Here is a 461,373-nt window from a genome sequence, read left to right as displayed (position 1 = left end):
GCTGCCCGTCGGCGGAGTCGAGCGCGTAGCCGACGACGAGAAGGAGCGCGACGCCCGCCGCCATCGCCGGGGAGGGTGGCGCGAGGGCGATGAGCGCCACCCCCGTGAAGGTGAACGCCGCGCTCACCGCCGTCACCTGGTTGGGGCTGAGCCCGGCCTGGTGGGCGAGTGCGGCGAGGAGGCGGCCCGCCGGACGGTTGACGAACCGCGAGTAGAGCGGCGCTCCCTTGGCGGACTTCTGCGCGCTGCGCAGGGCGCGGACCGACTCGGTGAACGACGACGCTGTGGCCTCGACCATGAGGGCTTCCTGTCTGCGCTGGGCCCGGGCTCGTCACACTAGGTACGGCGGATACGGATCCCCGCCCGAACCTGCGGACCGTGCGGACGTCTTGCGGGTTCGGTGCGGACCCGCGGCGACCCGGTCGTTCCCCCGCGCGCCCAGGGGCGGCGCCAGTACGCTGTGCCGATGGCCGACGACGTCCGCGGCGAGGGCTCCTCCACGGTCCTCGGGCGCGAGCCGGAGCTGTCCCGGATCCGGGAGATGGTGGGGCGCCTGGCCCGCGGCCGGGGCGGCGTCGTGCTCCTCACCGGCCCGCCGGGCGTCGGTCTCACCACCCTCCTCACCGAGACGCTGGTCCGCGTCGGCGAGGCCGTCGAGGACGTCCGTTCCGTCCACGTCCCGAGCGGGCTGCTCGAGGGGGAGGCCGCCGCCGCCGTCGCTGCCTCCGTCGTCGCCGGGGAGGCCTTCCGGGACCTCGGTGACGTCGTCGTGGAGGCCCTGGGGGAGCTCGACGGCGCCGTCTCCCCGGACGACCCGCGTCTCGTCCAGGTGGCCGTGACGGCGCTGCGGAGGCTGAGCAGCAGTCGCCCGCTGCTCGTCACCGTCGACAACCTGCCGGTGGCCGACGAGGCGGTCTTCCCGGCCCTCGCCTCGCTCGCCGCCGGCCTCGCGGGAGCGCCGGTGCTCGTCGTCCTCACCAGCCACGACCTGCCCCGCAGCTCCTTCGAGGACTCCCCGGTCGGGCCGCTGTGGGTGCGCCGGGTGGCGCCGCTCGGCGCGGCGGACGCTGTCGCGCTCGTGCGCCAGACCGTGGGCCGGCGCGTCCCCCACCCCGTGGCCGCGACGATCGCGCGGCGCTGCGGCGGCAACCCGGGCGACGTCGTCTCCGTGTGCGCCGCGCTCGAGCCGGACCAGCTCTCCGCCCTCGAGCCGCTGCCGGACGTCCTGCCCGGCACCGCCACCACCGCCGCCACCTACCGGCGGTGGTGGGACGGGCTGGGGGAGCAGGAGCGGCTGCTCGTGCTCGGGGCGGCGGCTGCGGTCCGGCCGGAGCGCGCGACCCTCGAGGAGTGCTCCGGGGCCGTGCTCACCGACGTGCTCGGGCCGGGTGGCGAGCCCGTCCTGGACGAGGAGCGCGGGCTCGTGCGGTCCGCCGACGCACGCCTGCTCTCGGCGGTGCGCGCCCTCACGCCGGCGCGCGAGCTGCGCGCTGCCCTCGGCTCCCTCGCCTCCTGCTACCCCGAGGCCTCCCTCGACCGGTCGTGGCTCGCCCTGCGCGCCGGGGAGGCGGTGACCCCGGCCGTCCTCGACACGCTCGTGCGCGGCGCACGCGAGTACCTCGACAGCGGCCGCACCGAGGTGGTCGAGATGCTCGTCGGCGACGCCGTCCACCACCCCGGGCCGCCGGTACCTCCGCTGGAGCTCCTCGTGCTCGGCGGCGTCGCGGCCGTGTACTGCGGCCACCCCGCCCGGGCGGTGACGCTCCTGACCACCGCCCTGGCGGAGGCGCCAGACGGCCTGGGACGCCTCTTCCCCCTCCTCCTCGTCGCGACGACCTACCGGGAGAACGGGCTTCCCCACCGGCTGGTCGCCTCCTGCCTGCGCCGGCTGGACCGGCCCGAGGAGGCAGCCGCCGTCGCGGCGCTCGCCGCGCGGCTGTGCGTGGAGTACGGCCAGCGTGAGGAGGCGCGCCGCTATCTCGCCGAGGCCGAGCGTCTGCTCCCCGACGACGGCGGGGAGCCGGACCCCGACCTCGCGCTCGCCAGGGCGATGGTCGACCGGTCGGCGCCCCGCTCCGCCGACCCGCTCGGCGCGCTCGGGGCGACCCGCCCCGGGGCCGACCTCGCGGGCTGGCTGGGCGAGGTGCAGGAGGTCGAGCAGCTCGTCGTCACCGGGCGGTGGGCCGAGGCCCGCGGCGCCGTCGCCGACCTGCTCGCGCGGGTCCGGCGGTTCCCGGCACCGCTGGTGCGGGCACAGCTCGCGCTCGCCGCACTCGGGCTCCACCTGGCCATGGGCGAGTACCGGCGCGCCGAGGAGATCGCCGCCGGCGCGGTCGAGGACCTCCTGCCGCTGCACGTGCCACGGGGCGGCTCCGGGCTCGCGCTGCTCGCCCAGGTCGCGCTGCTGCGCGGGCGTGCCGGCGAGGCCGAGGACTGGCTGGCCGACCTCGTCGAGCTCACGCAGGTGCGCGGGGCCGGCCCGGCCGTGACGGCCGCGCTCCACGAGGCGCTCGGGCTGCGAGCCCTGCTCGAGGACGACGTCGACACCGCCGCCGAGCACTACCGCCGCGCGCTGCGCGAGGGACCCGTCCAGTCCGCCACCGTGCTCGACGCCGTGCGGCTGCGGTGGCGCACGGGAGCCGGCGAGGAGGAGGCGGAGGCCCTCCTCGAGGCGCGCGGTGCGGACGGCGACCCGGCACTGCGTGCGGCGCTCACGCTGCTGCGCGTCCCGGCGGGGGAGGTGCTCCGCGCGCTCACCTCCCTCACCGACACCGCTGCCGGCCGGCCGGCCCACGAGGCCCAGCTCCTCGAGCTCGCGGCGGACCTCGTCCAGGACAGGACCGTCCGTCTCGAGCTCCTGCGGCGGTCGCGCGACCTGTACGCGCGGGCGGGGGCGGTCGCCCGGGCCACCGCCGTCGACCGGGAGGCCGAGCGCGTCGAGCGGACCGCGGCGCCCGCCGACCTCGGCCGCCTGACCCAGGACGAGCGCACGATCGCCCGGCTGGTCCACGGAGGGGCGACGAACAAGGAGGTCGCGGCCGCGCTCTACGTCTCGGTGCGGACGGTGGAGCTGCGGCTCACGAGCATCTACCGCAAGCTCGGTATCGGCACGCGCCGCGAGCTGCGCGGGCTCCCCGGTCTCGCCGCGCCGGACGCCCCGGCCGCTAGGGGGCCGACGGCAGCGCGCTGGTGAGGAACGCCCGCAGCATCGTCGAGGACGTCGAGGGGGTGTAGGGCAGGTAGACGACCCGCGCGCCCACCTGCCTCAGCTCGGACTCCAGCCGGTCGCCCTTGGCGGTGCCCAGCCAGTCGGTGCCCTTGAAGAGCACGTCGAAGGGGTGCGCGTGCCACGCGACCCTCTTGTCGGCCGCCACGTCGGGCACCACGGCGTCGACGAAACGCAGGCTGGAGAGGATCTCCATCCGCTCCGCGTGCGGCACGACGGGCGGACGCCCCTTCATCGCGGTGAGGGCCTCGTCGGTCGCGACCCCCACGACGAGGTGCCCGCACCGCGCCCTCGCGGCGCGCAGGATGTTGAGGTGCCCGATGTGGAACATGTCGAAACCACCCGGCACGTACCCCACCGCGTTGAGCTGAGGATCGTCCACGTCCGTGCTCCCGACCGTCGAGGGTGACTTCGGCCCATCCTCGCCGTGGTCGGGGCGTCCTCGGGGGCCCGGTGGGGAGCCTTGCGGGCGCTTGGCGGGATATGCGGGGCGCCCCCGCGCCCGGCCGCCTCCATACTCGGTGCTACCGGGCGACCTGAACGAGAGCGGGAGCATCGTGGATCCGGACACCTCGACGTCGCAGGGCCGCCGCCTCCTCCCGCTCCTGCTCGCCGTGGCCGTTCTCGCCGTCCTCGTCTGGGCGCTGGTCGCGGGCGGGCCGGGTGGGCCGCAGGAGCCGTCGGCGGCGACGACGTCGGCCGGTCCGGCGGACGCGGCGGCGCCTCGGGGTACGACGGCCACGCCGGGCCCCGCGGACCCGACGGCGGCCCCGGAACCCGGCGCACCCCCCAGCCCCGGTGAGGGCCGGACGGTGCCCGTCGAGACCGTCCCCGTCCTGCCCGCCGTCGGGCTGGACGCCACCGGTGACTTCGGTACCGGTCTCACCGTGCGGCTCACCGCGATCGAGGCGGTGGACGGCGTCGCCCGCGCCCCCGGCGAGGTGGCCGGCCCGGCGCTCGCCGTCACCCTTCGCGCGGCCAACGACTCCACCGGCACGATCCCCCTCGACGACGTCGTCGTCCTCCTCTCCTACGGTCAGGACCGCACCCCCGCCACGGACCTCGGGCAGGGCAGCACCCCGCTGAGCGGCAGCCTGAGTGCCGGCGCCTCCGCCACCGGCACCTACGTGTTCGCCGTCCCCGAGGACGTGCGCGACGACCTCCGGGTCGAGATCGCCGCGGACGCGGCACCCACGGTGGCCTTCGCGGGCTCCCTCGACTGACCTCCACCCCGCACGGGCCCGGTACGCGGGCGACGTGCCCCTTCGCACAGATGGGACCCTCCGTCGTGAACCCCTCCCTCCCTCCCTCGCACGCCTGGCTGCGCCGGTGCCTGTCCCTCCTCCTCACGCTCGCCCTGGTCGGCCTCGCCCCGGCGGCCTGGGCCGACAGCAGGCCCGCCGACCCGGCCGACCCCGCCACGCCCGTGACCGTCACCGCCGACGCGCTGCCCACGCCCCAGATCAACGGGGTCGTGTGGGCGATGGCGATGGCCGGCACCACCGTCTACGTCGGCGGGAGCTTCTCCGCCGCGCGTCCCGCGGGCTCACCGGCCGGCCAGAACACCGTCCCGCGCGCGAACATCATGGCCTTCGACGTCATCACGGGGCAGATGACCTCCTTCGCCCCGACCCTCAACCAGCAGGTCCGTACGCTCGCGGTGTCTCCCGACGGCCGACGCCTGTACGTCGGCGGGGAGTTCACCACCGTCAACGGCCAGGCCCGTCAGCGCATCGCCGCCTTCGACACCGCCACGGGGGCGCTCGTCCCCGGCTTCGCGCCGCCCGTGAACTACCACGTGCGCGCGATCGTCGCGACGAACACCACGGTCTACGCCGGCGGCAACTTCACCGCGGTGGGCAGCGCCGCGCGCGGCCGCCTCGCGGCGTTCCGGGCCTCCGACGGTGCGCTGCTCGACTGGGCGCCGCAGGCCACCGGCGGCACGGTCGACGCGATGACCATCGACCCCGCCGGCGCCAGGGTCGCCGTCGGCGGCGGGTTCACCGCGCTCAACGGCTCGAACAACCCGGGCTACGGCCTCGGGATGCTCGACACCGTCACCGGCGCGTCACTCCCGTTCGCCGCCAACAGCCTGGTGCGCAACGGCACGAGCGACGGCGCGATCGACACCCTCGCCACCGACGGCACGACGATCTACGGCGGCGGCTGGACCTTCGGCAAGGAGGGCGGCACGTGGGAGGGCCTCTTCGCGGCGAGCTGGGACGGCGGTGCGGTGCGCTGGCTCAACGACTGCCACGGGGACACCTACGGCGTCTACCCGGTCGGCGACGTCGTCTACGCCGCCAGCCACACCCACTACTGCGAGAACATCGGCGGCATGCGGCAGGGGCCCGGCGGCGTCGGCGACTACCCCTACCACCGGGCCGTGGCCTTCGGGAAGGAGCCGACCGGCACCGCGTCGTGGGAGCCGGACCAGCGCCGCTACTACAGCTTCGAGGGCCAGCCGACCTCCACCCAGCTCGGCTGGTTCCCCGAGCTCAACACCGGCAGCTACACCGGGCAGTACCAAGGTCCGTGGAGCGTCGTCGGCAACGGTGACTACGTCGTCATGGGCGGGGAGTTCACCCGGGTCAACGGGACCAGCCAGCAGGGGCTCACCAGGTTCACCACCGCGGACAAGGCGCCCAACGCCGTCGGGCCCAGCCTCTTCAACGCGACCTACCCGCTCAACGTCTCCTCCACGGAGGCCGGGCAGGTGCGGGTCAACTGGCGCACGAACCAGGACCTGGACAACGAGAACCTCACCTACCGGGTCTACCGCGACACCCAGAACGGCGCCGGACTCGTCCACACCCGCACGGTGACCTCGCGCTACTGGAACCCGTTCACCATGGGGTTCACCGACACCGGGGTGGCCCCCGGGTCCTCCCACCGCTACCGGGTCGCCGTCACCGACCCCTTCGGCAACATCGCCAACTCGCCGTGGACGACCGTCGCCGTCGCCGCGAGCGGGGCGGACAGCGCCTACGTCGAGGCGGTCTACGCCGACGAGCCGACGAGCTACTGGCGCCTGGGTGAGGCGTCCGGCCCGGCACTCGCCGACACCGTCGGCCTCCACCCGCTCACGGCGGCGGCCGGGCTGAGCCCCACCACCGGCGCGATCGCCGGGGACGGCAACGGGGCGATGCGGTTCACCGGCACGAACACCGGGTGGGCGGCGACGACGGCACAGGGCAACCCGCCGGACGTCTTCACCGTCGAGACCTGGTTCCGCACGACGTCCAGCGCAGGCGGGCGGCTCGTGGGGTGGAGCAACCGCGCGACGCAGGGCAGCTCGAGCAAGCACGACCGGCAGCTGTACATGGACGGCTCCGGCCGCATCCACTTCGGGGTCAAGCCGGCGGCGAGCAGGCTCGTCGTCTCCAGCGCCGCCGGCTACAACGACGGCGCCTGGCACCACGCCGTCGCCACCCTCTCCGAGGACGGCATGGCGCTCTACCTCGACGGCGCCGCGGTCGGCGGGCGTGCCGACGTCACGGTCGGGGAGCACCTCGCCCTGGGCTACTGGCGCATCGGTGGTGACACCGTCAATGGGTGGCCCTCGGCGCCGTCGAGCGGCTACTTCGCCGGCGACCTCGACGAGGTGGCGATCTACAAGACCGCGCTCTCGGCGCGGGACGTCGCCGAGCACCACGCGGCGGGCACCGCGACCGAGGCGCCCAACCTCGCCCCCGTCGCCGCGTTCACGTCGAGCACCGACGGTCTCGCGCTGGGGGTCGACGGGCGTGGGTCGAGCGACGAGGACGGTGAGGTGGTGTCCCACGAGTGGACCTTCGGTGACGGCGCGAGCGCGTCGGGCGCCGAGACGTCCCACACGTACGCGCAGGCCGGGACCTACGACGTCACGCTCACGGTGAGGGACGACGACGGCGCCACGACCAGCCTCACCCGGCAGGTCACCGTCGCGCCCGTGCCCAACGCGGCCCCGCTGGCCGCGTTCACGTCGAGCACCGACGGTCTCGCGCTGGGGGTCGACGGGCGTGGGTCGAGCGACGAGGACGGTGAGGTGGTCTCCCACGAGTGGACCTTCGGTGACGGCGCGAGCGCGTCGGGCGCCGAGACGTCCCACACGTACGCGCAGGCCGGGACCTACGACGTCACGCTCACGGTGAGGGACGACGACGGCGCCACGACCAGCCTCACCCGGCAGGTCACCGTGAGCGCAGTGCCCGCGCCCCTCGCGCTGGACGTCTTCGGGCGCACGGTGAGCAACGGCTGGGGCAGCGCCGACGCCGGCGGGCCGTGGACGGCGGTGGGGACGGCCTCCAACTTCTCCGTCGCCGGCGGCGCCGGGCGGATCGCGCTGCGCACCCCGGGTGCCGGCCCCGGGATGCGCCTGGCGGGGATCTCCTCGACCGATGTGGAGGTGCGGGTCCGTGCCGGTGCCGACAAGCCGGCCACCGGCGGGGGCACCTACCTCACCGTGACCCCGCGCTACCTGCCCGACGGCAACCGCTACTTCGTCGACACGCGGGTGCTGGCGACGGGCCAGGTCGTCCTCACGGCCGGCCGGCGGGTGAGCGACGTCGAGACGGCGCTGCAGTCCCGCACGGTGAGCGGCCTCACCGCGGTCCCGGGCCAGCCGCTGGAGGTGCGGGCCCAGGCGGTGGGCACCGCGCCGACCACCCTGCGGGCCAAGGTGTGGGCCGCGGGCACCGCCGAGCCGGGGGCGTGGACGGTCGCGGTCACCGACACCACGGCCGCGCTCCAGGCACCGGGCGGGATCGCCCTGCGCGGCTACCTGTCGACCTCGGCGACGAACGCCCCGGTGACGGTGTCCTTCGACGACCTGTGGGTCGGTGCCCCTCAGTGAACGCGCACGCGCCCGCCCGGGGAGCTCCGGGCGGGCGCGTGGGTCGTCAGGTCAGAGGAGCGAGACGGCCTGGCGGGCGATCTCCTGCTCCTCCTTGGTGGGCACGACGAGCACGGTGACGCGGGAGGAGTCGGTCGAGATGACGCGCGGCTCCTTGATGCGCCCGGCGTTGCGCTCGGCGTCGAGCTCGATGCCGAGGAACTCCAGGCCCCGCATCGACTCGGCGCGCACGATGTCGTCGTTCTCGCCGATGCCGGCGGTGAAGGTCACGACGTCGAGGCCGCCGAGGACCGCGGCGTAGGCACCCACGTACTTGCGCAGCCGGTGGGAGTAGACGTCGAGGGCGAGCCGGGCGGCCGGGTCACCGGCGGCGACGAGCTCGTGGAGCTCGCGCATGTCGTTCTGCCCGGCGAGCCCCTTGACGCCGGAGCGGCGGTTGAACAGGTCGTCGATCTCGTCGATGGTGAAGCCGCCGTTGCGGGCGAGGTGGAAGATCACCGCCGGGTCGATGTCGCCGGTGCGGGTGCCCATGACCAGACCCTCGAGCGGCGTCATGCCCATCGAGGTGTCCAGCGCCCGGCCACCGGAGACGGCCGAGGCCGAGGCCCCGTTCCCGAGGTGGAGGACCACCTGGCGCAGCTCCTCCAGCGGGCGGCCGACGATCGTCGCGGCGGTGCGCGAGACGTACTGGTGGGACGTGCCGTGGGCGCCGTAGCGACGCACCCGGTACTTCTCGGCGACCTCCCGGTCCAGCGCGTAGGTCGCCGCGGCCTCGGGCAGGTCGGAGAAGAACGCGGTGTCGAAGACGGCGACGTGCGGGACGTCGGGCAGCAGCTCGCGCGCCACCTCGATGCCGCGCAGGTTCGCCCGGTTGTGGAGCGGGGCGAGCGGGATGAGCTCCTCGATGTCCGCGAGCACGTTCTCGTCGACCAGCGCCGGGCCGGAGTACCGGGACCCGCCCTGGACGACCCGGTGGCCCACGGCGACGATCCCGGCGTCGGCGAGACCCGGGCCGACCTCGGTGAAGAGGTCGAGCACCCGGCGCAGGCCCACGCCGTGGTCCGCGAACGGCTCGGAGAGCGTCGTGTCGACACCCTCGAAGGTGTGGCGCAGCCGGCCCGTGTGCTCCCCGATGCGCTCGACGAGACCGGAGGCGACGACGATGCCCTGCTCCGGCTCGATCAGCTGGTACTTGATCGAGGACGACCCCGAGTTGATGACTAGGACGGTGCTGCTCACTGCTGCTCCTCGTTGGCCTGCGCCTGGATGGCGGTGATGGCGACGGTGTTGACGATGTCCTGGACCAGGGCGCCGCGCGAGAGGTCGTTGACCGGCTTGTTCAGCCCCTGGAGGACCGGCCCGATCGCCACGGCACCGGCCGAGCGCTGGACCGCCTTGTAGGTGTTGTTCCCGGTGTTGAGGTCCGGGAAGATGAAGACGGTCGCCTTGCCCGCGACCTGCGACCCCGGCAGCTTGGTCTGGGCCACCGACGCGTCGACGGCGGCGTCGTACTGGATCGGCCCCTCGACGGACAGGTCGGGCCGGCGCTCGCGGACGATCTCCGTCGCCGCACGCACCTTGTCGACGTCCGCGCCGCTGCCGGAGGTACCGGTGGAGTAGGACAGCATGGCGATGCGCGGCTCGATGCCGAACTGGGCCGACGTCTCGGCCGAGGAGATCGCGATGTCGGCGAGCTGCTCGGCGTTCGGGTCGGGGTTGACGGCGCAGTCGCCGTAGACGAGCACGCGGTCGGCCAGCGCCATGAGGAACACCGAGGACACGATCGAGGTGCCCGGGCGGGTCTTGATGATCTCGAAGGACGGCTTGATCGTGTGCGCCGTCGTGTGGAGCGCGCCGGAGACCATGCCGTCCGCGCGTCCGGTGTGGACCATCATCGTGCCGAAGTAGGACACGCTCGGCATGATCTCCAGCGCCCGCTCGAGCGTCATGCCGCGGTGGGCGCGCAGCCGGGTGTACTCCTCGGCGAACGGCTGGAGCAGGTCGCTCGTGCGCGGGTCGACGACCGTCGCGGCGTCGATGTCCAGGCCGAGGTCGCTGGCCCGGTCACGCACGGCGCTCTCGACGCCGAGCAGCGTGAGCTCGGCGACCCCGCGGGAGAGCAGGGTGCTCGCCGCGCGCAGGATCCGGTCGTCGTTGCCCTCGGGCAGGACGATGTGCTTGCGGGCGGCGCGCGCCCGGTCGAGCAGCCGCGCCTCGAACATGAGCGGGGTGACGACGTCGCTGCGCGGGACGTCGAGGATCTTGACGACGTCCTCGACGTCGACGCTGCGCTCGAAGGCACCGAGGGCGAGGTCGCGCTTGCGCTGGCTGCCGCGGGAGATGACGCCGCGGGTGGTCGAGGCGATCCGCGCGGACTCGTAGGTGTTGTGCTGCGTCGTGATGATCGGCAGCGACCGGCCCAGGCCCTCGACGAGCGTGCGGACCGCGCCGTTCGGCTCGAAGCCGCCGTTGAGCACGATGCCCGCGAGGGAGGGGAAGTTCTGCGAGGAGTGCGCGGCGGCGAGTGCGATGAGGACCTCGGAGCGGTCGCCCGCCGCGATCGCGACCTGGCCCTCTGTGAGCCGCTCGAGGATGTGCTCGACGTTCATGCCGCACACGAGGATCGACTCGGCCTCGCGGGCGAGCAGCGCGTCGTCGCCCGCGATGACGGTGCCCTCGAGCGCGGTGACGAGGTCGGAGATCGTGGGGGCCGCGAGGACGGGGATCTCCGGGAAGACCCAGACCGGCACGTCCGGGCGCGCGACGGCCGCGCGCACCTCCTCCAGCCGGTCCGGCTCGCAGCGGTTGATGGCGACGGCGGCGACCGTCGCGTGGTCCGAGCGCAGCTCGCTCGTCGCGATGTCGACGACCTGCGCGATCTCCTCGGTCGAGCGGTCCATCGCCCGCACGGCGAGGAGGACGGGCGCGCCGAGGTTGGCTGCCACCCGGCCGTTGAACGCGAGCTCCGCGGGGCCCGCGACGTCGGTGTAGTCCGACCCGACGATGACGACGACGTCGCTGCGCTCCTCCACGGCGTGGAAGCGCTGGACGATCCGGCTCATCGCGGCCTTCTCGTCCGCGTGGACCTCGTCGTAGGTGACCCCGACCGCGTCCTCGTAGGAGAGGTCGACGCCGTCGTGGGAGAGCAGGAGCTCCAGGACGTTGTCCCGCTCGTCGCCGGCCGGGACGACCGGCCGGAAGATCCCCACGCGCTCCACCCGCCGGACGAACAGGTCGACGAGGCCGAGCGCGATCGTCGACTTCCCGGTCTGCCCCTCGGGCGAGGCGATGTAGATGCTACGGGCCACGGCGTCTCCTCTTTCTCTCCGGCGGCGGGCGCCCACGGTCAGGGGTCAGTCTCCCCTGGCCGTGGGTCCGGTGCCTGGGACCTTCCCCCGGTTCGCCCTGTGTGTCCGGACACGTCCGGTCACTCGTTGTCCCCTCCCGTGTCGTGCTGCGGGCCGGCGTCCTGCGTCCCCGTCTCCCCGGCATCGGACCACTGCCACGCGGCGACCTCGGGCATGTCGATGCCGTGCAGGCGGGTGTAGCGGCGGGCGGCCAGCCGTGCGTCGGCCATCCGCTGGCGCAGTCCCGCGTGGCGCGCCCCGAGCCCGGGCACCTGGTCGATGACGTCGATGACGAGGTGGTAGCGGTCGAGGTCGTTGAGCATGACCATGTCGAACGGCGTCGTCGTCGTGCCCTCCTCCTTGTACCCCCGCACGTGGATGTTGGAGTGGTTGGTGCGCCGGTAGGTGAGCCGGTGGATGAGCCACGGGTAGCCGTGGTAGGCGAAGACGACCGGGCGGTCGCGGGTGAAGAGCGTGTCGAAGGCGCGGTCGCTGAGGCCGTGCGGGTGCTCCTGCTCGTCCTGCAGCCGCATGAGGTCCACGACGTTGACCACCCGCACCCTGAGCTCGGGCAGGTGCTCGCGGAGCAGGCTCGCCGCGGCGAGCACCTCGAGGGTGGGCACGTCACCTGCGCAGGCGAGGACGACGTCGGGCTCGGTGCCCTCCTCCTCGCTGCCCGCCCACTCCCAGATGCCCAGGCCGCGCTGGCAGTGGTCCTGCGCCTGCTCCATCGTGAGGAAGTCCGGCCCGGGCTGCTTGCCGGCGACGACGACGTTGACGTACTGGCGGGTGCGCATGACGTGGTCGTAGGTGGCGAGCAGCGTGTTGGTGTCCGGCGGCAGGTAGACGCGCACGACGTCGGCGCCCTTGTTGACGACGTGGTCGATGAAGCCCGGGTCCTGGTGGGAGAAGCCGTTGTGGTCCTGTCGCCACACGTGCGAGCTCAGCAGGTAGTTCAGCGAGGCGATCGGCCGGCGCCAGCTGAGCTCGTCGGTGACCTTGAGCCACTTGAGGTGCTGGTTGACCATCGAGTCGACGATGTGGATGAACGCCTCGTAGGAGGTGAACAGGCCGTGGCGGCCGGTGAGCAGGTAGCCCTCGAGCCAGCCCTGGCACTGGTGCTCCGACAGCGTCTCCATGACGCGCCCGACGCGGGCGAGGTGGTCGTCGCGGTCGGTCGCGATGATCTCGGCGTTCCACTGCTTGGCGGTGACCTCGTAGACCGCCTGGAGCCGGTTGGAGGCCACCTCGTCCGGCCCGAAGAGCCGGAAGTTGTCGGGGTTGCGGCGGATGACCTCGGTGAGCCACTCGCCGAGCACGCGGGTGGACTCGCTGACGACGCCGCCGGGCACCGGCACGTCGACGGCGAAGTCCGTGACGTCGGGCAGGCGCAGGTCGCGCAGGAGGATGCCGCCGTTGGTGCTCGGGTTGTCGCTCATCCGCAGGTGGCCCACCGGGGCGAGCGCGGCGACCTCCCCGACGAGCCGGCCGTCGGCGTCGAAGAGCTCCTCGGGCCGGTAGCTGCGCATCCAGTCCTCGAGGGTGCGCAGGTGCTCGGGGGTGTCGCGGGCGCTGGCGAGGGGCACCTGGTGGGCGCGCCACGAGCCCTCGACCTGGTGGCCGTCGATGACCTTAGGGCACGTCCAGCCCTTCGGCGTGCGCATGGCGATCATCGGCCAGCTGGGCCGCTCGAGCTCCTCCGGGTCGGTCTGCGCGGCGCGCTGCTTGATGTCGGCGATCTCGTCGAGGACCTCGTCGAGCAGCGCGGCGAACCGGGCGTGGATCGAGACCGGCTCCTCGTCGTCGAAGCCGGCGGTGAAGACGTAGGGGTGGTGGCCGTAGCCGCGCATGAGGTCGGTGAGCTCGTCGTCGCCGATGCGGGCGAGGACCGTCGGGTTGGCGATCTTGAACCCGTTGAGGTGCAGGACGGGAAGGACGACGCCGTCGGTGCGCGGGTTGACGAACTTGTTGGAGTGCCAGCTCGCGGCGAGCGGACCGGTCTCCGCCTCGCCGTCGCCCACGACGGCGAGGACGAGCAGGTCGGGGTTGTCGAGCACGGCGCCGTAGGCGTGGGAGAGGGCGTAGCCGAGCTCGCCGCCCTCGTGGATCGACCCCGGCGTCTCGGGTGCGACGTGCGAGGGGATGCCGCCGGGGAAGGAGAACTGGCGGAAGAGCCGGCGCATGCCCTCGACGTCCTGGGTGACGTCGGAGTACACCTCGGAGTACGTGCCTTCGAGGTAGGTGTTCGCCACGAGTCCCGGGCCGCCGTGGCCCGGTCCGGCGATGTAGAGCATCGGCTGCTCGCGGTCCTGGATGGCCCGGTTGGCGTGGGCGTAGAGGAAGTTCAGCCCCGGCGTCGTGCCCCAGTGGCCGAGCAGTCGAGGCTTCACGTGGTCGGTGTGCAGCGGTTCGCGCAGCAGCGGGTTGTCCAGCAGGTAGATCTGCCCGACGGACAGGTAGTTGGCGGCGCGCCACCACGCGTCGATGCGGTCGATGGTCGCCTCGTCTGGACCCTGCCGGCTGCGCCGGCGCCACACCGCGGGGACGTCGAGAGTGGTCATGGCTTGCTCCCTGTGTCGGTCGTCACACCCAGCCTCGCTGCTCCCCGGCCCTGCAGCCACCGGAGAGCGCGCCGAACTACCCTGGAGCCGTGTCCACCTCCACGCGGCGTCCCGGGTCGCGCGACTGGCTGCGGGCGGCGACCAGCCGCCGGATGCTCGTCCTGCTGCTCGTCGTGGCCGTCGTCGCCGGCGTGTGCACGCAGCTGGGGTTCTGGCAGCTCGAGCGGGCAGGGATCCGGGGGGAGCGCACGCTGGAGGCCACCCGCGAGGAGCTGCTCGCCGCGCCCGCCGTGCCGCTGGAGGACGTGCTCGCGCCGCAGACCGCCTTCACCGCTGGGCACTTCGGCCGTCGGGTGTCCCTCGAGGGACGGTTCGACGCCGCCCAGCAGGTTCTCGTGCCGGGCCGGGAGGTCGAGGGGGAGGAGGCGACGCTCGTCGTCACCGCGTTCCACGTCGAGGGTGGCCCGCACGACGGTGCGATCATGCCGGTGCTCCGCGGCTGGTTCCCCGGGGCCGTGACCGAGCTGCTCGAGGCGGGCGGGGGAGTGCGGGTCACCGCGCCACCGCCGCCGGCCGGCCGGATCGAGGTCGTCGGGATGCTCAGCGACTCCGAGGCCGCCGGGCAGGCCGGCCTGCCCGAGGGCTTCGCCGGCGGGATCAGCGCCGGTGAGCTCGCCCAGGAGTGGGGCACGCCGATGTACAGCGCCTACCTCGTGCTCGAGGAGCCTGCGCAGCAGGGCCTGTCCCCGGCGCCGTCGCCGGTGGAGGGGCTCGACGCCGACCCCAACCTCCAGAGCCTCGCCTACGCCGTCGAGTGGTGGGCCTTCGCCCTGTTCGCCGTCGTCTTCTGGCTCAAGGTGCTGCGCGACGACGTCCGCGAGCGCCGGCTCGTCGAGGCCGTCCGGGTCGCCGCTCCGCCGCCCGAGCCGCCCGCGAACTGACCGCGCCGCCGCGGGGCGCGGGGTGCGCGCTGGCGCGCGAGGGCACGGCCGGGCGTGCGGAATCTGCCACCAAGTGCCGCGTCGGGACCGTTCTGCCCGGTTCGGCGCGGCGTGTCGCGGGCGTGTCGCCGACGTGGTGGCAGAAAAACGGGCGGGGCGCCCCGGCAGCGGCACCCGTCAGGCGCCCGGTGCCCGCGCCGAGCGGGCGGCGGGGGAGTGCCCGCCGCCCCCGTCACTCCTGCTGCCAGGACTCCCAGAGGGCCGCGTACTCGCCGCCGGCGGCGACGAGGGCCTCGTGCGGGCCGATCTCGGCGATGCGGCCGTCCTCCATGACCGCGACGCGGTCGGCGTCGTGCGCCGTGTGGAGGCGGTGGGCGATCGCCACCACGGTCCGGCCGGTGAGCAGCGCCGACAGGGAGCGCTCGAGGTGGCGCGCCGCGCGGGGGTCGAGCAGCGACGTCGCCTCGTCGAGGACGAGGGTGTGCGGGTCGAGCAGGACGAGCCGGGCGAGGGCGAGCTGCTGGGCCTGGGCCGGGGTGAGCGTGAGCCCGCCCGAGCCCACCTCGGTGTGCAGGCCCTGCGGCAGCGCGGCCACCCACTCGGCGGCGTCCACCGCGGCGAGCGCGCGGACGAGGTCGGCCTCCGCCGCGTCGTGGCGGGCCAGTCGCAGGTTGTCCGCGACGGTCCCGACGAAGACGTGGTGCTCCTGGGTGACGAGTGCGACGTGACGGCGCAGCTCGTCCTCGGGCAGGTCGACGAGCGGGACGCCCCCGACGGTCACCCGGCCCCCGGTGGGCGGGTGGATGCCGGCGAGCATCCGCCCGAAGGTCGACTTGCCCGCGCCCGAGGGGCCGACGATGGCGAGCCGCTCCCCGGGGGCGAGCGTGAGGTCGATGCCGTGGAGCACGTCCTCGCCCTCGCGGTAGGCGTAACGCACCTCCTCGGCGCGGACGTCCTCGCTGGCGGGCCGGGCGGTGCCGGGCTCACGGTCGGGCGCGATGAGCTCGATGCCGACGATGCGGGCGAGGCTCGCGGTCGCGACCTGCACCTCGTCGACCCACATGAGCAGCTCGAACAGCGGCCCGCGGACCTGGATGACGTACAGCGCCACCGTGGTGACCGCGCCGATCGTCGTGAGACCGGCGCCGGTGAGGTACCCGCCCCACACGACGACGGCGGCGACCGGCAGCGAGAAGGAGAGCACGGTCCAGAAGAAGACCGACATCCGCAGCTTCAGGGTGACGGTCTCCCAGGTCCACGCCTCGGCGACGGCGGCGTCCGCCTGCTCGCGGCGGACCGCGCCCAGGGAGAGGGCGTCGACCGTGGCCGCGTGCTCCGCGGACTCGGTGAGCACGCCGTTGAGGTCGGCGTAGGCGGCGGCGTTCGCGCGGTAGGCCGGCGCCGAGCGCTTGAGGTAGCGGCGGGTGGCGAGGACGAGCACGGGCACGCCGACGAGCATCGCGAGCGCGACGAGCGGCGCGGCGAGGAGCGCGGCGCCGAAGGTGAGGAGGATCGTCGTCGACGTCACGAGGAGGCGGGGCACGCCGAAGCGCACCGCCCACTGGACGCGGTCGATGTCGTTGGTCGTGCGGCCGAGGAGGTCGCCGGTGCCGGCGCGCTCGACGGTCGACAGCGGCAGGTGCGTGACCCCGAGGAGGAAGCGCTCGCGCAGCCCGGCGAAGACCTCCTCGCCGAGCAGCATCGCGCTGCGCTGGGCGTACCGGGTGACGACCGACTGCACGAGGACCACCCCGACGAGCCACAGCGCGACGGTGTCGACGTACCGGCGCGTGGTGCCCTGGGCGACGGCGTCGACGAGCCCGCCGAGCATCCACGGCAGGGCGAGCGCGGCGACGGCGGCCAGCGCCTGGAGGAGGACGACGACGGCGAGCGGGCGCCGGTGGGTGCGCAGCAGGCGCCCGGCGAACGCGCGCACGCGCCGGTTGTCGGCGACGGGCAGCTGCATCAGACCACCTCCGAGGGGGCGAGGGAGCGGCCGACGACGTCGTGGTAGGCCTGTGCGTCAGGGTCGCCGGACGCGGCGCGGGCGAGCAGGTCGCGGTGCCGGCCGCGGGAGCGGACGACGCCGTCGTCGAGCAGGACGACCTCGTCGGCCTGCTCCAGGACGAGCGGGGAGGCGGTGAGGACGACGGTCGTGCGCCCGCGGCGGTAGGCCGCGGTCCGCTGGGCGATCCGCGCCTCGGTGTGGGCGTCGACGGCGCTGGTCGGCTCGACGAGGACGAGCACCTGTGCCTCGGTGAGCAGCGCGCGGGCGAGCGCGACGCGCTGCCGCTGGCCGCCGGACAGGGAGCGGCCCTTCTCGGTGATCGCGCCGTCCAGGCCCTCGGGGAGGGACTCGAGGACGTCGTGGGCGTCGGCCGCCTCGAGGGCGCGCAGGAGCGCCGCGTCCTCGATCCCGTCGGCGCGCGCGTCGAGCGCGCTGCGCAGCGTGCCGGTGAACAGCTGCGGCGCGGAGGAGGCGACGACGACGCGGCGGCGGACCTCGGCGAGCGGCAGGTCGCCCAGGGGTACGCCGTCGAGGAGGACCGAGCCGGCAGAGCGGTCGTCGAGGCGCCCGAGGCGCGCGGCGAGGGCCTCGCCCTCCCCGGGGCGGGTGGTGACGACGGCGGTGAGCCCGCCGGGCACCGGCTCCACGCCCGAGGTCTCGTCGACGAGCCGGCCCGGCGTCGTGGGCACGACCGGCACGGGCAGGGAGTCGGCGGCCTCGGACTCGGCGAGGCTGCCCGCCTCCGGCGTCACGGAGAGCACGCCGATGATCTTGCGGGCGGCGACGCGGGCGCGGGTGAAGAAGTTGAGGAACTGGGTGACCCAGCGCAGCGGCTCGGAGAGGAACGCGGTGAACCCGTAGAAGGTGACGAGCTGGCCGGGGGTGATGGTGCCCTCGATCGTCTGGCGCGCCCCGAGCCACACGACGCACGCGACGAACAGGCCGGGCAGGAGCACCTGGAGCGCCTCGAGCACCGAGGACAGGCCGGCGACCCGCACGCCGGCCGCGCGCACCCGCTGGGACTGGGCGCGGTACCGCTCGGCGAAGACCTCCTCGCCGCCGATCCCGCGCAGGATCCGCAGGCCGGAGACGGTGTCGGTGGCGAGCGTCGCGAGGCGCCCGGTGGCGTCGCGCTGCTCCTTCTGCCGCGCCTGGAGGGGGCGGATGAGGAAGGAGACGACGACGGTGACGAGCGGCAGCCCGAGCGCGACGACGATCCCGAGGCTCGGGGACTGCTGGAGCATGTAGAGGGTGACCGCGAGGTAGCCCGCGAGCCCGCCGACGAAGGCGGGCAGCATCTCCAGGACGTTGCCGACCTGGAAGGAGTCGTGGGCGACGGCGCTGACGACCTCGCCGGTGGGCAGCTCCTCACCGATCGCCGGGCCCGTGCGGCTCACGTGGTGGCCGACGAGGCGGGTGGTGGTGAAGGAGCCGTGCAGCCACCCGCCGACCTCGGCGGCGTGGCCCAGGCTCGTGGCGACGGCGCTGAACAGGCCGACGGCCACGAGGGCGAGGGCGAGCCACAGCAGCCGGGCGGACACGCCGTCCTCCAGGCCCGCGTCGAGCGCGAGGCCCAGGAGCAGCGGGACCGCCGCGCCGGCGAGCGAGACGGCAGAGGTGAGCAGGCAGGCGACGACGAGGGTGCGCCATGCGCCGCGGCCGGTCCACAGGAGGTACGCCGTCGGGGACCGGAGGGAGGGGTGGCCGGGGTGGCCGGTCGGGACGTCGAGCACGGCGTCGAGCCTACGTCGGCGCGCCGCGCGTCCTCAGCCTGTTTTCCGCCGTGCCCGGCGCTCCTGAGACACTGGGGCCGACCCGTAGAGGCGGGCAACGGAGGAGGAGAAGTGAGCGAGGAGTCCACGGAGACCGCGGCAGGACCGGGCACGGCGCTGCGCGCCGAGCGAGAGCGCAAGGCGAGAGGAGCCTGGCGGTTCTACCAGGTCATGGCATTCGTCACAGGTGTGATGCTCCTCCTGCTCGTCGTCGAGATGGTGCTCGTCTACCTCGTCCAGGTGGGGCCCGACGTCACGTCGTGGATCGCCTGGATCCCTTTCGCCCACGGCTGGATCTACGTCGTCTACCTCGTGAGCGTCTTCAACCTCTGGTCGACGATGCGCTGGGGCCTGGGCCGGATGGCCGCCCTCGTCGTCGCCGGCGTCGTCCCGGTGCTGTCCTTCGTCATGGAGCACCGCGCGGCGTCGTGGTTCGCGACGGACCTCCCGCGCGTCGTGTCGCGCCCCGCGTCTACGCTGGCCCGGTGAGCATGACCGACGCCCCCACCACAGCCGAGCGGGCCGCTACGCCCCGCCCCGTCCTCGTCGTCGACTTCGGCGCCCAGTACGCCCAGCTCATCGCCCGCCGGGTGCGGGAGGCCGGGGTGTACTCCGAGATCGTCCCCCACACCCTGCCGGTGGACCGCATCCTCGCCAAGGACCCCGCGGCGATCATCCTGTCCGGCGGCCCCGCCTCGGTGTACGCCGAGGACGCCCCCGGCGTGGACCCCGAGCTCTTCGCGGCCGGCGTGCCCGTCCTCGGCATCTGCTACGGCTTCCAGGCCATGGCTTCGGCGCTCGGTGGCAGCGTCGCGCGCACCGGTGACCGCGAGTACGGCGCGACCGTCGTCGAGCTGTGCGCCGCCGGCACCCTCCTCGAGGGCACGCCCGAGCACCAGCAGGTGTGGATGAGCCACGGGGACGCCGTCCAGCAGGCCCCCGAGGGCTTCTCCGTCCTCGCCACCTCCCCGGGCGCGCCGGTCGCGGCCTTCGAGGACCGCGAGCGGCGCCTCTTCGGGATGCAGTGGCACCCCGAGGTCCGCCACTCCGACTTCGGCCAGGCCGCGCTCGAGCGCTTCCTCTACGACGGCGCGGGTCTGCAGCCGACGTGGACCGCGGGCAACGTCATCGCCGAGCAGGTCGCCGCGATCCGCGCGCAGGTCGGCGACGCGCGCGTCATCTGCGGGCTGTCCGGCGGCGTCGACTCCTCGGTGGCCGCCGCCCTCGTCCAGAAGGCCGTGGGCGACCAGCTCACCTGCGTGTTCGTCGACCACGGGCTGCTGCGCGCCGGTGAGGCCGAGCAGGTCGAGCAGGACTTCGTCGCCGCGACCGGCGTCAACCTCAAGGTCGTCGACGCGAGCCGGCAGTTCCTCGACGCGCTCGCCGGGGTGACCGACCCCGAGACCAAGCGCAAGATCATCGGCCGCGAGTTCATCCGCACCTTCGAGGCGGCCGCCCGCGAGATCGTCGCGGAGGCCGGCCACGACGAGGAGGTCCGCTTCCTCGTCCAGGGCACCCTCTACCCCGACGTCGTGGAGTCCGGCGGCGGTGAGGGCGCGGCGAACATCAAGTCCCACCACAACGTCGGCGGGCTGCCCGAGGACCTGCAGTTCGAGCTCGTCGAGCCGCTGCGCACCCTGTTCAAGGACGAGGTCCGCGCCGTGGGCCTGGAGCTCGGGGTGCCCGAGGCCATCGTGTGGCGCCAGCCCTTCCCCGGCCCCGGCCTGGGCATCCGGATCGTCGGCGCGGTCGACGCCGAGCGGCTCGCCGTCCTGCGCGCCGCGGACGCCATCGCCCGCGCCGAGCTCACCGCGGCCGGCCTGGACCGGGACATCTGGCAGTGCCCCGTCGTCCTGCTCGCCGACGTCCGGTCGGTCGGGGTCCAGGGTGACGGCCGCACCTACGGCCACCCGATCGTGCTGCGGCCGGTGAGCTCGGAGGACGCGATGACGGCCGACTGGTCGCGCGTGCCCTACGAGGTCCTCGCCCGGATCTCCAGCCGGATCACCAACGAGGTGCCCGAGGTCAACCGCGTCGTGCTCGACGTCACGAGCAAGCCCCCGGGCACCATCGAGTGGGAATGAGGGTCCTCCACGTCTCGGACTGCTTCCCTCCCCGCACGGGAGGGATCGAGACGCAGGTGCACGACCTCGCCGTCCACCAGGCCGCGGCCGGGTTCGACGTCCACGTCGCGACGGCGACGGCGGGGGCCGACGGCGCCCGCCGCGCCACGCGGGTGCTGGGCTCCGGCGTGCGCGTGCACCGGATGGCCTCCGCGCTCACCCTCGGGGTGCCGGTCAACCCGCGCGGCACCTGGCTCCTGCGCGAGGCGGTGACCCGGTTGCGCCCCGACGTCGTCCACGTCCACGCCGGGGTCGTCTCCCCGTTCGCTCTCGACGGGGTCGTCGCTGCCCACCTCAAGGGCGTGCCGCTCGCCGTCACGTGGCACTGCATGCTCGACGGCTTCGTCACCGGCTTCCGCGGTCTGACGCGGCTCGCCCACCTGCCGGGTGAGGGGGCGGCCGTCTCCGCCGTCTCCCGGGTCGCGGGGGAGCGCGTGGCGCGCATGCTCAGGCGCGAGGACGTCCTCGTCGTGCCGAACGGCCTGGACGTCGAGGAGTGGCGACCGACGGGCGCCGGCCCGGCCGTGGAGCACGGCCCGCTGCGGCTCGTCGCCACCCAGCGCATGGCTCCCCGCAAGCGGGTGGCCCCGCTCGTCGAGATCGTCGCCGAGGCCCACCGGCGGCTGGGGCCGGGGCCCGGGGGCGCACCTCGCGTCCACCTCACCGTCATCGGCTCCGGGCCGGAGGAGACGCGCGTGCGCGCGCTCGTGCGCCACCACCGCCTGGAGGACGTCGTCTCGCTCCTCGGGGGCCTGCACCGCGACGAGCTCGCCGCGCGGTACGCCCAGGAGCACGTCTTCGTCGCCCCCGCCCAGCTCGAGGCCTTCGGCATCGCCGGGCTCGAGGCCCGCGCCGCCGGGCTGCCGGTGGTCGCCGGCCGGGGCACCGGGGTCAGCGAGTACATCACCGACGGCGTCGACGGGCTGCTCACCCCGGACCGCAGCGACGGCCTCGGTGACGCCGCCTCCGACGCCGCCCTCACCAACGCCGTCGTCCGGCTCGCCGAGGACCGCGACCTCCTCGGCCGCCTGCGCGCCCATGCCCGGACGGTGCCGCCCGCGGCCGACTGGCGCGACGTCCGCGCGGCCTGCGAGCGGCTCTACGAGCGAGCCGGCGCGGCTCTCTGACGCCCCGGCGGCGGCCCGCGCGCTCAACTCTCGCGCGCCCGCCGTCGCGTTTCCTGCCACCAAGTCGGCGACACGCGCGCGACACGCCGCACCGCATCGGGCATTCCGGGCACGCGGCAGGACGTGCTGGCAGGTCTCGCGCGGCACGGGTGCGCGGAGCATGCTCGAACGGTCAGCTCCGGCGACCGCCTGCGGGCGGGCCGCGGCGGCGGTCAGGCCCCTGACCTGGCAGTTCACGCCTTCCCGGGCCGGGTGAGGGGCGGCTGCGGCCCGCTGGGCGGGCGTGGGCAGCAGCTCGGCCGACCTGGCGGACGGGTGTCCCAGGTCACGTCGTCAGGTGCGGTAAAAAACGCCTGTACTGGGACCATTGGCCCTGAACCGGACAATCCGGAATGCCAGGATCGTCCTCAGGACCTCGAAAGCGAGGCCACAACCTCGGGGCCTCCGAGGCCACGATCGAAAGGGACCACCACCATGAGCACCACCCGCGGCACCGGAATCGCCCGCCTCGCCGGCATCATCGCCATCGTTGCCGGCATCATCTTCATCGTCGCCGGCGGCGTGACCTGGGGCATGGTGACCAGCCAGCTCAAGGCCGAGAACATCACCGTTCCCGACGACGCCGCGTTCCTCGCCGGCGCCGAGGTGCAGGGTCCGTTCTCCGCGTTCGCCCAGGCCGACATCATCAACACCCACGCGCTGGCCGGCACCGAGGGCCGCACCTACGCCGAGCTCGGCACCGCGATGCGTGAGTTCGAGCCCGGGAGCCCCGAGCACACCGAGCTCCAGGAGCAGCGCACCTCCGTGATGAACGCGTCCTTCCTCCGCGCCTCGCTGTTCACCTCGGTCGTCTCCTACGGCGTGGCCGCCCTGGTCATCGGCCTCGGCGCCCTGTTCGTCCTCCTGGGCCTGGGCATGAACCAGCTGGCCAAGGCCCCCGCCACCGCCGGCCCCGCCGCGGCCCCGGTCCGCGAGCCCGTCGCCTGACCTCCAGCACCACACAACGCCGAGAGCCGGCCCGTGCACAACGGGCCGGCTCTCGGCGTTCCTGCGTCCTCAGTCGCCGCGGGCGACCAACGCCTTGACGAGGAGGCCGACGCCCGCGAGGGCGAGCAGCCCGATGAGCGCGGCCTCGAGGTCGATCGTCAGCCCCGCCCCGACGGCGAGGACCCCGAGCCCGAGGAGGAGCAGGATGATCCCCCAGACGATGGTGCCGACACGCGGTCCGCGGCTCGTGCGGTGCGCGCTGGTGTGGTCGCTCATGACGTCTCCTCGATGTAGAGCTGGCCGAAGCTGACCTCGGCGTCGACGGTGATCCGCGGGCCGTCGCCCTCCCGGGCGAGGGTGGTCCTGATGCCGACGCCGTTGGTGAGCGAGTCGTCGGTGCGGGTGGAGCCCCACACGGGCAGGTTCGGGCCGGTCCACTCGTCGTCGAGCCGGCCGACGACCTCCCCGGCCCCGACGGCGGCCTCGACGGTGACGTCGGCGCCTTCCGGGACGATGAGGTGCAGGTTGCCGAAGGTGACGCTCGCGGGGACGGTGACGTCGGTGTCCGTGTCGAGCTCGGAGAGGTCGACGACGAGCTCACCGGCGACGAGCGAGAAGCCGCGCTCGGCGTCGGCCGCGGTGCGCGGGACCCACGTCGGGTCCCCGGCCCACGTCGTGGCGCTCGAGCCGATCCGGGCGAAGCCGGGCAGCGCGGCCGCGGCTGCGGCGGTCGGCACCATGACGAGGGCGATGAGGAGCGCGAGCACCCCGAGACCGCCCTGCGTGCGGCCGCGCAGGCCGCTCACGAGGACCCCGGCGCCGAGCACCGCGAGGACGGCGCCGCCGCCGACGAGCCACGGGTTCGCGTCGAGCACGCCCTGGTGGTTCGCCAGCGCCACACCGGCCGCGGTGAGGAACGCGAGGGCGAGCACGAGGCTCGTGGCCCGCGAGCCGGGCCCGGGCACCGGGACCGGCGGGGTACCTCCGGTGCCCCGGTCGGTTCCCGGGGGGACCGGCGGGGTGCCGGTGCCCCACCCGGGCAGCGGGTCGGAGGCGCCGCCGGTGCCCCAGGCGGCGCCGGGGGTGGTGCCGGGCAGGGGGTCGGAGGCGGCGCCGGTGCCCCACGAACTACCGGGCGCGGCGCCGGGTGCGGAGCCGGGCAGCGGGTCGGAGGTGCCGCCGAGTCCCCAGGCCTCGGCCCACGAGCTGCTGCTGTCGGAGGCCGAGGCGGCCGAGGGGGAGGCGGCCGAGTGGGACGGCGCCGCGGCGTCGGGCGCGGTCCCGTCCGCTGCGGTCCTGTCGACCGCGGGCAGCGTCGTGGTCGTGTCCCCGGGCGTGGTCGGGCCGGCGTCCTGCGCGGGGAGCGGGGCCGTGGCGGCGGCGGCGGCTTCGGCGCTCGCAGGCAGGGTGGCAGTGGTGGCCGGCAGGGGGGTCGTGACGTCGGCCGCCGGGGTGGCGTCCACGGGGCGCACGGTGGGGGCGTCGACGTCCTCGCGGACGTCGTAGGCCGGGTGCGGCGCGGCGGCGGCCCAAGGACCGGGCACGAGGTCGGTACCGGGCGTCGTCGCGTCCGGGGAGGCCGGGGAGGCCGGAGACGCAGGGGGCGGCGGGGGCGGGACCGGCCCGCCGGCGGGCGGCCCGCCCGACGGTGCCCGCGTGCCGCCCTCACGGCCCAGCAGCACCACGGCGACGACGACGCCGACGATGATCACCCACGGCACCGTCCACCACGCGCCGCTCCACCAGAACACCGGGCGGCTGAGGCCGACGATGACCGCGGCGGCCGCCCCGGCGAGGGCGATGTCGAAGTGGCCCCGCACCGCCTGCTCGAGGTGGATGCGGCCGTCGGAGGACTCGGGCAGCAGCGCCCAGGCCACGCCGTACAGGACGAGGCCGAGGCCGCCGAAGAGGCTGACGACGACGAAGAAGCCGCGCACGAGCAGCGGGTCGAGCCCGTAGCGGTGGCCGATGCCGGCGGCGACGCCGCCCACCCAGCGGTCCGGCGTGCGCCAGATGCCCAGGCGGCGCACGGAGTCGAAGAACCCGGCGGCGGGGGACGAGGGAGGGGGCGGGGTGTGCGGTGCACTCTGACCGTTCATGTGACCAGCAAACCGCCTCGGGCACCTGCGGCGGTATCGGGGAGGCCCCTGACCGTCCCCCGACCTCCGCCCCGGGAACCCCGGCTCGTCCCCGGACCGGGCCCGGGGCCTCCCCGGAGGCCCGCGGCACGTGTGACGATCTGGGGGTGACGATCTCCGCGCCCGAGCGGCTCCCGCTGCGCCGCCCCCTCGCCGGCCGCCAGGTCGCCGGGGTGGGCGCCGGCCTCGCCGCGCACCTCGGCCTCCCGGTGCAGCGGGTGCGCCTCGCGCTCGTGCTGTCCGCGCTCGCCTTCGGTGCCGGGCTCGTGCTCTACGGCTGGCTGTGGGTCCTCGTGCCGTCGGGCGACCCGGTCGACGCCGCCGCCGACGCCCGCCCCACCTCCGCCTCCCGGCTGGCCCCGCGGCTGCGGGCGGTCACCCGCTCGGTGTCGGCGAGTGACGTCGTGGCCGGGGTGCTGCTCCTGCTCGCCGCCCTCGCGCTCGTCCTGTGGCGCGCCGGGGTCACCCTGCCCAACGACTGGCTCGTCCCGCTCCTCGTCGTCGTCGGCGGCGCGGCGCTCGTGTGGACCCAGCTCGACTCCTCGCTGTCCGGCCAGGACGCCCCGCCCGTGCCCCGGTGGCACGCCCTCGCGCGGGTCGGCGGCGGGCTGCTGCTCGCCGTCGTCGGCATCGTCCTGCTCCTCGGGCGCGGGCTGGGCGCCGACGAGCTGCTCTCCGGGATCGTCGCGAGCACGGCGATCCTCGTCGGCGTCGCGGTCGTCCTCGCCCCGGTGTGGCTTCGCCTCGTGCGCGACCTCAGCGCCGAGCGCACCGCCCGCGCGCGGGAGTCCGAGCGCGCCGACATCGCCGCCCACCTCCACGACTCCGTGCTCCAGACGCTCTCCCTCATCCGCTCCCGCGCAGACGACCCGGACCAGGTCTCCCGCCTCGCCCGGGCCCAGGAGCGCGAGCTGCGCCACTGGCTCTACTCCGACCGGCCCGCGGCGGGCACGTCGGTGGCGGCCGCGCTGCGCGAGGTCGCGGCCGAGGTCGAGGACCAGCACGGGGTCGGCATCGACGTCGTCACCGCGGGCGACCGCCCGCCGCACGCGACGACCGCGGCGCTGCTCGCCGCCACCCGCGAGGCGCTGCGCAACGCCGTCGTCCACGGGGCGCCGCCGGTCTCGCTGTACGTCGAGGTGGGGGAGGATGTCACCGAGGTGTTCGTGCGCGACCGCGGCCCCGGCTTCGACGTCGCGACGATCCCGGCCGACCGGCACGGGGTGCGCGACTCGATCGTCGGGCGCCTCCAGCGCCACGGCGGGACCGCGCGGGTCCGTACCGGGCCGGGCAGCGGCCTCGAGGGCACCGAGGTGGTCCTGCGGATGCCGGAGCCGGAGACAGGGGAGCAGTGATGGACACGACGCCAGGCACCGAGCGGGCGCAGCTGAGGGTCGTCGTCGTCGACGACCACGCGCTCGTGCGCAGCGGGGTGCGCAGCGAGCTGGAGGCGAACGCCCCGGACCTGCTCGTCGTGGGCGAGGCGGCCGACGTCGAGTCGGCCGTCGCCGTCGTCCACGAGGCGCGGCCGGACGTCGTCCTGCTCGACGTCCACCTGCCCGGCGGCCGCGGCGGGGGCGGCATCGACGTCATCACCGGGTGCCGCGACGTGCCGGCCCGGTTCCTCGCGCTGTCCGTCTCCGACTCCAGCGAGGACGTCGTCGGGGTCATCCGGGCCGGCGCGCGCGGCTACGTCACCAAGGCGATCAGCCCCACCGAGCTCGCCGACGCCGTGCGCCGGGTCGCCGGCGGGGACGCCGTCTTCTCCCCGCGCCTCGCCGGGTTCGTCCTCGACGCGTTCGGCACCGCCGCCAAGGACGTCGCGACGACCGACGGCGAGCTCGACCGGCTGTCGGCCCGCGAGCAGGAGGTCATGCGGCTCATCGCCCGCGGCTACTCCTACAAGGAGGTGGCGAGCGAGCTGTTCATCTCGGTGAAGACGGTCGAGACCCACGTGTCCGCCGTGCTCCGCAAGCTCCAGCTCTCCTCGCGCCACGAGCTCACCCGGTGGGCGGCCGTGCGCCGCCTCATCTGATGAACCCGGACCCGGTGGGAAGGGCCACACCGCCCCGGAACCCGCGCCGTCACTGAGGTTTCGGCGTCCGGCCTCGCCTAGGGTGGCAGCATGACGTTCCTCTACTACTTCCTCCTGTTCCTCCACTTCGTGGGTTGGGCGGTCGTCCTCGGTGGCACCGTGACCAACCTGCGTACCCCCCGCCTGGCGCCGGGCGTCCTCCACGGCGCGATCACCGCGCTCGTCACCGGCGTCCTCATGGTCGGGGTCGCCGAGGCCGCCCTCGACGCGGACCTCAACCACATGAAGATCGGCGTCAAGCTCGTCGTCGCCGCGGTCATCGTCACGCTCACCGTCATCGCCTCCCGCCGCAAGGAGCCCAGCCGCGCGCTCCTCGGCGCGATCGCCGGGCTCACCACCCTCAACATCGCCCTCGCGGCACTGTGGCGCTGAGTCGCTGATGGGGGTCCTGGGTGAGGCGATCGTCCTCCTCGTCGTCCTCGTCGGGATCATCGGGGCAGTCGTCCAGGTGATTCCCGGCGGGGGCGTCCTCGTCGGCGTCGCCGTCGTCGTCTGGGCCGTCCTCACCGGCGGCCCGGTCGCCCTCACGGTCGGCGTCGTCGCCGGCCTCGCCGTCCTCGCCGCCGAGGTCGGCAAGTACCTCCTCGCCGGGCGCTACCTCGGGCAGGGCGGGGTGCCCGGCCGGACGCTCGTCGTCGGTGCGGCGCTCGGCGTCGTCGGCTTCTTCGTCGTCCCGGTCGTCGGGCTGCCGCTCGGCTTCCTCGCCGGCGTGTACGGCGCGGAGAGCGCCCGGCTGCGCGACCAGCGGGCCGCCCGCGCGTCCACCGGGCGGGCGATGCGCGCCGTCGGCGTGGCGATCCTCGTCGAGCTCGGCGGGGCCCTGGTCGCCACCGCCGCCCTCCTCGTCGGCATGTGGCAGACCTGACGCCTGTGGTGTCGGTGCCACCACCTACCCTGGAGGGGCCATGACCTCCCTCTTCGACAACCTGCCCGGTCTCCTCGGCGGGAACCTGCCGCCCCTGGCCGCCGCCGTCCCGCCCCGGGACGACGCCGGCGCCACCGACGCGCCCGCCGCCGCGCGCGCCACCGACCTCCTCGAGGGGCTCAACCCGCAGCAGCGCGCCGCCGTCCTCCACGAGGGAGGCCCGCTCCTCATCGTCGCGGGAGCCGGCTCGGGCAAGACCCGCGTCCTCACCCACCGCATCGCCCACCTGCTGGCCACCCGGCGGGCCCGGGCCGGTGAGGTCATCGCGATCACCTTCACCAACAAGGCCGCGGCGGAGATGCGCGAGCGCGTCGCCGACCTCGTCGGCCCCGTGGCGCGGCACATGTGGGTCTCCACCTTCCACTCCGCCTGCGTGCGGATCCTGCGCCGTGAGCACGCGACGCTCGGGCTGCGGTCGAACTTCTCCATCTACGATGCCGCGGACTCCCAGCGGCTCATGACGCTCGTCACCCGCCAGCTCGACCTCGACCCCAAGCGCTACCCGCCCAAGACCTTCTCCCGCAAGGTCTCCGACCTCAAGAACGAGCTCGTCGACCCGGACACCTTCGCCGCCGGCATCAGCGACGCCAACCCGTTCGACGCCGCTCTCGCGCAGGCCTACCGCGAGTACGACGCCCGGCTGCGCCAGGCGCACGCGCTCGACTTCGACGACCTCATCATGCAGACGGTCAACCTGCTCCAGGCCTTCCCGGCCGTCGCCGAGCACTACCGTCGCCGCTTCCGTCACGTCCTCGTCGACGAGTACCAGGACACCAACCACGCCCAGTACGTCCTCGTGCGCGAGCTCGCCGGGGTGTCCCAGGACTCCGCCGGTGAGGGCCTGCCGCCGGCCGAGCTCACCGTCGTCGGTGACGCCGACCAGTCGATCTACGCCTTCCGCGGCGCGACCATCCGCAACATCGTGGAGTTCGAGGCGGACTACCCGGACGCGACGACGATCCTCCTGGAGCAGAACTACCGCTCCACCCAGAACATCCTCAGCGCCGCGAACGCGGTGATCTCCCGCAACCCCAACCGGCGCGCGAAGAACCTGTGGACCGACAGCGGCGCCGGGCCGCAGGTGGTCGGGTACGTCGCGGACTCCGAGCACCAGGAGGCCCGGTTCATCGCCGAGGAGATCGACCGCCTCGGCGACTCCGAGGGCGTGCGCCCCGGCGACGTCGCCGTCTTCTACCGGACCAACGCCCAGTCCCGTGCGCTGGAGGAGGTGCTCGTCCGCAGCGGCATCCCCTACAAGGTCGTCGGCGGCACGCGCTTCTACGAGCGCAAGGAGATCAAGGACGCCCTCGCCTACCTCCGCGCCGTCGCCAACCCCGACGACGCCGTCAACCTGCGCCGCATCCTCAACGTGCCCAAGCGCGGGCTGGGGGAGCGGGCCGAGGCGATGCTCGCGGCGCACGCCGAGCGCGAGCGCATCTCCTTCGGGGCCGCGATCGAGCACGCCGCGGCGCCCGACGGCACCGCCCCCGAGGTCCTCGGGCTCGCCACCCGCGGGCGCACCCAGGTGCGGGCGTTCCACGAGCTCATGACCGGGCTGCGCGACATGCTCGCCGCGGGTGCCGGCCCCGCCGAGATCCTCGACGCCGCCCTCGACCGCTCCGGCTACCTCGCCGAGCTGCGGGCGAGCGAGGACCCGCAGGACGCCACCCGGGTGGAGAACCTCGCCGAGCTCCACGCCGTGGCCGCCGAGTTCGCCCAGAGCGACCCCGAGGGCGACCTCGGCGACTTCCTCGAGCGGGTCGCGCTCGTCGCCGACTCCGACCAGATCCCCGACGACGACGCCGCCGCCCAGGGCCAGGTCACCCTCATGACCGTCCACACCGCCAAGGGCCTGGAGTTCCCGGTCGTGTTCGTCACCGGCATGGAGGACGGCACCTTCCCCCACCAGCGGTCGCTCAGCGACGAGGAGGAGCTCGCCGAGGAGCGCCGCCTCGCCTACGTCGCCCTCACCCGGGCGCGCCGCCGGCTCTACCTCTCCCGCGCCGGGGTCCGCACGGCCTTCGGCATGCCGCAGCAGCTGCCGGCGAGCCGGTTCCTCGCCGACATCCCCGAGGAGCTGCTCGACTGGCGCCGCGCCGAGTCCTCCACCGAGTCCATCCGCGCCGGTGGCGGCGGGTGGGGCACCGGCGGCGGGGGCTGGGGCGGCAGCGGGTACGGCCGCAGCGGCCCGGTGCGCACCACCCGGCGCCGCGAGGAGCCGGCCACGCCGTCCTTCGACCCCGCACCTGCGCGCCCCGCGGGGGACATCCCCGGCTTCGACATCGGCGACAAGGTCACCCACGACTCCTACGGCCTGGGCACCGTCGTCGGCCTCGAGGGCTCCGGCTCCAGCGCCGTCGCCCAGGTGGACTTCGGCGGCGGGCAGGTCAAGCGCCTGCTCCTGCGCTACGCGCCGATCACCAAGCTCTAGCCCTGCGGCGTGCCGCGGCGCGGCTCCCACACCGCGCCGCCGGCCCGTCCTAGCCTGACTGCGACACGACTGTCGAGGAGGGCGGATGGCTCAGACCGCCGCGCCGGTACGTCCCGCGCGCCCGTCGGGTGGTGGCGCTCGCCCAGCCCCCGCGACTCCCGCCAGGGGCCACATCCAGGGCCTGGACGGGCTGCGGACGCTCGCCGTCGGTGCCGTGCTCGTCTACCACCTGCGCCCCACCTCACTGCCCGGTGGCTTCCTCGGTGTCGACGTCTTCTTCGTCATCTCCGGCTTCCTCATCACCACCCTGCTGCTGCGCGAGATCGGGGCCCGCGGGAAGGTGGACCTGCCGCAGTTCTGGCTGCGCCGCGCCCGCCGGCTGCTGCCCGCGCTCGTCACCGTCGTCCTCGTGAGCGTCACCCTCGCCGCCGTGGCGGGCGGGGACCTGCTCGTCGACGTCGGGCGCCAGGTGCTCGGGGCGCTCACCTTCTCGAGCAACTGGCTGGAGATCTCCGCCGACTCGAGCTACTTCGCCCAGACCTCACCCCAGCTCTTCCTCAACTTCTGGTCCCTCGCGGTGGAGGAGCAGTTCTACCTCCTGTGGCCGGTGCTGCTCGTCGTGCTCCTCGCGCTCACCCGCTCCGGCCGCGACCGGGTGAGGGTGGCGCTCGGCCTCGCCGCGGCCTCGGCGCTCCTCATGGCGGTCCTGTACACCCCCGGTGCCGACGCGACGCGGGTCTACTACGGGACCGACACCCACCTGTTCGGGCTCATGGTCGGCGCCGCGCTCGCCTTCGCCTGGGCCGACCCGGGCAGCCGGCTGCACTCCCCGCAGTGGCGCCGGTGGCGCCAGCCCGCGGCGCTCGCCGCCGGGACCGGGCTCGTGCTCCTCATGACCCTGCTCCAGGAGGACTCCGCACTCACCTTCCGGGGTGGCATCCTCATCGCCTCGGTCCTCACCGCGGTGCTCGTCGCCGCGCTCCTCGGCCCCGCCACCCTCTACCAGCGGCTGCTGCGCATGCCCCCGGTCGAGTGGGTCGGGCAGCGCTCCTACGGCATCTACCTGTGGCACTGGCCGGTCCTCCTCGTCCTCACCGAGCTGCTGCCGGCGACCACCTACGACTCCCCGCTGAGCTGGACCACGCGGGCGCTGGCGCTCGTCCTCACCCTCGTCCTCGCCGGCGCCTCCTACCGGTGGCTGGAGCAGCCGGTGCGCCGGCACGGGTTCACCGGCGTGTGGCGGCGGTGGCGCGCCGCGCTGCGGGGCGGGCGCCGCGCCGCCCAGGTCGTGGCGGGGGCGGTGGCGGTGCTCGTCGTCACCACGGCGGTGGCCGTGGCCACCGCCCCGACCACCTCCCTCACCCAGCAGCAGATCGAGGCGAACGAGCGGCTCGTCGCGGACTCCGCCGAGCAGGCACCGGGGCCGGAGCCGCTGCCCGCCGAGGCGGACTGGTCGGTGCCCGAGGGCCACGAGATCACCGGGTTCGGCGACTCGATCATGGTGACGAGCGCCCACGGCCTCACCTACCGGTGGCCCGACATCTCCCTGGACGCCGAGTCCAACCGCCAGTGGCCCGACGCGCTCACCGCCGTCGAGGCCGCGCTGGAGGCCGGGACCGTGCGCCGCGCCGTCGTCCTCGACTTCGGCACCAACGCGGGCGTGCGGGAGCCGGAGGTCGTGCGGGCCGTGCTCGACGCGCTCGGGCCGGAGCGGATGGTCGTCGTCGTCAACCTCTACGGCGGCTCGTACTGGGTGCCGGAGGCCAACGCGACCCTCGCCGAGATCGTCGCGGACTACCCCAACGCGATCGTCGCCGACTGGTACGCGGCGATCGACGCCGAGCCGGGCAAGCTCCAGTCCGACGGCATCCACCCCGACATCGAGGGCGGGCACCTGTACACCGACGTCGTCGCGGAGGCGTTCGTCGAGCTCTCCGAGCGGATCGGCGCCGAGCTCAGCGCGCCGCAGCGCTGAGGGCCGGGCGCCGGGCGCGGCGCCGGTACCACTGGGTGAGGACGGCGGCGGCGAGGAGGACCTCGGCGACGTCCCCGCCGTAGTACATGAGCTGGGCGGCCGCCTCGGCCACTTCGACGGGCTGGTGGGTGCCCGGCGGCAGCTCACCGGCCCGCGCGTAGAGGGTCTTGGCCAGGACGGCGTGGGCCGCGGCGGTGAGCAGGAGGACGACGAGTCGCACCGCCGTCCCGGGCCGGCGTGGGGCCGGGTCGGGCCCGGCCAGCGCCCAGGCCAGGAGCAGCCCGGAGGCGAGCAGGTGGACGTGGACCGCGGCGTGCACGAGCGGCTGGGTGAGGCTGAGGGCGTAGAGCGGGGTGAGGTAGATGGCGAGCAGCCCGCCCGTGACGAGCAGTCCGGCGCTCACCGGGTGGGACAGGACGTGGAGGACCGGGTGGCGCAGCACGGCGGTGACCCGGCGGGCGGCGGGCGCGGGCAGCGCGGTGAGCGCGAGCGTCACCGGCGCGGCGAGGACGAGGGCGAGCGGGGCGTACATGCCCAGGAGCAGGTGGACGACCATGTGGGCGCGCGGGTCGTGGTGCGCGGCCGCCATGAGCGGCGGCGCCAGCGCGAGGGCGATCAGCGCGCAGCCCGCGGCCCAGCTCGCCAGGCGCGCCACCGGCCAGGGCCGCCGTCGTCGTGCCCGGGACCACCCCGCGAGGTAGGCCGCGAGCAGGAGGGCCGCCGGCGCCAGCGCGAGGAGCCAGTCGGCGGGGCCGGCCTCGTGCGTCATGCCCGGGCCGGCAGCGGCCGGGGACGCCGGGCGAGCACGGCACCGGCGACGAGGAGGAGCACCGCCGCGGCGTTCCACGCGACGTCGTAGGGGAGGAGGTCGACGTCGTAGCGAACCTGGTGCAGGCCCAGCACCTTGTGGACGACGACCCCGTCGAACAGCTGGAAGGCGCCCGCGCCCAGGAGCGCCCCGGCCCAGCCGGCCCGCGCGTCGAGCGCCCCGCGCCGCCGCAGGTCGAGGAGGAGGAAGAACCCGGCGACCACCGCGAGGAGCTCCGCGGCGTGCAGGAGGCCGTCGGACAGCAGCCCGACCGTCGTCGTCGACCGGTCGTAGAAGTGGTGCCAGGCGAGGACCTGGTGGAAGACGACCTCGTCGACCGCGGCCATGACGCCCGCCCCGACGAGCGCCGCGGCGCCCAGGGACGCGCGCCGGCCGCGGGTCGGCTGCTCGGCCATCACCCCTCCTGCCCGTGGACTGCGGCCACCACCGTAGGGTGCGGGTAGCGCGCCCGCCACGTGACGGCCCCGGAGGATGACCCATGACCGAGCTCGGCGTCGTCGTCGGCGAGGACGGCCTGGCGCGGCCCGCGTGGGCGGCGACCGACCCGCTGCTGCGCGAGTACTACGACACCGAGTGGGGCATGCCGGTGCGCGACGAGCGCGGCCTGTTCGAGCGGCTGAGCCTCGAGGCGTTCCAGTCCGGGCTCTCCTGGGCGACGATCCTGCGCAAGCGCCCCGCGTTCCGCGCAGCGTTCGCCGGCTTCGACCCCGACGCCGTCGCCGCGTTCGACGAGCGCGACGTCGACCGTCTGCTCGCCGACCCCGGGATCGTGCGCAACCGGCGCAAGGTCGAGGCGACGATCGCCAACGCGAGGGCGACCGTCGCGCTGCGCGCCGACGGCGGCCTGCCCGCCCTCGTGTGGTCCTTCAAGCCCGCCGACACCCCGCGGCCGCGGACCTACGCGGAGGTCCCGACGACGTCGTCGGAGTCGGTCGCCCTCGCCCGCGAGCTGAAGTCCCGCGGGTTCCGGCACGTCGGCCCGACGACGATGTTCGCCCTCATGGAGGCGGTGGGCATCGTGGACACGCACCTGCTCGGCAGCCACCGGCGGGGCACCTCGGGGGTCTGGGCGGACTGAGCCCGGCCGGCGGGGGAGGATAGGGGCATGACCGAGCCGAGCACGTGGGTGCAGATCACCCAGTCCAACCCCGACCACTCCCGGTGGTACATCGAGCGCTTCCGCCAGATGGCGGCCGCCGGCGCCGACCTCGTGGGGGAGGCGCGCTTCGTCGACGCGATGGTGCCGCGCGGTGCGCGGGTGCTCGACGCCGGCTGCGGCCCCGGCCGGCACGGCGGCTACCTCGCCTCCCGCGGGCACACGGTCGTCGGCGTCGACGTCGACCCCGTGCTCATCGACGCGGCGCGCGAGGACCACCCCGACGCCACATGGGTCGTCGGGGACCTCGCCGAGCTCGACCTGCCCGCGCGCGGCATCGCCGACCCGTTCGACGCGATCCTGTGCGCCGGCAACGTCATGACCTTCCTCGCCGCGAGCACGCGCCGGGAGGTGCTGCGCCGCATGGCCCGCCACCTGCACCCCGAGGGGCGCGCGGCCATCGGCTTCGGCGCCGGGCGCGGCTACGACTTCGCGGAGTTCCTCGACGACGCCCGCGCCGGCGGCCTGGAGCCCGATCTGCTCCTGTCCACCTGGGACCTGCGCCCCTACACCGAGGACTCCGGCTTCCTCGTCGCCGTCCTGCGCCGCGCCTGACCTGCCGCGCAGCAGCCGCGGCGCTCCCGCACGCCCGCACTCCTTCACCTCCTCCACCGAAAGCAGCCTCGTGACCCCCACCCCCGTCCCCGTCGGCACCTCCGAGCTCACCGTCTTCCCGCTCGGCCTGGGCACCAACATCTTCAGCGACCCGAGCGACGTGGCCCCCTTCCACGCGGTCCTCGACGGCTTCGCCGAGCGCGGCGGCAACTTCGTCGACACCGCGGACATGTACTCCTACTGGGTGCCGGGCAACACCGGCGGGGAGTCCGAGGAGATCATCGGCCGCTGGATCGGCGACCGGCGCAACCGGGACGACGTCGTCGTCGCGACGAAGGTCGCCGGCAAGCCCGACCTGCTCGGCCTGTCCCCGGCGACGGTCCGGCGCGCGGCGGAGGACTCCCTGCGTCGCCTGCGCACCGACCACATCGACCTGTACTACGCGCACTACCAGGACGACGAGACGCCCGTCGTCGAGAGCGCCGCGGCCTTCGACCGGCTCGTCACCGAGGGCAAGGTCCGTGCGGTCGGGCTGTCCAACCTCGCGCCCGAGGTCATCGACGAGTGGTTCCGGGTGTGCGCGGAGAACGGCTTCGCCGCGCCCGTCGCGCTCCAGCCGCGCTACTCCCTCGTCTCCCGGGAGTACGAGGGCGGCCTCGCCGACGCCGCCCGCCGCCACGGCATGTCGGTCTTCCCCTACCAGGTGCTCGCCGGCGGCTTCCTCACGGGGAAGTACCGCACCGAGGCCGACACCGAGGGCCGTGCGCGGGCCGGTGCGGTCAGGCGCTACCTCAGCCCGCAGGGCCTGCGGGTGCTCGACGCGCTCGACGCCGTCGCCCGCGACCTCGGCACGAACCCCGCCTCCGTGGCGCTCGCCTGGGCGACGGCCGGCGGCAAGGTCACCGCCCCGCTCGCCGCCGCGACGACCCCCGCGCAGCTCGACCAGCTCTTCGCCGCCGTCTCCCTCGAGCTGCCCCCCGAGCACGTCGCCCGCCTCGACGACGTCTCCGCCACCTTCCGCTGACCCTCCCCTCTCCTCTCCTCTCTGGGACACCCCTCCGCGCCCCGCGACGCCCCCTGCGGCACACCCCGAGCACCGCAAAGGGGCGTCCCAGAGGTGAGTCGCTCGGCCGAAACACCCCGTGCTCCTCTGGGACACCCCTCAGCGCCCGGGGACGCCCCCTGCAGCACACCCCGCGCCCCGCAAAGGGGCGTCCCAGAGGTGAGGTGTGGCCGTGCACGATCCGGTTGTCGGCGGGAATCGGAGGCGGGCGGCGGGGCGCCGTTCGACGTGCGCCGGGGGTGGGGCATACGGGTACAGTGTCCGGAGATGTCTTGATGTCGAGGCATTCCGAGAACGGCGATGAGAGGACTCACCTGGTGGACCTTTTCGAGTACCAGGCGCGGGACGTGTTCGAGAAGCACGGGGTACCCGTCCTGGGCGGAATCGTGGCGACCACGCCGGCGGAGGCGCGTGCTGCGGCAGAGCGACTCGGCGGCGGGACCGTCGTCGTCAAGGCTCAGGTCAAGACGGGCGGCCGAGGCAAGGCGGGCGGCGTCAAGCTCGCCCACAGCCCGGAGGAGGCCGAGGCTCGCGCGGCCGAGATCCTCGGGATGGACATCAAGGGCCACACGGTCCACCGCGTGATGATCGCCGAGGGCGCGAAGATCGCCGAGGAGTACTACTTCTCGGTCCTCCTCGACCGCTCCGAGCGCCGCTACCTGGCCATGGCCAGCGTCGAGGGCGGCATGGAGATCGAGCAGCTCGCCGTCGAGCGCCCCGAGGCGCTGGCGCGCGTGGCCGTCGACCCGGTCACCGGCATCGACGAGGCCAAGGCCCAGGAGATCGTCCAGGCCGCCGGGTTCGCCGCCGACGTGGCCGACGAGGTCGCCGACGTCATCCGCAAGCTCTGGACCGTCTACGCGAGCGAGGACGCCACGCTCGTCGAGGTCAACCCGCTCGTGCGCACCGAGGACGGCGCGATCGTCGCGCTCGACGGCAAGGTGACGCTCGACGCGAACGCCGACTTCCGCCACCCGGACCACGCGGCGCTCGAGGACAAGGAGGCCGCGGACCCGCTCGAGGCGAAGGCCAAGGCGCTCGGCCTCAACTACGTCAAGCTCGACGGCGAGGTCGGCATCATCGGCAACGGCGCGGGCCTGGTCATGAGCACCCTCGACGTCGTCGCCTACGCGGGCGAGCAGCACGGTGTCGGCCCGGCGAACTTCCTCGACATCGGTGGCGGCGCGAACGCGGAGGTCATGGCCAACGGCCTGCACGTCATCCTCGGTGACGAGCAGGTCAAGAGCGTGTTCGTCAACGTGTTCGGCGGGATCACCGCGTGCGACGAGGTCGCGGACGGCATCGTCAAGGCGCTGGAGATCCTCGGGGACGAGGCGACCAAGCCGCTCGTCGTCCGCCTGGACGGCAACAACGTGGTCGAGGGTCGCCGCATCCTCGACGAGGCCAACCACCCGCTGGTCACCATGGTGGACACGATGGACGACGCCGCGGCCAAGGCCGCCGAGCTCGCGAAGTAAGGGACGGACCAGACCATGTCGATCTTCCTCGACGCGAACTCGCGCGTCATCGTCCAGGGCATGACCGGTGCCGAGGGCCAGAAGCACACCCGCCGCATGCTCGGCGCCGGCACCCAGATCGTCGGCGGGGTCAACCCCCGCAAGGCCGGCACGAGCGTCGACTTCGACGTCACCCCGATCGGCCCGGGCGCCGAGGAGCGCGCCGCCGGCACCGTGTCCGTGCCGGTCTTCGGCACCGTCTCCGAGGCGATGGAGGCCACCGGCGCGAACGTGTCGGTCGTCTTCGTGCCCCCGGCCCACACCAAGGGTGCGGTCGTCGAGGCCGTCGACGCCGGCATGCCGCTCGTCGTCATCATCACCGAGGGTGTCCCGGTGGCCGACACCGCCGAGTTCTTCACCTACGCCCAGGAGAAGGGCGTGCGGCTCATCGGCCCGAACTGCCCCGGCATCATCAGCCCCGGGAAGTCGAACGTCGGCATCACCCCGGCGGACATCACCGGCGCCGGCCGCATCGGCCTGGTGTCGAAGTCCGGCACGCTGACCTACCAGATGATGCACGAGCTGCGCGACATCGGCTTCACCACCGCCATCGGCATCGGCGGCGACCCGGTCATCGGCACGACGCACATCGACGCCCTCGCGGCGTTCGAGGCCGACCCGGAGACCGAGCTCATCGTCATGATCGGTGAGATCGGCGGCGACGCCGAGGAGCGGGCCGCGGCGTTCATCAAGGAGAACGTCACCAAGCCCGTCGTCGGCTACGTCGCCGGGTTCACCGCGCCCGAGGGTAAGACGATGGGCCACGCCGGCGCGATCGTCTCCGGCTCCTCGGGGACCGCCGAGGCGAAGAAGGTCGCGCTCGAGGCGGCCGGCGTCAAGGTCGGCAAGACGCCGAGCGAGACGGCGCGCCTGGCCCGGGAGCTCCTCCAGGGCTGACCCGCACCACGCGACGGAGGGCCCGTCGAGCCCATGGGGCTCGGCGGGCCGTCCTCGGTCTTCGACACATCGCGCGACACGCCGCCCGCCTCGCGCCGCGGCGGGGGACGGTCGCGGACCATGGGGCTGATGACGACGACGGTTCACCCGCAGGTGGTCGGCCCTGCCCAGCGTGCCCGCCGGCTCCCCGAGGCCTGGCTGCGTGCCTCCCTCGCCGGGATCGAGGCGGCGCTCATCAGCTGGCTGCTCGTCGTCGTCCCCACCGTCGCCGCCTACGTCGCCACCGCCGCCGCGCCGCTCCTCGGCGAGGCGAGCTGGGACGACGCCGCCGTCATCGGCACCGGCCTGTGGCTCCTCGGGCACGGGGCGTCCGTCGAGCTGGGCGACGTCGCGACCGTGTCGCTCACGCCGCTGGGCACCACCCTCGTCAGCGCCCTCCTCGTCTACGGGGGCGCCCGCCGCGCCCGGCTGCGCCGGCCCGCCACCGCCGCGTTCGCCCTCGCCGGGTACACGCTCACGGTGCTCGGCCTCTCCGCGCTCGTCACCGGGCCGGTCGGGCGGCCGGTGGTCGCGCTGTGCGCCCTGCTCGTCGCCGGGCTCGCGCTCGCCCTCGCGCTGCGCCGGGCACGCGCCCCGCGCCCCGCGTGGTGGCTGCGGCTGCTCGACGCCCTCCCCGACGCCGTCCGCGCCGGGGTGCGGGCCGGGTGGATGACCCTCGCGGTGCTCCTCGCGCTCGCCGTGCTGGCGCTCTCGATCGCCCTCGTCCAGGGCGTGGTCACGGTGCTCGAGCTGCACGAGGCGCTCGCGCCGGGACGGATGGGCACCGTGGTGCTCGTCCTCGGCCAGCTCGCCTTCCTCCCGACGATGGTCGTGTGGGCGCTCGCCTGGATCGCCGGCCCCGGCTTCGCCGTCGGGCAGGGCACGCTCTTCTCCCCGAGCGAGGTCATCACGGCCCCGCTGCCTGCCGTGCCCGCGCTCGGTGTGCTGCCCGACCCGGCCACCACCGGCCTGGGCTGGGTGGTGCTCCTGCCGGTGCTCGCGGGCGCCGGGGCGGGCTGGTGGCTGCACCGGCGCCGCTTCCAGGACTCCTGGTGGCAGGCGGCGCTCAGCGGCGTCGTCACCGCGGCCACGGTCGCCGTCGTCGGCGCCCTCCTCACGGTGGCGGCCGCGGGCGGGATCGGTCCCGGCCGGCTCGCGACCGTGGGCGCCTCCGCCCCGGCGGTCGCCGGCGCGCTCGCCTGGCAGGTGGCGGCCGGCGCCGTGGTCGTGCTCCTCGTCCTGCACCCGCAGGTGCATGCCGGCGTCGCCCGCGCCTACCGCCGCATCGTGCGCCGCACGGACGACGGCGGTGCGCGCACGAACGACGACGGCGGCGCAGGCACCTCGCCCACGCCGCCGCCGGAGTCCTAGGTCAGGCCGTCTGGCCCTCGTGCTCGCCCTCGCCGATCTCCTCGACGAGCTTGGCGCAGAACGCCGGCAGGTCGTCCGGGACGCGGCTGCTCACCAGCCCGGCGTCGACGACGACCTCCTCGTCCACCCAGGTCGCCCCGGCGTTGGTGAGGTCGGTGCGCAGGCTCGGGTAGGACGTGAGCGTGCGGCCCTGGAGGACGTCGGCGTCGGTGAGGATCCAGCCGCCGTGGCAGATGACGCCCACCGGCTTGTGCTGGGCGAAGATCTCGCGCACGAAGGCCACCGCAGGCTGGTCGGTGCGCAGCGTGTCGCCGTTGACGACGCCGCCGGGCAGGACGAGCGCGTGGTACTGGTCCGGCGTGGCCTCGGCGGTCGTGAGGTCGACCTTCTGCTGGTGGCCGTTCTTGCCGGTGATCGTGCCGGCCTCGGGGGCGATGAGCACCGCCTCGGCGCCCTGGGACCTCACGGCCTCCCAGGGCGTGGTGAGCTCGGAGTCCTCGAAGCCGTTCGTCGCGAGGAACGCGACCTTCTTGTTGGTCAGCTGGGCCATGGGTGTGCCTCCTGGTGTCGACGGGGGTTCGCCTCCACGCTATGAGCGATCGCCCCGACGCGCTTCCCGAGAGCTTCGCTCGCTCCCGCGGCGGACTACCGGCCGAAGTTGAGGAGGTAGGTCTGCGTGCGCTGCTCGAGCTCGGAGAAGCAGGTGTCCTGCGCCTGGTGGGTGAGGGCGCGGTCGAGGCACCCGTAGAACTCGGAGTACACCGGCCAGAGGACGGCCTGCACCGAGGTGAGGAGGACCAGGCCGGCGGCGAACACGGTCCCCACGACGACGAGCACCGTCATCGACGCCCCGAGCCGGGCGCCGCGCATCCGCACGAGCGCGAGGACGCCGAGGACGACGGCCACCAGGCCGAGCACCCCGGGCACGAGCGGCAGCGGCCACGGCACCCGGACGACGGAGAGCCACAGCGCGGCGAGCAGCACGAGGGCGAACCACATGACCGTCCGGCTCGCGGCGCGTGTGCGCTGCTCGGGCCGTGCGGTGTCGAGGTCCGGGGTGGGCATGGCCCCAGTCTCCCACCCGGTCGGACTACCCTCGGCACGTGCCCACTCGAGTCGTCGTCCTCATCTCCGGCGGAGGGTCGAACCTCGCGGCCCTCCTCGACGCCGCCCGCGACCCGGACTACGGCGTGGAGGTCGTCGCCGTCGGCGCGGACCGCCACTCGGCCGCCGGCCTCGCGCTCGCGCAGGAGGCCGGGATCCCGACGTTCGTCGAGCGGCTCTCCGACCACCCCGACCGCGAGTCGTGGGACCGGGCGCTGACCGCCGCGGTCGCGGCCGCCGAGCCGGACCTCGTCGTCTCGGCCGGCTTCCTCAAGCTGTGCGGGCCTCACTTCCTCGAGCGGTTCGGCGGGCGGTACGTCAACACGCACAACTCCCTGCTGCCGGCGTTCGCCGGGGTCAACGGCCCGCGTGACGCGCTGGAGTACGGCGTCAAGCTCGCCGGGGCCACCCTCTTCGTCGTCGACGAGGGCGTGGACACCGGCGCGATCATCGCCCAGGTGGCCGTCCCGGTCCACGACGACGACACGGTCGACACGCTCACCGAGCGGATCAAGGTCGCCGAGCGCGCCCAGCTCGTCGAGCAGGTCGGGCGCCTCGCGCGCCTGCCGTGGCGCGTCGAGGGACGCCGCGTCGTCGTCGGCTGAGCGGGCGCGCCGCCCGGGGGAGGGGCCGGGGTACACTCGCCGCGGCCGTGACTGGCGCAACCGAGGTGGAGCGACACCACCGGGGAGCGGCCGGAAGTCCCCTGCAAGGGCACCGCACGCCTGGGTGCCCGGGTCCGTACCGACGCACCCAGGAGTGACCCCGTGACCGACACGCTTCCCGTCCGCCGTGCCCTCGTCTCCGTCTACGACAAGACGGGCCTGGAGGACCTCGCCCGCGCCCTGCACGAGGCAGGGGTCGAGCTCGTCTCGACCGGGTCCACCGCCCGCACCATCGCCGCCGCCGGTGTCCCGGTGACGCCGGTCGAGGAGGTCACCGGCTTCCCCGAGTGCCTCGACGGCCGGGTGAAGACCCTCCACCCGCTGGTCCACGCCGGGATCCTCGCCGACCGCCGCAAGGAGTCCCACCGCGACCAGCTCGCCGACCTCGGCGTCGCGCCCTTCGACCTCGTCGTCGTCAACCTCTACCCCTTCGCCGACACCGTCGCCTCGGGCGCGGGGCCGGAGGAGTGCGTCGAGCAGATCGACATCGGCGGGCCGACCATGGTCCGCGCCGCGGCGAAGAACCACGCGAACGTCGCCGTCGTCGTCGACCCGGCCGCCTACCCCGAGGTGCTGGCGGCGCTCGCGGCGGGCGGCTTCACCCTCGCCGAGCGGCAGCGGCTCGCCGCCGCGGCGTTCCGGCACACCGCCGACTACGACGTCGCCGTCGCCTCCTGGCTCGGCAGCGTCGTCGCGCCCGACGACGACAGCGGCTTCCCGGCGTGGGTCGGGGCGACGTGGCAGCGCGCCGACGTCCTGCGCTACGGCGAGAACCCGCACCAGGGCGCGGCGCTCTACCGCTCCGGGGCGCCCGGGCTCGCGGGTGCGCAGCAGCTGCACGGCAAGGCGATGAGCTACAACAACTACGTCGACGCCGACGCCGCGTGGCGCGCCGCGCACGACCACGCCGACCCGGCCGTCGCGATCATCAAGCACGCCAACCCGTGCGGCATCGCCGCCGGCGCGACGATCGCCGCCGCGCACGCCGCCGCCCACGCCTGCGACCCGGTCTCCGCCTTCGGCGGGGTCATCGCCGCCAACCGGACGGTGACCGCGGAGGCGGCCGCGCAGATCGCGCAGGTCTTCACCGAGGTCGTCGTCGCGCCCGGCTTCGAGCCGCAGGCGCTGGAGATCCTCACCGCGAAGAAGAACATCCGGCTGCTCGTCGTCCCCGAGGCGGCGCGTCCGGAGGTCGAGCTGCGCCCGATCAGCGGCGGGCTGCTCGTCCAGACCGCCGACCGCGTCGACGCCCCCGGGGACGACCCCTCGGGCTGGACGCTCGTGGCCGGTGAGCCGGCCGACCCCGCGACCCTCGCCGACCTCGAGTTCGCGTGGCGCTCGGTGCGCGCCGTGCGCTCCAACGCCATCCTCCTCGCCGCCGGCCGCGCGAGCGTCGGGGTGGGGATGGGGCAGGTCAACCGGGTCGACTCGTGCCGCCTCGCCGTCTCCCGCGCGAACACGCTGGGCGAGGGCCAGGAGCGGGCGCGCGGCGCGGTCGCCGCGTCCGACGCGTTCTTCCCGTTCGCCGACGGGCTGCAGGTCCTGCTCGACGCCGGCGTGCGCGCCGTCGTCCAGCCAGGCGGGTCGGTGCGCGACGAGGAGGTCGTCGCCGCAGCGCAGGCCGCCGGCGTGACGATGTACCTCACCGGCACGCGCCACTTCGCCCACTGAGCGGGGCGTCCGGCTCCGCTCAGCGCAGGGCGCCGCGGAGCCGGACGTCGGGGTCGGTGGCCGCGGCGACGTCGAGCACCGGGTGCTCCGGCCCGGACAGCGCCTTGCGCAGCGGGCCGACGTCGCGCGGCCGGTCGACCGTGAACGCGGCGTGCAGCCGGGGCGCGCCGTCGGCGCCGGGCAGGACGTACAGCGCCGTCCACGGCCCGGCACCCGGCTCACCGCGCAGGACGACCTCCGCGCCCGGCGGGACGTGCCCGACGACGGTGAGCTCGTGGCCGAGCTGGGTGGAGAAGACGTAGGGGGCCGGGTCGGGCACCGGGTCGGGGCACTGGCCGAGGAGGTCGGCGACGAGCGCGGCCGGGTGGCTGAGCGCGCCGTCCCAGTGCGCGCCGGGCACGAGGCCGTCGCGCGGGGAGAGCCGGTCGGAGCAGTCGCCCACGGCCCGCACCGACGCCGGCCCGTCGACCACGCGGCCGGTGAGCCCCACCGGCACCGCGCCCCGCGCCGTCAGCGGCAGGGTCCCGGCGAGCCACGCGGTGTGCGGGCGCACCCCGACCGCCGCGACGACGACGTCGGCCTCCAGCCGCGTCCCGTCCGCGAGCTCGACGCCGTGGGCGTCGGCCGCGGTCACGGTGACGCCGCAGCGCAGCTCGATCCCGTGCTCGGCGTACCACGGCGCGAGCAGGCCCCCGACGTGCGGGCCGAGCACGCGGCCCAGCGGCGCAGGGCCGCCCTCGAGCACGGTGACGCGCACCCCGTGCCCGGCGGCCACCGTGGCCAGCTCCGCGCCGATCCACCCGGCGCCGACGACGACGAGGTGCGCGCCCGGGCGCAGGGAAGCGCGCAGCCGGGCGGCGTCGTCGAGGTCGTGGAGGGTGAGGACGCCGTGCCAGCCGGGCAGGACCACGGGCGCGGAGCCGGTGGCGAGGACGACCGCGTCGGTGGCCAGCTCACGCTCCCCGTCCCGGTCGACGAGGGTGAGGACGGCGCCGTCGTCGTCCGCCGCGAGGGCCAGTGCCCGGGTGCCGGTCAGGAGGACGTCGGCGAGCTCGGTGAGGTCGCCGTAGCCCTCGTCGGCGAGCCGGACGGGCTCGGGGCGGGAGAGCAGCTCCTTGCTCAGCGGGGGCCGGTCGTAGGGCTCGTGCTCCTCCGCGCCGACGACGGTGAGCTCACCGGTGAAGCCCTGCGCCCGCAGCTCTGCGGCGGTGCGCAGGCCTGCGAGGCCGGTGCCGAGGATCGTGACGAGCGAGGGCAGCGGGGTGGGGTGGGGGCGCACGGTCACACCGTAGCGGCGCCGGCGCACGGTAACCTCGCGGGCATGGACCAGACCCACCGCCGCGGCACCGCCGTGCTTTGGCTCGTCGTCGTGGGGGTCGCGACGTCCTCGCTGGCGGCGGTGCTGATCGACGTGCCGACCGCGACGCTCGTGCTCGCCGCGCTGTGCGCCGTCCTCGCCGTCGTCCGCTGGACAGCCCGTCGCCCGCCGGAGACCTTCCGGGCGCGCTCCACCCCCTTCGACGTCACCGTGCTCGTCGTCGCGGCGGTCGCGCTCGCCGTCCTCTCCCCGGCCGGCAACCTCGTCTGACCGGTCGCCGGTGCGCGGGCCCGGGGCCCCGGGGAGGATGAGCCCATGAACGACCTCGTCGTCGACATCGCCCTCGTCCTCCTGTTCATCCTCGTCGGTGGGGTCTTCGCCGCCTCCGAGATCGCCCTCGTCTCGCTGCGCGACAGCCAGGTGCGCGCCCTCGCCGAGAAGGGCGGGGCCGGCGCGCGGGTCGCCCGGCTCACGGGGAGCTCCAACCGCTTCCTGTCCTCGGTGCAGATCGGCGTCACGCTCGCCGGGTTCTTCTCCGCCTCGTTCGGCGCGGCGCAGATCGCCCCGCAGGTCTCCCCGGCGCTCGAGTCGCTGGGCATGTCCTCGGGCGCGGCGAGCACGGTGGCCTTCGTCGGGACGACGGTGGTCATCTCCTACCTCTCGCTCGTCTTCGGCGAGCTCGTGCCCAAGCGGCTGGCGATGCAGAGCGCCGAGCGCTTCTCCCTGGCGGTGGCCACCCCGCTGGACTGGATCGCGACGATCATGCGGCCGGTCATCTGGTTCCTCGGCGTCTCGACGGACCTCGTCATGCGGCTGCTCGGCCGCGACCCCACGGCCCAGCGCGAGGAGATCGGCCCCGAGGAGCTGCGCTCGATGGTCGCCGAGCACGAGGCGATCGGGGCGGTCGAGCGCGAGATGGTCGTCGACCTGCTCACCGTCGGCGACCGCGGCGTGGAGGAGATCATGACCCCGCGCACCGAGGTGTCCTTCCTCGACGCCGACCTGCCGGTCGACGAGGCGCAGGCGCGGGTGGCCACCCTCGAGCACTCCCGCTACCCGGTCCGCGGGCGCAACGACGACGACATCCTCGGCTTCGTCCACGTCCGCGACCTCATCAGCCCGCGCCCCGGCGTGCGCGTCATCGGGGACCTCGTGCGCCAGGTGCCGTTCTTCCCCACGGGCAAGCGGGTGCTCGCCGCGCTCACCGACATGCGCTCCCTCGGCGCGCACATCGCCGTCGTCGTCGACGAGTACGGGGGCACCGACGGCATCGTCACCCTGGAGGACGTCGTCGAGGAGTTCGTCGGGGAGATCCACGACGAGTACGACAGGCCCGAGCCGGGCGTCCAGGTCCACGGCGCCGTCGAGGACGTCGCCGGGCTCATGGGCCGCTCCGAGGTCGCCAAGGTGCTCGACCGTGAGCTGCCGGAGGGACCCTTCGACACCCTCGCCGGGTTCGTCGTCACGCGCCTGGGCCGGATGCCGGCGGTGGGGGACACGGTGACGTGGGACGGCCTCGTCCTCGAGGTGGCCGCGCTCGACGGCCGCCGGATCGACCGCATCGCCGTGCGCGAGGTCGACGAGGAGGTCCACGGCGTCGCGGGGGCCGACCCGGGCGTCGCCGGACCGCACCCCTGATCGTCCCCGTCTGTGACTGCCGATTTATCTCGATGTCGAGTAATCTGGCTGCGGTGCCGAGACCGCGGCGCCAATGACGGCGAGCACACCCCGCGCGGGTGGTCAGGAGATACCCACGAACATGGCGAAGATCAAGGTCGAGAACCCGGTCGTCGAGCTCGACGGCGACGAGATGACGCGGATCATCTGGCAGTTCATCAAGGACCGCCTCATCCACCCGTACCTCGACGTCGACCTCAAGTACTACGACCTGGGCATCCAGCACCGCGACGCCACCGACGACCAGGTGACCGTCGACGCCGCCCACGCGATCCAGAAGTACGGCGTGGGCGTCAAGTGCGCGACCATCACCCCCGACGAGGCGCGCGTCGAGGAGTTCGGCCTGAAGAACATGTGGCGCTCCCCGAACGGGACGATCCGCAACATCCTCGGCGGCGTCATCTTCCGTGAGCCGATCATCATCGACAACATCCCGCGCCTCGTGCCGACGTGGACCAAGCCGATCATCATCGGTCGTCACGCCCACGGCGACCAGTACAAGTCGCAGAACTTCAAGGTCCCCGGCCCGGGCACCGTGACGATCACCTACACCCCCGACGACGGCAGCCAGCCCCTCGAGCTCGAGGTCGCCAAGTTCGGCGAGGACGGCGGCGTCGCGATGGGGATGTACAACTACAACAAGTCGATCGCCGACTTCGCGCGCGCCTCCTTCTCCTACGGCCTGCAGCGCGGCTTCCCGGTCTACATGTCGACGAAGAACACGATCCTCAAGGCCTACGACGGCGCCTTCAAGGACATCTTCGCCGAGATCTTCGAGACGGAGTTCAAGGAGCAGTTCGACGCCGCGGGCCTCACCTACGAGCACCGCCTCATCGACGACATGGTCGCCGCGGCCATGAAGTGGGAGGGCGGCTACGTCTGGGCCTGCAAGAACTACGACGGCGACGTCCAGTCCGACACCGTCGCCCAGGGCTTCGGCTCCCTCGGCCTCATGACCTCCGTGCTCATGACGCCGGACGGCCGCACGGTCGAGGCCGAGGCCGCGCACGGCACCGTGACCCGCCACTACCGCCAGCACCAGGCCGGCAACCCGACCTCGACGAACCCGATCGCCTCGATCTTCGCGTGGACCCGTGGCCTGGCCCACCGCGGCAAGCTCGACAACACCCCCGAGGTCACCGCCTTCGCCCAGTCCCTCGAGGACGTCGTCATCAAGACCGTCGAGTCCGGGAAGATGACGAAGGACCTGGCCCTGCTCGTCGGCAAGGACCAGGAGTGGCAGACCACCGAGGGCTTCCTCGCCTCGATCGACGAGAACCTCGCCACCCGCCTCGGCTGACCCGCCGCTTCGAAGGAGAACGCGCATGACCACCCCCGTCAACGTCACCGTCACGGGTGCCGCCGGCCAGATCGGCTACGCCCTGCTCTTCCGCATCGCCTCCGGCCAGCTCCTCGGGCCCGACGTGCCCGTCCGGCTGCGCCTCCTGGAGATCCCGCAGGCGGTCAAGGCCGCCGAGGGCACCGCGATGGAGCTCGACGACTGCGCCTTCCCGCTGCTCGCCGGGATCGACATCCTCGACACCCCGCGGGCCGGGTTCGACGGTGCGAACATCGCGCTGCTGGTCGGCGCCCGCCCGCGCTCGGCCGGCATGGAGCGCGGTGACCTCCTCGAGGCCAACGGCGGGATCTTCGGCCCGCAGGGCAAGGCGATCAACGACCACGCGGCGTCCGACATCCGCGTGCTCGTCGTCGGCAACCCGGCCAACACCAACGCGCTCATCGCCCAGCAGCACGCGCCGGACGTCCCGGTCGACCGCTTCAACGCGATGACCCGCCTGGACCACAACCGGGCGCTCAGCCAGCTCGCGCAGAAGACCGGGACCCCGGTGAGCCAGATCGAGAACCTCACGATCTGGGGCAACCACTCGGCTACGCAGTACCCGGACGTCTTCCACGCCACCGTGGCCGGCCGTCCGGCGAGCGAGCTCGTCGACGAGGCCTGGCTGGCCGAGGACTTCATCCCGACCGTGGCCAAGCGCGGCGCCGCCATCATCGACGCTCGTGGGGCGTCCTCGGCGGCGTCCGCGGCCAACGCTGCCGTCGACCACGTCCGCGACTGGGTGGGCGGCACCGGCAGCTCGTGGACCTCGGCGGCCATCCCGTCCGACGGCTCCTACGGCGTGCCCGAGGGCCTCATCTCCTCCTTCCCCGTGCGCTCGGCGAACGGTGGGTGGGAGATCGTCCAGGGCCTGGAGGTCAACGACTTCTCCCGGGCGCGCATCGACGCGTCCGTGGAGGAGCTCGCCGGCGAGCGTGACGCCGTGCGGGAGCTCGGCCTCATCTGAGCCACCCCGGAGCCGGGCCGTCCGCGTCGCACAGCGCGTGGACGGCCCGGCTCCTCGCATCTGCCCGGATCCGGTGCCGGGGCGGGCGCGCCGGCGGTAGCCTCCTCCCGTCGGCCGCTGCGGGCCGGCCCACGAGCCGACAGGAGCACCGCCATGCCCGTCCACGGGACGTTGTTCACCGACTTCCGGGAGACGACCGCCCCGGACCCGTTCACCCTCCAGAACAAGAAGCTCCTCAAGGTGCAGATGGGCTTCGGGCCGGTGTGGGCCAAGACCGGCTCGATGGTCGCCTACCAGGGTGACGTGCGCTTCCAGAACAAGGGCTCCGGCGGCCTGGGCCGCATGGTGAAGTCGGCGGTGACCGGCGAGGGCGTGAGCATGATGGAGTGCACGGGGCAGGGGGAGCTCTTCCTCGCCGACGGCGCCGCCGACGTCCAGCTCCTCTACCTCGAGAACGACCAGCTCTCGGTCAACGGCGCCAGCATCCTCGCGTTCTCCTCCTCGATCGAGTGGGACATCCAGCGGATCCAGGCCCGCGGCGCCGCGATGACCGGAGGCCTGTACAACGTCTCGCTGCGCGGCACGGGCTACGTCGCCGTGACGACGCAGGGCGAGCCCGTGGCGCTCGACGTCGCGAGCGCCCCGACCTGCGCCGACGCCCAGGCGGTGGTGCTGTGGACCTCGGGCGTGCGGATGGACGTGCGGATCGACACCGGCGGCCTGAAGTCCCTCGTCCGGGGCGGGACGGGGGAGACCTTCCAGATGGCCTTCGGCGGTCAGGGCTACGTGCTCGTCCAGCCGAGCGAGACGGTGGTCACCGGCGGGCACCAGGAGAACCGGACGAAGAGCAGCGGCGGGGGCCTCACCAGCCTCTTCGGTGACTGACCCCCACTCCCACCACCGCCCACCCACTCCCGCGACAGCCGACTTCCGCGCGAGAGCCGACTTCCGCGCGAGAGCCGACTTCCGCGCGAGAGCCGACTTCCGCGCGAGAGCCGAGTTCCGCGCGAGAGCCGAGTTCCGCGCGAGAGCGGAGTTCCGCACGCCCGGCCGGGTGTTCCCGCGCGACCACCTGCCGTGAAATCTGCCGTAAGCGTTGCACAGTTGTTTCAGGCGCGGCTACGCTGCGGGCACCCCACTGCTGGAGACGAAGGAGTCCCATGTCCGCGAGATCCGCTGCCGTCGCCACACTCGCCACCGCGAGCTTGTTGGCCTCGGGGCTCGCCGCTCTCACCATCCCGGCCGCGGCCGAGGACGCCCTCGTCGTCATCGCCGGGGACCTGCAGTCGGAGCTCGGCTGCCCCGCCGACTGGGCTCCCGACTGTGCCGACACCGCCCTCGCGCCCACCGGCGAGGCCGGTCGCTACTCGGCGGACCTCACCGTCCCGGCCGGGAGCTGGGAGTACAAGGTCGCCGTCGGCGGCTCGTGGGACGAGGCGTACGGCGTCGACGGCGGGGAGACGAACTACGCCCTGCGTCTGGCCGGCGAGACGGACCTGCGCCTCACCTTCGACCACACCGAGGGTCTCCTCTCCCTCGAGGTCCTCGACCTGGACGAGGGCTACACCGAGGCCGACGCCGCCCTCGTCGCGGAGCCGGTGCGTCAGCCCGGCGCCGACGAGCAGTTCTACTTCGTCATGACCGACCGGTTCGCCGACGGCGACCCGGCCAACAACACCGGCGGCATCGCGGGCAGCCGGCTCGACCACGGCTTCGACCCCGCCGACAAGGGCTTCTACCACGGTGGTGACCTCGCCGGCCTCCACGAGAACCTCGACTACATCGAGGGCCTGGGGACGACGGCGATCTGGCTCACGCCGTCGTTCAAGAACAACCCGGTGCAGGGCGAGGATGCCGACGCCTCGGCCGGCTACCACGGCTACTGGATCACCGACTTCACCCAGATCGACCCGCACCTCGGCACGAACGCCGAGCTCGAGGCGCTCATCGCCGACGCGCACGCCCGCGGCATCAAGGTGTACTTCGACATCATCACCAACCACACCGCCGATGTCATCGACTACGCCGAGGGGCAGTACTCCTACGTCGACATGGCGACCTCCCCCTACCGGGACGCCGCCGGCGAGGCGTTCGACCCGGGCGACCACGCGGGGACCGGCACCTTCCCGGCGCTCGACGCCGCGACCTCCTTCCCCTACACCCCGGTGGTCGACCCGGCGCAGGCCGACGTCAAGGTCCCGGCGTGGCTCAACGACGTCACGCTCTACCACAACCGCGGTGACTCGACGTGGTCCGGGGAGTCGGTGACCTACGGCGACTTCGTCGGGCTCGACGACCTCATGACCGAGCACCCCACGGTCGTCGAGGGCTTCGTCGAGGTGTACCAGGACTGGGTCGACCTCGGCATCGACGGCTTCCGCATCGACACCGCCAAGCACGTGAACATCGAGTTCTGGGAGGAGTGGACCACCGAGGTCCTCGACTACGCCCGCGCCCAGGGCCGGGACGAGTTCTTCATGTTCGGCGAGGTCTACGACGCCGACGCACGCCTGCTCTCCCCGTACGTGCGCGACACCGACATGAACGGCGTGCTCGACTTCGCCTACCAGTCCGCCGCCGTCAACTACGCCAAGGGGCTCACCCCCGCCGGCCTGTCGAGCCTGTTCGCCGCCGACGCGTACTACACGACCCCGACGACGAGCGCCCACGACCTGCCGACCTTCCTCGGCAACCACGACATGGGCCGCGTCGGGTACTTCCTCCAGGGCTCCGGCGACGAGCTCGACCGCTCGCTGCTCGCCCACTCCCTCATGTACCTCACCCGCGGCCAGCCGGTCGTCTACTACGGCGACGAGCAGGGCTTCGTCGGCCAGGGCGGCGACAAGGACTCCCGCCAGTCGCTGTTCGCCAGCCAGGTACAGCAGTACCAGGACGAGCAGACGCTCCACGGCTACCAGATCGGGGCCGTGGACCGCTTCGCCACCGACGTCCCGCTCTACGCGCACATCTCCGACCTCGCCGAGCTGCGCTCGGCCACCCCGGCGCTCGCCACCGGCGCGCAGGTCGAGCTGCACGCGGCCGACGGCGTCTACGCCTTCGCCCGCGTGGACCGCACGGAGAAGGTCGAGCACGTCGTCGCCCTCAACAACCAGGCGACGGACGCGACCGTCACCTTCACCACCCTCACCCCGGGCGCCGGCTACACCTCGCTGTACGGCGGGCACGGCCCCGTGACGGCGGACGAGACCGGCGCCGTGACGCTCACCGTGCCCGCGCTCGACGCCGTCGTCCTCGTCGCCGACGCGACGGTCGGTGCACCCGCCGAGACCGGGACGATGACGCTCACGCCCGCCCAGGGCGGACGCCTCGACGGCGTCGCGCCGGTCACCGCGGACGTCGCCGACGACGTGTGGGCCGAGACCTCCTTCGCCTACCGGCTCGTCGGCGGCGAGGACTGGACGCCGCTCGGCACCGCCGAGGGCGACGCCCCGCGCGTCTTCCACGACGTCACGGACCTGCCGACCGGCACGCTCGTGGAGTACCGCGCGGTGTCGGTCGACGCCGCCGGCCACCGGGTCGCCGCCTCGACGGTCGGGTCCGTGGGCCAGGCCGTCGACGGCACGACAGGTCCCGAGGCGCCGCCCAGCGACCTCGTCACCGTCCCCGGCAGCCACAACGCCGCGATGGGGTGCCCGGGCGACTGGCAGCCCGACTGCGCCGCCGCCGCGCTCACGCTCGGTCCGGACGGCGTCTACACCGGCACCTTCGACGTCCCGGCCGGCAGCTACGAGTACAAGGTCGCCGTCGGCGGCTCGTGGGAGGTCAACTACGGCGTGGGCGGCGTGCCCGGGGGCGACAACGCCACCTACACCCACGCCGGCGGCCCGGTCACATTCGTCTACGACCCGGTGAGCCACTACTTCTCGAGCACCGCCGACGGGCCGATCATCACCCTGCCGGGCAGCTTCCAGAGCCAGGTCGGCTGCCCCGCCGACTGGCAGCCCGAGTGCCTCGCGACGTGGATGACCGACCCCGACGGCGACGGCACCTACGAGTGGTCGACCACCGACCTGGCCACCGGCAGCTACGAGGTCAAGGTCGCGCACGGGCGCACCTGGTCGGAGAACTACGGCGTGGGCGGCGTGCTCGACGGGGCGAACATCCCGTTCAGCGCCGCGGCCGGCAAGCTCGTCTCGTTCAGCTACGAGCTCGCGACGCACGTCCTCACCATCACCGTCGAGGACCCGCCGCTGGCCGGGACCGGCCAGCTCGCCGCCCACTGGCTCGACGAGACGACCATCGCCTGGCCCACCTCGCTGCTCCCGGCCGGGACAGACCCCGCCGAGCTCGAGTGGTCGCTCCACCACGCCGCCGCGGGCGGCCTGGAGGTCGTCGACGGCGCGGTCACCGGGGCCGACGGCTCCGCCCCGCTCACCCTCGTGGGGGAGGGTCTGCCCGACGCGCTGGCCGAGCGGTTCCCGCACCTCGCCGGGCACCTCGCCCTCCGGGTCGAAGGTCTCACCACCGAGCAGGTCGAGCAGGTCCTCACCGGCCAGGTGCAGGTCCTGCAGACCGACGGCGTCGTCACCAGCGCGTTCACCGGCGTCCAGGTCCCCGGCGTGCTCGACGACCTCTACGCCGACGCCGCCGCGGGCCGCACCCTCGGGGTGGACTGGTCCGACGACGGCGTTCCGACCCTCGCGCTGTGGGCGCCGACCGCCCAGGACGTCGAGCTCCAGCTGTGGACCGAGCCCGCGGGGACGTCCGCCGCCGCCGTCACCGGCGACCCCGAGGTCCTGCCGATGACCCGCGAGGACGACGGCACGTGGACCGTCACCGGCGAGCCCGGCTGGGAGGACGCCGCCTACCGTTTCGCCGTCACCGTCTACGCGCCCGCCGCCGGGGAGGTCGTGACCAACGAGGTCACCGACCCGTACGCCGTCGGGCTCACCGAGAACTCCACCCACTCGGTGCTCGTCGACCTCGACGACCCTCGCTGGGCGCCGGAGCTGTGGACCGACACCCCGCGGCCCGTCGTCGAGCGCCCGGTCGACCGGACGATCTACGAGCTCCACGTGCGGGACTTCTCGATCTCCGACGAGACCGTCCCGCAGGAGCTGCGCGGCACCTACCGCGCCTTCACCCAGCCCGAGACCGCGGGCATGCAGCACCTGCGGGCGCTGGCCGATGCGGGCATGAACACCGTCCACCTCCTGCCGACCTTCGACATCGCGACGATCGAGGAGGACCCGGCGGCGCGCACCGAGCCGGTCGTGCCCGACGCCGGGCCGGCCTCGCCGGACCAGCAGGCGGCCCTCTCCGCGGCGCGCGACCTCGACGGGTTCAACTGGGGCTACGACCCGTGGCACTTCTCCACCCCGGAGGGCTCCTACGCCACCGAGCGCGACGGCGGGAACCGCACCGCGGAGTTCCGCGCCATGGTGGGCGGCCTGCACGACGCCGGCCTCCAGGTCGTCGTCGACAAGGTCTACAACCACACGAACTCCTCCGGTCAGGACGAGCAGTCCGTCCTCGACCGAGTGGTACCCGGGTACTACCACCGGCTCAACGCCGTCGGGAACGTCGAGACCTCGACCTGCTGCCAGAACGTCGCCACCGAGCACGAGATGGCGGAGAAGCTCATGGTCGACTCCGTGCTCACCTGGGCACGGGACTACGGCGTCGACGGGTTCCGCTTCGACCTCATGGGCCACCACTCGCGCGACAACATGCTCGCCGTCCGCGACGCGCTCGACTCGCTGACCCTCGAGGACGACGGCGTGGACGGGGAGTCGATCTACGTCTACGGCGAGGGCTGGGACTTCGGTGAGGTCGCCGGGAACGCCCGCTTCGAGCAGGCCACCCAGGGCCAGCTCGGGGGCACCGGCATCGGGACGTTCTCCGACCGGCTGCGCGACGCCGTGCGCGGCGGCGGGCCCTTCGACGAGGACCAGCGCACCGTCCAGGGCTTCGGCTCCGGGTCCTTCACCGACCCCAACGCCGTCGCCGAGGGCACGCCGGAGGAGCAGGCCGCGCGTCTGGCCCACCAGACCGACCTCGTGCGGCTCGGGCTGGCCGGCAACCTCGCCGACTACTCCTTCCTCACCTCCGCCGGTGAGGAGCAGACCGGCGCCGAGCTCGACTACAACGGCCAGCCCGCGGGCTACGCCACGCAGCCGGACGAGGTCGTCACCTACGTCGACGCGCACGACAACGAGACGCTGTTCGACAACCTCGTGCTCAAGCTCCCGGTCGCCACGTCGATGGCGGACCGGGTGCGGATGAACACGCTGTCGCTCGCGACGACGGCGCTGTCCCAGACGCCGTCGTTCTGGCACGCAGGTACCGATCTGCTCCGGTCGAAGTCGCTGGACCGCAACAGCTACAACTCCGGGGACCACTTCAACCGGGTCGACTGGTCGATGCAGACGAACAACTTCGGCGTCGGCCTGCCGCCGGCGGACGACAACGGCGAGGCGTGGGACGTCATGGCGCCGCTGCTCGCGGACCCGGCGCTGCGCCCGGCACCGACGGACATCGAGCAGTCCGCGGCGATGACCCAGGACCTCCTCGAGCTGCGCTTCTCCACCGACCTGTTCCGCCTCGGCTCGGCCGAGCTCATCCACGAGAAGGTGACCTTCCCCGGGTCGGGCCCGGACGCGACGCCCGGACTGCTCGTCATGGCGGTCGACGACACGGCCGGCGCGCAGGACGTCGACCCGGCGCTCGACGCCGTCCTCACGGTCTTCAACGCCTCCCCGGAGCCCGTGACCGAGCAGGTCGACGGCTTCGCCGGGCGGGAGCTCGCGCTCTCGCCGGTGCAGGTCGAGGGCGCCGACGACGTCGTGCGCACGACGACGTGGGACGCCGCGAGCGGGACGGTGACCGTGCCGGCCCGGACCGTCGCCGTGCTCGTCGAGCCGCAGGAGCAGGTCGAGCCGACGCCCGGTGAGCCGGGTGACCCCGGTGACCCGACCGACCCGCCGGCGGACGGCGGTGACCCGACCGATGACCCGACCGGTGGTCCGGGCGACGGCGGTCCCGGCAGCGGCGGGCCCGACAGCGGGGCCGACGGGGCGGACCGTCCCGGTGCCGGGCAGGGGCCGGGGTCGCTGCCCCGGACCGGCGTGAGCGTCGCGGTCCCGGTCGCGGTCGCGATGCTCCTCCTGCTCGCCGGTGCGGTGCTCGTCACCCGCCGTCGCCTGCTCGGCTGACACTCACGCGAGGACGGTCCCGCCGCTCACCCGGCGGGGCCGTCCTCGCGGCGCGTCCGCGCCGGTGGACGGGTCGGACCGGGCGCCGCGGTTGGGCTAGCCTCGGGCGGGTGAACACCGACGGCGACCTCCACCTCGTCCTGTCCCTCTCGTGCCCCGACCGGCCCGGCATCGTCAGTGCCGTCGCCGGGCTCCTCGCCGAGCACGGCGGGAACATCACCGAGTCCCAGCAGTTCGGTGACCCGTCGACCGGGCTGTTCTTCATGCGCGTCCAGGTGCAGACCGCAGCGCCGCGCGACGCGCTCGAGCAGGCCCTCGGCGAGCTCGCCGCCCGCTTCGACATGGAGTGGAAGCTCGACGTCGTCGGTCGTCCCATGCGCACGCTCATCCTCGTGTCCAAGGCCGGGCACTGCCTGAGCGACCTCGCCTACCGCCAGCGGGGGGAGCGGCTGCCGATCGACGTCGTCGGCGTCGTGTCCAACCACACGGTGCTCGAGGACCTCGCGAGGTTCTACGGCTACCCCTTCCACCACGTCCCGGTGACCAGGGAGACCAAGGCGGCCGCCGAGGCGCGTCTGCTCGAGCTCGTCGAGCAGTACGACGTCGAGCTCGTCGTCCTCGCCCGCTACATGCAGGTGCTCTCCGACGACCTGTGCCGCCGCCTCGAGGGCCGGGTCATCAACATCCACCACTCCTTCCTGCCGAGCTTCAAGGGCGCACGTCCCTACGCCCAGGCGCACGACCGCGGCGTCAAGCTCATCGGCGCGACGGCTCACTACGTGACGGCGGACCTCGACGAGGGGCCGATCATCGAGCAGGACGTCGAGCGGGTGGACCACAGCGACGACGAGCAGGAGATGGTCGCCCTCGGTGAGGACGTCGAGCGCCGCGTGCTCGCGCGCGCCGTGCGCTGGCACGCCGAGCACCGCGTCCTGCGCGACGGCGGCCGCACCGTCGTCTTCCGCTGACGAGCCGCACTCCACCGCACCGCACCGCACCCACCCAGCGCCCCCGCACGCCCGCACCCCACCCCCCCTCGCCGAGAGCGGAGTTCCGCCCGAGAGCGGACTTTGTCGCGAGAGCGGAGTTCCGTGCGAGAGCGGAGTTCCGAGCATGGCTCGGCCGAGGTCGCACACAACCGTCGCCGGTCGTCCGAAACATCAGCGGGACGGTGATCGAGATGTGCGACTTCGGCATGCGCCGGACCGGATCCCGACCGCCGCGCACGGAAGTCGGCTCTCGCGCGGAAGTCGGCTCTCGTGCGGAAGTCGGCTGTCGTGCGGAAGTCGGCTGTCGTGCGGAAGTCGGCTGTCGCGGGGAAGTCGGCTGTCGCGGGGAAGTCGGCTCTCGTGCGGAAGTCGGCTGTCGCGGGGAAGTCGGCTGTCGCGGGGGACAGGACGGGGAAGACAGGGGCGAACCGCCGGTGGACGTGGGCGCGGGGGGAGGGGCGTGGATGACAGGATGGCCACATGGACGACGTTCGCATCGATGTGGTCGACGACGACGCCGCCGGTGAGCTGCTCACGGTGCGCCGTGCGGCCTTCGTCACCGAGGCCCAGCTCTACGGCGACCCCAACATCCCCGCCCTCACCCAGACGCTCCCGGAGCTGCGCGCCGACCTCGCGCGGGCCGACGTCGTCACCCTCGGGGCGTGGGCCGGCACCCGGCTCGTCGGCTCGATCCGCGTCGAGCTCGAGGACGAGCGCGCGAACCTCGGGCGTCTCGCCGTCGTCCCGGACCTGCAGGGGCAGGGGCTGGGTACCCAGCTCCTCATGGCGGTCCTGGAGTACCTGCCCGAGCAGACCAAGGAGGTCTGGGTCTTCACCGGCCAGGACTCCAAGCAGAACCTGTCGATGTACGCCAAGCACGGTTACGAGCACCAGTACGACCAGCACACCGGTGACCTCACCTACGCCTACCTGCGCCGGATCCTCGGCGAGGACGGTCCCGCGGACTGAGCCGTGCCCGTTCCCGGGCGGGTGACGCGATAGGGTTGGCCCTTGTCGCGACTGGCGCCACAGGTGGATCACCACCGGGGAGCGACGCACCACGCAGACCTCAGGTCGCCCGCCTGGGCCGAGGGTCACCGGCTAGGCGCGCTCCCGCGCGCACCCAGTGAAATTGCGGAGGAACGATGAGCCAGCCCACCGAGACGCGCCCGGTCGCCGACCAGGCCCTCGCCGAGCTCGACCCCGAGATCGCCGCCGTCCTCGACGGTGAGCTCACCCGCCAGCGCGAGACGCTGGAGATGATCGCGAGCGAGAACTTCGTGCCGCGCGCCGTGCTCCAGGCGCAGGGGTCCGTGCTGACGAACAAGTACGCCGAGGGGTACCCCGGCAAGCGGTACTACGGCGGCTGCGAGCAGGTCGACATCGCCGAGAACCTCGCGATCGAGCGCGCGAAGTCCCTCTTCGGGGCGGACTACGCCAACGTGCAGCCCCACTCGGGCGCCACCGCCAACGCCGCCGTCCTCCACGCGATCGCGCGCCCCGGGGACAAGGTGCTCGGCCTGTCGCTGCCCCACGGCGGCCACCTCACCCACGGCATGAAGATCAACTTCTCCGGCCGCCTGTACGACATCGCCGCCTACGGCGTCGACGAGCAGACCCACCGCATCGACATGGACCAGGTCCGCGAGCAGGCGCTCGCCGAGCGGCCCAAGGTCATCATCGCCGGATGGTCGGCCTACCCCCGCCACCTCGACTTCGCGGCCTTCCGCGCGATCGCCGACGAGGTCGGCGCCTACCTGTGGACCGACATGGCCCACTTCGCCGGGCTCGTCGCGGCGGGCCTGCACCCCAACCCGGTGCCGCACTCCGACGTCGTCTCCACGACCATCCACAAGACCCTCGGTGGCCCCCGCTCGGGCATGATCCTGTCCCGCGACGCCGAGGCGCTGGGCAAGAAGCTCGACTCAGCCGTCTTCCCGGGCCAGCAGGGCGGCCCGCTCATGCACGTCATCGCCGCCAAGGCCGTGGCGCTCAAGGTCGCCGCGGGCGAGGAGTTCGCCGACCGGCAGCGCCGCACCCTCGAGGGCGCGCAGATCATCGCCGAGCGGCTCCTGGAGCCCGCGGTCCGCGAGGCGGGCGTCTCCGTCCTCACCGGCGGCACGGACGTCCACCTCGTCCTCGTCGACCTGCGGAACTCGACGCTCGACGGACAGCAGGCCGAGGACCTCCTCCACTCCGCGGGCATCACCGTCAACCGCAACGCGGTGCCCTTCGACCCGCGCCCGCCGCGGGTGACCTCCGGCCTGCGGATCGGCACCCCGGCGCTCGCCACCCGTGGCTTCGGCGCGGCCGAGTTCACCGAGGTCGCCGACATCATCGCCACGACGCTCACCGACGGCACCGCGGCGGACCTCACGTCGCTGCGCACCCGCGTCAAGGCGCTGACCGACGCGTTCCCGCTGTACGAGGGCCTGCAGCAGTGACGGCCCGCGTCCTGGACGGCAAGGCCACCGCGGCGCAGATCAAGTCCGAGCTCACCACCCGCGTCGCCGCCCTGCGCGAGCGCGGGGTCGTGCCCGGGCTGGGCACCGTCCTCGTGGGCGACGACCCGGGCTCGCGCAGCTACGTCGCCGGCAAGCACCGGGACTGCGCCGAGGTCGGCATCGAGTCGATCCGCGTCGACCTGCCCGGCACCGCGACGCAGGAGGAGATCCTCGCCGCGGTCGACCGGCTCAACGCCGACCCGGCCTGCACCGGCTACATCGTCCAGCTCCCGCTGCCGGCGGGCGTGGACACCAACGCCGTCCTCGAGCGGATCGACCCGGACAAGGACGCCGACGGCCTGCACCCGACGAACCTCGGGCGCCTCGTGCTGCGCGTCAGGGAGCCGGTGACCAGCCCGCTGCCGTGCACCCCGCGCGGGGTCATCGAGCTGCTCGACCGGCACGGGGTGGACCTGCACGGCGCGAACGTCGTCGTCGTCGGGCGCGGGACGACGGTCGGGCGCAGCATCGGCCTGCTCCTCACCCGCAAGGACGTCGACGCGACCGTCACCCTCACCCACACGGGCACCCGCGACCTCGCGGGCCACGTGCGGGGGGCCGACGTCGTCGTCGCGGCGGCCGGGGTCCCGGGGATCATCACGCCCGACATGGTGCGCCCGGGCGCCGCGGTGCTCGACGTCGGCGTCAGCCGCGTCGTCGACCCGGAGACGGGCAAGGCCCGCCTGCGCGGGGACGTCGCCGACGGCGTCGCCGAGGTCGCGGGGTGGCTCTCGCCGAACCCGGGCGGGGTCGGGCCGATGACCCGCGCCATGCTGCTGGCCAACGTCGTGGACGCCGCCGAGCAGGCCTGAGCCAGTGGCGTCCGTGCGGGGGCGCCGCGTCGCCGGGACGGTCCTCGCGGTCCTCCTGCTCGCGGCGTGCCTGCGCGCGCCGGTGACCTCCGTCGGCCCGCTCCTCGAGCGGGTCGGGGAGGAGACCGGGCTCGGGGCGAGCGCTCTCGGGCTGCTCGGGGCGCTGCCGGTCATCGGGTTCGGCGTCGGCTCGGCGCTCGTCCACCGGCCGGCGCAGAGCTACGGGTTGGAACGGGTGCTCGCGCTCGCGCTCGTCGTCCTCGCCGGGGCCGTCGTGCTGCGCTCGCTGCCCCTCGCCGGGGCTCTGTGGGTGGGCACCGCGCTCATCGGCACCGCGGCCGCGGCGGGCAACGTGCTGGCCCCGGCGGTCATCAAGCGCGACCACCCCGGGGCGATCGTCCTCCTCACCGCCTGCTTCACCGCGGTCATGACGGTGACGGCGGCGACCGCCTCGGGGCTGGCAGTCCCCGTCTCCGACGCGTGGGGCGGCGGCTGGCGCCTGCCGCTCGGCGCGCTCGCCGCCCTCGTCGCGCCCGTCGCCCTGCTGTGGGTGGTGCGCGCGGCCCGCAGCCCGGCACCCCTGCCCGTCGGCGCGCCGCGCGACGGCGCACCCGTCCGGGCGGTGACGATGTGGCGCAGCCCGAGCGCCTGGGCGGTGAGCGCGTTCATGGGGCTGCAGTCCGCGGTGTTCTTCACCCTCGCCACCTGGCTGCCGACCGTCGAGGTCTCCCTCGGCCTGGACGCGCGGGCGGCCGGGTGGCACCTGTTCGTCCTCCAGCTCGTCGGGATGCTCGCCGGGCTCGTCCTCAGCACCCACATGCGCGGCCGCAGCGACCTGCGCGGCACGGGCGTGGTGATCAGCCTGTGCATCGTGGCCGCGATGGCCGGCCTCGCGCTGGCACCCGGGCTCGCGCTGGCGTGGGTGGCGCTCGCGGCCGTCGGCACGGGCAGCTCGCTGGTCCTCGCGCTCAGCCTCCTCGGGCTGCGGACCGCCCACGCCGGGCACACCGCCCAGCTCTCCTCGATGGCGCAGACGGTCGGGTACGCGATCGCCGCGTGCGGGCCGCTGCTCGCCGGCTGGGTGGGCGGCACGTTCTCCTGGGACCTCGTCCTTCTTCTCGTGGGGGCGCTGGGAGTGGCCCAGCTCGTCCTCGTCCTGCGGGCGGCCCGCCCCGGCCTCGTCATGGGTTGCTGAGGAGCCTCAGCCCTCCCTTCGCAGGGTTCCCGGGTAGGGCGGGCGTCAGTAGCGTTCGCGGAAAGGACGACCGGGAAGCCGTCCCGGGTCCGCGACCTTCACGGGGGATGACGATGTCCCACACGCCCAGACGACCCTGGCGGACCACCGCGGTGCTCCTGCCGGCCCTCGCCCTCGCGGTCGCCTCCGCGCCGGTGGCGCAGGCCGCGGTGGAGCCGCCCGACAAGCAGCCCACGGCGACCGGCTACGACGGCGCCGTCGCCTCGCTCGACCCCTACGCCTCGCAGGCCGGCCGGGAGATCCTGCGTCGCGGGGGAAACGCCGTCGACGCCGCGGTCGCGACGGCGGCGATGCTCGGCGTCACCCGGCCCTACGACGGGAGCATCGGCGGTGGCGGCTTCATGGTCCTCTACCAGGCCGACACGGGGGAGGTGCGGACGATCGACTCCCGCGAGGAGGCGTGGGCCGCGATGGAGCCCGACGTCTTCCTCGAGGACGGCGCGCCCATCCCGTTCGACGAGCGGCGCGTCTCCGGGCTCTCCCAGGGGGTGCCCGGCGTCGTGCGCGGCTGGGAGCACGCGCTGGCCGAGTACGGCACGCTGCCGCTGTCCGAGGTCCTCGCCGACGCCCAGGAGGTCGCCGAGCAAGGTTTCGTCGTCGACGCGGAGTACCAGGCCCGCACCGAGGAGAACCTCGAGATCTTCCGCGACTTCACGTCCTCGAGCGAGACGTTCCTCGTCGACGGCGAGGCGCCGCGCGCGGGCACGACCTTCGCCAACCCGCAGCTCGCCGAGACCTACCGGCTGCTCATGGAGGAGGGGCCGGACGCCTTCTACGAGGGGCCGCTCGCCGAGGCGATCGTCGCGACGAACACCGCCCCGCCCGTCGTCGACGGCGCCGAGCGCACGGTCCGGGAGGGCGCGATGACCCTCGCCGACCTCGCCGGGTACGAGGCCCTGGACCAGGACCCCACCCGGGTCGACTACCGCGGCTTCCAGGTGTTCGGCATGGGCCCGCCGTCCAGCGGCGGGACGACGGTCGGGGAGGCGCTCAACATCCTCGAGGGCTACGACCTCGCGGACATGGACCCCGACGAGGTGCTCCACCTCCTCGCGGAGTCCTCCGCGGTGTCCTTCGCCGACCGCAACGCCTACGTCGGGGACGAGGCGTTCCTCGACGTGCCCGTCACCGGCCTGCTCTCCCAGGGCTTCGCCGACGAGCGCCGCGAGCTCATCGGGCAGAGCGCGCTCGCCCGGCCGGTCGGCCCCGGCGACCCGTGGCCCTACGACGACGGCGAGGGTGCCGCGGCCGTGGAGTCCGCCACCGCCGAGGACACCGGCTCGACGACGCACCTCACGGTGGCCGACAGGTGGGGCAACGTCGTCAGCTACACGTTCACCATCGAGGCGATCGGTGGCTCGGGCATCGCGGTGCCCGGCTACGGCTTCCTCCTCAACAACGAGCTCACCGACTTCGAGCCGGACCCCGACCACCCGGCGAACGCCCCGGAGGGTGGCAAGCGCCCGCGCAGCAGCATGAGCCCGACGATCGTCCTGGACGCCGCCGGCGCACCGGTCGCAGCCTTCGGGTCGCCGGGCGGGGCGACGATCATCACGACCGTCCTCCAGGTGGCGGTCAACCACCTCGACCTCGGCATGTCCCTGCCCGAGGCCATCGCCGCGCCGCGGCTGTCCAGCCGCAACGGCCCGGGCTCGCAGGCCGAGCCGGGCATCCGCGACACGGCGCTCGGGGACGCGCTGCGCGCCCGCGGCCACCAGCTCGACGCCGTCGGCTACCTCGGCAACGTCACCGGCGTCGCCTTCCTGCCCGACGGGCGGGTGCAGGCGGCCGCCGAGCCGCTCCGGGCCCGGGGCGGCAGCGCGGTCGTCGTGCGCCCGGCCGGCCCGCCGCGGCCCGCCGAGCCGCCCTACGGGTTCTTCCTCACCAACACCTGGCGCGGCGGCCAGGCCGACGCCGCGTTCGTCTACGGCCGGTCCACCGACGAGGTGCTCATCGGTGACTGGGACGGGGACGGCGACGACACGATCGCCGTCCGGCGCGGCGCGACGTTCTTCATCAACGACGCGCTGCGCCCGGGCGCGGCCACCCGGGAGGTCGTCTACGGCCGCCCGGGGGACGAGGTGCTCGTGGGGGACTGGGACGGCAACGGGACCGACACCCTCGCGGTGCGCCGGGGCACGGCCGTCCACGTGCGCAACTCGCTCAGCGGTGGCCCGGCCGACGTCGTGCTCCACTACGGTCGCGCCGGCGACGAGGTGCTCGTCGGGGACTGGGAGGGCGACGGCCGCGACGGCGTCGCGGTCCGCCGCGGGGCGGAGGTCCACGTGCGGAGCTCGCTGACGTCCGGGCCCGCCGACGTCGTGCTCCGCTACGGCCGGCCGGGTGACGTCGTCCTCGTCGGGGACTGGGACGGCGACGGACGCGACACCCTGGCAGTGCGCCGGGGTGCCGCCTACCACCTGCGCGACACGCTCACCGGCGGGCCCGCGGAGCGGGTCGTCGCCTACGGCCGGGCGACCGACGAGGTCCTCGTCGGGGACTGGGACGGCGACGGCACCGACACCCTCGGGGTGCGCCGCACCCCGTGACCGGTGGCTCGCGCGGGGTGCTGCGGCGCCCCGCGCGAGCCCGCCGGACGGCGATTTCGGGAGAGCGCGCGGGCGAGGTGAGAATGGCGCCATGCTCACCGTCGCCACCGTCAACGTCAACGGGATCCGCGCCGCCTACCGCCGGGGGATGGGCGAGTGGCTCGCCCGCAGGGAGCCGGACGTGCTGCTCCTCCAGGAGGTCCGCGCGCCGGACGAGGTGCTCAACGAGCTGCTCGGCGAGGGCTGGCACGTGGCGCACCAGGCTTGCGACATCAAGGGTCGGGCGGGCGTCGCGATCGCCTCGCGGTTGCCGGTGAGTGCCGTGCGCGTCGGGCTGGGCGACGGCGAGCCGCCGGTCGACACCGGCCGCTGGGTGGAGATGGACGTCGAGGTGCCCGGCAGCGACCGGCCGCTCACCGTCGTCTCGGTCTACATCCACTCCGGCACGGCGAGCGACCCCGAGCGCATGGCGGCGAAGTACTCCCACCTCGACCGCGTGACCGCCCGGCTCGCCGAGCTCGCGGAGCAGGCGGCGGCGGGGGAGCGGGACGTCCTCGTCGGCGGGGACGTCAACATCGTCCACCGGCCGGTCGACATCAAGAACTGGAAGGGCAACCACAACCGGACCTCCGGCGTGCTCGACGAGGAGATCGCCTACCTCGACCGCTGGTTCGACGAGCTCGGGCTCGTCGACCTGGGCCGCCTGCTCGCCGGGGAGGGCCCCGGGCCCTACACCTGGTGGTCGTGGCGCGGGAAGGCGTTCGACAACGACGCCGGGTGGCGCATCGACTACCTCCTCGCCACCCCGCGCGTGGCCGAGCACGCCCACGAGGCCGCTGTGGACCGCGCCGAGACCTACGACCGGCGCTTCTCCGACCACGCGCCCGTCGTCGTCGACCTCGCACCCAGCCCGCGCCGCGGGCTCGCGCCGACGGCGGTCGGGGCGGAGCGGGCCTAGCGACGCGTCGCGCCCCGCCTGCCCCGCGACCGCGGGCGATCCGCGTGACCGCGGGCGCGATGCCACCCGCGCTCGGCGGTCTCACCCGCGCTCGTCGGGAGGCCCCGCGTGCGACCCGCGCTGTCAGCCGACTCGGGCGGCGGGGGCGCTCGCGGGGGCGAGGAGGAACGCCGGGGCGGCGAAGCCTGCGTCGCTGAAGGCCTGCTCCACCTCGGCGGCGACGCGTTCGGCGCTCCCGGCGGGGACGAGGGCGATCGCCGACCCGCCGAACCCGCCGCCGGTCATCCGGGCGCCGTGCGCGCCGGCGGCGGTGGCCGCCTCGACGGCGAGGTCGAGCTCCGGGCTGGAGACCTCGTAGTCCTCGCGCAGCGAGGCGTGCGAGGCCGCCATGAGCGCGCCGAGCGTCTCCGTGCGTCCGTCACCGGCGGTGAGCGCCTCGACGAACCGCTCGACCCGCTCGATCTCGGTGACGACGTGCCGCACCCGGCGGCGCACCACCGGGTCCTCCAGCCGGGCGAGCGAGCCGTCGAGGTCGGTCACCTCCCGCAGCGTCGTCACGGCGAGCTCGCGCGCCGCGCGCTCGCAGCTCTCCCGCCGGGCCGCGTACTGGCCGTCGACGAGGGCGTGGGGCGCCCGGGTGTCCATGACGAGGAGCTCGAGCCCGGCCGCGGCGAGGTCGAAGGGGACCTGGCGGGTCGCGCCGTCGCGGCAGTCCAGGAGGAGGGCGTGCCCGTCGCGCGCACGGAGGGAGGCGGACTGGTCCATGCCGCCGGTCGGGGCGCCGGCGACCTCGTTCTCGGCGCGGACGCACGCTGCGGCGAGCCGGGCGCGGCCGGCGTCGTCCGCCGCGAGGCCGAGCCCCCACAGGTCGTCGAGCGCGACCGCGACTGCGCACTCGAGCGCGGCGGAGGAGGACAGCCCGGCCCCGTAGGGCACGCAGCTGTCGACGGCGACGTCGAACCCGGTCGCCCTGCCCTCCGGGACGAGGCCCTCCGCCTCCAGCGCCCACGCGACGCCGACGACGTAGGCCGGCCAGCCGGTGACCTCACCGCGGCTCCCGGCCGGTCCCACGGCGTCGAGGTCGACCTCGCGAGTGCCCTCCTCCTGGCCGGAGACGAGGCGGACCGTGCGGTCGGAGCGGGGGCGCAGCGCGACGAAGGTGCGGTGGGGCAGGGCGAGGGGCAGGCACAGCCCGCCGTTGTAGTCGGTGTGCTCGCCGATGAGGTTGACCCGGCCCGGCGCGGCCGACACCTCGGCGTCCCCGGGGCCGAAGGAGCGGATGAGGAGGTCGCGCGTGCGGGCGGCGCCCTCGGCGTCGGACCACGCGGTCAGCAGGGCGCTCACCCGAGCACCTCGCGGTAGCGGTCGGCGATGCGCTCGGGGGTCGTGTCCGAGACCCACGCGCCCATGCCGGACTCCGAGCCGGCGAGGTACTTGAGCTTGCCGGGCGCGCGCAGGACGGAGAAGAGCTGGAGGTGCAGGCGCAGGTCCTCGCGCCCCTCCCGCACCGGCGCCTGGTGCCAGGCGGCGATGTAGGGCAGCGGCAGCGCCCGCTGCTCGCCGTCGGCCTCGGTCGTGACGAAGAACTGGTCCGCGGCGCGCAGGAGGCGCAGGTAGATGTCGGCGAGGTCCTCGCGCTCGGCGTCGGTGAGGGCGGGCAGGTCGGGGACGTCGCGGCGCGGGGCGAGGTGCACCTCGACGGGCCAGCGCGCCGCGGCGGGCACGTAGGCGACCCAGTGCTCGGACTCGGCGACGACCCGCCGCCCGGAGCGCAGCTCGGCCTCCAGGACGTCGCGCAGGAGGTTGCGCCCGGTGGCCTCCCGGTGCGCGCGCGCCTGGCGCAGCATGGTCGCGGTGCGTGGGGTGAGGTAGGGGTAGCCGTAGATCTGGCCGTGCGGGTGGTGGAGCGTCACCCCGATCTCCCGGCCGCGGTTCTCGAAGCAGAAGACCTGCTCGATGCCCGGGAGGGCGGAGAGCTCGGTCGTGCGGTCGGCCCACGCCTCGATGACGGTGCGCATCCGGCGGTGCCCGACGGTGGCGAGGGAGGCGTCGGGGTCGGGGGAGAAGCAGATGACCTCGCACCGGCCGGCGGCGGGACGCACCGGCCACAGCTCCTCGCCGTCGAGGTGGGTGAGGACGTCCTCCTCGCCCGGGACCTGGAGCAGGGAGGGGAAGCGGTTCTCGAAGACGACGACGTCGTAGTCGTCGGCCGGGATGTCGCCGTCGGTGTAGGCCGCCCCGGGACGCGCGGGGGCGAGCGGGTTCGCGTCGGCGGGCGGCAGGTGGGTGCGGTTCATCCGGTGGGTGGCCATCGGCACCCACTCCCCGGTGAGGACGTCGTAGCGCATGCGCGGGCCGGTGAACGGGTGGGGCTCACCGTCGGGGCCGGGGACGGGGTCGAAGCGGCCGGGCAGCGGGCGGGGGTCGTCCAGGCGCCGGGTGGCCCCGCCCGAGACGTACGGCTCGGAGTCGTCGAAGTAGAGGATCTCGCGGCCGTCGGCGAGGCGGCCGCGGGTCTTGCGCACCGTGTCACTCATGAGGGGCAACCTCCAGGGAGAAGTCGTGGGTGGCGGCCGCGGCGAGCGTCGCCTCGTCGGGCGGGCTGTCGGTGACGAGCGCGGCGAGGTCCTCCAGCGAGCAGAAGGAGCGCAGGCCGCGCACGCCCCACTTGCTGGAGTCGAGGACGGCGACGGCGCTGCGGCCGGTGGCGAGCAGCGCGGTGTTGGTCGCCGCCTCCTGGAGGTTCGGGGTCATGAGGCCGATCTCCGGGTCGAACCCGTGCGCGCCGAGGAACACCCAGTCCACCCGCACGCCGCGCAGGTAGTCGACGGTCGCCGGGCCGACGAGGGCGTCGGAGGGCGTGCGCTCGCCGCCGGTGAGGACGACCGTCGGGGCGGGCCGCCCGGCCTCGCGCGCCTGGAGCACGGCCTGGTGGAGGACGTCGGCGGCCGGCAGGGAGTTCGTGATGACGGTGAGCGTGGCGAGGTCGGGGTGGCGGGTGAGGGCCTGGGCGACTGCGAGCGTCGTCGTGCCGGCGGAGAGGGCGACGGCGTCACCGGCCGTGACACGGGCGGCGGCGGCCTGCCCGATCCGGGCCTTCTCCGCCTGGCGCTGACCGGCCTTGAGGGAGAAGGCCGGCTCCTGGGCGGAGCGGCTGGGGGCGACGGCACCGCCGTGCACGCGCGCCACGAGGCCGCGGCGCACGAGGCTGGTGATGTCGCGCCGGACGGTCATCTCCGAGACGCCGAGCTGCTCCACCATGTCGGCGACCCGCGCCCCGCCGTGGCGGCTGACCGCGGCGAGGATGTGCTCCTGGCGCTGCCGCGCGAGCAGCGGCTGGGACGAGGGCGTGCTCATGGTCGGCAGTCTGTCAGAAAAGAACCACAACCGAACAAGACCGACCAGCGGGGAGCCGCCCGACGGACGGCGGCACCGTTCCCCTGCCGCCCCGCCCCGGCGTCCATACGCTGCGGCCATGACCCCCGCGGAACCCAAGAGCCGGCTGGCCGTCCTCAACGACCGGATCCAGGCCCTCACGAGGTGGTGGAGCATGACCCGGCCGGGCCGGGCGCTGGCGCGCTACGGGCGGGCCGCCGGGGGCATGCTCGCCGGGGGGATCACCTACTCGGCGATCTTCTCCATCGCGGCGGCGCTCACGCTGGGCTACACCGCCTTCATGGCCGTGCTCGGCTCGGACACCGAGCTGCGCGACCGCGTGCTGGAGGCGGTGGACAGCGCGCTCCCGGGAGTCATCGACACCCCGACGAGCCGGGGGCTGCTCAACCCGGACGACCTCGTCCTGGACACCGGGCTCACGCCGACGAGCGTCGTCGCCACCGCGGTCCTGCTGTGGACCGCGATCTCGGTCATGGGGGCGCTCAAGCGCTCGATCCGCTCGATGTTCGGCATCGTCGTCCTCCAGGAGAACGCGTTCCTCACCCGCGTGCGCGACCTCCTTGGCTTCCTCACCCTCGCCGTCGCCGTCCTCCTCACCGCGGCGCTGACGATCGCCGCGGGCGCTGCCGGCCAGTGGGTGCTCGACCTCCTGGGGGTGAGCGGCACCGTGGCCCAGCTCGGACTGCGGGCGCTGGGACTGCTCGTCGCGCTCGCCGTCGACGCCGGGGTGTTCGTCCTGCTCTTCCGGGTGCTCGCCGGGGTCCGACCCCCGCGCCGCGACCTGCTTCTCGCCGCGCTCCTCGGCGCCGTGGCCTCCGGCGCCCTGCGCCTGTTCGGCACCTCGCTCGTCGGCAGCGCGGCGAGCAACCCGCTGCTCGCGACGGCCGCCGCGCTCGCCACGCTCCTGCTGTGGGTCAACCTGCTCTCGCGGGTCACCCTGCTCATCGCGGCCTGGACGGCCAACCCGCCGGCCCCGCCCGCGCCCGACCACCCCGACGTCACCCACTTCAGCGAGACGCCGAACTACGTCACGCTCTCCGCGCCGCACACCCTCACCTGGCGCTACGAGGCGATCACCGGGACGGTCGAGGCCGACGCCCCGACGCGCAGGGGCGCCACGGTGACCAACCTCGAGCACGCGGGTGACGAGGGCCGCCGGGTGCTCGCCGAGCTGCGCGCCGAGGAGGAGCGTCGCCGGCGCGCGGAGCACGCGGCGCGTGAGCGGCGCGAGGAGGACGCCGAGGAGGGCGGGCTCGTCGGCCGGGTGCGGCGGTGGCGCCGTCGCCGGGGCCGTGCGGGAGCCCGGCCGGTGGGGGCAGAGCACGAGGGCGCTACCCGCGACTCGCGCGGGTAGCGCCCTCGGTGGCCGGTCAGCCGCGCAGCGCGGTGCGCAGGTCGAAGTTGAGCTGGTTGATGGTGTCGAGCGGGATGCCCTTGGGGCACACCGCGGCGCACTCTCCGATGTTCGTGCAGCCGCCGAAGCCCTCGGCGTCCTGCTGGGCGACCATCGAGACGACCCGGCCCAGGCGCTCCGGCTGACCCTGGGGCAGCTTGCCGAGGTGGGTGACCTTGGCGGCGGTGAACAGCATCGACGAGCCGTTCGGGCAGGCCGCCACGCAGGCGCCGCAGGCGATGCACGCCGCGGCCTCGAAGGCGGCGTCGGCGTCGATCTTCGGGACCGGGGTGGCGTGCGCGTCCGGCGCCGCCCCCGTGTTCGCGGAGATGAACCCGCCGGCCTGGATGATCCGGTCGAAGGCCGAGCGGTCGACGACGAGGTCCTTGATGACCGGGAACGGGTCGGCGCGCCACGGCTCGACGGTGATCGTGTCGCCGTCCTTGAAGGAGCGCATGTGCAGCTGGCAGGTCGTCGTGACCTCCGGGCCGTGCGCGATGCCGTCGATCATGAGACCGCACATGCCGCAGATGCCCTCACGGCAGTCGTGGTCGAATGCCACCGGCTCCTCGCCGCGTGCGATGAGCTGCTCGTTGAGCACGTCGAGCATCTCGAGGAAGGACATGTCCTCGGAGATCCCGTCGAGCGGGTAGTCCACCAGGGTGCCGCGGACCTGCGCGTTGGGCTGGCGCCAGACCTTGAGGGTGATTCTCACTTGTAGCTCCGCTGCTTCATCTCGACGTACTCGTACACGAGGTCCTCCTTGTGGAGCACCGGCGCCTGGCCGTCACCGCCCCACTCCCAGGCCGCGACGTAGGCGAACTCGTCGTCGTGGCGCAGCGCCTCGCCGTCCTCGGTCTGGCTCTCGGCGCGGAAGTGCCCGCCGCAGGACTCGCGACGGTGCAGCGCGTCGATGCACATGAGCTCGCCGAGCTCGATGAAGTCGGCGACCCGGTGGGCCTTCTCCAGCGACTGGTTGAAGTCGTCGGCGGCGCCGAGCACGCGGACCTCGCGCCAGTACTGCTCGCGCAGGGCCCGGATCTTCTCGATGGCCGTCTGCAGGCCCTCGGCGGTGCGCTCCATCCCGCAGTACTCCCACATGATGTGGCCGAGCTCCTTGTGGAAGGAGTCGACCGAGCGGGTGCCGCCGGCGTTCATCAGCCGGTGGATGCGGTCCTCGACGGCGGCCCGGGCCTCCTGGACCGCCGGGTGGTCCTCGGCGACCTTGGGGAACGGGCCGTCGGCGAGGTAGTCGTTGATCGTGTTCGGCAGGACGAAGTAGCCGTCGGCCAGGCCCTGCATGAGCGCCGAGGCGCCCAGGCGGTTGGCGCCGTGGTCGGAGAAGTTCGCCTCACCGGTGACGAAGAGCCCGGGGATCGAGGACTGGAGGTCGTAGTCGACCCACAGGCCACCCATCGTGTAGTGGACGGCGGGGTAGATGCGCATCGGCACCTCGTAGGGGTTCTCCCCGGTGATGCGCTGGTACATGTCGAAGAGGTTGCCGTACTTGGCCTCGACGGCCTTGCGCCCCAGGCGCCCGATGGCCTCGGCGAAGTCGAGGTAGACGCCGCGCCGGACGCCGTCGACGGCCGGGCCGACGCCGCGACCCTCGTCGCACACGTTCTTCGCCTGGCGGGAGGCGATGTCGCGGGGGACGAGGTTGCCGAACGCCGGGTAGATCCGCTCGAGGTAGTAGTCGCGGTCCTGCTCGGGGATGTCGCGCGGGTCCTTGTCGCAGTCCTCGGCGCGCTTGGGCACCCAGATGCGCCCGTCGTTGCGCAGGGACTCGCTCATGAGCGTGAGCTTGGACTGGTAGTCCCCGGACACCGGGATGCACGTCGGGTGGATCTGGGTGTAGCAGGGGTTGCCGAACAGGGCGCCCTTGCGGTGCGCGCGCCAGATCGCAGTCGTGTTGGAGCCCATGGCGTTGGTCGAGAGGTAGAAGACGTTGCCGTACCCGCCGGTGGCGAGGACGACGACGTCGGCGAGGTGCGTCTCGATCTCACCGGTGACCATGTCGCGGACGATGATCCCGCGGGCCTTGCCGTCGACGACGACGAGCTCGAGCATCTCGTGGCGGGTGAACATCTCGACGGTGCCGGCGGCGACCTGGCGCTCGAGGGCCTGGTAGGCGCCGATGAGGAGCTGCTGGCCGGTCTGGCCGCGGGCGTAGAACGTGCGCGAGACCTGGACGCCGCCGAAGGAGCGGTTGTCGAGCAGGCCGCCGTACTCGCGGGCGAAGGGCACGCCCTGGGCGACGCACTGGTCGATGATGTTGGCGCTGACCTCGGCCAGGCGGTAGACGTTGGACTCCCGGGCGCGGAAGTCCCCGCCCTTGACGGTGTCGTAGAACAGCCGGAACACGGAGTCGTTGTCGTTGCGGTAGTTCTTCGCCGCGTTGATGCCGCCCTGCGCGGCGATCGAGTGCGCCCGGCGGGGGGAGTCCTGGTAGCAGAAGGACTTGACGTTGTAGCCGGCCTCGCCGAGCGTCGCGCCCGCCGAGGCGCCGGCCAGGCCGGTCCCGACGATGATGACGCTGATCTTGCGGCGGTTGGCCGGGTTGACGAGGCGGGCGCCGAACTGGCGCTCGCGCCAGCGTCGGTCGACGGGGACGGCCGGCGCCTTGGTGTCGGCGATCGGGGCGCCCTCGCGGTAGAGGCCGTCGATGAGCTGTTCGGTCATGGAAAGCACTACTCCGCAGGGTCTAGACGATGCCGAAGGCGATGGCGAGGGGCGGCAGGAGGAAGCCGACGACGATGACGAGCGAGACCGCGAGCGCGGTCGCCTTGAGCGCCGCCTGGCGGTTGCGGTTGGACCAGCCGAGGGTCTGCACCGCGCTCCACATGCCGTGGCGCAGGTGCATCCCGAGGGCGATCATCGCGACGACGTAGATCGCCACCAGCCACCAGACCTCGAACGCGGCGACGAACCGCTCGTACGGGCTGTCGTAGGACCCGCCGACCTCGATGGTGAGGGTCGTGAACTGGAGGATGTGGAAGACGAGGAAGAGGAGGATCGTCAGACCGCCCCACATCATCGTGCGGGACGAGAGGGTCGAGGCGACCGACTTCTTCACCGCGTACTTCTGCGTACGCGCGGCCCGCTTGCGGCGGGTGAGCTGCGCCGCCGCCCATACGTGCAGCACGAGGCTGACGATGAGGCCCACGCGCATGATCCAGAGGAAGCCCTCGTAGGGGAGCATCGGCTCGCCGAGCACGCGCAGGTGGTGCGCGTAGCCGTCGTAGGCCTCCTGCCCGGAGAGCGCCTTGAGGTTTCCGTACATGTGCGCCAGCACGAAGAGCAGGAAGAGCACCCCGGTGGCGGCCATGACGATCTTGAGAGCGACCGACGTCCGGCGGCCCTTGACCTGCCGCGCCGCAGTTTGAGTGGTGGACACATCAGCATGGTAGTCACAAGTCGGTAGTGGTCCGGACCAAGGGCCCAGACGGGCCGGTGAGTCTAGAACGGTGGTCCGGTGAGGGTCGCCACGGCCGACGTGGCAGAGTCCGGGCGACGCCAGGTGACCCGGCCGTTCTGGTCGCGGTGGTAGCGGTGGCCGCTCGGGGTGGTCCACTCGAAGGTTCCCTGGCCGGTGCGCCGGAGGCGGAACGAGCCGAGGGTCTTGAGGGTGTGGTCGGCGGGGCAGAGGGCGGCGAGGTTGAGCGCGCTCGTCGGTCCCTGCGGGTAGGGGACGACGTGGTCGAGGTCGCAGCCGGCGGCCGGGGTCGAGCAGCCCGGGACGACGCACGTGCGGTCCCGCGCCCGGACGAGCTCGGCGATCGCGGCCGGTGGCCGGTAGCGGGTGCGCCCGACGTCGAGGAGCCGGCCGCTGAGCGGGTCGGTGACGAGGCGCTGCCAGGTACCGCCGCTCAGGGCGAGGGCGCGGGCGACGTCCGGGGTGATCGGGCCGTACCCGTCCAGCTCGGCGACCTCGGCCGGGGTGGGGCCGTCGTCATCGGGGCTCGGCCCCGGGAGGCCGTGGGCGCCGGTGCTCGGGACGAACGACTCGGATCGGGTCGTGCGGGGCGGGTTGTGAGCGGTCCCTGGTGGCCCCGTGCGTTCGGTGCCGAGGTGGGCGGAGCTGTTCCCCGGTGGCTCGGTCAGCCCTTCGGCGAGGTGGTCCGGGCACTCGCCCGGGTTGGCGAGGCCGCCCTGCGCGGTGGTCGGCAGCACGAGGGCCGAGAGCGGGACGGTGACCCGGATCTGGGCACGCCGCCCGCCGATGGTGCCGACCGGCATGCGGAGCATCCGCAGGTAGTCGCTCACCGGTTGGAGGTCCTCGGCGCCGGTAGCGGCATGCGGGGTGCAGGGGACGCCGTCGTCTGCGACTCGCTCCTGTCCGGGCTTCTCGGGCAGACCGATGAACCCCTGGTCCAGCGCGGTGTGGCCGAGGAGGGCGAGCGCGTCGGCGCGGAGCTGGTCGATCGTGCGGGTGTCGCCGCCCGCCTTGGCGCCCCGGGCCGCCGCCTCCAGCGCGAGGTCGAGGCCGGCGGCGTCGGTGGCGGGCAGGACGGCGTAGAGCGCGGCCATGCCGTCGGGGAGCGGGCGCGGGTGGTCGACCCGGCGCGTCTCCCGGGCGGCCCGGTGACGCTGGGTGGCGCGGTGCGGGTCGACGGCGACGAGGGCCCGCTGCACGGCCCGGCTCAGCTGGTTCGCCGTCTGGTGGGGAGCGGCCGGCAGGACCTGGCGCTGGACCTCCCAGGCGACGTCCGCGGGCTGGTCGCCGAGCAGCCGGGCGAGGGTGTCGGCCTTGACGGGGTCGAGGTGACCGAGCCGCAGGGCGTCGGCGGTCTGGTCGAGGGTGTCGCGGAAGAGGGCGGCGTTGCCGACGATGCGGCGGGCGGTGCGGCGGGGGATCCCCAGACGCGGCGCGAGCTCGGCGGCGGCAGCGTCAGCGGCGAACCGACCGCCGGGGAGCGGGTGGTGGGGGTTGATCCCGGGGCGCCGGGTGAGGCGGCCGGTGAGCTCGGTGAGCCGGGCGTGGGCCCAGGAGGCGAGGCGGTGGTACCCGGCGATGACCTCGACGAGGTCGTAGAGGTCGAGCCCGCGCGGGTCGGTCGCCTCGAGGGCGCCGGCCAGCTGTGGACCGGGCGCGACCGTGGCGAGCAAGTCCGCGAGAGCGGCGGCGGACCCGGAGATCCCGTGCGGTCCGGCGGAAGGCGGGGCCTGCGTGAGTCGCACGGCACCGACGGAGTCGGCGTCTCCTGCGAAGGGGTCGGGCCCGAGCGGGTCAGGCGGCAGCGGCGCCAGCTCGGCCGGCCCGTCGTCGTCGACCAGCCAGGGAGGTGGCTCGGCGGGGTCGGCGGGGAGCAGCTCACCGACGGCGATCGGTGCCGGTGCACCCATCCTGCTCACCTCCCTCGGTTCGCCGCCGATCATCTGATCGACCTGACTTCACGCTATCGGCGACCACTGACATCGGGGCCGCAGGCCGTGGACACCGCCCGGGCGCTGCCGTGCGCTCGGCGGTTCCCACCGCGCGCCGCACCGCAGGAGACATGACCACCCGCCTCACCCGCATCACCGCCCTCACCATGGCCGCCGCCCTGCTCGTCACCGGCTAGCTGAACGCCTACGAGACGGGGCCGGCCCACAACTCCTCGCTCGCCCCCGGAGGCCGGCGCCCACACCCGCCGCGAGGTCGCACATTCCCGCAGCGGTCGCCGGAAACATCGGAGGACCTGGGATCGAGATGTGCGACCTCGGCGCGCGCGGGGGGCGGACGGGACGGGCGCCGCCTCCCACCCCCTGTCTAGGCTGCCCGCATGACGCCGAGCCAGATCCCCGGGTTCCACGCCGTCGTCCCGGCCGGAGGGGCCGGGACCCGGTTGTGGCCGCTGTCCCGCCGCGCCCACCCCAAGTTCCTCCTCGACCTCACCGGCAGCGGGCGCACCCTCCTCCAGGGGACGTGGGACCGCCTCGCGCCGCTCGCCGAGGGCGTCGTGGTCGTCACGGGCGAGGCCCACGCGGCGGAGGTGGGGACCCAGCTGCCCGCGCTGCCGCCCGCGAACCTCCTCACCGAGCCGTCGGGCCGCGACTCGATGGCCGCGATCGGGCTCGCCGCGGCCCTCCTGCGCGAACGCCACGGCGACGTCGTCCTCGGCTCGTTCGCCGCCGACCACGTCGTGCGCCGCCCCGACGCCTTCGCCGCCGCCGTGCGCGAGGCGGTCGCCGCGGCCCGCGCGGGCTACGTCGTCACCGTCGGCGTCGCCGCCGACCACCCCTCGACCGCGTTCGGCTACATCGAGGAGGGAGACCCGCTCGCCCTCGACGGCGCCCCCACGGCTCGGCACGTCGCCCGCTTCGTCGAGAAGCCCGACGCCGCGACGGCCGCCGAGTACCTCGCCACCGGTCGCTACCGGTGGAACGCCGGCATGTTCGTCGTGCGCGCCCAGGTGCTCCTCGACCACCTCGCCCGGCTCCAGCCGCCGCTGCACGACGGTCTCCTCGCCATCGCCCGCGCCTGGGACACCCCCGGGCGGCAGGAGGTGCTCGCCCGTGAGTGGCCGCGCCTCACCCGCATCGCCATCGACCACGCCGTCGCCGAGCCCGTCGCCGCCGACGGCGGGGTCGCCGTCGTGCCCGCCGACCTCGGCTGGGACGACGTCGGCGACTGGCGCTCCCTCGCCGGGCTGCTGCCCGCGGGGGAGGGGAGCGTGCGCACCCTCGGCGACGCCGGCCTCACCCTCGCCCTCGACAGCCCCGGCGCCCTCGTCGTGCCGGGCGACCGGCGCGTCGCCGTCCTCGGCCTCCCCGGCGCCGTCGTCGTCGACACGCCCGACGCCCTCCTCGTGACGACGGCGGACCACGCGCAGCGGGTCAAGGAGATCGTGGACCGGCTGCCCGAGGCGCTGCGCTGAGGAACCGCGCTAGGGTCGCGAGGGTGAACGACGTCCCTCCGGTCGACCGTCTCCTCCAGCTCGCCGACGAGCTCGACGACGAGCTCGTCGCCCTCCGCCGGCAGATCCACTCCAACCCCGAGCTCGGGTGGATGGAGCGCGAGACCACCGACCTGCTCGCCGACCGCCTCAGAGCCGCCGGGCTCTCCCCGCGCCGCCTCACGAGTACCGGGCTCGTGTGCGACATCGGACCCGACCCGCGGGCGCGGGGCCGACGGCGCATCGGCCTGCGCGGCGACATCGACGCCCTCCCGGTCACCGAGACCACCGGGCTGCCCTTCCGCTCGCGCAACAAGGGCCTGTCCCACGCCTGCGGCCACGACGTGCACGCCAGCGCCGTCCTCGGCGCGGGGCTCGTCCTCGCCCGGCTGGCCGAGGAGGACCTGCTGCCCGTCGGTGTCCGCCTCATCCTCCAGCCCGCCGAGGAGGTCCAGCCCAGCGGCGCCAAGTCGCTCCTCGACGCCGGGGTTCTCGACGGCGTCGAGCAGATGTACGCCGTGCACTGCGCGCCCAAGCTCGAGGTGGGCCGGATCGGCTCGCGCATCGGCCCGATCACCGCGGCGTCGGACAACGTGACGATCACCGTCCGCTCGAACGGCGGGCACACCTCCCGGCCGCACCTCACCGGCGACGTCGTCTACGCGCTCGGCCACATCATCACCCAGCTGCCCGCGGTCCTCGACCGCCGCCTCGACCCGCGCTCGGGCGCCAACCTCACGTGGGGCGCCGTCAACGCCGGGCGGGCACCCAACACCATCCCCGCGAGCGGGACGGTCACCGGGACGCTGCGCTCCCTGGACGTCGAGACGTGGGAGCGCGCCGGCGCGCTCGTCGACGACGTCGTCCACGAGCTGCTCGCGCCCTACGGCGTGGAGGTGGACCTCAAGCACATCCGCGGCATGCCCCCGGTCGTCAACGACGAGCAGTGCGTGCGCATGCTCGACGGAGCCGCCCGCGAGGTCGTCTCGAGCGAGGCGGTCGTCCTCACCGAGCAGTCCCTCGGCGGGGAGGACTTCGCCTGGTACCTGTCCCGGGTGCCCGGTGCCATGGTGCGCCTGGGCACGCGGACGCCGGGCGCCCCGGCGTACGACCTCCACCAGGGCGACCTCGTCGTCGACGAGCGCGCCATCGGGATCGGGATGCGCGTTCTCGCCCGAACGGCGCAGCTCGCAGGCTACGAACCGCGGGTCACCGCGCCGACGCGTGGGGGCCGTGTGCGCCCCGGTCGCGGGGGCGCTCCCGTGCGCGCCCGATAGCAACGTTTCTGTAACAGAACACCCCGTAGTCTCACCATGCGGCGGTTCTCACATTCCAGAGGCTTAAAGTCAGCAAGACACAGCCGATTGGTTCGGTGAACGCCCCCATCGTTCCGCCGGACCACCGGCCTAACCTCCAGGAGTAAGCGTGAAGAAGAGCATCTACGCGACGGCTCTGGCCGCCGTGGCGACGCTGACGCTCGCCGCATGTGGCGACGCGCCGGACGACACCACCGAGCCGGGCGGCGAAGAGACCACCGCCGCGGAGACCGAGACCGAGGTTGCCGGCGACGGCGCCAGCGACTTCCTTGCCTGCCTCATCTCCGACCAGGGCGGCTGGGACGACCAGTCGTTCAACCAGTCGGCCATGGAGGGCGCCGTGCGCGCCGAGGCCGAGCTCGGCATCCAGATGAACAACGCCGAGTCCCAGAGCGACGCCGACTTCGGCCCGAACGTCGACGCCATGGTGCAGCAGGGCTGCGACATCACCATCGGTGTCGGCTTCCTCCTCGAGGACCCGATCCAGGGCGCTGCCGAGGGCAACGCCGACCTCGCCTTCGGTCTCGTCGACGCGACCTTCTCCGAGGGTGACCCGCCCGCGCCGGTCGAGCTCGACAACGCCAAGCCGATCATCTTCAACACCGCCGAGGCGGCCTACCTCGGTGGCTACCTCGCCGCGGGCATGACCCAGACCGGCACCGTCGCCACCTTCGGTGGCCTGCCGATCCCGTCGGTGAGCATCTTCATGGACGGCTTCGTCGACGGCGTCGCGAAGTACAACGAGGACAACGGCACCGACGTCCAGGTCCTCGGCTGGGACAAGGAGGCGCAGGACGGCACGTTCTCCGGCGGCTTCGAGGACCAGGGCCAGGGCCAGGCGCTCACCGAGCAGTTCATCGCCCAGGGCGCGGACATCATCATGCCGGTCGCGGGCCCCGTGGGCCTCGGCGCGGCCGCTGCCGCCGAGAACGCCGGCAACGTGTGGATCGTCGGCGTGGACTCCGACTGGACCCAGTCGACCGACTACGGCGACATCACCCTCGCCTCGGTCGTCAAGGAGATCGGCGCGGGCGTCTTCGAGACCATCAAGGAGGCCTCGGAGGGCACCTTCTCCGGCACCCCCTACGTCGGTGACCTCGAGAACGGTGGCGTGAGCCTGGCCCTCGGCAGCGCCGAGGTGCCCCAGGAGCTCCAGGACCAGATCACCGCGATCCAGGAGCAGATCATCTCCGGCGAGATCACGGTCGAGACCGTCAACGCTCCCTGATCCTCATGTGACGTCGTGACGGCCCGGCCGCCATCCCATGGTGGCCGGGCCGTCATCAGTCCGGGCGCTGTCGCCCCCGTGCGTGCCGCGCCCACCTTCCTTCCCGGACCCCCGGTCCACCGCACGGCCGCCACCGCGGCCACCTACACCCTTGGAGCAGCCCAGTGAAGCTCGAGCTTCGCGGCATCACCAAGCGCTTCGGTCCGCTCGTCGCCAACGACTCCATCGACCTGGTCGTCGAGCCCGGCGAGATCCACGCCCTCCTCGGTGAGAACGGAGCCGGCAAGAGCACCCTGATGAACGTGCTCTACGGCCTCTACGAGCCCGACGAGGGGCAGATCCTCCTCGACGGCGAGCCCGTGACGTTCAACGGCCCCGGCGACGCCGTCGCCGCCGGCATCGGCATGGTGCACCAGCACTTCATGCTCGTCCCGGTCTTCACCGTCGCGGAGTCCGTCGCGCTCGGCTACGAGCCGGCCGGACCCCTCGGTGTCATCGACCGCCGCGCCGCCCGCAAGCGGGTCAAGGAGATCTCCGACCGCTTCGGCTTCAACCTCGACCCCGACGCCGTCATCGAGGACCTGCCCGTCGGCGCCCAGCAGCGCGTGGAGATCATCAAGGCGCTCTCCCGCGAGGCCAAGGTGCTCATCCTCGACGAGCCGACCGCCGTGCTCACCCCGCAGGAGACCGACGAGCTCATCGCGATCATGCGTCAGCTCAAGGCCGAGGGCACGTCCATCGTCTTCATCACGCACAAGCTGCGCGAGGTCCGCGCGATCGCGGACTCGATCACCGTCATCCGGCGCGGCAAGGTCGTCGGCGAGGCGAGCCCCACGTCCTCCGAGACCGAGCTCGCCTCCCTCATGGTGGGCCGCAGCGTGAGCATGGCCGTCGACAAGGCGCCCGCGGAGCCGGGCGAGGAGGAGCTCGTCATCTCCGACCTCACCGTGCTCGACGCCAAGGGCAGCGCGGCGGTCGACCGGGTCGACCTCACCGTGCGACGCGGCGAGATCGTCGTCATCGCCGGTGTCCAGGGCAACGGTCAGACCGAGCTCACCGAGACGATCCTCGGGCTCACCGACCCGCTGAGCGGCTCCATCCGCATCGCCGGCCGCGAGATGGTCGGCCAGCCGGTCAAGGAGCGCCTGCGCGCCGGGCTCGGCTTCGTCCCCGAGGACCGCTCGACGAGCGGTGTCATCTCGAGCTTCTCGGTCGCCGAGAACTTCGTCCTCGACCTGTACGACACGCGGCCCTTCGCCCGCTTCGGCACCGTGCTGCCGAGCGTCGTCGACGCGAACGCCCGCCGGCGCTCGCAGGAGTTCGACGTGCGTCTCACTGACGTGCAGGACCCGATCTCCACCCTGTCCGGAGGCAACCAGCAGAAGGTCGTCGTGGCCCGGGAGATGTCCCGCCCGCTGCGCGTCCTCGTCGCCTCCCAGCCGACGCGCGGCGTCGACGTCGGGTCGATCGAGTTCATCCACGAGCGGCTCGTCGTCGAGCGGGACAACGGCACCGCCGTCCTCCTCGTGTCGAGCGAGCTCGACGAGGTGATGGCCCTGGCCGACCGGATCGCGGTGATGTACCGCGGACGCGTCGTCGGCATCGTCCCGGGGGACACGGAGCGCGACGTCCTCGGCCTCATGATGGCCGGCGTCCCGCTCGAGGAGGCCCGCGCCCAGTCCGCGGAGCACCGCACGGCCCTGGCCGCCGCGGACGTCATGAGTGAGGAGAAGCTGTGAGCGAGGACCAGGTCCCCCGCCGCGAGGAGCACCCGGGCGACGTCGTCGCCCAGGCCGAGGAGTCCCCCTCGGCCCGTGAGCAGGCCGCCGGGCAGCGGCCCCCGAGCCGGAGCTCGCAGTTCGCCCGCGAGATCCTCTCCGGCAGCTGGCTCGTCACCGTCCTGGCGATCGTCATCGCCCTGGCGCTGAGCGCGATCCTCATCGCCGCCGCCGACACCCGGGTCCAGGAGGCCGCGAGCTACTTCTTCACCCGGCCCGGAGACCTCCTCTCGGCCGCGTGGGACGCCATCGCCTCCGCGTACAACGCCCTGTTCCGCGGCGCGATCTTCGACTACCGGGCGGAGACCTTCACCCGGGCGATCCGGCCGCTCACCGAGACCCTCGTGTTCTCCGTGCCGCTCGTGTTCACCGGTCTGGGCATCGCCGTCGCCTTCCGCGCCGGCATGTTCAACATCGGTGGCCAGGGCCAGATCATCCTCGGCGCCGTCGCCGGTGGCTGGGTCGGCTTCGCGCTCGACCTGCCGATCGTCCTGCACATCATCCTCGCGGTGATCGCCGCGATGCTCGGCGGCGCGATCTACGGCGGCATCGCCGGTGTCCTCAAGGCCCGGACCGGTGCCAACGAGGTGATCGTCACGATCATGCTCAACAACATCGCCGTGTACTTCATCGGCTGGCTGCTCACCCAGCCCGCCTTCCAGCAGGGCGGGTCCGCCCTGCCCCGCTCGCCCTACGTGCGCGACACCTCGCTCTACGGGCTCATCCTCGGCGAGGGCTTCCGCCTCCACTTCGGCTTCATCGTCATGATCGCGGTCACCGCGCTCGTGTGGTGGCTCGTGGAGCGCTCGACGTTCGGCTTCGAGCTGCGCGCCGTCGGCGCCAACATCGACGCCGCCCGCAACTCGGGCGTCTCGGTGAACAAGGTGATGATCCTCGCGATGCTCATCGCCGGCGCGCTCTCCGGCCTCGGTGGCTCGGCGCAGGTGCTCGGCACCGAGCAGCTCCTCACGTCGGGCGTCGCCGCGACCTACGGCTTCGACGCGATCACCGTCGCCCTGCTCGGCCGCTCCCGCCCGTGGGGCACCCTGGCGGCCGGCCTGCTCTTCGGCGCCCTCAAGGCCGGTGGGTTCCTCATGCAGTCGACCACCGACACCCCCATCGACATCATCCTCGTCGTGCAGTCGATCATCGTGCTCCTCATCGCTGCACCCCCACTCGTCCGCGCGATCTTCCGCCTGCCGGCTCCCGACCGGCCCCGGCGCAGGTCGGCGCTCGTCGCGAAGGAGGCTGCGGCATGAGCACCGCCACCATGCCCGCCGAGAAGACGCCCGTGATCGTCCCGCCCGTCAAGTGGCGCGCGCCCGGGATCATGATCGCCTTCACCCTCGTCTCCCTGTTCGGGTTCGTCCTGTTCACCGAGTCCGAGGAGACGACGACCTTCCGCACCGCCACCGGCGGGGAGGTCACCGAGCTGCCCAACACCATCGTCCCGACGGTGCCGGCGCTGTGGGTGCTCACCCTCGTCATGGCCGCGGTGGCCGCCTACGCCGCGTTCCGCGCCGTCCGGCGTGAGCCGGCCGGGTGGTGGCCGCCGTCGGTCTTCGGCGCGGCCTTCGTCCTCGCCTTCCTCACCTGGGCCGGGGCCGGCGGGACCATCCCGCTGACCTCCCTCCTCATCGGTGGGCTCGCCCTGTCGGTGCCGCTCGTCTTCGGCGCCCTCTCCGGCGTCATGTGCGAGCGCTCCGGCGTCGTCAACATCGCGATCGAGGGCCAGCTGCTCGCCGGTGCGTTCCTCTCCGCGATCGTCGCCTCGCTGGCCGGCAACCCGTACGTCGGCGTCATCGCCGCACCGATCGCCGGTGCGCTCGTCGGCGTCCTGCTCGTGTTCTTCAGCGTGAAGTACTGGGTCGACCAGATCATCGTCGGTGTCGTGCTCAACGTCCTCGTGCTCGGCCTGACGACGTTCTTCTTCTCCACCGTCCTCAGCGACAACCCGGACCTCAACCAGCGCTTCCGGCTGCCGACGCTCCCGGTGCCGATCCTCTCGGACATCCCGATCATCGGCCCGGTGCTCTTCAACCAGAACATCCTCGTGTACCTCATGTACGCGGCGATCATCGCGCTGCAGTTCTTCCTGTTCCGCAGCCGCTGGGGCCTGCGGGTGCGCGCCGTCGGCGAGCACCCCAAGGCCGCGGACACCGTCGGCATCAACGTCATCCGCACCCGGTGGGTCACCCCGATCCTCGGCAGCGCCCTCGCCGGCCTCGGCGGTGCGTTCTTCACCCTGGGCTCGGGCCTGGCGTTCGGCCGGGACATGTCCGCCGGCAACGGCTTCATCGCCCTCGCGGCGATGATCCTCGGCCGGTGGAACCCGATCGGGGCCGTCGCCGCAGCGCTCCTGTTCGGGCTGTCGCGTAACCTCGCCAACATGCTGAGCACGATGGGTGGCGCGGGCATCCCCGGGGAGTTCCTCCTCATGCTGCCCTACGTCATCACCATCTTCGCCGTCGCCGGCCTCGTCGGGCGGGTCCGCCCGCCGGCCGCGGAGAACAAGCCCTACATCAAGTAGCCGGTCGGCCCCGGCCCCCTCGGGGGCCGGGGCCACCGACGTCCTCCCGCCAGCGGCCCACCTCACGCCACGGCGGGAGGCCACCGACCAGGAGGAGAGCGACATGATCGACGACACGACGTGGGACCGGCTGCGCGAGCTCGCCCGGGGGATGCTGCCCCGCGCCTACGTCCCCTACTCCCGCTACCCGGTCGGTGCCGCCGCGCTCGTCGACGACGGCCGCACGGTCACCGGCTGCAACGTCGAGAACGCCTCCTACGGGCTGGCCCTGTGCGCCGAGTGCGGCCTCGTCTCCGAGCTGCACGCCACCGGCGGGGGCCGCCTCGTCGCCTTCACCTGCGTCGACGGCGACGGCACCGTGATCATCCCGTGCGGCCGCTGCCGCCAGCTGCTGTGGGAGCACGGTGGGCCCGAGCTGCTCGTCGACATGCCCTCCGGCATCCAGCCGATGACCGCGGTGCTCCCCGAGGCGTTCGGCCCCGGGCACCTGGCGGGCCGCTGACGTGGCGGGCCCTTCCTCCCAGCGCTCGGTCGTTCTCGCCCCTAGGGTTGGGTCATGACCGAAGCCTTCGACGTCGTCGACATCATCCGGACCAAGCGTGACGGCGGCACCCTCTCCGTCGCAGAGATCGACTGGGTGGTGGACGCCTACACCCGCGGCGTCGTCGCCGACGAGCAGATGTCCGCCCTCGCCATGGCGATCTTCCTGCGCGGGATGGACCGCGGGGAGATCGCCCGCTGGACCGCCGCGATGATCGCCTCTGGCGAGCGGATGGACTTCTCCGGCCTCAGCCGGCCCACCGCCGACAAGCACTCGACCGGGGGAGTGGGCGACAAGATCACCCTGCCCCTCGCCCCGCTCGTCGCCGTCTTCGACGTCGCCGTGCCCCAGCTGTCCGGGCGCGGTCTGGGCCACACCGGCGGCACCCTCGACAAGCTCGAGGCGATCCCCGGCTGGCGTGCGGACCTCGACAACGACGCCATCCTGCGCCAGCTCGAGGACATCGGCGCGGTCATCTGCGCCGCCGGCACCGGCCTGGCCCCGGCGGACAAGAAGCTCTACGCGCTGCGCGACACCACCGGCACCGTCGAGGCCATCCCGCTCATCGCCTCCTCGATCATGAGCAAGAAGATCGCCGAGGGCACCGGCTCGCTCGTCCTGGACGTCAAGGTCGGCTCGGGCGCGTTCATGAAGGACATCGACGCCGCCCGCGAGCTCGCCCGCACGATGGTCGCCCTCGGCACCGACGCGGGCGTGCGCACCACCGCCCTGCTCACCGACATGTCCACCCCGCTCGGCCTCACCGCCGGCAACGGCCTGGAGGTCCGCGAGTCGGTCGAGGTACTCGCCGGTGGCGGTCCCGCCGACGTCGTCGAGCTCACCGTGGCCCTCGCCCGGGAGATGCTCGACGCCGCCGGTCGCACCGACGCCGACCCGCGCGCCGCGCTCGCCGACGGCCGCGCGATGGACGTGTGGCGCCGGATGATCAGCGCCCAGGGCGGCGACCCGGACGCCCCGCTGCCCACCGCCAAGGAGACCGAGACGATCACGGCGCAGGAGGACGGCGTGCTCACGCGCCTGGACGCCTACGCCGTCGGCGTGTGCGCGTGGCGCCTGGGCGCCGGCCGCGCCCGCCAGGGCGACGCCGTCCAGGCCGCAGCGGGCGTCGAGCTGCACGCGAAGCCGGGCGACCGGGTGACCGCGGGCCAGCCCCTGCTCACCATGCACACCGACACCCCCGAGCGCTTCGACCGCGCCCGTCAGGCCCTGGAGGGCGGCATCGACATCGGTGCCTCCGACGAGGGCGTCCGGGCCGGTGAGGTCGTCCTCGAGAAGATCGCTGGCTGAGGTGGCCGAGTCCCACTGGCACCGCTGGCAGCTCACCGCGCCCCTCGCGGCGCTGAGCCGTCCGGTCCGGGCGGCTGCCGGACCTGCGGCGCCGGTCGTCCCGACGGGTCCGGCCGCCGCGGCGGGCGGGCACGTGCCGGTGGCCGGCACCGTGGGGCCGAGCGCCGCGAGCGGTGGGACCGAGAGTCCGGCCGGCACCTCGCGGCCGCGCGCCGCAGCCGCGGGGGGCCTGCCCGTCCTCCTCGGTGACGCGCGCGCCCGGCAGGTGGACGGGTCGACGTGCGGCTCGGCCGTGCTCGTCATGCTCGCCGCCACCGGCGACCCCGCCCTGGCCCGTTGGCTCGAGACCGGCCGGCTGCCGGCCGGTCCCCGCCCGCCCGAGGTCCCCGCGCAGGACGTCCGCGGCGGCGCGGGCGAACGGTTCGCGGCCGCGCAGCGTCAGGTCAAGGCGGCCACCGCACGCCGGGCGCTGGGCCCGCTGCCCTGGCCCGCCTCGCTCGGCACCCCGCCCTGGACGGCCGCCCGGGAGGCCCGCTTCCCCGGCGTGCGGTACCGCGTACGGCCCGTCAGCGACTCCTCCCCGGAGGCCGCGGACGTCCTCGGCCTCGTCGAGGCCGCCAACCGGCGGGGCATCCCGGTGCCCGTCTACGTCGGCGGCGACGTGCGCGGCGGGCTCTCCCACGCCGTCCCGCGCCACGTCGTCCTCGCCGTGCCCCCGCCGCCCGGGGCGGCCCTGCCCGGCACCCTGCAGGTCTACGAGCCCGCGGAGGGCTCGGTGCACACCGTGCCGGTGAGTGATCTCCTCGGCCGCACGGGCCCGCACCCCGCGCTCGGCGGGTGGACCCACGTCACCGCCGTGCTCCTTCCCGTCCCGGCCTGAGCCTCGCTGCGGGCGGCCGCGCGACGGGCCACACTGGACACCCGACAGCACCGACCGAGGAAGGGTGACGATGAGCATCTCCCCGAACACCGACGCCGACCTGCCCCAGGACCCCGAGGAGGCCGTCGCGGCTCTGGACCCCGCCACCGGCGAGGACTACGACCCGCCGGAGGTCGTCGACCCCGACCGGGAGGCGAGCGTCGCCGACCAGGTCGAGCAGGCCACCGAGGTCCCCGAGCCCGACGAGCCGGAGGATGACGGGGACGGCGTCTGACGGCCGATAGGCTCGGACCACCGACACCCCGCCCCCCAGGAGGAAGCCATGACCCCGCGCGCCGCCGTCGCCCAGCTGATCGACCACACCCTGCTCAAGCCCGAGGCGACCCACGACCAGGTGGCCGCGCTGGTCGCCGAGGCCAAGGAGCTCGGCGTCCTCGCCGTGTGCGTCTCGCCCTCGCACCTCCCGCTGGAGGACGCCGAGGGCGTCGTCGTCGCCACGGTGTGCGGCTTCCCCTCCGGCGCCCACCACAGCGAGGTCAAGGCTGCCGAGGCGGCCCGGTGCGTCGCCGACGGCGCCGCCGAGGTCGACATGGTCATCAACCTCGCCGCCGCCTACGAGGGCGACTGGGCGCGTGTCGAGGCCGACATCGCGGCCGTCCGCGCCGCCGCCCCGGCCCCGACCGTCCTCAAGGTCATCATCGAGTCCGCGGCCCTGGACGACGAGCAGATCGTCGCCGCCTGCCGCGCCGCCGAGGCCGCGGGGGCGGACTTCGTCAAGACCTCGACCGGCTTCCACCCCGCGGGCGGGGCGAGCGTCCACGCCGTGGAGCTCATGGCCCGTACCGTCGGTGGCCGGCTGGGCGTCAAGGCCTCCGGCGGCATCCGCGACGCGGCCGCCGCGCAGGCGATGATCGACGCCGGCGCCACCCGCCTGGGCCTGTCCGCCTCGGCCGCCGTGCTCGACGGCTTCCCCGAGGCCTGAGCCCTCAGTACGTAGAAGCGCCAGGACACGCAGCAGCGCCCGCCGGGTCCTCCCGGCGGGCGCTGCTCGCGTCCAGGGCCCGGTCGCGTGCGGGTCAGCCGCGCCGGACGGCGGTGAGCAGCCCGGTGCCCGTGGGCAGCAGGGCCGCGGTGAGCCGCTCGTCCCCGCGGACGGCCTTGCCCAGCTCGCGCATCGCCACGGTCGCCTCGTCGCGGCGCGCGGGGTCGGCGACCCTGTCGTGCCACAGCGTGTTCGTCACGGCGAGCACCCCGCCGACGCGGAGCATGCGCACCGCCTGCTGGACGTAGTCGGCGACGTCGGCCGGCTCGGCGTCGACGAGCACGAGGTCGTAGGCGCCGTCGGCCATCCGGGGCAGGACGTCCATCGCCCGGCCGGAGATGAGCCGGGTGCGCGCCGAGCGCACCCCGGCGGCGGTAAAGGCCTCGCGGGCCGCGCGCTGGTAGTCGGTGTCGACGTCGATGGTCGTGAGGACGCCGTCGGGCCGCATGCCGCCGAGCAGCCACAGGCCGCTCACGCCCGTGCCCGTGCCGATCTCGACGACGGCGCGCGCGCCGACGGCGGCGGCGAGCAGCCGCAGCGCCGCGCCCGTCCCCGGGCTGACGACGGGGGCGCCGAGCTCCTCGCCGCGGCGCCGGGCCGCGGCGGTGACGTCGTCCTCGGCGATGAACTCCTCGGTGTAGGCCCAGCTGAGGGCCTTCTCGGCAGCGATGGTGTGCCTCCAGGGGGTGGGCGACGGCGAGCGGGTGCCCCTGATCGTAGCGCCGCCGTGCCCGCTCCCAGGTGGTCCCCAGGTTCGCCTCGTATCCTGTCATCTACACCCGACGAGAGGCCGCCGCGATGACGACCGACGACGCCACCTGGACCACGCCGTCCTGGGAGGAGATCGTCAGGGACCACTCGGCCCGGGTCTACCGGCTGGCCTACCGGCTCACCGGCAACAAGGCCGACGCCGAGGACCTCACGCAGGAGACGTTCGTCCGGGTATTCCGCTCGCTGCACTCCTACCAGCCCGGGTCCTTCGAGGGCTGGCTGCACCGGATCACGACCAACCTCTTCCTCGACGGCGCCCGCAAGCGCTCGCGGGTGCGGGTCACCCAGCTCGGGGAGCAGGCGGAGGACCTGCCCGCCTCCCACGAGGAGCACGACCTGCACCGGCGCTTCGAGCACGGGCACGTGGACCCCGACGTCCAGGCCGCCCTCAGCGCGCTGCCCCCGAAGTACCGCGCGGCAGTCGTGCTGTGCGACGTCGAGGGGCTGTCCTACGAGGAGATCGCCGCGACGCTCGGGATCAAGATGGGCACCGTGCGCTCGCGGATCCACCGGGGGCGCGCCATGCTGCGCGACCAGCTCGCCCACCTGCGGCCCGGTGTCCGGGAGATGGCCGGATGAACCACCTGGGCAACCGCGTCGCCCCCCTCGTCGACGGCCAGCTCCCGGCGGCCGAGGCCGAGGCACTGCTCGGCCACGCCGCCGCCTGCCCGCGCTGCGCGTGGCTGCTCGCCGAGGAGCGGGCCTCGCGCGCCGTGCTCAGCGGCGCCCAGGACGTCGAGCCTGACCCGGGGCTCACCGAGCGGCTCCTCGCGCTGTCGCCCGGGCCGGCCGAGCAGCGCCGCGGGCGGCGCCGGGCCTTCCTCGTGGGCGCCGGCGTCGGGGCCGCGACCGGGGTGGCGGTCGTGGGGCTCGCCGTCGTCGGGGGTGTCGCGGAGACGCGCACCGACCCGAACGCGCTCGTCGCCGCGGTGAGCGGGGACGCGGGGGAGCGCCCCACGGAGCTGCCCGAGGGGCTGGGCACCGAGGAGGCGAGCGACGAGATCGTCGCGTGGCTCGCGGCCGAGGGGTGGAGCACGCCCGAGACGCTGCCGCACGGGATGCGCGTCGTCGACGTCGAGGTCTTCGACACCGAGCTGGGGGAGGTCCTCGAGCTCGAGCTCGCCGGGGCGATGGCGCACGTGCGTGTCCTGCAGCAGCGCGGCGTCCTCGCCCCCGACAGCGACACCACGGCGCTGCGGGCCGAGCTCGGCGGTGGCCACGAGGCCGTGCTCCTGCCGACCGGCGTCCACGACGTCGCCCTGCAGAGCGCCGACTGCGTCGTCGTCCTCCTCTCGGCGCCCGACGACGCAACCTTCAGCGACGCGATCCGCGGCGCCCTCCCGGCAGAGGGCTACGACACCTCGCTCGGCGCGCGGCTGGCCCGCGGCTGGGAGAGTGTGACGCGGTGGGTCGAGGGCTGACCGCCCGCGCAGCGTGAACAGGGAGGAGACTGTGCCCATGGACGAACGACCCGGCGAGCAGGAGCCCGGCTACCCGCCCGCGCCGGCGCCCCGCACCGAGCCCTACAGCGTGGACGACGAGCGTGAGCCCGTCGACGACGCCGCCCTCGAGGACGACGACCCCCAGGACGCCGCCCCCGAGGCCCCTGCCGGACCCGCCCTCGCCTCCCGCGACGACGCCGCCCCACGCCAGAGGCGACGTCTCGGGTGGCGCTCCCGCCGCGGCGCGCACCGGCCCGGCGCCACGCCGCCGCCGGCCGAGGGCTTCCCCTGGGCCGCGCCGGCCGACGCCGCGGCGCAGCAGCCCGCCGCAGGGGCGCAGGACCCGTGGCCGCCCGCCGGCGGGCAGCCGGCCGAGCACGGCTCGTGGGCACCGCGGCCCGAGGAGACGCCCGCACCGCAGCACCCGGCCGCCCCGTGGCCGGGGGACGCCCCCGGCGCCGAGCAGCAGGGGGCGCAGCAGCCCGCCTCCGAGCCGTGGCCGCGGACCGGCTCCGCCCTGCCCTGGTCCTCCCCGGCGGGCGGTGGCACGCCCGAGGAGGGTGCCCCCACCGACGCGACCACCGTCCACCCGACCACCGTCCACCCGACCGCCGACCACCCGACCCCCGCCCACCCGGCCGCAGCCGCGCCGGACGGCACGCAGCACGCCGCCCAGGCCGGACCGTGGCAGGCCTCCCAGCAGTGGCAGGCGCCCGGGCAGCCGTGGCACGGACCGGGGCAGTGGCCCGCCGGACCGGAGGGCGCCGGCCGGCGCCGTCGGCGCGGGACGGTGGGGACCGGCGTCGTCGTCCTCCTCGTCCTCGTCGCCCTGCTCGGCGGCGTCGTCCTCGGGGCCCTGGGCGCCCGGGCGCTGTGGCCCGCCCAGACCTCCGGCGCGCTGCCGCTGCCGAGCAGCCCGACGTCCACCGACCGCGCCCCGGAGTCGATCGCCGGGATCGCCGCGGCGGCGCTGGACAGCACCGTCTTCATCGAGGTCGTCAGCGGCACGAGCGCCTCCAGCGGCAGCGGCATGGTCCTGCGTGAGGACGGCTACCTCGTGACGAACAACCACGTCATCGCCGCGGCGGCCGACGGTGGCGGCCGGGTGGCGGTGACCTTCATCGACGGCACGCAGGAGCCGGCCGAGATCGTCGGCCGCACCGCCGACTACGACCTCGCCGTCCTCAAGGTCGACCTCGACGGCCTCACCCCGCTTCCCCTCGCCGACTCCGACTCCCTCGTCGTGGGGGACCCGGTCGTCGCCGTCGGCGCGCCGCTCGGCCTGGAGGGGACCGTGACGAGCGGGATCATCTCCGCGCTCAACCGGCCGGTGCAGGCCGGCGGCGACAGCGGCGGCACGTCGTTCATCAACGCGATCCAGACCGACGCCGCGATCAACCCCGGCAACTCCGGCGGGCCCCTCCTCAACACGGCGGGCGAGGTCATCGGCATCAACACGGCCATCGCCCAGGCGGGCGGCCGGCAGACCGGGAGCATCGGGCTCGGCTTCGCCATCCCGTCCAACCAGGTGCGCCGCACGGCCGAGCAGATCATCGAGACCGGCCGCGCCACCTACCCGGTCATCGGCGTCGCCCTCGACACCCGCTACACGGGCGAGGGCGTCCAGGTGCTCCAGGACGGCGCCGCCGACACCCCCGCGGTGACGCCCGGCGGTCCGGGCGACGAGGCCGGCATCGAGCCGGGCGACATCATCACCCACTTCGACGGCCAGCCCGTCACCACCCCCTCCGAGCTCATCGTCGCCGTGCGCTCGCGCGCGCCGGGCGACACGGTCGTGCTCACGGTGCGCACCGAGGACGGGCAGGAGCGCGAGGTCGAGGTCGTCCTCGACGAGGCCGACAGCGGCTGACGGCGAACTATCCTTGGGCCGTGCCGATCAACGGGTCCGAGCTCGCCGTCATCGCCCTGCTGGCGATCATCCTCGTCGGCCCCGAGCGCCTGCCCCAGTACGCGGAGCAGCTCGGCCGGCTGGTGCGCAACCTGCGCCAGCTCTCGGCGACGACGACGGAGCGGGTGCGTGCCGAGCTCGGCCCCGAGCTCGGCGACCTCGACCTGCGCTCCCTGGACCCGCGCCAGTACGACCCGCGCCGCATCGTGCGCGACGCGCTGCGAGAGGACGACGTGCGGCGCGCGACCGGCCGTGCACCGGCCGGCCGCGCGCCGTTCGACGACGAGGCGACCTGAGGGTCAGACCGGGCTGATGCCCAGCGAGCGGCCGGCCAGGCCGCGGGCGCGCCGGCTGAGCGTGCGGGCGATGCCGCGCAGCGCCTCGGCCGCGGGGGAGGTGTCGTCCAGGACGAACGGGCGGCCGGAGTCCCCGCCCTCGCGGAGCTTCATCTCCAGCGGGATCTGGCCGAGCACGGGCACCTCGTAGCCCAGGCCCGCGGTGAGGTTCTCGGCCACCTGGCGTCCGCCACCGGAGCCGAAGATCTCCATGCGGGTGCCGTCGGGCTGCTCGAGCCAGGACATGTTCTCGATGACGCCGACGACGTGCTGGTTGGTCTGCCCGGCGAGCGAGCCGGCCCGCTCGGCGACCTCGGCCGCCGCGCTCTGCGGGGTGGTGACGACGATGATCTCGGCGCCCGGCAGGAGCTGGCCGACCGAGATCGCGATGTCGCCGGTCCCGGGCGGCAGGTCGAGGAGGAGGACGTCGAGGTCGCCCCAGAAGACGTCGGCGAGGAACTGCTGCAGCGCGCGGTGGAGCATCGGGCCGCGCCAGACGATCGGGCGTCCGGGCGGGGCGAACATGCCGATGGAGATGACCTTCACGTCGCCGGCGACCGGCGGGAGGATCATGTCGTCGACCTTCGTCGGCGCGTGCTCCACACCGAGCATGCGGGGGATGGAGAAGCCGTAGATGTCGGCGTCCACGACGCCGACCTTGAGGCCGTCGGCGGCCATCGCCGCGGCGAGGTTGGCGGTCACCGAGGACTTGCCCACCCCGCCCTTGCCCGAGGTCACGGCGTAGACGCGGGTGAGGTTGCCCGGCTCGGAGAAGGGGATGGTCGGCTCGGCGACCCCGCCGCGCAGCTGGGAGCGCAGCTCCTTGCGCTGCTCCTCGCTCATGACACCCATGTCGACGCGGACGTCGCCGACGCCCTCGACGCGCTGGGCGGCGGCGGTGACCTCGTTGGTGATGGTCGTGCGCAGCGGGCAGCCCGCCGTCGTGAGGTCGATCCCGACGACGACGTCGCCGTCGTCGGCGACCTCGACGGAGCGGACCATCCCCAGCTCGGTGATGGGGCGGCGGATCTCGGGGTCGAGGACCTTGTCCAGCTCGCTACGGATCGCTTCGACGGTGGGGGCAGACATACCTCCCATGGTAGGTCGCCCCCGCATCGGGTCATACCGGGCCAAAGGTCCGGGTGGCTCGCGTCTCGCGCGTTTCCGGGAGGTGTCCGCCGTCCGCTACCTGGCGGGGTCGCGCTCCTCGTCCTGCTGGCGCAGCTCCTCGATGAGGTCACGCAGCTCCGAGCGCACGAAGTCGCGGGTGGCGACGTCGCCGAGGGCGAGGCGCAGCGAGGCCAGCTCCCGCGCGAGGTACTCGGTGTCCGCGAGGTTGCGCTCGGCGCGTCGGCGGTCCTGCTCGGCGGTCACCCGGTCCCGGTCGTCCTGCCGGTTCTGCGCCAGGAGGATGAGCGGCGCGGCGTAGGAGGCCTGGAGCGAGAGCATGAGCGTGAGCGCGGTGAAGCCCAGGGCCCCGGAGTCGAAGCGCAGGCTCTCCGGTCCCCACGTGTTCCACACCAGCCACACCGCGACGAAGACGGTGAGGTAGACGAGGAAGCGGGGGGTGCCGGTGAACCGGGCGATCCCCTCGGACACCGAGCCGACCATCTCGGAGTCGACCCGCGGGCGGCGCCAGCGGCGGCGGGGGTCGATCGGGGTGTCGAGCCGGTCAGCCATGGGCACTCCTCGTCATCGCGGTGTCGGTGTCCTCGGTGTCGGCGTCGCGCCAGTCCTCGGGCAGCAGGTGGTCCAGGACGTCGTCGACGCTCACCGCCCCGAGCAGGCGCCGCTCGTCGTCCACGACCGGCAGGGCGGTGAGGTTGTAGGTCGCGAGCAGCCGGGTGACCTTGCCGATCTCGTCGTGCGGGCCGAGGGACTCGATGTCGGCGTCGAGGATCGTCCCGAGCTGGACGGCGGGGGACTCGCGCAGCGCCTTCTGGATGTGGACGACGCCGACCAGCCGCCCGGTCGGGGTCTCCAGGGGCGGACGCACGACGAAGATCATCGTCGCCAGGGCGGGCGGGACGTCCACCCGGCGCGCGCTGGCGAGCGCGACCGCGACGGTCGACTCCGGCGGCAGGATGAGCGGCTCGGTGGTCATGAGACCGCCGGCGGTGCGCTCCTCGTAGCGCAGCAGGCGGCGCACGTCCTCGGCCTCCTCCGGCTCCATGAGGTCGAGCAGCGAGCGGGCGACGTCCGGCGGCAGCTCGTTGACGAGGTCGGCGGCGTCGTCGGGCTGCATGACGTCCAGGACGTCGGCGGCGCGGTGCGCGTCCATGCTCGAGACGATGGCGACCCGGTCGTCGTCGCTCAGCTCCTCCAGGACGTCGGCGAGGCGCTCGTCGGTGAGCTCGGCGGCGACCGCGAGCTGCCGGTCCACCGGCAGGTCGTGCATGACGTCGGCGACGTCGGCGGGCTTGAGGTCCTCGATGGTCGCGAGGAACGACGTCGCCGGCTGGGGCTCGCTGCCGCCCACGAGGTCGACGAGGTCGCCGACCTCGACGACCATCTGCTCCCCGCGCCGCCGGCGCAGGCCGCGCGTCTGCGTCGTGCGCGCGACGAAGAGCTGGGTGACGAGCCAGTCGCGGTTGCGCTGCTGCTCGATGGCGACGTCGGAGACGATGACGTCCCCGCTCCCGTCGGCGAGGGTGAGCCGCCGGTCGACGAGCTGGCCGAGGACGAGCGTCTCGCTCGCCCGCTGGGAGAAGCGGCGGATGTTGAGCAGCCCGGTGGTGATGACCGCCCCGCCGGAGATGCCCACGACCCGGGTGAGCGGCAGGAACACCCGCCGCTTGCCCGGCACCTCGACGACGAGCCCCACCGCGCGCGGCGGGTTCTTCGTCCGCAGGAGCACGACGACGTCGTGCACCTTGCCGACCGGGTCGCCGAGGGGGTCGAAGACGGGGGTCCCCGCCAGTCGGCCGACGAAGACGCGGCTGGGTGCCGACCTGCTCACTGGAGTACTCACGCGGCCAGCCTAGAAGCAACGACGAGGACGTGCTGCGGGGCCGACGCGCGGGGACGTGCGTAGCGACGGCGTCGCGGAGGAGAGACAATCGGGCCATGGCCTTCAGCAGCAGCAGGGGCGGGGTCCCGACGACCCCCACCCTGCCCACCGGTGTGCAGATCGCGTCATTCGACACCTACCTCGAGGCACAGCGTGCCGTCGACCTCCTGTCCGACAAGGAGTTCGAGGTCCAGCGCACGACGATCGTCGGAACCGACCTGCGCATGGTCGAGCGCATCACCGGTCGCCTGTCCTACCCGCGGGTCGCGCTCGCGGGCGCCATGTCCGGCGCGTGGTTCGGCCTGTTCGTCGGCCTGCTCTTCGGGCTGATGTCCGACGGGCCCATCCTCGTCATGCTCCTTCCGGCGCTCGTCATCGGTGCCGCCTTCGGGATGCTCTTCGGGCTCGTGTCCTACGCCTTCACCGGCGGCAAGCGGGACTTCACCTCCTCCAGCCAGGTCGTCGCCGGCAGGTACGCGCTGCTGTGCGAGCAGAGCCGGGTGGGGGAGGCGGTGCGCCTGCTCGGCGAGGCGGGGATCCGCACCCGGGTCGGTGGCCCCGGCCCGACCCAGCCCGTGAGTGGGCCCACCACGGCGCAGCCCGTCGGGGCGCCGCCGTGGAGCGAGCCCCAGCAGCCCCAGCAGGCAGGTCCGCCGCCGGCCGCGCCGCCCGGCGGTCCCGGCGCGGGGCAGCCGCCCGCCGGTGAGCAGCCCGCGGAGACGACCGTCCCCGCCGCCCCGACCTTCCGGCCGTGGGAGGACGAGCACGGCAACCCCCGGTACGGACGCCGGCTCCCGCAGCGACCGACGGACGGTGAGGAGAACCCTTCATGAGGGTTCCGCCTGTCCTCCTGTCGACGTCGTCGTGCTACCCGAGCAGCACCGAGGAGTCCTTCGCCGCGGCCGCCCGCATCGGCTACGACGGCCTCGAGGTCATGGTCTGGAAGTGGCCGGAGACCCGTGACGCCCAGGCGCTGCGCGCGCTGTCGGAGACCTACGGCCTGCCCGTCCTGGCGATCCACTCCCCGACGCTCCTGCTCACCCAGCGGGTGTGGGGCTCGGACGCGTGGGGCAAGATCGACCGCTCGGTGGCGCTCGCGGAGGGCGTCGGCGCGGAGGTCGTCGTCGTCCACCCGCCCTTCCGGTGGCAGCGCGAGTACGCGAGCGGCTTCGTCGAGGGGATCGCGCGACGCCAGGCCCGCACCGACGTGCGGATCGCGGTGGAGAACATGTTCCCGTGGAAGGCGCGCGCCAAGGACGACAGCCGGACCAAGGAGCGCCACGCCTACCTGCCGCACTGGAACCCGCTCGGGCTGGACTACGAGTACGTGACCCTCGACCTGTCGCACGCCGGCATCGCCGGGCAGGACTCCCTCGAGGTGGCGCACCAGCTCGGCCCGCGCCTCGGGCACATCCACCTCACCGACTCCACCGGGTCCAACCGCGACGAGCACCTCGCTCCCGGCCGGGGCTCCCAGCCGTGCCGAGAGCTGCTCGCCGAGCTGCCCGGCCTCGGTTTCACCGGCTCGATCGCCGTCGAGGTGACGACCCGCAAGATGGGTCCCGCGCAGCGGGAGGCGGCGCTCGTGGAGTCGCTCGCCTTCGCCCGGGAGAACCTCCCCAGCTTCGCCTGAGGGCTAGGTGTGCCGGCGGGGCGTGAGGCTCCCGAAGCGGACGGTGAGCAGGTAGAGCACCGCGCCGAGCAGGAGCATCCCGAGCCCGAGCAGCCACACCTGCAGCGACTGCTGGCTCAGCAGCACGCCGCACGTGACGAGCGCGAGCACCGGCAGCACCCGCGGGGTGCGGAAGTGGGCGTGCCCGACCCGGTCCTTGCGCAGCACGAGCACGGCGAGGTTCGTGCTGACGAAGACGACGAGCAGGAGCAGCACGACGGTCTCGGCGAGCATGCCGAGGTCCCCGACGAGGGTGAGGGCGGCGGCCACGGCCGTCGTCACGACGATCGCGAGCCACGGGGTGCGCCGCTGGGGGAGCACGGCGGTGAGCGCCGCGGGGAGCAGTCCCTCGTCGGCCATGCCGTAGGCGAGCCGGCTGGCCATGATCATCGTGAGGAGCGCGCCGTTGGCGACGGCGACGAGCGCGACGGCCGAGAACGCCCAGTCCGGCACCCCGACGCCGGTGGTGCGCACGACGTCGAGCAGAGGGCTCTCGGACCCGGCGAGGTCGCCCGTCGGCACGACGAGCGCCGAGCCGAGCCCGATGAGGGCGTAGACGACGCCGGCGACCCCGAGCGCGGCGAACAGCGCCCGCGGGTAGACCCGGCTGACGTCCTGGACCTCCTCGGCGACGTTCGCCGACACCTCGAAGCCGACGAAGGAGTAGAACGCGAGCAGCGCGCCGCCGAGGACCGCCGAGCCGGCGCCCGTCCCCGGAGGCAGGTCGGTGAGCCGCGACGCCTCGCCCGCACCCCCGGCCACGGCTATCCCGACGACGACGACGACGAGGACGAGGCCGGAGACCTCGATGATCGTCATCGCGACGTTCGAGCGGACCGACTCACGGATGCCCCGCGCGTTGAGCAGGGCGAGCAGGACGAGGAACACCGGGGCGGCGAGCGCGGCCGGGACGTCGAGGAAGACGCCGAGGTAGTCGCCGGTGAACGCGATGGCCAGGCCGGCGGCGCTGGTGACCCCGGCCGCGAGCATGGAGAAGCCGACGACGAAGGAGACGACCGGCCGCTTGAAGGCGCGCTGGGCGAAGACGGCCGCGCCCCCGGCCTTGGGGTACTTCGTCACGAGCTCGGCGTAGCTCGCGGCGGTGAGCAGCGCCATGACGAGCGCGAGCACGAGGGGCGCCCACATGAGCCCGCCGGAGCGCTGGGACAGCTCGCCGGTGAGCGCGTACACCCCCGCCCCCAGGACGTCGCCGAGGATGAAGAGGAACAGGAGCCAGGGGGTGATGCGACGCGCGAGGCGCGTGCTGTCCACGGAGTCGACGGCCATCGGCACAGGATCGGGGTGCCGGGCCGTGGCGGCAACCGGTGAGCCAGGTCACCACCTCCGGGTGCGGGCGCCCGGGCCCGGTGCCATGGTGGCGCCATGAGCGAGAACACGACGAACCCGTCCGAGAAGCCCTACGACCCGGCCGAGGACCCCGACGCCGACCCGAAGCAGCTCGAGCACGAGGAGCCCTTCGACCAGCCCTCCCAGGCGGAGGGCGAGGACACCCCCGAGGCCGGGAGCCCGCGCTGACGTGCGGGCGCTGACCTGGCAGGGGCGCGAGGACGTCCGCGTCGAGGACGTCGCCGACCCTCGGATCGAGAGGCCCACCGACGCCGTCATCCGCATCACCTCCTCCGCCATCTGCGGCTCCGACCTGCACCTGTACAGCGTGCTCGGTCCGTTCCTCACCCCCGGTGACGTCCTGGGGCACGAGCCCATGGGCGTCGTCGAGGAGGTCGGCTCCGAGGTGACGTCCCTGCGGCCCGGGGACCGCGTCGTCGTGCCGTTCGTCATCGCGTGCGGCCGGTGCTGGATGTGCAGCCGCGGGCTGCAGTCCCAGTGCGAGACCACGCAGGTGCACGAGCACGGCAAGGGCGCCTCGCTCTTCGGGTACACGATGCTCTACGGGCAGGTCCCGGGCGGGCAGGCGGAGTACCTGCGGGTGCCGTTCGCCGACGTCGGCCCCGTCGTCGTCCCCGACGACGGCGAGCCCGACGAGCGCTACCTCTACCTCTCCGACGTCGTCCCCACGGCGTGGCAGGGCGTGGAGTACGCCCAGGTGCCGCCGGGCGGGACGGTCGTCGTCCTCGGGCTCGGGCCGATCGGGCAGATGTGCGCCCGCATCGCCCTGCACCGCGGCGCCGGGCAGGTCATCGGCGTCGACCTCGTGCCCGAGCGGCTGGAGATGGCCCGCCGGCACGGCGTGCTCACCATCGACATGCGCGGGGTGGACGACGTCGCCGAGGCCGTCCGCGAGCTCACCTCGGGCCGCGGGGCCGACTCCGTCATCGACGCCGTCGGCATGGAGGCGCACGGCTCGCCCGTCGCCGCCGGCATCCAGGCCGGTGCCGGGCTGCTGCCCGACGCCCTCGCCCGCCCGCTGTTCACCAAGGCCGGCGTCGACCGGCTCGCCGCGCTCCACACCGCGATCGACGTCGTGCGCCGCGGCGGGACCATCTCGCTGTCCGGCGTCTACGGCGGCGCCCAGGACCCGATGCCGATGCTCGAGATGTTCGACAAGCAGGTGACGATGCGGATGGGTCAGGCGAACGTCCACCGCTGGATCGAGGACCTCCTGCCGCTCGTCAGCGACCCGGCCGACCCGCTCGGGGTGCTCGACCTGCGCACCCACCGGATCGCGCTCGAGGACGCCCCGCGCGGGTACGACATCTTCCAGCGCAAGGACGACGGGGCGATCAAGGTGGTCCTCGACCCCGCGATGGCCCCCTCCGGCGGGGACGAGGCGGCCCGGTGAGGGTCGCGGTCGTCGGCGCGAGCGGCAACGCGGGCACCGCCCTGCTCCACGCCCTGCGCGGCGAGCGGGGCATCGAGGTCGTCGGCATCTCCCGGCGGGCGCCGGACTCCACCGCCGAGCCGTACGACACGGTCGTGCGGTGGGAGCAGGTCGACATCGCCACCCCCGTCGCGCTCGCGGAGGGGGAGGACTTCGTCGTCGACCGGCTCGCCGAGGCGTTCGAGGGGGCCGACGCCGTCGTCCACCTCGCCTGGCTCATCCAGCCCAACCGGCAGCGCGAGGTCCTGCGGCGCGCCAACGTCGACGGCACCCGTCGCGTCGTCGAGGCGTGCCGCCGCGCCGGGGTGGGGCACCTCGTCGTCGCCTCCTCGGTGGGGGCCTACTCCCCGGTGACCGACGACGAGCCGCGCGAGGAGTCCTGGCCCACCCACGGCAGCGCACCGACCTCGCACTACGCGGTCGACAAGGCCGCCCAGGAGCGGGTGCTCGACGAGGCCGAGGAGGCCGGGCTGGCCGTGGCGCGGGTGCGCCCGGCGCTCATCTTCGACGCCGACGCCGGGGCGGAGATCCTCCGGCTGTTCGTCGGCGCGCTCGTGCCCCCCGGGATGCTGCGGCCCGGCGCCCTGCCGGCGCTGCCGCTGCCCGCGGGGCTGCGCCTCCAGGTGGTCCACGGCGACGACCTCGCCGACGTCTACCGCCGGATCCTGCTCCAGCGGGCGACCGGCGCGTTCAACGTCGCGACCGACCCGGTGCTGCGCGGCCAGGACCTCGCCGACGTCCTCGACCACGGCCGGGTGCTGCCCGTGCCGGTCTCGGTGCTGCGCCCGATGGTCTCCCTCGCGTGGCAGGCCCACGCCGTCGCCGCCGACCCCGGCTGGCTCGACATGGCCCTTCGCGTGCCGGTGATGGACGCCTCGCGCGCCCGGCGCGAGCTCGGCTGGGAGCCGCGGGTGGGGGCGCAGGACGCGCTGCGCGAGCTGCTCGTCGGCATGGCCGAGGGGCAGGGCACCGCGAGCCCCCCGCTGCGCCCGCGGGAGAGCTGGCCGCGCGACCAGCAGCCCCCGGGTGCCGTGCACCCCGACGGGCTGCTCGGGCGCGAGGACGACTCCCCGGCCCACCGTGTGCCGGCCCACCTGGAGCGCGACATCCTCGGGCTCTACCTGTCCGACCACCTCACCGGCGCGACCGCGGGCCTGGAGCGCGCCGAGCGGATGTCCGCCGCCTACGCCGACACCGATGTGGGGGAGGACCTCGAGCGGGTCGCGCTGGAGATCCGTGAGGAGCGCGAGCTGCTCAAGGACCTCATCGACTCCCTCGAGCTGCGCCGTCGGCCCTACCGTCAGGCGGCCGCGTGGCTCGCCGAGAAGGCCGGCCGGCTCAAGGTCAACGAGCGGCCCGAGGGCTCACCGCTGACGCCGCTGCTCGAGTCCGAGCTCATGCGCAGCGCCGTCATGGGCAAGCTCGGGCTGTGGCAGGTGCTCACCGAGCTGTCCGACGACCTCGGGCTGCCCGCGCCGCTGTTCGAGGCGCTCGCCCGGCAGGCGCGCGACCAGGCCGCCACCTACGAGCGGGTGCACCAGCACATCGTCGGGGAGGTCTTCCGCGACGGTCACGTCGACTGACCGACCGCGGCCGCCCACGGCGGGCGGCCGCCGGTCAGCCGCAGGTCAGCCGCGCAGGCTCGCCATCCACGCCTCGACGTCCTCCACGCGGCGCGGGAGCGCGGCGCTGAGGTTCTCCACGGTGCCGTCCGCGCGGACGAGGACGTCGTCCTCGATGCGCACGCCGATGCCGCGCAGCTCCTCGGGGACGGTGAGGTCGTCGGCCCGGAAGTACAGACCGGGCTCGATGGTGAAGACCATGCCCGGCTCGAGCTCGGCGTCGAGGTACATCTCCCGGCGCGCCTGGGCGCAGTCGTGGACGTCGATGCCCAGGTGGTGGCTCGTGCCGTGCACCATCCAGCGGCGGTGGAACTGGCCCTCCTCGGCGAGGGACTCCTCGGCCGTGCCGGGCAGCAGGCCCCACGACTCCAGCCGGGCGGCGAGCACCTCCATCGCGGCGGCGTGGACGTCACGGAAGCGTGCCCCGGGCTGCCCGGCCCGCGCGAACGCGGCGTCCGCGGCGTCGAGCACGGCCTCGTAGACCTTGCGCTGGGCGGCGGTGAACACGCCGTCGACCGGGATGGTGCGGGTGATGTCGGCCGTGTAGAGCGAGTCGACCTCGACGCCCGCGTCGATCAGGACGAGGTCCCCGGGGCGCACGGCGCCGTCGTTGCGGATCCAGTGCAGGGTGTTCGCGTGGTTGCCCGAGGCGGCGATCGTGTCGTAGCCGACGGCGTTGCCCTCCTCGCGGGCACGGGCGCCGAAGACGCCCTCGATGACGCGCTCGCCGCGCTCGTGCTCGACCGCCCGGGGCAGCGCGCGGACGATGTCGGCGAAGCCCTCGGCGGTCGCGGCGACGGCCTTGCGCATCTCGGCGACCTCGAAGTCGTCCTTGCGCAGCCGCAGCTCCGACAGCGCCTCGGCGAGCCGCGCGTCGGCGGCCTCGGTCTCCTCCTGCCCGCGGCGGGCGGACTCGACCTGCGCCTCGACGGCGGCGTCCACGCCGCGCACGACGCGCAGCTGGACCCCACCGGGGCCCGCGTCCTTGGCGAGCTCGTCGCCCAGGGAGTCGATGTGGGCGGTGCGCAGCCCGGTGAGCGCGGCGACCTCCTCCAGGCTCGGCCGCTGGCCCACCCACAGCTCCCCGTAGCGGGCGTCGGCGAAGAACTCCTCGGTGTCCTTGCCCGCGCGCGGGCGGAAGTAGAGCACCGCCTCGTGGGTGTCCTCGCCCTCGGCGACCGGGTGGAGGACGAGGACGGCGTCGGGCTCCTCGTCGGTGCCCAGGCCGGTGAGGTGGGCGAAGGCCGAGTTCGGCCGGAAGCGGTAGTCGGTGTCGTTGGACCGCGTGACGAGCGTCCCCGCCGGCAGGACGAGGCGCTCACCGGGGAACAGGGCGCCCAGGCGCTCGCGGCGGGCGGCCGCGAACGGGGCCGCCGGGCTCTGCTCGGGGAGGGTCGGCTCCTGCTCCTGCCAGCCGGAGGCGATGAACGCGCGGAAGGCGGGGGAGGAGGGTCGCTGGGAGCGGTTGGAGCCACGCTCGCTCAGCGGCTGGCTCTCCGTGCTGTCCGTGTCCGTCATGTGCCCATCGTCGCACGCACGGGGGGCGTGCGGCCTGGGGGGAAGGGCCTACCCTGGAACCCGTGCCAGTCCGTCCGTTCGTCGACCTCCACGCCCACTCGAGCGTGTCCGACGGCACCGAGCCGCCCGCCCAGGTGATGGCCGCGGCGCGCGCGGCCGGGCTCGACGTCGTCGCCCTCACCGACCACGACACGTGGGACGGCTGGGACGAGGCCGCCGCCGCCGTCGGGCGCACCGGCGTCGCCCTCGTGCGCGGCGCGGAGATCTCGACGTCCGCCGGCGGCACGAGCGTCCACCTCCTGTCCTACCTCCACGACCCGCAGGCGCGCGGCCTCGGTGCCGCGGTCGCCCGGGCCCGGGAGTCCCGGCTCGGCCGGGCGCGCCGGATGGTCGAGCGCATCGCGCAGGACTTCGACCTCACGTGGGAGGAGGTCGAGCGGCGGCTCGAGCCCGGGGGCACGGTGGGCCGCCCGCACATCGCCGACGCGCTCGTCGACCGCGGCTACGTCGCCGACCGCTCGACCGCCTTCACCGAGCTCCTCGACACCCGCGGGCCCTACTACGTGCCCTACGACGCCCCCGACGTCATCGAGGCGATCGAGCTCGTCCGCCGCGCGGGCGGTGTGCCGGTCATGGCCCACCCGCGCGCGGGCTCGCGCGGCCGGGTCGTCGAGGACGAGGTCATCGCGCAGATGGCCGAGGCAGGCCTGGCCGGCCTCGAGGTCGACCATCGCGACCACGACGAGGGTGCCAAGGCCCAGCTGCGGGGCCTGGCCGCAGAGCTCGACCTGTTCGTCACCGGGTCGAGCGACTACCACGGCGCGGGCAAGCCGAACCGGCTGGGGGAGCACCTCACCGACCCGGACGTGCTCGCGCAGATCGAGAGCGAGGGGTACCTGCCCGTGCTGCGTCCGTGAGCGACCTGCTCGACGTCCCGCTCCTGGCGACGACGTTCTTCACGCTCTTCGTCATCATGGACCCCCCGGGGACCGTGCCGATCTTCCTCGCGCTCACCTCGACGAGCACCGCGAAGGAGCGCAAGCGCGCGGCACGCCAGGCGACGCTCGTCGCGCTCGGCGTCATCACGGCCTTCACCGTGCTCGGGCCCTACATCCTCGGCTTCCTCGGCATCTCGGTGCCCGCCCTCCAGCTGTCCGGCGGACTGCTGCTCCTCCTCGTCGCGATGGAGCTGCTCACCGGCAAGGCGGAGGAGCCCCAGCCCGCCGGCGGAGGCAAGGTCAACATCGCGCTCGTCCCGCTCGGCACGCCGCTGCTCGCCGGGCCCGGTGCGATCGTCGCCGCCATGCTCGCCGTCCAGGACGCCGACGGCCCGCCCGGGTGGATCGCGATCGCGCTCGCCGTCCTCGCCGTGCACGTGTGCCTGTGGCTGGCGATGCGCTTCTCGATCTACATCCACCGCATCCTCGGCGACGGCGGAACGACGCTCGTCACCCGGATCGCCGGTCTGCTCCTCGCGGCCATCGCCACCCAGCTCATGGCCGACGCCGTCTTCGCCTTCATCGACGCCCACGCCTGAGCCCGCGTCCTGCCCGGCCGCGTCAGACCGGGCTCTGCGAGACCAGGACCCCGGTGAGGGACAGGACGAGGAGCAGGGCCGTCGCCTCGACGCCGACCGTGCGGCGCAGCAGCGAGCGTGAGCCGCCCGCGGCGACCAGGGGCACGAGCCGGAAGCGGTTCCACGCCGCGACCGCGAGGACGCACGCGACCGTCGCCACCTTGGCGAGCAGGACGAGGCCGTAGCCGGTGGTGCCCAGCGCGGCCGGCTCGGGGAGGATCACCCAGGCGAGCACCGTCCCCGAGGCGGCGAGGGTGAGCACCAGCCAGGCGGCGGCGTCGGAGAAGCGTGCGACGGTGCGCGCCGCCGCGGGGGTCTCGACGCCCGCCGCGCGCAGCGTGAGGAGGAGGCCGAGCAGGCCGCCGAACCACACGCTCCCCGCGAGGACGTGGAGGAGGTCGCTGCCCACGACGAGCCACCCGGGGCCGAAGGAGCGCGTGTGCCCGGTGAGCGGCAGGGAGACGAGCGCGAGCACCACGCCGAGGAGGGGCACGACCCGCCCGCGGCCCGCGAGGGCGAGCGCGAGTCCACCGGCCCCGAGCGCCGTCGCCGCGCCGGTGCGCGAGGTGAGCGAGTGCCACAGCAGCTCGGGGTCGACGAACCCGGAGGGCCCGGCGCCGACGAGGCGCGCACCGGCGCTGACGAAGACGAGGAACAGGCCCACCAGCCCGACCGCGGCGAGCTGGGCCGTGGGGCGCAGGAGGCGCACCGGGGCAGCGCGGTCGAGGACGAGGAGGCGGAAGAGCACGAGCCCGCTCGCGCCGAGGATCCCGACGTACAGCAGCACCTGGCCGGTCTGGTCGACCGCGCGCACGACGTCCCACCCGCTGCCGTGCACCACCGTCCCGCCCGCGGCGGGCAGCGCCGCGTGGGCGTGCGCCGGGGCCACGAGGACCGCCGCGCACGCGAGGAGCACGGCGTGGAGCAGGGCGTGCGCGAGGAGCGCGGCGCGGGTGAGGAGCACGGCGTGCGGCGCCGGCCGGCGACCTCGCCGCACCGCGCCGGCCCTCTCCCCGGTCACCCGCACGAGGGCAGGCTAACCTCCGGTCCGACCGGTGCGGGCGAGCGTCCACGGTTTCTGCCACCAAGTCCGCGACACGCGCGCGACAACCGGTGCCGGGCGCCCTGTCGGGGCTGCGTACCGAACTTCGTGGCAGGTTTCGGCCGGGGTCGAGGCAGGCGCCGAGGTCGGTGCCGGTGGTGGGACCGCGGAGCGCCCGGACCGAGGCGACGCTGCGCCGGGCCGCATCCGTTTCCTGCCACCAACTCCGCGACACGCGCGCGACATGCCGGCGCCGGGCGCCCTGTCGGGGCCCGGCACCGGTTGTCGTGGCAGGTTCCGCGCGGGTCGACCGCGCGGGGAGGGCTCAGCCCTCGCTGGTGTCGTTCGTCGTGCGGCGACGACGACGGCGGCGCGGCTTGCCCTGGGCCTCGCCCGCGGTCGCGGCCTCGCTGCGCGGGGCCTCGCTGCGGCGGGCCTCGCCACCGCGGGCCTCACCGTTGCGGGCCTCGCGGCCACGGCTCTCGTGGCCACGGGTCTCGCCGCCGTCGCGACGGCCGGAGCCCTCGCGCGCGCCGCCGCGGTTGCCGCGGCCGGCGGACTTGCCGGTCTCGCCCAGGTCCTCGAGGGTCTCTGCACCCAGGCCCGCCCGGGTCCGCGCGCTGCGGGGCAGGCGGCCGGTCACCCCGGCGGGGATGCCCAGGTCGGAGTACAGGTGCGAGGAGGTGTGGTAGGTCTCCGGCGGCTCCTCGAGCCCGAGCCCGAGGGTCCGGTTGATGAGCCCCCAGCGCGGCATGTCGTCCCAGTCGACGAACGTGATCGCGGTGCCCGACTGACCCGCGCGGCCGGTGCGGCCGATGCGGTGGAGGTAGGTCTTCTCGTCCTCGGGGCACTGGTAGTTGACGACGTGGGTGACGTCGTCGACGTCGATGCCGCGCGCGGCGACGTCGGTGGCGACGAGGACGTCGACCTTCCCGGCGCGGAAGGCGCGCAGCGCCTGCTCACGGGCGCCCTGCCCGAGGTCGCCGTGGATGGCGGCGGAGGCGAAGCCGCGCTCGGCGAGCTCGTCGGCGACCTTCGCGGCGGTGCGCTTGGTCCGGGTGAAGACGATCGTCAGCCCGCGGCCCTCGGCCTGGAGGATGCGCGAGAGCATCTCGACCTTGTTGAGCGCGTGCGCGCGGTAGACGACCTGTCGCGTCGACTTGACCGTCTGGCCGTCGTCGTTCGGGTCCTGCGCGCGGATGTGCGTCGGGCGGCTCATGTAGCGGCGCGCGAGGGCCACGACGGCGCCGGGCATCGTCGCCGAGAAGAGCATGGTGTGCCGGGTCGCGGGGGTGCCGGCGAGGAGGGTCTCGACGTCGGGCAGGAAGCCGAGGTCGAGCATCTCGTCGGCCTCGTCGAGGACGACGGTGCGCACGCGCGAGAGGTCGAGGATGCGCTGCTTGAGCAGGTCGATCATGCGGCCCGGGGTGCCGACGACGACCTCGGCGCCCCGCTGGAGCGCCTCGACCTGCGGCTCGTAGGCGCGCCCGCCGTAGACCTGGACGACACGGAGGGTGGGGCGGCGGCGCGAGGCGGCCGCGAGGTCACCGGCGACCTGGGAGGCGAGCTCACGGGTGGGGACGACGACGAGCGCCTGGGGCTTGCCCTTGTCGGGCAGCTCGTCCCAGCCGTCCTCGCCGGGGGCGACGGTGTTCTGCAGCGCCGGGATGCCGAAGCCGAGGGTCTTGCCGGTGCCGGTCTTCGCCTGGCCGATGATGTCGTGGCGGCCGAGCGCGACGGGCAGGGTGAGCGCCTGGATCGGGAAGGGGTGGATGATCCCGCCGTCGGCGAGGGAGTCGACGATCGCCTGGTCGACGCCGAAGTCGGCGAAGGTGAGCTCGGGGGCGAGCGCCTCGTTGGACTCGTCGGTGATGTCGGTGTCGATCGTGGCGATGCCGGCGTCGTCGAGCGCGGCGCTGTCGGCCGCGGTGGAGACGTCGATCCTGTCGTCGCCGGCAGAGGGCGTGATGACGCCCGAGGAGGTGTCGGTCAAGAGTCGTACCTATCCGGTTGTGGCGGGGCGGCGAAGGCGCCGTCGGCACCGCCTGGTCGTGGCAGCCGATCGTGGGCATTCGCGCCGCGCGTCGCGGCAGGGCTCTGATACGTGACGACCGGTCAACCGTATGAACCGTGCCAGTGTAGCGCCCGGGCCGCCACGAGGGCTGTGAGACGGGACTCCGAGATCAGGTGGTCTCGCGCAGGCGCAGCGTCCCGTCGAAGAGCTCGCGGGTCTCGGCAGCGGAGTGGGGTCGGTCGACAGGAGCAGCTCGACGGCGCGGCGGACCCCCTCGGCGGAGGGGAGACGGACGGTGGAGCCGAGGGTGGGTCTCGATGGGCAGGGCGTCGTCGCAGCCCACGCAGGACGTCGCCGGGCACCGTGACGCCGCGGACGGCGAGCCCGCGCCCCGTGCTCAGGCGCGGGCGAGCCGGTTGGGGACTAGCCCATCTCGGCGGCCACCTCGCGCACCCGGGCCACGGTCTCGGGCAGCAGCAGGTCGGTTGAACGCGCGGGAGACGGTCGAGGGGGAGACCCCGAGCGCCTCGGCGACCTCGACGATCGTCGGGCTAGCCACCGCCGTCCTCCTCGAGGAGGCGGCGCACCGCGTCGTGGAGGATCTCGGCGGCCCCGGGGAGGAACGGGCCGGGCATGCCGTAGTAGCGGTACGCGTCACGGACCTCGTAACCGCCGTGCGCGTACTCCTCGGTCACCGGGAGGTAGCCCGGGACGCCGTCCGCGTAGCCGAGGACGACGGTCGGCCGGCCCGGGCGCAGGGCAACGATGCGCTCGGCGGTGGCGAGGAAGGGTTCACCGGGCAGCCCGACGACGCGCAACGGTCCGGCGGCGAGGACGGTCACCCGCCCGGTCCACGTCGGGTGGCCGTCGGCGTCGACGGGCAGCACGACCTCGGCCGACCTGAGCGAGACGCGGTCGGCGGGCAGGGGGTGGGTGGCCGACGCCGTGACGGCCGTGGCGAGCACGGTGCCGATGCGCCAGGCCTCGGCGAAGGTCCGCCGTCCGTCCCCGGTGGGGGTGAAGGACGACTCCGCGGAGTGTCCGGTGTTGACGTCCCCGGCGGCGCCGGTCGCGAACACGCACACGCTGCCCGGTGTGGCCTGCTCGACGAGGTCGCGGAGGACGCCCGGGTAGTCGGCGCTCACGAGCGTGTTGGCGCCGTCGAGGACCACCGGGTGGCACGGGTAGGTCACGAGCGTGAGGACGACGTCCCCCGGCACGCCGCCCTCGCCGGCGGCGCGGGCGTGCAGCGTCTGCACCGCCGGGTCGATGACCCGGTCGGGATGGCGGCGGTTGCGCGCGACGTCGACCCCGGTGGCCTGCCCGTACTCCAGCGTCGCCGGGACCTGGGCGCGGCGGGCGCGGTCGACGGCGGTCACGGCGGCGGCGACGACACGGTCGTGGACCGCGGCGTCGTGCTCCCCGGCGCGCCCGAGCCCGACGCACGGCCCGGAGTGGGTGTGGGTCGCCGTGACGACGACGTCCTCCAGGCCGAGGGCGCGGACGTGCCGGCGGACCTGCGCGCAGGACTCCTCGTGGAGGGTGCACACGTCCGCCGTGACGAGCGCGACGTCGTCGAGGACGACGGCGCGCACGCTCAGCGGGTCGTGGACGCCGGTGCTCGGGCCCAGTCGTGCGGCGAACCCTGCCATCGGCGTGCCGGCCGGGACGTCGACGAGCTCGACCGCCGCCCCGGCGCGCACGGTGCCCGGCCCGGAGGTCATGGGACGGGGTTCCCGCCCTGGACGACGTCGAGGACCTCGCCGGCCCGGAAGAAGACCTCCTGGCTCGCGAGGTCGGAGTGCCCGCCCGGCCCGTAGACGTGGACGAGGCGGTCCGCGGCGACGGGCTCAGCCACGGGAGGTCTCCGCGTCCGGCGCGGCGGCCGCGTCGACGTAGAGGTCGACGTCGGGGTGGAGCTTGAGCGCGGTGCCGGGGACCTCGGGGGTGGGGTCCAGCCCGAGGGTCCGGGTCACGGCGGCCCGCTTCGCGCCGCCCGGGACGGAGCACACGACGTGCGCGCTGTGGAGCAGCCGGGGGATGGTCACGGTGACGGCGCGCTCGGGGACGTCCTCGACCGTGGGGAAGTGGCCCTCGTCGGCCTGCTGCCGGCGGGAGACGGCGTCGAGCTCGACCACCCGTGCGGCGCGGGGGTCGGAGAAGTCGGCCGGTGGGTCGTTGAACGCGAGGTGGGCGTTGACCCCGAGCCCGCAGAGGAGGACGTCGAACGGCTCCTCGCCCATCGTCCGGGCGTACCCCGCGGCGGCCTCGTCCGCGGCCTGGTCCACCGGGATGCGGTGGAAGGTGGTCGGGCCGGGGAGCAGGGAGAGGAAGTTCGCCTCGAGCCAGTTGCCGAACCCCTGGCGGGCGTCGAGCGGCAGACCGACGTAGTCGTCCATGTGGAAGAAGGTGACCGCGCCGAAGTCGAGGTCCTGTGCCGCGGCGAGCGTCCGCAGGGTGTGCGCCTGGCTCGGGGCGGCGGCCAGCATGACGCGCGCGCTGCCCCTGGCTGCGAGCGCCTCACGCAGCAGGAGGGCCGCCCGGGTCCCGGCGGCGCTGCCCATCTCCTCGGGTGTGCCGTGCACGTGGAGACGGATCGGGTGCAGAGTCATGACGCTCCTTGCGGTGTCGTGCGGTTGAGGAAGATCAGTGCCCGGATGACGTGGAACGGGTCCTTGACGGGCAGGGCGACGACGGCGTTGAGCGGTGCACCGGACCGCTCCCGGATCTGCAGCCACTCCCCGTTCACGGCGTCGGGGAAGGTCTCCATCGTGTAGTCCGCGACGCGTTCGGCCCAGGCCGCCATGTCGGTGTCCCCGGTGAGGGAGGCGAGGAGGGCGGTGGCGTAGAGCGCCTCGGCGTGGACCCACCACAGCTTGGTGTCCCACGTGCCGGTGACCAGTGCCTCGTAGGGCGTCGGCTCGGGGCCGAGCAGGTCGCCGCGGGGCGGGCCGCCGTCCCGGTCGGTGTAGCGCAGGACCCCGCCCTCCTCGGCGTCCCAGCCGATGGCCAGGGCGGTGCGCGCGAGGGCGAGGTACCGCGCCGTGTCCGGGACCAGCCCGGCCTGCTGCTCGGCGTGCACGAGCATCCACAGCGCCTCGAGGAGGTGGCCCGGCGTGCGGTGGCGCGCGAGCATCGCCTCGTCGAGCCCGGCGCGCTCCGGGCGGAACTCGAACCACGTCGCGCGGTCGAGGAACTCCTCGTGCAGGGACGCGAGGGCACGGTCCCGCACCGCGGTGACGCGCTCCCAGTCCGCTGGGGCGGCCGCCGCCCCGGCGTCGCGCGCCCGGAGCAGCTCCGCGGCCGTGTGGAGGAGGTTCATCGGCCCGGCGAGGTCGCGGAACCCCGGTGGCACCGGGTACGGCGCGGTGAGCGCCGTACGGTCGAGGATCGCGGTCTCGGCGGTCGTGAGGATGGTCGTCGCGAGCCGGACCCACTCCGGCGGGGCGGAGGGGTCCACCCGTGCCGCCGCGCCGAGCCCGAGCGCGGCGAACAGGTCGGCGAAGACGCTCGCGGCGACCTCACCGTCCGGTCCGGTCAGCCGGCGCCCGTGCCGGTCGGTCCGGAACGCCGTGCGTCCCTCACCGACCGGCACGTGTGCGGCGAGGAAGCGCGCTGTGCCCGTGGCCCGTGCGGCCCACGCCTCGGCGTCGACGTCGAGGCGTCCCGCGCGGGCCTCCTCGGCGAGCTCCGCGCACAGCCAGGCCCACCGTCCCTGCGACCACGTGTACTTCTCCTGCGAGAGCAGCACACCGTCGTTGTCGAAGCAGGTGAACACCCCGCCCACCTCGTCGTCGAGGGCACGGCCCTGCCACCACGGCAGGACGTCCTGCTCGAGGTGCCGGCGCCAGCTGACCGTCTCCATCAGGCGCGCTCCGCCGTCGCGCGGTCCTGGTCCTCGATGTCGCGGTCGAGGGAGTCGATGAGCGCGTCGCTCTCCGGGGTGTTCTCGGGCTTGAGGTAGCCGATGACGATGAAGAGGACGAGGGAGACGAGGACGGGGCCGGCGACCGTGAAGGCCTGGGCCTGGTCGCCGAGCGACTCGATCCAGCCGGGCCACACGTACTTGTTGAGCGCGAAGACGATGAGGCCGGCGGCCCAGGAGATGAGGGCGGCGGAGGGGCCGGACCTCCGGAACCAGGGCAGGAGCCCGAGGAGCATCGGGATCGCGATGGGCCCGACGAGCGCGCCGAACCACGTGATGAGCAGGCCGAGGACGCCGCCGAAGCTGTCGGAGGTGAGCGCGATGCCCATGGAGAGCGCGATGAAGAGGAAGGTCGTGAGGCGGGCGACCCACAGCTCACGGGCCTCGGGGAGGAAGCCCCTGCCCTTGCGGAAGGCGGGGATGATGTCGCGCACGACGACCGAGGAGATCGCGTTCGCGTCGGACGCCGTCATCGCCATCGTGTGGGCGAACATGCCGGCAAGGACGAGGCCGACGAGGCCGGCCGGCAGGAGCGACTGCGCCATGATCGCGTAGGACTCCTCCGGGTTCGCGAGGTTCGGGAAGAGGATCGGCGCTGCCCACATCGGCACGAAGAGGACGAGCGGCCACAGCAGGTACAGGCCGCCGGACAGGATCATCGAGCGGCGCGCCTCACGGCCGTTCGGCGTGGAGATCATCCGCATCGCAAGGTTCCAGGTGCCGCCGTTGTAGGAGAGCGTGGCGATGACGCAGTACGCGAGGAAGAACCACATCGTCAGCGTGCCGTTGAACGGCTCGGAGTGGCCCGCCGGGAGCTGGTCCCACATGGTCCAGAGGGTCGAGACGCCGTCGAGCTTGACGAGGACGATGACGAACATCACGATGGCCGCGACGAACTGGATGACGAACTGGCCGAAGTCGGTGAGGACGTCGGCCCAGATGCCGCCGATCGTCGAGTAGAACATCGTCACGCCGCCGACGAGGAGGACGCCCCAGGCCAGCGGGATGCCGGCGAAGACGTTGAGCAGGATCGCCGAGGCGGTCCACTTCGCGGCGACGTCGAAGACCTTGAGCAGCGCCCCGGACCACGCGAGCACCTGCTCGGTGGGGAGGTTGAACCGCGTCGTGAGGTACTCGAGGGGCGAGATGATCCCCAGCTGCTGGCGCAGGCGCGGCCAGCGCGGGGCGAAGAGCCAGGCGCCGACGGCGCAGGCGACGGTGATGCTCAGCGCCCACCACACGTACACGGCGAAGCCGGTCGTGTAGGCGAGGGCCGCGTACCCGACGAAGACCGCGGCCGAGTAGCCGGACATGTGGTGCGAGATGCCCGTCAGCCACCACGGGATCTTCCCGTCGGCGACGTAGAAGTCCTTCGCGTTGGAGATCCGGCGCCTCGACCACATGCCGATCCACACCATGACGAGGAAGTAGCCGCCGACGACGGCCCAGTCCAAACCACCCACGTTGTCTCCTCATTGATCCAAAGTGACTCGTCCGGAAGGGCGGCTGCCGGTCCGGTGCCGGAGACGATGGCATGCAAGCGCTTGCATGACAAGTGTCACTCGAGGGCTCGCCCGGTGGTCACCCGTGGGCCGGACGTACGCTGGACGTATGCCGAACACCCCGCCCTCACCGCCACTGGACGGCCGCGAGGGGCCGGCGTCCGTCCTCGCCCTCCTCGGTGCGGGTGACCTCGTGGCCTTCTCCTGGCTGTCCGCCGACGCCGACCTCGCGCCCGCGCTCGGGGCACGCGAGTCGCTCGCCCGGGCGGCGGCCGAGCGGATGGGTCACTACGACGTGGTCGCGGCCATGCTGGACGAGGCCGTCGGCACGCACGAGGGGGTGACGCCCTACCTCGGGTTCCTCGAGGAGGTCGGCGGGCGCATGGAGGCCATGAGCTGGGAGGAGCAGCTGCTGCGCACCGCCGTCATGGGCGGGATGGTGCACGACCTCGGCGATGTCCTCGCGCAGCTGCTTCCTGCCGAGCAGCGCGAGCGCGTGATGCAGGGGGCGAGCGCGCCGGACGACGTCGTCATCGACCTCATGGCCGGGCGCCTCTCGCAGGACGAGCCGCTGCGCGCGCGACTGTCCCTGTGGGGCCGCCGGGTGGCGGGGGAGGCGCTGGCCGTGCTGCCCGCGGTCGTCGCGCAGATCGCCGACGCCGCCGGGGACCGGCGCGAGGCCGTCACGGCGCTCCAGGCGCCGGCTGCCGCGACGATGTCGAGCAGGCACGCCCAGCGGATGGAGCGGCTCGGTCTGGCTGCCTGAGCGGGCAGCTTCAGACCCGTCACCGACCGGCTGGCCCGCCCCGAGGACAGGGCCGTCCGGCCGGCAGCCGCTGGGTCAGATCCCGAAGCCGACGCGGCGGGGGGTCTCCGAGCCGAGGCGCACGTAACCGAGGGCCCCGCCGGGCACGAGGAGCTGGACGCCGTGCTCGTCGGTGAGCTCGAGCGCGGTGCCCGCGTCGAGCGCCGACCGGACCGTCTCCCGCAGCTCGTCCGCTGACAGCGGCGACTCGATCGTGATCTCGCGGGGGATGTCGCGCACGCCGATGGTGATCTCCAAGGTGGCTCCTTGCTGAGGCGGCCGGGGCCGCGGGGACTGGCAGTCGTCCCATCGTAGGCGGGCAGGGCTCGCGGGGCGGGGTGGTGTTCGCCGCGGGCGTGACGGGATGTCGGTGGGTCGTGGTTCCATCGTGGGCGTGGCACACGTGAGGCTCGACGTCCCCGCGGCACCCGCCCCCGTGGGGCTGGACGCGGGGCAGCGGCGTGTCGTCGACCGGCCCGTGGGGCAGGGGCACCTCCTCGTCGTCGGGGCGCCGGGCAGCGGCAAGACGACGACGGCGGTGGAGACCTTCCTCGCCCGCGCCGCCGCCGGGGCACCGGTCGGCTCGCACCCGCTGAGCAGCCCGGCGCTGCTCCTCGCGCCGTCCCGGCGGGCGGCCGACCGCGTGCGCGACCTCGTCGGCTCGCGCCTCGTCGGCGCCGGGGGCAGCTCGCGAGGGCTCGTCCGCTCGGTCGCCTCCTTCGCCTACGCCGTCGTCCACGCCCGGGCCACGGCGCTGCGCCTGCCGCCGCCCACGCTCGTCACCGGCCCCCAGCAGGACGCGATCCTCGCCGAGCTGCTCGCCGGCCACGCCGAGGGCCTGGGACGCGACCCCGGCTGGCCCGCCGAGATCGGCGCCGAGGCGCGGGCCCAGACGGCGTTCCGCAACCAGCTGCGCGACCTGCTCACCCGCGCCGTCGAGCTCGGCCTCAGCCCGGAGGACCTCGCCGCCCTCGGCCGGCGCGCGGGCCGGCCCGAGTGGGAGTCCGCCGCCGTCGTCCTGGAGGAGTACGCCGACGTCACCGTGCTCGGGGAGAGCCCGGCCGACCGTGGCCCGCGCTACGACGTCGCCGCCGTCGTCGACGTCGCCACCCAGGCGCTGCGCGACTGGCGCACCGACCTGCCCGACCTCGCCCCGCCGCGGTGGGGCACCGTCGTCGTCGACGACTACCAGGACGCCACGCTCGCCACGGCACGCCTCCTCCACGCCCTCGCCGACGACGGCGCCGAGCTCGTCCTCCTCGGCGACCCGGACGCCGGGGTCCAGGGGTTCCGCGGCGGGACGCCCGCGCTCGTCGGACGTGCCGTCACCGGGGACGCGCTCGGTGGGTTCGGTGCCGACCGCGAGGTGCTCGGGACCGTCTGGCGCGGCACGCCCGAGCTGCGCGAGGTCGTCCGCCGAGTCACCGGGGAGGTGTCGGTGGTCGGGGGTGCCCGCCACCGCGCGGCCCCCCACGTCCACGAGCTCGACCCCGCTCGCGACGCCCCCGCGCACGGCGCCCCGCACGGCGTGGAGACCGCGGTGCTGCGCAGCGTGAGCCAGCAGGCGGCGCACATCGCCCGGCGGCTGCGCGAGGAGCACCTGCACCACGGCACGGCGTGGTCGCAGATGGTCGTCGTCGTGCGGTCCACCGGCCAGGTCGCCGGGCTGCGGCGCCAGCTGCGCGAGGCCGGCGTCCCGGTCGCCCAGGAGGGTGCGCGCCAGGCGCTGCGCGAGGAGCCCGCGGTCCGCCCGCTGCTCACGGCGCTGCGCGCGGTGAGCGGCGGGCTCGACGCGGAGGCCGCCGTCGCCCTCCTGTGCTCCCCGGTGGGCGGCATGGACTCGGTGTCCCTGCGCGGGCTGCGCCGGGTGCTGCGCACCGCTGCCGCCGCGGAGCTGCCCGAGGCCGCGGCCCCGGCGGCGGTCCGCGCGGCCACCGACGCGCTCCTGCTCGAGGTCCTCGCCGCTCCCGCCCGCGCCGAGCAGCTGCCCGGACCGCACCGGCGCGGCCCGCTGCGGGTCGCGCGGGCGCTCGCCGCCGGACGCGTGGCCGCCGAGCGTGGCGGCGGCGCCACCGAGGTGCTGTGGGCCGTGTGGGAGGCCACCGGCCTCGCCGACCCCTGGCGCCGCCGGGCGCTGGCCGGGGGAGTGTCCGGTGAGCGCGCCGACGCCGACCTCGACGCCCTCATGGCGCTCTTCCGCGCCGCCGAGCAGTTCGACGAGCGGCAGGCCGGGGCGGGTCCCGCCGGGTTCGTCGCCGAGGTCCTCGCCCAGGACATCGCCGCCGACACCCTCGCCGCCCAGGCCCAGCGCACCGAGACCGTCGCGATCCTCACGCCCGCCGGCACCGGCGGCGGGCAGTGGGAGGTCGTCGTCCTCGCCGGGCTCCAGGAGGACGTGTGGCCCGACCTGCGGCTGCGCGACACCCTCCTCGGTGCCGGCGAGCTCGCCGACATCGCCTCCGGCAGGCGCGAGCCGGGTGCCGTGGCCCCGCGCAGCCAGGCCCGGCGCGACGTGCTGGACGACGAGCTGCGCATGCTCGCCGTCGCCGTCTCGCGCTCCACCCGCCGCCTCGTCGCCACCGCCGTCCTCGACCTCGACGACCGCCCCTCCTCCTTCCTCGAGCTCCTCGGTGCGGACACCGAGGACGCCGCCCTCACCCGGGTCCCGCCCGCGCTCGACCTGCGCGGGCTCGTCGCCGAGCTGCGCGCCGCGCTCGACGAGGAGGTCGCCGCCGGAGACCTGCCCGGCAACCGGCCCCGGCTCGAGGCCGCGGCCGCGCTCCTGGCCCACCTCGCCGCCGAGGAGGTGCCGGGCGCCGACCCCGACGACTGGCACGGCCTGGCCGCCCCGAGCAGCACCGCCCCGCTCCACGCCGCGGACCAGCAGGTGCGCGTCTCGCCGTCGGCCGTCGAGACGGCCGACCGCTGCCCGCTGCGGTGGGCGCTGCAGGCCGCCGGGGGCCGGCGCGAGGACACCCTGGACCAGTCGCTCGGCAACCTCGTCCACGAGATCGCCGCCGAGCACCCGCACGGCACCCTCGAGGAGCTGCGCGAGGCCCTGGACTCCCGCTGGTCCTCCCTCGGGCTGGGCGAGGGCTGGGTCGGGCGGCGTTCGCGCGAGCAGGCCGACCGGATGGTCGAGCGGCTCGCCGCCTACGTCGCCGGGGTGCCGGGCGAGGTGGACGTCGAGCGGAAGTTCGAGGCGGACGTCGGGCGCGCCAGGCTCGTGGGGCGCATCGACCGCGTCGAGCGGCTCGGGCCGGACCCGGTCGCCGGAGCCGAGCGTGTGCGCGTCGTCGACCTCAAGACCTCGAAGAACCCGGTGAGCGAGGACGACGCCCGCACCAACGCCCAGCTCGCCACCTACCAGGTGGCGGTCGAGGCCGGGGGCCTCGAGCGGCCCGCCCTCCCGGACGGCGCGCGGCTCGTCTACCTCGGGGCCGGCAGCAGCGGGCCGACCACCCGGGCGCAGGTGCCGCCCGCCGAGGCGGAGGACCCGCGCTGGGCGCACGAGCTCGTCGCCCGGGTCGCCGACACGATGGCCGGGTCGTGCTTCGACGCCCGGCTCAACCCCGGCTGCGGGCACTGCCCCGTGCGGCGCAGCTGCCCGCTCCAGGACGAGGGACGGCAGGTGACCCAGTGACCGGCACGACCACCCCCCTGTGGCACAGCCCCGCGGACATCGCCCGCGCGCTGGGCCAGCACGTGCCCACCGAGGAGCAGCAGGCCGTCATCGAGGCGCCGCTCGCGCCCCAGCTCGTCGTCGCGGGGGCCGGGTCCGGCAAGACGGAGACGATGTCCGCGCGCGTCGTCTACCTCGTCGCCAACGGGCACGTGCGTGCCGACGAGGTCCTCGGGCTCACCTTCACCCGCAAGGCCGCCGCCGAGCTGTCCGACCGCGTCCGCCTGCGGCTGCGCCAGCTGCGCCGCGCCGGGCTGCTCGACACCGGGCCACGGATGGACGTCGACCGGCCCACGATCGCCACCTACAACTCCTTCGCCGCCGACATCGCCAAGGAGCACGCCCTGCGGGTCGGGGTGGACCCCGACGCGCGGCTCGTCACCGAGGCCGGCGCCTGGCAGCTGGCCGACGGCGTCGTCCAGGGCTGGCACGACGCCCTCGACGTCGACGCCTCACCCGGCTCGGTCACCGAGGCGGTCCTCGCGCTGTCCGGCGCGCTCGCCGAGCACCTCCTCACCACCGACGACGCCCGCGAGCAGCTCGAGGACCTCGCCGGCTCGCTCACCGAGGCCGCGCCCGCCGGGCGCACCGCCAAGCCCTACGCCGACACCCGCAAGGTGGTCACCTCGCTGCGTGAGCGGCTCGCCCTGCTCGACCTCGTCGACGCCTACGCCCGGGCCAAGCGCGAGCACGGCGTCATGGACTTCGCCGACCAGGTCGCCACGGCCGCCCGGATCGCCGAGACCGTCCCCGCCGTCGGGCAGGCGCTGCGCGAGCAGTACCCCCTCGTCCTGCTCGACGAGTACCAGGACACCTCGGTCGCCCAGCTGCGCCTCCTGTCGGCCGTCTTCGGCGGCGGGCACGCCGTCACCGCGGTGGGCGACCCGAACCAGGCGATCTACGGCTGGCGCGGCGCCGCGGCGGCCGCGCTCGCCGACTTCCCCGCCCAGTTCCCCAGCCTCGGGCGCGCCGGCCAGGACCACACGCCCACCCGCTACCTGCGCACCTCGTGGCGCAACGACGCCCGGATCCTCGCCGTCGCCAACCGCGTGTCCGGCCCGCTGCGCGTGCCCGACGACTCCGGCCCGGCGCCGGTCGAGGTGCCCGAGCTCGTCGCGCGGCCCGGTGCGGGGGAGGGGCAGGTGCTCGCCGCCTACGCGGAGTCGGTGGACGAGGAGGTGGCCGGCATCGCCGACTTCCTCGCCGAGCGCTGGTCCCCGGAGCAGACCGCCGCCGTCCTGTGCCGTACCCGCTCGCAGTTCACCCCCGTCGTCGAGGCGCTGCGGGCGCGCGGCGTCCCGGTCGAGGTGCTCGGGCTCGGCGGCCTCCTCGCCGCCCCCGAGATCGTCGACGTCCGGGCCGCGCTCGAGGCCGCGCACGACGCCTCGCGCGGCGACTCCGCGATGCGCCTGCTCACCGGCGCCGGCCTCGGCGCCGCGGACCTCCACGTCCTCGGTGCGTGGGCGCGCTCCCTGGCCGCCGCCGGCGGCGCGCAGGGCGAGGCGAGCATCCTCGAGGCGGTGGACGACCCGCCGCCCGCCGACTGGCGCTCCCCGACCGGGAGCGCGCTCACCGTGGACGGGCTGCGCCGCGTCCGCCGCGTCGGGGACCTCCTGCGCCAGGTCCGCTCGCTGAGCTACCTGTCGCTGCCCGAGGTCGTCGCCCACACGATCACCCTCATGGGCCTGGACATCGAGGTGGCCGCGCGCGCCGGGCGGGTCGCCGCCCACGCCCGCGCGAACCTCGACGCGTTCGTCGACGTCGCCGCCTCCTTCGCCGCCGACGCGGGCGGTGGCGGGCTGGGGGCGTTCCTCGGCTGGCTCGACGCGGCCGAGGAGCGCGAACGCGGGCTCGAGCCCGTCGACGCCGACCCGCAGCCCGGTGCGGTCCAGGTGCTCACGGTCCACGCGGCCAAGGGGCTGGAGTGGGACGTCGTCGCCGTCCCCGGGCTCGTGGAGTCCCAGTTCCCCAGCTACAACGGGCGGCCGCGCCCCGACGGCACGGTCTCCGCCTCCGGGTGGCTCACCGACCGGTGCGCGCTGCCCTACCCGCTGCGCGGGGACGCGGCGAGCCTGCCCGCCCTCGACGTCCCGCCCGCCCCGACCCACGCGGACGTGCGCGACGCGCTCACCCGGCTGCGCAGCGACGGCGGCCGTCACGCCGTCGCCGAGGAGCGGCGCCTCGCCTACGTCGCGGTCACCCGCGCCCGGCACACGCTCCTGCTCACCGGCTCGTGGTTCCGCACCGGCAAGTCCCCGCTGCCGCCCTCCCGCTTCCTCAGCGAGCCGCGCGACGCCGGGCTCGTGGAGGAGGCGCCCCTGGGGTGGGCCGCCGAGCCCGAGGCGGACGCCGTCAACCCCAGCCTCGAGCGCGTCGTCGCCGCCACCTGGCCGCTCGACCCCCTCGGGGAGCGGCGCGGGCGCCTGGAGGCTGCCGCCGTCGCCGTGCGCACCGCCACCGGTGTCCCCGAGCCCCGGGAGGGGGACGTCGCCCGCTGGGCGCGCGACGCGGAGCTGCTCCTGCGCGAGCGGGCGGAGTCGCGGGCCGCGAGCCTGGAGGTCTCGCTCGGCACGCACCTGTCCGCCTCCGCCGTCGTCGGCCTCGTCAACGACCCGCACGCCTTCGCCCTCGACCGGCGCAGGCCCATGCCGAGCGCGCCGAGCGAGCACGCGAGCGTCGGAACCCGCTTCCACGCCTGGGTGGAGGAGTTCTACGGGGCGCCCAGCCTGCTCGACGTCGACGGCGCCGAGGACCTCCTCGCCCCGGAGGAGCCCACCGGCACGGCGCCGGACCTCGCCGAGCTCCGCCGCACCTTCGCCGCCTCCGCGTGGGCTGCCCGGCTGCCGGTCGCCGTCGAGGTCGACCTCGAGACCGCCGTCGCCGGCACCGTCGTCCGCTGCCGCATCGACGCCGTCTTCGACGACGAGCACGGCCTGGACGTCGTCGACTGGAAGACCGGTGCGCCGCCGCGCGACGAGGAGACGCTCGCCGCCCGTGAGCTGCAGCTCGCGCTGTACCGTCTCGCGTGGGCGCGGCGCACCGGACGGCCGCTCGAGGAGGTCGGGGCCGCGTTCTACTACGTCGCCGCCGACCGCACCCTGCGGGCCGGCCGTCTCACCGAGGAGGAGATCGTCCGTCGCGTCGGCGCCGCGCTCGCCCGCCTGTGAGATGCCCGGGTGCGCGTGGGCGGCAGCTGACGCAGAGTGGGCCGATGGAACCGATCTACACCGCAGAGGCCCTGTCCACCGGCGCGGGACGCGACGGTCACGTGAGCTCGCCCGACGGCCGCGTCGACCTCGACATGGCCGTCCCCGTCGAGATGGGGGGCTCGGGCCAGGGCGCCAACCCCGAGCTCCTCTTCGCCGCGGGCTACGCCGCGTGCTTCCACTCCGCGCTCCAGGGAGCCGCCCGCCAGGCGGGCGTCGACGTCTCCGGCTCGACCGTCGGCGCGCGGGTCGACATCGGCAAGCGCGAGGACGGCGGCTTCGGCCTCGCCGTCACCCTCGAGGTGGTCCTGCCCGGCGTTCCGGAGGAGGAGGCCCGCCGGCTCGCCGACGCCGCCCACGCCGTGTGCCCCTACTCCGCCGCCACCCGCGGCAACATCGACGTCACCGTGACGGTCGCCGACGACTGAGTCGAGCATCACCACGGCAGGAGGCCGCCCGGCCCAGGGCAGCCGCCCCCGGTGGTGCACCATGAAGAGGTGACAAGCCTCGCCCCGCGTGGCCCCCGGCCCAGTGCGAAGTTCATCGTCCTCGTCGGCGTCATGGCCGCACTCCCGGCGGTCACGACCGACATGTACCTGCCGTCGCTGCCCGTCGTGGCGACCGAGCTGGACACGACCCCCGCCCTCGTCCAGGCGACGATCACCGGTGTCCTCATCGGCGGCGCGGTCGGCCAGCTCATCGTCGGACCGCTGTCCGACCGCTTCGGCAGACGACGTCCCGTCATGATCGGGGTGGCCCTCCACGTCGTCGCCTCGATCCTGTGCATCGTCGCCGCGGGCATCGTCCCGCTGCTCGTCCTGCGCGTCATCCAGGGGATCGGCAACGCCGCGGCCACGACGACGGCGATGGCCGTCATCCGCGACCGCTACAGCGGGGCGACCGCCTCGGCGATCCTCTCGCGCCTCATGCTCGTCATCGGCATCGCGCCGCTGCTCGCCCCCACCGCCGGCAGCCTCGTCGCGGACATCGCCGGCTGGCGCGCGATCTTCGGCGTGCTCGCCGCCCTCGGTGTGGCGCTCATGCTCTTCATGTGGCGCTTCCTGCCCGAGTCCCTGCCGCCCGAGCGGCGCCGCACCGAGGGCATCGGCGGCGCGCTGCGCAGCTACGGCGTGCTCCTGCGCGACCGCCAGTTCGTCGCCCTCGCGATCCTGCCCGGCCTCGGCCTCGGTGCCCTCATGAGCTACGTCGCCGGCTCGCCGTTCGTCTTCCAGGAGGAGTACGGCCTGGGGGAGACGCAGTTCGCGCTGCTCTTCGCCGTCAACGGCATCGGCCTCGTCCTCGGGTCGCAGGTCAACGCCGCGATCGTCCGCCGCTTCGAGCCGCTCCACATCATGCGCGTGGCGGTGCCGGTCGCGCTGGTCCTGGCAGTCGCCCTCTACGTCATCGCCGCGCGGGACGTGGGCGGCCTCGTCGGCATCGTCGTCCCGCTGTGGCTCCTGCTCGCCGTCAACTCCGTCGTCCCCCCGAACGCCAGCGCGCTCGCGCTCAGCCGGCACGGCGAGCGGGCCGGGGCGGCGGCCGCGCTCATCGGCGCCGCGCAGGCGGGGATCGCGGGCCTCGTCAGCCCGCTCGTCGGTGTCCTGGGCGAGGACGCGGTCGCCATGGCTACGGTGATCATCGGGGTCATGGTGCTGGCCGTCGTCGTGCTCGCGTTCGGGACCCCTGCCTACCGACGTCAGGAGCGACGGTGAACGAGGACCTTCCCCCCGAGCTGCGCGACGGTGGCGTGGGCCGCCGTCGCGTCCAGCCGCTGTGGTGGCGCGTGACGACGAGCGCCGTCGCCATCGTGCTCATCGGCCTGCTCGTCGTCGCCCACCTCATGTGACGTACGGCCACCTGCCGCCGCCCGCTGCGGTGAGCCGCCGCCCCGGCATCGCGTAACCTGGGTGATCGTGGCCATCGACTTCCCGCACGAGATCCAGCAGCTGCGTTCCACCTACCGCGCCATCAGCGCGGTGACGGACCCCGACGCGCTGCGGGCCCAGATCGCCGAGCTCTCCGAGAAGGCCTCCGCGCCGAACCTGTGGGACGACCCGGACAGTGCGCAGGAGGTCACCAGCCGACTGTCGCACGCCCAGTCCGAGCTCTCCCGCGTCGAGCGGATGGGCGAGCGCATCGACGACCTCGAGGCGCTCGTCGAGCTCGGGCAGGAGGAGGACGGGGCCGACGCCGACGCCTTCCTCGAGGACGCCCAGGCCGAGCTCGCGAGCGTGCGCAAGGACCTCGCCGACCTCGAGGTGCGCACGCTGCTCTCCGGTGAGTACGACCAGCGCGAGGCGGTCATGACGATCCGCGCCGGCGCCGGCGGCGTCGACGCCGCGGACTTCGCCGAGATGCTCATGCGCATGTACCTGCGCTGGGCCGAGCGGCACGGCTACCCGACCAAGGTGCTCGACACCTCCTACGCCGAGGAGGCGGGCCTCAAGAGCGTGACCCTCGAGGTCAAGGCCCCGTACGCCTTCGGCACCCTGTCCGTCGAGGCCGGCACGCACCGCCTCGTGCGCATCTCCCCGTTCGACAACCAGGGGCGGCGCCAGACCTCCTTCGCCGCCGTCGAGGTCATCCCGCTCATCGAGCAGACGGACCACGTCGAGATCCCCGAGTCGGAGATCAAGGTCGACGTCTTCCGCTCCTCCGGGCCCGGCGGGCAGAGCGTGAACACGACCGACTCCGCCGTGCGGATGACCCACATCCCCACCGGCATCGTCGTGTCGATGCAGAACGAGAAGTCCCAGATCCAGAACCGGGCCGCGGCGCTGCGCGTCCTGCAGTCCCGCCTCCTCCTCGTGCGCCAGCAGGAGGAGAACGCCGCGAAGAAGGCCCTCGCGGGCGACGTCAAGGCGAGCTGGGGCGACCAGATGCGCTCCTACGTCCTTCAGCCCTACCAGATGGTCAAGGACCTGCGCACCGAGCACGAGCAGGGCAACCCGCAGGCCGTGTTCGACGGCGAGATCGACGACTTCATCGAGGCCGGGATCCGCTGGCGCAAGCAGCAGGAGAACCGCGCCGACTGAGCGCCGCCCGGCGTCCTCGCCCGACATCTGCGCGGCCCGCGCGCGGCGTGTCGCCGCCGGGCTCGCGCGCGCCCGTGCCTACTCTCGAACAGGGCCAGAGCTGTACCTTCCCCACCTCCGAGACTGGCCGTAGAGCATGATTCGATTCGAGAACGTCTCCAAGGTCTACGCCAGAGGCGCACGGCCCGCCCTCGACCAGGTGACCCTGGAGATCGAGCGCGGCGAGTTCGTCTTCCTCGTCGGCCAGTCCGGTTCGGGGAAGTCCACCTTCCTGCGGCTCGTGCTGCGTGAGGAGCGGGCCACCTCCGGCCAGGTCTTCGCGCTCGGCCGCGACCTGTCCACCGTGTCCCGGTGGCGGGTGCCCCACCTGCGGCGGCAGATCGGGATGGTCTTCCAGGACTTCCGCCTGCTGCCGAACAAGACCGTGTTCGACAACGTCGCGATCGCCCTCCAGGTCATCGGCAAGCCGCGCCACCACGTCCTCACGACGGTCCCCGAGGTGCTGGAGACCGTCGGCCTCGAGGGCAAGGAGAAGCGCCTGCCCCACGAGCTGTCCGGCGGTGAGCAGCAGCGGGTCGCGATCGCGCGGGCCTTCGTCAACCGGCCCGCGATCCTCCTCGCGGACGAGCCGACGGGCAACCTCGACCCGACGACGTCGATCGGGATCATGCGGCTGCTCGACCGGATCAACCGGATCGGCACGACGGTGGTCATGGCCACCCACGACGACGAGATCGTCGACCAGATGCGCAAGCGCGTCATCGAGCTCGAGGACGGCCGCCCCGTGCGCGACCAGTCGCGCGGCGTCTACGGCGCGGCGAGGTAGGGGCCATGCGCGCACGTTTCGTCCTCAGCCAGCTGGCCTCCGGCCTGCGCCGCAACGTCTCGATGACGGTCTCCGTCATCCTCGTCACCTTCATCTCCCTCGTCTTCGTCGGCGCCGCCGCCCTGCTGCAGATGCAGATCGGCAACATGAAGGACGACTGGTACGACCGCGTCGAGGTCTCCGTCTTCATGTGCCCGCAGGACTCGGCGGTGCCCACGTGCGCGGCCGGCGAGGTCACCGACGAGCAGCTCGCCGACGTCGAGGAGCTCCTCGCGTCCGAGGCGCTCGCACCGTACGTCGACGAGGTCTTCTTCGAGACGAAGGAGGAGGCCTACGCGGCCTTCCAGGAGCAGATGCCGGACACGGTGTGGACCCAGTCCCTCACCCCGGACCAGATGCAGGTCTCCTTCCGGATCAAGCTCGTGGACCCCGAGCAGTACCAGGTCGTCGCCGACGAGCTCTCCGGCCGGCCGGGCGTCGAGGACGTCGTCGACCAGCGGGCGCTCCTCGAGCCGCTGTTCCTCATCCTCGACCGCGCGACCCTGCTCGCCGTCGCCCTCGGCGGCGTCATGATCCTCACCGCGGTCCTGCTCATCACGACGACGATCCGCCTGTCGGCGATGAGCCGGCGCCGCGAGACGTCGATCATGCGCCTCGTCGGCGCCTCGAACCTCTTCATCCAGCTGCCGTTCATGCTCGAGGGTGCGATCGCCGCGCTCGCCGGTGCCGCCCTCGCGGTCGGTGGCCTGTGGCTCGCCGCGCGCTACCTCGTCGAGGGGTGGCTCGCGACGGAGTTCCAGTGGGTGCAGTTCGTCGACACCGGCGACGTCCTGCTCATCGCGCCGCTGCTCGTCGTCGCCGCCATCCTGCTCGCCGGCATCAGCTCCCTGGTGTCCCTCTCCCGCTACACGAGGGTGTGAACGTGACGTCGTCCCCGCGCGGCCTGCGCCGCCTGTCCCGTCCGCTCCTCTCCGCCGTCGTGGCCCTCGGGCTCGTCGTCGGGGGCAGCGCCGCCGTCGCCGACTACGAGGACGACATCCGCGAGTACGACCGCCAGCTGCAGCAGCAGCGGGAGGAGCGCGAGCGCCTCGCCCAGCAGCGCGAGGAGCTGTCCTCGCGGCTCGAGGGCACGAACGAGGACCTCGCCGGCGCCTACCTCGCCCTCGAGGACGCCAACGCCCGCCTCCCGGTCGCCGAGGCGGCCCTCGCCCAGGCCGAGGAGGACCTCGCGGCCGCCGAGCGCGAGGAGCAGGCGGTCGCCGACCGGCTCACCGTCGCCGAGTCCGAGCTGTCCGGCCTGGGGGAGGAGCTGGCCCAGGGCGACGCCCAGATCGCCGCCACCCGCTCCTCGATCGGGGAGCTCGCGCGCAGCACCTACCGCGGCGGCGCCTCCCTCAACGGTCTCTCGGTGGTCCTCAACGCGCGGTCGAGCGAGGAGTTCATCCGGCAGACCGCGATCGTCGACACCGCGGTGCGCACCCAGACGAAGGTCATCACCGACCTCGAGACCATCACGGCCGTCAACCGCAACCGCGAGCTGCGCCAGCAGGCGGTGCGTGACCGCATCGACCAGCTCCACGTCCAGGCGCAGGAGGCCGTCGCTGCCGCCGACGAGGCGCGCGCCGCGGCCGACGAGCACCGTCGCGAGATCGTCCAGATCCAGCAGGAGCAGTCCGAGCTCGCCGAGCGGCTCGAGGGCCTGCGCGAGCAGCTCGCCGCCGACCTCGCCCAGAAGGAGGCCGACGACGACCGCCTCGCCGGCATCATCGCCGGCATCGAGGTGAACCGGGCGCAGTCCGTCGCCGAGCGCGAGCGTGAGGAGCGCGAGCGCCGGGAGCGTGAGGAGCAGGCCCGTCAGGAGGCCGCGGCCTCGGGCGGCGGCGGGTCCTCCTCCTCCGGCGGCGGAGGGTCGAGCGGCGGTGGCGGCGGAGGCGGTGGCTCGGCGAGCATCCTCCCACCCGTGCCCAACCCGCTGTACGTCACCTCGCCGTACGGCTACCGGATCCACCCGATCGCCGGCTACCGCTGGTGGCACGCCGGCGTCGACGTCCGCTCGGCCTGCGGCAACCCGCAGTACGCCGCGGCCAGCGGGACCGTCTCGGCGACGATCCCCGCACCGGGCAACGCCTCGCACGGCAACCAGGTCATCATCGACCACGGCCGGATCGGCGGGAACGGGTACGTCACCGTGACGAACCACCTCAGCCGCTTCAACGTCCGCCCCGGGCAGTGGGTCAACCAGGGCGACGTCATCGGCTACACCGGCCAGACCGGCAACGTCACCGGCTGCCACGTCCACTTCGAGGTGTGGAAGAACGGGGTCACCATCGACCCCATGGGCCTCGGCGGCTGGATCCGCAGCAACTGACCCGCTGCCCCACCCCGGCCCTCTCTCCCGCCCACATTTCCCGCCACCCTCTCCCGCCGAGCGCTGGATCGTGCACCGTGCACGATCCAGCGCTCGCCGCGTAAGGGGGGAGGGAGGCAGGTGCCGATGGCCCCGGCTCACCCCTCGCCGTCGAGCGCGGGATCCTGCACGGCCGCGTGCGTGCAGGATCCAGCTGTCGGCGCGTGAGGGGGTCAGGCGGGGGTGGGGACGCCGAGCCAGTCGTGCCAGCCGTTGTGCAGGACGAGCCAGGCGAGCAGGCCGTAGCCGGCCTGGCCGGGGTGGACGCCGTCACCGGCGGCGACGTCGGCGAGCCACTGGTCGTGCGTGCGCAGCGGCGCGAACGTCTCGACGTACCGCACCTGACGGCGGGTGGACACGTCGGCGAAGGCGTCGGACAGGGCCCCGAGCGCGTCGGCGTCGACGCCGGGCCGCGGCGGGGGACCGACGACGAACACCTCGACGCCGTGCGACCGTGCGCTGTCGAGGATGTTGGCGAGGTTGAGGCGGCTGCGCGCCAGGGAGAGCCCCGCGGTGAGGTCGGCCGAGCCGAGCGCGACGACGAGCCGGTTGTCACTGCCGGGTGCGAAGCGCCGGAAGCACTCGCTCTCCCAGCGGGCCGACAGCGCCGTCGACGTCTCGTCCGGGACGGCGAGCGAGGCGACGAACAGCGGGTCCTCGCTCTGCGTCCGGGCGACGACGCGCCCGACCCAGCCCAACCCCCGAGCATCGCCCATGCCGGCGGACAGCTCGTCCCCGACGACGCAGACCCGCACCCCGTGCTCGCTCACCGTGGCTCCCCTTCTGTTGTCTGTGCCGAACCTACAACGACGGCGGGCCGGTCCGAGGGACCGGCCCGCCGTCGCGTCGTGCCTCAGGCGAAGGCGCTCTCGAGGAGCGCCGCCAGCTGCTCCTTGTGGACGCGTCCCAGGCCGGTGGCGGGGGAGGCCGCCGCAGGGCGGGAGGCGACCCGCAGCTCGCGTCCGCCGAGCGTCTCGGCCGCCAGGTGGTCCGAGAGGAAGGTCCACGGCCCCTGGTTCTGCGGCTCGTCCTGCACCCAGACGAGGTCGGCGCCCGGGTAGCGGTCGAGCTCGGCGCGCACGGCCTCCTGGTCGAGCGGGTAGAGCTGCTCGAGCCGGATGATCGCCGTGGAGGTCGCGCCGGTCTTCTCCCGGTGCGCGGCGAGGTCGTAGTACACGCGGCCCGAGCACATGAGCACCCGGGTGACCTCGCCCTGGGCGCCCTGGTCTCCGATCACCGTCCGGAACGTCCCGCTGGTGAACTCCTCGAGCGGCGAGGCCGCGGCGCGCAGGCGCAGCAGCTGCTTCGGGGTGAACACGACCAGGGGCTTGCGCGGCCGGTCGTAGGCCTGCCGGCGCAGCATGTGGAAGTGGTTCGCGGGGGTGCTGGGCTGGGCGACGACGATGTTCTCCTCGGCGCACAGCTGGAGGAAGCGCTCGATGCGGGCCGAGGAGTGGTCCGGTCCCTGTCCCTCGAAGCCGTGGGGCAGGAGGAGGACGAGCGAGGACCGCTGGCCCCACTTCTGCTCGGCGGAGGAGATGAACTCGTCGATGACGGTCTGCGCGCCGTTGACGAAGTCGCCGAACTGGGCCTCCCACAGGACGAGGGCGTCGGGCCGCTCGACGGAGTAGCCGTACTCGAAGGCCATCGCGGCGTACTCCGACAGCGACGAGTCGTAGACCCAGAACTTCGCCTGGTCCGCCGTGAGGTACATGAGCGGGGTCCACTCCGCGCCCGTGCGCGAGTCGTGCATGACGGCGTGGCGCTGGACGAACGTGCCGCGGCGCGAGTCCTGCCCGGCCAGGCGCACCGGCGTGCCCTCCATGAGGAGGGAGCCGAAGGCGAGGATCTCCCCGAAGCCCCAGTCGATGTCGCCCTCCCGGCTCATCGCCTCGCGCTTCTCGAGCAGCTTGGCGAGCTTGGGGTGGACGGTGAAGCCCTCCGGCGGGCGCACGTGCGCCGCGCCGATGCGCTCGAGGACGGGGGCGGGCACGGCGGTCTGCCAGCCGACCATGGTCCCGGCGTCGACCTGCTGGGACTCCGGCAGCTCGAGCCCGGCGACCTGCTCGTCCTCGCGGACGGGCGGCCGCCAGCCGGACTGGCGGGTCTCGGTGAACGCCTTCTCCAGCTCGGCCTGGTAGTCGTGCATGGCCTGCTCGGCCTGCTCCGGGGTGATGTCGCCGCGACCGACGAGCGCCTCGGTGTAGAGCTTGCGGGTGGAGCGCTTGCCCTCGATGAGGGAGTACATGACCGGCTGGGTCATCGACGGGTCGTCGCCCTCGTTGTGCCCGCGCCGGCGGTAGCACACGAGGTCGATGATGACGTCCTTGTGGAACTCCTGCCGGTAGGCGTAGGCGAGCTCGGCGACCCGCGCCACGGCCTCGGGGTCGTCCCCGTTGACGTGGAAGATCGGGACCTGCAGGCCCTTGGCGACGTCGGTCGGGTAGTACGTGGAGCGCGAGCTCGCCGGCCCGGTCGTGAAGCCGATCTGGTTGTTCACCAGGATGTGCACGGTGCCGCCGGTGCGGTAGCCGCGCAGCTGGGAGAGCTGGAGCGTCTCGGTGACCACGCCCTGCCCGGCGAACGCGGCGTCGCCGTGGATGAGGATCGGCAGGACCGAGAAGCCCTGCGGGCCGAGGTCGATGCGGTCCTGCTTGGCGCGGGTGACGCCCTCGAGCACGCCGTCGACGGCCTCGAGGTGGGAGGGGTTGGCCGCGAGGTAGACGCGGGTCTGCTCCCCGCTCGGCGCGGTGAACTCACCGACGGTGCCGAGGTGGTACTTCACGTCGCCGGAGCCCTGGATCGAGCGCGGGTCCTGGTTGCCCTCGAACTCCGAGAAGATCTGGGCGTAGGACTTGCCGGCGATGTTCGCCAGCACGTTGAGCCGGCCGCGGTGGGCCATGCCGATGGTGACCTCGTCCAGCGCGTCGCGTGCCGCCCCCGTGAGGATGGTGTCGAGCATCGGGATGAGCGACTCACCGCCCTCGAGGCTGAAGCGCTTCTGCCCGACGTACTTCGTCTGGAGGAACGTCTCGAAGGCCTCGGCCTGGCCGAGCTTGTGCAGGATGTGGAGCTGCTTCTCGGGGCTGGGCTTCTGGTAGGGCGTCTCGAGCCGGGCCTGCATCCAGCGCCGCTCGACCGGGTCCTGCAGGTGCATGTACTCGATGCCGATGGTGCGGCAGTACGTGTCGCGCAGCGTCCCGAGGATGTCGCGCAGCGGCATGCGGCTGGTCCCGGCGAAGCCGCCGGTGGGGAAGGTGCGGTCCAGGTCCCACAACGACAGCCCGTGGTTCGTGATGTCGAGGTCGGGGTGGCGCCGCTGGCGGTAGGTCAGTGGGTCCGTGTCGGCCATGAGGTGGCCGCGAGACCGGTAGGAGTGGATGACCTCGGCGATCCGGGCCGGCTTGCCGAGCTCGGTCTCCGGGTCGACATGGACGTCGCGCTGCCAGCGGACGGGCTCGTAGGGCACCCGCAGCGAGGCGAAGACGCGGTCGTAGAAGCCGTCCTTGCCGAGCAGCTTCTCCTCCATCACCCGGAGGAACTCGCCCGACGCCGCGCCCTGGATGATGCGGTGGTCGTAGGTCGAGGTGAGGGTGAGGACCCGGGAGATGCCGGCGCGGGCGAGGGTCTCCTCGGAGGCACCCTGGTACTCCGCCGGGTAGTCGAGCGCGCCGACGCCGACGATCGTGCCCTGGCCGACCATGAGGCGCGGCATCGAGTGCACGGTGCCGATGGTGCCCGGGTTGGTGAGCGTGATCGTCGTCCCGGCGAAGTCCTCGACGGTGAGCTTGCCCCCGCGGGCCTTGCGCACGATGTCCTCGTAGGCGAGGCGGAACTGCGCGAAGTCCATCTCCTCGGCCGCCTTGATCGAGGGCACGAGGAGCTGGCGGGTGCCGTCCGGCTTGGGCAGGTCGATCGCCAGGCCGAAGTTCACGTGCGCCGGCTGGGTGATCGCCGGCTTGCCGTCGAGCTCGGTGTAGGCGGCGTTCATCTCCGGCAGCGCACCGAGCGCCTCGATGACGGCGTAGCCGATGAGGTGGGTGAAGGAGACCTTCCCACCGCGCCCGCGGGCGAGGTGGTTGTTGATGACGATGCGGTTGTCCGCGAGGAGCTTGGCGGGCACCGCGCGCACGCTCGTCGCGGTGGGCACCTCGAGGCTCGCGTCCATGTTCTTCACGACGCGCGCGGCCGGGCCACGCAGCTTGGTCGTGCCGTCCGGCGGCGCCTGGGCGGCCTGCCGGGAGGCCGGGGTGGAGGTGTACCCGGCGACGGCGGGCTGGGCGGCGGCCTCGGGGGCCGGCTCCTCGGCGACGGTCCGCGCGACCTGCTTGGCCTTGGGTGCGGGCGCCGGTGCGTTCCGCGTCGTGTCCGAGCCGGGCTGCACCGAGGGACGGGCCTCGGACACGTCGCTCGTCGAGCGGGCACCGGTGTCGGGGGTGGGGTCGGCGGGCGGCGCGTCGGCCCGCTCGGACGTGCCGGCGGAGGCGGGCTGGCCGGCGGCGGACGGCTGCTGCGCCGTCGCCGACGTGGCGGCGTTCGAGGGCGCCGCCTTCTCCGCGGCTCCGTTGCCGGGGCGGTAGTCCTTGAAGAAGTCCCACCACGCGGGGTCGACCAGCGCGGGGTCCTTCCTGTACTGCTCGAACAGCTCCTCGATGAGCCATTCGTTCGGGCCGAAGTCGGCGGCGACGGGGTCAGGGTGCTCCTGCGTGGACACTTCGGGGATCGCCCTCTTCCGAGACGTGTGGGGTGGAGGAGAAAGTGCTCTTCAAGCGTAGGTGATCGCCCCGTCGCGGGCGGAGTCGGGGGGCCGATTCGGCGTCGATCCGGCGCATGATCGACACTCCTGGGACCTCAGTCCCAACCGGCGGTCAAGGCTCTGTCAGGCGGGACCCTGTGAAGCCCCCGCGGAACGTGGTACACGCGGTCCCCGGGCGGGCAGCCGCATCCGGATCGTCGTCCCCTCCCCGGCGTGGGAGTCGACGACGTTGATGGTGCCGCCGTGGATGGCCACCGCCCAGCGGGAGATCGCCAGCCCGAGACCGGTGCCGCCCGTGCTCTCGCGCCCGGTCACCGACGGGCTGTTGCCGCGCTGGAAGCGCTCGAAGACGCGCTCGCGGTCGGTCACGGGGATGCCGGGCCCGGAGTCGACGACGTCGATGACGACGTCCCCGCGCAGCGTCGAGCCCGAGGCGCGCACCGAGACGAGCGTGCCGGGCGGGGTGTGCCGCACGGCGTTGTCGAGGAGGTTGGCCAGCACCTGGGAGATGCGGACCGGGTCGACCCGCAGCCGCAGCTCGGGCGGGTCGACGCGCACCTCCCACCGCACGTCGCGGCCGGCCACGCGGGCGGCCGCCGCGGCCTCGGCGACGGCGTCGTCGAGGAGTTCGCGGACCTTGACGTCCTCGAGCTCGAGCCCGACGACGCCCGCCTCCACCCGCGACATGTCGAGCAGGTAGCCCACGAGCCGGCCCAGGCGCTCGGTCTGGCGCAGCGCCCCCTCGAGCGCCTCCGGCGTCGCGGGGACGACGCCGTCGGCGAGGTTCTCCAGCTGCGCCTGGAGCGCCGCGACCGGCGTGCGCAGCTCGTGGGACACGTTCGCGACGATCTCGCGGTGGGCGACGTCGACGGAGGCGAGGTCGTCGGCCATCTGGTTGAACGCGCGGGCGAGGTCACCGACCTCGTCGTTGCTCGTCGCCGTGACGCGGCGGGAGTAGTCGCCGCGCGCCATCGCGCGGGCGGCGGCCGTCATCTCGCGCAGCGGGGAGGTCATGCCGTGGGCGAGGACCTGGGTGACGACGAGCGCGGAGACGATCGCCAGCGGGAAGGTGCGGGTGGGGCCGAGCTCGTAGCGCAGCCCGACCCACGTGATGAACGCCGCGGCGGTCACCGTGACGGCGACGAGGACGCCGAGCTTGGTCTTGAGCGAGCCGAAGCGGTCGAGCGGGCGGGTGAGGTGCAGGTTGCGGGCGTGACGGGCGGACCCGCCCGGCCCGCTCACCGTGCCTCCGCCTCCGCGGTCGGCTCGAGCGCGTAGCCCACGCCGTGCACGGTGCGCACGAGGTCGGCGCCGAGCTTGCGGCGCAGCGCCTTGACGTGGGAGTCGACCGTCCGGGTGCCGGAGGCGTCGGCCCAGTCCCACACCTCGGCGAGGAGCTTCTCCCGGGAGAACACGGTGCGCGGGCTGGAGGCGAGGCACACGAGGAGGTCGAACTCGGTGGGCGTGAGGTGGGCCTCGGTGCCGGCGCGCCGCACGCGCCGCTGCGCCCGGTCGATCTCGAGGTCGCCCAGGACGAGCGGGGGCTCGTCCACGGCCTCGACGGCGGTGCGGCGGGCGCGGTCCGCGCGGCGCAGCAGGGCCTTGAGCCGGGCGAGCAGCTCGCGCATGGAGAACGGCTTGGTCATGTAGTCGTCGGCGCCCACGCCCAGGCCCACGAGGATGTCGGTCTCGTCGTCGCGGGCGGTGAGCATGAGGACGGGGACCTCGCGCTCGGCCTGGATGCGCCGGCACACCTCGAGCCCGTCGATCCCCGGCAGCATGACGTCGAGGACGACGACGTCGGGCTGGAAGGTCCGGGCGGCGGCGACACCTCCCGGCCCGTCCCCGGCGATCTCCACGCTCCAGCCCTCCGCCGTGAGGCGGTGGGCGATCTGGGCGGCGATCTCCGGTTCGTCCTCGACGACGAGGACCCGGGTGACGTCCGCCGGACCTGTGGCTCCCATGAGTGCACTCTGGCACACTCGCGCCCGCGGGCACCCGCGCTGGGCGGGGGGTGCCGTTATCGTGAGGCCACTATGTCCGAGGGACAGACCATTCGACTCCAGCTCGTCGCGGGCAGCGCCGGGCCGCAGCCGGACACCGACGAACAGCAGGGCGAGGCCCCGCACGAGGATGCCGACGCCGAGGGCCGAAGTCCCGGCGGGCCGGGAGCACGCCCGTGCTGACCGAGTGGCTGCTCGTGCTGCTCGGCGTCGTCCTCACGGCGGGCACGGCCGTCTTCGTCGCCGCCGAGTTCTCCCTCGTGGCGATGGACCCGGGGACGGTTGACCGCCGCGTCGCCGCCGGTGACCGTCGCGCCGTCGGTGTCCAGCGCGCGCTGCAGCACCTGTCGACCGAGCTGTCCGGCGCCCAGGTCGGCATCACCCTCACCACCGTGCTCCTCGGGTACACGACGCAGTCGGCGCTCGCCGGCCTGCTCACCGGGCCGCTCGGCTCGGTGGGCCTGGCGACGGCTGCCGCCGGCGCGGCCGCGGTGGCGCTGTCCCTCGTCCTCGTCAACGGGTTCTCCATGGTGTTCGGCGAGCTCGTGCCCAAGAACCTCGCGCTCGCGGACCCGTTCGCCACGGCCGGCGTCGTCGCGCCCCTCCAGCGCGCCTTCACCCGACTGCTGCGCCCCGTCGTCGCGCTGCTCAACGGCAACGCCAACGCGATCCTGCGGCGCTTCGGGGTCGAGCCGGTGGAGGAGCTCGCCGGGGGCCGCTCGGCCACCGAGCTCGCCTCGCTCGTGCGCCGCTCGGCCGAGCAGGGCACCCTCGCCCTCGGGACGGCCGACCTCCTCACCCGGTCCATCGGCATCGGGGCGCTCACCGCCGTGGACGTCATGACCGACCGGGTGCGGATGTGCACCCTGCCCCGGACGGCGAGTGCGGCCGACGTCGTGGCCGCCGCCCGCACCACGGGCCACTCCCGCTTCCCCGTCGTCGGGGAGGACGACGACGATGTCGTCGGCCTGGTCAACCTGCGCCGCGCGATCGCCGTCCCGCACGAGCGGCGCGCGGAGGTGCCGGTGACGTCGGGGAGCCTCATGGAGCCCGCGCCCCGGGTCCCCGAGACGCTCGGCCTCGGCGCGCTGCTCGTCTCCCTGCGGGACGGCGGCATGCAGATGGCCGTCGTCGTCGACGAGTACGGGGGCACCTCCGGCATCGTCACCCTCGAGGACGCCGTGGAGGAGATCGTCGGGGAGGTGTCCGACGAGCACGACCGGCGCCGCGCGGGCGCCCACCGCACCTCCGACGGCAGCTGGATCGTGCCCGGCGTCCTGCGTCCGGACGAGCTCGCCCACACCGCCCACCTCGTCGTGCCCGACGACGGCCCCTACGAGACGCTCGGCGGTCTGGTGATGACCCGGCTCGGGCGCATCCCCGAGGTCGGGGACGAGGTCGTGCTGCCCGGCGTCGTCCTGCGCGTGGAGCAGATGGACGGACGCCGCATCGAGCGGCTGCGGGCCCGGGAGGTGGACGCGTGAGCTCGGCGACCGCGCTGCTCGTCGGCCTGCTCCTGCTCGCCGCCAACGCCTTCTTCGTCGGCGCCGAGTTCGCGGTCATGTCCGCGCGCCGCAGCCGTGTCGAGCCGCTGGCCGCCACGTCCCGGCGGGCCCGGACGACGCTCTGGGCGATGGAGCACGCGACGCTCATGATGGCGTGCGCGCAGCTCGGCATCACCGTCTGCTCGACCGGCATCGGCGCGGTCGCCGAGCCGGCGATCGCCCGCCTCGTCGAGGGACCGCTCGTCGGTCTCGGGCTGCCGGCGGCCTCCGCGCACGTCGTCGGCGTGGGCCTGGCGCTCGCCGTCGTCGTCTACCTCCACGTCGTCGTGGGGGAGATGGTGCCCAAGAACCTCGCGGTGACGAGCCCCGAGCGGGCGGCGCTGTGGTTCGCCCCGCCGCTCGTCCTCCTCGCCCGCGTGCTCTCCCCGCTCGTCCGCGCGCTCAACGGGTTCGCCAACCTCGTCGTGCGGGTGCTCGGGGTGGAGCCGCGCGACGAGGTCGTCTCGGCGTTCACCGCGGAGGAGGTCGCCGCGATCATCGAGCGCTCCCAGCGCGAGGGCGTCCTGGACGACGAGCTCGGGCTGCTGTCCGGGGCGCTGGAGTTCTCCGCCAAGGACGCGGCGGCCGTCATGGTGCCCGATGAGAGTCTCGTCACCCTGGACCCCCGCGCGACGCCCGCGGACCTCGAGTCGGTGGTCGCGCGGACGGGCTTCTCGCGCTTCGCGGTGCGCAACCCCGACGGCGGGCTGGACGGCTACCTCCACGTCAAGGACGTGCTCGAGGCCGACGGGCCGGCGCGGGAGCAGCCGATGCCGCGGTGGCGGCTGCGGGCGCTGCCGTCAGTCGCGCCAGGAGACGAGATCGAGGAGGTCCTGGCCGTCATGCAGCACACCGGGACGCACCTCGCGCGGGTGCTCGGCGAGGGCGGTGAGGTGCTCGGCGTCGTCTTCCTCGAGGACATCCTCGAGGAGCTCGTCGGCGAGGTCTCTGACTCGATGCAGCGGCACAGTGCACGCTCCTGAACCACGTCTGCACAGGGTCTGACGCGATCCTCGACGCCGCAGGTCGCTGTCGTTACTGTTTCGTAACACGCGCCGGTCCGCCGGACGTCACCCTCCGCATCCTGTGAAAGGTCCTCCATGCCCTTGCGCGCCGCGACGCCGCCCTCCACGGCACCGCTGACGCGACGGCAGATCCGCGAGGCCGAGCGCCGCGCCGAGCAGGCCTCGGTCCGGGAAGCCGCAGCTCGCCTCGCTGCCACCTTGTCGGGCACCCACCTCGCGACCGTGCCGCTGCCGGACGCCGGTGCCGAGACCGTCTCCCAGGAGACCGAGCCGGCCGCCGCGGCCGCCCACCGCAGCCGCGCCGAGCGCCGCACCGCCGAGCGCGCCGCCGCCCGCCGCCCGTCCCGCCTCCACGCCCCGCGCTGGATGCCCCGCGCCGCCGTCCTCGGTGCCCTCGGTGCCGCGACCATCGTCGCGCCGCTCGCCGGGTTCGTCGGGGTGGGCGAGGCGCCTGCGCAGGAGCAGCCCGTCGTCGCCACCGTGCCCTTCGGGCAGACCGTCCTCGACTCCATCGAGGCCGCCGCAGGCACCCACGACGAGAAGACCGCCGGGAGCGCCGCGGCACTCCTCGCCGACTCCAGCGCGACGGCCCGCGCGCTCGTCCAGAGCTCGCGCAGCGTCGAGCGCGACGCCCCGATGTGCGTCTCCGCCGCGGGCAGCGGCGCGAACGGCGCCGGCGCCGCCCTGGGCGGGGAGCGGGTCGTCATGCCGCTCGTCGCGGGCACGTACACGCAGAGCTCGCTGTACGGCAACCGGGTCCACCCGATCACCGGCGGCTGGTCCAAGCACGAGGGCCTCGACTTCGCGGCCCCGCTCGGGACCGACATCCACGCCGTCGCCGACGGCACCGTCGTCCACGCGGGCGAGGGCCTCGACGGCCGCTCGAGCATGCTCGTCATCATCGAGCACGAGGTCGGCGGCGAGCACTTCTACAGCTGGTACGTCCACATGTACCCGCAGGGCGTCTTCGTCGAGGCGGGCCAGCAGGTCCGCGCCGGCGAGGTCATCGGCGAGGTCGGGAACAACGGCAACTCCACCGGGCCGCACCTCCACCTCGAGATCCACCTCGACGAGAACGGCACGACGACCGACCCCGGTGCCTTCCTGGCCGACCGTGAGGCGGTCATGCTCTCGGCCGACTGCTGAGAGCGGATGGACCACTCCCTGTGACCTCCGTTACGCTGTGCCGATTGCCGGCCGGTGTGCGAGGAAGCCAGAGGGAGTGCGATGTCAGACGCTGCGACGGAGCCCACGGCTCTGCACGCCCCGTCCGTCGTCGTCCCCCCACGCTCCGCCGCCCTGCGGCGGGCGGGTGCGGTCGGCTGCGCGGCCCTGCTGCTCGGGGTGAGTGCGCTGGCCAGCGTCGGCACGGCCGTGCCCAACCCGGCCAAGCCGACCGCCGGCGGGTACGTCGAGGCCGCCCTCTCGCTCGAGGCTGACCTGTCGGCCGAGGAGCTCGACTTCGGTCTCGGTAGCGGCGTCGTCCTCGTCAACGACCCGGTCGCCACGGTGAAGACGCCCCCGGCCGACCTCCTCACCGGCACCCCGGTCTGCGCGAGCTACCCGGTGGCGCCGGGCAGCTTCCGTCTCACGTCGCCCTACGGGTTCCGGGTGCACCCGATCTTCGGGACCTACAGCATGCACATGGGCAACGACTACGCCGCCCCGCTCGGCACCCCGATCCATGCCGTCACCGACGGGACCGTCGTCTACACCGGCGCCGGGCGACTCGGCCGCTCGAGCGAGCTCGTCATCATCGAGCACGTCGTCGGGGGCACGACCTTCTACAGCTGGTACGTCCACATGTACCCCGAGGGCATCTTCGTCGAGGTGGGCCAGCAGGTCCGCGCGGGCGAGGTCATCGCCGAGGTGGGGAGCAACGGCAACTCCACCGGGCCGCACCTCCACTTCGAGATCCACACCACCGACGCCGGCCTCGGCCTGCAGAAGAACCCGGTCGGGCGCTCGACGACGTCGCTCCTCCTGCCCGCCCCGTCGCCCACCGACGACGAGACTCCGGCCGAGGAGCCCACCGACGACGAGACGCCGACCGAGGACCCCAGCGAGGAGCCCACGGACGGCGAGACGCCGACCGAGGACCCGAGCGAGGAGCCCACGGACGGCGAGACGCCCACCGAGGACCCGAGCGAGGAGCCCACGGACGGCGAGACGCCCACCGAGGAGCCCACCGACGGCGAGACGCCGACCGAGGAGCCCACCCCGGAGCCCACCGCGCCGGTCGAGAAGCCGAGCCCGACGCCCATGCCTGACCCGAGCCCCGCGCCCGCGCCGAGCGCCGAGCCCGGCCCCACGGACGAGCCCTCCGCCGAGCCGACCGACGAGGACGGTGAGGAGGACGGGGAGCGCACCCGCAACCCGTTCCCGGTGCGCGCCTACGGCACGACGGTCGACCCGGTCGCCTTCCTCGCCTCGCTCGGCCTCACCATGGTCACGCCCACGCAGTGCACGGTCCGCTGACCGGCGTGGTCGCTCCCTACCTGCGCTGGCCGGGCCCGCTCGCCCTCGCCCACCGTGGTGGCGGCGGCGAGGTGCCCGAGAACTCCCGCGCCGCCCTCGAGCACACCGTCGCGCTCGGGCTGCGCTACCTCGAGACGGACGTCCACCGGACGGCGGACGGCGTCGTCGTCCTCCTCCACGACCCCACCCTCGACCGCACGACCGACGGCCACGGCCACCTCTCGGACCTCACCTGGGAGCAGGCCGCCCGCCTGCGCGACAGGTCGGGGGAGCGGCTGGTCCGCCTGGACGAGGCCCTCGCCGACTACCCGACGCTGCGGCTGAACATCGACCTCAAGGAGGACGGCGTCGTCGGGCCCGCGCTGCGCGTCCTCGCGGACGCGGGCGCCGCGGACCGGGTCTGCCTCGCGTCGTTCTCCGACCGCCGGCTGCGCGTGGCCCGCCGCCTCACCGGGGGGCGGGTCGCGACCAGCCTCGGCCGCGTGGAGACCGCCCGCCTCGTCGCCGCCGCCACCCTCTCCGCGCCCGCCCTCGGCGTGCCGACCCCCGACGGTGTGCCGGCCTCGCGGGCCGTCGCCGTCCAGGTGCCGCCCAGCCACCGCGGCGTCCCGGTCGTCACGCCCGCGTTCGTGCACCGCGCCCACGGCCTGGGCCTGGCCGTCCACGTGTGGACGATCGACGACGCCCCGACGATGCACCGGCTGCTGGACCTCGGCGTCGACGGCATCGTCACCGACCGACCGACCGTCCTGCGCCAGGTCCTGCGTGACCGGGGCGAGTGGGTGGAACCGGCGCAGGCCTGAGGCAACCTTCCGGAAAAGTCCGGAAGGTCTTCACCCGTCCCGATCGCGTCCTGTGGTGCACAATCGGGCTATGACCGTCCACGAGACGCCGACGGACCCGCGCACCAGGCGCACCTTGGCGCTCCTGGAGCGCGCCATGGCCTCACTGCTCGAGACGCAGTCGATCAGCGCGATCAACGTCTCCGAGCTCTGTCGTGTGGCAGGCATCCACCGCACGACCTTCTACAAGCACTTCTCCTCGGTCGCCGACTTCGCGACCTACATGTTCGCCCGGCTGATCGACGACCTCGCCGAGGTGACCGAGTCGGACCTGCCGGCCGCGCTCGACGACGTCCCGGAGTACCACCGCCAGGTGCTCGTCCAGATGCTCGACCACGTCGCCGCCAGCCGCCCGGTCTACGGGCGGCTCTTCGCTGCCGACGGCGACCACCACTTCCAGCGGATCATCGCCGACGTCCTGGGGGACCGGGCCCGCGAGGCGCACCGCCAGATGGCCGAGCTCGGGTGGCGATCGCCCACGGACGAGGCGACGGCGGCCCTCATGGTCGGCGCCGCGTGCGCCGCGGCGCTCGGCGTGTGGGCCGTGCAGGTCGGCGGGGACTCCGCCGAACGGTCCCGCGAGATCATGGCCGCACTGCCGCCGTGGTGGCAGACGGCCTGAGGCCCGTCGGCCTGAGGCCCCATCGGCACGTCCCGAAGGACGGGAAGTGCCCCCGACTGGATTCGAACCAGCGACCTTCTGCTCCGGAGGCAGACGCTCTATCCACTGAGCTACAGGGGCTTGGTGACGCCCGGCGATGCTATCAGCCCCACGGCCCGATCCTCACATCCGCCCGACGTGGCCCACGCCACGTCCGGCGTCCGTGGAGCGACACCGCGCGAACCACGTCCTAGGGTGGACGCCGCACGAGCGGGCGCACTGTTGCCCGACACCGCGAAGGAGACGAGATGAGTCAGCAGCCGCCTGGGCCCTCCGGCGAGTCCGACGACGACCGGACGCCGCACGACGGGGAGCCGGACCACGGCGCTCCCGAGGAGCAGCCCACCGAGAGCCTCGACCGCTCGCCCTACGACGTCCCGGAGGGGGACACCCCGCCGCAGGAGGAGACCGCCGCCTACCCCGCCGCCTCCTACGGCCAGGCGCCCGACCCCACCAGCACCATCTACTCCGGGACCACCGACACCGAGCCCGAGCCCGAGCCGGGCGACGAGGACGGGGACGGGCGCCGTCGCTGGGTGCTGCCCGTCGTCATCGCCGCCATCGTGCTCCTCGTCGCCGGCGGGATCGCCGCGGCGCTCCTGCTCGGCGGGGACGACGACGAGCCCGCGCCCGCCGCGAGCACCACCGCGGCCGTCGCGGCGACGACCCCGGCGGGGGACGAGACGACCGCCCCCACCGAGGAGCCCACCGACGCGGCGACGACCCCCGCGCCCACCGAGGAGCCGACCGGGCCCGACGAGTCGCTCATCGAGGACCTCGACACGAGCGTGACGGTCGGCGACGTCACCTTCGAGCTCACCGGCGAGGGCTTCACCCCCGACGTCGGCATCCAGGGCGCCACCGAGGCCGTGCGCGGCGTCTACGCCGCGGGTGACGAGCGCATCGAGATGCTCGCGACGACGTGGCCCGACAACGCGGCCGCCGACGCCTTCGCGGCGCGGCTCGTCGAGGGCGTCGACGGTGAGCAGGTGGAGACCGGGAGCACCTACACCAACGACACGGGCACCTTCTGGGCGTTCGTCCTGTCCGACGGGCGCGGCCGCTACATCTGGACCACCGACCGCGGGCACGTCCTCGAGGTCACCGGCAGCCCGGAGTACGTCGGCGGGTTCTACTCCGCCTTCCCGCTCTGACCCCTCGCGACCCCCGGGCCGCCGCAGCGACCCCGCACCGCCCCGGCCACTGGCCGGGGCGGTGTGCTGTCGGCGACAGGACACGGCGCCGGGGAGGGCCCGGCCCACGGGTACGCTGGCCAGCGTGACTCCGACCGAACTCGCCGCGCTCATCCGCTCCTTCCTGCTCGACGCCGTCGCGGACGGCACCCTCGCCCTGTCCCCCGAGGACGTCGGTGAGGTCAAGGTCGAGCGGCCGCGCCAGCGCGAGCACGGCGACTGGGCCACGAACGTCGCGATGCAGCTGGCGAAGAAGGCCGGGACCAACCCGCGCGCGCTCGCCGAGCAGCTCGCCGCCCGCCTCGCCGGCTCGCCCGGCATCGCCGCGGCCGAGGTCGCCGGGCCCGGGTTCCTCAACATCCGCCTCGAGGCCGGCGCCGCGGGCGAGCTCGCCCGCAGCATCGTCGAGGCGGGGGAGTCCTACGGCCGCGGGGACGCCCTCGACGGGCACGTCGTCAACCTCGAGTTCGTCTCGGCCAACCCCACCGGCCCGCTCCACATCGGCCACACCCGCTGGGCGGCGCTCGGCGACTCCCTCGTCCGCCTGCTGCGCGCCGCCGGCGCCGAGGTCACGCCGGAGTACTACATCAACGACGCCGGCGCCCAGATGGACAAGTTCGGCGCCTCCGTCCTCGCCCGCGCCGCCGGCGAGGACGTCCCCGAGGGCGGCTACCCGGGGGAGTACGTCACCGCCCTCGCCCAGCGCGTCCTCGCCGAGCACCCCGACCTCCTCGAGCTCGCGCCCGAGGAGGCGCTGGCGACCGCCCGGGAGTCGGCCTACCAGCTCCAGCTCGCCGAGATCCAGCGCGTCCTGGCGGACTTCGAGGTCCACTTCGACGTCTACTTCTCCGAGCGCGAGCTCCACGCCAGCGGCGCCGTCGAGACCGCCGTCGCCCGCCTGCGCGAGCAGGGCCACGTCTACGACGCCGACGGTGCCGTGTGGCTGCGCACGACCGACTTCGGCGACGACAAGGACCGCGTCCTCATCCGCGCGGACGGCACCCCGACGTACTTCGCGGCCGACGCCGCCTACTACCTGTCGAAGAAGGACCGCGGCTTCCCGGAGAAGATCTACCTCCTCGGCGCCGACCACCACGGGTACGTCGGGCGCCTCAAGGCGATCGCCGCCTGCGCCGGCGACGACCCCGAGGTCAACATCGAGGTGCTCATCGGCCAGCTCGTGTCCGTCGCCGGGGCGCGGCTGAGCAAGCGCGCGGGCAACATCATCGAGCTCGCCGACCTCATCGAGTGGATCGGCAGCGACGCGGTGCGCTACACCCTGGCCCGCTTCCCCGCGGACTCCCCGCTCAGCCTCGACGGGGAGAAGCTGCGCGAGAAGAACATGGACAACCCGGTGTACTACGTCCAGTACGCCCACGCCCGCATCCGCAACGTCAGCCGCAACGCCGCCCAGCACGGCGTTCGCCGCGAGGACGCCTTCGACCCCACGCTCATCGGCTCCGAGGCCGACAGCGTGCTCCTGGGCCACCTCGCCGGCTTCCCCGAGGTCGTCGCGCGCGCCGCGCGGCTGCGTGAGCCGCACCGCGTCGCCCGCTACCTCGAGGACCTCGCCTCGGCCTACCACAAGTGGTACGACCAGAGCCGGGTGTCCCCGCGCGGGGAGGACCCGGTCGAGGACGTCCACCGCGCCCGGCTGTGGCTCAACGACGCCACCGGGCAGGTCATCGCCAACGGGCTGGCACTCCTCGGCGTCAGCGCCCCGGAGCGCATGTGACGGGGCCGACGGCGGCCCCCGAGCCCGCCGCCGGCGACCCCCGCACCCCGTGGTCGGGCACCGTGCGCCGCACCGCGGACGGCAGCCTCGAGGTCGGGGGCCTGGACGCCCGCGCGCTCGCCTCCGCCTACGGCACCCCGGTCTACGTCCTGGACGAGGCCGACGTGCGCGCCCGGGCCCGGGCCTTCGTCACCGCGTTCACCGGCGCGTTCGCCGACCTCGCGGGCGCCGACGTCTACTACGCGAGCAAGGCCCTCGCCTCGGTCGCGGTCGACCGCTGGGTCCACGAGGAGGGCATGAGCGTCGACGTGTCGACCGGCGGTGAGCTCGCCGTCGCGCTGCGCGCCGGCGTCCCCGGCGGCGCGATCGCCCTCCACGGGAACAACAAGTCCGACGGTGAGCTCGAGCGCGCGCTGCGCGCCGGGGTGGGGCGCATCGTCGTCGACTCCCTCGAGGAGGTCGACCGGCTCGCCGACCTCGCCGGCGAGCTCGGCATGGGCGCGCCCGTCATGGTCAGGGTGACGACCGGCGTCCACGCCGGCGGCCACGACTTCATCGCCACCGCACACGAGGACCAGAAGTTCGGGCTGTCCCTCGCCAGCGGGGCCGCCCGCCGGGCCGTGGACGCTGTCCTCGCCCGCCCCGAGCTCACCCTCCTCGGCCTGCACTCCCACATCGGGTCCCAGATCCTCGACCTGTCGGGCTTCGAGGTCGCGGCCGGGGCGCTGCTGCGGCTGCGCGCCGAGGTCGCCGGGGACAGCGGCACCCTCATGCCCGAGCTCGACCTCGGCGGCGGGTACGGCATCTCCTACACCGGCACCGACGCACCCCCGCCGCCCGAGCAGGTCGCGACCGCGCTCGCCGACGTCGTGCGCCGCGCGTGCGAGGAGCTCGGCACCCCGCCGCCGCGCGTCTCGGTCGAGCCGGGCCGCGCCGTCGTCGGCCCCGCCGGGCTCACGCTCTACCGGGTCGGCACCGTCAAGCCCGTCGTCCTCGACGACGGCGGGGAGCGTCGCTACGTCTCGGTCGACGGCGGCATGAGCGACAACATCCGCACCGCCCTCTACGACGCCGACTACACCGCCACCCTCGCCGGACGCCGCAGCGAGGCACCCGCCGTCGCCTCCCGGGTCGTGGGCAAGCACTGCGAGAGCGGCGACGTCGTCGTGCGCGACGTCCTGCTCCCGGGCGACGTCTCGCGCGGTGACCTGCTCGCGGTGCCCGCGACGGGCGCCTACGGTCGCTCGATGGCCTCCAACTACAACCTCGTCCCGCGGCCGGGGGTGCTCGCCGTGCGCGACGGGCAGGCGCGGTTCGTCGTCCGTCCCGAGACCGAGGACGACCTCCTCGCCCTCGACGTCGGGTGAGCCGGGGCCGATGAGCACGGCGCCGCAGGACGGCCCGCCCCCGGGCGGCGTCCTCGGCGCGTTCGGTGCCCCGGCCGGCCCCGTCCCGCTCAGCGGCGGGCAGCGCACGGTGTGGCGCGCCGGTGACGTCGTGCTCAAGCGGCTCGACGTCTCCCTCGAGGAGCTCGGCTGGCAGGAGGAGGTCCTCACCGCCGTCGACGGCGCCCCCGACGTCCGCGTCGCGCCGCCGGTGCGCTCGCGCGACGGCGAGCTCGTCGTCGCCGGGTGGACCGCGTGGCGGTTCGAGCCCGGCACCGCCCCGACGCCGGACGGTTACCCCGACGTCGTCGCCGCCGGCCGGGTGCTGCACCGCCACCTCGCCCACCTCCCGCGCCCGGCGCTGCTCGACCGCCGCGACCACCCGTGGGCGCGCGCCGACCGCATCGCGTGGGGCGAGGCCGCGGCGGGCGCAGTCGGCGACCTGCCGCACGTCGGCGCGCTGCTCGCCGCGCGCGACGCGGTCGACGCCGCCGCGCAGGTCGTCCACGGCGACCTCACCGACAACGTCCACCTCCACCCCGACCTGCCGCCGCTCGTCCTCGACCTCACCGGCTACTGGCGCCCGCCGGCGTACGCCTCGGCCGTCGTCGTCGCCGACGCGGTGGTCTTCCGCGGCGCTGACCTCGCGCTCGTCGACCGGGTGGGCGAGGAGGAGGGACCGCAGTTCCCCCAGCTCCTCCTGCGCGCGCTGCTCTTCCGCGCGCTCACCGACCAGCTGCTCGCGCCGGGCACCGAGTGGGCCCGCTGGTTCGGCCCGGCGGTGAGCCGGGTCCTCACGCTCACCTGAGACCGGCCGACGCCGAGGCGTGGACGACGCGCTTCGGGGGGTCCCACCGCCCGTATCCTGTCGGCGGCAACCTGACGTGAGGAGTGGTCGATGAGTGAGCGGGCGCTGCGTGTCGCCGTGCTCGGGTGCGGGACCGTGGGGACGGAGGTCGTGCGCCTCCTGCGCGAGCAGGCGACCGACCTCACCGCCCGCAGCGGTGCTCGCCTCGAGCTCGTGGGGATCGCGGTGCGGGACACCTCGGTGCCCCGCGACCCCGTCGTCGACCCCGCGCTCCTCACCACCGACGCCGCCGGTCTCGTGCGCCGGGCCGACCTCGTCGTCGAGCTCATGGGCGGCATCGAGCCGGCCCGCACGCTCGTGCTCGACGCCCTGGCCGCCGGGGCCAGCGTCGTCACCGCGAACAAGGCGCTGCTCGCCGCCCACGGCCCCGAGCTCTACGAGGCGGCCGAGGGCCGCGGCGTCGACCTCTACTTCGAGGCCGCCGTCGCCGGCGCCGTGCCGGTCGTGCGCGGCGTGCGCGAGTCCTTCGCCGGCGACCGCGTCAACCGGGTGCTCGGCGTCGTCAACGGCACGACCAACTACATCCTCGACGAGATGACCTCCCGCGGCGTCGGCTTCGACGAGGCGCTCGCCGACGCCCAGGCCCTGGGCTACGCCGAGGCCGACCCGACCGCCGACATCGACGGCCACGACGCCGCCGCGAAGATTGCGATCCTCGCCTCCCTCGCCTTCCACACCCGGGTGAGCATCGACGACGTCCCCGTCGAGGGCATCCGCCACGTCACCGCCGACGACGTCGAGGCCGCCAGGCGCGGGCACCACGTCATCAAGCTCCTCGCCGTCGCCGAGCGCCGCACGACGGCCGGCGGTGAGGGCATCGCCGTGCGCGTCCACCCGACGCTGCTGCCCACCGCCCACCCGCTCGCCGCGGTGCGCGGCGCGTACAACGCCGTCGTCCTGGACACCGAGGCCGCCGGGCGGCTCATGTTCTACGGGCAGGGCGCGGGTGGTGCGCCGACGGCGTCCGCCGTGCTCGGCGACGTCGTCGCCGCGGCCCGCAACCGCGTCTCCGGCGGGCGTGGGCCGGCCGAGTCGCGTTACGCCCAGCTCCCGCTGCTGGGCGGGGACCAGGTGACGACCCAGTTCCAGCTGCGCCTCGAGGTGGCCGACGTGCCCGGGGTGCTCGCGGCGATCGCGGGCACGTTCGGGGACCACGACGTGTCGATCCAGACCGTGACGCAGGAGCAGACCGGCGCCGCCGACGGCGCGGCGGTGCTCGTCGTCGTCACGCACCGGGCGAGCGAGGCCGCGCTCGCCGCCACCGCGGAGGCTGTCGCACGGATACCGTCGGTCAAGCGAGTGCTGGCCGTGACGAGGGTGGAGGAAGACTGATGGCGCACCTGTGGCGCGGCGTGATCACCGAGTACGCCGACCGGCTGCCGATCGAGGACGGGGACCCCGTCGTCACGCTGGGGGAGGGCGGCACCCCGCTCGTCGCCGCCCCCGTGCTCTCCGCGCGCGTGGGCGCCCGCGTCCACGTCAAGGTCGAGGGCGCCAACCCGACCGGCTCCTTCAAGGACCGCGGGATGACGATGGCGATGTCCAAGGTCGCCGCGACCGGCACCGAGATGGTCGTGTGCGCCTCCACCGGCAACACCTCCGCCTCCGCCGCCGCCTACGCGGTCCGCGCCGGGCGGCGCTGCGCCGTCGTCCTGCCCGCCGGGAAGATCGCCGCCGGCAAGCTCGCCCAGGCGATCGTCCACGGCGCCGAGCTCGTCGCCGTCGACGGCAACTTCGACGACTGCCTCACCGTCGTGCGCTCCCTCGCCGAGGACTACCCGGTGGCCCTGGTGAACTCGGTCAACCCGTTCCGCCTCCAGGGGCAGAAGACGGCGGCCTTCGAGGTCGTCGACGCCCTCGGCGACGCCCCGGACATCCACGTCCTGCCCGTCGGCAACGCCGGCAACATCTCCGCCTACTGGATGGGCTACCGCGAGTACGCGACCGACGCGCCGGGCCTGCCCGCGCGTGCCACCCGCACCCCGCGGATGTGGGGCGTGCAGGCCGAGGGCGCCGCGCCGTTCGTCAAGGGCGTGCCCGTCGAGAACCCCGAGACGATCGCCACCGCCATTCGCATCGGCAACCCCGCCTCGTGGGCGCTCGCCGAGGCCGCCCGCGACGAGTCCGGCGGCTGGATCGACGCCGTGAGCGACGCGCAGATCCTCGACGCCCAGGCGCTGCTCGCCCGCGAGGTCGGCGTGTTCGTCGAGCCCGCGTCCGCCGCGAGCGTCGCCGGCCTGCTCCAGGCCGCCGAGCGCGGCCTGGTCCCCGAGGGCGCGACGATCGTGTGCACGGTGACCGGCAACGGCCTCAAGGACACCGCCACAGCGCTCGGCTCCGCGGACGTCGACCCGGAGGTCGTCGCCCCGCGTCCGGAGGCGGCCGCCAGGGCCCTCGGGCTCGCCTGATGGCCCGGCTCGCCCACGACACCGCGCGGGTCCAGGTCCCGGCGACGAGCGCGAACCTCGGGCCGGGCTTCGACGCGCTCGGCCTCGCGCTCGACCTCGTCGACGACATCGAGGTGCGGGCCACCGCCGGCATCACCAACGTCACGGTGACCGGCAGCGGCGCGGGCTCGCTGCCCGAGGGGGAGAACCACCTCGTCGTGCGGGCGATCCGCGCCGCCCTCGACCATGTCGGGGCCCCGCAGGCCGGCCTCGAGCTGCGCTGCCACAACCGCATCCCGCACGGGCGCGGCCTGGGCTCCTCGGCCGCCGCCGTCGTCGGCGGGCTCATGGCGGCGCGCGGTCTCGTCGCCGAGCCGGAGGCGCTCGACGACGCGACCGTCCTCGCCCTCGCCACCGAGTTCGAGGGCCACCCGGACAACGCCGCCCCCGCGATCCTCGGCGGGGCCACCGTCGCGTGGAGCGGGCCGGACGGGCGTCCGGACGCCGCGCGCCTCACCGTCGGGGCGCACGTGCGCCCGACCGTGCTCGTCCCGCCCGGTGAGCTGCTCACCGGCACCGCGCGCTCCGTGCTGCCGCGCCAGGTGACGCACGAGGACGCCGCGTTCAACGCCGGCCGCTCCGCCCTGCTCGTCCTCGCCCTCGACCGGCGGCCCGACCTGCTCCTGCCCGCCACCGACGACCGGCTGCACCAGCGACAGCGCGCCGTCGTCATGGAGGAGTCGCTGGCGGTCATCGACACGCTGCGCGAGCTCGGGCTGCCCGCCGTCGTCTCCGGCGCCGGGCCGAGTGTCCTCGTCCTCACCCGCGTCGACGCCGCGCACCTCGCCGCGTTCACCCGGCACGGCTGGCAGGTGCACACCCCCGCCGTCAGCGACCACGGCGCCCGCCTCCTGCCCACCACCTGACCGGGCCGCTCCTCGCGCGAAGCTCGGCCGTCGCGCAAAACTCCGCTGTCGAGCGAAACTCCGCTGTCGAGCGAAACTCCGCTGTCGAGCGAAACTCGGCCGTCGCGCACAACTCGGCTGTCGAGCGAAACTCCGCTCTCGCGAGAGCGGAGTTCTGCGCGAGAGCGGGATTCTGCGCGAGAGCAGAGTTGTGCACGAGAGCGGGGTTCTGCGCGAGAGCGGGGTTCTGCGGGTTCCGGGTGCCCGGAAAAGGCCGGCTGTTACACTGGCCGGGCTCCGACCGTGACTGATCCCACCGCGGGTGTCCTCACCGAGTCGGCGTACCACCCCCCGATCCCAGACCGCGTGCTGCGGTCATGGTCGAGCGGACACATCCCGGCGGCATCGACGCCGGACTCACCAGGCCCCGATCGGGCCGATTTCCGAGGGAAGGAACCTCGTGACAGAACAGCTTGACGCCACCGCCGCCCCCAAGGCATCCGGTGGCTCGCTGAGCGCCATGCGCCTTGCCGAGCTCCAGTCGCTGGCCGCCGAGATGGGGCTCAAGGGCACCGCGCGCATGCGCAAGAGCGACCTCGTCACCGCGATCCGCGACGCGCGGAGCGGCGGTGCGTCGTCCACCACCTCCGGGCAGAACGGCGCCGGCGCCGCGAAGCCCGAGCCGGCGACCGACGCCCCCGAGCCCGCAGCAGACGCGGCCCCCGCCTCCGAGGCCCCCTCGCGCCGCGGCCGCTCCCGTCGGGCCGGCGCCGAGGCAGGTGCCCCTGCTCGTGCCGAGGAGCCCGCTCGCCGCGAGGAGCCCGCCCGCAGCGAGCAGCCCGCCCGCAGCGAGCAGCCTGCCCGCAGTGAGCAGCCCGCCCGTGGTGAGCGGCGGACCCGCGGCGAGCAGCCCGCCAACGGTGAGCAGCAGGCCCGCGCCGAGCGCCCCGCGCGCGGCGAGCGGCCGGCCGAGACCCCCGCCGACGAGGACCGCGCCGAGCGGACCCGCTCCGGTGAGCAGCTCACGCTGCCGGAGATCCCCGAGCGCGCGCCGCGCCGCGAGCGCCGGCCCGAGGCCGAGCGCCAGCAGCGCGAGCCGGTCGACCGTGAGCGCGCCGTCAAGGCGCTCGAGGCGATCGAGCTGCCCGCCCCGCGCGACGAGGCCGAGGAGCGGGGCGAGGCCCGCCGCCTCGACGGCGAGGCCGGCCGGAGCGGCCGGCGTCGCAACCGCGACCGCAACCGCAAGCGCCGCGGCACGGGCTCCGACCTCGCCGCGCTCGAGGAGCCGGAGGTGAGCGAGGACGACGTCCTGCTCCCCGTCGCCGGCATCCTCGACATCCTCGAGAGCTACGCGTTCGTCCGCACGAGCGGCTACCTGCCCGGGCCCAACGACGTCTACGTCTCGCTCAACCAGGTGAAGAAGTACGGCCTGCGCCGCGGCGACGCCGTCACCGGTGCCGTGCGCCAGCCGCAGGAGGGCGAGCAGCAGCGCCAGAAGTTCAACGCGCTCGTCCACCTCGACTCGGTGAACGGCGCCCCGGCGGACCGCATGCGCACCCGACCGGAGTTCGCCAAGCTCACCCCGCTCTACCCCGAGGAGCACCTGCGCCTGGAGACGGGTCCGCAGAAGCTCACCCAGCGGGTCATCGACCTCGTCGCCCCCATCGGCAAGGGCCAGCGCGGCCTCATCGTCGCCCCGCCCAAGGCGGGCAAGACGATCATCATGCAGCAGATGGCCAACGCGATCACGACCAACAACCCCGAGGTCCACCTCATGGTCGTGCTCGTGGACGAGCGGCCCGAAGAGGTCACCGACATGGAGCGGACGGTCAAGGGTGAGGTCATCGCCTCGACCTTCGACCGCCCCGCGTCCGACCACACGATCGTCGCCGAGCTCGCCATCGAGCGTGCCAAGCGGCTCGTCGAGCTGGGCCAGGACGTCGTCGTCCTCCTCGACTCCATCACCCGGCTCTCCCGCGCCTACAACCTCGCGGCGCCGGCGTCGGGCCGGATCCTGTCCGGCGGCGTCGACGCGTCCGCGCTCTACCCGCCGAAGCGGTTCTTCGGCGCGGCGCGGAACATCGAGAACGGCGGCTCGCTCACCATCGTCGCCTCGGCGCTGGTGGAGACCGGCTCGAAGATGGACGAGGTGATCTTCGAGGAGTTCAAGGGCACCGGGAACATGGAGCTGCGGCTCTCCCGCTCGCTCGCGGACCGGCGCATCTTCCCGGCCGTCGACGTCAACGCCTCCGGCACCCGCCGCGAGGAGCTGCTCATGTCGCCGGACGAGCTGAAGATCGTGTGGAAGCTGCGCCGGGTCATGGGGGGCCTGGACCAGCAGCAGGCGATCGAGCTGCTGCTCGGCAAGATGCGGGAGACGAGCTCGAACGCCGAGTTCCTCCTCACCGTGCAGAAGACCACCCCGGGTGTGAGCAACGACTGACCCCGGAACATTTTCCGACACCGCGGCGTTCTGGCACACTGGACCGTCGGCTTCCGGTTCACGGCGGGCGTTGCGCGCCGACCCGGGAGTGAAGCACACCAAGGAGACACACATGAAGCAGGGCATTCACCCCGAGTACGTCACCACCACGGTGACGTGCACCTGTGGGAACACCTTCGAGACCCGCTCCACCGCGACCGAGGGCAAGATCAACGCTGACGTCTGCAGCGCCTGCCACCCGTTCTACACGGGCAAGCAGAAGATCCTCGACACCGGTGGCCGCGTCGCGCGCTTCGAGCAGCGGTACGGCAAGCGGAAGTAGGACCTCGTCAGCGCCGGTGGGTCAGCCCACCGGCGCTGTCGTCTGCCCACCTGCAGGTCGGTGAGAAGGGAGCGCACGCGTGAGTCATGAGGACTTCTCGGCCGTCGAGCCGATGCTGGCCGAGCACGCGCAGATCGAGCGGGAGCTCGCCGACCCGGAGGTCCACGCGGACGCCGGGCGGGCCAAGCGGCTCGGTCGCCGGTACGCCGAGCTCACGCGCGTCGTCGCCGCCTACAAGGACTGGCGCCGCGCGGCCGACGACGCCGAGGCCGCCGCCGAGCTCGCGGAGATGGACGACGCCTTCGCCGCCGAGCTGCCGGCGCTGCGCGAGTCCGCCGACGCCGCCGCCGAGCACCTGCGCGGCGTCCTCGTCCCGCGCGACCCCGACGACGGGCGCGACGTCATCCTCGAGATCAAGGCGGGGGAGGGCGGGCAGGAGTCCGCGCTCTTCGCCGGCGACCTCCTGCGCATGTACCTGCGCTTCGCGGAGCGGCGCGGCTGGAGCACCCAGCTGCTCAGCGCGACCGAGTCCGACCTCGGCGGCTACAAGGACGTCGCGGTCGCCGTGAAGTCCCGCTCGCTGCAGGACCCGGCCGACGGCGTGTGGGCGAGCCTGAAGTACGAGGGCGGCGTCCACCGGGTGCAGCGCGTGCCCGTGACCGAGTCGCAGGGCCGCATCCACACCTCGGCGGCGGGCGTCCTCGTCCTGCCCGAGGTGGACGACCCGGGCGAGGTCGAGATCGACCAGAACGACCTGCGCATCGACGTCTACCGCTCGTCGGGACCCGGCGGGCAGAGCGTCAACACGACCGACTCCGCCGTGCGCATCACGCACCTGCCCACGGGCATCACCGTGTCGATGCAGAACGAGAAGTCCCAGCTGCAGAACCGCGAGGCGGCCCTGCGCGTCCTGCGGGCGCGGCTGCTCGCCGCCCGCCAGGAGGAGGCGCAGGCCGCGGCGTCGGCGACGCGCCGCTCCCAGGTGCGCACCGTCGACCGTTCCGAGCGGATCCGGACGTACAACTACCCGGAGAACCGGATCGCGGACCACCGCACCGGGTTCAAGGCCTACAACCTCGACCACGTGCTCGACGGCGACCTCGACGCCCTCATCGGCTCGGCCGTCGAGCTGGAGGCCGCCGAGCGCCTGGCCGCCGCCACCGACCCGAATGCCTGAGGGCCTCGGCTCCCGCGTCGAGCTCGCGCCCGTGGGGAACTCCGCTGTCGCGCGGAACTCGGCTGTCGCGCGGAACTCGGCTGTCGCGGGGAAGTCGGCTGTCGAGCGGAACTCGGCTGTCGCGGGGGAGTGGGGTGGCGCTCGGGAGTGGGGTGGCGCTCGGGTGTGGGGCGGGGGGCTGCTGTGGCGGTGAGCTGGCGCGAGGCGGTGCGCGGGGCGACCACCCTGCTCGCCGAGGCCGGCGTGCCCTCGCCCGACGTCGACGCCCGGCTGCTCGCCGAGCACGTGCTCGGCGGCCTGCTCGTCACGGCCGGTGCACCCTCGCGCGAGGAGCTCACCTCCTACGCGGGCCTCGTCGAGCGGCGCGCGCGGCGCGAGCCGCTTCAGCACCTCACCGGCGAGATGTTCTTCCGCCACCTGCGGCTCACCGCCGCGCCGGGCGCCTTCGTCGTGCGCCCGGAGACCGAGCTCGTCGCCGAGGAGGCGATCACCGCGGCCCGGCGCACGCCCTCCCCGCGCGTCGTCGACCTGTGCACCGGCTCGGGCGCCATCGCCCTCGCCGTCGCCACCGAGGTGCCGGGCTCACAGGTGTGGGGCGTGGAGCTGAGCGAGGCCGCCCTCGCCGTCGCCCGGCGCAACGCCGCCGACCTCGCCCCGCAGGTGACGCTCGTCGCCGGGGACGCCGCGACGGCGCTGCCCGAGCTCGACGGCACGGTCGACGTCGTCGTCTCCAACCCGCCGTACGTCCCCCCGGACGCGGTGCCCCGCGACCCCGAGGTGCGCGACCACGACCCCGACCTCGCGCTCTACGGCGGCGGGCCGGACGGGCTCGAGGTGCCCCGGGCCGTCCTGCGCTCGGCCGCGCGGTTGCTGCGACCCGGCGGCACCGTCGTCATGGAGCACGCCGAGGTCCAGGCCGCCGCCGCCCGTGCGGCCGCCGAGGCCACCGGCGCCTTCGTCGACGTCCGGACCCTGCGCGACCTCAGCGGACGCGACCGGATGGTCCTCGCGCGGCGCTCCGACGGCTGAGCGCCACCCCGGCCACCCAGCCCAGCCCCACGCCGAGGATGTCGGCGACCACGTCCCACGGGTCGCCCGACCGGTCGGCGAGGAACACGTGCTGCACCACCTCGCTGCCCACCGCGTGCGCCAGGGCGAGGGGCACCACCCAGCGGGCGGGGAGGGCGGACCACAGCGCGAGGGCGACGACGAGCGCGAACACCGCGACGTGGACCACCTTGTCTGCCCCGGGGACACCGACGGCCCCCGTGGCCGGCACCCGCGGCGCGTAGAGCACCGCGAGGTGGAGCAGGAGCGCGAGGACGAGGAGCAGGCGGCGGAGGTGGACGGGCATCACTGCAAGGATGTCACCCCCGCGGCGCCGCCCGTGGGAAGATCCTCCCCGTGAGCGTGTACGACTGCACCCAGGCCGAGACCCGCGACGAGGGTGTCGCCGCCGCGGCCACCGCCCTGTCCCGCGGGCGCCTCGTCGTCCTGCCGACCGACACCGTCTACGGCATCGGCGCCTCGGCCTTCGACCCCGACGCCGTCGCCGCCCTGCTCGCCGCCAAGGGCCGCGGCCGGCAGAGCCCGCCGCCGGTCCTCGTGCCGGCGCCGGCCACCGTCGCCGGCCTCGCCGTCGACGTCCCCGCCGCCGTCACCACGCTCGTCGAGACGTTCTGGCCCGGGCCGCTCACCATCATCTGCCGCGCCCAGCCCACCCTCGCGTGGGACCTCGGGGACACCGGCGGCACCGTCGCGCTGCGCATGCCCGACGACGAGGTCGCCCTCGCCCTCCTCACCCGCACCGGGCCGCTCGCGGTCTCCAGCGCCAACCGCCACGGGCGCCCCGCGGCGACGACCGTCCTCGAGGCGGCCACCGCCCTGGGCGACAGCGTCGACGTCTACCTCGACGGCGGACCCTCGCGCGGGGGAGTGGCCTCGACCATCGTCGACGCCACCGGCCCCACCCTGCGCATCGTGCGGGCCGGGGCGCTGGGCCTCGCCGAGCTCGCCGCCGTCGTCCCCGGCATCGTCGGGCCCGACGGCGAGGTGGGCGACGCCGGGACCCCGGACGCGAAGGACGGTGCTGCGAGTCCGTGAGGGTCTACCTGCTCGTCATGCTCGTCGCGGCGGTCGTGACGTTCCTCGCCACTCCCGTCGCGCTGCGACTGGCGAGGGCGACGAACGCGCTCACCCCCGTCCGGGCCCGTGACGTGCACACGACGCCGACCCCGCGCCTCGGCGGCCTGGCGATGCTCGCCGGCTTCGCCGTCGCGCTGCTCCTCGCCTCGCGCGTCCCCTTCCTCGAGGGGGTCTTCAGCACCGCCCAGCCCTGGGCGATCCTCGGGGGCGCGGCGCTCGTCAGCCTCCTCGGGGTCGCCGACGACATCTGGGACCTCGACTGGATGACCAAGCTCGCCGGCCAGGTGCTGGCGGCGGGACTCATCGCCTGGCAGGGCGTCCAGCTCATCACCTTCCCGGTCTTCGGCCTCACGATCGGGTCGGCCCGGCTCTCCCTCGTCGCGACCGTGCTCGTCGTCGTCGTCGCGATCAACGCGGTGAACTTCGTCGACGGTCTGGACGGGCTCGCCGCAGGGATGGTGGGCATCGGGGGCCTCGCCTTCTTCGGCTACACCTACCTGCTCACCCGCGAGGCGACCCCCGGGGACTACTCCAGCCTCGCCGCGGTGGTGATCGCCGCCGTCGTCGGCACGTGCATCGGCTTCCTGCCGCACAACTTCCACCCGTCGCGCATCTTCATGGGCGACTCCGGCTCGATGTTCCTCGGCCTCACCGTCGCCGCGGCCGCCATCACCGTCACCGGCCAGATCGACCCGGCGACGTTCTCCGCCGGTCAGGTGCTGCCCGCGTTCATCCCGATCATCCTGCCGGTCGCCGTCCTCCTCCTGCCGCTGCTCGACATGACCCTCGCCGTCGCCCGGCGGCTGCGGGCCGGCCAGTCGCCCTTCCAGGCCGACCGGATGCACCTGCACCACCGGCTGCTCGAGTGGGGACACAGCCACCGGCGCGCGGTCCTCGTCATGTACCTGTGGACGGCGGTCATCTCCTTCAGCGCCGCGGCGCTCGTCGTCTTCGACCGGCGCGTCGTCCTCGTCGTCAGCGCGGTGGCCGTCGTCGTCGCCCTCCTCGTCACCATCGGCAAGCTGCCCGGGCTGCGCCGCACACCTCCCTCCGAGAAGGAGTCCGTATGACCACCGCCCCCTCCCCCCTGCGCGCCATGTTCACCGTGGTGCTGCGCAGGATGGCCCTCCTCCTCGCGGTCCTCGCCGTCGGCGGCTGCCTCGTCGGCTACCTCGCGGCCGGGTCGCAGGGCCTGTGGGGCGGGGTGCTCGGCACCGGGCTGGCCGCGTTCTTCCTCCTCACGACCTCGGTCGTCATGCTCGCGACGGCGGACAAGCCGCTGCACGTCGCGAGCGCGGCGCTCGTCGGCAGCTGGCTGGCCAAGGTCGTCGTCGTCTTCGTCGTCCTCCTCATCGTGCGCGACCTCGACTTCTACGACCCGCTCGTGTTCTTCGTCACACTGGCCCTGGCGATCCTCGGCTCGCTGGCGATCGAGATGTCAGCGGCGCTGCAGTCGCGGGTGCCGCACGTGGACCCCGGTGCTCGCGCGGACAAGGACGTCCCGGGCGCCTGACCGGCGACTCCGTACTCCCGGCCGGCCCGGCGACGCCCTGCGCCTGCCGCGTCGTCACCCTCGCGCACCGCCGGGACGAAGGTCCGGGACGCCGCGGGCCGCGCCGTGGTTGGCGGAGCCCGCTGCGGGAGTGCGTTAGGCTGGGGCAAGTCCCGACATCGCGGTCCTTCACCGCAATCCCGACCAGCTCTGGGGGTTCGTCCTGTCTGCCGCTGCGCCCCTCCTCCCCTTGGCCGCAGGCATCATCACCGCCGCGGGCGATGGTGAGGGCTTCCACGCCCCGACGCTCCAGGGGGAGTTCTTCCCCGGTCCGATCCTCTTCGCGGGCACGCCGTTCGAGTTCAACCGGATCATGCTCGTGCGCGTCGTCGCCACGATCCTCATCGTCACGGTGTTCTGGCTCGCTGCCCGCCGCGCCCGGCTCGTCCCGGGCCGCTTCCAGGGCGCGATCGAGATGGCCCTCGACTTCGTCCGTGTGAACATCGCCGAGGAGGTCCTGGGCAAGGAGAGCGGACGGCGCGCCACCGCGCTGCTCACCGTGATCTTCTTCGGCGTCTTCGCCATGAACATCACCGGTGTCATCCCGCTCCTCAACATCGCGGGCTCCTCGGTCATCGGCGTGCCGCTCGTCTTCGCGGCCATCGCCTACGTCGGCTTCATCGTCGCGGGCGTGCGCTCCCAGGGCGCCGGGGGCTTCCTCAAGTCCTCGCTCTTCCCGCCCGGGGTGCCGAAGTTCCTCTACGTGATCCTCACGCCGATCGAGTTCCTCTCGACGTTCATCCTGCGGCCGATCACCCTGACGATCCGTCTCCTGGCCAACATGCTCGTGGGCCACCTGCTCCTCGTGCTGTGCTTCGGGGCGACCCACTACCTCTTCTTCGAGGCGGCCGGCACCTTCAAGGTGCTCGGCGGCGTCACGTTTGCAGCGGGCCTCGCGTTCACGATCTTCGAGATCTTCATCGCGGCCCTGCAGGCCTTCATCTTCACCCTCCTCACGGCGGTCTACATCCAGCTGTCCGAGGAAGCGCACTGACCTTGTCCCGGCTCGGTCACCTGACGGAGCCACCAGCCAGACGTGCCGGGCGCGGGCCCGGTACCCCCAATGGAAGGAACACCCTGTGGAACTGACCGGCGACATCGCCACCATCGGATACGGCCTTGCGACGATCGGCCCCGGTATCGGTCTGGGCCTGCTCGTCGCGAAGACCCAGGAGGCCACGGCTCGTCAGCCTGAGGTCGCCGGTCCGCTGCGCGTCAACATGTTCATCGGTGCGGCCCTCGTCGAGGCGCTCGGCCTGATCGGCTTCGCCGCGGGCTTCGTGTTCTGATGCTGCCCACGGCCCTGGTCCGGGCGGCGGGGGAGGGACAGAACCCGCTCCTGCCGGCGGACTACGACATCATCTGGTCGCTGGTCTGCACCGCGATCATCGCCTTCTTCTTCGTCAAGAAGATCCTTCCGGTCTTCACGCGCATCCTCGACGAGCGCACCGAGAAGATCGAGGGCGGCCTCAAGGCCGGCGAGAACGCCCGGGCCGAGGCCGAGGCGCTGCGTGCCGAGATCGAGCGCGAGCTCGTCGAGGCGCGTGTCGAGGCGGCTCGCGTTCGCGAGCAGGCCGCCGACGACGCCAAGGTCATCGCCGCGGACGTCAAGGCCAAGGCCCACACCGAGGCGGAGCGGATCCTCGACAGCGCCAAGCGCCAGATCGAGGCCGAGCGTCAGCAGGCCGCCACGACCCTGCGCACCGACATCGGTGTGCTGGCCACGACCCTCGCCGAGCGCATCGTCGGGGAGTCCCTCGCCGACGAGCAGCGTCGTCAGCGGGTCATCGACCGGTTCCTCGACGAGCTCGAGGCGCAGACCGACCAGGCTCCGCAGAAGGTCGGCGGAGCGACGGAGGCGTGATGCGAGCGAGCAGCCAGGCCGCGCTGTCCGCGGCGAGCGAGCGGTGGGAGGTCTCCCTGCGGGAGGCCGGGGAGCGCGGGCGTGAGCTCGGTTCCCAGCTCTACGAGGTGGCCGACGCCCTCGCGGGCTCCGGTTCCCTGCGCAGGGCGCTGACCGACCCCGGGCGCACCGGGGACGCCAAGGCGCGCCTCGTCGGCGCGCTCTTCGACGGCAAGGTCGCCCCCGAGGTCGTCGACCTGCTCGCCGGCATGGTCCGCTCCCGCTGGTCGCGGGAGGAGGACCTCGGCCTCGCGGTCGAGGAGCTCGCCGCAGCGTCGGTGCTCTCCGCCGCGCAGTCGCGCGACGCGCTGCTCGAGGTGGAGGAGGAGCTGTTCCACACCGAGCGGCTGCTCGCCTCCAGCCGTGAGCTGCGGGCCGCGCTCGCCGAGCGGGACGTCGACCCGCAGCGGCGTGCGGCACTGCTCGACTCCCTCATCGCCGCCGCGAGCCCGGAGACCCGGCTGCTGGTCCACCGGATGGTCACGACGCCGTGGGCGGGCTCGCTCATCAGCGCCCTGCGCCACGTCGGTGAGCTCGCCGCCGCCCGCCGTGACCGGTTGGTGGCAGGAGTGACCGCGGCCGCGCCGCTCACCCAGGAGCAGGAGGCCCGGCTGGGCCGCATCCTGGAGGGCGCGTACGGCCGTTCCGTCCAGATCAACGTCGGGGTGGACCCCGCGGTGATCGGCGGCATGCGGATCCAGGTCGGCGCCGAGGTCATCGACGGCACGACGCTCGCCCGCCTCCAGGACGCCCGACGCCGGTTCGCCGGCTGACCCCGACACCCGCACCACAGACGAGACGCGACCACCCGGTCGCCAAGGAGAAGGAACTTCAATGGCCGAGCTGACGATCAAGCCCGAGGAGATCAGGGCGGCGCTGGACAGCTTCGTCGACTCCTACCAGCCGACCGAGGCGGTGGGTGAGGAGGTCGGTCGCGTCACCGTCGCCGGTGACGGCATCGCGCGGGTCGAGGGACTGCCCGGGACGATGGCGAACGAGCTGCTGCGCTTCGAGGACGGCACCCTGGGCCTCGCGCTCAACCTCGACGTGCGCGACATCGGCGTCATCGTGCTCGGTGAGTTCACCGGCATCGAGGAGGGCCAGACGGTGCACCGCACCGGCGAGGTGCTCTCCACCCCCGTGGGCGAGGAGTTCCTCGGCCGCGTCGTCGACCCGACCGGCCGGCCGATCGACGGCCTGGGCCCGATCAACGCCGAGACCACCCGCGCCCTGGAGCTCCAGGCGCCCGGCGTCATGGCGCGAAAGAGCGTGCACGAGCCGCTCCAGACCGGCATCAAGGCCATCGACTCGATGATCCCGATCGGCCGTGGCCAGCGTCAGCTCATCATCGGCGACCGCGGCACCGGCAAGACGGCCATCGCCGTGGACACGATCCTCAACCAGAAGGCGAACTGGGACAGCGGCGACCCCGACAAGCAGGTCCGCTGCATCTACGTCGCCATCGGCCAGAAGGGCTCGACCATCGCGTCGGTCCGCGGACGCCTCGAGGCCGCCGGCGCGCTGGAGTACACGACGATCGTCGCGGCTCCCGCCTCCGACCCGGCCGGCTTCAAGTACATCGCCCCCTACACCGGCTCGGCCATCGGCCAGCACTGGATGTACCAGGGCAAGCACGTCCTCATCGTCTTCGACGACCTGTCCAAGCAGGCCGAGGCCTACCGCGCCGTGTCGCTCCTCCTGCGCCGCCCGCCGGGCCGTGAGGCCTACCCGGGTGACGTCTTCTACCTCCACTCCCGGCTGCTCGAGCGCTGTGCCAAGCTCTCCGACGCGCTGGGTGCGGGCTCGATGACCGGCCTGCCGATCATCGAGACCAAGGCGAACGACGTGTCGGCGTACATCCCGACGAACGTCATCTCGATCACCGACGGACAGATCTTCCTCCAGTCCGACCTGTTCAACGCCGACCAGCGCCCCGCCGTCGACGTCGGCATCTCGGTGTCCCGCGTCGGTGGTGACGCTCAGGTCAAGGCGATGAAGAAGGTCTCCGGCACGCTGAAGATCACCCTCGCGCAGTACCGCTCGATGGCGGCCTTCGCGATGTTCGCCTCGGACCTCGACCCGACGACGCGCCAGCAGCTCACCCGCGGCGAGAAGCTCATGGAGCTCCTCAAGCAGCCGCAGTACTCCCCGTACGCGGTGGAGGACCAGATCGCCTCGATCTGGGCGGGCACCAACGGCTACCTCGACGACGTCGAGACCAACGAGGTCCGCCGCTTCGAGAGCGAGATGCTCGACCACCTGCGCCGCACGACCGACGTCCTCCAGACGCTCGCGACGACGGGCAAGCTCGAGAAGGAGACCGAGGAGGCGCTGCGCGCCGGCGTCGAGGACTTCCGCAAGGGCTTCCTCGCCGGGGACGGGACGCTGTCCTCCGAGCCCGCCGCTCCCGAGGCCGACCCGCTGGTCGAGACCGAGCAGGAGCAGATCGTCGCCGAGAAGCGGGGCTGAGCCTTGGGTGCTCAGCAGCGCGTCTACAAGCAGCGGATCCGCTCGACGCAGACGCTCAAGAAGATGTTCCGCGCGATGGAGCTCATCGCCGCGTCGCGGATCGGGCGCGCCCGGGACCAGGCCACCAAGGCCAGCCCGTACGCCCTGGCCCTGACGCGGGCGACCTCCGCCGTCGCGGCGCACGCCCACACCGGGCACCCGCTGCTCCAGGAGCGCACGGACACCAACCGCGTGGCGGTGCTCGTCCTCACGGCGGACCGCGGCATGGCCGGCTCCTACACCGCCAGCGTGCTGCGGGCGGCGGACCAGCTCATCGACCGGCTCACCGAGCAGGGCAAGGAGATCGACCTCTACGTCGTCGGACGTCGCGGGATCGGCTTCTACTCCTTCCGCGGGCGCCGCGTCGTCGACAGCTGGGAGGGGCAGTCGGACAAGCCCGACGCCTCCCTGGCCAAGGAGATCGCCGACGTCGTGCTCAAGGCGTTCCTCGCCCCGGCCGACGAGGGCGGGGTGGGCGAGCTCCACATCGTCTTCACCAAGTTCGTCTCGATGGTCAGCCAGGAGCCGTTCGTGCGGCGCATGCTGCCGCTCGAGGTCGTCGACGGTGTCGCCGAGCCGGGCGCCAAGCCGCTGCCGCTGTACGAGTTCGAGCCCTCCGCCGAGGCCGTCCTCGACCAGCTGCTGCCGCTGTACGTGCGCAGCCGCATCTACAACGCGCTGCTGCAGGCCGCCGCCTCCGAGCTGGCCAGCCGGCAGCGCGCCATGCACACCGCCGTCGAGAACGCCGACGAGCTCATCGGGACCTACACCCGGTTGGCGAACACGGCACGACAGGCCGAGATCACCCAGGAGCTCACCGAGATCGTCTCGGGAGCCGACGCACTGGCGGCGAGCTGACGTGCGTCCTGACCCCAGTGCCGTCACAGCGAAGGAAGACTGACATGACTGCCACGACGACCGACCCCAGCACCGAGCACGCCGCGCCCGGCGTCGGGCGGATCGCCCGGGTGACCGGACCGACGATCGACGTCGAGTTCGCGCCCGACGAGATCCCCTCGATCTACAACGCGCTCGTCGCCTCGGTGGACAAGTCCACCATCGGCCAGGGCGAGGGCATCCTCGAGATGACCTTCGAGGTGAACCAGCACCTCGGTGACAACCTCGTGCGCGCCGTCGCGCTCAAGCCGACCGACGGCCTCGTCCGCGGCATGGAGGTGCGCGACACCGGCAGCCCGATCACCGTGCCGGTCGGTGACGTCACCAAGGGTCACGTCTTCTCCGTGACGGGTGAGCCGCTCAACCTCGCCGAGGGCGAGACCCTCGAGATCACCGAGCGGTGGCCCATCCACCGCAAGCCCCCGCGCTTCGACGAGCTCGAGGCCAAGACCCAGATGTTCGAGACGGGCATCAAGGTCATCGACCTCCTCACCCCGTACGTCCAGGGTGGGAAGATCGGCCTCTTCGGTGGTGCGGGCGTCGGCAAGACCGTCCTCATCCAGGAGATGATCCAGCGCGTGGCGCAGGACCACGGCGGTGTGTCGGTGTTCGCCGGTGTCGGTGAGCGCACCCGTGAGGGCAACGACCTCATCGTCGAGATGGAGGAGGCCGGCGTCTTCGACAAGACCGCGCTGGTCTTCGGCCAGATGGACGAGCCGCCGGGCACCCGCCTGCGCGTCGCACTGTCCGCGCTGACGATGGCCGAGTACTTCCGCGACGTGCAGAAGCAGGAGGTGCTGCTCTTCATCGACAACATCTTCCGCTTCACGCAGGCCGGTTCGGAGGTCTCCACGCTGCTGGGCCGCATGCCCTCCGCGGTGGGCTACCAGCCGAACCTCGCCGACGAGATGGGCATCCTCCAGGAGCGCATCACGTCCACTCGCGGTCACTCGATCACCTCGCTGCAGGCGATCTACGTCCCGGCCGACGACTACACCGACCCGGCGCCCGCGACGACGTTCGCGCACCTCGACGCCACGACCGAGCTCTCGCGTGACATCGCCTCGCGCGGTCTCTACCCGGCCGTGGACCCGCTGGCCTCGACCTCGCGCATCCTCGACCCGCAGTTCGTGGGCCAGGAGCACTACGAGGTCGCGACCCGCGTGAAGTCGATCCTGCAGAAGAACAAGGAGCTGCAGGACATCATCGCGATCCTCGGCGTCGACGAGCTGTCCGAGGAGGACAAGATCACCGTCGCCCGGGCCCGCCGCATCGAGCAGTTCCTCTCGCAGAACACCTACACCGCGGTGAAGTTCACCGGTGTCGAGGGCTCCACGGTGCCCGTCGCCGAGACGGTCGAGGCCTTCCGTCGCATCGCCGACGGCGAGTACGACCACATCCCGGAGCAGGCGTTCTTCAACATCGGTGGCATCGAGGACCTCGAGCGCACCTGGTCGAAGATGCAGAAGGAGTCCTGATCGCGGTGGCCCTGTCGGTGCAGATCGTGGGTCCGGACCGGACCCTGTGGAGCGGCGAGGCCAGCTCGGTGAGCGTGCCCGCCGCGGACGGCGAGCTCGGCATCCGGCCGGGCCGCCAGCCGGTCCTCGCCGTGCTCCGGCCCGGCAAGGTCCACCTCACGTCCACGGCGGGCGCCACGGAGTCGGTCGACATCCTCGGCGGGTTCGTGTCGGTCGACGACGACGACGTCATGATCGTCGTCGACGAGCACGACGAGCGGCGCGCGGACCACGCCGAAGCCGCCACCGAGCGCTGAGGTCTTGGGGCCGTGTCCTGGGCGTGGGTGCTGTGGGTGGCTCTCCTGCTCGCCGTGCTCGCCCTCGTCGCGGGCCTGGTCCTGCTCCTGCGGGTCCGCAGCCTGAGCAGGGTGGTCGGCTCCTTCGACTGTGCGTGGCGTGAGGCCGAGTCCCCGAGCTGGGTGAGCGGCGTGGCCGTCTACGGGGTCGACCGGATCGACTGGTATCGCATGGTGTCGCTGCGACCGGGCCCCCGGGCCCGGTGGCGGCGCAGCGAGCTCGTCATCGACCCGTCCCGGCGGGTGCTGCCGGGCAGCGCCTGGGGGGCGGTCGAGGTGCGCTGCCACGCCCGGGGCGGGGACTTCTTCCTCGCCCTGGAGCCGGCCGCCCTCGCCGGTCTGACGAGCTGGCTCGAGGCCAGCCCGCCGGTCGACCGCGGCGCCGCCTAGGCCCGCACCGCCGGCCGCCCACCCGCGCGGCCGGCGGACAGAAGTGTCATCGCCGCGGACAGCGGCATCCAGGGGAGGAACGCCCATGCGTACGGTCATCGCCCGGTGCTCGGTCGACTACACCGGGCGGCTGGACGCCCACCTCGCGCTGGCCACCCGGCTGCTCATGGTCAAGGCCGACGGCTCGGTGCTCGTCCACTCCGACGGCGGGTCCTACAAGCCGCTGAACTGGATGAGCCCGCCGTGCCGGCTCGAGGTCGCCCCGCCTGCGGAGGAGGACGCCGCCGCCGGCGTCACCGAGGTCTGGACGGTGCAGAACGCCAAGAGCGACGACCGGCTGGTCGTGCGGATCCACGAGGTCCTTCACGACGGGTCCTACGACCTCGGCGTGGACCCGGGCCTGGTCAAGGACGGCGTCGAGGCCCACCTCCAGGAGCTCCTCGCCCAGCAGATCGAGCTCCTCGGCCCGGGCCACCGGCTCGTGCGCCGGGAGTACCCGACGGCGATCGGTCCGGTCGACATCCTCGCCCGCGACCCGCTCGAGCGGGCTGTCGCCGTGGAGATCAAGCGGCGCGGGGAGATCGACGGCGTCGAGCAGCTCACCCGCTACCTCGAGCTGCTCAACCGCGACCCGCTGCTGTCGCCCGTCCAGGGCGTGTTCGCCGCGCAGGAGATCAAGCCGCAGGCCCGGGTGCTCGCCGAGGACCGCGGGATCCGCTGCGTCGTCCTGGACTACAACGCCATGCGCGGGCTCGACGACGTGGAGTCGCGGCTCTTCTGACGCCGCGCGGCGCCGCGCCGGCCGCGTTCGGGCGACGGACCGAGAGGCCAGCCGTCGGGCGGCGGCGGTGTGTTGGCACAATGGGGCCATGAGCGAAGCCCCCACCACACGCGTCCTGCGCGGTCGCGTCGTCACCCCCACCGCCGTCGTCGAGGACGGGGCCGTCGTCATCTCGGGCAGCGCGATCACGTGGGTCGGCGCCGCGGCCGACGCGCCGCCAGGGCTGCGTGAGGCCGTCGCCGCGGCCACGCCCGTCGAGGGCTACGTCCTGCCCGGTCTCGTCGACCTCCACTGCCACGGCGGTGGCGGGGCGAGCTTCCCCGACGCCGAGGACGCCGAGACCGCGCGCACCGCCGCCGCCGAGCACCTGCGCCACGGCACGACCTCGCTCGTCGCCTCGCTCGTCACCGCGCCGCCGGACGTCCTGCGCGCCCGGACCGACGTCCTCGTCGAGCTCGTCGAGGCCGGTGACCTCGCCGGCATCCACTACGAGGGCCCGTTCATCTCCGCCGACCGCTGCGGGGCGCAGAACCCCGCCGCGATCCAGGAGCCCGACGCCGACCTCACCCGCGAGCTCCTCGAGCGCGGCCGGGGGCACGTCGTGACGATGACCCTCGCCCCCGAGGCGCCCGGCGTCACCGGCCAGGGCGGGGTGAGCCAGGCGCTCATCGCCGGGGGAGCGCTGCCCTCCTTCGGCCACACCGTCGCCACCGCGGACCAGGCACGGGCGGCGGTCCGCGAGGCGGGGGACCTGCTCGCCGCGGAGGCAGGCGCGCGCTCGTCCCGCGCGACCGTCACCCACCTGTGCAACGGGATGAACCCCATGCACCACCGCGACCCCGGGCCCATCCCCGAGTTCCTCGCCGCCGCGCGCGAGGGTCGCCTCGTCCTCGAGCTCATCGGCGACGGCACCCACCTCGACCCCGCCCTCGTGCGTGCGTTCTTCGAGATCGCCGGCCGGGAGAACATCGTCCTCGTCACCGACGCGATGGCCGCGGCCGGCATGCCCGACGGTGACTACCAGCTCGGCTCCCTCGCCGTCACCGTCGCCGACGGCGTCGCCCGCCTCACCGGCGGCAGCGCCATCGCCGGCGGCACCGCGCACCTGCTCGACGTCGTGCGCACGACCGCGGCCGGCGGGGTCGACCTCGTCGACGCCGTCTACGCGGCGTCCACCGGACCCGCCGTCGTCCTGGGGGACCCGGCGGTCGGTGCGCTCGAGGCAGGACGGCGCGCCGACGTCCTGGTCACCGACACGGACCTGCGTCCGGTCGAGATCCTGAAGGACGGGGTGAGCATCTGATGTGGGAGGACTTCCGCTGGGGCGCGGCCACCGCTGCCTACCAGGTCGAGGGCGCCGCCGGGGAGGACGGGCGAGGCCCGTCGATCTGGGACACCTTCGCCCACACCCCCGGCAAGGTGCTGGGCGGGGACACCGGCGACGTCGCCGCCGACCACTACCACCGCTGGCAGGAGGACGTCGCGCTCATGGCGGCCCTCGGGCTGCAGAGCTACCGGCTGTCGGTCTCCTGGTCGCGGGTGCAGCCCGGCGGGCGTGGCCCGCTCAACCCGGCGGGCGTGGCGTTCTACCGCCGGCTCCTGGACGAGCTCGTCGCCCACGACATCGCACCGGTCGTCACGCTCTACCACTGGGACCTGCCGCAGGAGCTCGAGGACGCCGGCGGCTGGCCGAACCGGGAGACCGCGTACGCCTTCGCCGAGTACGCCCGGCTCATGGCCCGCGAGCTCGGTGACCGGGTGGCGCTGTGGACGACGCTCAACGAGCCGTGGTGCTCGGCCTTCCTCGGCTACGCCTCCGGTGTCCACGCGCCGGGGCGCACCGAGCCGGCCGCCGCGCTCGCTGCGGCCCACCACCTCAACCTCGCCCACGGTCTCGCCACCCAGGCGATCCGTGCCGAGCTCGGTGAGCACACGCCGGTGTCGGCCGCGCTCAACGTCCACGTCACCCACCCCGCCGACCCGGAGTCGGCCGCCGACCTCGAGGCCGTGGCCCAGATCAACGCCGTCGGCAACCACGTCTTCCTCGGGCCGATGCTCGACGGCAGCTACCCCACGCGGCTCCTGCGCGACACCGCCCACGTCACCGACTGGTCCTTCGTCGAGCCGGGGGACCTCACGACGGCCCGGCAGCGGATGGACGTGCTCGGCGTCAACTACTACTCGACCCAGCTCGTGCGCCGCTACGGCGGGGACGGGCCGGCCCCGCGGGCCGACGGGCACGGCGCCTCGTCGGCCTCCCCGTGGGTCGGGGCCGACAGCGTCGAGTTCCTCCCCGTCGCGCCGCCGCACACGGCGATGGGCTGGAACGTCGCGCCGGAGGCGCTCGAGGAGCTCCTCCTCGCGCTGGACAACGCCTACCCGGACCAGCCGCTGCTCGTCACGGAGAACGGCGCGGCCTACGAGGACGTCGTCGCCCCCGACGGGCGCATCCACGACCAGGCGCGGGTGGCATACTACCGCGACCACATCGCCGCCGTGCTCCGCGCCCGCGAGGCCGGAGTCGACGTCCGCGGCTACACGGCGTGGTCCCTCATGGACAACTTCGAGTGGGGCTACGGCTACTCCAAGCGGTTCGGCATCGTCCGGGTCGACTACGAGACGCTCGAGCGCACGCCCAAGGACTCCGCGCTCTGGTACCGCGAGGTCATCCGCACCGGGCGGCTGCCCGGCGTCGAGGAGGCGGCGGCGCTGCCCGTGCTCGGGGCCGGCGACGTACGCGCCGCGCAGTCCTCGGACCGCTGATGGCACGCGCCCGGCGCGGCCGCAAGCGCCCCTACGCCGACCCCTACGTGCCGCTGGACCCGGACCGGCTCGGGTCGGTCCCGCGGCACGAGACCGGGCCCGGCGGGGAGAGCTACACGGTGCGTCAGGTGCGCGGCGGGGAGAAGGCCTACCGGTGCCCCGGCTGCCACCAGCTCGTCCCGCCGCGCACCCCGCACGTCGTCGCGTGGCCGGACGAGCCGCTGCTCGGTGGGGGCCTGGAGGACCGACGCCACTGGCACACCGCCTGCTGGAGGCGCGCCTGACCCCCTCCTCCTCGCCGAGGGCTGGATCCTGCGGGTCTCCCGACCGGCTGCCGGGACGGGGGCGGCGTGCCATCCTCGGGGGCATGGACACCGGACCCCTCGCCATCCACCGCCACGGTCCCGAGACCGGCGTGCCGCTCGTGCTCCTCCACGGCTTCCCGCTCGACTCGCGGATGTGGGACGACGTCGTCGACCACCTGGGCGACCTGCCCGTGGTCCTCCTCGACGCACCCGGCTTCGGCGCCTCGCCGTCGCCCGCGGAGGTCGCTGCCGCGCTCGGGCGCGAGCCGGACCCGACGCTCGACACCGTGGCAGATGCCGTAGCCGAGACGCTGCGCTCGATGGAGGTCGAGCGCGCCGTCGTCGCCGGGCTGTCGATGGGCGGCTACATCCTCCTCGCGCTCGCCGAGCGGCACCGCGGGCTGCTCGCCGCCGTCGGGCTGCTCGACACGAAGGTCGACAGCGACCCCGACGAGGCGCACGCGAACCGGCTGAGGGTCGCCGAGGAGGCGGAGCGCACCGGGTCCGCCGCGGTCGCCGGGATGGTCGACACGGTCCTCGGGGAGACGACGCTCACCGAGCGGCCCGAGGTCGTGGCCCGCATGCGGGAGTGGCTGAGCGAGGCGCCGGGGGAGGGCATCGCCTGGGCGCAGCGGGCGATGGCGGCCCGCCCCACCCGGATCAGCGCGCTCGAGGACCTCGAGGTGCCGGCGCTCGTCCTGCGCGGCGCCGAGGACGGGATGAGCCCGCAGGCCGCGGCCGAGACGATGTCGCGCGCTCTCGGCGGGCCGGTGGAGCTCGTCGTCGTGCCCCGGGTGGGGCACATGAGCGCGGTCGAGGACCCCGAGGCCGTGGCCGAGGCCCTGCGCGCCCTGCACGCCGCCGGGCTGGCCGCCGAGCGGGTCTGAGGGCTCGCGCGGGTCGGAGGACGGCTTACCGGCTCAGGCGTCCGGCGCGGTGTCCTGCGCGTCGCGCCAGCCCGGCAGGAGGCGCTCGAGGGCGACGGGCAGGTCGAGCGACTCCCCGTCCTTGCCGCCGGCGCCGAGCACGAGCGGGGGCGGGGTGGGGCGCAGCGTGACGCCGGTGAGCCGGTCGCGCAGCCCGAGCGGCGCGGTGAGGACGTAGAACTCGCCGTCGGTGCTCATGCCCGCGGCGCGGTCGGCGCGCAGGTACCAGCCGGTGACGTCGCTGCGGGCGCTGCCCTTCCCGCCGTAGCCGCGGACCTGGAGCCGCTCGGGCGGGAGCCGGTCACGGGCGACGGCGGCGAACTCCCGCAGGAGGCGCGCGGCGTGGTCGTGCTCTGCCTGGCGGCGCCGCTCGAGCATGTCCGCGTGGGCCTCGGCCGCTTCCCGGCGCTGGCGCGCCCAGTCCTGCTCGCTCACCCGTCCAGCCTACGGCGCCCCGGTGCGTGCACGATCCAGCGCTCGCGGGGAAGCTACTCGGAGGAGCGGGCGGCGTCCTCGTCCTGGGTGCGGCCGTGGGACAGTCGCAGCGCCCGGCCGCGCTCGACGTCCTCCTGCTGCTGCTCGGCCTTCTTGTCCGACGCCTTGGTGTCCCGCGGCGGCAGCTGGATGTGCTCCTCGGCCGCGATCCCGCCCTGGAGCTGGCGGGCGCGCTCGAGCTCGGCGTCGAACTCCGCGCCGAAGAGCAGCGCGAGGTTCATGATCCACAGCCACAGGAGGAAGACGATGACGCCGGCGAGGGCGCCGTACGTCTCGTTGTAGCTGCCGAACTGCGAGACGTAGATGCCCAGCGCGAGGGTGGCGAGCGCGGCGACGACGATCGCGATGACCGCGCCGATGCTGATCCAGCGGAGCTTGGGCTGCTTGACGTTCGGGGTGGCGTAGTAGAGCAGCGCGATGACGACGACGACGATGACGAGGAGCACCGGCCACTTGGCGATGTTCCACACGGTCACCGCTGTGGAGCCCAGCCCCACGACGTCGCCGACCGCCTGCGCGACCGGCCCGGTGACGACGAGGATGACGACCGCGAGGGCGACGAGGAGCAGGAGGACGAGGGTGAGCAGGTAGGTCAACGGCCGCAGCTTCCAGATCGGGCGGCCCTCGGGCACCTCGTAGATCCGGTTCATCGCCTTGGCGAACGCGGTGACGTAGTTCGACGCCGTCCACAGCGCGACGAGCAGGCCGATGATCAGGCCGATGCCGGGCGCGCCGACGTTCGTGATGTTCTCGATGACCGGCTCGACCTGCTTGAACGTGTCCTCGGGCAGGGTGTCCTCGAGCAGGGTGGTGACCTGGCTCGTGCCCTGCGACCCCTGGCCGACGAGGGAGAGGATGGAGGCGAGCGCGATGAGCGCGGGGAAGATCGACAGGACGGCGTAGTACGTGAGTCCGGCGGCGAGCGTCGTGCAGTCGTCCTTGAGGAACTCGCGGACCGACTTGCGCAGCACGTAGGTCCAGGACGGCTTGCGGATGTCGGCGGGGGAGTCGGGCTTGCGCGGGTGGTCGGGCCGGGTGTGGTCGTCGCTCGTCATGGTCGCTCCTGCGGTGGCGGTGTTCCATTGCAGCGTGGGGGCAGCAGCCGGGCCGTGCAACCGGGGGAGTGTCCTACGGTGTGGGCATGGCAGGTCCTCTCCACGTCCGTCCCGCACGCCCCGACGACGCCGATGCGCTCGCCGACCTCGAGACCCGCGCGAGGCGCGAGGCGGAGGGCAGCGAGGAGGTCGGCGCCCCGCAGGACGCGGTGCAGCGGTGGCGCGACCGGCTCTCCGACCCGGGCGGGAGCATGACGTGGGTCGGGGTCGTGCGCGCGACGGGTGAGCCCGTCGGCATCGCGACCGCCGAGGCGACCGGACCGGGCGACCTGCGCCCGCTGCGGCTCCTGTCGCTCCACGTCGAGCCGCAGTGGCGGGGACAGGGCCTGGGCCAGGTCCTGCTCGACCACGCCGTCGGCGACGCCCCCTGCTACCTGTGGGTGGGGCAGGACGACGCCCGAGCCCAGCGCTTCTACGGGCGCAACGGCTTCGCGCCCGACGGCGCCCGGCGCGAGGAGCGCGCCGGGCCCGAGCTACGCCTGGTCCGCTGAGGCGAGGGCCGCTCAGCGGCGCTGCTTGGTGTTCTTCCCGGGCTGGTCGTCCCGCACGGCCGGGAGCACGGACGTGTCGCCGGACACCGCCTCCATGACCTCGGTGCGCGCACCCTCCGCCTCAGCGGCGGGCGGCTCCTCGCCGGGGGTGTCCGCTGCGGGCTCCTCGACGGGCGTCTCGGCGAGGACCTCGTCCTCGGCGACGACCTCGTCGATCTCGACGACGGTGCCGTCCTCGTCAACGACGACGGTCTCCTCCTCGACGACGACGTCATCCTCGACGAGGTTCTCCTCGAGGGCGGTGCCCTCGTCCTCGTCGGTGAGCACGTCCTCGACCGCGACCTCCGCCGCGGCGGCGAGGACGTCAGGGTCCGGTGCGCCCGGCTGCTCGTCGACGGCGGGCTCCGTGACAGCGGCCTGCTCCGTGACGGCGTCCTCCGCGGCCGCAGGCTGCTCCGCGGCACCGAACGCCGGGGCCGCGTGCGTCGTGAGCAGCCCGCGCAGCTCGGTGAGGTAGCGGGTGATGTCCTCGCGCTGACGGGCGAGGTCGGCGATCTCCGCCTGCAGGGTGTCGCGCTCGGCGCGGGCGGCGTCGGTCGTCTCGCGCAGGACGCGGTCCGCCTCGGCCTGGGCGTCGGCGACGAGCCGGTCGGCCTCGGCGCCCGCCTCGGCGAGCCGCTGGGCGGCCCCGGCGTCGGCGTCGGCCACGACGGTCCGCGTGCGCTCGAGGGACTCCGCCAGCCGGGCCTCGGCTGCCGCGGCGCGGCGCTCGGTCTCCTCGGCCAGCGCGGTCGTCGCCGCCCGTGCCTGCGCGTGGGCCTCGGCCGCGGCGCGCTCGGTCTCCTCGGTGAGGGTCGCGGCGTCGAGCTCGGCCCGGTGCCGCACGCGCTCGGCCTCGGCGCGGGCCTCCTCCAGGGCGGTCTGCGCCTCCTGGTGCAGGCGGGTGGCCTCCCCGCGCAGGCGGGTGGCCTCCTCCTCGGCCGCGGTACGCAGCTCGAGCACCTCGCGCTCGGCCGTGGCCCGGGTGAGCCCGAGCTCGCGGTCGAGGTCCGCGCGCCGGTGCTGCTCCTCGTCGCGGACGACCTCCCGGACGCGGGCGGCCTCACGCTCGGCGGACAGGACGATCTCCTCCGCGGTGCGCTGGGCCACCTCGATGGTCGACCCGGCCGACCGCTCCGCCTCGACGAGGGTGTCCTCAGCCTGGCGCCGGGCGGCTGCCACGCGGGAGGCGGCCTCGGCCTCGGCGTGCTCGGTGAGCTCGGCGGCACGCTGCTCGGCGTCGGCGAGGGCCTGGGCCGCCTGGGCGCGCGCCCGGTCGACGACCCCGGCCGACTGCTCCTCGGCGGAGCGGAGCAGCTGCTCGATCCGCGAGCCCAGCCCGGCGTAGGTCGGCTGCTCGCGCTCGCGCAGCTCGTGCTGCGCCTCGGAGAGCTCGCCCGACAGGCGCATGACCCGCTCGTCGAGCGCCGAGACCTGCTGGCGGGCGGTGTCGAGCGCGGCCTCGAGGGCGTGGACCCGCTGGTCCACCTGCGCACGGTCGTACCCCCGCATGACCACGGGGAAGGCGGGGTGGTCCTCGGTCATCTGTCCTCCTGCTCGCGCTGTCCTGCAGCGGCCAGCGTAACCGGCCCACCTGGGGGCCGCGCCCGGCGGTACAGGTCCCCTCCGCGATCGGCGCAGGTCGATCACAACTCGGTAACGCGCTGTCCACGGTGGCGTCGTATCCTGGGATGTCGCCATCCCCGCTCTGAGGACACCCCAACCCGTGACCCGTCGCAGACTGCCCCTGCTGCTCTCCGCCGCCGGCCTCGTCATCATCCTCGTGGCCGTCATCGCCGCGGTCGTGGTGCGTTCCACCGACACCGCGACCCTGTCGCTCGGCGAGCGCCCGGACGTCCCGGTGGTCATCACCGAGCCCGGCGTGCTCGACGCCGTCGACCCGGAGGTGACGATCCGTGCCACCGCGGGGGACGACGAGCAGGTCGTCCTCGCCATCGGCCGCACCTCAGAGGTCGAGGCCTGGCTCGGGGACGCCCCGCACGCCCGCATCACCGGTCTGTCCTCGTGGGAGGAGCTGACGGTCGAGGTCGTCCCCAGCAGCGAGCCCACCGACGCCGCCACGGGCGAGGCGACCGCAGAACCGACCGACGGCGCCACTGCCGAGGAGGGGGCGCAGGACGCCGGGGTGCCCGACCCCGCAGGCTCCGACCTCTGGCTCGCCGAGAGCGTGGGCACCGGCAGCGCCGAGCTCACCTGGACCGACAGCCCCGGCCGGTGGAGCCTCGTCGCGGCGACCGACGGCACCGGCCCCGCCCCCGAGATCGAGCTCGAGTGGGGCCGCCGGGTGAGCACCCCGTGGCTCGTCCCCGGCATCGTCCTCGGTGGCCTCGCGCTCGTCGCCGGCCTCGCCATGCTCGTCCTGGAGGTCCTCGCCAAGCGCGAGCAGCGCCGGCGGGAGGACGCCCGTGCACGCCAGGCCGCCGCCGGCGACGACGGCAGCTACCGGAGCATCAGCGACACCGACCCCGGCACCGGGGAGCGCCTCACCCGCCGCCAGATCCGCGAGCTCGAGCAGCGGATGGCCGAGGAGGAGCGTCTCCTGCGGACGGGCGAGCCGCCCGTCCCCCTCGCCCCCGGACACGACGCGGCCGAGCACCCGCAGGACGGCCCGGCCGACGAGCAGACGCCCACGGCCCAGGACACGGACGCCGGGGAGCCCACCGGCCCGGTGGACGAGCAGCCGGCGGACGAGGCCGACAACGCCGCCGCCGAGCCGGCCGCCGCCGAGCCGGCCGACGCCGAGCCGGCCGACGACGAGCCCGCCGAGGGAGAGCCCGATGCCGACGAGCCGGACGGTGACGAGCCCGACGACGAACCCCCCGCCACCCTGAGCTGGCGCTCGGTGTGGGGCTTCGGCAGCCAGGGCACCACCGCGCCGCCCGCCGACGACACCAGCGACCCCGAGGACCCCCACCCCGTCGACGACCAGGACTCCGACGGAGAGGAGAAGCGATGACCACCCACCACTCGCGACGCGTGCGACTGTCGGCCGGCCTGGCCGGCGTGGCACTCCTCCTCGCCGGCTGCGGCGGGGACGTCCCCCAGCCGCAGCCCGACCCCTCCTCGAGCACGCCGCTGCCGGTGCTGGACGAGGACCGGATCGAGCGGGTGCTCGACGAGGTCGAGGCGACGATCGAGGAGGGGGACGCCGCCCTCGACGCCGACATCCTCGCCGAGCGTCTCACCGGCCCGGCCCTGTCCATGCGCGAGGCCGAGTACCGCCTCGCCGAGGCGTCCGACGGGCAGCGCACCCCGACGCCGCTGACGACGAACAGCCAGGTCGAGGTCGTGGCGGCCACCGACGAGTGGCCCCGCTCGCTGTACGTCGTGTCCCACGTGCCAGACGACGCGAACCTCCCGCTGCTGCTCGTGCTCACCCAGGAGGACGCGCGCAGCCAGTACAAGCTGTGGTTCTGGACCTCGCTCCTGCCCGGCGCGCAGACCCCGAGCACCGCGCGCCCCGACGCCGGCAGCCCGCCGCTCGCGCCGGACGCCGGTGGCCTGCTCGCCAGCCCGGAGGAGACGGTCGAGCTCTACGCCGGACTCCTCGGGGACCCGGACGGCGAGGGCGCGGACCTCTTCGCCGAGGACCCCTTCCGCACGAGCTACGCCGACATGATCGAGGCGCTGCGCTCGACCGTCGAGGTGGCCGGTGAGGTCCGCGAGCGCTACGGCGTGCGGGAGAACACCGTGTCGGCGATCGAGACGGCGGACGGCGGCGCGCTCGTCGTCGGTGTCATCGACAGCCGGCTGTTCCTCGGCAAGACGGTCGAGGGGGCGACCCTCGAGGCCGGCGGGGACATCGGCCTCCTCATGGCGCAGGACCCCCGGATCGACGACGCCGCCGAGGCGCACTACCTCATCCCGGTCGCCTTCTCGGTGCCGCCGGAGGGCAGTGAGGAGCTCATCTCCGTGCTCGGGGCGGCGCAGATCCTCGCGAACGTCGCGGTGAGCGAGGGCTAGCACGGCGTCGGAGGGTAACGTCCTGTCCCAGGACCTCACCGCAACCGAAGGAACGTGATGAGCCAGCCCTCCCTCAACCTGCACGGCGCCGTCGACCTGTCCGCGCTCGCCCGTCCCGCCCAGCCGGCCGGGGCACCGGGCGGCGCGGCCGGTGAGGCCGCGGACGCGCCGCTCGTCTCCGACGTCACCGAGGCGACGTTCCAGCAGACGGTCGAGCTGTCGATGCGGGTGCCCGTCGTCGTGGAGGTCTTCGCCTCCTACGCGCAGGGCCCCTCGGCCACGCTCGCCGAGCTGGCCGCCGAGTACGGCGGGCGGTTCCACCTCGCCCGCGTCGACGTCGAGACCAGCCCGCAGATCGCCCAGGTCTTCCAGGTCCAGGCCGTCCCGACCGTCGTCGCCATCGTCCGCGGCCAGCCGATCCCGCTCTACCAGGGGGACCACCCCGTGGAGCAGGTCCGCCAGGTGATCGACGAGGTGCTGCGCGTCGCCGCCCAGGCCGGGGTCACCGGCACGGTGAGCGGGGCCGCCCCGGAGGAGGGCGAGGCCGAGCCGGCCGAGCCGCCGCTGCCGCCGCTGCACGCCGAGGCGCTCGAGGCCATCGAGCGCGAGGACTACACCGCCGCCGCGGACGCCTACCGGCGTGCGCTCAAGGAGAACCCGGGCGACCACGAGGCCAGCGCCGCGCTCGCCCAGGTCGAGCTCATCATGCGCACGTCGGCGGCCGGTGGCCTGGAGGCGGTCACCGCCGCCCAGGACGCGCCGCCCACCGACGTCGCCGCGCACCTGGCGGCCGCGGACGCCGAGATGGCCGCCGGGCAGTACCCGGCCGCCTTCGACCGGCTGCTCGCCGTCGTGCGCGCGACGGCGGGGGAGGACCGGGAGGCGGCCCGGGTGCGCCTCGTGGAGTACTTCGACATCCTCGGCTCCGACCCTGCCGTCACCGCCGCCCGCCGAGCCCTCGCCTCCGCCCTGTACTGACAGCCCGCCCCCCGCTCCCCGGCGGGGCACCCCACAACCGCCGAGAGCTGGATCGTGCACCGTGCACGATCCAGCTCTCGGCGGTCAGGGGCGGGGCGCCCGGGACTGCTCCGCGGGGTTACTCCGCCGGGGTGAGGAAGAGGGCGCCGAGCGGGGGCACGCGCAGGCGGGCCGAGGCCGGCCGGCCGTTCCACGGCAGCTCCTCGGCGTGGACGACGCCGAGGTTGCCCACGCCCGAGCCGCCGTACTCCTCGCCGTCGGTGTTGAGCAGCTCGACCCAGGCGCCTGCCTGCGGCAGGCCGACCCGGTAGCCCTCGTGCGGCACGCCGGCGAAGTTGATGACGCACGCGACGTCGCGGCCGCGCCCGGTCGGGTCGGTGCGCAGGTAGCTGATGACGTTGTGGTCGCCGTCGCCCGCCTCGATCCACTGGAACCCGGCGGGGGTGAAGTCGTCGGCGAACAGCGCGGGGTGCGCCTGGTAGACGTCGTTGAGCCGGCGGACGAGGTCCGCGATGCCCGCGTGCGCCGGGTTGTCGAGCAGGTACCAGTCCAGGCCGCGGGCCTCGGCCCACTCCTCCTCCTGGGCGAACTCCCCGCCCATGAAGAGCAGCTGCTTGCCCGGGTGGGACCACTGGTAGGCGAGCAGCGAGCGCACCCCGGCGAGCTGCTGCCAGCGGTCGCCGGGCATCTTGCGCAGGAGCGAGCCCTTGCCGTGGACGACCTCGTCGTGGCTCAGCGGCAGCACGAACTGCTCGGAGAACGCGTAGACGAGGGAGAAGGTGAGCTCCCCGTGGTGGTAGCGCCGGTTGATCGGCTCCTCTGCGAGGTACTGCAGGGTGTCGTTCATCCAGCCCATGTTCCACTTGAGCCCGAAGCCCAGGCCGCCGTGGCTCGTCGGCGCGCTCACGCCCGGCCACGCGGTGGACTCCTCGGCGATCATGACGATGCCGGGCACGCGCCGGTAGGCGGTCGCGTTGGTCTCCTGGAGGAAGCTGATCGCGTCGAGGTTCTCCCGCCCGCCGTGCTCGTTGGGCCGCCACTGGCCGGGCTCGCGCGAGTAGTCGAGGTAGAGCATCGAGGCGACGGCGTCGACCCGCAGGCCGTCGATGTGGAACTCCTCGAGCCAGTACAGGGCGTTGGCGACGAGGAAGTTGCGCACCTCGCGGCGCCCGTAGTTGAAGATCAGCGTGCCCCAGTCGGGGTGCTCGCCGCGCAGCGGGTCCGGGTCCTCGTACAGCGCGGTGCCGTCGAACCGGGCCAGCGCCCAGGAGTCCTTGGGGAAGTGGGCCGGGACCCAGTCCATGATGACGCCGATGCCGGCCTGGTGGAACGCGTCGACGAGGTAGCGGAAGTCGTCCGGGCCGCCGAGCCGCGAGGTCGGGGCGTAGTAGGAGGTCACCTGGTAGCCCCACGACCCGCCGAACGGGTGCTCGGCCACGGGCATGAACTCCACGTGGGTGAACCCGAGCCCGGCGACGTAGTCGACGAGGTCGACGGCGAGGTCGCGGTAGCTCAGGCCGGGACGCCAGGAGGCCAGGTGGACCTCGTAGACGCTCATCGGGCCCTGGTGCGGGTCGGTCGCGGCGCGCCGCTCCAGCCACTGCGCGTCGCCCCACTCGTACTGCGACTCGGTGACGACCGACGCCGTCGCCGGGGGGTGCTCGGTGGCGCGGGCCATCGGGTCGGCCTTCTCGTGCCACGACCCGTCGCGGTGCTGGATCTCGAACTTGTAGCGGGCGCCGGACGAGACGCCGGGAACGAAGATCTCCCACACACCCGAGGAGCCGAGCGAGCGCATCGCCGTCTGACGCCCGTCCCAGGAGTTGAAGTCGCCCTTGACCCGCACGGCCCGCGCGTTGGGGGCCCAGACGGCGAAGGACGTGCCGGTGACCTCGCCGAGCGGGGAGAGGTAGCGGCGCACGTGTGCGCCGAGCACGGTCCACAGCTCCTCGTGCCGGCCCTCGGCGATGAGGTGGAGGTCGAGGTCGCCCAGGGTGGGCAGGAACCGGTAGGGGTCGTCGGTGAGGTGGGTGTCGGGGCCGTAGCGGACCTCGACCCGGTAGTCGGGCACGTGGGAGCCGGGCAGGGTGGTCACCCAGATTCCCTCGTACTCGTGGTCGAAGGACTGGCGGCCCTCCGGGGTGACGAGGACGACGGCGTCGGCGAGCGGGCGCAGGACGCGGATCGTCACGCCGTCCTCGCCGACGTGGCCGCCGAGCACGTCGTGGGGCTGATGGTGCAGGCCGGTGCTCACCGCGCGGAGCACCCCGCTGTCGACCGGCAGGGGGGCCGGTCGCGGGGGCTGCGGCGTGGGCACGCCGGGGGCATGCACGGGTCGCTCGTCGTTCTTCGTCATGTTCTCCACTCTTCCATCAGGGCCCTGGTCCCGCCGCGTGAATCCTAGGTGGTGGCGCCGAGCAGCCGCCGGACCGCCGTGAGGGGGATCGGCAGCCAGTCGGGCCGGTTGCGCACCTCGTAGACCGCCTCGTACAGCGCCTTGTCCAGCTCGAGGGCAGCCAGCAGCTCGGCGTGCTCGCGCGGGTCGTGGCCGGTCTCACGGGCGTACCCGTCCAGGAAGTCCGCCCGGGCGGCGGACACCCACTCCTCGGCGACGTCGGCGCCGTGCTGGCGGCGCGCGGCACCGGCCGCGTAGTCGAGCGAGCGCAGCATGCCGGCGACGTCGCGCAGGGCGAGGTCCGGGGCGGTGCGCTCGGGCACCGGCCGCAGCGGCTCGCCCTCGAAGTCGAGCAGCAGCCAGCCGCGCCCGGGTGCCTCGATGACCTGGCCGAGGTGGAGGTCGCCGTGGATGCGCTGGAGGGCGGGCCACGGGGCCGCCTCGGCGCGGGCGTAGACGGCGCCGACAGCCTCGCGCAGCTCCTCGAGGTCGGGCACCGCGAGCAGCGCGGCGGTCGTCCGGTCGTCCCACGTCGAGCGCAGCCGGGTGCGTACCGGCGCGGTCGCCTCGTGGACGGGGAACGCGGCCGCGAGGTCGCGGTGGACGGAGGCGACGGCGGCACCGAGGTCGCCCGCGGCGAACCGCTGGCCGGCGACGGCGGCCCGGACGGCGACCCGCCAGGCGTCCTCGACGCCCGGGAGGAACTCCTGGGCGAAGGCGAGGTGACCCTGCTGCTCCTCCCCGGAGGGACCGGTCCACGTGCAGGAGAGATCACCGAGCGGGGCCGGCACCCGGGTGCTGCCGGCGTCGGCCAGCGCCTCCTGGACGACGACGTCGGGGTTGCGTCCCTGGCCGATGACGCGGAAGACCTTGCAGATGACCGGCGGGCCGTCCTCGCCCTCGAGGATGATCGAGGTGTTCGACTGCTCCCCGGTGAGCACGCGCACCTGCTCGCCGCGGGTGTGGGCGCCCATCGCGCCGGGACCCCCGGCGCGATGGCCGGTCGCGTGGCCGTGGGCGGCCCCGGCGTCGGAGTCCACCGCCCGCTCCTCGACGATGGTGTCGAGCAGGACGCGGGCACCGACCGGGTCGTGGCACGCGTCGTAGACCCACCGCCGGCCGAGCTCGGAGTGCTCCGCCTCGGCCACGAGCGCGTGCTCGAGCCCGGGCACCGGCGCGCCGCGGTAGGTGAGCGGCACCTGGTAGAGCACCGGCTCGGGCCCGGAGTCGTCGCGCAGCAGCCACGTGTCGATGCCGACCTCGCCGTCGGGGTCCTGGTAGCGCAGCCCTCCGACGCGCCGCAGCTGCGGTGCGTTCCCCTTGGCGGTGTACCAGCGCTGCCGGGCGACCCACTCGGGGAGGAACTGGTCGAAGGACGGCGTCATCGTCGCCATCAGGTCCCCCTGGGCGGGGCCGGCGGCAGCTGGGCGGCGACGGTGACCGGCTCGGGGGCCTCGGCCGGCTCGGCCGACGGCGCGGTGGCCGGGTCCACCGGCGCGGCGGGCAGCGCCGCCTGCTCCAGACGCAGCCAGAAGAAGTCGCGCGAGCCGAGGGTGATCGTCACCGAGCCGGAGGGGTCGACATCGGGGAAGACGGCGCCGCCGAAGATGTCGGTGAGTCGCCGCCCGCCGAACCCGGGGGCCTCGATGCGCGCGGCCCGCGGGGTGTTGGCGAGGTTCATGACGCACAGCAGCGCCTCGTCCTCGTTCTGCCGCAGGTAGGCGAGGACCGCGTCGTTGTCGGTGTCCAGGACGCGGAAGGACCCCGTGCCGAACACCGGGTGCTTGCGCCGCACCTCGAGGATGCCGCGGACCCAGTGGAGCAGGGAGGTCGGTGTCGCGTACTGCGCCTCGACGTTGACCGCCTGGTAGTGGTTGACGAGCGACTGGACGAGCGGCAGGTAGAGCTTGCCCGGGTCGGCGGTGGAGAACCCGGCGTTGCGGTCGGGGGACCACTGCATCGGCGTGCGGACCGCGTCGCGGTCGGGCAGCCAGATGTTGTCGCCCATCCCGATCTCGTCGCCGTAGTAGAGGTACGGGCTGCCGGGCAGGGACAGGAGCAGCGCGTGCGCGAGCTCGATCTCCTTGCGGGAGTTGCCCAGCAGCGGCGAGAGCCGGCGCCGGATGCCGACGTTGGCCCGCATCCGCGGGTCCTCGGCGTACCAGCCGTACATCGCCGCGCGCTCCTCGGTGGAGACCATCTCGAGGGTGAGCTCGTCGTGGTTGCGCAGGAACGTCGCCCACTGCGCGCCCTGCGGGATGTCGGGGGTGTCGGCGAGGATGTCGCGGATCGCGTGGGAGCGCTGCTCGCGAAGCGCGTAGAAGATACGCGGCATCACGGGGAAGTGGAAGCACATGTGGCACTCGGGGGACTCGTCGGTGCCGTAGTACTCCACGACGTCCTCGGGCCACTGGTTGGCCTCGGCGAGGATGACGGTGCCCGGGAACTCCCGGTCGACCATCGCCCGCACCTCACGGATGAACTCGTGGGTGCGGGGCAGGTTCTCGCAGTTCGTGCCCTCCTCCTCGAAGAGGTAGGGCACGGCGTCGAGCCGGAAGCCGTCCACGCCCAGCCGGCACCAGAACCGCACGACGTCGTGCATCGCCTCGACGACCTTGGGGTTCTCGAAGTTGAGGTCGGGCTGGTGGGAGAAGAACCGGTGCCAGTAGTACTGACGCCGCACCGGGTCGAAGGACCAGTTCGACGTCTCGGTGTCGACGAAGATGATCCGGGCGTCGGAGTACTTCGTGTTGTCGTCGCTCCACACGTAGAAGTCGCCGTAGGGCCCGTCGGGCATGGAGCGGGAGGCCTGGAACCACGGGTGCTGGTCGCTCGTGTGGTTCATGACGAGGTCGATGATGACCCGCAGGCCGCGGGCGTGGGCCTCGACGAGCAGCTCCTGGAAGTCCTCGATGCTCCCGTACTCGGAGGCCACGGCCGTGTAGTCCGAGACGTCGTACCCGCCGTCGCGCAGCGGCGAGGGGTAGAACGGCGGGATCCACAGGCAGTCGACGCCGAGCCACTGGAGGTAGTCGAGACGGTCGATGAGGCCGCGCAGGTCACCCGTGCCCGAGCCGTCGGAGTCGCCGAAGGCGCGCAGGAGCACCTCGTAGAACACCGCGGTGCGGTACCAGTCCGGGTCGGGCGTGAGTCCGGGGCGCTCGCCCTGTCCCAGGCGCGGGATCGGGTCGGTGCGGGCGGCCAGCGAGCGTGCGGGGTTCGTGGGGCTCACAGCGGCTTCACCGCCAGCACGTGCGCGCAGTTGTGGTTCGGGTCGAGTCGGACGTAGGGGGTGCGGCCCCAGAGGAAGGTCTGCCCGGAGAGCTCGTCGCGCGCCGTGAGGAGCGGGGTGCCGGGGTCGCTGCCCTGGGAGGGCTCGGGCAGGCCGAGCGCGGACAGGTCGAGCTCGATGGTGCCCTCCCGCGTGCTGAACGGGTCGAGGTTGAGGACGACGACGACCGTGTCGTCCTGGCCCGTGGGGGACAGGTGGGCGGGCAGGTGCCGCGAGAAGCAGATCGTCGCGTCGTCGGAGGTCGGGTGGACCGTGAGGCCGCGCAGCCGCTGGAGGGCCGGGTGGCCCCGGCGGATCCCGTTGAGGGCGGTGAGGAGCGCGGCGATGCCGGTCTCCTGCGCGCGGGCCCAGTCACGCGGCTTGAACTCGTACTTCTCGTTGTCGATCTGCTCCTCGGCGCCGGGGCGGGCCACGTTCTCGACGAGCTCGTAGCCGGAGTAGATCCCCCACGTCGGCGAGCCGGTGGCGGCGAGCACCGCGCGGATGGCGAAGGCGGCGGCCCCTCCGGTCTGCATGTAGGGCGTGAGGATGTCGTGCGTCGTCGGCCAGAAGCTCGGGCGCAGGACGTCGGAGGTCTCGTTCGACACCTCCAGGAGGTAGGACCCGACCTCCTTCTTCGTCGTGCGCCAGGTGAAGTACGTGTAGGACTGGTGGAAGCCGATCGCCGCGAGGGTGCGCATCATCGCCGGCCGGGTGAACGCCTCGGACAGGAAGACGACCTCGGGGTGGGAGGCGCGCACGTCGGTGAGGATGCGCTCCCAGAAGCTCAGCGGCTTGGTGTGCGGGTTGTCCACGCGGAAGGCGGTGACGCCGTGGTCGATCCACACCTGGAGCATGTCCCGCACGGCCTGGTAGATGCCCTCGGGGTCGTTGTCGAAGTTCAGCGGGTAGATGTCCTGGTACTTCTTCGGCGGGTTCTCCGCGTAGGCGATCGTCCCGTCGGCGCGCCGGGTGAACCACTCGGGGTGCTCGGTGACCCAGGGGTGGTCGGGGGAGGCCTGCAGCGCGATGTCGAGGGCCACCTCCATCCCGAGCGAGCGCGCGCGGGCGACGAACGCGTCGAAGTCGGCGAAGGTGCCGAGCTCGGGGTGGATGGCGTCGTGGCCGCCCTCGGGGGCGCCGATGCCGTAGGGCGAGCCCGGGTCCCCGGGCTCGGCGGTGAGGGTGTTGTTGCGGCCCTTGCGGTTCGTCGTGCCGATCGGGTGGACCGGGGTGAGGTAGACGACGTCGAAGCCCATCTCGGCGATCGCCGGCAGCCGCTCGGCGGCGGTGCGCAGCGTCCCGGAGACCCAGCTGCCGGACTCCTGGTCGAAGTACGCCCCCTCGGAGCGGGGGAAGAACTCGTACCAGGAGCCGGTGAGGGCGAGCGGGCGGTCGACGCGCAGCCGGTAGGTGGCGCTGGGCGTCACGTACTCGCGCACGGGGTGGGCGGCGAGCACCGCGCGCACCTCCGGGGAGGTGCCCGCCACCAGCCGTGCCGGGGCGGGGCGGCTCGCGTCGCGCAGGCCGGCGACGGCGTCGGTGAGGACGGCGACGTCCCCGGGGGGCAGGTCCGCCCGCGCGGCCGCCCGCTCGAGGAGCAGCGCGCCCTCGGTGAGCATGAGCTCGACGTCGACGCCGGCGTCGACCTTGAGCGGCGCGTCGTGCAGCCACGTGCCGTACGGGTCGGACCAGCCCTCGACGCGGAAGGACCAGTCGCCCTCGCTGTCGGGGACCAGCCAGGCCTCCATGTGGTCCAGGCCGGGGTCGACCGGGGTCATCGTCACGGCGGTGTGGTCCGTGCCGTCGGGGCGGACGAGCACGGCGGTGGCCGCGACGGCGTCGTGCCCCTCGCGGAAGACGGTCGCCCGGACGCGGACGGCCTCCCCGCTCACGGCCTTCGCGGGCCAGCGGCCCCCCTCGACGACGGGGGAGACCTCGATGACGGGGATGCGGCCGATGGGCGTCGGGGACGCCGGGCGGGGTGGCTCGCCGGAAGCCGCGAGCGGGCTCGGGGCCGGCGACGGACGGGAGGGTGTCGTGCGTGCTGGGCTCACGGCACGAACCTATCGACGCGACGGGCCGAGGTCGACCGCAGCACCGGCGAGCGGCCGCCGGCGGCCCGTTTGTCCCGGTTCGAGGCGTGCGGGCGACCCGTCCTGCAACGGAACCGTAAGCGCATGAAAATTTTCCGGCCGTTCGGTCTACACTCGCAAAGGTGAGAGCAATCCGCCGATTCACCGTCCGCACGGTCCTTCCCGAGCCCCTCGCTCCGCTGGACACCCTCGCCCAGAACCTGCGGTTCTCGTGGCACGAGCCCACCCGGGCGCTCTTCGAGTCGCTCGACCCAGAACGGTGGGCGGAGGTGCATGGTGACCCGATCAAGCTCCTCGGCGCGCTCGGCAAGACGCGCCTGGAGGAGCTCGCGCGGGACGAGGCGCTCGTCGCCCGGGTCCGGGAGCTCGACGCCGACCTGCGCGACTACCTCGAGCAGCCCCGCTGGTTCCAGCAGTACGACGCCCCCGACAAGCCCGACGCCATCGCCTACTTCTCCGCGGAGTTCGGCATCACCGCCGTCCTGCCGCAGTACTCCGGTGGCCTGGGCATCCTCGCCGGCGACCACCTGAAGTCCGCCTCCGACCTCGGGGTGCCGATCATCGGCGTCGGCCTGCTCTACGGCGCCGGGTACTTCAAGCAGTCCCTCACCCGCGAGGGCTGGCAGCACGAGACCTACCCGCTGCTCGACCCGGACAACCTCCCGCTCACGCTGCTGCGCGAGGCCGACGGCACCCCGGCCCGGGTGAGCCTGTCGCTGCCCGGCGGCCGGCAGCTGCACGCCCAGGTGTGGCGGGCCGACGTCGGCCGCGTGCCCCTCCTCCTCCTCGACTCCAACGTCACCGAGAACGACGACGTGACCCGCAAGGTCACCGACCGCCTCTACGGCGGCTCCGCGGAGCACCGGCTCAAGCAGGAGCTCCTCCTCGGCATGGGCGGTGTCAAGGCACTGCGCCTGCACGCCCGCCTCACCGGTGGCCCGACGCCGCAGGTCTACCACGCCAACGAGGGCCACGCCGGCTTCCTCGCCATCGAGCGCATCCGTGAGCTCGTCACCGCCGAGGGCCTGAGCTTCGAGGCGGCCCTCGAGGCCGTCCGCGCCGGCACCGTCTTCACCACCCACACCCCGGTCCCCGCCGGCATCGACCGCTTCTCCCGCGACCTCGTCCGCGAGTACTTCAGCGGCTCGGCCGAGCTGCCCGGCGTGCCGGTCGACAAGATCCTCGCCCTCGGCACCGAGGACTTCGAGGGCGGGGACCTGTCGGTCTACAACATGGCCGTCATGGGCCTGCGTACCGCACGCCTGGCCAACGGCGTGGCCAAGCTGCACGGCCAGGTCTCCCGCGGCATGTTCCACCAGCTGTGGCCCGGCTTCGACGTCAGCGAGGTGCCGATCACCTCGATCACCAACGGCGTGCACGGCCCGACGTGGACCGACCCGGCCTTCACAGCGATGGCCGAGTCCCACCTCACCCCCGAGCAGATCGCCGGCGGCGAGGGATGGCTGCTGCCGGCCGAGCAGGGCGGCGTCCCCGACGCCGAGCTGTGGGCCACGCGCCGCACGCTGCGCGCTGCGCTCGTGAGGTCCGCGCGCCGCCGCGTGCGCAAGTCGTGGCTCGACCGGGGCGCCTCGCCCGCCGAGCTCGGCTGGGTCGACGACGTCCTGGACCCCGACGTCCTCACCATCGGCTTCGCCCGCCGCGTGCCGACCTACAAGCGGCTCACGCTCATGCTCTCGGACCCCGAGCGCCTGCGGAAGCTGCTCACTGACCCCGAGCGGCCGATCCAGATCCTCGTCGCCGGCAAGTCCCACCCCGCCGACGAGCAGGGCATCGGGCTCATCCAGAAGCTCGTGAGCTTCGCCGACGAGGAGGGCGTGCGCGACCGGATCGTCTTCCTGCCGAACTACGACATCGAGATGGCCCAGACCCTCATGCCGGGCTGTGACGTGTGGCTGAACAACCCGCTGCGCCCGCTCGAGGCGTCCGGCACCTCCGGCATGAAGTGCGCGCTCAACGGCGCGCTCAACCTCTCGATCCTCGACGGCTGGTGGGACGAGTGGTTCGACGGCCGCAACGGCTGGGCGATCCCCACGGCCGACGGCGTGGAGGACCACCAGCGCCGCGACGCGCTCGAGGCCGCCGCGCTCTACGAGCTCCTCGAGGACACCGTCGTGCCGCGGTTCTACGACCGTGACGAGAACGGCATCCCGCAGCACTGGCTCGAGATGGTCCGCCACACCCTCGCCACGCTCGGCCCGAAGGTGCAGGCCACCCGCATGGTCCGCGAGTACGTCGAGCGGCTCTACACGCCGGTCGCCGGCTCCTACCGCACCCTCAACGGTGCCGGCTACGCGGGTGCGACCGCCCTGGCCGAGTGGAAGGCGCGGGTGCGCGAGGCGTGGCACGGCGTCCGCGTCGACCACGTCGAGTCCACGGGCGTGGCGGACGTCGTCAAGGTCGGTGACGTCGTCGGCGTCAGCGCCTACGTCACCCTCGGCGGCCTGCGCCCGCAGGACGTCGAGGTCCAGCTCGTCACCGGGCGGGTGGACGAGGACGACACGCTCGTCGACGTCGCCACCCGGCCGCTCCAGCTGGTCGAGACCTACGAGGGTGGCCGCTACGGCTACCACGGCGAGGTCGAGCTCGAGTTCTCCGGCTCGTTCGGATACTCGGTGCGCATCGTGCCGGTGCACGAGCTCATCGCCGGCACCGCCGAGCTCGCGCTGGTGAGCGCCGCCCAGGCCTAGGCCCGGCTCCCCGACGCCCCCGTCCGCCTCGTGCGGGCGGGGGCGTCGTGGCGTTCAGGGGCGTTCAGGGGGTGGCCGTGCGCAGCGCCCGGTCGGCGAGCGGCTCGTCGAGCACGACCGTGCGGCGGGTGAGGCGCGCGACGTCCTCGCACGCGCCGTCGGTGCCCGGCTCGTCCTGCACGACCCGCGCGATGAGCACGACGACGTCGGCGCCGGCCTCGACGTCCACGCCCTGCAGCCGCTCGCACCCGCCGACCTCGACGGCGACGGTGGCCGTGCGGCCGTCGGTGGACACGGCGAGGACCTCGCTCGGTGCGACGCCGACGGGCTGCCCGCCGGTGAACTCGGCGTAGATGCCGGCGGCGACGAGCACGAGGGTGAGCACGCCGACCAGCGTGAGGCTGCTCGCCCGCACGCGGTCGCGGGCCTCACCGCTGAGGTGCTCCATCGCGCCATTGTCCGCCGGGCAGGGCGGGGGCGCGCGGGGTCAGGGGAGCAGCCCGCGGGCGGTGGCCTCCCGGACGGCGCCGCGCCACCCCGGGACGGCGAGCTTGCGGTAGATGGCCCGCTGGTGGGTCTTGACGGTGTTGACCGACAGGACGAGGGAGTCGGCGATCTCCTGGCGCGACAGGCCGACCGCGAGGTACGCGAGGATCTCCTGCTCGCGCGGGGTGAGCGCCTCGGCGGGCTCCTGGCGCTCGTGCTCCCCGGCGTCCAGGACCCGGCGCACGGTCTCCCCGTGCGCCGTGCCCCACGCCAGGTGCTTCGTGAGGAGCCGGCGGCCCGCCTCCCCGGCAGGCAGCAACGGCAGCACGGCACCGTCCGCGGCGGCGTCGACGAGGGCCTCCTCGAGGGTGGCGTGGGCCAGCCCGGGATCACCACCCTGGTCGGCGAGCAGCGCCTCGGTGAGGGCGCGCCGGATGCGCACGACCACGCCCGCGGGCCGCGGGCCGAGCCGGTCGAGCGCCTCGCGGGCCGGCCCGCGGCTGCCGGCCTCGGCGAACGCCGTCGCCACCCAGGCGAGGGCGACGGGCCCGTCCGCCGGGGCCGGACGGGCGGCGCCCACCGACAGGGACTCACCGACGAGGTCGAGCACCGTGAGGAGCTCGTGCCACAGGCGCGGCAGCTCGCCGCCGCCGGAGCGCACGTCCTCGAGCCGTCGCGCCGCCCCGGGCACGCCGTCCACGAGGTCGGCGGTGGCCCGCAGGGCGTGGGCGAGGTGCCGGACCGGGGCGTAGCGGGCGTGCCGCGGGCCGGCCGGCAGCTCCTCGAGCAGGGCGGCGACGTCGCGGGTGCGCCCTTGCCACAGCGCGACGACCGCCCGGGCGAGGTGGGCCGGGGCGAGAGCCACGGTGTGCGCGGCCCCGGCAGCGGTCGCCGTCTCGAGCGCGGTGCTCGCCGTGCTGTCGGCAGCCCTCACGACGCCGAGGACGGCGAGCTGGAGGGAGCGGTGCGCGCGGCAGGCCGAGGCGAGCACCGGCAGGCCGGCGTCGGCGGCGAGGACGGACGCCTCGTGGAGGAGGTCCGCGGCCCGGTCCGGCTCGGTCTGGCGCTCGAGGGCGACGCACCCGAGGGTGAACAGGAGGAAGGCGCGCGTGGCCCCGGCCTCACCCACGGTCCCCACGTGCTCGCGCACGACGGGCTCGGCGCGCGCGAGCTCCGCGGCCTCGGTGGTGGTGAGGAGGACGGCCACCGCGGTCGCGACGCGCAGCGGCAGCGTCGACCCCGGGGCGAGGACAGGACCGCGGACGAGGGCGTCGACGACGTCGCGGGCGAAGGCGAGGTCGGGGGCCTCCTGGGCGGCGAGCCTCTCGGAGAGGCGAAGGAGGGCGTCGGCGTGCTCGGTGAGCAGGACGTCGGGCCAGCGGCGGGCGAGCACGGAGCCGGCGAGCCCGGGGTCGTGCCCCTGGAGCGCGTGCTCGGCGGCCGCGAGCGGGTCCGCCGGGGCCTGGCGCAGGGCCACGCGGCGGTGGAGCAGGGAGGACAGCGCGGGCTCACGCCGGGCGGCCACCGACCGGCAGTGGGCCGCGAAGAGCGGGTTCCAGCGGTAGCCCTCGCCGTCAGGGGTGAGCGGCAGGCCGTTCGCCGCGCACTGCTGCAGCATCGTCGCGCCGCCGGGGGCGAGGACGTCGGCGAGGGCGGGGGTGATGGCGTCGTCGGTCGTCGCGCGCAGGACGAAGGTGGCGAGCGAGGGCTCCAGCGGACGCAGGACCTCCTCGAGGAAGTAGTCCCCGATGTCGATGTCGGCGGCGCGCAGCGCGCGCAGCTGGGTGGAGACCTCCCGGGTGCGGTCGACCGCGAGGAGCCCCAGGCGCACGGCGACCGGCCAGCCGCCGGTGAGGGACACGAGCTGCTGGGCGGCAGCGCGGTCGACGCCGGCGATGCCCCACGCCGCGGTCAGCACCTGGACCTCCTCGGCGGTGTAGGCGAGGTCGGCGGCGCCGAGGACGGTGAGCTCGCCGGCCACGCGCAGCCGGTGGGCCGTGGCGGGAGGCGGACGGCGGGTGGCGAGCACGAGCCGCACCCCCTCGAGCGCGTGGGCGGCCCGCCGCACGGCCTCGGGCGCGTACTCGTCGGCGTCGTCGAGCACGACGACGCCGTTGCGCCGCGCCGCACGGACCGCGCCGCGCCACCGGGCCGACGGGCGCCCACCTGCGGCCTCCACGTCCGGCCCCGGCTCGTCGAGGAGCGCGGCCATGTGCTCCGGGCCGGCGACCACCGCTCCGGACACGCGGGTCCAGTGCTGCAGGAGGGTGGTCTTGCCGTAACCCGCCGGCGCGGAGATGACGGTGACGCGGTGGCGGGCGACGGAGTCCTGGAGCGCGGTCAGGCACCGCTGGCGGACGACGCCGTCGCGCGGCAGTCCGTCGCGTGCCCTCCTGTGCTCGACCTGCGCGACCATGGCAAACCCCGACCCCCGGCGCCCGAACGGGCGTATGGATCGGAGTCTAGGAGCCCGGGTGGGACCCGGCCACGGGAGGGGATCTCATCCCCGGCGGGTGATGCCCCGCCTCACCCCGCTCCGCAGACTCGGCCTCAGGTGCCGGAAGGGTGCCAGGACAGGAAGGAAGGGCAGCATGGCGACTCTGAGCGTGTGGAAGTTCGACACCCCGGACGGAGCGAGGGAGGCGGAGGAGCTCCTCCTCTCCCTCCAGAAGCAGGGCCTCGTCACGCTGGACGATGCGGCGGTCGTGTACTGGGAGCCCGGCAAGCGGGCACCCAAGACCCGGCAGATGCACAACCTGGCGGCGGTCGGTGCCCTGGGCGGGACCTTCTGGGGTGTGCTCTTCGGTCTGCTCTTCTTCGTGCCCATCCTCGGGGCCGCCGTCGGTGCCGCGGCGGGGGCGGTCGGTGGCGCGCTGACCGACGTCGGCATCGACGACGACTTCATCCGGTCCGTGCGGGACACCATCACCGAGGGCACCTCGGCGCTGTTCCTCCTCACCGAGTCCGTCGTCATCGACAAGACGAAGGAGGCGTTCGCGGAGAAGGGCCTGCGTCCGGAGCTCGTGCACACCAACCTCAGCGACGCGGAGGAGCGCCAGCTGCGGGAGATCTTCGCGGAGTGAGCTCCGCGGAGGGCTAACGGGGGGCGTGCGGGCCCGTCTCGGCGTCGGCTGAGGTGGGCCCGCACGGTCATGTCACGAGCGTCGGCCGAGGTAGGCGCGCATGGTCAGCGGCTCCATGGTCGTCACGGAGCCCGGGGCCAGGACCTGCGGCTCGCCGGCCGAGGGGCGCTCCCACGCCGAGTCCCACACGAGGGCGTAGTCCGTGCCGGCCCCCTGGGGCAGGGTGACGTCCTGGGCGGCGAGGGAGCCGTTGAGGACGAGGAGCAGGTCGCAGTCCCCGACGGCGTGCCCGGAGCGCAGCATCTGGAGCACCCGGGCCCGGGACTCGTGCCAGGCGGCGGAGTCCATCCGCTCGGCGTCGGCACGGAACCACGCGAGGTCGGCGATGAGGTCGCCCTCGGCGGTCCGGCCGGTCGCGAAGTGCGCCGGGCGTAGCACCGGGTGCTCACGGCGCAGGCGCAGGAGGTGGCGGGTGGTCGCGAGCAGGTCCTCCTGCCAGGGCTCCAGCTGCCAGTCCACCCAGGAGATCTCGTTGTCCTGGCAGTAGCCGTTGTTGTTGCCCAGCTGGCTGCGGCCGAGCTCGTCGCCCGCCGTGATCATCGGGGTGCCGGCGGACAGGAGCAGGGTGCCGAGGAGGTTGCGCACGCTGCGCCGCCGACGGAGGAGGATGTCCGGGCCGCGCTCGTGGACCGTGGGGGTGCGCCCCGCCCGCCGGGCCGCGTCCCCCGGGCCGCCACGCTCGTCGCCCGGGGCCACCGGTCCCTCGACGCCGTGGTTCCACGAGCGGTTGTCGTGGGTGCCGTCGCGGTTGTCCTCGCCGTTGGCCTCGTTGTGCTTGTGGTCGTAGGTGACGAGGTCGGCGGCGGTGAAGCCGTCGTGCGCCGTCACGTAGTTGATGCTCGCGAGCGGGCCGCGCCCGCCCGGCAGCGGGCCGTGGGCGAAGAGGTCCGCCGAGCCGGCGAGCCGGGTGGCGAGGTCGCGCAGGTCCCCACCGGTCCCGCCGGCCGCGCCGGTCGCGGGGTCGCTGAGCCAGAACGTGCGCACGGCGTCGCGGAAGCGGTCGTTCCAGTCCGCCATCGGGGCGGGGAACTGGCCGGTGCGCCACCCGCCCGGGCCGACGTCCCACGGCTCGGCGATGAGCTTGGTCCGCGAGAGCACCGGGTCGGTGGCGAGGGCGACGAGGAGCGGGTGCTCGGGGGTGAACTCCGTGCCGTGCCGCCCGAGCGTCGTCGCGAGGTCGAAGCGGAAGCCGTCGACGCCGATCCGCTCGGTCCAGTAGCGCAGGGAGTCCAGCGTCATCTGCATGACCCGCACGCGGCGGAAGTCCAGGGAGTTGCCGCAGCCGGTGACGTCGACGAGGCGGGCCGGCCGGCCGTCGTCGTGCAGGTAGTACTGGGTGTTGTCCAGGCCGCGCCACGACAGGGACGGCCCGCCGTCGCCGCCCTCGGCGGTGTGGTTGTAGACGACGTCGAGGATGACCTCGAGGCCCGCCTCGTGGAGCAGGTGCACCATGCCGCGGACCTCCTCGAGGACGGCGGCGGGCCCCTGCGCCTGGGCGGCGGCGGTGGCGTAGCGCGGCTCGGCGGCGAAGAAGCCGAGGGTGTTGTAGCCCCAGTAGTTGCTCAGCCCGCGCTCGAGGAGGAACGGCTCGTCGTTCGACGCGTGGATCGGCAGCAGCTCGACCGCCGTGACGCCCAGCTCGCGCAGGTGCGCGATGGTCGCCGGGTGGGCCAGGCCCGCGTACGTGCCACGCAGGTGCTCGGGCACGCCGGGCAGCCGCTCGGTGAGCCCGCGCACGTGCGCCTCGTAGACGACGGTGCGCTCCCACGGGGTGTGCGGCCGGGCATCGGCCGGGACGACCGGCGGCTCCGCCACGACGACCCCGTGACGCACGTGGCCGGCGGAGTCGAGCGTGCTCGGCTCGAGGCCGGGCAGGGGGGTGAGGTGCTCGTCGACGGCGTGGCCGTAGACCTCGGGCGCGAGCTCGAAGCCGCCCGTGACGGCGCGTGCGTACGGGTCCAGGAGCAGCTTGGCCGGGTTGTGCCGCAGGCCGGCTGCCGGGTCCCAGCGGCCGTGGACGCGGAAGCCGTACCGCTGCCCGGCGCCGACGCCGGGCACGTGGCCCTGCCACACGCCGTGCTCGGTGCGGTGCAGCGCGAGGCGGCGCTCGCTGAAGCCCGTGGGGGAGGAGCGGTCCTCCTCGAGCAGGCACAGGTCGACGGCGGTCGCGTGCGACGCGAACACCGCGACGTCCAGTCCGCCGCCGTACAGGTGCGCCCCGAGTGCGGGGGCACGACCGGCGACCCGCTCGGCGGCGATGGCAGCGGGGGTCGTGCAAACGGATGAAGCGGTCATGCTCATGGTGATCCATTCTCGCACCACGTGGAGGTCGGTAAGTCACGGCGCCGAGTGACAAGAGCCCCGCGCCGCACCGCTCAGGTCCTCGCGGCACCCGCCGATCGTCGGGTGGAAGGGCTGCGGGATCGGCGCCGGGCCCCCGGAGGTGGCAGGCTGGTCCCATGAGGATCGTCGTGTGCGTCAAGCATGTCCCCGATGTCCAGTCCGAGCGCGCGCTGGACGACGACGGCCGTACCGTGCGCGGCCTGGACGACGTCCTCAACGAGCTGGACGAGAACGCCGTCGAGGCCGCCGTCAGCCTCGTCGAGGCGCACGGCGGTGAGGTCGTCGCCCTCACCATGGGCCCCGACGACGCCGAGGACGCCGTCCGCCGCGCCCTGCAGATGGGCGCCGACCGTGGCGTCCACGTGAGCGACGACGCCCTCGCCGGCGCCGACGTCGTCACGACCGCCCGCGTCCTCGCCGCCGCCGTCCGGGCCGTGGGGCCCGTCGACCTCGTCGTCACCGGCATGGCCGCCCTCGACGGGCTCACCTCCATGCTGCCCACCGCGCTCGCCGCCGAGCTCGGCCTGCCCCAGCTCACGCTGGCCACCGAGCTGTCCGTCACCGGGGGAGGGGTGCGGGTGCGCCGCGACATCGGCGACGCCGTCGAGGTCCTCGAGTCCCCGCTCCCGGCTCTCGTGTCGGTCACCGACCAGGCCAACGAGCCGCGCTACCCGGCGTTCAAGGCCATCCGCGCCGCCCGCAAGAAGCCGGTGGACACGTGGTCGCTCGCCGACCTCGGGTTGGCCGACGCGACCCCGGCGACGACCGTCCTGTCCGCCGAGCCGCGCGCCGCCCGCGAGCAGGGCCGCATCGTCACCGACTCCGGCGACGGCGGCCGGCAGCTCGCCGAGTTCCTCATCGAGTCCCGGCTCGTCTGACGGCCGCCCACCCATGCTCCAGGAAGGCACCATGACCCAGGCACCCGTGCTCGTCGTCGTCGACCACCAGGACGGCATGCCCACGCCGCCGAGCGCCGAGGTGCTCACCGCGGCGCGCGGCATCGCCGACGGCGGGCCCGTCGCGGCCGTCTGGCTCGGCGCCGAGGCCCCCGGTGAGGCCGCGCTGCGCGAGCTCGGCCGCTTCGGCGTCGCGGCCGTCCACGTGCCCGACCTCGGCGGTCTCGCCCCCCAGCTCGCGCCCGTCGCGACCGAGGCCGTCGCCGCCGTCGTCGCCGCGACCGGGCCGCGCGCCGTCCTCCTCGTGTCGACCTACGCCGGCAAGGAGCTCGCCGCGGGACTCGCCGTGGCGCTCGGCTCCGGAGCGATCGTCGACGCCGACGGCGTCCAGGTGCGGCCCGACGGCACGCTCGCCGCCGCCAAGACCGCCTTCGCCTCCACGTGGGACACCGTCTGCGCCGTGACGCGCGGCGTGCCCGTCATCGCGCTGCGCCCGACGGCCGTCACCGCCGAGCCGGCGGCCCAGCCGCTCGAGCCGCAGGTCCTCCCGGTGCCGGTGACCTTCTCCGAGCGCGCCCGCGCGGTCACCGTCGTCGAGCGCACCGTCCACCCCCGGACCGGGGAGGTCCCGCTCACCGAGGCCCAGGCCGTCGTCGTCGGCGGCCGCGGGACCGACGGGGACTTCACCGCCGTCGAGGAGCTCGCCGCCCTGCTCGGCGGCGCGGTCGGCGCCACGCGCGACGTCACCGACGAGGGCTGGCGCGAGCACTCCGCGCAGGTCGGCCAGACCGGCGCCACCATCGCGCCGCGGCTCTACATCGGCGTCGGCGTCTCCGGCGCCGTGCACCACACCGTCGGGATGCGGGCCGCGCAGACGATCGTCGCCGTCAACACCGACCCCGAGGCCCCGATCTTCGAGCTCGCCGACTTCGGCGTCGTCGGCGACGCCGCCGAGGTGCTGCCGCAGGCGATCGAGGTGCTGCGCCGCCACCGCGAGGGCTGAGCCCGCTGCGAACGTGAGAAGGGCCCCGGACTCGCGTCCGGGGCCCTTCTCGTACGTCAGCCGGCTCGGTGTCGGCCGGCTCGGCGTCAGCCGGCGTAGAGGATGTCGACGACGAAGACGAGCGTCGAGCCGCCGGGGATGTTCTCACCGGCGCCCTCGTCGCCGTAGCCGAGCTCCGGCGGGATGACGAAGAGGACCTGGCTGCCCACGGTCTTGCCGATGATGCCCTGGTCCCAGCCCTGGATGAGCTGGCCGGCGCCCGCCTCGAACGGCAGCGGCTGGCCGCCCTCCCACGAGGAGTCGAACATGGTGCCGTCCCAGAGCCAGCCGGTGTACTGGGCGTAGACGTAGTCGCCCGCCTCGACGGCCTTGCCGTCGCCCTCGATGAGCGGGACGGCGACGAGCTCGGTGGGCGGGTCGCCTGCGACCGGCTCGATGCTCGGGGCGCCGTTCTCGGCGAGCGTGACGGTAGGCAGACCCTCGGGCGCGGGCACGGCGGTGCCCTGGGCGCGCGCGGGCAGCGCCTCGAGGACCTCGATCGCCATGAGCGCGGCGGCGCCCTGCGTCGGCGAGGCGAAGACGACCCGGGAGCCGACGTTCTGCTCGAGGAGCACGTCGACGAGTGCGGGGACGGTCGCGTCCTTGGTCACGACGAGCGGCTGGGGCTCGGCCTCGTACGTCGAGTCGAGCACCTCCCCGTTCTCGCCGTTGACCTGGGTGAAGTGGACGAGGAGGATCTGGCCCTCCTCGATCGGGGCGCCGTCACCGGGGCTGACGGCCGCGGCTGCGGTGCCGCTCACCGTGAGCGGCTGCTCGAAGGTCAGCGTCGCCTCCGAGCCGGGCTCGCCCTCGACGGTGATGGCCTCGAGCAGGGCGACGTCCTCCGGCGCGTTGCCGGCGTCCGGCTCGGCCGTCGCGTCCTCCGCCGGTGCGGTGGAGGCGGTCTCGGTGGCCGTGTCGGCCGGGTCGGCACTGTCGCCGGAGCAGCCGGCGAGAGCGAGGACGGCCGCCAGCGCAGCGGCCGTGACGGTTACGGATCGGCGCACAGATGTGCCTTTCGTGTCAGCGGGACGGTGCCGCTCCCCGGTGGCACCGCGCACAGCCTAAGTGCAGTTCCTGAAAGGCCCCTGTGTCCGTCCGTAGACTTGAGGGCATGCACTACCTCGACCACGCGGCCACGACCCCGGTCCGTCCGGAGGTCGTCGAGGTGTACGCCGAGGAGCTCGCCGGCGAGGGCAACCCCTCCTCCCTCCACGGCGCCGGCCGGTCGGCCCGTCGCCGGCTGGAGGAGGCGCGCGAGGAGATCGCCGCCGCGCTCGGCGCGGAGCCCGCCGAGGTGCTCTTCACCTCCGGGGGCACCGAGGCGGACAACCTCGCGGTCAAGGGCGCCGTCTACGCCCACCCCTCGCCGCGGCCCCGGCTGCTCGTCAGCGCCGTCGAGCACCACGCCGTGCTCGACGCCGCGGCCTGGCTGGGCGAGCAGGGACTGGCCGATGTCGCCTTCCTGCCGGTCACGGGTGAGGGCACGCTCGACCTCGACGCCGCCCGTGAGCTGCTCGCGCAGGGGGAGGCACCCGCGCTCGTGTCGGTCATGTGGGCGAACAACGAGACCGGCGTCGTCCAGCCGGTCGAGGACGTCGTCGCGCTCGCGGGCGGGGCGCCGGTGCACTCCGATGCGGTCCAGGCGGTGGCCCACCTCCCTGTCGACTTCGGGGCGAGCGGGCTGGCGGCGATGAGCCTCACCGGGCACAAGCTCGGCGGGCCGGTGGGCACGGGCGCGCTGCTCGCCCGGCGCGACCTCGCGCTCGCGCCGGTCCACCACGGCGGCGGCCAGGAGCGCGGCGTGCGGTCGGGGACGCTCGACGTCGCCGGGGCGCGGGCGCTGGCCCGGGCGGTGACGCTCGCCGTCGCCGACCGTGAGGCCGAGAACGCGCGGCTCGCCGCGCTGCGCGACCGGCTCGTGGCCGGGGCGCTCGCGGCCGTCGACGGGCTGCACCTCACCGGGGAGCACGCCCCGCGCCTGCCGCACGTCGCCCACTTCACCGTCGAGGGTGCCGACGCCGACTCCCTCCTCTTCGGGCTCGACACCGCCGGGATCGCGGCGTCCGCCGGCTCCGCGTGCCAGGCCGGGGTGCAGGAGCCCTCGTTCGTCCTCGTCGCCATGGGCTACCCGGCCGGCCTCGCGCGCTCCGCGCTGCGCTTCTCCCTCGGCCGGACGACGACCGAGGCCGACGTCGACGCGGCGCTCGCCGTCCTGCCCGACGTCGTCGCCCGCTCCCGCGCCGCCAACGCCACCCGGGCCCGCTGACCCCGGCCGCTGCCCACGCCGCCACCCCACCCCTCCCGCTCCCCCCTTCCCCGCGAGAGCGGACTTGTGCGCGACAGCGGAGTTGTGCGCGAGAGCCGAGTTGTGCCCGAGAGCCGAGCTGTGCGCGAGAGCGGAGTTGTGCGCGAGAGCCGAGTTCGTCGCGACAGCCGACTTCCGATCGAGAGCCGGCTCTCGTGTCAGAGCCGATTTCAGCGCGAAGCGGAGTCTGGTCATTGCCCTCGGGTCAACGCGAGGCGGCGAGTGTCCGACGACGGCGGCTGCCACAGGGATGTCGAGCGTCGTGACCGAGTCGGCCGGCGGAACTCCGCTGTCGCGAGCAACTCTGCTGTCGTGCGGAAGTCGGCTCTCGTGCGGAGCTCCGCTGTCGCGAGCAACTGCGCTGTCGTGCGGAAGTCGGCTCTCGTGCGGAAGTCGGCTGTCGTGCGGAAGTCGGCTGTCGCGGGGGCGGGGGGGGGAGGGGGCGGGGGAGATGGGAGGGGGGGCAGAGGGGGCGGGTCAGTGGGGGAGGCGGATGGTGGTGACGAGGTCGGTGATGCCGGGGTCGCGCGGCGCGGAGCCGAAGCCGAAGCGCACGGGCGGGTCGAGGGGGCGCAGCGGGCCGAGGTCGGTGCCCTCCCAGCGGGTCCCGGCCGCGACGAGCCGGTGGAGGTCGTGGGCGCCGTAGTGCTCGGTGCGCCCGCCCCCGGCCGAGCCGCGGGTCCGCACGCCCCGCAGCAGGGCCCGGGCCACCGGGTCGGTGACCCGGGTGAGGGCGGGCGCGGTGGCGAGGCGGCGCGGCACGAGGCGCAGCACCCGCCCGAGCGCCGGCCGCTCCCCGACGAGCAGGTGGGCGGTGAGCGGCCCGGCCCGCAGCTCCCAGACCTGCCCGGCGGACGTCGGTGTGGCGGCGAGCGGGCGTCCGTCGACCACCACCGACACCGGCGTGACCACCGTGGAGTCGAACGTGTAGGTCGCGGAGACGAACTCGGCCACCTCGGCCGACGGCGCGAGGAGCAGCCGCTCGCCGTCCGGGCGCTCGACCATGACGTCGGCGAACGTGCCGAGCGGGGAGTCGTGCCAGGCGCCGAGGACGAGCCGGGTCCCGCTCGCGGTGCCCCAGCCGGCGATCCGTCCGGTGAAGGTGGGCATGGCCCATCGTCCACCGGCCGGCGGCCCGGCGCAGACCGGCGGATGGAAGCGCGGCACATCGGCGACGTACCCTCGGGCGGGGGGCACGTCGCGGGCGTGCCCGCGCAGGAACAGAGCCGGAAGGGGAACAGGATGCGGGTGCTGGCAGCGCTCTCCGGCGGCGTCGACTCCGCCGTCGCAGCGGCGCGCGCCGTCGACGCCGGGCACGACGTCGTCGGCGTCCACATGGCACTGTCCCGCTCCCGGGCCCAGCACCGCACGGGCTCGCGCGGCTGCTGCTCGATCGAGGACGCGAGCGACGCCCGCCGCGCCGCCGACGTCCTCGGCATCCCGTACTACGTGTGGGACCTGTCGGAGGAGTTCGAGGAGACCGTCGTCGCCGACTTCCTCTCCGAGTACGCGGCCGGCCGCACCCCCAACCCGTGCGTCCGCTGCAACGAGCACATCAAGTTCTCCGCGCTCCTCGACCGCGGGCTCGCGCTCGGCTTCGACGCCGTCGCCACCGGCCACTACGCCCGCATCGTCGAGCGGCCGGACGGCGGTCGCGAGCTCCACCGCGCCGCGGACCTCGCCAAGGACCAGTCCTACGTGCTCGCCGTCATGGGCGCCGAGCGCCTCGCCCGCTCGCTGTTCCCGCTCGGGGACGCGCCGTCCAAGGAGGCCGTGCGCGCCGAGGCCGCCGCCCGCGGGCTGTCCGTCTCGGCCAAGCCGGACTCCTACGACATCTGCTTCGTCGCTGACGGCGACACCCAGGGCTTCCTGCGCGAGCGGCTCGGTGCCCAGCCCGGCCCCGTGCTCGACCCCGACGGCAACGAGGTGGGCACCCACGACGGCGCCTACGCCTTCACCGTCGGGCAGCGCAAGGGCCTGCGCCTGGGCCGGCCCGCCCCCGACGGGCGCCCGCGCTACGTGCTCGGGACCGACCCGCGGACGAACACCGTCGTCGTCGGCCCGAGCGAGCTGCTCTCGGTCACCGAGCTCGCCGCCGACCAGACCGTGTGGCTCGCCGACGACGTCCCGGCCGGCCGGTGGACGACGGCGCAGGTCCAGGTGCGCGCCCACGGCGAGCCGGCCGCGGCGCAGGTCCGGCACGAGGACGACGGCACGCTCGCCGTGCGGCTCCAGGCGCCGCTGCGCGGGCTCGCGCCCGGCCAGTCGGTCGTCGTCTACGCCGGCACACGGGTGCTCGGCCAGGCGACGCTCACCCGGGCCGGCCGCGGGGCGCTGCCCGTCGCCGCCGGCTGACCGGCGCCCGCGCGGGTGGTGCCCGGCGCCGGTAGCGTCCGGCCCATGAAGGTGCTGCTCGCAGGGGCGTCCGGTCCGATCGGCAAGGCCGTGCGCGACGCGCTGCGCGCCGACGGGCACCACACCCGCACGCTCGTGCGGCGCACCCCCACCGGCTCGGAGGAGTACGAGTGGCGCCCCGCGGAGGGGCAGGTGCCCGTGGAGGCGATCGAGTGGGCCGACGGCGTCGTCAGCCTCTCCGGCGCCCCGCTCGGGCGGCTGCCGTGGACCCGGGCCTACCGCCGGGAGATCTACCGCAGCCGGGTGAGCGCCACCCGCACGCTCGCCGCCGCAATCGCGGCCACGCCCCGGCGCCCCCGCGTGTGGGTGAGCGGCTCGGCCACCGGCTACTACGGGGACCGGCCCGGCGAGCTGCTCACCGAGGAGTCCGGGCCGGGGGAGGGGTTCCTCGCCGGCGTCGTCAGGCGCTGGGAGGCCGCGACCGGGCCCGCCGACGGCCTCACCCGGGTGGTCCACGCCCGCACCGGCGTCGTCATGACGCAGGGCGGGGCGCTCGGGCCGCTCGCCCTGGCCACCCGGCTGGGCGCGGGCGCCTCGATCGGCAGCGGCGGCCACCTGCTGCCGTGGATCTCCCTGGAGGACGAGGCGCGCGCCATCGTCCACCTGCTCGCCGACTCCTCCCTCGCCGGGCCGGTCAACCTCACCGGCCCCGAGCCCGCGACGTGGGACGACCTCACCCGCTCGCTCGCCCGGGAGCTGCGCCGCCCGCACCTGCTGCGGCTGCCGGCGCCGCTCCTGCGCCTCGTCATGGGCGAGGTCGCGGAGGAGATGCTGCTGCCCGACCAGCGGGTCGTCCCGGCGCGGCTCGAGGCCGACGGCTTCAGCTTCCGCCGCCGCACCGTCCAGGAGGCGGTGGCGGCGGCGTTCGGCTGAGCCTCAGCCGCGGCGCACGAGCGCGCGCAGCGTCACCGCGACGCCGAGGACGCACCACACGCCGAGGACGAGCAGGTCGCGCCCGCTCGCCTCGAACGTCTGGGAGGCGAGCCCGGCCCGCAGCAGGTCGGCGCCCGGCCGCGCGGGGAGCACGTCGTGCACCGACTGGAACCACGCGGGCAGCTGGGTCGCGGGGAAGGTGATGGGGGAGAACAGCAGCACGAAGAAGACGAGCACCTGGGTGAGGAGCTGGGCGAGCAGCGGCTGCAGGCTGACCGCGATCGCGTAGCCCACCGCCGTCGCCGTGAGGGTGACGAGCAGGGCGGCGGCGACGAGGACGGGCCAGTCGATGTCGAAGGTGAGGTCGTAGCGCAGCCGGGCCACGAGGACGCCGACGGCGACGCTCGGCAGCGCGATGAGCAGCCACACCGTCATCTCCGCGGCGAGCAGGAGCGGACGGGCGATCGGCAGCGAGCGCATGTAGTTGAACGTGCCGTCGGTACGCGAGCGGGAGACCCCCTGCGGGACGATGACGAGCCCGACGGTGAGGAGCAGGACGGTCGGCGCCCCGGTGGAGAGGAACAGTGCGGTGCCGGGGTCGATGTCGGGGATGAGGAAGCCGAAGCCGACGATGATCCCGGCCGCGAGCAGCGCCTGGATGACGACGACGAGCGGCAGCAGCGGGCCGATGGAGGCCACCTGCCAGCGCAGCAGGGTGCGGTAGGTGGCCCACGGGCTCACCTGGACGGGCGCGGGCCGCAGGGCGGTGGCGGTGTCAGACACGGGCGGGCTCCTGGTCGGTCGGGACGGACGGGGCGGCGTCGTCGGGGGAGGTGAGGGCGAGGTAGGCGTCCTCGAGGGTGGCCGGGGCGAGGGAGTAGCCCTCGACGGCGCCGGACTCCCGCAGGGTCGTCGCCCATGTGACGGCGGCGGCGGCCTGGGCGGCCGGGACGGTGAGCAGCGTGCGCCGTCCCGCGCGCACCGTGCGGTGCACGGTGACCGGCGGCTGGCCGAGGTCCGGGTCGGTGGCCTCCGGCGGGAGCTGGAGCTCCAGGCGCAGGTCGGTGTCCTGGGTGCCGCGCAGGGCGGCTGGGGACCCGGCCGCGGCGACCCGGCCACGGTCGAGGACGACGAGCTCGTCGACGATCCGCTCGGCCTCCGTGACGTTGTGGGTGACGAGCAGGACGCCGGCGCCCTCGTCGCCGCGGCGGCGCACGGCGTCCCAGAGGAGACGGCGGCGGGCGGCGTCGATGTCGTTGGTCGGCTCGTCGAGGACGAGCAGCGGGGTGGGGGCGGCGACGGTCATCGCGAACGCGGTGAGCCTGCGGACGCCGCCGGACAGGCCGCGCCCCTCGGGCAGGGCGCGCCGGTCGAGCCAGGGGCGGATGTCGAGCTCGTCGGCCAGCTCCTCGGCGACGGCGCGCGCCCGGCGCGGGGGCAGGCCGCGGACGCGGGCGGCGAGCTCGATGGCCGTGCGGGGCGTGAGGCCCTCGATGGGCGCCTGGGCCTGCGGCTGGAGCGCGACGTGCCGCCGGGCGGCGGCGGGGTGGGCGACGGCGTCGGTGCCGCCCACGGTGATGCTCCCGGCGTCGGGGCGCAGGAGCCCGACGACCTGGGAGACGAGCGTGGTCTTGCCCGCGCCGTTGTGGCCGAGCAGGCCGACGACCTCGCCGGGCCGCACGCGCAGCGAGATGTCGTCGTTGGCGACCACCGCGCCGAAACGACGGGTCAGTCCGGTGATGTGCAGGACGTCGTCCATGGGTGCTCCTCGGATACCAGCGGTATGCAGATACTCACGGTATCCGGATACTTTCGGTACGTCAACGGGTCGCGCAGCGCCTAGGATCGGGGTGATGACGGACCTGCCCGACCCGATCTCCCGCCGCGACCGCCAGCGCCAGACGCGCGAGGCGCTCGTCTTCGCCGCGCGCGAGGCGTTCGCCACCGACGGCTACCACGGCGCCAACCTCGAGAACATCGCCCGCCGCGCCGGGTTCTCCAAGGGCGCCGTCTACTCGAACTTCGACGGCAAGGCCGGCCTCTTCCTCGCCGTCATGGACGCGAACATGGACGTCGCCTTCTCCGACACGTGGAACCCGTTCGACCGGGTGGACGAGCAGCCGCCGCCCGAGATCGCCGGCGACCTCACCCACGAGGAGGTCACCGCGGCGATGGCGGGCTTCGCGCTCGCGACCCTCGAGTTCATCGCCGTCGCCGCCCGCGACGAGGCGCTCGCCGACCAGATGGCCCAGCGCATGCAGCGGCTCACCGAGGCGTACACCGCCGTCGCCCGCCAGTACCGGAGCGAGGGCGACCCGGTCTCCGTCGAGGAGCTCGGCGCGCTCGTCGCCGCGCTCGACCAGGGCTCGGGCATCCTCCTCCTCGGCGGCAGCGCGGCGATGGACCAGCGGCTGCTCCGCACGGGGGTGCGCCGGCTGCTCGACCCGGCCGGCGCGGCCGACGCGGTGGACGACGACGCGGGCGGCGCCCCCCTCCACGACCTCACCGTCCAGCGCCGCATCGCCGCGAGCCTCACCCAGCCGCAGCAGGGCTGACGCCGCGCGCGGGCCGGGCCGTGCCTGCGCCCGCCACGCGCGCCCGACCCGGGCCGCGCCGCGCCGAGGTCGCACATCTAGATCAGCGTCCCGCTGACATCTCGTGCGACCGCTGACGGCAAGGTGCGACCTCGGTGGGAGGGGGTGGCGTGCGCCGCGGCTGGCGGGGGCGGCGGCCCGCCGCCCGGCGCCGCCTCGCGTCAGGGGGTCGGGCTGGGCGTGAGGGGGGTGGCGTGGACGGGGCGGGGGTCGACGTCGGTGGGGCGGGGGATGGTCGTGCCCGGCAGGCCGGCGGCGGCGCTGCCGTAGGCGACCGCGAGGGCCAGCCGCTCTGCCGACGGGAGCCCGCGCTCGGTGGCGAGGAGGTAGCCGAAGAGGCTGGAGTCGCCGGCGCCGACCGTGCTGACGACGGCGGTCGGCGGGGCGGGCGCGTGCCAGGCGCCGTCGGCGGTGACGAGCACGCCGCCCGCGCCGCCGAGGGTGACGAGCACCGCGCCGACCCCGCGGTCGACGAGCGCCCGGGCGGCGGTCGCGGCGGCGGCCGGGTCGCTCTCCAGCGCCACCGGGTCACCCCCGGTGAGGGTGGCGAGCTCCTCGCCGTTCGGCTTCATGAGGTCGGGCGCCGCGGCGGGCAGGGCCGCGGCGAGCGCGGCGAGCGGGGCCTCGCTCGTGTCGACGGCGACGCGGGCGCGGGTGGTGCGCAGTCGCCCGACGAGCTCGGCGTACCAGCCGGCCGGTGCCCCGGGCGGCAACGACCCGGCGAGCACCACCCACGTCGCCTCCGCGGCGAGCGCGACGACGGCGTCGGCGAGGAGGTCGAGGTGGCGCCGCTCGACGACGGCGCCGGGGTCGTTGACCTTCGTCGTCGTGCCGTCCGGCTCGGAGATCGTGAGGTTGACGCGCACCGGCCCGGCCGGCTCGAGCGGACGGCAGTCGATGCCCGCCGCGCGCAGCTCGGCGACGAACGGGTCCTGCGGCGCGGCCGGCAGGACCGCGACGGTCGGCAGGCCGGCGGCCACCGCCGCGCGGGAGATGTTCACGCCCTTGCCCCCGGCCTGGGCGGTCGTCGAGGCGGCGCGCAGGACGGCGCCGCGCCTCAGCGGCCCGGCGAGCGTGACGGTGCGGTCGCTGCTCGGGTTGGCGGTGAGGGTGAGGATCATGCGAGGACGACCTCCACCGCGTGCGCCGTCAGCGCCCGCATCATCGCCCCGCTCGGCTCGGCGTCGGTGACGAGGACGTCGACGCCGGCGAGGTCGGCGAAGCTCACCGTCGTGTCCCGGCCGATCTTCGTCGCGTCCGCGAGGACGACGACGCGGCGCGCGGCCCCGACGAGCGCGCGCTTGACCGCCGCCTCCTCGGAGTCCGGGGTGGAGAAGCCGTGCTCCTCGGTGACGCCGTTCGTGCCGAGGAACGCGACGTCGACCCGCACCCGCTCGAGCACCTGCGTCGTGAGCGAGCCGACGGCGGCCTGGGTCGTGGCACGCACCCGGCCGGGCAGGAGGTGGAGGTCGATACCGGGCATCGGGGCGAGCCGGGCCGCGATCGGCACCCCGTGGGTGAACGCGGTGAGCCGCCGTCCGGGCGGGATGAGCCCGACGAGCCGCGCCGTCGTGCTGCCGGCGTCGACGGCGAGGGTGCCGCCGTCGTCGGGCAGGAAGCGGGCGGCCGCGGCGGCGATGCGGTCCTTCTCGCGCGCGCGGGTGACGTCACGCTCGTCGAGGTGGCTCTCCGTGGCGGTGAGGACGGCCGCCGGGACGGCGCCGCCGTGCACCCGGCGCAGCAGCCCGAGCCGCTCGAGGGCGCTGAGGTCGCGACGGACCGTCTCGGTCGTCACCGCGAACTCCTCGGCCAGGTCGGTGACCCCGACCCGGCCGCGGTCGACGACGAGCCGCGCGATCGACTGCTGGCGCTCCTCCGCGTACACGGTGCCTCCCCTCCGGTTCCGGCGTCCCGATGCTATGCGCTGGTCTCAGGGCTCGACGGTGACCTTGATCGCGGTGCCGCTGCGGACGAGCTCGAACGCGGACATGACGTCCTCGAGCGGGATGCGGTGGGTGATGAGGTCGGAGACCGGGACCTGGCCGGTGGAGATGTACTCCAGCGCGCGGCGGTTGTGCTCCGGGGCGGAGCCGTTGGCGCCGTGGATGTGGAGCTGGCGGTAGTGGACGACGTTGGAGTCCAGCTCGATGACCGGGTCGTTCTTCGGCAGCCCGCCGAAGAACGAGATGCGCCCGTTGCGCGCGGCCATCGCGACCGCCTGGGTCTGGGCGACCTTCGCGGCCGTCGCGGTGATGACGACGTCGGCGCCGCGCCCGCCGGTGAGCTCGCGGACCCGCTCGACGACGTCCACCTGGGAGGCGTCGATCGTCTCGTCGGGGTGGGCAGCGGCGGCGGACATGGCCAGGCGCTCGGCGTTGACGTCGACGAGGACGATCTTCCCCGCCTTGTGGACGCCGCGGGCGAGGCGGATGTGCATGCAGCCGATCGGGCCGGCGCCGAAGACGACGACGACGTCGCCCTCCTCGATGCCGAGGAGCTCCTGGGCGTTGATGGCGCAGGCGAGCGGCTCGGCGGCGGAGGCCTCGGCGAAGCCGACGTTCTCCGGGATGCGGTTGAGGCCGTCGACCTTGAGCACCTGGGCGGGGACGATCATGTACTCCGCGAAGCCGCCCTCGTACTGGTAGCCCATCGAGGTCTGGTTCTCGCACACGGCCATCCAGCCCTTGCGGCACTCGTGGCACTCCCCGCAGGGGACGGCGGCGATGACCTGGACGCGGTCGCCCACCTGCCAGTCGGTGCCGAAGCGGGCCGCGACGTCGGCGCCCACCTCGACGACCTCGCCGGCGATCTCGTGGCCGATGGTGCGCGGCGGGCTGAGGTTCTGGTGGCCGTTGTTGAAGATCTTGACGTCGGTGCCGCAGGTGGAGCAGCTGCGGACCCGGATCTTGACCTCGTCCGGGCCGGGCGTGGGCTCCGGCTGGTCCTCCAGACGGACATCCTCGGGTGCGTAGAAACGCAGAGCCTTCATCGGTCCTCCCAAGCGATCGGCCGGTGACCGCTCCGGCCACCGCGCCCCTCATGATAGCCACACAACCGGGTGTGGGATCAAGTGGGAATACTTGGCATTGAGTCCGGATGGGTGTTAACTGGCCCCGATGCGTGAGGTGCATCACCGGCTCGAGGAGGAGAGATGTCCGCACCCACAGATGTGCACCCGGCACGAGGTCGGGAACGAGGCGGCGTGAGAGTCGCCGTCCAGAAGCTCGGCACCGCCCTGTCCAACATGGTGCTGCCCAACATCGCGGCCTTCATCGCCTGGGGCCTCATCACCGCGCTGTTCATCGAGGTCGGCTGGATCGTCCTCATCGGCAAGGCCTTCGGGTACGAGGGCGGCTACGGGTTCGTCGAGCACCTCGGCGGCTGGGGCGCCGGCGCGGACGGGACCGGCATCGTCGGCCCGATGATCACCTACCTGCTGCCGATCCTCATCGGGTACACCGGCGGCCGGATGATGTACGACGACAACCTGCGCGGCGGCGTCGTCGGCGCGATCGCGACCATGGGCGCCATCACCGGCGCGGACGTGCCGATGTTCCTCGGCGCGATGGTCATGGGCCCGCTGGGCGGCTGGTCGATGAAGAAGCTCGACGCGCTGTGGGCCGACCGGATCCGGCCCGGCTTCGAGATGCTCGTCAACAACTTCTCCGCCGGCATCTGGGGCATGCTCCTCGCGATCCTCGGCTTCGTCGTCGCGGGCCCGTTCGTCGCGGCGTTCTCCCGGGTGGCGGGCGACGTCGTCGACTTCCTCGTCGAGAACAGCCTGCTCCCGCTCACCTCCATCTTCGTCGAGCCCGCGAAGGTGCTCTTCCTCAACAACGCGATCAACCACGGGATCTTCACCCCGCTGGGCACCGCGCAGGCCGACGCCACCGGCAAGTCGATCCTCTTCCTCATCGAGGCCAACCCCGGCCCCGGCCTGGGGCTGCTCCTCGCGTTCGCGGTCTTCGGCACCGGGGTTGCCAGGGCCTCGGCCCCCGGCGCCGCGCTCATCCAGTTCGTCGGCGGCATCCACGAGATCTACTTCCCCTACGTGCTCATGAAGCCGCGCCTCATCCTTGCGCTCATCGCCGGCGGCATGACGGGCGTGGCGACCAACCTCGTCTTCGACTCCGGGCTGCGCGCCCCGGCCGCGCCCGGCTCGATCATCGCGGTCATCATCCAGGCGCCGGTCTCCAGCCTGCTCGGGGTCATCCTGTCGGTGGTGCTCTCCGCACTCGTCACCTTCCTCGTCGCGGCGGCGCTGCTGCGCCTGGGCAAGGACGAGGACGGCGACCTCGCCGGCGCGACGGCGAGCATGGAGACGATGAAGGGCAAGCGGTCCAGCGTCGCGGGCACGCTCACCGGCGGCGGCGCGGCCACCGCGACGGCCACCCGTCCCATCCGCTCGATCGTCTTCGCCTGCGACGCCGGCATGGGCTCCTCGGCGATGGGCGCCTCCGTCCTGCGGCGCAGGATCAAGGCGGCCGGGCGCGAGGACGTCACGGTCGTCAACAAGGCGATCTCCAGCCTCACCGACGACGCCGACCTCGTCGTCACCCACCGTGACCTCGCCGAGCGGGCGCGCCAGCGCACCCCCTCCGCCGTCCACGTGTCGGTCGACGACTTCATGGCCAGCCCGCGCTACGACGAGATCGTCGACCTCGTGACGCAGGACGGCGCCGAGCCGGCGCCGAGCCCCACGGTGCCCGCCGACGCGCAGCCCGGGTCGCAGGACCGGCCCGCGCCGTCGGGGAACCTGCTCGCCAAGGAGGCGATCGTCCTGTCCGGCCGCGCCCGGACGCGTGAGGAGGCGATCACCGAGGCCGGTGAGCTGCTCGTGGCGAGCGGCGCGGTGCCGCCGGAGTACGTCGAGGCGATGCACGAGCGGGAGCGCTCGGTGTCCACCCACATGGGCAACCTGCTCGCCATCCCGCACGGCACCAACGAGGCCAAGGGTCTCATCACCCGCACCGCGATCTCGGTCGTGCGCTACCCGCAGCGGCTGGACTGGGGCGGGGGCAAGGAGACCGAGTTCGTCATCGGCATCGCCGGGGCGGGGGATGACCACCTCGAGGTGCTGCAGCGGGTCGCGGAGGTGTTCCTCGACGAGGAGCAGACCGCCCGCCTGCGCGCCGCGACCACCGCGGAGGAGGTCCAGGAGGTGCTCGGCGGGGTGAGCGTCTGACCCGACCGGTCACGAGCCCGCCCGCCCCGCCGACGACGGCGGGGCGGGCGGGCTCGTTCGTCCCGGCTGCGGCCGTCTCAGCTGCGGCGGCCGAGCCGCATGGCGTCCAGCACGAGGTCGTGGATGTCGGTGTTGTCCCGCACCCCGACCATGGCCGAGGCGCCCGGGCCCTCGGCGCTCGCCGGGGTGGCGCCCCCGGTGTGCCCGCCGGTGGTCCAGTCGACGTAGAACGTGAGGTCGGTGCCGGCGAGGGTGAAGGGCCCCTCCTCGGCCTGCTCGCCCTCACCCGACTCGTCGTTCTCGTCCGGGTTCTCGATGGCCAGGCCACCGGTCTCGTGGTCGCCGGCGACGACGATGAGCGTGTCGCGGTTGCGGCTCGCGAACTCGCGGGCCAGGGCGACCGTCTCGTCCAGCGCGCGGCCGGCCTCGACCATCTCCTGCCCGTGGCCGTGGTGGGCCATCTCGTCGATGCCCTCCTCCTCGATGACGAGGAAGAAGCCGTCCCGGTCGCGGGAGAGGACGTCCAGCGCCTTGGACGCCATGTCCGTCAGCGGCACCGACGGCTCGTAGAGCGGGGCGGCGGGGCCGACGTGCTCGAACATCTCCTCGTTGGCGAACAGGCCGAGCAGGCGGCCGCGGTTCGGTGCGGCGGCGAGCTCCTCGGCGGTGCTCACGTACCTGTAGCCCAGGCTCTGCGCCCGCTCGACGAGGTTGCCGACCGTGCCCTTGCTCTGCTCGCTCGGGTCGCTCGCCGGGTTGTCGGGCCACTGCCCCTCGGTGCCGGCGGGGTACCACCAGTCCTCACCGCCGCCGAGGATGACCTCGACCTCGCTCTCCTCGATGAACTGGCGGGCGATCTCGCTCTGGTTGCCGCGGTCCGCGACGTGGGAGCCGAACGCGGCCGGTGTCGCGTCGGTGACCTGCGACGTCGTCACCAGACCGGTGGACTTCCCGGCGCGCTCGGCGCGCTCCAGAAGCGTGCGTACCGGGTTGCCGTCGAGGTCGACGGCGATCGCGCCGTTGTAGGAGCGCACGCCCGTGGAGAACGCCGTCGCGCCGGCAGCCGAGTCGGTGACGACCTCCTCGGGGTCGGCCGGGTCGGTCTGCGCCCAGCCCTGGTAGCGCAGCTGGTTCATCACGAGCTCGCCCTCGCGCCCGACCGTCGTCAGCCGGATGAGCTCGCGGTGGGCCATGCCCATCCCGTCGCCGACGATGAAGATGACGTTCTTCGCCCTGCCCTCGTCGCGGCCGTGGCCGTGCCCCTGCCCGCGTTCGTGCGCGCCGCGCTCGCGGGCCACCTCGGCGCCGCTCCAGCCCTGCACCGCGGCACCCGTGCCGCCTGCGAGGACCACCGCCAGGGCCGCTCCCACGAGCCTGATCCGACCACCACTGGTCCTGGTCACTCTCATCACTCTCCTCCCCAGAGTCGCCCGTGCTCTCGGGCCCGTACCGTCAGTGGCCGGGTGGGCGCGGGCACGCGGCACGGTACGCCCGACCGCGCGGGGGCGATACCCGGGGGAGGAACGTCGTCACCTGTGAGGAGCGGGCGGGTGGGCGCCCGGCGTCGGACCGACCGCCTACCCTGGCGGGGTGGGTGAGACGTGGAGCGGGCCGGAGCCCGACTGGTACGAGCTGCCGCCGGACCCCGAGTGGGACTTCCCCGACTCCGAGACGGTCGCGGCCTTCGCGACCGACTCGGCCACGGCGGCACCGCTGACGGCGGCGCGGGCGGCCGCGGCGTCGTCGTCCTCCCCGCTCGAGGCGCTGACGAAGGTCTGGGGCTACGACGCGTTCCGCGGTGAGCAGGCCGAGATCATCGAGACGGTGACGCGCGGGGACGACGCGCTCGTCCTCATGCCGACCGGCGGCGGCAAGAGCCTGTGCTACCAGATCCCGGCGCTCGTGCGGGAGGGGACGGGCGTGGTCATCAGCCCGCTCATCGCGCTCATGCACGACCAGGTCGACGCGCTGGAGCAGCTGGGGGTGCGCGCGGCGTTCCTCAACTCGACGCAGACGGTGGAGGAGCGGCGCGAGGTCGAGCAGCGGCTGCTCGCGGGTGAGATCGACCTGCTCTACCTCGCGCCCGAGCGGCTGCCGGTGGCCACCGGCCTGCTCGACCGGGCGCGCATCGCGCTGTTCGCGATCGACGAGGCGCACTGCGTGTCGCAGTGGGGGCACGACTTCCGGCCCGACTACCTCGGCCTCACGCTCCTCCACGAGCGCTGGCCCGACGTGCCGCGCATCGCGCTCACCGCGACGGCGACGGCGCAGACGCGCGAGGAGATCGTGCGCAACCTGCGGCTCGAGGGCGCGCGCGTGTTCGTCTCGAGCTTCGACCGGCCGAACATCCAGTACCGGATCGCGCCCAAGCAGGAGGCCCGCAAGCAGCTGCTGCGGCTGATCAAGGACGAGCACGACGGCGAGGCGGGCATCGTCTACTGCCTGAGCCGCGCGTCGGTGGAGAAGACGGCGGAGTGGCTGGCCGCCCAGGGTGTGACGGCGCTGCCGTACCATGCGGGCCTGCCGGCGCAGGTGCGCTCGCGCAACCAGGCGCGGTTCCTGCGGGAGGACGGCGTCGTCATGGTGGCGACGATCGCGTTCGGGATGGGGATCGACAAGCCCGACGTGCGGTTCGTCGCGCACCTGGACCTGCCGAAGAGCATCGAGGGCTACTACCAGGAGACTGGTCGCGCGGGGCGCGACGGCCTGCCGTCGACGGCATGGCTCGCCTACGGGCTGCAGGACGTCGTCCAGCAGCGGCGGATGATCGAGGACGGCGAGGGCGACGCGACCCGCAAGCGCGCGCAGTCCCTCCACCTGGAGGCGATGCTCGCGCTGTGCGAGACGGTCCAGTGCCGCCGCCAGCAGCTGCTGCGGTACTTCGGGGAGGAGTCCGGGCCGTGCGGGAACTGCGACACGTGCCTCAACCCGCCGCAGTCCTACGACGGCACGGTGGCGGCGCAGAAGCTCATGTCGACGATCGTGCGGCTGGAGCGTGAGCGCGGGCAGCGCTACGGCGCCGGGCACCTGGTGGACATCCTGCTCGGCAAGGAGACCGAGCGGGTGGTGAAGCTCGGCCACACGTCGTTGTCGACGTTCGGGCTGGGCAGCGAGCTGGGGGAGGCGGAGTGGCGCGGGGTGGTGCGCCAGCTGCTGGCCCAGGGGCTGCTCGAGGTGCGCGGGGAGTACGGGGTGCTCGGCGTGACGCCCGCGGCGGCCGACGTGCTGCGCGGGGAGCGCCAGGTGCTGCTGCGGCGTGAGCCGGAGCGGGTGCGGTCCTCCCGCGGCCCCCGCGTCAAGGGCGCCGCGGCCGAGCTCGACGAGCCGCAGCAGGAGCTGTTCCAGCGGCTGCGCACCTGGCGGGCGGCGACGGCGAAGGAGCAGGGGGTGCCGGCGTACGTCGTCTTCCCCGACGCGACGCTCGCGGCGATCGCGCAGTCCCGACCGGTGAACCGCTCGGAGCTCAGCGGGATCTCCGGGGTGGGCGCGGCGAAGCTCGAGCGGTACGGGGAGGCGGTGCTCGAGGTGGTGGCGAACGCCTGACCCCTGCCCGGCCCGCCCGTTACGGTGGCGGGGTGCACCGCGACCCCGAGAGCCGCAGGAACCGCCGGATCGGACCGGGCGACGGGCACCCGCTCCCGCGCTACCGGTGGTGGCAGCCCTTCTCCCGCGCACTGCTGCACATCCCGCTGACCGAGGACGACGGCCGGTCCGCCACATGGTCGGTGGACGTGCGGCTCGGGGGCGACTCCGACGACGGCGAGGTCCGCGCGCGGCTCTACCGGGACGGTCTGCACGAGGCGGTGTCGCCGCTGCCGGCCGTGTTCCCGGTGCCGGGCGGCGTCATCCAGGTGGCGGCGAGCAGCTTCGGACTGCGGCGCGCGCACTTCGTCGGCTTCGACGGCGCCGAGCACCAGCTCGCGCCAGACCCGGGGTCGGCCGAGGGCCGGCGTGCGCGGCTCGACCGCACCCGGCCCGGGCTGAGCCGTCTCATCGGGGGCGTGTCCATGCTCGTGCTGCTCGTCGCGCTCGTCCTCGGGACGCCGCAGATCGCCCAGGAGATCACGCAGTTCCCGCCGGTGGCCGAGCGCTTCGGGTCCTTCGTCTCCCCGATCCACCTGCCCGCCGGGTGGAACATCGCGCTCTCGGTGGCGGCGGTGGTGGCGAGCACTGAGCGGGCACTGCGGCTGCGGTACCACTGGCTGCTCGACGGCGGGGTCCTCGACGGGGAGGAGTGATGCCGGGCGGTGGGCGTGCCGTGGAGGTGGGACCCGGTCAGGCCCAGATGGCCGCGTGGGGGCCGCCGTCGCCGTAGTCCTCGGGGACGGCGGGGTAGGAGACGGCGTCGCCGGTGAGGTAGCGGTGGGCGGTCCAGGAGGCGATGGCGGCGTCGAGCACGTCGTCGACCCCGGCGGCGCCCGCCGGTCCGAGGTCGGAGGGGACGACGATGCCGAGGGAGGCGAGGATCGCGCGGCGTTCCTCGATGCCGGCCCAGGTGGACTTCGGGTGGGTGAGCGGGGCGCCGGCGGCGGTGGCGAAGGAGACCTCGGGGTGGACCTCGAGGACGGGGATCGGGACCGTGCGTACCCACTGGTCGACGTCGAGGATCTTGCCGCTCAGGGCGTAGGCCTGCTGGGAGATGCCCTTGCCGGTGGCGGCGACGGCGATGGCGGTGGCCTCCGCATGGGTGGCGGCCTCGACCGCAGCGCGCACCGGGGTGGAGAAGACGGAGGAGGCGCGCCGACCCACGAGCCGGCGGGCGAGGCGGTCGGCCTCGCGCGGGCCGCCGGTCGGCAGGCCGATGGGGATGTCGATGGCGACGACGGCGACCGGTCCGTCGCGCTCGGCTGCCGCGACGACCTCGGCGATCGTGGCTGCGACGTAGCCGCGCAGGTCGGAGCTGAGCGCGACCCAGCCCTTCCGGTACGCGTCGACGCCGAGGACGCGGGCCGGCGTCAAGACAGCGGCATGGTCGGGGATGACCAGGTCGGGGCTGGCGAAGGCTCGGTCACCGGTGGCTCTGCCGCCCGCGCTCGCCGGTCGCGCCGAATCCCAGCGCGTGCTGCTATCGGTGTCACGCCGTTGCCGGTTTTAGGAAGAACAGAGGGCGACCCATGGCAGGTGGAACCTTTTGGCGAGGCTGGACAGGGACGCAGTGGAGGACGCTTTTCGCATCGGTTGTCTGCATTCTCACCCCGAACGGCTGGTGTGCCTAGGTATACCAGCCATGCTGGTTCTGGTTTCGCCCGGGATGGTCACGGGGCTGCGGTGGGTTGCTCCTCGCGCGACCTCACGGGGAAGACGCCTTCGCTCAATCGCTGCGCGCGAGCCGGGTCGTCCGGCACGTGTCCAAGATGGGCTAGCTTATCGATGACGCGACGATCCCCTACATGCGGTCGAGCAGTTCAGCCTTCTTGGTGTTGAACTCCTCGTCGGTAAGGATCCCGTCCTTGTGCAGGGCGGCCAGCTTCTTAAGTTGGTCAGCCGCATCGGGAGCGCCAGGTGCAGTATTGGCGGGGACGATGGAACCGCCACCCACCTGCTCAAGGATGACCTCACGCAGGTACGGCCCCGACGCGTGATCGGCCTTGAACTCGACAACGTTCCCAGAGGTATGGATCTCCAGGACGCTCCAAATGCCCTTATTGCGAGACTCGACCGACGAAATCCGCGAGGTCGGGATCGTCTCGGCCCCGGCGTTGGCCCTCAAGAGTGATCCGATCTTGCCTTGGTTGATCAGTTCGACTCGGTCGGCGAAAACCACTAGAAACTGGTCCGCCGAGTCGTCGAAAGTGTGTCCTACGGCCACCGCTCCGCTGACGTCGATCCCCTTCTTCTGGGCCTTCTTCCGTGCGCTCTCCTCGGACTTCAGCGCAGCCGCTCGAATCTTCGCGGCCTTGCTTGCCCGGCTCGCCTCTGCGGCTGCCTGGCGCTCTGCTTGCTTCTGCGGATCCTTGCGAAACACTCCCATGCCGCCAACGTTAGCTCGCACCACGCCGTGGTCAGCGTGAACCGCGCCGTGCCGAAGGATCACGCGGCGTGCTGGCGCATGGGGATCCCTGCGCGGAGCGCCGTCCAACCCCGGCTCGCAGCTAGAGACCTTCTCTTGCCGCTGGGCTGAAACACGGCTAGAAGACGCCTCCCCGCGTCGGTTGTCCACATCTTCACCCCCAACGGCTGACATGCGTGGGGGTTTGCCCCCTAGGTTGACCAGCATCTCCGGTCCGCCCACGGGGGGTGTGAAACGGCATGAACCATGCAACGACGGTGCTCGAGGACGAGGTCCGAGAGTTTGTCCGCCGACGCTGGCTCGATCCTGCCCGCGAGGTCGCGGGCATCCGCACGCTCGTCGCCGACTGCGAGCAGACGGCCAAGGACCTCCTCGACGCGATCGCTGGCCTCGGGCCGTTCCAGCATTTCCTCGACGACCCGACGATCGAGGAGGTGTGGATCAACGAGCCAGGGAAGGTCTTCATCGCGCGGGCCTGCAGGGCAGAGTTCGAGATCGCAAGTTCCCGTCACCTGCCGCCGAATATGGGAAACTTGGCGATATGACGCGGCATCGACTCCTAGGGGTACTCGGGGCGGTGGCGATCACTCTGACCGCTGGCTGCTCATCGCAGAGTGATGGGACGCCGGAGGAAGTACCGAGTACCGAACAGACAGCCACCGAGGAAGCGACCGACGACCACGAGGGACTGCTCGACTCCATGGCTGAGGAGCAGGCCAGCGCCCGGGCAGAATACGAGGCCCAGATAACGGTGATGGGAGCGCTGGTGCTCACGCCTGAGACCTCGCTGATCCTGGATGACGGCACCTGCTTGCCCCTCATCCCCCAGCAGAACCTGCACGACCGCATCTACCCGCTCACGGACGAGCCCCAAGTGCAGGTCCTAGATGCCTCAGGGGCCATCGTTGGCACCGCTCAGATCGAGCGCCGACTCAATAGCAACGAAGATGCGTGCATGTTCTACTTCGAGACCAGGGTTCCGCCCGGTGGCGGCTACTACACGGCAATCGTCGAATCGATTACCACCGACGCGGTAGCTGAGAGTGAAGCGGCGAACGGGCTGATCACCTTTAATCTCGCAGAAGGCATCTAGACCCGCATGGACAGGCGGGAGTGGTCATCGATGACGGTGTGCGGCGCTCTCGATCCTCACTGATCCGGCACGCTCCTCGCCGGCCGGCTGGGGCCACCGGCCGCACCCAGCACGGTGTTCGCAGCGGACACCACGATGGTCGTCAGTGCCCACTGGACGCGGTCGAGACTCCGAAGAGCCTCGACGTACGGCCTCACACCGTCGTCCGTTCCTCCTCTCCGAGGAGCACCGGGCACCGGGGCTCACCCGCGAGGTCCCCGGGCATGGTGCGCCATCCGCCGTCGCCAGGCTTCCTCTGTGCCGTCGAGGGCGTAGGTGAGCGGGAACGGCTTGAGCCCAGCCCTCTCGATCTCGACGTTGAGGCGTGCGGCGACCAGGGCGTCCTTGACCCGCTCGGTCACCACGACGAAGGCGGTCTCTGCCGGGTGGAAGACGTCGCTGCCGTCCCACCCGTCCGGCGCAGGGTCGAAGCAGGCGTGGTCGGGGGACCACGGACCGTTGTCGACGTACCTCTTCTCGCGGACGTGCTCGTCGCGGAAGCCCGACCACGAACGCGGAGACGAACCGGTGACGATCAGCCGGCCCCACCTCGGCAGCTCCTCGTCCCGGAGCGACAGCCGGACCGGCTCGACCGGTAGCCGGTCGCTCCCAGGTCTCTCATGACTTGGACGAACGCCGGCGAAACGAGGTTGTCCATGGCCGAGCTGACCATGAGGTCGGGCGGCGACCGACGTGCCCGGGGATTGGCCTAGGTGGAAGAGTCCCGGTGCCTCGCCGGGCGTGGTGTACTGCCCGGTGGGCGTCCTGGAGGAGAGGTAGTACAGCGGCTCGCGCACGGCTGCGGCACCTTCCATAAGGACGTGCAGCGAACATGGGGACGGGACATCTTGGCGTCGGTTGTCCACATCCTCACCCCTAACGGCTGACACGCGCGGTGGTTTGCCCCTAGGTTGACCACCATTCCGGTCCGCCCACGGGGGGGTGTGAAACGGCATGAACCACGCAACGACGCTGCTCGAGGACGAGGTCCGAGAGCTCGTCCGCCGACGCGGGCTCGACCCTGCCCGCGACGTCGCCGGCATCCGCACGCTCGTCGCCGACGCGATGGCCGACTACGACGACCGTTCGGTCGCCGGCCTCGTGCCGCCCGTCGCCGACCGCGAGCAGACGGCCAAGGACCTGATCGACGCGATCGCCGGGCTCGGGCCGCTCCAGCGTTTCCTCGACGACCCGACGATCGAGGAGGTATGGATCAACGAGCCGGGAAAGGTCTTCATCGCGCGCGCCGGCAGGGCTGAGCTGACGACGACGATCCTCACCGAGGCTCAGGTGCACGATCTCGTCGAGCGGATGCTGCGCATCTCCGGGCGGCGCCTCGACCTGTCCTCCCCGTTCGTCGACGCCTCGCTGGCCACGGGGGAGCGGGTGCACGTCGTCATCCCGGACATCACGCGCCGGTTCTGGGCGGTGAACATCCGCAAGTACATCGCCCGCGCCACCCGCGTGGGCGACCTCGTCGAGCTGGGGTCACTGACCACCCAGGCGGCTGCGTTCCTCGACGCCGCCGTCGTCTCCGGCCTGAACATCCTCGTCAGCGGGGCGACCCAGGCGGGCAAGACCACGATGGTCAACGCCCTCGCCGGTGCCATCCCGCCCCACGAGCGGATCATCACGTGCGAGGAGGTCTTCGAGCTGCGGCTGGCGAACCGCGACGTCGTCGCCATGCAGTGCCGTCAGCCGAACCTCGAGGGGCGGGGCGAGGTCGTGCTCCGCCGGCTCGTCAAGGAGGCGCTGCGGATGCGCCCCGACCGGATCATCATCGGCGAGGTCCGCGAGGCGGAGAGCTTCGACATGCTCATCGCCCTCAACGCCGGGATCCCCGGCATGTGCACCGTCCACGCGAACTCCGCGCGGGAGGCGGTCACCAAGATGTGCACGCTGCCCCTCCTCGCGGGGGAGAACGTCTCCAGCACGTTCGTCGTGCCGACGGTCGCCTCCGCCGTCGACCTCGTCGTCCACCTCGAGCTCGACCGGCACGGACGGCGGCGGGTGCGGGAGATCGTCGCCGTCACCGGCCGCTCGGAGGAGGGGATGGTCGAGACCGCAGAGATCTTCGTGCAGCGCGGGGAGACCCTCGTGAGGTCGGGTGGCTTCCCGCCCGACCCCGAGAGGTTCGAGCGGGCCGGTTACGACCTCGCCCAGCTGCTCGCGCAGGACACCGGGAGGTAGACGGTGGGCACGCTGGCGGGTCTGCTTCTCGGCGCAGGCCTGCTGCTGGTCTGGTTCTCCTGCTGGCCGCAGCCCGTCCGCGAGCGGCGGCCCGCGCGCTGGAGGGAACGGACGCAGGACCTGCTCGTGCGGGCCGGGGCGCCGGCGGTGACCCCCGGGCGGCTCGTCGCCGCGTGCGTCGTGCTCGCCGTCCTCGTCCTCCTCCTCGTCCTGGGGCTCACCGGGTCTCCGCCGATCGCGGTCTGCTTCGGGGCGATGGCCTCGATCGTGCCGGTCGGGTTCGTCCGGGCGCGGGCGCGACGGCGGCAGGTCGAGCTGCGCGCGGTGTGGCCCGAGGTCGTCGACGACCTCATCTCGGCGATCCGCGCGGGACTCTCGCTCCCCGAGGCGCTCACCAGCCTGGGCGAGCGCGGGCCGACGGAGGTGCGTCCTGAGTTCCGCCGGTTCGGCGAGGACTACCGCGTCACCGGACGCTTCGCCGAGTCGCTCGACCGGCTCAAGGCGCGGCTGGCTGACCCCGTCGCCGACCGGATCATCGAGGCGCTGCGGATCACGCGGGAGGTCGGCGGCTCAGACCTCGTCCGGCTGCTCCGCACGCTCGGCCAGCTGCTCCGCGAGGACCTGCGCACCCGCGGCGAGCTCGAGGCGCGGCAGAGCTGGACGGTCAACGGCGCCCGCCTTGCCACCGCCGCGCCGTGGGCCGTGCTCATCCTGCTCAGCGGCCGACCCGAGGCCGCGACCGCCTTCAACTCTGCGGCCGGAGTCTTCGTGCTGGCGACGGGAGCGGTCGTCTCCGGCCTGGCGTACTGGCTCATGGTGCGCCTGGGCCGGCTGCCCGAGGAGACGAGGGTGCTGCGATGAGCCCGACGGCGTGGGGTGGTCTCGCGGGGTTCCTCGGCGGCCTCGGGCTCGTCCTCGTCTACTGGCGCGTCCGCGCCATGCGCCCGCGCCTGCCGGAGAGGATCGCGCCCTACCTGCGGGAGCGGCCCGCCACCTCCGGACTCCTCGCCGAGCCGCGCACCCACACTCCGTTCCCGACGCTGGAGAGCCTGCTGGCGCCCGTCATGTCCGACGCCGGTCGGCTGCTCGAACGCCTCGGCAGCACCTCCCACAGCGTGCGGCGCCGGATCGTGCTCGCGGGGTCGACGCTCACCGTCGAGCAGTTCCGCCTCGAGCAGGTCATGTGGGCCGCGCTCGGGCTGGCCGGAGGGCTCGTCCTCGTGACGTTCGCGGGCGTCGCCCGAGGGCTCAACGTCGTCGCCGGGACGGCCGCCGTCGTCGTCGCTGCCGTCCTCGGCGCCGTCGCCCGGGACCGCTGGCTCACGCGTGCTGCCGAGCGGAACCAGCGCGCGATGCTCGACGAGCTCCCTGCGGTCGCCGAGCTGCTCGCGCTCGCCGTGAGCGCCGGCGAAGGCCCGATGGCGGCGCTCGAACGGGTCGCGCGCACCACCCGCGGCGCGCTGAGCCGCCAGCTCGAGGTCACCCTCGCCGAGGCGCGCGCCGGACAGCCGCTCGCCCAGGCGCTGGAACGGCTGTCGGCCAGGGTGTCGAAGGCGGCGGTCGCCCGGTTCGCCGAGGGGATCGCCGTCGCCGTCGACCGCGGCACCCCGCTCGCCGAGGTGCTGCGCGCCCAGGCCCAGGACGCGCGCGAGGCCGCGCGACGCGAGCTCATGGAGACCGGCGGGAAGAAGGAGATCGCGATGATGATCCCCGTCGTCTTCCTCGTGCTGCCGGTGACCGTCCTCTTCGCCCTCTTCCCAGGGCTCGTGCTGCTGCAGGTGGGCCTGTGAGCACGCACCGGCCCGACACCGCCCGCCCAACCGAAGGAGCACGACATGCGGCTGTACCTCAGTACGTACCTGGCAGCGCTGCGCCGGCGGCTGGTCGCCGAGGAACGCGGCGACGTCCCCGGCTGGGTGCTCGTCACGCTGATGACGGCGGGCCTCGTCGTCGCCATCTGGCTGATCGCCGGCCCGGCCCTGGTCAACGTGTTCAACACGGCGATCCAGCGGGTGCTCAGCGTCGGCGGCTGACCGACGAGAGCGGTTCGGCCGTCGTCGAGTTCGTCCTCGTCTCGATCCTGCTCGTCACGGTGCTGCTCGGGGTGGTGCAGCTCGCCCTGGCGATGCACGTGCGCAACACCCTGGTCGACGCCGCCGGGGAAGGAGCGCGCTACGGGGCCCTCGAGGGGAGCTCACCGCAGGCAGGTGCGCAGCGGACCCGTGAGCTCATCGGGACGGCCCTCAGTGCGCGGTACGGGCGGGACGTGAGCGCGGCCCTCGTCGAGCGGGACGGGCTCGTGCTCGTCGAGGTGACGGTGCGCGCGCCGCTGCCGGTGCTCGGCCTGCTCGGACCCGGAGGCGTCATGACAGCCGGCGGACGGGCGGTGCAGGAGTGAGGGCCCTGGCGACTGCCGTCCTGCGGCGACTGCGGAGTGAGGAGAGCGGCAGCGCCCTCGTCGAGTTCCTCGGCGTCACGCTGGTGCTGCTCCTGCCGCTGGTCTACCTGGTCCTCACGCTCGGGCAGATCCAGGCCGCGGCGTTCGCCGCCGAGGCAGCCGCACGCGAGTCCGGCAGGGTGATGAGCCAGGAGCCGGATCTGGCGACCGGGCTCGAGCGTGCGCAGACCGCCGTCGAGCTCGCGTTCAGCGACCACGGCATCGCTGTCGACGGCTCGCAGGCGCTATCGGTCTCCTGCAGCGAGGAGCCGTGCCTGAGCCCGGGTGCGCAGATCCACGTCCAGGTCGTGGCCGTGGTTCCGCTGCCGTTGGTCCCGGAGTTCCTCGGCGGGTCACTGCCGCTCGAGGTGCCGGTGGAAGCAGCGCACCTGGCTTCCGTCCCCGAGTTCCGGGGGAGGTGAGCGGCTGTGCGCAGGACCACCGACGACGACGGCGAGAGCGGGCAGATCACGCTCCTCTCGATCGGGTTCGGGCTGCTGGCGCTGACGCTGGTGCTGGTGCTCGCCGCGGCGTCCTCCCTCTACCTCGAGCGCAAGCAGCTCCTGGCGCTCGCCGACGGCGCGGCGGCAGACGCGGCCGACGCGATCGACTACGAGCGGTACTACGCGCCGGATGGCCCTGCCGAAGGGCTGCCGCTGTCGGACGCGTCCGTCCGTGAGTCCGTCGTCGAGTACCTCGGCAGCTCTGCCGCGGCGACCACGTTCCGCGGGCTCGGGGTCAGTGCCGGAACGGGAACCGAGGACGGGCGGACGGCGCGTGTGGTGCTGTCCGCCGTGGCGCGCCCGGCCGTCGTGCCGTGGGTGCTAGTGCCGTGGACCGACGGGTTCGTGATCACCGTGACGTCGTCGGCGCGGGCCGACTGATGGGGAGGTCCTGATGAGGACGTGGAGCGTGAGGCGGCTGGCTGTGGCGGCGTGTGTCGCCGGCCTGTTCGCGACCGGGTGCAGCGGTGACGGGGAACCCGAGCCTTCGGGGACGACGCCTGTGACTGCCGAGCCGAGCGACCCGCCGGGCTCGGTGAAACCGACGTCTCCCGCGCCCGGCCCCACGCCGTGGCCGGAGCCGACGCGACCCGCCGCGATGGATCGGGACGACATCGAAGGGGCGAAGGCGGCGGCTCAGTACTTTCTCGAGCTGTACCCGTACGTCTATGCCACGGGTGATCTCGATGAGTGGCGCGCCATGTCGGGCCCGGAGTGTCAGTTCTGCGAGGGCGCCGCCGAGCGCGCGACAGAGCTCTTCTCTGCAGGTGGGTATGGGGTCGGAGGGGAGATCGCCGTCCTCGAGATCGGGGCCGCCCCGCCCGACGACGACTGGGAGCACTTTCGGGTGGGGGTGGACGGCGTCGAGAGCCCGTCGGTCGAGTACTCCGGCAACGGAGAGGTGCTGCGGACCATCGCGGGAGGAGCGGTGACCTACAACCTTGCCTTGCTCCGTTCTGAGGGCGGATGGGTCGTTCGTGGCGTCAACCTGCAGGAGGGGCAAAGTGGATCGTAGATTCACCTCATCATTGATGGCACTGGCCATCGCAGCTGCATCGTTGATGACTGACGCGCCTGCGATGGCTTCTCGCGGAGCTTCATCGGACTGGCGCGGCATTGCAGACGGTGCGGACTCGGTGACTGTCACCGGCAACTATCGTGAGGCGCGCCAGGGAGGCTCTCTTCGCATTCGAGGGGGTGCGGACGTGCCGAGCCGGCCCTCCATCTCGCAATCCGGGGCCAGCGGGAAGCGAAACTGCGCGCCCATGCTCTACACAGAGGGGCGCTACCGCGAGGTCATCGTCGAGTGTGATGGTGCGGGCGGCACCGAAAGGACGCCGTGGTTCGATCGATCCACAGGTGGAGGCCAAGAGGGAGCGCCCGCACCCGACGTGACTATCCAGCCCATCGTGGTCTCGCACGAAGACGTGCAGCACCTGATCGTCGAGCCGGGGGGCTTGATCGTGCAGCCCGATCGGTCGTGGGTCCTGATCAATACCGAGACGGTGGTGATGACCGATGCTGCCGAGCACATCCTGCGGACGCGGGTGCTGGAGGTTGACGTCGACGTGCGCGTGACGCCGGTGCTCTACACGTGGGACTTCGGTGATGGCAGCGCTCCGCTGACGGGGACGGACCCGGGTGCACCGTGGCCGAACCACACTGTCGCCCACGTATACGACGCTCCCGGCACGGTCGTGATCTCGCTGCGAACCGAGTGGGACGCGGCGTTCCGCGTGGCCGGCACCTCGACGTGGTTGCCGGTTGCCGGCCGGGCTGTGACGACGCAGAGCACCGAGCCGATCGAGGTGCTCACCGCGACGCCTCGGCTGACAACGGGGTGATGGCTGTGAGGACTACGCGATGGATTCATGGACGCGCCCGACTGATGGGGAGATGTCGATGACCAGGGCTCTGATGACGAGGCGAATGGCTGCGGCGGTGCTCGCGACCGGCTTGCTCTTGGCAGGGTGCTCGAGTGGTGACGGTCAGCCGGAACCGACGGGATCGGCGACGGACGTATCGAGCGAGTCGCCGAGCTCGACGGAGCCGACCACTGCAGCGCCCGGCCCTACGCCGTGGCCGGAGCCGACGCGACCCACCGCGATGGAGCGGGACGACATCGAAGGGGCGAAGGCGGCGGCTGAGTACTTCTTGGCGTTGTACCCGTACGTCTACGCCACGGGTGACCTTGAGGAGTGGCAGGCGATGTCGCACCCGGAGTGTCAGTTCTGTGCGGCCGTCGCTGACGACGTTAGTGAGCTGCACTCCAGCGGTGGTTACGGCGTCGGCGGGGAGATCGTCGTCGCGGAAATGGGCGCTCTGCCTCCAGATGGCGAGTACACCCACTTCCGGGTGGGTGTTCGAGGAACTGAATCGGCCTCGTCGAGTTTCTCTGCTGACGGTGAGCCTCTTGCATCTGCGAAAGGTGGCGAAGTGAACTACACGATTGCGGTCTTGGCTGAAGACGGATGGACGATCCGAGGCCTCGCGACGGAGGAGCAATGATCGGGCTGGTTATCGCTACGCTTTCGTTCGCGATCGCAGGGGTGAATGTCGCCGTGGCGACAGAAAGGCCGCTGCTTTCGCGCGCAGATCCCTCCGACGTTCGCGTCGGTCCCGATCGGCTCGACCAGATTGAAGTGGTGGGGTCGTCGAAGGAGTTATGGGAACGACCTCGGAGAGGACTCCCGAGTTCCGGAACCCCTGCTGCGGGCGGATCGGAGAGAACTTGTCCGCCGCAGGAGTACCGGTGGGGCAAGTACAGCCTGACTGTGACGGAGTGCGGCTTCGTTCCGCCGGGAGAGTGGGCACCCTGGTTCGAGGACCAGGAGGGTACAGAGAACGAAGAGGGGGAGAGCGCGCCCCCTCAGGTGATCGCCTTTGATCGGGAGGATGTGCAGAGGCTCATCGTCGAGCCGGGAAGCCTGATCGTGCAGCCGGACCGGTCGTGGGTACTCGTCAGTGCTGAGACGGTGGTGATGACCGATGCCTCCGAGCACATCCTGAGGACACGGGTGCTGGATCTGGACATCGACGTGCGTGTGACGCCGGTGCTCTACACCTGGGACTTCGGCGATGGCAGTGCTCCGTTGACGGGAACGGACCCGGGTGCGTCGTGGCCGAACCACACCGTGTCCCACGTTTACGAGTCTCCGGGCACCGCGGTGATCTCGTTGCAGATCGAGTGGGACGCCGCGTTCCGCGTGGCCGGCACATCGACCTGGCTACCCGTTGCGGGTCGAGCAGTGACGACCCAGACCACAGAACCGATTGAGGTGGTCACGGCTACGCCACGGCTCACGACGGGGTGATAAGCAGCTGGGGCACGGGGCGCCGGGCTTGCCCTCGCTGCGAGGACCTCGTTCAGGAGCTCGACGCCTCCAGCGGGCAGACCTGTCCCGTCGGGTTAGGTGGCGGGTCGTCCTCACCGGACTCCGCACCGATGCGCCAGCCGTTGCGGCGGTAGAAGTGCCACTGCCCGCCGGACCGGACGATGGTGATGTTCTGGGAGTGGACCCAGTCGTGGTGGTGCCAGCACAGGAGGATGCCGGTCTCCACGCTCGTCGGGCCCTGGTCGCGGTACCACTGCAGCGAGTGGTGGATCTCGCCGAACCCCGGTGCTTCGTCGCAGCCGGGGAACTGGCAGTGGCCGTCGCGGGCGATGATCGCCCTGGTCATGTGCGCCGGGAAGATCCGCTGCTCGCGGCCGACGTCCAGAACCGTCGAGTCCGGCCCGAACACCACCCGCGACAGCCCCGACTCGCACGCCAGGCGGGCCAGCAGCGCCGGCGGGACCGGGGTGCCGTCCTCCAGGGTCGCCGGCTCCACGCCCGTCATCACCCGCGGGTCGATCGTCGTGGAGATGACGTGCTCGTCGCCCGGCTGCCACGTCTCCATCCAGCGACGGGCCTCCCCCGACAGCTCGAACAGGTCCTCACCGCGGCCCGGGTCCCGCGGACCACCAGGGGCGGTGAGCGCGGTGTCGGACCAGAAGCCGAAGTCCGCGCCCGCCTCGTGCGGGGTGCCGTCCGAGCGGCGCGGCGGCACCGGCGAGCCGCTCGCGGCGGCCAGCGCCCGCAGCGTCTCCAACGAGGCAGTCACCGTGAGGTGCGGGCGGATGCGCGAGTGCGCGCCCTGCAGGCCGGCGTCCAGCGACTGGCGGGCCAAGGACGTGAGCGCGGCGGCGCGGCGCTGGGCCGAGGTGCGATCGTCGTCCTTCGACTTCCTGCCCAGGTGGGACCGCAGCGCCGTGTCCACGAGCTGCCCCGAGACCTCGTCCAGCCACCCCGCCAGGTGGTACCCGTCGAGCGTGCGGGACAGGGTGAGCTGCTCCTTGGTGCCCGCCTCGCGCCACGCGCGGTCGGCGGACTCCGGGTCTGCCGAGACCGCCCAGTGCTTGACCAGCTTGGTGAACGCGGCGGCGTCCAGCGCCTTCGCCTGCTCGACGAGGAACGCCTCGCCCACGTGCTCCTCGCCGAGCTGGGCGCGCAGCCGGTCGGTGTGCAGCGCCTCGCGCACGAGCACCGTCACGTGCTCACCGCTCACCTCACCCGCCTCCAGCGCCTGCCGGGTGAGCGGGAGGTGGTCACGCAGCGCCCGCGCGTGACGCACCTGCCGCGACGCCGCCCCCGCAGTGGCGTCGGTGCGCTCCCGCAGCCACGCCTGGACGGTGCGCTGCCCGTCCAGCGCCCACAGGCCCTCCGCCTCGATCGTGGCGACCACGCCCGCCCGCAGCCCGGTGAGCCGCCGGTCCAGCTGCTCCAGCAGGTCCAGCGCCTCGTGCACCCGCCGGCCACCGACCTCGTGCCACGGCGTGCCGCTGAGCGACGCCGCCGCGGCGAGCATCGCCTCGAGCTCTGCCACCGGGTCGCAGGCGGCCGGTCGCACGGCAGCGCCGAGAGCGGTGGCCCCGCGGGACTGGGGACCCGGCGTGCTCGTCCGGGAGACGGCCGGCCGCTCGACGGCGGGGGTGCAGGCGGCGGAAGACTCCCGGACCCGTGCCCTCACCGTCGACCGGGCGAGCGGCGCCGCGGCGACAGCCGGACGCGCGAGAGGTGCGGCGTCGTCGTCGCTCTCGGGGGAGGTGGCACGGGACACGGACGCCCGGACCAGGCGGACGCCGTCGAAGTCGAGGTACTCGACGAGCGAGGCGAAGGCACGCTCCACCGCCGACTCCTCGACCACCGGTGCTGCGACCACGACCCTCACCTCCCTGCGAGTGACGCCCTGCCTCCCTTGTGCTCCCATCGTCCCAGCGACCACTGACATCGGGATGAGCCGGTGGCGGCAACGGTGGGAGGATCGGGCCATGGACCACGAGCTGCACTTCACCGGCGACGCCGACGCCGACCACCTCCTGTCCACCGACCCGCTCGCGCTGATCATCGGGATGCTGCTCGACCAGCAGGTCGCCATGGAGACCGCGTTCGCCGGGCCGTACAAGCTGCAGCAGCGCTTCGGCGGCTTCGACGCCGCCCGGCTCGCCGCGATGGACCCCGACGAGCTCACCGACGTCATGCGCCAGACCCCCGCCGTCCACCGCTACCCCGGCTCCATGGCCAAGCGGATCATCGCGCTCAGCGGCGCCGTCGTCGAGGACTACGACGGCGACGTCGCCCGCCTGTGGACCGACGGCGACCCCGACGGCGCCGAGATCCTGCGCCGCCTCAAGAAGCTGCCCGGGTTCGGCGAGCAGAAGGCCAGGATCTTCCTCGCGCTCCTCGGCAAGCAGTGCGGGCTCCAGGCTCCCGGCTGGCGCGAGGCCGCCGGCGCGTACGGCGAGGACGGGGCGCGCCGGTCGATCGCCGACGTCACCGACGAGGACTCCCTGCTCCAGGTGCGCGAGACCAAGCGCGCGATGAAGGCCGCCGCTAAGCAGGGCTGAACCCGCGCAGCCCTCACTCCGACGGCGCGTCCTCCAGCATGGCGAGGAACGCGCGCGTGGCGGGGGAGGGGTTGAACCCGCTCCAGGCCAGGTGCTCCACCCGCACCGGGCCGTCGGTCACCCGCACCGTCCGCACCGCCGGGTTACGCACGGCGATCGCCTCGGCGAGCAGCGCGACCGCCAGCCCCTGCGCGACGAGGCTGAGCATGAGCTCCGCGGACGTCACCTCGTAGGCGACCTCCCGCTCCAGCCCCGCCGTCGCGAACGCGTGGTCGCTCTGCGCCCGCCCCGGCGACGTGCGCGGGAAGTCCGCGAACGTCTCCCCGGCCAGGTCGCCCAGCGCCACCTCCTCGCGCGCCGCGAGCGCGTGCGAGGGAGGCAGGACGGCCACCAGCCGCTGCCGGTCCAGCTCGCGGGACTCCACCCCGCGCGGCTGCAGCCCCTCCCGCAGCCCGAGCACCGCGACGTCGAGCGTCCCCGCGGCCACCTGCGCCGCCATCGTGTCGCTCGAGCCCACCTGCAGGCTCACCTGCACCGCACCGTGCCGCTCCCGGAAACGCTGGAGGACGGCGGGGATGTCGAGCGCGACGACGGTCGGCGTGATCCCCACCGCGAGCCGCCCCCGCACCTGCCCGACGGCGGCCGCCGCCTCCACCGCCGCCCGCTCGGCCGCCTCCAGGCACTCCCGCGCCGCCGGCAGGAACGCCTCCCCGGCCGGGGTCAGCTCCACCCGCCTGCTCGTCCGCGCGAACAGCGCCACCCCCAGCTCGCGCTCCAGGGTGCGCACCTGCTGGCTCAGCGCGGACTGGGCGACGAAGCACTGCGCCGCAGCGCGGGTGAAGTTCCTCGTCTCCGCGACGGCGACGGCGTAACGCAGCTGGCGTAGCTCCATCCGCCTATCGTCCTGGGCGATAGTTCTGATCGCAACCAGGTGTTGGACGGATCGATCGGTGCGGGCCGAGGGTGGGACACATGGCACCGCCCAGCACCCTCGCCCCTGCACCGGCCCGCGCCCTCGCCCCGCTCCTCGTCGCCGTCACCGCCCTCGCGCCGATGGCCTGGGGCACCACCTACGTGGTGACCACCGAGCTCCTCCCGCCCGACCACCCGCTCTTCGCCGCGCTCATGCGCTCGCTGCCCGGCGGGCTGCTCCTCGTCCTGCTCTCCCGACGGCTCCCGGCGGGTGAGTGGTGGTGGAAGGCACCCGTCCTCGGGGCGCTGAACATGGGCGCGTTCTTCCCGCTGCTCTTCGTCGCCGCCGAGCGCCTCCCCGGCGGGGTCGCCGCCACGCTCGGCGCCGTCCAGCCGCTCGTCGTCGCCGGCCTCGCCGTCGTCGTGCTGCGCGAGCGGCCCTCCCGGTGGCGCTCGGCATGGAGCGTGGTCGGCGTCGTCGGGATCGGGCTCGTCGTCCTGGAGCCGACGGCGCGGTTCGACGGCGCCGGCGTCCTCGCCGGGCTCGCGGGTGCCGGCTCGATGGCGCTGGGTGTCACGCTCACCAAGCGGTGGGGCGCGCCGCCCGGCGTCGGCCCGCTCGCCTACGCGGGGTGGCAGCTCGCCGCGGGCGGGCTCGCCCTCCTCCCGCTCGTCGCCCTCGCCGAGGGGGTGCCGCCCGGGATCGACGGCGGTGCCGTCGCCGGGTACGTGTGGCTCGGCACCGTCGGCGGGTTCCTCGCCTACGCGCTGTGGTTCCGCGGCATCCGCCGGCTGCCCGTCACCGCGACCGCCATGCTCGGGCTGCTCTCCCCGCTCGTCGCGGCCGCGATCGGTGCGCTCGTGCTCGGGGAGACGCTCGCCGCCGGGCAGCTCGCCGGGTTCGCGCTCGCGCTCACCGCGCTGGTCGCCGGCCAGATCGACGCCGGCCGGTTCGCACGCGGTCCACGGCCCGCGCGCCTGCGCCGGGTCAGCGCCGTAGCGAGCGCACGTGACTCACCCGGAACACCGGGTAGTCGCCGGCGACCCGCGCGAACTCCGTGAGCGGCGCCGACCGGTCGACCCGCACGTGCGCCCGCGCCCCCGGCGCGACAGCCAGGTAGCGGCGCAGGACCGGCGCCCGCCGGTCGGTCGGCACCTCCTCCAGGCGCACGAGCTCCGGGCCCCGGCGGCGCAGTACCGCCCGGTTGTCGGCGCGCAGGTTGTGCCCCCAGCTCACGCCCTCGCCGAGCATCGAGACGACGTACCGCTCGCCGTCGAGGTCGGCGACGGCCACCGGGAAGGAGATGACGCGCCCGGTCCGCCGTCCGCGCACCTCCATCGTCATCGCCTGGCTCGGTGAGAGCACCCCGGCCGCGAACTGGACGGCGGACAACCGGTTGAGGGCGGCGGCGAACGGTCCCGCGCGCCCGCCCCGGTACAGGCGCCGGCGGGCGGCGTGCCGCCACTGCCGCACTCGTCCGGGCCGTGCGGGACCAGTCCCACCTCCAGGAGCCACAAGCCCCACCGTAGGGCGCCGTGGACCCTGGGGGAAGGGGTCTCGGCACGCACCTCCGGCGGTCCCGAGCACGGCCCGGTGGCCCTCGCCAGGACCCGCCGACATCGGTGTCAACACCCCGTAGCGCCCCGCCCCGGCGAGGCGTACAGTCACGCCGTGGTCCATGGACCCGACGGCGCAGCACCTCGTCAGCTGCGACGCTCGGAACGCACGAGGACGAGCCACGGCGCCCCCGCCGCGCAGTCCCGCATTCCCAACCGGCTCCCCAGCCCGGTGCGCCGGCCCGCCCCGCGCAACGCCGTCGTCGGCTGGCTGCTGCGCCACGAGGTCTCACCCGCCGGGCCGCAGACACCCAGCCCCGCCCAGCGCACCCACGCGTGGTGGAAGGTCATGTGCCTCACCGGCCTCGACTACTTCTCCACCCTCGCCTACCTGCCCGGCATCGCCGCCCTCACCGCCGGCGCGCTCTCCCCGCTGGCCACCCTCGTCATCGTCGGGCTTACCCTCTTCGGGGTGCTGCCGATGTACCGGCAGGTGGCCCGCGAGAGCCCGCACGGCCAGGGCTCCATCGCCATGCTCGAGCACCTCCTGCCGTTCTGGCGGGGCAAGTTCTTCGTCCTCGCGCTGCTCGGGTTCGTCGTCACGTCGTGGATCGTCACCATCACCCTCTCCGCCGCCGACGCCACCGTCCACGTGCTGGAGAGCCCGCTCGCCCCGGACGTGCTCGAGGGGCACGCCGTCGCCGTCACCGTCGTCCTGCTCGTCGTCCTCGTCGGTGTGTTCCTCCTCGGGTTCACCGAGGCGATCTCCCTCGCGATCCCCGTCGTCGGGCTCTTCCTCGTGCTCAACGTCGTCGTCATCGGCGCGAGCGCGGTCGAGCTCGCCGACCGGCAGGGCGTGACGAGCTCCTGGTGGCAGCTCGTCACCACCACCCCGCTCACCACCGGGATCTCCGACGTCGTCCTCGCCTTCCCGCTCCTCATCCTCGGGCTGTCCGGGTTCGAGACGGGCGTGAGCATGATGCCGCTCGTCGACGGCGGGGACCGGCGCGGCGTGCGCGGGCGGGTGCACAACACCCAGACCCTGCTCACGACGGCGGCGCTCATCATGTCCGCCTACCTCCTCGCCACCAGCCTCGTCACCACCCTCCTCATCCCGCCCGAGGAGTTCGCGCCCGGCGGCGAGGCGAACGGCCGCGCCCTGGCCTACCTCGCCCACGGGCTGCTCGGGGAGGGCTTCGGCACCCTCTACGACATCAGCACGATCCTCATCCTCTGGTTCGCCGGCGCCTCGGCCATGGCCGGGCTCATCAACATCGTCCCGCGCTACCTGCCGGCCTACGGCATGGTGCCCGAGTGGGGGCGGGCGGTGCGGCCCGTCGTCCTCGTCTACGGTGCGCTCGCCGTCGTCCTCACCGTGATCTTCCGCGCCGACGTCGACACCCAGGCCGGTGCCTACGCCACCGGCATCCTCGCGATGATGGCCTCGGCCGCCGTCGCCGTCACGATCTCCGCCCGCCGCCGACGACGGCGCAGGGCCACCGCCGGCTTCGGCCTGCTGTCCCTCGCGCTCGGGTACGCGCTCGTCGACAACATCGTCCTGCACCCCGACGGCATCGCGATCGCCGCGGTCTTCGTCGGCGTCATCGTCGTCACCTCCCTCGTCTCCCGGGCGGCGCGCACCATCGAGCTGCGCGTCGGCACCATCACCCTCGACGACGCGGCCCGCCGCTACATCGCCGACGCGCTGCGCCACGACGGCACGCTGTACGTCGTCGCGAAGAAGCCGCTCCGCGGCGGGCAGCAGCGCTACGTGGACAAGGAGAGCGAGCAGCACTGGCTCAACCCGCTGCCCAGCGGCGCCCACGAGCTGTTCCTCGAGGTCGTCGTCGACGACCCGTCACGCTTCAGCGAGGACCTGCGCGTCCACGGCGTGCAGGTCTCGGGCTACCGGGTGCTCCAGGTGCACAGCCCCGCCGTGCCCAACGCGATCGCCGGGATCCTCCTTGCGCTCGCCGCCGCCACCGGGACCCGGCCGCACTGCTACTTCGCGTGGTCCGAGGGCTCACCGGTCCACCACCTGCTGCGCTTCCTGTTCCTCGGGCAGGGGGACACCCCGATCATGGTCCGCGAGATCCTGCGGCGTGTGGAGCCCGACCCGCGCCGGCGCCCGACCATCCACGTCGGCGGCGGGTGAGGGCTACAGGTCGACGACCTCGAACTCCAGGAGGTCCGCGCCCGAGGCGACCGGCCGGCCGCCCCCGCCGTGACCCGCGCCGAACTCCCGCGAGTCGCGCCACGCCTCGAAGTCGGCCTGGCTCGCCCACGTGGTGACGACGAAGTACCGGTCCTCCCCGGCCACCGGCCGCAGCAGCTGGAAGCCCTCGAAGCCCGGTGCGGAGTCGACGGCGTGCTTGCGCGCGGCGAAGCGCGCCTCGAGCTCGGGCCCGGCGCCCTCCGGGACGGAGATGGCGTTGATCTTGACGACGGACATCAGGACTTCTTGCGGCCCTTGACGAAGTAGGCGACCGGGCCCACCCAGTTGACCGCGATGACCAGCGCCCAGATGCCCTTCTTGCCGTTGACCTCGGCCTTCGGACGGGTGGCGAGGTCCGCCCACGCGGAGACGGCCAGCGCGAGCTGCACCGACCCCATGGCGATCGCCACGCCCCGCTGCGGGCCACTCATGTCCTTCCACTGCTTCTTCTGCTTCTGCTTCTGCTTGGGCATGGTGGCCTCCCTGACGTCGGTGTGCGCCCAGCCTCCCGCGCGGCGGGCCGGGACGTCCAGTGACGATGGTCCTTGCGATGGGACGTAGGGCCCTGGCACGTCCGGTGCGTCGCGGAATGCCGGACGTCGAGGCGGACAACCGGCCCTGGCCCCGCCGCTCAGCCGCCGATGGCGATGCCGAGCTCGCGGGCGAGGGCGGGCAGCAGCGCCGCCGCGTCCTCCTCGGCGAGCCGGGCGCCGCGCAGCGCCCCCACCCCGGCCACGCCGTCGAGCCGGCACCCGCGCAGCTGGACGTCGCGGCACTGCAGGCCGGACAGCTGCGCGCCGCTGAGCACACAGTCCTCGAGGAGCACGTCCTCGAGCACCGTGTCGTGGAACGTCGCCTCGCGCAGGTCGCAGCCGCGCAGCACGACGCTGCGCATCCGGACGCCCTGCCACGTCGTCAGCGTCGCCTGGGCGCCCTCGAGCAGTACCGAGCGCAGCCGCACCCGGGCGAGCAGTGCGCCGGTCATCCGCACCTCGCGCAGCGAGCAGCGCAGCAGCGAGCCGTCGCGCCACACGAGGTTGGCGAGGTCCGCGCCGTCCAGGCGGCAGTCCGCGAGCGTCACCCGCTCCCACCGGGCCGAGCCCGCACGGATCCGGCTCAGGTCGCTGCCGTCCACCTGCGCCTCGCGCAGCCCGGGCACCACGGCGCCGGTGAGGTCGACGGCGGAGACGGTCGCGTCGTCGAGGTCCGCGACGTCGGCCGGCTCCAGGTGCGGCGGGACGTCCGGCTCGGGGACCGTCCACGCGCGGCGGCGGCTCACGGCCGGCCCAGCCGGGCGGTGCTCGCGCCGGTGAGCGCGAGGAGGTCGGCGGGCGCGAGCTCGACGTCCACCCCGCGACGCCCGGCGCTCACCAGCACCGTCGCGTGGTCCAGGGCGGTGGAGTCGACGACGACGGGCAGGCGCTGGCGCTGCCCGAGCGGGGAGATGCCCCCGACGACGTAGCCCGTCGCCCGCTCCGCCGCGGCCTTGTCCGCCATCACCGCCCGCTTGCCGCCCACCGCCGCGGCGAGCGCCTTGAGGTCCAGCTCGCCGGACACGGGCACGACGGCCACGACGAGCCGGCCGTCGACGTCGGCGACGAGCGTCTTGAGCACCCGAGCCGGGTCGACCCCGAGCGCGTGTGCCGCCTCCAGGCCGTAGGACAGCTCGCTGCGCGGGTCGTGCGCGTACTCGCGCACCGTGTGGGCGACCTCCGCGGCCCCCAGCGCCCGCAACGCCGGCGTCCCCGTCGGACGGTTCCGGCTCACCGCGCGGCCCCGGCCACCCGACCGCGGGTGAGCTCGCCGAGCGCGGGCGCCGTGCCACCCGCGCTCGCGCGGGAGACGCGCGCTCGGGGCCGGCTCACCGCGGACCGACCGCGAGGATGCGCACGACGGCGCCGCCCGCCTCGTCGCTGGCGTCGAGGTCGACGGTCGCCCAGATGCCCCAGTCGTGGTCGCCCTCGGGGTCCTCCAGCGTCTGGCGCACGAGCCACAGCCGGCCCTGCGCCGCGCGGGCGAGGGCGGCGTCGTCGTCCTCCGGCAGGCCGGCGCGCAGCAGGTCCTCGCGCGAGGGATGCTCGTCCACGGTCGCCATGCCGGAGGAGCGGGCCGACGCGTCGGTGCCGAGCCAGTCGTAGTCCTGCCAGTACGGGTCCATCGCCGCCTCCCACCGGGCGGCGTCCCAGCCGTCGGCCGCGTGCATCGCACCGAGCGGCTCGTAGTGCTCGCGGGCGAGCAGCTCCACCCGGTTGAACACCGCCTTGCGCACGGCCACCCGGAAGGCGTGGCGGTTGCGGGTGAAGGCGACCGGCTCGCCGTCGGGGCCCTCCCCGAAGCGGCGCTCGACGACGTCGGCGGTGTCCGTGGTCGGCTCCCCGGGGGACAGCGCGCGGCTCGACAGCGACTCCCACTCGTCGAGGAGGCTGGAGTCGATCGACCGCACGTGGTCACCGAGCCACGTGATGATCTCCTCGACCTCCTCGGTGCGGGCGCGGTCGGGGACCACCTGGCGCAGCGCCCGGTAGGCGTCGGTGAGGTAGCGCAGCACGACCCCCTCCGAACGGCCGACGTCGTAGCGCGAGACCAGCTCGGAGAACGTCATCGCGTTCTCCACCATCTCGCGCACCACCGACTTCGGCTGGAGCTCGTAGCCGACCACCCACGGGTTGGTCTGCCGGTAGGTCGCCAGCGCCGCCTCGAGGACGTCGGCGAGCGGGCGGGGCCAGGTGATCTCCTCCAGCGCCTCCATCCGCTCCTCGTACTCCATGCCCTCGGCCTTCATCGCCCCGATCGCCTCGCCGCGCGCGTGGCGCTGCTGGGCGTACAGGAGCGGGCGCGGGCTCTCGAGGGTGGCCTCGATGACCGAGACGACGTCGAGGGCGAAGTCGGGGGAGTCCTCGTCGAGCAGGTCGATGGCCGCCAGCGCGAACGGCGACAGCGGCGCGTTGAGCGCGAACTCGCGCGGCAGGTCCACGGTGAGGCGGACGTAGGGCTCGCCGGGGTGGGCGCGGCGCCACGCGGCGTCGGCGTGCTCGACGACGCCGGCCGCCTTGAGCGAGCGGTAGATCTCCGCCGCCCGGCGCAGGTGCGGGTTCCACGCCGTCGGCGGCTCGTGGTTGTCGGTGAGCAGCTTGTACATCGCCTGCACCGGGTCGCCCGGGCGGGCCATGACCGAGAGCACCATCGTGTGGGTGACGGAGAACTGGCTGGTCAGCGCCTCGGGCTCGGCGTCACGCAGCCGCTCGAACGTCTTGTCGGTCCAGTTGACGAGGCCGACCGGCGCCTTCTTCCGCACGATCTTGCGGCGCTTCTTCTCGTCGTCGCCCGCCTTGGCCAGCGCCTTGGCGTTCTCGATGACGTGCTCGGGCGCCTGGACGACGACCTCCCCGGTCGTGTCGAACCCGGCGCGGCCGGCCCGTCCGGCGATCTGGTGGAACTCCCGCGCCGTGAGGTGGCGCGAGCGCTCGCCGTCGAACTTCGTCAGCGACGTGAGCACGACCGTGCGGATCGGCACGTTGATGCCCACGCCCAGGGTGTCGGTGCCGCAGACGACGGCGAGCAGCCCGGCCTGCGTGAGGCGCTCGACGAGCCGCCGGTAGCGCGGCAGCATCCCCGCGTGGTGGACGCCGATGCCCAGGCGCAGCAGCCGGGAGAGCGTCTGGCCGAAGCCCTTGGCGAAGCGGAAGTCGCCGATCGCCGCGGCGATCTCCGCGCGGCGCTCGCGGGAGGCGATGTTGACCGAGGTGAGCGACTGCGCCCGCTCGACGGCGTCCTTCTGCGCGAAGTGGACGACGTACACGGGGGAGCGGCCCTGCTGCACGAGCCGGACGAGGAGGTCCTGGATCGGCTCGAGGGAGTAGTCGAAGGTCAGCGGGACCGGACGCTCGGCGTCGGCGACGACGGCGACCTCCCGGCCCGTGCGCCGGGCGAGGTCGCGCTCGAAGAAGGAGACGTCACCCAGGGTGCCGGACATGAGGACGAACTGGGCGTTCGTCAGCTCGAGGAGCGGGACCTGCCACGCCCAGCCGCGCTGCGGGTCGGCGTAGAAGTGGAACTCGTCCATGACGACGACGCCGACGTCGGTCGCCGCGCCCTCGCGCAGCGCCTGGTTGGCGAGGATCTCCGCGGTGCAGCAGATGATCGGCGCCTCCGGGTTGATCGCCGAGTCACCGGTGACCATGCCGACGTTGCGCGAGCCGAACAGCGAGACGAGGTCGAAGAACTTCTCGCTCACCAGCGCCTTGAGCGGGGCGGTGTAGTACGTGCGCTGCCCGCGCGCCAGGGCCACGGTGTGCGCGGCGAGGGCGATCATCGTCTTCCCCGAGCCGGTGGGGGTGGAGACGATGACGTGCGAGCCGGTCGCGATCTCCAGGAGCGCCTCCTCCTGGTGGGGGTAGAGCGGACGACCGGTGCCCTCGGCCCACGCGGCGAACCCCTCGTAGAGGGCGTCGGGATCGAGGTCCCCGCCCTCGCCGGCCTCGTCGTCGAGGCGGTCCAGCAGGGCGTTGAGCTCGTGGGTCGTCACGGGGCAAGTCTCGCAGAGGTCGCGCGACCGCTCCGGCCCCCCGCGCGGCCGGACGTGGCGCCCGCGCGGCCGGACGTGGCGCCCGCGCGACCGGACACGGCGACCACTCCTGTCCCGCCGAGCGCTGGATCCTGCACCGCGGGGCCGTAGCGTGAGCGGGCACAGCCCCACACCCCGAGGACGGAGCCGATGACCCAGGACACCGCGCCGCGCGCCTACGTCGGCACCCGACGCGCCGGGTACACCGGCTACGTCGTCCAGGCGATCGTCAACAACCTCGCCCCGCTGCTGTTCGTCGTCTTCCACACCCAGTACGACATCCCGGTCGCCCAGCTCGGCCTGCTCGCCTCCCTCAACTTCGGGGTGCAGCTGCTCACCGACCTCGTCGCGATGTTCGTCGTCGACAAGGTCGGCTACCGCCGGCCCATCGTCCTGGCGCACGTCCTGGCGACCGTCGGGCTCGTGCTCCTCGCCGTGCTGCCGGGCGCCCTCGGCGACCCGTTCCTCGGGCTGTGCCTCGCCGTCACCGTCTACGCCGTCGGCGGCGGGCTGCTCGAGGTGCTCGTCAGCCCGATCGTCGAGCACCTGCCCGGCGCCGCCGAGGAGAAGGCCTCCGGGATGGCCCTGCTCCACTCCTTCTACTGCTGGGGCCAGCTCGCCACGGTGGTCGTGAGCACCGTGCTCCTCGGGCTCGTGGGGGCGGGGTCGTGGACGCTGCTGCCGCTCGTGTGGGCTCTCGTCCCGCTCGTCAACACCGTCGTCTTCGCCCGCGTCCCGCTGCCCGCGACGGTGCCCGACGAGCACCGCACCCCCGTGCGCGGGCTGCTCGGCACGCCGCTGTTCCTCGCCGCGCTCGTCCTCATGATGACCGGCGGCGCCGCCGAGCTCACCATGGTCCAGTGGTCCTCGTTCTTCGCCGAGCAGGGGATCGGGGTGGGCAAGGAGGTCGGTGACCTCCTCGGTCCCGGTCTCTTCGCCCTGCTCATGGGCGCGGGCCGCTTCGCCTACGGGATGTGGGGCCAGGGCCTGGACCTGCGCCGCACGCTCGCGGTCATGAGCCTGGGCGCCGCGGCCTGCTACGTCCTGGCCGCCACGAGCAGCGTCACCGCCGTCAGCCTCCTCGCGTGCGCGGCGTGCGGGTTCATGGTCAGCCTCCTGTGGCCGGGCACCTTCTCCCTCACCGCGGCCCGCTTCCCCTTCGGCGGCGCGGCGATGTTCGCCGTCCTCGCCCTCGCGGGGGACGCGGGCGGGGCCGCCGGGCCGGCGGCCGTCGGCGGGCTGGCCGAGGCGGCGGGCGGCGGCCTCGCCGGCCTGGCCGCGGCCCTGCCCGACGACGGCGGCTCGGGACTGCGCACCGGCCTCCTCCTCGCGGCGCTCGTCCCGCTCGTCTTCGCCGTCACCGTGCTGCGCTTCCCGCGCCGCCCGGCCGCCGGTGGCCGGCCCGGCGACGGGTCCTCCGCGCGGGAGCGGACGGGCGGCGGGAAGCGGTCCCGGCGCGCCGACTCGGCCCGCCAGGGGTAGCGTTCCGCACCAGGTCGTCCGTCCTGGCGGCGGCCACCGCCCGCGGGAGAGGACCGTTGGAGACGCTCAACAACGTCCTGCAGGACGTCAGCAACGGGCTGTACACCTACGTGCTCATCGCCCTGCTCGTCGGTGCCGGCCTGTACTTCACCATCCGCACCCGGGCCGTCCAGGTCCGGTTCTTCACCCGCATGATCACGGTCATCCTGCGCTCGCGGGAGGGCAGCTACGGTGGCATCAGCTCCTTCCAGGCGTTCGCGATCGGCATCAGCTCCCGGGTGGGGACGGGCAACATCGCCGGCGTCGCCATCGCGCTCACCCTCGGGGGGCCGGGCGCGATCTTCTGGATGTGGGTCGTCGCGCTCCTCGGCATGGCCACCGCGTTCGTCGAGGCCACCCTCGCCCAGATGTTCAAGGTCCGCTGGCGCGACGGCACCTTCCGCGGCGGTCCCGCCTTCTACATCCAGCGCGGCCTCGGCTCGCGCGGGTGGGGCGCGGTCTTCGCCGTCCTGCTCATCTTCGTCTTCGGCTTCGCCTTCGAGATGGTCCAGGCGAACACCATCGCCGCCACCCTGGACTCCGCCCACGGCGTGCCCGCGTGGGTCACCGCCGTGCTGCTCGTCCTCCTCGTCGTGCCCGTCGTCTTCGGCGGCATCCGCGCCGTCGCGCGGGTCGCCGAGCTGCTCGCCCCGCTCATGGCGCTGGTCTACATCCTCATCGCGGTGTCGGTCATCGTCCTCAACCTCGGCGCGCTGCCCGACGTCGTCGGGATGATCGTGCGCGGCGCCTTCGGGCTGGACGAGGCGCTCGCGGGCACCGGCGGCGGGCTGCTCGCCGCCGTCCTCAACGGCGCGCGGCGCGGGCTGTTCTCCAACGAGGCCGGCATGGGCTCGGCGCCCAACGCTGCCGCGACCGCCACTGTGCGCCACCCTGTCCAGCAAGGGCTCATCCAGTCACTCGGCGTCTTCGTCGACACGCTCCTCGTGTCCTCGGCGACGGCGTTCATCATCCTGCTGTCGGGGCCGTCGGTGTACTCCCCGGGGGAGACGCACGAGGGGCAGGGCGCCGCGCTCACCCAGCTCGCCGCTGCCGACTCGCTGGGGGAGTGGGTGACGCTGCCGATGACCGTGCTCATCTTCGTCTTCGCGTTCTCCTCGATCCTCGGCAACTTCACCTACGCCGAGGTCAACGTCGACTTCCTCTCCAGCCGGCGCTGGGCCTCCCTCGCGCTGCGCACGTTCGTCACCCTCGCGGTGCTCGTCGGGGCGCTCGCCGAGCTCGCGCTCGTGTGGACGGTCGCCGACATCGCCATGGGCCTCATGGCGATCGTCAACCTCGTCGCCATCGTCACGCTCGGCAGGTGGGCGATCGGCGCGCTGCGCGACTACGAGCAGTTCCGCCAGGACGACCTCGGAGCGCTGCTCGGCCGCGGGAACCCGCTGCTGCCCGGCGACCTGCCGGGCGACGTGTGGGTCTCGCGCGACCACACCCCGGTGGCCCGGCCCATCCTCTAGCCCTTGAGCTGGGCGAGCTGGACGAGGTTGCCGCACGTGTCGTCCAGGACGGCGACGACGACCGGACCGAGGTCGGTCGCCTCCTGGACGAACTCCACGCCCAGCCCCTGGAGACGCTCGACCTCCGCGGCGACGTCGTCGACGGCGAACTGGGTCCACGGGATGCCGTCGGCGACGAGCGCCTCCTTGAACGCCCGCGCGGCGGGGTGGGCGTCCGGCTCGAGGAGGAGCTCGACGCCGTCGGGTGCGGCGGGGGAGACGACGGTGAGCCAGCGTGCCTCACCGACGGGCACGTCCGTCCTCTTCGTGAAGCCGAGCTTCCCGGTGTAGAACTCCAGCGCCTTGGCCTGGTCGTCGACGAGGACGCTCGTGTGGCTGATGCGGATCATCGGTCGGTCTCCTGTCTGGTGGGCCAGCGCTCGGCGATGGAGCGCAGCGGCCGGGTGTCGAGGTCGTGGAGCCTGTAGCGGCCCTCGCGGCGGGTGTGGAGCAGGCCCGCCTCCTCGAGCACGGCGAGGTGCTGGGAGACGGCCTGGCGCGAGGACGTCGAGCCGTGCTTCATCGCCAGGCGGGTGCAGATCTCGAAGAGCGTCTGACTGTCGCGCTCGACGAGCTCGTCGAGGATCGCGCGCCGGGTGGGATCGCTGATCGCCTTGAACAGGACGGGGTCGTCGTCCATGACGACCTTTATAGGCAAGTCGCTACTTGCCTGTCAATGGGTCTCCTAGGTCTCCTAGGACGACGACGTGCCGGCCTCGAGGATGGAGACGATCGAGAACAGCGTGAAGCACACGGCTCCCAGCCCGACGAGCACGTGCGCGCCGACGAAGAAGCCCGGCTGCGTCGTCGTCGCCTCGAAGAGGAAGGCCGCGAAGAACAGGCAGGCGAGCGCTGTGCCGATCGGGATGATCGGGATCCGGTTGGCGAGGGCGAACACCTGGCGCCACACGAGCGCGAGCAGCACCACCTTGGACAGGATGCTGAAGCAGATGAGCCCGAGGCCGATGAGCACGGTCCCCGGCGCGAGCCGGGCGGGGTCGTCCGAGGCGAGCAGGACCCAGACCCCGAGGACGACGTTGACCGTCCCCATCGCCACCACCCACCAGGTCCACCGGTAGCGCTCCGCGTCGCCGAACTCGTTGCGGACCTGGCGCACGATGCTCGCCACCAGCGCGACGAGCGCGGAGCAGATGACGGACAGGCCGGTGAGGACGTGCGCGGCGACGAGGGCGTCCGCGCCGCCGCGGGCGTAGAGCGTCGCGGAGACGGCGAGGCCGACGATAGCGAGGACCGCCGGGATCGCGATGAGCACCGCCCCGACGCCGCGGGAGTACGCGCCGTCGGGCGGGCCGCTGCCCGGGGCGAGCTTCGCGCTGCGCTGGATGAGCGTGAACTTCGTCGACGCCGTCGCCACCGTGCTCACGCACGCGGCGATGAACCCGATGCCGAGCATGACGTGCCCCGCGACGACGTACTCGGTCTCGCTGCCGCGCTGGATGACCGTCACCCCCCAGATGACCGTCGCCAGCGCGACCGCGTAGCCGAGCGTGGGGAGGACGATCTCCCACACACGCCCGTACCGGTGGACGAGCTGGCGGATGATCGTCGCAGCGGTGGTGAACAGGGCGATGCAGATCGCGGTGAGGGCGATGTTCACGTGCCCCGCCACGACGTGGGCCGGGTCGTCACCGCCGGACAGGACGTAGAGCCCGAACGCGAGGCACACCGCTCCCATGACGAGCGGTATCGCGCGGAACAGGACGCTGATGAACGGGCTCATGCGTACCCCCGATGGACGAGCCGACGTCCACAGGCTAGGCCCGGGTCACGGTCCCGGCGCGCCGGGCGCCGTCTCGTCCGCCTCGCGGGTGCCGGAGACGGCGCGGACGGCGTCCAGGGTGTCCGCCTCGGCGGCCGTCTTGTCCTCCCGGTAGCGCAGCACGCGGGCGAAGCGCAGGGCCACCCCGCCGGGGTAGCGCGGGGAGCGCTGCACGCCGTCGAACGCGATCTCCACGACCTGCTCGGGGCGCACGTGGACGACGTGCCCCGCGCGCCCGGTCTCGAGCTCGAGGAACCGCTCGGTCTGCCACGCGAGCATCTCGTCGGTCATCCCCTTGAACGTCTTGCCGAGCATGACGAAGCCGTCGCCGTCGCGGGCGCCGAGGTGGATGTTGGAGAGCATCCCGCTGCGTCGTCCGCTGCCCCACTCCACCCCGAGGACGACGAGGTCGAGGGTGTGGCGCGGCTTGACCTTGACCCACGCGGCCCCGCGGCGCCCGGCGTCGTACGGGGCGGACAGGTCCTTGAGGACGAGCCCCTCGTGGCCACGCGCGAGGATCTCGCGGAAGAAGGCGTCGATCTCGGCCGGGTCGGCCGACACCAGGCGGGGGACGAGCGCCGAGGCCGGGACGACCTCCTCGAGGGCGGCGAGGCGCTCGCGGGCAGGGGCGGTGACGAGCGTCGTCCCGTCGCGGTGGAGGAGGTCGAAGAAGTAGACGGTGAGCGGCGTCGTGCCGCCGGCCGCCTCGTGGCTGCCCGTGCGGGAGGCGGTCTCCTGGAAGGGGCGCGGGCGGCCGTCGTCGGCGAGGGCGATGGCCTCGCCGTCGAGGATGAGGTCAGTGGCAGGCAGCGTCCGGACGACCTGGACGATCTCCGGCACGCGCTCGGTGATGTCGTCCAGGGAGCGGGTGAACACGGCGACCTCGTCGCCCGCCTTGTGGACCTGGACCCGGATCCCGTCGATCTTGCCGTCGGCGGCGACGACCTCGCCGTCGTCGTCGCGGAGCTTGGCGAGGGCCGCGGTCAGGTCCGGGGCGGGGGAGGCGAGCATCGGGCGGACCGGCTGGAGGACGGCGGGGCGGAAGTCCTCGAGCGCCGCGGCGCCGCCGGTGAGGGCCGCGCGGGCGACCGGGCCGGTGAGGGCGCTGAACATCGCCGCCCGGCGGACCGCGGTCACGGGCACGTCTGCGGCGTCGGCGACGGCCTCGATGAGGAGGGAGTCGAGCGCGCCCTGGCGGACCTCGCCGAGGACGAGCCCGCGCAGGTGCTGCTGCTCGTCGGCGGTGAGGGCGCCGAAGAGCTCGGCGACGGCGGCGGCCCGGCCTGCCTGGGAGCCGGCGCCGGACAGGGCGGCGATGTGTTCGAGCCGCTCGTCGACCTCGGTGGGGGTGAGGGTCGGGGCCGCCGCGGGGGCGGGCAGGTCGGCGAGGGTGCGCCACCCCAGGCCGGTGCGACGCTGGCGCACGCGCCCGGACAGGTAGGTCGCGACGACGTCGACCTCGGCGTCCTGCGCCTCGCGCAGGGTGGCGGCGAGCAGGGCCCGTTTCTCCAGCCGCGAGCGCGTCGCGGCGACGGCGGCGGACGTCTCGGCGAGGCGCGCGAAGAGCATGGTGCCGAGTCTGGCAGCGCCCCCCGACACCCGCCCGGCCGGGGCTCTTCGAACAGAACTCCGCTCTCGCGCGGAACTCTGCTGTCGCGCGCAACTCGGCTGTCGTGCGGAAGTCGGCTGTCGCGGGGAACTCGGCTGTCGCGGGGAACTCGGCTGTCGTGCGGAAGTCGGCTGTCGTGCGGAACTCGGCTGTCGTGCGGAAGTCGGCTCTCGCGCGGAACTCGGCTGTCGCGGGGGAGGGGGGTATGCGCGCGCAGGCGTTGGCGCCTCACCCCTGGCCTCTGCCCCCACCCCCTTGCGTCGAGAGCTGGATTCTGCGGGGCCGTCAGGTGGCGTCTGCGTAGGTGTCGACGAGGGAGACGTCGAGGGGGAAGTCGACCGGGAAGTCGCCGAACAGGAGGCGGCCGGCACCGGCGGCGGACTCGCGGACCGCCTCGGCGACCTCCTCGGCGAGGGCGGCCGGGGTGTGGACGATGACCTCGTCGTGGAGGAAGAAGACGAGGTGCGGGCTGCGGCCGGCCCCGCCGTCGCCGCCGAGCACCCGCAGCCGGGCGCGCAGGTCGGCGAGCCAGCACAGCGCCCACTCCGCCGCCGTGCCCTGGACGACGAAGTTGCGCGTGAAGCGTCCCCAGTCGCGGGCCAGGCGCCGGGCGCGACGGCGGTCCTCGTCGGTGGCGCCGCCCTCGTGCTGCCGGTCCTGGACCGCCTTCCACTCCGGCGGCGGGAGCGGTGAGGTGCGCCCGAGCCACGTGCGCACGGTGCCCCCGACCTCACCGCGCATCGCGGCGCCCTCGACCACCGCCGTCGCCCGGGGGAAGGCGCGCAGCAGCCGCGGCGCGAGCTCGCCCGCAGGACCGGTCGTCGCGCCGTAGAGCGCGCCGAGCATCGCGACCTTCGCCTGGGCACGGGTCTCGATGACACCCTGGTCCACGAGCCCCTGGTAGAGGTCACCGCCGCGGGCGGCGCGCGCCATCGCCTCGTCGCGGGCCATCGCGGCGAGCACGCGCGGCTCGAGCTGGGCGACGTCGGCGACGACGAGCCGCCACCCCGGGTCCGCGACGACGGCGCCGCGCACCTGCTTGGGCAGCTGCAGCGCCCCACCGCCGCGGGTGGCCCACCGGCCGGTGACGACGCCGCCGGGCACGTAGTCGGGGTGGAACCGCTCGCGTCCGGCGCCCGTCGGGCCCGGCCGCACCCACTCCTCGGCCCAGGCCCAGCCGTTCGCGCTGTGCAGCCGGGCGAGCCTCTTGTACTCGAGCAGCGGCGCGACGACGGGGTGGTCGACGTGCTCGAGCTCCCACTTGCGCGTGGTCTGCACCGCGATGCCGGCCCCGTGCAGGGCACGCAGCAGGGCGGGGCCGGAGTCGGGGTTGAGTGCGGGGGCGGCAAGGGTCGTCCGGACCTCCTCGGCCAGCGCCTCGAGAACCGGCGGGCGGGCGCCGGGCAGCGGGCGCGGGCCGAGCGCCTCGGTGAGCAGCCGGTCGTGCGCCGCGCGGCTCCAGGGCAGGCCGTCGTGGCGCATCTCGGCGGCGATCAGTGCCCCGGCGGACTCGGCGGCGAGCAGGGTGGCGAGCCGTCCGCGCTGGGCGCTCGCGGCCACCGCCTCCCGCTGGCGCAGCCGCTCGGCGAGCACCTCCTCGGCGGGCAGGGTGAACGTGGCGAAGAGCGTGGGCGGGGCGTCGGGCCGGTCCTCCGGCTCCTCGGCGCCGTCCCACAGGTCCGACGGCGGGGGAGCGTCCAGCGCGCGGCGCAGGATCGTGCGGCACAGCCGCAGGTCGAAGCAGCGCTCCACGCGCACACCGGCGCGCAGCAGCCGCGCGTACGTCGCGGCCGTGTCCGACCACACCCACCGAGGGTGGGAGGCGGCCTCGAGCTCGGCCACCCGGGCGGGCAGCTCCTCGGTGGGCACGAGCGAGGCGGCCGGGGCGACGCCGTCGGTGAGGACGGTCAGCCGGACGCCGTCGGACTCCTCGGCCACCACGATCTCCACCGCCCGAGCCTACGTCGGCACCTCCGACACCCCGGCGCACGGTGGCGCTCCGGGCCCCAGGCCGGAGCCCCGGTGCCCGGCCGGGCCGGGGCCGGCGCCCGGGGCTAGGGTGTGCGCCATGCTGCAGCGGCGGTTCCTCCAGGTGGACGTGTTCGGGGCGCGACCGTACGAGGGGAACCCGGTGGCGGTGGTCGTCGACGGCGAGGGCCTGTCCACCGAGCAGATGCAGCGCTTCGCCGCGTGGACGAACCTCTCCGAGACGACGTTCCTCCTCCCGCCGACCGACCCCGCCGCCGACTACCGGGTGCGCATCTTCACCCCGGGCAGCGAGCTCCCCTTCGCCGGGCACCCCACGCTCGGCTCGGCCCACGCGTGGCTCGCCTCCGGCGGGAACACCGCCGCGGACGTGCTCGTCCAGGAGTGCGGCATCGGGCTCGTCGAGCTGCGCCGCACCGGTGACCTGTGGGCCTTCGCCGCCCCCGACCTGCGCCGGTACGAGCGCCCCGACGACGCGACGCTCGCCCGCGCCACCGCCGCGCTCGGCCTCACCCCCGACGACGTCGTCGACGCCTCCTGGCTCGACAACGGCTCACCCTGGCTCGCGCTGCGGCTCGGCTCGGCGCAGGCCGTGCTCGACGTCCGTCCCGAGCACCTCGGCGACCTCCACCTCGGGGTCGTGGCCACGCCCGGCACCGACGGGGCCGACGTCGAGGTCCGCGCCTTCGCCGGTGACGTCATCGGCGAGGACCCGGTCACCGGCAGCCTCAACGCCGGGCTCGCCCGCTGGCTCACCGACACCGGTGTCCTCACCACCCCCTACGTCGCCGCGCAGGGCACCGCGCTGGGCCGGGCCGGGCGTGTCCACGTCACCGCCGCAGACGGCGCGCTGTGGGTCGGCGGCACGGCGACGACGGCGATCGCCGGGGCAGTCGCACTGTGAGGCCCTCGCCCGCCGCGCCGTCGGTCCCCGGACTAGCCTGAGGCAATGGTCAGCGACGGCGCGCGCTCCGGCCTCGTGCGGACCGCTCGCGACGCGGTCCTCGAGGGGACGTGCGTCTGGCTGATCGGGCTCCCCGGCGCAGGACGGTCCTACACGCTGGACCGGGTGGGGGACGCCCTGCGGTCGCGGGACTGGGACGTCGTCGTCCTGCGGGAGCACGGCCTTGCGGACGGCGCCCGCCCGCTCCAGAGCCTCGTGCTGTCGGGTCTCGCGCCCGGCGCGACCTCCCTCAACTCCGCGGTGGAGGCGCTCGAGCAGCGGTTCGCCGACGAACGCTCGGTGCTCCTCGTCGACGGCGCGCACGCGGTCGACGAGGTGTCCGCCGCGGTGATCGGTGCGGTGCTCGGCCGCCGTCAGGTGCCGATCGTCGCCGGCGCCCCGCCCCCGTGGCCCGACGCCGCCCGCTCCGAGGAGCTCCTCGACGGGCGGCAGGCGACGACGTTGTGGCTGCCGGCCCTGCCGTTCGAGGAGATCTACGAGCTGGCCCAGAGCCTCCTCAGGGGCGAGGTCGAGGCAGGGGTGGCCGGACGCGTCTACTCCCTGTCCGGCGGGATGCCCGGCTTCGCCCGCTCGATCGTCACCGAGGCGCGCCGGGCCGGGCACCTCGTGCTCGAGGGGGGCCGGTGGACCGCCCGCCGGGACCTGTGGACCCCCGCCCTCAAGACCAGCGTCGAGCGGCTCCTGCGCGACCTCGGGGACGAGGGCGTCGTCCCGCTGCGGGTCCTCGCCGCCCTCGGCCCCACCGACGTCGAGACCGCCCAGGAGGTCCTGTCCTGGGACACCCTCGTGCGGCTCGACGACCACGGCCTGCTGCGCTTCGTGGAGGAGGAGGGACGGACCGTCGTCGTCCTCTACCCGCCGCTGCTCGGTGAGCACCTGCGCCAGACCGGCCACGGTGCCCGCGGGATGCGCGCCGTCGAGATCGTCAGCGCGGCCCTCGGCCGGCCACCCGCCGAGGGGCAGCAGCCCACCACGCTCGCACCACCCCGGCGCTGGTCGAGCTCGCCGGAGTCCGCCTCGGTCCTCGGCCGCGTGCTGCGCGACCACGCGACGACACGGGTGCTCGCCTGCCGCGACGCCTGGGAGCGGACGCCGTCGGTGCGCGCGGTGGTGGACTACCTCGACGCGCTCGTCGTGCGCGGCGCGCCGCACGACCAGGTGGAGGCGGTACTCGCAGCGGCTCACTCCGAGACGCTCGTCAGCTCCTCGCCCTCCGCGGGCCTCCTCGTCGCGTGGGAGGCGACCTACCGCGCCTCCGCGGCGGGCGACCTCGAGGCCGCGCAGATCCTCCTGGCCTCCGCGCGCAGTGCCCGGCCGCAGGACGCCGAGCTCTTCGTCGCGGTGTCCGACCACATCCGACTCACCCTGGGCGGTCCTCCGCTCCCCGGTGGGGCCGTGCCCCTCGCGCCCGCTCCCGGCCTCGAGGAGGAGTCGATGGCCGCCTACGTCGGGGACGTCGCGCGGCTCGTCGCGGGGGAGCGGCTCCTCGCCGAAGGGCGAGCCGTCGAGGCCATGGACCTCATGGCCACGGTGCACGTCTCCTCTCCGGTCCCGGACTACGCCGCGCTCATGCCGCTCGCCACGCTCTGCGCGGGGCAGATCGACACGGCGACCAACAGCGCCCTGCGACTCCTCGAGGAGGCCCAGGGCGCACTCGACGAGCTCCGCATCGAGTTCTCCGGCTACGTCGCCGCGCTCGGCCTCTACCTCCAGGGCCGGCTGACCACCCTGCGCGACCACCTCTCGGCCGTCTTCGCGATCAACGCCGCGAGCCCGCTGCGTCCGCAGAGCCACGCCGGCCTGCTCACCGTCGGAGCCGTGCTCGCGCTCGCCGACGGGAACCTCCTGTCGGCCCGCTCGATGACCCGGCAGGCGCAAGCCACCGGGGTGCTCGCCGCCTACGCGCCCGCGTGCCGCCCGGCAGTGGCGGCGGCGGCCGTGGACGTCGCCGACGGCATGTCGGTGGACGAGCTCGCCTGGGCGTGGGACGGGATCGTCCGCCTCGCCGACGACGGGCACGTGCTCGCCGCGCTGTGCGACGGGGCGTGGCTGCTCGGCGACCACCCCGACCGGGACCGCGCCCGCGACCTGGCGGCGCGCATCCAGGGGGTGCAGGGCCCGCTGCTCCACGGCCTGCACGGCTACGTCTCGGCGCTGGGGGAGGGCTCGGTGGAGGAGCTGCTCGCCGCCGCGGACGAGCTGCTCGGCTGCCGGGCGGTGCTACCGGCGGCGCGATCGTGGCAGAGCGCGGTCCGGCTCCTGCTCGAGACCGGGCACTACCGGCAGGCGTCGGTGGAGCTCGCCCGCCTGCGCGAGGTCGTCCTGGCGGAGGGCGAGGAGCTCTCCCGCGCGCTCAGGAACCTCGAGCCGGGCGCCCAGCTGACCGAGCGCGAGCGCGAGGTCGCCCGGCTCGCCGCCGCGGGGGAGAGCAACAGGGAGATCGCACGACGGTTGTCGATCACCGAGCGCACCGTCGAGAACCACGTCTACCGGATCTTCCGGAAGCTGGCGATCGGCTCCCGGGAGGAGCTGCGAACGGCGCTCCAGCACGTCGGCTGAGTACCGGTACTCACGGCTCGGCCGGGCACCTACCAGTGCGCCGGCCTCCTCCACTCCATTCGGTGTCGCGTCCCGGCGTGCGTGACGGCGACTGGTGTCTGCTGGATCCGGGACGGCGATCGGGCCGCCCATCGGATCAAGGAGACACCGTGAGCACCATGGGGCAGAGGCACGCGAGGCCGCGGCATGCCCGCGCCGCCGGGAGGCGGCGCACCGCGCTCGTCGCCGTGACCACGCTCGTCAGCGTGTCGCTCGTCGCTGTCGCACCCGCACCGGAGCCCGCCGTCGCGGCCGGGGAGCCGGAGCAGGTGCCGGTCGCAGCCGTAGTGACGGGGACGGACGGGCAGGCCGACCCCGCGGCGGAGCAGCCGGCCGACGACGTCGCGCCGGCGCAGCCGACCGCACCCGCGCCGCAGCAGCCGGCGGAGGACCCCGCGCCGCAGCAGCCGGCGGAGGACCCCGCGCCGCAGCAGCCGGCCGAGCCGGCGGCCGCCGCCGGGCGGGCCGCCGCCACGCCGGCGCCCGACGCGGCAGCGCCCCTCGCCGTCCCCAGTCCCTCTGAGGAGTCGTCGGTCATCAACGTCAGGGTCGGCGGTGACAGGACGGGCGGCACGACGGTCGGCCCGCTCGCCGGCGTGACCCTGAACCTGTGGGACGGGAACTCCTTCACCGGCCCGACGACGCCGCGCACCGAGGACTGGGCGACGTGCACCTCCGACGCCCAGGGCGACTGCACCTTCGTCGTCCCCGACACGCAGTTCCGCGGAGCCAACTACGAACGCCACTTCTGGGTGGTTCAGGCGGGCGCGCCCGCGGGCTGGTACTCCAACCCGTCCCTGGTGACGGGCACCGCCGACGACCACGGCCCGACGCAGTACCGCTTCATGACCCCGGAGCTGCACGCCGGCGAGACCTACGTCTCGGGTAACCCGTACTTCATGGGCTCGGCGTGGTCCATCTTCGGGCACGCGGAGGACTCCGGCGGACTCTGGCAGAACTCGCGGGTCAACCCCGCACTGCCCCAGACCTGCAGCGCCGGCCTCGACGTCGCGCTCGTCCTCGACCTGTCGGGCTCCGTCGGGAACGCGGGCGCCCTGGACGACCTCAAGGCCTCGGCCATCGCCTTCGCCGAGTCCCTGGAGGGCACCGGGTCCCGGCTCGCGCTCTACACCTTCGCCACGCACGCCCCCAGGTCGGCCGACGCCACGGGGACGAACTACCCGCTCACCGACGTCGACCGCAACCTGCAGACCATCCGCTCGCGGATCAACGCCTACGAGGCCGGGGGCGGCACCAACTGGGACCGCGGCATCTACCAGGTCGCCACCAGCGCCGACACCTACGACGTCGCGATCGTCGTCACCGACGGCCTGTCGACCTTCTTCGGCCCCGATGCAGAGGGGTCCGGCAGCTCGACCCGGTTCGTCGAGACCGAGCAGGCGATCGCCTCCGCCAACGCGCTCAAGGCGAAGGGCACCCGGGTCCTGGCCGTCGGGGTCGGGGAAGGTGTGAGCGGGGAGTCCGACAACCTGCGGGCGATCTCCGGCCCGACGCCGCACACGACGTCGGCGAGGAACGCCGACTACTTCCAGACCGGGTGGCAGGAGCTCGCGGGCGTGCTCAGCTCGGTCGCCCGGGGCGCGACCTGCCGCGCCGAGATCACCGTCGACAAGATCGCCGAGCCCTACGCCGGCACCGCCGGACCGGGCGCGGGCTGGACCTTCGACGCCTCCACCCAGGGCGGAGCGGCCGTCGCGCCGGTGCGCGGTGAGGTCACCGGCACCGCGGGCACGGTGGAGTACATCGTGAGCTTCGACCGTCCCGACGCGGCCGCGAGCACCGTCCGGCTCGAGGAGCTCATCTCGCAGGACCAGCGGGCCGACGGGTGGAGCCTCACCGGACTCGCGTGTACCGCCAACGGCGTACCTCTGACGACGGTCCGCGTGGGGGACGGGACGAGCGTGCCGGCGGCGGTCGGCGACGACATCGCCTGCACCTTCACCAACAAGCAGCGGCTCGTCCCCGGCATCGAGATCGTCAAGCAGGCGTGGGACACCCCCGCCGCCGACGGACTCGACGGCGCCGAGGAGCTCCCGGCCGGGGCGACGGTGTCCGAGGGCACGCGTCTCACCTGGACCTACACGGTCCGCAACACCGGTCGGACGGCGCTGGAGGGCATCCGGGTGAGCGACGACCAGGGCGTCACCGTCACCTGCCCGCGCCAACGGCTCGGCGTCGGTGAGCACATGGTCTGCACGGGCTCGGGCCCGGTCTCGGCGAGGCCGTGACCCGGCAGCCGCGCGCGGTGCCGTGCGGACGACCACAACACAACGGGGGAACGAGAGGAAACAGGAGAGGACACTGATGAACAGCAGGACCACGACAGGACTCGTCGCGGGGGCGGCCGGAGCGGCACTGCTCGTGGGTGGAGGGACCTTCGCGCTGTGGAGCGACAGCGCCACCGTCGACGGCGGCACCATCACCTCCGGCACCCTCGACGTCGAGCTCGTCGGGACGCCGCAGTGGCAGGACGTCTCGGCGGACCGTGCCGACAGCCCCCACGCCATCGACATGGAGACCTTCCGGATCGTCCCGGGCGACACGATCGAGGGACGCTACGGCATCGACGCGGCCCTCGAGGGCGACAACATGGTCGCCGAGCTCGGGCTCGCCGTCGGTGAGGCGTCGGGCGAGCTCATCGCCGCCGAGAACGGGGTGAGCGTGACCTACTCCCTCGTCGACGCCGACGGCGCACCCGTCGGCAACGTCACGGACATCGCCGCGGGGCAGACGGTCGAGGTCCGCTTCGTCTCCGCCGACAACTCCGCCAAGGACCCCGCGCTGCCGGTCCTGCCGGCCGAGCTCACGGGTGAGGCGCAGTACACCGTCGTCGTCACCGCGACGTTCGACGAGGGCACCCCGGAGCAGGTCCGGACGAAGGCGGCGGCCGACCTCGCCGGCCTCGCCGTGTCGCTCGACCAGGTCCGCGACGCCGGCGTCGTCGACGCCTCCTGACCCGCCGGGTGGGGGCCGTCGGGCCCCCACCCACCGTCCCCCCGACCCAGGAAGGAGCAGCATGGAGACCACGGCCACCGTCGCCCGCCACGACCGGGCGGACGCCTCCGTCGGCCGGGCCGTCCTGCGGGGCGCCGGCGCGGTGCTCCTCCTCGGGCTGCTGGTCCTCGCCCTCGCGGTCGCCGTCGTTCCCCGTCTCCTCGGCGGGGCGGCGCTCACCGTCCTGTCCGGGTCGATGGAGCCGACGTACTCCCCGGGGGACGTCGTCGTCGCGGTCCCGCAGGACTCCTACGACGTCGGCGACGTCGTCACCTTCCAGCCCGTCTCCGGCGACCCGAGCCTCGTCACCCACCGCGTGGTCGGCGTGCGGCTCGGCAGCGAGACGCGCTACGTCACGCGGGGGGACGCCAACGGGGCGGACGACGCCCCGATCGTTGCCGACCAGGTCATGGGGCGCGTCGTCTACCACGTGCCCTACCTGGGGCACCTCGCCACCGCGGTCGGTCCCTACCGGGGCCTGATCGTCACCGGCACCGGGTGCCTGCTCATCGGCTACGGCGCCTACCGCGCCCTCTCCGCCCCTCCTGTCGACCGCCGCCGTGGCACGACACCGACCACCAAGGAAGAACCGTGAACCCCCCACCCACCATCCGGCGCACGGCGCTGCCGGTCGTGGCCGTCGCGCTCCTCGCGGGCGTGGCCGGAGCCGGCGGAACCGTCGCGCTCTGGTCCACCGACGAGGGCGCCTCGCCCGCCGAGCTCACCGCCGGTGACCTCGACATCGAGCTCCTCGGCACGGCCGAGTGGCTCGAGACCTCGGCGGACGTCGCCACCGCGCCGCGGCCGATCGACCCCACCGACTTCCTCGCCCGCCCGGGCGACTCGGTGACCCTGACCCAGGACTTCACCACCGAGCTCCAGGGTGACAACCTCACCGGCCTCCTCGGCGTCGACTGGGAGGACGCTCCCTCGCTTCCCGCCGGCGTCACCGCGACCTACGCGGTGCGCGACGCCGGGGGAGCCGCGCTCGCCACCGACGTCCCCGTCGGGACGCGAGCGGCGCTCGACCGGCTCGACGCCGACGACGACGGGCGCAGCGACACGTTCACCATCGAGGTGACCATCGAGCTGGCGCAGGAGATGGCCGACCGGGTGGGCGCGGACGCCGCGCCGCAGGTCGCCCGCCTCGGGGACATCGTCCTCACCCTCGACCAGACCCGTAGCGGGGAGGGGTTCACGTCATGAGCACGACACGTCGCCGAGTGACCGCCACGGTCGCTGCCGCCGGGCTCGTCGGAGCAGCCGTCGGGATCGGCGGGGCCTCCCTCGCCCTGTGGCGCGACAGCGTCGAGGTCGGCGGGGTGGTGAGCACCGGCTACCAGTCCTTCGCCGTCGGCAGCCCGGGTGCCACCGTGGCCGCGCCGTCGGGCACCGCCCGCTTCACCGTCGGCAGCGAGGCCGCCGCCGCGCTCGTGCGCGACGGTGAGGTCGCCGTCCCCGTCCAGGTCGACAGCGTGAGCCAGGGCAACAAGGGGCTGCACTACACCGTGACCCCGCCCGCGAGCTGGGGCGAGGGGGTGCTCGGGGCCTCGGAGGTCCACGTCTTCCGCGTCGACTCGGCCGCGGCCTGCACCACCGAGGCGCTGTCCCCGGACACCGTCCCGGCCCCAGGCCCGCTGTCCTCCACCCCGGTCCCCGCGACCTACACGACCGAGCTCGTGAGCGAGTTCTGGTGCGTCTACGCCTCGTACGACGGGCCGCCCGCCCTCGGGGAGTACGCGAACACCGCGACGGTCACCGCCGTGGCGCCGGGCTCCGAGCAGGTCAGTGACGAGGACGACTGGAACGCCGCCGTCGTCGCCGACCTCGACCCGGCCGACGAGCCCGACCACGTCCTCTCCTTCACCTCGACCACCTTCCGCCCAGGGCAGGAGCCATGAGCCACACACGAGCCGAGCGAGCGTGCCTCACGGGGGCACTGACCCTCCTCCTCGCCGCCACCACCACCGGGACGGCGCAGGCGGCCTACGACGACGTGATCCAGCTGTCGTGGGACGGGGAGACCTACGCGAGCGTGCTGAGCGAGAGCTTCCTCGGCGAGCCCGTCACGGTCCCCGGCGACAGCGCCTCGCGCACCGTCGTCGTGCGCAACGACGGCCCGACCGCGGGCGTGCTGCGGGCGAGCGTCGTCGACGTCGAGCTGCTCGACCCCGAGTCCTCGGACACCCACCACGCGACGGGGGAGGACCAGGGCAGCTTCTACGACGACCTCGTCCTCCACTGGCCGGACGGGGAGGCGACCTTCACCGAGCTCGCCGCCGCGGGCACGACCCCGGTCCTCGAGGTCGTCCTCGACCAGGGGGAGGAGGTGCCGCTCGCCCTGAGCTACGAGCTGCCGGTGGACGCGACCTCCGGCAACACGGCGAACGTCGCGCCCCGCGAGGCGAGCTTCGACGTGCTGTTGGAGATCGGCGGCACCCTGCCCGCCGTCATGGACGAGGAGCAGACGCCGCCGGCGAACTTGGACGGGACGGCCGTGCCGCCTGCCACCCGGCCCCCCGCACAGCTGGGCCAGACCGGCGTGGAGGTGGGCCTGCTCCTCGGCGGCGCCGCGCTCCTCGTCGGGATCGGTGCGGCGGCCCTGCGCCGGGCGCGCCGGTCCGGTCCGCAGACTCCCTGACGGCGCCGCCCCCACCGTCAGGGAACCGGGACGCGCACGCCCGTGGAGCAGGCCCGGTGCTTGTGGTCGGCACCGTGGAAGCCGAGGGCTGCAGCGTCCACGCGGGCGGGACCGTCAGGTCCCGCCCGCGACCCGGGGCGTCGTCACCGTCAGCGCAACGCCGCGAGGTGACGGCAGTGCCGGCTGGAGGGGCCGGCAGGCCGGCTGGAGGGGCCGGCCGCGTCAGGGGCCGCGTGAGGTCGTGCGGCCCCTGACGCGCACCTGCGTCAGCGGCGGCGCAGCGCCTTGTCGACCTCGACCACGGCGAGGACGGCGACCCCGACGGCCAGCGGGACGAGCCACCCGTCCAGCCCCACCGAGGTGGAGCCGAAGGCCGTGTTCATCGCGGGGGTGTAGACGAAGAGCAGCTGCAGGGCCAGCATGACGCCCACGCACACCCAGGAGACGGGGTTGGTGGTGAACAGCTCGCGGCGCAGGCTCGTCGTGCGGCTGAAGCGGCTGGCGAACAGGTAGAAGATCTGCCCGACGACGAGCGTGTTGACCGCGACGGTCCGCGACTCCGCCAGCCCGCTCCCGGAGTCCTCGCCGAGGAGGAAGACGGCGATCGTCCCCCCGCCGATGAGGAGGGAGATGTAGACGATCCGCACGAGCCCTGAGCGGGGGAGGATCGAGCCGCCCGGCGCGCGCGGCGGGCGGTGCATGATGTCGGACTCCGAGGGCTCGAAGGCGAGCGCGAGCGCGAGGGTGACCGCGGTGATCGTGTTGACCCACAGCACCTGGACCGGGGTGAGGGGCAGCGTGAGCCCGAGGACGACGGCGGCGAGGATGACCAGGCCCTGGGCGCCGTTGGTCGGCAGGATGAACACGATCGCCTTGCGGAGGTTGTCGTAGATCGTGCGGCCCATCTCCACGGCCGCCTCGATCGAGGCGAAGTTGTCGTCGGCGAGGACGACGTCGGCCGCCTCCTTCGTCGCCTCGGTGCCCTTGATCCCCATGGCGACCCCGACGTCGGCCCGCTTGAGCGACGGCGCGTCGTTGACGCCGTCGCCGGTCATCGACACGACCTCGCCGTCGGCCTGGAGCGCGCGCACGAGCCGGAGCTTGTGCTCGGGGCTGGTGCGGGCGAAGACGTCGTGCTCCGCGGCGATCGTGCGCAGCTCCTCGTCCGAGGCGCTCTCCAGCCGCGCGCCGGTGACGGCGGGGGCGCCGTCGCCGATGCCCATCTCGCGCGCGATGGCGCTCGCGGTGCCCGCGTGGTCCCCCGTGATCATCTTGACCCGGATCCCCGCCTGGCGGCAGGCGCGGATGGCCTCGACGGCCTCCTCGCGGGGTGGGTCGATGATGCCGTAGAGGCCGAGGAAGACGAGGCCGCCGGCGTCGACGTCCTGCGTGGTCACAGCGGTGGCGCCGGGCTCGGCCCGACGGGCGGCGGCGGCGAGGACCCGCAGTCCCTGGGCGCTGAGCTCGTCGACCTGCCGGTCCCACCAGGCGCGGTCGAGCGGCGCGGTGCCCTCGCCGGCCGACTGGCTGTCGCTGCGGTCCAGCAGCCGGTCCGGCGCGCCCTTGACGTGGACGACGAGACCGTCGGGCGTGTGGTCGAGGGTGGCCATGTACTTGTAGGCGGAGTCGAAGGGCACGGCGGCGACGCGCTCGTCCTCGTCCCCGCGGACACCCGCCTTGAGCGCGAAGGTCCGCACGCCGCCGTCGGTCGGCTCGCCCGAGAGCTGCCACCGCCCGTCCTGGCGCGCGACCGTCGAGTCGTTGGCGCGGGCCGCGACGACGGCGAGGGCGCGCAGGTCGGCGTGCTCGACGGCGCTCACCGGCCGGCCGGCGTGCAGGATGTCGCCCTCGGGCGCGTACCCCGTCCCGGTGACCTCGTAGTGCCCAGCGGGGGTGACGACGGTGCGCACGGTCATCTCGTTGCGGGTGAGGGTGCCGGTCTTGTCGGTGCAGATGACGGTGACCGAGCCGAGCGTCTCCACCGAGGCCATCCGCCGGACGATCGCGTTGCGGCGCGCCATCTGCTGCACGCCCAGGGCCAGGGTGATGGTGAGGACCGCGGGCAGGCCCTCGGGGATGGCGGCGACGGCGAACCCGATCGCCGAGAGGGTGAGCTCCCCGAGCGTGTAGTCGTACAGGAGGGCGCCGAGGCCGAACATGACGAGCGCGAGGACGACGACGGCGAGGGAGAGCTTCTTGCCGAAGGACGTCATCTGGCGGGTGAGCGGAGTCTCGAGGGACTCGACGTCCTCGAGCATCGTCGTGATGTGCCCGATCTCGGTGTCCTCACCGGTGGCCGTGACGACCCCGGTGCCCGAGCCCGCCGCGACGACCGTGCCCGAGAAGGCCATCGACGTGCGGTCGCCGATGCCGGAGTCCGCCGCGACCGGGTCGGGGTCCTTGTCCACCGGTACCGACTCCCCGGTGAGCGCGGACTCCTCGACGCGGAGGTTCGCGGTGGCGGTGAGACGGACGTCGGCCGGCACCTTGTCGCCCGAGGACAGGCGCACGACGTCGCCGGGGACGAGGTCCTCGGCCGGTGCGGTCTGCCACGTGCCGTCGCGCCGCACCTGCGCGTCGAGGGAGAGCATCTCGCGGATGCCCTCGAGCGCGTCCTCGGCCTTGCCCTCCTGGACGAACCCGATGACGGCGTTGATGACGACGACGGAGAGGATGACGATCGTGTCGACGACCTCGCCGAGGACGGTGGTGAGGACCGCCGCCGCGAGCAGCACGTAGATCATCGGGTCCTTGAACTGGCGCAGCAGCCGGCTGAGCGCGGACTCGCGCACGCCCTCGGGCAGGGAGTTCGGGCCGTGCTCCTCGAGCCGGGCCAATGCCTCCTGCCGGGTGAGCCCGGTGCGCAGGTCGGTGCCGAGGGCCGCGACGACGTCCTCGGCGGGGCGGGCGTGGGCGGGCGGGGCCGTCGCGCCGGAGGATTCGGGCTGCTCGGCGGTCGGCGTCATGGTGCCCTCGGTCCGGTCGGGCGGGGGCGGCGCGCTCCCGCTGCACCCATCGTCCCAGCGGGAGGACGAGCGAGCAGCCCGGGGCGGCCCGGGGAAGCGTGAGCGGTGTGTGCCGCGCCACCTGGCTAAAAGTTGCACACGGTGCAGAAGCCAACGGAGACTGACGGCTATGTCCGAACCCGCGGGTCGCCGCGAGCTCAACAAGGCGCGCACCCGCCAGGCCCTCGTCGAGGCCGCCCGCGAGCTCGCGCGCGAGCATGGCCTGGAGGACCTGACCGCGGAGGAGATCGCCGCCCGCGCCGGGGTCTCGCGCCGGACGTTCTTCAACTACTTCCCCGGGATCGAGGGCGTCGTCGCCGCCGGGCTCGCCGAGCCGCTCCAGCGCATCGCCGCCGAGCTCCTCGCCCGCCCGGGGGAGGAGGAGCCACTCACCGCCATCGCCGCCGCGCTGCGCGAGCAGCCCGTGCCCGCCGAGATCCTCCTCGACTGGGCCCCACCCGGACCGGTCCCCGCCGCCCGCGGCCGCGAGCTGCACCTGCGTGTGTGGCGGCATCACGAGGAGTGGCTCGTCGGCGTCCTGCGCGAGCGGCTCGGCGACGACGACGAGCTGCGCGTGCGCACCCTCGCCGCCGCGGTCATGGCGCTCTTCGAGGTGGTCCAGCGGTCCTGGCTGCCCACCGCCGCCGACCTCGCCCCGGACGAGGCCGTCGCCTCCTTCAACGAGGCGCTCCTACGGGCCCTCGCCCACGCCGACGCCGGCTGGCGTCGGCCCACGACCTGACCTCCTACCCCGCAACCCCGGAAGGAACCCCCGTGGCCTCATTCCTCTACCGCGTCGGCCGATGGGCCGCCGAGCACCGGTGGGCGACGATCGTGTCCTGGATCGTCCTCATCGCGCTCGTCGCCACCGGCGCGGCGACGCTCAGCCGCCCGCTGAGCGACGAGTTCACCATCGAGGGCAGCCGCTTCCAGCAGGTCCTGGACCAGCTGCGGGAGGAGATCCCGGAGTCCGCCGGCGGCATCGGCACCGTGACCTTCACCGCGGAGGACGGCTTCACCGACGAGCAGCGCGCGGAGATCGCCGCGCTCGTCGAGGAGTGGACCGCCAGCGACGGCGTCATCGAGGCCACCGACCCGTTCGTCACCCAGGAGCAGCTCGACACCGCGCCCGAGCAGATCGCCCAGGGCCGCGCCGAGCTGGAGACCGGCCGCGCGGGGCTCGAGGCCGGCCGCGCCGAGCTCGACGCCGCCGAGGAGCAGCTGGCCGCCGGCCGCGCCCAGCTCGAGGCAGGTCGCGCCGAGCTCGAGGCGCAGCGCGAGCAGCTCGAGGCCACCGCGGCCCAGCTGCCGCCCGCCGCGCTCGCCCAGGCCGAGCAGCAGCTCGCTGCGGGGGAGCAGCAGCTCACCGCCTCGCAGGCCGAGCTCGACGCCGCCGAGGAGCAGCTGGCCGCCGGCCGCGCCGAGCTCGAGGCCGGGGAGGAGGAGCTCGCCGGCGCCCAGACCCAGCTCGACCAGGCCGAGCGCCTCTCCGAGCTCACCGACGGCGTGCGCCAGGTGTCGGAGGACGGCACCGTCGCCATGGCCCAGATCCGCTTCGACTCCACCGGCGGCTCCCTGGACCCCGAGGTCACCGAGGAGGTCCAGCGCCTCGGGGACGAGCTCACCCCCGCGGGCGTCCAGATCGACTACAGCGCCGAGATCACCACCGACCTCGCCAGCCTCGTCGGCCCCGCCGAGGCGATCGGCGTCGTCGTCGCGGCCGTCGTCCTGCTCGTCCTGCTCGGCTCCCTCGTCGCCGCCGGGCTGCCGCTGATCAACGCCGTCGCGGGCATCGCCGTCGGCCTCGGTGCCGCGCTCACGCTCAGCGCCGTCGTCGAGATGACCAGCGTCTCCCCGGTGCTCGCACTCATGCTCGGGCTCGCCGTCGGCATCGACTACGCGCTGTTCATCATCAACCGCCACCGCGTCCAGCTCGCCCAGGGCATGGCGCTGCGCGACTCCATCGCCCTCGCCACCGGCACCGCAGGCAACGCGGTGACCTTCGCCGGCGGCACCGTCATCATCGCCCTCGCGGCGCTGTCGGTCACCGGCATCGAGTTCCTCGGCGTCATGGGCGTCGTCGCGGCCGGGACGGTCGCCGTCGCCGTGCTCGCCTCGGTCACCCTCACCCCTGCGCTGCTCTCGGTGCTCGGCGACCGGGTGCTGCCCGCCCGCCAGCGCCGCGGGCTCGAGCGCAAGGCCGACAACGACGCGACCCACGGCTGGGCCGCCCGGGTCCAGCGCCGGCCGTGGCTGGCGATCCTCGGCGTCGTGCTCGTCGCCGGCGCGCTGGCGATCCCGGCGCCGCAGCTGCGCCTGGGCCTGCCCGACGGCAGCCAGGAGCCGCCGGAGTCCACCGCCTACCGCACCTTCGACACCATCCGCGACAACTTCGGCGCCGGCGCCAGCGGCCCCGTCATCGCCGTCGCCACCCTCGACGAGCCCGCCGCGGACGACGCGACGGTCACCGAGCTGCAGCTCGACATCGCCGAGGACCTCAAGGCCGTCGAGAACGTCGACTACGTCGTGCCGTTCGGCGTGAGCGAGGACCGCGACACCCTCGCGTTCCAGATCGCGCCCGTCGACGGGCCGTCCGAGGAGTCGACCGTCGAGCTGGTCCACGACCTCATCGACGGCGCCGACGCGCTCGGGGCCGAGCACGGGGTCCAGGTGGGGTACACCGGAGCGACCGTGGCGAACATCGACATCTCCGACCAGCTCGCCGACGCCCTGCCGATCTACCTGCTCATCGTCGTCGGGCTGTCCCTCGTCCTGCTGCTCCTCGTCTTCCGCTCGGTCTGGGTGCCGCTGGTCGCCTCGGTCGGCTTCCTCATCTCCGTGGCGGCCGCCTTCGGCGGGGTCGTGGCGGTCTACCAGCTCGGGTACCTCGCCGGGGTGTTCGACGTCCACGAGGCGGGGCCGATCCTCAGCTTCCTGCCGATCGCCCTCATCGGCGTGCTGTTCGGCCTGGCGATGGACTACCAGGTGTTCCTCGGCTCGGGCATGCGCGAGGCGTTCGTCCACGGCACCCCGGCCCGCCAGGCCGTCGTCGTCGGGTTCAACCACAGCGCCCGCGTCGTCACCGCCGCCGCGATCATCATGGTCTCGGTGTTCTCCGGGTTCGTCTTCGCCGAGCTCACCATGGTCCGCCCGATCGGCTTCGGCCTGGCGCTCGGCATCCTCGTCGACGCCTTCCTCGTGCGCATGACGTTCATCCCGGCCGTGCTCAGCCTCCTCGGCGAGAAGGCCTGGTGGCTGCCGCGGTGGCTCGACAAGATCCTGCCGAACGTCGACGTCGAGGGCGCCAAGCTCGAGCGGCAGCTCGGCACCGGCGTCGCCCCCCAGCAGCACTGACCCGGCCACCGGTCCCCGGCACGCGCCGGGGACTGGTGGACCAGGGGGCGGCGCGGGAGAATCGGCCCGCGAGCCCGGCGCGGGCCGCAGGACGGCAGCGGAAAGGCTTGTTATGGCCGACAGCGCCTGCTACGTCGACGGCGTCCGTACCGACGGCCCCACCGACGCCCCGGGCGAGCGCGGCGCGACGGTCTGGGCGGCGCTGCGCTCACCCACCCCGGTGGAGATCCGCCGGGTGGCCCGCCAGTTCGGCCTCCACGCCCTCACCGAGGAGGACGTCAACGAGGCGCACCAGCGCGCCAAGCTCGAGGTCTACGGCGCGACCCTCGCCGTCGTCCTGCGCACCGCCCGGTACGTCGAGGAGCCGGAGAAGGTCGAGTTCGGTGAGCTCCACGTCGTCACCGGGCCCGGCTTCGTCGTCACCGTCGAGCACGCCGGCACGCCCACCCTCGACGACGTGCGCCGGCGGCTGGAGGCGGACCCGCAGTCCCTGCGCCTCGGCCCGGGCGCCGTCCTCCACGCGGTGCTGGACGACGTCGTCGACCGGTACGGGCCCGTCGTCGCCGGGCTCGAGAACGACATCGACGAGATCGAGGACGAGCTGTTCGACAGCTCACCGACCGTCTCCCGGCGCATCTACGAGCTCTCCCGCGAGGTCATGGCCTTCCAGCGGGCGACCCACCCGCTCGCGGGCGTGCTCGAGCAGCTCGGGGACCACCTCGGGCAGGACGGGGACGTCGAGCTGCGGCACCGGCTGCGCGACGTGCACGACCATGTGCTGCGCGTCGACAGCAGGGTCGAGGCGTTCCGCGTGCTCCTGCAGAACGCGCTCGCCGTCCACGCCACCCTCGTCGCGCAGCAGCAGAACGACGAGATGCGGCGTCTCACCGAGGCGGGGTACCAGCAGAACGAGCAGGTCAAGCGCATCTCGGCGTGGGCCGCCGTCCTCTTCGTCCCCACCCTCGTGGCGACGATCTACGGCATGAACTTCCGGCACATCCCCGAGCTCCGCTGGACCTTCGGCTACCCCCTCGCGCTGCTCGCCATGGTCGTCATCGCGCTCGTGGTCTACCGGATGTTCCGGCGTCGCCACTGGCTGTGACCCCGCGCGACCTGTCGCCGGGAGAAGGGCGCGGGGGCATACTCGCCGCATGACGGCCCCACCGGCGGTGGTCTGGGGACGACGGGTGTGGCTGACGATCGGGGTCGTCATCCTGCTCGTCGCGGCCTGCTACGCCGCCGGCCAGGTGAGCCTCGTCGTCGTCCCGGTCGCCCTCGCCCTGTTCCCCGCGGCGCTGCTCGCCCCGCTCACGGCGCGGCTGCGCGCCACCCGGCTGCCCGACTCCGCCGTCGCCCTCCTGATCCTCCTCCTGCTCCTCGTCGTCCTCGGCGGGGCGGGGGTCTTCATCGGCCGGGCGCTCGCCGAGCAGGCACCGCAGATCGCCGACCACGTGAGCCGCGGGCTGTCGCGGATCGAGGACCGGGTCGACGTCGCCGGGCTGCCCGGCGGGGCGGGCGGCATCGAGGACCTCGCGCGCAAGGCCGGCTCCGCCGTGGCCGGCGGCGGGCTCCTCTCCCGCGGTCTCGGCGCTGCCGAGGAGGCCGGCGCCGTCGCCGCCGGCGCCCTGATCCTCCTCGTCGTGCTCTTCTTCTACGTCAAGGACGGCCGCCGGCTGTGGGTCGCGGTCCTCGACCTCGTCCCCGCCCGCCACCAGGCCCGCGTCGACCAGCTCGGCGCCCAGTCCTTCGCGACCATCGGCTTCTACCTCCGCGGACGGCTCCTCGTCGCCGCGATCGACGCGGTGACCATCGGCGTCGGGCTGTGGATCCTGCAGGTGCCGCTCGCCCTGCCGCTGAGCATGCTCGTCCTGCTCGGCGCCCTCCTGCCGTTCCTCGGCGCGCTGCTCGCGGGCAGCGTCGCGGCCGTCGTCGCTCTCGCCGACCGGGGGTTCGCGGTCGCGATCGCCGTGGTCGTCCTCGTCGTCCTCGTCCAGGAGGTCGAGGCGCACATCCTCACCCCCGTGATCCAGGGACGCGTCGTCTCCCTCCACCCCCTCCTCGTCCTCCTGTCCGTCACCGCCGGCACGGTGCTCCTGGGCATCCTCGGGGCGTTCCTCGCGGTGCCCGTCGCGGCCGTCCTCGCGCGGCTGGTCGACAACCTGCGGGGGCGCCCCGCGCCCACGCGCCGCAGCAGGCGACGGCGGGGGCCACCCGCCGCGGCCACCGGGCCGGCCGAGGCGAGGTCGGGCGGCTGAGGTCGACCATCAGCCGAAATGCTGATGGCGAGGCGCGGCCGCGTCCCTACGCTGGGCCTGACGCCAGCGCCAGAGGAGACCTCGTGCACGAGCCCGACCCCACGCCGACGCCCGACCGCCCGCCCCGCCACCGCGTGGCCCCCGGAGCGCGCACGTACTGGCTGCTGTCGCGCGTCATCGTCCTCCTCCTCGTCCTGGCCGCGACGCTCGTGCCCGCCGCGCTGTGGGAGCCGGGCAGGCCCTGGCTCCTCGGCGGGGCAGCGACGGCGACCGTCCTCCTCCTGCCCGGCGTCCTCCTCGCCCCGTGGCTGCGGTACCGCACCCACCGGTGGGAGGCCACCGGCACCGCCGTCTACTCCCGCACCGGCTGGCTCGGGCGACAGTGGCGCATCGCCCCGCTGTCGCGCGTGCAGACCGTCGAGGCCAGACGCAACCTCCTGCACCGCCTGCTCGGGCTCGCCGCGGTGTCGGTGACGACCGGCTCGGCCCAGGGAGCCGTCGAGATCCAGGGCCTGGAGGCGGCGGCCGCCGAGGACCTCGTCGGACGGCTCACCGACGCCGTCGCGCGCACCCGCGGGGACGCCACGTGAGCGGCGCCGTCGCCGAGGGCGTGGCCGAGTCCGACGACGACCCGGCCGTGCCCTGGCAGCGGCTGGACCCGAGGATCGTGCCCGCCGCGCTCCTGCGCATGCTCGTGCGGCTCGTCCCGGCGGCCACCGGGTGGTGGTTCTTCAACACCGACAACGACCTCGCCCGCTACACGGTCGTCGCCCTGGCCGTCCTCGCCGTCCTCAACCCGCTCAACCAGGCCCTCAACTACCTCAAGGTCCGCTACCGGATCGTCGGGGAGGAGCTCCAGCACACGACCGGGCTCCTCGTGCGCCGCACCAACCGGGTCGCGCTGCACCGCATCCGTACCGTCGACATCACCGCCCCGCTGAGCAACCGCCTCCTCGGCCTGGCCACCCTGCGCGTGGGCACCGGCGGAAACTCCTTCACGATGGAGGGCACCGTCTCCCTCGACGGGCTCCCACGCGCGACCGCGCTCGCGCTGCGCGCCGAGCTGCTGCGCCGGGCGGAGGGGGACGTCGCCTCGGCCGTGGACCCGCGCCTGGCCGGCGTCGCCGGTGAGGAGGTGCAGACGCTGCGCCGGCGCTGGGTCGTCTACCAGATGTTCGGCCTGTGGCTCGTCGCAGGCCCGCTGTCGGTCATCGGCACGATCTACGGCTTCGTCTCCCTGCTGGGCCGCGAGGCGTGGGTCGGGGAGCGGGTCACCACCCTCGCCGAGGGGATGCCGTGGGGTGCGTGGGCGGCGACGTCGCTCGTGCTCCTCGTCCTCATGGGGATCGGCGCCGGCGCCGTCACCTTCGCCGAGGGGTGGTGGGGCTACCGGCTCGTGCGTGAGCCGGGCGGGCGCTTCCTCGCCACCCGTGGGCTGCTCACCACCCGCTCCTTCACCGCCGACCAGGAGCGGCTGCGCGGCGTCAGCGTGTCCCGCCCGCTCCTCACCCGGCTGCTCGGCGGTGCCCGGCTCGCCCCGGTCATGACCGGCGTCAGTCTCCAGCAGATGATGTCCGAGAGCTCGGTCATGCTGCCCGCCACCACCCGCGACGTCGCCGTCCGGCTGGCCAACGTCCTCCTCGGCACCACCGTGCTGGACGCGGACGTACGCCCGGCCGGCGGTCCGCTGCTCGCCCACCCGCCGGTCGCGCGCCGCCGGGCCGTCGTGCGGTACCTGCTCGCCACGGCCGTGCTCGCCGCGGTGCTCGGCGCGGGCGCCGCGTGGGGCTGGTGGAGCGCGTGGCTGCTCGCCGTGCCGGTGGCCCTCGTGCCGGTGTGCGTCGTCGCGGGACGCGCGTACTACCGCGCGCTGGGGCACCGGCTCGACGGCGACTACCTCTACCTGCAGCGCGGTGTCTTCAGCAGGCGCACCGACGTCATCCAGGTGCGCGGCATCAACGGCGCGCGCGTGAGCCAGTCACCCGTCCAGCGGCTGCTCGGGCTGGCCTCCCTCACCGTGACGACGGCCGCGGGGGAGCAGGGGTACGTCGGGGTGGACCTCGCGCTGCGCGACGCCGCGGTTCTGGCTGCGACGGTGACGGGGGAGCGGGTCGTCGCCTGACGGACGCGCGCGGCGTCGCGGCATGGTCAGATGGCCGCCGCCACCTCCCCGACGAGCCGACGCGCGCCGTCCGGGGTGCCGTCGCCACCGCCCCGTGCCGCCTCCGCCAGGGCCGCCACCTGCGCCGCGGCCCGGTCCGCCCCCGCGATGAGCGGTGAGGGGACCCCCGGCGTCGCGCCGATGGCCGAGCCCGGCTGGACATCGCCCGCGGGGATGCCGATGACGACGACGCGCGGGTCGGGCCGGCCCGCGGCGTCGAGCAGGTGGAAGTCCTCGGCACTGACATCGAGGCTGCGGGTCCTCACCGGCGTGCCGTCCGGTCCGGTGGGCGCGTGCAGGCGTGCCCGGCCGGAGTCGAGCAGCGAGCGCAGCAGCGGGTCGTCGGTGACGTCCACGTGCCCCTTGGACATCCGGGTCTCGACGAGCGCGCGCACCCGGTGCTCCCGGCCCACCACCTGGGAGCGGGCGACGAACCGCCCGCCCTCGACCGTGACGGCCAGCCCCTCGCCGAGCAGCGCGACGACGCCGGCCCGCACGAGCGCGAGCAGCTGCGCCGTGCGCTCCGGGGGCGGGCCGGAGGCCAGGGCGAGACCGAGCGCGTCGAACCAGCCGTGCACGTCCGCCGCGACCGACGCGGGGTGGATGGCCCCGGCGCGCACGAGCCGGGCGACCTGGCCGCGCAGCGCGCCCATCGCCCGGTTGACCGCCGCGCGCGGGCTGGTGAGCGGGCGGGTGATCGACTCCTGCTCCGCGGCGACCCAGCGCTCGGTCCATGCCTGCCACTGCTCGGGCGAGGGCAGCCGGACGTCGGGGCGGTCGAGGCGGCCGACCCGGAGCCGCCGGGCCGGGTCGGTGACGACGTCACGCACGAGATCGTCGAGGTCCGCGACGTCGGTGGCCGCGACGCGGGCGAGCAGGTCCGCCGGGAGCTCGCCGTCGTCGTCGGTGAGGGAGGGGACGGCCGCGGGGTGGTGGCGCACGAGCGTGGTGAGGTGCGCGAGGACGAGCTCGCGGGCGAGCTGGGGCCACACGTCGCGGGCGAAGTCCTGGCCGGGAACGGTCGCGGCGGCGGCGAACCACTCCGGCGTCGCGAGGCGTGGGACGTACCGCGGCGGGAAGCCGCCGTACCAGGACTTCGAGCGGTAGGGCAGGCCGCGGCGCGAGCCGACGAGCAGCCGCGGCTCGCGACCGGAGGGCAGGTAGGTGAGGTCGAGGGGGGAGCTGCCGGCGACGAACCGCCCGCCCCGGCCGGCGGTGAGGAGCGCGACGACGTCGAAGAAGTTCGCGCCGAGCCCGGCGACGACGACGTCCTCACCGCCCGGCACGGAGTCCCAGTCCCGCTCGGCGGGCATGCCCGGCTCGACGTAGACGAGCCCGTGGCGGGCCGCCGCAGCGACGCGTCCCTCGGTCTGCGGGGACCGGCGCGCCTGGACCATCCCCTGCGCCAGCACGACCGCCGCCGCCCGGAACCGCCGCCCGTCCGCCAGCCGCACCACCCGCCCCAGGTCCCCCTCCCGCGACAGCGGAGTTTCGCGCGAGAGCCGAGTTTCGCTCGACAGTCGACTTTCGCTCGAGAGTCGAGTTGTGTGCGCGCCGATCGCGCCGTCATCGTCCACCCGCCCCGTCGCCGTCTCGATCTCGACGACCGTGCCGCGGACCGCGATGAGCTCCACCCCGCCACGGGCGAGCACGGCCTCGAGCTGCTCGCGGAAGTACACGCCCTGGAGCCGGCGGGTGGGGTAGGACCACGGCTGCACCGCGGCCGCCTCCTCGGCGACCCAGCCGGGCCGTGGACCCGCGCTCCATCCGGCGGACGGTGGCGCTGTCGTCCGCGGCACGCCGGCGACGACGTCGTTCGCCCACCGCACGAGGTCCGGGCCCGGCGTCACCGGCCCGGACATCGGGGTGGAGTCGTCCGGGTAGATGGTCGTGTGGGCGCTGTAGGTGTTGTTGAGCAGGTGGGCGCTCTGGTCGGTCCGCCAGGTGGCCCCCGCCCCGACCTCCTGCCGGTCGACGACGACGACGCGTAGCGGCCGGTCTGCCGACCGGCGGGCCGTGAGCCGCTCGACGAGGGAGACAGCGCGCGGCCCGGCACCGACGACGACGACGTCGACGTCGGTCACGTCCCGGTCGTCGACGCCGGGTGCCGAGGCATGCGGAACTCCGCTGTCGCGCGCAAGTCGGCTGTCGCGCGGAAGTCGGCTGTCGTGCGGAAGTCGGCTGTCGCGGGGGAGGGGGGCGGCGGCGGGGGGCGGGGTCATGCGAGGGGTCCGAGGACGGGGCGGACCTGGGTCTGGCCGGCGTCGTGGAGCACCTCGACGGGCAGGCCGTAGACGCGGCCGAGCAGCTCGGCGTCGTACGCCTCGGTCGCCGGCCCGTCGGCCACGAGACGCCCGCCGCTGAGCAGCACCACCTGCTGGCAGAACGTCGCCGCGTGGTTGAGGTCGTGGATCGCGATGAGCGCGGCCACCCCCTCCTCCCGGGCCACCTGCCGCACGATCTGCAGCGTCTCCACCTGGTAGCGCAGGTCGAGGGCGGAGGTCGGCTCGTCGAGCAGCAGCACCCGGGGCTCCTGGGCCAGCGCCCTGGCGATGAGGACGCGCTGGGCCTGCCCGCCGGACAGGTCCGACAGCCGCCGCTCGGCCAGCTCGGTGAGCCCGAGCCGCGCGACGGCACTCTCGACCACGGCGAGGTCGCGCGCCGCCGGGCGCATCCCCATGTGCGGGGTGCGCCCGAGCGTCACGGCCTCGCGCACCGTGAGCTCGAAGGGCACCTCGCTCGACTGCGGGACGTACGCGACGACCTTCGCCCGCTCGCGCGGCCGCATCCGCAGCAGGTCGGTGTGGCCGAGGCGCACCGACCCGTGCCGGGTGCGCAGCACGCCCGCGAGGATCTTCGTCAGCGTCGACTTCCCCGAGCCGTTCGGCCCGAGCAGCGCGCACACGGTCCCCGGCGCGACGTCGAGGTCGATCCCGCGCAGCACCTGGTGGCGCCCGTAGGCGAACTCGACGTCGCGGATGCGCAGGCCCGCGGGAGGTGCGGGGACGGCGCCGTCGGCCGTCGTCGTCCGGTCGTGGACAGCGGTCACTTCGCGGCCCTCCTCGTCATGATGAGGTAGATGAACACGGGGGCGCCGAGCATCGCGACGACGATCCCGACGGGGACCACCGACGGCGCGACGACGGTGCGGCCGATGGTGTCGGCGGCGACGAGCAGCACCCCGCCCGACAGCGCCGAGAGCGGCAGCAGGTACTGGTGGTCGGCGCCGATGACGAGCCGGGCGATGTGCGGACCGACGAGCCCGACGAAGCCGATGACCCCGCACAGCGAGACCGCCACCGACGCGAGCAGCACCGACACGAGGATGAGCCCCACCCGCACGACGGTGACGTTGACGCCGAGGGAACGAGCGGCGTCGTCGCCGGCGAAGGCGATGGCGTTCATGTCCTTCGCGAACCACAGCAGCAGCGGCAGGAGCACGACGACGACGGCGCCCATGATCCGCACCTCGTTCCACGTCGCGTCGTTGACCGAGCCGAGCGTCCAGCGCACGATCGCCTGCAGCGTGTTCTCGTTCGCGATGTACTGCAGGCCCGCGGTGAGCGCCTCGAAGAGCTGGGTGACGGCGATCCCGAGGAGCAGGAGCGTCGCGACCGCCATCTTGCGCGCCGAGGCGAGGCCCAGGACGAGCATCGTCACGAGCCCCGCCGCGACGAGCGCGGAGAGGATGACGACCGGGTTGGACGAGGCGACCCCGCCCCCGCCGAGGAGGATCGCGAGCGAGGCGCCGAACGCCGCCGCCGGGGAGACCCCGAGGGTGAACGGGCTGACCAGCGGGTTGCGCAGGAGCCCCTGCATGACGGCGCCGGCGACCGACAGGCCCGCGCCGGCGGCGAGGGCGAGCAGCGCCCGCGGCAGCCGCAGGTCGGCGACGATCCCGTAGGCGCGGACGAACTCGGGCTCGATCGTGCCGCCGACGACGCGCAACCACAGCACGCGCAGCGCGTCGCCGACGCCGACGCCGCTCGTGCCGACCACCGTCGACCCGGCGACGACGGCGACCGTGAGCACGACCGAGACGGCGAGCACGAGCAGCCGGTGGTTGCCCAGCGCCCGGCGCAGCCCGCGGACGGGGGCCTCCGGCGCGTCGAGCCCGGTCCGTCCCGGCCGCTCCCCACCGTCGCCGACGGCGGGATCCTGCTCGCGGGCGCGCACGACCCGGCTGTCGGCGGGAGGAGGCGCCGCCGCGGTGCCGGCGCGCGTCATCGGGCGGTCCCGACGGTGACGTACGGCGCGTCGCCGGGGTAGTCGGCCAGACCCTGGAACTCCGTCGCCCACCGCTCGAGGTAGTCGGCGGGGTCGAGGTCGGCGAACTGCTCGGGGTGCAGCCAGCTCGCGAGGTAGGCCGTGGCGATCGCCTTGGACAGGCCCGACGTCGCCCAGCCGTTCGTCACGTAGACCTCACCGGACTGCACCGCGCCGATGCCGGACCAGCCCGGACGGGCGGGGATCCCGGAGACGACGGCGGCGACCTCCTCCTCGCCGTACGGCTCGGCCGACGGCGGCATCTCGTGGACGATGACTGCCGGGTCGCGCTCGACGACGGACGCCGGGTCGATGGTGATCTCGTGCTGCGCGTCGCCGCCCTCGATGTCCCCGAAGACGTTCGTGCCCCCGGCGGCGGTGATGACCTGGTCGAAGCCGGAGCCGGGCAGCGCGGTGATGTAGGGCTGGTCGGTCTCCCAGTAGACGGGGACCGGCTCGGTGCCCTCGACGCGCGCGGCGACCTCGGTGACGATCTCCTCGTGGAAGTCGCGCACCCGCTGGGCGCCGTCGGGCTCGCCGAAGACCTCCCCGAGGATGTCGATGGTCTCCTCGAAGACGTCGATGTCCCACGACGTCACGACGACCACCGGGATGCCGAAGTCCGCGAGCTGGTCGGCGGCCTCCTGCCACACGCCGTTGCGGGGGATGATCGCGACGTCGGGGTCGAGCGCGACGATCGCCTCGTAGTTGAGCTCGCCGATGCTCTCACCGACGACGTCCGACTCCTCGAACCCGAGGTAGGGCACCCGGTTGACGGTGCCGCGGTCGACGCCGACGACGCGGTCACCCGCGCCGATCGCCTCGACGAACTCGTTGTTGTAGGACAGCGTGACGACGGCGCGCTCGACGGTGCCCTCGATCGTCACCTCGCGGCCCTGGTCGTCGACGACGGTGATGTCGCCGCCGGCGTCGGCGGTGGCGCCGGTGGTCGCACCGGTGGTCGCACCGGTTGTCGCGCCGTCGGCGACCTCGACCTGGCCGCAGGCGGCGAGGGACAGGGCCGAGGTCAGCAGGACGGCGGTGAGGACGGTGCGCTTCATCGGGGGTCTCCGGTGGTCGGGGTGGTGGTGGGGCCGGCGTGCGGAACTCCGCTGTCGTGCGGAACTCCGCTGTCGTGCGGAACTCCGCTGTCGTGCGGAACTCCGCTGTCGGCGGGGGTGTGCGGCTCGCCGAGGGTGAGCATGAGGCGGTTGGCCCAGGAGAAGAACGCGACCGAGAGGACGAGGTCGAGGAGCTCGAGCGGCTCCAGCCCCAGGTCGCGCAGCCGCTCGACCTGCGCCGATGTCGCCCGCGAGGGTGAGGCGGCCAGGGCGGCGGCGAGGTCGACGACCGCCGCCCACCGCTCGTCCTGCCCGGCGCTGAGCGCGGACAGGTCACCGGGCGCCCACGCCGGGCCGCGCGTCACCTCGGCGGCGAGGAGCCGGTCGACGTCCTGCGGCCGCTTGCTCAGCTGCGCGGCCTTCCGGGCGTGCACCGACGCGCAGAAGACGCAGTCGTTGACCTTGCTCGTCACGGCGGCGGCGAGCTCGCGCTCGGCGCGCGGCAGGCCGAGGCGGGTGAGGAAGACGGCGTGGTCGATCTGGGTGCGCGCGGTGAGCACGCCGGTCTGCCGGGCGAGCAGGCGGAAGTAGGCGCCCTCGCTCTTGCCGGCGAACGCGGCGCGGTGGTCCTCGGTGAGCTCCTCGACGGGGATCGGCTCGACCCAGGGCAGCCAGCCGAGCAGGTCGCGGGTGAAGGCCCGGGGCGCGGGCAGCCCGTTCGGTGCGGTGTCCGGGGCGTAGGCGCGGCGGGCGGCGAGGTCGTCGGGCAGCGGGGCTCCGCCGGCCGGGGCGCCGTCGTCGTGCCCGGAGAGCAGCCGCAGGCCGGTGACGAGCCGCGCCTCGTAGGCGGTGACGGCGACGACCTGCGCGAGGAGGACGACGCCGTCGGCGTCGAGGCCCGCCTCGGCGAGGGCGGCGACGTCCTCGGGGGTGACGAGCGCCGGCGCGAGGCTGAGCAGGTCGGCGTGCCGGACGAGGGCGGCCACCGACGGGTCGGCGGTGGCGACCGTGAGGTCGACGGCGTCGGGTCCCCGGTGGTGGTCGGCGAGCGGGCCGGCCCCGTGCTGCTCGGCGACGCGCGCGGCGATCGCCCGGCGCAGGGCGGGGGACAGGCGGCCCGGGTCGGTGAAGAGGCGGTCGTGGGCCTGCTGGGTGTGGTGGACGACGTCGGGCTTGGCGAGCCGCGCGGCGGCGGTCTCCTCGTCGAGCTCGGCGAGGGCGCCGACGACGTCGGTGCGGATCTGGTGGACGGTCGCGGTCATGGGTGCTCCAGAAAACGGGTGCGCGGACGCGCACGGCGGAGGTCACCGTCGCCACCGCCCGGGGTGCGGGGGTGCGCGAGCGGACCTCACGGGTGGGTCGGGGACGGCCGGCGCGGACGATCCGCGCAGGCGCGAGGGACCGGGCCGCACGAGGGCGGCCGGGTGAGGCGGGCGGGGTCGGTGTCCCGCGGGATCAGCGCCTCAGGCGGGACGACAACACATCGACGCGACGGTGCGCCGACACATGCACACGGACGGGCGCGGCGCGAGAAGCTGCCTGGCACTCGTGTGCACGGTCATGGTGTGTCCTCCACCTCGCGGAGCGGCTCCGCGCATCGACTCGGGGCACCAGACGGTGACCCCGACGCGAACGACGCTACGACACGACGGTTGACCCGCCAACCCCTCTCGGGGCCGTGTTCCACCAGGCGAGACGCCGACGTGCGTGACCCGCGCCTGGCGGACTCGACGAGATCGCCGCACGCCTCCGGGCAGGCAGCTCGGCGTCGTCCTTGTTCAGAGTCCCCGGGACGCGCAAGCTAGCCGCGCTCGCGGGTGAACAGGGCGGCCATCCGCTCGAGGCACTGCTCCTGCCCCGTGCGGGACAGGGCGGCGGCCTCGGCCCCGAGGTAACCCCGCTCGGTCACGGTCACCCGCGTGCGCCCACCGGAGAGCGGCTCGAGGACCACGACGTGCGGCACCTCCTCAGGCACGCCCGGGGGGATCCCCGCCTCGAGTGGCGAGATGTACGCGCCGTCGGCGTCGGTGAAGGTGCTGACGAACTCCAGCCGGGACGGCACGTCGACGGTCCCGTAGGTCCACCGGTTGTGCGTGAGCCCGCCGCCGTACTGGGGCGGTGCCTGCATGCTCACCAGGGCCGAGCCGCCCTCGCGCAGGTCCACCTCGGCCCGCGGGCAGGAGAACCCGGTCGGTCCCCACCACCGCCGCACGAGGTCGGGCTCCGACCACGCCCGCCACACCTCCTCCGGAGGCGCGTCGATCTCGCGCGAGACGCGGAAGGTCCCCTCCTCGTCCATCGTCCTCACCATCCTCCCGGTCGTGTCCGTCCGCCCGTCCCACCCGTTGCAGACCGGGCCCGGGCGTCGAACTCGTCGCGGGGACGGGAACGGGGACGGTGCCACCCTGCGGTGGCCCCGTCCCCGTTCCTGCCGCGATGGGGGGAGGACTACTCGACGTCCTCGTCCACCCAGTCGAAGGTCTTCGTCACGGCCTTCTTCCAGTTGCGGTAGAGACGCTCGCGCTCGGCCTCGTCCATCTGCGGGGTCCAGCGCTTGTCCTCGGCCCAGTTGTCGACGACGTCCTGCTCGCCCTTCCAGAACCCGACGGCGATGCCCGCCGCGTACGCCGCGCCGAGCGCCGTCGTCTCGGCGACCTTCGGGCGCACGACGTCGACGCCGAGGATGTCGGCCTGGAACTGCATGAGCGCCTCGTTGGCGACCATGCCGCCGTCGACGCGCAGCTCCTTGAGGTCGACGCCGGAGTCGGCGTTCATCGCGTCGACCACCTCGCGGGACTGGTAGGCCGTCGCCTCGAGCACCGCCCGGGCGATGTGGCCCTTGTTGACGTACCGGGTGAGGCCGACGAGAGCACCGCGCGCGTCGGACCGCCAGTACGGCGCGAAGAGCCCGGAGAACGCCGGGACGAAGTAGGCCCCGCCGTTGTCCTCCACCGTCTCGGCGAGCTGCTCGATCTCCGGGGCGGAGCGGATGAGACCGAGGTTGTCGCGCAGCCACTGGACGAGGGAGCCGGTGACGGCGATCGAGCCCTCGAGGCAGTACACCTGAGGCTGGTCACCGATCTTGTAGCCCACCGTGGTGAGCAGGCCGTTCTCGCTGTGGACGAGCTCGGTGCCGGTGTTGAGCAGGAGGAAGTTGCCGGTGCCGTAGGTGTTCTTCGCGGCGCCGACCTCGAAGGCCGCCTGCCCGAACGTCGCCGCCTGCTGGTCACCGAGGATGCCGGAGATCGGCACGCCGGGCACGAGGCCGCCGGTTCGGCCCTCGCCGTACACCTCGGAGGAGGAGCGGATCTCCGGGAGCATCGACATGGGGATCCGCATGTCGCGCGCGATGTCCTCGTTCCAGGTGAGCGAGTCGATGTTCATGAGCATCGTGCGCGAGGCGTTGGTGACGTCGGTGACGTGCACCCCGCCGTCCGTGCCGCCGGTCATGTTCCACAGCACCCACGAGTCGGTGTTGCCGAAGAGGAGGTCGCCCGCCTCGGCCTTCTCGCGGGCCCCGTCGACGTTGTCGAGGATCCACGTGATCTTCGGGCCGGAGAAGTACGTGGCGAGCGGCAGGCCGACCTGCCGCTTGTACCTCTCCGGACCCTCGTCGCCGGCGAGCTCGTCGACGATGCGCTGGGTGCGGGTGTCCTGCCAGACGATCGCGTTGTAGACCGGCTTGCCGGTGGTGCGGTCCCACACGACGGCGGTCTCGCGCTGGTTGGTGATGCCGACGGCGGCGATGTCGCGGTGGGTGAGGTTGGCGCGCGTCAGTGCGAGGCCCACCACCTCCCGGACGTTGCCCCAGATCTCCATGGGGTCGTGCTCGACCCAGCCGGCGCGGGGGAGGATCTGCGCGTGCTCCTTCTGGCCCGTGGAGACGATGGTGCCGGAGTGGTCGAAGACGATCGCGCGGGAGCTCGTCGTCCCCTGGTCGATCGCGAGCACGTAGTCGGGCATGGCTGTCCTTTCGCGGTGGACGGTTGCTTGGCCTTGGGAGGGAGGGGTCACAGGAGCTGGACGCCGGCGAGGCCGCCGAGCGCGCCACCGACGAGCGGGCCGACGATCGGCACCCAGGAGTAGCCCCAGTCGCTGGCGCCCTTGCCCTGGATCGGCAGGAGCGCGTGGGCGATGCGAGGACCGAGGTCACGGGCCGGGTTGATGGCGTACCCGGTGGGACCACCGAGGCTGGCGCCGATACCGACGACGAGCAGCGCGACGGCGAGGGGCCCGAGGCCGGACGGCGTGAAGCCGAAGGCGACGATGACGAAGACGAGGACGAACGTGCCGACGACCTCCGTGACGACGTTCCAGCCGTAGCTGCGCACCTCCGGGCCGGTGGCGAAGACCGCGAGCTTGGAGGGTGCCGGGGCCTCGAGGTCGAAGTGCTTCTTGTAGGCGAGCCACATGACGACCGCGCCGATGAACGCGCCGATGAACTGGGCGAGGAAGTAGACGAGGGCGTTGCTGAACGTGTTGTCGATCGCGGGCAGCCCGAGCTCCTCGTTGCCCGCGAAGAAGGGCAGGTCGCCGGCCAGGAGGCCGACCGTGACGGCCGGGTTGATGTGGGCGCCGGTGGAGTAGGCGATGAAGACGCCGGCGAACACGGCGAGGCCCCATCCGAAGTTGATGAGGAGCCACCCCCCGCCGTTGCCCTTCGTGCGCGGCAGCACGACGTTGGCGACGACGCCGCAACCGAGCAGGGTCAGCATCGCTGTCCCCAGGAGCTCGGGTAGGAAGATCGCTGAGAAGTCCACGTTGTCCTCTCCTTCTTGGTGTACCTGACGGCGCGGCCTTGCGCCGTCAGGGGTCTGGGGTCAGGCGGGCGGCAGTGCCTCCATGGGCACGATGTCCGGCGCCTGCTGCCGGGCACGTTCGCCGGCGGCGTCGTCGGGCGCCTGTGCCGCCGCCTCCTCCGCCTCGCACGCCTGGGTGTAGGCGTCGAGCTCGCGGGCGCGGTTCTCCTCGTCCCATCCGAGGATCGGGGAGATGACGTCGAGGATCTCCGGCGCGGCGGCCAGGCCACGGTCGCGGACCTCGTAGACGAGGCGGGTACGGCGGACCATGACGTCCTCGAGGTGGAGGACGGACTCCTCGCGCGCCGCGTAGGCGACCTCGACCCGCAGGTAGGCGGGGGCGTGCTCGAGCGGACGGGCGAGGTCCGGCTGCTTCTCGACCATGTCGATGAGATCCTCGAGCATCGAGCCGTAACGGTGGAGCAGGTGGTCGACCATCGCCGCGGACCAGCCGTACTTCGCGGCGTAGCGGTGGGCCCGGCGACGCACGGCGCGCAGGCCGACGGCACCGAGGAGCGGGATCCGGTCGGTGATCGAGGGCAGGCGGGCCGCCTCGTCGCCGAGCGCGAAGTCGACGGCGTCCTTGGCCATCACCCGGTAGGTGGTGAGCTTGCCGCCGGCGATGACGGTGAGGCCGGGCACGGGGGAGGCGACGGTGTGCTCGCGGGAGACCTTCGCCGAGGAGGTGCCCTCCTTGGTGCCCGGCTGGAGCAGCGGGCGCAGGCCGGCGTACGTGCCGATGACGTCCTCGCGGGTCAGCGGGGTCTTGAGGACCGCGTTGGCGTGGTCGATGACGTAGTCGATGTCGGCGCGGGTGGCCACCGGGTGGCGCAGGTCGTGCTCGTAGGGGGTGTCCGTGGTCCCGATGATCCAGTAGCGGGACCACGGGATGATGAACAGGACGCTCTTCTCGGTCTGGAGGATCAGGCCCACGTCGCCACGGATCCGCTCGCGCGGCACGACGATGTGGATGCCCTTGGAGGCGAGCACCCGCAGCCCGCCGTCGCTGTCGGACAGCGCCTCGGTCTCCTCGGTCCACACGCCGGTGGCGTTGATGACCTGGCGGGCCTTGACCGCCAGGCGCTCCCCGGTCTCCAGGTCCAGGACGGTCGCGCCGCTCACGCGGCCGCTCTCGTCCTTCGTGAGGTCGACGACCTGCGCGCGGTTGGCGACGAGCGCGCCGTAGGCGGCGGCGGTGCGGATGATCGTCGTGACGAGGCGGGCGTCGTCGACGCTCGCGTCCCAGTACTGCACCGCGCCGATCGCGGCGTCGTGACGCAGGTCGGGGAAGAGCTGCTCCATCCGGGTGCGGCTGCGGTGGCGGTGCAGCGGCATGGCCCGCCTGCCGGGTGCGATGCCGGCGAGCGCGTCGTACAGCGCGACGCCCGCGCCGACGTAGGCCCGCTCCCACACGCGGTGCTCGAGCGGGTAGAGGAAGGGCACCCGCTTGACCAGGTGCGGGGCGAGCTGCTTGATGAGCAGGTCGCGCTCGGTGAGGGCCTCGTGGACGAGGTTGAAGTCGAGCATCTGCAGGTAGCGCAGTCCGCCGTGGACGAGCTTGCTCGACCAGCTCGAGGTGCCCGAGGCCCAGTCCTGGGCCTCGACGATCCCGACCCGCAGGCCGCGGGTGGCGGCGTCGAGCGCGATGCCGGCGCCCGTGACCCCGCCGCCGACGACGAGCACGTCCAGCCCGTCGGAGTCGCTCATCTGTGCCAGTGCCGCGCGTCGTGTGTCCGCGGTCAACGTGCTCGATGCCACAAGGAGTCCCTTCGGGTCGTCCGTCCTCCGTTCATGCTCGCGGTCCGCGAGGAGTGGCGCAAGAGAACGGGGCCCCGAGTTGTGGCGCCCGTCACGTCCGAGCATGCCCGCCCGCGGGCTGCGCCGTTCACACCCGGCTCTGCTCGACGGGCGCCCGGTAGGGGCCCACGGTCACCAGGCGCATGAGCATCTCGAGCGGGCCGCGTCCGACGAACCGCGTCCACAGCGTGCACACGACGAGCGTGACGACGACGAACCACACGAGCACCGCGTTCGACTCGGTGTACCAGACGACGCCGTTGCCGAGCAGGGCGATGACGACGATGTGCGCGGAGTAGGCGGTGAGCGCCATCGCCCCGGTGGCGGCGAGCGGGTGGAGGAGGACGCGGCTCACCCGCGCCGTCGCCGGCAGGGTCGTGAGGGCGAGCACGACGGCGAGCACGAGGAGCGCCACACCGCAGTTTCCGAGGACCTCGAAGGTGGAGTCGGCGTGCGGGTCGGTGCGCAGGAGCTGGTAGGCGAGCTCGGTCGTCGGGCGGACCACCGAGCTCAGCCAGGCCCCACCGCCGTACCCGACGAGCAGCAGCCCCAGGCCGGTCGCCCCCATGACCGCCTGGACCCGTGGCGAGCGCAGGTCCAGGCGCCCGACGCACAGGCCGAGCAGCATGTAGGTGATCCACACGATGGCGGGGTAGTAGCCGGTGAGGACGAGGTCGAGGAGCGCGTTGTCACCCAGCCCGGCCTGGACGGGGGCGGTTCCGTCGGCGCCGGGGTACAGGAGCGCGGCGAGGAGCGTCGGGCCGACCACCGCCGCGGTGAGCGCCATGACGCCGACGGCGGCGGGCGGCAGCGCGATGAACGCCGCGACGAGGAGGAACGTCACCGCGTAGGACGGCAGGATGACCGCGACCGGCGTGTCCAGTGCCGTGAGCAGCAGCCCGATGACGAAGACGACGACGGCCCGCGTGGCGATCCGCAGCCAGCCGTGGACCAGCGCCGGGCCGCGCGGGAGGGTGCGCCCGCCCGTGAACAGCGCGATCGACAGCCCGGCGAGGATCGCGAACATCGCCGACGGGCGCCCGTCGGCGACGACGAACCACGCGGGGGAGTGCTGCCCGTCCGGTGTCCCGTGCCCCAGGTGGGCGACGAACATGCCGAGGACGGCCAGCCCTCGCGCGATGTCGACGCCGACGATCCGTTCTCTCACCCGGTCCACAGTAGGCGCCGCGTCCCGCGGCCGGGCCGGATCTGCGGCGTCCGTCGCGTCCCTCGTGCCGGACGCCCCGGATGTCGTGGTGGTTCCTCCCTACGATGTCCCCGGGCCTGCACGCCGGGCCGTGTTCGACCGACGAAGGAGGACCGTGTCCGTGCCCACGCCCCTGCGCCGCGCGCTCGCCGGCGCCGCCCTGCTCGCCGTCCTCGCCGGGTGCGGTCAGGAGGTCGCCCCGGCCGGTCCCGAGCCCACCCTCACGCCCTCCGCCGCGCCGCCCGACGGGTCGGAGGAGGTCGACGAGCTCGCCCCGCGCGTCCTCGTCGGTCACGAGGGCGGGTTCCTCGTGCTCGACAGCGCCTCGGGTGAGGTCCTCGACGACGTCCCGCTCGCCGGGGTCGGCGGCCTGTCCCCGTCCCTCGACGGCCGCCACGTCCTCGTCGCCACGCCCGAGGGCCACCACGTCTACGACACCGGGGTCGAGGCCGAGGCGCACGGCGACCACGCCCACTACCTGCTGTGGCCCGCGGGGCTCACCGGCGACGTCGTGCCCGGCGGGGGTCGCGCCGTGACGAACGCCGGGAACACGGCGGTCGTCGGCGAGGACGGGGAGGTCCTCGTCCTCGGCCACCACCTCCTCGGCTCCGGGGCGCCGCCGGTGCACACGTGGACGGCGGCGCGGTCCGACACGGGCCTGGTCGTGCCGCTGGCCGAGGGCGGCATGCTCGTCGGCCGCGGGACCGACGCCGCGGCCGAGGTCGCGCTCTTCGACGATGCCGGCGCGGAGGTCACGACGGCACCGTGCCCCGGTCCGGCCGGGGCGCAGGGCGCCGCGGGCGGAGCCGTCGTCGTCGGCTGCGCCGACGGGCCGCTCGTGCTGCGCGACGGCGCCCTCACCCGGCCGACGGCCGAGGAGACGCCGGGCACCGCCGTCCTCGCCGGCTCGCCCCTCTCCGCCGTCGTCCTCGGCGGGTACGCGCCGGACCCGGACGGCGCGGCGCCGCAGCGGCTCTCGCTCGTCGACACCGCTGCCGGCAGCGTGCGGACCGTCGGGCTCGAGGCGGGCTACGGCCCCCGCTCCCTCGCCCGCGGCCCCTACGGGGAGGCGCTCGTCCTCACGACCGACGGCGTGCTGCGCGCGGTCGACGACCTCAGCGGCGAGCAGCTCGGCCAGGTCACCGTCGGCGGCGCGTGGTCGGGGCAGGAGCCGGCGCCCGTCCTCGTCGCCGTCGAGGGGTTCGCCTACGTCGCCGACCCCGCCGCCCGCGCGCTGCACGTCGTCGACCTGCTCAGCGGGCAGGTCCTGCACAGCCACGAGCTGCCCCACGTGCCCCTCGACCTCACGGTGGTCACCGGTCTGCCGCCCGTCGAGGGCTGAGCGGCCGACGCCCGCCGCGCCCGGGTACGGTGAGCCCATGCGTATCGCTCGTTTCACCACGGGGGACAGCCCCCGCTACGGCATCCTCGAGGACGGCTCCACGGACCTGGTGGTGCTCAAGGGCGACCCCCTGTTCATGCCGGTCACCACGACCGGGGAGCGCGTCGAGCTCGACTCCGTGCGGCTCCTCTCGCCGGTCATCCCGCGCTCGAAGGTCGTCGGCGTCGGGCGCAACTACGCCGAGCACGCCGCCGAGATGGGCAACGAGGTGCCCGACGAGCCGATCCTCTTCCTCAAGCCGAACACCTCCGTCACCGGCCCGGACGACCCGATCGTCGTCCCCGGCTACGCGGAGGAGGTCGACCACGAGGCCGAGCTCGCCGTCGTCATCTCCCGGATGGCCAAGAACGTGCCGGTGGACAAGGCCCTCGACCACGTCTTCGGGTACACCGTCGCCAACGACGTCACGGCCCGCGCCGCCCAGCGCGCGGACGTGACCTGGACGCGCGGCAAGGCGTTCGACACCTCCTGCCCCACCGGCCCGTTCCTCACCGTCGACCTCGACGTCTCCGACCTCGCCGTGCGCGCCTGGGTCGACGGCGAGCTGCGCCAGGACGGGCGGACGTCGCAGATGGTCCGCTCCGTGCCCGAGCTCATCGCCTACGTCTCGACGGTCTTCACCCTGCTCCCCGGCGACATCATCCTCACCGGCACCCCCGCCGGCGTCGGGCCGGTGCGGCCGGGCCAGCGCGTCGAGGTCGAGGTCGAGGGGATCGGCCGCTTCGGCAACACCGTCGTCAAGCGGTGACGGTGGCCGGCGACGTCGCGTGCCTCTTCTGCCGGATCGCCGCGGGGAGCGAGCCGGCGGAGGTCGTCCTGGCCACCGACGACGTCGTCGCCCTCCTCGACGCGCGGCCGGTGTTCAAGGGGCACGTGCTCCTCGTCCCGCGCACGCACGTCGTCACCCTGCCGGACCTCCCGGACGCGCTCGTCGTCCCGTTCCTCACGGCGTTGCGGACGCTGTCCGCGGTGGCGCCGCCCGCGCTCGGTGCGCAGGGGACGTTCGTCGCGATGAACAACGTCGTGAGCCAGAGCGTGGCGCACCTGCACGCCCACGTCGTCCCGCGGACGAAGGGGGACGGCCTGCGCGGCTTCTTCTGGCCGCGCACGAAGTACGCGCCGGGCGAGGCCGCCGAGTACGCCGCCCGCCTGCGCGAGGCGCTCGCCGACTCAGTGGAGTGAGACGTCCGGGTCGGTGAGCTCGTGGCTCACGAAGCGCACGGTGAGTCCGGCGCGGGTGGGGGCGCAGCAGTACAGCCCGGCGCTCACCTCGGCCGACGGGTCGAGGTACGCCAGGCGCACGAGGCGGAAGGGCTCGCCGTCGACCCGGGCGCGGACCGTGACCGCGTCCCCCATCCGGCTCGCGCGGACGGTGACGACACGGCCGGCCCAGCCGGGGACGGGCGCGACCGACCAGTCCGACCGGCCGTGGGTGACGACCGCGCCGACCTGCGGCAGGCCGTCGGACACCTCGACGCCCGCCTTGACCCACTCCGTGTCGGAGACCCAGAGGAACAGGCCCGCCTGGTCGAACTGCTCGCGGTAGTCGAGGTGGAAGGCCACCTCGAGTGCTCGTCCGGCGGGCAGCGGCTGGAGCAGGGCGTGCTCGGTGTCGTGCACGAAGCCGTAGGACGTGTGGCGCCAGGCGTCGCTGCCCTCGACGGCGGTGACGTGCAGCTCCTCGCCGACGACGGCGACGGACTCCGGCGGCGTCGTCCACGTCCCGTCCCGCAGCAGCTCGCTCAGGCTCATGGGGTCTCCTCCGTCCGGTCGCCGACTGCTCACACCGTAGTGGGGCGCGGGGGCGTCCTCAGGCGCCGTCGGGGCCCAACGGTGGGCGCAGCTCACGAGAGTAGTAGAAGGCGCGCTCGTCGGGGGCGACGTCCCCGCCACGGAAGCCGTGCCTCTCGTAGAAGCGCTGCGCGTCGACGTCGGCCTCGTCGACGTTGATCTCCACGAGGGCCACGCCCGCGGCGGTGGCGTCGGCCAGGAGGCGGTCGAGGACCGTCGAGCCGATGCCCTGCCCGCGGCGGTCGGGGACGACGTACAGCTCGTCCAGCAGCAGCACCGGGCCGTCGTACCAGACGTTCGGGCGGGACGTGAGGAGGGCGACGGCGACGGCCGGGTCCCCGGCGAGGAGCGCCGTCGTCCGTCCCGCCGGGAGCAGCTCGGTGAGCCGAGCGGCGAGGACGTCGACGCCCGGGGAGGGCGTGTCGAACTCGGTGTTGAAGTCGTGCAGCAGCCGCGCGACCACCGCAGCGTCGGACACCCCCGCCCAGCGCACCTCCATCACCGCACGCTACCCCTCGATGAACGCGTGCAGAATCCAGCTCTCGCGGGAAGCAGGGCTGGGCGGCGAGGGGAGGGGGAGGGGGAGAAGGACAGGGGGCCTCCCCGCCGGGAACCGGTGCTCGCGGCGGGGAGGGGGCCTGTCAGGTGGCGCTGGGGACCGGCTGCACGGCGGCGGCCTGCGCGGCGGCGGTCGTCCGCGGGAAGAGGCGGGCGAGGACGTCGGCCATCGTGGCCACGGCGGTCCGCCCCTCCGGCAGCTGGACCACGGCGAGGTGGTTGGACGTCTCCCGCATCCGCGTGAGCGCGGTGTGCAGCGGGGTGTCCGCCGCAAGCTCGAAGGACGGCTTCACCGCCTCGGTGACGGGGTCGTCGTCGGCGAGGAGCAGCGTGTCGCGCACATGGACCACGCCCGTCGGCGCGGGCGAGCCCGGCTCCTGGACGAGGATGCGCAGGTGGCCGCACTCGCGGGCCACTCGCCGCACGTCGCCCGCGGTCGCGTCGCCCGGCACGGTGACGGGAGCGGAGCGGCCGGCGACGAGGTCGGACATGGTCAGCCGGCGCAGGTCGAGCGCGCCGGAGAGCTGGGCGGAGTACGCCACCTCCAGCGCGCCGACGCTCGCCGAGTGCTCGACGAGGTGGCGCAGGTCGTCGGGGTTCTGGCCGTTGCCCACCTGCTCGACCGGCTCGACGCCGACCCTGCGCAGGCACCAGTTCGCGGCGCTGTTGAGGGCGACGAGGATGGGTCGCGTGGGCACCATGAACGCCCGCATCGGCAGGGCGAGCATCGTCGCGGACTTCTCCGGGTGGGCGATCGCCCACGACTTCGGCGCCATCTCCCCGACGACGAGGTGGAGGAAGGTGACGATGACGAGCGCGAGGACGAAGCCGACGACGTCGGCCACCCAGTAGGGCGCGCCGAGGTCACTGGCCAGCGGCGTGATCCAGTGGTGCACGGCCGGCTTGGTGATGGCACCGAGCGCGAGGGCGCACACGGTGATGCCGAGCTGGGAGCCGGCGAGGAGCACGGTGAGCTCGCTCGCGCTGCGCAGCGCGGCGCGCGCCGCGCGGCTGGTCGCGGCGGCGTCCTCCAGGCGGTGCCGCTTGGCCGCCAGGAGGGCGAACTCGACGGCGACGAAGAACGCGCTGAGCGCGATGATGACGACGGTCGCGAGGGCGACCACCCAGGGGATGCTCATCGGTCGCTCTCCTCGTCCTCGGCCTGCGGCTTGTCGGCGAGCGTCACCCGCACGAGGGCGGGGACGTGCCGCTCGACCTCGAGCACCTCGATGTGGAGCTGCTTGTCCGGTGGCGGCTCGGGCAGCACGAGGTTGGCCGGGTCCGGCGGCAGGTCGACGGTCACCGTCTGGCCGACCTCGGGAAGCGAGCCGTGGGACTCGATGACGAGGCCGGCGATCGTCTCGTAGTCCCCGCGGGGCAGGTCGTGGTCGATCGCGCGCTCGACCTCGTCGATGTGCACGTCACCGGCCATCGTCCAGGTGCCGTCCTCGAGGGGCGCGAGCCCGGGCGACTCGGGGGAGTCGTGCTCGTCGGTGATCTCACCGACGATCTCCTCGGCGAGGTCCTCGAGCGTGAGGACGCCGGTGAAGGTGCCGTACTCGTCGATGACGCACGCCATCTGGTTGCGGCTCGTGGAGAGCTCACGCAGCGCGTCCGGCAGCGCCATCGCCGTGGGCAGGATGAGGGCGGGACGCATGAGGCTGGCCGCCGTGGAGCCCTCGGGGACGGGGCCGTCGAGGACGTCGACGAGGTGGACGACGCCGATGACGTCGTCGTCCTCGCCCAGCACCGGGTAGCGCGAGTGGCCGCCTGCCATGAGCGCACGGATCTCGCTCACCGGCTGGTCGGCGCGCACGACGTCGACGCGGGCGCGGGGGATCATCGCGTGCTCGACGTCCTGGCGCGGGAAGTCGAGGATGCGGTCCAGGAGCATCGAGAGGTCGGCCGGAAGGTCACCGCTGGCGCGGGAGTCGGCGACGATGTGCTCGAGGTCGCGGGCGGTCGCGGAGTACTCGACGTCGTGGACCGGCTCGATGCGCAGCAGCCGCAGCAGGGCGTTGGACGCGGCGTCGAAGACCTTGACGAGCCAGCCGAAGACGGCGAGGTAGAGGTTCGTCGACCGGGCCAGCCACAGCGCCACGCCCTCGGGGCGGGCGATGGCGAGGTTCTTCGGGAACAGCTCGCCGAAGAGCATCTGGACGATGGTGGAGAAGACGAGCGCGAGGACGGTGCCGACGGCCACGCCCACACCCGTGGGCACGCCGACGCCACCGAGGGCCTCGCCGAGCGCCTGCCCGACGAGGGGCTCGGCGACGTAGCCGACGAGCAGGGCCGTGACGGTGATGCCGAGCTGTGCGCCGGAGAGCATGAAGGAGGTTCGCCGGGTCACCTGCAGGGCGCGCGTCGCGTTGGCGTCACCGGCCTCGGCGCGAGCGGCGAGCCGGGAGCGGTCGACCGCCATGTAGGCGAACTCCTGGGCGACGAAGTAGCCCGTAGCCGCGGTGATCACGAGGATCACGACGATCCCGAGAAGCAGGGAGAGCACCCAGGTCATCGGGCACACCTCCTGGGATCGGCGGTGGCGATGAGCTGGGTGCTGGTACTACAGGATTCGTCCATGGTCCTTCGGGGATCGGGATATACGTGGCCGCTACTGTAATGGCACAGCGACGGCTCTCAGCCCGGCGCGGGCCCACCCGGGCAGTGGGATCGGCCACTGGCCCTCAGGACAGGACGTCCTTGGTGGTGAAGCGGCCGTAGGCGAGCGCCCCGAAGACGGCGACGTAGCCGAGCTGGAGGAGGGCGTTGCGCCCGAAGGAGTCCCACACGACCGGCTGGCGCAGCAGGTCGGCGAACCCCAGCCAGTACTCGCTGAGCAGCCACGGGTGGAGCCAGGCGAGCTGGTCGAGGGACCCGAGGACCTGGACGACGATCGCGAGCACGGCTGTGGCGGCCATCGCGCCCACGGGCACGACGGTGAGCGTGGAGATGAAGAGCCCGACGGCGGTCAGCCCGAGCAGGGACAACGTGACGTACAGGGCGACGAGCAGGGCTCGCCACAGCGACTCCCACGCCCCGATGGTGTCGCCGGACAGGAGGGTCACCGGCCCGACCGGGAAGAGCAGCGCCCCGACGATCGACCCGGCGACGACGATGCTCAGCGTGGCCGCGAGGCAGAAGACGGCCGCCCCGGCGAACTTCACCAGGAGCAGCCTCCCGCGCTCGACGGGGGCGAGCAGGAGGTAGCGCAGGGTGCCGAGGCTCGCCTCGCCGGCCACCGTGTCGCCCGCGACGACCCCGACGGTGAGGGGCAGGAACAGCGGGATCGTCACGACGAGGGCGGTGATCGAGACGAACAGCCCGTTCTGGGTCACCCGGTCGAGGAACGGCGGCCCCTGCCCCGGCGCGGGCGGGTCGGAGGCGACCTTGACGACGACGGCGATGAGCACCGGGATCGCGGCGAGCGCGAGGAGCATCGCCAGGGTGCGGCGGCGGCGCAGGACGAGCCCGAGCTCCGAGGCGAGCAGGGGCCTGCCGCTGCCGCGCGTGGCGGTGTCACTGGGCAACGTCGAACCCCTCCCCGGTGAGCGCGACGAAGCGGTCCTCGAGCGTCTCCTGGACCACGCCGAACCCGCGCAGCCGGACCCCCGCCGCGACGAGCGCCTCGGCGAGCGTCTCGGGCAGGGGAGCGTCCTCGGGCAGGTCGGCGAGGACGACGGCCGCCCCGTCCGTGGTGCGCTCGTCGCCGGTGTCGTGGTGGCCGTCCCGCTGGGCGTCAGCGGTGACCGGGGTCAGACCGAGGCCGAGGCGGGCGAGCTCGGCCCGCGTGACCGCGGGGTCGGGCGTGAGGACGCGCAGCCGGGAGCGGCCGCGGCTGCGCAGGTCCTCCAGGCTCCCCTGGGCGACGAGCCGGCCGTGGCGCATGACCGCCGCGTGGCTGCAGACCTGCTCGACCTCGGCGAGCAGGTGGCTGGAGACGACGACGGTGGCGCCGTCCTCGGCGAGCGAGCGGACGAGGTTGCGCACCTCGCGGGTGCCCTGCGGGTCCAGGCCGTTGGTCGGCTCGTCCAGGACGAGGAGCTCGCGCGGCACGAGGAGGGCCGCGGCGATCCCCAGGCGCTGCTTCATCCCCAGGGAGTAGGCGCGTACCCGCTTGCCGCCGGCGTTCCCGAGGCCCACCCGGTCCAGGGCCGCCGCGACGCGCTGCGCGCGGGTGCCGGCGGGGGCGTGCCGGTCGGCGGCGTCGAGGCGCCGCAGGTTCGCCTCGCCGGAGAGGAACGGGTAGGCGGCAGGGCCCTCGACCAGCGCCCCGACCCGGGGCAGCACCCGGCTGAGCGAGCCGGGCATGTCCTGCCCGAGCACCTGGACCCGGCCCGCGGTGGCGGACGCGAGCCCGAGCACGATGCGGATGGTCGTCGTCTTGCCCGAGCCGTTGGGGCCGAGGAAGCCGAAGACGCTGCCGCGCGGGACCGCGAGGTCGAGGTCGGCGACGGCGAGCTGCTTGCCGAAGCGCTTGGTCAGGCCGTCTGTGCGGACGGCGAGGTCGCTCACCGGCCCGCGAGGGCCAGCAGGTGCTCGGGGGTGACGGCGCCGGCGAGGACACGGCCGTCGTCGGTGAGCAGGACGGTGAGCAGGGAGGTCGACAGCACCCGGCCACCGGGGACGGGATCGGTGAGCTGGTCGAGCAGCGGGTCGTCCGGCAGCCCGCCGACCTGCGTCTCGAGGACGGAGGCCCAGCCCTCGCCGAGCACCTGCCCCTCGGGCGCGGTGGCGGCGTCGTGCTCCTCCTCGAGGGCGGCGAGGTCGGGCAGCTCGAGGACCTCCTCCTCGACGGCCGCACCGGCCGGCGGGGTGAAGTCGAAGAGCGCGGCGTCCGGCGCGGAGAAGTCGATCTCGGTGTACGCGGCGTGCAGCGCGGGCTCGGACTGCCCGCGCGCCGTCACCGTGACCGCGAGAGGGAAGCCGTTCTCGCCGTCGACGGCGATGGTCACCGAGCCGACGAGCGTCTCCTGCGCGCGGGGCGTGAGGGTGAGGGTGTAGGCGTCGCGACCGGCGACGCTCTCGTCCTGGCCCACGGTGAGCCCGGTGCTCGGCTCGAGGGCCTCCACGGCCATCTCGGCGAGGTCCTGCGGGGTGGGCAGCGGGCCGTCCGGCGCGGGCGGCTCCGGCAGGCCCGAGGTGTCGGGCAGGAGGACGTGCAGCGCCTCGTTCGTCTGCGAGTCGTAGAACCACGCGTCCTGCGGCGTGAGGACGAGGTTGCGCTCGTCGAGGCCGTCGAGGTGCTGCAGTCGCATCGTTCCCGGGCCGGCGACGAAGACGCGGCCGGTGTTGTCCCCGGACAGGAGCGCGAGCGCGGACAGCGCCTCCTGGGCCTGCGCGCCGTCCTCCTCTGGCGCGGCCGTGGGGAGGTCTGCGTCCTCGAGGTCTGCGCTGCCGGGGCCGAGGTCGATGTCGGAGGGGAGCGGCAGCCCGAGGTCGGTGCTCGTCTCGAAGGTGCCGGAGAAGGCGGTGACGTCGTTCTCGGCGAGCATGGCGAGCACGTCCTGCGGCGACTTGTCGGGCAGGTCGACGGCGCCTGCCTGCGACGTGATCGTCACCGTGCCGGCGATGAGCGCGACGACGGCGCCGGCCGGGAGCCAGCGGTGCCAGGTGCTGCGGGCCATGGGGGTCTCCTCGGGAACGTACCTGTCTCGACGGTACGCCTGCCCTCCGACACGGGCCAGGTCTGGCCCGTGCAGGTCCTGTGCACGTGGGCGGCGCCGTGGGGGTGTCAGGGCTGGGGCAGCAGCCAGGCGCGGTCGGCCGCGAGCTGCAGGCCGACGTCCGCGCCCTCGGCGAGTATCGACCCGACGTCCGGGAGGCGACGAGCCCTCAAGACGCCGACAGCTGGATCCTGCACGGGGCAGGATCCAGCTGTCGGCGTGGGAGACGGGTGGCTACTGCCGCCCGACGTCGGAGCGGACGGCGGCGCGCAGGACCGCGCCCAGCTCGCGCTGGGTGATGACGCCGTCGGCCGCGAGCGGCCGCAGGACGTCACCGACGTGGCGGACGAACGCGCCGTGCGTGGCGTGGTCACCGTCCTCGTCGATGAGGTCGTTGAGGCAGCCGTCGGCGGTGTCGACGTTCTCCACCCCGGTGTCGACCCCGCCGATGACGACGGTCGCGCGGGTGTCGGAGCACTCGCCCGGCTCGCTGACGTCCTCGACGACGGTGAAGGTCACCGTGCCGTCGGCGGTGTTGCCGGCGACGTCGCTGGCCCGGTAGGCGAGCGTGTGCTCACCGGGCTCCGAGACGACGACCGGCGTGGTGTACGCGGTCCAGTCCCCGCCGTCGAGGGAGTACTCGACGGTGTCGACGCCGGAGTCGGCGTCGGTGGCCGCGAGGGTGACGGTGGCCGAGCCGACGTAGGCGTCGTCCTCGTCCTGCTCACCGGTGACGGTGGCGCTGACCTCGGGGGCCGTGGTGTCGGGGTCGGGAGTGTCCTCGGCGACGACGGTGAAGCTCACCGTGCCGTCCGCGGTGTTGCCCGCGACGTCCGTGGCCCGGTAGGCGAGCGTGTGCTCACCCGGCTCCGAGACGACGACCGGCGTGGTGTAGGCGGTCCAGTCCCCGCCGTCGAGGGAGTACTCGACGGTGTCGACGCCGGAGTCGGCGTCGGTGGCCGCCAGGGTCACGGTGGCGGAGCCGACGTAGTTGTCGTCGGCGTCCTGGTCACCGGTGACGGTGGCGCTGACCTCGGGGGCCGTGGTGTCGGGGTCGGGGGTGTCCTCGGCGACGACGGTGAAGCTCACCGTGCCGTCCGCGGTGTTGCCCGCGACGTCCGTGGCCCGGTAGGCGAGCGTGTGCTCACCCGGCTCCGAGACGACGACCGGCGTGTGGTAGTGCGTGAACTCCCCGCCGTCGAGGGAGTACTCGACCATGGCGACGCCGGAGTCGGCGTCCGTGGCCGCGAGGGTCACGGTGGCCGAGCCGACGTAGTTGTCGTCCTCGTCCTGCTCGCCGGTGACGGTCGCGGTGACCTCGGGGGCGGTGGTGTCGGGGTCGGGAGTGTCCTCGGCGACGACGGTGAAGGTCACCGTGCCGTCGGCGGTGTTGCCGGCGACGTCGGTGGCCCGGTAGGCCACGGTGTGCTCGCCGGGCGTGGAGACGACGACCGGCGCGGTGTACGCGGTCCAGTCCCCGCCGTCCAGGGAGTACTCGACGGTGTCGACGCCGGAGTCGGCGTCGGTGGCGCTCACCGTGACGGTCGCGGAGCCCACGTAGGCGTCGTCCTCGTCCTGCTCACCGGTGACGGTGGCGCTGACCTCGGGGGCGGTGGTGTCGGGGTCGGGGGTGTCCTCGGCGACGACGGTGAAGGTCACGGACCCGTCGGCGGTGTTGCCGGCGACGTCGGTGGCCCGGTAGGCGAGCGTGTGCTCACCCGGCTCCGAGACGACGACCGGCGTGGTGTACGCGGTCCAGTCCCCGCCGTCCAGGGAGTACTCGACGGTGTCGACGCCGGAGTCGGCGTCGGTGGCCGCGAGGGTCACGGTCGCGGAGCCGACGTAGGCCTCGTCGGCGTCCTGCTCACCGGTGACGGTGGCGCTGACCTCGGGGGCGGTGGTGTCGGGGTCGGGGACGTCCTCGGCGACGACAGTGAAGTCCACGGACCCGTCGGCGGTGTTGCCCGCGACGTCGGTGGCCCGGTAGGCCACGGTGTGCTCGCCCGGCGCGGAGACGGTGAGCGGGGTGGTGTAGGCGGTCCAGTCCCCGCCGTCGAGGGAGTACTCGACGGTGTCGACGCCGGAGCCGTCGTCGGTGGCGGCGAGGGTGACGGTGGCGGAGCCGACGTAGTTGTCGTCGGCGTCCTGGTCACCGGTGACGGTGGCCGTGACGGCCGGCGCGGTGGTGTCCGGGTCCGGGTCGCCCGGGTCGTCGCCGGTCACGGTGAACTCGCCGACCATCATCCCGTGGCCCGGGATCGTGCAGAAGTAGCGGTACTTGCCCGGCGTCAGGGTCACCTGCGCCTCGTGGCGCCCGCCCTGGGCGTCGAACGGGTTGGCGACGATGTTGAGCGAGACGTCGTGGTTGTAGCCCGGCGTCGAGGTGTCGAAGGTGAGCGTGTGCGGCATGCCGATGGTGTTCCCGGCGGCCACGCTGTTGTCGAAGATGATCGTCGCCGGACCGGCGACCGCCGTGGACGGCGCGGAGAGGTAGCGGTCGACGGGGTTGCCCGCCGTCCAGGTGAGGACCTGGTCCTGGGCCGAGGCGGCCGCCGGGACGAGGGAGAGACCCGCGAGCGCGCCGAGAAGCGCGACGAGGAGCCGGCGGAGGAGCCGGCTGCCGTCGGAGCGGGTACGGGGTCGGGGGGTGTGGTCGAGCTGAGACATGGACGGTGACACCTTTCGAGGGAGTCTCACGAAGGTGGACCGGTGCGGCGGGCTGGCGCCCGCCGCACCGGTCCGGGTACGACCTAGGAGAGGTCCTTCACGCGGACGTTGCGGAACTCCATGAGGTCGTTGTTGCCGTGGTTCTGCAGGCCGATGAAGCCGCTCGCGAACTGGCGCAGGTCGGTGGGCGGGTCGCCGGCGCGCGAGGACTGCTGGCCGGGGGCGTTCTCCCACTCGTTGATCACCACGCCGTTGCGCAGGATCGTGTACTGCTGGCCGACGACGCGGATCTCGTAGTCGTTCCACGTGCCCTTCTCCGTGACACCGGCCTCCTCGAGGGTGGTGGGGGAGAAGTTGTAGACCGACCCGGTCTTCTGCGGCTCGCCGGTCGGGCCGTCGTACAGCTGGATCTCGTGACCGCACATGATCGCGACCCAGGCCTCGGACTGGTTCTGTCCGCACTCGGGCTGCTCGGCGGCCGTCGGGTCCGGGAAGCGGATGAACACGCCGCTGTTGGCGTACGTGTCGCCCTCGGACACGTCGCGGTACTGCAGCTTGAGCGAGAAGTCGGAGAACTCCTCCTCCTCGTACCACAGCATCCCGAGCCCACCCTGGCTGAGGAGCGAGCCGCCCGGGAGCAGCTCGAAGTGCCCGCCCGGCGCCTGACGCCACCCGTCGAGGGAGTCGTCCGTGCCGTCGAAGAGCCAGCGGTAGCCGCCCTCAGAGAGGTCGGCGCGGGTCGCGGCGGTGCTCAGGCGTCCGGCGTCGCGGCCGGTGAGCACGCCGTCGGCCCGGAGCTGACGCACCAGGTCGTTGACGTGCCGGACGAAGGCACCCTTGTTGTCCCACTCGCCCTCGTCGTTGACGAGGTCGGCGATGGTGCAACCGCCCAGGTCCTGGTTCGCCACGCCCGTGTCGACGTCACCGATCCACACCGTGTCACGCGCGTCGGGGACGGCGCACTCGATGACGACCGGGGTCTCCACCGTCTCCACCGAGCCGTCCGCGTAGGTGACGGTCAGCGTGGCGGTGTAGTCCGCGATCCGGTCGTAGGTGTGCCGGGGGTCGGCCTCGGTGGACGTGTTCCCGTCCCCGAAGTCCCACTGCCACGACACGCCGCCGGAGCGGGAGCCGGTGAACTGCACCGTGAGCGGGCTGCTCTGGACGCTCGTCGCCAGCGCGGTCGGCGCCGGGGTGGCCGGGCCGCCGTTGTAGACGACGCGGATGAGCTTCTGGTTCTGGTCCAGGGTGAAGAACGCGCTGCCGTAGTCGAGCATGTACAGCGCGCCGTCCGGCCCGAACTCCGCGTCCATCCAGCTCTGCAGCTGGTTGCTGCCGCCGCCGGCGCGGATGATGTGGCGCAGGTCCTCGGCGAAGGCCGGGGGAGACTGCTCCTCGATGCCGTCCGGGTCCGGGGTCACCGCGACGCGGTTGTTGGAGTTGGACTGGTCACCGATGAGCCACTTGCCCTCCCAGTACTCCGGCCACGCGACGTCGCTGTCCTCGGCGACCTGCGAGGTGCGGTAGGTCGGTCCGGACATGACCGCCTGGCCGCCACCACGCAGGTAGGGCTGGGTGTAGACGACCTCCTCGGCGTCGTAGCTCGGGATGCCGTTCTCGTCACGCGGGAAGACCGGGCCACCGCCACCGGGGGAGTACCAGATCATGTTGTCCCGCGCGTCGGGGATGTCCACCAGGCCGGTGTTGCGCGGCGAGGTGTTCTCCAGGTCGTCGCAGTCGTACCAGTCGGTGAGGACGCTGGCGTCCTCGTTGCTCCGGTCACGGTACGGCTGACGGTCGCCCATGCAGAAGGGCCAGCCCTGGTTCCCGGCCGAGGTGATGATCGTGGCCGTCTCGTACTTCGCCGGGCCGAGCTCGGGGCTCGGGCCGCCCGCGTCGGGCCCGACCCACGCGGTGGTCACCCAGTCGGTGTCCGGGTCGACCTGCAGCCGCGAGGGGTTGCGCAGACCCATGACGTAGATCTCGGCGAGCGACTTCCCGCCGCCCTCCTCCTCACCGGTGAACAGGTTGCCCTCGGGGATCGTGTACGTGCCGTCGTCCTCGGGGTGGATCCGGATGATCTTGCCGTTGAGGTCGTTGGTGTTGCCCGACGTGCGACGCGCGTCCTGGAAGGAGATCCCGGCGTACTCCTGGGTCCAGTTGTTGCCCGAGTAGCCCTCGGACCCCTGGGAGGAGTTCGAGTCACCGGTGGACACGTAGAGGTTGCCCTCGCTGTCGAAGTCCATGCCGCCGCCGGCGTGGCAGCAGCTGTGGATCTGCGTCTCCCACTCGAGGAGGTCGACGCGGGACTCCTGGTCGATCGTGACGTTCTCCGGGTCGTAGGTGAACCGGGAGATCGTGCGCATGCCCACGCGCTGCTCGGTGTCGATCGAGTCGTAGGGCATCCAGTAGACGTAGAGCCAGTTGTTCTCGGCGAAGTTCGGGTCCGGCTCGATGCCGAACAGGCCCTCCTCCGACTTCGTCAGCTCGTCACCGCTGCCGCGGTTGCCGAAGACGTCGAGCACGGTGAGCAGGGTGACCTCACGGGTCTCCGGGTCCCACTGGTGGATGCTGCCGCAGCCCAGGCCCACGTTCTCCGAGTCCCACGAGGGGATCGGGCCGGTGGGGCAGGCGCCGCGGCCGACGTAGAAGATCGTGCCGTCCGGCGCGGCGGACAGGCCGTGCGACTCACCGATCTGGTCGAGCGTGCCGGGGGTGTTGGTCGACGTCAGACGCTCGATCTCGTAGTTCGAGCCGATCGTCGCCTGGCAGTCGGCGCGCACGATGCCGGTGGACCACTGGATCGCACCGAGCAGGTGGCTGCGGAAGCCGTCCTCGGAGTAGCTCTCCGCGGTGCCGCCCATGCCGGTGTAGAAGGACCGGCCGCCGTCGTAGTCACGGCACCACGAGATCGGGTGGAAGGCGCCGTTGGCACTGGACCCGGCGTCGTAGTCCCACTCCTGGACCTGGGCCACGGTGTGGACCTGCCCGATCGGGTTCTCCTGCCAGTTGTACCACTTGTCCGAACGCGTCCAGTTGAGCGGCAGACCCGCGTTCGCCACGTGCTGGCGGTCGACGACGTTGACGGTCGCCTCCTGCACGGGGATCTCGACGTCCGGCGGGTTGGCCGACTCGTCGGTGAAGAGCAGCCAGTCGGCGAGCTGGGTGAGACCCTCGCCGGAGTTCTTCGTGATGTCGAGCTGGAAGAACTTGTACTCCGCGGAGTTCTCGATCTCGTAGCTCTTGCGCTGGAAGCGCTGGGGGAAGTCGTCGCTGCGGGTGTCGAGGTCGACCCACGTCTGGCCGTCGACCGACCCGCGCATCGTCCAGGTCTCCGGGTCACGGCCCGCGGAGTCGTTCGCCGAGGTCATGACGTAGCTCGTGATGACGGCCGGCTCGGCCAGCTCGAGGGTGATCGTCGCCGTCGGGACGAAGCCGAGCCACTTGGTGCCCTCGTCGTCGTCGATGAGGTTGGCCGCGGTCTCGTTCGGCGGGTTCTCGGCGCTCGCGGAGATGCTCGTGACCGCCTGCGGCGTGGGCCGGATGCCCGCGGGGCGGGCGCCGAGCAGGCCGGTGAACCACTGCGACTCGGCCTGGGCGGTGACGGCGTCGCGGACTCCGAGGAAGCCTCCGCCGTCGTTGATGAAGTCCTGGAGGGCGGCCTCCTGGTCGACGTCGAGGTCGTTGCCCTCGGCGGACAGGAAGACGACGCCGCGGTAGCCGTCGAGGTTCTCGTCGGTGAAGGCGGTCGCGTCGTCGGTGACGGTGACCTCGAAGCCGTGCTCCTCACCGAGCTCGGTGATCGTCGTCGCGGCCTCGACGACCGGGTCCTCCTGGACCTCCGGGTCGCCGTGGTAGACGAGGACGGCGACGTCCGTGGCCGCCTGCGCGGCGGTCGCGACCGCCTTGGCCGTTCCGCCCGTCCGCTCGGCACGGTCCGCGCCCGGCGCGGCGAGCGCGGGACCGGCGGACATGGTCAGCATGAGCGCGGCGCTGGCCGTGAGGACCCCGGCGCGTCTGAGGCGGTAGGAACCGCCTGTGCCGGGTTGGACTCGTGGTGTTGTGCTCAACTCTCCCCCTTTGGAGTACAACGTGCTGGTCCGGCGGCCTGTGGCGGCCGGGTGGTGCGACTGCTCAGTGACCTCCTTCGTGGCCGTGGAACCGGTCGATGGCCTCCTGCGCGCCGTCGGGCATGGAGCCGTCCGCGTTGCGCACGAGGAAGATGCCCGCCATCCCGGCGTCGGAGTGGAACTGGACGTGGCAGTGGTACATCCACGCCCCCGGGCCGACGTCCTCGCCGGCGATCACCTGGAAGCCGAAGGAGTCCCCACCGTTGAGGTCCCGGTTGTCGATGATCTGGCTGGAGTCGCGGGGACCCTCGAGGTACCCGGTGCGGGTGTTGGCCCAACGATGGGCGTGCAGGTGGAAGGTGTGGAACATGTCGCCGTGGCCGATGCAGATGAACTCCACGGTCTCCCCGTGGTTGGCCTCGAACATCGGCGTGTTCGGCGCGAGCTTGTTGTTGATGAGCATCCCGTTGAACACCATCGTGAACTGGCGGTCGGGCAGGATGTCGCCGCGACGGCGGACGACGAGCCCGCCGTAGAGGCCCGCGGCGATGCCGCCGGATCCGTGCACCGTGCCCATCGCGTGGTCGTGGTAGTGCCAGTAGCCGGCGGTCCCGGGACGGGCCCAGCGGCCGAGCGACTTCTCCCCGGTGGTGCGCCAGGTGTAGGTGCGGGTCTCGCCGGGCTGGTTGAACGAGTCGTTCATCGGGGCGCCGTCGGAGTCGGTGGTGTACAGGACGCCGTGCGGGTGGATGGAGACGGTGCTCTGGGTCGTGTTGACGAGGGTGATCTCCATCGTGTCGCCCTCGTACATCTCGAGGACGGGTCCGGGGATCGTCGCCTGGCCGGGCGCGAGCCCGTAGCCGAACTGTCCGCCGCCGAGGTCCTCGACGTACATGGTGATCCGGTGCGTCGTCCCCTCCGGGGTCGCGAGCGAGCGCGACAGGGGTGCGGTCGCTGCGGCGGCGGCGGACGTGCCGCCCAGCGCCGCGGCGGTCGCCGGGACGAAGAGGGCAGCTGCCGCACCGGCGAGCATGCTGCGCCGCGAGAAGCCTGAGTCGGCCTGCGGCGTGGTGGGTGTGTCGGTCATGGAGGCTCCTGTCGTCGTGACACGACACCACGGTCTGCGCACCTCGCCGGCAGAAGGTCCCCCCGACGACGACGCGTTGCTGGTGGGCGAGCGCGTCGTTGCGACTACCGAGGCGTGAGGCAAATAACACCAATCGGGCCGACAGTAGGCCCCCTTCCGACGAGCGTCAAGCAAAAGACGAGAAGTCAGTACCGGTGACACGGAAGTAGTTTTCGCAGAACCGGCGGGATGGTGCGGCTCGTCCGGAGCTGCCCGGTCGCTCGTCCTGCGCGCCGACGGGTCGCCCGCATGGTGGACGGCACCGCGCGCATCGGTGGGACGGACGGCGACCGACCTGCGGACTTGGGCGCGTGTTGGGATCCTTCTGCGTGTCGATTTACCCAAAGGGGGTTGCCGTTTGCCGCCTTAGCCGCTTGACTCTCTCCCGGGGGTTGCCCCGACATTGATGTCGTCAAAGGGCAGGGAGTGACACATGAGGTCACGGATTGCGTGTTCGCGGTGGGGTGCAGCGGTGGGGACACCGGCAGTGCCGCGCCCGAGGGTGGGGGCTCGCGCTGCTGGAGCGTCTCACCGGCTGCTGCCGCGCCCAGGGCGGCACGCCTCACCGCCAGCACGCTGACGACAGCGCGCGGGCCAGCCGGGCCCACGGCGCCACCCTCCGTCCACCGCCCGCGCGCGCGGCGTCGCGTCGCCGGGTATCTACCTCAGCACAAGGAGAAACCATGCGTAAGAGACTTGCCAGCGTCCTCATCGGCGGCATCGCGCTCGCCGGGTTCGGGGCTGCGGTGCCGGCCCAGGCGGCCCTCACCACCAACTGCAACGGGCACGCTGCCGACGTCACGATCCCCGGCGACCTCGTCGTGAGGGCGGGCAAGGCCTGCTCCCTGGAGAACACGATCGTCAACGGCAACGTGCGCGTCGCCGCGGACGCGGACCTCGTCGCCGACGGCCTCACGGTCAACGGCAACGTCAACGTCCAGGCCGGGGCCTACCTCGACCTCGTGAACTCCTCTGTCACCGGGAACGTCGCCAACAACGGCGGCTTCGGGATCTACCTCGACGACACGACCCTCAACGCCTACAACGGCAACGCACGTGACAACGCCGAGAGCTTCCTGTGGACCTACGGGGCGGAGTTCAACGGGCGCGTCGCGGCCACCGGCGGATCCCTCCTGCTCGAGAGCTCCTACGCGAACCGCGCGGTGGAGACGACCGACACCCAGTACACCGACATCCTCGACTCCGTCGTCGCCGGCGCGCTCACCGTCACCGGCTCGGAGTTCGGTGCGCTCGTCTGCGGCAGCGAGGTCGACGGCCACGCGACCTTCGCCAGCAACAACGTGGGCGTCCAGCTCGGCTCCGGCGGCGCGCTCGGCGAGTGCGAGGGCGGCAGCAGCGTCTGGGGCGGGAACGTCACCGTGTCCGGCACGACCGGCCACGTGCAGGTCTCGGACAACATCATCCGTCGCAACCTCGCGGGCACCGGCAACGAGTCCGTCGAGGCGAGCAACAACCGCGTCCGCGGCGAGCTGCAGGGCCAGTTCGCCGAGCAGGCCGCGCAGCGCATGATGCGGATGCAGGCCGCCGCGCCCGAGGCCGACGCCGAGCGCGACGTCCTCGAGCAGCTCCGGTCCGAGCGTCTCACCAAGGCGGAGCAGGCCGCCGTGGCCGCCGGCCCCGCGCAGCTCTGACCTGACCGCTCACCGCCGCAGGCCCCGCACCACACAGGTGCGGGGCCTGCGGTGCTGAGGGCGCCGGGCCGTCGGGCAGACCGTCAGCGGCCGGCGGCGTAGCCCTGCATGCCGCGCGGGTTGGCAGCCGCGCCGAGCAGCCCGGTGGCCGGGTCCCGGGTGACGGCGGACAGCCGCCCCAGGGACCAGTCGCCGGCGCGCGTCACGCGGTGGCCCCGCCGCTCGAGCTCGGCGATGACGTCCTCGCCCAGCCGGTCCTCGACGACGGCGCGCGCCGGGTCCCACGCGCGCGGCCAGAACGAGTCGGGCATCGAGCGGGTGTGGAACGCCGGGGCGTCGATGGCCTCCTGCGGGCCGTACCCGCCGACGATCGTGCGGAGCAGGTAGAGCAGCTGCCACTGGTCCTGCTGGTCGCCGCCGGGGGAGCCGAGTGCGGTGACGGCGTGACCGTCGCGCAGCACGAGCGTGGGCGTGAGCGTGGTGCGCGGACGGCGCCCGGGCTGGAGCGAGGACGAGGCGCCGTCCTCCAGCCACGTCATCTGCAGCCGCGTGCCCAGGCAGAAGCCGAGCCCGGGGACGGTCGGGGAGGACTGCAGCCACCCGCCCGAGGGCGTCGCGGAGACCATGTTGCCCCACCGGTCGACGACGTCGACGTGGCAGGTGTCCCCGCGCTGCTCGCCGCCCGTGCCGACGGTCGGCTCGCCGACGCCGGCGACCTGCGCGTCGTCTGTCTCGCGCAGTGGCGGGCGGAACGGCTCGCGGCCCGGGACGACGCCCGGCCGCAGCTCGGCGGAGGCGGTCTCCCCGATGAGCGCGCGACGCTCGGCGGCGTAGCCGGGGGAGAGGAGGACGTCGAGGGCGGCCCGTGCGTCGTCGTCGTCGCCGTAGTAGGCGTCGCGGTCGGCGAGGGCGAGCTTGAGGACCTCGAGGACGGTGTGTGCGCCGAGCGCGGTGGACGGGTCGAGGCGCTCGTCGTCGAGGCCGTCGAGCAGGGTGAGCATCTGCAGGAGCGCCGGCCCCTGCCCCCACGGGCCGGTCTTGGCGACCGTGTGGCCACGGAACTCGGCGGTGACCGCGGGCTCGTAGCCCGCGGTGAAGGCGGCGAAGTCCGCGGGCGTGATGACCCCGGCGTAGGTACCGCCGTCGGAGTGGCGGTGGGGGACGGCGGCGAACCGGGAGGCCTCCTCGGCGACGAACCCCTCGCGCCACGCGGCCCGCGCCGCCTCGATCCGACTCTCCCGGTCACCGGCACCGCCCGCCCCGACGAGGCGTTCGAGGGTGCGGGCGTACGCCTCGTTGCGGACGAGCTCACCGGGCCGCGGGACGCGCCCGCCGGGGAGCCACAGCGCGGCCGAGGTGGGCCAGTGCTCGCGGAAGAGGTCGGCGACGGCGGCGATGGTGCGGCACGTCGCGGGCAGGACGGGGTGGCCGTCGCGGGCGTACCCGATCGCGGGGGCGAGGACGTCGGCGAGGTCCCAGGTGCCGTGGTCGCGCAGGAGCAGCAGCCAGGCGTCGACGGCGCCCGGCACGGCCGCGGCGAGGGCACCGGCGCCGGGGACGAGGTCGAGGCCCAGGCCGCGGTAGTGCTCCCGGGTGGCGCCGGCGGGCGCCGGACCCTGCCCCATGAGGACCACCGGGTCGCCCGGGGCGTCGGCCGTCACGAAGATCGCCGGCATGTCCCCGCCCGGCCCGTTGAGGTGCGGCTCGACGACGTGGAGGACGAAACCGGCCGCCGCGGCGGCGTCGAAGGCGTTGCCGCCGCGCTCGAGGACGGACTGGGCCGTCGCCGTCGCGATCCAGTGCGTCGAGGCCGCCATCCCGAAGGTGCCCTGGAGGGTGGGGCGCGTGGTGAAGGGGGGCGGTGGGGTGAAGGCCGGCGGCATCGGGCCAGCGTAACGACGGCACTGCGCGACCGGCAGAACGGGACCTACCCAGTGTTGCCAGGTACCGGTACCTAGCGTTACTGTCTACCAGTACCCAGCGTTACTAGGTAGAGGTGGTCGCGTGGCCAGCCAGCTGACGGAGATGCTCAAGGGGACCCTTGAGGGGATCGTCCTCGCGATGCTCGACGAGCGGTCCGCCTACGGGTACGAGATCACCACGGGCCTGCGCGACCGCGGCTTCGCCGAGATCGCCGAGGGCACCGTCTACGCCCTGCTCGTGCGCATCGAGCAGCGCGGCCTCGTCGAGGTGGAGAAGGTCCCGTCCGAGAAGGGCCCGCCCCGCAAGGTCTACTCGCTCAACGCCGCCGGCCGCACCCGGCTCGCGGAGTTCTGGGCCACCTGGAGGTTCCTCGCCGAGCGCATCGCCCAGCTCGACGACGACACGCACGAAGGGGGAGCACGATGACAGGAAAGTGGTACGAGGCCCTCACGGGCTCGCTGGAGGAGAAGAGGCAGTACCGGCAGGACAAGGCCCGCATCGACGGGCTGCCCGAGCCGCAGCGCACCGCTGCCCGGGCGATGCACCGGTACCTCATGTACTACGGGGCCGTCACCGCCGCTGACGCGCTCACGACGATGGTCACCGACCTCGCCGACCTCTGGGAGCGCGCCGCCGTCGACGGCACGCCGGTCCGCGACATCGTCGGGGAGGACCCGGTCGACTTCGCCGAGACGTTCGCCCAGGCCTACGTCGGCAAGCAGTGGCTCGACAAGGAGCGCGCCCGCCTCACGAGGGCGATCGAGGGCGCCACCGCCCAGGAGAAGGGGACGGACGCATGACCACGACCACCCGCGAGCCCGCCGTCCGGGTGCGCGGGATCAGGAAGTCCTTCAAGGGGCTCGACGTCCTGCGCGGCGTCGACCTCGACGTCGCGGCGGGCAGCATCCTCGCCCTCCTCGGCTCCAACGGCGCCGGCAAGACGACGCTCGTGCGGATCCTCTCCACGCTCACGCGACCGGACGCGGGCAGCGCCGTCGTCCACGGGCACGACGTCCTCGCCGAGCCCGCCGCTGTCCGCGAGTCGATCAGCCTCACCGGCCAGTTCGCCGCCGTCGACGACGTGCTCACCGGGCGGGAGAACCTCGTGCTCGTCGCGCGGCTGCGCCACCTGCCGAACCCCGGAGCCGTCGCCGACGAGCTGCTCGACCGCATGTCCCTCACCGACGCCGGCGGGCGCCGGGCGGGGGAGTACTCCGGCGGCATGCGCCGCCGCCTCGACATCGCGATGAGCCTCGTCGGCGACCCGCCCGTCGTCTTCCTCGACGAGCCGACCACGGGCCTGGACCCGCAGGGGCGCGCCGAGGTGTGGCGGACCGTCAAGCGGCTGGCCGACGCCGGCACCACCGTCCTCCTCACCACGCAGTACCTCGAGGAGGCCGAGCAGCTCGCCGACCGGATCGCGATCCTCCACGGGGGCACGATCGTCCAGCACGGCACGCTCGCCGAGCTGAAGGCGCTCCTGCCGCCGGCGACCGTGGAGTACGTGGAGAAGCAGCCCACCCTCGAGGAGGTCTTCCTCGTCCTGGTCGGGGAGCCCGCCGAGGACGCCAGCGGTGTGTCGGTGAGGAGGGACCGGTGATGGCCACCCACGCCCTCGCGGACACCCGCGCCCTCACCGGGCGCTCGCTGCGCCACGTCCTGCGCAGCCCGGACACGATCATCACGACGGCGATCACGCCTGTCGCGATCATGCTGCTCTTCGTCTACGTCCTCGGCAGCGCCATCGACACCGGCGGCCGGTACGTCGACTACCTCCTGCCGGGCATCCTGCTCATCACCATCGCCTCGGGCGTCGCCTACACGTCCTACCGGCTGTTCCTCGACCTCGCGGGCGGGATCGTCGACCGCTTCCGGTCGATGCCGGTCGCCCGGCCCGCCGTGCTGTGGGCCCACGTCCTCACGTCGCTGGTTGCGAACGCCGTCTCGGTGGCGCTCGTCGTCGGCGTCGCGTTCCTCATCGGCTTCCGCACCGGGGCGTCCGTGGGTGCCTGGCTCGCCGTCGTCGGGATCCTCACGCTCTTCACCCTCGCCCTCACCTGGCTCGCGGTGGTCGCCGGGCTCAGTGCCAGGACGGTCGACGGCGCGGGTGCGTTCGGCTACCCGCTGATCTTCCTGCCGTTCCTCAGCTCGGCCTTCGTCCCGACCGACGGCATGCCGGGACCGGTCGCGTGGTTCGCCGAGCACCAGCCGGTGACGCCGGTCGTCGACACGCTGCGCTCCCTGTTCGCCGGGACGCCCGTGGGGACGGACATCTGGGTCGCTCTCGCGTGGCTCGCCGCGGTCCTGCTCCTCGGCTACGCCGCGGCCGTCGTCCTGGATCGCCGCAAGGCGCGCTGACCGACCCCCTGCCGGGCGGCGGGGGCTCGGCGGCGGCGCCGCTCAGCCCGGGAGCGGCGTGCCCTGGTGGAAGACGCACCGCACGGCGCCGTCCTCCTCGCACCACAGCGAGGAGCGGCGGCTCGCGCCGGTGCCGAGGTCGAGCCGGTAGGTGAGGAGGAGCGTGCCGGGCCCGACCTCGCGTGCCGCTCGCTCGGTGAGCGTCGCGGGCCCGGGCGGCAGCGACTCGCCGGTGAGCTCGGCGAGGATCTCCTCCCGGCCCCACCACCTGCCCGACTGCCCGATCTCGGTGAAGTCCGCGGAGAGCAGCGGCTCCAGGCGCGAGCGGTCCGCGCGCACGGCCGGGCTCAGCAGCAACTCCTCACCTGCCCACGCCGCTGCGGCGAGGTCGGTCATCGCCACCCCAGAGCCGGCGCGAGGTGGGTGAGGACCGCCTCGACGACGTGGGCGTTGTAGTCCACGCCGAGCATGTTCGGCACCGTGAGCAGCAGGGTGTCCGCCGCGGCCACCGCCTCGTCGGCCGCGAGCTCCTCCACCAGCCGGTCCGGCTCGCCCGCGTAGGACCTGCCGAAGCGGGCGAGCCCGCCCTCGAGCCGGCCGACCTGGTCGGTGGAGTGCGTGTCGCGCCAGAAGAGCTCGCGGTCCTGGTCGGTGACGAGCGGGAAGATCGAGCGGCTCACCGAGACGCGCGGCTCCCAGTCGTGGCCCGCAGCGCGCCAGGCGTCGCGGTAGCGCTGGATCTGCTCGGCCTGCAGCAGGTGGAAGGGGATCCCGGTGTCCTCGGTGAGCAGGGTGGAGCTCATGAGGTTCATCCCGTGCTCGGCCGCCCACTCCGCGGTGGCCCGCGACCCCGCGCCCCACCAGACCCGCCGACGCAGCCCGGGGGAGTGCGGCTCGACGCGCAGCAGCCCGGGCGGGTTGGGGAACATCGGGCGCGGGTTCGGCTCGGCGAAGCCCTCGCCGTCGAGCACCTCGAGGAGGCGCAGCGTGCGGGAGCGGGCCATGTCGGCGTCGGAGGTGCCGGCGTCGGGGACGTTGCCGAAGTACTCGTAGCCGCGGACCACCTGCTCCGGTGAGCCGCGGCTGACGCCGAGCTGGAGCCGCCCGCCGGAGATGAGGTCGGCGGCGCCGGCGTCCTCGGCGAAGTACAGCGGGTTCTCGTAGCGCATGTCGATGACGCCGGTGCCGATCTCGATGCGGCTCGTGCGGGCGCCGATCGCGGCGAGCAGCGGGAACGGCGAGGCGAGCTGGCGGGCGAAGTGGTGGACGCGGAAGTAGGCGCCGTCGGCCCCGAGCTCCTCGGCCGCGACCGCGAGCTCGATCGACTGCACGAGCGCGTCGCGTGCGGAGCGCACCTGCGACTGCGGCGAGGGAGCCCAGTGGCCGAAGGACAGGAAGCCGATGTTCTTCATTCCGGGGACAACACGGTCGCCTCCGGCGTATTCCGATGAGTTCGCCGTCCTGGCAGGGTCGGCAGGGGGAGGAAGGGAGAACCGGGTGGGTTTGATCGTGGTGCAGGCGTTCGTGACGCTCGACGGCGTCGTCCAGGCAGGAGGCGGGCCGGAGGAGGACACCGACGGCGGGTTCCCGCACGGAGGATGGCAGGCGAGGTACGACACCGAGCACGGCGGCACGGAGATGGGTGGTCTCGTCCGGGAGTGGGAGGGCAGGACCGGGGCGCTCCTGCTGGGGCGGCGGACGTACGAGATCTTCGCCGGCTCGTGGGGGGTGTGGGACGAGAACGCCCCAGGCTTCCAGGGCGAGCTGACGCGGCGCTACAACCGGGTGCCGAAGTACGTCGCCTCGCGGACGCTGACGCGGCTCGGCTGGGCCGGGTCCCACCTCCTCGGGCAGGACGTGCCGGGCGCGGTCCGCCGGGTGCGGGAGGAGGTGGACGGCGAGGTCCGGGTCTGGGGCAGCACGCGCCTGGTGCGGACGCTGGCCGCGCACGGGCTGGTCGACGAGTACCGGCTCGCGCGCTACCCCGTCGTCCTGGGCACGGGGAAGCGGCTGTTCTCCGACGGCTTCGCGCCGTCCGACCTCCGCCTCACCAGGTCCCGCGCCCTGTCCTCCGGCGTGGTCGTGTCCTGGTACCGGCCCGTACGAGAGGTTGCGGCCAGTCCCTGACCGCGTCCTGTGATGGTCTCATCGTGGCCGGACCCACCGGCCGCCCGAGAAGGGGGAGCACCGATGTTTCGAGGGTTCGCCACGACCAGCTTCTACGCCGACGACCTGGCCGAGGCCGTCGCCTGGTACGCCGAGCTGTTCGGCGTACAGCCGTACTACGCCTACCCACCCCCGCCGGCCGAGCCCGCGTACGTGGAGTTCCGGGTCGGCGACGACGAGGACGAGCTCGGGTTCATCGACCGCCGGTACGCGCCCGCCGGGGCGTCCAACCCGCCTGGTGGAGCCGTGGTGTTCTGGCACGTCGACGACCTGCCCGGGACGGCGCAGCGCCTGCTCGCGATGGGGGCGACCGAGTACGAGCCGGTCACCCCGCGCGCCCAGGGGTTCACCACGGCATCGTTCGTCGACCCGTTCGGGAACGTCCTCGGCGTCATGCACAACCCGCACTACCTCGAGGTCGTCGGACGACGAGCGAGGGAGTGAGGCCGCGGCCCGCCCGGCCGGTCCGGGCCGCTCACGGCGACCGGAACCTGCCACCACGTCCGCGACACGCGCGCGACACGCCGCTGGACGGCGCTTCCCGGGCCGGGGCGCGAGGACTTGTGGGCAGGTTCGGCGCGCCACCCCGACTGCCGGGACCGGCGTCGGCGGCTCTCAGGACTCCGGCGCGAAGGCCTCGAGGACGAGGAACGCGACGATGCACATCCACTCGTCGAGCTGCTCGTCACCGTCGGGCACGAGGCAGGCCGGGCGGGAGCCCATGCGGTCGTACTCGACCGTGAAGGGGCCGATGCGGTGGACCCGCATCCCAGCCATGTCGTACTCGACCGGCACGTCCCCGATACGGCGCAGCCGCATGCCGACGAGGTCGTACTCGATCTCGTGCTCGCCGACGTGGGAGGGCCGGGTGCCCAGGACGTCGTACTCGATGCGGTGGTCGCCCACCTGGCGCAGCCGGTGACCGACCCTGTCGTAGTCGAGCATGAGGTACCCGAGCGAGACGGGCAGGGAGCCGAACAGGGCGTAGTCGATGCGGTGCTCGCCGATCTGTCGCAGGCGGGTGCCCATCATGTCGTAGTCCAGCTCAGCGATCATCCCGCCGAGCGTAGTGACGAGCGCGGCCGGCCGGGCGGGAACGGGTCGATGCGTGGGTGGTGGGCGTCAGAACCTGCCACGAAGTCCCGTCGAGGAGGCCTCCGGGGCGGCAGTGCGCGGCGTGTCGCGGGCGTGTCGCGGACTTGGTGGCAGATTCCGGACGGCGCCGGCCGGAGGGGCGATGAGTTCTCGCCGGGAGCGCGGTCGGGTAATGGCGACGTGTCCGATGTGCCCGAAAGGACCTACCATGAAGCTCACCGTCCACACCTTCGCCAGCCTCGACGGCGTCATGCAGGGGCCCGGCTCCCCGGAGGAGGACCCGAGCGGCGGGTTCGACCGCGGCGGATGGGTCGTCCCGTTCATGGAGGAGGACTTCGGCCGGGTCGTGGACAGCTGGTTCGCGCGGACCACCGAGCTGCTCTTCGGCCGCACCACCTACGACCTCATGGCGGGGTACTGGCCGCAGGTCACCGACCCGGACGACGCCGTCGCCGCCGTGCTCAACGGCAGCCCCAAGCACCTCGTCTCGATGACGGTCACCGCCCCGTCCTGGGCCAACACGGTGAGCGTCATCGCCGACGACGTCGCAGGCCGGGTCCGGGAGCTCACGAACCGGCCCGGGGGAGAGCTGCAGGTCCACGGGTCGTGGCGGCTCGTCCAGGCGCTGCACGAGGCGGGCCTGGTCGACGAGTACCGGATCATCGAGTTCCCGGTGGTCGTGGGCGAGGGGAAGCGGATCTTCCGGGACGGGGCGACGGCCTCCAGCTTCGACGTCGTGGAGACGCAGGTGCTCGGGTCCGGCGCCGTCTACCGGGTGCTGCGCCCCACGCCGTTCACCAGAGGCGCCTTCTCCGTCGAGGACGGGCGGGAGACCGTCGCGCTCGACGTCTGACCGGACCTGCCGGCGGAAGAGGGGGGAGTGGTGCTCTGGTTGAACTCTCGATCACGGACGACCTGCTCGGGCCCCGGTCGCGGGGTGGCACCCCGCGGCCGGGGCCCGGACGCGCCCGGCTCGCTCGAGGGTGCGCGTCCCGACGCGGGCGGGGCCGGCCGGTGGGGACTACGGTGCCCGCATGGTCGAGCAGGTGCCGGTGACCGGTGACCTGCCCGGCCTGCGCCCGTTCCGGGTCGCGGTGCCCGAGGCGGAGCTCGCCGACCTGCGCGACCGACTACGGCGCACCCGCTGGCCCGAGGCCGCGCCGGCGCCCGGCTGGGAGCAGGGGATCCCGCTCGAGGTCGTGCAGCGGCTGTGCCGGCGCTGGGCCGAGGGCTACGACTGGCGGGCCACCGAGGCGCGGCTCGACGCGGTCCCGCAGTACCTCGTCACCGTCGACGGGCTCGATCTTCATCTGCTGCACGCACGTTCGCCGCACCCCGGCGCCTTCCCGCTGGTCCTCACCCACGGCTGGCCCGGCTCGGTGCTCGAGCTGCTGTCGCTCGTCGGGCCGCTCACCGACCCGCCGGCGCACGGTGGCCGGGCCGAGGACGCGTTCGACGTCGTCATCCCCTCGCTGCCCGGGTACGGGTTCAGCGGCAGGCCGACGACGCGCGGCTGGGGGATCGAGCGCGTCGCGCGCGCCTGGGCACGGCTCATGGCGCTGCTCGGGTACGACCGGTACGGCGCCGCGGGCAGCGACTGGGGGACGAGCGTGTCGGCGACGCTCGGCGTGCTCGACCCGGCGCACGTCGCCGGGGTCCACCTCGTGCCACCGCTCGCCGGCCCCCGACCCGACGGCGGTCCGCCCAGCCCCGAGGAGCGGGCGGCGCTCGCCGAGCTGGCGCAGCGGGGGCGGGAGTCGTCGGCGTACTCCGAGGTGCACCGGACCGCGCCGCAGACGGTCGGCTACGCGCTCACCGACTCACCGGCCGGCCTGTGCGCCTGGCTCGGGGAGAAGCTCCTCGCCTGGACGGGCCCGCCCGGACTCACCGACGACCAGGTCCTGGACCAGGTGAGCCTGTACTGGTTCACCCGTACCGCAGCCTCCTCGGCCCGGCTCTACGCGGAGAGCATCGGGCAGGTGGCCGGCTGGCTCGGCGGGCAGGACGAGCCGGTGGTCCGGGTGCCCGCAGGGGCCTCGGTCTTCGGGGCGGAGGTTCCCCGGCCCTCCCGACGCTGGACCGAGCGCCGCTTCCCGGACCTCCGGTACTGGGCCGAGCACGAGCGCGGCGGGCACTTCCCGGCCCTCGAGGTGCCCGAGCTGCTCGTGGAGGACCTGCGGGCGTTCTACCGCCACGTCCGCTGACCACCCTCTCGGGCGTCCGCCTTGGCCCCCGGCCGACGCGCAGGACGGGGGGCACCCCGAAATGACCTCGACCTGCGGCTCCTCCGTGCCAGACTTTCGGCCTGTGACCTGGAGCATCCGCCACGCCGCAGCCCCGACCGCCCTCCTTCTCGTCGCCTCCGGCGCCCTCGGAGCGTGCAGCGCGGAGGAGGACCCCACGGAGCGGGTCGCCGCGGCAGCCGCGCGGCTGGCGACGACGCTGGAGTCGGGCACGTGGGGGAGCACCGACCTCGCCGTCCCGCTCACCAACCTCGTCGACCTCCCGCGCGTGGTCGACGTCGTCGCCGTCGGGGAGCCGCAGACGACCGGCGAGGACGGGCCGCGCACCGCCGACGTCACCCTCGGCTGGGCCTGGGACCTCGACGCCGACGGCGAGAGCGACTGGACCTACGAGACCCGCGCCCGCCTCCACGAGGACGACGAGGGCGCGTGGACCCCCGAGTACGACGAGCGCGTGCTCGCCGAGGGACTCGGCGGGGGCGCCACGCTCAGCCTCGCCCGCACGGTGCCCGAGCGCGGGGACATCCTCGACGGCGCGGGCACCCCGATCGTCACCGACCGGCCGGTCCGGCGGGTCGGGATCGACAAGACCCGCTTCCCCGAGGGGGCGAGCGACGACGACGTCCGCGCCGGCGCCGTCGCCCTCGCGGAGGTCGTCGGGCTCGAGGACACCGCCGGCTACGCCGAGCGGGTCCTCGCCGCCGGACCGCGGGCGTTCGTCGAGATCATCACCGTGCGCGAGGGCTCGCAGGACGTCGACCTCGCCGCGCTCGAGGGCGTGCCCGGCGCCGTCGCGGTGCCGGACGAGCTGCCGCTCGCGCCCACGTCCGCCTGGGCCCGCCCGCTGCTCGGCCGGGCAGGGGAGGCGACCGCCGAGATCGTCGAGGAGTCCGAGGGCGCCGTCCAGGCGGGGGACGTCGTCGGGCTCTCCGGGCTGCAGCGCACCTTCGACGCGCAGCTGCGCGGCACCTCGGGCCTCGCCGTCGTCCGCACCGCCGCCGGCGGGGCCGAGTCGGAGGTGTTCGCCCGGGAGCCGGTCGACGGCGCCGACGTCCAGCTCTCGCTCGACACCGCGGTGCAGACCTCCGCGGAGGAGGCGCTCGCCGGGACCGAGGCCCCGGCCGGGCTCGTCGCCATCCGCCCCTCGACCGGCGAGGTGCTCGCCGTGGCGAACAGTGCGGGCACCGAGGGGCAGAACCTCGCCGCCCTCGCGACGCTCGCGCCGGGGTCCTCGTTCAAGGTGGTGACGGCGCTCGCGCTGCTGCGTGCCGGCGTGGGGCCCGACGACGTCGTCTCCTGCACCCCGGACGTCACGGTCGCGGGCTACGGCATCACCAACTACCCCGACTACCCGGCCACCCACCTCGGGGATATCGCGATGACCGACGCGATCGCGCAGTCGTGCAACACCGCGCTCATCAACGCGCGGGACGCCGTGAGCGCGCAGGACCTCGCCGACGCCGCCGCGGCCCTCGGCCTCGGGCAGCAGCTGGAGACCGGCTGGGGCGCGTTCACCGGCTCCGTGCCGACCGAGACGACCGAGACCGAGCTCGCCGCCGCGTTCATCGGGCAGGGGGAGGTGCTCGCCTCCCCGCTCACCATGGCCACGGTCGCGGCCTCGGTGCGGGCCGGCGCGGCGGTGACGCCCCGCCTGGTCCTCGGGCCGGAGGAGGTCGCCGACGGCGCTGCCGCCACGGCCCCGGCCGTGCCGCTCACCGCGGAGGAGGCCGAGGTGCTGTCGCGCTACATGCGCGCGGTGGTCGAGGAGGGCACCGGGATTCTGCTCGTCGACGTGCCCGGGGAGCCGGTCCACGCGAAGACCGGCTCGGCCGAGGTGGGGGCGGGGGACTCCTACCGGGTGGACTCGTGGATGATCGCCACCCAGGGCGACCTCGCCGTCGCCGCCCTCGTCCAGGGCGGTGGCCACGGCTCGATCGCCGCGGGCGGGATCGTCGAGGACTTCCTGCGGCAGGTGGCGGCGCGCTGAGGCGTGCGGGCCGGGCAAGTCGGGGATGCGGTTGGCGCACTGCTCGGCGCTGCCAGCGGTGCCTTGCACGCCGTTCCGCGTTCCCGAGGTGACGCCGGACGCCGGCAGAGAATTGGTGAGTTGCAAGAAGGTGGCGCCCTCGCTGGCGTATGACATTGCTTCGGGGTCAGCAGATAGTCGGCCCGCGTGACGTCTTTCGTGTAGTCGCGGACAGCGTGGAACTGACCGCGGCCATCTCATTGGCGCCCCGTAGGACCTCATCTGCCAGACGCCTGTCGAGTCGCCTGGCACACTCGGCTCATGGACCATCAATTGCGGGAGTCTGAAGGTGGGGCCCAAGTGCTGTATCACTACACAACGCTTGAAGGCTTGATTGGGATCTTGACCAGTGGTGTCGTCCGTGCCTCGTACGTGGGGCGCCTCAATGACCGAAATGAAGTTGAGGTTGGCCTGGAGGGGGTGCGGCGAGTTTTAAGTGAGGATCTGTACGGTGAAGGATTGCTTGGTAAGGTGAATGAGAACGACGACTTTGACCGAATATTCGTAGCGTGCTTCACTGAACGTGAAGACTCATTGCCGCTGTGGCGTGGTTATGCGTCGAGCGTTGGTGGCGGTTATGCGATTGGCTTCCGTAGGTCGGCCCTGGAGGCTGCAGTCGTTGTTGGCTCCAAACCTCCGCGGCATCCCATTCTTAAGCGTGTTCGTTATAATCCGGACGAGTTTCTAGCCGAGATTCGCCAACTAAAGAAGCGCGTGGCTAGCCACGAGGACAGTGGCACAAGTGCACCCCTCCGCGAACCAGAGTGGAGTCCGGGCGGAATGTTCGTGCAGGCGGCTACCTTGAAGGAGAGTGGGTGGTCTGATGAGCGGGAGTGGCGCCTCGTCGATGTCCATCACACAATGTGTGGGGAGGGGAATGTGGAAGAGTTGCGCGTGCGACCGTCGTTGTACGGGCCGTATCCGTACCTTGACCTGCAGTTGTGGGGCCGCGATGGTGATCACCATCGAAACTGGCCGATCGAAAGGGTGATAGAGTCCGTCTGGATTGGACCAGAGCCGAACCAGATCGAACGCGGTCAGGGCGTAGAGTTCTTGCTACGCAAGGCGGACGTGGATCCGGATAAGGCGGACGCGACGTATCGTCGACCGGGATCTGTCGCGACGAGCGGCTCACTGGTTCGCTATAGCCGCTGGGCGACTCGGTAGAAGTGGTCCAGCCATGTAGCTTCTGTGCTCGCTCATTTGGAGTGGTGGGGCTCCGCGAGTCAGGGGTTGTCTAGATGTGCCGAAGATTTGAGTGAATCGGTTACGGGTTTTGAGTCTGGGAGGTGTAAGGCTCATCAGCGTGGATGAGGCTTGCCGATATCGAGGTGCGCCCGATTTGCAGCGTTGCTCTGGGATAAGGCCGGAATGCCTCTCGGCGTTAATTCCGGATTCGCGCAAGATCCGCCGACAGGGCCATGAGTGTGCCTGGCCAGCGCCCTGGCCGGTAGGTGGTGGATACGGCCTAGGCGGCTTCGCAGCAGCACGCGCTGCTCCGCCTGGGCCACGCTGGCCAGGCCAGGCCAGACTGGACTAGCGACCCGGACGCTAGCCCGCGCGCACACCCAGCACCGTCCGCGCGATGGTGCGCACGGCCTGGAGCAGCTGCCCGAACGACTCCTCGTAGACCTCCTCGGACCGCCGGTAGGGGTCGACGACGTCGTCGAGCTCGGCCGGGACCTGCGCGCGCTGGCGGGAGGCCAGCGGCACGAGCGCGGCGAGGCGCTCGGCGGGCCGGGCGTCCGCTCCAGCGGCGGCGTCGAGCTCGGCGGGGTCGACCGCTTCCGCCATCCGGGCGAGCTCGCGCACGGTGAACGTGCGCCGCACGGCCGCCGGCACCCGCTCGACGACGTCGGCACGGTGGGCGCGGGTGGCGGTGAGGACGAGGTCGGCCCCGCTGACCATCGGCTCGGTGAGGGCGCGCGCGGCGAACCCGTCGGCCGTGACGCCGTGCCGCTGGAGGAGCTTGACCATGGGCGGCTGGACCGGCTCGCCGACAAGCGCCCCGGTGCCCGCGCTGTGCACGTCGATCCCGCTGCCGGCGACGAACGCGGAGCGCAGGAGGCGCTCGATCGCGGGGGAGCGGCACACGTTCCCGGTGCACACGACGAGGATCGTGTAGTCCTCGCCCGAGCGGTAGGCCATCGGGTCCTCCCCCTTCTCCTCCGAACGTTCCCGGGCCCGAGCCTAACCCGGCGCGCGGGAGGTCAGGAGTCCCGGCGCGGGGGCTCGCGGGTGTGGATTCCGCGTCAGCTCTCCCGGCGCGCGCACCTCAGCCGGGTGGGAGCCGAACCGTGGCTCGTCACCGGAGAGGTACGTGGCCGGGGTCCGGACTGAGCCGCTCATCGCGCAGCTCGCGCCGGTCGCGCTCGTCCACGGCAGGGTCCTCGCCGAGGCGGAGGAGAAGCTACGCGGAGCGGCTGACGAGGTCGTTCCGCACCGTCGTCGGCTGAGCCGGGGAGCCCTGGAAAGGGCTGTCCGGTCGGAGTGCCCCGTGGTGGAATGGCCGCGTGACGGACACCTTCCCCAGCTGGCTCGAGGACGACACGTCCGCCCCCCGCCCGAGCGACCACGGCGAGCGTCCCCGCCGTCGACGTCGATCAGGCCGTGGCCGCACGGTCCTGGCGCTGCTCATCACGCTGCTCCTGCTCGCGCTCCTCGGTCTCATGGTCCTGTTCGCCGTGCAGGCCCGGGCGGCGCAGGCCGATCTGCGCGCCGCGATCCCGCTCGTCACCCAGCTGCGCGAGCAGGCGCTCAGCGGGCAGACCGACGCCGCCGCGGCCACGGCGGAGGAGCTGCGGGAGCACGCCGGGGCTGCCCGGGACGCCGTCTCCGGGCCGCACTGGTCGCTGGCCGCGCACGTGCCGTACCTCGGCCCGAACGTCGCCGCGGCACGGACGGCCACCGAGGTGGTCGACGACCTCGCCGGTGACGTGCTGCCCCAGCTCGTCTCCGCGGCGGGCGTCGTCGACCCGGCGCGCCTGGCACCGCAGGACGGTCGGATCGACCTCGCGCCGTTCGTCGAGGTCGCGCCGCAGGTGGTCGCCGCGGACGAGGCTGTCGACGACGCCCGTGAGCGTCTCGCGACCATCGACCCCGAGGAGGTCCTCGAGCTGATGCGCGGCCCGCTCGCGGACCTCACCGGCCAGGTCGACGACGTCGCGAGCCTCACGGCGTCGGCGTCCCGTGCCGTCCAGCTCGTCCCGCCGATGCTCGGTGCCGACGAGCCGCGGGACTACGTCCTCATGGTGCAGAACAACGCCGAGCCCCGGTCCACCGGCGGGCTCACCGGTGCCTTCCTCCACCTGCGGGCCGACGACGGCGCCGTCGACCTCGTCGAGCAGCTCTCCGCCGGTGACATCGGCTCCTTCCCCGAGCCCGTCGTCGAGCTCAGCGACGCCGAGGTCGCCCTGTTCGGGACGCAGCTGGGGCGCTACCCGGGGAACGTCACCGCCACGCCGGACTTCCCGCGCAGCGCCGAGCTCATCCGCGCGATGTGGACGGAGCGCGTCGGGGGCGAGGTCGACGGAGTCCTCTCGCTGGACCCGGTGGCCCTCGGGTCCATGCTCTCGGCCACCGGCCCGATCGACGTCCCGCAGGAGGCCCTGTGGGCGGTCGGCGCTCCAGCCGGATTTCTCGGGGAGGGCTCGCAGCTGACCGCGGACAACGCTGCGGACCTCATGCTCAACGGCGTCTACCGCGAGATCGCGGAGCCCGCCGCCCAGGACGCGTTCTTCGAGCTCGCGGCCGCCCAGGTCTTCTCCCGCGCGATGACCGGCGGCGCCGACCCCACCGCGACGGTCGCCGCCCTCGTCGAGGCCGCTGACGAGGGCAGGATCCACGTGTGGTCCGCCCACGAGCCGGAGCAGGCGCTGCTCAGCGGCACCGTCCTCAGCGGCGAGCTCCGCGGCGACGACGGCGACGGCTCACCCGTCGTCGGCGTGTACGTCAACGACCTCAGCGCCGCGAAGATCGCGTACTACCAACGCATGGAGGTCGAGGTCGTCGCGGAGCAGTGCCACGCGAACGGCGCTCAGGACCTCACGGTCTCGGTCACGCTCACGTCCGAGGTGCCCGACGGCGCGGCTACGCTCCCGGCCTCGCTCGTCGGTCTGGGTCGCGTCGTCCCGCAGGGTGACATGCGCTCGAACCTGCTCGTCTACGCGCCCACGGGCGGGCGCATCACGGGCGTGCGCGACCCGGCCGGCGAGGTCGAGGTCCTCCCACAGGTCCACGACGACCAGGTCGTGGTCGGGCGCCGGGTGCACCTGAGCCCGGGACAGTCCGTGACGACGGAGATCGACATCACCACCGGGACGGGCCTCACGGGCGACCCGATCCTGCGGACGACCCCCGGTCCGGGTAACGAGATGTTCGTCTCCGCCGCGTTGACATGCTGATTCGAGCCGTTAGCCTGTTCGGAACCGATCACAACTATGGTCCTTCGGGACCAACTTGGGGGAACTGCTCATGATTCGACGTGCCATCGTCGCGGTGTTCGCCGCGGCGCTGCTCGTCCTCGCACCGAGTGCCGCTCTCGGCTACTCGGAGGACGACTTCGACGTCACAGTGTCCACGACCAACCCGGCCCCGGGCGAGGCCTTCACGGTCACGGTCACTGCACCCAGCGGGACTGACGTCACGCTGACCGTCACCTCGGACGACGCGAACGTGGGGGACGACGACATTCTCATCGCCGGGACCAAGGCGCTGACGAAGACCGCTGTCGACGGCCAGGCCGTCTTCAGCGTGACTCTGCTCGAGGAGGGGGCCTACGACCTGGTCGCCACGGATGCCGAGGGCAACGTCCTCGACACCATCACTGTCGTCGTGGGTGACGGCTCGGGCGCGCCCGTCACCACCGACGGTGGGGCCGCCGGCCTTCCCGAGACGGGTGCGACGGCCACCCCGCTGATCATCGGCGGCGCGCTGCTGCTGCTCGTCGGCGCCGCGGCCATCTACTTCACCCGCCGCATGAAGGTCTCTGCCTGACGTCTGCCGACGTCAACGAACGTCCGAGAGGGCCCCGGCGACTCGTCGCCGGGGCCCTCTCGCCCACCCGGGAGCGAAGGATGATGGGCAGAAGTGTCGGCGCACTGCGGCTGGCCGGCTGTCTCGGTGTGGTCGCGGCCGCGCTCGGCGCCTGCGGCGCCGGTGCCGCCCACCCCGAGCCCGCGGCGCCCCCCGGCGCGACACCGGAGGACCCCTCGGGGTATGCGGCCGAGCTCGTCGAGCTCACCAACGAGACCCGTTACGCCGAGGGCCTCCAGCCGCTCGCGGCATCCGACTGCGCCCGGCAGGCGGCCGTGGCTCGCGCGACGGACCTCGTCGGGCAGGAGGAGCTCGTCCATGCACCGCTGGGGCCGGTGATCCAGGAGTGCGCGCCGTTCACCACCGCGGCCGAGAACCTCGTCAACAGCACCGCGGAACCCGCCGACGTCGTCGCGGCGTGGCTGGACTCCTCCGGTCACCGGGCGAACCTCCTCGACCCGGCCCTCACCGAGATCGGGATCGGGTGCGTCCCCGACGGCGCGCGACTGCTGTGCTCCCAGCTCTTCCTCGGACCCTGACCCGAGCACGGCCGTGCTCCGAACTCCCATGAGGTGACCGCAGATGGCATCGCGCTCCAGCCGCCGACTCCCCGTGGCGGGCCTCGGCGCCCTCGTCCTGCTCAACGTCGTGCTCGTCGCCCTGCTGGTGACCCGCCCGACCACTCCCGTCGTCGACGCCGCGGACAGACCTGCGACGGTGACCCCCGGCGTGGAGGCGACCACGCCGCCGACGAAGCAGGAGACCGACGGCCTCGCTGAGGTGGAGCGGCTCGCCCGGTCGGGGCGGCTGCTCGTCAACGTCGACGGCACGACGGCGTGGCGGGCGACGGCGGGATCCTGCGGCGAGGCCGGGACGGTGGAGCGCAGCGTGGACGGCGGGCTGACGTGGCAGGAGCTGCCCGTCGACCTCGCTCCGGTGAGCCGACTGCGCGCCCTGGGGCCCGAGTCGCTCTCCGTCATCGGTGGGGGAGCGGGCTGCGCGCCCACGTACCTCTCCTCCTCGACCGCCGGAGCCTCCTGGACGGCGAACGACCAGTACCTCGACGGCTCCTGGTACCTCGTGCCGGGCGACACCGATCTCATGGGGGCGCCTGCGGGAACGGTGGAGACACCCTGCGAGGCGGTCCAGCTCGCCGCGCTCGACACGGCGCACGCCGCCGTCCTGTGCGCCGACGTCAGCCTCGCACTCACGGCCGACGGCGGGGCGACGTGGACGCGGCACACCCCCGACGTCCGGGCGCGGGCTGTCGGTCTGACCGACGAGGGCTACGTGGTGGCCGGTGCCTGGGAGGCGTGCGCGGACACCCTCGCCGTCGCCCTTATCCGTCCTGACGGCAGCGCAGGGGAGGAGCCGACGTGCAGCGGCGTGGTGGCCCCCAGCGGTGAGGATCTTGCCGTGTCCGCGGCAGGTGGACGGGTGTGGGTGTGGACCGGTGACGAGGTCACCGTCACGCCGTGATCAGCGGCGAGGAGTGGCGGACATCCGCTCGCCGGGCCACGTGGACCGGTTCGCGACGGCAGGCTCGGGCTCGGTGACCTGTCGAGCGCCACGCGCTTTGCGCGAGGACGAGCGGGTCCCGGTGAGCGTGGGGTCCTGGCTGCTGTAGTACTCGTAGGCGTACCGGTCGCGCTCCTTGCGCTGCGCCTTGTTGAGCACGATCCCGAGGACGTGGGCGTCGACCTTGGTCAGTGCCTCGAGCGAGGCCCGCAGCTGCTGCTTCTGCAGGCGGTCCGCGCCGGCGACGACGAGGGTGCCACCGGCGAGCTTGCTGAGGACAGCGGCGTCGGTGACCGGCAGGAGCGGCGGGCTGTCGAGGATGACGACGTCGTACGTGCTGGTGAGCTCCTCGAGCAGGCGCGTCATGGCCCGCGAGCCGAGCAGCTCGCTCGGGTTCGGCGGGATCTGACCGGAGGGCAGGATGTCGAGGGAGGAGCCCTGCCAGGGCTGGACGACGTCCTCGACGTTGGCTCGGCCGATGAGGACGGTGGTGAGGCCGACGCGTCCCTCGAAGCCCATGTACTTGGCCACGGTCGGGCGGCGGAGATCGGCGTCGACGAGCACCACCCGCGCGCCGGCGTCGGCGAGCGAGGCGGCGAGGTTGATCGCCGTGGTCGTCTTGCCCTCGGCCGGGACGGAGGAGGTGACGACTATCGAGCTCGGCCGGTCCCCGAAGTCGACGAACTGGAGGTTCGTCCGGAGCCGGCGGATCGCCTCGGCGCGCATGCCCATGGAGTCGTCATGCATGAAGACGGGATGGTCGGTCGCTGCGGTGTCGATCGGCACGATGGCGAGCGGGCTCGCGTCGGTGACGGCGGCGATGTCGTTCTCGTCGCGGACCTTCGTGTCGAGCACCTGCCGCAGCAGCGCGACGCCGACACCGAGCAGCAGGCCGAGGACGAGGCCGAGCGCGAGGTTGCGCATCGTGTTGGGCGACGACGGGGACTGGGGGACCTGCGCCTCGCTGAGCATCGTGGCGCGGACCGTCTCGGTGCCGTCGGGCCGCTCGGGGGAGAGGCCGCCGACGGTGGACGTGAGCTCGTCGGCGACGGCGTTGGCCAGGTCGCGAGCCAGCACCGGGTCCTCGTCGGTCGCCGAGATGACGAGGATCGTGGTGTCGGCCGCGACGGTGACGTCAAGGGCCGACGCCAGGCTGCGGGAGTCCTGCTCGAGGCCGAAGGCCTCGGCGACGGGGTCGAGGACGATCGGGGACTTGGCGACCTCCGCGTAGGAGGACATCTGCTTCTCGGTGAAGGTCGAGCCCTGAGCGAGGTCCGAGACCGTCTCACCGCCCTGCACCGCGAAGAACATGCGCGTCGATGACGTGTACTCCGGCGTCGTCAGCAACGTCGCTGCCGCTGTCGCTGCCAGGGTGACCAGCGCAACCGTGACGATGGACAACCATCGGGTGCGAAGCACGTGCAGGTAGTCGCGCAGTTCCATTCATCCCCCTGAAAGTCCATTGGTCATGCCCGGGTCATCCTCCCACATCACTTCCAGGCGGCCGGCCGCCGAACGGTCGAGGGCTGGTCGCCGCCAGCCCCCGCACCTACGCCCTGTTGGCGCGGCGCCGCAGCGCCCAGGTCGTGCCGAACAGGATGCAGTGCCCGATGCCGGAGCCGATCGCCGCACCCATCGCCCCGAAGGGCGGGATGAGCCCGACGTAGAGGACGGCGGAGGCCACGAGCCCGACCGTCTCGGCGACGGACACGAGGCCTGGACGGCCCTCGGCGATCAGCCAGCCGTGCTGGAGGCGCGTCATCGCGTAGACGACGGTGCCCGCGCCGAGGATCGGGATGAGCTCCAGCGACCGGTGGTACTCCTCGGGCAGGAGCAGACTGATCGCGAAGTAGGCGAGCACGCCGATGACGACGGTGAGGCTCACCACCCCGAGGAAGAGCTTGATGACGAGGCCTCGGTTGCTGCCGGCGGCGCGTGAGCGCAGCCGCCCCAGGGAGGCGTCCACCCACTGCTGGATCGGCCAGGCACCGACCTCCATCACCGTCGCGACGGTGACGTAGATGCCCAGCTCCGCAGCCGACGAGAGGAAAGGCATCATCAGACGGTCCGAGCGGAGGAGCGCGGTGTTGCCCAGCGAGGCGGGGATGAGCCTGAGCCCCTCGCGCCGGACACGCGCCAGCTGGCTCGTGGACACGTGCTCCTCGCGCGACCGACGGCGTGCGCGGGCGCTCGTCACCATCGCCGCGGCGCTGCTCAGGGCGTAGGCGCCCAGCCAGGCGGCCGGCGAGCTCACGTCGAGGAGGTAGAGCACGACCCCCAGCCCGAGCAGCCCGCACTGCACCGCGATGGTGTTCGTGACGAAGGTCCGGCGGTCACGGCTGACGACGTAGGCGATCCGGACCCTGCGCACAGCGGCGTTGGAGACGACGTAGGTGGCCGACATCGCGAGCAGGAGTGCCAGGAACCAGCCCGAGACCCACCCGGTGACGAAGGCGGCGACCACCAGGAGCGCGGCCCCGACCCACACCGACCTCGTCAGCCGGCCGAGCTCCCTCACGGCGGTGGGGAAGGAGACCCCCGTCCGTTCGGCCACGTAGGGCCGCTCGACGCCCAGGAGCCCGAGAGTGGTCGCGATGTAGGACAGCTGGATGAAGAAGGCCAGGGTGCCGCGCTGGTCCGGCGGCATCACGCTCGAGGAGAGGAAGTTGATGGCGAAGGCGACGCCCGCGGTGACCACCTGCCCCGCGAGCAGGGCGTAGGCGGGATGGGTGAACCGGCGGCTCACCGGGCGATCCACCGAGGACCGCGCGCCGAAGGTGACGACGGGCTCACGCGCCGACCACCGCCGCGCGGAAGCCGACGTAGAGCTTGTCGCGGTCGAAGCGCTCGCGCCCGAGCTCGGCGCTGCGCTCGCCGGCCTCGCGGAGCTGCTCGGGGCGCGCCAGGATGTCCTGGACCTGGAGCGCCGCCTTGGCCGGGTCGTCGTCGAGCCTCCAGCCGGCACGGTGCTCGGTCATGAGCTCGGTGAGCCAGCCGTCGTGGTTGAAGAGCACGGGCTTCTGCGCCGCCATCGACTCGAAGACCTTGTTGATCGATGCCGGCTCGAGGCACGTGAGACGCAGCACGCTGGAGATGGTGGCATCCGCCGCCGACAGGACGCGGGCGAGGTCCTGGCGCCGGACACGGCCGGGGAGCAGGGAGTCGACGTCGAGGCCGTGCTTCGTGGCACGCTGCCGCAGTGCGGGCATCGTGCCGCCGTTCCCGTACATCACCACGCGCACGCCCTGGGAGCGCAGCGCGGCCGCGAGGTCCACCACCCAGCCGAGGTTGTAGATGCGGCCGAAGCTCCCGGCGTAGACCAGGACCGTCTCCTCCGGCTCCCAGCCCTGCTCCGCGCGGATCTCCGGCGTCTCCGAGGGATCGGGGAAGAGGGAGAAGTCGCTCGCGTTGGGGATGACGACGACGGGCACCGTACCGTTGACGCTCCGCACCCCGGCGGCCATGTCGTCCGAGAGGGCGATGACGGTGTCCGCCCGGCGGTAGGTGAGCCGTTCGAGCCCACGCGCGAGGGCCTTGAGCACCGGGTTGGTGAGGACGCCGAGCTCGATCGGGACGGTGGGCCACAGGTCGCGGACCTCGAAGACGAAGCGCGCCCTGTTGGTGAGCGCACCGATCATGCCGGGCACCGCCACCGTGAGCGGGGTGCTGCTGGCGAAGACGACGTCGGCCGGGGTCCGCACGGCGAGCAGGGTCGCCCGCAGGACGAAGAGCAGGAAGGCGACGATCCGCTTCACCGGGCCGGCAGCGTTCGCGTACGGGGCACGGACGTGGACGATGCGCACGCCCTCGACGTACGTCGTCCGGGCCTGGCGGGAACCGGCGATGAGCGTCACCTCGTGGCCGTCGGCGGCCAGCCGACGGGCGAACTGCCACGGCCGGCTCAGGCCGCCCTCGGCGGGGAGCTGGGAGTAGTGCTGGTGGATGTACGTGATCTTCACGGCGTCCTCACCTGTCCGGGGACCAGTTGCTGATGATCCTGCGTCTCTTGCCGGACGCGAGGAGGGGGATCTCGTCGGTGTGCTCGATCGTGAGCTGGGCACCGCTGCCGAGCTCACGCCTGAAGTCGGCGGCGATGCGCTCGTCGCGCGCAACGTCCTGCGGGGCGTTGAGGCGGACGGTGTAGGCGCCCTGCCCGGTCTGGACGAGCTGGTACTGCCTGACGTCGACGTACTCGTTCATCACCTTGGCGACGAAGTGGGTCGACAGCAGGGCGTCGTCGGCGTCGTAGATGAGGTCCGAGCGCCTGCCCTCGATGCCGGCCAGCCTCGAGGTGTCCGCCTGCCCGTCCGCGCCGACGTGCCAGTACCCGACATCACCGGTGTCGTACCGGACGAAGGGCATGGCGCGGTTGAACAGGTCGGTGACGACGATCCGGCCGGGCTCTCCCGGGGCGGCTGGGCCGTCGGTGTCCAGGTCGAGGAGCTCGACGTGGTAGCTGGCTGTGTTGAGCTGGTAGGAGGACGCCCCCGGCTGGCGCTGCGCGAGGATGCCGTTCTCGATGTTGGAGTACCGCACGCTCAGCGGACGCCTCAGCACCGACTCCACGAGAGCGGCCAGGCCCGGGCTCGGGGCCTCCGAGGTGGCCAGCACCGAGTTGACCGCTCCGGACGGCAGCGAGATGCCCTGCTCGCGCACCAGGACGCAGAACTGCTCGATGGCGGAGGCGTAGCCGATGAGGTTCGCGCCGTCACCCGCCCGGCTCATGCGGCGGGCGACCTGGGCGACCTGGTCGGCGTCCAGGCGGGTGACGTCGACCGGGGTGAGGTTCTGGAGACGCTGCTTGACGGCGGCGAGGCCCCTCCTCGCCGGCCAGACCGTGAAGTAGTACACCGGCGCACCGACGTCGTAGCCGATCCGGCGGGCGAAGGCGATGGTGTCGGCCGAGTTCCGCGCCACCTTGCCAGGGTCCTGGAAGGAGGCGAAGGGCGTGCCGGTCGAGCCGCTCGTCGACACGCGGCGGAGCTTGCCGTCGGTGTGCGCGGAGGACCTGTAGTCGTCGAGACGCTCGCGGATGATGTTCTTGTCGGTCACCGGGTAGGAGGCGAGGTCGTCGGGGGAGCAGCCGGCGAAGGCGCGGGCCGTCGTGGCCGCATGCACGAGCATCCCGCGCAGCCGGCGGGCGTGGAGCTCGGCGCTCGCGGGGTCCCCGGGGCGTGCCAGGGTCCGGGTGATCTCCTCGACCGCCGTCCTCGTCCGTGAGCCACGGGCGGTGTCGACGAGCCGGAAGGCGGTCTGTCGTGCTGCGACAGGTAGCGTCATGAGCCCTTCTCCACGTTGTCCAGCTCGCCGACGACCCGCACGTCCTGGTACTTCGCCACGGTCAGCGCCGTCCGGTACTCCAGCAGAGCGGGGTCGGCGGCGCCGCGCAGGGACTGGAGGATGTACAGGGGGACATTCGCGCCGGCGGCGTGGCAGAACGGGTAGCCGCCGCCGAAACGGGGGTTGATGTCGATGACGTGCTGAGCGCCGTCGGCGGTGCGGATGATGTCGATGTCGACGAGCCCGCGCGGACCGATGAGATCGCCCAGGCGGGTGACCGTCTCGACGAACGGGGCGGGGTCGACGGTCACGGCCTTGTCGGTCTCCCCGGCCCGCATCCGGAGCTTGCGGCGGGCGAGGACGCCCGTCAGCGCCGGGGTGGGGGAGGTCAGCGAGAACACCCCGTCCACGCCGTACTCGTCGCCGGGCACACGCTGCTGGACGACGACCCGAGCGGCTGGCGGCAGGTCGGGGACGGGGTCGTTGTCGGGGGCCGGGAGCTCGGCGAGGGACCCGGCGACGGCGGAGTCGAGCTGGCTCGGCGTGGCGAAGCGCAGGCCGGAGGAGCCGCTGCCGAAGCGGTGCTTGACGACGTACTCGCTCACCGGGTCGTCGACCGAGCCGCGCAGCTCGTCGAGCTCGGCGGCCAGCCACGTGCGGGGGGTCGTCACTCCCGCCGCGGCGAGGGACTGGCTCATGGCCAGCTTGTCCGAGAGGTTCCGCTGCGCCTGGCGGCTGGGGACCAAGACGTGGTCGCAGTACTCCTCGAGCCGGGAGCCGAGGCCCCGTGACAGCAGGTCGATCTCGAAGTCGTTGAGCGGGACGAAGAGGTCGGGCCGCTCGGCCGTGAACAGCTCGAGCATCTGCTCGGCGTACGCAGGGTCAGCGTAGGGCGGCATCCACACCGAGCGGTGGGCGAGCCCGAAGCTCGGGCTGGTCACGTCGTTCTCCGTCACGATGACCTCGCCGGGCAGGCCGAGCTCGGCGAGAGCCGCCATGAACCAGCCGACGAGGTAGGTGCGCCGGCCGGCCGAGCCGATGACGATCTTGATGTCCCTCATCGCACGACCGCCGTCATCTTGAGCTTCGCCTCTCCCGGGACCTCTCCGGTCACGTGGAAGCCGAAGCGCTCGTACAGCCGGACGGCCGAGGTGTTCTCGGCCTTGACCTCGAGGCGCACCTCGGTGAGGCCGAGCCGCTGCGCCTCCTTGAGCAGGTGGACCATGGTGAGACGACCGATGCCCTTCGCGTGCAGGTCGGGTGCCACGTAGAGGTACAGGGCGGCACTCCCGTCGGCGATGTCGGTGATGCCGAACATGGACACGGGCGAGCCGTCCTGCGAGACGCAGGCGAAGTCGGCCCTGGTCTCGTCCTCGGCTGCCTTCCGGAACCACGTGACGGTGTCCTCGAGCGACGCCTGGAAGGAGATGGTGATCCCGGCGCGCACCCGTGGGTCGTTGAGCCACTCGACCCGGGCGGGGAGGTGCTCCTCGACGAGCGGCACGCAGGTGATGGGCTCGCCGGAACCCATGAACTCGCTCATCGTCGCCTGACCCTCCGCCGCGATGCCGCTGCGCTGGAAGACGGTCCTGATCGTCGCCAGCACGATGGACAGGTCGAGGGCCGGGGACATGGAGTCGACGTACTCGATGTCGAGGTCGAGCCGCTCCTCCCACGTCAGTGCGTTCCGTCCCCGCACCTGCGCAAGGCCGGTGAGGCCGGGCCGGACGTCGTGGCGCCGGGCGTGCCGGCGGCTGTAGCGGGGGAGGTAGGTGGTCCGCAGGGGCCGGGGGCCGACGAGGCTCATGTCCCCGCGGACGACGTTGAGGAGGGTGGGCAGCTCGTCCAGGCTCGTGGAACGCAGCCGGTGCCCGAACGGGGTGATGCGCTGCTCGTTCGTGATGAGGCCGCCGGCCGGATCCGGCTCGAGCATGGTCCGGAACTTCACGAGCTGGAAGACGCGGCCGTCCTTGCCGGGACGGTCCTGGCGGAAGAGCACGGGGCTGCCGAGCTTGACGCGCACCAGCGCGGCGACGGCAAGCTGCACCGGAGCGCTGAGGACAAGTGCTGCGCCACCGACAGCCAGGTCGAGGGCACGCTTGACGCGGTCGTACCTCATGGCGCTCACCGGCCGGTCTCGCCGGCGCGGGCCTCACCGAGGAAGCCCGAGACCGCGTCGAGGACACGGGCGATGGTGGCCTCGTCGTGTGCGGACCCGCTGGGCAGGGAGATCCCGCGGGTGAACAGGTCCTCGCTGGTGCCGTTCGTGTACGCGGGGGCGTCGCGGTACACGGGCTGGAGGTGCATCGGCTTCCACAGCGGCCGGGCCTCGACGCCGGCCGCCGCGAGGTGGGCGATGAGCTGGTCCGCCGTCCACCCGGCCTCGGCGGGGTCCACGAGGATGGAGCTCAGCCAGTAGTTGTCGTGCGTCTGCCCGCGGTCCTCCGCGCCGTCCTCGCCACCGAAGACGGTGACGCCCGGGACGTCGGCGAAGAAGCGTCGGTAGTGCTGACGGATCTCGCGGCGGCGCTCGATCATGGAATCGAGGCGGTCGAGCTGGGCGCGGCCGAGCGCGGCGAGCAGGTTGGACAGGCGGTAGTTGTAGCCGATGTCCGTGTGCTCGTAGTGCACGACGGGCTGCCGCGCCTGCGTGGCGAGGTAGCGCGTGTGCTCTGCGACACCCGGGTCGTCGGTGAGGAGCATGCCGCCGCCGGAGGTGGTCATCACCTTGTTGCCGTTGAACGACAGGATGGCCGCGTCTCCGAAGCTGCCGGCCGGGCGCCCGCCGCGGTGGGCTCCGAGTGACTCCGCCGAGTCGGCGATGACGGGGATGGCCGCACGGTTCGCGATCCTGGCGATCCCCTCGTAGTCGGCGACCTTGCCCAGGAGGTCGACGGGCACGATCGCGGCAACGCGCCGGCCCTGCTCCCGCAGGTCGGTGAGCGCGTGGTCAAGGAGGTCGACGTCGATGTTGCCGGTGGCGTCGCACTCGACGAACACCGGCTGTGCCCCCGTGTACGCGATGGCGTTCGCCGTCGCGGCGAAGGTCATCGTCGCGGTCAGGACGAGGTCACCGGGCCGGACGCCGTAGTTGAGCAGGGCGAGGTGGAGCGCTGCGGTGCCGGAGGCCAGCGCGACGGCGTGCTTTCGGCCGGTGTACGCGGCCATCTCGCTCTCGAAGGCGTCGACCTCGGGGCCCAGCGGCGCTACCCAGCCGCCTCGCAGCGCCCTGATGACGGCGACCTCCTCCGCTGCGCCGGTGTCCGGTGGGGAGAGCAGGATTCGCTCCGTCAACGTGGCTGTCCCTTCATCGGTTGGGCAGTGTCTGCGCGGTCCGTGCACGATCGGCTCGCGGCTCGGGCGTGTGCCGCCCGAGCGTCTCCGGGGCCAGCGGAGGCACGGTGACGTGCGAGATCAGCGGGTGGTGCGACCGGACGCCGGTCTCGTTCTCGCTGAAGAGGTCCTCGTGCAGCTTCTCGTTCGGGCGCAGCCCGGTGAAGACGATCTCGATGTCCTGACCGGAGTGGGTGACCAGGCGTCGAGCCACGTCGAGGATCCGGACCGGCTCGCCCATGTCCAGGACGAGGACCTCCCCGTCGCTGCCGATCGCACCGGCCTGGATGACGAGCTCGCTCGCCTCGGGGATCGTCATGAAGTAGCGCGTCACGTCGGGGTGGGTCACGGTGATGGGACCACCGCGCTCAATCTGCTGGCGAAAGGTGTGCAGCATCGACCCGCGCGAACCGAGCACGTTGCCGAACCGCACCGACAGGTACGTCCCGCTGGCGTGCTGGCCGAACCAGGCGGTCAGCTGCTCGGCCAGGCGCTTGGTCCTGCCCAGCACGCTCGTCGGGTTCGCGGCCTTGTCGGTGGAGATGTTGACGAACTTCTCGACGCCGAACTCGGCCGAGAGCTCGAGGAGGTTCTGGGTGCCGACGACGTTCGTCTTCCAGCCCTCGTCCGGGTACTGCTCGAGCATGGGCAGGTGCTTGAGCGCAGCAGCGTGGAAGACGACCTGGGGGCGGTGTTCCTCGAAGATCTTCCGCAGGGCCGCCTTGTCCCGGATGCTCGCGAGCACCATGTCGGGGGTGTCGAGGAGTGCCTTGCCGTAGATCGAGAGCTGGACGCCGTGCAGCGCGGACTCGTCACGGTCGAGCAGGATGAGCTCCGCGGGGCCGAACTTGTGCACCTGGCGGGCGAGCTCGGAGCCGATGGAGCCGCCCGCACCCGTCACCAGGACGCGCTTGTCCGTGAGGTAGTCAGCGATCGAGCCGATGTCGGTGCTGACCTGGCGGCGGCCCAGGATGTCGGTGATGTCGACTTCCTTGACGTCACTGAGCTTCACCCGGCCGCCGAGGATCTGGCCGAGGGGCGGCAGGAGGAGGAACTTCATCCCCGAGCCCTCGACGATGTCCGCGACCTCCGCGATCATGCCCTTGCTTGCCGCCGAGATGGCGAGGATGACGGTGGTGACGTCACGTTCCTGAGCGCGGCGCACGATGTCGTCGCGGCCGCCGAGCACGGGCCGACCCAGCAGGTTGAGGTGGCGTTTGGCGGGGTTGTCGTCGATCAGCCCGACCACGCGGTACGGGGAGGAGGTGTCCATCTCGATGAGGCGAAGGAGCTGGTAGCCCGCGTCGCCCGCGCCGTAGATGAGGACGTTCTCGGTGTTCTCGGCGTTGACGGGCTTGGGCGTCCTCCACGCCCTGTACGCCCACCGCCCGGCGGCCATGAAGATGAGCGCGAACGGCGGCGCGAGCAGCGCGATGCTCCGCGGGAAGTTCGCCAGCCCTCCGATCGCGACGAAGGCGACGATGAGGATGAGCGCGACCACCACCATCGACAGCAGCAGACCGGGGCTCTCCTCGAAGCTCCCGAGCCGGTACCTGCCCCGGTAGAGCTTGAGCAGCGCACCCACACCGAGCTGTGTCAGGCACGCCAGTGCGGCGTACAGGAACACGGTGTTCCACTGCTCGACGCTGAGATAGAACTCGTAACGAGTACCAACGATAAGAGCGACGGCGATGCACCATGCGGCGCAGTCCCACAGCCCCACCAGGCTCCTTCGAGCCAGTGTCCCCCCGGACAAGTGATCTCCCCCTCTTGGCGTGCCTTGGAACCCCTGATGGAGCGGCATGCATCCCGGCGCCTGAAGGCGTCAGGCCTCAGGCAGCATACGCGACACTCGTTGCTTACTGTTCGCCGCGATCGCGCTGCGGGGGCGCGACAGCGCGCCGGGTGTCTCATCGGCACCCTGTCTCTCGCGTCGAGCACGGCGGGTGTCGATGGCGGCGAGCCCGAGGAAGAACCACAGCAGGCGGACGTCGTAGTAGTCGCCGGAGAACATGCTTGCGCCGGCGAGGTAGACGGCGGCGAGCGTGAAGTACAGGGCCGCGGGCGGCATCGGTCCGGGCCTGGTCGAGAGCAGGAACACGACGACGGCGAGGACGAGAAGCCCGGCACCGACGACGCCCCCCTCGGCCGCCGAGGCCATGAGGACGTTGTGCGGGTACTCGAAGCCCTGGTCCTTGCCGACGAGGCCGTAGTAGCCGTCGAGTCCGACGCCGACGAATGGCGAGCTCGAGAACAGCTCCCAGACCTGGGTGTAGATGGAGTCGCGCCCGGAGGAGTAACCGCTCTCGAAGGTCAGGACGACCCAACGCTGCCTCAGGGACTCGATGGTCTCCGCGCCGAGCAGAGGCGGAATGGCGGCTGCTGCAGCCACCCCGAGGAGCGTGAGGCGGGCGAGGACGTTGCCGCGCATGCGGCGCAGAATCGGCCAGGACCCGACGATGACGACGCCGACGAACGCGACCATTCCGCCGCGGGACCCCGACAGCACGGCGCCGAGGATGAACAGTGGCAGGAACCACAGCCACCGCGGCTGCGCGCGCTGCGAGGCGAGGTAGGTGACGGCGAGGGCAGCGAGGATCATGACGCGGACAAAGACGTTGGGACCGCCTCCGAAGGCGGCGTACCGGCCCTGGATGTCGGGGCCGGCGGCGACGGCTGCGAGGAAGTAGATGACGCCGGCGACGGCGAACCAGGTCCAGACCCTCTCGACGGTGTCGCGGGGCAGGCGCCCGACGCACGCCCATGCGAGGCCGACGAAGGCGCCCATGAAGCCGAGGTCGAGAAGGTTCTCAGCGACGCGTGCGGCTGGCGGCGCCCACATCGCGCTCGCAGCCATGAACCACAGCCAGCCGGCGAAGACGATCGCGCCGGGTCCGGAGCGAGTCACGGGGCTGGGTGCACGGTCGGTGGCGCGCCAGACGAGGAAGACGATCACCGCGATGGCCAGGCCTGCGAAGCGCAGGTCGAAGGCGGGCAGGGAGGGGTGCAGCCGCGCCAGGCTGAACCGGCCCCCGAGCAGACAGACGAACAGCACGAACAGGGCGAACCTGCCGAGCCGTGGTGACTCACTCATGGCCGCTCGCCCGCCGCCCCCGGATCGATGGGCCGTCGACCGCGCGCCACGATGCCGGTGACCAGCCCCCACTTCTCACTCAGGCAGGCTACCCGACGCCTCGCAGACAGGGTGGTGGCGACTGACTGCGCCCGGGGAGTGCACGTGGTCGAGCAGTCCGGCTGCGCACGCCGTGACAATCGCAGATCGGCGTCAGATGTAGTCTGCCAGCGCAGCCGATACTGCCCGGGCCTTGCTCCGGTGGATTGATGTCGGCTCCGCAACGCTCTACTTGGGGGGAATTTCATGGCTGTGGATCTTGCGGTTGTCGGGCTCGGGTACGTGGGCCTGCCGCTGGTGTTCGAGGCGGTGCATGCCGGCATGTCGGTGCGCGGCTACGACGTGAACCGGGGCGTTGTCGACGGCCTCAACGGGGGCGTCTCGCACATCGACGACCTGTCGGACGAGCAGATCGCAGACCTGGTCTCGCGCGGCTTCTCGGCGACGACCGACCCGGAGGTGCTGGCCGAGGCCAAGCACGTCGTCATCTGTGTCCCCACCCCGCTCGGCGAGGACGGCGGACCGGACCTAGGAGCGGTGCGTGCCGCGGTGACCGACATCGCCGCCCAGCTGCAGCGTGGTCAGGTCGTCGTCCTCGAGTCGACGACGTACCCCGGCACGACCGAGGAGATCGTCCAGCCGATGCTGGAGGCCGGTGGGCTCAAGGTAGGCACCGACTTCCACCTCGCGTTCTCACCCGAGCGGATCGACCCGGGCAACCCGACCTTCGGTGCGAAGAACACCCCGAAGGTCGTCGGAGGTGTGACGCCGGAGTCGACGGAGGCTGCCGCCGAGTTCTACGGCCGCATCGTCGACACGGTGGTGCGCACGAAGGGCACTCGCGAGGCCGAGATGGCCAAGCTGCTCGAGAACACCTACCGCCACATCAACATCGCGCTGGTCAACGAGATGGCCCGGTTCTGCCACGAGCTGGATATCGACCTGTGGGACGTCATCGACGCTGCGAAGACCAAGCCCTTCGGCTTCCAGGCCTTCTACCCGGGACCGGGCGTGGGTGGGCACTGCATCCCGATCGACCCGAACTACCTGTCGTACAACGTCCGTGCGCGCCTGGGCTACCCCTTCCGTTTCGTGGAGCTGGCCCAGGAGATCAACGCGACGATGCCCTCCTACGTGGTCAAGCGGGCGCAGGACATCCTCAACGAGGACGGCAAGGCGCTCCGCGGATCGACCGTCCTCCTCCTGGGTGTCACGTACAAGCCGAACATCGCCGACCAGCGCGAGTCCCCGGCCGTGCCGGTCGCCAAGCACCTGACGGACAAGGGCGCCACGGTGGTCTTCCACGACCCGCACGTCCAGACCTGGCACACGACCGGGACGCCGATGGAACGCGTCCCCGACCTGGAGCAGGCCGTGGCAGATGCGGACCTCGTCATGCTGCTGCAGCACCACCGCGACTACGACGTCGAGGCGCTCGCCGGGGGAGCCCAGCGCTTCTTCGACACGCGCGGTGTGGCGTCCGAGACCGAGAAGGTGTCGCGCCTGTGACCGCCGCCGCCAACGTGCTGTGGACGGCTGGGTGGGACTCGACCTACCGGGTCGCGGACCTCGTGTTCACGTACCGCAAGCCGGTTCGACCGCACTACGTCAAGGACTGGCGCCGCGCCTCCACGCGGCTGGAGATGCTGCGGCAGCAGGAGATCCGGGAGGAGATCGCCCGGATCGACCCGGACGCGGCGCGGCTCCTCCTGCCGACCGTCGTCCACCACTATGACGACATCCCGGCCGACCCCGCTGCGCGCAAGCAGCACGAGGGAGCCCGTCAGCTCGGGTTTCTCGGGACTCAGTACCTGTTCCTCACGGCGATGGCCCGCTCGTCCGGCCTGACCAACCTCGAGATCGTTGCCCATCGGGACGACAACGCGGTGCGGTTGCTCGAGGGGAACGTCCGGTTCCAGGACGATGACGCCGGCGGCTACCACGAGCTCGTGCCGCAGCCGACGAAGCCCGCGCTGGAGCTGTTCCGTCCGTTCCGCTTCCCGGTTTTCGACATGACGAAGATCGAGATGGGCGAGCGCGCGGCGGCCGCCGGCTTCGGCCAGGTCATGGAGCTGACCTGGTTCTGCCACTACCCGACCCTCGGGGGCAAGCCGTGCGGCGTCTGCAACCCCTGTCGGTACACGCGTGAGGAGGGCCTGGGGCGACGCGTTCCCGGTGCCACGCGGGCTCGCCTGGTGGCACACATGGTCAACCGCAAGACCGGAGCGGTCGCGCGGCGGATCGGGCACAAGATCGGCCGCTGTACCTAGCGGTACGCCGGTGGCGGTACGGCGTGACCGCGGAACGCGCGTGAGACGGACGCGCTGCGGTCACTCGTGCCGACGTCGTGCGTCTCCTCAGCCGCCGGCGACGGCGTCGCGCATCTGCTCCAGCGCCCGGCGCAGGACCGGGCGGGGCGTCGCGAAGACGAAGCGCGCGAACCCCTCGCCGGCCTCCCCGCAGGAGGACCCGTCGGTCAGGGCCACCCCCGCCTCGCGACGGAAGAACGTCGCGGGCCCGCCGGGCAGGTCGAGGTCGCGGCAGTCGAGCCAGGCGATGTACGTGCCCTCCACCGGGCTGACCCGCAGGCCCGGGATCCCCCCGGCCAGCTCGAGGAGCAGGTCGCGGTTGCCGCGCAGGTAGCCCACGACGTCGGCGAGCCAGTCCTGGCACTCGCTGTAGGCGGCCGTGGCCGCCCGGGCGCCGAGGAGGCCGACGGTGTCCCCGGTGTCGGCGGCGTACGGGGCGAAGGCGGCGACGTCGTCGGGGTTGGACAGGACCATCTGCCCGCACTTGAGGCCGGGCACGTTCCACCCCTTCGAGGCGGCGACGGCGGTGACCGTGTGGCCCGCGGTGCGCTCGTCGAGCGAGGCGTAGGGGATGTGCGGGCGGTCGTCGAGCACGAGCGGGGCGTGGATCTCGTCGGAGAACACCCGCCCACCGTGGCGGTCGACCACCGCGGCCACCTCCGCGAGCTCCTCGCGCGTGAGCACGCGGCCCACCGGGTTCCACGGGTTGCACAGGACGAGCAGCCCCGCCCCGGCGGCGAACGCGGCGTCGATGCCGGCGAGGTCGAGACGGTAGCGGCCGTCGTCGTCGAGGATCGAGGGCACCTCGACGACCTCCCGGTCGAGCGCGGGGACCACGGTGAGGAACGGCATGTAGGCGGGCGTGGGGACGATGACGGGGGAGCCCGGCGGGGTGAAGCGCTGGACGGTGACGCGCAGGACGGACAGGACGTCGGGCAGGAGGAAGACGTGCTCCTCGGGCACCTGCCAGCCGAAGGTGCCCGCCATCCAGTCGGACGTGGCGCGGGCGGTGGTGGCGCGGTCGGCCGAGGGGAGGTAGCCCATGGCCTGGGAGTCGGCCGCGGCGCGCACGACGTCGGCGATCTGCGGCGCGACGCCGAAGTCCATCTCGGCGATGAAGGCACCGATGGCGTCGGGGAACAGCGTCCACTTCACACTCCCCGCGGCGCGGAGCTGGTCGACGGTGATCTCGTCGAAGCGGTGCACTGGTCCTCCGGTCTCCTCGGGTGGTCGGCTGTCACGAGGCTATACGGCCGGGCTCCCCGCTCCCGCCCTCCCTCTTTTCCGCCGTTCGGGCGACCCGGGATCAAGGTCCCAGGGCGCCACGGGAACGTCTTCTACTGTCGCCAACAGCGACGCCGGGGGGAGTCGCCCCCGACGAAGGAGGACGCCGATGGGGCTCGACCAGGACGCCGACCAGGTCACCGGCATGGGCGGATCGGCGCTGTGGCGGCTCACGGTCATGGCCCAGCAGGCGGCGCTCCAGGGTCGGCTGCGCGAGCTCATCGCCGTCGACGACGGGATCGGCGAGGCGCTCTAGACCGGGTCGCCGGACAGCGGGACGACGAACGGCCCGCACCACCGCGGGGTGGCACGGGCCGCCGACGGGGATCCTCAGCGGGTCCAGGTCCCGCAACCGTTGGAGTAGAAGCCCTTGTCGCCCGGAGCGATCGTCACGACGGGTGAGCTCTGCCCGAAGTCGTTGGTGATGATGTCGTCGAACGAGCCGCTGAACGCGGACATGCGCTCCCAGTAGCAGCTCGTGCCGCCGGGGGCGCGATAGGTGCCGGGGGCGATGTGCCCGCCCACCACGTAGGTGCCGTCCTGGAAGCCGGTGGCGAGCGGGGACTGGTAGGTTGCTCCGACCGCTGCCCACGAGCCGCAGTTGCTCGAGCGGAAACCGGCGTCGGAGGCGTCGATCGTGACGATCGTGCGGCCGCCGAAGTCGTTGGTGATGATGTCGTCGAGCTCACCGCTGAACCCGGACAACCGCTCCCAGTAGCAGAGGCTGCCGCTCGAGGCGCGGTAGGTGCCCGGCTTGATGCCGGAGCCCACCCGGTGGGTGCCGTCGCGGAAGGCCACGGGCACCGGCGCGGGGGGCGCGGGGGTGCGGCGGATGCCGAGGCTGTCGGTGCCGTCGCCGTTCCAGTCGCCGACGAGGGTGGTGTCGGTGGTGCGGCCGTAGACGACGGTGCGGTCGGCGTTGCCGGGGCGGATCTCGTTGGCGACGAAGTACTGGGCGCCGCGGCGCACGGCGAACGTGTCCCTCCGGTCGCCGTTCCAGTCGCCGACGTACACGTCGTCACCGGCGCGCCCGTACACCGCGACCTTGTCGGCGCGGCCGGGGGTCATGGAGTTCTTCACGTGGTACTCGGCGCCGCGGCGCACGGCGAAGGTGTCCTTGCCGTCGCCGTTCCAGTCCCCGACGAGGACGGTGTCACCAGCGCGTCCGTAGACGACCTGCTGGTCGGCCGGGCCACCCGACATCGAGTTCTTCACGTGGTAGACGGCGCCGCGGCGGACCGCGAAGGTGTCCTTGCCGTCCCCGTCCCAGTCGCCGACGAGGACGACGTCGCCCGGACGGCCGTAGGTGACGACCCGGTCTGCCGGCCCGCCGCTGTTGGAGTTGCGGATGTGGAAGGTGGCGCCGCGGCGCAGCGCGAGGGTGTCGGTGCCGTTACCGTCCCAGTCGCCGACGTAGACCTCGTCGGTCGCGCGGCCGTAGGTGAACTTCGTGTTGGCCTGGGCCGAGAAGGTGTCGGAGAGGTGGAACTCCGAGCCCGAGCCGCCGACCTCACCGCCCTTCGCGAGTGCGGAGGGTGCCGCCACGACGGCGAGCGATGCGGTCAGCAGAGCGGCGGCCGCTCCAGCGCCGAGACGGCGCACAGTGGTGTTCATCCGATTGTCCCATCGAGGTCGTCAGGTGCCCTTCCCTGGGCACTGCGCAGAAGTTAGCGCCTGACACCGACGTCGGGAGGTGGTTTGGTGACGCCGGTTCGATGGTGCCCGGCGCGTGCGGCCGTCGGCGTGCGACCGTGCCTCAGCGCCGCGCGAGCGGGACGCTCTCCTCGGTCCGGGAGAGCTTGTGCGGGTTGCGGACGTAGTAGATCCCGGTGATCCGGCCGTCCTCCACCTGGGCCGTGAAGACGCCGTCGAGCTCGCCGTCCATGGTGACGAGGAGGGCCGGCTGGCCGTTGACGGCCGCGTGCTCCGCGGCGAGGACGCCGCCCGCCTTGCGGATGCCGCCGAGGAAGAGCCGGGCCACCTTCTCCGCCCCGCGGACCGGGTTGGGCACCGCCTGGCGCACCCCACCACCGTCGGCGAGGACGACGACGTCGGGAGCGAGGACGTCCATGAGCGCCTGGACGTCGCCCGTCTCGATCGAGATCTTGAACGCCTCCAGCGCTCGTCGGCTCTCGGTCTGGGTCGTGGGCCGACGGGGCCGGCGCGCCCTCACGTGGGTGCGGGCGCGGTGGGCGACCTGCCGGACGGCCTCGGGGGACTTCCCGACGGCGTCGGCGATCTCGTCGTAGCCGAATCCGAACGTCTCGCGCAGGACGAACACGGCCCGCTCGGTGGGGGAGAGCGTCTCGAGCACGACCATGAGCGCCATCGAGACGCCCTCCGCGAGCAGGACGTCCTCCGCGACGTCGGGTGAGGTGAGCAGCGGTTCGGGCAGCCACTGCCCGACGTACTCCTCCCGGCGCCGGCGCACGGTGCGCAGCCGGTTGAGCGCCTGCCGGGTGGCGATCCGCACGAGGTAGGCGCGCCGGTCGCGGACGTCGGCGAGGTCCACGCCGACCCACCGCAGCCAGCTCTCCTGCAGCACGTCCTCGGCGTCGCCGGCCGAGCCGAGGATCTCGTAGGCCACGGTGAAGAGCAGGTTGCGGTGGGTGACGAAGGTGTCGGTCGCCTCGTCGGTGGACTCGTCGGTCACGGTCGACCTCCCTGGCCGGGTGTCCTCAGTCTGCCCGGGTCGCCGCGGCTGCGGCGGTGTGGTCCGCGACCCTCCGCGCCCGGCGCGGGTCGTGGACGGTGGTGAGGGAGGCGATGAGGCCGGGGTAGCGCGCGACCATGCCGAGCGAGGCGAGGTTGCCGGCGGTGACGGACTCCTTGAGCCACGCGCCGAGCCGGCCTCCGACGTAGACCGGGGTCGCGGTGTCGTCGCGCCGGGAGAGCTGCAGGATGCCGGCCCGGCGGCCGAGGCTGAGGCACTGCCCGGGCATGGGCACGGAGAAGCGGGTGGGCTCCTCGCCGGCCACCCGCCGCAGGACCGTGGCCGCTGCGTGGGCACCGAGCGGCAGGGCTGCCGCGCAGCTCATCCGGTAGGCAAGGCCCGACGGCGCGGCGGAGTCACCCGCGGCGACGACGCGCTCGTCGTCGACGCTGGTGAGCGTCTCGTCGGTGAGCACGCGACCGACGGCGTCGGTGCTCAGGCCGCTGCGGGCGGCGAGGTCCGGGACGCCGAAGCCGGCGGTCCACACGGTGACCGCGCTCGGCAGCTCCCGCCCGTCGGACAGGTGGACCGAGCGGGAGGTGACGGCACCGACCGTGACGCCCTCGAGCAGGGTGACGCCGAGCCGCTCGAGCTGTCGCCGGACCTCACGCCGCGCGCCCGGGTGGAGGTAGGTGCCGACCTCGCCGCGGGTGACCACGGTGACCGGGCGCCCGGTCTCCGCCAGCTCGGCCGCCGTCTCGATCCCGGTGGCGCCCCCGCCGACCACGACGAGCGGCTCCGCGGGGCTCGTGGCGGCGAGCGAGTGCTGGAGTGCCTGCGCCTGCTCCAGCGTGCTCAGCGGATGGGCGTGCCCGCTCGCCCCGGGGACGGGGGACGGCGCGCTGTGGCTGCCGACGGCGTAGACGAGGTAGTCGTACCGGGCGGCGGCGCCGCTGTCGAGCACGAGCGTCCGGGACGGGAGGTCGACCCTCGTCACCGTGTCGACGGTGAGCCGCACGGTGGGGGCGAGGACGTCGGCGAAGTCGGTGACGGCGTCGTGCGTGCCCGCGGTGCGCTGGTGGAGCCGGATCCGCTGGACGAAGGTGCTGCGCGGGTTGACCAGGGTGACCTGGAGGTTCGGGGCCGTGCTGAGCCGGTTCGCGGCGACGACGCCGGCGTACCCGCCGCCGACGACCACCACGTCTGTCGTGCGTGTCATGTCCACTCACTCCTCGGAGGTCCTCATCGGGTTGTGCTCACCAGACACCGCGGGCGGGCAGGACGTGACAGCACCTCAGTGGATGCCGAAGGAGTGGACGACGTGCGGGGTGTCCACGAGGGTGTGCGGCGCGAGGGCGTGGTAGGCCCACACGTGGACCCACGCGTTGCCGGTGCGCACGGTGAGGTGGGTCTTGATCATTCCCGGGGCGAAGTACGTGAGGAGCAGGAAGATCCCGGACACGAGCGCGTCCCTGGGCGAGGTGAGCACCGTCCAGGCGTCCCACACGTGCATGGCGGCATAGGTCAGCCCTCCCAGGATCACGGTCGCCGTCGCGGAGCCGGTGAGCCTGAGGTAGCGCGGCACGAGGATCGCGTAGATGAAGACCATCGCCGGCAGGACCGCCCCGGCGAGGTAGAGGAGGAAGGTCAGGGGCGCACCGAGCACCAGCTGACTGGGTTCCAGGTCGACGATCCCCGGGTCGAGGGCGAGGACCTGGAAGGCGAGCTCGAGGAGCAGGACGACGACGATGACGAGGAGGTCGCCGCGCCGGTCGGTCGAGCGCAGGCCCAGCGCGAGGGCCGAGTAGCGCCGCCGGAACCAGAGGAGCGGGACGACGGCGTAGACGAGGAGGTTGTAGCCCGCCCAGGTGAGGATCTCGGCCGGCTCGACGACGGCGTGCGTGCCGTAGATGCTCCCCGCGACGTGCAGCGCGAACGGGTGCCAGCCGAGCGCCCGGGCGAGGAGGAAGCCACCGGCCAGGCCGAGCGCGCCGTAGCCGAGGAGCAGGAGCGTCTCCCGCAGCGACGTCGTCCGGTCGGGAGCGCGGGCAGCGAGGTCCGGGCGTGCACGGCGCCGGGTGAGGAGGTGGACCACCCCCATGAGCAGGAGCACCTGGACCAGCGCGAGGTTGGCGTCCAGGAGGTCCTGACCCACCGAGCCGGCGGGCCGCGCGGGCCAGTCGAAGGGGCGGCGCTCCACCGTGAGGGTGACCCACGCGTTCGCCGTCACCCAGCCGGTGGCGGCGATGACGAGGCTGCGCCGGGCGACCCGGCGCGCGGCGGGCGGCGCGGGCGTCGGCGGAGGGGGCGCGGGGGTGGCGGTGCGCTGGGCGGGACGGTTGGCGTGGTCCACGACGCCTCCTCGGTCGGAGGAGCTAGCACGACTGTGTCAGATCGCCCAAAGTATCACGACCGTGCTACAAAGGGCAGGTGCCGAGAGTCGTCGATGTCGAGGAACGCCGCCGGGAGCTGGGTGAGGCGGTGTGGCGCGTGGTCCGCCGCGACGGCCTCGCCGAGGCGTCCGTCCGGACCGTCGCCCGGGAGGCCGGCCTGTCCACCGGCTCGCTGCGGCACTACTTCAGCACCCAGACCGACCTGCTCGTCTTCGCGATGCGTCTGGTCGTGGGACGCGTCCAGGAGCGGGTCGCCGCTGCGCACCGCCCGCCGGACGTCCGGGAGGCCGCCGTCGCCGTCCTCGGCGAGCTCCTGCCCCTCGACGCGGAGCGGCGGGCGGAGAACGAGGTCTGGCTCGCGTTCACCGCCCGCGCGCTCGTCCAGCCCGAGCTGCGTGAGCTGCGCGAGGAGGCCTACACCGCCCTGTGGGACGGCTGCCTCCAGTGGGTGCGCCGGCTGCTCCCGGCCGACGCCGCGGCCGAGGACGTCGAGCTCGAGGCGCACCGGCTGTTCGCGCTCGTCGACGGCCTCGCCGTGCACGCCGCCGTCAACCCGCGGCACGCCACCCCCGAGCGGCTGGTGGAGGTGCTGCGCCGGCACCTCGACGGCGTCGGCCGCCCCTGAGCCTCAGCCGAGGTCCGCGCGCCGCAGCACCCATGCGCGGTGGACGCGCAGGAACGCGACGAACGCGGCGAGGGCCGCGGTGGCGTTGAAGACCATGCGCGAGGCCCAGTGCCAGGTCTCGAACTCGCGGGCGACCTGGACGAGGTAGTCGGCGGAGTGCACCGCCGTGCCCTCGACGAAGAGGATCTCGTTGCGCGGCCAGAAGAACAGCACCGAGGCGATGCCCTCGCACACGACCATCGCGAGGCTGAGTGCGACCCAGCCGCGGGCGTCGCGCTGGCGCCACGTCGTGACGAGCGCGGCCGCGCCGAAGGCCCAGGTGGCCATGCCGAACGGCGGGAAGAAGTCGCTCGGCCCGGTGACGGAGAGGAAGTCCATCGTCAGGGCGAGGGAGTCGGGCGGGTCGGCGAAGACGTTGGGGTAGACCATCAACGTCTCGAGCAGGATCGCGCCGAGGAGCAGGATCATCACCCACGTGTAGGCGATGAGGGCCGGCAGGCGCAGCCGGGTGAGGGTCGTCGGGCGGGTGGCGGTGTCGGTTGTCATGGACGGTGACGCTACGGACGGGCAGGCCGCCCGACGTCGGCCTCCTGCCGACTCCCGTGCCGTCACACGGCGACTCCGGACGTCGCGCCGGGGCGAGGTCCGGGAGAGCGTCCGACCCTCAGCGGCGCCGGACGTCGCCCGCCGGGAGCCACACCCCGATCGTCTGCCGCCGCGTGTCGTGCAGCTCGACGAGGACCGTGCGCCCCGACCACGCCCACACCACCGTCTCGACGAGCTGGACGCCGTCCGTCGCCCACTCCACCCGCGCCGTCACCTCCACCGGGACGTCGCACGCCACCTGGGCGTTGCGCGCGGGGATCGGCTGCTCGTTCGCGATCGGCTGCCAGGAGCCCGCGTGGGCGTCCCACGAGAGGAGCTGCTGCGTCACCTCTCCATGGTCTCCCCGCGGTCCGACGCCGGCAGGGGAGAGGGCTACCTCTGGTGCAACGCCGCACGTAGGACTAGGTTTCTCGACATCCGTGCAGTGCGCGGCACGACCGGGCACAGCACTCCGACGGCGGCGCCACCCCACGTGCGGGGGGTAGCGCCGCCGTCGTCCTTCCCGCTTGTGCGCCTGCCCGGCGGAGGCGACGCTGGCACCTGGCCGGAACGAGCCAGGACCGCCCCAGGGCGGCGCGAGCGAAGAGGAGCACCATGCGCGGAGTTGTCATGCACGCGGCCGGGGACGTCAGGGTCGAGGACCTGCCGATGCCCACGGTCACCGAACCGACCGACGCCGTCATCCGACTCGCGGCCACCTGCGTGTGCGGCTCTGACCTGTGGCCCTACCGCGGCGCCGACGAGATCCGCCGCCCCCGGCCGATGGGCCACGAGTACGTCGGCATCGTCGAGGCGGTGGGCTCCGACGTCATGACGGTGAAGCCGGGCGACTTCGTCGTCGGCTCCTTCATCGCCTCGGACAACACGTGCGAGATCTGCCGCTCGGGTTACCAGTCCGGCTGCGTCCACCGCGTCGGCATGAGCGGCGCCCAGGCCGAGTACCTGCGCGTGCCGCTCGCCGACGGCACGCTCGTCGCCACCCCGGGACAGCCCGAGGCCGAGCTCGTCCCCAGCCTCCTCGCCGCCTCCGACGTGCTCGGCACCGGGTGGTTCGCGGCCGCGGCCGCGCAGGCCGGGCCGGGCAAGACGGTCGCCGTCGTCGGCGACGGCGCCGTCGGGCTGCTCGGGGTGCTCGCCGCCCGCGAGATGGGCGCCGAACGGATCATCGCCTTCAGCCGGCACGCCGACCGGCAGGCACTGGCCCGGGAGTTCGGCGCCACCGACATCGTCACCGAGCGCGGCGACGATGGCGCCGCAGTCGTCAAGGAGATGACCCACGGCCTCGGTGCCCACTCGGTCATCGAGGCGGTCGGCACCCAGGAGGCCATGCTCCAGGCGATCAACTCCACCCGGGCGGGCGGGCACGTCGGCTTCGTCGGCGTCTCCCACGACGTCGAGATCCCCGGCAGGCTCCTCTTCGGCTCCCACGTCGCCCTCCACGGAGGCCCCGCGCCCGTGCGCCGGTACCTGCCCGAGCTCATCGACCTCATCCGGCAGCGGCGCATCGACCCGGGCAAGGTCTTCGACCTCGCGCTCCCGCTCGAGGACGCCGCCGAGGCCTACCGGGCAATGGACGAGCGCCGCGCGATCAAGGCGTTGCTGCAGGTCTGAGGCGGTCGGGCGCCCCGGCGCAGAGCCGGGGCGGGCGAGGTCGCCCACCCGGAACCCTCCCGCCGGGGCACCGACCGGACTAGCGTGGCGCCACCCGACAAGGAGGCCGCCATGCAGATCAAGCACACCCTCGTCGTCCTGGACGCCGCCGACGTGGAGAGCGAGAGCCGCTTCTGGGCGGGGGTGCTGGGAGGCACCGTCGAGGCCGACGGCGACTGGCACGAGATCGTCGTCGACGGCAAGCCGTGCGTCGCCGTCCAGCTCGCACCCGAGCACGTCCCCCCGCAGTGGCCCGACGGCGAGCCCCAGCAGATCCACCTCGACCTGTGGATCGACGACATCACCGAGGGGCACGAGCACGTGATGGCCCTGGGCGCCCGCCTGCTCAAGGCCGCCGAGAACGGCAACGGGGCCGACACCTTCCAGGTGTACGCCGACCCGGCGGGACACCCCTTCTGCCTGTGCTGGTGAGGCAGCAGGTCGTCGCCGCCCCGGACTCCTTCAAGGGAAGTCTCACCGCCCGCGAGGCGGCCGAGGCGATGGTGCGCGGCGCACGGTGCGCCCTCGGCCCCGGCGCGTCCGTCTCGGCGGTCCCGATGGCCGACGGCGGGGAGGGCACCCTCGACGCGCTCCTCGCCGCGTGGGACGGGCGCGAGCACCACGTCGAGGTCCACGACGCCCTCGGCCGGCGTCGCACCGCCCGGTACGGGCTGAGCGCCGACTCGCGCACCGCCGTCATCGAGGCGGCCGAGGCCAACGGCCTGCCCCACGTGCGCGACGTGCCGCCCCGGCCGCTGCACGCCGACTCCGCCGGGGTGGGCGAGCTCGCCCGCGCCGCGCTCGACGCCGGCGCCGAGGAGGTCCTCCTGTGCATCGGCGGCTCGGCCACGACGGACGGCGGCGCCGGTGTGCTGCGCGCGCTGGGCGCCCGGTTCCTCGACGCCGCCGGGAACCCGGTCCCACCCGGCGGGGGAGGGCTCGCCGCGATCGAGCGGATCGAGCTCGACGACCTCCACCCGCGGGCGCGGCGGGTGCGCTGGCGCATCGCCGTCGACGTCGACAACCCGCTCGTCGGCCGGCGCGGGGCTGCGGCCGTGTTCGGCCCGCAGAAGGGTGCCGGCCCCGACGACGTCGCGACCCTCGACGCCGGGCTCGCCCACCTCGCCGGTCGGCTGGCCCGCGCTACCGGCGTCCCGGAGCGATGGCTGCGCGAGACGCCCGGCACCGGCGCCGCCGGCGGGCTGCCCGCCGCGCTGTGCGCGGTGCTCGGGGCGCAGGTCCTGCCCGGCTCGCGGCTCGTGGCCGACGCCGTCGACCTGCGCGCCGCGCTCGCCGGTGCCGACATCGTCCTCACCGGGGAGGGCAGCCTGGACGGACAGTCGCTGCACGGCAAGGTCGTCGACCGGGTGCGGGAGTGCGCGCCGGAGGGGGCGGCGGTCGTCGTCCTCGCCGGACGGGTCGCCCTCACCGCGCAGGAGGTCGCCGCCGCCGGGCTCACCGCCGCCGTGTCCATCGCCCCCGGGCCCGCGACCGAGGAGGAGCTGCGGGCGGACGCGGCACCGCTGCTCGCCGAGGCGGCGGAGTCCGTCTGCCGCCTCCTCGCCCACCGTCCCGCCGAATCCGACCGCTGACCGACCGCTGACCACCTCGTGCGAAGGAGCACCCCGTGATCGACGTCCTCGTCCTCGTCCTACTCGTCGCGGCCATCGTCTACATGACGGCCAGGCTGAAGATCTCCCCGTTCCTCGCGCTCCTCGGCGCCGCGGTCGTCGGCGGCTTCGCGTTCGGGCTGCCGACCGCGGACATCATCCCGACGATCCTCACGAGCTTCGGCAACACGATGGGCAACATCGGCCTCGTCATCCTCTTCGGGACGATGATCGGGCTCGTCCTCGAGCGCTCGGGCGCCGCGATCTCCATGGCCGACGCCCTCATCCGGGTGCTCGGCACGCGGTTCCCCAACCTCACGATGAGCGTCATCGGCTACGTCGTCGCCATCCCGGTGTTCTGCGACTCCGGTTTCATCATCCTCAACTCCCTGCGCAAGGCGATCACCGTGCGGGCCCGCGTCTCACCCGTGGCCATGTCGGTCGCGCTCATGACCGGCCTGTACGCCACCCACACCATCGTCCCGCCCACTCCCGGGCCGCTCGCGGCGGCGAGCGAGCTCGGCGTCGTCGACAACCTCGGCCTCGTCATCGGGCTGGGTCTGCCCGTGGCGGCGTTCGCGGCCGGAGCCGCGCTCCTCTTCGCCAGCGCGCTGCGCAACCGCTACGTCGAGCTCGAGCCGCAGACCGAGGAGGAGGCACGCAACGAGCGGACCTACGAGGAGATGCGCGCCGAGTACGGCACGCTGCCCTCCGCGCTCGCCTCGTTCCTGCCGATCCTCGTGCCGATCGTCCTCATCTGCCTCGCCTCGGTCGCCTCGCTGCCCGGCGCCCCGCTCGGGGACGGCGCGCTCGCCACCACCGTGCGCTTCGTCGGGGCGCCCGTCATCGCCCTCGTGATCGGTTTCGCGCTCGGCGTCGCGCTGCTCCGGGGGAAGGGCAGACTCGAGCAGCTCAACTCGATCGTCACCGGCTCGATCACCGTGGCCGCGCCGATCCTCCTCATCACCGCCGCCGGCGCCGCGTTCGGTGGCGTCCTCGGCGCGAGCGCCCTCACCGACGTCATCACCGAGCACCTCACCACCCTTGGCCTGGGCGTCTTCGTCCCCTTCGTCATCGCCGCCGCCCTCAAGACGGCGCAGGGCTCCTCGACCGTCGCGATCATCACGACCGCCGCGCTCGTCGCCCCGCTGCTCGACACCCTCGGGCTGCCGGGCTCCACGGGCGCGGCGCTCGCGGTCCTCGCCGTCGGCGCCGGGGCCATGGTCGTGTCCCACGCCAACGACTCCTACTTCTGGGTCGTCTCCCAGCTCAGCCGCATCCCCGTCGCCACGGCCTACCGCACGCTGACCCCGGCGACGGCGATCGAGGGTGTCGCCGCCATCCTCGCGACGTGGGTGCTCAGTCTGATCGTGCTCTAGCCGGGTCCGGCCGCCGTCCCGACCGGCGGGCCGTCAGGTGTCCTCAGCCCTCGACGACGGGGCTGAGGGGGCGGGCGGCGAGGAAGGTCTCGAGGACCTGGGCGACGCCGTCTTCCTCGACGGGAGGGGCGAGGTACGGCGCCGCGGCGCGGGCCTCGTGGTGCCCGTCGTGCATGGCGAAGCCGTGGCCGGCCCAGCGGAGCATCTCGACGTCGTTGGGCATGTCCCCGAAGGCGACGACGTCCGCCCGGTCGATGCCGCGGGCGCGCGCGTGCTCGGCGAGGGTCGAGGCCTTGGTGACGCCCACCGGCCCGAGCTCGAGCAGCGGCCGGGCGACGCCGGAGCGGGTGACGCTCACGACGTGCCCCGCCTCGGCGCGGCCGGTCGCGAGCATCTCGTCCGGGTCGGACGCGGGGCTGCGGACGAGGATCTTGATGACGTCCGCGACGTCGAGGAGCTCGCCGAGGGAGGCGGCCTCGGTGACGGGCGGCCCCTCCGGGGTCAGTCCCTCGCGCCGACCGCGTGCGGGGGCCTGCGCGAAGCCCGGCCCGACGAGCAGCTCCCCGGGCGTCTCGACGGCGAAGACGGCGTCGGGGAACGCCGCGGTGAAGCGCTCGACCGCCTCGCCGAGGTGCTCGGGCGGGATCGCCCTCACCTCGATCGGCTCCAGCGACCCGGCGTCGACGACCATCGCCCCGTTGGCGGCGATGACCGGACCGGTGAGCCCTGTCGCCTCGACCACCGGCGGCAGCCACCGGGGCGGGCGGCCGGTGACGAGGACGACCTCGATGCCGTGCTCGACGTACCGCTGCAGCGCGGCGCGGGTGCGGGGGCTCACGGTGCCACCGTGCGGCACGATCGTGCCGTCGATGTCGCTGGCGACCAGGCGGGGGACGATCTCAGGCCAGGGCTTCACGGCACTCCTCGGCTCGACGGTAAGGCTCTGCCCCACGTTACGTCGCCGGCCGTGACGTAGCTGTCCGCGATCCTCGGGTGGAGAGTGCCCACAGGCCCGACGCGTCTTCCCTAGTCTGAGCCCATGCTTGCCCCCGGTGTGAACCCTCTGCTCCCCGCCTCGTACGACGTGGTGTGGACACTCGTGCTGGTCGCGTTCCTCGTCGCCGCCGTCCTCGTCGTGGCGGCGGCGATCAAGGTCCTGCGCCGGCGCACGGTCGGTGAGCAGGTGGTCGCGTCTGCGAAGGCGCTCACCGACCTCCACGAGGCCGGCGAGATCAGCGACGAGGAGTACGAGCGGCGCCGGAGCCGGCTGCTCGACCGGCTCTGACGCCGGCGCACGGCGTGCCCGTGCGCTGAGCACGTCCCAGCTCGCCGCCGGGGAGGTGGCGTCCACGGGCCGTGGACGCCACCTCGCGCGGGTCAGGACGTGAAGGTCTGGCTCCAGATCTCGGTGCCGTCGGCGTTCTTGTAGACGTAGGTGGCGGCCTGGTCCGGGCCGACGCCCAGGGATCCATGGCCGGGAACACCGCGGTCTCGCAGAGCTCCTTGAGCTCGCCCGCCATGGCGTCGAGCTCGGTCGCGGCCGCCTGGCCGTCCACAGGCTGCGCGTAGGTGTAAGGGCACCTGGTGAACGGGAGCCGCCCGCTCCCGGCAGAGGTGCGAGGATGCCCGCCATGCGTAGTGACCGGTGGATCGACGTGGCCCGCGGGGCCGGCCTGCTCTCGCCGTCGGGCGCCGTCGCGCCGACGATCTTCGCCGAGATGTCCGAGCTCGCGACCCGCACCGGGGCGGTCAACCTCGGCCAGGGCTTCCCGGACGTCGACGGCCCGGAGCACCTCAAGGAGGCCGCCGTCGCCGCGATCCGTGACGGCTTCAACCAGTACCCGCCCGGCCCGGGCATCCCGCAGCTGCGCGAGGCGGTCGCGGCCCACCAGGCCCGCCACTACGGCCTCGCCGTCGACCCGGACACCGAGGTGCTCGTCACCGCCGGCGCCACCGAGGCCATCGCGGCGACGATCCTCGCGCTCGCCGGCCCGGGGGACGAGGTGCTCACCCTCGAGCCCTACTACGACTCCTACGCCGCCTCGATCGCGATGGCCGGCGCGACCCACCGCACCGTCGCCCTGCGGCCCGGCCCGGACGGCTTCCACCTCGACCCCGACGACGTGCGCGCCGCGTTCTCCGAGCGCACCCGGCTCGTCCTCGTCAACACCCCGCACAACCCCACGGGCACCGTCCTCACCACCGAGGAGCTCACCCTCCTCGCGGAGCAGGCGGCTGCCCGCGACGCCGTCATCGTCACCGACGAGGTCTACGAGCACCTCACCTACGACGGCGCCCGCCACGTCCCGCTCGCCACCCTGCCCGCGGCGGCCGGGCGCACGCTGACGATCTCCTCGGCCGGCAAGACGCTGTCCTTCACCGGCTGGAAGGTCGGCTGGCTGCACGGCCCGGCCGAGCTCGTCACCGCCGTGCGCACCGTCAAGCAGTTCCTCACCTACGTCGCCTCCGGCCCGTTCCAGCACGCCGTCGCCACGGCGCTCGCCGACGAGGACGGGCGCACGGGGGAGTACGTCGGCGGGCTCGCGACCTCGCTCGCCTCGCGGCGCGACCTGCTCTCCGGCGCGCTCGACGCCGCCGGCTTCGCCACCGTCCGCCCGGCCGGCACCTACTTCGTCGTCGCCGACGCCGCGCCGCTCGGCTTCACCGACGCCGTCGACCTGTGCCGCCGCCTGCCCGAGCTCGCCGGCGTCGTCGGCATCCCGGTGACCGCGTTCTGCGCCGCAGGCTCCCCGACGGCGAAGGCCCTCGGCTCGTGGGTGCGCTTCACCTACGTCAAGCAGGAGAGCGTCCTGGAGCGCGCGGCGCAGGGCCTGGCGCGACTGCGGGGCTGAGCGTTTGCGGGACGGCACCACTCGGCGTCGAGTCGGGCGTATGGTTCGGTGTCGTGCCCAGGATCTCCGCGGCGACCGTCGCCGAACACAGAGCGGCGCGCGAGCGTGCCCTGCTCGACGCTGCGCACGCCATCCTCCTCGAGACGGGGGAGCCGCCCAGCCTCTCCGACGTCGCCGGGCGCGCCGGCCTCGCCCGTACGAGCGCCTACCAGTACTTCGGCTCCAAGCGCGAGCTCCTGCAGGCGATGGTGCGCGACGTCTACCCGCGGTGGACCGAGCGCATCCGCGCGGCGATGGCCGCAGCGCCGACCGACGCCGACCGCATCATCGCCTACGCGGTCGCCAACCTCGACCTCGTGGACGAGGGGGCCCACGCCGTCGGTAGCGCGCTCGCCGCGCTCGAGCCGGGGGAGGCGCTCGACGAGCAGGCCGCCCTCATGCACCGCGAGGTCCAGGGGCCGCTCATCGCCGCCCTGGCCGCGCTCGACGTCGAGGCGCCGGACGAGGTCGCCGAGCTCGTCAACGCCGTCGTGCACGGCGCCACGCTCCTCCTGGAGTCGGGAAAGGGGCGCGACGTCGCCGTCGCCCGCCTCTGTGCCGTCCTCGGACCGCTGGTCCGCGAGCTCGGGGGCAGCGGCCGCCCGGTCTGACCAGGCACCTTGTGCAGGGACGGCTTTTGTGGACACAATGTCGACATCATTCCGACATGGTGTCGACATCCTGGCGCGGGCGCAGCGCCCGCAGCGGTGCCGGTCGCCAGCAACACCAAAGGTCACCACATGTTCCTTGCACTGCGCGAGCTCACGTTCGCCAGGGGCCGGTTCAGTCTCATGGGCGTGGTCATCGCGCTCATCGCCGTGCTCATGGTCCTTCTCTCCGGCCTGTCCGCGGGCCTCGTCAACGACGGCGTCTCGGGCCTCAAGGCCCTGCCGTCCTCGACCGCCTTCGCCTTCGACGCCGGCACCAAGGCCGACAACGCCTTCTCCCGCTCGGTCGTCGACGAGACCCAGCTCGAGGCGTGGCGCGACCAGCCCGGCGTCGCCGAGGCGAGCCCGATGGGCGCCTCCATCGTCAACGCCGTGACCGACTCCGGCGAGCAGGTCGACCTCACGCTCTTCGGCGTCGAGCCCGACTCCTTCCTCGCACCCGAGGTCGCCGAGGGTGAGGGTGTCGGGGAGCCCGCCGGCATCGTCGTCTCGGGCACCGCGGACGGGCTCGAGCTCGGCACCGTCGTCACCCTCGACCGCATCGACACCGAGCTCGAGGTCGTCGGCTTCACCGAGGACCAGGCCACCTTCGGCCACGTCGACGTCGCATACCTCCCGCTCGAGACGTGGCAGCTCATCGCCGCCGGGCAGGCGCCCGGGGGGAGGACGCCGAGCGCCGAGGACCTCGCCGGCCTCGACTTCGCCGAGTTCTCCGTCATCGGCCTGCGCGGCGAGGACGGCTCCGCCGTCGCCGCCGGGGACTACGTCGCCGGTGACGCTGCCGCCGAGACGACGACGATGAGCCTGAAGGAGTCCTTCAACGCCTCCCCGGGCTACCAGGCCGAGACCCTCACGCTCCAGATGATCCAGTGGTTCCTCTACGCGATCGGCGCGCTCGTCGTCGGCGCGTTCTTCACCGTGTGGACCATCCAGCGCAGCCACGAGCTGGCCGTGCTCCGCGCCATGGGCGCCTCGGCCCGCTACCTCCTGCGTGACGGCCTGGCCCAGGCGGCGATCCTCCTCCTCGTCTTCACCGCGCTCGGCGTCGGTGTCGGGGTGGGCCTCGGGTCCCTCATGCCCGAGGGCATGCCGTTCGCGCTGGAGGCCCCGGCCATCGCCGTCGCCTCGGCGCTGACCATCTTCCTCGGCCTGCTCGGGGCGGCTGTCGCCGTCCTGCGAGTCACCCGCATCGAACCGATCACCGCGCTGGGAGGCGCCCGATGAGCACCGCCGAGAGCACCCGGAACACGATGAACGACGCCCCCTCGGCCGACGTGGCCCTGCTGCTGCGCGACGTCACCCTCGAGGTCGGCGACGGCGCGGGCAAGGTCCGCGCGATGGACTCGGTGAGCCTGGAGGTCCTCCCCGGCGAGCTCGTCGCCGTCGTCGGCCCCTCCGGCGCGGGCAAGTCCTCCCTGCTCGCCGTCGCCGGCGCCCTCGCCGCCCCGACCTCCGGGGACGTCCACGTCCTCGGCGAGGACCTCGCCGCGCTGCGCGAGCGAGGGCAGGGCGCGCTCGCCGGCTTCCGACGTCGCCGGCTCGGCTTCGTCTTCCAGTCCGGCAACCTCGTGCCCGCGCTCACCGCGGCCGACCAGCTGCGCCTCGCGCGCCGCATCTCCGGGCGCCCCGGCGCCCGCGGGTTCGACCCGATGCCGTTGCTCGAGGCCGTCGGGATGAGCCACCGCGCCGGCCACCGGCCCGGTGAGCTCTCCGGCGGGGAGCGCCAGCGCGTGGGCATCGCCCGGGCCCTGGTCAACGAGCCCGGCCTCATGCTCGTCGACGAGCCCACCGCGGCGCTCGACCGGGCGCGCAGCCACGAGATCGTCGAGCTGCTCGCCGAGCGCTGCCACGAGCGGGGCATCGCCGTCGTCATGGTCACCCACGACCACGACGTCCTCGAGCACTGCGACCGCGTCGTCGAGATGGTCGACGGAAGGCTCTCGCCGGTCGCGAGCTAGCCGGCCCCTCCGCCGAGGCGCGCCACGTCCCAGGACGCGGCGCGCCTTTCGCGTTCGACGACGGGCGACGATCGCTAGTTCGTCCTTCTCGCGGTGAGGACACCGGATGACTGGGCGCGCAGGACGGCTGAGATCCGATCGCGTGTGCCGAGTTTGCGGTAGGTGTTCTCGAAGTGCTTTTCCACGGTGCGCGGCGAGATCGACAGGGCGCGAGCGATCGCCGCGGAGGTCATTCCGCGCGAGCCGAGGTCAAGCACGAGCACCTCGCGGGCGGTCAGATGCCACTCCGCCGCCGTGGCGAGCCGGTGATCGGACAACCCGCCCGGCGTCCCCCTCCATGAATGTACGGCTTGTGAGTGCTTGACGACGCCCACGAGCAGCCGCTGGACCGCCACCGCGTCGCCGTGCTCGTCGCCGGTGAACCGATCGGCGGCGCGGCACGCTCCGCATACCTGCAGCATCCGGCCTTCCGAGGGCACCGGTATCCAGAGGTGCTGATCCATCCCGACCGCTCGAAGCTCGGAGACGTATCGCCGTCCTTCGGCAGTCGTCTCGACCTCGTGGATGGCAGTGACGCCTGACGTGCGAGTTCTCACATAGTGCAGGGCGAGAGGGTGGGAATCAGACGCCCGAGAGGCGATGTCCGGCAGGAGTGGCTCGGGCGATCTCTCGAAGGCGGTCACTGAGCCGGCGACGCGCGGGCTCCATGTGAACAGTCCCGCAGTCGGTGCGTGGAGAAGCGTGGCGAGAAGATCGCCGACCGTCAACCAGTCGACCTCGCTCTCAAGGCTCTGGAGGCAGTCCCCGGCGAAATCCAGCCAGGACGCCAGCCGTCGCATTCGCATCTGTCGCCCCCTGCGCAGCCTCACAAGCGCCCGGCTCTCCCTATGGTCGGGGGCGGGGGCGGGGGCGTCAACGTTCCCCGGCGTACTGGACGGCGGAGAATCACCGTCCCGTCTACAGCTCGGAGGGCTTCGGCTGAGCGTCCACATTGCCCGCGACGCTGACGAAGAACCCCCATGGATCTGGCATCGGGTGATCGCCGCTGACTGTCTCCCACTCCCGGAACCACCCCGAGTGAACGCTGGCGGAGGGGATCGGGATCTGTTCGCGGAGTCTCTCTTCGAGTGCCGATCGGATCGCGAGGCAGTTCCGTCGGATCGCTCGGACGGCGTCGGGATCGTGCGCCGACTTGAAGCCCGTGACGGGAGGCTTGCCAGATGTTCCGGCGAGGATGAAGTCGGCGAACCCGCGGTGAGGATCGGGATGGTTGCCCTTTCCGAACGCACGCCAGGTCAGTTGCCAGTTGTAGACACGGAGTCTGGTGATGCGGTCGGAAAGGTCTTTCGCGCGAGCGGTCTTGGGACTTGGCACACCGAGCACGTCGGCGGCCCTCATCCATCCGTAGTCGGCTGCGATGCGGATGAGTCCGGGTTCCACCACCATCGGGTCGTGGAGGTCGAAGGTGGGGCGTATCTCGTGGACCGTGACAGCTCGGCCCCAGGCAGGCGGCCTGACATCGTCGTCGGCGACCTCGTCGAAGGTGATGCCGAGGACTGCTCGGGCCATGACCTGGGCAAAGGTCCGAGTGGGATCCATCTGCTGAATTTCTACCGGCGCGCTGCACCGGAGGGCGATGACCTCGTGGCAGCCGAGCTCTTCGACCGCAATCCGCACAGGCACGACGTCGCGGACGCCGCCGTCGACACACATGTGGTTGCCGAGCGGCAGAGCAGGAAAGATGCCGGGCATGCTTGCCGAGGCCAAGGCTCCGAGCGGCACGGTGACCGGGACCGGCGGGAAAGGGGGAAACGTCGGACGTTGCGGATCTGGGCCGGGAAAGGTCAGGTTTGCGCGTTCGTCGACCTGGACGACCTCTCCGGTCTCGAGGCTTACCGACACTAGCCGCAGCGCAATCCTCGATGCCTGCAGTTTCGAGCGGTCGAAGGCGGCGTTCAGCCGTCGCGCGATCGGGAGGAGGTTGAAGATCGCGCTTCCCGGACGCGCTGCCGCCGCGCCGATCTCACTGACGGCGAGCACGCCGCGGATCGCGGCATAGGGCAGGAGTAGGAGACCTTGCCATGAGAGCTGGCCGAGCGCGGTCTTTGCATCTGCCTTGAGTCCCGAGACCCATGGCTCCTCCTCCCACATGCTGCTCTCATCGGTGAGGGCGTCCCAGCTGGCTCGGAGTCTCGTGGCGGCGTGGCGGCCGGGGTCGTCGCCCATTGCGAGGTCGACAGCGTTGATCGCCCCCACAGAGGTGCCGACGATCGCGTCGGGACGGTACCCGCGCTCGTCGTAGAGGTACTGGAGCGCGCCCACCTGGAAATCGCCGCGCGTGCCCCCGCCCCCGAGAGCGAGGCCCGTCCGTTGCGCCATACGCACCACGATCGTCTTGTAGGCACTGGTGCTGGTGCCTGCACCCCGCGTGTTGTGCGCGATGACGGCGTACTCGGCGGTCCATGACCTGGTCCCCGGAATGGTGACGGTGACGGCACCCGACAGCGGGAGCGGCGGGCGTGGGATAGGCAACTCGTGAACGCCTGAGAGCTGCCGCGTCCCGATCTCGACCTCGTCGGCGCCCTTCGTACGCCACCGCAGGGTGACGGTCTGTCCGGGGCTGAAGTCGGGTCCCGGCTCGATCGTGAACTCCAGGATCTCAGGTGGCCCCCAATGTGCGACGTCCGCTGCCCTGGCGACGACAGCGAGGGCGGGGGGTGCGAGCGAGGCGAGCACGACGCGCACCGGAGCCGCAGCGGCGGCGGAAAGGTAGGGCTCCAGCGTCGTGACGATCTCAGCCACCGTGTCGCCCTCTGGCCCGGTCGTGTGAGACTCCTCGACGACTGCGACGGGGCCAGGGCGTGCCCCCGCAGGAACGGCGACTCGGACTTGTGTGTCCGTCCACTCGATAGCGTCCTCACCGGACACGCGCACATCGCCGCTCCCGCTGAACTGCACGGCGCGGGAGGACGGCGGACCGAATGACACCCCGGTGATCACGACTTGCTCTCCCGGCGTGGCATCGACCGGGTCGACGAGGCTCACCCGACCGGCAGGAACGGGTACTGATCGGCCCACCGCGGTGCCGAAGACGGTGAGCGCTGCTTCCACTGCTCGGACCGACGACTTCTTCCGGAAGTTCTCGCCGAGTGTGAGCCTGGAGGTCGACGTCAGGCCTCTGACGGATGGGACCGTCGACCCTGCGGGACGGAGCCGGTCGAGTGGGTCCTGCTCACGCGCAGGACGCACGCTGTCCTTCCGGGTGGGCTCACCAGGGGCGGGCACGCCAGCTCCGTCCGCGACGAACATTGACCGGAGCGCCTGGCCAACGGGGCGCGCAGACGCGCACGCGAGTGCAATCCGCTCGGCCCAGGGCCCGACGTCGACACCCCCGGCGGCGAGGAGGTAGGCCACGCCGAAGCATGAGCGCAGGTAGTCGATCTGAAGGGTGACGAGGTCCGGATCGGCCCGGGTGCCGAAAAGGCCGATAGCGATGTCGGCGGACGGGGTGTCTGCCGACAGTGCATCCATGAGCTCGAGTGCCACTGTCGCGACACGCGGCCGTGAGTCCGCAGCGACCTCAACCGCCTGGAGAGCCTCTTCCCCGCCCCATGCTCCGCCGGCGGCGAGTGCTTCGAAAGGGATGTGCGGCAGCCGAGGAAGCGGCGCCGTAGGTGCCAGCCGCTCGACCAGCACTCGACTCGAAAGCATGAGCTGCTCCTTCCGTGGCGGGTGTGCCCCTCGACCCAGGATGCGTCCGTGTGGGAGACAGGCCAATACGCAGGACCACGTAGGGAGGGTGAGCCCTAGACGGCTCATGTACAGGCCTCCGCCAAGCCCTTGGGTGAGCACCGATCAGGTCGGTCAGAGGTCGCGGATGGGTCGTCCAGCGCCTCGGGTGGCAAGGTGCGACGGGAGCCCGGTGCCACGACTCCGAACACATCACAGGCCACATCGTGAGATCGCCGTCTCTCTCGTTGGACTTGGCCCGCTCCACCGGTCGAACCTGGGCATGCCGCGACGCGCCGCAACCCCGCGCGCGTCCAGCGATCCCAGGAGGACCGGTGTGATCGACCTCGTCGAGGTGTCCAAGACCTTCCGCACCCCCGGCGGAGAGGTCCACGCGCTCGACCACGTCTCGCTGCACGTGGAGCCCGGGGAGATCTTCGGGATCGTCGGCCAGTCGGGCGCCGGCAAGTCCACGCTCATCCGCACCGTGAACGCCCTCGAGCAGCCCGACTCGGGCACGGTCACCGTCGCCGGAGCGACGATCTCCGAGCTGCGCGGCAAGGAGCTGCGCGAGGCCCGCCGCCGGGCCGGGATGATCTTCCAGCACTTCAACCTCCTCTCCTCGCGCACCGCCCTCGGCAACGTCGAGCTCACCCTGGAGATCGCCGGCACCGGCCGCGGCGCCCGCCGCCGCCGCGCCCAGGAGATCCTCGACCTCGTCGGCCTGGCCGACCGCGCCGACGCCTACCCCGCCCAGCTCTCCGGCGGGCAGAAGCAGCGCGTCGGCATCGCCCGCGCCCTGGCCGACAACCCGCGCGTCCTCCTCTCCGACGAGGCCACCTCGGCCCTCGACCCGGAGACCACCCGCTCGGTCCTCGACCTCATCCGCCGCCTGTCGCGCGAGCTCGGCCTCACCGTCCTCCTCATCACCCACGAGATGGACGTCATCAAGCGCATCTGCGACTCCGCGGCGCTCATGGAGCACGGCCGGATCATCGAGAACGGGGCGATGGAGCAGCTCATCACCACCCCCGGCTCCCGCCTGGCCGCCGCCCTCTTCGAGCTCGGCGAGCTCCCCCCGGACCGCGGCCACCGCATCGTCGACATCACCTTCACCAAGCAGACGTCCTCCGAGCCGGTCATCGCCAAGCTCGCCCGTGACCAGGGCATCGACGTCGCCATCCTCGGCGCCGCGATCGAGACGATCCACGGCGGCACCCAGACCGGCCGCACCCGGCTGGAGATCCCCGGCAGCGCCGACGAGGTCGAGCGCGCCCTCACCTACCTGCGCGAGCAGGGCCTGTTCGTGGAGGTGGTCCGATGATCGACCGCGACGCCCCGGAGTTCTGGTCCGACCTCTTCGGCATCGTCATCCACGCGACCTGGCAGACCCTCTACATGGTCTTCGTCGCCCTGCTCCTCACCATCGTCGTCGGCACGGCGATCGGCGTCCTGCTCGTCACCACCGAGCGCGGCGGCCTCTACGCCAAGCCCTTCGGCTCGCTGGCGCTGGGGAAGGTGGTGAACCGGGTGCTCGACGTCGTCGTCAACGTCGGGCGGTCCATCCCGTTCATCATCCTCATGATCCTGCTCATCCCCTTCACCCGGGCGGTCGTCGGCACGTTCATCGGTCCGACCGCCGCGATCGTCCCGCTCACCGTCGCCGGCATCCCGTTCTTCGCGCGGCTCGTCGAGATCGCCGTCCGTGAGGTGCCGCGCGGGATCGTCGACGCCGCAGTCTCCCTCGGGGCGACGAAGCGCACCATCCTCTTCAAGGTCCTCCTCGCCGAGGCCGTCCCCGCCCTCACCCTCGGGCTCTCGACCACCGTCGTCGGGCTCATCGGCTACTCCGCGATGGTCGGCGCCGTGGGCGGCGGCGGGCTCGGGGACGTCGCCTTCCGCTACGGGTACCAGCGCTACAGCCTCGACTACATGCTCGTCGTCGTCGTGGTCCTCGTCCTGCTCGTCCAGATCCTCCAGAGCATCGGCAGCTTCATCGCCCGACGCACGTCACACCGCTGAGAAAGAGAACCCATGCGCATCACCCGCACGCTCCCCGTCGCCCTCCTCGCCGCCCTCGCGCTCACCGCCTGCGGAGGGGACGACGACGGCGGCTCGGCAGCCGAGTCCGACACCATCCGCGTCGGGGCGCTCGCCGTCCCCGCCGGGGACATGCTCAAGTTCGTCGCCGAGGAGCTCGCCCCGGCCGAGGGCCTCACCGTCGAGTTCGTCGAGTTCAGTGACTACAACACGCCGAACCCGGCCGTCGTCGACGGCGACGTCGACGCCAACCTCTTCCAGAACACGACGTTCATGGAGACCTTCAACGAGGCCGCCGGGGAGGAGCTCGTCTCGGTCGGCGAGGTGTACCTGCCGCGCATGGGCCTGTACTCGGGCGACTACGCCTCCCTCGACGAGCTGCCCGACGGCGCGTCCATCGCGATCCCGAACGACCCGACGAACGAGGGCCGTGCGCTCAAGCTGCTCGCCGCGCACGGCCTCATCGAGGTCACCGACGAGCCGATCACCATCGCCGACATCACCTCCAACCCGCGCAACATCGAGTTCGTCGAGATCGAGAACGCGACACTGCCGCGGGCCGTGGAGGACCAGGACGCCGCGATCGTCACCGCCGCGTTCGCCCTGCCGGCCGGGCTGGGTGAGGACAAGATGATCCTCGCCGAGGAGAGCGACAGCGAGTACTACAACGTGCTGTCGACGACCCCCGAGCTCGCCGACGACCCGCGGATCGCGACCCTCTACGAGCTGCTCACCTCCGACGAGATGGCCGACTTCCTCGCCGAGCAGTACCAGGGCGTCATCATCCCCGTGGACTGACCCGACCGACTCCGGGAGCGAGCCGCGCGGCCGACAGCCGCGCGGCTCGCTCTCTGTCTCTTGCCAGGGAGAGGGCTGCCCTACCGGGCGCCGGCCAGGGTGAAGGTGATCTGCGGGGCGTCGTCGCGCTCCCCGGCGGGGGCGTAGGCCACCGTGTGCGACCCGGCCCCGGTGATCTCGACCGGGCCCTCGTAGGTGACCCACTCGCCGCCGTCGAGGGAGTACTCGACCGCCTCGACGCCGTCGGCAGCGGGCTCGAGCACGAGGGTGACCGGCCCGTCGTAGGCCGCGAAGTCCGCGCAGGCGATCGGCAGTCCGGGGAACTCGGAGTCGTGGATCATCATCGACAGCGGCGTCTCCCGCGGGACCCAGTCGGCCCCGCCCGAGCCGATCGCGCTGCCGGTCCGGCTCGGCTCGAGGGAGCCGGCCGGGTCGGAGCTGGAGGACAGCCAGATCTCGTTCGGCGGCTCCGGCGGCCCGGCGTGGTCGTGCATGTAGTGCCCGCCGAAGTCGGTGCACGACCCGTCGTGCAGGTGGGCGGCGTGCGGCTGCCCGGACATCAGACCCGTGACGTTGGTCGAGATCTGGGTGCCGTACTCGTCCTTGACGAGCGTGACGGTCCCCTCGACGACGAGCGTGTTCGTCGCGCTGCCCATGCCCTCAGCGAGAGGACCGTAGGAGCCGGTCGAGGTGCCGAGCACCGAGGCGCTCACCGGGCCGGCAGCTACCGCCTCGTGGCTGTCGCCGCCGTGCGCGTCGTGGGCGCCGTGGTCCTCGGCGTCGGTGGTCTGCGTCGCCGGTGTCGGGGTCGGGGTCGCCTCCCCGGCCTGGGCCGGGGCGGTCACCGGCTCGGCCGCGTCCGAGCACGCGGCCAGCACGAGACCGAGGCTGAGGACGGCGACCGCCGTCCGGTGGTGTGAGCGCATCGTCGCCTCCACTCCTGGGCGGCACCCGTTGCCGCCCGGGGAAGTGTAAGGGCACTGCGGACCTGCCCCGCCCGCCCCGACGGCGGCCGAGACGCGCGGCCCGGGACGCGCCGCGCACCGGTCACGTACGGAGACGCCCCCACCGCTCCGGGTGGGGGGGAGAGCGGTGGGGGCGAGCGCCGTGGTTCGCCGCAAAATTAGGGCGGCGCCGCCGAGCCGCGTCGGGACGTTGGTCCCTGTCGGGGACCGTGTGGTCCGATCAGTTCCGGCGGCGGGCCAGGTCTGCCACGGCATGACTCGGATCGTCGCCGACATCTCCGTCTCCCTCGACGGCTACGTCACCGGCCCCGACCCCGGCCCCCGGAACGGCCTCGGTACCGGCGGGGAGTCGCTCCACGAGTGGGCGTTCTCCGACCATCCCGTCGACCGACGAGTCCTGCGCGAGGGGACCGCCCGATCGGGCGCCGTCGTCCTCGGCCGCCGGCTCTTCGATGTCGTCGACGGCCCCGGCGGCTGGGACGACGAGACGGGGTACGGGGCCGGCGAGGTCGGCACCCCGCCCTTCGTCGTGGTCACCAGCGCACCGCCGACGGCGGTCCGGCTCGCCCACCTGGAGTGGACCTTCGTCACCACCGGCCTTCCCGACGCCGTCGCCGCGGCTCGGCGGCGCGCCGAGGCGCAGTCGGGGGAGCGGGGCGAGGACCTCGACGTCGTCCTCATGGGAGGCGGAGCAACCATCGGCTCGGCGCTCGCGGCGGGGCTCGTCGAGGTGCTGTCGGTGCACCTCGCGCCCGTCGTCCTCGGCGCGGGTACGCCGCTGTTCACCGGCGGCTTCTCCGGGACGCTGGTGCAGCGCAGCGTGACCGCGACGTCGACTGCCACGCACCTCGTGTACGACGTCGGCTGACGGTGGATGCACGTCCGGCTGTTACGGGTCGTCGCGGGGCCGGCGTCCCCTACGGTCGGAGCACCAGGGGCGACCAGCCCAGCGGCACCTACCGTCCGGGGGGATACCGATGAGCGACGCCAAGCAGATGCTCCACCGTTACCTCCAGAGCTCGCGCGAGGCGGTGCTGTGGAAGCTCGAGGGCCTGAGCGAGCGCGACCTGCGCTGGCCGCACACCCGTACCGGCACCAACCTCCTCGGCCTCGTCAAGCATCTCGCGGGCGTCGAGCTCGGCTACTTCGGCGACACCTTCGGCAGGCACGCCCCGATCGAGCTCGAGTGGCTGGCCGACGACGCCCCGCCCAACGTCGACATGTGGGCCACGGAGGACGAGTCGGCGGAGTACGTCGTCGACCTGTACCGCCAGGCCTGGGCGCACTCCGACGCGACGATCGAGGCGCTCGACCTCGACGCCCTCGGGCGCGTGCCGTGGTGGCGCGACGGCGAGGTCACCCTCCACCACATCCTCGTCCACGTCATCGCCGAGACCGCCCGGCACGCGGGTCACGCCGACATCGTCCGTGAGTTCATCGACGGCGAGGTGGGTCTGCGGCAGGCCGCGACGAACATCCCCGGGCGGGGGGAGCAGTGGTGGACGGACTACGTCGGCACCCTGCGCGGGGTGGCGCAGTCCTTCGGCGGCTGACGTGAGTCGCGCGTCGCACGTCCACGGCGTCGGGCGGTCCGCCGCGGACGACGACGCGGCGCGACGTGCGCTGCAGCGGCGGGTGCTCGCGGTCGTGGCGGCCACCCAGGTCCTCGGCGGCGCGGGGCTCGCCGCGGGTGTCACCGTGGGTGCTCTGCTGGCCGAGGAGCTCCTCGGGACGAGTGGGCTCGCCGGGCTCCCCGTCGGGTTGTTCACCCTCGGCTCGGCCCTCACCGCTCTCCTCGTCGGCCGGCTCACCCAGAGACGCGGGCGCCGGGCCGGTCTCGGTGCTGGGTTCGCGGCCGGAGCGCTCGGCGCGGCGGGGGTGGTGCTCGCGGCCGTCCTCGCGAACGTCCCGCTGCTCCTCGCCGCCCTGTTCGTCTACGGGGCGGGCGCGGCCACGAACCTCCAGACCCGTTACGCCGGGACCGACCTCGCCCGCCCCGAGGAGCGCGGCCGGGCGGTGAGCGTCGCGCTCGTCTGCACGACGTTCGGTGCGGTCGCCGGCCCGAACCTCGTCGAGCCGCTCGGTCGGCTGGCGACCATGCTCGGCATCCCCGCGCTCGCCGGCCCGTTCCTCCTCTCGGGGGCCGCGTTCCTCGCCGCCGGGACGACGGTCGTCCTGCTCCTGCGGCCCGACCCGTTCCTCGTCGCCCGGCACCTGGCGCCCGCCGAGTCGCCGAGCGGCCCGCCGGGTCCCGCGGGGTCCGGGCCCGCGCCGGCCGAGGTGGAGCGCTCCGCGACACCGACCGACCTCGACGCCACCACCCCGGACGCGCGACGCCCCGGCGTGCTCGCCGGGGCGGCCGTCATGCTCCTCACGCAGGTCGCCATGGTCGCGGTCATGACCATGACGCCCGTGCACATGCGCGCCCACGGCCACGGACTCGGCTCGGTGGGCCTGGTCATCAGCATCCACGTCGCCGCGATGTTCCTGCCCTCGCTGCTGACCGGCGCCCTCGTCGACCGGGTCGGGCGCATGCCCGTGGCCGTGGCCGCCGGTGTCACGCTGCTGCTCGCCGGTGCTGTCGGAGCGCTCGCTGGTGACTCGCTCTCCCTGCTCGTCCTCGCCCTCGCCCTGCTCGGTCTCGGCTGGAACATGGGGCTCATCGCGGGCACCGCCCTCATCGTCGACGCCACCGGTCCTGCGACGCGGGCCAGGACGCAGGGCGGCGTCGACGTGCTCATCGCGCTCGCCGGCGCCGGCGCGGGCGCGATGTCCGGCGTCGTCGTCGCCGGCAGCAGCTTCGCGATGCTCTGCCTGGCCGGCGGCGTCCTTGCTCTCGCGCTCGTCCCCGTCATGGCGTCCTACCGCCGGGCCGCCGCGTCCCCCGCCGTCCCGGAGTAGGCCGCCGTGCCCTCCTCGCTCCCGGGTGACCGGCCGCGTCCCGCGGCTCGAGCGGCGCCGGGAAACAGCGTGGGAGGACCGGGGGGGCCGATAGGGTCCGCACCATGAGGTACGCCGTGAGCATCCCGCCGTTCACCGACGCACGGACGGTCCTCGAGCTGGGACGCGAGGCCGAGCGGGCGGGATGGGACGGGGTCTTCCTGTGGGACCACGTCCAGTGGTCGCCCGGCATGCCCGTGCACGACCCGTGGGTGCTCCTCGGCGCGCTCGCCCAGCTCACCGAGCGGGCCCTGCTCGGCACGCTCGTGACGCCGGTGACCCGCCGTCGCCCGACGACGCTCGCCAAGCAGGTGACGACGCTGGACCACCTGAGCGACGGCCGGGCCGTGCTCGGCGTCGGCCTCGGCGAGCCGCGCGACCTCGACTTCGCCGACCTCGGCGACGAGGCCGACCCCCGCGTGCGCGGTGCCATGCTCGACGAGTCGCTCGACGTCCTCGACCGGCTCTGGCGCGGCCCGACCGACCACGCCGGTGACCACTACACCGTCAGGGCCGACTTCCGGCCCCGGCCCGTGCAGCAGCCCCGGCCGCGCGTCTGGGTGGCCGGCGTGGTGCCCAACCGCAAGCCGCTGCGCCGCGCCCGCCGGTGGGACGGCGTCGTGCCCATCGGCACCGACGGCGACCTCACGCCGGACGCGCTCGCCGACTACCTTGCCCTCGTCCCGCCCGGCGAGGACCAGCGCGAGGACTGGGACGTCGTCGCCCACTGGGCCCGCGGCGTCCCGGCGCAGGAGTACGCCGACGCCGGCGCAACCTGGCTGGTGATCTCCGCGTGGCCCACCGAGGACGGCTGGGTGGAGGGCCTGCGCCAGGGCATCCGGCACGCGCTGGACTGAGGTCACACCGCGAGGGCGACGAGTGCGGCCGCGGGCAGCACCCCGGAGCCGAGGACGCCGCGCACGCTCCCGCCGCGCGGCAGCCAGTAGCCCAGCGCGTCCGCGAGCCCCATGAACAGCGCGGAGAACAGCAGGTAGACGAGGCACGCGACGACGAGGACGGTCCCCGTCTCCCGGTCCCCGACGTTGACCATGACCAGCCCGACGAGCGTGCCCACGCCGACCAGCGCGTTGCGGGCACCGATGCAGAAGGACCAGAGGTGGACGTTCGCCAGCCCCTCGGACTCGATGCCGAGGAAGCGCTGCACCCCCGGCCGGTGGATGCGGAAGGCCTCGAAAGGGGCGACGCCGATGACGACCGCCGCGCTCACGGCGGCGCAGACCTGGACGAAGGCGTTCACGGCAGCCTCCCGGGCACGGCCTCGACGAGGGAAACGGGTGAGACGGTGGGGATGACACGCAAGGTCCGGAACCCGGTGTCGGCCAGCAGCGTGCGCCACTGCTCCTCGGTGCGCTCGCGGCCGCCGACGAACACGAGCATGTCGAGGTCGAGCGCCTTGGCGAAGTGCGGTGTGTTCCCCGGCGGGACGACGCCCTCGACGATGAGCAGGGTGGCGCGCTCGCGCATGTGGCGGCGCACCGTGGACAGGACCGCGGCGGCCCGGTCGTCGTCGTAGTCGTGGAGCACTCGTCGTAGGACGTAGAGGTCGCCGTCGTCGGGCACGGCGTCGAAGTACGAGCCCGACTCGATGCGGCACCGGTCGAGCACCCCCGCCTCGCCGAGCAGACGCCGGGCGCCGTCGGCCATGGGCGCCCGGTCGAGCAGCACCCCCTCGGCGGAGGGCGCGGCGGTGAGCATGAGTGCGAGCAGCCCGCCGTGGCCGCCGCCGACGTCGACGATCCGGCAGAACCGGCTGAAGTCGTAGACGGCGTCGACGGCGGGCCAGTCCTGTGCGGAGAGGCGGGCCATCGCGGCGTTGAAGACCGCGTCGAACTCCGGGTCGTGGTCGAGGTGGTCCCACATCGTGCGCCCGACGGCGCGCTCGACACCGGGCGTCCCCGTCCGGACGCTCTCGGCGAGCTCGCCCCACACGCGCTGGTAGGTCGGGTCGCCGAGCATGAGGACGACGTCGCGCATGGAGCCGGGGACGTCGGAGCGGAGCCGCTCGGCCAGGGGCGTGAGGGTGAACCGGCCATCCGGCTCCTCGCGGAAGACGCCCCACGTCGTGCAGGCGCGGAGCAGCCGGTGGGTGGCGTCGGCGTCCAGGCCGAGCCGTGCCGCGACGTCGTCGGGGGCGCGGGGACCGCCGGCGAGGGCATCCGGGAGGCCGAGCCGGGTCGCGGCGTAGATCGCCTGCGTCGCGATGAACCCCGAGGCGAGCTCCAGGAGGCCGACGTCCGCCGGCACCATGCGGGAGGCTGCCTTCTGGACCGCCGCCCGGACGCTGAAGGCGGCCCTGGCGATGCGAACTGGTGGGAGCCGGTTCATGATGACCCCTAAGATGGTCAGTGTTGCTGACCAGTTTCCTCCGCCGTCGAGCGCTGTCAAGGGGTGCCGTGGATCTCGCCACGCTGATGTTCGTCTCCTACCGGGCGATGGACGAGCGGGTCGTCCGGGCGATGCGCGACGCCGGGTTCCAGGTCACGCCGGCCCAGGCCCGGTTGAGCCAGCGCATCGCCGACGACGGCTCGCGGCTCACCGACCTCGCCCACCAGGCACAGGTGACCAAGCAGACAGCGAGCGTGCTCGTCGCCGGGCTCGAGGCGCAGGGGATCGTCGAGCGGGTGCCCGACCCGGCCGACGGACGGGCCCGCCTCATCCGGTTCACGCCTCGCGGGAAGGCCGCGGCCCGCCGGGCCCTCGAGGTCGTCGGGGAGGTCGAGCGGGAGTGGGAGGAGCACCTCGGACCCGAGCTGACGGCCTCCCTGCGGGCGGCCCTGACGACGCTCGGCCAGGTCACCGACCCGTACCGCTGAGGCGGTGGCCGCCGTCGTCGTCCGCCGCGACCTCGATAGGCTGGGGGCACCATGACCGAGACCTCCGCTCCCAAGACCGCCGACGACGGCGCCCGCTCCGGCGCCGTCCGCGTCCGCTTCTGCCCCTCGCCGACGGGGACCCCGCACGTCGGGCTCATCCGCACCGCTCTGTTCAACTGGGCCTACGCGCGCCACACCGGTGGCACGTTCGTCTTCCGCATCGAGGACACCGACGCCGCGCGCGACTCCGAGGAGAGCTACCACCAGCTGCTCGACGCGATGCGCTGGCTCGGGCTGGACTGGGACGAGGGCGTCGAGGTCGGCGGGCCGCACGAGCCCTACCGGCAGTCGCAGCGGATGGACCTGTACGCCGACGTCGCCCAGCGGCTGCTCGAGGCGGGCCACGCCTACGAGTCCTTCTCCACCCCGGACGAGATCGAGGCGCGCCACCGCGCCGCCGGCCGTGACCCCAAGCTCGGCTACGACGGGTACGACCGCACGCTCACCGAGGAGCAGAAGGCCGCCTACCGCGCCGAGGGCCGCGAGCCCGTGCTGCGCATCCGGATGCCCGACGAGGACGTCACCTTCACCGACGTCGTCCGCGGGGAGATCACCTTCAAGGCCGGCTCGGTGCCGGACTTCGTCATCGTCCGGGCCAACGGCCAGCCGCTGTACACGCTGGTCAACCCGGTGGACGACGCGCTGATGAACATCACCCACGTGCTGCGCGGTGAGGACCTGCTGTCCTCCACCCCGCGCCAGGTGGTGCTCTACCGCGCCCTGCTGGACATCGGCGTCGCCTCGGTGATGCCGAAGTTCGGCCACCTGCCCTACGTCATGGGGGAGGGGAACAAGAAGCTGTCCAAGCGCGACCCGGAGTCCAACCTCTTCCTCCACCGCGAGCGCGGCTTCACCCCCGAGGGCCTGCTCAACTACCTCGCGCTGCTCGGCTGGGCGATCTCCCCGGACAACGACATCTTCTCCCGCGAGGAGATGGTCGCCGCGTTCGACGTCGCCGACGTCAACCCCAACCCGGCGCGCTTCGACCTCAAGAAGGCCGAGGCGATCAACGCGACGCACCTGCGCCTCCTCACGCCCGAGGACTTCCGCGCGCGGCTGGTGCCCTACCTCCACGCCGCCGGCGCCGTGCCCGCGGACTCCTTCGCCGACCTCTCCCCGGAGCACCAGGAGCTGCTCACCGTGGCCGCGCCGCTGGTCCAGGAGCGCATGACCCTCCTGGGCGAGGCACCCGGCATGCTCGGGTTCCTGTTCGTGGAGGACGACGCGGTGCAGGTCGAGGAGGACGCCCGCGGGGCGCTGCGGCCCGAGGCTGCCGACGTGCTCGACCGGTCGATCGAGGTGCTCTCCGGGCTCGCGGACTTCTCCCCGGAGTCCCAGCAGGAGGCGCTGCGCGCCGTGCTCGTGGACGAGATGGGCATCAAGCCGCGCTTCGCGTTCGCCCCGCTGCGGGTGGCCGTCACCGGCCGGCGGGTCTCCCCGCCGCTGTTCGAGTCGATGGAGATCCTCGGCAAGGACGCGACGCTCACCCGCCTGCGCAGGCTCCGCGCCGAGCTGTAGCCGCCCCTGATCCCCCCTTCCCGCCGAGAGCTGGATCGTGCACGGTGCACGGTCCAGCTCTCGGCGCACGGAGGGTGCGCGGCGTCCGTTCGCGGCGTACGCGGTCCGCGGGCGGCTCGTCCTGGGACGTCCCGGGACGTGGACGGGCAAACGGGGTCCCGGTGTCGGGGGTGTCTGTCATCCTGGCCCCACCAGTCGAAGCAGGGGGTAGCGATGAGCGAGTCCGGCGACAGCAGGACGTGGTACGAGGAGTTCAAGGTCTCCGGGGACAACCTGGTGACGAAGGTCCGCGAGCTGGTCCGAGAGGGCAACGTGCGCCGCGTGTTCATCAAGAACGAGGCGGGGGAGACGCTGCTGGAGATTCCCCTCACCGCGGGTGTCGCGGTGACTGCGGTCGCGGCTGTCGCCGCGCCGGTGCTCGTCGCCGTCGGGGCCGTCGCCGCACTGCTCACCCAGGTGACCGTCGGCGTCGAGCGGCAGCGCCCGCCGGACGAGGCGACCTCCGTCCACGTCATCGACTGACCCGTCCACCCCGCCGCGGCGACGTCGGGCCGGGCAAGAGGCGCCGAATTCTACTCCTCCTCAAGGAGGATGACGTGGGACGTCTGGGCAACGTCCGGATCGACGGCGGGGTAAGTTGTTCCACACAACAAAGCGGGTCGCGTCGCGGCCCAGCCCCCACCCTCAGCGACCGCGACGAGGTCGAGAGGGCGGAGACACTGACGACTCCAACGAGAAGGGCATGCTCCATGTCGACCAGAACCACCAGGGTGGCCGCCGCTCTCGCAGGCTTCGCGCTCGTGCTCACGAGCGCCGCCTGTTCCTCCGAGCGGACCCCCGAGAACGAGGGCGACACTGCCGCCGGCTCGACCGAGCAGGCCGAGGGTGGTGGTGAGCTGATCGGCATCGCCATGCCCACCCGCTCCCTCGAGCGCTGGAACAACGACGGCACCCACCTCGAGTCGCTGCTTAAGGAGCGCGGCTACGAGACCTCCCTGCAGTACGCGGACAACGAGGTCGACCAGCAGATCACCCAGCTGCAGAACATGATCAACCAGGGCGCCGACATCCTCGTCGTCGCCTCGATCGACGGCACCGCCCTCGGGCCGGTGCTCGAGCAGGCCGAGGCAGCCGGCACCACCGTCATCGCCTACGACCGCCTCATCAACGGCAGCGAGAACGTCGACTACTACGCGACCTTCGACAACTACGAGGTCGGCCAGCTCCAGGGCGAGTACATCGTCGAGCAGCTCGGCCTGGAGGACGGCGAGGCGGGCCCGTTCAACCTCGAGCCGTTCGCCGGCTCGCCGGACGACAACAACGCGGCGTTCTTCTTCTCCGGGGCCTGGGACGTGCTCAGCCCGTACATCGAGTCCGGGCAGCTGGTCGTGCCCTCCGGCAAGGCGCCGGCGACCAACGACGAGTGGACCTCCATCGGCATCCAGGGCTGGAGCTCGCAGACGGCCCAGTCCGAGATGGAGAACCGGCTGAACTCCTTCTACGCCAACGACGAGGTCGACGTCGTCCTGTCCCCGAACGACTCGCTCGCCCTGGGCATCGAGCAGGCCCTCGACGCCGCCGGCTACACGCCGGGGGAGAACTGGCCGATCGTCACCGGCCAGGACGCGGACCTCGCCAACGTCAAGAACATGCTCGAGGGCATGCAGTCGATGACGGTCTGGAAGGACACCCGCAGCCTCGGTGACCAGGTCGCCACGATGATCGACCAGATCACCTCCGGTGAGGAGGTCGAGGTCAACGACACCGAGACCTACGACAACGGCGTGAAGGTCGTGCCGGCCTACCTCCTGGCCCCGCAGGTCGTCACGTCCGACACCGTCGAGTCCGCGCTCGTCGAGTCGCAGTTCTACACCGCGGAAGAGCTCGGGCTCTGACCCCCTTGGCGTCCGCCCCGTCCCGGACTGGGCGGGGCGGACGCCGTCGACCCCAAGGACTGTCATGGTCACAGAACCACCCATCCTCGAGATGCGGAGCATCACCAAGACGTTCCCGGGCGTCAAGGCGCTCACGGACGTCGACCTGGTCGTCAAGCGCGGCGAGGTCCACGCGATCGTCGGCGAGAACGGCGCCGGCAAGTCGACGCTGATGAACGTCCTGTCCGGCGTCTACCCCCACGGGAGCTACGACGGCGAGATCCTGTTCGCGGGAGAACCCTGCGAGTTCCGCTCCATCCGCGACAGCGAGCAGCGCGGGATCGTCATCATCCACCAGGAGCTCGCGCTCAGCCCGTACCTCTCGGTCGCGGAGAACATCTTCCTGGGCAACGAGCGGTCCCGCGTGGGCGTCATCGACTGGAACACGACGAACAGCGAGGCCGCCAAGCTCATGGCTCGCGTCGGTCTCGCGGCCGAGCCGGACGACAAGATCGTCGACCTCGGCGTCGGCCACCAGCAGCTCGTGGAGATCGCCAAGGCGTTGTCCAAGGAGGTGCGCCTCCTCATCCTCGACGAGCCCACAGCGGCCCTGAACGACGAGGACAGCGCCCACCTGCTCCAGCTCATGCGACAGCTGAAGGAGCAGGGGATGACGATGATCATGATCTCCCACAAGCTCAACGAGATCGGGGCCATCGCCGACTCCGTCACCGTCCTGCGCGACGGCTCCACGATCAAGACCCTCGACATGCACGGCCCGGAGCCGGTGACCGAGGACGAGATCATCCGCCTCATGGTCGGCCGCGAGCTCGAGCACCGGTACCCCGAGCGCACCCCCCGGATCGGTGAGGAGGTGCTGCGGGTCGAGGGCTGGACCGTGCGCCACCCCATCGACCAAAACCGCCTCGTCGTCGACGGTGCCTCCCTGGACGTGCGCCGCGGCGAGGTCGTCGGCCTCGCCGGGCTCATCGGCGCCGGGCGCACGGAGCTCGCCATGTCCGTGTTCGGCCGCGCCTACGGCACGCTCGTCGACGGCCACCTCTTCGTCCGCGGGGAGGAGGTCAAGGCGACGACGGTCGCGCACGCGATCCGCCACGGCATCGCCTACGCCTCGGAGGACCGCAAGCGATTCGGCCTCAACCTCATCCAGGACGTCTGCCGGAACGTGTCGGTCGCCAACCTCCAGGCGCTGGCACAGCTCGGCGTCATCGACCAGAACAAGGAGACGGCGGTGGCCGACGGGTACCGCCGGGACCTGCGGATCAAGACCCCGACGGTGCAGTCGATCGTCGGGCAGCTGTCCGGAGGCAACCAGCAGAAGGTCGCGCTGAGCAAGTGGATCTACACCGGGCCTGAGGTCCTCATCCTCGACGAGCCGACCCGCGGCATCGACGTCGGGGCGAAGTACGAGATCTACCAGGTGATCAACGAGCTCGCCGCCGCGGGCAAGGGCGTGCTCGTCATCTCCTCCGAACTACCCGAGCTGCTCGGCATCTGTGACCGCATCTACGCGATGAGCGAAGGGCGGATCACGGGTGTCGTGCCCCGCGAGGAAGCCACTCAGGAGCGGCTCATGCAGCTCATGACCATGGACAGGGAAGGTGTCTCGCGATGAGCGAGCTGACGCAGTACCTCAGCCGGAACGTCCGGCAGTACGGGATCATGATCGCGCTCGTCGCCATCGTCGTCCTTTTCCAGATCCTCACCGACGGGCTGCTGCTGGTCCCGAACAACGTCGCCAGCCTCATCCAGCAGAACGCCTACGTGATGATCCTGGCGATCGGCATGGTCATGGTGATCGTGGCCAGGCACATCGACCTGTCGGTCGGTTCGGTCGTGGCCTTCGTCGGTGGCGTGACGGCGATCCTCATGAACAGCTACGACGTGCCGTGGCTGCTCGCCGTCGTCGCTGCGCTCGTCCTCGGCGCCCTCATCGGGTGCTGGCAGGGCTTCTGGGTCGCCTACGTCGGCATCCCGGCGTTCATCGTCACGCTCGCCGGAATGCTCATCTTCCGCGGGCTGGCGATCGTCCTCGTCGGGACGACGGTGGCCGGCCTGCCGCGACCGTTCAACGCCATCTCCAACGGCTCGCTGCCCGACGTCCTGGGCTACGTCGCCAACCTCGACGTCGTCACCCTGCTCATCGGCGCCTTCGCCATCGCGGGCGTGGTCATCGGGCAGGTGCGCAGCCGGGTCGCCAAGCGCAAGCACGACCTCGCGGTGGAGCCGTTCGTGGCGTTCCTCGGGCGTCTCGTGGTGTCCTCGGGGCTGATCGCGTTCATCACCTACCTGCTCGCGCGGAGCGCGGGCGGCACCCCGATCGTCCTCGTGATCATCGGCGTGCTGGTGATCATCTACTCCTTCGTGATGAACCGGACGGTGTTCGGCCGGCACATCTACGCCGTCGGTGGCAACCTCCAGGCCGCGATGCTCTCCGGCATCAACACCAAGCGCGTGGACTTCATGGTCTTCGTCAACATGGGCATGCTGGCGGCACTGGCCGGCGTCGTGACGACCTCGCGCGCGGGTGCCGGTGTCGCGGCCGCGGGCAACATGTTCGAGCTCGACGCGATCGCGGCGGCGTTCATCGGTGGCACAGCGGTGAGCGGCGGCGTCGGCAAGATCTCCGGCGCCATCGTCGGTGCGCTCATCATGGGCGTGCTCAACATGGGCCTGTCGATCATGGCGGTCGACCCGGCCTGGCAGCAGGTGATCAAGGGGCTGGTGCTCCTCGTGGCCGTGGCCTTCGACCTGCTGAGCAAGCGGCGCGGGGGCCGCTGAGCAAGATTCCGCGGGCACCGGGGATGATGTGCGGGTGAGCCTCTTCCGCCGCACACCACCCCCGGTGCCCGCTGACGTGCCCGAGGGGTTCTGGTGCGCCGAGGCGCGGGCCCTCCAGCGGTCCGTCGACGAGGCCCGGCGCACGTCCCGCGCACCGGGGGAGACCCGCGCCGAGCTGCTGCTCCAGGACGGCGCCGAGGGGCGCGTCGTCGTGCTGTGGCACAACGTCATCGTCGGCTTCGTCCCGGCCGAGCACGCGCCGGAGCTGCGCAGCCAGCTCGCCGCCGCCCGCCCCGCCTCCCTGACCGCCGTCGGGCGGCTCCTGGAGCACGAGGGGCTGTGGCGGATCTGGGTCGGCCCGCGGTGGCCCGGCGAGCGGCCCCCGCACGTCCCGCCGGACGAGCTCGGCCCGCCGCCGGACACGATCCTCGGCATCCCCTGGCGGACCTGAGCCGGCCGGCCTCCTCGCGCCGACCGTGCGCCCGTTCCTCGCACCGTGCGCCCGCTGGACGGGGCGCACGGTGCAGGGAACGGGCGCACAGTGCCGGGCTACCGGCGGACGGGCACCGCGAGCGGCGCGCTCACCGTCCTCCCGGCCGCGTTGGTCAGCTCGGCCACGTACGTGTGGCTGCCCGGTGCTCGGCCGGTCACCGTCGCCGTCGCCTGCTGGGCACCGGGCGTCGCGGCCGTGAGCGCCCCCTCGGCGACCACCACCCCGTCCTCGAGGATCCGGTAGGACGTCGCATTCGTCCCCCACCACAGGTTCGCGGTCACGGTGAACGCGCCGTCCCCGTCCCAGTTGTCGTGGCTGAGCACGGGAGTACCAGGGGCCGCGTCGTCGACGACGACGGTGACCGGTGCCGTCTCCGTCGCCCCCCGGGAGTTGAGGAGCACACCGCTGTACACGTACGTCCCGTCCGGCCGCCCGGTGACCGGGACGCGGAGCGACTGGGCGTGCGGCGTGCGCAGCGCGAGCTCCTCGACGGCGATGAGGCGGCCGTTCTCGTAGAGCGCGAAGACGCTGCCGTTGGTGCCCCACCACAGGTCGAGGAGCACCTCGAAGCTCCCGTCGTGGAGGCCGTGCGCCCAGCCGCTCGTCGTGCGCAGGACGGCTCGGCCGGGGGCGGCGGACTCGTCGTCGGCCGGCGCCTCGGGCACGGTGAGCTCCTCGTCGCAGGCGGTCTGCTCCGCGGCGGTCGGGGTCCACCGCAGCCACGCGAAGGAGGCCTCGATCTCCGGGGCAGCAGTGGCCCCCCTCATGGCGAAGGGGCCGATCGCCGTGGGGGAGAGCCGGTCGAGGTCCACCGGCCGGCCCCACGGCTCGAAGGTCTCGCCGTCGAAGGAGACGGACGCGAGGGCGGTGTCGCCGTCGCTGGTGAGCCTGAGCCACAGCTGGTCACCGACCCGGTCGCCCGGGGTGACGGAGTCGAAGCCGGTGTTCCGGTCGCTCCCGTTCGTCCGCAGGATGTACTCCAGACGCAGGCCCGCCGAGCCGTGGACGAGGTCGAGCTTGGCGTAGTTGGCGTCGTCGGCGTAGAGCAGGAGGCCGGCCTGCTGGAACGGCTCCGTCGGCGCGACGCTCACCTCGGTCGTCACCTCCCACGGGCCGTCGGGCAGCTCCTGGAGGAGCAGCGGGGCCCCGTTGACGCCCGCGCGGTAGGTCGGCAGGACGAGCGAGCCGTCCCTCAGCTCGTGGCGGCTCGCCTCCGTCCGCTCGCCGGCTGACCACAGCTCCGGGTCGAGGGCTGTCGCGTCGAACTCGTCGGACGCGGCGCCGCTGCACTGCCGGCGCAGCGGGTCGGGGTCGACGCCGGGAGCGGGTTCCCGCACGGCGTCGGGGTCGAGCTTGGCGTACTTGATCGTCGCGCCGAGCCGGTCGCCGGACTCGTAGAACAGGTAGGTGCCGGTCTCGTCCGTGACGATGTCCGGCGCCGCCACGCGACCTGTGTCGTCCCCGACGCCGCTCGCCTCGTGAAGGGTCCAGGTCGGGCCGGTCTCGGTGAGCGCGTCATCGACGGTGCGAGCGTGGATCTTGCCCGACGACGCGTGGTAGATGACGTACAGCTGCCCCTCCCACTCCCAGAGGTTCGCGCTCGAGACGTTCTGGCCCTCGGCGGCTCCGGGGACGACGAGCGGCTCGGGGCGCACGTCCCACTCGCGACCGTCGTAGGACTCCGCGACGCGGATACGCCGGATGTCCTGCGTCGTGTTGTCCATGTAGAACATCGCGTACGCATAGGGCGAGGTCGCGTCGGGGTGCTCGAAGACCCGCGCGTAGGAGGTCTCGGTGATCCCCTCCCCGCCCTGGGCGGTCGTCACGGCGACACCGCCGTAGTCGAAGTGGACGCCGTCCGAGGACGTCGCGTACCGCGTCGTCGTGTTCTCCCCGTGGAAGTAGACGTAGAGCCGGTCCTCCTCCGGGTGCCAGAAGGGTTCGGCAGTGGCCACGTGGGAGACCGAGTAGTGGTCGTCCCACTCGTTGGCGATGACCGGTCCGCCCTCGTGCTCCGTCCACGGGCCGGCGAGTGAGTCGGCGTACATGAGGACGATGCCGCCCGGGGCGTCGTGCGGGCCGAGGTAGAGGTACCACTCGGCGAGGGGGTCCTCCAGGTGGGCCCCGGCGTGGAAGACGCTGGGGAAGATGTACTCGTCGGTCGGGTTGTACGACATCGTCTCCTTGTCGGTGATGATGCCCTGGTACTGGAAGACCGGGAGGTCCTCCTGGGTCGGCGCCTCGCTCACAGCGGCGCCCACCACCGTCGGTGGGGCGGCGGTCGCGGAGCCGCCGGCGACCACTCCCATGGCCAGCGCTGCGGTGACGGCGAGCGCGAGCGTCCCCCGTGTTCTCGTTCTCATCGGGTCCTCTCCTGTCCGGGTCCGCGCCTTCACGGACCTCGTCGGTGTGCTCGGCATCGAACTGCGTCATACGCAAAACAACAAGGGTTTCGGCCACCGGGCGAACAGCGGTCGGACGGATCATCACGTTGTGCGCATGACCCGGCGCCTGTGGCGAGGTTGTGGTTTTACGCAAAACCCGATTCTCTTGCGCAGCACGAGGTCGAAGGAGACGACATGGTGGTCAAGGGACGGCGCGCGACGCAGGCCGATGTGGCGCGCCTCGCGGGCGTCAGCCAGACCACGGTGTCGATGGTCCTCAACGGCACGGGCGTGGCCCAGCGCCGGGTGAGCGCCGAGGTCCGCGACAAGGTGCTCGACGCGATCGCCGTCACCGGGTACGCGGCCAACCCCAGCGCCCAGCGGCTCGCCGGCGGGCGCAGCTCGATCGTCGGGATCTACACCTACGAGCCGGTCTTCCCCCACGCGGCGGCCGACTTCTACTACCCGTTCATGGAGGGCGTCGAGGACGAGGCCGAGCGCTCCGGCGTCGACCTCCTCATGTTCACCTCGATGTCCGGGCGCGTGGGCAAGAGCCTCGTCTCCACCGGGCGGGTCGCCCGCCTGCGCGTGGCCGACGGCTGCGTGCTCCTCGGGCGCGGCAGCTACCCGGAGGACCTCACCGAGCTCCTGCGCCAGGACTTCCCCTTCGCCTTCGTCGGGCGCCGCGAGGCCCCGGGTGGTCAGGCACCCTACGCGGCCGCCGCGTACGGGGAGGCGACCGGCGCCGTCGTCGAGCGGCTGCTCGCCCTCGGCCACCGACGCATCGCGCTCGTCAACGAGTTCACCGGCCACGAGTCGATCGAGGACCGTGCCCGCGGCTACCGCGACGCGATGTCCTCCGCCGGGCTGCAGCCGGTGACCTTCGACGCGCCGGACCTCACCTCCGGCCAGCTCCTCGACGCGCTCGAGGGCGGGGGAGTGACCGCCGCCGTCGTCACCTCCGACCTCGCCGCCCCGCTGCGCCGCGCCGCGCTCGCCCGTGGCCTGGACGTCCCGCGCGACCTGTCCATCGCCCGCCTCGGGGACCCCGAGCGTCCCGACGGCGAGGACGTCGACTGGACCGGCTTCCTCATCCCGCGCTGGGAGATGGGAGCGCACGCGCTGCGCATCGTCCTGCGCCAGCTGGCGGCGGAGCCCGCCGACCCGGACGACCTCCAGGTCTCCATCCCCTGCACCCTCGTCGACGGGGCGACCGTCGCCCCGTGCCCCGCGCCGGACACCCGGCCCGAGCCCAACAGAAAGGCATAGCTGGTGGAACTTCGCACCCAGGTACTCGTCGTCGGCGGAGGTCTCGGCGGCGTCGCCGCGGCCCTCGGCGCGCTCCGGCACGGCGCGCACGTCGTCCTCACCGAGGAGTTCGCCTGGCTCGGCGGTCAGTCGACGTCCCAGGCGGTCCCGCCGGACGAGCACCCGTGGATCGAGGACTTCGGCTGCACCGCCTCCTACCGGCGCTTCCGCGACGGCATCCGGGACTACTACCGCCGCACCTACCCCCTCAAGGAGGCGGCCCGCCGCAAGCACGACCTCAACCCCGGCGCCGGCTGGGTGAGCAAGCTGTGCCACGAGCCGCGCGTGGCCGTCGCCGTCATCGACGAGATGCTCGCCCCCTACGTCTCCGGCGGACGGCTGCGCATCCTCATGCACCGCCGCCCCGTCGCCTGCGAGATGGACGGCGACGCGATCCGCGCCGTCACCCTCGAGGACCTGCGCACGGGGGAGCGGACCACCATCGGCGCCGACTACGTCCTGGACGCCACGGAGACCGGGGAGCTGCTGCCCCTGTCCGGCACCGAGTACGTCACCGGCTTCGAGTCCTCGGCCGAGACCGGCGAGCCCAGTGCGCCCGCCGAGGCCCAGCCGGAGAACGTCCAGGCGCTGTCCATCTGCTTCGCCCTCGACCACGTCGAGGGGGAGGACAACACCATCGAGCGGCCGGCCCAGTACGACCACTGGCGCTCGGTGCGGCCCGACTTCTGGGGCGCCAACCTCGTGAGCTGGACCGCCCCGCACCCCCGCACGCTGGAGATCGTCGAGCGGCACTTCGAGCCCAACCCGGGCGACGAGCCGCTGTCGGTCTTCGCCGACCAGAGCCTCAACCCGGGTGACGGGAACCTGTGGACCTTCCGGCGCATCGCCGCCAAGGACCTCTTCGAGCCCGGCACCTACGACAGCGACATCACGCTGGTCAACTGGCCGAGCATCGACTACTTCGAGGGTCCCGTCATCGACGTGGACGACGACGTCGCCGCCGCCCGGCTCGAGGACGCCCGCCAGCTCAGCCTCTCGATGCTCTACTGGATGCAGACCGAGGCACCCCGTCCCGACGGCGGCACCGGCTGGCCCGGCCTGCGCCTGCGCCCGGACGTCATGGGCACCGAGGACGGCCTGGCGATGGCCCCCTACCACCGCGAGGGCCGCCGCATCCGCGCCCTGGAGACCATCCGCGAGCAGGACGTCTCCCTCGCGATCCGCGGCGACCAGGGTTCGCGCCGCTACCCCGACAGCGTGGGCGTGGGCATGTACCGCATCGACCTGCACCCCTCCACCGGCGGCGACAACTACGTCGACGTCGGCTCGGCGCCCTTCGAGATCCCGCTCGGCGCCCTCATCCCCCAGCGGGTCACCAACCTGCTGGCCGCGGCCAAGAACATCGGCACCACCCACATCACCAACGGCTGCTACCGCCTCCACCCGGTCGAGTGGAACATCGGCGAGGTCGCGGGCGTCCTCGCCGCGACCTCCCTGCAGGACCGTACGACTCCCCACCAGGTCCACGCCGAGCCCGCGCTCGTGGACCAGCTCCAGTCGCGGCTCATCGCCGACGGCGTCGAGCTCCACTGGCCGGACGGCGTCTACGGCTACTGACCCGGCCCGTCACCCCCTCCGCCGACGCCGCCCGGTGCTCGGCCAACCCCGTACAGAAGGAGAGAAGATGGTTCACCGTCGAACTCTGATCACCACCCTCGCCGTCCTCACGCTCGGCGTGGGCTCCCTCGCCGCCTGCGGCGCGGGCGACGACGGCGCCTCCGAGGCCACCCCGGACGCCCCCGTCGACCTGCGCATGACCGTCTGGACCGCCGACGAGAGCCAGCTCGCGCTCTTCGACGAGATCGCCGCCGAGTACGTCGAGGCGAACCCCGAGACCGTCGCCAGCGTCACCTTCGAGCCGCTGCCCTTCGAGGACTACACGACGACGCTCACCACCCAGCTCGCCGGCGGCAACCCGCCCGACCTCGCGTGGATCTTCGAGAACACGGCGCCGGAGTTCGTCTCGAGCGGGGCGCTGGCCGACATCAAGCCGGCGCTCGAGGGCGCCGAGGGCTACGCCTACGACGACCTGCTCGACTCCTCCCTCGACCTGTGGTCCGACGGCGACGGCCTGTTCGCCTACCCGTTCTCCAACTCCCCGTTCGTCGTGTTCGTCAACACCGACCGCATCGCCGAGTCCGGCCAGGCCAACCCGGCCGACCTGCTCGCCGAGGGCGGGTGGACCTTCGACGCCGCCCGCGACATCTCGGCGGCCAGCGCCGAGGCGCTCGGCGGGGCGGGGCTCGTCGTGCGCGACTTCGACTACTCCGCCTGGGGCAACCTCGCCACCATCTGGGGCGGCTGGGAGGCCACCCCGTGGTCGGCCGACGGCACCCAGTGCACCTTCACCGACCCGGCCATGGTCGACGTGATGACCTGGTTCCACGACGCCGTCTTCACCCAGGGCGCCATGCCCGGCCCGGGCACCGCCGCGGACTTCTTCGCCGGCGACGTGACGATGACGATCACCCAGATCTCCCGCGCGTCCTCCCTCGACGGCTCCTTCGAGTGGGACGTCGTGCCGCTCCCGGCCGGCCCCGCCGGTCAGCAGAGCGTCATCGGCCAGGCCGGCATCGGCGTGCTGGAGAACGGCGCGAACCCCGAGATCGCGGCCGACTTCCTCGCCTACTTCACCAGCCCGGAGAGCGCGGAGAAGCTCGCCGCCTACTTCCCGCCGCCGCGTGAGTCCCTCCTCACCGCCGACGTCCTCGGCGCCGCCAACCCGCTGCTGTCGCCCGAGCAGCTCGAGAGCGCCGTCATCAGCAGCATCGTCGGCGCCCAGGTGAAGCCCGCGCACAGCAACTTCGCCCAGCTCGACGCCGCCGTGCGCGGCGAGCTCGACTCGCTGTGGAACCCGTCCGCAGACGTCGAGACCGTGCTCGGGGACCTCTGCTCGACGATCGAACCCCTCCTCGAGGGCTGATGTCGGTCATCACCGGAAGCCAGGCGGGCCGGCAGCGCCGGTCCGCCTGGCGGCGGCGGGACGCCGCCTGGGGTTACGCGTTCACCGCGCCGGTCATCGCGGGCAGCCTGCTGTTCGTCGTCGGCCCGCTCATCGCGGTGATCTGGTACTCGCTGCACGAGTGGAACGTCCTCGCCGGCACGTTCACCTTCGCCGGTGCTGCGAACTACGAGCGGATGCTCGAGGACTCCTCCCTGCACGACTCGCTCGTCGCCAGCGGATGGTTCTCCCTCGGCGTCGTCGTCCTCAACATCAGCCTCGCGCTGTTCCTCGCCGTGCTGCTCAACCAGAAGCTGCCGGGCACGACGTTCTTCCGGGTCGCGTTCTTCTCCCCGGTCGTCGTGTCCCTCGTGGCGTGGACGATCGTGTGGGGCTTCCTGCTCCAGGCCGACGGCGGCATCAACTCCTTCGTCGGGCTCTTCGGCGTCGACGGGCCGAACTGGCTGCGCGGGAACGTCACGGCGATGGTCGCCGTCGTCGTCGTCCAGGTCTTCAAGAACGTCGGGCTCAACATGATCCTGTTCCTCTCCGCGCTCCAGGGCGTGCCCGAGGAGATCCAGGAGGCCGCGAGGCTCGACGGCGCGGGGCCCTGGCGCCGGTTCTGGTCGATCGTCATGCCGATGATCTCCCCGACCGTGCTGCTCGTCTCGATCCTCACGATCGTCGGCTCGCTGGAGACGTTCGCGCTCATCGACGTCCTCACCAACGGCGGGCCGGGCAACTCGACGACGGTGCTCGTCTACTACCTGTACCGCCAGGCCTTCGAGTTCAACCAGTTCGGCTACGCGAGCGCGATCGCCGTCCTGCTGTTCGTCATCGTGCTCGCCCTGACGCTCGTTCAGTGGCAGACCCGGAAGCGGTGGGTGTTCCATGAAGTCTGACGTCGTCGACAAGGCCGTCGGGGAGACGACGTTCGCCCCCGGGCCGGACTCCGCCCCGCGGGCGAGCCGTGTGCGCCGCCGCCCCTGGCGCTGGGTGCTGGTCGCCGTCATGGCGGTCGCCTCCGTGCCGTTCCTCTTCCCGACGTGGTGGATGGCGACGTCGAGCATGAAGACGACGAGCGAGATCCTGCGCGTGCCGCCCACCCTGTGGCCCGCGAGCCCCTCGCTCGAGCCCTACCGGCAGGTCTTCGAGCTCCAGCCGTTCGCCCAGCAGTACTGGAACAGCCTGTACATCGCCGCCCTCGTCACGGTGGGCACGATCCTCTTCTCCTCGATGGCCGGCTACGCGTTCGCCCGGGTGCGCTTCCCGGGCGCGAACCTGCTGTTCGTCGTCGTGCTCATCGGGCTGCTCGTGCCGATCGAGGTGACGATCGTGCCGCTGTTCCGGATGGTCAACACCCTCGGGCTCATCGACACGCACTGGCCGCTCATCGTCATCCCGATCCTCGGGGCGCCGAGCGTGCTGGCGACGTTCATCATGCGCCAGTTCTTCCTCGGCCTGCCGGGTGAGCTGGAGGAGGCCGGGCGGATGGACGGCCTGAGCCGGTTCGGCATCTTCTGGCGGATCGCCTTCCCGCTCGCCCGCCCGGCGGTGGCCGCGGTCGCGATCTTCATGTTCCTCAAGTCCTGGAACATGTACCTCGAGCCGATCGTGTTCCTCTCCAGCCGGGAGAACTTCACCCTTCCCCAGGCGCTGACGCAGTACGTCGACGCCTACGGCGGCCCGATCTGGAACGTCCAGCTCGCCGCGACGACGCTCACGGTGATCCCGGTGCTCGTCGTCTTCATCTTCGCCCAGCGCCAGTTCATCCAGGGCCTGGCCCAGACCGGCCTCAAGGGCTGAGGCACCCACCCACGACGACGTGAGGACCCCTGCATGACCCACCGAACCACCAGCCGTGCCCTGGCCGCCCTGGCCACCGCGGCGCTCGCGACCACCGCCCTCGCGGTGCCCGCGGGCGCCGCGCCCGTGCCGGACGACGAGGCCACGCTCGTCGTCGTCCCGCTCGACGACCGGCCGGCGAACGTCTACTTCCCGCAGATGACGGCGGCGACGGCGGACGTCGCCACCCTCTTCCCGCCCGACGAGCTCATCGGCACCTTCACCACGCCGGGTGACGGCGACGCCGTCGGGCAGTGGCTGCTCGAGCAGGACGACGCCGACGGCTACGTCGTCTCGGTGAGCATGCTCGCCTACGGCGGGCTCATCGCTTCGCGCACCGGCGTGGCCGCCACGGCCGAGGAGGCCCGCGAGCGGGTCTCGGTGCTCCGCGAGCTGCGCGAGCAGAACCCCGGGACGCCGATCTTCGTCTACGACACGATCCAGCGCCTCGCGCTGTCGGCCCTCGGGGAGAACGCCGAGCTGTACTACACGCTCATCCAGCAGTGGGCGATCCTCACCGACCGGGTGGAGAACCTCGGCCACGAGGAGCTGCGGGCGGACCTGGAGGCGATCCGCGCCCAGATCCCCGACGACGTGCTCGCCGACTACGTGGCGGCGCGCGAGCGCAACCACCAGATCAACCGGATGCTCGTCGAGTGGGCCGCCGAGGGCGTGGTCGACCACCTCGTCCTCGCCCAGGACGACGCCGCCCCCCACGGTCTGCACCGGGCCGAGCGCGAGGAGCTGCGCGCGCTGGTCGCCGAGCTCGGCGTGCAGGACGTCGTCCAGATCTTCCCCGGCGCCGACGAGGTCGACGCGACGCTCGTGAGCCGGTTCGTCCAGCAGCGCAACGGGACGAGCCCGACGGTGGCCGTGGAGTACTCCGGCATCCCGGGCGCCGACTGGGTCGCGCCGTTCGAGGACACGACGTACGAGGAGAACATCGAGCGGCACGTCGTGGCCGCCGGCGGCACGGTCGTCACGCAGGACCCCGACATCCGGCTCATGGTCAACACGCCCACGGCCGAGGGCGGTGACCGCGCGGCCGACCTCGACGCGTTCGTCGCCCGCGTCGCCGAGCTGCAGGCAGCGGGGGAGGACGTCATCGTCCTCGACGCGCTCGAGGTCAACCGGGCCGAGCGGGCGCTCACCGACCGGCTGGAGGAGTCGGTCGAGCTCGCCTCGCTGCTCGCCTACTCGGCGTGGAACACCGCCGGCAACGCGCTCGGCATCGCCACCGGCCACGGGTTCGCCCGGTGGTCCTACCTCGAGAGCCTGCCCGCCGACGTCACCGCGGAGGAGGCGCTGGAGCAGGCGCAGGTCCACGTGAGCTACCTCCTGCACCGGTTCGTGCTCGACGACCGCTGGAAGAACGACGTCCAGCCCGCGGCCTACGCCGCCGCGCAGGCCGGCGGGTGGAACGTCTTCGGCCTCACCGACGAGCAGGCCGTCGTCATGGAGGCGTTCGTCGCCGAGCGGCTCGTCCCGCTCACCGAGGAGTTCCACGCGACGCACTTCGCCGGCCGCGACGTCGTCGTCCTGCCCGGCGTGGACGGGGTGAGCGCGACGATCGGGGACCTCGTCTCGACGCACGTCGCGCTGCCCTGGCCGCGCCTGTTCGAGACCGAGCTCGAGCCGGTCGTCGCGCTGGCGCTCCCGGCGCCGGCGGACCCGCCGGCCGAGGTGCCGACGGACGAGCCCACGGCGGGCCCGGAGCCCAGCGAGGAGCCGACCGAGGAGCCGGCCACGGCCGAGCCCGCGCCGGCGGAGCCGGGGCCGACCGCCGGTGCGCCGGCGTCGGGCGCCGGGCCGGACCGGTTGCCCGCGACGGGCGCCGCGCTCGCACCCGCGGCCGGGGTGGTCGGGGTGCTGCTGCTCGCGGGCGCTGTGCTGCTCGCGGTGCGCAGGCGCGCGTTGGCCTGACCCGCGCTGCGCCACTGTGCGCCCGCTCCGCTCACCGTGCCCCCGTTCCACCGGGCGCACGGTGGTGCGGGCGGGCGCACAGTCGTCCGGGCGACCCGGGCGGGGCTAGCGCTCCTTGGGCACGACGGCGTAGCGCCGCAGGGTCAGCGCCGGGTTCGTCGCGCGGACCTGCTCCAGGCGCTCCCGCTCCAGGACCGCCGTCGCCAGTCCTTCGGCCTCGCCCACACCGGCCAGGGCCACGCCCATCGGGTCCAGGACCGTGCTGTGCCCGGCGCCGGTCGGCGCGCACTGGTCCGCGGCGAGGACGTAGGCGGTGTTCTCGATCGCCCGCGCCCGCAGCAGGGTGGTCCAGTGGTACTCCTTGAGCGGGCCGGGCACCCACTGCGCGGGCAGGGCGACGACGTCCGCGCCGGCGTCGACGAGCACCCGCGTGGACTCGGGGAAGCGCAGGTCGTAGCAGGTCTGCATGCCGACGGTGAAGCCGTCGACCTCCAGCAGCGCCGGTGGCGCGAGGTCGGCCGCGAGGACCCGGTCGGACTCGCGGTAGCCGAACGCGTCGTACAGGTGGACCTTGCGGTAGGTGGCCCTGACCTCGCCGCCGTCGATGCCGACGAGGGTGTTGTGGATCCGGCCGCCGTCCGCGGTCTCGTTGACCCCGGCGACGACGGCGAGACCGAGCTCGGCCGAGAGTGCGGCCAGGCGGGTGACGGCCGGGCCGTCGAGTGGCTCGGCGCTGTCGACGAAGCGCTCGTCCATCGCCGAGGCGGTGAAGACGGAGAACTCCGGCAGCACGGCGAGCCGCGTGCCACGCTCCCGGGCGCGGCGCAGCAGCCGCTCGATCGTCGCGAGGTTCGCGGCCTTGTCCTCGGTCGGCGCGAGCTGGACGACGGCGACGGTCAGGGACATCGGGGCGCTCCTCGGGACGGGGTCTCGCCGGCCATTGTGCGGCACCGCGCCGGGCGCGGCAGGGCCGTCCACGGCCGGGAGCGGGCTCAGCGGCGGGCTGCCGCCTGTTCCTTGAGCAGCGCGACGACCGCGAGCAGCTCGGCCCGGTCCTGGGGGCGGGTGCCGGCGACGTCGTCGGAGGCGATGCCCCCGGCCGTGAGGACGGCGTTGTAGTAGAGGCCGTCCCCGAGCAGGACGATCGCGCGGGCGATCGCGCGGTCCCCGACCTCCTCGAGGATGAGGGAGAACCAGGCGTGGTGGGCTGCGTGGAGGGCCTCGCGTGCCCGGGTGTCGGCCTCCTGGGCCAGGCGGACGGCCGCCACCATCGCGCGGTCGAGCGCGGAGCCGTCGGCGACCGAGGAGTCGACGTAGTAGGCCGAGGGCCCACGCGGGTCGGCGGCCATCGCCTCGGTGTCGGCCGCGGCGAGGCGCGTGAGGCGCTCGAGCAGGCCGTCGACGAGCGCGTCCTTGCTCGGGAAGTGGTAGAGCAGGCCGCCCTTGGAGACGCTCGCGCGGGCGGCGACGGCATCGAGGGTGGCGGCCCGGGCGCCCTCGCTGATGAGGAGCTCCTCGAAGGCGTCGAGGACCTTGTCGCGTGCCGTCATGCGGGAGACGCTACCCACAGTCACTCCGAACCGTCCAGACGGTACAGTGGGCGGTCGGCGCCGCACGCGTCGTCCCGTCCGTCCCGAAGTCCCGCCGGAGCACCGACCTTGGCCTCGACCATGTCCGACCGAACCGACTCGCAGCGCTCGCCCGCCGCCCGCCCGTGGGCGGCGCTCGTCGTCCTCATGCTGCCGGTGCTGCTCGTCGCCGTCGACAACACGGTGCTGAGCTTCGCCGTCCCGTCGATCTCGGAGTCCCTGCGTCCGGGCGGCACCGAGCTGCTCTGGATCGTCGACGCCTACCCGCTCGTGCTCGCCGGGCTCCTCGTGCCCATGGGCAGCCTCGGCGACCGGCTCGGGCGCCGACGCCTCCTGCTCATCGGCGCCACCGGCTTCGCGGCGGTCTCCGCGGTCGCGGCGTTCGCCCCGACCGCGGGGCTGCTCATCGCCGCGCGTGCCGCGCTCGGGTTCTTCGGCGCGATGCTCATGCCCGCGACGCTGTCCCTCATCCGCAACATCTTCGTCGACCCCCACGAGCGGCGGACCGCGATCGCGGTCTGGGCGGCGGGCTTCTCCGGCGGCGCCGCGCTCGGGCCGATCGTCGGCGGCTTCCTCCTCGAGCACTACTGGTGGGGCTCGGTCTTCCTCCTCGCCGTCCCCGTCCTCGTGCCGCTCCTCGTCCTCGGCCCGATCCTCGTGCCCGAGTCCCGTGACCCCGACCCCGGCCCGGTGGACCCGGTGAGCATCGCGCTCTCCCTCGGGGCGATGGTGCCGCTCGTCTACGGGATCAAGAAGATCGCCGAGTCGGGCGTGGGCCCGGGCAGCGTGGTCCCGATCCTCCTCGGCCTGGCCGTCGGCTCCCTCTTCGTGCGCCGCCAGCTGCGCCGCGAGGTGCCGCTGCTCGACGTCCGGCTCTTCACCAACCCCGTCTTCAGCGGCTCGGTCGCGGCGAACCTGCTCAGCGTCTTCTCGATGGTCGGGTTCCTCTTCTTCGTCGCCCAGCACCTGCAGCTCGTGAGCGGCCGTGGCCCGGTCGAGGCCGGACTCTTCCTCCTGCCCGGGCTGGTCGTGACGATCATCGCCGGGCTCGCCGTCGTGCGCGTCGTGCGCCGCGTCTCCCCGGCGAAGGTGGTCGCCGGCGGCCTGCTCCTCAACGCCGTCGGGTACGGGGTGGTCCTCGCGAGCGGGCAGGCCGGGTCCGACCTCGGGCTCATGCTCGCCTTCGTCATCCTCGGCGCCGGCGTGGGCTCGGCGGAGACGATCTCCAACGACCTCATCCTCTCCAGCGTTCCCGCCGCCAAGGCCGGTGCTGCGTCGGCGGTCTCCGAGACGGCCTACGAGCTCGGCGCCGTGCTCGGCACCGCCGTCCTCGGCAGCATCCTCACCGCCGTCTACCGCAGCGGCGTCGTCGTTCCCGACGGCATCCCGGCCGACGACGCGCGTGCGGCGGGGGAGACCCTCGGCGGGGCGACCGAGGTGGCCGTGGGCCTGCCGCCGACCCTCGCGGAGCAGCTGCTCGAGTCGGCCCGGCACGCCTTCGACTCCGGCGTCGTCCTCACCTCCGCGATCGGCATCGTCCTCATGGTCGTGGCTGCCGTCATCGCGCTGCGGAGCCTGCGCAGCGCGCAGTAGCCCGGCGACCAACCGTTCGGCCGCGGGGGCCGCACCGGGAGCGGCCGGAGTCTGTGTCCGGCACACAGCCTCGTTCAAGTGTCGTCCCAGGATCGTTGCGGAGAGTAGGGGCAACGGGGCACCACCCCTCCCACCCCGACGAACGGAGACAGACACATGCGTAGGACCACCAAGCTCGGCATGCTGGGCGCCGGCGGCGTCGCGGCGATCGCCCTCGCCGGCGCGGCGCTGCTGCCCGCGAGTGGGCAGCCCGACACGGACGACGGCGCGGCCAAGCAGGAGCAGACGGTCCACGGTAATCGTGAGGACCACCTGCGTGAGGCCCTCGCCGACCTCGTGGAGGACGGCACCCTCACGCAGGACGCGGCCGACGCCGTCGCCGAGGCCCTGGGGGAGCAGGACGGCCCGCGTGACCACGGACGCGGCGGCGGAGGGGGCGGGGGCGTCTCACTGGACGCCGCCGCTGAGAAGCTCGGCCTGACCGCCGAGGAGCTGCGCGAGGAGCTCGCGGACGGCTCCACCCTGGCGGACGTCGCCGAGGAGCAGGGCGTGGGGACGGCCGAGCTCGTCGACGCCCTCGTGGCCGCCGCGACCGAGCGGCTGGACGAGGCCGTGGCCGACGGCCGGCTCACGCAGGCCGACGCCGACGAGCGCGCCGCGACGCTCGAGGAGCAGATCACGGAGGCGGTCGAGCAGGGCTTCGCCGGCCACGGCGGCCCGAGGGACGGAGGCCCTGAGGGCGAGCGGCCGGGTGACCGTGACCGCTCCGGTGATGGTCCGCAGGGCACCACGGAATCCCCGACCGTCGAGGACTCGTCCGGCGGGCCGCGCGCCTGACACACCTGCCGGTCCCGTCCCGCTCGCAGCGGGACGGGACCGACCCGCACCCGCCCGCCCCCTGCCCGCCCCCTCCCACGCGAGAGCGGAGTTGCGCGCGAGAGCGGAGTTGCGTGCGAGAGCGGACTTGCGTGCGAGAGCGGGCTTGCGTGCGAGAGCGGAGTTGCGTGCGAGAGCGGGCTTGCGTGCGAGAGCGGGCTTGCGTGCGAGAGCGGAGTTGCGTGCGAGAGCGGACTTGCGCGCGAGAGCGGACTTGCGCGCGAGAGCCGACTTGCGCGCGAGAGCGGACTTGCGTGCGAGAGCGGGCTTGCGTGCGAGAGCGGAGTTGCGTGCGAGAGCGGAGTTGCGCGCGAGAGCGGACTTGCGTGCGAGAGCGGCGTTGCGTGCGAGAGCCGACTTGCGTGCGAGAGCGGACTTGCGTGCGAGAGCGGAGTTGCGTGAGAGCGGACTTGCGCGAGAGCGGAGTTGCCCGCGACCGCCGTGCTACGCACGACAGCCGGATTCCGCGCACTGATGATCGGCCGTACCTCCCGGTCGTGAGCTCCCCTCTGCCCGCTGGGCAGGCAGGGCTCCGACAGGAGCGTGTTCCCCGCCGGGGGATCAAAATCTGCTCGTCATCGCCGAGCGCCTGCCCCTATGGTGACGTCGTGCCAGGACCGAGCGGATTCGCCTACGTCGTCCGTGGTGGCGACGTCGTCATCACCCACCACGGCAAGGTCGCCACGACGTTGCGTGGCCGACGCGCGGCGGACTTCCTCGACGACGTCGAGGCCCAGGACGCGCAGGAGCTCATGGCTCGGCTGACCGGGAACTACCGGCGCGGTAACGAGCGGCAGGCACGGCAGCACCCGCGCAACCAGGGAGCCTGAGAGCCGGCTGTCGCCCACAAGTCGGCTGTCGCGCGGAAGTCTGCTGTCGGCACGAACTCGGCTGTCGTGCGGAAGTCTGCTGTCGGCACGAACTCGGCTGTCGTGCGGAAGTCGGCTGTCGGCACGAACTCGGCTGTCGTGCGGAAGTCGGCTGTCGTGCGGAAGTCTGCTGTCGGCACGAAGTCGGCTCTCGCGGGTGGGTGGGCGGCCACCCGCGAGAGCCGACTTCCTCCTAGGCGGTCGTGCGGCGGCGGGCGACGAGGACGGCGCCTGTGAGGGCGAGGAGCACGGCAGCCACGAGGGCGCCGGTCACGGCGACGCCGGTCGCCGGCAGGCCTGAGCCGCCTGCCCCCGCGCCCGGAGCGGCCGACGCGGCAGCGCCGTCACCCGGCGAGGCAGGGTCGTCGGTGGCCGGCGCGTCGGTTGGTCCGACCGTCGGTTCCGTCGTCGGCCCGGCGGTCGGCTCACTCGTCGGCTCACCGGTCGGCTCTGCGGTGGGCTCCTCCGTCGGCTCCTCGCCGGGGGAGGCGGGGAGCCGCATGACGAAGACGTCGCCCGCGCCGGCGTTCAGCGCGCCCTGCGGCGCCCCGAACGTCAGCCCGGTGACCCAGGTGCCCTCCGCCCCGGTGGCCGCGTAGAGGTTCGCCTCGTCCCACTCGTCCGCGCCGTCGCGCTCGCGCGAGCCCACCTGCACCGGCTCGCCGGGCGCCCCGTCCGAGGACACGGGCAGCGCGACGACGTCGACGCCGCCGTGCGGCTCGCCCATCGCGCCGTAGGTGGTCGCGAGGACGAGCGCACCGCCGTCGGCCGTCGGGACGCCGGTGACGCCGCGGTCGTCGGTGGACGTGCCGGTCTGGAGGGTCCAGCGCTCGGCGCCGTCGACCGTGAAGGACCGCACGACGATGTCGTTGTCGCCCAGCGTCGCGGCACCGATGGTCCCCCGGGTGTGCCCGACGGCGAGCACCGAGCCGTCCGCCAGCGGCACCAGGCCGCTCACGAGGTCGTTCTGGTCGCTGGAGACCGGGTGGATCCACTGCTGCGCGCCCGCGGCGTCGTACTTCGCGACCCACCCGTCGCCGGAGCCGAGGTGGTCGAGCCCGGGCAGTCCCGCACTCGTCATCCCGCCGACCACGACGCCGCCGTCCGCGGTGGCCGTGACCGCCATCGCCTTGTCCTCACCTGAGCCGCCGAGCTGCTCGCTCCACAGCAGGTCACCGTCGGACGAGACCCGGGCGAGGACGGCGTCCTTGTCCCCGGCGTGCGGCGCCCCGGCGAAGCTGCCGCTCGTGTACCCCGCGACGTACGCGCCGCCCGCGCCGTCCGGGGCGACCGCGTAGAGGCGGTCGGCGGCCGTGGGGGAGCCAGTCTCCAGCGTCCACGTGCGCTGTCCGTCGGAGTCGATGCCGACGACGTACGCGTCGTCGTGCGTGTCCGTGAGCCCGGTGGCCAGGGTGCCGCGCGTGTACCCGGCGACGACGACGCCGCCGTCGGCGCCCGGGACGACGCCGTAGGCGCGGTCGTTCGCCGCCGTCGCGACGGCGTGGCGCCACGTCTCCGTGCCGTCCGCCGCCCGGCGGACGACGAGGGTGTCCATCGCGCCGGCCGGCTCGTAGCCGTCCCAGGCGCCGGCGAGGTTGAGGGCGAGGACGGTCCCGCCGTCGGCCGTCTCGACGATCCCGCCCGCGCGGTCGTCACCTGCGGAGCCGAGCAGCTCGGCGTCCCAGCCGGCGGCGGGCTGGGTGCGCAGCCGCTGGCCGACGTCGAGGATCGCCTCGCGGAAGGCGGGCTGCCACACGTCCCAGTCGTGGCCGCCGTCCATGATCCGCAGCTCCGCCGTCACGCCCGGCACGCGCCGCGCGGTGTTGTAGAGCTGGGCGGACTCGAAGTCGATGTCGTGGCGCGCCTCGGCCGGGTCCGGGTTGGGCCACTCGTCGTCACCGACGGCGACGAACAGGTGGACGGGCAGCGCCGGGTCGAGGGCCTCGAGCGCGGCCGGGTAGGACAGCTCGGTGTACCGGTCGGCGTCGAACAGCGAGTCGCCGACGCCGTAGCCACCGTAGTCGCGGACCGAGGAGTCGGCGGGGGGCTGGGGCACGTACGCGGCCGGGCTGAGCACGATGCCCGCCGAGAAGTCCTCCTGGTGGGCCAGGGCGAGCCGCAGCGCACCCGCCCCACCCATCGAGTACCCGCCGACGGCGCGTGCCTCGCGGTGCGCGACCGTGCGGTAGGTGGCGTCGACGTGCGCGACGAGGTCCTCGGCCAGGGCCGTCTCCACCGGCACGCCCGGGCCGGAGGGGGCGTCCCCGGTGTACAGCGAGTCGGTGTACCAGCTGCCGCGGTCGTTCCACGGCGCGTCGGGCATGACGGCGATGACCGGCTGGAGCTCACCGGAGACGATGAGGTCGTCGAGGTCCCCGGCCACCCGCTGCCAGGCCGCCTGCGTGTCGCCGCGGCCGTGGAGGAGGTAGACGGTGGGGTAGCGGTCGGTGCTGTCGTCGTAGCCCGGGGGCAGGTAGACCGTGTAGTCGACCGGTCCGGCGGCGGTGCCGGTGGCGCGGGCATCGACGAGCGTCCCGGTCTCGGCCGCGAGCGCGGGCAGCGAGAGGGAGACCCCGGCGGTCGCCACGACGGCGACGGCCGCCGCGACGGCGAGTCGCCGGGAGGGGCGGGGTGGTGTCATCGGTACTCCTCGGTGAGTGGTGACCGCGGGCGTCCTCGCCCGCGACAGGGTCCGGCGAAAGGGCCGGGAGACGGGGCGGTCAGGTCGTGCCGTGCTGCTCGGCGAGGGCGATCGTCGCGCGGGCGCGCTCGACCATGGCGACGTCGAGGAAGGTGCCGTCGGGCAGCGCGAGGGCACCCGTGCCCACCGCGGCCGCCCCCGTCACGCGCTCGACGACGGTGCGCGCCCGCTCGACCTCCTGCTCGCTCGGCAGGAACGCCGCGCGGATCGGCTCGAGCTGCGCAGGGTGGATCGCGGCCCGCCCGCTGAACCCGAGCCGGCGTCCTGCCCGGCAGGACTCGGCGAGCCCGGCGAGGTCTCGGACGTGCGGGTAGACCGACATCGCCGGGGAGGGCAGCCCGGCGGCCCGCGCGGCGACGACGACGCGGCTGCGCGCCCAGGTGAGCCCGGCGTCGTCGTCCACCCGCAGCTCCGAGCGCAGGTCCGCCTCCCCGAGCCCGATCGAGGCGGTGCCCGGCGTCGAGGCGAGCGCGAAGGCGCGCTCGACACCGAGCGCCGACTCGACGAGCAGGTGCAGCCCACGCCCGGCGACCCGGTCCGCGAGCGCCGCGACGGCGTCGGGGTCCTGGGCCTTGGGCAGTCGCAGACCGACGGCGGCGGGCAGGGCGGCGACGGCGGCGACGTCCTCCTCGTGCCAGGGGGTGCCCGCCGCGTTGACCCGGACCTGCACCCGGCGGCCGGCCGGGAGGTCGGCGAGGAGCCGGGCGACGTGCTGACGCGCCGCAGCCTTGGCGGCGGGGGCGACGGCGTCCTCGAGGTCGACGACGACGGCGTCGGCCGCCGAGGCCAGCGCCTTGGCCACCCGGTCGGGCCGGTCACCGGGGACGTAGAGCAGCGTGAGCGGCGCGAGGTCGGTCATACCGCCCCCTCCGCGCGCAGCCCGGCGATCCGCTCGGGGGTGAAGCCGAGCTCGCCGAGCACCTCATCGGTGTCCGCGCCGTGCGGGCGGCCGGTGAAGCGGATGACGCCCTCGGCGTCGGAGAGCCGGAAGAGCGGGCCCTGCATGAGCATCGGCCCGAGCTCCGGGTCCTCGATCTCGTGGATGGTGCCCAGCGCCTGGAACTGCGGGTCGGCGACGATGTCCTGCGCGTCGTAGATCGGGGCGACGGCCGCCTGGGCCTCCTCGAAGGCGGCGACGACCTCGTCCCGGGTGCGCTCGGCGATCCACCCGCCGACCGCCTCGTCGAGGACGTCGGCGTGCCGTGCCCGGTCCGCGCCGCGCGCGAACCACGGCTCGTCGATGAGCTCGGGCCGTCCGACGAGCCGCATGACCCGCTCGGCGATCGACTGGGCGGAGGTGGAGACCGCGACCCACTGGCCGTCGCGGGTGCGGTAGGTGTTGCGCGGGGCGTTGTTCGCCGAGCGGTTGCCGGTGCGCGGCTGCACGGTGCGCAGCTGGTCCCACCGGGTGATCTGCGGGCCGAGCATCGCGAGGATCGGCTCGATGATCGCGAGGTCGACGACCTGGCCCCGTCCGGTGCGCTCACGCGCCTGGAGGGCGACCATGACGGCGAACGCCGTGGCCAGCGAGGCGACGCCGTCGGCCAGGCCGAACGGCGGCAGCGTCGGGGGACCGTCCGGCTCCCCGGTCATCGCGGCGAAGCCGCTCATCGCCTCGGCGAGCGTGCCGAAGCCGGGCCGGGTCCGGTACGGGCCGACCTGGCCGAACCCGCTCACCCGGGCGAGCACGAGGCGCGGGTTGGCGGCAGAGAGCTCCTCGTAGCCGAGCCCCCACCGCTCGAGGGTGCCCGGACGGAAGTTCTCGATGACGACGTCGGCCTCCGCGGCCAGCGCGAGGAACACCTCGCGACCGCCCTCGCTGCCGAGGTTCGCCGTCACCGTCCGCTTGTTGCGGCCCAGCGTCTTCCACCAGAGGTTGACGCCGTCCTTCGCGGCGCCGTGCCCGCGGGAGGGGTCCGGCTTGGCCGGGTGCTCGACCTTGACGACGTCGGCGCCGAGGTCACCGAGGTGCATCGCGGCCATCGGGCCGGCGAAGAGCGTGGAGGCGTCGACGACGCGAAGGCCGTGGAGCGGCCCGGCGGCGGCGTCCCGGGAGACGGTCATCGGGCCACCTCGTCCCATGCGCAGCGGAAGCCGACGGTCGCGGCTCTGGCGAGCCCGAGCCCGGGCAGGAGGAGCTTGAGGGAGTGGTCCGGGGCGTGCACCCCGCCCTCCACGTACCAGTCCGAGCCCTCGGCGCGGTAGTCGCTGCCGCCCTTGAGCATGACGAACCGGGTGCGGCCGTCGCTGTGCTCGCTCTCGGTCCAGTTCCACACCGCGGGGGTGCCGCGGTGCAGCTCGCCGGTCTCGCCCGCGAGCTGCCACTCGTCCTCGGTGGGCAGGCGTCCGCCGCGCCACGCGCAGTAGGCGCGGGCGTCGTCGAGGTCGACGTGGGTGACGGGCTCGTCCTCGGTCCCGGGCGCGGGCCGTCCGTCGACCCAGTGCGCGAGGAACCGGTGCGCGTACGCGGGCCGGTAGCCGGTCGCGGCGAGGAACTCGGCGAACTGCGCGTTCGTCACCTCGCTCACGGCGACGGCGACCGGCACGGGCAGGGCGGTCTCGCGCTGGAGGGTGCGCGCGTCGTGCAGGCGTGGGGGCAGCGGCTTCCACTCGTCGACGTACGGCGCTCCCTGGTACATGCCCGTCTCCCGCGCGCGGTGGCGCACGGTGAGGACGTGCTCCCCGGCGGGCACGACGACGGCGTCGGGCTCCGCGCCGTGCGGAACTCCGCTGTCGCGCAGAACTCGGCTGTCGTGCAGAACTCGGCTGTCGTGCGGAAGTCCGCTGTCGGTGGGGGTGGGGGTGGTGCCGGGGGTGGGGGTGGGGGTGGCTGGGGGGAGGCGGTGGGCGAGGCGGTGGGGGAAGCGGGCGTCGGGGTCGTGCGGGCGCCGGGCGAGCTCGGTGAGGAGCGGGGCGAGCCACTCCGGCTCGGGCGTGCCCTCGGCGAGGTGGAGCAGCGCGGCGACGCCGCGGCCGGGCACGGTGACCTCGGTGGTGTCCGCCCCGCCGTCGGTGAGCGCGACGAAGCGGCCTCCGGCGCCGGGCGCCACGACCTGCCCGGTCCAGTCCTCGGTGCCCCGGTTGACCAGGGTCCACAGGGTGAGGCCGCCGAGCTCCCAGCGGGAGGCGTAGACCCGCGCGGCCTCCGCGGCGGGCGTGAGCTCGGCGAGCGGGGTCCACTCGCCGTCGAGGAGGACGTCCCCGGCGGCGCGCTGGACGGCGACCATCCGCGCCACGGTCGCGGCGTCGCGCGCCGTCCACCCGACCCACACGCCGAAGACGACCTCCCACACCATGACGCCCACGCCGTTGAGCCACGCGGACTGCAGCTCCTCGGAGTGGTCGCGGTGCCAGCGGCGGACGTGGTGCTGCATGTGGCGCCGCTCGTACCAGTGCGCGCGCAGCACGCCCGGCACGGGGGAGTCGGCGAAGAACTGCGCCCACGAGGAGGAGTGGTCCTCGATCCGCTCGACCGGCAGCTTCGACTCGCCCTCCAGGACGATGCCCGGCCGGGCCTCCTCCAGGCGGGCGACGAGCTCGGGCTCGGCCTTCTTCAGGGTGTCGAGGAAGACGCCGTCGGCGCCGAGCCAGGAGACGACGTCGGCGAGCTCGGTGACGTCGTCGTTCCCACGGCGGGTGCCGGTGTCCCACGGGTTGTAGTCGACGAAGACGTGCAGCCCGGCCTCGTGCAGGTCGCGCACGAGCTCGACGATCCCGGGGACGTCGCGGTAGTAGTCCCACTGGTTGCGGTCGTCGATCCCGATGACCGGGTAGGCGTGCCAGAGCACGACGGCGTCGAGCCCGCCGAAGCGCTCGCGGGCGTCGGCGAGGAAGCGCTCGGGGGTGAAGCGGTGCTCCTCGAAGGAGTAGAGCAGCTCGTCCCACAGCCACACCTGAGCGACCGTGTGGCAGCGCGCCGCCCACGCCGCCTGCGGCCGGGCGTAGGCGCTGCCCACGTACCCGTGCCGCACCCGGGCGTCCTCCCGCCAGCGGTCCAGCGTCTCGCGCCACGCCGGGCGGTCGGCCGGGTCGGCGGGGCCGACGAAGATCTTCGCCTCGTCCAGCGCCGCGTGCTGCTCGGCGGTGAGACCGCCGAGCGGGACCTCGGTGGGCCGGTCGATGGGGCGCGGGACGAGCGGGTCGAACGTGTACATGACGCCTTTCTCTCAGCGGTGTCGCTGCACGAGGTCCGCGACGGCCGTCGCGGTGGGGACGGACTCCTGGGCGCCCGGCGCGGTGGTCGCCAGCGCACCTGCCGCGGCGGCGAGCCGGGCGGCGTCCACGAGCGTGGAGCCCTGGGCGAGGGAGGCGGCGAGCACGCCGCAGAAGGTGTCGCCGGCGCCCGTCGTGTCGACCGGGTCGACGGGGAACGCGGGCACGGCGACCGGCTCGCCGCCGCGCTCGGCGACGAGGCTGCCCGCGCCGCCGAGGGTGATGACCACGGCCGGGACCCGCTCGAGGAGCAGGCGGGCGAGCGCGGAGGGCTCGGCGTCGTCGTCGCCCGTGAGGTCGGCGGCCTCGTGCTCGTTGACGACGAGGACGTCCACGGCGGGCCACAGGTCCGCGGGCAGGTCGCGCGAGGGGGCCGCGTTGAGCACGAGGAGCGCGCCGGGGCGGCGGGCCGCGGCCGCGGCGGCGACGGCCTCGACCGGGATCTCCAGCTGGGCGAGGACGACGTCGGCGGCGGCGAGGCGCTCGGCCTGCTCGGGCCCGACGGCGACGAGGGAGTTCGCCCCGGGGGCGACGACGATCGCGTTCTCGCCGTCGGGGGAGACGGTGATGAGGGCGGTGCCGGTGGGCTCGGCCACCCGCGCGAGGAGGTCGGTGCGCACCCCCGCGCCCTCGAGCGAGGCGCGGAGCAGGTCGGCGGACTCGTCCTGGCCGAGGGCGCCGAGGAAGGTCGTGTCCGCCCCGCCGGCGCGCGCGGCGGCGACGGCCTGGTTGGCGCCCTTGCCGCCCGGGTGGCGGGCGAGCGACCCGCCGAGGACCGTCTCCCCGCCACCGGGGTGGCGGGGGACGGGCACGACGAGGTCGACGTTCGCCGAGCCGACGACGACGACCTTCCCGCGCGGCGTCACGCTCATCGGGCCACCTCCGCGGTGAGGGAGGCGGCCAGGGCCACGGTGCGGTCGGCGAGGTCGGCGATGCGCTGCTCGCCGCCGGGCAGCGAGGTGGCGATGCGGCCCTCCAGCGGGCCGGTCCACTGCTCCCCGATGCCCGGGACGCCGAGCAGCCCGCCGACGACGGCGCCCACCGTGGCGCCCGCGGAGTCGGTGTCCCAGCCTGCCGTCACGGCGAGGCAGACGCTGCGGCCGAAGTCGCCGCGGCCCGCCGTGAGCGCGAAGGCGATGGTCGCGGCGTTGTTGAGGACGTGCACCCAGTGGAGGTCGCCGTAGGCGGCGTGCAGCCGGTCCAGCGCCTCGCGCACGGCCGGCTCGCTGCCGTCGCACGCGGCGCCGAGCTCGCGCCCGAGCCGGACGGCGTCGGCCAGCCGGCTGCCCGGCGGGACGACGGCGTCGGCGGCGTCGAGCACGTCCTCCACGCTCGTGCAGACCGTCGTCGCGGCGCCGAGCGCCGCCGCCCACATGGCGCCGTACAGGCCGTTGCGGGTGTGGCTGAGGCGGGCGTCCGCCCACGCGAGGCGGGCCGCGCCGCGGACGTCGCCGGGCAGCACCCAGCCGAGGAGGTCGGTGCGGATGAGCGCGCCGATCCACTCGCGGAACGGGTTGAGGTGGGTGGCGGTCTCCGGGACCGGGCGGGCGTCGAGGATGTTGCGGTAGGCGGCGCGCTCGGCGGTGAACACCCGCCCGGCCGGCAGGTGGTCGAGCCACAGCTGGGCGACGTCCTCGGTGGTGAAGGCGTGGCCGTGCCGCTCGAGGAGGAGCAGCGCGAGGATCGGGTAGTTGAGGTCGTCGTCCTCCGGCATGCCGGAGATGTTCTCCTCCAGCGACGTCGGGGCCGAGCGGCGGTTCCACGGCCAGCGGGCGGCGACGTCCTCGGGCAGGCCCACCGCGGTGAACCAGCGGTCCAGCGGCCAGCGACCGGTGGACCGGAGGATCTCCTCGATGCCCTGCCGCGGGACCTTCTCCACCGGCTTGCCGAGCAGGCAGCCGGCGGCGCGGCCGGTCCACGCACCGAGCACCCGCTCGCGGTAGGCGTCCTGGCTGGGCAGCCCGGGCAGCTGCGGCGCCGACGGCAGGAGCGCGACGATCTCCTCCCAGCCGTCCGGCTCGGCGGGGGCGGGCGGAGCGGGCGTCGCGGCGAGCTCGGCGAGCAGGTCGCGGGCGAGCTGCCGCAGCGCCGGGGGAGCGGGCACGGGCCCGGCGCCGCTCACGGCGGGCACCGGGTCCCCGCCCGCGGCCACCCACCGGGCGCGGACGCCGGAGACGTCCGTGCCCTCGGCGGCCGCCTGGACGAGCTCGTGGGCGAGGAGGTCCTCGGGCTGGGCCCAGGTCAGCCTCATGCCGGCACCTCGGCGAGCCCGGCGAGCGCCTCGGCCCGGGCGCGGGCACGCTCGGCGTCGGCGCGCAGGATGTCCCGGGCGGCGTCGGCCATGAGTCGGCCGGTGGCCCGCACGTCCGTGCGGCTCGCGCGCTCGATCTCGTCCAGCCACTCGGTGGGCACGACCTCGGTGCCGCCGAGTCCCGCGCACACGGCGCCGGCCATGACGGCGATCGAGTCGGCGTCGCGGCCGTAGTTCACCGCGCCGAGCACGGCGCCGCGGAAGTCGCCGCGGTGGCCGAGGACGAAGCCGAGCGCCGCGGGCAGCTCCTCGATGGACTTCGTGCGGGAGGGCCGGCGGGCGTCCATCGACATCTGCCGGTACTCCGGGCCCACCGAGTCGTAGGGGGCCACGGCCTCGCGCACGACGCGGGCCAGCTCGCGCTCGCCGTCGTCGTCGGCGGGGACCTCGCGCCCGGCGACGGCGTCGACGACGGCCCGCAGCGCGTCCGCCGTCCCGTCGTGGGCGACGTCCAGGGCCGCCCGGACGACGTCGTCGACACTCGCGCCGGGGGCGACGGCGGCCGCGACCATCGCCGCGAACACGCCCGCCGCCTCCCGGCCGTAGCTCGACTGGTGCGCCCCGGCGACGTCGATCGCCTCGGCGTAGGCGGCCCGCGGGTCCCCGGCGTTGGCCAGGCCGACGGGCGCCATGTACATCGCGGCACCGCAGTTGACGACGTTGCCCACGCCCGCCTCGCGCGGGTCGACGTGCCCGTAGTGCAGGCGGGCGACGATCCACTTCTCGGCGAGGAAGACCCGCTGGAGGATGAGCGCCTCGTCCTCCAGCTCGGGGATCCAGCGCGGCTCACCGATCATCAGCGGGACGAGGTCCTCGGCGACGGCGTACGCGTCGAGGTGCGCCCGCCGCTTGGCGTAGACCTCGACGAGCGCCCGCGTCATGAGGGTGTCGTCGGTGATGTGCCCGTCACCCTTGTGGTACGGCGCGATCGGGCGCGCGGTACGCCAGTTCTCGTACCAGGGGCCGACGATGCCCCGCACCCGGCCACCGTGCCGCTCCTCGATCTGCTCCGGGGTCCACCCCTCGGTGGCTCCCCCCAGGGCGTCTCCGACGGCGGCGCCGGTGATCACCGCCATGCATCGGTCGTCCAGCCAGCTCACGGATCTGCTCCCTGCTCGTTCGTTCGTCCTACGGTCCGGTGCGGTGATGCGGTGGTGGCCCGCGGTGGTGGCGCCAGGCCACCACCGCGGGCGTCGGTTCAGCCGGTGATCTCGGCCCAGCCGTCCTCGAGCTGGCCGGCGAGGCCGTCGGCGTCGATCTCCTGCGCGAGGTAGCGCTGGAAGGCGGGGGTCGCCACGGTGTCCTTCCACTGCGCGTAGGCGTCGACGAAGAGGTACGGCGCCGAGACGAGGTGCTGGCCGGAGGACAGGATGGTCGCCCAGCCGTTCTCGTCACCGAGCTGCTCGGCCATGAGCTCCTGCGCGGACGTCGTGGCCGGGATGAGGGCGTCGGCCTCGTTGAGGGCCGCGAGGTTCTCCGTCTCGGTGAAGAACTCGATGAACGCCGCGGACTCCTCGACGTGCTCGGAGTCGATGTTCACCGACAGCGTCTGCGGGTTGGCGGCCTGCCCGGCGCCGTCGGGGCCGGCGAGCGGGGGCAGCACGGTCCACTCGAGGCCCTCGGGGGCGTCGGTGGCGATGTTCGCGGCCTGGAAGGAGCCCTGGATCGTCATCGCGATCTGCTCGCCGTAGAAGGAGGCGAGGGTCTCCGAGCCGGACTGGGTGAGGGTGACCGGCAGGATCGTCTGGTCCTCGAACGCCATCGTGTGGACGAGCTCGGGCACGGACAGCTCACCCTCGCCGATGGTGAGCGACGCGTCGGCGCCGGTGCCCTCGAAGAAGGTCCCGCCGAAGCCCGGGGCGAAGGACATGAACGCCGCGGTCGGGCTCGCCAGGCCCCAGCCCAGCCCGTGGACGCCGTCGGTCGTCGTCGCCTGCGCCAGCTCGCGCAGCTCGTCCCACGTCATCGTCTCGCCGGAGGGGATCTCCACGCCCGCCGCCTCGAGCATCGCGGTGTTCGCGAAGACCATGTAGGACTGCAGCTCGGTGGGGTAGGCGATGACCTCGCCGTCGACGGTCACGGCGTCGAGGATGCCCTCGGGGATGTCCTCGCGGCGCTCGTCGGACATGTACTCCGAGAGGTCGGCGAGGTAGCCGTCGGCCGCGAAGGGGACGATGCTCGCGGCCTCGTAGTGGATGACGTCCGGTGCGGCGCCGCCGTTGAACTGGGTGATGAGCTTGTCGTAGATGCCGTCCCAGCCCGCGGGGACGATCTCGACCTGGACGTCGGGGTTGGCCTCGTTCCACTCGGCGACGATGGCCTCGGTGGCCGCGATGGCGGCCGGCTGGTCGGAGAGCGACTGGAAGGTGAGGGTCACCGGGCCGTCCGCGCTGCCGTCCTCGTCCCCGCCGCCGCAGGCGGCGAGGGTGAGCGCGGCGATCGTGAGGCATGCGACTGTGGAAGCTCCACGGATCTTCATGTGGTTGACCTTTCAGGGGTGGGATGGGGAGGAAGGTTCGGGGTCAGCCCTTGACGGCACCGGCGAGGAGTCCGCCGGTGAGCTTTCGCTGCATGATCGAGAAGAAGACGATGCTCGGGATCGCGGCGAGCACCGAGCCGGCCGCCAGCGGGCCGAGCGCGACCTTGCCCTCCCCGCCGATGAACATCTTCAGCGTGATGGGCAGGGTGTAGTTCTCCGGGGACTGGAGCAGGACGAGGGCGAAGAAGAACTCGTTCCACGAGGAGACGAAGGAGAACATCGCTGTGGCGACGACGCCGGGCAGCAGGAGGGGGAAGACGATCGAGCGCAGCACCCGCACGCGGGGCGCGCCGTCCATCGAGCCCGCCTCCTCGAGGTCCGTGGGGATGCCCGTGACGTAGCCCTGGAGCATCCACAGCGCGAAGGGCAGCGTGTAGGTCGTGTGGACGAGGGTGAGGCCGACGAGGCTGTCGGTGAGGCCCAGGGTCCGCAGGATGAGGAACAGCGGCAGGATGATGAGGATGACCGGGAACACCTGGCTCACCAGGATCCAGCCGATCCCGGCGGCGCGGACCTTGCCCTTGAGCCGCGCGAGGACGTAGGCGGCCGGCATCGCGATGACGATGACGAGCACCGTGGAGACGAGGGCGACCGCGGTGCTGTTCGCCGCGGACCGGACCAGGCCCTGGCGGGCGAGCGCCTGGGAGTAGTTCTCCCAGTGCCACTCCTGCGGGATGAGGCTGATCGACAGCGAGTTGAGCTCACCGGAGGACTTCAGCGAGGCCGACATGAGCCACAGCAGTGGGAACCCGAGGAAAACGATGTAGGCGACCAGCGCCGCGTACTGGGCGGGACGGATGAGGGTGCGCACGCGTTCAGCCCTTCTTCCCGGTGCGGTCCTCGCGGAACTGCGACCACAGGTAGACGGTGAGGAGGATGACGACGACGACGACGAGGACGACGCCCATCGCCGCGGCGTAGCCGATGTTCCGGTTCTTGAAGGCCTCGAGGTAGGTGAAGAGCATCGGGAGCATCGTCCGGCCGCCCGGTCCGCCCTCGGTGAGGACGTAGACCAGGGAGAAGGAGTTGAAGTTCCAGATGAAGTTCAGCGACGTGATCGAGGTGACGATGGGCCGCAGGCTCGGCCACGTGACGGCGGTGAACCGCTGCCAGGCGCTGGCGCCGTCCATCGACGCCGCCTCGTTGAGCTCGCCCGGGATCTGCTGGAGGCCGGCGAGGAGGGTGACGGTGGTCTGCGGCATGCCGACCCACACGCCGACGACGATGACCGCCGGCAGTGCGGTGGAGAAGTCGGCCAGCCAGTTGATGTCGTCCGGCAGGCCCACCGCGCCGAGCGCGGCGTTGAGCGGCCCGGCGTTGGGCGAGTAGATCATCTGCCACATGATCGCCACGACCACCGGGGGCATCGCCCACGGGATGAGGGCGAGCACCCGGGTCAGGCCCTGCAAGCGCAGCCCGGAGTTGAGCAGCAGCGCGAGTCCGAGCGCGGCGAGCAGCTGGAGCAGCGTCACCGACACCGCCCAGACCATGCCGATGCGGAAGGAGTCCCAGAAGAAGGAGTTCGCCGCGAGGCGGCTGAAGTTGTCGACCCCGACGAACGTGTACTCCGGGTTGCGCACGAGGCGCGCGTCGGTGAACGCGAGGGCCACGCCGATGATGAGCGGCGCGACGCTGAGGACGAGGATCGGGATGAGCGACGGGATGACGAGGGCCGCGGCCTCACGTCGCCTGGCGCGCTCGAGCCCGCTGCGCCGCCGGCCCGAGCCCCGGCTCGGGCGGGGTGCGGGCACGCGCGGGTTGGCCCCCGCGGCGAGGGTGGGTGCCGTCATGCGTCCTCCTTGTCGGTGGTGGTGGGGTGGCGCCGGGTGTCCACCGAGGACTCGCGCACCATGAGCTCGGGTCCGACGAGCAGGAAGCGGCCCCGCTCGGCGTCGTCGTCGAGCAGGCCGAGCATGAGCTCGGCGGCGAGCCGGCCACGGCGGCCGGACCCGAGGGAGACGCTGGTGAGGCTCGGCTGGAAGACCCGGCCGAGCTCGGTGTCGTCCATGCCGGTGACGGCGAGGTCGCCGGGCACCGTGAGCCCCCGCTCGCCCGCGGCGCGGATGGCGCCGATGGCGAGGAGGTCGTTGGCGGCGACGACGGCGTCGGGAGCGGAGTCCAGCAGCCGGTGGGCGGCCGCGACGCCCGCGGCGACGGTGAAGTCGTCCGCGACCTGGGTGCCGGCGACCTCCGTCCCGAAGGACGGGGATGCGGTCGCGGCGTCGAAGCCGCGCTGCCGGGCCTCACCCGGGGTGGTGTCGAGCGGGCCGTTGAGGAACCCGATGCGCCGTCGTCCGGTCGCGACGAGGTGCTCGACGGCCAGCGCGATGCCGCCGGCGGAGTCGGTGGAGACGGAGTCGATGCCGTGCTCGGCGAGCGAGCGGCCGATGACGACGACCGGCACCGCCGCCTTCTCCACGGCGCTGACGAAGGTGTCGTCGAGGCGCAGCGGGCTGATGATCATCCCGTCGACGAACCCGCCGTCGAGGCTGCGGACGAGGTCGATGGTGGAGGACAGGGAGTCGCCTGTCGACATGACGACGACGCGGTAGCCGTGGGGGGCGAGCACGCCGTGCAGGGCGGTGAGCATCTCGGTGTAGACCGGGTTGCCGATGTCCGCGACGGCGAAGGCCACCTGGAAGGTGCGCTTCATGCGCAGCGAGCGGCCCATCATCTGAGGGCTGTAGCCGAGCTCGGCGGCCGCGGCGCGGACCCGCTCGACCATGGCCGGGCTGGCGCCCGTGCCGTGCAGCGCCCGCGACGTCGACGCGAGGGAGACCCCGGCGAGCTCGGCGACCTGGATGAGGGTCGCGCGTTGGGACGTCACCGTCGAGTCACCTCCATTGGCTGTGCACCGTTGCTGATCCGGAATCGTTTCCAACCGCGTCCTGGCGGCCTTGGAAACGATTCCGACTGCCGGGATCCTGGCACCGCCCGGGAGACCTTGTCAACCCGTCCGCCCGCCTGCCCACCGTGCCCCGCCCACCAGCCCGCTTCTCCCGCGAGAGCCGACTTCTGCGCGAGAGCCGACTTTTGCGCGAGAGCGGACTTGTGCGCGAGAGCCGACTTCTGCGTGAGAGCGGAGTTGTGCCCGTTCGTCCCCGCCCCTGACGCTCCCTGCTCGGCGACTCGGACGCTTGAGTGTGGACTCGTGGACCTCAGAGGTCGATGAGTCCACACCTTGTGCTGGTGGACGCCGTCTCGAGCCGGGTGAGCGGAAGTCGGCTGTCGTGCGGAAGTCGGCTGCCGCGGGTGGGGGCTGGGGGAGGGTGAGGTGCTTGGAGGGCTGGGGTGGGGTCAGTCGGCGAGGGAGAGGTCGTGCTCGGCGAGGGCTTCGCGCAGGATCCGGACGGCACGTGGTCCGACGCCGTGCAGGGCGAGCAGGTTGTCCTCCGACCACGCGGCGACGTCCTCGAGCGTCCTCACGCCGGCCTGCGTGAGCGCGCGCTTCGCGGGGGCTCCGACCGCGGGCAGCTCGTGGGTGCTCACGACCACAGGGTGCCCGGCGTGTGCGCCCGGTGCACCGGTTTTCCCGACGTCAGGGTGCCGCGACCTCCCGGCCGCTGCCGAGCAGGACGGGGGTCAGCGCGTCGTGGGTACCGGCCCGCGCCCTGTGCCGGGTCAAGGCACAGGCACTGTGCGCGGAGAGGGCGGGTGGGCAGCAGGGCACCGGGCACCCTCGACGGTGGGGCGGGGGCGGGGCACCATGGAGGGGTGTCCGGGCTCGTGACGCACGTCCCGCCGGCGCCGCTGCGGCCACTGGTGTCCTCGGCGGTCGGCTACCGTGCCCCTGCCTTCCCGACGGGGGTGCACAGGGGGCTGCCCTCCCGTCACCTCACGCTCGTCGTCGAGCTCCTCGCCCCGCTCATGGTCAGCGGGATGGGCGAACCGGTGAGCGCGCACGGCGTGGCCGGCGGCCTGCACACCCGCCCTGCGCTCATCGACGCCTCGGGTCCCCAGGAGGGCCTGCAGTACGGGCTGACCCCGCTCGGCTCGCGCGTGCTCCTCGGCGTCCCCGGCGGGGAGCTGCGGGACCGCGCGGTCGACCTCGCCGACGTCCTCGGCGCCCGGGCAGCCCGGATGGTCGAGCGTCTCCGCGCCGCGGGCGGGTGGGACGAGCGCTTCCGGCTGCTCGACACCGTCCTCCTCGAGCGCCTGGCGGCCCGGCGGTGGGGAGCGGAGCCCGGCCCGGCGGGCGTGGCCGCGGAGGTCGCCGAGGCGTGGCGCCTCATCCTCGTGAGCCACGGGACGGCGCCGGTGGCGGCAGTCGCCGCGCACGTGGGCTGGGGACGCCGCCACCTCGGTGAGCGCTTCCGGGCAGCCACCGGCCTCACGCCGAAGGAGGCGGCGCGCGTCGTGCGCTTCGAACGCGCCCAGCACACCCTGCGCGCCCGGCCCGTGCCCCTCGCCGACCTCGCCGTCGCCTGCGGATATGCCGACCAGCCGCACCTTGCCCGGGAGTGGCGCTCCCTCACCGGCACGAGCATCACCGCGTGGCTGCGCGAGGAGCTCCCATTCGTCCAAGACGCCGCCGGGCGCCCCGCGCGACCATCGGTCCCATGAGCACCCACGACCTTCCCGCACCCCGCCCCGCCGTCTGGCCGAGCGTGGGCTTCACCGACGTCGACGCCGGCACCCGCTTCCTCACCGACGTCCTCGGCTTCGTCGTCACGGCCCTGCACCGCGAGGACGACGGCACAGTCGTCCACGGGGAGGCCCGCCGGCCCGACGGCGACGGCGGCGTCATGTTCGGCTCCCGCGGCAAGACGGGGGACTGGGGCGCCCTCGGGGCCGCCGGCGTGTACGTCGTCGCTCCGGACGCCGCCGGCGTCGAGGCCGCCTGGCAGCGCGCCCAGGCGGCCGGCGTCGAGGTCCTCACCCCGCTCCACGCCACGGACTACGACCCCGCGACCTTCGCCGTGCGCGACAACGACGGCAACCTGTGGAGCATGGGCACCTACCTCGGGGAGTGAGGCTCATCCCCGCCGGGTCACCGCCTCGCGCCGCGCCGCGAGGAGCGCGACCGACCCGAGCACGACGGCCGAGCCCACGAGCCAGGCCACGTGCACCCACGCCGGCTGCACCGCCAGTCCCGTCCAGGACGTGAGGTCCTCGGCGGGCAGCACCGTGCGGTAGGCGAGCTGCCCGAAGTGGTAGGTGGGCAGCCACGGCGCGACCCGGGCGAGGACGTCGGGCAGCTCCGAGAGCGGGAAGAAGAACCCCGACGCGAAGCTCAGCGGCAGGAAGACGAGGTTGGCGATGACGGTGGCCGCCCGCGGCCGGGCGAGGTAGGCGATCGCGAAGCCGAGCGGCGCGAAGGCCAGCACCCCGCCGACGAGCGTGGCCACGAGGACGAGCCACGTCCCCGCGGGCAGCCGCACGTCCCCCAGGAGCACCGCCGCCGCGGCCATCGCCCCGACGACGAGCGCCGCGTGGACGACGGCGGTGAGCGACCTGCCGGTGAGGTCGACCCAGCGGGGCAGCGGGGTCGCGGCGAGCGTGCGCGGCCAGCCGCGGCCGCGCTCCTTGGCGATGTCCTCCCCGAAGGTGAAGATCGCGAGGGAGACGACGCCGTAGCAGGCGATCGACACGAGCATCGCCAGCGTTACGGGCGTGCCGCCGGGCAGCAGGCTGCCGGTGCGCGGCAGCCCGAACATCGCGTAGAGGATGACCGGCACCGCCATGGCGCCGACGGCGAACTCCGCGCTGCGGAACGAGGACCGCAGCTGGACGGTCGTGTGCCAGCGCACGAGGCGGGCGGTGGCCCCGGCGCCGCGGTTGGGGACGGTGAGGGTCATGGCCAGGCTCCTTCGACGGTGGGTGACTCCTCGGTGAGGGCGAGGAAGACCTCCTCGAGGTGGTCGTGCTCGGCGAGCTCGTGGGGTGGGGCGTCGGCGATCACGCGCCCCCGGGCGACGACGACGACGCGGTCGGCCACCGCCTCGGCCTCGAGGAGGTCGTGGGTGGCGAACAGGACGGTCGCGCCCTCGGCGACACTCGCGCGGGTGAGCCGCCAGAACGCCCGCCGCGAGGCGACGTCCATCGCCGCGGTCGGCTCGTCGAGGAGCAGCAGCTCGGGGGCGCCGACGAGCGCCATGGCGAGCAGCAGCCGCTGGCGCTCGCCGCCGGACAGCGCGGTGACGGTGCGCCGGGCACGGTCGGTGAGGGCGGTGCGCTCGAGCACCTGCGGCGTCGGCAGGGGGCGGGGGTAGGACCGGCCGACGAGCTCGACGAGCTCGGCGACGGTCACCTGCTCGGGCAGGCCGGCGGACTGGAGCATCGCCCCCACCCGGTGCCGGGACGTGCCCGGTGCCGCGCCGAGCACCCGCACCCGCCCGGAGGTGGGCCGCACGAGGCCGAGCAGCAGCTCGAACATCGTCGTCTTGCCGGCGCCGTTGGGGCCGAGCAGGGCGACGACCTCCCCGCGGTGGACGGCGAGGTCGGCCCCGGCCAGCGCGGCCGTGGGCCCGTAGCGCTTGTGGACGTCGGTCATCGAGAGAACGGTCATCATCGGGCTCCTTCCTGGTGACGACGACGCTAGGGAGACGGCGCCGCCGGCGGTGGTGCCGGAAGGTCCGCATCCGGGCAATGACCAATGGCACCCCCGGCGCGTGCGGCCCGCCCTCTACGATCGCCGTGTGACGAACGCCACGGACGCGCGCTCGAGCGCGCTCACCGGCCTCGCCGCCGTGCTGGTCGCGGGCGGTGCGGCCCTCGTCTCGGTGGCGACGGGCGCGTGGCAGCCCGCCCCGGCGACCCTCACGGCGTGGTCGCTGGCCCTCGCCGGCTACGTCCTCGTCTACGTCCTGGACGCCGAGCTGCTCGTGCGCCGTCCGCTCCTGCCGCGGGTGCCGGCCGCGCCGCTGCTGCTCCTGCTCGGCCTCGCGGTGTGGTTCCTCGCGCCCGGCCTCAGCTGGATGGCGACCCTCTTCGTCGTCACCGCGGCGTCGTGGACGACGGTCGTGGGGCGCGGCGGGCTCGTCGCCCTCGTCGCAGTGCAGTCCGTGGCCGTCGCCGTGGGGATGGTGCTCGGCGGCGCGGACGTCGGCATCGTCCTCGCGCTCACCGGCACGTTCGCCTCCTTCCAGGCCTTCGCCGTCGCCGTCATCACCATCGCGGAGCGTGAGGCGGCTGGCCGCGCCGAGCTCGACCGGGCCCACAGCCGCCTGCGCGCCACCCACGAGGAGCTGCGGGCGGCGCACGCGGAGCTGCGGGCAGCGACCGCCCTGCTCTCCGCGTCGAGCCGCGACGCAGAGCGGCTGCGCATCGCCCGCGACCTGCACGACGGCGTGGGGCACCAGCTCACCGCGCTCGCCCTGGAGCTGGAGATCGCCGGGCACCTCGCCGAGGGGGAGGCGGCGCGGCACGTCGCGCGCGCCCGCGCCGTCGCCAAGGACCTGCTCGGGGAGGTGCGCGCGACGGTGAGCGCGCTGCGCGAGGAGCCGCACCGGCTCGCGGAGACGCTGCGCGAGCTGCTCGGGGACCTGCCCGGGCTGGAGGTCGCGCTCGCCGTCGAGGTGCCCGAGCCGCCCGCGCAGGACGTCGCGCTGGCCGTGGGCCGCGCGGTCCAGGAGATCGCGACGAACACGCTGCGCCACGCGGGCGCGCGGCGGCTGGACGTGGCGGTCGTCCAGGACGACGACGGCGCGCTCACCGTGCGCGCCCACGACGACGGGCGGGGGAGCCCGGCGGTCGTGCCGGGCAACGGGCTCACCGGGATGGCCGAGCGTGTCGGGGCGCTCGGCGGGCGGGTGGCGGTCGAGTCGGCGCCCGGGGAGGGTTTCACCGTGACCGTCACGGTGCCGCGCGCGCCGGGCGAGGTGCGCCCCGGTGCGCGTGCCCTCACCGTCGGGCGGGCCGGCGCGGGGCGCGACGTCGGGCGGGTCGCGCCGTGATCCGGGTCGCCGTCGTCGACGACCAGACGCTCGTCCGCCAGGGCATCGTCGGCCTCCTCTCGCTGAGCGAGGAGATCAACGTCACAGGCGAGGGGGAGGACGGTGAGGACGCCCTCGCGATCGTCGCCGCGGGTGACGTCGACGTGCTCCTCCTGGACCTGCGCATGCCCAGACGGGACGGGATCGCCGTCCTCGAGGAGCTCCGGGAGCGTGATCTCCGTCTCCCGGTCCTCGTCCTCACGACCTTCGACGACGACGAGCTCGTGCTCCGCGCGCTGCGCGCCGGCGCCCGCGGCTACCTCCTCAAGGACGTGACGCTCGACCAGCTCGTCTCGGCGATCACCGTCCTGGCAGGGGGCGGCACACTGCTCCAGCCGGGCCTCACCGACCGGCTCTTCCGGGCGGTCCGGCGCGAGCGCTCGGGGGTCGAAGGCCTTGCTGCGCCTGAGCCGCTGACCCCCAGGGAGCTCGACGTCCTGCGGCTCGTGGCCGCCGGCTACTCCAACACCGAGATCTCCGGGGCACTGTTCCTCGCGCCCGGCACGGTGAAGAACTACCTGTCCGCGGTGTTCGTCAAGCTCGGGGTCCGCGACCGCACGAGGGCGGTCCTGCGAGCCCTGGACCTCGGGCTGCTCGAGGGCCCGTGAGGGGCGAGTGTGACCACCCCCACCGCTCCCGGCTTTGGCTCCAGGGGGAGGGCCGGGTAATGTTACCGCCCGGTACGACGTTCACCTCCGGGCGGACGGAATACCCCATGGGGTATGGTGTAATTGGCAGCACGACTGATTCTGGTTCAGTTAGTCTAGGTTCGAGTCCTGGTACCCCAGCGGTTTGGAGCGAGTCGGGAGATCCGATAAACTCTGACCAGGCAAGAAGCGCAGGAGGCCCCGTCGTCTAGCGGCCTAGGACACCGCCCTCTCAAGGCGGCGGCGCCGGTTCGAATCCGGTCGGGGCTACATGAGAAAGGCCCCCATCCCTCACGGGATGGGGGCCTTTCGCGCGTCCTGGGTCAGGTGCCGTCCCGGTCAGGTGAGGTCGTCGTGCTCGCCCGTGACCCAGGCCACGTACCGCCGCGCGGACTCCTGGACCACCTCCTGGGCACGCTCCGGCACCGCGCCCCCGAGGTTGCCGTAGAGCCGGTCGAAGCTCAGCCGGCCCACCTGTTCGACGATCCGCCGCACGACGGCCCCCGAGAGCGGGATGCGGTTCGGGTAGCTGCGCAGGAAGCTCACCGACCACCCCTCCGGACCGGGGAAGATCGCGTCCCCCGCGAGCAGCACCCCGCGGCCGTCCGCGCCGGTGAGGTGCGCGACGGTGCTGCCCGGGAAGTGCCCGCCGACCTGCTCCAGCCACACCCCGGGCACGACCTCGTGCGCCGTCTCCCACAGCCGCACCGCCGGCACCCGCAGCGGGAGGAACCCCGCGTCGGCGCGCGCGACGAGGACGGGCGCATCGCCGAACGCCCGGCTGTACAGCGACTGCACCCCGTACATGTGCGGGTGGCTCGCGACCACGGCGGCGATCCCGCCGAGCCCGGCGACCGCCTCCACGGTGGCGTCGTCGATGAAGGCGGGCACGTCGAACAGGACGTTGCCGGCGTCGGTGAGGACGAGCGTCGCGGTCTGCCCGATGCCCACCCGCGGCCGGGCCGTGAGGCCGACGAGGCCCGGCTCGAGCTCCTCGATGCGGACGGTGCTGCCCTCCTCAGCGAGCCGGCCGACCGTCGTCCAGACCTGGCCGACCCGGGGCACCCACTGGCGCTCGTCGGCGCACAGGAGGCACACGTCGGGCAGCGGACGGTCGCCGTGCTCGACACCGCACGTCGCGCACACGACGTGCTCGGCGAGGGGCGGGAGCGGGTGGGCTGTGCTCATGGCGGGGCTCCTCCAGGCTGCGGTGCTGCGTACGACGCTAGCCGGAGGAGCCCCGCCGCGGGAGGGGGTCAGTGGTCGTGGTGGCCGTCCTCCGGCAGCGTCGTCGGCGGCTCGGTGCCGGGCTCGACGACGACGAACTGGCCCATCAGCCCGAAGTCCTCGTGGCGCAGCAGGTGGCAGTGGTACATGTACGGCATCTCGGGGTTGGCGTAGTGCTCGAAGCGCATGATGAGGCGGTACTCGCGGCCCGGCTCGGTGTAGATCGTGTCCTTGCGGCCAGACAGCTCCGGCGGCGGGGGCGCGCCGTCGACGGAGAGCACCTCGAACTGGACGTCGTGGATGTGGAAGTTGTGCGGCATCGGGTCCTCGTTGCGCACCACCCACACCTCGGTGGTGTCCACGGTGACGACCTCGTCGATCCGGTTCATGTCCATGAACTGGCCGTTCATCCGCAGGTTCTTCATGACGAAGGTGCGGGTGGTGGCGACGTCGGCCTCGTCGAGCCGGCCGTAGTCCGGCAGCACGTCCGGGACGGCCCCCGACGGCGCGAGGTCGTCCGCGGCGACCAGCCGGAGGATGTCGAGGGTGTCGAAGGCGCCGTACCCCTGGGCGTCGTTGATGACGCCCAGCTGCTGGGGGTAGGAGCGGAGCATCGTCTCCGAGCCGGCCTCCATCGCGACGACGATCTCGGCCCGCTCACCGGGGGAGAGCTGGATCCGGGTGGTCGTGTGCGGGGCGGCGAGCAGCCCGCCGTCGGTGCCGACGAGCTGGAAGGTGCGGTCGTCGTCGAAGCCGAAGTTGTAGGTGCGCAGCGTCGAGCCGTTGAGGACGCGCAGCCGCACGAGCTCGGTGCTCACCTCCTGGACCGCACCGATGGTGCCGTTGACCATGATCGTCTCGCCCATGACGCCGCTCGGGACGCGTGAGGCCATGGTGAGCTGGCCGTCCTCGGTGAAGGACTTGTCCTGGACGATGACGGGGATGTCGTCGACGCCGTACTCGCTGGGCAGCCCGGCGGCGTCCGCCTCGTCGTCGTCGAGGATGAACATGCCCGACATGCCGAGGTAGACGTGCTTCTCGGTGCGTCCGTGCGGGTGGGGGTGGTACCAGAGCGTGGCGGCGGGCTGGTCGATGAGCCACGTGGGCCGCCAGGTCCCGCCGGCCGCCACCTCCTGGTGAGGGCCGCCGTCCATCTCCGGGGGCAGGTGCATGCCGTGCCAGTGGACGCTCGTCGACTCCCCCAGCGTGTTGGTGACCTCCACGGCCACCTGCTCACCGCGCCGGGCCCGCAGTGTCGGGCCGAGGAAGTCGCCGTTGAAGCCCCACGTCTCGGTGTCGACGCCGTCGCGGAAGGACGTCGAGCCCTCCTGCGCGGTCAGTCGGAAGACGCGCGTGCCGTCCTCGTCGACGACGGAGTCGGCGAGCGGCGGGATGGCGAGCGGCTCGTCGAAGACCGCCTCCGGCTGCTCGGGGTCCACCGGGTCGGTCGGCCCCTGGGGATCGCCGGGGACGACCGGGCCGGGCTGCGGCGCGGGCTGCGGGGCAGGCGCGGTGCCGGAGGTGCGGCGCACCGCGAGGGAGTCCACCCCGTTGCCGTCCCAGTCGCCGACGAGGACGGTGTCCCCGGGCCGCCCGTAGACGGCGACGCGGTCCGCCTGGCCCGGGCGCAGCCCGTGGGCGAGGTGGTACTCGGCGCCGCGCCGCACGCCCAGGGTGTCGGCGCCGGAGCCGGTCCAGTCGCCGACGACGGCGCCGTCGCCCTCACGGCCGTAGCAGACCTCGAGGTCTGCCGGGCCGCTGCGCAAGGTCTCGCTGAGGAAGTAGTGGGCGCCGCGGCGCACGGCGAGGGTGTCGGTGCCGTTGCCGTCCCAGTCGCCGACGAGCACGGTGTCCGTGGGCCGTCCGAAGGTGACGACGACGTCGGCCGGGCCCGAGGAGAGGGAGTTGCGGATGTGGTACGTCGCCCCGCGGCGGACCGCGAGGGTGTCCTCGCCGTCACCGTCCCAGTCGCCGACGAGAATCCCGTCACCAGGCCGGCCGTAGGTGACGACGACGTCCGCGGCGCCGCCGCGCAGGGAGTTCGAGACGTGGACGGCGTTCCCGCGGCGCACGGCGAGGGTGTCGGTGCCGTTGCCGTCCCAGTCGCCGACGAGCACCTCGTCGCCGGGACGGCCGTAGGTGAAGACGTTGGTCGTCCGGGACAGCGCGTCGTCGGCGAGGTGGAACGTCGCACCCGCCGGCGCCGGGCGGGGTGCCGGAGCCGGCCGCGCCACTGCTGGGGCCAGGGCGGGGGACCCCGTCGCGGGCAGGACGCCGAGCGGCGCGGCGAGCACGAGGGCCGTGGCCGTCGTCAGGGCAGCGCGAAGGAGGGGACGCATGCGGAGGCCTTTCTCTACCTGCGGAGGCGAGCGGTGGAGGGCCGCTCGAGCACGTGCGCACGGGCCGTTCCGAGCGCACGTGTGGTGAGGATGGCGCAGTCGACGGGTTTTGAAAAGGCTTGTCCAAAAGGTGGGCGCCCGCGTCCGGGGAACGCAGGCGCCCGGAGGCTCAGGCCGTGGCCTCGGTGAGGAACGTGCGGCAGCGCTCGGCCTCCTCGTCCTCCCCGATGGCCTCGGCGGCGTCGCCCAGCGCCTCGAGCGCGGCGAGGAAGCCCTGGTTCGGGACGTGGTCGGCGGGGATCGGCCCCTGGCCCCGCCACCCGGCGCGGCGCAGCGCGTCCAGGCCGCGGTGGTAGCCGGTGCGGGCGTAGGCGTAGGCGGCCACCGGGTCCTGCTCGGCGAGCGACTCACGGGCCAGCTCGGCCCAGGCCCAGCTCGCGGCGGGCAGGCGGGCGGCGACCGTGCGGACGTCCTCACCCTTCTCGACGGCGGCGCGGGCGGCGAGGTCGGGGTGGTCCTCGGGCAGGTAGGTCGGCTCGGGGCCGAGGAGGTTCTTGTGCATGTGGCCAGTGTCGCAGGTGGGCTGCCCCGAGTGCCCGGAGTGCCGGCTGCGGCGAGGTGGTGGGCAACGGTCCCGCGAGGAGATCGCGTCCGAGGTCTAGCAGGCCTGGAGGAGCCGCGGCAGGACTGTCCCGGCGAGGTAGTCGTCGTAGCCCTCGGGCCACGGCGGGACGTCGGTGCTCACCGGCACGGCGTGGACCGAGGCGCTGCAGCCCGGCGTGACGGCGTCGGCGACGAAGGCCCACGACGCCCCGGCGTACGTCCAGCCCTCGGCGCCGTCGATCTGCAACGGGCGCGGCTCGCGGCCTGCCAGGCCGCCGTCGCCCATGCGTTCCTCCCGCTGCAGGCGGAAGGTGAACCCCACGCCGTCCGCCGACTCGTAGACGCCGCCCACCGCGGTGGGCGTGACCTTGGCGGCGTGGACGAACCTCAGGCCGGGCCAGGGGTCGTCCTCGCGCACCAGCGCGGCGTAGGGTGCCGCCTCGTCGGCTCCGAGGACGTCCCAGCCGTTGGCCTCGATGTCGGCGCTCGCCGTCGAGGTCGTGCGGAGGCCCGCGCCGCCGTCGACGTCCGCGATCGGGGCCGACTCGAGCACCTCGCCGGTGTCCAGGTCGACGACGACGTAGCTCAGGTCCGGCCAGCCCTTCTCGATCACTGGGCTGAACTCGTCGCTCTGCCCGCAGATGGTCCGGTCCCACGTCGTCCAGCCACCCGACTGGGTGTCGACGACGGCGACCCGGGGGTGCTCCCGCATCCGCGGGTCGGGCCACTCCGCCGGGTCGAGGGCTGCCTGCCCGCTCGTCGGGTCGGCGTTCCACCAGCCGTCGAAGCGTTCGACGGGCATGGGCTGCGGCTGTGCCGGGAGCTCGGCGCACAGCGCGTACCGGGCCGGCTCGGTGGGGACGACGGCGCTCGCGACCGTCGTCGGCGGCGGCTCGTCGGGCGCGCACCCGACGAGGGCGAGAGCGACGATCGCTGCTACGGCACTGCTCGACACCGGGCGCACAACGGCAGCGTTCCAGACCGCGGCCGCCACCGTGGGCGGTTTCCGGTCCTCGCAGACGCGAGCGCGGGTCATCGTGGCGACCGCGGGTACGGCGTCGCCCGCACTCGCGACGATCACCCGCACTCGAGGCACGGCGGCGGTGGGAGGATCGGGCGATGCAGCCCGGGGAGAGCGTCACGCTGGTGCCGAGCCGGTTCGAGGAGTGGGGCCGGCGGTTCGCCGCAGTGGCCGCACGTCTCGAGGCGCTGGTACCGGAGGCGCACGTGGAGCACATGGGTTCCACCGCCGTGCCAGGTCTCCCGGCGAAGGACGTCGTCGACGTCCTCGTCGGTGTCGCCGCGCCCGACGTCGTGCCCACGGCCCGGCGGCTGGTCGCGGCGGGGTTCGACCTCGAGGGGCAGCGCGACCACCACTGCTGGCTCAGCTCCTCGAGCCGCGCCCGGCGGGAGGTGGTGGTCCACGTCGTCGAGCACGGCGGGCGCGCCTGGGACAGGCGGGTCGCCTTCCGCGACCTGCTGCGCGAGGACGCGGGGGCCCGCCGCGCCTACCTCGCCGTCAAGGAGCGCGCCGCCAGCTCCGCGCACGGGTGGGACGAGTACACGCAGGCGAAGTCTGGCGTCGTCGCCGACCTCCTCGCGTCTGATGGCAGCAGCGAGCGCGGGTGATGCTGCCGAGCGCGGGTGGGGCGCCACCCGCGCTCGGCAGTTTCACCCGCGCTCGCGTAGATCGGGGTCAGCCCTCGTGGGTGTCCTCGGTGCGGCGCAGCACCTCGGTGAGGCGGTTCGCCGCGGAGACGACGGCCCCGGCGTGCAGCCGGCCCGGCTGGCGGCCCATCCGCTCGATCGGTCCGGAGACCGAGACGGCGGCGAGCACGCGCCCGGACGGGCCGCGCACCGGCGCCGAGACCGAGGCGACGCCCGGCTCGCGCTCGCCGACCGACTGCGCCCAGCCGCGCCGGCGGACGCCGGAGAGGACGGTCGCGGTGAAGGTCGCACCCTGCAGGCCGCGGTGGAGGCGGTCGGGCTCCTCCCAGGCGAGGAGCACCTGCGCCGCGGAGCCGGCGAGCATGGTGAGCGTTGCGCCCACCGGGATCGAGTCGCGCAGGCCCATCTGCCGCTCGGCGGCGGCGACGCAGATGCGCTGGTCGCCCTGGCGCCGGTAGAGCTGTACCGACTCCCCGGTGTGGTCGCGGACCGCGGTGAGCACGGGGCCTGCGGCCGCGAGGAGACGGTCCTCGCCGGCGGCCGAGGCGAGCTCGTTCAGTCGCGGCCCGAGGATGAACCGGCCCTGCATGTCCCTCGCGACGAAGCGGTGGAACTCGAGGGCGACGGCCAGCCGATGGGCGGTGGGACGGGCCAGATGGGTGGCAGCGACGAGCTGCGCGAGTGTGGCGGGGCCTGCCTCGAGGGCTCCCAGAACCGTGGCGGCCTTGTCAAGGACGCCGACTCCGCTAGAGTTGTCCATGTGGCGATATTGGCATCTCAGTGGATGAGATGCAAGCCCAACCGGCCGACAAGGCCGTAGATCACGACGAGACGGACGCGGCTACCGCCGCACCGAGAGGTGGAACATGAGCGGCACCCTGGCGGAGAAGGTGTGGGACGCGCACGTCGTGCGCGAAGGCAGTGACGGGGCTCCCGACCTCCTCTACATCGACCTTCACCTCGTCCACGAGGTGACCAGCCCCCAGGCGTTCGAGGGCCTGCGGCTGGCGGGGCGTCAGGTGCGCCGACCGGACCTCACGATAGCGACCGAGGACCACAACACCCCGACGCTCGACATCGACCTGCCCATCGCGGACCGCACGAGCCGCACGCAGATCGAGACCCTGCGCCGCAACGCGGCGGAGTTCGGCGTCCGGATCCACTCCCTGGGCGACGCCGACCAGGGCATCGTCCACGTCGTCGGGCCGCAGCTCGGGCTGACGATGCCCGGCCTCACCGTCGTGTGCGGTGACTCCCACACGAGCACCCACGGCGCGTTCGGCGCGCTCGCCTTCGGCATCGGCACGAGCGAGGTCGAGCACGTCCTCGCGACCCAGACCCTGCCGCTCCAGCCGTTCAAGACGATGGCGATCAACGTCGACGGCACGCTGCCCGAGGGCACGACCGCCAAGGACATCATCCTCGCGATCATCGCCAAGATCGGCACCGGCGGCGGCCAGGGCTACGTCCTGGAGTACCGCGGCGAGGCCATCCGCTCCCTGTCGATGGAGGCGCGGATGACCATCTGCAACATGTCCATCGAGGCGGGCGCCCGCGCCGGCATGATCGCCCCCGACGAGACGACCTTCGCCTACCTCAAGGGCCGTCCCCACGCGCCCGAGGGCGCCGACTGGGACGCCGCCGTCGAGTACTGGCGGACCCTGCGCAGCGACGACGACGCCGTCTTCGACACCGAGGTCACCCTCGACGCGGCCGACCTCGAGCCCTTCGTCACGTGGGGCACCAACCCCGGCCAGGGCCTGCCGCTGTCCGCCAGCGTCCCCGACCCGGCAGCCATCGCCGACGAGGCGGACCGCGTCGCCGCCGAGCGCGCCCTGGAGTACATGGGCCTGCAGCCCGGCACCCCGCTGCGCGACATCCCCGTCGACACCGTCTTCATCGGCTCGTGCACGAACGGGCGGATCGAGGACCTGCGCGCCGTCGTCGACGTCATCAAGGGCCGCAGGAAGCACGACGACGTCCGCGTCCTCGTCGTCCCGGGCTCGGCCCGCGTCCGCCTCCAGGCCGAGGCCGAGGGGCTGGACAAGGTCTTCCTCGACTTCGGTGCCGAGTGGCGCAACGCCGGGTGCTCCATGTGCCTGGGCATGAACCCCGACCAGCTCAAGCCGGGGGAGCGGGCCGCCTCGACGTCCAACCGCAACTTCGAGGGCCGGCAGGGCAAGGGCGGGCGCACGCACCTCGTCTCCCCGCTCGTCGCCGCCGCGACCGCCATCCGGGGGACCCTGTCCTCGCCCGCCGACCTCGAGCCCGCCCGCGAGCTCGTCAACGCCTGAGAAACGCCGGAGTACATCACCATGGAGAAGTTCACCCAGCACACCGGCGTCGGCGTCCCCCTGCGCCGCAGCAACGTCGACACCGACCAGATCATCCCGGCGGTCTACCTCAAGCGCGTGACCCGCACCGGGTTCGAGGACGCCCTGTTCGCCGCGTGGCGGGGCGACCCCGAGTTCGTCCTCAACCAGGACGCCTACCGCAGCGGCTCGGTGCTCGTCGCCGGCCCGGACTTCGGCACCGGCTCCTCCCGTGAGCACGCCGTGTGGGCGCTGAAGGACTACGGCTTCAAGGCCGTCCTCGCCTCCCGGTTCGCCGACATCTTCCGTGGCAACTCGGGCAAGCAGGGCCTCGTGGCCGGCGTGCTCGCCCAGGAGGACGTCGAGCAGATCTGGAAGGTCCTGGAGACCGAGCCGGGCACCGAGGTGACCGTCGACCTCGTCTCGCGCACCGTGACCTGCGGGTCGGTCGTCGCGCAGTTCGAGATCGACGACTACACCCGCTGGCGCCTCATGGAGGGCCTGGACGACATCGGCCTCACCCTCCAGCACGAGGAGGACATCACCGCCTTCGAGCAGGAGCGCGCTGCCTGGCGGCCGAGGACCCTCCCGGCCAAGCACCTGCCGCCGGTGGAGATCAAGGCCGCCCGCTCCGTCGAGGAGGGCGTCCCCGCCCACGAGCAGGCACCCCTCCGCTGACCCGACCCGACCCCCTTCCGCCGAGCGCTGGATCCTGCACCAGCCCGGAGGAAGGGGGTTCGGCGTGCCCGCGCCCGCGCCATCCTCACCCACGTCGTCCCCGCCGAGAGCTGGATCCTGCCCGGTGCAGGATCCAGCGCTCGGCGGGATGGGGGGTTGGGGGATGGGGAGCGCGCGGGATCCGGCGGTCGGCGGGTGGGGTCAGGGGTGGGGTGGGGCCGCCGAGCCGCGGCGGACGAGGGGACAGGGGACGAGCTGCTCCCCGGTCGGCTCCCCGCCGTCGAGCTCGGCGATGAGGGCCCGGGCCGCGAGGCGGCCCATCTCCCGGTGCGGCAGCGCCATCGTCGTGAGCCCCGGGGTGAGCTCGCTGGAGACGACGTAGAGGTCGTCGAAGCCGATGACCGACAGGTCCTGGGGGATCCGCACGCCCCGGGCGGCGGCCGCCCGGTAGACGCCGATCGCCATCTGGTCGTTGAACGTGAAGACCGCCGTCGGCGGGTCGGGGGCGTCGAGCAGGACGGCGGCCGCCCGCTCACCACCCGCGGAGTCCGACCGCTCGCGCACGACGAGCCGCTCGTCGAGCTCCAGCCCGTGGGCCGCGAGGCGCGACTCGTAGCCGCGCTGCCGGCGGTCGACGGCAGGGCCGTCGTGCAGGTCGCGGACGAAGGCGATCCGCCGGTGCCCCAGGCGCACGAGCTCCTCGACCGCGTCCTCGGCGCCGGCCTGCTCGTCGGGAACGACGAACGTCGCCGTCCCGCTCACCGGGCGCGCGTCGAGCAGCACGGTGGGCAGCCCGTCGAGCACCTCGGGCAGCGTGACGGCGCGGTGGTACATCGTCGCGTAGAGCGCGCCCTCGACCTGCTGGCGGCGCAGCGCCCGCACGGCACGCTCCTCCAGCTGGGCGTCCCCGCCGGTGTTGACGAGCATGAGGAGGTAGCCCGCCTCCCACGCCGCCTCCTGCGCGCCCTGGATGAGCTCGCCGGCGTAGGGGGTGGTGGCGATGACGTCGCCGATGAACGCGAGGGTCCCCGAGCGCCGGGTGCGCAGCCCACGGGCGAAGGAGTTGGGCACGTAGCCCAGCTCGGCCGCGGCGGCGCGCACCCGGTCGCGGGTGCTGCCCGCCACCCGTGCCCCGGCCGTGTCGTTGAGCACGACGGACACCGTCGACGGCGCCACCCCGGCGAGCTCGGCGACGTCGCGGATGCGTGGCCTCCTCGTCACCACCGACCTCCTTTCTCGCCCCGACCTAGGCGGGCCGGAGGACCTCGATGCTCCCGTCGTCACGGACGACCACCGGCATCGGGTTGCTGATGCGCCCGCCGAACGCGCCGTCGGCGTCGACGTTCTCCCACGCGAGGAGGAACCAGGCGCCGTCGTGCTCGACGAAGCGTCCCGCGTACAGGCTCGCGTCGGGGTCGCCGAGGAGGAAGGGACCGTCGTCGAGGTGGAAGGGGCCGAGCGGTCCGGGGCCGGTGAGGATGTGGGTGCCGCCCTCGGCGGCGAAGCCGGGCCGTCCGCGTCGGGCGGCGCTGTGGTCGCCCGCGGTGAGGCAGAACGCGACGCGCCACGCCCCGCCGAGGTGGAGCAGCTGGGGGACCTCGAGGTGGAGGAACTCGCCGGGCTCGGAGACCGGGGGCAGCGCCTCCCAGGTGCGCAGGTCGTCGGAGACCGCGTGGCCGACGACGCCGCGCCCGTCGAGCGGGCCGTGGTTCGCGCGGGCGGTGAGGAGCATGTGGAAGCGCCCGGTCGTCGGCTCGTGCCACACCCACGGGTCGCGCCACGCCTCCTCGCGGAAGCCGTCGTGGAGGCGCTCGTACCACCGCGGGTCCGCCTCGAGGACCACGCCCTGCTTGGTCCAGGTGATGAGGTCGGTGGACGTCGCCAGGCCGATGCGCTGGACCGCGCCGTCCTCCGCCGTGGAGATGCCGGTGTAGAACATGTGCCACACGCCGTCGTGGCGCATGACGCTGCCGGTCCACGTCGCGAGGGAGTCGAAGTCCGCGCCCTCGCCGGGGCCGAGCGCGTCCGGCAGCACCGTCCAGCCGCGCAGGTCCCGGCTCACCGCGTGGCCGACGGTCGCGTTGCGGTGGCGCAGGTCGGGGTCGCCGAGCGACTTGGGGGCCTGGAGGTAGAAGACGTGGACGTCGGCGCCGTCGCGGGCCAACCAGAAGTCCCAGACCCAACGGTCGGGGAGGGCGAGTGACATCGGGAGTGCTGCTCCTTCTCCGTACGGACCGGCCGTGGGGGTCCCGCGCGGCCCTCGACGGGTGTGACCGTCGGCACCCTCCACCGCTGCCGAATCGATTCGGCAACATCGTGGCAGCGGTCTTGCGGGGGTGTCAACCAGGGCGGGGACGCGGTTGCGTGCCGTCTTCACCGACCCTTCACGCATACTCCTGGCGTCCTCACATCGGCGGCCTATGCTGGGTTGTCGGGCCGCGTGGGTCCGACGTAGGTCGATGAGGTGGGTATGAGCGCAGTACTGCAGGTGACCGGCGGGACGCCGCTGAAGGGCGACATCACGGTCCGGGGGGCGAAGAACTTCGTCTCCAAGGCCATGGTCGCGGCGTTGCTGGGCGAGTCCGCGTCCGAGCTGGCGAACGTCCCCCAGATCAAGGACGTCGAGGTCGTCTCCGGCCTGCTCCGCCTGCACGGCGTCCAGGTCGACTACGACTACGACGCCGGGGTCATCCGGCTGGACCCGAGCGACGTCGAGACGGCGCACGTCGCCGACATCGACGCCCACGCCGGCTCCAGCCGCATCCCGATCCTCTTCTGCGGACCGCTGCTGCACCGTCTCGGCGAGGCGTTCATCCCCGACCTCGGCGGCTGCCGGATCGGGGACCGGCCCATCGACTACCACCTCGCGATCCTGCGCGAGTTCGGCGCCGTCGTCGACAAGCGGCCCCAGGGCATCCACATCACCGCCCCGCGCGGGCTCACCGGCGCCAAGGTCGCCCTGCCCTACCCGAGCGTCGGCGCCACCGAGCAGCTCCTGCTCACCGCCGTGCGCGCCAAGGGCAAGACCGAGCTGAGCAACGCCGCCACCGAGCCGGAGATCATGGCGCTCATCGCCTTCCTCCAGCGCATGGGCGCGATCATCTCCGTCGACACCGACCGCGTCATCCGCATCGAGGGCGTCGACCGCCTCCACGGCGCGCGCTACACCGCGCTGGCGGACCGCATCGAGGCCGGCTCGTGGGCCTGCGCGGCGCTCGCCACCCGCGGCGACATCTTCGTCCGCGGCGCGGAGCAGCACGGGATGATGGCCTTCCTCAACACCTTCCGGAAGGTCGGCGGCGACTTCGAGGTGTGCGACGACGGCATCCGGTTCTGGCACTCCGGCGCCGACCTGTCCTCCATCGTCCTGGAGACCGACGTCCACCCCGGGTTCATGACCGACTGGCAGCAGCCGCTCGTCGTCGCGCTCACCCAGGCCAAGGGGCTGTCGATCGTCCACGAGACGGTCTACGAGAACCGCTTCGGGTTCACCGACGCGCTGCGTGGCATGGGCGCCCAGATCCAGGTCTACCGCGAGTGCCTCGGCGGCTCGCCGTGCCGCTTCGGGCACCGGAACTTCTACCACTCGGCCGTCGTCTCCGGCCCGACGCCGCTGACCGCCGCCGACATCGAGGTCCCGGACCTGCGGGGCGGGTTCTCCCACCTCATCGCGGCGCTCACCGCCGAGGGCACCTCGCGGGTGAGCGGGATCGACATCATCTACCGCGGCTACGAGAACTTCATGGGCAAGCTCCACGCCCTCGGCGCGGACGTCAAGCCGCTGGAGCTCCAGCCCGTCGGCTGACCCCCACGCGCGCACCTCACGGCCCGGCGATGACAAACGTCATCGCCGGGCCGTGTGTCGTCCACCGGAGCCGATGACACCCTGCACTGCCGGGCGCCCGGAACGCGGGGGAAGGTGGAGCCATGACCACCACCGACACCAGCTCCGTCATCACCGTCTCGGGAGTCCAGCGCCGCTACGGCACCGGCTCCTCCGCGTTCACCGCCGTGCGGGGCGTGGACCTCACCGTGCGCCGCGGGGAGCTCTTCGCGCTCCTCGGCACGAACGGCGCGGGCAAGACCTCCCTGCTCGAGGTCGTCGAGGGCATCGCCCCGGCGAGCGCCGGCACCGTCCGGGTGCTGGGGGAGGACCCCTACCGTGACCGGCACCTGGTGCGGCCCCGCACCGGGATCATGCTCCAGGAGGCCGGGTTCCCCGCCGACCTCACCACCGAGGAGACCGCGCGGATGTGGCACGGGACGCTCGGCTCCCCGATGCCCGTCGCTGCCGCGCTCGACCTCGTCGACCTCGGCCACCGGGCCGGCGTCCAGGTGAAGTCGCTGTCCGGCGGTGAGCGCCGCCGGCTCGACCTCGCGCTGGCCGTCATGGGCCGCCCGGAGATCCTCTTCCTCGACGAGCCGACCACCGGCCTGGACCCGCAGTCCCGCCGGGCCGCGTGGGAGCTCGTGCGCAACCTGCTCGAGGCCGGCACGACCGTCGTCCTCACGACGCACTACCTCGAGGAGGCCGAGGAGCTCGCCGACCGGCTGGCGATCATGCACCGCGGGGAGATCGTCCGCACCGGCACGGTCGCCGAGATCGTCGCCGATGAGCCCGCCCGGATCCGCTACCGCACCACGGCCGGCGACCTCGCCGACCCGCGCACGCTCCACGGCCTGCCCGCCCTGCTCACCGCCGGGCGCAGCCGCACCGGGCTCGTGGAGATCGAGTCGCTCGACCTGCAGGTCACCCTCGCCGCGCTCCTCGAGCGGGCGAACACCGCCGGTGAGGCGCTGACGAACCTCGAGGCGAGCCACGCCTCCCTCGAGCGTGCGTTCCTCGCCGTCGCGAACGAGGGGGAGGCCGCCGCGGCCGAGGCCCTCGCCCCCGCGAACGCCTGACCCGCCACCCCACCCACTCGCGACAGCAGACTTCCGCAAAGGACCACACCATGACCACCACAGCCCTCGCCCCGGCCACGGCCTCCGCGCCACGCGCCGGGCGCACCGCCCGCATCATGTCCCTCGTCCGCGCCGAGCTCACCCTGCTCGTGCGCAACCGCACCACCCTGTTCAACGCCGTGGCGCTCGCGCCGCTCACGGTCGTCTTCCTCGCCGCGCTCGACCTCGTGCCCGACGGCGCCGGCAGCGCCATCGCCGGGATGCTCGTCACGAGCCTCGCGGCCATCGCGCTCGTCATCGTCGTCTACTACAACCTCACGACGACGATCGTCGCCCGCCGCGAGGAGCTCGTCCTCAAGCGGCTGCTCACCGGGGACGTCTCCCGAACCGAGATCGTCGTCGCCACCGCGACTCCCGCCGTGGTCATCCTCCTGGCCCAGCTCGTCCTCGGCGTCGTCGCGTCCGGCATCTGGTTCGAGCTGCCGGGCGTGCAGAACCCGGCGCTCGTGGCCCTGGCGGTCGTCGGCGGGATCGTCGTCTTCACGCTCCTCGCGACGGCGTCCTCCGGGCTCACCCGCACCGTGGAGACGGCCCAGCTCACCACGCTGCCCGTCCTCCTCGCCGCCATGGCCCTGTCCGGGCTGGCCGTGCCGCTGCACGTCCTGCCCGACCTCGTCGAGCGGGTCGCGCAGTGGACCCCGATGTACCCGGTGGTCGCGCTCATGCAGCACGGGCTCGGCGCCGTCGCCCTCGACGGCACGGTGTCCTCCGGTGCCCTCGCCGACGTCACCCAGCCGATCGCCGCGCTCCTCGTGTGGGCGGTCCTCGGGGCCGTCGCGACCCAGCGCTGGATGCGCTGGGAGCCGCGTCGCTGACTGTCGGTCCGACCGCCGGTCCGGCCACGAGCCGGGCCGGCGGTCCGTCATGTCCCACGGGGTCGGTACTGTCGGCGGGAGCCGGAGAGGGAGGGACCGCATGGTGCGGATGATGGAGCTGTGGCGCCGCCGCACGGCACCCCAGCGGATGGAGACCTACACCCGCTGGACCCTCTACGTCCTGCTCGCGCTGCTCCCGTTCATGGCGCTGGTCCTCCTCGGTGCGACCGAGCCCGAGGAGCGCTCGCCGCTCGGGCTCATCGTCTTCGTCGGCACGTTCGCGGCGCAGACGGCCGCCGGCGTCGTCGTCCTGCGCGACGGCGTCACCGCCTACCGGGACAACGCCGCCCTGCCGCGGCGCCCGCTCACGGTGTTCCTCGTGCTCACCGCTGCGGCCGTGGCGGCCTGCCTCATGCTCGTCCCGGCGGAGGACGACTTCGGCTGGGCCGGCCGTGGTGGGGCACTCGTGCTCGTCCTGGCCTGTGCGCTCTGGGCCCTCGCGCCGGTCCTCACCTCAGTCGCCCTCCTGCCCGCCTCCGCCCTCGCGGGCGTGCTCGCCGCCCTCGCCAACCGCCCCGCCATGACGTGGACCGGCGTGGCGATCTCCATGGTGAGCTTCGGCATCGTCCTCGTCACGATCTCGCTGAGCTTCCGGATCTCGGTGTGGATGATGGGCGTGGTCTGGGAGCAGGAGCGCACCCGCCAGCTCCACGCCCGTCTCGCCGTGGCCGAGGAGCGGCTGCGCTTCTCGCGCGACCTGCACGACGTCCTGGGGCGCGCGCTGTCGGCCATGGCGCTCAAGAGCGAGCTCGGCGCCGAGCTCAGCCGCCGCGGTCAGGGCGAGCGCGCCGCCGAGCAGATGCTCGAGGTGCGCGAGCTGGCCAACGAGTCGCTGCGCGAGGTGCGCGCCGTCGTCGCCGGCTACCGCCAGGCCGACCTGCCCACCGAGCTCGCCGGTGCCCGCTCGATGCTCCGCTCGGCCGGCGTGCGCACCCGCGTCATCGGCGAGGACACCGTCCTGCCGCCCGGCGCGCAGTCCGCGCTCGGCTGGGTGGTCCGCGAGGGCGCGACGAACGTCGTGCGCCACTCCTCGGCCGGCACGTGCACGATCGACCTCGCGATCGTCGAGGAGGGCGTCGCCCCGGCCGCCCAGCTGACGATGACCAACGACGGCGTGAGCGGCCCGCCGTCCGCAGGCTCCGGCCTGCTCGGTCTCTCCGAGCGGCTGGCGCGCCTCGGCGGCTCGCTCACCACGGGTGTCTCGGGAGACACCTTCACCCTGCGGGCACGCGTCCCGCTCGACACCGCCGACCTCACGGAGGGCTCGTGATCCGCATCCTGCTCGCCGACGACGAGAACCTCATCCGCGACGCGCTCGCCGGGCTGCTGGGCCTGGAGGAGGACATCGAGGTCGTCGCCCAGGCCGCCTCCGGGCCGGAGGCCGTGGCCGCGGGCCGCCACCACAAGCCGGACGTCGCCGTGCTCGACCTCCAGATGCCCGGCCTGGACGGCATCGCCGTCGCGCAGCAGCTCGCGGCCGACGTGCCGGGCTGCCGCTCGGTCATCGTCACCAGCCACGGGCGCCCCGGCTACCTCAAGCGGGCGCTCGAGGCAGGCGTGTCGGCCTTCGTGCCCAAGACCGTCTCGGGCCGGGTGCTCGCCGACGTCGTGCGCCAGGTGCGCGCCGGCGGACGCTACGTCGACCCGGAGCTCGCGGCCGAGGCGATCAGCGCGGGGGACTCCCCGCTCACCCCGCGCGAGGCCGACGTCCTCGAGCTCGCGGTCGACGGCACGCCGGTCGAGGAGATCGCCCAGCGGGCCCACCTCAGTCCCGGCACGGTCCGCAACTACCTCTCCTCGGCGGCGATGAAGCTCGGCGCGGCGAACCGCCACGAGGCCGTCCAGGTGGCCCGGCGGCACGGCTGGATCTGAGGCCGGCGCGACTGGACCGACGGAGGAACGTCCTCGCACCTCGCGCAGGATGACAGGGCGGCTTCCGTCCGATAACCGGAATCGCTTTCCGTGCCATTTCCTCTCGCAAAAGGAATGGGCCTTCGGCAATTGCGGGCGACATTAGCCGACAGAAGTGTCGCCGCCCATGGACGGCCTGTTGTCACGGCCCTCGCACCTCGCTAGCGTCCAGCGCGTCGGGGGGCGACAGCCGTACTGGACGACGTCGTTCGCCGGCATTTCTTCCGGACGTGAGTGCGTCCTATGTGCGCGTGTACCGGCTTCCAGTCGTAGGACGTCATCACCACGATGAAGTGAGGATGTGCAGTCATGAGAGAACCCGTCCCGAGAACTCGGGTCGCAGTTTCCGTCGGAGCCGTCGCCGCGCTCGGCCTGGGCCTGCTCGCAGCCGCACCGGCGTACGCCGACGCGAGCAGCGCGCAGATCGCCGACTCCGTCGTCATCGTCGAGACCCTCGACGAGGGCGCCAAGGTGACGGCGCTCGCCGTCCAGTACTCCACCGAGCTCGACTTCGGTGACGTGCTCCCCGACCCCGACGCGTTCGCCGTCACCGCGAACCTCGTCGGCTCCACCGCGGGCAACACGTCCAACCAGGCCCGCACCGTCACCCACGCCTATCTCAACGACGCGCCCGAGCGGTCGGCCGACCGCACCAACACCGCGGGGGACTGGGTCATCCTCGAGCTCTCGCGGTACGACCCCAACGCGGCGGTGCTCTACTACACCGGCGTCAACAACCAGTACCGGCTCGACGGCGCGTACACCGTGCGCCAGACGGCCGACCTCGTCGGCGACGACGAGACAGTCCCCGCCCGCACGACGACGGTCGTCAACACTGCCGTCACGCGCGGCGTCGTCGACGACTTCTCCGTCGAGCAGTGGGAGGGAGAGGGCTCCGACTTCGCCTACCGCCTGTTCCAGCCCGAGGCGGTGCGCGACGGCGAGGACGACGGCACGCTCTACCCGCTCGTCCTCGCCCTCCACGGGGCGGGGGAGTCGGGCACCGACAACGCCGCCCAGCTCCTCGCCAACCGGCTCGTCACCTCCTGGGCCGAGCCCGAGGCACAGGCCGAGCACCCCGCGTTCGTCCTCGCGCCCCAGCGCCACCCGGACTTCCAGTGGGGCAACGACGAGGGCCGCGCGGCGCTGTTCGCCATGGTGGAGCACGCCAAGGAGACGCTCCCGGTCGACCCCGAGCGGGTGTACATCACCGGCATCTCGATGGGCTCGATCGGCACGTGGAACATGCTGTTCGACGACCCGTCCCCCTTCGCCGCGGCGGTGACGGTCGCCTACGGCCCGGGTGACCACCCCGGGCTGGCAGACGTCGTCGACCTGCCGATCTGGCAGTTCCACTCCGAGGACGACGGCACCGTCCCCGTCGCCGGCGTGCGTCAGTCCGTCGTCGGGCTCGAGCGGCTCGGGGTCGACGTCGTCCAGCGCGAGTGGCCGGGCAACCTGCCGCTCGCCGAGGCGACGGCGCTCCAGACGGAGCAGTGGAACGCGGCGCGGGACCGCGGGGCCCACCACCTCGTGACGATCTTCCCCACGGGGACGACCGGCACCCCGCCCGACGCCGACGGCCCGAGCATCCCGCTCAACGGCCACTTCTCCTGGGTGCCGGCCTACAACAACCCGGTCACCCACGACTGGCTGATGTCCCAGGTGCGGGGCGCCACCCAGCCCGTCACCGGGGAGACGTCGGCGAGCTTCGACGTCACGGTCGGGATCCCCGAGACGGGCGGACTCGCCGTCGCGGTCGGGGCCGGGCAGGTCGACCTCGGGATGGCCGAGCTCGACTCCTCGCTCACCCTGCTCGCGGCGTCCGGTGAGATGCCGACCATCACGGTGGCCGACACCCGTCCGGCCGACCCAGGATGGTCGCTCACCGCCGAGGTGAGCGACTTCCGGGCCGGACCGGCGGTGCTCGACGGGCGATACCTCGGGGTCACGCCCCGGGTGCTGTCCCAGGCGCCCGGTCAGGAGGTGACGCCCGGTGCGCCGGTCGCCCCCGGTGACGGGTTCACCGAGGGCACGACCCTCGCGACGGCCGCCCCCGGTGGCGGCCGCGGCACGACGACGGTCGGCGGGGAGCTGCTCCTGCACGCCCCGACGTCGACGGTCCCCGGCGACTACGTCGCCCAGGTGACGGTCACCGTCTTCTAGCACCACACCGCCGGTGCGGGAGGGCCAGTGCCCTCCCGCACCGGCGGCACCGCACCGAGGAGGACCGATGAGACGACTGATCACCGCGGTGGCCCTGCTCGCCGCGACCACCCTGCCGCCGGCGGCAGCGGCCCAGGAGGAGCCCGCGCCACCGCCCGCCGCCTGGGAGGTGCTGCCCGCCCCGGACGACGCCGGACCCCGCGAGGCCTTCGAGCTCACCCTCGACCCCGGTGCGGTCCACGAGGACACCGTGCTCGTGCGCAACCGGGGCGAGGAGGAGATCACGGTCGACGTGTGGGCCACCGACGCCGTCACCACCCCCTCGGGGGAGCTCGGCCTCCTCCTCGCCGAGGACACCCCTCGCTTCGCCGGCGCGTGGATCACCCCGCAGGCCGCGCAGGTCACGCTCGCCCCGGGTGAGGAGACGGCCGTCCCGTTCACCGTCGCCGTGCCGGGCAACGAGCAGCCGGGTGACTACCTCGCCGGCGTCGTCGTCTCCATGCCGCGGGAGGAGACGACGAGCACCGGCCAGCGCGTCCTCGTCGAGGCGCGGGTCGCGAGCCGCGTGTACCTCCGGGTGCCGGGCGACCTCGCGCCCTCGATGCAGGTCTCCGACCTCACCCTCACCCGCGACGCACCGTGGTGGAACTTCTGGTCGGGTGAGACGCGCCTGGACTTCACGGTGACGAACACCGGCAACGCACGGCTCGTCCCGCAGTCGGCCGCGACCGTCGCCGGGCCGCTCGGGACGATGCGCGCGGACGTGGCTGCCGGGCCGATCCCCGAGCTCATGCCCGGTGACAGCCTGCGCGCGTCCGAGCTCACCGGGTTGGCCGACTCCCTCGTCCTGCCCTCGGTGCCCGCCTGGGGCGTGCTCACGGCCGACCTGTCGGTCCTCGGCCGGCTGAGCGTGGGCCCCGACGCCGTCCGGGACACCGCCGAGGTCACCACCCTCGCGGTGCCGTGGCTCCCCGCGGCCGCCGTGCTCCTCGTCCTCGCGCTCACCGTCCGGCGGCTCGTGCGGGCCGTCCGACGCCGGCGCGCCCGCCGGGCGGCCGGCTCCGGGGACCCTGTGGTGAAGGGGAGCGGCGTCGTCGCGGACGTGACGGTGCCCACCCGGTGAGCGCACGGAGGCCCGCACGGCCGGCGATACGATCCGAGAATGGCTCGTCCCGTCCCGCTGCTCTACACGCTCGCCGCCGGTGTCCTCCGTCCGATCCTCCGAGCGGGGATGAGAGTGGACTGGCGCGGCGCCGAGCACCTGCCGGCCGAGGGCGGCTTCATCGCCGCCGGCAACCACCTGACGAACCTCGACGCGCTCGTGCTGGCCCACTTCCTCTACAACAACGGCGCGGCCCCGCGCTTCCTCGCCAAGCACTCCCTGTTCAAGGTGCCGGTCCTCGGGTGGGCGCTGCGCAAGGTCGGCCAGATCCCGGTCCGACGCAACACCAGCGCCGCCCGCGAGTCCCTCGAGCCGGCGCGACAGGCGCTCGCCGATGGCCTGTGCGTGGGGATCTTCCCCGAGGGCACCTTCACCCGGGACCCGGACCTGTGGCCGATGACGGCACGCTCCGGCGTCGGCCGCCTCGCCCTGTCCGTGCGCGTCCCGGTGATCCCGGTCGCGCTGTGGGGCGTCCAGGACGTGCTGGCCCCCTTCGCGACGGTGCCCCACCCGGTCCCGCGCCGGCGGGTGACGGTGTACGCCGGTCCTCCCGTCGACCTCGACGACCTCTACGACCGGGCGGAGGAGCCGGAGGCCCACCGCGAGGCGACCGCGCGCATCATGGCCACCCTCACCGCGATGCTCGCCGAGCTGCGTGAGGCGCAGCCGCCCGCCCGCCCGTACGACATCCGCCGCGACGGCGACCCGCGCGCCGAGCAGCTCGCCGCCCGCGCCGCCCGCAAGGCCGAGCGCCGCGCCGCGCGCAGGACCGCCGCGTGAGCCGCGCGGCAGTCCTCGGCACCGGCAGCTGGGGCACGACGTTCGCGGCCGTCCTGGCCGACGCCGGCAACGACGTCACCGTGTGGGGACGCTCCCCGCAGACGTGCCGGCAGATCACCGAGGAGCACCGCAACGAGCGCTACCTGCCGGGCATCGAGCTCCCGCACGGCGTGCGCGCCACGACCGACCTCCGCGCCGCCGTCGAGGGGGCGGAGGTCGTCGCCGTCGCGGTGCCCTCGCAGGCCGTGCGCGCCGTCCTCGCCGACGTCGGCCCCGCACTGGCGTCCGACGCCGTCGTCGTCTCGCTCATGAAGGGCGTGGAGCCGGGCACGGGGGAGCGGATGAGCGAGGTCCTGCGTGAGGCGCTCGGCCTGGACGAGCGGCGGATCGCCGTCGTCTCCGGACCCAACCTCGCCCGCGAGATCGCCGCCCACCAGCCCACCGCCACCGTCGTCGCGGCCACCGACGAGCAGACCGCGGCACGCGTGGCCCACGCGTGCGCGACGCCGTACTTCCGCCCCTACACCCACGCCGACGTCGTCGGCGCCGAGCTCGGCGGTGCGGTGAAGAACGTCATCGCGCTCGCGGTCGGCATGGCCCAGGGCCGCGGCTTCGGCGACAACACGACGGCGACGATCATCACCCGCGGCCTGGCCGAGACGACCCGGCTCGGCCTGGCGCTCGGTGCGCAGGCGGAGACGCTCGCGGGGCTCGCGGGGCTCGGGGACCTCGTCGCGACGTGCGCCTCGCGGCTGTCGCGCAACCACACGCTCGGGCGGCACGTCGGTGAGGGCATGACGCTCGCGGAGGCGACCGCCGCCACCGGTGGCACCGCGGAGGGCGTGCGCACGTGTCGCGCCGTCCTCGAGCTCGCCGCCGCCCACGACGTGGAGATGCCCATCACCCAGGCGGTCGCGGCCGTGCTCCACGAGGGGCTGCCGGTGCCGGAGATGACGGCGGCGCTGCTCTCCCGGCCCCGCAAGGCCGAGCAGGCGTGACCTCGCCGGCGGGGCGTCCCCGCCGGCGAGGTGGGCCGGTCAGTCCTCGGCGATGTCGATGACGAGGCGGGCGGGGTTCGACAGGGTGAGGACCCGGTAGTCGGCCGGCCCGCCGTCGACACCGATGAACAGCTGGGTGAGGCCCTCGAAGGTCCCGAGGTAGTGGACCTCCTCGATGACGTCCGACCCGTCGACAGGGCCCTGGGACACGTAGTGCGCCTCGCCCTCGTCGGGGTAGCGGGTGCCCGAGACGTAGACGCTGAGGATGGCGTCACCGGCGACGTCGACGCGCTCGCCGCGGCCGTCCTCGATCGCCTCGGTGACGTACTCGGTCTGCCAGCCGGGAACGCCCTCACCCTCGAGGTCGATGACGACGCGCTCGTAGCCCTCGTGGTCCCCGACCCGCAGGTCGACCGGCAGGAGCAGGTCGCCGCTGGGCTCGGACGTCCGCGGCGTGCCCGCCGGCTCGAACGGCGGCAGCGCCGACTGGTCGGTCTCCTCGCCGGACGGCTCGCCGGTGGGTGCCGTGGTCGTGGCGTCCTCGGTCGGCGTGGCAGACCCGGGCTCGGTGGTCGGCTCGGTCCCCACCGGCGGGGTGGTCGTCCCGCCGGGGCTCGGCTCGGTGTCCTCGCCGCAGGCGGCCAGACCGAGGGCGAGCACGGAGGCGGTCGCCGCGGTGAGGAGACGGCGTCGCACGTCGTGCCGGGTCGTCATGGTGGTGCCTTCCTGTTGGCCGTCGTCGGGATCCCGATGCTAGTCCCGCGCCGCCGCGGCGAGGCCGAGGGCGAGGTCGGCCCACAGGTCCTCGACGTCCTCGATGCCCACCGACAGGCGCAGGAGGTCGACCGGGACCGTGGGCGCCTCGGAGGCGAACCGGCGGCGCCGCTCGAGGCTGGACTCCACTCCGCCCAGGCTCGTGGCCGGCACCCACAGCCGGACCGCGCCGGCGAGCGCGTCGGCCCCCGCCTGCCCGCCGCGCGGGCGCAGCGTGAGGATCGAGCCGTAGCCCTCCATCTGCGCGCCGGCGAGCTCGTGCTGCGGGTGGCTGGGCAGCGACGGGTGCCCGACGGCGACGACGTCGGGGTGGTCGGCGAGGCGCCGGGCGAGCTCGGCGGCGTTGGCCTGCGAGCGCTCCACGCGCAGGGCGAGGGTCCGCAGGCCACGCAGCGCGAGCCACGTCTCCCACGGCCCGGCGATCCCGCCGACGATGTCCCGGGTGGCGCGCACGGCGTCGTAGAGCTCGCGCGAGGAGGTGACGACGGCGCCGAGGATGAGGTCGGAGTGCCCCGAGAGGTACTTGCTCACCGAGTGGACGACGACGTCGGCACCGAGCTCCAGCGGCCGCTGCGCGAGCGGCGTGGCGAACGTGTTGTCGACCGCGACGAGCGCGCCGGCGGCGTGGGCGGCCGCACTGACCTCGCGGATGTCGGCGACCTCGAGCATCGGGTTGGTCGGCGTCTCGACCCAGACCAGGGAGGTGGGACCGCCGGTGATGGCCGCGCGGACGGCCGCGGTGTCGGCGATGTCGACCTCGACGACCTCGACCGCGCTGCGCCCGGCCAGCCGGTGCGCTGCGACGAGGGTGGCGTGGTAGGCGTGGCGCGGCACGACGAGCCGGCTGCCCGGGCGGGTGAGGTCGAGCGCCGCGCTCACCGCGGCCATGCCGGAGGCGAACACGAGCGCGGGCTCGCTCGCCCGCTCGAGACCGGCGAGCGCTTCCTCGAAGGGCTCCCAGGTCTCGGTGCCGAGGCGGGTGTAGACGTGGCGCCCCGGCTGCACCTCCCCGCGGCCGACGTAGGTGGAGGAGAGCACGACCGGCGGGTTGACCGGCGCGCCCTCGGTGCGCTCCGGGCGTCCGGCGACGACGGCGTACGTGCTGGGGCTGAGGTCCGCGTTCACCCGGCCAGCGTATGCGGTGGCACCGACACGCCCGCCGGTGTCCGGAGGGTGGCCGAGGGCTCAGGCGGCGGGTTGGGAGGGCGGTCGCGCCACCCGCGGGTAGTCTCACGAACGATGAGCGACTCACCCACGCCCGCCACCCCCGCCGCGACCCCGGACGCCACCGCGACCGAGGGCCCGCCGCGCCGCACCCGGATCGCCCTCGTCTTCGGAGGGCGCAGCGGGGAGCACGCGATCAGCTGTGCCACCGCCGCCGGTGTCCTGCGCGCCCTGGACCGGGAGCGTTACGACGTCCTGCCCATCGGCATCACGCCCTCGGGCCAGTGGGTGCTCGCCCCGGACGACCCCGACATGCTCTCGATCGCCGGCTCCGACCTGCCCGAGGTGGTCAGCGCGGCCGGCGACGTCGTCCTGCCGATGGCGACCTCCGACCGCGAGCTCATCGTCTCGGAGCACGGCAAGCTGCCCCGGAGCCTGGGGGAGGTCGACGTCGTCTTCCCGGTGCTCCACGGACCCTACGGCGAGGACGGCACGCTCCAGGGCCTGCTCGAGCTCGCCCACCTGCCCTACGTCGGCTCCGGCGTGCTCGCCTCGGCGGTGGGCATGGACAAGCACTACATGAAGGTCGTGCTCGCCGGGCACGGGCTGCCCGTCGGCCCGTACACCGTCATCACCCCGCGGCTGTGGCGCACCGACCCGGAGGCCGCGACCGACGCCGTCGAGAGCCTCGGCTTCCCGGTCTTCGTCAAGCCCGCCCGGGCCGGGTCCTCCCTCGGCATCAGCAAGGTGGAGAGTCGCCAGGACCTGGCCGCCGCCGTCGCCGAGGCCCAGCGGCACGACCCCAAGGTCATCGTCGAGGCGGCGATCGAGGGGCGCGAGATCGAGTGCGCCGTCCTCGGGGGGCGCGGCGACCAGCCCGCCCGCACGGCGCTGCCCGGTGAGATCGCCGTCTCCGGCCACGACTTCTACGACTTCGAGGCCAAGTACATCGACGCCGCGCACGTGCGGCTCAGCTGCCCGGCGGAGCTGCCCGAGGACGTCATCGCGCGGGTGCGCGAGCTCGCCGCGGAGGCCTTCGAGGCCCTCGGGTGCGAGGGCCTCGCCCGCGTGGACTTCTTCGTCTCGCCCACCGGCGCGGTGACGGTCAACGAGGTCAACACGATGCCCGGCTTCACCCCGTTCTCCATGTACCCGCTCATGTGGGAGCGGAGCGGGATGAGCTACGCAGAGCTGGTCGACGAGCTCGTCCAGCTCGCCCTCGAGCGGCCCGTCGGCCTGCGCTAGGGCGTCCCGGGCGCGACCGCGGGTGAACCGCGCGAGCGCGCCCGGCGTGCCACCCGCGCTCGGCGGTCGTGCCCGCGCTCGCGCCGTCAGGCGTCGCCGATGCCCACGCAGTGGCGCTCGGCGGTGGTGAGCTCGACGGCGGGGGCGAGGTCGACGAGCACCGCCGTCGGCTGGTCCCCGCCACGCTCGGTGGGCACGACGACCTCGACGGCCGGCACCCGGCCGTAGGTGACGAACGTCCACGCGCCGCTCTCGAGGCGCGCGTGCTCGGGCACCGTCTCGTCGTCGCCCTCGAGGGCGAGCCAGTCGACCGAGGAGTCCCCGTTCTCGACCGTGATGCACCGCTCGGTGCTCGGCCCGGGGACCTCGACGCCGCAGCGCAGCGTCACCGCTGGGTCCTCGCCCCACGCGGCCGTGGCCTGGCTGGAGATCGAGCGCTGCGCGCCGCCCGCGAGCTCACCGGGCAGCAGCTGGAGCACCTCCGCGCACACCGGGTCCGACGCCTGCGGCCCTGGAGGGACCGTCACCGGGCTCGCGCACCCGCCGAGCACCGCGACCCCCGCCACCGCCACCGTCACACCAGCGCCTCGTCTCACGTCCCTCACGGTAACCCGGCGCGAGGTCCTCCCCGCACACCGCTGGCCGCGCCGTGGGCGGGGGAGGGGGCGGGCCGGCGCCGGGTAGCGTGGACGCGTGACGAGCTCCCCCGACCAGGCGCCGGTCGTCGCCGACCTCTCCGAGACCGAGCTCATCGCGAGCTTCGCACCGCTCCTGCCGCGCGGGCGCGCCACGCTCGTCCCCACGGGCGACGACGCCGCCGTCGTCGCCGCACCGGACGGGCGCTTCGTCGTCTCGACCGACGTCCTCGTCGAGGGCCACCACTTCCGTCGCGACTGGGGCACCGCCCGTGACGTCGGGGCACGCGCCGCCGCCCAGAACCTCGCCGACATCGCCGCCATGGGGGCCCTCCCGACGAGCATGGTCGTCGGGCTCGTCCTGCCCCCGACGACGCCCGTGGCCTGGCTGCTCGACCTCGCGCGCGGCCTGGCCGAGGAGTGCGCGCCGCTCGGCGTCGGGGTCGACGGCGGGGACCTCAGCGCGGGGGAGCGGGTCGTCGTCGCCGTCACCGTGCACGGGGACCTCGAGGGCCGGGCGCCGGTGCTGCGTTCCGGGGCTCGGCCAGGTCACGTGCTCGCCCACGCCGGCGCCCTGGGCAGGGCCGCGGCGGGCTACGCCGTCCTCGAGGCCGGTCTCCCGTACACCGGGGACCCCGACACCGCGGCCGTCGTCGGCGCCTTCCTGCGTCCTGCGCCCCCCTACGCCGCCGGGCCGCAGGCGGCCGACGCCGGGGCGACGGCGATGATGGACGTGAGCGACGGGCTCGTGCGCGACGCCGGGCGGATGGCCCGCGCGTCGGGCGTGGAGATCCTCCTCGACCCCGTCGCCGAGGCGCTCGCGCCCGACCTCGCCCGGCTCGAGCCCGTTGCCCGCAGGCTCGGCGCCGACGCCGCCGCGTGGCTGCTCACCGGCGGGGAGGACCACGGACTGCTCGCCACCTTCGCGCCCGACCGTCCGCTGCCGCCCGGGTTCCGCAGGATCGGCACGGTCCGCGCGGCCGGACCCGCCGGCCCGCGGGTCGTACCGAGCCCCGCCGACGCCGCCCACGTCACCGCCCCCGGCTGGGACCACTTCCGCGCCTGAGCGCGGGTGCCGCAGCAGGCCAGGCCCACGACCCTCTGGGACGCCCCCTGGCGCCCTCGGACGCCCCGTGCGGCGGGGTGCGGAGCCGCAAAAGGGCGTCCCTGAGAGCGCTCAGTCCGCCGGGCGTTCGGCGAGGAACAGCTCGCACGTGGCGTTGTAGAAGCGATCGCTCTGCCCCAGGTGCTCCATCCCGATGCGCAGCGCCACCCGCTGCGAGGCCGTGTTCCGGGGGTTCGTCACCGCGACGACGCGCTCCAGACCGCCGGCGAACGCGTGCTCGAGCACCCGGCCGGCCGCCTCGGTCGCATAGCCGTGCCCCCAGGAGTCGGGGTGCATGTGCCAGCCGATCTCCGTCTCGCCGGACGGCTCCAGCGGGAGGACCGGCCCGGAGGCCGGGATCTGCTTGAGCAGGAGCGTGCCCAGGCGCTCGCCGCTCGTGCGGCGGGTCGCGAGCCAGACGCCGTGGAGGGAGTCGTCGGCGCCGCGGAAGCGAGCGACCCGCTCCACCGCCTCCTCGCGGTCGGTCATCGCCCGCGGCTCCGTGCCGAGGAACTGCACCACGTCCCAGCGGGAGTAGAGGTCGAGGGCGAAGTCGACGTCGTCGTCGGTCCAGGGACGCAGGGTGAGCCGCTCGGTCGTGAGGGTGTGCATCGGCACATGCTCGCGGTCCCCACCCCGTCGAGGCAACGCCGAAGGGCCGTCCGACGATGTCGGACGGCCCTTCGGAGCGGTCTCAGATCACCCGGTGGGCCGGGCGGCTGGTCACGCGCTGGTGGCGCGCTGGACCTTGCCGGCCTTGAGGCACGAGGTGCAGACGTTCATCCGCTTGGCGGTGCCGTTCACGTTGGTGCGCACGCGCTGGATGTTCGGGTTCCACCGACGGCTCGTCCGCACGTGGGAGTGCGAGACGCTCTTGCCGAAGCTGGGGTGCTTGCCGCAGACGTCGCAGGTGGCAGCCACGGTCTTCTCCTGAATCTCTTGCTGGCACACGACCGGGTGATCGTGGATGGTCATCATGGTCGGCACACTCGGTGCCGGACCGGCCCCCGGGAGGGCAACCTCAGCAGGATACCCGACACCTGAGGCCAGCCCCAAACGGTGCGACACACCTCACCCCGCCGTGTCGGCGGCGGCTTATAGCCTGTGTCGCAGCAGATCTTACCGAAGGGACGGACGTGACCGAGACGCTCACCGTGCTCGGCCCGGCGCACGTGCGCCGCTGGTTCGAGCAGGGGCTGCGGTCGCTGCTCGCCGTCCGCCGCCAGGTCGACGTGCTCAACGTCTTCCCCGTGCCCGACGGCGACACCGGCACCAACCTCGTCCTCACGCTCGCCGGCGCAGCGCGTGCGGCGTCCACCCTCGGCGCGGACGCCGGCCTCCCCGAGCTCACCGCGGCTGCCGCGCGCGGTGCGCTCGTCGGGGCACGCGGCAACTCCGGCGTCATCCTCAGCCAGGCCATGCGCGGCCTCGCGGGCGCCGTCGCCGGCCACGACGTGCTCGACGGCCCGCTCCTGGCCGCTGCCCTGCGCGCGGCGGCCGACGAGGCCCGCCGGGCAGTCGCGCGGCCCGTCGAGGGGACCGTCCTCACCGTCGCCGACGCCGCCGCCGAGGCGGCGCTGGGTGCCTCCGACGGCACGGTCGCCGAGGTCGCCACGTCCGCCGCGCGCGCCGCCGCCGTGGCGCTGGCGGACACTCGCGGCCAGCTCGACGTCCTCACCGAGAGCGACGTCGTCGACGCCGGCGCGGCCGGGTACGTCATCCTGCTCGACGCGCTCGCCGCCGTCGCCGACGACGACGCTCCCGACACACCGCGCGCCAGGCAGGCGCTGGCACGCCTGTGGTCAACCCCGCGCCCGGTCCCCGCCGGGCCGGTGTGCGGGCTCGGTGCGGGTGTCGTCGCCCGCGGCGGGCAGGCCGCGTTCGAGGTGATGTACGTCCTGCACGCCACCGCGCCGGAGGCGGCCGCGCTGCGCGAGCGGCTCGGCTCGGTGGGTGAGTCCCTCGCCGTCGTCGGCGGCAGCGACGGCCACGAGCGCGGGCTGTGGCAGGTCCACGTCCACACCGACGACCCCGCCGCCGTCCTCGCCGACCCCGCCGTCACCGAGCAGGTGTGCGTGCGCTCGCTCACCGCGCCGCCGACCGGCGTCGTCGCGTGCACGCGGCTGCCCGGCCTGCTCGCGCCGCTCGCCGCCACCGGGGCGGTCCTCGTCCTCCATCCGGACGCCGCCGGCCTGGAGCGGGCGATCGTCGACGCCGGCACCCCCGACGTCCTCCTCCTGCCCTGCGACGAGACGTCCGCGGCACTCGCCCGCGAGGTCGGCTCGCTGCTGCCCGACGCCCAGCGGGTCGTCGTCGCCGGCACGCGTGAGGAGCTCGCCGTCCTCACGGTCGTCGCCGATCAGCGGCCCGGGGCGGGGGCGCAGGAGCGCCTCGCCGTCGCCGCCGAGGCCGTCTCCCGCCTGCGCACGAGGAGCTGCGGGCTCGCCGAGGCCGGGGAGGTCGCCCGCGAGCTGCTGCACCGTGACGACGAGCTCCTCACCGCCGTCGTCGGCCTCGACGCCGCCCCGGGCACGCCCGCCCGCGCGGCCCTCGAGGCCACCCTGCGTTCCGTCGTCGCCGAGACGGCGCCGCAGGCCGACGTCCTCCTGCTCGACGGCGGCCGGCCCGCACCCGACGTCCTCCTGGGGGCCCAGTGACCGTGTTGAGCACACCCTTGTCGCGCCTCGTGGGTGACCGCACCGCCAAGGCGCTGGCGAAGCTCGGCCTGGAGACCGGGTGGGACCTCGCCCGCCACTACCCGCGCCGCTACGGCGACCCGAGCCGGCTCACCGACTTCGGTGACCTGCCGCTCGGGGACCACGTGACCCTCAACGCGCGGATCGCGCGCACGTCGCTGCGCCCCACCCGCAAGCCGCGCATCTCGATGCTCGACGTCACCGTCACCGACGGCAGCGGCGAGATCACGCTGCGGTTCTTCGGCGCCCACGGCTACCTCGCGAGCCGCGAGCGGCGCCTGTACGCCGGGCGCGTGGGCCTGTTCACCGGCACCGTCGAGCGCTTCGGCGGCAAGCTCATGCTCAAGAACCCCGGCTTCGAGTTCTTCGACGACGACGACGAGGAGGACAAGGCTGCCGCGCTGGAGCGGATGTCCCGGCCCACGCCCATCTACGCCGCGACCGCCGCGCTGCCCACGTGGCGCATCCGCGGCGCCGTGCAGACGGTCCTGCAGCCCCTCACCGAGGACGACGTCCCCGACCCCGTGCCCACCGAGATCCTCGAGCGGGACGGGCTGCCGACGCTGCGCGAGGCGCTGCGCCTGGTCCACGACCCCCGCACCGAGGAGGACTGGCGCCGGGGCCGGGAGCGGCTGCGCTACGAGGAGGCCTTCGTCCTCCAGACCGCGCTCGCGGCGCGACGGGCCGAGGCAGAGGCGGAGGCGGCGACCGCTCGCGAGGCACGTGCCGGCGGGATCCGGGACACGTTCGCCAAGCGGCTGCCCTTCACGCTGACCGAGGGGCAGCAGGAGGTGGTCGCCGAGATCTCCGGCGAGCTCGCCCGGCCGTGGCCGATGCAGCGGCTCCTCCAGGGCGAGGTCGGCTCCGGCAAGACCGTCGTCGCGCTCCTCTCGATGCTCCAGGTGGTCGACGCCGGGGGACAGGCCGCGCTCCTCGCACCCACCGAGGTGCTCGCCGCGCAGCACTCCCGCTCCATCCGGGCGATGCTCGGCCCGCTCGCCGAGGCCGGGATGCTCGGCGGTGCGGAGGACGCGACGCGCGTCGAGCTGCTCACCGGCTCGCTGCCGGCCGCCGCCCGGAAGAAGGCGCTGCTCGCCGCGGCGTCGGGGGAGGCGGGCATCGTCATCGGGACGCACGCGCTGCTGTCCGAGGGCGTGCAGTTCGCCGACCTCGGGCTCGTCGTCGTCGACGAGCAGCACCGCTTCGGCGTCGAGCAGCGCGACGCGCTGCGCGCCAAGGCGGCGGTCACCCCGCACCTGCTCGTCATGACCGCCACCCCCATCCCGCGGACCGTCGCGATGACGGTGTTCGGCGACCTCGAGACCTCCACCCTGCGCGAGATCCCCGCGGGCCGGTCGGGCATCCGCACCTTCCTCGCGCCCTCCGGCCACCCGCGCTGGACCCAGCGCACCTGGGAGCTCGCGCGGGAGCAGATCGAGGACGGCGGACGCGTCTACGTCGTGTGCCCCCGCATCACCGCCGAGGGCGACGACGTCGAGACCGAGCTCCTCGACGAGGCCGCTGAGGACGGCGAGGCGCAGGCGCTCCCCGTCGCCCCGGCCGGGAACGGCAAGCCGCAGCTGGCGGCGGTCGACGAGGTCGCCGCGATCCTGCGCGAGCACCCCGCCCTGGACGGCATCCGGGTCGGGGAGCTCCACGGGCGGATGTCCCCGGAGGAGAAGGACGCCGCGATGGCCGCGTTCGCCTCCGGTGAGGTGCCGGTGCTCGTGACGACCACCGTCGTCGAGGTCGGCGTCGACGTCCCCGAGGCCTCGGTCATGGTCATCATGGACGCCGACAGGTTCGGCATCTCCCAGCTCCACCAGCTGCGCGGACGCATCGGACGTGGCTCGCGGGCGGGCACGTGCATCGCGTGGACCACCGCGCGTGAGGGCACCCCGGCGATGGCCCGGCTGCGCGCGTTCGAGGCGACGACCGACGGCTTCGAGCTCGCGCAGGTGGACCTCGAGCAGCGGCGCGAGGGCGACATCCTGGGCGCCGCGCAGTCCGGCCACGGCAGCTCGCTGCGGCTGCTGCGCGTGCTCACCGACACCAAGGTCATCGAGAAGGCCCGTTGGGACGCCCGCAAGATCGTCGACCGGGACCGCACCCTCGCCGCCTACCCGGCGCTGCGGCAGGCGATCACCGAGCAGCTCGACCCCGAGCGAGCCCAGTTCCTCGACCGCACCTGACCCGTCCCGCCTCCCTCGTCGTCCCGTCCCGTCCCTCGACAGCAGACTTCCCCGCGAGAGCCGAGTTCCGCTCGACAGCGGAGTTTGTCGCGAGAGCCGAGTTCCGCTCGAGAGCGGAGTTTGTCGCGAGAGCCGAGTTTCGCGCGAGAGCGGAGTTTCGCGCGAGAGCCGAGTTTCGCGCGAGAGCGGAGTTCTGGGCGAGGGCCGAGTTTCGCGCGAGAGCGGAGTTTCGCGCGAGAGCGGAGTTCTGGGCGAGCGCCGAGTTATGCGCGAGGTGTCGAGTCAAACGCTGCTGCCGCGCGAACTCTGCAGGCAAAGTCCGCTGTCGCGCAGAACTCGGCTGTCGGCCGTTAGTCCGCTGTCGCGCAGAACTCGGCTGTCGCCGGGGCGGGCCGGGGCGGGGCGGGGCGGGCCGCGGCGGGGCCGCGCGGTGGGGCGCGGCGGGGCCGGGCGGGGTCGGTGGGGTCGGTGGGGTAGGGCGCGAGCGGTGGGCAGTAGGGTCGTGCGCATGCCCGAGGAGACCGTGCTGTCCGTGCGCGCCCTGAGTGTCGGCTACGACGACGAGCCGGTCTGTGCACCGATCGACCTCGACCTCACGCCCGGCGAGGCCGTCGCCGTCATCGGCGCGAACGGCACCGGCAAGTCGACCTTCCTGCGCACCGTCCTCGGCCTCCAGGAGCCGCTGGCCGGACGCACCCGTCTGCTCGGCGCGGAGCCGGACCCGCGGGACGGTGACCTGCGCGCGTCGGTCGCCAGCGTCCTCGGCGACGACGCCTTCTTCCCGTCCCTCACCGTCACCGAGCACCTCCTCCTCACCGCCCTCGGCCACCGCGTCCCGGACGCCCGCGACGTCGTCACCGACCTCCTCGAGGAGTTCGGCCTCACCGACCGCGCCGACGCGCTGCCCGCGGCGCTCTCCTCCGGTCAGCGGCGTCGCGTCCTGCTCGCCGCGGCGTTCGTCCGGCCCCGCTCGCTCCTCGTCCTCGACGAGCCCGAGCAGCGGCTCGACGCCGGGATGCGCAACCGCCTCGCCGAGCTCCTCGTCGAGGAGCGGGAGGACGGCGGCGCCGTCCTCGTCGCCTCCCACGACCCGGTCGTCGTCGAGCGGGTCGCCACGAGCGTCGTCCTCCTCCACGACGACGGCGTCCGCACCCTCGACCCCGCCGCCGGCGCTGCCGCCATCGCGGCCCTCTAGCCCGTCTCCGACCGTGCCGTCCGAGCGGATCGGCTCCGAGGCACGGTGGGCGGCACGACGGCGTCGGGGCCGGTCAGCGCTCCGCCAACCACCGGACGGTGGCGGCCAGGGCCTGGTCGAGCGGCGGCACCTGCGGGTGCCATGCCCGCTCCCACTCCAGCGAGACCCACCCCGTGTAGCCCGTCGCATCCAGGGTGTCCGCCATCAGTGCCAGGGGCATGTCACCGGACCCCGTCAGCGCCGGGACCGGCGCCGAGGGTGGGCCCGTGGCGTCCTTGACCTGGACGTAGTCGAGCCACGGGCCAAGCGCGGCGGCGGTCTCCGCCACGTCCTCCCCATGTCGCCACGGGTGGAGGAGGTCCCAGACCACGCCGATGTCGTCCCCGTCCCCCGCGGCCGGCCCGACGACGCGGGCCACGTCCGCACCACGCGGGTGGCTGTCGTGTGTCTCGAGGAGCAGGCGCACGCCGGCCGCGCGCGCCGCCGGCGCCGCCTCGGCCAGACGCTCGACCGCCCGGGCGTCCGCCTCGGCCGCCGGCTGGTCCGTCCCGCCGGGGAAGACCCGCACGCCGTGCGCCCCGAGGTCGTTGGCGAGCTCGATGTGCCGCAGCAGCGAGCTGGCGACCTCCGGCCCCGGTTCGCACACCCGCACGTAGGAGGCGACGGCGAGCAGGTCCAGCCCGTGGTCGGCGAGCCGCGCGCGCAGCGCGCTGCGGTTCGCCGGTTCGAGCGCCACCCTCACCGGCTGGTCGTCCCCGCATCGGAGCTCGACGGCGCCGCAGCCGTGGCGCGACGCGAGAGCGAGGAAGTCCTCCACCGCCAGCTCCGGCGCACCCAGGCTGGACACCGCCAAGCGTGACGAGCTCATGACGGCGCGCCGCCTGCGCCCACCGCGTCTGGCTCCGGCTCCTCGTCGACGACCACGTACGTGAGGTCGTTGGCGCACCGCACGACCTCGGCGAGGTCCATGCCCTCGACCTCCACGGGGCCGCCCGCCCGCACCGTGACGGTCACCTGCTCCCCGGACCGCAGGGTCACCAGGGCGTCGTCGGCGACGGCGCCGGGCGCCAGGCGGTCCGCGAGGACCGTGACGTCGCGCGCGAGGCTGAGCGCGGTGACGTGGACGAGCGCGCCGTCGGGGTGCGACTCGGCCCGCACCTCGAGCGGGGCGGGGGCGTACGCGAGGTCGACGTCCTCGGCGAAGAAGTGCCACCCCCGGACGCCGTCGAGCTCGACGAGGAGGACCTCGCCGGTGGGCTGCTCCGGCGTCACCGCGCCGGCCGGCAGGTCGAGGACGGCGGTGGACCGTGCCGGGACGTCGACGTCGACCTCGCCCTCCCACGTCACGGTGCCGTCGAAGCGCTCGCGGCTCAGGCGCGCGCGCCCCGCCCACGGGACGTCGGTGCCGTTGACCGCGGCGAGCGTCGAGCGGCCGTCGCGCGGCTGGACGGTGAGCAGCCGGTCCGCGTAGGAAGCCCGCAGGGCGTACCACAGCGGCTTGAGGTGACCGTCGTAGTCGATCGCCGCCCAGGAGGTCACCGGCCAGCAGTCGTTGAGCTGCCAGACGATCGAGCCGGTGTTGCGGGGCCAGTAGGAGCGGAAGTGCTCGATCCCGAAGGCGACGGCGCGGGCCTGGTTGAGCTGCGTGGTCCAGTGCCAGTCCGCGAACGTGCGCGGCTCAGGGAAGTGCCCCGCCCAGCCCCGGGCGAGCTTCTCCTGCCCCTCGCCCGCCTTCTGGTGGGACAGGACGCCCGGCGACGTCGGGGTCATCACCTCGTCGTGGACGGCGCGGTGCAGGGTGGTCCACGACGGCGGCCCCTGGAACCCGAACTCCGCGTTGAACCGTGGCACGTAGTCGGTGTAGACGGTGTAGTCCTTCTCGTTCCACACGTCCCAGATGTGCATGGTGCCGTGGTCGGGGTCGTTGGGGTGGACCTCGTCGAGCGCGGCGCCCGGACTGTAGGGACTGCCAGCGATGTAGGCGGTGGCGGGGGAGAGCTCGGCGACGGTCCCCGGGAAGATCTCGGTGTAGTACCGCTCGCCCCACGTGCGTCCGTGGAGCTTGTCCTCCCAGTAGTCGACGCGGCTCCAGAGGTTCTCGTTCCCGCCACACCACACGACGAGGCTGGCGTGGGGCGCCAGCCGGGCGACGTTCTCCCGCGCCTCGGCGGTGAGCTCCCCGAGCAGCGGCTCCTCCTCGGGGTAGGCAGCGCACGCGAGCAGGAAGTCCTGCCAGACGAGCATCCCCAGCTCGTCGCACAGCGCGTAGAACTCGTCGGACTCGTACACCCCGCCGCCCCACACGCGCAGGAGGTTGATGTTGGCCGCCCGGGCCTGCTCGATGCGGGCGCGGTAGCGGCCGGTGTCCATCCGGGTGAGGAAGTGGTCGTCGGGGATCCAGTTGACGCCCCTGACCTCGATGGGGCGCCCGTTGACCGTGAGGACGAAGGACGTGCCGTGCTCGTCGGGCTCGGTGACGACGGCGACGTGGCGGAAGCCGACCCGGTGCCGCACGGTGTCGATCACCTCCTCGGCGCGCAGGTCGACCTCGAGGTCGACGAGCGGCTGGTCGCCGTGCCCAGCGGGCCACCACACGGGCGCCGACGGGACCCGGAGCTCGACGACGGCCTGGTCCTCACCGGGAGCGAGGCGCGCCTGCGCCTGCTGACCGGTGGCGAGGCGCACCTCGACGGTGAGCGGGACCTCGGCGCCGCCTGCCGTCCGCTCGACGGCGAGGTGGACCCGGACGACGCCCTCGCCGTCGTCCGCGAGGTCGACGACGGGTCGCGCCTCGGCCAGGCGCGCGGTGCTCCAGCGCTCGAGCCGGACGGGCCGCCACATCCCGGCGGTCTGCAGGTCGGGTCCCCAGTCCCAACCGAAGCTGCACGCCATCTTGCGGACCATGGTGAACGGGTGGGCGAAGGCGTGCGGGCGCTCGCCCAGCCGGTCCTCCTCCGCGGTGGCGAACGCCAGCGCCGGGGCGAACGTCACGACCAGCTCGTGGCACCCGGTGAGGCGGTCGGTGAGGTCGAACCGGTGGCTGCGGTGCATGTTGGCGGTGCGGCCGATCACGGCGCCGTCGAGCGTGATCGTCGCGAGCGTGTCGAGGCCCTCGAACACCAGGTCGACGCGCTCGGCGTCCGACGGCGCCTCGAGCTCGCGCCGGTAGCGCCAGGTGGTGTGGTGGGCCCACGCCAGGGCCGCCTCGTTCTCGTCGAGGTAGGGGTCGGGGATCAGGCCGGCGTCGAGCAGGTCGGTGTGCGCGCTCCCGGGGACGGTCGCAGGCACGGCGCGGCCCGCGACGTCGGCGGGGACGGGGCCGTCGGTGGCCTCGACGGTCCAGCCGTCGTGCAGGGTGGTGCTCGTCCTCATCGTCCGTCACTCCTCGTCGTGCTCGGTCGGTGCGGGGCGGCGCCGGTGCGGAGCTCGGCCAGCTGGGCGGGGGCCGCGAGGGTCACCTCGACGTCGCAGCTGCCCGTGATGTCCTCAGGGACGTGCCAGGTCACCTCGGTCCACGCATAGCGCGTGGTGGCGGGGACCGGGCGCACGCCGAGTGCCGAGCGCCGCTCGCCCTGCCGGACGGTCAGGGTGACCCGGCCCGGCGCGCCCGGGCTGGAGACCAGCGCGCTGATGGCGCCGGCGCCGGTGAGGTCGACGCCGTCGTAGCGCAGGTGCGCGGTGGTCCGCTCCGGCGTCACGGCGTGGCCAGTCTCCCGGGCGCGTTCGACGGTGCGGACGCCGCGGGCGTCGTCGTAGGTCGTGGCGTCGACGACAGCACCCGCGGGACGCGGGGCAGGCCCGTCACCGGGCACGGTCAGCAGCTCACGGAGTCGCAGGTCCCCGCTGGAGGGACCGACGCCGAGGACGTACGTTCCGGGGTGCGTCACCCGTGCGGCGGCGCCGACGTTCCAGGACGCCAGCTCGGCCGTGTCGAGGACGAGGTCGGCGTACGCCCGCTGCCCCGGGGCGAGCGGGACCCGGACGTGGGAGTGCAGCCGCAGCTTCGGGCCGTAGCCCTTGTCGGCAGGCGCGTGCACGTACAGCTGGACGAGTTCCTCGACCGGGCGCTCGCCGGTGTTCTCCACCTCGACCCGCACGGAGAGCGAACCGGCCGGCTCGGGCCAGGCACCGACCTCGAGCGAGTGGTAGGTGACGCGCGTGTAGCTCAGGCCGTGACCGAACGGGTAGAGCGGGAGAGTGTCGCCGTACCAGTACGTCGCGCCCACGGCCTCGACGTCGGCGACGTCGAGCGGGGCCAGGTCCTCGTCGTCGGCGTACCAGGTCTGGGCGAGGTGGCCGTAGGGCTCCTCGCTGCCCGCGAGGACGTCGAACAGCCCGTGGCCGAGCGCCTGGCCGCCGTGGCTGGACCACACCACAGCGGGCATGTCCGCGAGGTCCCCCAGCGAGTAGGGGAAGCTGGAGACGAGCGTGAGCACGCACCGGGGGTTGGCGGACCGCGCCACTCGGGCGAGCTCGCCCATCGCCGGCGGCAGCGCGAGGGTGGTCCGGTCGGCGGTCTCGTGCGCGCCGGTGAGGGGCTGGTTGCCCACGGCCACGACGACCACGTCGGCGTCGGCGGCGGCGGCCCGGACCTGCTCCGCGCCGGAGCGCACCGTCGTCATGACGAAGCGGTCGGCCTCGTCGAGCGTCTCGGCGACGGCAGCGAGCGTGCCGGACGTGCCGCGGCGCCGCAGCCACATCTTGCGACCGCGGGAGAAGACCGACCACGTGCCGTCCGCGTGGCGGTGCAGCAGGAAGCTCTGGTCCCAGTAGCTGGTGACCCGGACGGCGTCGGTGCGCACGATCCGGTCCTCCGGGCAGGTCCACAGCTTCGGGGAGCCTGCGTTGCGCAGGGTGACGATGCCCTGGCCCCAGTCCTGCACGGCGATCGCGCACTCCTCGATCGGACCGGGGCCCTCGACCATCCGGTTGCCGATGGGCCGGACGTGGTGGGCGGCGTCGACGGCCCGCAGGACCACGTGGTCGGCCCCGTCGGCGACCATGACGGCGTCCTCGCCGTAGCGTTCGCGGGCGGCGTCGGCGAGGGAGACGGGCTCGCGCGCGACGCCGGAGTACCAGTCGAGGAAGACCTCCTCGGCGAGCGGCCCGACCACCGCGACGCGTGCCGGGTCCCGCAGCGGGAGGATCCCGTCGTTGCCCAGCACGACGACGCTGCGCGCGACCGCCAGGCGGGCGAGCCGTCCGTGGGCGGCGGGGTCGGTGGGGGTCCGCCGGGCGGGGCCGAAGGGGTCGGCGTCCCCGTCGAGCTCGCCGGTGCGGGCGCGGACGGTGAGGACCCGCTCGACCGCGCGGTCGACGAGCTGCTCGCTCACCAGGCCGGAGGTGACGGCGTCCCGGAGCCAGCCGATGACGGTCGCGCTGTCGCGGTCCTGGTCGGTGAAGGAGTCGATGCCGGCCTCGAGCATCGCGGCGTAGGCGGTGGGCGGGTCCGGGTGGAACGCCTGGTTGCCGAAGACGTTGCTCGGCGCGAACGCGTCGCTGAAGAAGCACAGTGGCCACGGGGACCAGGACCGGGCGAGGTCGAGGAGGTCTCCGTCCACGTGGGTGGGCCGGCCGTTGACGAGGTTGTAGGAGGGCATGATGCCCCCGATCACCCCTGCCTCGACCGGCCCGCGGTAGGCCCGCACCTCGTAGTCGTTCAGGACCCGGGGCGGCACGCTCGCGCTGTGGCTCGACCGGTCGGTCTCCAGGTTGTAGGCGAGGTAGTGCTTGAGCGTGGGGACGGTGCGCCAGAACGTCGCGTCCCGCCCGCGCAGCCCGCGCGCGTACGCGGTGGCCAGCTCGCCGGTGAGCACCGGGTCCTCCGAGAACCCCTCCTCGTTGCGACCCCACAGCGGGTGGCGAAGCGGGTTGACCACCGGTGCCCACACGTTGAGGCTGATCCACGGGTCGGCGTCGTGCTTGTCCCGCACCTCGTTGCCGACGGCTTCGCCGACACGCTCGAGCAGGGCCGGGTCCCAGGTGGCGGCGAGGCCCACCGGCTGCGGGAAGACGGTCGCCTCGCCCTCCCAGGCCACGCCGTGCGCCGCCTCGGTGCCGGTCCGGAAGGGGGCCAGTCCCACCCGCTCTATGCCGGGGGAGAACTGGTGGAGCAGGCTGAGCTTCTCCTCGAGGGTGAGCTCGGCGCACAGCCGTCGGGCGTCAGCCTGGTGGATGGTGTCGAAGGGGGCGAGGTGCCGGTCGGTCATCGATGTCCTTGGCAGCAGGGGTGGTCGGTCGGCCGGGGGCGGAGCCGCCCGGCGCGGGTCAGGGTCGTAGCCACACGGCGGCCCCCGGCGCGACGACGCGGCCTGCCGGGGCGGTGGCGCTGGTGAGCGCGACGTCGGCGCCCTCGGGGAGGGTGAGATCGGCCCCGCCGAGGTTGACGACGCACGCGGCTCCCGACCCCCGGCGGAAGGCGAGGGCGTCCTCGCCGAGGTCCATCCACACGAGCGTGGGGTCAGCCGTGTCGAAGAGGTCGCGGCGCAGGGCGAGCGCGAGGCGGTAGAGCCGGAGCGTGGAGCCGGCGTCGCGCTCCTGGGCGTCGACGGCGAGGCTCGCCCAGCGCGCGGGCTGCGGCAGCCATGGCGCGGCGGCCGACGAGGGGAGCGCGAAGCCCAGGCCGGGGGCGTCGGCGCGCCACGGAAGGGGCACCCGGCAGCCGTCGCGGCCGGGATTGATGCCCCCGGAGCGCTCGTACATGGGGTCCTGGAGGAGGTCGCGGGGAAGGTCCTCGACCTCGTCGAGGCCGAGCTCCTCGCCCTGGTAGATGTAACAGGAGCCCGGCAGCGCGAGCGTGAGCAGGGCCATGGCCCGCGCGCGCCGCCGGCCCAGCTCGACGTCCGTCGGGATGCCCCAGGCCTTGTCGGCGTAGGCGAACCCGCTGCTCTCGCGGCCGTACCGGGTGGCGGGCCGGGTGACGTCGTGGTTGCCGAGGACCCAGGCCGGCGGTGCGCCCAGGCGCTCGTGCGTCCCCAGCGTCTCCACGACCGCAGCCCGCAACGCCGCCGGCTCCCACGGGGCGGCCATGACGTCGAAACCGAAGACGGTGTGCAGCTCGTCGGGGCCGACGTACCGGGAGAGCCGGTCCCGGTCCTCCAGCCACACCTCCCCGACGAGGACGCGGTCCTCGCCGTACGACTCGGCGACCTGCCGCCAGCGGCGGTAGACCTCATGGACGTCGTCACGGTCCTCGAAGGGGTGGTTGCCGCCCGTGAGGGTCGCCGGCACCTCGGGGAGGTCGGGGTCCTTCATGAGCACGGCGGCGGAGTCGATACGGATGCCGGCGACGCCGCGGTCGAACCAGAACCGGAGGATGTCCTCGTACTCGGCGCGCACCTCGGGGTGGGTCCAGTTGAGGTCGGGCTGCCCGGGGGCGAACAGGTGGAGGTACCACTCCTCGCCGTCGGGCCCTCGTGACCACGTAGCGCCCCCGAACGGGGAGGTCCACCTCGTGGGGGGCGCGTCGCCGCCGGCCCCTCCGCCTGGGCGGAACCAGAAACGGTCACGCTCGGGGGAGCCAGGGGCGGCAGCGGTGGCGGCGGTGAACCACGGGTGGTCGGCGGCGACGTGGTTGGGGACCACGTCGATGATCGTGCGGATCCCCAGCGAGCGGGCCTCGGCGATGAGCGCCTCCGCCTCCTCCAGGGTCCCCAGCACGGGGTCGATGTCGCGGTGGTCGGTGACGTCGTACCCGCCGTCCGCCTGCGGGGAGACGTACCAGGGCGTGAACCAGAGGGCGTCGACGCCCAGGTCGCGCAGGTACGGCAGGTGGGCGCGGACCCCGGCGAGGTCGCCGGTGCCGTCGCCGTCGCCGTCGGCGAAGCTCTTGGGATAGACCTGGTAGACGACGGCGTCGTGCCACCAGGGTGCGGCCAGGCTCACTGTCGAGGCTCCTCGCGGGGGTGCGGCGGCACGTCAGCCCTTGATCGCGCCGAAGATGACGCCCTTGGTGAAGTGGCGCTGGATGAACGGGTAGACGATGAGGATCGGGACGACGGCGAGCACCATGATCGCCATCTTGATCGGCAGCCCGGTGACGACGCCGCCGGTGACGTCGATCGGCGTCGTCGTGCCGGGCAGTTGCGTGCCCTGCAGGACGTAGGAGCGCAGGACCAGCTGCAGCGGCCACAGCGAGTTGTCGTTGATGTAGAGCATCGCGTTGAAGAACGCGTTCCAGTACCCGACGCCGTAGAACAGGGCGACGACGGCGAGCACCGCCTTGGACATCGGCACCACGATGCTCCCGAGGATGCGCCAGTCCCCGGCGCCGTCTATCCGCGCGGCGTCGAGGATCGCCTGGTCGATCCCCATGAAGAAGTTGCGCAGGATGAGGAGGTTGAAGGCCGAGACCGCCCCGGGCAGGATCAGCGCCCACAGGCTGTTGATGAGCCCGAGGTTGGAGATGAGCAGGTACGTGGGGATGATCCCCGCGCCGAAGAACATCGTGAAGAGGAAGACGAACAGGATCGGGCGGTGCGCCACGGAGTTCGGGCGCGACAAGCCGTAGGCGGCCAGCGTCGAGACCACGAGCGAGATCAGGGTGCCGACGACGGTGACGAAGACGCTCACCCCCAGGGCGCGGCTCACCACACCGCCGGAGAAGATCTGCTGGTACGCCGACCAGGTGAACTCGTCGGGGACGGTGACGAGCCCGCCGGCACGGGTCACCGAGTCCTGCGTCGAGAGGCTGGTGAGGATCACCGTGTAGAGCGGGTACACCACCACGAGGACGATGGCGAGCAGCGCGAGCGCCTTGAGACCGAAGCCGAGCGGCGTCGGCGTCTCCTCCCAGGCGGGGCGGTGCCGCGACCGGCGGGTGAACCGCCGGCTGGCGCGGTCGGGCTTGCGGAACGACCCCTCGGCGTCGGGGCCGGGATCGATGACGACGGGCGCCAGGGCCCCTTGCGTGTTTCCGGTTCCGGTACTCATGCGCGTCGGTACACCCCCGCTTCTCCAAAGACGTGTGCCAGCTTGTTGGCCCCGAGGACCAGGGCGAGCGAGACGAGGCCCTTGACCAGGCCGGCGGCGGCCGCGAAGGACCAGTCACCCGCGACGACACCCTGGTAGTACACGAAGGTGTCGATGACCTCGGAGACTCCGGCGCCGACGGCGCCGCGCTGGAGGATCAGCTGCTCGAACCCGACCGTGAGCGCGTCGCCCAGGCGCAGGATGAGCAGCAGGATGATGACGGGTCGGAGCGCCGGCAGGGTGATGTGCCAGATCCGTCGCCACCGGTTGGCGCCGTCGACCACCGAGGCCTCGTACAGGGCCGGGTCGACCGTGCTGAGAGCCGCCAGGAAGATGATCATCCCCCAGCCGGCGTCCTTCCAGATCGCCTGGGAGGTGACCAGGACGAGGAAGGAGTCCGGGTTGGTCATGAGGTCGAAGGGCGCGAACCCGTTCTCCGTGAGGAGCCGGTTGACCAGCCCAGCCCCGCCGAAGATCTGCTGGAAGATCGTGACGATGAGGACCCACGAGAAGAAGTGGGGCAGGTAGACGATCGACTGGATGGCCGTCCGGATCGCCGGCGAGAAGACCGTGTTGAGGAGCAGCGCCAGCATGATCGGGATCGGGAAGTAGAAGATCAGCTGGAAGGTCGTGATGAGCAGCGTGTTCTTCACCGCGTTGAGGAACGCCGCGTCCGTGAAGATGCGCATGAAGTTGGTCCAACCCACCCACGGGCTCTCGCCGATCCCGAGGTAGGGGGAGTAGTCCTGCCAGGCGATGACGTTGCCCGCCATGGGGACGTACATGAACAGCAGGACGAGGACGAGGGCCGGCATCACCATGATGAGCAGCGTCCGGTCGCGGCGCAGCCGCTGTCGCAGCGAGAGGCGCTGCTCCGGCACCCCGTCGGCCCGCCCGCGGTGCCGCTTGCGCGCGCCGGCCCGCGGCGCCCCGACCGAGGTCGGGGCGCCGTCGGGCCGTGTGGGCTCGGTGCTCACTGGTTGTCCAGGATGTCCTGGTAGAAGGCCCGCAGCTCGTCACCGCCGGACGTCCGCCAGTTCTCGAGCGCCGTGTCGAGGGCGGTGATGTCCTGGCGACCTCGCGCGATGTCCTTCTCCAGGTCGGCGAAGGGCTGACCGAGCGAGGCGAACTGTGCGGGCTCGACGATCTGCTGGGCGTAGAACGGCGTCTCGACGAGGTTCTCGGCCTCGGCGGCCATCCACGTCGTGTAGTTCTCCACGTACGTGGGATCGTCGAGGCGGGTGTTGGCGACCGGGGGAGCCACGGCGTGCGTGGTCACCCTGGCGATCTCGGTGCCCGCCTGCTCGGTGGCCTGCGGCGCACCGCTCTCGTCGACCGTGTAGTGGACGCCCTCGACGCCGTTCTGGACGAGGTCGTACTCGGTCGTGCCGAACGGCGCGGCGAAGAAGTTGGCGATCCGCAGCAGCTCCTCGATCCGCTCCGGGTCGTCGGACTTCTTGAAGAAGCTGAAGAAGTTGGCGGGGTTGCCGGGGTAACGGAGCGGCTCGCTGCCCTCGGCGCTGAGGTCCGACAGGGGCAGCATCCGCACCTCGTCGTCACCGAAGGCGGCGGAGATCCGCCCGGACATCTCGGCCCAGCCCCCGATGCCGTCGTAGTGCATGACGACGTTGCCCGACTCGAACCGCTGCTTGGCGTCGGCGGAGTTGTCCGCGACGGCGTCGGGGTGGACGAGGCCCTCGGAGTAGAGCTGGGTGACGAACTCGAGCGCCGCCCGGTACTCCTCGGTCTCGTAGCGGTGGATCAGCTCACCGTCCTCACCGATCTGCCACTTCGGCGGGACGCCGAACATGAGGGTGGCGGCCACCCACGGGTCGTTGATCGCCCAGCGCTGCTCTGACGGGTCGGTGACGGCGCGGGCGACCTCGAGGAACTCCTCGGAGGTCTGGGGCGGCTCGACGCCGAGCTCGGCGAAGATGTCCGCGCGGTAGAAGACCGCGTCGGTCACCAGCTCGCCCGGCACGGGCACGCCGTAGGTGCGACCGTTGAACACGCCGAACTGCCAAGCCTCGGTGGGCAGGTTCGCGAGGTTCGGGTACGCCTCGATGGCATCCCCGGCGATGTAGTCGGTGAGGTCCTGGAAGACACCCTCGACCGCCTGGTCGAAGCGCGGCGGCGGGTTCCAGCCGAAGACCGAGACCCAGTCCGGGACGTCGTCGGGGGAGGCGAGGATCGTGGCGAGGCGCTCGTTGTAGTCGTTGCCCGCGACCATCTGGTACTCGAGCGTCGAGCCGAGGCGCTCGTTGATCGCCTCGAAGTACGCGTTGCCCTCGACGGGCGGGATGGCCTGCCAGATGGGGGTGAGCAGCGTGAAGGTCTCGCCGGTACCGGGCGTCTCGGTGACGCTGTCGACAAGCTCGGCGGGGACCTGGGTGTAGCCCGCGGTCGAGCCGTTGACGCTCGGGAAGTCGGGCTCGACGTACTCGACGGGGACGTAGTTGGGCATCTCGGCGTCCTCGAGGCTCTCGGTGCCGCCGGAGGTACCGCCACCGCTGGAGCAGGCGGCCAGGACGATGGTGGCGGCGGTGAACGCAGCTGCGCTGCCGACGGCACGACGCCGCATGGTGGTGCGGGAGATGGTCATCAGGTGGATCTCACTTCCTTGTGATGGGCTGCCGGTCGGTGGGAGATCGGCCGGTGGTGTGGCCGTTGGTGGGGACGGGGATCCACCCGCGCGGTGCGCGGGTGTGGGTCAGCCGGTGGACATCGGGGCGTCCTGAAGGGCGAGGTTCGCGGCGGCCGTAGCCGCCGGGGCCAGGGGGACGGTACTTGCCGTGCCGTCCGGCCACCTGACGACGACGTGGTCCGCGCCCGAGAGCGTGACGTGGGGGAGCGTGGCGGTGGTCGGGGCGCTGTCGTCGCCGGTGGCACGGTCGAGGCCGATGACCGCGACGTGCCACCGGTCGAGCACGGCGGCCGCGCTGACCCACGGCGTGAGCGTGGTGGCGCCCAAGGGAGAGACATCGTGCTCGCGGCGCACGCCCGCGGCGGTGAACCCGCCCGCGCCGACGACGACCGAGCGCAGGCCCGCGACACCTGCGGCGGCGGCGACGTCGGCCGGCCGGCTCCGGTCCTGGCCGGGGCCCTCCCCGGAGACGGCCCAGCCGCCCACCCGGAGCGTGAGCCCGGCGGGGGGTGGGGGTCCGTCGGGGAGCGTCTCGACCCGGACGAGCCGGACCTCCCAGGCTCCCCGCAGCACCGACAGCGTACGGAGGAGCGCCACGTCGGTGGCTTCGCCGGAAGGGCCGGGACCGTAGTCGAGGTGGTCGGGGTCCGCGGTGAGCCAGTGAGCGCGGGCCACGGAGCTGCCGACGGCCGCGGTCGCGCCGTCCCCGACGAGGCCGACGCCGACGGTCGTGAAGCCGGTGCGGTGCGTCGCTCGCCCCGATGCGTCGACCAGCGCCACGGACTGCTCGAGCGGGTCGATGCGCCCGGCGTCCGTCAGCCGGGGCGAGGTGGCGGTGGAGTAGCCGAGCTGGGCGTACGTCGGGGCGTCGCCTCCACGGTCACCGGCGCGGGCGTAGTCCGTGCCGTGGTTGACCACACGCACGATGCCGTCCGAGCGCGTCGCGCTCACGAGCCAGCCCGGAGCGCTCACGGCGAAGACCTGGTCTGCCCCTTCCTGGGGCAGCGGCTCCTCGGTGCTCGTCCACACGGGGTGGGAGGCCGGCAGGGCGAGCCCGAGCATGCCCTTCGCCGCCCAGTACGGCGAGGACGGACCGGAGTAGTGCTGGGCCACCGCCGGCCACGGGCCGTGCCAGCCGATGCTGAGCAGCGCCCCGCAGCGCTCCACGTGGGGGGCGAAGTACCCGACGACGCCGGAGGCCGCCCGTCGCAGCAGGCCCGGGCTCAGCGACGGGACGCGGCTGAGGGCGCCCGCCCAGAACGGCGCGGCCGCGGCGAACCGGTAAACCAGGCTCCGACCCTGGAGGAGGGGCGCGCCGTCGGCGCCGACGAGGCGAACGGCGTCGAGGAGGTAGCGGTCGAGGGCGGCCCGGTCCCGCTCGGCACGGCCGGCGGCCAGGTCCTGAGCCCCGGCCATGCGCGCCCACAGGGCGGGGTACAGGTGCAGCGCCCACCCGGCGTAGTGGTCGTAGGCGCGCAGAGGTCCGTCGGAGATCCAGCCGTCAGCGCGCGCGAAGGAGTCGAGCAGCGAGAGGTCGGTCTCGATGTCCTCACGGGACCACTGCCCGCCGACCGAGCGCAGGAAGGTCTGGACGACGATGCGGAACCACCGCCAGTTGTTGTGCGGGTAACCCTCGTCACCCACGACGACGGCGAGGTAGTCGACCACCTGCTGCTGCACGGTCGGGTCGAGCCGGTCCCAGATCCAGGGACGGGTCATGTCGAGAATGAGCGCGACGGACGCCGCCTCCACCTTCGCCTGGCCCGATTCCGCCGGCCGGATCCACCGGCCCGGGTTCGCCGGGTCGGTGCCGGCGGCGAGCCCGTCCGCGTACCACTGGGCGAGGCCGAGCCGATCCGCGCCGTTCTCGCCCGCGAGCCGGAAGCCCGCGAGGAGGAAGGTGCGGGCGAACCCCTCGAGTCCCGCGACGTCGGCTCCGAAGGCTCCCGTGGGCCCGGGCGGGACGATGCTCGCGTGGTCGGAAGAGGCGTGGTCGCGGACGGCGACGAGCATGCGGTCGGCGAGGTCCGCCCACCGGGTCCGGTCCCAGCCCGTCAGGGGGGCCAGGGTTGCGGCGCTCACGCGCTGACCCCGAGGGTGCCGCGCTCGACCGGGTCCAGCGGAGGCAGTCCGTCGACGTAGCGCTCCACCTCGCCGAGCACGGACGTGACCATTCGCTGGGTCTCGGAGCCGAGCGAACCGGCGATGTGTGGCGTGATCATGACGTTGGGCAGGTCGTAGAGGACTGACTCTGCGGGCAGCGGCTCGGGGTCGGTGACGTCGAGCATCGCGTTGATGCGGCCGCTCGCACACTCCTGCTCAAGGGCGGCGGTGTCGACGAGCTGACCCCGGGCGGTGTTGATGAGGGTGGCCCCGGTCTGCAGGAGGGCGAGCTCGGCCGCGCCGATCATCCGCCGCGACGCGGCGAGCGCCGGTGCGTGGAGCGAGACGATGTCCGCCGCCGGGAGCAGTGCGGCGAGCGCCACCGGTGTCCCGCCGGCGGCCTGGATCTCGGCGGCCGGCACGACGGGGTCGTACACGAGGATGTCGGCCACCTCGAGCGCGCGCAGCCGCTCGACGACCTGACGGCCGACCCGGGAGAACCCGACGATCCCCACGACCCGGCCGCGGTTGGTGAGGGAGCCGCGCGCAACGACGTAGTCCCAGGAGTCGCGGTGTGACCGGGCGTCGGCGGCGAGGAACGGGGCCTTCTTGCCGGCGAAGATGATCGCCGCGAGGGTGAACTCGGCGACGGCCACGGCGTTCGCGGCCGCCGCGGTCGTCACGAGGATCTCCCGGCGCCACAGCTCCTCGGAGACGAGGTGGCGGACGCTCCCGGCACTGTGGAAGACGGCCCGCAGGTGGGGGGCGTCGGCGAGCCTCTGCTCCGTCAGCGGGGGTGCTCCCCACGAAGTGATGAGGACCTCCACCTCGCGCAGACGTCGCCGGGAGGCGGCGCTGTCGAGGTCGTCGACGTAGCGGAGCCCCCCGGTTGCGACGAGGTCGTCGAGGCGGGCCAGCTCGGCGGGACCGAACTGCATTCCGAAGGCCCTGGCATCCATGACCAGCATGGCTTGCGGCCTCCGTCGTGTGTGCACAAGATCCCCCGGCCTCTTGTCTGGAGGCGGCGATGCCCCCGTCAGATGTACCCGGTGAGACAACCAGATCAAAGTTGGACCTGTCAAGGTCAAATTGGATCAGTTCTGATCAGTTAGTGACTGAAATGATCCGTATGATGTCCAGGGTGGATGTGGTTACGGACCGGCCCTCACCGCCCTGTCATCGCCTGGCAGGATGCTGCGACACCGACATCGCTCACCGATCGAGTGCGACGGAGGGCCCGCGAGGCGCGGCTCTCAGGAGGGCCTGTGGAATGCGAGAACGAGAGCCTCGACCCCTCGACGTGCCGGGACGCCCCGGAATCGCAGGCTGATGGGCACCGACCTCCCGCCAGCCCTACCCGCGCAGCGCCGCGAAAGGCTTCTCCGGCTGCTTGATCGGGGGGACATCCAGCGCGTCGCCGACCTCGCCGCAGCGCTCGAGGTCGCCCCCGTGACGGTGCGGCGGGACATCGCCCACCTCGCGGACCAGGGCCAGGTCCGCAGGGTGCGGGGCGGTGCCGTCGCGGTGGAGAGGGCCCGTGCGAAAGGAGCCGACGAGAGCGCCCGCGCCGAGGCGCCGAGCATCGGCATCGTCGTGCCGTCGATGAAGTACTACTGGCCCGACGTCGTCCGGGGCGCCCGCGAGACGGCGCAGGCGCGGGGCGCGCGGCTGGTGCTGCGGGGCTCGACCTACGACGCGCGGGTCGACCGGCGGAACCTCGCGCGGCTGGTCGACGGCGTGGGCGTCGCCGGGCTCGTCATCGCGCCGATGACCTCCGGTGCGGAGGGCGAGGAGCTTGTCCGGTGGATGCAGGAGCTCACCGTCCCGATCGTCCTCGCCGAGCGCACCGCCGTGCGAGGGGCGTACGGCGAGCCGATGGACTCGGTGACCTCGAACCACGAGCTGGGCGCCGCGATGGCGCTGAGGCTCCTCGTCCGGCTCGGGCACCAGCGCATCGGTCTCGTCACGGTGGCGAAGAGCCCCACGACGCCCGCGGTGCGCGCAGGGTGGCGCTCCGCCTGTGTTGAGCTGGGGCTTGACCCCGCCGGCGTCCCGGACGTCGACACCGAGGACTACGGCTCCCCGACCTGGCCGGAGAGGCTCGACTCCGTCCTCGACGCCACTCTGGCGAGCCGGACGACGGCGCTCCTTGTCCACTCCGATGCCGAGGCGATCGCGCTCCTCGGCCGGTGCGATGAGCGCGGCATCCGGGTGCCGGAGGACCTGTCAGTCATCGCCTACGACGACGAGGTGGCCTCGATGGCCACGCCGCCGCTCACCGCCGTCCACCCGCCCAAGACCGCGATCGGTCGCGCCGCCGTGGAGCTGCTCCTCAACCGGGTGCGATCGCCGGAGCCGGTCTACACCCAGCGCGTCGTCATCAGCCCGGAGCTACGGGTACGGCAGTCGACCGCTCCGCCGGCCGCGTCCCGGTAGTGCATGGGCCCCCGCGTCGGTGAACTCTCCGGTCTACGCCGAGGTGGCGACGGTCCGCGGTGCGGAGTTGGTCCTGATCCCGGGGGTCCGGCCAGCACCCGGGCTCGAGATGCCGCGTCGACAGGCTGCTCGGCTTCCGCCCGTCGCGGCAGGGCGGCCGGTGAGGGACAGCGCCACGAGGGCCACCCCGAGCCAGAGAGGACGAGGCTCATCCCCTCCCGCGCGGTCGCGCCCGCGATCGGTGCCCACGGGTGGCCTGGCACGAGGAAGTCGTACGCGTGGTCCTGCATGAGGACGCACGACCCCTGCGGGTCTCCACCGGGAAGGCCTGCCACGGGAGGGGCGTCGCCGCCGAGGCAGACGCCGAACCTCGACCACGCGGCCTGGACCCCGAGCACGGCGGAGGCCCTCAGGAGGACGACGCCCACGGACCCGCAGGGCGAGCACGACGACACCGGCCACCGCCCGCGGACGGCCGCTCCTGTGCGACGGGGCATCGATGACCATCGCCGCTCCTTCCCGACGAAGCGCCCGTCCTCGCGCGGCATCCGGGTGCTCCGCGCACATGGCGACAGTCGCCCAGAAGTCGGCTGTCGCGCAGAAGTCGGCTGTCGCGGGGAGGTAGGGAGGTCGCGGGGAGGTAGGGAGGTCGCGGGGAGGTGGGGAGGTCGTGGGGAGGTGGGGAGGTCGCGGGGAGGTAGGGAGGTCGCGGGGAGGTGGAAGGCAGGGGCGGGGGAGTGTCGGGTGTCGGTGTCGGTGGGGTGGGCGACGGTAGGGTCGCTCACTGACGTCGCCCGTCATGGTCGGACGGGCGCCGGACGAGCGCGCGGAGGTGGCATGACGACGAGCGGTGCTGCCGGCTACCCCTCGGGTGGTGCGATGCGGCGCTGGACGCGGCTCGTCGTGCGCACCCGCGCCGAGAAGAGCGTGGGCGAGCTGCTCGGCGACGTCTACACGATCGTCCTCACCGTCGCCGTGACGGTCGCGATGGTCGGTGCGTTGGCCCGCAACCACGGCCTCACCCGCACCGGCCCGCAGACGGGCACGGACCTCGACACCGGCTGGCTCACGCTCCTCGCGGCCCTCGCCGTGCTCGGCTTCGGCATCGGGCTGCTCGGCCGCACCGGCCCCGTCTCCCTCGGCGCCGCCCAGGCCGGCTGGTGGCTCCCGCTGCCCGGGGAGCGCGGCTCGCTCCTGCGTCCCTCCCTCGTCGGGCCGACGACGGCGGCCGCGGCGGTCGGCGCCATCACCGGGCTCCTCCTCGCCCTGGCGATCGACCCCGCGCTCACCCTGGTCACCGCCCTGGCTGCCGCCCTCGCCGGGCTCCTGCTCGGGGCCGCCCTCGCGCTCGGGCTCGTGCCCGTCGAGGCCGCCGGCCGCCAGCGGGCCGTCTCGGTCGCGGGGGACGGCCTGCTCGCCCTCACCCCCGTCGCCGCCCTCGCCCTCGTCCTCGCGCCGCCGGGGCAGCTCCTCGTCCCGACCGGCTGGTGGCCGGCCGGCGTGGGGGCGGTGCTCCTGGTGCTCGCATGGTGGCGCGCGCTGCGCAGCCTGCCGCACCTGCACGACACCGAGCTGCGGGAGCGGGGAGCGGCGGCTGTCGAGCTGCGCGGCGCGACGCTCGCCACCGACACCCGGGACATCGGCCGGGCGCTGGACATCGCGCCGCGGCGCGCACGGCGGCGTCGCTCGGCGCGGCTGCGGCTCGCGCCCCGCCTCGTCCGCCTCGCCGGACCGGGAGCGGCCCTCGCCACCGCCGACGCGCTCCTCCTGCTCCGCTCCCCGCGTCGGCTGGTGCAGCTCGTCTGCGGCGCCGCGCTCGCCCTCGTCGCCCCGCTGCTGCCCCAGCTGCCCGCCGTGGGGATCGTGCTCGTCGTCGTCAGCGGGGCGTGGATCTCGGCGCTCGCGACCGGCCTGGGCGCCCGCGACGCGCAGGCGGTGCCCGCGATCGACGCGCTCCTGCCCGTGGGGCAGCGCGCCGTCCGCGGCTGGCGCCTCGTCGTGCCCGTCCTCGTCATGCTCCTGTGGTCGCTGCCGGTCTTCGCCGTCCTCGGCCGGCTCTACGACGACGTCGGCGGCTGGCTCGCCCTCGGCCTGCTCGCGGCCCCGGTGTGGGCGGGGGGCATCGTGCGCTCGGCCTACCGCCCGCCGCCGGACTTCTCCGGCCCTCTCATCGTCACCCCGATGGGTGCCTACCCCAAGGGCCTGGCGACCCTCGCGAGCACCGGCCCGGACGTCATCCTCGTCGGTGCCGTCCCGCTCGCCGTCGCGGTCCTCACGGGTAGCGTCACCTCCGTGCTCCTCGGTCTGCAGCTTGCCCTCACCGCGCTCGCGGTCGCGCTGGCGGTGCGCGCCGTGCGTCCGAAGGCGGAGTCGTGAACAACCGCCGGCCTCGCTGGTGGGTCTGGGCGGTGGGGGTCGTCCTCGCCGTCATGGTGGTCGTCGTCGTCCTGCTCGTCGTCGCCGTCGTCACCCTCGGGGTGCCGACCGGCCTGCTCGGGGACGTAGGGTCGGTGCCGTGACGAGGATCGTGGCCGGCACGGCCGGCGGGCGCCGGCTCACCGTCCCCCAGGGCGCCACCCGCCCCACCAGCGAACGTGTCCGGGAGGCGCTGTTCTCCCGGCTCGAGCACCAGGGCGTCGTCGACGGCGCGCGCGTGCTCGACCTGTACGCAGGCTCCGGAGCCCTGGGCCTGGAGGCCGCCAGCCGCGGCGCGGTGGCGGTCACCCTCGTCGACTCGGCGAAGCCGGCGGCAGCGGCCTGCCGCCGCAACGCGGCGACGCTGGGTCTGCGGCAGGTCGAGGTGCATGCGACGACGGTGCGCTCCTACCTCGCGGGAACGCCGACCACCGCCTACGACCTCGTCCTCATCGACCCGCCCTACGACGTCGAGGAGGAGACGCTCGACGAGCTCCTCGGGCTCCTCGTCCCCTGGCTGGCGCCCGGCGCCGTCGTCGTCGTCGAGCGGTCGCGGCGCAGCCCCGAGCCGACGTGGCCCGACGGGCTCGAGGCGAGCGACGACCGTCGCTACGGGGACACGACACTGTGGTTCGCCTCCACCACCTGAGCGGCCCCGCGAACTACCGTGGCCACATGATGGCGTGCGAGGGGCGACGACGGTGAGCCTGGCGGTCTGCCCCGGGTCCTTCGACCCCGTGACGCTCGGGCACCTCGACGTCGTGCGGCGGGCCCGTGGCCTGTTCGACGAGGTCGTCCTCGCCGTCGCGCACAACTCCGCCAAGTCCTACCTGTTCGACCTCGAGCGGCGCGTCGAGCTCGCCCGCGCCGCCGTCGAGGGACTGGACGTGCGCGTCGACGTCGTCGACGGCCTGCTCGTCGACTACTGCCGGCGCGTGGGCGCGACCGCGATCGTCAAGGGCGTCCGCGGCGGCGCGGACTTCGACGCCGAGCAGCCCATGGCGCTGCTCAACCGGCGCCTGTCGGGCATCGAGACGGTGTTCCTCGTCGGTGACGGCGCCCTCGCCCACATCGCCTCCTCGCTCGCCAAGGACGTCGCCCGCCACGGTGGCGACGTCACCGACCTCGTGCCGCCCGCCGTCGCGCAGGCGCTGCGCGAGGCCTTCCCCCACCCAGGAGGACCGCAATGACCGCCCACGGCACCACCCAGCCCGCGACGCAGGAGGACGGCGCCTCGCTGCTCGCCATCCTCGACGAGCTCGTCACGCTCGTCACCGAGGCCCGGCAGATGCCGATGTCGGCCTCGGTGCTCGTCAACCGCGCCGAGGTGATGGACCTCCTCGCCGCGGCGAAGTCGGTCGTGCCGGGGGAGATCCAGGCCGCCGACGACGTCCTCGCCGGTGCCGAGGGCGTCCTCGCCGAGGCCCGGGAGCGTGCGGCTCGCGTCCTGCGCGAGGCCGAGGAGCAGGCGGAGCGGCTGGTGAGCGAGCAGAGCGTCGTCGCGCTCGCCGAGGAGCGCTCGGCCCAGATCATCGCCGCCGCGGAGGAGGAGGCCGCCCGCCTCGCGCGGAACGCCAACGACTACTGCGACCGGCAGCTCGCCCAGTTCGAGATCGACCTCGGCGCCATCACCAAGCAGGTGCGCGCCGGGCGCGACCGCCTCGCCAGCCTCACCGACGCCCCGGCTCGCGACTAGCGGTCCGCCCGCGCCCCCGCCGAAGAGGGGCCCGCCTGAGGTAGCGTGAAGCGGTTGCGGCGCCGTGCCGCATCCGTCTGTCCGTCCTCGCCGACCAGGAGTGCCGTCCATGGATTCCCGATCACCCTTCGTGCTCAGCACCCACGAGCTCGCGCGCAGGCCCGGGACGATGCGCGAGGTCACCCTCGAGATCGACGCCCCGGAGGACTTCGGCACCGCGGTCATGGGCGTCGAGCCCGGGTCCCCGATCGCGCTGGACCTGCGGCTGGAGTCGGTGCTCGACGGCGTGCTCGTCTCGGGCGAGGCCCAGGTGCGCCTGCGCGGGGAGTGCGTGCGCTGCCTGCGTGAGATCACCGACACGCAGACCGTGGAGGTCAGCGAGCTGTTCTTCTACCCCGGCGCGCGCGAGAGGGCGCTGGAGCAGGGCGACGAGGAGGCCGAGGACATGCTCGAGCTCGAGGGCGAGCTGCTCGACCTCGAGCCGGTCGTGCGCGACGCCGTCATCAGCGCCCTGCCCTTCCAGCCGCTGTGCGACGAGAACTGCCGCGGGCTGTGCCCCGGCTGCGGCGAGCGCCTGGACGACCTGCCCCACGACCACGAGCACGTCGACGTCGACCCGCGCTGGGCGGCTCTTGCCGCCCTCGCGTCCGAGGACGACGCCGGCACGAAGGAGCGTCCCGCGGCGGACGGGGAGCGCTGACGGTGGCGAAGAAGGTGGCCGCGGGGGCGGCACGCAACGACGTCGGGACGCTGCTCGAGCGCCTCGGTGTCCACATCGACGGTGAGCTGCTCGTGCTGGCGCTCACCCACCGGTCCTTCGCGCACGAGGCGGGCGGCATCCCGACGAACGAGCGGCTGGAGTTCCTCGGGGACACGGTGCTCGGCCTCGTCGTCACCGAGAACCTCTACCGCAAGAACGCCGACACCGCCGAGGGGGACCTCGCGCGGATGCGGGCGGCGACGGTGAGCCAGCGGGCGCTCGCGTCGGTGGCGCGCGACCTCGGCCTGGGCGACTTCATCCTCCTCGGGCGCGGTGAGCTCGTGACCGGCGGGCGTGAGAAGGACTCGATCCTCTCCGACACCGTCGAGGCCCTCATCGGCGCCGCCTACCTGTGCAACGGCCTGGAGCCGACCCGGGCGATGATCGAGCGCCTCGTGGGCGACCTGCTCCACCAGGCCGCGACGCTGGGCGCGGGCCTGGACTGGAAGACGAGCCTGCAGGAGCTCGTCGCGGCCCGCGGGCTGCCGGCGCCGCTCTACCAGGTGGTCGGCACCGGCCCGGACCACGCCCGCAGCTTCACCGCGACCGTCCTCGTGGGCGAGGCGGACTACGGCACGGGCACCGGCCCGTCGAAGAAGGTGGCCGAGCAGGAGGCCGCGCAGAACGCCTACGCGCGCCTCTCCGCCGAGGACCCGGCCGGCCCCGCCGGCGGCTGAGGCCGCCGTGCCCGAGCTGCCCGAGGTCGAGACCGTCCGCGACGGGCTGGCCCGTCACGTACTGGGCCGGCGCGTCACCGCCGCCACGGTCCACCACCCGCGCGCGGTGCGCCGGCACGAGGGCGGTGCCCCCGACCTGCCCGGCCGCCTCACCGGGCGCACGCTGAGCGCCGCCGTCCGGCGCGGTAAGTACCTGTGGCTGCTCCTGGACGACGAGCCGGCCGACGCGCTGCTCGTCCACCTCGGCATGAGCGGGCAGCTCCTCGTCCGTCGCGACGGCGCAGCGCTCGCCCTGCCCCCGCCCGAGACCCTCACCAACCCCCGCCCCACCCCACCCCCCGCCGACAGCCGACTTCCGCGCGACAGCGGAGTTCCGCACGACAGCCGACTTCCGCACGAGAGCGGAGTTCCGCACGAGAGCGGACTTCCGCACGACAGCCGACTTCCGCGCGAGAGCGGACTTCCGCACGAGAGCGGAGTTCCGCACGAGAGCGGACTTCTGCACGAGAGCGGCGCTCCGTCCGCGGATCCCCGCACCCCCACTGCCGCCCCCGGCGTCCCGCCGGACCCCACCCGCCACCTGCGCGTCGAACTCACCCTCGACGACGGCGCCCAGCTGTGGTTCGTCGACCAGCGCACCTTCGGCCACGTCCTCGTCGCCGACCTCGTCCCGACGACGGACGGCGGGCCCGGCGGCCACGGCTCACCGCTCCCGGCGCTGCCCGAGCCCGCCGCCCACATCGCCCGCGACCCGCTCGACCCGGTGCTCGACGTCGCGGCCCTGGCCCGCCGGCTGCGCGCCCGGCGCACGGAGGTCAAGCGGGCGCTGCTCGACCAGTCGCTCGTCTCCGGGATCGGCAACATCTACGCCGACGAGGCGCTGTGGCGCGCCAGGCTGCACCCCCGCCGGGCCACCGACCGGCTCACCCAGCGCTCCGCCGTCGAGGTCCTCACGGCGGCGGAGGACGTCATGCGTGAGGCGCTCGCGGCGGGAGGGACGTCCTTCGACGCCCTGTACGTCGACGTCGAGGGTGCCAGCGGCTACTTCGCCCGGTCGCTCGACGCCTACGGCCGCGCCGGGCAGCCGTGCCGCCGGTGCGGCGCGCTCATGCGCCGCGAGGCGTTCATGGGCCGGTCCTCGACCTTCTGCCCGAGCTGCCAGCGGGCCCCGCGCGGCTGAGCCGGCGAGCCCGCCTCAGCGCAGGATCCGCCGTGCCAGCGCGCGCCGGGCGGCGGTGAACGGGGGCCGGACCATCCCGAGGGTCTCGGGCCGCAGTGGCTTGCGCACCACCGGCTTGGCGTGACTGAACGTCCTCACCGAGGCCTCACCGTGGTACGCGCCCATCCCGGAGGGTCCCACCCCGCCGAAGGGCAGGGCGGGGACCGCGGCGTGGACCAGCGGCACGTCCAGCCCCACCGCGCCCGACGACGTCTCGCGCACCAGCCGGTCCCGCACGGTGGTGTCCGCGGTGAACGCGTAGAGCGCCAGTGGCTTGTCCCCGGCGCGGACGTGGGCGATCGCGGCGTCGAGGTCGGCGACGGGGACGATCGGCAGGACCGGCCCGAAGATCTCCTCGGCCATGACGGGGGAGTCGGGCGCGACGTCGGTGAGCACGGTCGGGGCGACGTACCGCGACTCGGGGTCCGCCTGCCCGCCGACGACGACGCGCGCCCCCGCCGCCACCGAGTCGTCGACCATCTGCTGGAGGCGGGCGGCGTGGCGGGCGGACACGATGCGCCCGTAGTCCGGGCTGAGGGCCGGGTCGGGGCCGTACATCGCGCGGATCTCGCGCGCGAGGAGCGGCTCGAGTGCGCGGGCGACGTCGGGCGGGGCGAGGAGGTAGTCCGGCGCCACGCACGTCTGCCCGGTGTTGACGAGCTTGCCCCACGCGATGCGCCGCGCCGCGGCGGCGAGGTCGGTCGTGCCGTCGACCCACGCCGGGGACTTGCCGCCGAGCTCGAGGGTCACCGGGGTGAGGTGCTCGGCGGCGGCCGCCATGACGATCCGCCCGACGCGCCCGCTGCCGGTGAACACGATGTGGTCGAAGCGCTCGCGGAGCAGCTCGGTGGTCCGCTCCGGACCACCGGTGACGACCTCCACGCCGTCGAGGTACCGCGGCACGAGCCGTTCGAGGAGCTCGGCGGTGCGGGGGACGAGCTCGGAGGGCTTGAGGACGGCGGTGTTGCCCGCCGCGAGCACCCCGACGAGCGGTCCGAGGAGGAGGAAGACCGGGTAGTTCCAGGGCGCGATGACGAGGACGACCCCGAGCGGCTCGAGCACCAGGGACGCGCCGGCTGGCTGGTACTGCCAGGGCAGGCGGACGCGGCGCGGCTTCAGCCACGAGCTGAGGTGACGGCGCGTGTGCCGGATCTCCTCCAGGAGGACGCCGATCTCCGTCAGGTAGGTCTCGGTGGCGGACTTCCCGAGGTCGGCGGCGAGCGCCTCCTCGATGGCCTCGGTGTTCGCGGTGACGAGGTCGGCGAGGCGGTCGAGCTGCTCGCGGCGCCACGTCAGCGGACGGGTCGTCCCTGCGTCGAACAGGGAGCGCGCACGCTCGACGACGATCGCGGCGGGCTGGGGCTCGGTCACCCTCCCGAGCCTACGTGAGCGCGGCGTGAGCACCGCGACAGGGCCAACAGTCCCGCCTGGGGCCTGTCACGCGCCGGAAAACGCTAAGGTCGGACGCGTGAGCACTGAGCAGAGCAGTTCGAGCCCGCGTGACATCCGGGTGATGATCATCGACGACCACGAGGTGGTGCGTCGCGGCATCGCCGAGATCGTCGACCGCGCGGACGGGCTCACCGTCGTCGCCGAGGGCGGCTCGGTCGCCGAGACGCTGCGCCGCGCGCCGCTCGTGCGCCCCGACATCCTGCTCGTGGACCTCCAGCTGCCCGACGGCACGGGCATCGACATCATCTCCGCGATCAAGGACTCGGTGCCCGAGGCCCGATCCATCGTCCTCACCTCCTTCGACGACGACGACGCGCTGGCCGAGGCCCTGGAGGCCGGGGCGCGCGCCTACCTGCTCAAGACGGTGCGCGGCGCGGAGATCGCCGACGTCATCAAGGCGGTCGCCGCGGGCCGCACCCTGCTCGACGAGCGCACCGTCACCCGGCGTCGCGCCGACCACGACGACCCGACGGCGGACCTCACGCCCTCGGAGCGCCGCGTCCTCGACCTCATCGGTGACGGCCTGTCGAACCGGGAGATCGGCGAGAAGCTCGGCGTCGCGGAGAAGACGGTGAAGAACCACATCACCGCCCTGCTGGCGAAGATGGGCCTGCAGCGCCGCACGCAGGTCGCGGCCTGGGTCGCCGGCCAGCGCGCCAAGGGCTGGCGCGCCTGACGCAGCATCCCTGACCCAGGGATCCCACCCCTCATCCGCCGAGAGCTGGATCGTGCACCGTGCACGATCCAGCTCTCGGCGCAGGTGTTCGGGGGCGGGTCAGGTGAGGGGGACCTGCCAGCTGAGCAGGGTGCCCTCGCCGGACTCCGCGCGCGCGAGGGAGAACGTCCCACCGTGCCGCCGGGCGCGCACCGCGAGGTTGTCCAGGCCCGAGCGCCGCGTGGAGCTGCGGTCCACGCCCACGCCGTCGTCCTCGACCTCCACCGACACCCGCCCGGTGACCCCGGCCCCACGCACGGTGACGCGCACCTGGACGGAGGAGGAGCGGGCGTGACGGGCGGCGTTGGCCAGGCCCTCGCGCACGACGGCGACGACGTCGTCGGCGATGTCGTCGTCCACGCGCGAGTCGAGGAGCTCGGCCGGGGTGGCGCCGGGGGAGAGGTCCTCGTCGCCGTCGCGCACGACGCGCCCGTCGACGGCGATGACGAGCGAGGGCGCGAAGCTCAGGCCGGTGCGGGCGAGGGAGGTCTCCCGCCGCAGCCGCTCGACCAGCCCGACCGCCTCGTCCGGCTCCTTGAGGGAGTGGACGATCGACCGGATCTGACGCACGCTCTCGTCCACGCTGGTGAGCGCGGACTCGACCGTGGGGGCGATCCACGCGGTCTCCTCGTGCGCCGCCGCCTCCTGGCGGGCGGACTCGAGCTGCATGCCGGTGGCGAAGAGCTGCTGGATGGCGAGGTCGTGGAGGTCGCGGGAGATCCGCTGGCGCTCCTCGAGGAGCGCGGAGACGTCCTGCGCGTGCCGGGCGGCGGCGAGCTCGAGGGCGACGGCGGCCTGCGCGGCCACCGCCTCGGCGACCTCGAGGTCGGCGTTGGTGAACTCCTGGCCGCCCTGCAGCCGCAGGAGGATGAGCACGCCGCGGCCGGTGCCCTGGGCCATCATCGGGGCGTACAGCGCCGGGCCGTAACGGCCCAGGGCGGGCACCCGCAGGGAGCGGGCGCGGGACATCGAGTCGACGATCATGCCGACGCCGTTGGCGATGACGGTGCGGGCGCGGCCCTCCTGCGGGAAGACCTGGCCGATGAGGTCGGAGGCGCCGACGCCGTCGGCGATCTCGCACATCCACGTGTCGCCGATCGAGGGCAGGACGATGAGGGTGGCGTCGGCGCGGGCGACCTCACGCACCTTCTGGGCGATGAGCTCGAGCGCCTCCTCCTCCTCGGTGCCGGACAGGAGCTGGGTGGTGATCTCCTGGCTGACGGCGACCCACCGCTCGCGGTCGAGGGCGTCGGCGTAGCGCTGGGCGTTGACGACGGCGACGGCGGCGGCGGAGGCGAGCTGCTTCATCGCGTGGATGTCGTCCTCGGTGAAGCCGCCCTCCTTGTCCGCGAGGTAGAGCCGGCCGAAGACCTGCTCGCGGATCTTCACCGGCACGCCGAGGAAGTTCTGCATGAGCGGGTGACCCTCCGGCCACCCGCCGAACGCGGGGTGGTCGGCGATCGACTCGATGAGCAGGTGCCCCTCGTTCGGGATGTGGGCGAGGACGCCGCGGCCGCGAGGCGGGTGGCCGAGTATCTCGGCCGTCTGGTCGTCCATGCCGTGGAAGACGAAGTTCGCCGTCTCGCCGCGGCTGTCGAGCACGGCGAGGGCAGCGAACCGGGCCCCGGTGAGGCTCGCGGCGCTGTCGACGAACCCGCGCATGACGGTGTCGGTGTCGAGGCTCGCGGTGAGGCCGATGGCGGCCCCGAGCAGCCGGTAGCGCGACTCGCGGTCGGGCATGGACGGTCCTCTCTCGTGCGTGCGCCCCTCAGCGCAGCTCCTGCTCCACGGCCCAGCGGTAGGAGGGCACGGTCTCGAGCAGGTGTGCGTGGGAGCCTCGTGCGATCACGGTAGCCCGTTCGCCACCCGGGCCGAGCACGACGACCTCGTCCGCGGCGGCCAGGGGCGTGAGGCGGTGGGTGACGAGCAGGACGCCTCGCCCGGAGTCGCGTGCGGAGAGCAGGTCGCCGACCAGCCGGTCCGCGGTGGCCGGGTCGAGGTGCTCGCCCGGCTCGTCGAGGAGGAGCAGCGGGGCGTGGCTGGCCAGCGCGCGGGCGAGCAGGAGACGGCGACGCTCGCCGCCGGAGATCGACGTCGCCTCGGGGTCGAGCATGGTGCCCACGCCGTCGGGCAGGCCGGCGAGCCAGCCGTCGAGGCCGGCGCGGTGGAGGAGTTCGCGTGCCTCCTCCTCGTCGACGTCGCCGCGGGCCACGCGCAGGTTCTCCAGCACGGTCGTGGCGAAGACGTGCGCGTCCTCGGCGGTGAGGACGACGGCGTCGCTCACGGTGGCCCGGTCGAGGTCACCGACGGGCGTGTCCCCGAGCAGCACCCGACCGCCGAGCGGGGGGATGAGCCCCGCGAGCGTGAGCAGGAGGGTCGTCTTGCCGATGCCGCTGGGGCCGACGACGGCGATGCTGCGGCCGGGCCGCAGGTCCAGGTCGAGACCGCTCGCGACGATCCCGGCACGCGGCCACCCGACGGCGAGGTCCTCGGCGTGCAGCACCGGCTCGAGGTGCGTCGCGTGGGCGCCGGGCCGCTCGGCGGTGTCGTGCGGCCCCTCGGACGCGGCCTCCTCGTGCGCGGCGCCGACCCGGGCCGCGGCGAGGACGGGCTCCGGGCGGGCGGAGGAGGGCGCCTGGGCCCGGTCGAGCAGCTCGGTGACCCGCATCGCCGCGCCGGCCGAGCGGACGAGCTGGATCGCGGCGGGGCCCAGCATCGCCGTGCCCTCGAACGCGGCGAGCGGCGTGAGGACGACGACGGCGAGCTCGACCGGCTCCATCGTGCCGGCGACCGTGGCCCGGATGCCGATGACGAGCGCGGCGAGGACGGCGATGCCGGTGGCGAGGTGGTCGATGCCCGCGGCCAGCGCGGCGGGCCGGGCGGCGGCGTCCTTGGCCCGGGCCAGGCGTCGCTCGGTGGCGGCGAGGGCGGCGCGGGCGCGGGGGAGACGGCCGGAGACGGTGAGCTCGGCCGCGCCCTCGAGCATCGTCATC

Annotated in this window: 396 protein-coding genes, 3 tRNA genes, 2 pseudogenes and 2 riboswitches (2 of these 403 cut by a window edge); of the genes and pseudogenes, 236 read left to right on the top strand and 165 right to left on the bottom strand. The window is 73.6% G+C overall.

Going from position 1 to position 461,373, the window contains the following annotated elements; all coding sequences use genetic code 11:
• On the bottom strand, positions 1-298 hold the start of the coding sequence (locus tag FE251_RS12845; protein WP_139071222.1) for a CDP-alcohol phosphatidyltransferase family protein. 428 nt of this gene lie to the left of the window's left edge; only the first 298 of its 726 coding nucleotides appear in the window; its start codon is at positions 296-298; its stop codon lies off the left edge, out of view.
• A gap of 168 nt (positions 299-466) precedes the next feature.
• Between FE251_RS12845 and FE251_RS12840 the strand changes: the two genes are divergently transcribed.
• Entirely contained in the window at positions 467-3,193 is a 2,727-nt protein-coding gene (locus FE251_RS12840; RefSeq protein WP_139948994.1) for a helix-turn-helix transcriptional regulator, read from the top strand.
• Here FE251_RS12840 and FE251_RS15885 read toward each other — a convergent pair.
• Positions 3,165-3,608: an adenylyltransferase/cytidyltransferase family protein gene (locus FE251_RS15885; protein ID WP_255303566.1), complete on the bottom strand. Its 444-nt coding sequence runs from the start codon at positions 3,606-3,608 to the stop codon at positions 3,165-3,167. The two genes, FE251_RS12840 and FE251_RS15885, sit on opposite strands and share 29 nt — an antisense overlap.
• Before the next feature lie 175 nt (positions 3,609-3,783).
• Here FE251_RS15885 and FE251_RS12830 point away from each other — a divergent pair, with 175 nt between their 5' ends.
• Together FE251_RS12830 and FE251_RS12825 are read left to right on the top strand one after the other, a co-directional pair.
• Positions 3,784-4,449 carry a hypothetical protein gene (locus tag FE251_RS12830; RefSeq protein ID WP_139948993.1) on the top strand — a complete coding sequence of 222 codons (666 nt, stop codon included), beginning with the start codon at positions 3,784-3,786 and terminating at the stop codon, positions 4,447-4,449.
• Positions 4,450-4,514: 65 nt separating this feature from the next.
• Entirely contained in the window at positions 4,515-8,060 is a 3,546-nt protein-coding gene (locus tag FE251_RS12825; RefSeq protein ID WP_230976431.1) for a PKD domain-containing protein, read from the top strand.
• Positions 8,061-8,111: 51 nt separating this feature from the next.
• Here the strand turns inward: FE251_RS12825 and FE251_RS12820 are convergent, their stop codons facing one another.
• The 3 genes from FE251_RS12820 to FE251_RS12810 form a co-directional block, all read right to left on the bottom strand.
• On the bottom strand, positions 8,112-9,299 hold the full coding sequence (locus FE251_RS12820) for an acetate/propionate family kinase (protein ID WP_139071227.1): 1,188 nt from the start codon (positions 9,297-9,299) through the stop codon (positions 8,112-8,114).
• Positions 9,296-11,368, bottom strand: coding sequence for a phosphate acetyltransferase (gene pta, locus FE251_RS12815; protein ID WP_139071228.1), 2,073 nt, complete (start codon positions 11,366-11,368; stop codon positions 9,296-9,298). Before pta ends, FE251_RS12820 begins: the two co-directional genes overlap by 4 nt.
• A 119-nt stretch (positions 11,369-11,487) precedes the next feature.
• Positions 11,488-13,968: a phosphoketolase family protein gene (locus FE251_RS12810; RefSeq protein ID WP_139948991.1), complete on the bottom strand. Its 2,481-nt coding sequence runs from the start codon at positions 13,966-13,968 to the stop codon at positions 11,488-11,490.
• Positions 13,969-14,057: 89 nt separating this feature from the next.
• Between FE251_RS12810 and FE251_RS12805 the strand changes: the two genes are divergently transcribed.
• Positions 14,058-14,909 (top strand): SURF1 family protein, encoded by an 852-nt coding sequence (locus tag FE251_RS12805; RefSeq protein WP_139948990.1) that lies wholly within the window; start codon positions 14,058-14,060, stop codon positions 14,907-14,909.
• Between the two features lie 232 nt (positions 14,910-15,141).
• On the opposite strand, the gene FE251_RS12800 is transcribed toward FE251_RS12805, so the two are convergent.
• A complete protein-coding gene (locus FE251_RS12800) occupies positions 15,142-16,875 on the bottom strand; it encodes an ABC transporter ATP-binding protein (protein ID WP_139948989.1) in 1,734 nt (577 codons plus the stop codon).
• A complete protein-coding gene (locus tag FE251_RS12795; RefSeq protein ID WP_139948988.1) occupies positions 16,875-18,650 on the bottom strand; it encodes an ABC transporter ATP-binding protein in 1,776 nt (591 codons plus the stop codon). Before FE251_RS12795 ends, FE251_RS12800 begins: the two co-directional genes overlap by 1 nt.
• A 111-nt stretch (positions 18,651-18,761) precedes the next feature.
• Here FE251_RS12795 and FE251_RS12790 point away from each other — a divergent pair, with 111 nt between their 5' ends.
• The 4 genes from FE251_RS12790 to FE251_RS12775 all read left to right on the top strand — a co-directional run bounded on the left by FE251_RS12790 (position 18,762) and on the right by FE251_RS12775 (position 22,926).
• Positions 18,762-19,178 (top strand): DUF3817 domain-containing protein, encoded by a 417-nt coding sequence (locus FE251_RS12790; RefSeq protein ID WP_230976430.1) that lies wholly within the window; start codon positions 18,762-18,764, stop codon positions 19,176-19,178.
• A gap of 2 nt (positions 19,179-19,180) precedes the next feature.
• A complete protein-coding gene (guaA, locus tag FE251_RS12785) occupies positions 19,181-20,773 on the top strand; it encodes a glutamine-hydrolyzing GMP synthase (RefSeq protein ID WP_139071270.1) in 1,593 nt (530 codons plus the stop codon).
• A complete protein-coding gene (locus FE251_RS12780; RefSeq protein WP_139071233.1) occupies positions 20,770-21,939 on the top strand; it encodes a glycosyltransferase family 4 protein in 1,170 nt (389 codons plus the stop codon). Before guaA ends, FE251_RS12780 begins: the two co-directional genes overlap by 4 nt.
• Before the next feature lie 474 nt (positions 21,940-22,413).
• The gene (locus FE251_RS12775) at positions 22,414-22,926 is read left to right on the top strand and encodes an aromatic ring-opening dioxygenase LigA (RefSeq protein ID WP_139071234.1); all 513 of its coding nucleotides are present in this window, start codon (positions 22,414-22,416) and stop codon (positions 22,924-22,926) included.
• 69 nt (positions 22,927-22,995) lie between these two features.
• On the opposite strand, the gene FE251_RS12770 is transcribed toward FE251_RS12775, so the two are convergent.
• Positions 22,996-23,202, bottom strand: coding sequence for a hypothetical protein (locus FE251_RS12770; protein WP_139948987.1), 207 nt, complete (start codon positions 23,200-23,202; stop codon positions 22,996-22,998).
• Positions 23,199-25,025, bottom strand: coding sequence for a PspC domain-containing protein (locus tag FE251_RS15880; RefSeq protein ID WP_230976429.1), 1,827 nt, complete (start codon positions 25,023-25,025; stop codon positions 23,199-23,201). Before FE251_RS15880 ends, FE251_RS12770 begins: the two co-directional genes overlap by 4 nt.
• A 146-nt stretch (positions 25,026-25,171) precedes the next feature.
• Here FE251_RS15880 and FE251_RS12760 point away from each other — a divergent pair, with 146 nt between their 5' ends.
• From FE251_RS12760 to FE251_RS12735, 6 genes are all read left to right on the top strand, one after another.
• Positions 25,172-26,419 (top strand): ATP-binding protein, encoded by a 1,248-nt coding sequence (locus tag FE251_RS12760; RefSeq protein ID WP_139071237.1) that lies wholly within the window; start codon positions 25,172-25,174, stop codon positions 26,417-26,419.
• Positions 26,419-27,099 carry a LuxR C-terminal-related transcriptional regulator gene (locus FE251_RS12755; RefSeq protein WP_139948986.1) on the top strand — a complete coding sequence of 227 codons (681 nt, stop codon included), beginning with the start codon at positions 26,419-26,421 and terminating at the stop codon, positions 27,097-27,099. The genes FE251_RS12760 and FE251_RS12755 overlap by 1 nt, the downstream gene beginning before the upstream one ends.
• Before the next feature lie 90 nt (positions 27,100-27,189).
• Complete coding sequence (locus tag FE251_RS12750; protein WP_139071239.1) at positions 27,190-27,531, top strand: hypothetical protein; 342 nt, start codon at positions 27,190-27,192, stop codon at positions 27,529-27,531.
• Between the two features lie 7 nt (positions 27,532-27,538).
• Positions 27,539-28,024 carry a DUF456 domain-containing protein gene (locus FE251_RS12745; RefSeq protein ID WP_139071240.1) on the top strand — a complete coding sequence of 162 codons (486 nt, stop codon included), beginning with the start codon at positions 27,539-27,541 and terminating at the stop codon, positions 28,022-28,024.
• 40 nt (positions 28,025-28,064) lie between these two features.
• Complete coding sequence (gene pcrA / locus FE251_RS12740) at positions 28,065-30,515, top strand: DNA helicase PcrA (RefSeq protein WP_139071241.1); 2,451 nt, start codon at positions 28,065-28,067, stop codon at positions 30,513-30,515.
• A gap of 85 nt (positions 30,516-30,600) precedes the next feature.
• Positions 30,601-32,490: an acyltransferase family protein gene (locus FE251_RS12735; protein ID WP_139948985.1), complete on the top strand. Its 1,890-nt coding sequence runs from the start codon at positions 30,601-30,603 to the stop codon at positions 32,488-32,490.
• Here FE251_RS12735 and FE251_RS12730 read toward each other — a convergent pair.
• Together FE251_RS12730 and FE251_RS12725 are read right to left on the bottom strand one after the other, a co-directional pair.
• A complete protein-coding gene (locus FE251_RS12730) occupies positions 32,471-33,259 on the bottom strand; it encodes a cytochrome c oxidase assembly protein (RefSeq protein WP_139948984.1) in 789 nt (262 codons plus the stop codon). The genes FE251_RS12735 and FE251_RS12730 overlap by 20 nt on opposite strands.
• The gene (locus FE251_RS12725; RefSeq protein WP_139948983.1) at positions 33,256-33,714 is read right to left on the bottom strand and encodes a DUF2243 domain-containing protein; all 459 of its coding nucleotides are present in this window, start codon (positions 33,712-33,714) and stop codon (positions 33,256-33,258) included. Before FE251_RS12725 ends, FE251_RS12730 begins: the two co-directional genes overlap by 4 nt.
• A gap of 83 nt (positions 33,715-33,797) precedes the next feature.
• Here FE251_RS12725 and FE251_RS12720 point away from each other — a divergent pair, with 83 nt between their 5' ends.
• The 6 genes from FE251_RS12720 (at position 33,798) to FE251_RS12695 (ending at position 39,917) form a co-directional block, all read left to right on the top strand.
• On the top strand, positions 33,798-34,397 hold the full coding sequence (locus FE251_RS12720) for a DNA-3-methyladenine glycosylase I (protein WP_139948982.1): 600 nt from the start codon (positions 33,798-33,800) through the stop codon (positions 34,395-34,397).
• Positions 34,398-34,424: 27 nt separating this feature from the next.
• Positions 34,425-35,030, top strand: coding sequence for a class I SAM-dependent methyltransferase (locus tag FE251_RS12715; RefSeq protein WP_139948981.1), 606 nt, complete (start codon positions 34,425-34,427; stop codon positions 35,028-35,030).
• Positions 35,031-35,100: 70 nt separating this feature from the next.
• A complete protein-coding gene (locus FE251_RS12710; RefSeq protein WP_139948980.1) occupies positions 35,101-36,054 on the top strand; it encodes an aldo/keto reductase in 954 nt (317 codons plus the stop codon).
• A 356-nt stretch (positions 36,055-36,410) separates the two neighbouring features.
• Positions 36,411-37,571, top strand: a complete 1,161-nt coding sequence (sucC, locus tag FE251_RS12705; protein WP_139071248.1) for an ADP-forming succinate--CoA ligase subunit beta — start codon at positions 36,411-36,413, stop codon at positions 37,569-37,571.
• Positions 37,572-37,586: 15 nt separating this feature from the next.
• Positions 37,587-38,507, top strand: coding sequence for a succinate--CoA ligase subunit alpha (sucD, locus tag FE251_RS12700; RefSeq protein WP_139071249.1), 921 nt, complete (start codon positions 37,587-37,589; stop codon positions 38,505-38,507).
• A gap of 129 nt (positions 38,508-38,636) precedes the next feature.
• Positions 38,637-39,917 (top strand): cell division protein PerM, encoded by a 1,281-nt coding sequence (locus FE251_RS12695; RefSeq protein ID WP_139948979.1) that lies wholly within the window; start codon positions 38,637-38,639, stop codon positions 39,915-39,917.
• A 1-nt stretch (position 39,918) separates the two neighbouring features.
• On the opposite strand, the gene FE251_RS12690 is transcribed toward FE251_RS12695, so the two are convergent.
• Positions 39,919-40,467, bottom strand: coding sequence for a type 1 glutamine amidotransferase domain-containing protein (locus tag FE251_RS12690; RefSeq protein ID WP_139948978.1), 549 nt, complete (start codon positions 40,465-40,467; stop codon positions 39,919-39,921).
• A 95-nt stretch (positions 40,468-40,562) separates the two neighbouring features.
• A complete protein-coding gene (locus FE251_RS12685; protein WP_139071252.1) occupies positions 40,563-40,982 on the bottom strand; it encodes a hypothetical protein in 420 nt (139 codons plus the stop codon).
• A gap of 38 nt (positions 40,983-41,020) precedes the next feature.
• Here FE251_RS12685 and purN point away from each other — a divergent pair, with 38 nt between their 5' ends.
• Both purN and purH read left to right on the top strand, forming a co-directional pair.
• Positions 41,021-41,626, top strand: a complete 606-nt coding sequence (gene purN / locus FE251_RS12680; protein ID WP_139071253.1) for a phosphoribosylglycinamide formyltransferase — start codon at positions 41,021-41,023, stop codon at positions 41,624-41,626.
• A 37-nt stretch (positions 41,627-41,663) separates the two neighbouring features.
• Positions 41,664-41,759, top strand: a riboswitch (ZMP/ZTP riboswitch).
• Between the two features lie 29 nt (positions 41,760-41,788).
• Positions 41,789-43,357: a bifunctional phosphoribosylaminoimidazolecarboxamide formyltransferase/IMP cyclohydrolase gene (gene purH / locus FE251_RS12675; RefSeq protein WP_139948977.1), complete on the top strand. Its 1,569-nt coding sequence runs from the start codon at positions 41,789-41,791 to the stop codon at positions 43,355-43,357.
• A gap of 19 nt (positions 43,358-43,376) precedes the next feature.
• Here purH and FE251_RS12670 read toward each other — a convergent pair whose 3' ends face one another.
• Entirely contained in the window at positions 43,377-44,636 is a 1,260-nt protein-coding gene (locus tag FE251_RS12670) for an NAD(P)/FAD-dependent oxidoreductase (protein ID WP_139948976.1), read from the bottom strand.
• A 72-nt stretch (positions 44,637-44,708) separates the two neighbouring features.
• Between FE251_RS12670 and FE251_RS12665 the strand changes: the two genes are divergently transcribed.
• From FE251_RS12665 to FE251_RS12605, 13 genes are all read left to right on the top strand, one after another.
• Positions 44,709-44,945 (top strand): hypothetical protein, encoded by a 237-nt coding sequence (locus FE251_RS12665; protein WP_168202735.1) that lies wholly within the window; start codon positions 44,709-44,711, stop codon positions 44,943-44,945.
• A 45-nt stretch (positions 44,946-44,990) separates the two neighbouring features.
• Entirely contained in the window at positions 44,991-46,313 is a 1,323-nt protein-coding gene (locus FE251_RS12660) for a hemolysin family protein (protein WP_139948974.1), read from the top strand.
• Between the two features lie 121 nt (positions 46,314-46,434).
• Positions 46,435-47,652, top strand: a complete 1,218-nt coding sequence (locus FE251_RS12655) for an NADP-dependent isocitrate dehydrogenase (RefSeq protein WP_139071258.1) — start codon at positions 46,435-46,437, stop codon at positions 47,650-47,652.
• A gap of 25 nt (positions 47,653-47,677) precedes the next feature.
• Positions 47,678-48,658, top strand: coding sequence for a malate dehydrogenase (locus FE251_RS12650; protein WP_139948973.1), 981 nt, complete (start codon positions 47,678-47,680; stop codon positions 48,656-48,658).
• A gap of 153 nt (positions 48,659-48,811) precedes the next feature.
• The gene (locus FE251_RS12645) at positions 48,812-49,543 is read left to right on the top strand and encodes an AIM24 family protein (RefSeq protein ID WP_139071260.1); all 732 of its coding nucleotides are present in this window, start codon (positions 48,812-48,814) and stop codon (positions 49,541-49,543) included.
• 275 nt (positions 49,544-49,818) lie between these two features.
• Entirely contained in the window at positions 49,819-55,833 is a 6,015-nt protein-coding gene (gene pulA, locus FE251_RS12640) for a pullulanase-type alpha-1,6-glucosidase (RefSeq protein ID WP_139948972.1), read from the top strand.
• Between the two features lie 110 nt (positions 55,834-55,943).
• Positions 55,944-56,801 carry a formyltetrahydrofolate deformylase gene (gene purU, locus FE251_RS12635; RefSeq protein WP_139071262.1) on the top strand — a complete coding sequence of 286 codons (858 nt, stop codon included), beginning with the start codon at positions 55,944-55,946 and terminating at the stop codon, positions 56,799-56,801.
• Between the two features lie 501 nt (positions 56,802-57,302).
• Positions 57,303-57,791, top strand: coding sequence for a GNAT family N-acetyltransferase (locus tag FE251_RS12630; protein ID WP_139071263.1), 489 nt, complete (start codon positions 57,303-57,305; stop codon positions 57,789-57,791).
• A gap of 37 nt (positions 57,792-57,828) precedes the next feature.
• A riboswitch (ZMP/ZTP riboswitch) is annotated at positions 57,829-57,917 on the top strand.
• Between the two features lie 50 nt (positions 57,918-57,967).
• Positions 57,968-59,266: a serine hydroxymethyltransferase gene (gene glyA, locus FE251_RS12625; RefSeq protein ID WP_139071264.1), complete on the top strand. Its 1,299-nt coding sequence runs from the start codon at positions 57,968-57,970 to the stop codon at positions 59,264-59,266.
• On the top strand, positions 59,263-60,138 hold the full coding sequence (locus tag FE251_RS12620) for a bifunctional methylenetetrahydrofolate dehydrogenase/methenyltetrahydrofolate cyclohydrolase (RefSeq protein WP_139071265.1): 876 nt from the start codon (positions 59,263-59,265) through the stop codon (positions 60,136-60,138). Before glyA ends, FE251_RS12620 begins: the two co-directional genes overlap by 4 nt.
• Positions 60,139-60,142: 4 nt before the next feature.
• Positions 60,143-61,333: an MFS transporter gene (locus FE251_RS12615; RefSeq protein WP_139948971.1), complete on the top strand. Its 1,191-nt coding sequence runs from the start codon at positions 60,143-60,145 to the stop codon at positions 61,331-61,333.
• Positions 61,334-61,446: 113 nt separating this feature from the next.
• The gene (ggt, locus tag FE251_RS12610) at positions 61,447-63,942 is read left to right on the top strand and encodes a gamma-glutamyltransferase (protein ID WP_223147647.1); all 2,496 of its coding nucleotides are present in this window, start codon (positions 61,447-61,449) and stop codon (positions 63,940-63,942) included.
• Between the two features lie 91 nt (positions 63,943-64,033).
• Positions 64,034-64,900: an exodeoxyribonuclease III gene (locus FE251_RS12605; RefSeq protein WP_139948970.1), complete on the top strand. Its 867-nt coding sequence runs from the start codon at positions 64,034-64,036 to the stop codon at positions 64,898-64,900.
• Between the two features lie 123 nt (positions 64,901-65,023).
• On the opposite strand, the gene galK is transcribed toward FE251_RS12605, so the two are convergent.
• The 3 genes from galK to FE251_RS12590 are packed head-to-tail and all read right to left on the bottom strand — an operon-like array spanning position 65,024 to position 68,233.
• Positions 65,024-66,244, bottom strand: coding sequence for a galactokinase (galK, locus tag FE251_RS12600; protein ID WP_139948969.1), 1,221 nt, complete (start codon positions 66,242-66,244; stop codon positions 65,024-65,026).
• Entirely contained in the window at positions 66,241-67,437 is a 1,197-nt protein-coding gene (gene galT, locus FE251_RS12595; RefSeq protein ID WP_179954759.1) for a galactose-1-phosphate uridylyltransferase, read from the bottom strand. The genes galK and galT overlap by 4 nt, the downstream gene beginning before the upstream one ends.
• Complete coding sequence (locus FE251_RS12590; protein ID WP_139949341.1) at positions 67,430-68,233, bottom strand: DeoR/GlpR family DNA-binding transcription regulator; 804 nt, start codon at positions 68,231-68,233, stop codon at positions 67,430-67,432. The genes galT and FE251_RS12590 overlap by 8 nt, the downstream gene beginning before the upstream one ends.
• 142 nt (positions 68,234-68,375) lie before the next feature.
• Between FE251_RS12590 and FE251_RS12585 the strand changes: the two genes are divergently transcribed.
• Entirely contained in the window at positions 68,376-69,650 is a 1,275-nt protein-coding gene (locus FE251_RS12585) for a YihY/virulence factor BrkB family protein (RefSeq protein WP_168202734.1), read from the top strand.
• Between the two features lie 16 nt (positions 69,651-69,666).
• On the opposite strand, the gene FE251_RS12580 is transcribed toward FE251_RS12585, so the two are convergent.
• From FE251_RS12580 to FE251_RS12565, 4 genes are all read right to left on the bottom strand, one after another.
• Positions 69,667-70,404 (bottom strand): succinate dehydrogenase/fumarate reductase iron-sulfur subunit, encoded by a 738-nt coding sequence (locus tag FE251_RS12580; protein WP_139071686.1) that lies wholly within the window; start codon positions 70,402-70,404, stop codon positions 69,667-69,669.
• Positions 70,401-72,371, bottom strand: coding sequence for a fumarate reductase/succinate dehydrogenase flavoprotein subunit (locus FE251_RS12575; protein ID WP_139948967.1), 1,971 nt, complete (start codon positions 72,369-72,371; stop codon positions 70,401-70,403). Before FE251_RS12575 ends, FE251_RS12580 begins: the two co-directional genes overlap by 4 nt.
• A gap of 22 nt (positions 72,372-72,393) precedes the next feature.
• Complete coding sequence (locus FE251_RS12570) at positions 72,394-73,086, bottom strand: succinate dehydrogenase cytochrome b subunit (RefSeq protein WP_230976426.1); 693 nt, start codon at positions 73,084-73,086, stop codon at positions 72,394-72,396.
• 62 nt (positions 73,087-73,148) lie between these two features.
• Entirely contained in the window at positions 73,149-75,035 is a 1,887-nt protein-coding gene (locus FE251_RS12565) for a DUF222 domain-containing protein (RefSeq protein WP_168202733.1), read from the bottom strand.
• A 419-nt stretch (positions 75,036-75,454) separates the two neighbouring features.
• Here FE251_RS12565 and FE251_RS12560 point away from each other — a divergent pair, with 419 nt between their 5' ends.
• From FE251_RS12560 to deoC, 11 genes are all read left to right on the top strand, one after another.
• Positions 75,455-76,549, top strand: a complete 1,095-nt coding sequence (locus tag FE251_RS12560) for a mannose-1-phosphate guanylyltransferase (protein ID WP_139071683.1) — start codon at positions 75,455-75,457, stop codon at positions 76,547-76,549.
• Positions 76,550-76,572: 23 nt separating this feature from the next.
• Positions 76,573-77,844 carry an amidohydrolase gene (locus FE251_RS12555; protein WP_139948965.1) on the top strand — a complete coding sequence of 424 codons (1,272 nt, stop codon included), beginning with the start codon at positions 76,573-76,575 and terminating at the stop codon, positions 77,842-77,844.
• A 148-nt stretch (positions 77,845-77,992) separates the two neighbouring features.
• Positions 77,993-79,111, top strand: coding sequence for a BMP family lipoprotein (locus tag FE251_RS12550; RefSeq protein WP_139948964.1), 1,119 nt, complete (start codon positions 77,993-77,995; stop codon positions 79,109-79,111).
• A gap of 164 nt (positions 79,112-79,275) precedes the next feature.
• Positions 79,276-80,850, top strand: a complete 1,575-nt coding sequence (locus tag FE251_RS12545) for an ABC transporter ATP-binding protein (protein WP_139071681.1) — start codon at positions 79,276-79,278, stop codon at positions 80,848-80,850.
• Entirely contained in the window at positions 80,847-82,148 is a 1,302-nt protein-coding gene (locus FE251_RS12540) for an ABC transporter permease (RefSeq protein ID WP_139948963.1), read from the top strand. The genes FE251_RS12545 and FE251_RS12540 overlap by 4 nt, the downstream gene beginning before the upstream one ends.
• Positions 82,145-83,419, top strand: a complete 1,275-nt coding sequence (locus tag FE251_RS12535) for an ABC transporter permease (RefSeq protein ID WP_139948962.1) — start codon at positions 82,145-82,147, stop codon at positions 83,417-83,419. The genes FE251_RS12540 and FE251_RS12535 overlap by 4 nt, the downstream gene beginning before the upstream one ends.
• 103 nt (positions 83,420-83,522) lie before the next feature.
• Positions 83,523-83,921 (top strand): cytidine deaminase, encoded by a 399-nt coding sequence (locus tag FE251_RS16035; protein ID WP_139948961.1) that lies wholly within the window; start codon positions 83,523-83,525, stop codon positions 83,919-83,921.
• 54 nt (positions 83,922-83,975) lie between these two features.
• On the top strand, positions 83,976-85,268 hold the full coding sequence (locus FE251_RS12525; protein ID WP_139948960.1) for a thymidine phosphorylase: 1,293 nt from the start codon (positions 83,976-83,978) through the stop codon (positions 85,266-85,268).
• 1 nt (position 85,269) lies between these two features.
• Entirely contained in the window at positions 85,270-86,148 is an 879-nt protein-coding gene (locus FE251_RS12520) for a hypothetical protein (protein WP_139948959.1), read from the top strand.
• A gap of 70 nt (positions 86,149-86,218) precedes the next feature.
• Complete coding sequence (locus FE251_RS12515; RefSeq protein WP_139071676.1) at positions 86,219-86,422, top strand: hypothetical protein; 204 nt, start codon at positions 86,219-86,221, stop codon at positions 86,420-86,422.
• 48 nt (positions 86,423-86,470) lie between these two features.
• Positions 86,471-87,130, top strand: a complete 660-nt coding sequence (deoC, locus tag FE251_RS12510; RefSeq protein ID WP_139948958.1) for a deoxyribose-phosphate aldolase — start codon at positions 86,471-86,473, stop codon at positions 87,128-87,130.
• Between the two features lie 94 nt (positions 87,131-87,224).
• On the opposite strand, the gene FE251_RS12505 is transcribed toward deoC, so the two are convergent.
• A complete protein-coding gene (locus FE251_RS12505; protein ID WP_139071689.1) occupies positions 87,225-87,860 on the bottom strand; it encodes an O-methyltransferase in 636 nt (211 codons plus the stop codon).
• Positions 87,861-87,988: 128 nt separating this feature from the next.
• Between FE251_RS12505 and sigE the strand changes: the two genes are divergently transcribed.
• From sigE to FE251_RS12485, 4 genes are read left to right on the top strand one after another with little or no spacing between them, the layout of a single operon-like run.
• Positions 87,989-88,540: an RNA polymerase sigma factor SigE gene (sigE, locus tag FE251_RS12500; protein WP_139071674.1), complete on the top strand. Its 552-nt coding sequence runs from the start codon at positions 87,989-87,991 to the stop codon at positions 88,538-88,540.
• Complete coding sequence (locus tag FE251_RS12495; protein WP_139948957.1) at positions 88,537-89,382, top strand: anti-sigma factor family protein; 846 nt, start codon at positions 88,537-88,539, stop codon at positions 89,380-89,382. The genes sigE and FE251_RS12495 overlap by 4 nt, the downstream gene beginning before the upstream one ends.
• A gap of 37 nt (positions 89,383-89,419) precedes the next feature.
• Positions 89,420-91,273: a trypsin-like peptidase domain-containing protein gene (locus FE251_RS12490; protein WP_223147540.1), complete on the top strand. Its 1,854-nt coding sequence runs from the start codon at positions 89,420-89,422 to the stop codon at positions 91,271-91,273.
• A gap of 20 nt (positions 91,274-91,293) precedes the next feature.
• Positions 91,294-91,608 (top strand): twin-arginine translocase TatA/TatE family subunit, encoded by a 315-nt coding sequence (locus FE251_RS12485; RefSeq protein ID WP_139948956.1) that lies wholly within the window; start codon positions 91,294-91,296, stop codon positions 91,606-91,608.
• Between the two features lie 3 nt (positions 91,609-91,611).
• On the opposite strand, the gene FE251_RS12480 is transcribed toward FE251_RS12485, so the two are convergent.
• The 3 genes from FE251_RS12480 to FE251_RS12470 form a co-directional block, all read right to left on the bottom strand.
• A complete protein-coding gene (locus FE251_RS12480) occupies positions 91,612-92,745 on the bottom strand; it encodes an Mrp/NBP35 family ATP-binding protein (protein ID WP_139072535.1) in 1,134 nt (377 codons plus the stop codon).
• 87 nt (positions 92,746-92,832) lie between these two features.
• Complete coding sequence (locus FE251_RS12475; protein ID WP_139072534.1) at positions 92,833-93,327, bottom strand: DUF1003 domain-containing protein; 495 nt, start codon at positions 93,325-93,327, stop codon at positions 92,833-92,835.
• Positions 93,320-94,618 (bottom strand): magnesium transporter MgtE N-terminal domain-containing protein, encoded by a 1,299-nt coding sequence (locus FE251_RS12470; RefSeq protein ID WP_139072533.1) that lies wholly within the window; start codon positions 94,616-94,618, stop codon positions 93,320-93,322. Before FE251_RS12470 ends, FE251_RS12475 begins: the two co-directional genes overlap by 8 nt.
• Before the next feature lie 95 nt (positions 94,619-94,713).
• Between FE251_RS12470 and FE251_RS12465 the strand changes: the two genes are divergently transcribed.
• Together FE251_RS12465 and FE251_RS12460 are read left to right on the top strand one after the other, a co-directional pair.
• On the top strand, positions 94,714-95,490 hold the full coding sequence (locus tag FE251_RS12465; protein ID WP_139072532.1) for a general stress protein: 777 nt from the start codon (positions 94,714-94,716) through the stop codon (positions 95,488-95,490).
• Positions 95,487-96,290 (top strand): sugar phosphate isomerase/epimerase family protein, encoded by an 804-nt coding sequence (locus FE251_RS12460; RefSeq protein ID WP_139072531.1) that lies wholly within the window; start codon positions 95,487-95,489, stop codon positions 96,288-96,290. Before FE251_RS12465 ends, FE251_RS12460 begins: the two co-directional genes overlap by 4 nt.
• Before the next feature lie 3 nt (positions 96,291-96,293).
• Here FE251_RS12460 and FE251_RS12455 read toward each other — a convergent pair whose 3' ends face one another.
• Entirely contained in the window at positions 96,294-97,616 is a 1,323-nt protein-coding gene (locus tag FE251_RS12455; protein ID WP_139072530.1) for an APC family permease, read from the bottom strand.
• Between the two features lie 96 nt (positions 97,617-97,712).
• On the opposite strand from FE251_RS12455, the gene FE251_RS15580 reads away from it, so the two are divergent.
• Genes FE251_RS15580 through FE251_RS12445 form a run of 3 tightly spaced genes read left to right on the top strand, consistent with a single transcriptional unit; the run spans position 97,713 to position 100,712 of the window.
• Positions 97,713-97,865: a hypothetical protein gene (locus FE251_RS15580; RefSeq protein WP_168202732.1), complete on the top strand. Its 153-nt coding sequence runs from the start codon at positions 97,713-97,715 to the stop codon at positions 97,863-97,865.
• 1 nt (position 97,866) lies between these two features.
• A complete protein-coding gene (locus FE251_RS12450) occupies positions 97,867-99,090 on the top strand; it encodes a zinc-dependent alcohol dehydrogenase (RefSeq protein WP_139072529.1) in 1,224 nt (407 codons plus the stop codon).
• On the top strand, positions 99,087-100,712 hold the full coding sequence (locus tag FE251_RS12445) for an NAD-dependent epimerase/dehydratase family protein (RefSeq protein WP_139948955.1): 1,626 nt from the start codon (positions 99,087-99,089) through the stop codon (positions 100,710-100,712). The genes FE251_RS12450 and FE251_RS12445 overlap by 4 nt, the downstream gene beginning before the upstream one ends.
• A 45-nt stretch (positions 100,713-100,757) precedes the next feature.
• On the opposite strand, the gene FE251_RS12440 is transcribed toward FE251_RS12445, so the two are convergent.
• Complete coding sequence (locus FE251_RS12440; RefSeq protein WP_139948954.1) at positions 100,758-102,269, bottom strand: aminopeptidase P family protein; 1,512 nt, start codon at positions 102,267-102,269, stop codon at positions 100,758-100,760.
• A 62-nt stretch (positions 102,270-102,331) separates the two neighbouring features.
• Here FE251_RS12440 and FE251_RS12435 point away from each other — a divergent pair, with 62 nt between their 5' ends.
• Positions 102,332-103,186 carry a PHP domain-containing protein gene (locus tag FE251_RS12435; protein ID WP_139072527.1) on the top strand — a complete coding sequence of 285 codons (855 nt, stop codon included), beginning with the start codon at positions 102,332-102,334 and terminating at the stop codon, positions 103,184-103,186.
• Positions 103,183-103,806, top strand: a complete 624-nt coding sequence (locus FE251_RS12430; RefSeq protein ID WP_139072526.1) for a MarC family protein — start codon at positions 103,183-103,185, stop codon at positions 103,804-103,806. Before FE251_RS12435 ends, FE251_RS12430 begins: the two co-directional genes overlap by 4 nt.
• Positions 103,807-103,828: 22 nt before the next feature.
• Here the strand turns inward: FE251_RS12430 and FE251_RS12425 are convergent, their stop codons facing one another.
• The 7 genes from FE251_RS12425 to FE251_RS12390 form a co-directional block, all read right to left on the bottom strand.
• Positions 103,829-104,866: a copper resistance D family protein gene (locus tag FE251_RS12425; RefSeq protein ID WP_168202731.1), complete on the bottom strand. Its 1,038-nt coding sequence runs from the start codon at positions 104,864-104,866 to the stop codon at positions 103,829-103,831.
• Between the two features lie 346 nt (positions 104,867-105,212).
• The gene (locus FE251_RS12420; RefSeq protein ID WP_139948953.1) at positions 105,213-106,880 is read right to left on the bottom strand and encodes a DEAD/DEAH box helicase; all 1,668 of its coding nucleotides are present in this window, start codon (positions 106,878-106,880) and stop codon (positions 105,213-105,215) included.
• A gap of 572 nt (positions 106,881-107,452) precedes the next feature.
• Positions 107,453-108,625: a neutral/alkaline non-lysosomal ceramidase N-terminal domain-containing protein gene (locus FE251_RS12410; protein WP_139948951.1), complete on the bottom strand. Its 1,173-nt coding sequence runs from the start codon at positions 108,623-108,625 to the stop codon at positions 107,453-107,455.
• Positions 108,622-108,759, bottom strand: a complete 138-nt coding sequence (locus FE251_RS12405; protein ID WP_179954758.1) for a hypothetical protein — start codon at positions 108,757-108,759, stop codon at positions 108,622-108,624. Before FE251_RS12405 ends, FE251_RS12410 begins: the two co-directional genes overlap by 4 nt.
• Positions 108,752-109,513, bottom strand: a complete 762-nt coding sequence (locus FE251_RS12400) for a 6-phosphogluconolactonase (RefSeq protein ID WP_139948950.1) — start codon at positions 109,511-109,513, stop codon at positions 108,752-108,754. The genes FE251_RS12405 and FE251_RS12400 overlap by 8 nt, the downstream gene beginning before the upstream one ends.
• Positions 109,510-110,766 carry an AGE family epimerase/isomerase gene (locus tag FE251_RS12395; protein ID WP_139948949.1) on the bottom strand — a complete coding sequence of 419 codons (1,257 nt, stop codon included), beginning with the start codon at positions 110,764-110,766 and terminating at the stop codon, positions 109,510-109,512. The genes FE251_RS12400 and FE251_RS12395 overlap by 4 nt, the downstream gene beginning before the upstream one ends.
• Entirely contained in the window at positions 110,766-112,289 is a 1,524-nt protein-coding gene (locus FE251_RS12390) for a sodium:solute symporter family protein (RefSeq protein ID WP_139948948.1), read from the bottom strand. The genes FE251_RS12395 and FE251_RS12390 overlap by 1 nt, the downstream gene beginning before the upstream one ends.
• Before the next feature lie 148 nt (positions 112,290-112,437).
• Here FE251_RS12390 and FE251_RS12385 point away from each other — a divergent pair, with 148 nt between their 5' ends.
• On the top strand, positions 112,438-113,094 hold the full coding sequence (locus FE251_RS12385; protein WP_168202729.1) for a ferritin-like fold-containing protein: 657 nt from the start codon (positions 112,438-112,440) through the stop codon (positions 113,092-113,094).
• 75 nt (positions 113,095-113,169) lie between these two features.
• Here FE251_RS12385 and FE251_RS12380 read toward each other — a convergent pair whose 3' ends face one another.
• On the bottom strand, positions 113,170-113,391 hold the full coding sequence (locus FE251_RS12380; protein ID WP_139072518.1) for a DUF3107 domain-containing protein: 222 nt from the start codon (positions 113,389-113,391) through the stop codon (positions 113,170-113,172).
• Between the two features lie 136 nt (positions 113,392-113,527).
• On the opposite strand from FE251_RS12380, the gene FE251_RS12375 reads away from it, so the two are divergent.
• From FE251_RS12375 to FE251_RS12340, 9 genes are all read left to right on the top strand, one after another.
• Positions 113,528-116,776 (top strand): ATP-dependent helicase, encoded by a 3,249-nt coding sequence (locus FE251_RS12375; protein WP_230976425.1) that lies wholly within the window; start codon positions 113,528-113,530, stop codon positions 116,774-116,776.
• Entirely contained in the window at positions 116,773-119,982 is a 3,210-nt protein-coding gene (locus FE251_RS12370) for an ATP-dependent helicase (protein ID WP_139948945.1), read from the top strand. The genes FE251_RS12375 and FE251_RS12370 overlap by 4 nt, the downstream gene beginning before the upstream one ends.
• A gap of 44 nt (positions 119,983-120,026) precedes the next feature.
• A complete protein-coding gene (locus tag FE251_RS12365; RefSeq protein ID WP_139072515.1) occupies positions 120,027-120,449 on the top strand; it encodes an organic hydroperoxide resistance protein in 423 nt (140 codons plus the stop codon).
• Positions 120,450-120,518: 69 nt separating this feature from the next.
• Positions 120,519-121,733: a multidrug effflux MFS transporter gene (locus tag FE251_RS12360; RefSeq protein WP_230976424.1), complete on the top strand. Its 1,215-nt coding sequence runs from the start codon at positions 120,519-120,521 to the stop codon at positions 121,731-121,733.
• Entirely contained in the window at positions 121,730-121,867 is a 138-nt protein-coding gene (locus FE251_RS15570; RefSeq protein WP_168202728.1) for a hypothetical protein, read from the top strand. The genes FE251_RS12360 and FE251_RS15570 overlap by 4 nt, the downstream gene beginning before the upstream one ends.
• Before the next feature lie 67 nt (positions 121,868-121,934).
• Positions 121,935-123,056 (top strand): peptide chain release factor 2, encoded by a 1,122-nt coding sequence (gene prfB / locus FE251_RS12355; protein ID WP_139072514.1) that lies wholly within the window; start codon positions 121,935-121,937, stop codon positions 123,054-123,056.
• 136 nt (positions 123,057-123,192) lie between these two features.
• Positions 123,193-123,882 carry a cell division ATP-binding protein FtsE gene (gene ftsE / locus FE251_RS12350; RefSeq protein WP_139072513.1) on the top strand — a complete coding sequence of 230 codons (690 nt, stop codon included), beginning with the start codon at positions 123,193-123,195 and terminating at the stop codon, positions 123,880-123,882.
• A gap of 5 nt (positions 123,883-123,887) precedes the next feature.
• Entirely contained in the window at positions 123,888-124,802 is a 915-nt protein-coding gene (gene ftsX, locus FE251_RS12345; protein ID WP_139072512.1) for a permease-like cell division protein FtsX, read from the top strand.
• Between the two features lie 2 nt (positions 124,803-124,804).
• The gene (locus FE251_RS12340; protein WP_139948944.1) at positions 124,805-126,250 is read left to right on the top strand and encodes a M23 family metallopeptidase; all 1,446 of its coding nucleotides are present in this window, start codon (positions 124,805-124,807) and stop codon (positions 126,248-126,250) included.
• A gap of 212 nt (positions 126,251-126,462) precedes the next feature.
• On the opposite strand, the gene FE251_RS12335 is transcribed toward FE251_RS12340, so the two are convergent.
• From FE251_RS12335 to FE251_RS12320, 4 genes are all read right to left on the bottom strand, one after another.
• Complete coding sequence (locus FE251_RS12335; RefSeq protein ID WP_139948943.1) at positions 126,463-127,059, bottom strand: GDSL-type esterase/lipase family protein; 597 nt, start codon at positions 127,057-127,059, stop codon at positions 126,463-126,465.
• Positions 127,060-127,142: 83 nt separating this feature from the next.
• Entirely contained in the window at positions 127,143-131,012 is a 3,870-nt protein-coding gene (locus FE251_RS12330; RefSeq protein WP_407925297.1) for a multifunctional oxoglutarate decarboxylase/oxoglutarate dehydrogenase thiamine pyrophosphate-binding subunit/dihydrolipoyllysine-residue succinyltransferase subunit, read from the bottom strand.
• 156 nt (positions 131,013-131,168) lie between these two features.
• Positions 131,169-132,287, bottom strand: coding sequence for a HAMP domain-containing sensor histidine kinase (locus FE251_RS12325; protein WP_139072951.1), 1,119 nt, complete (start codon positions 132,285-132,287; stop codon positions 131,169-131,171).
• Positions 132,284-133,009 (bottom strand): response regulator transcription factor, encoded by a 726-nt coding sequence (locus FE251_RS12320; protein WP_176554742.1) that lies wholly within the window; start codon positions 133,007-133,009, stop codon positions 132,284-132,286. Before FE251_RS12320 ends, FE251_RS12325 begins: the two co-directional genes overlap by 4 nt.
• 218 nt (positions 133,010-133,227) lie before the next feature.
• Here FE251_RS12320 and FE251_RS12315 point away from each other — a divergent pair, with 218 nt between their 5' ends.
• From FE251_RS12315 to FE251_RS12290, 6 genes are all read left to right on the top strand, one after another.
• Positions 133,228-134,532 carry a hemolysin family protein gene (locus FE251_RS12315; protein WP_139949339.1) on the top strand — a complete coding sequence of 435 codons (1,305 nt, stop codon included), beginning with the start codon at positions 133,228-133,230 and terminating at the stop codon, positions 134,530-134,532.
• Positions 134,529-135,575 (top strand): hemolysin family protein, encoded by a 1,047-nt coding sequence (locus FE251_RS12310; RefSeq protein WP_139948941.1) that lies wholly within the window; start codon positions 134,529-134,531, stop codon positions 135,573-135,575. Before FE251_RS12315 ends, FE251_RS12310 begins: the two co-directional genes overlap by 4 nt.
• 117 nt (positions 135,576-135,692) lie before the next feature.
• On the top strand, positions 135,693-136,763 hold the full coding sequence (locus FE251_RS12305; protein ID WP_139072953.1) for a M23 family metallopeptidase: 1,071 nt from the start codon (positions 135,693-135,695) through the stop codon (positions 136,761-136,763).
• A gap of 81 nt (positions 136,764-136,844) precedes the next feature.
• A complete protein-coding gene (locus FE251_RS12300; RefSeq protein WP_139948940.1) occupies positions 136,845-138,095 on the top strand; it encodes a peptidoglycan DD-metalloendopeptidase family protein in 1,251 nt (416 codons plus the stop codon).
• A 5-nt stretch (positions 138,096-138,100) separates the two neighbouring features.
• Positions 138,101-138,898 carry a glycerophosphodiester phosphodiesterase gene (locus FE251_RS12295; protein WP_230976423.1) on the top strand — a complete coding sequence of 266 codons (798 nt, stop codon included), beginning with the start codon at positions 138,101-138,103 and terminating at the stop codon, positions 138,896-138,898.
• 70 nt (positions 138,899-138,968) lie between these two features.
• Positions 138,969-139,559, top strand: coding sequence for a TetR/AcrR family transcriptional regulator (locus FE251_RS12290; protein ID WP_139072955.1), 591 nt, complete (start codon positions 138,969-138,971; stop codon positions 139,557-139,559).
• Between the two features lie 47 nt (positions 139,560-139,606).
• Here the strand turns inward: FE251_RS12290 and FE251_RS12285 are convergent.
• Positions 139,607-139,679, bottom strand: a tRNA-Arg gene (locus tag FE251_RS12285).
• A 167-nt stretch (positions 139,680-139,846) separates the two neighbouring features.
• Here FE251_RS12285 and FE251_RS12280 point away from each other — a divergent pair.
• The 11 genes from FE251_RS12280 to prmC all read left to right on the top strand — a co-directional run bounded on the left by FE251_RS12280 (position 139,847) and on the right by prmC (position 153,042).
• Positions 139,847-140,752 (top strand): hypothetical protein, encoded by a 906-nt coding sequence (locus FE251_RS12280; protein ID WP_139948939.1) that lies wholly within the window; start codon positions 139,847-139,849, stop codon positions 140,750-140,752.
• Between the two features lie 124 nt (positions 140,753-140,876).
• A complete protein-coding gene (gene argS, locus FE251_RS12275; RefSeq protein WP_139072957.1) occupies positions 140,877-142,526 on the top strand; it encodes an arginine--tRNA ligase in 1,650 nt (549 codons plus the stop codon).
• Positions 142,523-143,893: a diaminopimelate decarboxylase gene (lysA, locus tag FE251_RS12270; protein ID WP_139072958.1), complete on the top strand. Its 1,371-nt coding sequence runs from the start codon at positions 142,523-142,525 to the stop codon at positions 143,891-143,893. The genes argS and lysA overlap by 4 nt, the downstream gene beginning before the upstream one ends.
• Positions 143,894-143,903: 10 nt before the next feature.
• Positions 143,904-144,719, top strand: a complete 816-nt coding sequence (locus tag FE251_RS12265; protein ID WP_139948938.1) for a hypothetical protein — start codon at positions 143,904-143,906, stop codon at positions 144,717-144,719.
• Between the two features lie 90 nt (positions 144,720-144,809).
• The gene (locus FE251_RS12260) at positions 144,810-146,111 is read left to right on the top strand and encodes a homoserine dehydrogenase (RefSeq protein ID WP_139072960.1); all 1,302 of its coding nucleotides are present in this window, start codon (positions 144,810-144,812) and stop codon (positions 146,109-146,111) included.
• Entirely contained in the window at positions 146,111-147,187 is a 1,077-nt protein-coding gene (gene thrC / locus FE251_RS12255; RefSeq protein ID WP_139948937.1) for a threonine synthase, read from the top strand. Before FE251_RS12260 ends, thrC begins: the two co-directional genes overlap by 1 nt.
• On the top strand, positions 147,187-148,092 hold the full coding sequence (thrB, locus tag FE251_RS12250; RefSeq protein ID WP_139948936.1) for a homoserine kinase: 906 nt from the start codon (positions 147,187-147,189) through the stop codon (positions 148,090-148,092). The genes thrC and thrB overlap by 1 nt, the downstream gene beginning before the upstream one ends.
• A 439-nt stretch (positions 148,093-148,531) precedes the next feature.
• The gene (rho, locus tag FE251_RS12245; RefSeq protein WP_139948935.1) at positions 148,532-150,514 is read left to right on the top strand and encodes a transcription termination factor Rho; all 1,983 of its coding nucleotides are present in this window, start codon (positions 148,532-148,534) and stop codon (positions 150,512-150,514) included.
• 112 nt (positions 150,515-150,626) lie between these two features.
• Entirely contained in the window at positions 150,627-150,836 is a 210-nt protein-coding gene (gene rpmE, locus FE251_RS12240; protein WP_139072963.1) for a 50S ribosomal protein L31, read from the top strand.
• A gap of 79 nt (positions 150,837-150,915) precedes the next feature.
• Entirely contained in the window at positions 150,916-152,013 is a 1,098-nt protein-coding gene (gene prfA, locus FE251_RS12235; RefSeq protein WP_269144715.1) for a peptide chain release factor 1, read from the top strand.
• Between the two features lie 189 nt (positions 152,014-152,202).
• The gene (gene prmC / locus FE251_RS12230; protein ID WP_179954757.1) at positions 152,203-153,042 is read left to right on the top strand and encodes a peptide chain release factor N(5)-glutamine methyltransferase; all 840 of its coding nucleotides are present in this window, start codon (positions 152,203-152,205) and stop codon (positions 153,040-153,042) included.
• Here prmC and FE251_RS12225 read toward each other — a convergent pair.
• Positions 152,996-153,367, bottom strand: a complete 372-nt coding sequence (locus FE251_RS12225) for a VanZ family protein (RefSeq protein WP_139072965.1) — start codon at positions 153,365-153,367, stop codon at positions 152,996-152,998. The genes prmC and FE251_RS12225 overlap by 47 nt on opposite strands.
• Before the next feature lie 56 nt (positions 153,368-153,423).
• On the opposite strand from FE251_RS12225, the gene FE251_RS12220 reads away from it, so the two are divergent.
• The 17 genes from FE251_RS12220 to FE251_RS12140 all read left to right on the top strand — a co-directional run bounded on the left by FE251_RS12220 (position 153,424) and on the right by FE251_RS12140 (position 167,957).
• The gene (locus tag FE251_RS12220; RefSeq protein ID WP_230976635.1) at positions 153,424-154,116 is read left to right on the top strand and encodes an L-threonylcarbamoyladenylate synthase; all 693 of its coding nucleotides are present in this window, start codon (positions 153,424-153,426) and stop codon (positions 154,114-154,116) included.
• On the top strand, positions 154,113-155,228 hold the full coding sequence (locus tag FE251_RS12215) for an MraY family glycosyltransferase (RefSeq protein WP_139072967.1): 1,116 nt from the start codon (positions 154,113-154,115) through the stop codon (positions 155,226-155,228). Before FE251_RS12220 ends, FE251_RS12215 begins: the two co-directional genes overlap by 4 nt.
• Positions 155,225-155,671 carry a hypothetical protein gene (locus FE251_RS12210; protein ID WP_139948932.1) on the top strand — a complete coding sequence of 149 codons (447 nt, stop codon included), beginning with the start codon at positions 155,225-155,227 and terminating at the stop codon, positions 155,669-155,671. The genes FE251_RS12215 and FE251_RS12210 overlap by 4 nt, the downstream gene beginning before the upstream one ends.
• A 229-nt stretch (positions 155,672-155,900) precedes the next feature.
• On the top strand, positions 155,901-156,704 hold the full coding sequence (gene atpB, locus FE251_RS12205) for a F0F1 ATP synthase subunit A (RefSeq protein WP_230976422.1): 804 nt from the start codon (positions 155,901-155,903) through the stop codon (positions 156,702-156,704).
• A 91-nt stretch (positions 156,705-156,795) separates the two neighbouring features.
• Positions 156,796-156,999: an ATP synthase F0 subunit C gene (gene atpE / locus FE251_RS12200; protein WP_110851925.1), complete on the top strand. Its 204-nt coding sequence runs from the start codon at positions 156,796-156,798 to the stop codon at positions 156,997-156,999.
• Positions 156,999-157,574: a F0F1 ATP synthase subunit B gene (locus tag FE251_RS12195; RefSeq protein ID WP_139072969.1), complete on the top strand. Its 576-nt coding sequence runs from the start codon at positions 156,999-157,001 to the stop codon at positions 157,572-157,574. The genes atpE and FE251_RS12195 overlap by 1 nt, the downstream gene beginning before the upstream one ends.
• Complete coding sequence (locus FE251_RS12190) at positions 157,574-158,386, top strand: F0F1 ATP synthase subunit delta (protein ID WP_139072970.1); 813 nt, start codon at positions 157,574-157,576, stop codon at positions 158,384-158,386. Before FE251_RS12195 ends, FE251_RS12190 begins: the two co-directional genes overlap by 1 nt.
• 61 nt (positions 158,387-158,447) lie before the next feature.
• Positions 158,448-160,082, top strand: a complete 1,635-nt coding sequence (gene atpA, locus FE251_RS12185) for a F0F1 ATP synthase subunit alpha (protein WP_139072971.1) — start codon at positions 158,448-158,450, stop codon at positions 160,080-160,082.
• Between the two features lie 3 nt (positions 160,083-160,085).
• On the top strand, positions 160,086-160,979 hold the full coding sequence (locus FE251_RS12180; protein WP_139072972.1) for a F0F1 ATP synthase subunit gamma: 894 nt from the start codon (positions 160,086-160,088) through the stop codon (positions 160,977-160,979).
• Positions 160,980-161,023: 44 nt separating this feature from the next.
• A complete protein-coding gene (atpD, locus tag FE251_RS12175) occupies positions 161,024-162,496 on the top strand; it encodes a F0F1 ATP synthase subunit beta (RefSeq protein WP_139072973.1) in 1,473 nt (490 codons plus the stop codon).
• A gap of 5 nt (positions 162,497-162,501) precedes the next feature.
• Positions 162,502-162,792: a F0F1 ATP synthase subunit epsilon gene (locus FE251_RS12170; protein WP_139072974.1), complete on the top strand. Its 291-nt coding sequence runs from the start codon at positions 162,502-162,504 to the stop codon at positions 162,790-162,792.
• Between the two features lie 12 nt (positions 162,793-162,804).
• Entirely contained in the window at positions 162,805-163,221 is a 417-nt protein-coding gene (locus FE251_RS12165; RefSeq protein ID WP_139072975.1) for a DUF2550 family protein, read from the top strand.
• Positions 163,222-163,306: 85 nt separating this feature from the next.
• Positions 163,307-164,002 (top strand): endonuclease NucS, encoded by a 696-nt coding sequence (nucS, locus tag FE251_RS12160; RefSeq protein WP_139072976.1) that lies wholly within the window; start codon positions 163,307-163,309, stop codon positions 164,000-164,002.
• A gap of 88 nt (positions 164,003-164,090) precedes the next feature.
• The gene (locus FE251_RS12155; protein WP_139072977.1) at positions 164,091-165,305 is read left to right on the top strand and encodes an N-acetylglucosamine-6-phosphate deacetylase; all 1,215 of its coding nucleotides are present in this window, start codon (positions 164,091-164,093) and stop codon (positions 165,303-165,305) included.
• The gene (locus FE251_RS12150) at positions 165,305-166,765 is read left to right on the top strand and encodes a GH1 family beta-glucosidase (RefSeq protein WP_139948931.1); all 1,461 of its coding nucleotides are present in this window, start codon (positions 165,305-165,307) and stop codon (positions 166,763-166,765) included. The genes FE251_RS12155 and FE251_RS12150 overlap by 1 nt, the downstream gene beginning before the upstream one ends.
• Positions 166,765-167,049, top strand: a complete 285-nt coding sequence (locus FE251_RS12145; RefSeq protein WP_168202727.1) for a hypothetical protein — start codon at positions 166,765-166,767, stop codon at positions 167,047-167,049. Before FE251_RS12150 ends, FE251_RS12145 begins: the two co-directional genes overlap by 1 nt.
• 83 nt (positions 167,050-167,132) lie before the next feature.
• The gene (locus FE251_RS12140) at positions 167,133-167,957 is read left to right on the top strand and encodes an alpha/beta hydrolase (protein WP_139072979.1); all 825 of its coding nucleotides are present in this window, start codon (positions 167,133-167,135) and stop codon (positions 167,955-167,957) included.
• Between the two features lie 33 nt (positions 167,958-167,990).
• Here FE251_RS12140 and FE251_RS12135 read toward each other — a convergent pair whose 3' ends face one another.
• Both FE251_RS12135 and FE251_RS12130 read right to left on the bottom strand, forming a co-directional pair.
• Positions 167,991-168,431, bottom strand: coding sequence for a hypothetical protein (locus FE251_RS12135; protein WP_139948930.1), 441 nt, complete (start codon positions 168,429-168,431; stop codon positions 167,991-167,993).
• 53 nt (positions 168,432-168,484) lie between these two features.
• Positions 168,485-169,546 carry a YihY/virulence factor BrkB family protein gene (locus FE251_RS12130; protein WP_139072981.1) on the bottom strand — a complete coding sequence of 354 codons (1,062 nt, stop codon included), beginning with the start codon at positions 169,544-169,546 and terminating at the stop codon, positions 168,485-168,487.
• A gap of 86 nt (positions 169,547-169,632) precedes the next feature.
• Here FE251_RS12130 and FE251_RS12125 point away from each other — a divergent pair, with 86 nt between their 5' ends.
• Complete coding sequence (locus FE251_RS12125) at positions 169,633-170,097, top strand: GNAT family N-acetyltransferase (protein WP_139948929.1); 465 nt, start codon at positions 169,633-169,635, stop codon at positions 170,095-170,097.
• Between the two features lie 12 nt (positions 170,098-170,109).
• Here the strand turns inward: FE251_RS12125 and FE251_RS12120 are convergent, their stop codons facing one another.
• Entirely contained in the window at positions 170,110-171,681 is a 1,572-nt protein-coding gene (locus FE251_RS12120) for a coiled-coil domain-containing protein (protein ID WP_139948928.1), read from the bottom strand.
• A 181-nt stretch (positions 171,682-171,862) separates the two neighbouring features.
• On the opposite strand from FE251_RS12120, the gene FE251_RS12115 reads away from it, so the two are divergent.
• The 3 genes from FE251_RS12115 to FE251_RS12105 are packed head-to-tail and all read left to right on the top strand — an operon-like array spanning position 171,863 to position 175,098.
• Complete coding sequence (locus tag FE251_RS12115) at positions 171,863-173,113, top strand: hypothetical protein (protein ID WP_139948927.1); 1,251 nt, start codon at positions 171,863-171,865, stop codon at positions 173,111-173,113.
• The gene (locus tag FE251_RS12110; RefSeq protein ID WP_139948926.1) at positions 173,110-174,120 is read left to right on the top strand and encodes a hypothetical protein; all 1,011 of its coding nucleotides are present in this window, start codon (positions 173,110-173,112) and stop codon (positions 174,118-174,120) included. The genes FE251_RS12115 and FE251_RS12110 overlap by 4 nt, the downstream gene beginning before the upstream one ends.
• A 57-nt stretch (positions 174,121-174,177) precedes the next feature.
• Positions 174,178-175,098 (top strand): tetratricopeptide repeat protein, encoded by a 921-nt coding sequence (locus FE251_RS12105; protein WP_139948925.1) that lies wholly within the window; start codon positions 174,178-174,180, stop codon positions 175,096-175,098.
• Between the two features lie 118 nt (positions 175,099-175,216).
• Here the strand turns inward: FE251_RS12105 and glgB are convergent, their stop codons facing one another.
• From glgB to FE251_RS12085, 4 genes are read right to left on the bottom strand one after another with little or no spacing between them, the layout of a single operon-like run.
• On the bottom strand, positions 175,217-177,454 hold the full coding sequence (gene glgB / locus FE251_RS12100; RefSeq protein WP_139071485.1) for a 1,4-alpha-glucan branching protein GlgB: 2,238 nt from the start codon (positions 177,452-177,454) through the stop codon (positions 175,217-175,219).
• Positions 177,455-177,498: 44 nt separating this feature from the next.
• Positions 177,499-178,887: a maltokinase N-terminal cap-like domain-containing protein gene (locus FE251_RS12095; protein WP_139948924.1), complete on the bottom strand. Its 1,389-nt coding sequence runs from the start codon at positions 178,885-178,887 to the stop codon at positions 177,499-177,501.
• Positions 178,887-180,698: a maltose alpha-D-glucosyltransferase gene (gene treS / locus FE251_RS12090; RefSeq protein WP_139949336.1), complete on the bottom strand. Its 1,812-nt coding sequence runs from the start codon at positions 180,696-180,698 to the stop codon at positions 178,887-178,889. Before treS ends, FE251_RS12095 begins: the two co-directional genes overlap by 1 nt.
• A gap of 23 nt (positions 180,699-180,721) precedes the next feature.
• Complete coding sequence (locus FE251_RS12085; RefSeq protein WP_139071483.1) at positions 180,722-182,821, bottom strand: alpha-1,4-glucan--maltose-1-phosphate maltosyltransferase; 2,100 nt, start codon at positions 182,819-182,821, stop codon at positions 180,722-180,724.
• Between the two features lie 161 nt (positions 182,822-182,982).
• Between FE251_RS12085 and glgP the strand changes: the two genes are divergently transcribed.
• The gene (gene glgP, locus FE251_RS12080) at positions 182,983-185,568 is read left to right on the top strand and encodes an alpha-glucan family phosphorylase (protein ID WP_139948923.1); all 2,586 of its coding nucleotides are present in this window, start codon (positions 182,983-182,985) and stop codon (positions 185,566-185,568) included.
• A gap of 64 nt (positions 185,569-185,632) precedes the next feature.
• On the opposite strand, the gene FE251_RS12075 is transcribed toward glgP, so the two are convergent.
• Complete coding sequence (locus FE251_RS12075; RefSeq protein ID WP_139948922.1) at positions 185,633-186,016, bottom strand: hypothetical protein; 384 nt, start codon at positions 186,014-186,016, stop codon at positions 185,633-185,635.
• 39 nt (positions 186,017-186,055) lie between these two features.
• Entirely contained in the window at positions 186,056-188,470 is a 2,415-nt protein-coding gene (locus tag FE251_RS12070) for a LuxR C-terminal-related transcriptional regulator (protein WP_139071481.1), read from the bottom strand.
• A 175-nt stretch (positions 188,471-188,645) separates the two neighbouring features.
• Here FE251_RS12070 and FE251_RS12065 point away from each other — a divergent pair, with 175 nt between their 5' ends.
• Positions 188,646-189,137 carry a DUF1269 domain-containing protein gene (locus FE251_RS12065; RefSeq protein WP_139071480.1) on the top strand — a complete coding sequence of 164 codons (492 nt, stop codon included), beginning with the start codon at positions 188,646-188,648 and terminating at the stop codon, positions 189,135-189,137.
• 72 nt (positions 189,138-189,209) lie between these two features.
• On the opposite strand, the gene glgX is transcribed toward FE251_RS12065, so the two are convergent.
• Entirely contained in the window at positions 189,210-191,498 is a 2,289-nt protein-coding gene (gene glgX / locus FE251_RS12060) for a glycogen debranching protein GlgX (protein WP_139948921.1), read from the bottom strand.
• 158 nt (positions 191,499-191,656) lie between these two features.
• Here glgX and FE251_RS12055 point away from each other — a divergent pair, with 158 nt between their 5' ends.
• Complete coding sequence (locus FE251_RS12055) at positions 191,657-192,418, top strand: electron transfer flavoprotein subunit beta/FixA family protein (protein WP_139071478.1); 762 nt, start codon at positions 191,657-191,659, stop codon at positions 192,416-192,418.
• Positions 192,419-192,449: 31 nt separating this feature from the next.
• On the top strand, positions 192,450-193,439 hold the full coding sequence (locus tag FE251_RS12050; protein ID WP_139948920.1) for an electron transfer flavoprotein subunit alpha/FixB family protein: 990 nt from the start codon (positions 192,450-192,452) through the stop codon (positions 193,437-193,439).
• Between the two features lie 86 nt (positions 193,440-193,525).
• Here the strand turns inward: FE251_RS12050 and FE251_RS12045 are convergent, their stop codons facing one another.
• Positions 193,526-194,485 carry an FKBP-type peptidyl-prolyl cis-trans isomerase gene (locus tag FE251_RS12045; RefSeq protein WP_139071477.1) on the bottom strand — a complete coding sequence of 320 codons (960 nt, stop codon included), beginning with the start codon at positions 194,483-194,485 and terminating at the stop codon, positions 193,526-193,528.
• Between the two features lie 107 nt (positions 194,486-194,592).
• Here FE251_RS12045 and FE251_RS12040 point away from each other — a divergent pair, with 107 nt between their 5' ends.
• The gene (locus tag FE251_RS12040) at positions 194,593-195,747 is read left to right on the top strand and encodes a cysteine desulfurase family protein (RefSeq protein WP_139948919.1); all 1,155 of its coding nucleotides are present in this window, start codon (positions 194,593-194,595) and stop codon (positions 195,745-195,747) included.
• 516 nt (positions 195,748-196,263) lie between these two features.
• Here FE251_RS12040 and FE251_RS12035 read toward each other — a convergent pair.
• A complete protein-coding gene (locus FE251_RS12035) occupies positions 196,264-196,896 on the bottom strand; it encodes a hypothetical protein (RefSeq protein ID WP_139948918.1) in 633 nt (210 codons plus the stop codon).
• Between the two features lie 132 nt (positions 196,897-197,028).
• Between FE251_RS12035 and mnmA the strand changes: the two genes are divergently transcribed.
• Positions 197,029-198,141 carry a tRNA 2-thiouridine(34) synthase MnmA gene (mnmA, locus tag FE251_RS12030; protein ID WP_139948917.1) on the top strand — a complete coding sequence of 371 codons (1,113 nt, stop codon included), beginning with the start codon at positions 197,029-197,031 and terminating at the stop codon, positions 198,139-198,141.
• A gap of 45 nt (positions 198,142-198,186) precedes the next feature.
• On the top strand, positions 198,187-199,074 hold the full coding sequence (locus FE251_RS12025; protein ID WP_139071473.1) for a TIGR01777 family oxidoreductase: 888 nt from the start codon (positions 198,187-198,189) through the stop codon (positions 199,072-199,074).
• Between the two features lie 3 nt (positions 199,075-199,077).
• Here FE251_RS12025 and FE251_RS12020 read toward each other — a convergent pair whose 3' ends face one another.
• Together FE251_RS12020 and FE251_RS12015 are read right to left on the bottom strand one after the other, a co-directional pair.
• Positions 199,078-199,857, bottom strand: coding sequence for an ABC transporter permease (locus FE251_RS12020; RefSeq protein ID WP_139071472.1), 780 nt, complete (start codon positions 199,855-199,857; stop codon positions 199,078-199,080).
• Entirely contained in the window at positions 199,850-200,833 is a 984-nt protein-coding gene (locus tag FE251_RS12015) for an ABC transporter ATP-binding protein (RefSeq protein ID WP_139948916.1), read from the bottom strand. The genes FE251_RS12020 and FE251_RS12015 overlap by 8 nt, the downstream gene beginning before the upstream one ends.
• 94 nt (positions 200,834-200,927) lie before the next feature.
• On the opposite strand from FE251_RS12015, the gene FE251_RS12010 reads away from it, so the two are divergent.
• Positions 200,928-201,629, top strand: a complete 702-nt coding sequence (locus FE251_RS12010; protein ID WP_139948915.1) for a TetR/AcrR family transcriptional regulator — start codon at positions 200,928-200,930, stop codon at positions 201,627-201,629.
• Positions 201,630-201,829: 200 nt separating this feature from the next.
• Here FE251_RS12010 and FE251_RS12005 read toward each other — a convergent pair whose 3' ends face one another.
• Genes FE251_RS12005 through FE251_RS11995 form a run of 3 tightly spaced genes read right to left on the bottom strand, consistent with a single transcriptional unit; the run spans position 201,830 to position 204,657 of the window.
• Positions 201,830-202,789: a 1-phosphofructokinase family hexose kinase gene (locus FE251_RS12005; RefSeq protein ID WP_139948914.1), complete on the bottom strand. Its 960-nt coding sequence runs from the start codon at positions 202,787-202,789 to the stop codon at positions 201,830-201,832.
• Complete coding sequence (locus FE251_RS12000; RefSeq protein ID WP_139948913.1) at positions 202,786-203,553, bottom strand: DeoR/GlpR family DNA-binding transcription regulator; 768 nt, start codon at positions 203,551-203,553, stop codon at positions 202,786-202,788. The genes FE251_RS12005 and FE251_RS12000 overlap by 4 nt, the downstream gene beginning before the upstream one ends.
• Before the next feature lie 45 nt (positions 203,554-203,598).
• Positions 203,599-204,657, bottom strand: a complete 1,059-nt coding sequence (locus FE251_RS11995) for a zinc-dependent dehydrogenase (protein ID WP_139948912.1) — start codon at positions 204,655-204,657, stop codon at positions 203,599-203,601.
• A gap of 162 nt (positions 204,658-204,819) precedes the next feature.
• Between FE251_RS11995 and FE251_RS11990 the strand changes: the two genes are divergently transcribed.
• Positions 204,820-206,853: a PTS mannitol transporter subunit IICBA gene (locus FE251_RS11990; RefSeq protein WP_139071466.1), complete on the top strand. Its 2,034-nt coding sequence runs from the start codon at positions 204,820-204,822 to the stop codon at positions 206,851-206,853.
• A 77-nt stretch (positions 206,854-206,930) separates the two neighbouring features.
• Here FE251_RS11990 and FE251_RS11985 read toward each other — a convergent pair whose 3' ends face one another.
• A complete protein-coding gene (locus FE251_RS11985) occupies positions 206,931-208,262 on the bottom strand; it encodes an alkaline phosphatase (protein WP_139948911.1) in 1,332 nt (443 codons plus the stop codon).
• A gap of 181 nt (positions 208,263-208,443) precedes the next feature.
• Between FE251_RS11985 and recQ the strand changes: the two genes are divergently transcribed.
• Together recQ and FE251_RS11975 are read left to right on the top strand one after the other, a co-directional pair.
• Positions 208,444-210,396 carry a DNA helicase RecQ gene (gene recQ, locus FE251_RS11980; RefSeq protein WP_407925271.1) on the top strand — a complete coding sequence of 651 codons (1,953 nt, stop codon included), beginning with the start codon at positions 208,444-208,446 and terminating at the stop codon, positions 210,394-210,396.
• Positions 210,397-210,428: 32 nt separating this feature from the next.
• The gene (locus FE251_RS11975) at positions 210,429-211,091 is read left to right on the top strand and encodes a hypothetical protein (protein WP_139948910.1); all 663 of its coding nucleotides are present in this window, start codon (positions 210,429-210,431) and stop codon (positions 211,089-211,091) included.
• Between the two features lie 37 nt (positions 211,092-211,128).
• Here FE251_RS11975 and FE251_RS11970 read toward each other — a convergent pair whose 3' ends face one another.
• Together FE251_RS11970 and FE251_RS11965 are read right to left on the bottom strand one after the other, a co-directional pair.
• Complete coding sequence (locus FE251_RS11970) at positions 211,129-211,812, bottom strand: DUF429 domain-containing protein (RefSeq protein ID WP_168202726.1); 684 nt, start codon at positions 211,810-211,812, stop codon at positions 211,129-211,131.
• Between the two features lie 427 nt (positions 211,813-212,239).
• Positions 212,240-212,824, bottom strand: a complete 585-nt coding sequence (locus FE251_RS11965; protein ID WP_139948908.1) for an SHOCT domain-containing protein — start codon at positions 212,822-212,824, stop codon at positions 212,240-212,242.
• 296 nt (positions 212,825-213,120) lie between these two features.
• Here FE251_RS11965 and FE251_RS11960 point away from each other — a divergent pair, with 296 nt between their 5' ends.
• On the top strand, positions 213,121-213,408 hold the full coding sequence (locus tag FE251_RS11960) for a hypothetical protein (protein ID WP_139948907.1): 288 nt from the start codon (positions 213,121-213,123) through the stop codon (positions 213,406-213,408).
• A gap of 32 nt (positions 213,409-213,440) precedes the next feature.
• Complete coding sequence (locus FE251_RS11955; RefSeq protein WP_139948906.1) at positions 213,441-213,956, top strand: hypothetical protein; 516 nt, start codon at positions 213,441-213,443, stop codon at positions 213,954-213,956.
• Positions 213,957-214,198: 242 nt separating this feature from the next.
• Here the strand turns inward: FE251_RS11955 and FE251_RS11950 are convergent, their stop codons facing one another.
• On the bottom strand, positions 214,199-214,792 hold the full coding sequence (locus FE251_RS11950; RefSeq protein WP_139948905.1) for a hypothetical protein: 594 nt from the start codon (positions 214,790-214,792) through the stop codon (positions 214,199-214,201).
• 157 nt (positions 214,793-214,949) lie between these two features.
• Between FE251_RS11950 and FE251_RS11945 the strand changes: the two genes are divergently transcribed.
• The 11 genes from FE251_RS11945 (at position 214,950) to FE251_RS11895 (ending at position 222,439) form a co-directional block, all read left to right on the top strand.
• On the top strand, positions 214,950-216,185 hold the full coding sequence (locus FE251_RS11945; RefSeq protein WP_139948904.1) for a CpaF family protein: 1,236 nt from the start codon (positions 214,950-214,952) through the stop codon (positions 216,183-216,185).
• A 3-nt stretch (positions 216,186-216,188) separates the two neighbouring features.
• Positions 216,189-217,046, top strand: a complete 858-nt coding sequence (locus tag FE251_RS11940) for a type II secretion system F family protein (RefSeq protein WP_139948903.1) — start codon at positions 216,189-216,191, stop codon at positions 217,044-217,046.
• Positions 217,043-217,975, top strand: a complete 933-nt coding sequence (locus tag FE251_RS11935) for a type II secretion system F family protein (RefSeq protein WP_139948902.1) — start codon at positions 217,043-217,045, stop codon at positions 217,973-217,975. The genes FE251_RS11940 and FE251_RS11935 overlap by 4 nt, the downstream gene beginning before the upstream one ends.
• 45 nt (positions 217,976-218,020) lie before the next feature.
• A complete protein-coding gene (locus FE251_RS11930) occupies positions 218,021-218,218 on the top strand; it encodes a hypothetical protein (protein ID WP_139948901.1) in 198 nt (65 codons plus the stop codon).
• The gene (locus FE251_RS11925; RefSeq protein ID WP_139949334.1) at positions 218,215-218,583 is read left to right on the top strand and encodes a TadE/TadG family type IV pilus assembly protein; all 369 of its coding nucleotides are present in this window, start codon (positions 218,215-218,217) and stop codon (positions 218,581-218,583) included. Before FE251_RS11930 ends, FE251_RS11925 begins: the two co-directional genes overlap by 4 nt.
• The gene (locus tag FE251_RS11920) at positions 218,580-219,044 is read left to right on the top strand and encodes a pilus assembly protein (protein WP_139948900.1); all 465 of its coding nucleotides are present in this window, start codon (positions 218,580-218,582) and stop codon (positions 219,042-219,044) included. Before FE251_RS11925 ends, FE251_RS11920 begins: the two co-directional genes overlap by 4 nt.
• Before the next feature lie 6 nt (positions 219,045-219,050).
• On the top strand, positions 219,051-219,506 hold the full coding sequence (locus FE251_RS11915) for a pilus assembly protein TadG-related protein (RefSeq protein WP_230976421.1): 456 nt from the start codon (positions 219,051-219,053) through the stop codon (positions 219,504-219,506).
• 13 nt (positions 219,507-219,519) lie between these two features.
• Positions 219,520-220,140: a DUF6318 family protein gene (locus tag FE251_RS11910; RefSeq protein WP_139948899.1), complete on the top strand. Its 621-nt coding sequence runs from the start codon at positions 219,520-219,522 to the stop codon at positions 220,138-220,140.
• Between the two features lie 250 nt (positions 220,141-220,390).
• Positions 220,391-220,969 carry a PKD domain-containing protein gene (locus tag FE251_RS11905; protein WP_168202725.1) on the top strand — a complete coding sequence of 193 codons (579 nt, stop codon included), beginning with the start codon at positions 220,391-220,393 and terminating at the stop codon, positions 220,967-220,969.
• 58 nt (positions 220,970-221,027) lie between these two features.
• Positions 221,028-221,633 (top strand): DUF6318 family protein, encoded by a 606-nt coding sequence (locus FE251_RS11900; RefSeq protein ID WP_139948897.1) that lies wholly within the window; start codon positions 221,028-221,030, stop codon positions 221,631-221,633.
• The gene (locus FE251_RS11895; protein WP_168202724.1) at positions 221,630-222,439 is read left to right on the top strand and encodes a PKD domain-containing protein; all 810 of its coding nucleotides are present in this window, start codon (positions 221,630-221,632) and stop codon (positions 222,437-222,439) included. The genes FE251_RS11900 and FE251_RS11895 overlap by 4 nt, the downstream gene beginning before the upstream one ends.
• Positions 222,440-222,491: 52 nt before the next feature.
• On the opposite strand, the gene FE251_RS11890 is transcribed toward FE251_RS11895, so the two are convergent.
• Complete coding sequence (locus tag FE251_RS11890; protein ID WP_168202723.1) at positions 222,492-224,327, bottom strand: HNH endonuclease signature motif containing protein; 1,836 nt, start codon at positions 224,325-224,327, stop codon at positions 222,492-222,494.
• Between the two features lie 109 nt (positions 224,328-224,436).
• Here FE251_RS11890 and FE251_RS11885 point away from each other — a divergent pair, with 109 nt between their 5' ends.
• The gene (locus FE251_RS11885; RefSeq protein WP_139948894.1) at positions 224,437-225,012 is read left to right on the top strand and encodes an HhH-GPD-type base excision DNA repair protein; all 576 of its coding nucleotides are present in this window, start codon (positions 224,437-224,439) and stop codon (positions 225,010-225,012) included.
• Between the two features lie 13 nt (positions 225,013-225,025).
• Here the strand turns inward: FE251_RS11885 and FE251_RS11880 are convergent, their stop codons facing one another.
• The gene (locus tag FE251_RS11880) at positions 225,026-225,904 is read right to left on the bottom strand and encodes a LysR family transcriptional regulator (RefSeq protein WP_139071452.1); all 879 of its coding nucleotides are present in this window, start codon (positions 225,902-225,904) and stop codon (positions 225,026-225,028) included.
• Positions 225,905-225,984: 80 nt separating this feature from the next.
• On the opposite strand from FE251_RS11880, the gene FE251_RS11875 reads away from it, so the two are divergent.
• On the top strand, positions 225,985-226,986 hold the full coding sequence (locus tag FE251_RS11875) for an EamA family transporter (RefSeq protein WP_139948893.1): 1,002 nt from the start codon (positions 225,985-225,987) through the stop codon (positions 226,984-226,986).
• Here the strand turns inward: FE251_RS11875 and FE251_RS11870 are convergent.
• Complete coding sequence (locus FE251_RS11870; RefSeq protein ID WP_230976420.1) at positions 226,913-227,398, bottom strand: nitroreductase/quinone reductase family protein; 486 nt, start codon at positions 227,396-227,398, stop codon at positions 226,913-226,915. The two genes, FE251_RS11875 and FE251_RS11870, sit on opposite strands and share 74 nt — an antisense overlap.
• A gap of 291 nt (positions 227,399-227,689) precedes the next feature.
• Here FE251_RS11870 and FE251_RS11865 point away from each other — a divergent pair, with 291 nt between their 5' ends.
• Positions 227,690-229,636 carry an APC family permease gene (locus FE251_RS11865; RefSeq protein WP_139071492.1) on the top strand — a complete coding sequence of 649 codons (1,947 nt, stop codon included), beginning with the start codon at positions 227,690-227,692 and terminating at the stop codon, positions 229,634-229,636.
• A 3-nt stretch (positions 229,637-229,639) separates the two neighbouring features.
• Here the strand turns inward: FE251_RS11865 and FE251_RS11860 are convergent, their stop codons facing one another.
• The 5 genes from FE251_RS11860 to FE251_RS11840 all read right to left on the bottom strand — a co-directional run bounded on the left by FE251_RS11860 (position 229,640) and on the right by FE251_RS11840 (position 234,221).
• Positions 229,640-229,933: an antibiotic biosynthesis monooxygenase family protein gene (locus FE251_RS11860; protein WP_139071450.1), complete on the bottom strand. Its 294-nt coding sequence runs from the start codon at positions 229,931-229,933 to the stop codon at positions 229,640-229,642.
• The gene (locus FE251_RS11855; protein WP_139071449.1) at positions 229,933-230,169 is read right to left on the bottom strand and encodes a PLD nuclease N-terminal domain-containing protein; all 237 of its coding nucleotides are present in this window, start codon (positions 230,167-230,169) and stop codon (positions 229,933-229,935) included. Before FE251_RS11855 ends, FE251_RS11860 begins: the two co-directional genes overlap by 1 nt.
• Positions 230,170-230,327: 158 nt before the next feature.
• Complete coding sequence (locus FE251_RS11850) at positions 230,328-230,975, bottom strand: pentapeptide repeat-containing protein (protein WP_139948891.1); 648 nt, start codon at positions 230,973-230,975, stop codon at positions 230,328-230,330.
• Positions 230,972-231,463, bottom strand: a complete 492-nt coding sequence (ybaK, locus tag FE251_RS11845; RefSeq protein ID WP_139948890.1) for a Cys-tRNA(Pro) deacylase — start codon at positions 231,461-231,463, stop codon at positions 230,972-230,974. The genes FE251_RS11850 and ybaK overlap by 4 nt, the downstream gene beginning before the upstream one ends.
• 94 nt (positions 231,464-231,557) lie before the next feature.
• Positions 231,558-234,221 (bottom strand): DEAD/DEAH box helicase, encoded by a 2,664-nt coding sequence (locus FE251_RS11840; RefSeq protein ID WP_139948889.1) that lies wholly within the window; start codon positions 234,219-234,221, stop codon positions 231,558-231,560.
• 189 nt (positions 234,222-234,410) lie between these two features.
• Between FE251_RS11840 and FE251_RS11835 the strand changes: the two genes are divergently transcribed.
• Positions 234,411-235,742, top strand: coding sequence for an MFS transporter (locus tag FE251_RS11835; protein WP_139071445.1), 1,332 nt, complete (start codon positions 234,411-234,413; stop codon positions 235,740-235,742).
• A 56-nt stretch (positions 235,743-235,798) separates the two neighbouring features.
• Entirely contained in the window at positions 235,799-237,256 is a 1,458-nt protein-coding gene (locus FE251_RS11830; RefSeq protein WP_139948888.1) for an alanine/glycine:cation symporter family protein, read from the top strand.
• Here the strand turns inward: FE251_RS11830 and FE251_RS11825 are convergent.
• From FE251_RS11825 to FE251_RS11805, 5 genes are all read right to left on the bottom strand, one after another.
• Complete coding sequence (locus FE251_RS11825; RefSeq protein WP_139948887.1) at positions 237,253-237,645, bottom strand: VOC family protein; 393 nt, start codon at positions 237,643-237,645, stop codon at positions 237,253-237,255. The two genes, FE251_RS11830 and FE251_RS11825, sit on opposite strands and share 4 nt — an antisense overlap.
• Positions 237,642-237,935, bottom strand: coding sequence for an ArsR/SmtB family transcription factor (locus FE251_RS11820; protein ID WP_139948886.1), 294 nt, complete (start codon positions 237,933-237,935; stop codon positions 237,642-237,644). Before FE251_RS11820 ends, FE251_RS11825 begins: the two co-directional genes overlap by 4 nt.
• Before the next feature lie 54 nt (positions 237,936-237,989).
• Positions 237,990-239,036 (bottom strand): DUF2776 family protein, encoded by a 1,047-nt coding sequence (locus FE251_RS11815; RefSeq protein WP_139948885.1) that lies wholly within the window; start codon positions 239,034-239,036, stop codon positions 237,990-237,992.
• Positions 239,037-239,081: 45 nt separating this feature from the next.
• Complete coding sequence (locus FE251_RS11810; protein WP_139948884.1) at positions 239,082-240,644, bottom strand: ATP-dependent DNA ligase; 1,563 nt, start codon at positions 240,642-240,644, stop codon at positions 239,082-239,084.
• 325 nt (positions 240,645-240,969) lie between these two features.
• The gene (locus tag FE251_RS11805) at positions 240,970-242,634 is read right to left on the bottom strand and encodes a bifunctional 3'-5' exonuclease/DNA polymerase (protein WP_139948883.1); all 1,665 of its coding nucleotides are present in this window, start codon (positions 242,632-242,634) and stop codon (positions 240,970-240,972) included.
• A gap of 118 nt (positions 242,635-242,752) precedes the next feature.
• Between FE251_RS11805 and FE251_RS11800 the strand changes: the two genes are divergently transcribed.
• From FE251_RS11800 to FE251_RS11765, 8 genes are all read left to right on the top strand, one after another.
• The gene (locus FE251_RS11800; RefSeq protein ID WP_139948882.1) at positions 242,753-243,574 is read left to right on the top strand and encodes a PhzF family phenazine biosynthesis protein; all 822 of its coding nucleotides are present in this window, start codon (positions 242,753-242,755) and stop codon (positions 243,572-243,574) included.
• Positions 243,575-243,619: 45 nt separating this feature from the next.
• Complete coding sequence (locus FE251_RS11795; protein ID WP_139948881.1) at positions 243,620-246,193, top strand: helix-turn-helix transcriptional regulator; 2,574 nt, start codon at positions 243,620-243,622, stop codon at positions 246,191-246,193.
• A 158-nt stretch (positions 246,194-246,351) separates the two neighbouring features.
• Positions 246,352-248,481, top strand: coding sequence for a vWA domain-containing protein (locus FE251_RS11790; protein ID WP_230976631.1), 2,130 nt, complete (start codon positions 246,352-246,354; stop codon positions 248,479-248,481).
• Between the two features lie 76 nt (positions 248,482-248,557).
• Positions 248,558-249,208, top strand: coding sequence for an alternate-type signal peptide domain-containing protein (locus FE251_RS11785; RefSeq protein ID WP_139948879.1), 651 nt, complete (start codon positions 248,558-248,560; stop codon positions 249,206-249,208).
• A gap of 61 nt (positions 249,209-249,269) precedes the next feature.
• The gene (locus FE251_RS11780) at positions 249,270-249,842 is read left to right on the top strand and encodes a signal peptidase I (RefSeq protein WP_139948878.1); all 573 of its coding nucleotides are present in this window, start codon (positions 249,270-249,272) and stop codon (positions 249,840-249,842) included.
• Positions 249,839-250,453: an alternate-type signal peptide domain-containing protein gene (locus FE251_RS11775; RefSeq protein WP_168202722.1), complete on the top strand. Its 615-nt coding sequence runs from the start codon at positions 249,839-249,841 to the stop codon at positions 250,451-250,453. Before FE251_RS11780 ends, FE251_RS11775 begins: the two co-directional genes overlap by 4 nt.
• Positions 250,450-251,148 carry a hypothetical protein gene (locus tag FE251_RS11770; protein WP_139948877.1) on the top strand — a complete coding sequence of 233 codons (699 nt, stop codon included), beginning with the start codon at positions 250,450-250,452 and terminating at the stop codon, positions 251,146-251,148. Before FE251_RS11775 ends, FE251_RS11770 begins: the two co-directional genes overlap by 4 nt.
• Positions 251,145-251,888 carry a hypothetical protein gene (locus FE251_RS11765; RefSeq protein WP_139948876.1) on the top strand — a complete coding sequence of 248 codons (744 nt, stop codon included), beginning with the start codon at positions 251,145-251,147 and terminating at the stop codon, positions 251,886-251,888. The genes FE251_RS11770 and FE251_RS11765 overlap by 4 nt, the downstream gene beginning before the upstream one ends.
• A 266-nt stretch (positions 251,889-252,154) precedes the next feature.
• On the opposite strand, the gene FE251_RS11760 is transcribed toward FE251_RS11765, so the two are convergent.
• Entirely contained in the window at positions 252,155-254,854 is a 2,700-nt protein-coding gene (locus tag FE251_RS11760) for a cation-transporting P-type ATPase (RefSeq protein ID WP_139948875.1), read from the bottom strand.
• A 169-nt stretch (positions 254,855-255,023) separates the two neighbouring features.
• Between FE251_RS11760 and FE251_RS11755 the strand changes: the two genes are divergently transcribed.
• The 6 genes from FE251_RS11755 to FE251_RS11730 all read left to right on the top strand — a co-directional run bounded on the left by FE251_RS11755 (position 255,024) and on the right by FE251_RS11730 (position 262,624).
• Entirely contained in the window at positions 255,024-255,635 is a 612-nt protein-coding gene (locus FE251_RS11755) for a TetR/AcrR family transcriptional regulator (RefSeq protein WP_168202721.1), read from the top strand.
• A 32-nt stretch (positions 255,636-255,667) separates the two neighbouring features.
• Positions 255,668-258,247, top strand: a complete 2,580-nt coding sequence (locus tag FE251_RS11750; RefSeq protein WP_139948873.1) for an MMPL family transporter — start codon at positions 255,668-255,670, stop codon at positions 258,245-258,247.
• Between the two features lie 112 nt (positions 258,248-258,359).
• Positions 258,360-259,349 (top strand): magnesium and cobalt transport protein CorA, encoded by a 990-nt coding sequence (locus FE251_RS11745; RefSeq protein WP_139948872.1) that lies wholly within the window; start codon positions 258,360-258,362, stop codon positions 259,347-259,349.
• A 49-nt stretch (positions 259,350-259,398) separates the two neighbouring features.
• Positions 259,399-260,502: an AI-2E family transporter gene (locus FE251_RS11740; RefSeq protein WP_139948871.1), complete on the top strand. Its 1,104-nt coding sequence runs from the start codon at positions 259,399-259,401 to the stop codon at positions 260,500-260,502.
• An 83-nt stretch (positions 260,503-260,585) separates the two neighbouring features.
• Positions 260,586-261,092 carry a PH domain-containing protein gene (locus FE251_RS11735; RefSeq protein WP_139071426.1) on the top strand — a complete coding sequence of 169 codons (507 nt, stop codon included), beginning with the start codon at positions 260,586-260,588 and terminating at the stop codon, positions 261,090-261,092.
• Positions 261,089-262,624 carry a PH domain-containing protein gene (locus FE251_RS11730; protein ID WP_139071425.1) on the top strand — a complete coding sequence of 512 codons (1,536 nt, stop codon included), beginning with the start codon at positions 261,089-261,091 and terminating at the stop codon, positions 262,622-262,624. Before FE251_RS11735 ends, FE251_RS11730 begins: the two co-directional genes overlap by 4 nt.
• 26 nt (positions 262,625-262,650) lie before the next feature.
• Here FE251_RS11730 and FE251_RS11725 read toward each other — a convergent pair whose 3' ends face one another.
• The 10 genes from FE251_RS11725 to FE251_RS11680 all read right to left on the bottom strand — a co-directional run bounded on the left by FE251_RS11725 (position 262,651) and on the right by FE251_RS11680 (position 275,754).
• Positions 262,651-264,747 carry an FAD/NAD(P)-binding protein gene (locus FE251_RS11725; protein ID WP_230976418.1) on the bottom strand — a complete coding sequence of 699 codons (2,097 nt, stop codon included), beginning with the start codon at positions 264,745-264,747 and terminating at the stop codon, positions 262,651-262,653.
• Between the two features lie 134 nt (positions 264,748-264,881).
• Positions 264,882-265,712 (bottom strand): ABC transporter ATP-binding protein, encoded by an 831-nt coding sequence (locus FE251_RS11720; protein ID WP_230976417.1) that lies wholly within the window; start codon positions 265,710-265,712, stop codon positions 264,882-264,884.
• Positions 265,709-266,890, bottom strand: coding sequence for a FecCD family ABC transporter permease (locus FE251_RS11715; RefSeq protein ID WP_139071424.1), 1,182 nt, complete (start codon positions 266,888-266,890; stop codon positions 265,709-265,711). Before FE251_RS11715 ends, FE251_RS11720 begins: the two co-directional genes overlap by 4 nt.
• Positions 266,887-267,990 (bottom strand): ABC transporter substrate-binding protein, encoded by a 1,104-nt coding sequence (locus FE251_RS11710; protein ID WP_139948869.1) that lies wholly within the window; start codon positions 267,988-267,990, stop codon positions 266,887-266,889. Before FE251_RS11710 ends, FE251_RS11715 begins: the two co-directional genes overlap by 4 nt.
• Positions 267,987-269,252, bottom strand: a complete 1,266-nt coding sequence (locus tag FE251_RS11705; protein ID WP_139948868.1) for a peroxidase-related enzyme — start codon at positions 269,250-269,252, stop codon at positions 267,987-267,989. Before FE251_RS11705 ends, FE251_RS11710 begins: the two co-directional genes overlap by 4 nt.
• 539 nt (positions 269,253-269,791) lie before the next feature.
• Entirely contained in the window at positions 269,792-270,289 is a 498-nt protein-coding gene (locus FE251_RS11700) for an SRPBCC family protein (RefSeq protein WP_218013589.1), read from the bottom strand.
• Positions 270,290-270,438: 149 nt separating this feature from the next.
• Positions 270,439-271,953: a glycerol kinase GlpK gene (gene glpK / locus FE251_RS11695; RefSeq protein ID WP_139071420.1), complete on the bottom strand. Its 1,515-nt coding sequence runs from the start codon at positions 271,951-271,953 to the stop codon at positions 270,439-270,441.
• 47 nt (positions 271,954-272,000) lie between these two features.
• Positions 272,001-272,705: an MIP/aquaporin family protein gene (locus tag FE251_RS11690; RefSeq protein ID WP_230976630.1), complete on the bottom strand. Its 705-nt coding sequence runs from the start codon at positions 272,703-272,705 to the stop codon at positions 272,001-272,003.
• A gap of 105 nt (positions 272,706-272,810) precedes the next feature.
• Positions 272,811-274,496, bottom strand: coding sequence for a glycerol-3-phosphate dehydrogenase/oxidase (locus FE251_RS11685; protein ID WP_230976416.1), 1,686 nt, complete (start codon positions 274,494-274,496; stop codon positions 272,811-272,813).
• 178 nt (positions 274,497-274,674) lie between these two features.
• A complete protein-coding gene (locus FE251_RS11680) occupies positions 274,675-275,754 on the bottom strand; it encodes a DUF418 domain-containing protein (protein ID WP_139071417.1) in 1,080 nt (359 codons plus the stop codon).
• Between the two features lie 154 nt (positions 275,755-275,908).
• On the opposite strand from FE251_RS11680, the gene FE251_RS11675 reads away from it, so the two are divergent.
• From FE251_RS11675 to FE251_RS11665, 3 genes are read left to right on the top strand one after another with little or no spacing between them, the layout of a single operon-like run.
• Positions 275,909-277,135, top strand: a complete 1,227-nt coding sequence (locus tag FE251_RS11675; protein WP_139948866.1) for a hypothetical protein — start codon at positions 275,909-275,911, stop codon at positions 277,133-277,135.
• Between the two features lie 37 nt (positions 277,136-277,172).
• The gene (locus FE251_RS11670) at positions 277,173-277,943 is read left to right on the top strand and encodes a fumarylacetoacetate hydrolase family protein (protein ID WP_139071415.1); all 771 of its coding nucleotides are present in this window, start codon (positions 277,173-277,175) and stop codon (positions 277,941-277,943) included.
• Between the two features lie 2 nt (positions 277,944-277,945).
• Positions 277,946-278,377, top strand: a complete 432-nt coding sequence (locus FE251_RS11665; RefSeq protein ID WP_139948865.1) for an HIT family protein — start codon at positions 277,946-277,948, stop codon at positions 278,375-278,377.
• Here the strand turns inward: FE251_RS11665 and FE251_RS11660 are convergent.
• From FE251_RS11660 to FE251_RS11615, 10 genes and pseudogenes are all read right to left on the bottom strand, one after another.
• Complete coding sequence (locus FE251_RS11660) at positions 278,366-278,947, bottom strand: DUF1349 domain-containing protein (RefSeq protein WP_139948864.1); 582 nt, start codon at positions 278,945-278,947, stop codon at positions 278,366-278,368. The two genes, FE251_RS11665 and FE251_RS11660, sit on opposite strands and share 12 nt — an antisense overlap.
• 58 nt (positions 278,948-279,005) lie before the next feature.
• Positions 279,006-279,485, bottom strand: a complete 480-nt coding sequence (locus FE251_RS11655) for a GNAT family N-acetyltransferase (protein ID WP_139071412.1) — start codon at positions 279,483-279,485, stop codon at positions 279,006-279,008.
• A gap of 142 nt (positions 279,486-279,627) precedes the next feature.
• Positions 279,628-280,683, bottom strand: coding sequence for a CNNM domain-containing protein (locus FE251_RS11650; protein ID WP_139948863.1), 1,056 nt, complete (start codon positions 280,681-280,683; stop codon positions 279,628-279,630).
• A complete protein-coding gene (locus FE251_RS11645; RefSeq protein WP_139948862.1) occupies positions 280,680-282,059 on the bottom strand; it encodes a hemolysin family protein in 1,380 nt (459 codons plus the stop codon). The genes FE251_RS11650 and FE251_RS11645 overlap by 4 nt, the downstream gene beginning before the upstream one ends.
• A 169-nt stretch (positions 282,060-282,228) precedes the next feature.
• On the bottom strand, positions 282,229-283,071 hold the full coding sequence (locus tag FE251_RS11640) for an ABC transporter permease (protein ID WP_230976415.1): 843 nt from the start codon (positions 283,069-283,071) through the stop codon (positions 282,229-282,231).
• Positions 283,061-284,056 (bottom strand): ABC transporter ATP-binding protein, encoded by a 996-nt coding sequence (locus FE251_RS15875; protein WP_139948860.1) that lies wholly within the window; start codon positions 284,054-284,056, stop codon positions 283,061-283,063. Before FE251_RS15875 ends, FE251_RS11640 begins: the two co-directional genes overlap by 11 nt.
• On the bottom strand, positions 284,053-285,168 hold the full coding sequence (locus tag FE251_RS11630) for a LolA family protein (protein WP_139948859.1): 1,116 nt from the start codon (positions 285,166-285,168) through the stop codon (positions 284,053-284,055). The genes FE251_RS15875 and FE251_RS11630 overlap by 4 nt, the downstream gene beginning before the upstream one ends.
• 459 nt (positions 285,169-285,627) lie before the next feature.
• Positions 285,628-287,760, bottom strand: a pseudogene (locus FE251_RS11625) (OmpL47-type beta-barrel domain-containing protein); the annotation flags it as partial.
• 197 nt (positions 287,761-287,957) lie between these two features.
• A complete protein-coding gene (locus tag FE251_RS11620; RefSeq protein ID WP_139948857.1) occupies positions 287,958-291,857 on the bottom strand; it encodes a ThuA domain-containing protein in 3,900 nt (1,299 codons plus the stop codon).
• Positions 291,858-292,008: 151 nt separating this feature from the next.
• Positions 292,009-293,031, bottom strand: coding sequence for a multicopper oxidase domain-containing protein (locus FE251_RS11615; protein ID WP_230976414.1), 1,023 nt, complete (start codon positions 293,029-293,031; stop codon positions 292,009-292,011).
• Positions 293,032-293,753: 722 nt separating this feature from the next.
• Between FE251_RS11615 and FE251_RS11610 the strand changes: the two genes are divergently transcribed.
• Positions 293,754-294,722, top strand: a complete 969-nt coding sequence (locus tag FE251_RS11610) for a hypothetical protein (RefSeq protein WP_139071406.1) — start codon at positions 293,754-293,756, stop codon at positions 294,720-294,722.
• An 83-nt stretch (positions 294,723-294,805) separates the two neighbouring features.
• Here FE251_RS11610 and FE251_RS11605 read toward each other — a convergent pair whose 3' ends face one another.
• The gene (locus tag FE251_RS11605) at positions 294,806-296,605 is read right to left on the bottom strand and encodes a gamma-glutamyltransferase family protein (RefSeq protein WP_230976413.1); all 1,800 of its coding nucleotides are present in this window, start codon (positions 296,603-296,605) and stop codon (positions 294,806-294,808) included.
• Between the two features lie 121 nt (positions 296,606-296,726).
• Here FE251_RS11605 and FE251_RS11600 point away from each other — a divergent pair, with 121 nt between their 5' ends.
• The 4 genes from FE251_RS11600 to FE251_RS11585 are packed head-to-tail and all read left to right on the top strand — an operon-like array spanning position 296,727 to position 299,003.
• Positions 296,727-297,071 (top strand): PadR family transcriptional regulator, encoded by a 345-nt coding sequence (locus tag FE251_RS11600; RefSeq protein WP_139071405.1) that lies wholly within the window; start codon positions 296,727-296,729, stop codon positions 297,069-297,071.
• Positions 297,068-297,445, top strand: coding sequence for a DUF1048 domain-containing protein (locus FE251_RS11595; protein WP_139071404.1), 378 nt, complete (start codon positions 297,068-297,070; stop codon positions 297,443-297,445). Before FE251_RS11600 ends, FE251_RS11595 begins: the two co-directional genes overlap by 4 nt.
• The gene (locus FE251_RS11590) at positions 297,442-298,245 is read left to right on the top strand and encodes an ABC transporter ATP-binding protein (protein ID WP_139948856.1); all 804 of its coding nucleotides are present in this window, start codon (positions 297,442-297,444) and stop codon (positions 298,243-298,245) included. Before FE251_RS11595 ends, FE251_RS11590 begins: the two co-directional genes overlap by 4 nt.
• On the top strand, positions 298,245-299,003 hold the full coding sequence (locus FE251_RS11585) for an ABC transporter permease (RefSeq protein ID WP_139071402.1): 759 nt from the start codon (positions 298,245-298,247) through the stop codon (positions 299,001-299,003). The genes FE251_RS11590 and FE251_RS11585 overlap by 1 nt, the downstream gene beginning before the upstream one ends.
• Before the next feature lie 42 nt (positions 299,004-299,045).
• On the opposite strand, the gene FE251_RS11580 is transcribed toward FE251_RS11585, so the two are convergent.
• Together FE251_RS11580 and FE251_RS11575 are read right to left on the bottom strand one after the other, a co-directional pair.
• On the bottom strand, positions 299,046-299,399 hold the full coding sequence (locus FE251_RS11580) for a nuclear transport factor 2 family protein (RefSeq protein ID WP_139948855.1): 354 nt from the start codon (positions 299,397-299,399) through the stop codon (positions 299,046-299,048).
• A complete protein-coding gene (locus FE251_RS11575; RefSeq protein ID WP_139071400.1) occupies positions 299,396-300,415 on the bottom strand; it encodes an LLM class flavin-dependent oxidoreductase in 1,020 nt (339 codons plus the stop codon). Before FE251_RS11575 ends, FE251_RS11580 begins: the two co-directional genes overlap by 4 nt.
• Positions 300,416-300,500: 85 nt before the next feature.
• Between FE251_RS11575 and FE251_RS11570 the strand changes: the two genes are divergently transcribed.
• Both FE251_RS11570 and FE251_RS11565 read left to right on the top strand, forming a co-directional pair.
• Positions 300,501-301,130: a dihydrofolate reductase family protein gene (locus FE251_RS11570; protein ID WP_139071399.1), complete on the top strand. Its 630-nt coding sequence runs from the start codon at positions 300,501-300,503 to the stop codon at positions 301,128-301,130.
• Positions 301,131-301,193: 63 nt separating this feature from the next.
• On the top strand, positions 301,194-301,613 hold the full coding sequence (locus FE251_RS11565; protein WP_139071398.1) for a VOC family protein: 420 nt from the start codon (positions 301,194-301,196) through the stop codon (positions 301,611-301,613).
• 171 nt (positions 301,614-301,784) lie between these two features.
• On the opposite strand, the gene FE251_RS11560 is transcribed toward FE251_RS11565, so the two are convergent.
• Positions 301,785-302,225: a hypothetical protein gene (locus tag FE251_RS11560; protein WP_139071397.1), complete on the bottom strand. Its 441-nt coding sequence runs from the start codon at positions 302,223-302,225 to the stop codon at positions 301,785-301,787.
• A gap of 247 nt (positions 302,226-302,472) precedes the next feature.
• Here FE251_RS11560 and FE251_RS11555 point away from each other — a divergent pair, with 247 nt between their 5' ends.
• From FE251_RS11555 to FE251_RS11540, 4 genes are all read left to right on the top strand, one after another.
• The gene (locus tag FE251_RS11555) at positions 302,473-303,117 is read left to right on the top strand and encodes a dihydrofolate reductase family protein (protein WP_139948853.1); all 645 of its coding nucleotides are present in this window, start codon (positions 302,473-302,475) and stop codon (positions 303,115-303,117) included.
• A 181-nt stretch (positions 303,118-303,298) separates the two neighbouring features.
• Entirely contained in the window at positions 303,299-304,468 is a 1,170-nt protein-coding gene (locus FE251_RS11550; protein WP_139948852.1) for an epoxide hydrolase family protein, read from the top strand.
• Between the two features lie 103 nt (positions 304,469-304,571).
• Entirely contained in the window at positions 304,572-306,494 is a 1,923-nt protein-coding gene (locus FE251_RS11545; protein WP_230976412.1) for a penicillin-binding transpeptidase domain-containing protein, read from the top strand.
• A 300-nt stretch (positions 306,495-306,794) separates the two neighbouring features.
• Complete coding sequence (locus FE251_RS11540) at positions 306,795-307,700, top strand: DUF2971 domain-containing protein (RefSeq protein WP_139948850.1); 906 nt, start codon at positions 306,795-306,797, stop codon at positions 307,698-307,700.
• 384 nt (positions 307,701-308,084) lie between these two features.
• Here FE251_RS11540 and FE251_RS11535 read toward each other — a convergent pair whose 3' ends face one another.
• Complete coding sequence (locus tag FE251_RS11535; RefSeq protein WP_139948849.1) at positions 308,085-308,681, bottom strand: arsenate reductase/protein-tyrosine-phosphatase family protein; 597 nt, start codon at positions 308,679-308,681, stop codon at positions 308,085-308,087.
• Between the two features lie 365 nt (positions 308,682-309,046).
• On the opposite strand from FE251_RS11535, the gene FE251_RS11530 reads away from it, so the two are divergent.
• The 4 genes from FE251_RS11530 to FE251_RS11515 all read left to right on the top strand — a co-directional run bounded on the left by FE251_RS11530 (position 309,047) and on the right by FE251_RS11515 (position 313,046).
• Positions 309,047-310,936 carry a DUF4012 domain-containing protein gene (locus tag FE251_RS11530; protein ID WP_139948848.1) on the top strand — a complete coding sequence of 630 codons (1,890 nt, stop codon included), beginning with the start codon at positions 309,047-309,049 and terminating at the stop codon, positions 310,934-310,936.
• 70 nt (positions 310,937-311,006) lie between these two features.
• Complete coding sequence (locus FE251_RS11525) at positions 311,007-311,528, top strand: LPXTG cell wall anchor domain-containing protein (protein ID WP_139948847.1); 522 nt, start codon at positions 311,007-311,009, stop codon at positions 311,526-311,528.
• Between the two features lie 80 nt (positions 311,529-311,608).
• Positions 311,609-312,106 (top strand): CAP domain-containing protein, encoded by a 498-nt coding sequence (locus FE251_RS11520; RefSeq protein ID WP_139948846.1) that lies wholly within the window; start codon positions 311,609-311,611, stop codon positions 312,104-312,106.
• A gap of 43 nt (positions 312,107-312,149) precedes the next feature.
• Positions 312,150-313,046, top strand: coding sequence for a beta propeller repeat protein (locus FE251_RS11515; protein WP_139948845.1), 897 nt, complete (start codon positions 312,150-312,152; stop codon positions 313,044-313,046).
• Here the strand turns inward: FE251_RS11515 and FE251_RS11510 are convergent, their stop codons facing one another.
• The 10 genes and pseudogenes from FE251_RS11510 to FE251_RS11470 form a co-directional block, all read right to left on the bottom strand.
• A complete protein-coding gene (locus FE251_RS11510; protein WP_139948844.1) occupies positions 313,047-314,528 on the bottom strand; it encodes a polysaccharide biosynthesis tyrosine autokinase in 1,482 nt (493 codons plus the stop codon).
• Between the two features lie 106 nt (positions 314,529-314,634).
• A complete protein-coding gene (locus FE251_RS11505) occupies positions 314,635-315,831 on the bottom strand; it encodes a lipopolysaccharide biosynthesis protein (RefSeq protein WP_139948843.1) in 1,197 nt (398 codons plus the stop codon).
• Between the two features lie 43 nt (positions 315,832-315,874).
• The gene (locus tag FE251_RS11500; protein ID WP_139071381.1) at positions 315,875-317,044 is read right to left on the bottom strand and encodes a glycosyltransferase family 4 protein; all 1,170 of its coding nucleotides are present in this window, start codon (positions 317,042-317,044) and stop codon (positions 315,875-315,877) included.
• Positions 317,045-317,051: 7 nt separating this feature from the next.
• Positions 317,052-318,365: a phenylacetate--CoA ligase family protein gene (locus tag FE251_RS11495; protein WP_139948842.1), complete on the bottom strand. Its 1,314-nt coding sequence runs from the start codon at positions 318,363-318,365 to the stop codon at positions 317,052-317,054.
• A complete protein-coding gene (locus tag FE251_RS11490) occupies positions 318,362-319,426 on the bottom strand; it encodes an ATP-grasp domain-containing protein (RefSeq protein WP_139948841.1) in 1,065 nt (354 codons plus the stop codon). Before FE251_RS11490 ends, FE251_RS11495 begins: the two co-directional genes overlap by 4 nt.
• Positions 319,423-319,896, bottom strand: a complete 474-nt coding sequence (locus tag FE251_RS16110; RefSeq protein WP_230976629.1) for a GNAT family N-acetyltransferase — start codon at positions 319,894-319,896, stop codon at positions 319,423-319,425. The genes FE251_RS11490 and FE251_RS16110 overlap by 4 nt, the downstream gene beginning before the upstream one ends.
• Positions 319,891-320,484 (bottom strand): annotated as a pseudogene (locus FE251_RS16105) (sugar transferase); the annotation flags it as partial. The pseudogene FE251_RS16105 and the gene FE251_RS16110, both read right to left, overlap by 6 nt.
• 5 nt (positions 320,485-320,489) lie before the next feature.
• Positions 320,490-321,659 carry an aminotransferase class I/II-fold pyridoxal phosphate-dependent enzyme gene (locus FE251_RS11480; RefSeq protein WP_139948840.1) on the bottom strand — a complete coding sequence of 390 codons (1,170 nt, stop codon included), beginning with the start codon at positions 321,657-321,659 and terminating at the stop codon, positions 320,490-320,492.
• A gap of 13 nt (positions 321,660-321,672) precedes the next feature.
• Positions 321,673-323,421, bottom strand: a complete 1,749-nt coding sequence (locus FE251_RS11475; RefSeq protein WP_230976411.1) for a polysaccharide biosynthesis protein — start codon at positions 323,419-323,421, stop codon at positions 321,673-321,675.
• Between the two features lie 102 nt (positions 323,422-323,523).
• Positions 323,524-324,792 (bottom strand): O-antigen ligase family protein, encoded by a 1,269-nt coding sequence (locus tag FE251_RS11470; protein WP_139948838.1) that lies wholly within the window; start codon positions 324,790-324,792, stop codon positions 323,524-323,526.
• 285 nt (positions 324,793-325,077) lie between these two features.
• Between FE251_RS11470 and FE251_RS11465 the strand changes: the two genes are divergently transcribed.
• Both FE251_RS11465 and FE251_RS11460 read left to right on the top strand, forming a co-directional pair.
• Complete coding sequence (locus FE251_RS11465; RefSeq protein ID WP_139948837.1) at positions 325,078-326,340, top strand: nucleotide sugar dehydrogenase; 1,263 nt, start codon at positions 325,078-325,080, stop codon at positions 326,338-326,340.
• Positions 326,337-327,101, top strand: coding sequence for an adenine nucleotide alpha hydrolase family protein (locus FE251_RS11460; protein ID WP_139948836.1), 765 nt, complete (start codon positions 326,337-326,339; stop codon positions 327,099-327,101). Before FE251_RS11465 ends, FE251_RS11460 begins: the two co-directional genes overlap by 4 nt.
• Positions 327,102-327,188: 87 nt before the next feature.
• Here FE251_RS11460 and FE251_RS11455 read toward each other — a convergent pair whose 3' ends face one another.
• Complete coding sequence (locus FE251_RS11455; RefSeq protein ID WP_230976410.1) at positions 327,189-328,346, bottom strand: MalY/PatB family protein; 1,158 nt, start codon at positions 328,344-328,346, stop codon at positions 327,189-327,191.
• Between the two features lie 187 nt (positions 328,347-328,533).
• Here FE251_RS11455 and FE251_RS15560 point away from each other — a divergent pair, with 187 nt between their 5' ends.
• Positions 328,534-328,680 (top strand): hypothetical protein, encoded by a 147-nt coding sequence (locus FE251_RS15560; protein WP_168202719.1) that lies wholly within the window; start codon positions 328,534-328,536, stop codon positions 328,678-328,680.
• Positions 328,681-328,754: 74 nt separating this feature from the next.
• Here the strand turns inward: FE251_RS15560 and FE251_RS15555 are convergent, their stop codons facing one another.
• The 4 genes from FE251_RS15555 to FE251_RS11435 all read right to left on the bottom strand — a co-directional run bounded on the left by FE251_RS15555 (position 328,755) and on the right by FE251_RS11435 (position 333,430).
• Positions 328,755-330,038 (bottom strand): hypothetical protein, encoded by a 1,284-nt coding sequence (locus FE251_RS15555; protein ID WP_168202718.1) that lies wholly within the window; start codon positions 330,036-330,038, stop codon positions 328,755-328,757.
• A gap of 142 nt (positions 330,039-330,180) precedes the next feature.
• Complete coding sequence (locus FE251_RS11445) at positions 330,181-331,077, bottom strand: RNA polymerase sigma-70 factor (protein ID WP_139948835.1); 897 nt, start codon at positions 331,075-331,077, stop codon at positions 330,181-330,183.
• A 25-nt stretch (positions 331,078-331,102) separates the two neighbouring features.
• Positions 331,103-332,296, bottom strand: a complete 1,194-nt coding sequence (locus FE251_RS11440; protein WP_139948834.1) for an NAD(P)/FAD-dependent oxidoreductase — start codon at positions 332,294-332,296, stop codon at positions 331,103-331,105.
• Positions 332,297-332,371: 75 nt separating this feature from the next.
• Entirely contained in the window at positions 332,372-333,430 is a 1,059-nt protein-coding gene (locus tag FE251_RS11435) for a hypothetical protein (protein WP_179954756.1), read from the bottom strand.
• Between the two features lie 77 nt (positions 333,431-333,507).
• Between FE251_RS11435 and FE251_RS11430 the strand changes: the two genes are divergently transcribed.
• The gene (locus FE251_RS11430) at positions 333,508-334,095 is read left to right on the top strand and encodes a TetR/AcrR family transcriptional regulator (RefSeq protein WP_139948833.1); all 588 of its coding nucleotides are present in this window, start codon (positions 333,508-333,510) and stop codon (positions 334,093-334,095) included.
• 3 nt (positions 334,096-334,098) lie between these two features.
• On the opposite strand, the gene FE251_RS11425 is transcribed toward FE251_RS11430, so the two are convergent.
• Complete coding sequence (locus FE251_RS11425; protein WP_139071369.1) at positions 334,099-334,641, bottom strand: hypothetical protein; 543 nt, start codon at positions 334,639-334,641, stop codon at positions 334,099-334,101.
• Positions 334,642-334,759: 118 nt separating this feature from the next.
• Positions 334,760-335,029, bottom strand: coding sequence for a hypothetical protein (locus tag FE251_RS11420; RefSeq protein WP_139948832.1), 270 nt, complete (start codon positions 335,027-335,029; stop codon positions 334,760-334,762).
• 266 nt (positions 335,030-335,295) lie between these two features.
• On the opposite strand from FE251_RS11420, the gene FE251_RS11415 reads away from it, so the two are divergent.
• The 4 genes from FE251_RS11415 (at position 335,296) to FE251_RS11400 (ending at position 339,340) form a co-directional block, all read left to right on the top strand.
• Positions 335,296-336,312: a zinc-dependent alcohol dehydrogenase family protein gene (locus FE251_RS11415; protein WP_139948831.1), complete on the top strand. Its 1,017-nt coding sequence runs from the start codon at positions 335,296-335,298 to the stop codon at positions 336,310-336,312.
• A 111-nt stretch (positions 336,313-336,423) separates the two neighbouring features.
• Positions 336,424-336,783, top strand: a complete 360-nt coding sequence (locus tag FE251_RS11410; protein WP_139071366.1) for a VOC family protein — start codon at positions 336,424-336,426, stop codon at positions 336,781-336,783.
• Positions 336,780-337,943 (top strand): glycerate kinase, encoded by a 1,164-nt coding sequence (locus tag FE251_RS11405; RefSeq protein ID WP_330998291.1) that lies wholly within the window; start codon positions 336,780-336,782, stop codon positions 337,941-337,943. The genes FE251_RS11410 and FE251_RS11405 overlap by 4 nt, the downstream gene beginning before the upstream one ends.
• Positions 337,944-337,978: 35 nt before the next feature.
• Positions 337,979-339,340 (top strand): GntP family permease, encoded by a 1,362-nt coding sequence (locus FE251_RS11400; RefSeq protein WP_139948829.1) that lies wholly within the window; start codon positions 337,979-337,981, stop codon positions 339,338-339,340.
• Between the two features lie 43 nt (positions 339,341-339,383).
• Here the strand turns inward: FE251_RS11400 and FE251_RS11395 are convergent, their stop codons facing one another.
• The gene (locus FE251_RS11395; RefSeq protein WP_168202717.1) at positions 339,384-340,256 is read right to left on the bottom strand and encodes an HAD family hydrolase; all 873 of its coding nucleotides are present in this window, start codon (positions 340,254-340,256) and stop codon (positions 339,384-339,386) included.
• Between the two features lie 138 nt (positions 340,257-340,394).
• On the opposite strand from FE251_RS11395, the gene FE251_RS15550 reads away from it, so the two are divergent.
• The 5 genes from FE251_RS15550 to FE251_RS11375 all read left to right on the top strand — a co-directional run bounded on the left by FE251_RS15550 (position 340,395) and on the right by FE251_RS11375 (position 344,857).
• On the top strand, positions 340,395-340,625 hold the full coding sequence (locus FE251_RS15550; RefSeq protein ID WP_168202716.1) for an SHOCT domain-containing protein: 231 nt from the start codon (positions 340,395-340,397) through the stop codon (positions 340,623-340,625).
• Between the two features lie 346 nt (positions 340,626-340,971).
• Entirely contained in the window at positions 340,972-342,192 is a 1,221-nt protein-coding gene (locus tag FE251_RS11390) for an aminotransferase class I/II-fold pyridoxal phosphate-dependent enzyme (RefSeq protein WP_139949329.1), read from the top strand.
• A gap of 53 nt (positions 342,193-342,245) precedes the next feature.
• The gene (locus tag FE251_RS11385) at positions 342,246-342,842 is read left to right on the top strand and encodes a TetR/AcrR family transcriptional regulator (RefSeq protein WP_139948828.1); all 597 of its coding nucleotides are present in this window, start codon (positions 342,246-342,248) and stop codon (positions 342,840-342,842) included.
• A gap of 129 nt (positions 342,843-342,971) precedes the next feature.
• The gene (locus FE251_RS11380; protein WP_139948827.1) at positions 342,972-344,123 is read left to right on the top strand and encodes an ABC transporter permease; all 1,152 of its coding nucleotides are present in this window, start codon (positions 342,972-342,974) and stop codon (positions 344,121-344,123) included.
• Positions 344,120-344,857: an ABC transporter ATP-binding protein gene (locus FE251_RS11375; RefSeq protein ID WP_179954755.1), complete on the top strand. Its 738-nt coding sequence runs from the start codon at positions 344,120-344,122 to the stop codon at positions 344,855-344,857. The genes FE251_RS11380 and FE251_RS11375 overlap by 4 nt, the downstream gene beginning before the upstream one ends.
• A gap of 74 nt (positions 344,858-344,931) precedes the next feature.
• Here the strand turns inward: FE251_RS11375 and FE251_RS15735 are convergent, their stop codons facing one another.
• Together FE251_RS15735 and FE251_RS11365 are read right to left on the bottom strand one after the other, a co-directional pair.
• Positions 344,932-345,360 carry a response regulator transcription factor gene (locus tag FE251_RS15735; protein ID WP_223147538.1) on the bottom strand — a complete coding sequence of 143 codons (429 nt, stop codon included), beginning with the start codon at positions 345,358-345,360 and terminating at the stop codon, positions 344,932-344,934.
• 454 nt (positions 345,361-345,814) lie between these two features.
• Positions 345,815-348,388: a patatin-like phospholipase family protein gene (locus FE251_RS11365; RefSeq protein WP_168202715.1), complete on the bottom strand. Its 2,574-nt coding sequence runs from the start codon at positions 348,386-348,388 to the stop codon at positions 345,815-345,817.
• 535 nt (positions 348,389-348,923) lie between these two features.
• Between FE251_RS11365 and FE251_RS11360 the strand changes: the two genes are divergently transcribed.
• From FE251_RS11360 to FE251_RS11350, 3 genes are read left to right on the top strand one after another with little or no spacing between them, the layout of a single operon-like run.
• Positions 348,924-349,910, top strand: a complete 987-nt coding sequence (locus FE251_RS11360) for a methionine ABC transporter ATP-binding protein (protein WP_230976409.1) — start codon at positions 348,924-348,926, stop codon at positions 349,908-349,910.
• Positions 349,907-350,608, top strand: coding sequence for a methionine ABC transporter permease (locus tag FE251_RS11355; RefSeq protein ID WP_139948824.1), 702 nt, complete (start codon positions 349,907-349,909; stop codon positions 350,606-350,608). The genes FE251_RS11360 and FE251_RS11355 overlap by 4 nt, the downstream gene beginning before the upstream one ends.
• A gap of 12 nt (positions 350,609-350,620) precedes the next feature.
• A complete protein-coding gene (locus FE251_RS11350) occupies positions 350,621-351,424 on the top strand; it encodes a MetQ/NlpA family ABC transporter substrate-binding protein (protein ID WP_139948823.1) in 804 nt (267 codons plus the stop codon).
• A gap of 80 nt (positions 351,425-351,504) precedes the next feature.
• Here the strand turns inward: FE251_RS11350 and FE251_RS11345 are convergent, their stop codons facing one another.
• Entirely contained in the window at positions 351,505-352,350 is an 846-nt protein-coding gene (locus tag FE251_RS11345; RefSeq protein WP_139948822.1) for a hypothetical protein, read from the bottom strand.
• Between the two features lie 292 nt (positions 352,351-352,642).
• Between FE251_RS11345 and FE251_RS11340 the strand changes: the two genes are divergently transcribed.
• The 4 genes from FE251_RS11340 to FE251_RS11325 all read left to right on the top strand — a co-directional run bounded on the left by FE251_RS11340 (position 352,643) and on the right by FE251_RS11325 (position 356,186).
• On the top strand, positions 352,643-353,257 hold the full coding sequence (locus FE251_RS11340; RefSeq protein WP_139071353.1) for a dihydrofolate reductase family protein: 615 nt from the start codon (positions 352,643-352,645) through the stop codon (positions 353,255-353,257).
• A 109-nt stretch (positions 353,258-353,366) separates the two neighbouring features.
• Positions 353,367-353,942 carry a DinB family protein gene (locus FE251_RS11335; RefSeq protein WP_139948821.1) on the top strand — a complete coding sequence of 192 codons (576 nt, stop codon included), beginning with the start codon at positions 353,367-353,369 and terminating at the stop codon, positions 353,940-353,942.
• A gap of 1 nt (position 353,943) precedes the next feature.
• Positions 353,944-355,290 carry an MFS transporter gene (locus tag FE251_RS11330; RefSeq protein ID WP_139948820.1) on the top strand — a complete coding sequence of 449 codons (1,347 nt, stop codon included), beginning with the start codon at positions 353,944-353,946 and terminating at the stop codon, positions 355,288-355,290.
• A 104-nt stretch (positions 355,291-355,394) separates the two neighbouring features.
• Positions 355,395-356,186: an LLM class flavin-dependent oxidoreductase gene (locus FE251_RS11325; RefSeq protein ID WP_139948819.1), complete on the top strand. Its 792-nt coding sequence runs from the start codon at positions 355,395-355,397 to the stop codon at positions 356,184-356,186.
• 2 nt (positions 356,187-356,188) lie between these two features.
• Here the strand turns inward: FE251_RS11325 and FE251_RS11320 are convergent, their stop codons facing one another.
• Entirely contained in the window at positions 356,189-356,587 is a 399-nt protein-coding gene (locus FE251_RS11320; protein WP_139948818.1) for a DUF1304 family protein, read from the bottom strand.
• Entirely contained in the window at positions 356,584-357,675 is a 1,092-nt protein-coding gene (locus FE251_RS11315; protein WP_223147537.1) for a methyltransferase, read from the bottom strand. Before FE251_RS11315 ends, FE251_RS11320 begins: the two co-directional genes overlap by 4 nt.
• Positions 357,676-357,743: 68 nt before the next feature.
• On the opposite strand from FE251_RS11315, the gene FE251_RS11310 reads away from it, so the two are divergent.
• From FE251_RS11310 to FE251_RS11280, 7 genes are all read left to right on the top strand, one after another.
• A complete protein-coding gene (locus tag FE251_RS11310; RefSeq protein WP_230976408.1) occupies positions 357,744-358,163 on the top strand; it encodes a MarR family winged helix-turn-helix transcriptional regulator in 420 nt (139 codons plus the stop codon).
• Between the two features lie 51 nt (positions 358,164-358,214).
• Positions 358,215-359,741, top strand: coding sequence for a glutamate--tRNA ligase (gltX, locus tag FE251_RS11305; protein WP_139948817.1), 1,527 nt, complete (start codon positions 358,215-358,217; stop codon positions 359,739-359,741).
• Positions 359,742-359,954: 213 nt separating this feature from the next.
• Complete coding sequence (locus FE251_RS11300; RefSeq protein WP_139072884.1) at positions 359,955-360,263, top strand: DUF4342 domain-containing protein; 309 nt, start codon at positions 359,955-359,957, stop codon at positions 360,261-360,263.
• A 227-nt stretch (positions 360,264-360,490) separates the two neighbouring features.
• A complete protein-coding gene (chvE, locus tag FE251_RS11295; RefSeq protein ID WP_139948816.1) occupies positions 360,491-361,636 on the top strand; it encodes a multiple monosaccharide ABC transporter substrate-binding protein in 1,146 nt (381 codons plus the stop codon).
• A gap of 64 nt (positions 361,637-361,700) precedes the next feature.
• The gene (gene mmsA, locus FE251_RS11290; RefSeq protein WP_139948815.1) at positions 361,701-363,251 is read left to right on the top strand and encodes a multiple monosaccharide ABC transporter ATP-binding protein; all 1,551 of its coding nucleotides are present in this window, start codon (positions 361,701-361,703) and stop codon (positions 363,249-363,251) included.
• On the top strand, positions 363,248-364,417 hold the full coding sequence (gene mmsB / locus FE251_RS11285) for a multiple monosaccharide ABC transporter permease (protein ID WP_139072882.1): 1,170 nt from the start codon (positions 363,248-363,250) through the stop codon (positions 364,415-364,417). The genes mmsA and mmsB overlap by 4 nt, the downstream gene beginning before the upstream one ends.
• A gap of 34 nt (positions 364,418-364,451) precedes the next feature.
• On the top strand, positions 364,452-364,868 hold the full coding sequence (locus FE251_RS11280; protein WP_139948814.1) for a hypothetical protein: 417 nt from the start codon (positions 364,452-364,454) through the stop codon (positions 364,866-364,868).
• 98 nt (positions 364,869-364,966) lie between these two features.
• Here FE251_RS11280 and FE251_RS11275 read toward each other — a convergent pair whose 3' ends face one another.
• The gene (locus FE251_RS11275; RefSeq protein WP_168202714.1) at positions 364,967-367,273 is read right to left on the bottom strand and encodes a beta-xylosidase family glycoside hydrolase; all 2,307 of its coding nucleotides are present in this window, start codon (positions 367,271-367,273) and stop codon (positions 364,967-364,969) included.
• A 216-nt stretch (positions 367,274-367,489) separates the two neighbouring features.
• On the opposite strand from FE251_RS11275, the gene FE251_RS11270 reads away from it, so the two are divergent.
• The 6 genes from FE251_RS11270 to FE251_RS11245 all read left to right on the top strand — a co-directional run bounded on the left by FE251_RS11270 (position 367,490) and on the right by FE251_RS11245 (position 375,332).
• Positions 367,490-368,563, top strand: a complete 1,074-nt coding sequence (locus tag FE251_RS11270; protein WP_139072879.1) for a LacI family DNA-binding transcriptional regulator — start codon at positions 367,490-367,492, stop codon at positions 368,561-368,563.
• A complete protein-coding gene (locus FE251_RS11265) occupies positions 368,564-370,180 on the top strand; it encodes an FAD-dependent oxidoreductase (protein WP_139072878.1) in 1,617 nt (538 codons plus the stop codon). It begins immediately after the preceding gene.
• 67 nt (positions 370,181-370,247) lie between these two features.
• A complete protein-coding gene (locus FE251_RS11260; RefSeq protein WP_139948812.1) occupies positions 370,248-371,546 on the top strand; it encodes an ABC transporter substrate-binding protein in 1,299 nt (432 codons plus the stop codon).
• Positions 371,546-372,466, top strand: coding sequence for a carbohydrate ABC transporter permease (locus FE251_RS11255; protein ID WP_139072876.1), 921 nt, complete (start codon positions 371,546-371,548; stop codon positions 372,464-372,466). The genes FE251_RS11260 and FE251_RS11255 overlap by 1 nt, the downstream gene beginning before the upstream one ends.
• Before the next feature lie 109 nt (positions 372,467-372,575).
• Complete coding sequence (locus tag FE251_RS11250) at positions 372,576-373,370, top strand: carbohydrate ABC transporter permease (protein WP_456237490.1); 795 nt, start codon at positions 372,576-372,578, stop codon at positions 373,368-373,370.
• A 33-nt stretch (positions 373,371-373,403) separates the two neighbouring features.
• The gene (locus FE251_RS11245; protein WP_139948810.1) at positions 373,404-375,332 is read left to right on the top strand and encodes a DUF4127 family protein; all 1,929 of its coding nucleotides are present in this window, start codon (positions 373,404-373,406) and stop codon (positions 375,330-375,332) included.
• A 105-nt stretch (positions 375,333-375,437) separates the two neighbouring features.
• Here the strand turns inward: FE251_RS11245 and FE251_RS11240 are convergent, their stop codons facing one another.
• Together FE251_RS11240 and FE251_RS11235 are read right to left on the bottom strand one after the other, a co-directional pair.
• Positions 375,438-376,238 (bottom strand): carbon-nitrogen hydrolase family protein, encoded by an 801-nt coding sequence (locus FE251_RS11240; protein ID WP_139948809.1) that lies wholly within the window; start codon positions 376,236-376,238, stop codon positions 375,438-375,440.
• 86 nt (positions 376,239-376,324) lie between these two features.
• Positions 376,325-376,882 carry a TetR/AcrR family transcriptional regulator gene (locus FE251_RS11235; protein WP_139948808.1) on the bottom strand — a complete coding sequence of 186 codons (558 nt, stop codon included), beginning with the start codon at positions 376,880-376,882 and terminating at the stop codon, positions 376,325-376,327.
• Positions 376,883-377,002: 120 nt separating this feature from the next.
• On the opposite strand from FE251_RS11235, the gene FE251_RS11230 reads away from it, so the two are divergent.
• The 3 genes from FE251_RS11230 to FE251_RS11220 all read left to right on the top strand — a co-directional run bounded on the left by FE251_RS11230 (position 377,003) and on the right by FE251_RS11220 (position 380,220).
• Complete coding sequence (locus FE251_RS11230; RefSeq protein ID WP_139948807.1) at positions 377,003-378,514, top strand: MFS transporter; 1,512 nt, start codon at positions 377,003-377,005, stop codon at positions 378,512-378,514.
• A gap of 156 nt (positions 378,515-378,670) precedes the next feature.
• Positions 378,671-379,351: a hypothetical protein gene (locus FE251_RS11225; protein WP_139948806.1), complete on the top strand. Its 681-nt coding sequence runs from the start codon at positions 378,671-378,673 to the stop codon at positions 379,349-379,351.
• A 647-nt stretch (positions 379,352-379,998) separates the two neighbouring features.
• Positions 379,999-380,220, top strand: coding sequence for a hypothetical protein (locus FE251_RS11220; protein WP_139948805.1), 222 nt, complete (start codon positions 379,999-380,001; stop codon positions 380,218-380,220).
• Between the two features lie 232 nt (positions 380,221-380,452).
• Here FE251_RS11220 and FE251_RS11215 read toward each other — a convergent pair whose 3' ends face one another.
• From FE251_RS11215 to FE251_RS11160, 12 genes are all read right to left on the bottom strand, one after another.
• Entirely contained in the window at positions 380,453-382,900 is a 2,448-nt protein-coding gene (locus FE251_RS11215; protein ID WP_139948804.1) for an alpha/beta hydrolase-fold protein, read from the bottom strand.
• Positions 382,901-382,979: 79 nt separating this feature from the next.
• Positions 382,980-383,819, bottom strand: coding sequence for an HpcH/HpaI aldolase/citrate lyase family protein (locus FE251_RS11210; protein WP_139948803.1), 840 nt, complete (start codon positions 383,817-383,819; stop codon positions 382,980-382,982).
• A complete protein-coding gene (locus FE251_RS11205) occupies positions 383,816-385,024 on the bottom strand; it encodes a CaiB/BaiF CoA transferase family protein (protein WP_139948802.1) in 1,209 nt (402 codons plus the stop codon). Before FE251_RS11205 ends, FE251_RS11210 begins: the two co-directional genes overlap by 4 nt.
• Positions 385,021-387,114, bottom strand: a complete 2,094-nt coding sequence (locus tag FE251_RS11200; protein ID WP_139948801.1) for an SUMF1/EgtB/PvdO family nonheme iron enzyme — start codon at positions 387,112-387,114, stop codon at positions 385,021-385,023. The genes FE251_RS11205 and FE251_RS11200 overlap by 4 nt, the downstream gene beginning before the upstream one ends.
• 12 nt (positions 387,115-387,126) lie before the next feature.
• Positions 387,127-388,044: a ribokinase gene (locus tag FE251_RS11195; RefSeq protein ID WP_139948800.1), complete on the bottom strand. Its 918-nt coding sequence runs from the start codon at positions 388,042-388,044 to the stop codon at positions 387,127-387,129.
• Positions 388,041-389,423, bottom strand: coding sequence for an ADP-ribosylglycohydrolase family protein (locus FE251_RS11190; RefSeq protein ID WP_139948799.1), 1,383 nt, complete (start codon positions 389,421-389,423; stop codon positions 388,041-388,043). Before FE251_RS11190 ends, FE251_RS11195 begins: the two co-directional genes overlap by 4 nt.
• Entirely contained in the window at positions 389,420-390,559 is a 1,140-nt protein-coding gene (locus FE251_RS11185; protein ID WP_139948798.1) for an ADP-ribosylglycohydrolase family protein, read from the bottom strand. Before FE251_RS11185 ends, FE251_RS11190 begins: the two co-directional genes overlap by 4 nt.
• Before the next feature lie 122 nt (positions 390,560-390,681).
• Positions 390,682-391,962 (bottom strand): ABC transporter substrate-binding protein, encoded by a 1,281-nt coding sequence (locus tag FE251_RS11180; RefSeq protein WP_139948797.1) that lies wholly within the window; start codon positions 391,960-391,962, stop codon positions 390,682-390,684.
• 43 nt (positions 391,963-392,005) lie between these two features.
• Positions 392,006-392,833: a carbohydrate ABC transporter permease gene (locus tag FE251_RS11175; RefSeq protein WP_139071202.1), complete on the bottom strand. Its 828-nt coding sequence runs from the start codon at positions 392,831-392,833 to the stop codon at positions 392,006-392,008.
• A gap of 4 nt (positions 392,834-392,837) precedes the next feature.
• Positions 392,838-393,812 (bottom strand): carbohydrate ABC transporter permease, encoded by a 975-nt coding sequence (locus FE251_RS11170; protein ID WP_139071201.1) that lies wholly within the window; start codon positions 393,810-393,812, stop codon positions 392,838-392,840.
• Positions 393,809-394,849, bottom strand: coding sequence for a LacI family DNA-binding transcriptional regulator (locus tag FE251_RS11165; protein ID WP_230976407.1), 1,041 nt, complete (start codon positions 394,847-394,849; stop codon positions 393,809-393,811). Before FE251_RS11165 ends, FE251_RS11170 begins: the two co-directional genes overlap by 4 nt.
• A 470-nt stretch (positions 394,850-395,319) precedes the next feature.
• Positions 395,320-395,511 carry a helix-hairpin-helix domain-containing protein gene (locus FE251_RS11160; protein WP_139948796.1) on the bottom strand — a complete coding sequence of 64 codons (192 nt, stop codon included), beginning with the start codon at positions 395,509-395,511 and terminating at the stop codon, positions 395,320-395,322.
• Positions 395,512-395,736: 225 nt separating this feature from the next.
• Between FE251_RS11160 and FE251_RS11155 the strand changes: the two genes are divergently transcribed.
• The gene (locus FE251_RS11155) at positions 395,737-396,585 is read left to right on the top strand and encodes an AraC family transcriptional regulator (protein WP_139948795.1); all 849 of its coding nucleotides are present in this window, start codon (positions 395,737-395,739) and stop codon (positions 396,583-396,585) included.
• Positions 396,582-396,995 carry a VOC family protein gene (locus tag FE251_RS11150; protein ID WP_139948794.1) on the top strand — a complete coding sequence of 138 codons (414 nt, stop codon included), beginning with the start codon at positions 396,582-396,584 and terminating at the stop codon, positions 396,993-396,995. The genes FE251_RS11155 and FE251_RS11150 overlap by 4 nt, the downstream gene beginning before the upstream one ends.
• 3 nt (positions 396,996-396,998) lie before the next feature.
• Here the strand turns inward: FE251_RS11150 and FE251_RS11145 are convergent, their stop codons facing one another.
• Together FE251_RS11145 and FE251_RS11140 are read right to left on the bottom strand one after the other, a co-directional pair.
• The gene (locus tag FE251_RS11145) at positions 396,999-397,820 is read right to left on the bottom strand and encodes an ABC transporter permease (RefSeq protein ID WP_139948793.1); all 822 of its coding nucleotides are present in this window, start codon (positions 397,818-397,820) and stop codon (positions 396,999-397,001) included.
• A complete protein-coding gene (locus FE251_RS11140) occupies positions 397,817-398,530 on the bottom strand; it encodes an ABC transporter ATP-binding protein (RefSeq protein ID WP_168202713.1) in 714 nt (237 codons plus the stop codon). Before FE251_RS11140 ends, FE251_RS11145 begins: the two co-directional genes overlap by 4 nt.
• A 130-nt stretch (positions 398,531-398,660) precedes the next feature.
• Here FE251_RS11140 and FE251_RS11135 point away from each other — a divergent pair, with 130 nt between their 5' ends.
• The 4 genes from FE251_RS11135 to FE251_RS11120 all read left to right on the top strand — a co-directional run bounded on the left by FE251_RS11135 (position 398,661) and on the right by FE251_RS11120 (position 400,873).
• Positions 398,661-399,917 (top strand): sensor histidine kinase, encoded by a 1,257-nt coding sequence (locus tag FE251_RS11135; protein WP_139948792.1) that lies wholly within the window; start codon positions 398,661-398,663, stop codon positions 399,915-399,917.
• Complete coding sequence (locus tag FE251_RS11130; RefSeq protein ID WP_139948791.1) at positions 399,914-400,564, top strand: response regulator; 651 nt, start codon at positions 399,914-399,916, stop codon at positions 400,562-400,564. The genes FE251_RS11135 and FE251_RS11130 overlap by 4 nt, the downstream gene beginning before the upstream one ends.
• Before the next feature lie 108 nt (positions 400,565-400,672).
• Positions 400,673-400,744 (top strand) — tRNA-Gln (locus tag FE251_RS11125).
• A gap of 56 nt (positions 400,745-400,800) precedes the next feature.
• A tRNA-Glu gene (locus FE251_RS11120) sits at positions 400,801-400,873 on the top strand.
• A gap of 69 nt (positions 400,874-400,942) precedes the next feature.
• Here the strand turns inward: FE251_RS11120 and FE251_RS11115 are convergent.
• The 4 genes from FE251_RS11115 to FE251_RS11100 all read right to left on the bottom strand — a co-directional run bounded on the left by FE251_RS11115 (position 400,943) and on the right by FE251_RS11100 (position 405,727).
• Positions 400,943-401,791, bottom strand: coding sequence for an MBL fold metallo-hydrolase (locus FE251_RS11115; protein WP_139948790.1), 849 nt, complete (start codon positions 401,789-401,791; stop codon positions 400,943-400,945).
• Between the two features lie 68 nt (positions 401,792-401,859).
• Positions 401,860-404,169, bottom strand: a complete 2,310-nt coding sequence (locus FE251_RS11110) for a multicopper oxidase family protein (RefSeq protein ID WP_223147536.1) — start codon at positions 404,167-404,169, stop codon at positions 401,860-401,862.
• 169 nt (positions 404,170-404,338) lie between these two features.
• Complete coding sequence (locus FE251_RS11105; RefSeq protein ID WP_139072030.1) at positions 404,339-404,731, bottom strand: DUF3151 domain-containing protein; 393 nt, start codon at positions 404,729-404,731, stop codon at positions 404,339-404,341.
• Between the two features lie 96 nt (positions 404,732-404,827).
• Positions 404,828-405,727, bottom strand: coding sequence for a hypothetical protein (locus FE251_RS11100; RefSeq protein WP_139948789.1), 900 nt, complete (start codon positions 405,725-405,727; stop codon positions 404,828-404,830).
• 164 nt (positions 405,728-405,891) lie between these two features.
• Here FE251_RS11100 and FE251_RS11095 point away from each other — a divergent pair, with 164 nt between their 5' ends.
• Positions 405,892-406,401 (top strand): GrpB family protein, encoded by a 510-nt coding sequence (locus FE251_RS11095; protein ID WP_139948788.1) that lies wholly within the window; start codon positions 405,892-405,894, stop codon positions 406,399-406,401.
• A 67-nt stretch (positions 406,402-406,468) separates the two neighbouring features.
• Here FE251_RS11095 and FE251_RS11090 read toward each other — a convergent pair whose 3' ends face one another.
• Complete coding sequence (locus tag FE251_RS11090) at positions 406,469-407,200, bottom strand: IclR family transcriptional regulator (protein WP_139072027.1); 732 nt, start codon at positions 407,198-407,200, stop codon at positions 406,469-406,471.
• Between the two features lie 106 nt (positions 407,201-407,306).
• On the opposite strand from FE251_RS11090, the gene leuC reads away from it, so the two are divergent.
• Positions 407,307-408,734, top strand: coding sequence for a 3-isopropylmalate dehydratase large subunit (gene leuC, locus FE251_RS11085; protein WP_139072026.1), 1,428 nt, complete (start codon positions 407,307-407,309; stop codon positions 408,732-408,734).
• A gap of 21 nt (positions 408,735-408,755) precedes the next feature.
• Positions 408,756-409,430 (top strand): 3-isopropylmalate dehydratase small subunit, encoded by a 675-nt coding sequence (gene leuD, locus FE251_RS11080; RefSeq protein WP_139948787.1) that lies wholly within the window; start codon positions 408,756-408,758, stop codon positions 409,428-409,430.
• 201 nt (positions 409,431-409,631) lie between these two features.
• On the opposite strand, the gene FE251_RS11075 is transcribed toward leuD, so the two are convergent.
• Together FE251_RS11075 and FE251_RS11070 are read right to left on the bottom strand one after the other, a co-directional pair.
• Positions 409,632-410,651 (bottom strand): LacI family DNA-binding transcriptional regulator, encoded by a 1,020-nt coding sequence (locus FE251_RS11075; protein ID WP_139948786.1) that lies wholly within the window; start codon positions 410,649-410,651, stop codon positions 409,632-409,634.
• Between the two features lie 25 nt (positions 410,652-410,676).
• Positions 410,677-411,636: a glycoside hydrolase family protein gene (locus tag FE251_RS11070; RefSeq protein ID WP_139948785.1), complete on the bottom strand. Its 960-nt coding sequence runs from the start codon at positions 411,634-411,636 to the stop codon at positions 410,677-410,679.
• Positions 411,637-411,900: 264 nt separating this feature from the next.
• Between FE251_RS11070 and murA the strand changes: the two genes are divergently transcribed.
• The 9 genes from murA to FE251_RS11025 all read left to right on the top strand — a co-directional run bounded on the left by murA (position 411,901) and on the right by FE251_RS11025 (position 422,287).
• Positions 411,901-413,235 carry a UDP-N-acetylglucosamine 1-carboxyvinyltransferase gene (murA, locus tag FE251_RS11065; protein WP_139948784.1) on the top strand — a complete coding sequence of 445 codons (1,335 nt, stop codon included), beginning with the start codon at positions 411,901-411,903 and terminating at the stop codon, positions 413,233-413,235.
• A gap of 122 nt (positions 413,236-413,357) precedes the next feature.
• Entirely contained in the window at positions 413,358-414,335 is a 978-nt protein-coding gene (locus FE251_RS11060; RefSeq protein WP_139072021.1) for an ABC transporter ATP-binding protein, read from the top strand.
• Between the two features lie 50 nt (positions 414,336-414,385).
• Complete coding sequence (locus FE251_RS11055) at positions 414,386-415,210, top strand: ABC transporter permease (RefSeq protein ID WP_139948783.1); 825 nt, start codon at positions 414,386-414,388, stop codon at positions 415,208-415,210.
• Positions 415,211-415,310: 100 nt separating this feature from the next.
• Positions 415,311-416,540: a sensor histidine kinase gene (locus tag FE251_RS11050; protein ID WP_139948782.1), complete on the top strand. Its 1,230-nt coding sequence runs from the start codon at positions 415,311-415,313 to the stop codon at positions 416,538-416,540.
• Positions 416,537-417,142: a response regulator transcription factor gene (locus FE251_RS11045; RefSeq protein ID WP_139072019.1), complete on the top strand. Its 606-nt coding sequence runs from the start codon at positions 416,537-416,539 to the stop codon at positions 417,140-417,142. Before FE251_RS11050 ends, FE251_RS11045 begins: the two co-directional genes overlap by 4 nt.
• A 348-nt stretch (positions 417,143-417,490) precedes the next feature.
• Positions 417,491-419,347 carry a hypothetical protein gene (locus tag FE251_RS11040; RefSeq protein ID WP_139948781.1) on the top strand — a complete coding sequence of 619 codons (1,857 nt, stop codon included), beginning with the start codon at positions 417,491-417,493 and terminating at the stop codon, positions 419,345-419,347.
• A gap of 67 nt (positions 419,348-419,414) precedes the next feature.
• Entirely contained in the window at positions 419,415-420,470 is a 1,056-nt protein-coding gene (locus FE251_RS11035; RefSeq protein WP_139948780.1) for a WxL protein peptidoglycan domain-containing protein, read from the top strand.
• A 39-nt stretch (positions 420,471-420,509) separates the two neighbouring features.
• Entirely contained in the window at positions 420,510-421,289 is a 780-nt protein-coding gene (locus FE251_RS11030; RefSeq protein ID WP_139072541.1) for a lysophospholipid acyltransferase family protein, read from the top strand.
• On the top strand, positions 421,286-422,287 hold the full coding sequence (locus FE251_RS11025; protein WP_139948779.1) for an NAD(P)H-dependent glycerol-3-phosphate dehydrogenase: 1,002 nt from the start codon (positions 421,286-421,288) through the stop codon (positions 422,285-422,287). Before FE251_RS11030 ends, FE251_RS11025 begins: the two co-directional genes overlap by 4 nt.
• Before the next feature lie 39 nt (positions 422,288-422,326).
• Here FE251_RS11025 and FE251_RS11020 read toward each other — a convergent pair whose 3' ends face one another.
• Both FE251_RS11020 and FE251_RS11015 read right to left on the bottom strand, forming a co-directional pair.
• Positions 422,327-423,001, bottom strand: a complete 675-nt coding sequence (locus FE251_RS11020; RefSeq protein ID WP_139948778.1) for an AMIN-like domain-containing (lipo)protein — start codon at positions 422,999-423,001, stop codon at positions 422,327-422,329.
• 39 nt (positions 423,002-423,040) lie between these two features.
• Positions 423,041-424,186: a trans-sulfuration enzyme family protein gene (locus tag FE251_RS11015; protein WP_139948777.1), complete on the bottom strand. Its 1,146-nt coding sequence runs from the start codon at positions 424,184-424,186 to the stop codon at positions 423,041-423,043.
• A 114-nt stretch (positions 424,187-424,300) separates the two neighbouring features.
• Here FE251_RS11015 and FE251_RS11010 point away from each other — a divergent pair, with 114 nt between their 5' ends.
• Positions 424,301-425,470: a D-alanine--D-alanine ligase family protein gene (locus FE251_RS11010; RefSeq protein WP_139072545.1), complete on the top strand. Its 1,170-nt coding sequence runs from the start codon at positions 424,301-424,303 to the stop codon at positions 425,468-425,470.
• Between the two features lie 86 nt (positions 425,471-425,556).
• Here FE251_RS11010 and FE251_RS11005 read toward each other — a convergent pair whose 3' ends face one another.
• Complete coding sequence (locus tag FE251_RS11005) at positions 425,557-426,066, bottom strand: DUF3515 family protein (RefSeq protein ID WP_230976406.1); 510 nt, start codon at positions 426,064-426,066, stop codon at positions 425,557-425,559.
• Positions 426,067-426,163: 97 nt separating this feature from the next.
• On the opposite strand from FE251_RS11005, the gene FE251_RS11000 reads away from it, so the two are divergent.
• Positions 426,164-427,171, top strand: coding sequence for a thiamine-phosphate kinase (locus FE251_RS11000; protein WP_139948775.1), 1,008 nt, complete (start codon positions 426,164-426,166; stop codon positions 427,169-427,171).
• Between the two features lie 111 nt (positions 427,172-427,282).
• Here FE251_RS11000 and FE251_RS10995 read toward each other — a convergent pair whose 3' ends face one another.
• Positions 427,283-427,822: a GNAT family N-acetyltransferase gene (locus tag FE251_RS10995; protein WP_139948774.1), complete on the bottom strand. Its 540-nt coding sequence runs from the start codon at positions 427,820-427,822 to the stop codon at positions 427,283-427,285.
• A gap of 111 nt (positions 427,823-427,933) precedes the next feature.
• Entirely contained in the window at positions 427,934-428,131 is a 198-nt protein-coding gene (rpmB, locus tag FE251_RS10990) for a 50S ribosomal protein L28 (protein ID WP_110853808.1), read from the bottom strand.
• A 215-nt stretch (positions 428,132-428,346) separates the two neighbouring features.
• On the opposite strand from rpmB, the gene FE251_RS10985 reads away from it, so the two are divergent.
• The 3 genes from FE251_RS10985 (at position 428,347) to FE251_RS10975 (ending at position 433,293) form a co-directional block, all read left to right on the top strand.
• Positions 428,347-429,867: a DAK2 domain-containing protein gene (locus tag FE251_RS10985; protein ID WP_168202712.1), complete on the top strand. Its 1,521-nt coding sequence runs from the start codon at positions 428,347-428,349 to the stop codon at positions 429,865-429,867.
• Positions 429,868-429,896: 29 nt separating this feature from the next.
• Complete coding sequence (locus tag FE251_RS10980; RefSeq protein WP_230976405.1) at positions 429,897-432,098, top strand: ATP-dependent DNA helicase RecG; 2,202 nt, start codon at positions 429,897-429,899, stop codon at positions 432,096-432,098.
• A 508-nt stretch (positions 432,099-432,606) separates the two neighbouring features.
• Positions 432,607-433,293, top strand: a complete 687-nt coding sequence (locus FE251_RS10975; RefSeq protein ID WP_139072554.1) for an ABC transporter ATP-binding protein — start codon at positions 432,607-432,609, stop codon at positions 433,291-433,293.
• Positions 433,294-433,366: 73 nt separating this feature from the next.
• On the opposite strand, the gene FE251_RS10970 is transcribed toward FE251_RS10975, so the two are convergent.
• The 9 genes from FE251_RS10970 to FE251_RS10930 all read right to left on the bottom strand — a co-directional run bounded on the left by FE251_RS10970 (position 433,367) and on the right by FE251_RS10930 (position 447,969).
• Positions 433,367-434,140 (bottom strand): sugar phosphate isomerase/epimerase family protein, encoded by a 774-nt coding sequence (locus tag FE251_RS10970; RefSeq protein ID WP_223147534.1) that lies wholly within the window; start codon positions 434,138-434,140, stop codon positions 433,367-433,369.
• Between the two features lie 17 nt (positions 434,141-434,157).
• Positions 434,158-436,665 (bottom strand): glycoside hydrolase family 2 protein, encoded by a 2,508-nt coding sequence (locus FE251_RS10965; protein ID WP_139948770.1) that lies wholly within the window; start codon positions 436,663-436,665, stop codon positions 434,158-434,160.
• Positions 436,662-439,502, bottom strand: a complete 2,841-nt coding sequence (locus FE251_RS10960) for a glycoside hydrolase family 3 protein (protein WP_139948769.1) — start codon at positions 439,500-439,502, stop codon at positions 436,662-436,664. The genes FE251_RS10965 and FE251_RS10960 overlap by 4 nt, the downstream gene beginning before the upstream one ends.
• Before the next feature lie 58 nt (positions 439,503-439,560).
• On the bottom strand, positions 439,561-441,171 hold the full coding sequence (locus FE251_RS10955; protein ID WP_139949324.1) for an alpha-amylase family glycosyl hydrolase: 1,611 nt from the start codon (positions 441,169-441,171) through the stop codon (positions 439,561-439,563).
• Between the two features lie 39 nt (positions 441,172-441,210).
• Positions 441,211-442,224, bottom strand: a complete 1,014-nt coding sequence (locus FE251_RS10950) for a carbohydrate ABC transporter permease (protein WP_139948768.1) — start codon at positions 442,222-442,224, stop codon at positions 441,211-441,213.
• On the bottom strand, positions 442,221-443,240 hold the full coding sequence (locus FE251_RS10945; RefSeq protein ID WP_407925270.1) for an ABC transporter permease: 1,020 nt from the start codon (positions 443,238-443,240) through the stop codon (positions 442,221-442,223). Before FE251_RS10945 ends, FE251_RS10950 begins: the two co-directional genes overlap by 4 nt.
• Positions 443,237-444,865, bottom strand: a complete 1,629-nt coding sequence (locus tag FE251_RS10940) for an extracellular solute-binding protein (protein ID WP_230976403.1) — start codon at positions 444,863-444,865, stop codon at positions 443,237-443,239. Before FE251_RS10940 ends, FE251_RS10945 begins: the two co-directional genes overlap by 4 nt.
• Before the next feature lie 108 nt (positions 444,866-444,973).
• Complete coding sequence (locus tag FE251_RS10935) at positions 444,974-446,989, bottom strand: DUF2264 domain-containing protein (protein WP_230976402.1); 2,016 nt, start codon at positions 446,987-446,989, stop codon at positions 444,974-444,976.
• Positions 446,986-447,969 (bottom strand): hydroxyacid dehydrogenase, encoded by a 984-nt coding sequence (locus FE251_RS10930; protein ID WP_139949320.1) that lies wholly within the window; start codon positions 447,967-447,969, stop codon positions 446,986-446,988. The genes FE251_RS10935 and FE251_RS10930 overlap by 4 nt, the downstream gene beginning before the upstream one ends.
• Before the next feature lie 370 nt (positions 447,970-448,339).
• On the opposite strand from FE251_RS10930, the gene FE251_RS10925 reads away from it, so the two are divergent.
• From FE251_RS10925 to FE251_RS10890, 9 genes are all read left to right on the top strand, one after another.
• Positions 448,340-449,446: a substrate-binding domain-containing protein gene (locus FE251_RS10925; protein WP_139948767.1), complete on the top strand. Its 1,107-nt coding sequence runs from the start codon at positions 448,340-448,342 to the stop codon at positions 449,444-449,446.
• A gap of 837 nt (positions 449,447-450,283) precedes the next feature.
• Positions 450,284-451,822 (top strand): DUF6297 family protein, encoded by a 1,539-nt coding sequence (locus FE251_RS10920; RefSeq protein WP_139948766.1) that lies wholly within the window; start codon positions 450,284-450,286, stop codon positions 451,820-451,822.
• Positions 451,819-451,965, top strand: coding sequence for a hypothetical protein (locus FE251_RS15545; protein WP_168202710.1), 147 nt, complete (start codon positions 451,819-451,821; stop codon positions 451,963-451,965). Before FE251_RS10920 ends, FE251_RS15545 begins: the two co-directional genes overlap by 4 nt.
• The gene (rsmD, locus tag FE251_RS10915; RefSeq protein WP_139072557.1) at positions 451,962-452,510 is read left to right on the top strand and encodes a 16S rRNA (guanine(966)-N(2))-methyltransferase RsmD; all 549 of its coding nucleotides are present in this window, start codon (positions 451,962-451,964) and stop codon (positions 452,508-452,510) included. The genes FE251_RS15545 and rsmD overlap by 4 nt, the downstream gene beginning before the upstream one ends.
• Before the next feature lie 52 nt (positions 452,511-452,562).
• Positions 452,563-453,051 (top strand): pantetheine-phosphate adenylyltransferase, encoded by a 489-nt coding sequence (gene coaD, locus FE251_RS10910; RefSeq protein ID WP_139072558.1) that lies wholly within the window; start codon positions 452,563-452,565, stop codon positions 453,049-453,051.
• A complete protein-coding gene (locus tag FE251_RS10905) occupies positions 453,048-453,557 on the top strand; it encodes a hypothetical protein (RefSeq protein ID WP_139948765.1) in 510 nt (169 codons plus the stop codon). The genes coaD and FE251_RS10905 overlap by 4 nt, the downstream gene beginning before the upstream one ends.
• Positions 453,558-453,666: 109 nt before the next feature.
• Positions 453,667-454,257, top strand: a complete 591-nt coding sequence (locus FE251_RS10900) for a YceD family protein (protein ID WP_139072560.1) — start codon at positions 453,667-453,669, stop codon at positions 454,255-454,257.
• Between the two features lie 2 nt (positions 454,258-454,259).
• The gene (rnc, locus tag FE251_RS10895; protein WP_139948764.1) at positions 454,260-454,994 is read left to right on the top strand and encodes a ribonuclease III; all 735 of its coding nucleotides are present in this window, start codon (positions 454,260-454,262) and stop codon (positions 454,992-454,994) included.
• Between the two features lie 7 nt (positions 454,995-455,001).
• Positions 455,002-456,174, top strand: coding sequence for an Fpg/Nei family DNA glycosylase (locus tag FE251_RS10890; RefSeq protein ID WP_139948763.1), 1,173 nt, complete (start codon positions 455,002-455,004; stop codon positions 456,172-456,174).
• Between the two features lie 15 nt (positions 456,175-456,189).
• Here the strand turns inward: FE251_RS10890 and FE251_RS10885 are convergent, their stop codons facing one another.
• On the bottom strand, positions 456,190-457,584 hold the full coding sequence (locus FE251_RS10885; RefSeq protein ID WP_179954754.1) for an aldehyde dehydrogenase family protein: 1,395 nt from the start codon (positions 457,582-457,584) through the stop codon (positions 456,190-456,192).
• A 142-nt stretch (positions 457,585-457,726) separates the two neighbouring features.
• On the opposite strand from FE251_RS10885, the gene FE251_RS10880 reads away from it, so the two are divergent.
• Positions 457,727-458,341, top strand: a complete 615-nt coding sequence (locus FE251_RS10880) for a response regulator (RefSeq protein WP_139072567.1) — start codon at positions 457,727-457,729, stop codon at positions 458,339-458,341.
• Positions 458,342-458,440: 99 nt separating this feature from the next.
• On the opposite strand, the gene FE251_RS10875 is transcribed toward FE251_RS10880, so the two are convergent.
• Both FE251_RS10875 and cydC read right to left on the bottom strand, forming a co-directional pair.
• The gene (locus FE251_RS10875; protein ID WP_139948762.1) at positions 458,441-460,120 is read right to left on the bottom strand and encodes a GAF domain-containing sensor histidine kinase; all 1,680 of its coding nucleotides are present in this window, start codon (positions 460,118-460,120) and stop codon (positions 458,441-458,443) included.
• Positions 460,121-460,148: 28 nt separating this feature from the next.
• Positions 460,149-461,373: the 3' portion of a thiol reductant ABC exporter subunit CydC gene (gene cydC, locus FE251_RS10870; protein ID WP_139948761.1), read on the bottom strand. The gene runs 629 nt beyond the window's last position; 1,225 of the gene's 1,854 nt are visible here — the last part of the coding sequence; its start codon lies beyond the right edge, outside the window — the gene reads right to left on this strand; its stop codon occupies positions 460,149-460,151.

Origin of the sequence: Georgenia wutianyii (genome assembly GCF_006349365.1) — a bacterium.
In the GTDB taxonomy this organism is placed as follows: Bacteria; Actinomycetota; Actinomycetes; order Actinomycetales; family Actinomycetaceae; genus Oceanitalea; species Oceanitalea wutianyii.
The sequence above is the reverse complement of the archived record's forward strand: the minus strand, read 5'-3'. Positions and strand labels throughout refer to the sequence as shown.

What these genes read in the sequence shown, in the direction of transcription:
- FE251_RS12840 (WP_139948994.1), top strand. Translation starts at nt 467, where the DNA reads ATGGCCGACGACGTCCGCGGCGAGGGCTCCTCCACGGTCCTCGGGCGC.
- FE251_RS12810 (WP_139948991.1), bottom strand. Translation starts at nt 13,968, where the DNA reads ATGACCACTCTCGACGTCCCCGCGGTGTGGCGCCGGCGCAGCCGGCAG.
- FE251_RS12800 (WP_139948989.1), bottom strand. Translation starts at nt 16,875, where the DNA reads ATGCAGCTGCCCGTCGCCGACAACCGGCGCGTGCGCGCGTTCGCCGGG.
- guaA (WP_139071270.1), top strand. Translation starts at nt 19,181, where the DNA reads ATGACCGACGCCCCCACCACAGCCGAGCGGGCCGCTACGCCCCGCCCC.
- FE251_RS12780 (WP_139071233.1), top strand. Translation starts at nt 20,770, where the DNA reads ATGAGGGTCCTCCACGTCTCGGACTGCTTCCCTCCCCGCACGGGAGGG.
- FE251_RS12775 (WP_139071234.1), top strand. Translation starts at nt 22,414, where the DNA reads ATGAGCACCACCCGCGGCACCGGAATCGCCCGCCTCGCCGGCATCATC.
- FE251_RS12770 (WP_139948987.1), bottom strand. Translation starts at nt 23,202, where the DNA reads ATGAGCGACCACACCAGCGCGCACCGCACGAGCCGCGGACCGCGTGTC.
- FE251_RS15880 (WP_230976429.1), bottom strand. Translation starts at nt 25,025, where the DNA reads ATGAACGGTCAGAGTGCACCGCACACCCCGCCCCCTCCCTCGTCCCCC.
- FE251_RS12755 (WP_139948986.1), top strand. Translation starts at nt 26,419, where the DNA reads ATGGACACGACGCCAGGCACCGAGCGGGCGCAGCTGAGGGTCGTCGTC.
- FE251_RS12750 (WP_139071239.1), top strand. Translation starts at nt 27,190, where the DNA reads ATGACGTTCCTCTACTACTTCCTCCTGTTCCTCCACTTCGTGGGTTGG.
- FE251_RS12745 (WP_139071240.1), top strand. Translation starts at nt 27,539, where the DNA reads ATGGGGGTCCTGGGTGAGGCGATCGTCCTCCTCGTCGTCCTCGTCGGG.
- pcrA (WP_139071241.1), top strand. Translation starts at nt 28,065, where the DNA reads ATGACCTCCCTCTTCGACAACCTGCCCGGTCTCCTCGGCGGGAACCTG.
- FE251_RS12735 (WP_139948985.1), top strand. Translation starts at nt 30,601, where the DNA reads ATGGCTCAGACCGCCGCGCCGGTACGTCCCGCGCGCCCGTCGGGTGGT.
- FE251_RS12730 (WP_139948984.1), bottom strand. Translation starts at nt 33,259, where the DNA reads ATGACGCACGAGGCCGGCCCCGCCGACTGGCTCCTCGCGCTGGCGCCG.
- FE251_RS12725 (WP_139948983.1), bottom strand. Translation starts at nt 33,714, where the DNA reads ATGGCCGAGCAGCCGACCCGCGGCCGGCGCGCGTCCCTGGGCGCCGCG.
- FE251_RS12720 (WP_139948982.1), top strand. Translation starts at nt 33,798, where the DNA reads ATGACCGAGCTCGGCGTCGTCGTCGGCGAGGACGGCCTGGCGCGGCCC.
- FE251_RS12715 (WP_139948981.1), top strand. Translation starts at nt 34,425, where the DNA reads ATGACCGAGCCGAGCACGTGGGTGCAGATCACCCAGTCCAACCCCGAC.
- sucD (WP_139071249.1), top strand. Translation starts at nt 37,587, where the DNA reads ATGTCGATCTTCCTCGACGCGAACTCGCGCGTCATCGTCCAGGGCATG.
- FE251_RS12695 (WP_139948979.1), top strand. Translation starts at nt 38,637, where the DNA reads ATGACGACGACGGTTCACCCGCAGGTGGTCGGCCCTGCCCAGCGTGCC.
- FE251_RS12690 (WP_139948978.1), bottom strand. Translation starts at nt 40,467, where the DNA reads ATGGCCCAGCTGACCAACAAGAAGGTCGCGTTCCTCGCGACGAACGGC.
- FE251_RS12685 (WP_139071252.1), bottom strand. Translation starts at nt 40,982, where the DNA reads ATGCCCACCCCGGACCTCGACACCGCACGGCCCGAGCAGCGCACACGC.
- FE251_RS12660 (WP_139948974.1), top strand. Translation starts at nt 44,991, where the DNA reads ATGAACGACCTCGTCGTCGACATCGCCCTCGTCCTCCTGTTCATCCTC.
- FE251_RS12655 (WP_139071258.1), top strand. Translation starts at nt 46,435, where the DNA reads ATGGCGAAGATCAAGGTCGAGAACCCGGTCGTCGAGCTCGACGGCGAC.
- FE251_RS12650 (WP_139948973.1), top strand. Translation starts at nt 47,678, where the DNA reads ATGACCACCCCCGTCAACGTCACCGTCACGGGTGCCGCCGGCCAGATC.
- FE251_RS12645 (WP_139071260.1), top strand. Translation starts at nt 48,812, where the DNA reads ATGCCCGTCCACGGGACGTTGTTCACCGACTTCCGGGAGACGACCGCC.
- pulA (WP_139948972.1), top strand. Translation starts at nt 49,819, where the DNA reads ATGTCCGCGAGATCCGCTGCCGTCGCCACACTCGCCACCGCGAGCTTG.
- FE251_RS12630 (WP_139071263.1), top strand. Translation starts at nt 57,303, where the DNA reads ATGGACGACGTTCGCATCGATGTGGTCGACGACGACGCCGCCGGTGAG.
- glyA (WP_139071264.1), top strand. Translation starts at nt 57,968, where the DNA reads ATGAGCCAGCCCACCGAGACGCGCCCGGTCGCCGACCAGGCCCTCGCC.
- ggt (WP_223147647.1), top strand. Translation starts at nt 61,447, where the DNA reads ATGTCCCACACGCCCAGACGACCCTGGCGGACCACCGCGGTGCTCCTG.
- FE251_RS12605 (WP_139948970.1), top strand. Translation starts at nt 64,034, where the DNA reads ATGCTCACCGTCGCCACCGTCAACGTCAACGGGATCCGCGCCGCCTAC.
- galT (WP_179954759.1), bottom strand. Translation starts at nt 67,437, where the DNA reads ATGAGTGACACGGTGCGCAAGACCCGCGGCCGCCTCGCCGACGGCCGC.
- FE251_RS12585 (WP_168202734.1), top strand. Translation starts at nt 68,376, where the DNA reads ATGACCCCCGCGGAACCCAAGAGCCGGCTGGCCGTCCTCAACGACCGG.
- FE251_RS12575 (WP_139948967.1), bottom strand. Translation starts at nt 72,371, where the DNA reads ATGACCGAACAGCTCATCGACGGCCTCTACCGCGAGGGCGCCCCGATC.
- FE251_RS12565 (WP_168202733.1), bottom strand. Translation starts at nt 75,035, where the DNA reads ATGGGTGCACCGGCACCGATCGCCGTCGGTGAGCTGCTCCCCGCCGAC.
- FE251_RS12560 (WP_139071683.1), top strand. Translation starts at nt 75,455, where the DNA reads ATGACGCCGAGCCAGATCCCCGGGTTCCACGCCGTCGTCCCGGCCGGA.
- FE251_RS12535 (WP_139948962.1), top strand. Translation starts at nt 82,145, where the DNA reads ATGAGCACCGCCACCATGCCCGCCGAGAAGACGCCCGTGATCGTCCCG.
- FE251_RS16035 (WP_139948961.1), top strand. Translation starts at nt 83,523, where the DNA reads ATGATCGACGACACGACGTGGGACCGGCTGCGCGAGCTCGCCCGGGGG.
- FE251_RS12525 (WP_139948960.1), top strand. Translation starts at nt 83,976, where the DNA reads ATGACCGAAGCCTTCGACGTCGTCGACATCATCCGGACCAAGCGTGAC.
- FE251_RS12515 (WP_139071676.1), top strand. Translation starts at nt 86,219, where the DNA reads ATGAGCATCTCCCCGAACACCGACGCCGACCTGCCCCAGGACCCCGAG.
- deoC (WP_139948958.1), top strand. Translation starts at nt 86,471, where the DNA reads ATGACCCCGCGCGCCGCCGTCGCCCAGCTGATCGACCACACCCTGCTC.
- sigE (WP_139071674.1), top strand. Translation starts at nt 87,989, where the DNA reads ATGACGACCGACGACGCCACCTGGACCACGCCGTCCTGGGAGGAGATC.
- FE251_RS12495 (WP_139948957.1), top strand. Translation starts at nt 88,537, where the DNA reads ATGAACCACCTGGGCAACCGCGTCGCCCCCCTCGTCGACGGCCAGCTC.
- FE251_RS12490 (WP_223147540.1), top strand. Translation starts at nt 89,420, where the DNA reads ATGGACGAACGACCCGGCGAGCAGGAGCCCGGCTACCCGCCCGCGCCG.
- FE251_RS12480 (WP_139072535.1), bottom strand. Translation starts at nt 92,745, where the DNA reads ATGGGAGGTATGTCTGCCCCCACCGTCGAAGCGATCCGTAGCGAGCTG.
- FE251_RS12475 (WP_139072534.1), bottom strand. Translation starts at nt 93,327, where the DNA reads ATGGCTGACCGGCTCGACACCCCGATCGACCCCCGCCGCCGCTGGCGC.
- FE251_RS12465 (WP_139072532.1), top strand. Translation starts at nt 94,714, where the DNA reads ATGGCCTTCAGCAGCAGCAGGGGCGGGGTCCCGACGACCCCCACCCTG.
- FE251_RS12460 (WP_139072531.1), top strand. Translation starts at nt 95,487, where the DNA reads ATGAGGGTTCCGCCTGTCCTCCTGTCGACGTCGTCGTGCTACCCGAGC.
- FE251_RS12455 (WP_139072530.1), bottom strand. Translation starts at nt 97,616, where the DNA reads ATGGCCGTCGACTCCGTGGACAGCACGCGCCTCGCGCGTCGCATCACC.
- FE251_RS15580 (WP_168202732.1), top strand. Translation starts at nt 97,713, where the DNA reads ATGAGCGAGAACACGACGAACCCGTCCGAGAAGCCCTACGACCCGGCC.
- FE251_RS12440 (WP_139948954.1), bottom strand. Translation starts at nt 102,269, where the DNA reads ATGACGGACACGGACAGCACGGAGAGCCAGCCGCTGAGCGAGCGTGGC.
- FE251_RS12410 (WP_139948951.1), bottom strand. Translation starts at nt 108,625, where the DNA reads ATGACCTCCGGGCCGGGCACCGTGCGCGCCGGGGCGGCGGTCGAGCTC.
- FE251_RS12400 (WP_139948950.1), bottom strand. Translation starts at nt 109,513, where the DNA reads ATGACTCTGCACCCGATCCGTCTCCACGTGCACGGCACACCCGAGGAG.
- FE251_RS12395 (WP_139948949.1), bottom strand. Translation starts at nt 110,766, where the DNA reads ATGGAGACGGTCAGCTGGCGCCGGCACCTCGAGCAGGACGTCCTGCCG.
- FE251_RS12385 (WP_168202729.1), top strand. Translation starts at nt 112,438, where the DNA reads ATGCCGAACACCCCGCCCTCACCGCCACTGGACGGCCGCGAGGGGCCG.
- FE251_RS12365 (WP_139072515.1), top strand. Translation starts at nt 120,027, where the DNA reads ATGGAACCGATCTACACCGCAGAGGCCCTGTCCACCGGCGCGGGACGC.
- ftsE (WP_139072513.1), top strand. Translation starts at nt 123,193, where the DNA reads ATGATTCGATTCGAGAACGTCTCCAAGGTCTACGCCAGAGGCGCACGG.
- ftsX (WP_139072512.1), top strand. Translation starts at nt 123,888, where the DNA reads ATGCGCGCACGTTTCGTCCTCAGCCAGCTGGCCTCCGGCCTGCGCCGC.
- FE251_RS12320 (WP_176554742.1), bottom strand. Translation starts at nt 133,009, where the DNA reads ATGGGAGCCACAGGTCCGGCGGACGTCACCCGGGTCCTCGTCGTCGAG.
- FE251_RS12305 (WP_139072953.1), top strand. Translation starts at nt 135,693, where the DNA reads ATGCCCTTGCGCGCCGCGACGCCGCCCTCCACGGCACCGCTGACGCGA.
- FE251_RS12300 (WP_139948940.1), top strand. Translation starts at nt 136,845, where the DNA reads ATGTCAGACGCTGCGACGGAGCCCACGGCTCTGCACGCCCCGTCCGTC.
- FE251_RS12290 (WP_139072955.1), top strand. Translation starts at nt 138,969, where the DNA reads ATGACCGTCCACGAGACGCCGACGGACCCGCGCACCAGGCGCACCTTG.
- FE251_RS12280 (WP_139948939.1), top strand. Translation starts at nt 139,847, where the DNA reads ATGAGTCAGCAGCCGCCTGGGCCCTCCGGCGAGTCCGACGACGACCGG.
- FE251_RS12265 (WP_139948938.1), top strand. Translation starts at nt 143,904, where the DNA reads ATGAGCACGGCGCCGCAGGACGGCCCGCCCCCGGGCGGCGTCCTCGGC.
- FE251_RS12260 (WP_139072960.1), top strand. Translation starts at nt 144,810, where the DNA reads ATGAGTGAGCGGGCGCTGCGTGTCGCCGTGCTCGGGTGCGGGACCGTG.
- thrC (WP_139948937.1), top strand. Translation starts at nt 146,111, where the DNA reads ATGGCGCACCTGTGGCGCGGCGTGATCACCGAGTACGCCGACCGGCTG.
- thrB (WP_139948936.1), top strand. Translation starts at nt 147,187, where the DNA reads ATGGCCCGGCTCGCCCACGACACCGCGCGGGTCCAGGTCCCGGCGACG.
- rpmE (WP_139072963.1), top strand. Translation starts at nt 150,627, where the DNA reads ATGAAGCAGGGCATTCACCCCGAGTACGTCACCACCACGGTGACGTGC.
- FE251_RS12225 (WP_139072965.1), bottom strand. Translation starts at nt 153,367, where the DNA reads ATGCCCGTCCACCTCCGCCGCCTGCTCCTCGTCCTCGCGCTCCTGCTC.
- FE251_RS12210 (WP_139948932.1), top strand. Translation starts at nt 155,225, where the DNA reads ATGACCACCGCCCCCTCCCCCCTGCGCGCCATGTTCACCGTGGTGCTG.
- FE251_RS12195 (WP_139072969.1), top strand. Translation starts at nt 156,999, where the DNA reads ATGCTGCCCACGGCCCTGGTCCGGGCGGCGGGGGAGGGACAGAACCCG.
- FE251_RS12190 (WP_139072970.1), top strand. Translation starts at nt 157,574, where the DNA reads ATGCGAGCGAGCAGCCAGGCCGCGCTGTCCGCGGCGAGCGAGCGGTGG.
- atpA (WP_139072971.1), top strand. Translation starts at nt 158,448, where the DNA reads ATGGCCGAGCTGACGATCAAGCCCGAGGAGATCAGGGCGGCGCTGGAC.
- atpD (WP_139072973.1), top strand. Translation starts at nt 161,024, where the DNA reads ATGACTGCCACGACGACCGACCCCAGCACCGAGCACGCCGCGCCCGGC.
- nucS (WP_139072976.1), top strand. Translation starts at nt 163,307, where the DNA reads ATGCGTACGGTCATCGCCCGGTGCTCGGTCGACTACACCGGGCGGCTG.
- FE251_RS12155 (WP_139072977.1), top strand. Translation starts at nt 164,091, where the DNA reads ATGAGCGAAGCCCCCACCACACGCGTCCTGCGCGGTCGCGTCGTCACC.
- FE251_RS12150 (WP_139948931.1), top strand. Translation starts at nt 165,305, where the DNA reads ATGTGGGAGGACTTCCGCTGGGGCGCGGCCACCGCTGCCTACCAGGTC.
- FE251_RS12145 (WP_168202727.1), top strand. Translation starts at nt 166,765, where the DNA reads ATGGCACGCGCCCGGCGCGGCCGCAAGCGCCCCTACGCCGACCCCTAC.
- FE251_RS12140 (WP_139072979.1), top strand. Translation starts at nt 167,133, where the DNA reads ATGGACACCGGACCCCTCGCCATCCACCGCCACGGTCCCGAGACCGGC.
- FE251_RS12130 (WP_139072981.1), bottom strand. Translation starts at nt 169,546, where the DNA reads ATGACGAGCGACGACCACACCCGGCCCGACCACCCGCGCAAGCCCGAC.
- FE251_RS12125 (WP_139948929.1), top strand. Translation starts at nt 169,633, where the DNA reads ATGGCAGGTCCTCTCCACGTCCGTCCCGCACGCCCCGACGACGCCGAT.
- FE251_RS12120 (WP_139948928.1), bottom strand. Translation starts at nt 171,681, where the DNA reads ATGACCGAGGACCACCCCGCCTTCCCCGTGGTCATGCGGGGGTACGAC.
- FE251_RS12110 (WP_139948926.1), top strand. Translation starts at nt 173,110, where the DNA reads ATGACCACCCACCACTCGCGACGCGTGCGACTGTCGGCCGGCCTGGCC.
- FE251_RS12105 (WP_139948925.1), top strand. Translation starts at nt 174,178, where the DNA reads ATGAGCCAGCCCTCCCTCAACCTGCACGGCGCCGTCGACCTGTCCGCG.
- glgB (WP_139071485.1), bottom strand. Translation starts at nt 177,454, where the DNA reads ATGACGAAGAACGACGAGCGACCCGTGCATGCCCCCGGCGTGCCCACG.
- FE251_RS12095 (WP_139948924.1), bottom strand. Translation starts at nt 178,887, where the DNA reads ATGGCGACGATGACGCCGTCCTTCGACCAGTTCCTCCCCGAGTGGGTC.
- FE251_RS12075 (WP_139948922.1), bottom strand. Translation starts at nt 186,016, where the DNA reads ATGGAGCACCTCAGCGGTGAGGCCCGCGACCGCGTGCGGGCGAGCAGC.
- FE251_RS12070 (WP_139071481.1), bottom strand. Translation starts at nt 188,470, where the DNA reads ATGGTCGCGCAGGTCGAGCACAGGAGGGCACGCGACGGACTGCCGCGC.
- FE251_RS12065 (WP_139071480.1), top strand. Translation starts at nt 188,646, where the DNA reads ATGGCGACTCTGAGCGTGTGGAAGTTCGACACCCCGGACGGAGCGAGG.
- glgX (WP_139948921.1), bottom strand. Translation starts at nt 191,498, where the DNA reads ATGAGCATGACCGCTTCATCCGTTTGCACGACCCCCGCTGCCATCGCC.
- FE251_RS12055 (WP_139071478.1), top strand. Translation starts at nt 191,657, where the DNA reads ATGAGGATCGTCGTGTGCGTCAAGCATGTCCCCGATGTCCAGTCCGAG.
- FE251_RS12050 (WP_139948920.1), top strand. Translation starts at nt 192,450, where the DNA reads ATGACCCAGGCACCCGTGCTCGTCGTCGTCGACCACCAGGACGGCATG.
- FE251_RS12040 (WP_139948919.1), top strand. Translation starts at nt 194,593, where the DNA reads ATGCACTACCTCGACCACGCGGCCACGACCCCGGTCCGTCCGGAGGTC.
- FE251_RS12035 (WP_139948918.1), bottom strand. Translation starts at nt 196,896, where the DNA reads ATGCCCACCTTCACCGGACGGATCGCCGGCTGGGGCACCGCGAGCGGG.
- mnmA (WP_139948917.1), top strand. Translation starts at nt 197,029, where the DNA reads ATGCGGGTGCTGGCAGCGCTCTCCGGCGGCGTCGACTCCGCCGTCGCA.
- FE251_RS12025 (WP_139071473.1), top strand. Translation starts at nt 198,187, where the DNA reads ATGAAGGTGCTGCTCGCAGGGGCGTCCGGTCCGATCGGCAAGGCCGTG.
- FE251_RS12015 (WP_139948916.1), bottom strand. Translation starts at nt 200,833, where the DNA reads ATGGACGACGTCCTGCACATCACCGGACTGACCCGTCGTTTCGGCGCG.
- FE251_RS12010 (WP_139948915.1), top strand. Translation starts at nt 200,928, where the DNA reads ATGACGGACCTGCCCGACCCGATCTCCCGCCGCGACCGCCAGCGCCAG.
- FE251_RS12005 (WP_139948914.1), bottom strand. Translation starts at nt 202,789, where the DNA reads ATGATCCTCACCCTCACCGCCAACCCGAGCAGCGACCGCACCGTCACG.
- FE251_RS11995 (WP_139948912.1), bottom strand. Translation starts at nt 204,657, where the DNA reads ATGAAGGCTCTGCGTTTCTACGCACCCGAGGATGTCCGTCTGGAGGAC.
- FE251_RS11990 (WP_139071466.1), top strand. Translation starts at nt 204,820, where the DNA reads ATGTCCGCACCCACAGATGTGCACCCGGCACGAGGTCGGGAACGAGGC.
- FE251_RS11985 (WP_139948911.1), bottom strand. Translation starts at nt 208,262, where the DNA reads ATGAGAGTGACCAGGACCAGTGGTGGTCGGATCAGGCTCGTGGGAGCG.
- FE251_RS11965 (WP_139948908.1), bottom strand. Translation starts at nt 212,824, where the DNA reads ATGGGAGTGTTTCGCAAGGATCCGCAGAAGCAAGCAGAGCGCCAGGCA.
- FE251_RS11945 (WP_139948904.1), top strand. Translation starts at nt 214,950, where the DNA reads ATGAACCACGCAACGACGCTGCTCGAGGACGAGGTCCGAGAGCTCGTC.
- FE251_RS11935 (WP_139948902.1), top strand. Translation starts at nt 217,043, where the DNA reads ATGAGCCCGACGGCGTGGGGTGGTCTCGCGGGGTTCCTCGGCGGCCTC.
- FE251_RS11930 (WP_139948901.1), top strand. Translation starts at nt 218,021, where the DNA reads ATGCGGCTGTACCTCAGTACGTACCTGGCAGCGCTGCGCCGGCGGCTG.
- FE251_RS11910 (WP_139948899.1), top strand. Translation starts at nt 219,520, where the DNA reads ATGAGGACGTGGAGCGTGAGGCGGCTGGCTGTGGCGGCGTGTGTCGCC.
- FE251_RS11905 (WP_168202725.1), top strand. Translation starts at nt 220,391, where the DNA reads ATGCTCTACACAGAGGGGCGCTACCGCGAGGTCATCGTCGAGTGTGAT.
- FE251_RS11900 (WP_139948897.1), top strand. Translation starts at nt 221,028, where the DNA reads ATGACCAGGGCTCTGATGACGAGGCGAATGGCTGCGGCGGTGCTCGCG.
- FE251_RS11895 (WP_168202724.1), top strand. Translation starts at nt 221,630, where the DNA reads ATGATCGGGCTGGTTATCGCTACGCTTTCGTTCGCGATCGCAGGGGTG.
- FE251_RS11885 (WP_139948894.1), top strand. Translation starts at nt 224,437, where the DNA reads ATGGACCACGAGCTGCACTTCACCGGCGACGCCGACGCCGACCACCTC.
- FE251_RS11880 (WP_139071452.1), bottom strand. Translation starts at nt 225,904, where the DNA reads ATGGAGCTACGCCAGCTGCGTTACGCCGTCGCCGTCGCGGAGACGAGG.
- FE251_RS11875 (WP_139948893.1), top strand. Translation starts at nt 225,985, where the DNA reads ATGGCACCGCCCAGCACCCTCGCCCCTGCACCGGCCCGCGCCCTCGCC.
- FE251_RS11860 (WP_139071450.1), bottom strand. Translation starts at nt 229,933, where the DNA reads ATGTCCGTCGTCAAGATCAACGCCATCTCCGTCCCGGAGGGCGCCGGG.
- FE251_RS11855 (WP_139071449.1), bottom strand. Translation starts at nt 230,169, where the DNA reads ATGCCCAAGCAGAAGCAGAAGCAGAAGAAGCAGTGGAAGGACATGAGT.
- FE251_RS11835 (WP_139071445.1), top strand. Translation starts at nt 234,411, where the DNA reads ATGACCCAGGACACCGCGCCGCGCGCCTACGTCGGCACCCGACGCGCC.
- FE251_RS11825 (WP_139948887.1), bottom strand. Translation starts at nt 237,645, where the DNA reads ATGATCCGCATCAGCCACACGAGCGTCCTCGTCGACGACCAGGCCAAG.
- FE251_RS11820 (WP_139948886.1), bottom strand. Translation starts at nt 237,935, where the DNA reads ATGGACGACGACCCCGTCCTGTTCAAGGCGATCAGCGATCCCACCCGG.
- FE251_RS11815 (WP_139948885.1), bottom strand. Translation starts at nt 239,036, where the DNA reads ATGAGCCCGTTCATCAGCGTCCTGTTCCGCGCGATACCGCTCGTCATG.
- FE251_RS11810 (WP_139948884.1), bottom strand. Translation starts at nt 240,644, where the DNA reads ATGCTCTTCGCGCGCCTCGCCGAGACGTCCGCCGCCGTCGCCGCGACG.
- FE251_RS11800 (WP_139948882.1), top strand. Translation starts at nt 242,753, where the DNA reads ATGCTGCAGCGGCGGTTCCTCCAGGTGGACGTGTTCGGGGCGCGACCG.
- FE251_RS11795 (WP_139948881.1), top strand. Translation starts at nt 243,620, where the DNA reads ATGGTCAGCGACGGCGCGCGCTCCGGCCTCGTGCGGACCGCTCGCGAC.
- FE251_RS11790 (WP_230976631.1), top strand. Translation starts at nt 246,352, where the DNA reads ATGGGGCAGAGGCACGCGAGGCCGCGGCATGCCCGCGCCGCCGGGAGG.
- FE251_RS11785 (WP_139948879.1), top strand. Translation starts at nt 248,558, where the DNA reads ATGAACAGCAGGACCACGACAGGACTCGTCGCGGGGGCGGCCGGAGCG.
- FE251_RS11780 (WP_139948878.1), top strand. Translation starts at nt 249,270, where the DNA reads ATGGAGACCACGGCCACCGTCGCCCGCCACGACCGGGCGGACGCCTCC.
- FE251_RS11770 (WP_139948877.1), top strand. Translation starts at nt 250,450, where the DNA reads ATGAGCACGACACGTCGCCGAGTGACCGCCACGGTCGCTGCCGCCGGG.
- FE251_RS11765 (WP_139948876.1), top strand. Translation starts at nt 251,145, where the DNA reads ATGAGCCACACACGAGCCGAGCGAGCGTGCCTCACGGGGGCACTGACC.
- FE251_RS11760 (WP_139948875.1), bottom strand. Translation starts at nt 254,854, where the DNA reads ATGACGCCGACCGCCGAGCAGCCCGAATCCTCCGGCGCGACGGCCCCG.
- FE251_RS11755 (WP_168202721.1), top strand. Translation starts at nt 255,024, where the DNA reads ATGTCCGAACCCGCGGGTCGCCGCGAGCTCAACAAGGCGCGCACCCGC.
- FE251_RS11745 (WP_139948872.1), top strand. Translation starts at nt 258,360, where the DNA reads ATGGCCGACAGCGCCTGCTACGTCGACGGCGTCCGTACCGACGGCCCC.
- FE251_RS11740 (WP_139948871.1), top strand. Translation starts at nt 259,399, where the DNA reads ATGACGGCCCCACCGGCGGTGGTCTGGGGACGACGGGTGTGGCTGACG.
- FE251_RS11715 (WP_139071424.1), bottom strand. Translation starts at nt 266,890, where the DNA reads ATGACGCGCGCCGGCACCGCGGCGGCGCCTCCTCCCGCCGACAGCCGG.
- FE251_RS11710 (WP_139948869.1), bottom strand. Translation starts at nt 267,990, where the DNA reads ATGAAGCGCACCGTCCTCACCGCCGTCCTGCTGACCTCGGCCCTGTCC.
- FE251_RS11705 (WP_139948868.1), bottom strand. Translation starts at nt 269,252, where the DNA reads ATGACCGCGACCGTCCACCAGATCCGCACCGACGTCGTCGGCGCCCTC.
- FE251_RS11700 (WP_218013589.1), bottom strand. Translation starts at nt 270,289, where the DNA reads ATGGACGAGGAGGGGACCTTCCGCGTCTCGCGCGAGATCGACGCGCCT.
- glpK (WP_139071420.1), bottom strand. Translation starts at nt 271,953, where the DNA reads ATGCCCGACTACGTGCTCGCGATCGACCAGGGGACGACGAGCTCCCGC.
- FE251_RS11690 (WP_230976630.1), bottom strand. Translation starts at nt 272,705, where the DNA reads ATGCTGACCCTGCTCGGTTGCGGCGTCGTCGCCAACGTCGTGCTGCCG.
- FE251_RS11685 (WP_230976416.1), bottom strand. Translation starts at nt 274,496, where the DNA reads ATGAGCGACTCCGACGGGCTGGACGTGCTCGTCGTCGGCGGCGGGGTC.
- FE251_RS11670 (WP_139071415.1), top strand. Translation starts at nt 277,173, where the DNA reads ATGCGTATCGCTCGTTTCACCACGGGGGACAGCCCCCGCTACGGCATC.
- FE251_RS11660 (WP_139948864.1), bottom strand. Translation starts at nt 278,947, where the DNA reads ATGAGCCTGAGCGAGCTGCTGCGGGACGGGACGTGGACGACGCCGCCG.
- FE251_RS11655 (WP_139071412.1), bottom strand. Translation starts at nt 279,485, where the DNA reads ATGGAGGTGCGCTGGGCGGGGGTGTCCGACGCTGCGGTGGTCGCGCGG.
- FE251_RS11650 (WP_139948863.1), bottom strand. Translation starts at nt 280,683, where the DNA reads ATGAGCATCCCCTGGGTGGTCGCCCTCGCGACCGTCGTCATCATCGCG.
- FE251_RS11645 (WP_139948862.1), bottom strand. Translation starts at nt 282,059, where the DNA reads ATGACCTGGGTGCTCTCCCTGCTTCTCGGGATCGTCGTGATCCTCGTG.
- FE251_RS11630 (WP_139948859.1), bottom strand. Translation starts at nt 285,168, where the DNA reads ATGGCCCGCAGCACCTGGCACCGCTGGCTCCCGGCCGGCGCCGTCGTC.
- FE251_RS11620 (WP_139948857.1), bottom strand. Translation starts at nt 291,857, where the DNA reads ATGCTGACCATGTCCGCCGGTCCCGCGCTCGCCGCGCCGGGCGCGGAC.
- FE251_RS11615 (WP_230976414.1), bottom strand. Translation starts at nt 293,031, where the DNA reads ATGACCGACACACCCACCACGCCGCAGGCCGACTCAGGCTTCTCGCGG.
- FE251_RS11610 (WP_139071406.1), top strand. Translation starts at nt 293,754, where the DNA reads ATGCGTAAGAGACTTGCCAGCGTCCTCATCGGCGGCATCGCGCTCGCC.
- FE251_RS11605 (WP_230976413.1), bottom strand. Translation starts at nt 296,605, where the DNA reads ATGCCGCCGGCCTTCACCCCACCGCCCCCCTTCACCACGCGCCCCACC.
- FE251_RS11595 (WP_139071404.1), top strand. Translation starts at nt 297,068, where the DNA reads ATGACAGGAAAGTGGTACGAGGCCCTCACGGGCTCGCTGGAGGAGAAG.
- FE251_RS11590 (WP_139948856.1), top strand. Translation starts at nt 297,442, where the DNA reads ATGACCACGACCACCCGCGAGCCCGCCGTCCGGGTGCGCGGGATCAGG.
- FE251_RS11585 (WP_139071402.1), top strand. Translation starts at nt 298,245, where the DNA reads ATGGCCACCCACGCCCTCGCGGACACCCGCGCCCTCACCGGGCGCTCG.
- FE251_RS11580 (WP_139948855.1), bottom strand. Translation starts at nt 299,399, where the DNA reads ATGACCGACCTCGCCGCAGCGGCGTGGGCAGGTGAGGAGTTGCTGCTG.
- FE251_RS11575 (WP_139071400.1), bottom strand. Translation starts at nt 300,415, where the DNA reads ATGAAGAACATCGGCTTCCTGTCCTTCGGCCACTGGGCTCCCTCGCCG.
- FE251_RS11565 (WP_139071398.1), top strand. Translation starts at nt 301,194, where the DNA reads ATGTTTCGAGGGTTCGCCACGACCAGCTTCTACGCCGACGACCTGGCC.
- FE251_RS11560 (WP_139071397.1), bottom strand. Translation starts at nt 302,225, where the DNA reads ATGATCGCTGAGCTGGACTACGACATGATGGGCACCCGCCTGCGACAG.
- FE251_RS11555 (WP_139948853.1), top strand. Translation starts at nt 302,473, where the DNA reads ATGAAGCTCACCGTCCACACCTTCGCCAGCCTCGACGGCGTCATGCAG.
- FE251_RS11550 (WP_139948852.1), top strand. Translation starts at nt 303,299, where the DNA reads ATGGTCGAGCAGGTGCCGGTGACCGGTGACCTGCCCGGCCTGCGCCCG.
- FE251_RS11540 (WP_139948850.1), top strand. Translation starts at nt 306,795, where the DNA reads ATGGACCATCAATTGCGGGAGTCTGAAGGTGGGGCCCAAGTGCTGTAT.
- FE251_RS11535 (WP_139948849.1), bottom strand. Translation starts at nt 308,681, where the DNA reads ATGGCCTACCGCTCGGGCGAGGACTACACGATCCTCGTCGTGTGCACC.
- FE251_RS11525 (WP_139948847.1), top strand. Translation starts at nt 311,007, where the DNA reads ATGATTCGACGTGCCATCGTCGCGGTGTTCGCCGCGGCGCTGCTCGTC.
- FE251_RS11520 (WP_139948846.1), top strand. Translation starts at nt 311,609, where the DNA reads ATGATGGGCAGAAGTGTCGGCGCACTGCGGCTGGCCGGCTGTCTCGGT.
- FE251_RS11515 (WP_139948845.1), top strand. Translation starts at nt 312,150, where the DNA reads ATGGCATCGCGCTCCAGCCGCCGACTCCCCGTGGCGGGCCTCGGCGCC.
- FE251_RS11510 (WP_139948844.1), bottom strand. Translation starts at nt 314,528, where the DNA reads ATGGAACTGCGCGACTACCTGCACGTGCTTCGCACCCGATGGTTGTCC.
- FE251_RS11495 (WP_139948842.1), bottom strand. Translation starts at nt 318,365, where the DNA reads ATGACGCTACCTGTCGCAGCACGACAGACCGCCTTCCGGCTCGTCGAC.
- FE251_RS11490 (WP_139948841.1), bottom strand. Translation starts at nt 319,426, where the DNA reads ATGAGGGACATCAAGATCGTCATCGGCTCGGCCGGCCGGCGCACCTAC.
- FE251_RS16110 (WP_230976629.1), bottom strand. Translation starts at nt 319,896, where the DNA reads ATGGGTTCCGGCGAGCCCATCACCTGCGTGCCGCTCGTCGAGGAGCAC.
- FE251_RS11470 (WP_139948838.1), bottom strand. Translation starts at nt 324,792, where the DNA reads ATGAGTGAGTCACCACGGCTCGGCAGGTTCGCCCTGTTCGTGCTGTTC.
- FE251_RS11465 (WP_139948837.1), top strand. Translation starts at nt 325,078, where the DNA reads ATGGCTGTGGATCTTGCGGTTGTCGGGCTCGGGTACGTGGGCCTGCCG.
- FE251_RS15560 (WP_168202719.1), top strand. Translation starts at nt 328,534, where the DNA reads ATGGGGCTCGACCAGGACGCCGACCAGGTCACCGGCATGGGCGGATCG.
- FE251_RS15555 (WP_168202718.1), bottom strand. Translation starts at nt 330,038, where the DNA reads ATGAACACCACTGTGCGCCGTCTCGGCGCTGGAGCGGCCGCCGCTCTG.
- FE251_RS11440 (WP_139948834.1), bottom strand. Translation starts at nt 332,296, where the DNA reads ATGACACGCACGACAGACGTGGTGGTCGTCGGCGGCGGGTACGCCGGC.
- FE251_RS11425 (WP_139071369.1), bottom strand. Translation starts at nt 334,641, where the DNA reads ATGACAACCGACACCGCCACCCGCCCGACGACCCTCACCCGGCTGCGC.
- FE251_RS11415 (WP_139948831.1), top strand. Translation starts at nt 335,296, where the DNA reads ATGCGCGGAGTTGTCATGCACGCGGCCGGGGACGTCAGGGTCGAGGAC.
- FE251_RS11410 (WP_139071366.1), top strand. Translation starts at nt 336,424, where the DNA reads ATGCAGATCAAGCACACCCTCGTCGTCCTGGACGCCGCCGACGTGGAG.
- FE251_RS11390 (WP_139949329.1), top strand. Translation starts at nt 340,972, where the DNA reads ATGCGTAGTGACCGGTGGATCGACGTGGCCCGCGGGGCCGGCCTGCTC.
- FE251_RS11380 (WP_139948827.1), top strand. Translation starts at nt 342,972, where the DNA reads ATGTTCCTTGCACTGCGCGAGCTCACGTTCGCCAGGGGCCGGTTCAGT.
- FE251_RS11375 (WP_179954755.1), top strand. Translation starts at nt 344,120, where the DNA reads ATGAGCACCGCCGAGAGCACCCGGAACACGATGAACGACGCCCCCTCG.
- FE251_RS15735 (WP_223147538.1), bottom strand. Translation starts at nt 345,360, where the DNA reads ATGGATCAGCACCTCTGGATACCGGTGCCCTCGGAAGGCCGGATGCTG.
- FE251_RS11365 (WP_168202715.1), bottom strand. Translation starts at nt 348,388, where the DNA reads ATGGATGCACTGTCGGCAGACACCCCGTCCGCCGACATCGCTATCGGC.
- FE251_RS11355 (WP_139948824.1), top strand. Translation starts at nt 349,907, where the DNA reads ATGATCGACCGCGACGCCCCGGAGTTCTGGTCCGACCTCTTCGGCATC.
- FE251_RS11350 (WP_139948823.1), top strand. Translation starts at nt 350,621, where the DNA reads ATGCGCATCACCCGCACGCTCCCCGTCGCCCTCCTCGCCGCCCTCGCG.
- FE251_RS11345 (WP_139948822.1), bottom strand. Translation starts at nt 352,350, where the DNA reads ATGCGCTCACACCACCGGACGGCGGTCGCCGTCCTCAGCCTCGGTCTC.
- FE251_RS11340 (WP_139071353.1), top strand. Translation starts at nt 352,643, where the DNA reads ATGACTCGGATCGTCGCCGACATCTCCGTCTCCCTCGACGGCTACGTC.
- FE251_RS11335 (WP_139948821.1), top strand. Translation starts at nt 353,367, where the DNA reads ATGAGCGACGCCAAGCAGATGCTCCACCGTTACCTCCAGAGCTCGCGC.
- FE251_RS11325 (WP_139948819.1), top strand. Translation starts at nt 355,395, where the DNA reads ATGAGGTACGCCGTGAGCATCCCGCCGTTCACCGACGCACGGACGGTC.
- FE251_RS11315 (WP_223147537.1), bottom strand. Translation starts at nt 357,675, where the DNA reads ATGAACCGGCTCCCACCAGTTCGCATCGCCAGGGCCGCCTTCAGCGTC.
- gltX (WP_139948817.1), top strand. Translation starts at nt 358,215, where the DNA reads ATGACCGAGACCTCCGCTCCCAAGACCGCCGACGACGGCGCCCGCTCC.
- FE251_RS11300 (WP_139072884.1), top strand. Translation starts at nt 359,955, where the DNA reads ATGAGCGAGTCCGGCGACAGCAGGACGTGGTACGAGGAGTTCAAGGTC.
- chvE (WP_139948816.1), top strand. Translation starts at nt 360,491, where the DNA reads ATGTCGACCAGAACCACCAGGGTGGCCGCCGCTCTCGCAGGCTTCGCG.
- mmsA (WP_139948815.1), top strand. Translation starts at nt 361,701, where the DNA reads ATGGTCACAGAACCACCCATCCTCGAGATGCGGAGCATCACCAAGACG.
- mmsB (WP_139072882.1), top strand. Translation starts at nt 363,248, where the DNA reads ATGAGCGAGCTGACGCAGTACCTCAGCCGGAACGTCCGGCAGTACGGG.
- FE251_RS11275 (WP_168202714.1), bottom strand. Translation starts at nt 367,273, where the DNA reads ATGAGAACGAGAACACGGGGGACGCTCGCGCTCGCCGTCACCGCAGCG.
- FE251_RS11270 (WP_139072879.1), top strand. Translation starts at nt 367,490, where the DNA reads ATGGTGGTCAAGGGACGGCGCGCGACGCAGGCCGATGTGGCGCGCCTC.
- FE251_RS11260 (WP_139948812.1), top strand. Translation starts at nt 370,248, where the DNA reads ATGGTTCACCGTCGAACTCTGATCACCACCCTCGCCGTCCTCACGCTC.
- FE251_RS11255 (WP_139072876.1), top strand. Translation starts at nt 371,546, where the DNA reads ATGTCGGTCATCACCGGAAGCCAGGCGGGCCGGCAGCGCCGGTCCGCC.
- FE251_RS11250 (WP_456237490.1), top strand. Translation starts at nt 372,576, where the DNA reads ATGGCGGTCGCCTCCGTGCCGTTCCTCTTCCCGACGTGGTGGATGGCG.
- FE251_RS11245 (WP_139948810.1), top strand. Translation starts at nt 373,404, where the DNA reads ATGACCCACCGAACCACCAGCCGTGCCCTGGCCGCCCTGGCCACCGCG.
- FE251_RS11240 (WP_139948809.1), bottom strand. Translation starts at nt 376,238, where the DNA reads ATGTCCCTGACCGTCGCCGTCGTCCAGCTCGCGCCGACCGAGGACAAG.
- FE251_RS11235 (WP_139948808.1), bottom strand. Translation starts at nt 376,882, where the DNA reads ATGACGGCACGCGACAAGGTCCTCGACGCCTTCGAGGAGCTCCTCATC.
- FE251_RS11230 (WP_139948807.1), top strand. Translation starts at nt 377,003, where the DNA reads ATGTCCGACCGAACCGACTCGCAGCGCTCGCCCGCCGCCCGCCCGTGG.
- FE251_RS11225 (WP_139948806.1), top strand. Translation starts at nt 378,671, where the DNA reads ATGCGTAGGACCACCAAGCTCGGCATGCTGGGCGCCGGCGGCGTCGCG.
- FE251_RS11215 (WP_139948804.1), bottom strand. Translation starts at nt 382,900, where the DNA reads ATGACACCACCCCGCCCCTCCCGGCGACTCGCCGTCGCGGCGGCCGTC.
- FE251_RS11210 (WP_139948803.1), bottom strand. Translation starts at nt 383,819, where the DNA reads ATGACCGACCTCGCGCCGCTCACGCTGCTCTACGTCCCCGGTGACCGG.
- FE251_RS11205 (WP_139948802.1), bottom strand. Translation starts at nt 385,024, where the DNA reads ATGACCGTCTCCCGGGACGCCGCCGCCGGGCCGCTCCACGGCCTTCGC.
- FE251_RS11200 (WP_139948801.1), bottom strand. Translation starts at nt 387,114, where the DNA reads ATGTACACGTTCGACCCGCTCGTCCCGCGCCCCATCGACCGGCCCACC.
- FE251_RS11195 (WP_139948800.1), bottom strand. Translation starts at nt 388,044, where the DNA reads ATGAGCGTGACGCCGCGCGGGAAGGTCGTCGTCGTCGGCTCGGCGAAC.
- FE251_RS11190 (WP_139948799.1), bottom strand. Translation starts at nt 389,423, where the DNA reads ATGAGGCTGACCTGGGCCCAGCCCGAGGACCTCCTCGCCCACGAGCTC.
- FE251_RS11185 (WP_139948798.1), bottom strand. Translation starts at nt 390,559, where the DNA reads ATGGCGGTGATCACCGGCGCCGCCGTCGGAGACGCCCTGGGGGGAGCC.
- FE251_RS11180 (WP_139948797.1), bottom strand. Translation starts at nt 391,962, where the DNA reads ATGAAGATCCGTGGAGCTTCCACAGTCGCATGCCTCACGATCGCCGCG.
- FE251_RS11170 (WP_139071201.1), bottom strand. Translation starts at nt 393,812, where the DNA reads ATGACGGCACCCACCCTCGCCGCGGGGGCCAACCCGCGCGTGCCCGCA.
- FE251_RS11150 (WP_139948794.1), top strand. Translation starts at nt 396,582, where the DNA reads ATGAGCACCCACGACCTTCCCGCACCCCGCCCCGCCGTCTGGCCGAGC.
- FE251_RS11145 (WP_139948793.1), bottom strand. Translation starts at nt 397,820, where the DNA reads ATGACCCTCACCGTCCCCAACCGCGGCGCCGGGGCCACCGCCCGCCTC.
- FE251_RS11140 (WP_168202713.1), bottom strand. Translation starts at nt 398,530, where the DNA reads ATGACCGTTCTCTCGATGACCGACGTCCACAAGCGCTACGGGCCCACG.
- FE251_RS11115 (WP_139948790.1), bottom strand. Translation starts at nt 401,791, where the DNA reads ATGAGCACAGCCCACCCGCTCCCGCCCCTCGCCGAGCACGTCGTGTGC.
- FE251_RS11110 (WP_223147536.1), bottom strand. Translation starts at nt 404,169, where the DNA reads ATGCGTCCCCTCCTTCGCGCTGCCCTGACGACGGCCACGGCCCTCGTG.
- FE251_RS11105 (WP_139072030.1), bottom strand. Translation starts at nt 404,731, where the DNA reads ATGCACAAGAACCTCCTCGGCCCCGAGCCGACCTACCTGCCCGAGGAC.
- FE251_RS11095 (WP_139948788.1), top strand. Translation starts at nt 405,892, where the DNA reads ATGCAGCCCGGGGAGAGCGTCACGCTGGTGCCGAGCCGGTTCGAGGAG.
- FE251_RS11090 (WP_139072027.1), bottom strand. Translation starts at nt 407,200, where the DNA reads ATGGACAACTCTAGCGGAGTCGGCGTCCTTGACAAGGCCGCCACGGTT.
- leuC (WP_139072026.1), top strand. Translation starts at nt 407,307, where the DNA reads ATGAGCGGCACCCTGGCGGAGAAGGTGTGGGACGCGCACGTCGTGCGC.
- leuD (WP_139948787.1), top strand. Translation starts at nt 408,756, where the DNA reads ATGGAGAAGTTCACCCAGCACACCGGCGTCGGCGTCCCCCTGCGCCGC.
- FE251_RS11070 (WP_139948785.1), bottom strand. Translation starts at nt 411,636, where the DNA reads ATGTCACTCGCCCTCCCCGACCGTTGGGTCTGGGACTTCTGGTTGGCC.
- murA (WP_139948784.1), top strand. Translation starts at nt 411,901, where the DNA reads ATGAGCGCAGTACTGCAGGTGACCGGCGGGACGCCGCTGAAGGGCGAC.
- FE251_RS11060 (WP_139072021.1), top strand. Translation starts at nt 413,358, where the DNA reads ATGACCACCACCGACACCAGCTCCGTCATCACCGTCTCGGGAGTCCAG.
- FE251_RS11055 (WP_139948783.1), top strand. Translation starts at nt 414,386, where the DNA reads ATGACCACCACAGCCCTCGCCCCGGCCACGGCCTCCGCGCCACGCGCC.
- FE251_RS11050 (WP_139948782.1), top strand. Translation starts at nt 415,311, where the DNA reads ATGGTGCGGATGATGGAGCTGTGGCGCCGCCGCACGGCACCCCAGCGG.
- FE251_RS11040 (WP_139948781.1), top strand. Translation starts at nt 417,491, where the DNA reads ATGAGAGAACCCGTCCCGAGAACTCGGGTCGCAGTTTCCGTCGGAGCC.
- FE251_RS11035 (WP_139948780.1), top strand. Translation starts at nt 419,415, where the DNA reads ATGAGACGACTGATCACCGCGGTGGCCCTGCTCGCCGCGACCACCCTG.
- FE251_RS11030 (WP_139072541.1), top strand. Translation starts at nt 420,510, where the DNA reads ATGGCTCGTCCCGTCCCGCTGCTCTACACGCTCGCCGCCGGTGTCCTC.
- FE251_RS11020 (WP_139948778.1), bottom strand. Translation starts at nt 423,001, where the DNA reads ATGACGACCCGGCACGACGTGCGACGCCGTCTCCTCACCGCGGCGACC.
- FE251_RS11010 (WP_139072545.1), top strand. Translation starts at nt 424,301, where the DNA reads ATGAGCGACTCACCCACGCCCGCCACCCCCGCCGCGACCCCGGACGCC.
- FE251_RS10995 (WP_139948774.1), bottom strand. Translation starts at nt 427,822, where the DNA reads ATGCACACCCTCACGACCGAGCGGCTCACCCTGCGTCCCTGGACCGAC.
- FE251_RS10975 (WP_139072554.1), top strand. Translation starts at nt 432,607, where the DNA reads ATGCCCGAGGAGACCGTGCTGTCCGTGCGCGCCCTGAGTGTCGGCTAC.
- FE251_RS10965 (WP_139948770.1), bottom strand. Translation starts at nt 436,665, where the DNA reads ATGAGGACGAGCACCACCCTGCACGACGGCTGGACCGTCGAGGCCACC.
- FE251_RS10960 (WP_139948769.1), bottom strand. Translation starts at nt 439,502, where the DNA reads ATGACCGACCGGCACCTCGCCCCCTTCGACACCATCCACCAGGCTGAC.
- FE251_RS10950 (WP_139948768.1), bottom strand. Translation starts at nt 442,224, where the DNA reads ATGAGTACCGGAACCGGAAACACGCAAGGGGCCCTGGCGCCCGTCGTC.
- FE251_RS10940 (WP_230976403.1), bottom strand. Translation starts at nt 444,865, where the DNA reads ATGACCATCTCCCGCACCACCATGCGGCGTCGTGCCGTCGGCAGCGCA.
- FE251_RS10930 (WP_139949320.1), bottom strand. Translation starts at nt 447,969, where the DNA reads ATGGATGCCAGGGCCTTCGGAATGCAGTTCGGTCCCGCCGAGCTGGCC.
- FE251_RS10925 (WP_139948767.1), top strand. Translation starts at nt 448,340, where the DNA reads ATGGGCACCGACCTCCCGCCAGCCCTACCCGCGCAGCGCCGCGAAAGG.
- FE251_RS10920 (WP_139948766.1), top strand. Translation starts at nt 450,284, where the DNA reads ATGACGACGAGCGGTGCTGCCGGCTACCCCTCGGGTGGTGCGATGCGG.
- FE251_RS10905 (WP_139948765.1), top strand. Translation starts at nt 453,048, where the DNA reads ATGACCGCCCACGGCACCACCCAGCCCGCGACGCAGGAGGACGGCGCC.
- FE251_RS10900 (WP_139072560.1), top strand. Translation starts at nt 453,667, where the DNA reads ATGGATTCCCGATCACCCTTCGTGCTCAGCACCCACGAGCTCGCGCGC.
- FE251_RS10880 (WP_139072567.1), top strand. Translation starts at nt 457,727, where the DNA reads ATGATCATCGACGACCACGAGGTGGTGCGTCGCGGCATCGCCGAGATC.
- FE251_RS10875 (WP_139948762.1), bottom strand. Translation starts at nt 460,120, where the DNA reads ATGCCCGACCGCGAGTCGCGCTACCGGCTGCTCGGGGCCGCCATCGGC.